General features: G+C 63.0%; 387 protein-coding genes, 3 tRNA genes, 3 rRNA genes and 7 pseudogenes (2 of these 400 cut by a window edge). 203 read left to right on the forward strand and 197 right to left on the reverse strand.

Annotated features, from left to right (window positions below; genetic code table 11):
- The 5 genes and pseudogenes from ATY02_RS01650 to ATY02_RS36470 form a co-directional block, all read left to right on the forward strand.
- Nucleotides 1-2,157: ribosomal RNA gene (locus tag ATY02_RS01650) — 23S ribosomal RNA — on the forward strand (it extends 735 nt beyond the left edge of the window).
- Between the two features lie 136 nt (nt 2,158-2,293).
- Nucleotides 2,294-2,409 (forward strand): 5S ribosomal RNA (gene rrf, locus ATY02_RS01655).
- Between the two features lie 111 nt (nt 2,410-2,520).
- A 5S ribosomal RNA gene (gene rrf, locus ATY02_RS01660) occupies nt 2,521-2,636 on the forward strand.
- A gap of 333 nt (nt 2,637-2,969) precedes the next feature.
- Nucleotides 2,970-3,995, forward strand: a pseudogene (locus ATY02_RS36465) (cache domain-containing protein); the annotation flags it as partial.
- 69 nt (nt 3,996-4,064) lie between these two features.
- Entirely contained in the window at nt 4,065-4,850 is a 786-nt protein-coding gene (locus ATY02_RS36470; RefSeq protein ID WP_416220667.1) for a methyl-accepting chemotaxis protein, read from the forward strand.
- A gap of 69 nt (nt 4,851-4,919) precedes the next feature.
- Here the strand turns inward: ATY02_RS36470 and ATY02_RS01670 are convergent, their stop codons facing one another.
- The gene (locus ATY02_RS01670) at nt 4,920-5,684 is read right to left on the reverse strand and encodes a thioesterase II family protein (protein ID WP_068575490.1); all 765 of its coding nucleotides are present in this window, start codon (nt 5,682-5,684) and stop codon (nt 4,920-4,922) included.
- Between the two features lie 286 nt (nt 5,685-5,970).
- Between ATY02_RS01670 and lapG the strand changes: the two genes are divergently transcribed.
- Nucleotides 5,971-6,663 carry a cysteine protease LapG gene (lapG, locus tag ATY02_RS01675; protein WP_068575491.1) on the forward strand — a complete coding sequence of 231 codons (693 nt, stop codon included), beginning with the start codon at nt 5,971-5,973 and terminating at the stop codon, nt 6,661-6,663.
- Nucleotides 6,664-6,677: 14 nt separating this feature from the next.
- Nucleotides 6,678-8,624, forward strand: a complete 1,947-nt coding sequence (gene lapD, locus ATY02_RS01680; protein ID WP_068575492.1) for a cyclic di-GMP receptor LapD — start codon at nt 6,678-6,680, stop codon at nt 8,622-8,624.
- 40 nt (nt 8,625-8,664) lie between these two features.
- On the opposite strand, the gene ATY02_RS01685 is transcribed toward lapD, so the two are convergent.
- Nucleotides 8,665-9,003 carry a tryptophan synthase subunit beta gene (locus ATY02_RS01685; RefSeq protein WP_068575493.1) on the reverse strand — a complete coding sequence of 113 codons (339 nt, stop codon included), beginning with the start codon at nt 9,001-9,003 and terminating at the stop codon, nt 8,665-8,667.
- 160 nt (nt 9,004-9,163) lie between these two features.
- A complete protein-coding gene (locus tag ATY02_RS01690) occupies nt 9,164-26,326 on the reverse strand; it encodes a retention module-containing protein (RefSeq protein WP_164823615.1) in 17,163 nt (5,720 codons plus the stop codon).
- A 364-nt stretch (nt 26,327-26,690) separates the two neighbouring features.
- On the opposite strand from ATY02_RS01690, the gene ATY02_RS01695 reads away from it, so the two are divergent.
- From ATY02_RS01695 to ATY02_RS01740, 10 genes are all read left to right on the forward strand, one after another.
- A complete protein-coding gene (locus ATY02_RS01695) occupies nt 26,691-28,043 on the forward strand; it encodes a TolC family outer membrane protein (protein ID WP_068576279.1) in 1,353 nt (450 codons plus the stop codon).
- A gap of 38 nt (nt 28,044-28,081) precedes the next feature.
- Nucleotides 28,082-30,238, forward strand: a complete 2,157-nt coding sequence (locus tag ATY02_RS01700) for a type I secretion system permease/ATPase (protein WP_068576277.1) — start codon at nt 28,082-28,084, stop codon at nt 30,236-30,238.
- On the forward strand, nt 30,228-31,595 hold the full coding sequence (locus ATY02_RS01705) for an HlyD family type I secretion periplasmic adaptor subunit (protein WP_068576275.1): 1,368 nt from the start codon (nt 30,228-30,230) through the stop codon (nt 31,593-31,595). Before ATY02_RS01700 ends, ATY02_RS01705 begins: the two co-directional genes overlap by 11 nt.
- A 151-nt stretch (nt 31,596-31,746) precedes the next feature.
- Nucleotides 31,747-32,670: a LysR family transcriptional regulator gene (locus ATY02_RS01710; RefSeq protein WP_068576273.1), complete on the forward strand. Its 924-nt coding sequence runs from the start codon at nt 31,747-31,749 to the stop codon at nt 32,668-32,670.
- Nucleotides 32,671-32,784: 114 nt separating this feature from the next.
- Nucleotides 32,785-34,329: an MFS transporter gene (locus tag ATY02_RS01715; protein ID WP_068576271.1), complete on the forward strand. Its 1,545-nt coding sequence runs from the start codon at nt 32,785-32,787 to the stop codon at nt 34,327-34,329.
- Nucleotides 34,330-34,355: 26 nt separating this feature from the next.
- Nucleotides 34,356-35,426 carry an HlyD family secretion protein gene (locus tag ATY02_RS01720; RefSeq protein WP_068576269.1) on the forward strand — a complete coding sequence of 357 codons (1,071 nt, stop codon included), beginning with the start codon at nt 34,356-34,358 and terminating at the stop codon, nt 35,424-35,426.
- On the forward strand, nt 35,423-36,904 hold the full coding sequence (locus ATY02_RS01725) for an efflux transporter outer membrane subunit (protein ID WP_068576266.1): 1,482 nt from the start codon (nt 35,423-35,425) through the stop codon (nt 36,902-36,904). The genes ATY02_RS01720 and ATY02_RS01725 overlap by 4 nt, the downstream gene beginning before the upstream one ends.
- 71 nt (nt 36,905-36,975) lie before the next feature.
- Entirely contained in the window at nt 36,976-37,485 is a 510-nt protein-coding gene (locus ATY02_RS01730) for a sigma-70 family RNA polymerase sigma factor (protein ID WP_068576265.1), read from the forward strand.
- Entirely contained in the window at nt 37,482-38,429 is a 948-nt protein-coding gene (locus ATY02_RS01735) for a FecR domain-containing protein (protein WP_068576263.1), read from the forward strand. The genes ATY02_RS01730 and ATY02_RS01735 overlap by 4 nt, the downstream gene beginning before the upstream one ends.
- A 94-nt stretch (nt 38,430-38,523) precedes the next feature.
- Nucleotides 38,524-40,989, forward strand: a complete 2,466-nt coding sequence (locus tag ATY02_RS01740) for a TonB-dependent siderophore receptor (RefSeq protein WP_068576261.1) — start codon at nt 38,524-38,526, stop codon at nt 40,987-40,989.
- A 47-nt stretch (nt 40,990-41,036) separates the two neighbouring features.
- Here ATY02_RS01740 and ATY02_RS01745 read toward each other — a convergent pair whose 3' ends face one another.
- Both ATY02_RS01745 and ATY02_RS01750 read right to left on the reverse strand, forming a co-directional pair.
- Entirely contained in the window at nt 41,037-41,783 is a 747-nt protein-coding gene (locus tag ATY02_RS01745) for a DUF3142 domain-containing protein (RefSeq protein ID WP_068576259.1), read from the reverse strand.
- Nucleotides 41,753-43,969, reverse strand: coding sequence for an outer membrane assembly lipoprotein YfiO (locus ATY02_RS01750; protein ID WP_068576257.1), 2,217 nt, complete (start codon nt 43,967-43,969; stop codon nt 41,753-41,755). The genes ATY02_RS01745 and ATY02_RS01750 overlap by 31 nt, the downstream gene beginning before the upstream one ends.
- A gap of 264 nt (nt 43,970-44,233) precedes the next feature.
- Here ATY02_RS01750 and ATY02_RS01755 point away from each other — a divergent pair, with 264 nt between their 5' ends.
- The 3 genes from ATY02_RS01755 to ATY02_RS01765 all read left to right on the forward strand — a co-directional run bounded on the left by ATY02_RS01755 (nt 44,234) and on the right by ATY02_RS01765 (nt 46,681).
- Nucleotides 44,234-45,811 carry a glycosyltransferase family 39 protein gene (locus ATY02_RS01755; RefSeq protein WP_068576255.1) on the forward strand — a complete coding sequence of 526 codons (1,578 nt, stop codon included), beginning with the start codon at nt 44,234-44,236 and terminating at the stop codon, nt 45,809-45,811.
- Nucleotides 45,812-45,959: 148 nt separating this feature from the next.
- Nucleotides 45,960-46,421, forward strand: a complete 462-nt coding sequence (locus ATY02_RS01760) for an aminoacyl-tRNA deacylase (RefSeq protein ID WP_068576252.1) — start codon at nt 45,960-45,962, stop codon at nt 46,419-46,421.
- A gap of 14 nt (nt 46,422-46,435) precedes the next feature.
- The gene (locus ATY02_RS01765; protein WP_068576250.1) at nt 46,436-46,681 is read left to right on the forward strand and encodes a DUF2789 domain-containing protein; all 246 of its coding nucleotides are present in this window, start codon (nt 46,436-46,438) and stop codon (nt 46,679-46,681) included.
- Between the two features lies 1 nt (nt 46,682).
- On the opposite strand, the gene ATY02_RS01770 is transcribed toward ATY02_RS01765, so the two are convergent.
- The gene (locus ATY02_RS01770; protein WP_068576248.1) at nt 46,683-46,970 is read right to left on the reverse strand and encodes a type II toxin-antitoxin system RelE/ParE family toxin; all 288 of its coding nucleotides are present in this window, start codon (nt 46,968-46,970) and stop codon (nt 46,683-46,685) included.
- Nucleotides 46,967-47,245, reverse strand: coding sequence for a hypothetical protein (locus ATY02_RS01775; protein WP_022643264.1), 279 nt, complete (start codon nt 47,243-47,245; stop codon nt 46,967-46,969). The genes ATY02_RS01770 and ATY02_RS01775 overlap by 4 nt, the downstream gene beginning before the upstream one ends.
- A 194-nt stretch (nt 47,246-47,439) precedes the next feature.
- Between ATY02_RS01775 and ATY02_RS01780 the strand changes: the two genes are divergently transcribed.
- The 9 genes from ATY02_RS01780 to pgaB all read left to right on the forward strand — a co-directional run bounded on the left by ATY02_RS01780 (nt 47,440) and on the right by pgaB (nt 59,704).
- Nucleotides 47,440-47,868 carry a MarR family winged helix-turn-helix transcriptional regulator gene (locus ATY02_RS01780; protein ID WP_068576245.1) on the forward strand — a complete coding sequence of 143 codons (429 nt, stop codon included), beginning with the start codon at nt 47,440-47,442 and terminating at the stop codon, nt 47,866-47,868.
- Entirely contained in the window at nt 47,865-49,952 is a 2,088-nt protein-coding gene (locus ATY02_RS01785) for an FUSC family protein (RefSeq protein WP_068576243.1), read from the forward strand. The genes ATY02_RS01780 and ATY02_RS01785 overlap by 4 nt, the downstream gene beginning before the upstream one ends.
- Complete coding sequence (locus ATY02_RS01790; protein WP_022643266.1) at nt 49,949-50,158, forward strand: DUF1656 domain-containing protein; 210 nt, start codon at nt 49,949-49,951, stop codon at nt 50,156-50,158. Before ATY02_RS01785 ends, ATY02_RS01790 begins: the two co-directional genes overlap by 4 nt.
- On the forward strand, nt 50,155-51,045 hold the full coding sequence (locus ATY02_RS01795; RefSeq protein WP_068576241.1) for an HlyD family secretion protein: 891 nt from the start codon (nt 50,155-50,157) through the stop codon (nt 51,043-51,045). Before ATY02_RS01790 ends, ATY02_RS01795 begins: the two co-directional genes overlap by 4 nt.
- A complete protein-coding gene (locus tag ATY02_RS01800; protein ID WP_068576239.1) occupies nt 51,042-52,487 on the forward strand; it encodes an efflux transporter outer membrane subunit in 1,446 nt (481 codons plus the stop codon). Before ATY02_RS01795 ends, ATY02_RS01800 begins: the two co-directional genes overlap by 4 nt.
- 90 nt (nt 52,488-52,577) lie before the next feature.
- A complete protein-coding gene (locus tag ATY02_RS01805; RefSeq protein ID WP_068576236.1) occupies nt 52,578-53,213 on the forward strand; it encodes an NADH:ubiquinone oxidoreductase subunit N in 636 nt (211 codons plus the stop codon).
- 217 nt (nt 53,214-53,430) lie between these two features.
- Entirely contained in the window at nt 53,431-54,933 is a 1,503-nt protein-coding gene (locus tag ATY02_RS01810; RefSeq protein ID WP_068576234.1) for a YdgA family protein, read from the forward strand.
- A 283-nt stretch (nt 54,934-55,216) separates the two neighbouring features.
- Nucleotides 55,217-57,694 (forward strand): poly-beta-1,6 N-acetyl-D-glucosamine export porin PgaA, encoded by a 2,478-nt coding sequence (gene pgaA, locus ATY02_RS01815; RefSeq protein WP_068576232.1) that lies wholly within the window; start codon nt 55,217-55,219, stop codon nt 57,692-57,694.
- 12 nt (nt 57,695-57,706) lie between these two features.
- Entirely contained in the window at nt 57,707-59,704 is a 1,998-nt protein-coding gene (pgaB, locus tag ATY02_RS01820) for a poly-beta-1,6-N-acetyl-D-glucosamine N-deacetylase PgaB (RefSeq protein ID WP_068576230.1), read from the forward strand.
- Between the two features lie 136 nt (nt 59,705-59,840).
- Here the strand turns inward: pgaB and ATY02_RS01825 are convergent, their stop codons facing one another.
- Nucleotides 59,841-60,878, reverse strand: coding sequence for an IS630-like element ISPa47 family transposase (locus tag ATY02_RS01825; protein WP_011911785.1), 1,038 nt, complete (start codon nt 60,876-60,878; stop codon nt 59,841-59,843).
- Nucleotides 60,879-60,921: 43 nt separating this feature from the next.
- Between ATY02_RS01825 and pgaC the strand changes: the two are divergent.
- The 4 genes and pseudogenes from pgaC to ATY02_RS01845 form a co-directional block, all read left to right on the forward strand.
- Nucleotides 60,922-62,166 (forward strand): annotated as a pseudogene (gene pgaC, locus ATY02_RS01830) (poly-beta-1,6-N-acetyl-D-glucosamine synthase); the annotation flags it as partial.
- Nucleotides 62,166-62,678, forward strand: a complete 513-nt coding sequence (gene pgaD / locus ATY02_RS01835; RefSeq protein ID WP_068576655.1) for a poly-beta-1,6-N-acetyl-D-glucosamine biosynthesis protein PgaD — start codon at nt 62,166-62,168, stop codon at nt 62,676-62,678. The pseudogene pgaC and the gene pgaD, both read left to right, overlap by 1 nt.
- Before the next feature lie 579 nt (nt 62,679-63,257).
- On the forward strand, nt 63,258-64,991 hold the full coding sequence (locus ATY02_RS01840; protein ID WP_068576653.1) for a ShlB/FhaC/HecB family hemolysin secretion/activation protein: 1,734 nt from the start codon (nt 63,258-63,260) through the stop codon (nt 64,989-64,991).
- A 27-nt stretch (nt 64,992-65,018) separates the two neighbouring features.
- Nucleotides 65,019-77,519: a hemagglutinin repeat-containing protein gene (locus ATY02_RS01845; protein WP_068576651.1), complete on the forward strand. Its 12,501-nt coding sequence runs from the start codon at nt 65,019-65,021 to the stop codon at nt 77,517-77,519.
- 134 nt (nt 77,520-77,653) lie between these two features.
- On the opposite strand, the gene ATY02_RS01850 is transcribed toward ATY02_RS01845, so the two are convergent.
- A complete protein-coding gene (locus tag ATY02_RS01850) occupies nt 77,654-78,634 on the reverse strand; it encodes an IS5-like element IS1384 family transposase (RefSeq protein WP_010466230.1) in 981 nt (326 codons plus the stop codon).
- An 88-nt stretch (nt 78,635-78,722) separates the two neighbouring features.
- Here ATY02_RS01850 and ATY02_RS35815 point away from each other — a divergent pair, with 88 nt between their 5' ends.
- The 3 genes from ATY02_RS35815 to ATY02_RS01865 all read left to right on the forward strand — a co-directional run bounded on the left by ATY02_RS35815 (nt 78,723) and on the right by ATY02_RS01865 (nt 81,376).
- The gene (locus ATY02_RS35815) at nt 78,723-79,298 is read left to right on the forward strand and encodes a hypothetical protein (RefSeq protein ID WP_178125900.1); all 576 of its coding nucleotides are present in this window, start codon (nt 78,723-78,725) and stop codon (nt 79,296-79,298) included.
- Nucleotides 79,208-80,236, forward strand: a complete 1,029-nt coding sequence (locus tag ATY02_RS01860; protein WP_058182715.1) for an IS30-like element ISPsp8 family transposase — start codon at nt 79,208-79,210, stop codon at nt 80,234-80,236. Before ATY02_RS35815 ends, ATY02_RS01860 begins: the two co-directional genes overlap by 91 nt.
- 663 nt (nt 80,237-80,899) lie before the next feature.
- Nucleotides 80,900-81,376, forward strand: coding sequence for a hypothetical protein (locus ATY02_RS01865; RefSeq protein WP_228022247.1), 477 nt, complete (start codon nt 80,900-80,902; stop codon nt 81,374-81,376).
- Here ATY02_RS01865 and ATY02_RS36475 read toward each other — a convergent pair.
- The 4 genes from ATY02_RS36475 to ATY02_RS36410 form a co-directional block, all read right to left on the reverse strand.
- Complete coding sequence (locus tag ATY02_RS36475; RefSeq protein ID WP_083235868.1) at nt 81,373-81,534, reverse strand: SymE family type I addiction module toxin; 162 nt, start codon at nt 81,532-81,534, stop codon at nt 81,373-81,375. The genes ATY02_RS01865 and ATY02_RS36475 overlap by 4 nt on opposite strands.
- Nucleotides 81,535-82,106: 572 nt before the next feature.
- On the reverse strand, nt 82,107-82,700 hold the full coding sequence (locus ATY02_RS01875) for a DUF4291 domain-containing protein (protein WP_068576224.1): 594 nt from the start codon (nt 82,698-82,700) through the stop codon (nt 82,107-82,109).
- Between the two features lie 98 nt (nt 82,701-82,798).
- Nucleotides 82,799-83,260: a hypothetical protein gene (locus ATY02_RS01880; RefSeq protein WP_068576222.1), complete on the reverse strand. Its 462-nt coding sequence runs from the start codon at nt 83,258-83,260 to the stop codon at nt 82,799-82,801.
- A 5-nt stretch (nt 83,261-83,265) separates the two neighbouring features.
- The gene (locus tag ATY02_RS36410) at nt 83,266-84,492 is read right to left on the reverse strand and encodes a PAAR domain-containing protein (RefSeq protein ID WP_068576220.1); all 1,227 of its coding nucleotides are present in this window, start codon (nt 84,490-84,492) and stop codon (nt 83,266-83,268) included.
- Between the two features lie 437 nt (nt 84,493-84,929).
- Between ATY02_RS36410 and ATY02_RS01890 the strand changes: the two genes are divergently transcribed.
- The 5 genes and pseudogenes from ATY02_RS01890 (at nt 84,930) to ATY02_RS01910 (ending at nt 88,884) form a co-directional block, all read left to right on the forward strand.
- On the forward strand, nt 84,930-85,490 hold the full coding sequence (locus tag ATY02_RS01890; protein WP_068576218.1) for a YbhB/YbcL family Raf kinase inhibitor-like protein: 561 nt from the start codon (nt 84,930-84,932) through the stop codon (nt 85,488-85,490).
- A gap of 86 nt (nt 85,491-85,576) precedes the next feature.
- A complete protein-coding gene (locus tag ATY02_RS01895; protein WP_068576216.1) occupies nt 85,577-87,325 on the forward strand; it encodes a vWA domain-containing protein in 1,749 nt (582 codons plus the stop codon).
- 37 nt (nt 87,326-87,362) lie between these two features.
- Nucleotides 87,363-87,943 (forward strand): annotated as a pseudogene (locus ATY02_RS01900) (RNA polymerase sigma factor).
- Nucleotides 87,940-88,629 carry a hypothetical protein gene (locus ATY02_RS01905; RefSeq protein ID WP_068576214.1) on the forward strand — a complete coding sequence of 230 codons (690 nt, stop codon included), beginning with the start codon at nt 87,940-87,942 and terminating at the stop codon, nt 88,627-88,629. Before ATY02_RS01900 ends, ATY02_RS01905 begins: the two are co-directional and overlap by 4 nt.
- A 72-nt stretch (nt 88,630-88,701) precedes the next feature.
- On the forward strand, nt 88,702-88,884 hold the full coding sequence (locus tag ATY02_RS01910) for a hypothetical protein (protein ID WP_068576212.1): 183 nt from the start codon (nt 88,702-88,704) through the stop codon (nt 88,882-88,884).
- Between the two features lie 18 nt (nt 88,885-88,902).
- On the opposite strand, the gene ATY02_RS01915 is transcribed toward ATY02_RS01910, so the two are convergent.
- Both ATY02_RS01915 and ATY02_RS01920 read right to left on the reverse strand, forming a co-directional pair.
- Nucleotides 88,903-89,367 (reverse strand): hypothetical protein, encoded by a 465-nt coding sequence (locus tag ATY02_RS01915; protein WP_068576210.1) that lies wholly within the window; start codon nt 89,365-89,367, stop codon nt 88,903-88,905.
- Nucleotides 89,351-90,202, reverse strand: coding sequence for a hypothetical protein (locus tag ATY02_RS01920; RefSeq protein WP_068576208.1), 852 nt, complete (start codon nt 90,200-90,202; stop codon nt 89,351-89,353). Before ATY02_RS01920 ends, ATY02_RS01915 begins: the two co-directional genes overlap by 17 nt.
- A 319-nt stretch (nt 90,203-90,521) precedes the next feature.
- Here ATY02_RS01920 and ATY02_RS01925 point away from each other — a divergent pair, with 319 nt between their 5' ends.
- Nucleotides 90,522-91,733, forward strand: a complete 1,212-nt coding sequence (locus ATY02_RS01925) for a tyrosine-type recombinase/integrase (protein WP_068576206.1) — start codon at nt 90,522-90,524, stop codon at nt 91,731-91,733.
- Here ATY02_RS01925 and ATY02_RS01930 read toward each other — a convergent pair.
- Entirely contained in the window at nt 91,730-92,287 is a 558-nt protein-coding gene (locus ATY02_RS01930; protein ID WP_068576205.1) for a hypothetical protein, read from the reverse strand. The genes ATY02_RS01925 and ATY02_RS01930 overlap by 4 nt on opposite strands.
- 167 nt (nt 92,288-92,454) lie before the next feature.
- Here ATY02_RS01930 and ATY02_RS01935 point away from each other — a divergent pair, with 167 nt between their 5' ends.
- From ATY02_RS01935 to ATY02_RS01995, 13 genes are all read left to right on the forward strand, one after another.
- Entirely contained in the window at nt 92,455-92,655 is a 201-nt protein-coding gene (locus ATY02_RS01935; RefSeq protein ID WP_068576204.1) for a helix-turn-helix domain-containing protein, read from the forward strand.
- Nucleotides 92,652-93,098: a hypothetical protein gene (locus tag ATY02_RS01940; RefSeq protein WP_068576202.1), complete on the forward strand. Its 447-nt coding sequence runs from the start codon at nt 92,652-92,654 to the stop codon at nt 93,096-93,098. Before ATY02_RS01935 ends, ATY02_RS01940 begins: the two co-directional genes overlap by 4 nt.
- A complete protein-coding gene (locus ATY02_RS01945) occupies nt 93,095-93,400 on the forward strand; it encodes a hypothetical protein (RefSeq protein ID WP_083235870.1) in 306 nt (101 codons plus the stop codon). Before ATY02_RS01940 ends, ATY02_RS01945 begins: the two co-directional genes overlap by 4 nt.
- 12 nt (nt 93,401-93,412) lie before the next feature.
- Nucleotides 93,413-93,814 carry a hypothetical protein gene (locus tag ATY02_RS01950; RefSeq protein WP_068576200.1) on the forward strand — a complete coding sequence of 134 codons (402 nt, stop codon included), beginning with the start codon at nt 93,413-93,415 and terminating at the stop codon, nt 93,812-93,814.
- Between the two features lie 206 nt (nt 93,815-94,020).
- Nucleotides 94,021-94,260 (forward strand): hypothetical protein, encoded by a 240-nt coding sequence (locus ATY02_RS01955; protein WP_068576198.1) that lies wholly within the window; start codon nt 94,021-94,023, stop codon nt 94,258-94,260.
- A gap of 622 nt (nt 94,261-94,882) precedes the next feature.
- Nucleotides 94,883-96,085 carry a phage major capsid protein gene (locus tag ATY02_RS01960; protein WP_164823616.1) on the forward strand — a complete coding sequence of 401 codons (1,203 nt, stop codon included), beginning with the start codon at nt 94,883-94,885 and terminating at the stop codon, nt 96,083-96,085.
- Nucleotides 96,085-96,606, forward strand: coding sequence for an HK97 family phage prohead protease (locus ATY02_RS01965; protein WP_059400029.1), 522 nt, complete (start codon nt 96,085-96,087; stop codon nt 96,604-96,606). The genes ATY02_RS01960 and ATY02_RS01965 overlap by 1 nt, the downstream gene beginning before the upstream one ends.
- Nucleotides 96,603-97,835, forward strand: a complete 1,233-nt coding sequence (locus tag ATY02_RS01970) for a phage portal protein (RefSeq protein WP_228022232.1) — start codon at nt 96,603-96,605, stop codon at nt 97,833-97,835. The genes ATY02_RS01965 and ATY02_RS01970 overlap by 4 nt, the downstream gene beginning before the upstream one ends.
- Nucleotides 97,832-98,167, forward strand: coding sequence for an HNH endonuclease signature motif containing protein (locus ATY02_RS01975; protein WP_059400028.1), 336 nt, complete (start codon nt 97,832-97,834; stop codon nt 98,165-98,167). Before ATY02_RS01970 ends, ATY02_RS01975 begins: the two co-directional genes overlap by 4 nt.
- Nucleotides 98,168-98,210: 43 nt before the next feature.
- A complete protein-coding gene (locus ATY02_RS01980) occupies nt 98,211-98,672 on the forward strand; it encodes a TerS protein (RefSeq protein ID WP_068578924.1) in 462 nt (153 codons plus the stop codon).
- Nucleotides 98,669-100,165: a terminase large subunit gene (locus tag ATY02_RS01985; protein ID WP_068578922.1), complete on the forward strand. Its 1,497-nt coding sequence runs from the start codon at nt 98,669-98,671 to the stop codon at nt 100,163-100,165. The genes ATY02_RS01980 and ATY02_RS01985 overlap by 4 nt, the downstream gene beginning before the upstream one ends.
- On the forward strand, nt 100,162-100,443 hold the full coding sequence (locus ATY02_RS01990) for a head-tail connector protein (RefSeq protein ID WP_068578920.1): 282 nt from the start codon (nt 100,162-100,164) through the stop codon (nt 100,441-100,443). The genes ATY02_RS01985 and ATY02_RS01990 overlap by 4 nt, the downstream gene beginning before the upstream one ends.
- A complete protein-coding gene (locus ATY02_RS01995; protein WP_068578918.1) occupies nt 100,443-100,760 on the forward strand; it encodes a phage head closure protein in 318 nt (105 codons plus the stop codon). The genes ATY02_RS01990 and ATY02_RS01995 overlap by 1 nt, the downstream gene beginning before the upstream one ends.
- A 180-nt stretch (nt 100,761-100,940) precedes the next feature.
- Here the strand turns inward: ATY02_RS01995 and ATY02_RS02000 are convergent.
- Nucleotides 100,941-101,017: transfer RNA gene (locus ATY02_RS02000), tRNA-Arg, on the reverse strand.
- 188 nt (nt 101,018-101,205) lie between these two features.
- On the opposite strand from ATY02_RS02000, the gene ATY02_RS02005 reads away from it, so the two are divergent.
- From ATY02_RS02005 to gabT, 8 genes are all read left to right on the forward strand, one after another.
- Nucleotides 101,206-101,748 (forward strand): RNA polymerase sigma factor, encoded by a 543-nt coding sequence (locus tag ATY02_RS02005; RefSeq protein WP_225926549.1) that lies wholly within the window; start codon nt 101,206-101,208, stop codon nt 101,746-101,748.
- 118 nt (nt 101,749-101,866) lie between these two features.
- Nucleotides 101,867-102,094: a RebB family R body protein gene (locus tag ATY02_RS02010; RefSeq protein WP_031321382.1), complete on the forward strand. Its 228-nt coding sequence runs from the start codon at nt 101,867-101,869 to the stop codon at nt 102,092-102,094.
- A gap of 24 nt (nt 102,095-102,118) precedes the next feature.
- Nucleotides 102,119-102,751: a hypothetical protein gene (locus ATY02_RS02015; protein ID WP_228022248.1), complete on the forward strand. Its 633-nt coding sequence runs from the start codon at nt 102,119-102,121 to the stop codon at nt 102,749-102,751.
- Between the two features lie 139 nt (nt 102,752-102,890).
- Nucleotides 102,891-103,394 (forward strand): hypothetical protein, encoded by a 504-nt coding sequence (locus ATY02_RS02020; RefSeq protein WP_068578916.1) that lies wholly within the window; start codon nt 102,891-102,893, stop codon nt 103,392-103,394.
- Between the two features lie 103 nt (nt 103,395-103,497).
- The gene (locus tag ATY02_RS02025; protein WP_068578913.1) at nt 103,498-103,812 is read left to right on the forward strand and encodes a RebB family R body protein; all 315 of its coding nucleotides are present in this window, start codon (nt 103,498-103,500) and stop codon (nt 103,810-103,812) included.
- A gap of 56 nt (nt 103,813-103,868) precedes the next feature.
- A complete protein-coding gene (locus tag ATY02_RS02030) occupies nt 103,869-104,183 on the forward strand; it encodes a RebB family R body protein (protein ID WP_068578911.1) in 315 nt (104 codons plus the stop codon).
- 375 nt (nt 104,184-104,558) lie between these two features.
- Nucleotides 104,559-106,001, forward strand: coding sequence for an NADP-dependent succinate-semialdehyde dehydrogenase (gene gabD, locus ATY02_RS02035; RefSeq protein ID WP_068578910.1), 1,443 nt, complete (start codon nt 104,559-104,561; stop codon nt 105,999-106,001).
- Nucleotides 106,002-106,176: 175 nt separating this feature from the next.
- Nucleotides 106,177-107,457 (forward strand): 4-aminobutyrate--2-oxoglutarate transaminase, encoded by a 1,281-nt coding sequence (gene gabT, locus ATY02_RS02040; protein ID WP_068578908.1) that lies wholly within the window; start codon nt 106,177-106,179, stop codon nt 107,455-107,457.
- Between the two features lie 74 nt (nt 107,458-107,531).
- On the opposite strand, the gene ATY02_RS02045 is transcribed toward gabT, so the two are convergent.
- From ATY02_RS02045 to ATY02_RS02070, 6 genes are all read right to left on the reverse strand, one after another.
- Complete coding sequence (locus ATY02_RS02045) at nt 107,532-108,545, reverse strand: PLP-dependent cysteine synthase family protein (protein WP_068578906.1); 1,014 nt, start codon at nt 108,543-108,545, stop codon at nt 107,532-107,534.
- 56 nt (nt 108,546-108,601) lie between these two features.
- Entirely contained in the window at nt 108,602-109,738 is a 1,137-nt protein-coding gene (locus ATY02_RS02050; protein WP_068578904.1) for an aminotransferase class I/II-fold pyridoxal phosphate-dependent enzyme, read from the reverse strand.
- Nucleotides 109,735-111,162: an MATE family efflux transporter gene (locus ATY02_RS02055; RefSeq protein ID WP_083235782.1), complete on the reverse strand. Its 1,428-nt coding sequence runs from the start codon at nt 111,160-111,162 to the stop codon at nt 109,735-109,737. Before ATY02_RS02055 ends, ATY02_RS02050 begins: the two co-directional genes overlap by 4 nt.
- Entirely contained in the window at nt 111,156-112,154 is a 999-nt protein-coding gene (locus ATY02_RS02060; protein ID WP_068578902.1) for an ornithine cyclodeaminase, read from the reverse strand. Before ATY02_RS02060 ends, ATY02_RS02055 begins: the two co-directional genes overlap by 7 nt.
- A 27-nt stretch (nt 112,155-112,181) precedes the next feature.
- A complete protein-coding gene (locus ATY02_RS02065; protein WP_068578900.1) occupies nt 112,182-113,558 on the reverse strand; it encodes an alanine racemase in 1,377 nt (458 codons plus the stop codon).
- Nucleotides 113,559-113,623: 65 nt separating this feature from the next.
- On the reverse strand, nt 113,624-115,801 hold the full coding sequence (locus tag ATY02_RS02070; RefSeq protein ID WP_083235779.1) for a TonB-dependent receptor: 2,178 nt from the start codon (nt 115,799-115,801) through the stop codon (nt 113,624-113,626).
- A 348-nt stretch (nt 115,802-116,149) separates the two neighbouring features.
- On the opposite strand from ATY02_RS02070, the gene ATY02_RS02075 reads away from it, so the two are divergent.
- Entirely contained in the window at nt 116,150-117,364 is a 1,215-nt protein-coding gene (locus tag ATY02_RS02075) for a response regulator (protein WP_068578896.1), read from the forward strand.
- Between the two features lie 6 nt (nt 117,365-117,370).
- Here the strand turns inward: ATY02_RS02075 and ATY02_RS02080 are convergent, their stop codons facing one another.
- The 3 genes from ATY02_RS02080 to desA form a co-directional block, all read right to left on the reverse strand.
- Nucleotides 117,371-117,619, reverse strand: a complete 249-nt coding sequence (locus ATY02_RS02080) for a hypothetical protein (RefSeq protein WP_068578894.1) — start codon at nt 117,617-117,619, stop codon at nt 117,371-117,373.
- Between the two features lie 69 nt (nt 117,620-117,688).
- Nucleotides 117,689-118,681, reverse strand: a complete 993-nt coding sequence (locus ATY02_RS02085; RefSeq protein ID WP_068578892.1) for a GGDEF domain-containing protein — start codon at nt 118,679-118,681, stop codon at nt 117,689-117,691.
- Nucleotides 118,682-118,882: 201 nt separating this feature from the next.
- Nucleotides 118,883-120,067: a delta-9 fatty acid desaturase DesA gene (gene desA / locus ATY02_RS02090; RefSeq protein WP_068578890.1), complete on the reverse strand. Its 1,185-nt coding sequence runs from the start codon at nt 120,065-120,067 to the stop codon at nt 118,883-118,885.
- 145 nt (nt 120,068-120,212) lie between these two features.
- Between desA and dibA the strand changes: the two genes are divergently transcribed.
- The 6 genes from dibA (at nt 120,213) to ATY02_RS02120 (ending at nt 126,532) form a co-directional block, all read left to right on the forward strand.
- Nucleotides 120,213-122,132, forward strand: coding sequence for a phosphodiesterase DibA (gene dibA / locus ATY02_RS02095; protein WP_068578888.1), 1,920 nt, complete (start codon nt 120,213-120,215; stop codon nt 122,130-122,132).
- Between the two features lie 264 nt (nt 122,133-122,396).
- The gene (gene oscA / locus ATY02_RS02100) at nt 122,397-122,579 is read left to right on the forward strand and encodes a sulfur starvation response protein OscA (protein WP_022643503.1); all 183 of its coding nucleotides are present in this window, start codon (nt 122,397-122,399) and stop codon (nt 122,577-122,579) included.
- A 157-nt stretch (nt 122,580-122,736) separates the two neighbouring features.
- Nucleotides 122,737-123,747, forward strand: a complete 1,011-nt coding sequence (locus ATY02_RS02105; protein ID WP_068578886.1) for a sulfate ABC transporter substrate-binding protein — start codon at nt 122,737-122,739, stop codon at nt 123,745-123,747.
- Between the two features lie 90 nt (nt 123,748-123,837).
- Nucleotides 123,838-124,656, forward strand: a complete 819-nt coding sequence (gene cysT / locus ATY02_RS02110; RefSeq protein ID WP_022643505.1) for a sulfate ABC transporter permease subunit CysT — start codon at nt 123,838-123,840, stop codon at nt 124,654-124,656.
- Between the two features lie 13 nt (nt 124,657-124,669).
- On the forward strand, nt 124,670-125,539 hold the full coding sequence (gene cysW / locus ATY02_RS02115) for a sulfate ABC transporter permease subunit CysW (RefSeq protein WP_124345464.1): 870 nt from the start codon (nt 124,670-124,672) through the stop codon (nt 125,537-125,539).
- Between the two features lie 3 nt (nt 125,540-125,542).
- Nucleotides 125,543-126,532 carry a sulfate/molybdate ABC transporter ATP-binding protein gene (locus ATY02_RS02120; RefSeq protein WP_068580058.1) on the forward strand — a complete coding sequence of 330 codons (990 nt, stop codon included), beginning with the start codon at nt 125,543-125,545 and terminating at the stop codon, nt 126,530-126,532.
- Nucleotides 126,533-126,633: 101 nt separating this feature from the next.
- Here ATY02_RS02120 and ATY02_RS02125 read toward each other — a convergent pair whose 3' ends face one another.
- Entirely contained in the window at nt 126,634-127,158 is a 525-nt protein-coding gene (locus ATY02_RS02125; protein WP_068580061.1) for a DUF962 domain-containing protein, read from the reverse strand.
- A 100-nt stretch (nt 127,159-127,258) separates the two neighbouring features.
- On the opposite strand from ATY02_RS02125, the gene ATY02_RS02130 reads away from it, so the two are divergent.
- Entirely contained in the window at nt 127,259-127,948 is a 690-nt protein-coding gene (locus tag ATY02_RS02130) for a Crp/Fnr family transcriptional regulator (protein ID WP_068580063.1), read from the forward strand.
- Between the two features lie 85 nt (nt 127,949-128,033).
- Here the strand turns inward: ATY02_RS02130 and ATY02_RS02135 are convergent, their stop codons facing one another.
- Nucleotides 128,034-129,038 (reverse strand): AraC family transcriptional regulator, encoded by a 1,005-nt coding sequence (locus tag ATY02_RS02135; RefSeq protein ID WP_068580065.1) that lies wholly within the window; start codon nt 129,036-129,038, stop codon nt 128,034-128,036.
- Between the two features lie 100 nt (nt 129,039-129,138).
- Between ATY02_RS02135 and ATY02_RS02140 the strand changes: the two genes are divergently transcribed.
- Nucleotides 129,139-130,212, forward strand: a complete 1,074-nt coding sequence (locus ATY02_RS02140) for a fatty acid desaturase (RefSeq protein ID WP_068580067.1) — start codon at nt 129,139-129,141, stop codon at nt 130,210-130,212.
- 95 nt (nt 130,213-130,307) lie between these two features.
- Here the strand turns inward: ATY02_RS02140 and ATY02_RS02145 are convergent, their stop codons facing one another.
- The 3 genes from ATY02_RS02145 to ATY02_RS02155 are packed head-to-tail and all read right to left on the reverse strand — an operon-like array spanning nt 130,308 to nt 134,337.
- Nucleotides 130,308-131,918 (reverse strand): arylsulfatase, encoded by a 1,611-nt coding sequence (locus tag ATY02_RS02145; RefSeq protein WP_068580069.1) that lies wholly within the window; start codon nt 131,916-131,918, stop codon nt 130,308-130,310.
- Nucleotides 131,919-131,932: 14 nt separating this feature from the next.
- A complete protein-coding gene (locus tag ATY02_RS02150) occupies nt 131,933-132,748 on the reverse strand; it encodes an ABC transporter ATP-binding protein (RefSeq protein WP_068580070.1) in 816 nt (271 codons plus the stop codon).
- Nucleotides 132,745-134,337, reverse strand: coding sequence for an ABC transporter permease (locus ATY02_RS02155; RefSeq protein WP_068580073.1), 1,593 nt, complete (start codon nt 134,335-134,337; stop codon nt 132,745-132,747). Before ATY02_RS02155 ends, ATY02_RS02150 begins: the two co-directional genes overlap by 4 nt.
- A 336-nt stretch (nt 134,338-134,673) precedes the next feature.
- Between ATY02_RS02155 and ATY02_RS02160 the strand changes: the two genes are divergently transcribed.
- Nucleotides 134,674-135,696, forward strand: coding sequence for an ABC transporter substrate-binding protein (locus ATY02_RS02160; protein WP_068580075.1), 1,023 nt, complete (start codon nt 134,674-134,676; stop codon nt 135,694-135,696).
- A gap of 34 nt (nt 135,697-135,730) precedes the next feature.
- Here ATY02_RS02160 and ATY02_RS02165 read toward each other — a convergent pair whose 3' ends face one another.
- The gene (locus ATY02_RS02165; protein ID WP_068580077.1) at nt 135,731-136,651 is read right to left on the reverse strand and encodes a LysR family transcriptional regulator; all 921 of its coding nucleotides are present in this window, start codon (nt 136,649-136,651) and stop codon (nt 135,731-135,733) included.
- A 184-nt stretch (nt 136,652-136,835) separates the two neighbouring features.
- On the opposite strand from ATY02_RS02165, the gene ATY02_RS02170 reads away from it, so the two are divergent.
- On the forward strand, nt 136,836-137,741 hold the full coding sequence (locus ATY02_RS02170) for a TauD/TfdA dioxygenase family protein (protein ID WP_068580079.1): 906 nt from the start codon (nt 136,836-136,838) through the stop codon (nt 137,739-137,741).
- 201 nt (nt 137,742-137,942) lie between these two features.
- Here ATY02_RS02170 and ATY02_RS02175 read toward each other — a convergent pair whose 3' ends face one another.
- Together ATY02_RS02175 and ATY02_RS02180 are read right to left on the reverse strand one after the other, a co-directional pair.
- Nucleotides 137,943-139,559, reverse strand: a complete 1,617-nt coding sequence (locus ATY02_RS02175; protein ID WP_068580081.1) for an alkaline phosphatase family protein — start codon at nt 139,557-139,559, stop codon at nt 137,943-137,945.
- Nucleotides 139,560-139,688: 129 nt separating this feature from the next.
- Entirely contained in the window at nt 139,689-140,633 is a 945-nt protein-coding gene (locus ATY02_RS02180) for a LysR family transcriptional regulator (RefSeq protein WP_068580083.1), read from the reverse strand.
- Nucleotides 140,634-140,786: 153 nt separating this feature from the next.
- Here ATY02_RS02180 and ATY02_RS02185 point away from each other — a divergent pair, with 153 nt between their 5' ends.
- Both ATY02_RS02185 and ATY02_RS02190 read left to right on the forward strand, forming a co-directional pair.
- Nucleotides 140,787-143,159 (forward strand): TonB-dependent receptor, encoded by a 2,373-nt coding sequence (locus ATY02_RS02185; RefSeq protein WP_068580086.1) that lies wholly within the window; start codon nt 140,787-140,789, stop codon nt 143,157-143,159.
- 64 nt (nt 143,160-143,223) lie between these two features.
- A complete protein-coding gene (locus ATY02_RS02190; protein WP_068580087.1) occupies nt 143,224-144,564 on the forward strand; it encodes an aryl-sulfate sulfotransferase in 1,341 nt (446 codons plus the stop codon).
- A gap of 36 nt (nt 144,565-144,600) precedes the next feature.
- Here ATY02_RS02190 and ATY02_RS02195 read toward each other — a convergent pair whose 3' ends face one another.
- The 8 genes from ATY02_RS02195 to ATY02_RS02230 form a co-directional block, all read right to left on the reverse strand.
- Nucleotides 144,601-144,942 (reverse strand): hypothetical protein, encoded by a 342-nt coding sequence (locus ATY02_RS02195; RefSeq protein ID WP_068580089.1) that lies wholly within the window; start codon nt 144,940-144,942, stop codon nt 144,601-144,603.
- Nucleotides 144,939-145,367: an SMI1/KNR4 family protein gene (locus ATY02_RS02200; RefSeq protein WP_164823617.1), complete on the reverse strand. Its 429-nt coding sequence runs from the start codon at nt 145,365-145,367 to the stop codon at nt 144,939-144,941. The genes ATY02_RS02195 and ATY02_RS02200 overlap by 4 nt, the downstream gene beginning before the upstream one ends.
- 105 nt (nt 145,368-145,472) lie before the next feature.
- Nucleotides 145,473-146,144 (reverse strand): hypothetical protein, encoded by a 672-nt coding sequence (locus tag ATY02_RS02205; protein ID WP_068580091.1) that lies wholly within the window; start codon nt 146,142-146,144, stop codon nt 145,473-145,475.
- Nucleotides 146,145-146,231: 87 nt separating this feature from the next.
- A complete protein-coding gene (locus tag ATY02_RS02210; protein WP_022643915.1) occupies nt 146,232-146,438 on the reverse strand; it encodes a helix-turn-helix domain-containing protein in 207 nt (68 codons plus the stop codon).
- 9 nt (nt 146,439-146,447) lie between these two features.
- Nucleotides 146,448-147,026 carry a hypothetical protein gene (locus ATY02_RS02215; protein ID WP_068580093.1) on the reverse strand — a complete coding sequence of 193 codons (579 nt, stop codon included), beginning with the start codon at nt 147,024-147,026 and terminating at the stop codon, nt 146,448-146,450.
- A 312-nt stretch (nt 147,027-147,338) separates the two neighbouring features.
- Nucleotides 147,339-148,544: a CynX/NimT family MFS transporter gene (locus tag ATY02_RS02220; RefSeq protein ID WP_068580095.1), complete on the reverse strand. Its 1,206-nt coding sequence runs from the start codon at nt 148,542-148,544 to the stop codon at nt 147,339-147,341.
- Nucleotides 148,531-148,992 (reverse strand): nucleoside deaminase, encoded by a 462-nt coding sequence (locus ATY02_RS02225; protein WP_068580097.1) that lies wholly within the window; start codon nt 148,990-148,992, stop codon nt 148,531-148,533. The genes ATY02_RS02220 and ATY02_RS02225 overlap by 14 nt, the downstream gene beginning before the upstream one ends.
- A 28-nt stretch (nt 148,993-149,020) precedes the next feature.
- On the reverse strand, nt 149,021-149,683 hold the full coding sequence (locus tag ATY02_RS02230) for an ankyrin repeat domain-containing protein (protein WP_068580099.1): 663 nt from the start codon (nt 149,681-149,683) through the stop codon (nt 149,021-149,023).
- A 106-nt stretch (nt 149,684-149,789) separates the two neighbouring features.
- Here ATY02_RS02230 and ATY02_RS02235 point away from each other — a divergent pair, with 106 nt between their 5' ends.
- The 12 genes from ATY02_RS02235 to ATY02_RS02290 all read left to right on the forward strand — a co-directional run bounded on the left by ATY02_RS02235 (nt 149,790) and on the right by ATY02_RS02290 (nt 159,925).
- Nucleotides 149,790-150,638 carry a LysR substrate-binding domain-containing protein gene (locus ATY02_RS02235; RefSeq protein ID WP_068580264.1) on the forward strand — a complete coding sequence of 283 codons (849 nt, stop codon included), beginning with the start codon at nt 149,790-149,792 and terminating at the stop codon, nt 150,636-150,638.
- A gap of 178 nt (nt 150,639-150,816) precedes the next feature.
- Nucleotides 150,817-151,140 carry a hypothetical protein gene (locus ATY02_RS02240; protein ID WP_068580103.1) on the forward strand — a complete coding sequence of 108 codons (324 nt, stop codon included), beginning with the start codon at nt 150,817-150,819 and terminating at the stop codon, nt 151,138-151,140.
- 406 nt (nt 151,141-151,546) lie between these two features.
- A complete protein-coding gene (locus tag ATY02_RS02245) occupies nt 151,547-152,362 on the forward strand; it encodes an energy transducer TonB (RefSeq protein WP_068580105.1) in 816 nt (271 codons plus the stop codon).
- Nucleotides 152,363-152,403: 41 nt separating this feature from the next.
- Entirely contained in the window at nt 152,404-153,129 is a 726-nt protein-coding gene (locus ATY02_RS02250) for a MotA/TolQ/ExbB proton channel family protein (protein ID WP_068580107.1), read from the forward strand.
- Nucleotide 153,130: 1 nt separating this feature from the next.
- Nucleotides 153,131-153,532, forward strand: coding sequence for an ExbD/TolR family protein (locus ATY02_RS02255; RefSeq protein WP_053132759.1), 402 nt, complete (start codon nt 153,131-153,133; stop codon nt 153,530-153,532).
- A gap of 296 nt (nt 153,533-153,828) precedes the next feature.
- Nucleotides 153,829-154,410: an alpha/beta hydrolase gene (locus ATY02_RS02260; protein ID WP_068580109.1), complete on the forward strand. Its 582-nt coding sequence runs from the start codon at nt 153,829-153,831 to the stop codon at nt 154,408-154,410.
- 58 nt (nt 154,411-154,468) lie between these two features.
- Nucleotides 154,469-155,389 carry a sigma 54-interacting transcriptional regulator gene (locus ATY02_RS02265; protein ID WP_068580111.1) on the forward strand — a complete coding sequence of 307 codons (921 nt, stop codon included), beginning with the start codon at nt 154,469-154,471 and terminating at the stop codon, nt 155,387-155,389.
- 339 nt (nt 155,390-155,728) lie between these two features.
- Nucleotides 155,729-156,511: a MetQ/NlpA family ABC transporter substrate-binding protein gene (locus ATY02_RS02270; protein ID WP_053132753.1), complete on the forward strand. Its 783-nt coding sequence runs from the start codon at nt 155,729-155,731 to the stop codon at nt 156,509-156,511.
- A gap of 448 nt (nt 156,512-156,959) precedes the next feature.
- Nucleotides 156,960-157,625 (forward strand): amino acid ABC transporter permease, encoded by a 666-nt coding sequence (locus ATY02_RS02275; protein WP_068580113.1) that lies wholly within the window; start codon nt 156,960-156,962, stop codon nt 157,623-157,625.
- A complete protein-coding gene (locus tag ATY02_RS02280) occupies nt 157,606-158,265 on the forward strand; it encodes an amino acid ABC transporter permease (protein WP_058438797.1) in 660 nt (219 codons plus the stop codon). The genes ATY02_RS02275 and ATY02_RS02280 overlap by 20 nt, the downstream gene beginning before the upstream one ends.
- A complete protein-coding gene (locus tag ATY02_RS02285) occupies nt 158,262-159,044 on the forward strand; it encodes an amino acid ABC transporter ATP-binding protein (protein WP_068580115.1) in 783 nt (260 codons plus the stop codon). Before ATY02_RS02280 ends, ATY02_RS02285 begins: the two co-directional genes overlap by 4 nt.
- Nucleotides 159,041-159,925 carry a transporter substrate-binding domain-containing protein gene (locus ATY02_RS02290; RefSeq protein ID WP_068580119.1) on the forward strand — a complete coding sequence of 295 codons (885 nt, stop codon included), beginning with the start codon at nt 159,041-159,043 and terminating at the stop codon, nt 159,923-159,925. The genes ATY02_RS02285 and ATY02_RS02290 overlap by 4 nt, the downstream gene beginning before the upstream one ends.
- 105 nt (nt 159,926-160,030) lie before the next feature.
- On the opposite strand, the gene ATY02_RS02295 is transcribed toward ATY02_RS02290, so the two are convergent.
- Complete coding sequence (locus tag ATY02_RS02295; protein WP_068580121.1) at nt 160,031-161,227, reverse strand: AAA family ATPase; 1,197 nt, start codon at nt 161,225-161,227, stop codon at nt 160,031-160,033.
- A gap of 237 nt (nt 161,228-161,464) precedes the next feature.
- On the opposite strand from ATY02_RS02295, the gene ATY02_RS02300 reads away from it, so the two are divergent.
- The 4 genes from ATY02_RS02300 to ATY02_RS02315 all read left to right on the forward strand — a co-directional run bounded on the left by ATY02_RS02300 (nt 161,465) and on the right by ATY02_RS02315 (nt 169,047).
- Complete coding sequence (locus tag ATY02_RS02300) at nt 161,465-162,559, forward strand: efflux RND transporter periplasmic adaptor subunit (protein ID WP_022644166.1); 1,095 nt, start codon at nt 161,465-161,467, stop codon at nt 162,557-162,559.
- The gene (locus tag ATY02_RS02305) at nt 162,556-163,626 is read left to right on the forward strand and encodes an efflux RND transporter periplasmic adaptor subunit (RefSeq protein ID WP_068580123.1); all 1,071 of its coding nucleotides are present in this window, start codon (nt 162,556-162,558) and stop codon (nt 163,624-163,626) included. The genes ATY02_RS02300 and ATY02_RS02305 overlap by 4 nt, the downstream gene beginning before the upstream one ends.
- Complete coding sequence (locus tag ATY02_RS02310) at nt 163,623-166,688, forward strand: efflux RND transporter permease subunit (RefSeq protein WP_068580125.1); 3,066 nt, start codon at nt 163,623-163,625, stop codon at nt 166,686-166,688. The genes ATY02_RS02305 and ATY02_RS02310 overlap by 4 nt, the downstream gene beginning before the upstream one ends.
- Nucleotides 166,689-166,791: 103 nt before the next feature.
- A complete protein-coding gene (locus tag ATY02_RS02315; protein WP_068580127.1) occupies nt 166,792-169,047 on the forward strand; it encodes a glycoside hydrolase in 2,256 nt (751 codons plus the stop codon).
- A 24-nt stretch (nt 169,048-169,071) separates the two neighbouring features.
- On the opposite strand, the gene ATY02_RS02320 is transcribed toward ATY02_RS02315, so the two are convergent.
- From ATY02_RS02320 to ATY02_RS02370, 11 genes are all read right to left on the reverse strand, one after another.
- A complete protein-coding gene (locus ATY02_RS02320; protein ID WP_068580129.1) occupies nt 169,072-169,698 on the reverse strand; it encodes a class I SAM-dependent methyltransferase in 627 nt (208 codons plus the stop codon).
- 179 nt (nt 169,699-169,877) lie between these two features.
- On the reverse strand, nt 169,878-170,522 hold the full coding sequence (locus ATY02_RS02325; RefSeq protein WP_068580131.1) for a methionine ABC transporter permease: 645 nt from the start codon (nt 170,520-170,522) through the stop codon (nt 169,878-169,880).
- Nucleotides 170,512-171,636 (reverse strand): methionine ABC transporter ATP-binding protein, encoded by a 1,125-nt coding sequence (locus ATY02_RS02330; protein WP_068580133.1) that lies wholly within the window; start codon nt 171,634-171,636, stop codon nt 170,512-170,514. The genes ATY02_RS02325 and ATY02_RS02330 overlap by 11 nt, the downstream gene beginning before the upstream one ends.
- Before the next feature lies 1 nt (nt 171,637).
- Nucleotides 171,638-172,447, reverse strand: coding sequence for a MetQ/NlpA family ABC transporter substrate-binding protein (locus tag ATY02_RS02335; RefSeq protein ID WP_068580135.1), 810 nt, complete (start codon nt 172,445-172,447; stop codon nt 171,638-171,640).
- Nucleotides 172,448-172,574: 127 nt separating this feature from the next.
- Nucleotides 172,575-173,942, reverse strand: a complete 1,368-nt coding sequence (locus ATY02_RS02340) for an LLM class flavin-dependent oxidoreductase (RefSeq protein ID WP_068580136.1) — start codon at nt 173,940-173,942, stop codon at nt 172,575-172,577.
- Nucleotides 173,942-175,141, reverse strand: a complete 1,200-nt coding sequence (locus tag ATY02_RS02345) for an SfnB family sulfur acquisition oxidoreductase (RefSeq protein WP_124345485.1) — start codon at nt 175,139-175,141, stop codon at nt 173,942-173,944. The genes ATY02_RS02340 and ATY02_RS02345 overlap by 1 nt, the downstream gene beginning before the upstream one ends.
- A gap of 39 nt (nt 175,142-175,180) precedes the next feature.
- Entirely contained in the window at nt 175,181-176,422 is a 1,242-nt protein-coding gene (locus ATY02_RS02350; protein WP_164823618.1) for an SfnB family sulfur acquisition oxidoreductase, read from the reverse strand.
- Nucleotides 176,423-176,849: 427 nt separating this feature from the next.
- Nucleotides 176,850-177,599 (reverse strand): L-cystine ABC transporter ATP-binding protein TcyN, encoded by a 750-nt coding sequence (gene tcyN, locus ATY02_RS02355; RefSeq protein WP_053132714.1) that lies wholly within the window; start codon nt 177,597-177,599, stop codon nt 176,850-176,852.
- Between the two features lie 4 nt (nt 177,600-177,603).
- Nucleotides 177,604-178,269 (reverse strand): cystine ABC transporter permease, encoded by a 666-nt coding sequence (tcyL, locus tag ATY02_RS02360; RefSeq protein ID WP_022644179.1) that lies wholly within the window; start codon nt 178,267-178,269, stop codon nt 177,604-177,606.
- Entirely contained in the window at nt 178,269-179,066 is a 798-nt protein-coding gene (gene tcyJ / locus ATY02_RS02365; RefSeq protein WP_068580138.1) for a cystine ABC transporter substrate-binding protein, read from the reverse strand. The genes tcyL and tcyJ overlap by 1 nt, the downstream gene beginning before the upstream one ends.
- Before the next feature lie 282 nt (nt 179,067-179,348).
- A complete protein-coding gene (locus ATY02_RS02370; RefSeq protein WP_068580139.1) occupies nt 179,349-180,344 on the reverse strand; it encodes a D-cysteine desulfhydrase in 996 nt (331 codons plus the stop codon).
- A 190-nt stretch (nt 180,345-180,534) separates the two neighbouring features.
- Here ATY02_RS02370 and epsC point away from each other — a divergent pair, with 190 nt between their 5' ends.
- Nucleotides 180,535-181,461: a serine O-acetyltransferase EpsC gene (epsC, locus tag ATY02_RS02375; RefSeq protein WP_068580140.1), complete on the forward strand. Its 927-nt coding sequence runs from the start codon at nt 180,535-180,537 to the stop codon at nt 181,459-181,461.
- A 426-nt stretch (nt 181,462-181,887) separates the two neighbouring features.
- A complete protein-coding gene (betT, locus tag ATY02_RS02380; protein ID WP_164487344.1) occupies nt 181,888-183,849 on the forward strand; it encodes a choline transporter BetT in 1,962 nt (653 codons plus the stop codon).
- Between the two features lie 46 nt (nt 183,850-183,895).
- Here betT and ATY02_RS02385 read toward each other — a convergent pair whose 3' ends face one another.
- Complete coding sequence (locus ATY02_RS02385) at nt 183,896-184,159, reverse strand: hypothetical protein (RefSeq protein WP_068580144.1); 264 nt, start codon at nt 184,157-184,159, stop codon at nt 183,896-183,898.
- A gap of 69 nt (nt 184,160-184,228) precedes the next feature.
- The gene (locus ATY02_RS02390; protein ID WP_068580147.1) at nt 184,229-184,969 is read right to left on the reverse strand and encodes an SDR family oxidoreductase; all 741 of its coding nucleotides are present in this window, start codon (nt 184,967-184,969) and stop codon (nt 184,229-184,231) included.
- 133 nt (nt 184,970-185,102) lie between these two features.
- Between ATY02_RS02390 and ATY02_RS02395 the strand changes: the two genes are divergently transcribed.
- Both ATY02_RS02395 and mgrA read left to right on the forward strand, forming a co-directional pair.
- Nucleotides 185,103-185,993 (forward strand): LysR family transcriptional regulator, encoded by an 891-nt coding sequence (locus tag ATY02_RS02395; RefSeq protein WP_068580149.1) that lies wholly within the window; start codon nt 185,103-185,105, stop codon nt 185,991-185,993.
- A gap of 912 nt (nt 185,994-186,905) precedes the next feature.
- The gene (gene mgrA, locus ATY02_RS02400; protein ID WP_068580151.1) at nt 186,906-187,943 is read left to right on the forward strand and encodes an L-glyceraldehyde 3-phosphate reductase; all 1,038 of its coding nucleotides are present in this window, start codon (nt 186,906-186,908) and stop codon (nt 187,941-187,943) included.
- An 80-nt stretch (nt 187,944-188,023) separates the two neighbouring features.
- On the opposite strand, the gene ATY02_RS02405 is transcribed toward mgrA, so the two are convergent.
- Complete coding sequence (locus ATY02_RS02405; RefSeq protein ID WP_068580153.1) at nt 188,024-189,211, reverse strand: HlyD family secretion protein; 1,188 nt, start codon at nt 189,209-189,211, stop codon at nt 188,024-188,026.
- 76 nt (nt 189,212-189,287) lie between these two features.
- Between ATY02_RS02405 and ATY02_RS02410 the strand changes: the two genes are divergently transcribed.
- The gene (locus ATY02_RS02410) at nt 189,288-190,883 is read left to right on the forward strand and encodes a DHA2 family efflux MFS transporter permease subunit (RefSeq protein ID WP_068580154.1); all 1,596 of its coding nucleotides are present in this window, start codon (nt 189,288-189,290) and stop codon (nt 190,881-190,883) included.
- A 10-nt stretch (nt 190,884-190,893) separates the two neighbouring features.
- Here the strand turns inward: ATY02_RS02410 and ATY02_RS02415 are convergent, their stop codons facing one another.
- Nucleotides 190,894-191,940, reverse strand: coding sequence for a GlxA family transcriptional regulator (locus tag ATY02_RS02415; protein ID WP_228022249.1), 1,047 nt, complete (start codon nt 191,938-191,940; stop codon nt 190,894-190,896).
- A 363-nt stretch (nt 191,941-192,303) separates the two neighbouring features.
- Here ATY02_RS02415 and ATY02_RS02420 point away from each other — a divergent pair, with 363 nt between their 5' ends.
- From ATY02_RS02420 to lpdA, 3 genes are read left to right on the forward strand one after another with little or no spacing between them, the layout of a single operon-like run.
- Nucleotides 192,304-192,633 carry a hypothetical protein gene (locus tag ATY02_RS02420; protein WP_068580156.1) on the forward strand — a complete coding sequence of 110 codons (330 nt, stop codon included), beginning with the start codon at nt 192,304-192,306 and terminating at the stop codon, nt 192,631-192,633.
- 54 nt (nt 192,634-192,687) lie between these two features.
- Entirely contained in the window at nt 192,688-193,614 is a 927-nt protein-coding gene (locus ATY02_RS02425; RefSeq protein WP_083235622.1) for an alpha/beta hydrolase, read from the forward strand.
- The gene (lpdA, locus tag ATY02_RS02430; RefSeq protein WP_068580157.1) at nt 193,611-195,065 is read left to right on the forward strand and encodes a dihydrolipoyl dehydrogenase; all 1,455 of its coding nucleotides are present in this window, start codon (nt 193,611-193,613) and stop codon (nt 195,063-195,065) included. Before ATY02_RS02425 ends, lpdA begins: the two co-directional genes overlap by 4 nt.
- Nucleotides 195,066-195,123: 58 nt before the next feature.
- Here the strand turns inward: lpdA and tauD are convergent, their stop codons facing one another.
- The 7 genes from tauD to ATY02_RS02465 form a co-directional block, all read right to left on the reverse strand.
- Entirely contained in the window at nt 195,124-195,963 is an 840-nt protein-coding gene (tauD, locus tag ATY02_RS02435; RefSeq protein ID WP_068580268.1) for a taurine dioxygenase, read from the reverse strand.
- Between the two features lie 93 nt (nt 195,964-196,056).
- Nucleotides 196,057-196,893 (reverse strand): taurine ABC transporter permease TauC, encoded by an 837-nt coding sequence (gene tauC / locus ATY02_RS02440; protein ID WP_068580159.1) that lies wholly within the window; start codon nt 196,891-196,893, stop codon nt 196,057-196,059.
- Complete coding sequence (gene tauB, locus ATY02_RS02445) at nt 196,890-197,681, reverse strand: taurine ABC transporter ATP-binding subunit (RefSeq protein ID WP_068580161.1); 792 nt, start codon at nt 197,679-197,681, stop codon at nt 196,890-196,892. Before tauB ends, tauC begins: the two co-directional genes overlap by 4 nt.
- 30 nt (nt 197,682-197,711) lie before the next feature.
- A complete protein-coding gene (gene tauA, locus ATY02_RS02450; protein WP_068580162.1) occupies nt 197,712-198,689 on the reverse strand; it encodes a taurine ABC transporter substrate-binding protein in 978 nt (325 codons plus the stop codon).
- Between the two features lie 206 nt (nt 198,690-198,895).
- Entirely contained in the window at nt 198,896-200,479 is a 1,584-nt protein-coding gene (gene gshA, locus ATY02_RS02455; protein ID WP_068580168.1) for a glutamate--cysteine ligase, read from the reverse strand.
- Between the two features lie 215 nt (nt 200,480-200,694).
- Complete coding sequence (locus tag ATY02_RS02460) at nt 200,695-201,078, reverse strand: PaaI family thioesterase (protein ID WP_068580171.1); 384 nt, start codon at nt 201,076-201,078, stop codon at nt 200,695-200,697.
- Nucleotides 201,078-203,402 carry a Tex family protein gene (locus ATY02_RS02465; RefSeq protein ID WP_068580173.1) on the reverse strand — a complete coding sequence of 775 codons (2,325 nt, stop codon included), beginning with the start codon at nt 203,400-203,402 and terminating at the stop codon, nt 201,078-201,080. Before ATY02_RS02465 ends, ATY02_RS02460 begins: the two co-directional genes overlap by 1 nt.
- A 348-nt stretch (nt 203,403-203,750) precedes the next feature.
- Here ATY02_RS02465 and ompR point away from each other — a divergent pair, with 348 nt between their 5' ends.
- Nucleotides 203,751-204,491 carry a two-component system response regulator OmpR gene (ompR, locus tag ATY02_RS02470; RefSeq protein ID WP_022644207.1) on the forward strand — a complete coding sequence of 247 codons (741 nt, stop codon included), beginning with the start codon at nt 203,751-203,753 and terminating at the stop codon, nt 204,489-204,491.
- A gap of 101 nt (nt 204,492-204,592) precedes the next feature.
- Entirely contained in the window at nt 204,593-205,906 is a 1,314-nt protein-coding gene (locus tag ATY02_RS02475) for an ATP-binding protein (RefSeq protein ID WP_068580175.1), read from the forward strand.
- Between the two features lie 68 nt (nt 205,907-205,974).
- On the opposite strand, the gene rimK is transcribed toward ATY02_RS02475, so the two are convergent.
- Nucleotides 205,975-206,880: a 30S ribosomal protein S6--L-glutamate ligase gene (gene rimK / locus ATY02_RS02480; protein ID WP_007931744.1), complete on the reverse strand. Its 906-nt coding sequence runs from the start codon at nt 206,878-206,880 to the stop codon at nt 205,975-205,977.
- Complete coding sequence (locus ATY02_RS02485; RefSeq protein ID WP_416220668.1) at nt 206,877-207,341, reverse strand: ATP-dependent zinc protease; 465 nt, start codon at nt 207,339-207,341, stop codon at nt 206,877-206,879. Before ATY02_RS02485 ends, rimK begins: the two co-directional genes overlap by 4 nt.
- A gap of 408 nt (nt 207,342-207,749) precedes the next feature.
- On the opposite strand from ATY02_RS02485, the gene ATY02_RS02490 reads away from it, so the two are divergent.
- Nucleotides 207,750-208,160: an RNA-binding S4 domain-containing protein gene (locus ATY02_RS02490; RefSeq protein ID WP_068580178.1), complete on the forward strand. Its 411-nt coding sequence runs from the start codon at nt 207,750-207,752 to the stop codon at nt 208,158-208,160.
- A gap of 58 nt (nt 208,161-208,218) precedes the next feature.
- Here the strand turns inward: ATY02_RS02490 and ATY02_RS02495 are convergent, their stop codons facing one another.
- Nucleotides 208,219-209,031 carry a phosphatase PAP2 family protein gene (locus tag ATY02_RS02495; RefSeq protein ID WP_068580180.1) on the reverse strand — a complete coding sequence of 271 codons (813 nt, stop codon included), beginning with the start codon at nt 209,029-209,031 and terminating at the stop codon, nt 208,219-208,221.
- Between the two features lie 101 nt (nt 209,032-209,132).
- On the opposite strand from ATY02_RS02495, the gene hslO reads away from it, so the two are divergent.
- Nucleotides 209,133-210,035 (forward strand): Hsp33 family molecular chaperone HslO, encoded by a 903-nt coding sequence (gene hslO / locus ATY02_RS02500; protein ID WP_068580182.1) that lies wholly within the window; start codon nt 209,133-209,135, stop codon nt 210,033-210,035.
- 179 nt (nt 210,036-210,214) lie between these two features.
- Nucleotides 210,215-211,756 carry a phosphoenolpyruvate carboxykinase gene (locus tag ATY02_RS02505; protein WP_068580183.1) on the forward strand — a complete coding sequence of 514 codons (1,542 nt, stop codon included), beginning with the start codon at nt 210,215-210,217 and terminating at the stop codon, nt 211,754-211,756.
- A 133-nt stretch (nt 211,757-211,889) separates the two neighbouring features.
- Here the strand turns inward: ATY02_RS02505 and ATY02_RS02510 are convergent, their stop codons facing one another.
- Both ATY02_RS02510 and ATY02_RS02515 read right to left on the reverse strand, forming a co-directional pair.
- Nucleotides 211,890-212,744, reverse strand: coding sequence for a DMT family transporter (locus ATY02_RS02510; protein ID WP_176719718.1), 855 nt, complete (start codon nt 212,742-212,744; stop codon nt 211,890-211,892).
- Nucleotides 212,745-212,785: 41 nt separating this feature from the next.
- On the reverse strand, nt 212,786-213,139 hold the full coding sequence (locus ATY02_RS02515; RefSeq protein WP_068580187.1) for a DUF1493 family protein: 354 nt from the start codon (nt 213,137-213,139) through the stop codon (nt 212,786-212,788).
- A gap of 209 nt (nt 213,140-213,348) precedes the next feature.
- On the opposite strand from ATY02_RS02515, the gene ATY02_RS02520 reads away from it, so the two are divergent.
- The 5 genes from ATY02_RS02520 to ATY02_RS02540 all read left to right on the forward strand — a co-directional run bounded on the left by ATY02_RS02520 (nt 213,349) and on the right by ATY02_RS02540 (nt 219,626).
- Nucleotides 213,349-214,521, forward strand: coding sequence for a YfaP family protein (locus ATY02_RS02520; RefSeq protein ID WP_068580189.1), 1,173 nt, complete (start codon nt 213,349-213,351; stop codon nt 214,519-214,521).
- 64 nt (nt 214,522-214,585) lie between these two features.
- A complete protein-coding gene (locus tag ATY02_RS02525; protein WP_068580192.1) occupies nt 214,586-215,716 on the forward strand; it encodes a polysaccharide deacetylase family protein in 1,131 nt (376 codons plus the stop codon).
- Between the two features lie 154 nt (nt 215,717-215,870).
- Nucleotides 215,871-217,805, forward strand: coding sequence for a RecQ family ATP-dependent DNA helicase (locus ATY02_RS02530; RefSeq protein ID WP_068580194.1), 1,935 nt, complete (start codon nt 215,871-215,873; stop codon nt 217,803-217,805).
- Nucleotides 217,806-217,908: 103 nt separating this feature from the next.
- On the forward strand, nt 217,909-219,135 hold the full coding sequence (locus ATY02_RS02535) for a 3-hydroxyacyl-CoA dehydrogenase (RefSeq protein WP_068580196.1): 1,227 nt from the start codon (nt 217,909-217,911) through the stop codon (nt 219,133-219,135).
- 56 nt (nt 219,136-219,191) lie between these two features.
- A complete protein-coding gene (locus ATY02_RS02540) occupies nt 219,192-219,626 on the forward strand; it encodes an acyl-CoA thioesterase (RefSeq protein WP_068580271.1) in 435 nt (144 codons plus the stop codon).
- A gap of 170 nt (nt 219,627-219,796) precedes the next feature.
- Here ATY02_RS02540 and ATY02_RS02545 read toward each other — a convergent pair whose 3' ends face one another.
- The 3 genes from ATY02_RS02545 to ATY02_RS02555 all read right to left on the reverse strand — a co-directional run bounded on the left by ATY02_RS02545 (nt 219,797) and on the right by ATY02_RS02555 (nt 223,978).
- Nucleotides 219,797-220,270, reverse strand: a complete 474-nt coding sequence (locus ATY02_RS02545) for a YMGG-like glycine zipper-containing protein (RefSeq protein ID WP_068580198.1) — start codon at nt 220,268-220,270, stop codon at nt 219,797-219,799.
- Between the two features lie 204 nt (nt 220,271-220,474).
- Nucleotides 220,475-222,823 (reverse strand): FdhF/YdeP family oxidoreductase, encoded by a 2,349-nt coding sequence (locus ATY02_RS02550; protein WP_068580200.1) that lies wholly within the window; start codon nt 222,821-222,823, stop codon nt 220,475-220,477.
- Between the two features lie 267 nt (nt 222,824-223,090).
- Nucleotides 223,091-223,978 carry a LysR family transcriptional regulator gene (locus ATY02_RS02555; protein WP_068580202.1) on the reverse strand — a complete coding sequence of 296 codons (888 nt, stop codon included), beginning with the start codon at nt 223,976-223,978 and terminating at the stop codon, nt 223,091-223,093.
- Between the two features lie 135 nt (nt 223,979-224,113).
- On the opposite strand from ATY02_RS02555, the gene lysM reads away from it, so the two are divergent.
- A complete protein-coding gene (lysM, locus tag ATY02_RS02560; protein WP_068580204.1) occupies nt 224,114-224,554 on the forward strand; it encodes a peptidoglycan-binding protein LysM in 441 nt (146 codons plus the stop codon).
- A 52-nt stretch (nt 224,555-224,606) separates the two neighbouring features.
- On the opposite strand, the gene yrfG is transcribed toward lysM, so the two are convergent.
- Nucleotides 224,607-225,275 carry a GMP/IMP nucleotidase gene (gene yrfG, locus ATY02_RS02565; RefSeq protein WP_068580205.1) on the reverse strand — a complete coding sequence of 223 codons (669 nt, stop codon included), beginning with the start codon at nt 225,273-225,275 and terminating at the stop codon, nt 224,607-224,609.
- 152 nt (nt 225,276-225,427) lie between these two features.
- On the opposite strand from yrfG, the gene nudE reads away from it, so the two are divergent.
- A complete protein-coding gene (gene nudE, locus ATY02_RS02570) occupies nt 225,428-225,994 on the forward strand; it encodes an ADP compounds hydrolase NudE (RefSeq protein WP_068580207.1) in 567 nt (188 codons plus the stop codon).
- A gap of 8 nt (nt 225,995-226,002) precedes the next feature.
- Nucleotides 226,003-226,830: a 3'(2'),5'-bisphosphate nucleotidase CysQ gene (cysQ, locus tag ATY02_RS02575; RefSeq protein ID WP_068580273.1), complete on the forward strand. Its 828-nt coding sequence runs from the start codon at nt 226,003-226,005 to the stop codon at nt 226,828-226,830.
- A gap of 36 nt (nt 226,831-226,866) precedes the next feature.
- Here cysQ and ATY02_RS02580 read toward each other — a convergent pair whose 3' ends face one another.
- From ATY02_RS02580 to rfbB, 7 genes are all read right to left on the reverse strand, one after another.
- Entirely contained in the window at nt 226,867-227,322 is a 456-nt protein-coding gene (locus ATY02_RS02580) for a YiiD C-terminal domain-containing protein (protein ID WP_068580209.1), read from the reverse strand.
- A gap of 40 nt (nt 227,323-227,362) precedes the next feature.
- Nucleotides 227,363-228,769, reverse strand: a complete 1,407-nt coding sequence (locus tag ATY02_RS02585) for a sigma-54-dependent transcriptional regulator (RefSeq protein ID WP_068580211.1) — start codon at nt 228,767-228,769, stop codon at nt 227,363-227,365.
- 79 nt (nt 228,770-228,848) lie between these two features.
- Nucleotides 228,849-230,657 (reverse strand): sensor histidine kinase, encoded by a 1,809-nt coding sequence (locus tag ATY02_RS02590; protein ID WP_068580213.1) that lies wholly within the window; start codon nt 230,655-230,657, stop codon nt 228,849-228,851.
- A gap of 92 nt (nt 230,658-230,749) precedes the next feature.
- Nucleotides 230,750-231,631 (reverse strand): dTDP-4-dehydrorhamnose reductase, encoded by an 882-nt coding sequence (rfbD, locus tag ATY02_RS02595; protein ID WP_068580215.1) that lies wholly within the window; start codon nt 231,629-231,631, stop codon nt 230,750-230,752.
- Nucleotides 231,628-232,173, reverse strand: coding sequence for a dTDP-4-dehydrorhamnose 3,5-epimerase (rfbC, locus tag ATY02_RS02600; protein ID WP_068580221.1), 546 nt, complete (start codon nt 232,171-232,173; stop codon nt 231,628-231,630). The genes rfbD and rfbC overlap by 4 nt, the downstream gene beginning before the upstream one ends.
- Complete coding sequence (gene rfbA, locus ATY02_RS02605) at nt 232,170-233,045, reverse strand: glucose-1-phosphate thymidylyltransferase RfbA (RefSeq protein ID WP_068580223.1); 876 nt, start codon at nt 233,043-233,045, stop codon at nt 232,170-232,172. Before rfbA ends, rfbC begins: the two co-directional genes overlap by 4 nt.
- A complete protein-coding gene (gene rfbB / locus ATY02_RS02610) occupies nt 233,042-234,124 on the reverse strand; it encodes a dTDP-glucose 4,6-dehydratase (protein ID WP_068580226.1) in 1,083 nt (360 codons plus the stop codon). The genes rfbA and rfbB overlap by 4 nt, the downstream gene beginning before the upstream one ends.
- Nucleotides 234,125-234,361: 237 nt before the next feature.
- Here rfbB and ATY02_RS02615 point away from each other — a divergent pair, with 237 nt between their 5' ends.
- From ATY02_RS02615 to ATY02_RS02630, 4 genes are all read left to right on the forward strand, one after another.
- Entirely contained in the window at nt 234,362-237,280 is a 2,919-nt protein-coding gene (locus tag ATY02_RS02615) for an aminotransferase (protein WP_068580228.1), read from the forward strand.
- A 259-nt stretch (nt 237,281-237,539) separates the two neighbouring features.
- Nucleotides 237,540-238,418 carry an N-carbamoylputrescine amidase gene (gene aguB, locus ATY02_RS02620; RefSeq protein ID WP_068580230.1) on the forward strand — a complete coding sequence of 293 codons (879 nt, stop codon included), beginning with the start codon at nt 237,540-237,542 and terminating at the stop codon, nt 238,416-238,418.
- A 5-nt stretch (nt 238,419-238,423) separates the two neighbouring features.
- The gene (gene aguA / locus ATY02_RS02625; RefSeq protein WP_068580233.1) at nt 238,424-239,530 is read left to right on the forward strand and encodes an agmatine deiminase; all 1,107 of its coding nucleotides are present in this window, start codon (nt 238,424-238,426) and stop codon (nt 239,528-239,530) included.
- Nucleotides 239,531-239,776: 246 nt separating this feature from the next.
- Nucleotides 239,777-239,977, forward strand: coding sequence for a hypothetical protein (locus tag ATY02_RS02630; RefSeq protein ID WP_068580235.1), 201 nt, complete (start codon nt 239,777-239,779; stop codon nt 239,975-239,977).
- Nucleotides 239,978-240,046: 69 nt separating this feature from the next.
- Here the strand turns inward: ATY02_RS02630 and ATY02_RS02635 are convergent, their stop codons facing one another.
- Nucleotides 240,047-242,137: a TonB-dependent receptor gene (locus tag ATY02_RS02635; protein ID WP_068580237.1), complete on the reverse strand. Its 2,091-nt coding sequence runs from the start codon at nt 242,135-242,137 to the stop codon at nt 240,047-240,049.
- A 284-nt stretch (nt 242,138-242,421) separates the two neighbouring features.
- On the opposite strand from ATY02_RS02635, the gene ATY02_RS02640 reads away from it, so the two are divergent.
- From ATY02_RS02640 to ATY02_RS02660, 5 genes are all read left to right on the forward strand, one after another.
- Nucleotides 242,422-243,117: a DsbA family protein gene (locus ATY02_RS02640; protein WP_068580238.1), complete on the forward strand. Its 696-nt coding sequence runs from the start codon at nt 242,422-242,424 to the stop codon at nt 243,115-243,117.
- A gap of 27 nt (nt 243,118-243,144) precedes the next feature.
- Nucleotides 243,145-243,534: a nuclear transport factor 2 family protein gene (locus ATY02_RS02645; protein WP_068580240.1), complete on the forward strand. Its 390-nt coding sequence runs from the start codon at nt 243,145-243,147 to the stop codon at nt 243,532-243,534.
- Between the two features lie 238 nt (nt 243,535-243,772).
- A complete protein-coding gene (locus tag ATY02_RS02650; RefSeq protein ID WP_068580243.1) occupies nt 243,773-245,059 on the forward strand; it encodes an OprD family porin in 1,287 nt (428 codons plus the stop codon).
- A 156-nt stretch (nt 245,060-245,215) separates the two neighbouring features.
- Complete coding sequence (locus tag ATY02_RS02655) at nt 245,216-245,881, forward strand: hypothetical protein (protein ID WP_225926552.1); 666 nt, start codon at nt 245,216-245,218, stop codon at nt 245,879-245,881.
- A gap of 5 nt (nt 245,882-245,886) precedes the next feature.
- Nucleotides 245,887-246,582 carry a tetratricopeptide repeat protein gene (locus tag ATY02_RS02660; protein ID WP_068580247.1) on the forward strand — a complete coding sequence of 232 codons (696 nt, stop codon included), beginning with the start codon at nt 245,887-245,889 and terminating at the stop codon, nt 246,580-246,582.
- 70 nt (nt 246,583-246,652) lie between these two features.
- Here the strand turns inward: ATY02_RS02660 and ATY02_RS02665 are convergent, their stop codons facing one another.
- The 6 genes from ATY02_RS02665 to ATY02_RS02690 all read right to left on the reverse strand — a co-directional run bounded on the left by ATY02_RS02665 (nt 246,653) and on the right by ATY02_RS02690 (nt 251,339).
- Nucleotides 246,653-247,783: a lysozyme inhibitor LprI family protein gene (locus ATY02_RS02665; protein ID WP_068580249.1), complete on the reverse strand. Its 1,131-nt coding sequence runs from the start codon at nt 247,781-247,783 to the stop codon at nt 246,653-246,655.
- Between the two features lie 32 nt (nt 247,784-247,815).
- On the reverse strand, nt 247,816-248,202 hold the full coding sequence (locus ATY02_RS02670) for a c-type cytochrome (protein WP_068580251.1): 387 nt from the start codon (nt 248,200-248,202) through the stop codon (nt 247,816-247,818).
- Nucleotides 248,203-248,593: 391 nt separating this feature from the next.
- Nucleotides 248,594-249,193, reverse strand: coding sequence for a hypothetical protein (locus ATY02_RS02675; RefSeq protein WP_068580253.1), 600 nt, complete (start codon nt 249,191-249,193; stop codon nt 248,594-248,596).
- Nucleotides 249,162-249,722, reverse strand: a complete 561-nt coding sequence (locus tag ATY02_RS02680) for a hypothetical protein (protein ID WP_068580256.1) — start codon at nt 249,720-249,722, stop codon at nt 249,162-249,164. Before ATY02_RS02680 ends, ATY02_RS02675 begins: the two co-directional genes overlap by 32 nt.
- 164 nt (nt 249,723-249,886) lie before the next feature.
- Entirely contained in the window at nt 249,887-250,219 is a 333-nt protein-coding gene (locus tag ATY02_RS02685; RefSeq protein WP_068580258.1) for a hypothetical protein, read from the reverse strand.
- Nucleotides 250,220-250,355: 136 nt separating this feature from the next.
- Complete coding sequence (locus ATY02_RS02690; protein ID WP_068580275.1) at nt 250,356-251,339, reverse strand: AraC family transcriptional regulator; 984 nt, start codon at nt 251,337-251,339, stop codon at nt 250,356-250,358.
- A gap of 575 nt (nt 251,340-251,914) precedes the next feature.
- Between ATY02_RS02690 and ATY02_RS02695 the strand changes: the two genes are divergently transcribed.
- Genes ATY02_RS02695 through acpS form a run of 7 tightly spaced genes read left to right on the forward strand, consistent with a single transcriptional unit; the run spans nt 251,915 to nt 256,781 of the window.
- Nucleotides 251,915-252,229, forward strand: a complete 315-nt coding sequence (locus ATY02_RS02695; RefSeq protein ID WP_061434909.1) for a hypothetical protein — start codon at nt 251,915-251,917, stop codon at nt 252,227-252,229.
- The gene (locus ATY02_RS02700) at nt 252,226-252,588 is read left to right on the forward strand and encodes a helix-turn-helix domain-containing protein (RefSeq protein WP_061434911.1); all 363 of its coding nucleotides are present in this window, start codon (nt 252,226-252,228) and stop codon (nt 252,586-252,588) included. The genes ATY02_RS02695 and ATY02_RS02700 overlap by 4 nt, the downstream gene beginning before the upstream one ends.
- Entirely contained in the window at nt 252,588-253,475 is an 888-nt protein-coding gene (locus tag ATY02_RS02705) for an ImmA/IrrE family metallo-endopeptidase (RefSeq protein ID WP_164823619.1), read from the forward strand. Before ATY02_RS02700 ends, ATY02_RS02705 begins: the two co-directional genes overlap by 1 nt.
- Nucleotides 253,468-254,310, forward strand: a complete 843-nt coding sequence (locus ATY02_RS02710; RefSeq protein WP_141698111.1) for a thymidylate synthase — start codon at nt 253,468-253,470, stop codon at nt 254,308-254,310. Before ATY02_RS02705 ends, ATY02_RS02710 begins: the two co-directional genes overlap by 8 nt.
- Entirely contained in the window at nt 254,307-255,440 is a 1,134-nt protein-coding gene (locus ATY02_RS02715; protein WP_228022250.1) for a nucleotide kinase domain-containing protein, read from the forward strand. The genes ATY02_RS02710 and ATY02_RS02715 overlap by 4 nt, the downstream gene beginning before the upstream one ends.
- Before the next feature lie 9 nt (nt 255,441-255,449).
- Nucleotides 255,450-256,337, forward strand: coding sequence for a nucleoside triphosphate pyrophosphohydrolase family protein (locus ATY02_RS02720; protein WP_061434913.1), 888 nt, complete (start codon nt 255,450-255,452; stop codon nt 256,335-256,337).
- A gap of 33 nt (nt 256,338-256,370) precedes the next feature.
- The gene (acpS, locus tag ATY02_RS02725; protein ID WP_082781481.1) at nt 256,371-256,781 is read left to right on the forward strand and encodes a holo-ACP synthase; all 411 of its coding nucleotides are present in this window, start codon (nt 256,371-256,373) and stop codon (nt 256,779-256,781) included.
- 34 nt (nt 256,782-256,815) lie between these two features.
- Here acpS and ATY02_RS02730 read toward each other — a convergent pair whose 3' ends face one another.
- The 7 genes from ATY02_RS02730 to ATY02_RS02765 form a co-directional block, all read right to left on the reverse strand.
- Nucleotides 256,816-257,376 carry a hypothetical protein gene (locus ATY02_RS02730; protein ID WP_141698112.1) on the reverse strand — a complete coding sequence of 187 codons (561 nt, stop codon included), beginning with the start codon at nt 257,374-257,376 and terminating at the stop codon, nt 256,816-256,818.
- Nucleotides 257,373-258,866, reverse strand: a complete 1,494-nt coding sequence (dgt, locus tag ATY02_RS02735; RefSeq protein ID WP_082781482.1) for a dGTPase — start codon at nt 258,864-258,866, stop codon at nt 257,373-257,375. Before dgt ends, ATY02_RS02730 begins: the two co-directional genes overlap by 4 nt.
- Before the next feature lie 103 nt (nt 258,867-258,969).
- Nucleotides 258,970-259,338: a hypothetical protein gene (locus ATY02_RS02740; protein WP_068580260.1), complete on the reverse strand. Its 369-nt coding sequence runs from the start codon at nt 259,336-259,338 to the stop codon at nt 258,970-258,972.
- Complete coding sequence (locus ATY02_RS02745) at nt 259,335-260,315, reverse strand: integrase domain-containing protein (protein ID WP_061434917.1); 981 nt, start codon at nt 260,313-260,315, stop codon at nt 259,335-259,337. Before ATY02_RS02745 ends, ATY02_RS02740 begins: the two co-directional genes overlap by 4 nt.
- A 909-nt stretch (nt 260,316-261,224) precedes the next feature.
- The gene (locus tag ATY02_RS02755) at nt 261,225-262,547 is read right to left on the reverse strand and encodes a tyrosine-type recombinase/integrase (protein WP_061434919.1); all 1,323 of its coding nucleotides are present in this window, start codon (nt 262,545-262,547) and stop codon (nt 261,225-261,227) included.
- 172 nt (nt 262,548-262,719) lie between these two features.
- Nucleotides 262,720-262,795 (reverse strand) — tRNA-Thr (locus ATY02_RS02760).
- 130 nt (nt 262,796-262,925) lie between these two features.
- The gene (locus tag ATY02_RS02765) at nt 262,926-263,717 is read right to left on the reverse strand and encodes an SDR family NAD(P)-dependent oxidoreductase (protein ID WP_068589586.1); all 792 of its coding nucleotides are present in this window, start codon (nt 263,715-263,717) and stop codon (nt 262,926-262,928) included.
- Between the two features lie 128 nt (nt 263,718-263,845).
- On the opposite strand from ATY02_RS02765, the gene ATY02_RS02770 reads away from it, so the two are divergent.
- The 3 genes from ATY02_RS02770 (at nt 263,846) to ATY02_RS02780 (ending at nt 266,408) form a co-directional block, all read left to right on the forward strand.
- A complete protein-coding gene (locus ATY02_RS02770; protein WP_068589583.1) occupies nt 263,846-264,742 on the forward strand; it encodes a LysR substrate-binding domain-containing protein in 897 nt (298 codons plus the stop codon).
- A 159-nt stretch (nt 264,743-264,901) separates the two neighbouring features.
- Nucleotides 264,902-265,912 (forward strand): aldo/keto reductase, encoded by a 1,011-nt coding sequence (locus ATY02_RS02775; protein ID WP_068589580.1) that lies wholly within the window; start codon nt 264,902-264,904, stop codon nt 265,910-265,912.
- An 85-nt stretch (nt 265,913-265,997) separates the two neighbouring features.
- Complete coding sequence (locus ATY02_RS02780) at nt 265,998-266,408, forward strand: SRPBCC family protein (protein ID WP_068589577.1); 411 nt, start codon at nt 265,998-266,000, stop codon at nt 266,406-266,408.
- 66 nt (nt 266,409-266,474) lie between these two features.
- On the opposite strand, the gene ATY02_RS02785 is transcribed toward ATY02_RS02780, so the two are convergent.
- The 7 genes from ATY02_RS02785 to ATY02_RS02815 form a co-directional block, all read right to left on the reverse strand.
- Nucleotides 266,475-267,947, reverse strand: coding sequence for an aldehyde dehydrogenase family protein (locus tag ATY02_RS02785; protein WP_068589574.1), 1,473 nt, complete (start codon nt 267,945-267,947; stop codon nt 266,475-266,477).
- A gap of 47 nt (nt 267,948-267,994) precedes the next feature.
- The gene (locus ATY02_RS02790; protein ID WP_068589571.1) at nt 267,995-269,038 is read right to left on the reverse strand and encodes an alcohol dehydrogenase catalytic domain-containing protein; all 1,044 of its coding nucleotides are present in this window, start codon (nt 269,036-269,038) and stop codon (nt 267,995-267,997) included.
- Nucleotides 269,039-269,143: 105 nt separating this feature from the next.
- A complete protein-coding gene (locus ATY02_RS02795) occupies nt 269,144-269,737 on the reverse strand; it encodes a DUF3156 family protein (protein WP_068589568.1) in 594 nt (197 codons plus the stop codon).
- A gap of 15 nt (nt 269,738-269,752) precedes the next feature.
- Nucleotides 269,753-271,180, reverse strand: coding sequence for an APC family permease (locus tag ATY02_RS02800; protein ID WP_068589565.1), 1,428 nt, complete (start codon nt 271,178-271,180; stop codon nt 269,753-269,755).
- A 167-nt stretch (nt 271,181-271,347) separates the two neighbouring features.
- Nucleotides 271,348-272,139 (reverse strand): LuxR family transcriptional regulator, encoded by a 792-nt coding sequence (locus ATY02_RS02805; RefSeq protein WP_068589562.1) that lies wholly within the window; start codon nt 272,137-272,139, stop codon nt 271,348-271,350.
- Nucleotides 272,140-272,245: 106 nt separating this feature from the next.
- A complete protein-coding gene (gene speB, locus ATY02_RS02810) occupies nt 272,246-273,202 on the reverse strand; it encodes an agmatinase (protein WP_068589559.1) in 957 nt (318 codons plus the stop codon).
- A gap of 28 nt (nt 273,203-273,230) precedes the next feature.
- On the reverse strand, nt 273,231-274,616 hold the full coding sequence (locus tag ATY02_RS02815; protein WP_068589600.1) for a sodium:solute symporter: 1,386 nt from the start codon (nt 274,614-274,616) through the stop codon (nt 273,231-273,233).
- 217 nt (nt 274,617-274,833) lie between these two features.
- On the opposite strand from ATY02_RS02815, the gene ATY02_RS02820 reads away from it, so the two are divergent.
- Nucleotides 274,834-275,478, forward strand: coding sequence for an amidase (locus ATY02_RS02820; RefSeq protein WP_068589554.1), 645 nt, complete (start codon nt 274,834-274,836; stop codon nt 275,476-275,478).
- A gap of 49 nt (nt 275,479-275,527) precedes the next feature.
- Here the strand turns inward: ATY02_RS02820 and ATY02_RS02825 are convergent, their stop codons facing one another.
- The 9 genes from ATY02_RS02825 to ATY02_RS02865 all read right to left on the reverse strand — a co-directional run bounded on the left by ATY02_RS02825 (nt 275,528) and on the right by ATY02_RS02865 (nt 286,208).
- Nucleotides 275,528-275,749: a formate dehydrogenase subunit delta gene (locus ATY02_RS02825; protein WP_068589551.1), complete on the reverse strand. Its 222-nt coding sequence runs from the start codon at nt 275,747-275,749 to the stop codon at nt 275,528-275,530.
- The gene (gene fdhF, locus ATY02_RS02830) at nt 275,746-278,643 is read right to left on the reverse strand and encodes a formate dehydrogenase subunit alpha (protein ID WP_068589548.1); all 2,898 of its coding nucleotides are present in this window, start codon (nt 278,641-278,643) and stop codon (nt 275,746-275,748) included. The genes ATY02_RS02825 and fdhF overlap by 4 nt, the downstream gene beginning before the upstream one ends.
- The gene (locus ATY02_RS02835; protein WP_068589545.1) at nt 278,640-280,196 is read right to left on the reverse strand and encodes a formate dehydrogenase beta subunit; all 1,557 of its coding nucleotides are present in this window, start codon (nt 280,194-280,196) and stop codon (nt 278,640-278,642) included. Before ATY02_RS02835 ends, fdhF begins: the two co-directional genes overlap by 4 nt.
- Complete coding sequence (locus ATY02_RS02840) at nt 280,196-280,672, reverse strand: formate dehydrogenase subunit gamma (RefSeq protein WP_022639215.1); 477 nt, start codon at nt 280,670-280,672, stop codon at nt 280,196-280,198. Before ATY02_RS02840 ends, ATY02_RS02835 begins: the two co-directional genes overlap by 1 nt.
- A 371-nt stretch (nt 280,673-281,043) precedes the next feature.
- Nucleotides 281,044-281,862: an ABC transporter permease gene (locus ATY02_RS02845; protein ID WP_068589542.1), complete on the reverse strand. Its 819-nt coding sequence runs from the start codon at nt 281,860-281,862 to the stop codon at nt 281,044-281,046.
- Between the two features lie 7 nt (nt 281,863-281,869).
- Nucleotides 281,870-282,706 carry an ABC transporter permease gene (locus ATY02_RS02850; protein ID WP_068589540.1) on the reverse strand — a complete coding sequence of 279 codons (837 nt, stop codon included), beginning with the start codon at nt 282,704-282,706 and terminating at the stop codon, nt 281,870-281,872.
- 10 nt (nt 282,707-282,716) lie between these two features.
- Complete coding sequence (locus tag ATY02_RS02855) at nt 282,717-283,829, reverse strand: ABC transporter substrate-binding protein (protein WP_068589537.1); 1,113 nt, start codon at nt 283,827-283,829, stop codon at nt 282,717-282,719.
- Between the two features lie 198 nt (nt 283,830-284,027).
- Entirely contained in the window at nt 284,028-285,119 is a 1,092-nt protein-coding gene (locus tag ATY02_RS02860) for an ABC transporter ATP-binding protein (RefSeq protein ID WP_068589534.1), read from the reverse strand.
- 171 nt (nt 285,120-285,290) lie between these two features.
- Entirely contained in the window at nt 285,291-286,208 is a 918-nt protein-coding gene (locus tag ATY02_RS02865) for a LysR substrate-binding domain-containing protein (protein WP_068589532.1), read from the reverse strand.
- Nucleotides 286,209-286,511: 303 nt separating this feature from the next.
- Here ATY02_RS02865 and ATY02_RS02870 point away from each other — a divergent pair, with 303 nt between their 5' ends.
- The gene (locus ATY02_RS02870) at nt 286,512-288,095 is read left to right on the forward strand and encodes a peptidase M20 (RefSeq protein WP_068589528.1); all 1,584 of its coding nucleotides are present in this window, start codon (nt 286,512-286,514) and stop codon (nt 288,093-288,095) included.
- A 353-nt stretch (nt 288,096-288,448) separates the two neighbouring features.
- Here the strand turns inward: ATY02_RS02870 and ATY02_RS02875 are convergent, their stop codons facing one another.
- The 6 genes from ATY02_RS02875 to ATY02_RS02900 all read right to left on the reverse strand — a co-directional run bounded on the left by ATY02_RS02875 (nt 288,449) and on the right by ATY02_RS02900 (nt 294,536).
- Nucleotides 288,449-290,080: a BBE domain-containing protein gene (locus ATY02_RS02875; RefSeq protein ID WP_068589526.1), complete on the reverse strand. Its 1,632-nt coding sequence runs from the start codon at nt 290,078-290,080 to the stop codon at nt 288,449-288,451.
- 192 nt (nt 290,081-290,272) lie between these two features.
- Nucleotides 290,273-291,484 carry a methyltransferase gene (locus tag ATY02_RS02880; RefSeq protein ID WP_068589522.1) on the reverse strand — a complete coding sequence of 404 codons (1,212 nt, stop codon included), beginning with the start codon at nt 291,482-291,484 and terminating at the stop codon, nt 290,273-290,275.
- A gap of 48 nt (nt 291,485-291,532) precedes the next feature.
- Entirely contained in the window at nt 291,533-292,222 is a 690-nt protein-coding gene (locus ATY02_RS02885; RefSeq protein WP_068589516.1) for an ABC transporter permease, read from the reverse strand.
- Complete coding sequence (locus tag ATY02_RS02890; protein ID WP_068589513.1) at nt 292,219-292,914, reverse strand: ABC transporter permease; 696 nt, start codon at nt 292,912-292,914, stop codon at nt 292,219-292,221. The genes ATY02_RS02885 and ATY02_RS02890 overlap by 4 nt, the downstream gene beginning before the upstream one ends.
- A 73-nt stretch (nt 292,915-292,987) precedes the next feature.
- Complete coding sequence (locus tag ATY02_RS02895; protein WP_068589510.1) at nt 292,988-293,749, reverse strand: ABC transporter substrate-binding protein; 762 nt, start codon at nt 293,747-293,749, stop codon at nt 292,988-292,990.
- A gap of 13 nt (nt 293,750-293,762) precedes the next feature.
- Entirely contained in the window at nt 293,763-294,536 is a 774-nt protein-coding gene (locus tag ATY02_RS02900) for an ABC transporter ATP-binding protein (RefSeq protein WP_068589507.1), read from the reverse strand.
- 555 nt (nt 294,537-295,091) lie between these two features.
- On the opposite strand from ATY02_RS02900, the gene gabP reads away from it, so the two are divergent.
- Together gabP and ATY02_RS02910 are read left to right on the forward strand one after the other, a co-directional pair.
- Nucleotides 295,092-296,483: a GABA permease gene (gene gabP, locus ATY02_RS02905; protein WP_068589504.1), complete on the forward strand. Its 1,392-nt coding sequence runs from the start codon at nt 295,092-295,094 to the stop codon at nt 296,481-296,483.
- A 381-nt stretch (nt 296,484-296,864) separates the two neighbouring features.
- Nucleotides 296,865-297,185: a hypothetical protein gene (locus tag ATY02_RS02910; protein WP_068589502.1), complete on the forward strand. Its 321-nt coding sequence runs from the start codon at nt 296,865-296,867 to the stop codon at nt 297,183-297,185.
- 80 nt (nt 297,186-297,265) lie between these two features.
- On the opposite strand, the gene ATY02_RS02915 is transcribed toward ATY02_RS02910, so the two are convergent.
- The 3 genes from ATY02_RS02915 to ATY02_RS02925 all read right to left on the reverse strand — a co-directional run bounded on the left by ATY02_RS02915 (nt 297,266) and on the right by ATY02_RS02925 (nt 299,155).
- Complete coding sequence (locus ATY02_RS02915; protein WP_068589499.1) at nt 297,266-297,676, reverse strand: hypothetical protein; 411 nt, start codon at nt 297,674-297,676, stop codon at nt 297,266-297,268.
- A gap of 134 nt (nt 297,677-297,810) precedes the next feature.
- Complete coding sequence (locus ATY02_RS02920) at nt 297,811-298,785, reverse strand: alpha/beta fold hydrolase (protein ID WP_068589496.1); 975 nt, start codon at nt 298,783-298,785, stop codon at nt 297,811-297,813.
- Nucleotides 298,786-298,825: 40 nt separating this feature from the next.
- A complete protein-coding gene (locus tag ATY02_RS02925) occupies nt 298,826-299,155 on the reverse strand; it encodes a hypothetical protein (protein WP_068589493.1) in 330 nt (109 codons plus the stop codon).
- Nucleotides 299,156-299,275: 120 nt separating this feature from the next.
- On the opposite strand from ATY02_RS02925, the gene ATY02_RS02930 reads away from it, so the two are divergent.
- The 5 genes from ATY02_RS02930 (at nt 299,276) to ATY02_RS02950 (ending at nt 302,646) form a co-directional block, all read left to right on the forward strand.
- A complete protein-coding gene (locus ATY02_RS02930; RefSeq protein WP_068589490.1) occupies nt 299,276-299,596 on the forward strand; it encodes an isochorismate lyase in 321 nt (106 codons plus the stop codon).
- 115 nt (nt 299,597-299,711) lie between these two features.
- The gene (locus ATY02_RS02935) at nt 299,712-300,293 is read left to right on the forward strand and encodes a hypothetical protein (RefSeq protein WP_068589487.1); all 582 of its coding nucleotides are present in this window, start codon (nt 299,712-299,714) and stop codon (nt 300,291-300,293) included.
- Nucleotides 300,294-300,525: 232 nt separating this feature from the next.
- Nucleotides 300,526-300,981 (forward strand): hypothetical protein, encoded by a 456-nt coding sequence (locus ATY02_RS02940; RefSeq protein ID WP_068589597.1) that lies wholly within the window; start codon nt 300,526-300,528, stop codon nt 300,979-300,981.
- A gap of 86 nt (nt 300,982-301,067) precedes the next feature.
- Nucleotides 301,068-302,087 (forward strand): MerR family transcriptional regulator, encoded by a 1,020-nt coding sequence (locus ATY02_RS02945; RefSeq protein ID WP_068589483.1) that lies wholly within the window; start codon nt 301,068-301,070, stop codon nt 302,085-302,087.
- A gap of 34 nt (nt 302,088-302,121) precedes the next feature.
- Nucleotides 302,122-302,646, forward strand: coding sequence for an AAA family ATPase (locus ATY02_RS02950; RefSeq protein ID WP_068589481.1), 525 nt, complete (start codon nt 302,122-302,124; stop codon nt 302,644-302,646).
- A 183-nt stretch (nt 302,647-302,829) separates the two neighbouring features.
- Here the strand turns inward: ATY02_RS02950 and ATY02_RS02955 are convergent.
- From ATY02_RS02955 to ATY02_RS02970, 4 genes are all read right to left on the reverse strand, one after another.
- Nucleotides 302,830-302,905: transfer RNA gene (locus tag ATY02_RS02955), tRNA-Phe, on the reverse strand.
- Nucleotides 302,906-303,011: 106 nt separating this feature from the next.
- Nucleotides 303,012-303,284 (reverse strand): oxidative damage protection protein, encoded by a 273-nt coding sequence (locus ATY02_RS02960; protein WP_068589478.1) that lies wholly within the window; start codon nt 303,282-303,284, stop codon nt 303,012-303,014.
- Nucleotides 303,281-304,348 carry an A/G-specific adenine glycosylase gene (mutY, locus tag ATY02_RS02965; RefSeq protein ID WP_068589475.1) on the reverse strand — a complete coding sequence of 356 codons (1,068 nt, stop codon included), beginning with the start codon at nt 304,346-304,348 and terminating at the stop codon, nt 303,281-303,283. Before mutY ends, ATY02_RS02960 begins: the two co-directional genes overlap by 4 nt.
- The gene (locus tag ATY02_RS02970) at nt 304,345-306,570 is read right to left on the reverse strand and encodes an AsmA family protein (RefSeq protein ID WP_068589472.1); all 2,226 of its coding nucleotides are present in this window, start codon (nt 306,568-306,570) and stop codon (nt 304,345-304,347) included. Before ATY02_RS02970 ends, mutY begins: the two co-directional genes overlap by 4 nt.
- 493 nt (nt 306,571-307,063) lie before the next feature.
- On the opposite strand from ATY02_RS02970, the gene ATY02_RS02975 reads away from it, so the two are divergent.
- The 7 genes from ATY02_RS02975 to ATY02_RS03005 all read left to right on the forward strand — a co-directional run bounded on the left by ATY02_RS02975 (nt 307,064) and on the right by ATY02_RS03005 (nt 312,916).
- On the forward strand, nt 307,064-308,725 hold the full coding sequence (locus ATY02_RS02975; RefSeq protein ID WP_068589470.1) for an OFA family MFS transporter: 1,662 nt from the start codon (nt 307,064-307,066) through the stop codon (nt 308,723-308,725).
- Nucleotides 308,726-308,906: 181 nt separating this feature from the next.
- Nucleotides 308,907-309,500, forward strand: a complete 594-nt coding sequence (gene hisB / locus ATY02_RS02980) for an imidazoleglycerol-phosphate dehydratase HisB (RefSeq protein ID WP_010453482.1) — start codon at nt 308,907-308,909, stop codon at nt 309,498-309,500.
- Nucleotides 309,500-310,138 (forward strand): imidazole glycerol phosphate synthase subunit HisH, encoded by a 639-nt coding sequence (gene hisH, locus ATY02_RS02985; protein WP_068589465.1) that lies wholly within the window; start codon nt 309,500-309,502, stop codon nt 310,136-310,138. Before hisB ends, hisH begins: the two co-directional genes overlap by 1 nt.
- Nucleotides 310,139-310,399 carry a DUF2164 domain-containing protein gene (locus tag ATY02_RS02990; RefSeq protein ID WP_068589463.1) on the forward strand — a complete coding sequence of 87 codons (261 nt, stop codon included), beginning with the start codon at nt 310,139-310,141 and terminating at the stop codon, nt 310,397-310,399.
- Between the two features lie 102 nt (nt 310,400-310,501).
- On the forward strand, nt 310,502-311,239 hold the full coding sequence (gene hisA, locus ATY02_RS02995; protein ID WP_068589461.1) for a 1-(5-phosphoribosyl)-5-[(5-phosphoribosylamino)methylideneamino]imidazole-4-carboxamide isomerase: 738 nt from the start codon (nt 310,502-310,504) through the stop codon (nt 311,237-311,239).
- An 87-nt stretch (nt 311,240-311,326) separates the two neighbouring features.
- Nucleotides 311,327-312,097, forward strand: coding sequence for an imidazole glycerol phosphate synthase subunit HisF (hisF, locus tag ATY02_RS03000; protein ID WP_068589458.1), 771 nt, complete (start codon nt 311,327-311,329; stop codon nt 312,095-312,097).
- 63 nt (nt 312,098-312,160) lie between these two features.
- Nucleotides 312,161-312,916, forward strand: coding sequence for a substrate-binding periplasmic protein (locus ATY02_RS03005; protein WP_068589455.1), 756 nt, complete (start codon nt 312,161-312,163; stop codon nt 312,914-312,916).
- Between the two features lie 77 nt (nt 312,917-312,993).
- Here the strand turns inward: ATY02_RS03005 and ATY02_RS03010 are convergent, their stop codons facing one another.
- From ATY02_RS03010 to gpmI, 4 genes are all read right to left on the reverse strand, one after another.
- Entirely contained in the window at nt 312,994-313,803 is an 810-nt protein-coding gene (locus ATY02_RS03010; RefSeq protein WP_068589452.1) for a divergent polysaccharide deacetylase family protein, read from the reverse strand.
- 98 nt (nt 313,804-313,901) lie between these two features.
- A complete protein-coding gene (locus tag ATY02_RS03015; RefSeq protein WP_068589448.1) occupies nt 313,902-315,212 on the reverse strand; it encodes a S41 family peptidase in 1,311 nt (436 codons plus the stop codon).
- 31 nt (nt 315,213-315,243) lie between these two features.
- Complete coding sequence (locus ATY02_RS03020; protein ID WP_068589445.1) at nt 315,244-316,530, reverse strand: murein hydrolase activator EnvC family protein; 1,287 nt, start codon at nt 316,528-316,530, stop codon at nt 315,244-315,246.
- 135 nt (nt 316,531-316,665) lie between these two features.
- On the reverse strand, nt 316,666-318,195 hold the full coding sequence (gpmI, locus tag ATY02_RS03025) for a 2,3-bisphosphoglycerate-independent phosphoglycerate mutase (RefSeq protein WP_068589442.1): 1,530 nt from the start codon (nt 318,193-318,195) through the stop codon (nt 316,666-316,668).
- Between the two features lie 150 nt (nt 318,196-318,345).
- Here gpmI and ATY02_RS03030 point away from each other — a divergent pair, with 150 nt between their 5' ends.
- From ATY02_RS03030 to secB, 3 genes are read left to right on the forward strand one after another with little or no spacing between them, the layout of a single operon-like run.
- Nucleotides 318,346-318,759, forward strand: a complete 414-nt coding sequence (locus ATY02_RS03030) for a rhodanese-like domain-containing protein (protein ID WP_068589440.1) — start codon at nt 318,346-318,348, stop codon at nt 318,757-318,759.
- Nucleotides 318,759-319,013, forward strand: coding sequence for a glutaredoxin 3 (grxC, locus tag ATY02_RS03035; RefSeq protein ID WP_068589437.1), 255 nt, complete (start codon nt 318,759-318,761; stop codon nt 319,011-319,013). The genes ATY02_RS03030 and grxC overlap by 1 nt, the downstream gene beginning before the upstream one ends.
- Before the next feature lie 41 nt (nt 319,014-319,054).
- Entirely contained in the window at nt 319,055-319,537 is a 483-nt protein-coding gene (gene secB, locus ATY02_RS03040; protein WP_068589434.1) for a protein-export chaperone SecB, read from the forward strand.
- A 167-nt stretch (nt 319,538-319,704) separates the two neighbouring features.
- Here secB and trmL read toward each other — a convergent pair whose 3' ends face one another.
- The gene (gene trmL, locus ATY02_RS03045) at nt 319,705-320,160 is read right to left on the reverse strand and encodes a tRNA (uridine(34)/cytosine(34)/5-carboxymethylaminomethyluridine(34)-2'-O)-methyltransferase TrmL (protein ID WP_068589431.1); all 456 of its coding nucleotides are present in this window, start codon (nt 320,158-320,160) and stop codon (nt 319,705-319,707) included.
- On the opposite strand from trmL, the gene ATY02_RS03050 reads away from it, so the two are divergent.
- Nucleotides 320,159-320,599, forward strand: coding sequence for a hypothetical protein (locus tag ATY02_RS03050; protein ID WP_068589427.1), 441 nt, complete (start codon nt 320,159-320,161; stop codon nt 320,597-320,599). The genes trmL and ATY02_RS03050 overlap by 2 nt on opposite strands.
- A gap of 508 nt (nt 320,600-321,107) precedes the next feature.
- Here ATY02_RS03050 and ntrC read toward each other — a convergent pair.
- Nucleotides 321,108-322,544 carry a nitrogen regulation protein NR(I) gene (gene ntrC / locus ATY02_RS03055; protein ID WP_068589425.1) on the reverse strand — a complete coding sequence of 479 codons (1,437 nt, stop codon included), beginning with the start codon at nt 322,542-322,544 and terminating at the stop codon, nt 321,108-321,110.
- Entirely contained in the window at nt 322,541-323,626 is a 1,086-nt protein-coding gene (gene glnL / locus ATY02_RS03060; RefSeq protein ID WP_068589422.1) for a nitrogen regulation protein NR(II), read from the reverse strand. The genes ntrC and glnL overlap by 4 nt, the downstream gene beginning before the upstream one ends.
- A 363-nt stretch (nt 323,627-323,989) precedes the next feature.
- Between glnL and ATY02_RS03065 the strand changes: the two genes are divergently transcribed.
- Nucleotides 323,990-325,123 carry a bifunctional transcriptional activator/DNA repair enzyme AdaA gene (locus tag ATY02_RS03065; RefSeq protein ID WP_068589420.1) on the forward strand — a complete coding sequence of 378 codons (1,134 nt, stop codon included), beginning with the start codon at nt 323,990-323,992 and terminating at the stop codon, nt 325,121-325,123.
- On the opposite strand, the gene ATY02_RS03070 is transcribed toward ATY02_RS03065, so the two are convergent.
- The 3 genes from ATY02_RS03070 to glnA form a co-directional block, all read right to left on the reverse strand.
- Nucleotides 325,092-325,541, reverse strand: a complete 450-nt coding sequence (locus tag ATY02_RS03070) for a hypothetical protein (RefSeq protein WP_068589417.1) — start codon at nt 325,539-325,541, stop codon at nt 325,092-325,094. The two genes, ATY02_RS03065 and ATY02_RS03070, sit on opposite strands and share 32 nt — an antisense overlap.
- Before the next feature lie 61 nt (nt 325,542-325,602).
- Nucleotides 325,603-326,157 (reverse strand): chorismate mutase, encoded by a 555-nt coding sequence (locus ATY02_RS03075; RefSeq protein ID WP_068589413.1) that lies wholly within the window; start codon nt 326,155-326,157, stop codon nt 325,603-325,605.
- A gap of 150 nt (nt 326,158-326,307) precedes the next feature.
- Nucleotides 326,308-327,714 carry a glutamate--ammonia ligase gene (gene glnA / locus ATY02_RS03080; RefSeq protein WP_053132545.1) on the reverse strand — a complete coding sequence of 469 codons (1,407 nt, stop codon included), beginning with the start codon at nt 327,712-327,714 and terminating at the stop codon, nt 326,308-326,310.
- Nucleotides 327,715-328,045: 331 nt separating this feature from the next.
- Here glnA and thiI point away from each other — a divergent pair, with 331 nt between their 5' ends.
- Nucleotides 328,046-329,500, forward strand: a complete 1,455-nt coding sequence (gene thiI / locus ATY02_RS03085; RefSeq protein ID WP_068589410.1) for a tRNA uracil 4-sulfurtransferase ThiI — start codon at nt 328,046-328,048, stop codon at nt 329,498-329,500.
- A gap of 139 nt (nt 329,501-329,639) precedes the next feature.
- Nucleotides 329,640-331,460 (forward strand): translational GTPase TypA, encoded by a 1,821-nt coding sequence (gene typA, locus ATY02_RS03090; protein ID WP_068589407.1) that lies wholly within the window; start codon nt 329,640-329,642, stop codon nt 331,458-331,460.
- A 270-nt stretch (nt 331,461-331,730) separates the two neighbouring features.
- On the opposite strand, the gene ATY02_RS03095 is transcribed toward typA, so the two are convergent.
- The gene (locus ATY02_RS03095) at nt 331,731-332,174 is read right to left on the reverse strand and encodes a YkgJ family cysteine cluster protein (protein WP_068589404.1); all 444 of its coding nucleotides are present in this window, start codon (nt 332,172-332,174) and stop codon (nt 331,731-331,733) included.
- 269 nt (nt 332,175-332,443) lie between these two features.
- Here ATY02_RS03095 and ATY02_RS03100 point away from each other — a divergent pair, with 269 nt between their 5' ends.
- The 5 genes from ATY02_RS03100 (at nt 332,444) to ATY02_RS03120 (ending at nt 341,934) form a co-directional block, all read left to right on the forward strand.
- Nucleotides 332,444-334,894: a glycogen/starch/alpha-glucan phosphorylase gene (locus ATY02_RS03100; RefSeq protein WP_068589401.1), complete on the forward strand. Its 2,451-nt coding sequence runs from the start codon at nt 332,444-332,446 to the stop codon at nt 334,892-334,894.
- Nucleotides 334,895-335,103: 209 nt separating this feature from the next.
- Complete coding sequence (locus ATY02_RS03105; RefSeq protein ID WP_068589398.1) at nt 335,104-338,754, forward strand: DUF2339 domain-containing protein; 3,651 nt, start codon at nt 335,104-335,106, stop codon at nt 338,752-338,754.
- Nucleotides 338,751-340,130, forward strand: a complete 1,380-nt coding sequence (locus ATY02_RS03110; protein WP_068589395.1) for a DUF3999 domain-containing protein — start codon at nt 338,751-338,753, stop codon at nt 340,128-340,130. Before ATY02_RS03105 ends, ATY02_RS03110 begins: the two co-directional genes overlap by 4 nt.
- Nucleotides 340,131-340,317: 187 nt before the next feature.
- Entirely contained in the window at nt 340,318-341,328 is a 1,011-nt protein-coding gene (locus ATY02_RS03115; RefSeq protein WP_068589392.1) for a class 1 fructose-bisphosphatase, read from the forward strand.
- Between the two features lie 3 nt (nt 341,329-341,331).
- Nucleotides 341,332-341,934, forward strand: coding sequence for a DUF924 family protein (locus ATY02_RS03120; RefSeq protein WP_068589389.1), 603 nt, complete (start codon nt 341,332-341,334; stop codon nt 341,932-341,934).
- A gap of 138 nt (nt 341,935-342,072) precedes the next feature.
- Here the strand turns inward: ATY02_RS03120 and ATY02_RS03125 are convergent, their stop codons facing one another.
- Nucleotides 342,073-343,965 (reverse strand): methyl-accepting chemotaxis protein, encoded by a 1,893-nt coding sequence (locus ATY02_RS03125; RefSeq protein ID WP_206600642.1) that lies wholly within the window; start codon nt 343,963-343,965, stop codon nt 342,073-342,075.
- A gap of 280 nt (nt 343,966-344,245) precedes the next feature.
- On the opposite strand from ATY02_RS03125, the gene ATY02_RS03130 reads away from it, so the two are divergent.
- Nucleotides 344,246-344,500 carry a hypothetical protein gene (locus ATY02_RS03130; protein ID WP_068589378.1) on the forward strand — a complete coding sequence of 85 codons (255 nt, stop codon included), beginning with the start codon at nt 344,246-344,248 and terminating at the stop codon, nt 344,498-344,500.
- Between the two features lie 32 nt (nt 344,501-344,532).
- The gene (locus ATY02_RS03135) at nt 344,533-345,102 is read left to right on the forward strand and encodes a lipocalin family protein (RefSeq protein WP_068589375.1); all 570 of its coding nucleotides are present in this window, start codon (nt 344,533-344,535) and stop codon (nt 345,100-345,102) included.
- Nucleotides 345,103-345,199: 97 nt separating this feature from the next.
- Here ATY02_RS03135 and ATY02_RS03140 read toward each other — a convergent pair whose 3' ends face one another.
- Nucleotides 345,200-346,564, reverse strand: coding sequence for a formimidoylglutamate deiminase (locus ATY02_RS03140; RefSeq protein ID WP_068589372.1), 1,365 nt, complete (start codon nt 346,562-346,564; stop codon nt 345,200-345,202).
- A gap of 218 nt (nt 346,565-346,782) precedes the next feature.
- Here ATY02_RS03140 and hutC point away from each other — a divergent pair, with 218 nt between their 5' ends.
- From hutC to ATY02_RS03215, 15 genes are all read left to right on the forward strand, one after another.
- Entirely contained in the window at nt 346,783-347,451 is a 669-nt protein-coding gene (gene hutC / locus ATY02_RS03145; protein ID WP_241110101.1) for a histidine utilization repressor, read from the forward strand.
- Nucleotides 347,448-348,020, forward strand: a complete 573-nt coding sequence (locus tag ATY02_RS03150) for a HutD family protein (protein ID WP_068589366.1) — start codon at nt 347,448-347,450, stop codon at nt 348,018-348,020. The genes hutC and ATY02_RS03150 overlap by 4 nt, the downstream gene beginning before the upstream one ends.
- A gap of 428 nt (nt 348,021-348,448) precedes the next feature.
- Nucleotides 348,449-350,131, forward strand: coding sequence for a urocanate hydratase (hutU, locus tag ATY02_RS03155; protein ID WP_068589363.1), 1,683 nt, complete (start codon nt 348,449-348,451; stop codon nt 350,129-350,131).
- Nucleotides 350,132-350,247: 116 nt separating this feature from the next.
- Nucleotides 350,248-351,711 carry a purine-cytosine permease family protein gene (locus tag ATY02_RS03160; RefSeq protein WP_068589360.1) on the forward strand — a complete coding sequence of 488 codons (1,464 nt, stop codon included), beginning with the start codon at nt 350,248-350,250 and terminating at the stop codon, nt 351,709-351,711.
- Nucleotides 351,712-351,961: 250 nt separating this feature from the next.
- Nucleotides 351,962-353,500, forward strand: coding sequence for a histidine ammonia-lyase (hutH, locus tag ATY02_RS03165; protein ID WP_141698126.1), 1,539 nt, complete (start codon nt 351,962-351,964; stop codon nt 353,498-353,500).
- A gap of 100 nt (nt 353,501-353,600) precedes the next feature.
- Nucleotides 353,601-355,013: an amino acid permease gene (locus ATY02_RS03170; protein ID WP_068589357.1), complete on the forward strand. Its 1,413-nt coding sequence runs from the start codon at nt 353,601-353,603 to the stop codon at nt 355,011-355,013.
- Nucleotides 355,014-355,024: 11 nt separating this feature from the next.
- Complete coding sequence (gene hutI, locus ATY02_RS03175) at nt 355,025-356,230, forward strand: imidazolonepropionase (protein ID WP_068589354.1); 1,206 nt, start codon at nt 355,025-355,027, stop codon at nt 356,228-356,230.
- A 10-nt stretch (nt 356,231-356,240) separates the two neighbouring features.
- The gene (gene hutG / locus ATY02_RS03180; protein WP_068589351.1) at nt 356,241-357,044 is read left to right on the forward strand and encodes an N-formylglutamate deformylase; all 804 of its coding nucleotides are present in this window, start codon (nt 356,241-356,243) and stop codon (nt 357,042-357,044) included.
- A 180-nt stretch (nt 357,045-357,224) separates the two neighbouring features.
- Nucleotides 357,225-358,196, forward strand: coding sequence for a prolyl aminopeptidase (gene pip, locus ATY02_RS03185; RefSeq protein WP_068589348.1), 972 nt, complete (start codon nt 357,225-357,227; stop codon nt 358,194-358,196).
- A complete protein-coding gene (gene dtd, locus ATY02_RS03190) occupies nt 358,193-358,630 on the forward strand; it encodes a D-aminoacyl-tRNA deacylase (protein ID WP_068589346.1) in 438 nt (145 codons plus the stop codon). Before pip ends, dtd begins: the two co-directional genes overlap by 4 nt.
- 276 nt (nt 358,631-358,906) lie before the next feature.
- Nucleotides 358,907-360,766: a glucan biosynthesis protein G gene (locus ATY02_RS03195; protein WP_068589591.1), complete on the forward strand. Its 1,860-nt coding sequence runs from the start codon at nt 358,907-358,909 to the stop codon at nt 360,764-360,766.
- On the forward strand, nt 360,759-363,329 hold the full coding sequence (gene mdoH, locus ATY02_RS03200) for a glucans biosynthesis glucosyltransferase MdoH (RefSeq protein WP_068589343.1): 2,571 nt from the start codon (nt 360,759-360,761) through the stop codon (nt 363,327-363,329). Before ATY02_RS03195 ends, mdoH begins: the two co-directional genes overlap by 8 nt.
- 216 nt (nt 363,330-363,545) lie before the next feature.
- Nucleotides 363,546-364,343 (forward strand): transporter substrate-binding domain-containing protein, encoded by a 798-nt coding sequence (locus ATY02_RS03205; protein ID WP_068589340.1) that lies wholly within the window; start codon nt 363,546-363,548, stop codon nt 364,341-364,343.
- 137 nt (nt 364,344-364,480) lie between these two features.
- The gene (locus tag ATY02_RS03210) at nt 364,481-365,440 is read left to right on the forward strand and encodes an amino acid ABC transporter permease (protein ID WP_068589588.1); all 960 of its coding nucleotides are present in this window, start codon (nt 364,481-364,483) and stop codon (nt 365,438-365,440) included.
- Complete coding sequence (locus ATY02_RS03215) at nt 365,433-366,167, forward strand: amino acid ABC transporter ATP-binding protein (protein WP_068589338.1); 735 nt, start codon at nt 365,433-365,435, stop codon at nt 366,165-366,167. The genes ATY02_RS03210 and ATY02_RS03215 overlap by 8 nt, the downstream gene beginning before the upstream one ends.
- A 167-nt stretch (nt 366,168-366,334) precedes the next feature.
- Here the strand turns inward: ATY02_RS03215 and ATY02_RS36480 are convergent, their stop codons facing one another.
- The 11 genes and pseudogenes from ATY02_RS36480 to ubiE all read right to left on the reverse strand — a co-directional run bounded on the left by ATY02_RS36480 (nt 366,335) and on the right by ubiE (nt 374,433).
- The gene (locus tag ATY02_RS36480; protein WP_416220669.1) at nt 366,335-367,207 is read right to left on the reverse strand and encodes a methyl-accepting chemotaxis protein; all 873 of its coding nucleotides are present in this window, start codon (nt 367,205-367,207) and stop codon (nt 366,335-366,337) included.
- A gap of 30 nt (nt 367,208-367,237) precedes the next feature.
- Nucleotides 367,238-368,251, reverse strand: a pseudogene (locus tag ATY02_RS36485) (methyl-accepting chemotaxis protein); the annotation flags it as partial.
- A gap of 136 nt (nt 368,252-368,387) precedes the next feature.
- Nucleotides 368,388-369,095, reverse strand: a complete 708-nt coding sequence (locus tag ATY02_RS03225) for a 16S rRNA (uracil(1498)-N(3))-methyltransferase (RefSeq protein ID WP_068589334.1) — start codon at nt 369,093-369,095, stop codon at nt 368,388-368,390.
- Complete coding sequence (gene tatC / locus ATY02_RS03230; RefSeq protein WP_068589331.1) at nt 369,092-369,886, reverse strand: twin-arginine translocase subunit TatC; 795 nt, start codon at nt 369,884-369,886, stop codon at nt 369,092-369,094. The genes ATY02_RS03225 and tatC overlap by 4 nt, the downstream gene beginning before the upstream one ends.
- A complete protein-coding gene (gene tatB, locus ATY02_RS03235) occupies nt 369,883-370,314 on the reverse strand; it encodes a Sec-independent protein translocase protein TatB (protein WP_068589328.1) in 432 nt (143 codons plus the stop codon). Before tatB ends, tatC begins: the two co-directional genes overlap by 4 nt.
- A gap of 10 nt (nt 370,315-370,324) precedes the next feature.
- Nucleotides 370,325-370,606 (reverse strand): twin-arginine translocase TatA/TatE family subunit, encoded by a 282-nt coding sequence (locus tag ATY02_RS03240; protein WP_068589324.1) that lies wholly within the window; start codon nt 370,604-370,606, stop codon nt 370,325-370,327.
- Between the two features lie 25 nt (nt 370,607-370,631).
- On the reverse strand, nt 370,632-370,964 hold the full coding sequence (locus ATY02_RS03245; protein ID WP_068589321.1) for a phosphoribosyl-ATP diphosphatase: 333 nt from the start codon (nt 370,962-370,964) through the stop codon (nt 370,632-370,634).
- Between the two features lies 1 nt (nt 370,965).
- A complete protein-coding gene (hisI, locus tag ATY02_RS03250) occupies nt 370,966-371,358 on the reverse strand; it encodes a phosphoribosyl-AMP cyclohydrolase (protein WP_068589318.1) in 393 nt (130 codons plus the stop codon).
- 80 nt (nt 371,359-371,438) lie between these two features.
- Complete coding sequence (gene ubiB / locus ATY02_RS03255) at nt 371,439-373,043, reverse strand: ubiquinone biosynthesis regulatory protein kinase UbiB (RefSeq protein ID WP_068589315.1); 1,605 nt, start codon at nt 373,041-373,043, stop codon at nt 371,439-371,441.
- The gene (locus ATY02_RS03260; protein WP_068589313.1) at nt 373,040-373,663 is read right to left on the reverse strand and encodes a ubiquinone biosynthesis accessory factor UbiJ; all 624 of its coding nucleotides are present in this window, start codon (nt 373,661-373,663) and stop codon (nt 373,040-373,042) included. Before ATY02_RS03260 ends, ubiB begins: the two co-directional genes overlap by 4 nt.
- The gene (gene ubiE / locus ATY02_RS03265; RefSeq protein ID WP_068589310.1) at nt 373,663-374,433 is read right to left on the reverse strand and encodes a bifunctional demethylmenaquinone methyltransferase/2-methoxy-6-polyprenyl-1,4-benzoquinol methylase UbiE; all 771 of its coding nucleotides are present in this window, start codon (nt 374,431-374,433) and stop codon (nt 373,663-373,665) included. Before ubiE ends, ATY02_RS03260 begins: the two co-directional genes overlap by 1 nt.
- Nucleotides 374,434-374,588: 155 nt before the next feature.
- Between ubiE and ATY02_RS03270 the strand changes: the two genes are divergently transcribed.
- The 3 genes from ATY02_RS03270 to ATY02_RS03280 all read left to right on the forward strand — a co-directional run bounded on the left by ATY02_RS03270 (nt 374,589) and on the right by ATY02_RS03280 (nt 376,342).
- Nucleotides 374,589-374,864: a polyhydroxyalkanoic acid system family protein gene (locus ATY02_RS03270; RefSeq protein WP_068589307.1), complete on the forward strand. Its 276-nt coding sequence runs from the start codon at nt 374,589-374,591 to the stop codon at nt 374,862-374,864.
- A 202-nt stretch (nt 374,865-375,066) separates the two neighbouring features.
- Entirely contained in the window at nt 375,067-375,489 is a 423-nt protein-coding gene (locus ATY02_RS03275; protein WP_083235673.1) for a phasin family protein, read from the forward strand.
- Between the two features lie 10 nt (nt 375,490-375,499).
- Nucleotides 375,500-376,342, forward strand: coding sequence for a phasin family protein (locus ATY02_RS03280; protein WP_068589301.1), 843 nt, complete (start codon nt 375,500-375,502; stop codon nt 376,340-376,342).
- Nucleotides 376,343-376,411: 69 nt separating this feature from the next.
- On the opposite strand, the gene ATY02_RS03285 is transcribed toward ATY02_RS03280, so the two are convergent.
- From ATY02_RS03285 to ATY02_RS03330, 10 genes are all read right to left on the reverse strand, one after another.
- Nucleotides 376,412-377,032, reverse strand: a complete 621-nt coding sequence (locus tag ATY02_RS03285; protein WP_068589298.1) for a TetR/AcrR family transcriptional regulator — start codon at nt 377,030-377,032, stop codon at nt 376,412-376,414.
- A gap of 61 nt (nt 377,033-377,093) precedes the next feature.
- The gene (gene phaC, locus ATY02_RS03290) at nt 377,094-378,776 is read right to left on the reverse strand and encodes a class II poly(R)-hydroxyalkanoic acid synthase (RefSeq protein WP_068605712.1); all 1,683 of its coding nucleotides are present in this window, start codon (nt 378,774-378,776) and stop codon (nt 377,094-377,096) included.
- Between the two features lie 108 nt (nt 378,777-378,884).
- Nucleotides 378,885-379,745 (reverse strand): poly(3-hydroxyalkanoate) depolymerase, encoded by an 861-nt coding sequence (phaZ, locus tag ATY02_RS03295; protein WP_068576316.1) that lies wholly within the window; start codon nt 379,743-379,745, stop codon nt 378,885-378,887.
- A gap of 127 nt (nt 379,746-379,872) precedes the next feature.
- Complete coding sequence (gene phaC, locus ATY02_RS03300; RefSeq protein WP_068605710.1) at nt 379,873-381,552, reverse strand: class II poly(R)-hydroxyalkanoic acid synthase; 1,680 nt, start codon at nt 381,550-381,552, stop codon at nt 379,873-379,875.
- A gap of 256 nt (nt 381,553-381,808) precedes the next feature.
- Nucleotides 381,809-382,186, reverse strand: a complete 378-nt coding sequence (locus ATY02_RS03305; protein ID WP_068576308.1) for a gamma-butyrobetaine hydroxylase-like domain-containing protein — start codon at nt 382,184-382,186, stop codon at nt 381,809-381,811.
- Between the two features lie 139 nt (nt 382,187-382,325).
- Nucleotides 382,326-383,669 carry an ATP-dependent protease ATPase subunit HslU gene (gene hslU, locus ATY02_RS03310; protein WP_068576306.1) on the reverse strand — a complete coding sequence of 448 codons (1,344 nt, stop codon included), beginning with the start codon at nt 383,667-383,669 and terminating at the stop codon, nt 382,326-382,328.
- 78 nt (nt 383,670-383,747) lie between these two features.
- Nucleotides 383,748-384,278, reverse strand: coding sequence for an ATP-dependent protease subunit HslV (hslV, locus tag ATY02_RS03315; RefSeq protein ID WP_068576314.1), 531 nt, complete (start codon nt 384,276-384,278; stop codon nt 383,748-383,750).
- A 194-nt stretch (nt 384,279-384,472) separates the two neighbouring features.
- A complete protein-coding gene (locus ATY02_RS03320; RefSeq protein WP_068576304.1) occupies nt 384,473-385,180 on the reverse strand; it encodes an SPOR domain-containing protein in 708 nt (235 codons plus the stop codon).
- A gap of 1 nt (nt 385,181) precedes the next feature.
- The gene (gene argS / locus ATY02_RS03325; RefSeq protein ID WP_068576302.1) at nt 385,182-386,918 is read right to left on the reverse strand and encodes an arginine--tRNA ligase; all 1,737 of its coding nucleotides are present in this window, start codon (nt 386,916-386,918) and stop codon (nt 385,182-385,184) included.
- A 181-nt stretch (nt 386,919-387,099) separates the two neighbouring features.
- Nucleotides 387,100-389,319: a primosomal protein N' gene (locus ATY02_RS03330; RefSeq protein ID WP_068576299.1), complete on the reverse strand. Its 2,220-nt coding sequence runs from the start codon at nt 389,317-389,319 to the stop codon at nt 387,100-387,102.
- 277 nt (nt 389,320-389,596) lie between these two features.
- Between ATY02_RS03330 and rpmE the strand changes: the two genes are divergently transcribed.
- The 3 genes from rpmE to ATY02_RS03345 all read left to right on the forward strand — a co-directional run bounded on the left by rpmE (nt 389,597) and on the right by ATY02_RS03345 (nt 392,101).
- Nucleotides 389,597-389,818, forward strand: a complete 222-nt coding sequence (gene rpmE, locus ATY02_RS03335; RefSeq protein ID WP_011058815.1) for a 50S ribosomal protein L31 — start codon at nt 389,597-389,599, stop codon at nt 389,816-389,818.
- 41 nt (nt 389,819-389,859) lie between these two features.
- Nucleotides 389,860-390,645: a thermonuclease family protein gene (locus ATY02_RS03340; protein WP_068576298.1), complete on the forward strand. Its 786-nt coding sequence runs from the start codon at nt 389,860-389,862 to the stop codon at nt 390,643-390,645.
- Between the two features lie 187 nt (nt 390,646-390,832).
- A complete protein-coding gene (locus ATY02_RS03345) occupies nt 390,833-392,101 on the forward strand; it encodes a malic enzyme-like NAD(P)-binding protein (RefSeq protein WP_068576296.1) in 1,269 nt (422 codons plus the stop codon).
- Nucleotides 392,102-392,213: 112 nt separating this feature from the next.
- Here the strand turns inward: ATY02_RS03345 and ATY02_RS03350 are convergent, their stop codons facing one another.
- Nucleotides 392,214-394,646, reverse strand: a complete 2,433-nt coding sequence (locus ATY02_RS03350; RefSeq protein WP_416220670.1) for a penicillin-binding protein 1A — start codon at nt 394,644-394,646, stop codon at nt 392,214-392,216.
- 217 nt (nt 394,647-394,863) lie between these two features.
- Here ATY02_RS03350 and pilM point away from each other — a divergent pair, with 217 nt between their 5' ends.
- From pilM to ATY02_RS03410, 12 genes and pseudogenes are all read left to right on the forward strand, one after another.
- Complete coding sequence (pilM, locus tag ATY02_RS03355) at nt 394,864-395,919, forward strand: type IV pilus assembly protein PilM (protein ID WP_068576292.1); 1,056 nt, start codon at nt 394,864-394,866, stop codon at nt 395,917-395,919.
- The gene (locus tag ATY02_RS03360; RefSeq protein ID WP_068576290.1) at nt 395,919-396,479 is read left to right on the forward strand and encodes a PilN domain-containing protein; all 561 of its coding nucleotides are present in this window, start codon (nt 395,919-395,921) and stop codon (nt 396,477-396,479) included. Before pilM ends, ATY02_RS03360 begins: the two co-directional genes overlap by 1 nt.
- Complete coding sequence (locus tag ATY02_RS03365) at nt 396,476-397,099, forward strand: type 4a pilus biogenesis protein PilO (RefSeq protein WP_068576287.1); 624 nt, start codon at nt 396,476-396,478, stop codon at nt 397,097-397,099. Before ATY02_RS03360 ends, ATY02_RS03365 begins: the two co-directional genes overlap by 4 nt.
- On the forward strand, nt 397,096-397,617 hold the full coding sequence (locus tag ATY02_RS03370) for a pilus assembly protein PilP (protein WP_068576285.1): 522 nt from the start codon (nt 397,096-397,098) through the stop codon (nt 397,615-397,617). Before ATY02_RS03365 ends, ATY02_RS03370 begins: the two co-directional genes overlap by 4 nt.
- A 106-nt stretch (nt 397,618-397,723) precedes the next feature.
- A pseudogene (locus ATY02_RS03375) lies at nt 397,724-398,989 on the forward strand (type IV pilus secretin PilQ); the annotation flags it as partial.
- A gap of 4 nt (nt 398,990-398,993) precedes the next feature.
- On the forward strand, nt 398,994-399,512 hold the full coding sequence (aroK, locus tag ATY02_RS03380) for a shikimate kinase AroK (RefSeq protein ID WP_068576283.1): 519 nt from the start codon (nt 398,994-398,996) through the stop codon (nt 399,510-399,512).
- Nucleotides 399,513-399,654: 142 nt separating this feature from the next.
- Nucleotides 399,655-400,755, forward strand: coding sequence for a 3-dehydroquinate synthase (aroB, locus tag ATY02_RS03385; RefSeq protein ID WP_068576281.1), 1,101 nt, complete (start codon nt 399,655-399,657; stop codon nt 400,753-400,755).
- A gap of 9 nt (nt 400,756-400,764) precedes the next feature.
- A complete protein-coding gene (locus tag ATY02_RS03390; protein ID WP_124345566.1) occupies nt 400,765-402,363 on the forward strand; it encodes an AAA family ATPase in 1,599 nt (532 codons plus the stop codon).
- Between the two features lie 348 nt (nt 402,364-402,711).
- Complete coding sequence (gene gltB, locus ATY02_RS03395) at nt 402,712-407,160, forward strand: glutamate synthase large subunit (RefSeq protein ID WP_068578687.1); 4,449 nt, start codon at nt 402,712-402,714, stop codon at nt 407,158-407,160.
- Nucleotides 407,161-407,282: 122 nt separating this feature from the next.
- A complete protein-coding gene (locus tag ATY02_RS03400) occupies nt 407,283-408,701 on the forward strand; it encodes an FAD-dependent oxidoreductase (protein WP_068578685.1) in 1,419 nt (472 codons plus the stop codon).
- Between the two features lie 187 nt (nt 408,702-408,888).
- Nucleotides 408,889-409,956 (forward strand): uroporphyrinogen decarboxylase, encoded by a 1,068-nt coding sequence (gene hemE, locus ATY02_RS03405; RefSeq protein ID WP_068578682.1) that lies wholly within the window; start codon nt 408,889-408,891, stop codon nt 409,954-409,956.
- 135 nt (nt 409,957-410,091) lie between these two features.
- Nucleotides 410,092-410,439, forward strand: a complete 348-nt coding sequence (locus tag ATY02_RS03410) for a YgiW/YdeI family stress tolerance OB fold protein (RefSeq protein ID WP_068578680.1) — start codon at nt 410,092-410,094, stop codon at nt 410,437-410,439.
- A 90-nt stretch (nt 410,440-410,529) separates the two neighbouring features.
- On the opposite strand, the gene ATY02_RS03415 is transcribed toward ATY02_RS03410, so the two are convergent.
- Nucleotides 410,530-411,798, reverse strand: coding sequence for an MFS transporter (locus ATY02_RS03415; RefSeq protein ID WP_068578678.1), 1,269 nt, complete (start codon nt 411,796-411,798; stop codon nt 410,530-410,532).
- A 118-nt stretch (nt 411,799-411,916) separates the two neighbouring features.
- On the opposite strand from ATY02_RS03415, the gene ATY02_RS03420 reads away from it, so the two are divergent.
- Nucleotides 411,917-412,816 (forward strand): LysR family transcriptional regulator, encoded by a 900-nt coding sequence (locus tag ATY02_RS03420; RefSeq protein ID WP_068578677.1) that lies wholly within the window; start codon nt 411,917-411,919, stop codon nt 412,814-412,816.
- Here ATY02_RS03420 and ATY02_RS03425 read toward each other — a convergent pair.
- The 22 genes from ATY02_RS03425 to ATY02_RS03530 form a co-directional block, all read right to left on the reverse strand.
- A complete protein-coding gene (locus ATY02_RS03425; protein WP_068578674.1) occupies nt 412,784-413,275 on the reverse strand; it encodes an excinuclease in 492 nt (163 codons plus the stop codon). The genes ATY02_RS03420 and ATY02_RS03425 overlap by 33 nt on opposite strands.
- Before the next feature lie 202 nt (nt 413,276-413,477).
- Nucleotides 413,478-413,924 (reverse strand): hypothetical protein, encoded by a 447-nt coding sequence (locus ATY02_RS03430; RefSeq protein WP_068578672.1) that lies wholly within the window; start codon nt 413,922-413,924, stop codon nt 413,478-413,480.
- 20 nt (nt 413,925-413,944) lie between these two features.
- Nucleotides 413,945-415,171: a beta-ketoacyl-ACP synthase gene (locus ATY02_RS03435; RefSeq protein WP_068578669.1), complete on the reverse strand. Its 1,227-nt coding sequence runs from the start codon at nt 415,169-415,171 to the stop codon at nt 413,945-413,947.
- Nucleotides 415,171-415,899, reverse strand: coding sequence for a 3-oxoacyl-ACP reductase FabG (gene fabG, locus ATY02_RS03440; protein WP_068578667.1), 729 nt, complete (start codon nt 415,897-415,899; stop codon nt 415,171-415,173). The genes ATY02_RS03435 and fabG overlap by 1 nt, the downstream gene beginning before the upstream one ends.
- The gene (locus ATY02_RS03445; protein WP_068578665.1) at nt 415,896-416,369 is read right to left on the reverse strand and encodes a hotdog family protein; all 474 of its coding nucleotides are present in this window, start codon (nt 416,367-416,369) and stop codon (nt 415,896-415,898) included. The genes fabG and ATY02_RS03445 overlap by 4 nt, the downstream gene beginning before the upstream one ends.
- Nucleotides 416,366-417,562, reverse strand: a complete 1,197-nt coding sequence (locus tag ATY02_RS03450) for a beta-ketoacyl-[acyl-carrier-protein] synthase family protein (RefSeq protein WP_068578663.1) — start codon at nt 417,560-417,562, stop codon at nt 416,366-416,368. Before ATY02_RS03450 ends, ATY02_RS03445 begins: the two co-directional genes overlap by 4 nt.
- Nucleotides 417,559-418,044: a DUF3261 domain-containing protein gene (locus ATY02_RS03455; RefSeq protein ID WP_068578661.1), complete on the reverse strand. Its 486-nt coding sequence runs from the start codon at nt 418,042-418,044 to the stop codon at nt 417,559-417,561. The genes ATY02_RS03450 and ATY02_RS03455 overlap by 4 nt, the downstream gene beginning before the upstream one ends.
- Nucleotides 418,041-418,802, reverse strand: coding sequence for a class I SAM-dependent methyltransferase (locus ATY02_RS03460; protein WP_068578659.1), 762 nt, complete (start codon nt 418,800-418,802; stop codon nt 418,041-418,043). The genes ATY02_RS03455 and ATY02_RS03460 overlap by 4 nt, the downstream gene beginning before the upstream one ends.
- Nucleotides 418,799-420,046: an NAD(P)/FAD-dependent oxidoreductase gene (locus tag ATY02_RS03465; RefSeq protein ID WP_068578657.1), complete on the reverse strand. Its 1,248-nt coding sequence runs from the start codon at nt 420,044-420,046 to the stop codon at nt 418,799-418,801. Before ATY02_RS03465 ends, ATY02_RS03460 begins: the two co-directional genes overlap by 4 nt.
- A complete protein-coding gene (locus ATY02_RS03470; RefSeq protein ID WP_068578655.1) occupies nt 420,033-421,223 on the reverse strand; it encodes a sodium:proton antiporter in 1,191 nt (396 codons plus the stop codon). The genes ATY02_RS03465 and ATY02_RS03470 overlap by 14 nt, the downstream gene beginning before the upstream one ends.
- Complete coding sequence (locus ATY02_RS03475; RefSeq protein WP_068578652.1) at nt 421,217-423,559, reverse strand: MMPL family transporter; 2,343 nt, start codon at nt 423,557-423,559, stop codon at nt 421,217-421,219. Before ATY02_RS03475 ends, ATY02_RS03470 begins: the two co-directional genes overlap by 7 nt.
- Nucleotides 423,543-424,148: an outer membrane lipoprotein carrier protein LolA gene (locus ATY02_RS03480; protein WP_068578651.1), complete on the reverse strand. Its 606-nt coding sequence runs from the start codon at nt 424,146-424,148 to the stop codon at nt 423,543-423,545. The genes ATY02_RS03475 and ATY02_RS03480 overlap by 17 nt, the downstream gene beginning before the upstream one ends.
- Nucleotides 424,145-424,570 (reverse strand): acyl-CoA thioesterase, encoded by a 426-nt coding sequence (locus ATY02_RS03485; protein ID WP_068578649.1) that lies wholly within the window; start codon nt 424,568-424,570, stop codon nt 424,145-424,147. Before ATY02_RS03485 ends, ATY02_RS03480 begins: the two co-directional genes overlap by 4 nt.
- Entirely contained in the window at nt 424,563-426,107 is a 1,545-nt protein-coding gene (locus ATY02_RS03490) for an HAL/PAL/TAL family ammonia-lyase (protein ID WP_068578647.1), read from the reverse strand. Before ATY02_RS03490 ends, ATY02_RS03485 begins: the two co-directional genes overlap by 8 nt.
- Nucleotides 426,088-427,032 (reverse strand): glycosyl transferase, encoded by a 945-nt coding sequence (locus ATY02_RS03495; protein ID WP_068578645.1) that lies wholly within the window; start codon nt 427,030-427,032, stop codon nt 426,088-426,090. The genes ATY02_RS03490 and ATY02_RS03495 overlap by 20 nt, the downstream gene beginning before the upstream one ends.
- A complete protein-coding gene (locus ATY02_RS03500) occupies nt 427,029-427,763 on the reverse strand; it encodes a glycosyltransferase family 2 protein (protein WP_068578642.1) in 735 nt (244 codons plus the stop codon). Before ATY02_RS03500 ends, ATY02_RS03495 begins: the two co-directional genes overlap by 4 nt.
- A 19-nt stretch (nt 427,764-427,782) precedes the next feature.
- On the reverse strand, nt 427,783-429,456 hold the full coding sequence (locus ATY02_RS03505; RefSeq protein ID WP_068578640.1) for an acyl-CoA synthetase family protein: 1,674 nt from the start codon (nt 429,454-429,456) through the stop codon (nt 427,783-427,785).
- A complete protein-coding gene (locus ATY02_RS03510) occupies nt 429,453-429,998 on the reverse strand; it encodes a hypothetical protein (protein ID WP_068578638.1) in 546 nt (181 codons plus the stop codon). Before ATY02_RS03510 ends, ATY02_RS03505 begins: the two co-directional genes overlap by 4 nt.
- Nucleotides 429,995-430,249, reverse strand: a complete 255-nt coding sequence (locus tag ATY02_RS03515) for an acyl carrier protein (protein WP_068578636.1) — start codon at nt 430,247-430,249, stop codon at nt 429,995-429,997. Before ATY02_RS03515 ends, ATY02_RS03510 begins: the two co-directional genes overlap by 4 nt.
- Nucleotides 430,250-430,258: 9 nt before the next feature.
- Complete coding sequence (locus ATY02_RS03520) at nt 430,259-430,531, reverse strand: phosphopantetheine-binding protein (RefSeq protein ID WP_068578634.1); 273 nt, start codon at nt 430,529-430,531, stop codon at nt 430,259-430,261.
- The gene (locus tag ATY02_RS03525; protein WP_068578632.1) at nt 430,500-431,321 is read right to left on the reverse strand and encodes a lysophospholipid acyltransferase family protein; all 822 of its coding nucleotides are present in this window, start codon (nt 431,319-431,321) and stop codon (nt 430,500-430,502) included. The genes ATY02_RS03520 and ATY02_RS03525 overlap by 32 nt, the downstream gene beginning before the upstream one ends.
- Nucleotides 431,297-432,025, reverse strand: a complete 729-nt coding sequence (locus tag ATY02_RS03530) for a beta-ketoacyl synthase chain length factor (RefSeq protein ID WP_068578630.1) — start codon at nt 432,023-432,025, stop codon at nt 431,297-431,299. Before ATY02_RS03530 ends, ATY02_RS03525 begins: the two co-directional genes overlap by 25 nt.
- Nucleotides 432,026-432,336: 311 nt before the next feature.
- Here ATY02_RS03530 and ATY02_RS03535 point away from each other — a divergent pair, with 311 nt between their 5' ends.
- Nucleotides 432,337-433,107: a ParA family protein gene (locus ATY02_RS03535; RefSeq protein ID WP_068578628.1), complete on the forward strand. Its 771-nt coding sequence runs from the start codon at nt 432,337-432,339 to the stop codon at nt 433,105-433,107.
- Between the two features lie 51 nt (nt 433,108-433,158).
- On the opposite strand, the gene trxC is transcribed toward ATY02_RS03535, so the two are convergent.
- Nucleotides 433,159-433,593: a thioredoxin TrxC gene (gene trxC / locus ATY02_RS03540; protein WP_068578626.1), complete on the reverse strand. Its 435-nt coding sequence runs from the start codon at nt 433,591-433,593 to the stop codon at nt 433,159-433,161.
- Between the two features lie 228 nt (nt 433,594-433,821).
- Between trxC and ATY02_RS03545 the strand changes: the two genes are divergently transcribed.
- Nucleotides 433,822-434,118, forward strand: a complete 297-nt coding sequence (locus ATY02_RS03545; protein WP_022640299.1) for a type II toxin-antitoxin system HigB family toxin — start codon at nt 433,822-433,824, stop codon at nt 434,116-434,118.
- A complete protein-coding gene (locus ATY02_RS03550; RefSeq protein WP_068578624.1) occupies nt 434,115-434,516 on the forward strand; it encodes a helix-turn-helix domain-containing protein in 402 nt (133 codons plus the stop codon). Before ATY02_RS03545 ends, ATY02_RS03550 begins: the two co-directional genes overlap by 4 nt.
- A 1-nt stretch (nt 434,517) precedes the next feature.
- Here ATY02_RS03550 and selO read toward each other — a convergent pair whose 3' ends face one another.
- The 7 genes and pseudogenes from selO to ATY02_RS36505 all read right to left on the reverse strand — a co-directional run.
- Nucleotides 434,518-435,981, reverse strand: a complete 1,464-nt coding sequence (selO, locus tag ATY02_RS03555; RefSeq protein WP_068578621.1) for a protein adenylyltransferase SelO — start codon at nt 435,979-435,981, stop codon at nt 434,518-434,520.
- A 69-nt stretch (nt 435,982-436,050) separates the two neighbouring features.
- Complete coding sequence (mscK, locus tag ATY02_RS03560; RefSeq protein WP_068578619.1) at nt 436,051-439,377, reverse strand: mechanosensitive channel MscK; 3,327 nt, start codon at nt 439,375-439,377, stop codon at nt 436,051-436,053.
- Between the two features lie 68 nt (nt 439,378-439,445).
- Nucleotides 439,446-441,188 (reverse strand): potassium/proton antiporter, encoded by a 1,743-nt coding sequence (locus ATY02_RS03565; RefSeq protein WP_068578618.1) that lies wholly within the window; start codon nt 441,186-441,188, stop codon nt 439,446-439,448.
- Nucleotides 441,189-441,353: 165 nt separating this feature from the next.
- Nucleotides 441,354-442,226: a methyl-accepting chemotaxis protein gene (locus ATY02_RS36490; RefSeq protein WP_416220671.1), complete on the reverse strand. Its 873-nt coding sequence runs from the start codon at nt 442,224-442,226 to the stop codon at nt 441,354-441,356.
- Nucleotides 442,209-442,979: pseudogene (locus tag ATY02_RS36495) on the reverse strand (MCP four helix bundle domain-containing protein); the annotation flags it as partial. The gene ATY02_RS36490 and the pseudogene ATY02_RS36495, both read right to left, overlap by 18 nt.
- Before the next feature lie 211 nt (nt 442,980-443,190).
- Nucleotides 443,191-444,063, reverse strand: a complete 873-nt coding sequence (locus ATY02_RS36500) for a methyl-accepting chemotaxis protein (RefSeq protein ID WP_416220672.1) — start codon at nt 444,061-444,063, stop codon at nt 443,191-443,193.
- Nucleotides 444,046-444,816, reverse strand: a pseudogene (locus ATY02_RS36505) (MCP four helix bundle domain-containing protein); the annotation flags it as partial. The pseudogene ATY02_RS36505 and the gene ATY02_RS36500, both read right to left, overlap by 18 nt.
- Before the next feature lie 310 nt (nt 444,817-445,126).
- Between ATY02_RS36505 and ATY02_RS03580 the strand changes: the two are divergent.
- Complete coding sequence (locus tag ATY02_RS03580) at nt 445,127-445,357, forward strand: hypothetical protein (RefSeq protein ID WP_068581496.1); 231 nt, start codon at nt 445,127-445,129, stop codon at nt 445,355-445,357.
- Entirely contained in the window at nt 445,354-445,656 is a 303-nt protein-coding gene (locus ATY02_RS03585) for a cell division protein ZapA (RefSeq protein WP_068581499.1), read from the forward strand. Before ATY02_RS03580 ends, ATY02_RS03585 begins: the two co-directional genes overlap by 4 nt.
- A 90-nt stretch (nt 445,657-445,746) precedes the next feature.
- On the opposite strand, the gene ATY02_RS03590 is transcribed toward ATY02_RS03585, so the two are convergent.
- Together ATY02_RS03590 and putA are read right to left on the reverse strand one after the other, a co-directional pair.
- Nucleotides 445,747-447,549 carry an acyl-CoA dehydrogenase gene (locus ATY02_RS03590; RefSeq protein ID WP_068581506.1) on the reverse strand — a complete coding sequence of 601 codons (1,803 nt, stop codon included), beginning with the start codon at nt 447,547-447,549 and terminating at the stop codon, nt 445,747-445,749.
- Between the two features lie 234 nt (nt 447,550-447,783).
- The gene (gene putA / locus ATY02_RS03595) at nt 447,784-451,737 is read right to left on the reverse strand and encodes a trifunctional transcriptional regulator/proline dehydrogenase/L-glutamate gamma-semialdehyde dehydrogenase (RefSeq protein WP_068581508.1); all 3,954 of its coding nucleotides are present in this window, start codon (nt 451,735-451,737) and stop codon (nt 447,784-447,786) included.
- A 461-nt stretch (nt 451,738-452,198) separates the two neighbouring features.
- Between putA and putP the strand changes: the two genes are divergently transcribed.
- On the forward strand, nt 452,199-453,683 hold the full coding sequence (gene putP, locus ATY02_RS03600; protein ID WP_068581512.1) for a sodium/proline symporter PutP: 1,485 nt from the start codon (nt 452,199-452,201) through the stop codon (nt 453,681-453,683).
- Between the two features lie 231 nt (nt 453,684-453,914).
- Here the strand turns inward: putP and ATY02_RS03605 are convergent, their stop codons facing one another.
- Both ATY02_RS03605 and ATY02_RS03610 read right to left on the reverse strand, forming a co-directional pair.
- A complete protein-coding gene (locus ATY02_RS03605; RefSeq protein WP_068581515.1) occupies nt 453,915-454,409 on the reverse strand; it encodes a DUF2165 family protein in 495 nt (164 codons plus the stop codon).
- Between the two features lie 129 nt (nt 454,410-454,538).
- The gene (locus tag ATY02_RS03610) at nt 454,539-455,810 is read right to left on the reverse strand and encodes an O-acetylhomoserine aminocarboxypropyltransferase/cysteine synthase family protein (protein ID WP_068581518.1); all 1,272 of its coding nucleotides are present in this window, start codon (nt 455,808-455,810) and stop codon (nt 454,539-454,541) included.
- A 256-nt stretch (nt 455,811-456,066) separates the two neighbouring features.
- Between ATY02_RS03610 and ATY02_RS03615 the strand changes: the two genes are divergently transcribed.
- The gene (locus tag ATY02_RS03615; protein ID WP_068581520.1) at nt 456,067-456,912 is read left to right on the forward strand and encodes a 23S rRNA (adenine(2030)-N(6))-methyltransferase RlmJ; all 846 of its coding nucleotides are present in this window, start codon (nt 456,067-456,069) and stop codon (nt 456,910-456,912) included.
- A 62-nt stretch (nt 456,913-456,974) separates the two neighbouring features.
- Here the strand turns inward: ATY02_RS03615 and msrA are convergent, their stop codons facing one another.
- From msrA to aceF, 3 genes are all read right to left on the reverse strand, one after another.
- The gene (msrA, locus tag ATY02_RS03620; protein WP_068581523.1) at nt 456,975-457,622 is read right to left on the reverse strand and encodes a peptide-methionine (S)-S-oxide reductase MsrA; all 648 of its coding nucleotides are present in this window, start codon (nt 457,620-457,622) and stop codon (nt 456,975-456,977) included.
- A gap of 69 nt (nt 457,623-457,691) precedes the next feature.
- A complete protein-coding gene (locus tag ATY02_RS03625) occupies nt 457,692-460,385 on the reverse strand; it encodes a GGDEF and EAL domain-containing protein (RefSeq protein WP_068581526.1) in 2,694 nt (897 codons plus the stop codon).
- Nucleotides 460,386-460,695: 310 nt separating this feature from the next.
- Nucleotides 460,696-461,373: the 3' end of a dihydrolipoyllysine-residue acetyltransferase gene (aceF, locus tag ATY02_RS03630; RefSeq protein ID WP_164823622.1), read on the reverse strand. The gene runs 1,284 nt beyond the window's last position; only the last 678 of its 1,962 coding nucleotides appear in the window; the start codon falls outside the window, past its right edge; the stop codon is at nt 460,696-460,698.

The raw sequence follows: 461,373 nt of genomic DNA on the forward strand, positions 1-461,373 counted from the left end.
GTTGAAAAGTTAGCGGATGACCTGTGGATCGGAGTGAAAGGCTAATCAAGCTCGGAGATAGCTGGTTCTCCTCGAAAGCTATTTAGGTAGCGCCTCATGTATCACTGTAGGGGGTAGAGCACTGTTTCGGCTAGGGGGTCATCCCGACTTACCAAACCGATGCAAACTCCGAATACCTACAAGTGCCGAGCATGGGAGACACACGGCGGGTGCTAACGTCCGTCGTGAAAAGGGAAACAACCCAGACCGTCAGCTAAGGTCCCAAAGTTATGGTTAAGTGGGAAACGATGTGGGAAGGCTTAGACAGCTAGGAGGTTGGCTTAGAAGCAGCCACCCTTTAAAGAAAGCGTAATAGCTCACTAGTCGAGTCGGCCTGCGCGGAAGATGTAACGGGGCTCAAACCATACACCGAAGCTACGGGTATCACGTAAGTGATGCGGTAGAGGAGCGTTCTGTAAGCCTGTGAAGGTGAGTTGAGAAGCTTGCTGGAGGTATCAGAAGTGCGAATGCTGACATGAGTAACGACAATGCGAGTGAAAAACTCGCACGCCGAAAGACCAAGGTTTCCTGCGCAACGTTAATCGACGCAGGGTTAGTCGGTCCCTAAGGCGAGGCTGAAAAGCGTAGTCGATGGAAAACAGGTTAATATTCCTGTACTTCTAGTTATTGCGATGGAGGGACGGAGAAGGCTAGGCCAGCTTGGCGTTGGTTGTCCAAGTTTAAGGTGGTAGGCTGAGATCTTAGGTAAATCCGGGATCTTAAGGCCGAGAGCTGATGACGAGTTACCTTTTAGGTGACGAAGTGGTTGATGCCATGCTTCCAAGAAAAGCTTCTAAGCTTCAGATAACTAGGAACCGTACCCCAAACCGACACAGGTGGTTGGGTAGAGAATACCAAGGCGCTTGAGAGAACTCGGGTGAAGGAACTAGGCAAAATGGCACCGTAACTTCGGGAGAAGGTGCGCCGGTGAGGGTGAAGGACTTGCTCCGTAAGCCCATGCCGGTCGAAGATACCAGGCCGCTGCGACTGTTTATTAAAAACACAGCACTCTGCAAACACGAAAGTGGACGTATAGGGTGTGACGCCTGCCCGGTGCCGGAAGGTTAATTGATGGGGTTAGCGCAAGCGAAGCTCTTGATCGAAGCCCCGGTAAACGGCGGCCGTAACTATAACGGTCCTAAGGTAGCGAAATTCCTTGTCGGGTAAGTTCCGACCTGCACGAATGGCGTAACGATGGCGGCGCTGTCTCCACCCGAGACTCAGTGAAATTGAAATCGCTGTGAAGATGCAGTGTATCCGCGGCTAGACGGAAAGACCCCGTGAACCTTTACTATAGCTTTGCACTGGACTTTGAATTTGCTTGTGTAGGATAGGTGGGAGGCTTTGAAGCGTGGACGCCAGTCTGCGTGGAGCCATCCTTGAAATACCACCCTGGCAACTTTGAGGTTCTAACTCAGGTCCGTTATCCGGATCGAGGACAGTGTATGGTGGGTAGTTTGACTGGGGCGGTCTCCTCCTAAAGAGTAACGGAGGAGTACGAAGGTGCGCTCAGACCGGTCGGAAATCGGTCGCAGAGTATAAAGGCAAAAGCGCGCTTGACTGCGAGACAAACACGTCGAGCAGGTACGAAAGTAGGTCTTAGTGATCCGGTGGTTCTGTATGGAAGGGCCATCGCTCAACGGATAAAAGGTACTCCGGGGATAACAGGCTGATACCGCCCAAGAGTTCATATCGACGGCGGTGTTTGGCACCTCGATGTCGGCTCATCACATCCTGGGGCTGAAGCCGGTCCCAAGGGTATGGCTGTTCGCCATTTAAAGTGGTACGCGAGCTGGGTTTAGAACGTCGTGAGACAGTTCGGTCCCTATCTGCCGTGGACGTTTGAGATTTGAGAGGGGCTGCTCCTAGTACGAGAGGACCGGAGTGGACGAACCTCTGGTGTTCCGGTTGTCACGCCAGTGGCATTGCCGGGTAGCTATGTTCGGAAAAGATAACCGCTGAAAGCATCTAAGCGGGAAACTTGCCTCAAGATGAGATCTCACTGGGATCTTGAATCCCCTAAAGGGCCGTCGAAGACTACGACGTTGATAGGTTGGGTGTGTAAGCGCTGTGAGGCGTTGAGCTAACCAATACTAATTGCCCGTGAGGCTTGACCATATAACACCCAAGCAATTTGCTTAAGAAGCGAGTTGCGGTGTGTGAAGACGCACGAACCGAAAGTTTGCAGCACACAAACCTATTACATACCCATTCGCTGGAACGTTGCCCAAACAACGGCTCAGCTACAGAATTTCTTGACGACCATAGAGCATTGGAACCACCTGATCCCATCCCGAACTCAGCAGTGAAACGATGCATCGCCGATGGTAGTGTGGGGTTTCCCCATGTGAGAGTAGGTCATCGTCAAGATTAAATTCCGAAACCCCAATTGCGAAAGCAGTTGGGGTTTTGTCTATTTGTAGAAGCACTGATTTTGCTGGCACGTTTGACTCAAGCTCCAACGGATCGGCCACAGAATTTCTTGACGACCATAGAGCATTGGAACCACCTGATCCCATCCCGAACTCAGCAGTGAAACGATGCATCGCCGATGGTAGTGTGGGGTTTCCCCATGTGAGAGTAGGTCATCGTCAAGATTGAATTCCGAAACCCCAATTGCGAAAGCAATTGGGGTTTTGTTTTTGTGCTGGAAAAATCACCCATCGAGCCATGCGCCCTCAAAGCCGCTTAGCGGCCACTGCCTGCTCCTGAAAAATACCTCGCAACTGCTCTGGAATGCCGTTCAGCGGGATTTTGGCGATTCCGCTGAGTAATTCAGATAAATCTCTAAGGGTTCGGGAGTTCTTGCCGACAGAGTGATGAGAAATGCGTGCACCAGAGCAGAGCGATCAGAGAATGTCGCCTGCGTTGTTAAATGGAATGTTGCATTCCGGACGCATCCCCACTTTCGGCATAAGAAGTCCCATGAAATGAATCTCAAGTTCAGCCATAAAATCCTTTTGGCCGCCTCCGGCGTAGTGGTTCTGGCTTTTGCGTTGTTCACTTTGTACAACGACTACCTGCAGCGAAACACCATCCGACAGAACCTTGAATCCTCCATCAAACAGGCTGGCGAACTCACATCCAGTAGCGTCCAGAACTGGATGAGCGGGCGTATCCTGGTGCTCGAGAACCTGGCGCAGAACGTTGCTCACCAGGGGCAGAACGCCGACTTCCCAGGCCTGGTCGACCAACCGGCATTCACCTCGAACTTCCAGTTCACCTACGTTGGCCAAGCCAACGGTATCTTCACCCAGCGCCCTGACGCGAAGATGCCCGATGGCTACGACCCTCGCCAGCGTCCTTGGTACAAGCAGGCCGTAGCTGCCGATAAGACCATGCTGACTCCGCCCTACATGGCGGCTGTCGGTGGCCTGGTAGTGACTATCGCCATGCCGGTGAAGAAGCAGGGCGAGCTACTGGGCGTGGTGGGTGGCGACCTGAGCCTGGAAACCCTGGTGAAAATCATCAACTCGGTGGATTTTGGCGGCCTCGGCCACGCTTTCCTGGTCAGCGCCGATGGCCAGGTGATCGTCAGCCCGGACAAAGACCAGGTGATGAAGAACCTCAAGGATATCTACCCTGGCGCCAATGTGCGGATCGAGAACGGCAACCAGGAAGTGGTCCTGAACAAGCAGGAACGTATCCTCTCCTTTACCCCGGTAACCGGCCTGCCGAACGCCGAGTGGTACATCGGCCTGTCCATCGACAAGGACAAGGCCTATGCCCCGCTGAGCCAGTTCCGTACCTCGGCACTGATCGCGATGTTCATCGCCGTAGCCGTGATTGCCGTACTGCTGACCTTGTTGATCCAGGTCCTGATGCGTCCGTTGGTAACCATGGGCCGTGCGATGCAGGATATTGCCCAGGGCGAGGGCGACCTGACCCGCCGTCTGGTGGTGGCGAGCAAGGACGAGTTCGGCGAACTGGGTAGCTCGTTCAACCAATTCGTGGAGCGCATCCACGCCTCGATTTCCGAAGTATCCTCGGCCACTCGCCAAGTCCACGATCTGTCCCAGCGCGTGATGACCTCGTCCAACGCCTCGATCATCGGCTCCGACGAGCAGAGCGCCCGTACCAACAGCGTAGCGGCGGCAATCAACGAACTGGGTGCCGCCACCCAGGAAATCGCCCGTAACGCTGCCGACGCCTCCGAGCACGCCAGTGGCGCCAGCGATCAGGCCGACGATGGGCGCCAGGTGGTCGAGCAGACCATCCAGGCGATGACCGAGCTGTCGCAGAAGATCAGCCTCTCCTGCACCCAGATCGAGACCCTGAATGCCAGCACCGACAACATCGGGCACATCCTCGATGTGATCAAGGGCATCTCCCAGCAGACCAACCTCCTGGCGCTCAACGCTGCCATCGAGGCGGCCCGTGCTGGTGAAGCAGGTCGTGGTTTCGCCGTGGTGGCCGATGAGGTGCGCAACCTGGCCCACCGTACCCAGGAGTCGGCGGAAGAGATCCACAAGATGATCACCTCGCTGCAGATCGGCTCCCGCGAAGCGGTGTCGACCATGAACGCCAGCCAGGCGTCCAGCGAAGAGAGCGTCGAAGTGGCCAACCAGGCCGGTGCTCGCCTGATCAGCGTGACCCAGCGCATTGGCGAGATCGATGGGATGAACCAGTCGGTGGCTGCTGCAACCGAGGAGCAGACTGCGGTGGTGGAAGCCCTCAACATCGACATCAACCAGATCAACCTGCTGAACCAGCAGGGTGTTGCCAACCTCAACGAAACCCTGAAGGACTGCGATGCGCTGTCCCAGCAGGCCAGTCGCTTGAAGCAGTTGGTCGACAGCTTCAAGATCTGAGGCGATCCAGAGTCACCTCAAAAGCCCGCTCCTGCCTGATGGCAGGGCGGGCTTTTTCATGCCCGGGCATCAGGCCAGATGCTCTCCCAGCAGCCCCAGGTGAGTGTTGATCACTTGCAGCAAACGTTGGCGTTGGGACTTGATGAAAAAATGGCTGCCGGCAATCTCGATCAACTCGAACTCCCTGCTGGTGAAGGCACGCCACGCGAGCATATGGCTGGCGGTCGCCAAGGGGTCCTCGCTGCCGTAGAAGGCTGTCAGGGGCATCTTGAGAGAGCCGCTGGCCGTGTCGTGCCAGGTCTCGAAAAGCTTCAGGTCGCTGCGTAGCAAGCGCTCGTATTCCAGCAACTCATGTTTCCCGCGAGGCATCTCCTGGGAACTGGCGCCCAGCGTCAGGACCGCCTCCCGGAAAGTCTCGGGAGGCAAGGTATGCAGCAGAGGGTGGGGTGGTGGAGTATCAGGGCTGCGGCAGCCAGAGACGAATAGATGGCGTGTCTGCTGGGGGAATCGTTCCTGGGCATACTTGGCGGTCTCGTACGCCAGAGAAGCTCCCAGGCCATGGCCGAACAGTGCGTGGGGTTCTGCCAGCCACGATCCGAGGGCCGTGGATATCGACTCCATCAGGTACTGCCAGTCATCGCAGGGGGGCTCGGTGCGGCGTGGGCCATGTCCCGGCAGGTTGATCACCACCAACTCGATATGGTCGGCAAGGCCGGTGGACCATATTCGCAGTGGCTCTGCCGCCGCTCCTGAGTGTGGAAAGCAGATCAGGCGGATCCCCGTGGCTTGCCCGGAATTGACGACCAGCGTCCAATGTTGGTTATCGGTGTACACAGCTCTTCCTTAAGCAAGGGGGCCGGCAGATCCTCTCCCGGCGTTGGCACGGCAGGTTGGTCCACAAGGTCCCAATCTGCCAGGGGTATTCAAAATACTGGTTGCAGGCGATGAATGCACGCAGCCCAGGAACAGATTTTCACGACGCCTGGTGCTTGGAACTATGCTCTGAGCGTTCGGTGCAGGCCGTCATTTTGCCGGGCAGTGATTGTAAGGTGCCATTGTTTTTTGTCGGGCCAGCCTTCACCATCAGCCGATTTACGACAGCTCCCATGGACTCATCCCATTGGCGGTACGTTTAGCTCTCTTTCGGACCTTGCGCTGGCTTGGCGCGGCACTGCTGCTGGCCGGTGTGCTGCTGGGCACCTTGCAGGCCGATTGGGACTTCTCCCTGATCAGCCGACGAGCCACCGCGCTTTACGGCCCCCTGGGCGAAGGCCAGCAACGTATCGATGCCTGGCAGCGTCTCCTGGCCACCCAGAAGCAGGTTCAGGAGCGTGAGCAGCTCAAGGTGGTCAACCTGTTCTTCAACAAGAACATGCGCTACGTAGAAGACATCGACCTATGGCACCAGGTGGATTACTGGGAAACGCCGATCGAAGCCCTGTGGAAGGGCGCGGGCGATTGCGAGGACTACGCCATCGCCAAGTATTTCAGCCTCCGCCACCTCGGTGTTTCCAGCGACAAATTGCGCATTACCTACGTCAAGGCGTTGCGCCAGAATCGTGCACACATGGTCCTGACCTACTATTCCACCCCGGATGCCATGCCCCTGGTGCTCGACAGCCTGGAAGACGCGATTCGTCCAGCCAGCGAGCGTACCGACCTGTTGCCGGTCTACTCCTTCAATGCCGAAGGGCTCTGGCTTCCAGGCGCCAAGGGCAACAAACGCGTCAGTGATACCAAGCGCCTGTCCCGCTGGCAGGATGTGTTGAAAAAAATGCAGGCCGAAGGATTTCCGGTCGAAACGACTAACTAGGAGCACGAGCTCAGATGTCTTTGTTCAAACAACTGCTGATCGCAATCTGCGTGTTCCTGGTCGTGGCCTTCAGCGGCAGCTTCATGGTCAGCCTGGAAAGTTCGCGTACCCAGTACGTCAATCAACTGCGCTCCCATGCCCAGGACGCCGCCACCGCATTGGCCTTGTCGCTGACCCCGAGCATCGATGACCCGGCGATGGTCGAGCTGATGGTCAGCTCGATCTTCGACAGCGGCTACTACGCCAGCATTCGTGTGGTCGACCTGGCCACCGACAAGACCATCGTCGAGCGTAGTGGGGTCCCTGAGGTGAGCAACGTGCCGCAGTGGTTCGTCAACCTCATCGGCCTGGAGCCAGCTGGCGGCGACGCCCTTGTCAGCCGTGGCTGGGAGCAGGCGGCGCGGGTCGAGGTCATCAGTCATCCGATGTTCGCCGTGGCCAAGCTCTGGCAGAGCGCCCTGGGCAGCCTGGGCTGGCTGCTGATCTGTGGCGCGGTGAGTGCGGTGCTCGGCGCGCTGTTGCTGCGCCGCCAGCTCAAGCCGCTGGACTACATGGTCAAGCAGTCCCATGCCATCGCGCGCCGCGAGTTCCTCAGCCTGCCCGAATTGCCACGTACTCCCGAATTACGCCGGGTCGTGCAGGCCATGAACCAGATGGTGGAGAAGCTCAAGGCACTGTTCCAGGAGCAGGCCGAGCGCAGCGAAAAGCTGCGTGCCGAGTCCTACCAGGACAGCCTGACCGGGTTGGCCAACCGGCGGTATTTCGAGATGCAGCTCAACGCGCGGGTCAGCAATCCGGAGCAGGCCAGCTCCGGCTACCTGCTGCTATTGCGGGTCAAGGACCTGGCAGGCCTGAACCAGCGTCTTGGTGGCCAGCGTACCGACCAGCTGTTACAGGCAGTGGGCGAGCAGCTGCTGCGTGAATGCGACAAGTATCCCGAGACCCATAACCTGGTGACCCGGGTCCGTGGTGGCGAGTTCGCAGTCCTGGCTCCCGGGCTGGTGCGTGAGGAAGCCATCCAGCTGGCCCAGAACCTGGACAGTGCCCTGGGCAACCTGCACGCCACCGGGGCCACCGATGTGGCTTCGGTCGCATCGATCGGCTTGGCGGCCTTTGCCCATGGCGACTCGCCACAAGCCGTGCTCAGCCTGGGTGACCAGGCCCTGGCCCAGGCCGAAGCCCAGGGGGATGCCAGCTGGGCCTGCCTGGACCAGCACGCCAGTGCCCAGGTGGGGGACGACCACCACGCCTGGCACCGGTTGCTGGACCAGGCCCTGTCGCAACGACGCTTCCAGCTGTATTTCCAGCCTGTAGTGGCGGCGCAGGATACGTCGGTGGTGCTGCACAACAAGGTGCTGTCGCGGCTGTTGGATGAGCAGGGGCAGACCATTCCTGCAGGGCGCTTCCTACCCTGGCTGGAGCGCTTTGGCTGGACCTCGCGCCTGGACCTGCTGATGCTCGAACAGGTGCTTGGGCACTTGGCTGGACACTCCGAGTCGCTGGCGTTGAACCTGTCGGCCGCAACCCTGGGTGACCCGCAGACCATGAACCGGGTGTTCGAGCTGTTGCGCCAGCATTCGGACCTTGGATCGCGCCTGACCCTGGAGATCGGTGAAGAACAACTGCCGGACCAGGCGCGCCTGGAACAGCTGACCCGCCAGTTGCGCAGCTTGGGCTTCTCCCTCAGCCTGCAGCGCTTCGGTGGTCGCTTCAGCATGATCGGCAACCTGGCGCGCCTTGGCCTGGCCTATCTGAAGATCGACGGCAGTTACATCCGTGCCATCGACCAGGAAAGTGACAAGCGCCTGTTTATCGAAGCCATCCAGCGCGCCGCCCACAGCATCGACCTGCCACTGATCGCCGAGCGGGTCGAGACCCAGGGCGAGTTGCAGGTGATTCGTGAGATGGGATTGTTCGGGGTACAGGGGCAGCTGTTCGGCGAACCCGCTCCCTGGCGTTGAAAACTGATCGCCCCATGGCCGGCATACCGGCCATGGGAGGTCAGATCAGTCCGGTTTCATCGTCATTGATCAACCGGCTCAAGCCGCCCAATGTCTCACGGGCGTTACTACGGTCCAGCAGCTTGGCCTGGGCCGCCTCCGGCAGATCGGTAATGCGGATCACGCCCTTGCTGGTCAGGACCTGAATCAGGTCGTCCAGCACCCGAACCATTTCCAGGTCACTGTGCTTGAGCTGCTTGAGGCTGATTTCCACTGCCTCGTTGGCGTACCAGGTCTGGATCTCATGGTGATCGGCGGGCAGCGTCTCGGTGGCTTCGGCAAACGCCGCAGCCTCCACGCGAACCAGTTGGCCCTGTGCATCGCGTTGCACGTAGAACATGGCATATCCCTCAGGCATTTTTTTCAGCGTCGGCCGTCGACAGCACAGGCCGGCGTGGCTCCCATGGCGCGAGTATGCGGTGTGCCGAGGCAATCGTCACGACGCGTGCTGTGCAGCGAAACCCGGCAGCCTCCCGCAAGGGGTGGCTGCCGGGCGCCGATCAGCTGTTGTTGTGATCGATCTTGATGGTCGGGTCGCTACCGGCAATCAACGAATTGATGCTGGTATTGGACCAGTTGTTGCCTTCCAGCTTGATCGTCACGTCGGCATTGGCCAGGCCGCCGGCGGCATTGAGCTTGCCTTCGGAGCTGACCTGCAGGGTCGAGACCCCGTCCACGGTGGTGATCTTGAGGAAGTTGTCGATGGTACTGGCGCTTTCGCCCTGCAGCAGGTCCCGCAGGTCGATACGGTCCCCTTCGCTGGCCTTGAAGTCCTTGATCACGTCGTTACCGATATCGCCGGCCTTCCAGACGAAGGTATCGGCTCCCGAACCACCGATCAGGATGTCGTTGCCCTGGCCACCGATCAAGGTGTCGTTACCGGTACCGCCCAGCAGGATGTCATTGCCCTTGCCGCCGTCCAGGAGATCGTTGCCGCCCTGGCCGAAGAGAATGTCATTGCCGGCACCACCCAGCAGCGTGTCGTTGCCATCGTGGCTGCCAGACACATCGAACTCGGTGTAGTGCTCGGTGATGTACTGGTGCACGTTGCTGGCGCTGACCTTGCTGACATCGACGCCGGTCTGCTTGGCCACATAGGCCTGCATGGCCTGGTAACCCTCGCCGGCCACGCCATTGAAGCTCACCAGGTCGCCGAACAGGATGTCGTTGCCATTGCCGCCGTTGATGGTGTCCGACCCCGGCATGGTGGCCTCGGTATGGCCGATGATCGAGTTGGCCAGGTCCTTCGGATCGATGTTGGTCTGCGGCTTGCCATCGGTGTCGTATGGCTTGAGGTCATTGAGGCTGACCCCGTTGTTCAGGCCGATGGCCTCCACTTCCGACAGCTTGCTCAACAACGCGAAGCCGGAATTGGAGTTGTTGGTGGTGTTCCAGTCGGTGCTGCCACCTGAACCGGCACGGTACGACAACTCGTAGGTGCCGTCGCCCTGGGCGTGCAGGGTGCCCAGGGTCGAGGCGTTCCAGTAGCCGCTCCAACTGTTGTAGGTCTGCAGGGTCAGCGTACCGTTGCTGCTCACGCTGTAGGCGTGGGTGTTGTCCAGGTAGGTGGTATTGATCGTGTCGCCCAGCTTGTAGTTATTGACGTTGATCAAGTCATCGAGCCTCGGACCGCCACTGTAGAGCGTCGGGTTGGTCTGCTCGCCAGCCTGGTAGAAGGTCGGCTTACCGTCGGTGATGAAGTACGTCAGGTTCTTGGCATTGGTGTTGCTGGTGGCCTGGTTGCTCTGGAAGAAGTTGGCCGTGGTCTTGAACACGTCTTCATAGTTGGTACCGCCGTCGGACCTCATCGAGTCCAGTACGGCCTTGAGCTGGTTCAGGGCGTTCGGGTCGTTGAGGTTCACCGATACTGCCTTGTTGACCTGAGAGCTGAAGTCCGCGAGGAAGATGTTCACCGTGCCCGAACCGGCGCCGCCAATGCTGTTCTTCAGGGTGTTGAACACCGAGGTCAGGGAATCCTTGGCCGCGTTGATGGACGAGCTGCTCATGCTGCCCGAGGTGTCCACCATGAAGGCGATGTTGTAGTTGGTGCCCGGGACCACGGTCAGGCCGCCGATGTCGGCGACCACGATATCGTTGCCGTCGGTACCGTTGACGGTATCGTCGCCGGAGGTGCCGACTACGGTGTTGTAGACGGCCGGGTAGACCTTGACCGGGATCTGCGCCGAAGTGCTGGCAGAACCGCCCAGGGACTCGGTGGAGGTCGAGGTCACGTTGAGGTTGAACGTGCCGTTGTAGTAAGGCGGCGGAGTGACCGTCAGGCTGCCCAGGTTCCAGCCGGTGACGTTGGCCTCGCCGTTGGTTGCCGTGGCGGTGAAGGTGTGTCCGGCGCCATCGCTGAGTACCGAGCCGGCCGGGATGCCGCCGATCTTCACGCTCAGGGTTTCCGAGCCGTCGGTATCGGTCAGTGCGGTGCTGATCTTCACCAGCTTGACGGTGCCACCTTCGGCGCCTTCATTGAGCTTGTAGCCATCGTAGTAGCCCTCGCCGTTGCTGCCGTGCAGCTCGGAAAGGGTGACGCCGGCATTGTTCAGCGCGGTTTCGTTAGGGTACATCGGGATATTGGTGTTGCTCAGGTCGACTGGTGCACCGCCATTGACCGACAGGTTGACGTCATAGCTCCCCGGGCCGCTCTGGTTGGCATGGTAGATGTCCAGGGTGTAGTAGCCGCTGGTGGTCGGGGTGAACGAGCCGCTGATACCGCCACCCGAGCCCCAGACAGCGGTCGCCACGTTCTTGCCGCCAATGGTGATCAGCAGGCTGTCGTCGCCGGTACCGCTGAAGCTGTAGGTCTTGCCGGCCTCCAGGTAGATCAGGCCGGACGTTTTCGAACCGCTGCCGCCTGTGACGTTGGCATCGGACTGGGCATTGGTCACCGTCGTGCTGCTGGTCGGTTTGCCGGAGTTGTCGAACACCGCCTTGAGCGCGTCGCCGGTAATTCCGTTGCCGTTGGTTCCCAGGCCGTTGAGGCTGCTCCAGGTCTCTTTGAGCAGACCGATGGAGTTCACATTGTTGTTATCCACACCCAGGCTCGGCGCATCCGCCACTGGTGCGATGTCGACCTTGACCGTGCCGGTGTTGCCCAGGGCCTGGCCATCGGTTGGCTGGAACTTGATCTGCGCGTAGTCCGCCTGCTTGTTACCCACGCCGGTGCCGCCGTAGCCATCGATACCGGAAGCGTTGGCGTCAGGCATGAAGCGCAGCTTGCCAGCGTCGATATCGGCTTTGCTGAAGGTCTGGTTGTTGGCCACATCCTTCCAGGTCGCACCGTCCAGGTACTGCAACTTGCCCTCGCCAGGCAGCTGGGTGATCTTCACCCCCAGGCTCGATGCCGGGCTGTCGACGTCGCTGACGCCGAAGTTGCTCCAGCTCAGGGCCAGAGGCGTGTCCTCGGTACCGGTCACGGCACCGCCGGTGGCCACAGGGGCATCGTTGACCGCCACCACGTTGACGGTGGTGGTGGCGACGTTGGAGTAGTGGTCGCCGTCGGTCACGGTCACGGTGATGACCCGTGGCGTGGTGCTCGGGTCTTCACTGTTGTTGGTGAAGGTGATGTTCTTGATCTGCTGCATGTAGTCGGCCAGGGTCGCCTTGCCCGACAGGGTCAGCGTGATCGAACCATCCTTGCTGTTGGCGTTGATGCTGATGCCGTTGACGCTATTGCCCAGGTTCAGCGAGTCGCCAGGCTGACGGTTGGTCAGCACGATAGTGGCGCCGGTGAGCATGGTGCTGTCCGGGTCGGTGATGCTCAGGTCGGTATCGGCAATCGACACGCCAGGACCGGCGGTACCCTCGGTGAAGGTGACCTTGTAGTCGGCACCGGTGGCGCCGCTGGAGTTGTTGGCATCCAGGTCGATGACCGGCGGTGCGTCGTTGTCGATGATCGAGGTGTTCACACTGCCATTGGTGTCGCTGACCACCAGTTTCTCGAAGTTGCCACCGCTGGCCGAGTCGATCTTGACCACGAAGTTTTCCGTGCTTTCGGTGATCTTGTCGTCGATGGTCGCCACGTTGAAGGTGGCACTGCTGGCGCCGGCCGGGATCTTCACGGTGTAGACGCCCGTGAAGTCCGAACCGTCTGTGGCCGTACCGCTGTAGCTGATCTTCAGGGTGACTTCGGTCTGCGCCGGGTGCGTCAGGCTCACGGTGTAGGTGGCCGTCTGGCCCTCGACGACCGAAGTGCTGCCGGTGATGCTGACCGAGGTGGTGTCGATGGTATCGGTGACGTTGGTCACGGCCGGAGTGGTATCGGTGACCAGCTTCTCGAAGTTGCCACCGGTAGCGCCGCTGATGCTGGCGTTGACCTTGCCGGCGTCGATGTACACGTCATCGGCTGGCGCGGCGACGGTCACGGTGCCGGTGGTCTTGCCCGCGGCGATGGTGATGACGGCGCCGTTGTTCAGGGTCACGGTCACCGGCGTGCCGGCGGCGTTGCTCAAGGTGGCGGTGTAGACGATCGAGCCGCCCTCGGCCACGGTGCCGGTAGCGCTGAGGCTGAGGGTCGTGGTGTCGACGGTATCGGTCACGGCGGTGTTGACCGGAGTCTTGTCCCCTACGAGTTTCTCGTAGTTGCCGCCGCTGACGTCGGTGATCGAGTTGGTCACGGAGCTATGGCCGATCAGGGCATCGTTCGGGGCAGTGATACTCACCGAGCCAGTGCTTTCGCCAACCGGGATGGTGATCTTCTCGCCATTGGCCAGGGTGACGGTCACCGGCGAACCGGTGACCGGCGCGGTCACGGTGGCGGTGTAGGTGATGGTTCCGCCTTCGGCTGCCGAAGACGTGGCCTTGAGGGTCACGGTGGAAGTATCGATGGTATCGGTGACATCGGTCACGGCTGGCGTGGTGCTTGGGACCAGCTTCTCGAAGTTGCCGCCTTCGGCTTTGGTGATGGTCGCTTCGACCTTGCCGGCATCTTTATAGACGTCGTCAGCCGGAGCCGGAACGGTGACAGTGCCGGTGGTCTTGCCGGCACCGATAGTGATCACTGCGCCGTTGCTCAGGGTCACGGTCACCGGAGTACCGGCAGCATTGCTCAGGGTGGCGGTGTAGGTGATCTGGCCACCTTCGGCCACGGACGGTGTGGCTGTCAGCGACAGGTTGGTGGTGTCGATGGTGTCGGTCACGGTGGTGCTGACCGGTGTTTTATCCGCGACCAGGTTTTCGTAGTTACCGCCGCTGACGTTGGTGATGGAGTTGGTTACGGCGGAGTGGCCAACCAGTACGTCGTTTGGAGCGGTGGTGTTGATCGAGGCGGTGGTTTCGCCGACCGGGATCGTGATCTTCTCGCCATTAGCCAGAGTCACTACAACCGGCGAGCCAGTTACTGGAGCGGTGACGGTGGCGGTGTAGGTGATCTGGCCGCCTTCAGCTGCCGATGGAGTGGCCTTCAACGACACAGTCGAGTCGTCGATGGTATCGGTGACATCGGTCACGGCTGGCGTCGTGCTCGGTACCAGCTTCTCGAAGTTGCCACCTTCAGCCTTGGTGATGGTGGCTTCGACCTTGCCCGCATCCTTGTACACATCGTCCGCAGGGGCGGCGACGGTCACGGTACCTGTGGTCTTGCCGGCACCGATCGTGATCACGGCACCGTTGCTCAGAGTCACGGTGACGGGAGTGCCGGCAGCGTTGCTCAGGGTGGCGGTGTAGGTGATCTGGCCACCTTCGGCCACGGACGGTGTGGCCGTCAGCGACAGGTTGGTGGTGTCGATGGTGTCGGTGACATTGGTATTGACTGGTGTCTTATCAGCTACGAGGTTCTCGTAATTGCCGCCGCTCACATCAGTGATGGAGTTGGTCACGGAGGAGTGACCAACCAGGGCATCGTTTGGAGCAGTGATGTTGATCGAGGCGGTGGTTTCGCCGACTGGGATGGTGATCTTCTCGCCATTGGCCAGGGTGACGACCACAGGTGAGCCAGTCACTGGAGCGGTGACGGTCACGGTGTAAGTGATCTGGCCGCCTTCGGCTGCCGAAGGAGTGGCCTTCAACGACACAGTCGAGTCGTCGATGGTATCAGTGACGTTAGTAACGGCTGGCGCTGGGTTAGTCACCAAGTTCTCGAAGTTACCGCCTTCAGCCTTGGTAATGGTGGCTTCGACCTTGCCGGCATCTTTGTAGACATCGTCGGCCGGAGCAGGGACGGTCACAGTACCGGTAGTTTTGCCAGCCTCGATGGTGATGACCGCACCATTACTCAAGGTCACAGTCACCGGGGTGCCCGCAGCATTAGTCAGTGTCGCGGTGTAGGTGATCTGGCCACCCTCAGCCACGGTACCAGTAGCGCTGAGGCTCAGGCCGGTATCGTCAACGGTATCGGTGACGTTGGTGTTAACCGGAGTCTTGTCGGCCACCAGGTTCTCATAGTTACCGCCACTGACATCAGTGATGGAGTTGGTCACGGAGGAGTGACCAACCAAGGCATCGTTTGGAGCAGTAACGTTGATCGAGGCGGTGGTTTCACCAACCGGGATGGTGATTTTTTCACCGTTGGCCAAAGTCACCACGACTGGAGAGCCTGTCACAGGGGCGGTGACGGTCACGGTGTAAGTGATCTGACCGCCTTCGGCCGCCGAAGGTGTGGCCTTCAACGACACAGTCGAGTCGTCGATGGTGTCAGTCACATCAGTAACGGCAGGTGCTGGGTTAGTCACCAGGTTTTCGAAATTGCCGCCTTCAGCCTTGGTAATGGTGGCTTCAACCTTGCCGGCATCTTTATAAACGTCGTCTGCTGGCGCTGGAACCGTAACGGTGCCGGAGGTTTTACCGGCTTCGATGGTGATCACGGCGCCGTTGGACAGCGTTACGGTGACCGGAGTGCCGGCAGCGTTGGTCAGGGTGGCGGTGTAAACAATGGAACCGCCTTCGGCGACAGTCCCGGTAGCGGACAGGCTCAGGCCAGTGTCATCGACGGTATCGGTCACATTGGTATTGACGGGTGTCTTGTCGGCTACGAGGTTCTCGTAGTTACCGCCACTGACATCAGTGATCGAGTTGGTGACGGAGTTGTGGCCGACCAACGCATCATTTGGAGCAGTGATGTTGATCGAAGCAGTGGTTTCGCCGACTGGAATGGTGATCTTCTCGCCATTAGCCAGGGTCACTACAACCGGCGAACCCGTCACTGGAGCGGTGACGGTCACGGTGTAGGTGATCTGGCCGCCTTCGGCCGCCGACGGAGTCGCTTTCAACGACACAGTCGAGTCGTCGATGGTATCGGTGACGTTCGTGACCGCTGGCGCAGGGTTAGTCACCAGGTTCTCGAAGTTACCGCCTTCAGCCTTGGTGATGGTCGCTTCGACCTTACCGGCGTCTTTATAAACGTCGTCAGCCGGAGCTGGGACGGTGACGGTACCAGTGGTTTTACCGGCTTCGATGGTGATCACCGCGCCATTGGACAGCGTTACGGTGACCGGGGTGCCGGCAGCGTTAGTCAGGGTAGCGGTGTAAACAATGGAACCGCCTTCTGCCACGGTGCTCGTGGCGGACAGGGTCAAGCCGGTGTCATCGACGGTATCGGTCACATTGGTATTGACGGGTGTCTTGTCGGCTACGAGGTTCTCGTAGTTACCGCCACTGGCATCAGTGATCGAGTTGGTGACGGAGCTGTGGCCGACCAACGCATCATTTGGAGCAGTGATGTTGATCGAAGCAGTGGTTTCGCCAACTGGAATGGTGATTTTTTCACCGTTAGCCAGGGTAACGACCACAGGCGAGCCGGTGACTGGGGCAGTGACAGTCACGGTGTAGGTGATCTGTCCACCTTCAGCGGCCGATGGGGTCGCTTTGAGCGACACGGTCGAGTCGTCGATGGTGTCAGTGACGTTGGTGACCGCTGGCGCAGGGTTAGTCACCAGGTTTTCGAAGTTGCCGCCTTCAGCCTTGGTGATAGTGGCTTCGACTTTACCGGCATCCTTGTAGACGTCGTCGGCAGGAGCTGGGACGGTGACGGTGCCGGAGGTTTTACCGGCTTCGATGGTGATCACGGCGCCGTTGGACAGAGTCACAGTCACCGGGGTGCCCGCAGCATTAGTCAGTGTCGCGGTGTAAGTGATCTGGCCACCTTCAGCTACGGTGCCAGTAGCGCTGAGGCTCAGGCCGGTATCGTCAACGGTATCGGTGACGTTGGTGTTAACCGGAGTCTTGTCGGCTACGAGGTTCTCGTAGTTGCCACCGCTCACGTCAGTAATGGAGTTGGTCACCGAAGTGTGGCCAACCAGGGCATCGTTTGGTGCGGTGATGTTGATCGAAGCGGTGGTTTCACCAACCGGGATGGTGATTTTTTCACCGTTGGCCAAGGTCACTACGACTGGAGAGCCTGTCACAGGGGCAGTGACAGTCACGGTGTAGGTGATCTGCCCACCTTCGGCTGCCGAAGGTGTGGCCTTCAATGACACAGTCGAATCATCGATGGTGTCAGTGACGTTAGTAACGGCAGGCGCTGGGTTAGTCACCAGGTTTTCGAAGTTACCGCCTTCGGCCTTGGTAATGGTGGCTTCGACCTTGCCGGCATCTTTGTACACATCATCGGCAGGCGCAGGAACAGTGACTGTACCGGTCGTCTTACCCGCTTCGATGGTGATCACAGCACCGTTGGACAGCGTTACGGTGACCGGAGTGCCGGCAGCGTTGGTCAGGGTGGCGGTGTAAACAATGGAACCGCCTTCTGCCACGGTGCCCGTGGCGGACAGGCTCAGGCCAGTGTCATCAACAGTGTCGGTGACGTTGGTGTTAACCGGTGTTTTATCGGCCACCAGGTTCTCATAGTTACCGCCACTGACATCAGTGATCGAGTTGGTGACGGAGCTGTGGCCGACCAACGCATCGTTCGGTGCGGTGATGTTGATCGAAGCAGTAGTTTCACCAACCGGGATGGTGATCTTTTCACCGTTAGCCAGGGTGACGACCACAGGCGAGCCAGTCACTGGAGCGGTGACGGTCACGGTGTAAGTGATCTGGCCGCCTTCGGCTGCCGAAGGAGTGGCCTTCAACGACACAGTCGAGTCGTCGATGGTGTCAGTGACGTTCGTGACAGCTGGCGCCGGGTTGGTCACCAGATTCTCGAAGTTGCCACCTTCGGCTTTGGTGATGGTCGCTTCAACCTTACCGGCATCCTTGTACACATCATCGGCAGGCGCAGGAACAGTGACTGTACCGGTCGTCTTACCCGCTTCGATGGTGATCACAGCACCGTTGGACAGCGTTACGGTGACCGGAGTGCCGGCAGCGTTGGTCAGGGTGGCGGTGTAAACAATGGAACCGCCTTCGGCCACGGTGCCCGTGGCGGACAGGCTCAGGCCAGTGTCATCAACAGTGTCGGTGACGTTGGTGTTAACCGGTGTTTTATCGGCCACCAGGTTCTCATAGTTACCGCCACTGACATCAGTGATCGAGTTGGTGACGGAGCTGTGGCCGACCAACGCATCGTTCGGTGCGGTGATGTTGATCGAGGCGGTGGTTTCGCCAACCGGGATGGTGATTTTTTCACCGTTAGCCAAGGTCACCACGACTGGAGAGCCTGTCACTGGAGCGGTGACGGTCACGGTGTAGGTGATCTGTCCACCTTCCGCCGCCGACGGAGTCGCTTTGAGCGAAACGGTCGAATCATCGATGGTGTCGGTGACGTTCGTGACAGCTGGTGCCGGGTTAGTCACCAGATTCTCGAAGTTGCCACCTTCGGCTTTGGTGATGGTCGCCTCGACCTTGCCGGCGTCTTTATAAACGTCGTCTGCTGGCGCTGGAACCGTAACGGTACCGGTGGTTTTGCCTGCTTCGATGGTGATGACTGCACCATTACTCAAGGTCACAGTCACTGGCGTACCAGCGGCGTTGGTCAAGGTCGCGGTGTAGGTGATTTGGCCACCCTCAGCCACGGTGCCGGTAGCGGACAAGCTCAAGCCGGTGTCATCAACGGTGTCGGTGACATTGGTGTTGACCGGCGTTTTATCGGCTACGAGGTTTTCGTAATTGCCACCGCTCACATCAGTGATCGAATTGGTGACGGAGCTGTGGCCGACCAGGGCATCGTTTGGAGCAGTGATGTTGATCGAAGCAGTGGTTTCGCCGACTGGGATCGTGATCTTCTCGCCATTGGCCAGGGTCACTACAACCGGCGAGCCAGTGACGGGCGCAGTGACAGTCACGGTATAGGTGATCTGGCCGCCTTCAGCCGCCGATGGAGTCGCTTTGAGCGACACGGTCGAGTCGTCGATGGTGTCAGTGACGTTAGTGACCGCTGGTGCAGGATTGGTCACCAGGTTTTCGAAGTTGCCGCCTTCAGCCTTGGTGATGGTGGCTTCGACCTTGCCGGCATCCTTGTACACATCATCGGCAGGCGCAGGAACAGTGACTGTACCGGTAGTCTTACCCGCTTCGATGGTGATCACAGCACCGTTGGATAGAGTCACGGTCACCGGGGTGCCGGCGGCGTTGGTCAGGGTGGCGGTATAAACAATGGAACCACCTTCAGCCACAGTACCAGTAGCGCTGAGGCTCAGGCCGGTATCGTCGACGGTATCGGTCACATTGGTGTTGACTGGTGTCTTATCAGCTACGAGGTTCTCGTAGTTACCGCCACTCACATCGGTAATGGAGTTGGTGACGGAGCTGTGGCCTACCAGGGCATCGTTCGGTGCGGTGATGTTGATCGAAGCAGTGGTTTCGCCGACTGGAATGGTGATCTTCTCGCCATTAGCCAGGGTCACTACAACCGGCGAGCCAGTCACTGGAGCAGTGACGGTCACGGTGTAGGTGATCTGCCCGCCTTCGGCTGCCGAAGGTGTGGCCTTCAACGACACAGTCGAGTCGTCGATGGTGTCAGTCACATCAGTAACGGCAGGCGCAGGGTTGGTCACCAGGTTTTCGAAGTTGCCGCCTTCAGCTTTGGTGATGGTGGCTTCAACCTTGCCGGCGTCTTTATAAACGTCGTCTGCTGGCGCTGGGACGGTGACGGTGCCGGAGGTTTTACCGGCTTCGATGGTAATCACCGCGCCGTTGGACAGAGTCACGGTGACCGGAGTACCCGCAGCGTTGGTCAAGGTCGCGGTGTAGGTGATCTGGCCACCTTCGGCGACCGCACCAGTAGCGCTCAAGCTCAGACCGGTGTCATCGACGGTGTCGGTGACGTTGGTATTAACCGGGGTCTTATCGGCGACCAGGTTCTCGTAGTTACCGCCACTTACATCGGTAATGGAGTTGGTCACGGAGGAGTGACCAACCAGGGCATCGTTTGGAGCTGTGACGTTGATCGAGGCGGTGGTTTCACCGACCGGGATGGTGATTTTTTCACCGTTGGCCAAGGTCACCACGACTGGAGAGCCTGTCACTGGAGCAGTGACAGTCACGGTGTAAGTGATCTGCCCGCCTTCGGCTGCCGAAGGTGTGGCCTTCAACGACACAGTCGAGTCGTCGATGGTGTCAGTCACATCAGTAACGGCAGGCGCAGGGTTGGTCACCAGGTTTTCGAAGTTGCCGCCTTCAGCTTTGGTGATGGTGGCTTCAACCTTGCCGGCGTCTTTATAAACGTCGTCTGCTGGCGCTGGGACGGTGACGGTGCCGGAGGTTTTACCGGCTTCGATGGTGATTACAGCACCGTTGGACAGCGTTACGGTGACCGGGCTACCGGCGGCGTTGGTCAGGGTAGCGGTGTAGGTGATCTGGCCACCCTCAGCCACGGTGCCGGTGGCGGACAAGCTCAAGCCAGTGTCATCAACGGTGTCGGTGACATTGGTGTTGACGGGAGTTTTGTCCGCTACGAGGTTCTCGTAGTTGCCGCCGCTCACATCGGTAATGGAGTTGGTGACGGAGCTGTGGCCGACCAGGGCATCGTTTGGAGCAGTGATGTTGATCGAAGCAGTGGTTTCGCCGACTGGGATCGTGATCTTCTCGCCATTGGCCAGGGTCACTACAACCGGCGAGCCAGTGACGGGCGCAGTGACAGTCACGGTATAGGTGATCTGGCCGCCTTCAGCCGCCGATGGAGTCGCTTTGAGCGACACGGTCGAGTCGTCGATGGTGTCAGTGACGTTAGTGACCGCTGGTGCAGGATTGGTCACCAGGTTTTCGAAGTTGCCGCCTTCAGCCTTGGTGATGGTGGCTTCAACCTTACCGGCATCCTTGTACACATCATCGGCAGGCGCAGGAACAGTGACTGTACCGGTGGTTTTGCCTGCTTCGATGGTGATTACAGCACCGTTGGACAGCGTTACGGTGACCGGGCTACCGGCGGCGTTGGTCAGGGTAGCGGTGTAGGTGATCTGGCCACCCTCAGCCACGGTGCCGGTGGCGGACAAGCTCAAGCCAGTGTCATCAACGGTGTCGGTGACATTGGTGTTGACGGGAGTTTTGTCCGCTACGAGGTTCTCGTAGTTGCCGCCGCTCACATCGGTAATGGAGTTGGTGACGGAGCTGTGGCCGACCAGGGCATCGTTTGGAGCAGTGATGTTGATCGAAGCAGTGGTTTCGCCGACTGGGATCGTGATCTTCTCGCCATTGGCCAGGGTCACTACAACCGGCGAGCCAGTGACGGGCGCAGTGACAGTCACGGTATAGGTGATCTGGCCGCCTTCAGCCGCCGATGGAGTCGCTTTGAGCGACACGGTCGAGTCGTCGATGGTGTCAGTGACGTTAGTGACCGCTGGTGCAGGATTGGTCACCAGGTTTTCGAAGTTGCCGCCTTCAGCCTTGGTGATGGTGGCTTCAACCTTACCGGCATCCTTGTACACATCATCGGCAGGCGCAGGAACAGTGACTGTACCGGTGGTTTTGCCTGCTTCGATGGTGATTACAGCACCGTTGGACAGCGTTACGGTGACCGGGCTACCGGCGGCGTTGGTCAGGGTAGCGGTGTAGGTGATCTGGCCACCCTCAGCCACGGTGCCGGTGGCGGACAAGCTCAAGCCAGTGTCATCAACAGTGTCGGTGACGTTGGTGTTAACCGGAGTCTTATCAGCTACGAGGTTCTCGTAATTGCCGCCGCTCACATCAGTGATGGAGTTGGTCACGGAGGAGTGACCAACCAGGGCATCGTTTGGAGCAGTGATGTTGATCGAAGCAGTGGTTTCGCCAACTGGAATGGTGATTTTTTCACCGTTAGCCAGGGTAACGACCACAGGCGAGCCGGTGACTGGGGCAGTGACAGTCACGGTGTAGGTGATCTGTCCACCTTCAGCGGCCGATGGGGTCGCTTTGAGCGACACGGTCGAGTCGTCGATGGTGTCAGTGACGTTGGTGACCGCTGGCGCTGGGTTGGTCACCAGGTTTTCGAAATTGCCGCCTTCAGCCTTGGTGATAGTCGCTTCGACCTTTCCGGCGTCTTTGTAGACGTCGTCTGCTGGCGCTGGGACGGTGACGGTGCCGGAGGTTTTACCGGCTTCGATGGTGATCACAGCACCGTTGGACAGAGTCACGGTGACCGGGCTACCGGCGGCGTTGGTCAGGGTGGCGGTGTAAACAATGGAGCCACCTTCAGCCACAGTTCCAGTAGCACTCAAGCTCAGGCCAGTGTCATCGACGGTGTCGGTGACGTTGGTATTGACTGGTGTCTTGTCGGCTACAAGGTTCTCGTAGTTGCCACCGCTCACATCGGTAATGGAGTTGGTCACCGAAGTGTGGCCGACCAACGCATCGTTTGGAGCAGTAACGTTGATCGAGGCGGTGGTTTCACCGACTGGGATGGTGATTTTTTCACCGTTGGCCAGGGTGACGACCACAGGCGAGCCAGTCACAGGGGCTGTGACAGTCACGGTATAGGTGATCTGCCCACCTTCGGCTGCCGAAGGGGTTGCTTTCAACGACACGGTGGAGTCGTCGATGGTGTCAGTCACATCAGTAACGGCAGGCGCTGGGTTGGTCACCAGGTTTTCGAAATTGCCGCCTTCAGCCTTGGTGATGGTCGCTTCGACTTTGCCGGCATCTTTGTAGACATCGTCAGCCGGAGCTGGAACGGTCACGGTGCCAGAGGTTTTACCGGCTTCGATGGTGATTACGGCGCCGTTTGACAGCGTCACGGTGACCGGGGTGCCGGCAGCGTTGGTCAGGGTGGCGGTGTAAACAATGGAACCGCCTTCTGCCACAGTTCCAGTGGCGGAGAGGCTCAGGCCAGTGTCATCGACGGTATCGGTCACATTGGTATTGACTGGTGTCTTATCAGCTACGAGGTTCTCGTAGTTGCCACCGCTCACATCAGTAATGGAGTTGGTGACGGAGCTGTGGCCAACCAGGGCATCGTTCGGTGCGGTGACGTTGATCGAACCGGTGGTTTCACCAACCGGGATCGTGATCTTCTCGCCATTAGCCAGGGTGACGACCACAGGTGAGCCAGTCACTGGAGCGGTGACAGTCACGGTATAGGTGATCTGACCGCCTTCGGCCGCAGATGGAGTCGCTTTGAGCGACACAGTCGAGTCATCGATGGTGTCGGTGACGTTGGTGACCGCTGGTGCCGGGTTGGTCACCAGGTTCTCGAAGTTGCCACCTTCAGCCTTGGTAATGGTCGCTTCAACCTTACCGGCATCCTTGTACACATCATCGGCAGGCGCAGGAACCGTAACGGTGCCGGAGGTTTTGCCTGCCTCGATGGTGATGACTGCACCATTACTCAAGGTCACAGTCACTGGAGTGCCAGCAGCGTTGGTCAGGGTGGCGGTGTAAACGATGGAGCCACCTTCAGCTACGGTACCCGTAGCGGACAGGCTCAAACCAGTGTCATCAACGGTGTCGGTGACGTTGGTATTGACCGGAGTCTTATCGGCCACCAGGTTCTCATAGTTACCGCCACTCACATCGGTAATGGAGTTGGTGACGGAGCTGTGGCCGACCAACGCATCGTTCGGTGCGGTGATGTTGATCGAGGCGGTGGTTTCACCAACCGGGATCGTGATCTTCTCGCCATTAGCCAAGGTCACTACAACCGGCGAGCCAGTCACTGGAGCGGTGACGGTCACGGTGTAGGTGATCTGGCCGCCTTCAGCCGCCGATGGGGTTGCTTTGAGCGACACAGTCGAGTCGTCGATGGTGTCAGTCACATCAGTAACGGCAGGTGCTGGGTTGGTCACCAGGTTTTCGAAGTTGCCGCCTTCGGTCTTGGTTATGGTGACTTCAACCTTGCCGGCATCTTTATAAACGTCGTCAGCCGGAGCTGGAACGGTCACGGTACCGGTGGTTTTACCGGCTTCGATGGTGATCACGGCGCCGTTGGACAGAGTCACAGTCACCGGGGTGCCCGCAGCATTAGTCAGTGTCGCGGTGTAAGTGATCTGGCCACCTTCAGCTACGGTGCCAGTAGCGCTGAGACTCAGGCCGGTATCGTCGACGGTATCAGTGACATTGGTGTTGACGGGAGTTTTGTCCGCTACGAGGTTCTCGTAGTTGCCGCCGCTCACATCGGTGATGGAGTTGGTGACGGAGCTGTGGCCGACCAACGCATCGTTCGGTGCAGTGACGTTGATCGAGGCGGTGGTTTCGCCGACTGGAATGGTGATCTTCTCGCCATTGGCCAGGGTGACGACCACAGGTGAGCCAGTCACTGGAGCGGTGACGGTCACGGTGTAAGTGATCTGCCCACCTTCGGCTGCCGAAGGTGTGGCCTTCAATGACACGGTCGAGTCGTCGATGGTGTCAGTCACATCAGTAACGGCAGGTGCTGGGTTGGTCACCAGGTTCTCGAAGTTACCGCCTTCGGTCTTGGTAATGGTGACTTCAACCTTGCCGGCATCTTTATAGACGTCGTCGGCTGGAGCCGGAACGGTCACGGTACCGGTGGTTTTGCCCGCTTCGATGGTGATGACTGCACCGTTGGATAGGGTCACGGTAACGGGAGTACCGGCCGGGTTGGTCAGGGTAGCGGTGTAGCTGATCTGGCCACCTTCTGCCACGGAGCCGGTGGCGGACAGGGTCAGGCCAGTATCATCGATGGTATCGGTAACCGTGGTTTGTGCAGGGTTGCCATTGACCTCGAGTTTTTCGTAGTTGCCACCTTCAGCCTTGGTGATGGTGGTGCTCAGGGAGCTGCCGCCGGCCAGGGCATCGTTAGGCGCGGTGAAGTTGACCGAGCCGGAAGACTCGCCGACCGCAATGGTGATGGTCTGGCCGTTGGACAGGGTCACCACGACAGGCGACCCGGTGACGGGGGCGGTGACCGATGCGGTATACACCACGGTACCGCCCTCGGCGACGCTTGGGGTCGCGGTCAGGCTGATGGTGGAGGTGTCGATGGTATCGGTGACGTCCGTGACGGCCGGCGTGGTGTTCGGCACCAGGTTCTCGAAGTTGCCACCCTCGGTCTTGGTGATGCTCACCTCGACCTTGCCCGCATCCTTGTAAACGTCATCGGCGGGTGCCGGTACGCTGATGCTGCCGGTGCTGGCACCGGCGGCAATGGTGATCACCGCGCCGTTGGACAGGGTCACGGTCAGGGGCGTGCCCGCCGGGTTGGTCAGGGTCGCGGTATAAACGATGGTGCCGCCTTCGGCCACGGTACCGGTAGCGGTCAGGCTCAAGCCGGTATCGTCGATGGTATCGGTAACGGTGGTTACCGCCTTGCCCGGGTTGGCGACCAGGTTTTCGAAGTTGCCGCCGTCGGCCTTGGTGATACCGACTTCTACCGTACTGCCATTCTTGTAGACGTCGTTGGCTGGTGCCGCTACGTCTACCGAGCCGCTGGACTTGCCCGCCTCGATGGTGATCACCGAACCGTTGGACAAGGTGATGGTCACCGGTGTCTGTGCCGGGTTGGTCAGGGTGGCGGTGTAGGTGATCTGCCCGCCTTCGCTGACGCTGCTATCGGCGGTCAGGGTGACAGTGGTGGTGTCGATGGTATCGGTGATCTGGGTCACCGCCGGGTTCGGGTCGACGGTGACGATCAGGCCGCTGCCGCCCGTGGTGCCGGTTACGTTGACGCTGATCTGGCCCGGATCGATATAGACGTTGTCCTGCGGCGCCATGGGCACCTGCACGGTGCCCGTCAGCTGGCCGGCGTTGATCACGATTACCGCGCCATTGGACAGGGTCACGGTCAGGTCGGTCAGTGGCGCCTGGGTCAGGGTGGCGGTGTACACCAGCGTGCCGCCTGCCTCGGTAATGCTTGGGGTCGCACTCAGGGTGAGGGTGGACGGCCGCAGGCTATCGCTGCCGTTGCCGTTGTTGGTCAGGCCATTGTTGTCCTGGCCGCCGAATGTATTGTCCAGGGCCGAAGTGGCGCGCCCCAGGCCGGCAGTTGGGAAGCCGATGGTGGGGTCGACCCGGCCAGCGGTTTCTTCCAGCTGGACGAAGCTGTGACCGCCACCCGCGGCGCCTCCAGGGCCTGTTGCGGTCGGGCCGGCGGCAGTGGCTTCCAGGTCGGTGGTCGGGTCGACGCCGGCAGCGATGGCTTGCTGCAGCTCGGCAACCGAAGGCGCGGCCTGGGCAGCGGCTTGGGCCAGGTCGCTACCGGAGTCGGGTGCGGCACCGCTCCATTGGGTGTCGCGGCCCAGGTCGAGTGTGCGTCCATCGGTCAGTTCCAGGCTGACGGCCCCGGCCGTGCCGGTGTCCACCTGATCACCCACGAACAGGCGATCGCCTTCGATGAGTATGCGTCGGATCCCTTCCGGGGATACCACGAAAACTTGACCGACAATGCTTTTGACGATGGCAACAACACTGCTCATTGGGGACTCTCCGGTGTACCGCTCAGTCGACTTCCATGTACCGGCTTGGGCGCTGGCCGCAACTCAGTCTGGACGTACATTGCTATGTAATGGGGGAACGGCTAATTGACAGAATTCTTTGTCAATAATTTGGCTATATTTCTTCGAGATTAACTTTATGCCAAACTATTGACCTTATGGGTGCCATCCTAAACAATCGCTGAATTAATGTCACATTGATATTCACGCGGTAACCTGACTTGAAGTATGTGAACCAGTTCTTAGTTTGAACTTTCCGACGGACGGTCGTTGTGGTTGTAGTCATTCGATGTGGTGCCACATTCTGACGTGATACTGGACATGCTGTCCGAGGGAACTTCTTACCATGCGTTTTCACCTGTTCAAGGCCTTGCCCTTCGCTCTTGCAGCCAGCTTCGTGCAGGCTCAAACACTTCCTGAAGCCATGCAGAAAGCACTGGATGTGCACCCGGAAATCCAAGCCGGTGTGAACAGCCGTCTGGCTGCTGACTATCAACTCAAGGCGGCGAAAGGTGGCTACTTGCCACGAGTCGACATGTTGGCCGGTTATGGTCGTGAAGGCACCGATAACCCCACGACTCGTGCGGGAAGCGGTAGCAATCACTGGGAGACCATGACTCGCGGAGAGTCAAGTTTACGTCTCCAACAGATGGTTTTTGACGGTTTTGCAACCTCCAGTGAGGTTGGGCGTCAACAAGCCACCGTTAACTCCCGGGCGTATTCCCTGTTGGGTACCTCCGAACGCACCGGCCTGACCGTGGCCCAGGTGTACCTGGATGTGCTGACCCGTCGTCAATTCGTGCAACTGGCCGAAGACAACCTGCGCAATCACGAGCGCATCTACGACCAGATCAAGTTGCGCACCCAGCGTGGCGTAGGCAGTGGTGCCGACCTCGATCAGGCTGAGGCGCGCCTGGCACAGGCCCGTAACAACCTGATCACCGAGCAGACCAACCTGGCCGACTCCCAGACCAACTACCTCAGCGCCGTCGGGCAACTGCCGGACCAGTTGGAGCGCCCAGCCAGCTTCATGGCGATGATGCCGGCCAATCTCGATGAAGCCCGGCGCCAGATGCTGGAGAACAGCCCGATCCTGCGCTCCGCCGAGTCCGATATCGTGGCTGCCGAGAAACAGTACGAAGCAGCCAAGTCGGCCTTCTACCCACGCTTCGATGCGGAGCTTGGGCGTACCGCCGATAACGACCTGGATGGCCAGAACGGTCATAACAACGAGTGGCAGGCCATGTTGCGCATGCGCTTCAACCTGTTCGCCGGCGGCAGCAACAAGGCCGACCTGGAGTCCAAGGCCTACCAATCGAACCAGGCCCTGGACATCCGCAACAACGCCCTGCGAGTGCTGAACGAAGAACTGGGCCTGGCCTGGAACGCCATGAACAACGCCAATTCCCAGGTACCGATCGCCCAGGAATATGTCGACCGCAGTACTGCCGTGCGCACTGCCTACCAGAAACAGTTCAGCCTGGGCGAGCGTACCCTGCTGGACCTGCTCGACAGTGAAAACGAATTGTTCACCGCTTCCCGTCGCTTGGCGGAGATCAAGAACATTCAGTTATTTACTCAGTATCGAATCAAGGCGACCATGGGCGAGTTGCTCAAGAGCCAGGGAGTGGTCGCTCCTATGGCCTCCGTCGTACAGAACGACGTGAAGCCCAAGGTCCAGCTGCCTGGGATGAATTGAGCTAATTTCATCCAATAGCCAGTCATAGAGTGTCGAGCGTGGAATCAGAAGTCAGTCGAGTGCAACTCAATAATGATCCACGCGGCATGCATGACGACCCTTTATTGGATGGTTTGCTGACCCTCTGCTTCCTTCACCAGAAGCCTGCCAGCGCGGCGATGCTGACCACCGGTCTGCCATTGCCATCCCAGCGCCTGAGTGCCGCGCTGCTGCCTCGCGCAGCGGCCCGGGCGGGGCTTCAGGGCCGCGTCCTGCGGCGCCAGCTCGAACAGATCCCGGCGATCGCCATGCCTGCCTTGCTGTTGCTCAAGGATGGGCGTAGCGCCGTACTGTTGGGCTGGCAGGGGGATGACCAGGCACGACTGCTGCTCAGCGAGAGCGACGGCGGCGAAGTCTGTGTCAGCCGGCAACTGTTGGCCGACGACTACAGCGGGCAGGTGTTCTTCGCCCAGCCCCAGCACAAGTTCGACGTCAACCACGGCTCGCTGATTCCCCGGGCCCGCTCCTGGTTTCGCGATACCCTCAAGCGCTCGCGCTGGCTGTATGCCGATGCCATTGCCGCGAGCCTGTTGATCAACATCATCGCCATGGCCGCGCCGCTGTTCGTGATGAACGTCTACGACCGGGTCGTCCCCAACCAGGCCACCTCGACCCTGTGGGTGCTATCCATTGGCATCATCGGCGCCTACGTCTTCGACCTGATCCTCAAGGGCCTGCGCAGCCTGTGCCTGGACCTTGCCGGGAAAAAGACCGACCTGATCATCTCCGCCACGCTGTTCGAACGCATCGTCGGCATGGCCATGAAGTACCGCCCGCCTCGGGTCGGCAGCTTTGCCCAGAACATCCATGAGTTCCAGAGCCTGCGGGACTTCCTCGCTTCGCTGACCCTCACCAGCCTCATCGACCTGCCGTTCACCCTGCTGATCTTCCTGGTGATCGCCATCCTTGGCGGACACCTGGTGTGGATCCCGGTGCTGGCGTTCCCGCTCGCCCTGGGGATCGGCTACGCCCTGCAGAAACCGCTGGTGGCGACCATGGAGAAGACCATGGCCCTGGGCGCCGAGCGCCAGTCGAGCCTGATCGAGACCCTGGCCGGGCTGGATGCGGTCAAGGTCAACAACGCCGAGAGCGAGCGCCAGTACCAGTGGGAACAGACCATCGGCACCCTCAGCCGCCTCGAGCTGCGAGTGAAGATGCTGTCCAGCCTGGCGATGAACATCACCCTGCTGATCCAGCAGTTGGCCGGGGTGATCATGATCATCTTCGGCGTGTACCAGATCATCGACGGCAACCTCAGCATGGGTGGCCTGATCGCCTGCTACATGCTCAGCGGCCGGGCTCTGAGCCCGCTGGCCTCGTTGTCCGGCCTGCTGACCCGCTACCAGCAGGCTCGCGTCACCATGACTTCGGTGGACCAGATGATGGAGCTGCCCCAGGAGCGCAATTTCGACGAGCGCCCGTTGAGCCGCAGCGTGCTGCAGGGCGCCATCGAGTGCCGGCAGTTGAGCTTCACCTACCCGGGCCAGCAGAACCCCGCGCTGAAGAACATCAACCTGGTGATCAAGCCGGGCGAAAAGGTCGGCATCATCGGGCGTAGCGGTTCGGGCAAGAGTTCCCTGGCCAAGTTGCTGGTGGGGCTCTACCAGCCGGACTCGGGGGCCCTGCTGGTAGACGGCGTGGATATCCGCCAGATCGACGTCAGCGAGCTGCGCCACAACATCGGCTATGTGCCCCAGGACATCCAACTGCTGGCCGGTACCCTGCGTGACAACCTCACTTCCGGTGCCCGCTACGTCGAGGACGAGCTGGTGCTGCAAGCCGCCGAACTGGCGGGGGTCCATGAATTCGCCCGGCTGCACCCGCAAGGCTACGAACTGCAAGTCGGCGAGCGCGGGCAGAACCTGTCCGGCGGCCAGCGCCAGAACGTCGCCCTGGCCCGCGCCTTGTTGCTCAATCCGCAGATCCTGCTGCTCGACGAACCCACCAGCGCCATGGACAACACTGGCGAGGAGCGCCTGAAGAAGCGCCTGGAAGCCGTCGTGCAGAGCAAGACCGTGGTCCTGGTCACCCACCGGGCGTCGCTGTTGTCGCTGGTCGACCGGCTGCTGGTGGTGGATCGTGGGCAGATCCTGGCCGATGGCCCGAAAGCTGTGGTCATGGAAGCGTTGAAGAAGGGGCAGATCAGTGTTGCTTAAGTCGGGATTCAAGGACTCGATCCGCCGTTATTTCAAAGGTACCGATTCCCTCCAGGGGCAACCGCTGCCGGAGGTCAACAAGGCCCTGATCGAAGATGCACCGCGGGTTATCCGCCTGACCATCTGGGGCATCATCGCGTTCTTCCTGTTCATGGTGCTATGGGCCAACTTCGCCGTGATCGATGAGGTGACCAAGGGCGAGGGCAAGGCCATTCCATCGTCCAAGGTGCAGAAGATCCAGAACCTGGAAGGCGGGATCGTTGCCGAGCTGTACGTCAAGGAAGGCCAGGTGGTGGAGGCCGGTGCGCCGCTGATCCGCCTGGACGACACGCGCTTCCAGTCCAATGTCGGCGAGACCGAAACCGTGCGCCTGTCCATGCTGCTGCGAGTCGAGCGCTTGAGTGCCGAAGTCGAAGAGCGGCCGTTGAGCTTTTCCGAGGATGCGCTGCGCGATGCGCCCGGCCAGGCCGCCAGCGAGCGATCGCTGTATGAAAGCCGCCGCCAGCAGTTGCACGACGAAATCGGTGGCCTGCAGGAGCAACTGATCCAGAAGCAGCAGGAACTGCGCGAGTTCAATTCCAAGCAGGCGCAGTACCGCCAGCAACTGGGCTTGCAACGCCAGGAAATCAACATGTCCGAGCCGCTGGTGGCCCAAGGGGCGGTATCGCCGGTGGAAGTGCTGCGGCTCAAGCGCGCCGAGGTCGAGACCCGCGGCCAGCTGGATGCCACGACGCTGGCGATTCCCCGCGCCGAGTCGGCCATCAAGGAAGTGCAACGCAAGATCGATGAAACCCGCGGCAAATTCCGCAGCGAGGCCCTGACCCAGCTCAATGAGGCCCGTACCGAACTGAACAAGGCCAGTGCCACTGGCAAGGCCCTGGAAGACCGCGTCAGCCGGACCCTGGTCACCACGCCGGTGCGCGGCATCGTCAAGCAATTGATGGTCAACACCATCGGCGGTGTGATCCAGCCGGGCAGCGACATGGTGGAAATCGTCCCGCTGGACGACACCCTGTTGGTCGAAGCCAAGATTCGTCCCCAGGACATCGCCTTCCTGCACCCGGGGCAGGAGGCGATCGTCAAGTTCAGTGCCTATGACTACACCATCTACGGCGGCCTCAAGGCCCGCCTGGAACAGATCGGTGCGGACACCATCACCGACGAAGACAAGAAGACCACCTACTACATGATCAAGCTGCGCACCGAGCGTAGCCACCTGGGCACCGACGACAAGCCGCTGCTGATCATCCCCGGGATGGTGGCCTCCGTGGACATCATCACCGGCAAGAAGAGCATCCTCAGCTACCTGCTCAAGCCCATCATCCGCGCCCGCGCCGAAGCCCTGCACGAGCGCTGATCGTCGCGTTCACCTTCGCACTCACTGCACCCCGGCCACACGCTGCTTGCGCGTGTGGCCGGGCGTGCTTGTTGATTTCCCTCACGATTGCCCCGGGCAACCCTGCTAGCATTGCATCCTGATCACTATCGATCGGTGATGAGTGCTTGCTATGCAACTCCCGGACATGAACCTGTTGTTAGCCCTCGATGTCCTGCTGGATGAGGGCAGCGTAGTGGGCGCCGCGCGCCGCATGAATCTCAGCCCGGCGGCCATGAGCCGCACCCTGACGCGGATTCGCGACGCCCTCGGCGATCCGGTGCTGGTGCGCGCGGGGCGTGGTCTGGTGCCCACCCCCAAGGCCCTGGAGTTGCAGGGCCAGGTGCGTGACCTGGTGGAGCAGGCGGCCATGGTGTTCCGTTCCGCGGACCGGATCGACCTGTCGTCGTTGCAGCGGCGTTTCAACGTGCGCGCCAACGACTTCTTCGTCGGTGTCTACGGCGGCCGCCTGATCGACACCCTGGAGCGCCAGGCCCCGTTATGCGAGCTGCGCTTCGTCCCCGAGGGCGATGGTGACGATGAAGCCCTTCGCGAAGGGCGGATCGATCTGCGCATCAGTAACACCCGGCCCCTGAGCCCGGAGGTGAAGGTGCAGAACCTGTTCACCACCAACTTTGTGGGCCTGGTACGCGAAGATCATCCGCTGCTGGCCGAAGAGATCACCGCCGAACGCTTTGCCGCCTATCCCCACATCAGCATGTCCCGCCGTGGTATCGCCCGCGGTCCGATCGACACGGCGCTGGCCGAACAGGGTCTCAAGCGCCGTGTGCCGATGATCGCCCCGGGCTTTCATGCTGCGATGTTCATGCTGCCGGACTCGGACCTGATCCTGCCGGTGCCCAAGGAGTCCCAGTTCAGCGTCCGGCGCCTGGGACTGCGCCTGCGCTCCTTCGTGCTGCCCATCTCCCTGCCGACCTTGATCCTGACCCAGGCCTGGCACCCGCGCTATGACCAGGACCAGGCACACAAATGGTTTCGTGAGGTGGTGCGTACTTGCTGCCTGGAAACCTGGACGGAAGCCCAGCCACCGACGTAACTGGAGATCGATAATTGCGTCTGGTGCATTTATTAAGTTCCAATAAGTCAGTTTTCGTCAGCATCACCTGTTCTTAAACTGCTCTGGTGTTTCTTTAACTGGAGCGGTACGTCCATGAGTTCCCTCGCTGTGGCTGCGCCTGCTTCGGTCGAAGCCGCCAGCAAGCCGGCAGCCATGCCTGCGCAAACCTTCGGGCTGCGGATCGTCATCGGCCTGGTGGGTGTGTTGCTGGCGGTGCTGGTCTCCGGTCTCAATGAGATGGTGACCAAGATCGCCCTGGCGGATATCCGTGGTGCGCTGTTCATCGGCTACGACGAGGGCACCTGGCTGGTGGCCTGCTACACCGCTACCTCGGTGGCGGCCATGGCATTCGCCCCCTGGTGTTCGGTGACCTTCTCCCTGCGACGCTTCACCCTGTGCGCCATCGCGATGTTCACCCTGCTGGGGATCCTGTGTCCCTTCGCCCCGAACTACGAAAGCCTGTTGTTGCTGCGCACCCTGCAAGGCCTGGCCGGTGGTGCCCTGCCACCGATGCTGATGACCGTGGCCCTGCGTTTCCTGCCGGCGAATATCAAGCTCTATGGCTTGGCCGGCTACGCCCTGACCGCCACTTTCGGCCCGAGCCTGGGCACGCCCCTGGCGGCGTTCTGGACCGAGTACGTAGGCTGGCGCTGGGCGTTCTGGCAGATCGTGGCACCCTGCTTGCTGGCCATGGCTGCCGTCGCCTATGGCCTGCCCCAGGACCCGCTGCGCCTGGAGCGTTTCAAGCAGTTCAACTGGCGTGGCCTGCTGCTGGGTTTCCCGGCGATCTGCATGCTGGTGATCGGCATCCTGCAGGGCAACCGCCTGGACTGGTTCGAGTCGCCTCTGATCACCGTGCTGCTGGGTGGCGGCCTGATCCTGCTGGTGCTGTTCATGATCAACGAGTGGTCGCAGCCGATTCCCTTCTTCAAGCTGCAGATGCTCGGTATCCGCAACCTGTCATTCTCCCTGGTGACCCTGGCTGGGGTGTTGGTGGTGCTTACCGCCGTGATCATCATTCCGTCCTCCTACCTGGCCCAGGTCCAGGGCTACCGGCCGTTGCAGACGGCGCCGGTGATGCTGGTGATGGCCTTGCCGCAACTGATCGCCCTGCCGCTGGTGGCGGCCCTGTGCAACCTGCGCTGGGTCGACTGCCGCTGGGTGCTGGGGATCGGCCTGAGCATGCTGACCCTGTCGTGCCTGGGCGGTACGCACCTGACTTCGGTATGGATCCGCGACGATTTCTATGTGCTGCAACTGCTGCAGATCTTCGGCCAGCCGATGGCGGTGCTGCCCTTGCTGATGCTCGCCACCGGCAGCATCGCACCGGTGGAGGGGCCTTTCGCCTCGTCCTGGTTCAACACGGTCAAGGGCCTGGCGGCGGTGATCGCCACCGGGGTCCTGGACGTGCTGACCACCCACCGCCTGCACCTGCACTCCACCATGCTGGTGGACAGCCTGGGCAACTCGCCCCTGGTGGACGACCGGGTGCCCGGCCTGGCCGCGCGCCTGCACCAGCAGGCGGTGGTCCTAACCTCAGCCGACCTCTATTTCTGCATGGCAGGGGTGGCCGCTGCGCTGATCCTGCTGATTTTCTGGTTGCCGACGCGGATCTATCCACCGCGGGCGCCTGTTTGAACGCTGATCGATACGGAAGAATTCCCATGACTATTGCAAGCAAAGACAAGATCGCCGTCGCGGTGGCGGCGGTAGCGGCCCTCGGCGTGCTGGCCTACCTGGTGGCGCCGGGGCTGTTCGGCCGCTCCAGCGAACAGAGCACCAACGATGCCTTCATCGCCGCCGACTACACCCTGGTGGCGCCCCGCGTGGCGGGGTTCATCAAGGAGGTGCTGGTGGAAGACAACCAGCAGGTCAAGGCCGGGCAACTGCTGGCGCTGATCGATGATCGCGACCTGCGGGCCGCGGCGCAGGCGGCGGACGCCGAGACCCTGGTGGCCAAGGCGCAGCTGCAGAACGCCCGGGCGACCCTGGACCGCCAGAGTTCGGTGATCGCCCAGGCCCAGGCCGCGGTGGTGGCCGCCCGGGCCGAGATGGATTTCGCCCAGCATGAACTCAACCGCTACAACCACCTGGCCGGGGTCGGCGCCGGCACCGTGCAGAACGCCCAGCAAGCACGTACCCGCATCGACCAGGCCAGTGCCCGGCTGGCGACGACCACCGCGGCCCTGGCGGCGGAACGCAAGCAGGTGGAGATCCTCACCGCCCAGCGCGATGCCGCCGAAGGTGGCCTGAAGCGGGCCCAGGCCGCGCTGGAAATGGCCAGCTACGAGCTGTCTTACACCCGTATCGTCGCGCCAGTCGATGGCATGGTCGGCGAGCGCGCGGTGCGGGTCGGTGCCTACGTCACCCCCGGCAGCAAGATCCTCGCCGTGGTGCCGCTGCAGCAGGCCTATGTCGTGGCCAACTTCCAGGAAACCCAGCTCACCGCCATGCACGCCGGGCAGGTGGTCGAGGTGCGTGTCGACAGCCTCGGCGGCGAGACCCTGCATGGCCGTGTCGAAAGCCTGGCCCCGGCCACCGGCGTGACCTTCGCCGCAGTGAAGCCGGACAACGCCACGGGCAACTTCACCAAGGTGGTGCAGCGCATCCCGGTGAAGATCCTCCTGGAGCCCAACCAGCCCATGGCCGAGCGCCTGCGGGTGGGGATGTCGGTGGAAGCCAGCGTCGATACCCGCAGCTCCGCCACCAGTGCCCGCGAGGTGACCCAGCGATGAGTCGCCCACAAGAGCAGTCATTGGCCTGGCGTGCAGGCCTGCCCCTGCTGGCGGTGAGTTTCTTGTCGCTGGCCGCGTGCAATGTCGGCCCGGACTTCCAGCGCCCCCAGGCCACCCAGCTCCAGGCCTGGCCCGTCCCGGCCCAGGCGGCTGCCAGCCAGGCGGCGGAAGGGGCCCTGCAAGAGCGCTGGTGGGAAGCGTTCAATGATCCACAATTGTCGGCCCTGAGCCGCCGGGTACTGACCGATAACCTCGACCTGCAGTTGGCTACCAGCCGCCTGCAACAGAGCCGGGCGGCGCGCCAGGTGATCACCGCCCAGCGCTACCCCGGTACTTCGGCCAACGGTGGCTACGGGCGCAAGCGCAACAGTAGCCAGGGCCTCAACGACCCTTCCGGGCATCAGGGCAAGGCCGACTTCAACCTCTGGGAGGCCGGGTTCTCGGCCTCCTGGGAGCTGGATTTCTGGGGCCGGGTGCGGCGCGAGACCGAAGCCGCCGACGCCAACCTGGAAGTGGCCGAGAACGACCGGCGCGCAGTGCTGCTGTCGGTGCTGGCCGAAACCGCCCAGGACTATATCCAGTTGCGGGGCGTGCAGAGCACCCGGGCCGTTACCGAACAGAACCTGGAGGTCGCGCGCCACAGCCTGAAGCTTTCGCAATTGCGCCTGGCCGATGGCGTGGCCACCGACCTGGATGTGGCCGAAGCCGCGGCCCAGGTCGCCACCATCGAAGCCCGCCTGCCGGAGTTGCAACAGCGCCAGGCGCAGTTGATCAATGCCCTGAGCCTGCTCCTGGGCGAGCCACCCCAGGCCTTGCAGAAGGAGCTGGCCAGCGATGCCCCCGTACCGCAAGCGCCGGTCCGACTGGCCATCGGCCTGCCGTCGCAGTTGGCCGAGCGCCGCCCGGACATCCGCCAGGCCGAGGCGCGCCTGCATGCGGCAACGGCCAGCATCGGTGTGGCCAAGGGGGATTTCTATCCGCGCATCACCTTGTCCGGCAACTTCGGCTCCCAGGCTTTGCAACTGGCAGACTTTGGTTCCTGGAACTCCCGGCAGTACGCCATCGGCCCGCAGTTCAGCCTGCCGCTGTTCGACGGTGGTCGCTTGCGCGGCATGCTCGAGCTGCGTGAAGCCCAGCAACAGGAGGCGGGTGTGGCCTATCAGCAGACCGTACTGCGGGCCTGGCATGAGATCGACGACCAACTGACCCGCTACAACGCCAGCCAGCTGCGGCGCGACAGCCTCGCCGAGGCGGTGCGGCAGAACCAGATCGCCCTGCGTACCGCGCAGCAGCAGTACGTCGAGGGGGTGGTGGACTTCGTCAACGTCCTGACCGTGCAGGGCGCCTTGCTGGCCACCCAGGAGCAATGGGTGGAAAGCTCGGCCGGAGTGTCCCTGGCCATGGTCGGCCTGTACAAGGCCCTGGGCGGTGGCTGGGAGTCGGTGTATCCACTCCAGGCGTCTACCCCGGCCCGGTGAAAACGCGCTTTGCCTGGATGTTGCAAAAAGTGTAATGATAATTGCTCTCAATCATGTGCGCGGTTCCATTCATGGATGCAACGACTGACGGCAAAGCGCAGGTCCATCGCCTGTATCAGGATCATCACGGCTGGTTGCAGGGTTGGTTGCGCAAGCGCCTGGGCGATCGCGAGCATGCAGCCGACGTGGCGCAGGATACTTTCCTGCGCCTTTTGCTTTCCGGGCGTCTTCCAGGTCACCAGGAGGGTCGCAGCTACCTGGCGCAGATCGCGCGCAACCTGGTGATCGATCAATGGCGCCGCATGCGCATCGAGCGTGCCTACCTGGAAAGCATCGCCCACCTGCCGGAACCGCAGACACCTTCGCTGGAAAGCCGCGCGCTGATTCTTGAAACCCTGATGCAGATCGACGCCATGCTCGATCGGATGCCTGACAAGGTCCGCCAGGCCTTTGTCATGTCGCAGTTCGAAGGGCTGGGCTACGCCCAGATCGCCGAGCGCCTGGAGGTGTCCGTCAGCTCGGTGCAGAAGTACATGATCCGGGCGATCCAGGCCTGTTATCAGGTGCTCTACGAAGAATGAAGGACCAGGCACCGATCGATCCCGCGGTGGTCGAGCAGGCCAGTGAGTGGCTGATGCTGCATTGGAACGGCGAGCTCGATGCAGCGCAGCGCGAGGCCTTTGCTGCCTGGCAGCAAGCCGATTCTGAGCATCGCCGGGCCTGGCAGCGCCTGCAGCAATTGCAACGGACCCTGGGCAGCGTGCCGGAGCATAGTTCTCATGTGCTGCTGGCCCAGCCCGTGGACCACCAGCGCCGCGCGGCGCTCAAGGTGCTTGGCCTGCTATTGGTGGCCGGTGGCAGCGGTTACCTGGTGCAAGGCAGCCAGCCCTGGCGTGTGGCCTTCGCTGGACAACGTACCGCCACTGGCGAGATCCGCCACCTGACCCTGGACGATGGCAGTCTCCTGGAGCTCAACAGCGCCAGTGCCGTCGATGTCCTGTTCAGTGCCAGCGAAAGACGTATCCGCCTGGTCCAGGGAGAAATCCTGTTGACCAGCGGCCACGACCCGAGGCCGCTGATCGTCGAAACCCCCGCAGGCGACATCCAGGCCCTGGGCACGCGCTTTGCCGTCCGCGAGCTGGACGGTGGCACCCGCATCGACCTGTACGAGGGGGCGTTGCGTGTCAGCCCCAGGCACGCCCCGGCGTTGCAACTCAATGCCGGTGAACGCCTGTGGTTCCGCGCCAACCAGGTCTCGGCCAGGCAGCCGGCGCAACTCAATGCCAGCAGCTGGAGCCAGGGCCGCCTGGTGGCCGAGCGCCAACCGCTGGGGCAATTCGTGGCCGAGCTGGCGCGGTATCGCCCGGGGATACTGCGCTGCGACGAGCAAGTGGCCGGCTTGCTGCTCACAGGTGTCTTTCCCCTGACGGACAGCGACGAAGTGCTCGCAGCCCTGGAGCGATCGTTGCCAGTGCAGGTGCACAGGGTGACCCGCTACTGGGTGACCCTCAAGCCGCGCGCCTGAAGAAAAAAGTTGTGCTGGTGGTTGTCGATATTCTCGAGCTGTCCGGGATACCCCATGAAACCGATCAAGACGCATTCTCATGGGGAGTTCAGGAATGCCTTACCAGACCGTCGCATCCATCTTGACCCCGGGCCCTGCTGCCCGACGCCGAGCCCTTATCGCCCTGCTGGCTATCGCTCCGGTGATGCCAGGCCTGGCCCTGGCCGATAGCGCCAGCCACAGCCAGGCGCGTGATTATCAGATCGTTGCAGGCAGTCTCGACCAGGTACTGAACAGTTTTGCCAGCGCCTCGGGAATCCTCCTGTCGGTGGATGCGAGCCTGACCGCCGGCAAGCACAGCGCGGGCCTGCAGGGCCGCTACGAGGTCGCCCAGGGCTTGCAAGCGTTGCTGGCCGGGAGTGGCTTGCAGGCGGTGCAAAGCGGTTCCAGCTGGAGCCTGCAACCTTTGCCCCAGGATGGGGGGCTGCAACTGTCTCCCACGCGGGTAGGCGCTACCCAATTCGATGAGGATGCCTGGGGCGCGGTGCCGGGGCTGGTGGCCAAGCGCAGCGCCACGGGCAGCAAGACCGATTCGGCACTGGTGGAGATCCCGCAGACCATCAACGTGGTCGGCGCCAAGGAAATCAAGGCCCGCGGCGCCCACAGCGTGACCGAGGCGCTGCTGTACACGCCAGGCATGACCGGTGGCGGTTTCGCCGACCGGGTGAAAATCTTCGACGAACCCACCTCCCGGGGCTTCGCTCCTATCCCCATGTACCTGGACGGCCTGCACCTGCCCTATGGCGGTGGCAGTACCGGCGGCGCCCTGCAGATCGAGCCGTATTCCCTGGAGCGCATCGAGGTGCTCAAGGGACCGGCTTCGGTGCTGTACGGGCAGAACCAGCCAGGCGGTATCGTCAACATGGTCAGCAAGCGACCCACTGCCACGCCTCTGCATCAGTTGGTCCTGGAGGCCGGCAGCTACGACCACAAGAGTATCGCCCTGGACCTGGGCGGCCCGCTGGATGAGCAGGGGCAGTTCCTCTATCGCCTGACCGGTCTGGCCAACGACAGCCAGGCGGAAATCGACTACGTCCAGCAGCAGCGCCAGTTCATCGCTCCCAGCCTGACCTGGCGGCCTGACGACGATACCCAGCTGACGCTGTTCGCCCAGTTCCAGAAGGACAACGACGTACCCGAGGCCCAGGGCCTGCCGAGCGTCGGCACGGTGTTTCGCAACCCCAATGGCAAGATCGATCGCGACCTGTTCCTTGGCGAGCCTGGGGTCAATGCCTATGACCGCCAGCAGTATGTATTGGGCTATGAGTTTTCCCATCGCTTGAACGACGTCTGGACCCTCAAGCAGAACGCTCGCTATGCCGATGTGGATGACCATTATCGTGCCCCGCTGCATGGCTACAGGTTCGTCACCAACCCCAGGACCGGGCTCGACGACCAGCGCTACAGCACCCGCTACGGAGTGGACTGGAAGCAGCACAACAAGGTCTACGGCGTGGACAGCATCGCCCAGGCCGAATTCGATACCGGGCCTTTGCGCCATACCCTGGTGATGGGCCTGGACTACTACCATTCCAACTCGAAGTTCGATGGCAAGTACGACTTCAACCCGCCGATCATCGACCTCTTCACGCCCACCTATGGGCAGTCGCTGAATTTCGCGCGTCCTTACCAGTGGGACAACACCATCATCCAGACCGGCCTGTACCTGCAGGACCAGATCAAGTACGAGAAATGGGTGCTGGTGCTGGGCGGTCGCAAGGATTGGGCTGAGACCGACAACAAGGCGCCGCTCGGTGGTAGCCATACCAATGCCAGGGACCAGGCCTTCACTGGCCGTGCCGGGTTGGTGTACCTGTTCGACAATGGCCTGGCGCCCTTTGTCAGCTACTCGGAATCCTTCCTGCCATTGAGCGGCACCGATGTGCATAACAGCGTGTTCGAACCGTCCACTGGCAAGCAGTACGAGGTGGGTATCAAGTACCAGCCGCCGGGCCAGGACAGCTTCGTGCAAGTGTCGGTCTATCAGCTGGACCAGGAGAACATGCTCAGCGTCGACCTGGCCAACCCCGGGTTCAATGTCCAGACCGGCTCGATTCGCTCCCGGGGCATCGAGTTCGAAGCCAAGGCCAGCCTCAGCGAGTCGCTGGATATCACCGCCTCGGCGTCACGCAACGACATCAAGTACACCAAGGACAATGATGGGCGCGAAGGGCGGCACCCAGCGGGCATGCCACCTTTGACCGCCTCGCTGTGGCTCAACTACACCCTCCTCGGTGACACGCCCCTGGCGGGCCTCGGGGCGGGCGTGGGGACGCGTTATGTCAAAAGCAGCTATGGCACCGATTACGAGGGGGCGTTCCAGATTCCTTCCTACACCGTGTTCGATGCCAGCCTGTCCTATGACCTGGAGAAATCACCCCTGCAGTGGAAGGGCGTGAAGCTGGCGCTGAACGTGAAGAACGTCACCGACAAGACCTACGTGGCCAATTGCACCAGCGACTGGGACTGCTACTACGGTGAGGGGCGCACCATGGTCTCGAGCCTGACCTACGACTGGTAAAAGGCCATGGGGCCAGGCATTGGCCTCTCGACGAGGGGCCTGCTGGCTCATGGATTCTGCAGGAACACCACGTATCCCCTGAACCAGGGGCTGTCGCGCAGCGCCTGGGGCTCTTGCCAGTCGCCGCCCTGGATCAGGCCGACCTTGTAGGGCAGGCCCATGCGATCCAGGCGCGGCAGATAGGAGGCATAGTTGGGAATGCTGTAGCGGCCCTGGTAAGTCTGCACCACCACCTCGTCCACCACGCCCTTGAGCTGGCTGATGGCTTGCGGGTCGCCGTTGCTGCTCCAGTCCATCAGGCCGGTGATGCTCAAGCGGTATCGCGAGGGCAGGCGCTGGCGCAGGTCGCTCAGGAAGTGCCCGTAGCGCTCCAGTTCGCCGGTGCTGCTATCGAAGTCGATCTGCACGCCCACCACCTGGGTGCCGCTGTCTTGCCAGCGTTGCACCTGGCCGAGCAACTGGCTGTAGATCGTTTCCGGCCAGGCCAGGGTATGGGCGCGATAGACCACCCAGACCTGGTCCTGGCTCAGGCGCGACACCGGCAGGCCCTGGGCGATCAGCTCGACGCCACGTCCAGGGTGGCGCCGCGAGCGACTGACCTGGCCCTGGAGGATGTACAGGACCTTGGCCTGGGCCAATACCGGTTGAGTCCTGACCCCGCTCCATAGCCAGAAGGCATCGTGGTCGGTCGCGTCTACGGCGGCGGCTGCCGGGAATGCCCAGCACAGCCAGAGCGGCAGCAGGCAGCAGCCCAGGTAGTTCCTCACCAGTAGTAACGCAGCGACTGGGCCCATTGAGTGTCCCCCAGCTTGGTCTTCAGCTGGCGGAACCAGGCCTTGCGCACATCCGGCTCGACACCCTTGCCGCCACAACGATTGTTGCCCGAGGAGGCATAGCAGTAGATCCCCCGGTACAGGGCGAAGGCCCGTTCATCGCGGCTGGCCTTGGGGTTGTCGATCACTTGCTGGTAGCTGTCGAGTCGCGAGTAGGTACTGCCCGGGAACTGGTCCGGGGTGCCGCCCAGCCGATCGGCCTCGGGCTTGGTATCCAGGGGCATCTGGTCGAAGTTGTTCAGCCGTATGAATTCCGCCAGGCACAACAGGCCCGACGGGGACTTGGGGTTCTTCTGCAAGGTCGCTGCGGTTTCGGCAATGCCCGGGCATGTGTAGTTGGCGCTCTCGCCCGCCTCGCCTTGGCCATTCCAGTTGAACACCTGCAGCGAAGGGCCGTCGGCGTAGATGTAGCCCAGGTAGTTGCCGATGTTGTCGTTGGACAGGACGCCCTTGCCCTGGCTCGTATCCAGGCCCTGGTTGACGCTGTGCAAGTCTTCGGTGAAGGCGGCGTACCGGCCACGGGTCAGGCTCTTGTACAGCAGGACGAAGTACGCGGTGTTGCGTTCCTCGAGCGAATCGGCCTGGCGAGCTTGCTGGCGCAGTAGTTCGGGCGAGGCCACATGGCGCAGGAGGATGGCGCGCACCTGGGCGGACTCGATCGGCGAGTCGGCGGCGAACACCTTGGCCAGTTGGCCGCTGCGTTCGTAGGTGTAGGCCAGGGCCAGTTCCAGTTGTTCGCGTTGTAACGGTTGCTTGGCCAGGGGTAGCAGTTGCAGCCACAGCTGCGTTGCGCCCTTCCAGTCTTGCTGGGCCTGCATGGCCAGGCCGCGCAGGGTCTGTTGGCTGAAGGCCAGGTAGTCCAGTTGGGCTGGAATCTGCGTCGGCAATTGCTTGAGCGCTGTTGCTGGCTGCTGCTCGACAAACAAGATGAAGGCCGCTTGCAGATAGTCGTACAAGGCCGGTTGCTCGCTGAACAGGGCCTTGTGTTGCGTTAAGGCTTCGCGGGTCAGCCTGGACGATGGATCTTTGCGCATGTCCATCAGGTCCCGGACCGCCAGCAGCAGTGGGACCCGGATATCGGCGTCGGGATTGTCCAGCAGCTTGTAGTCGATCTCCGCCACCAGGTCGTCCTGGCGCTTGTCGTCGGAGTTGTCCGATCTCCGGGTCAGTTGCTGGCCGTAGTCATCGGCCAGGGTCCGGGTATCGCCTTGCAGCCAGTGCACACGGCGGATCAGCCCCTGGGCGGACACGGCATAGAGCCCTTGTGGATAAGTTTTCAGGTAGGCATCGAAGCCTGCCCCGGCTTGTTGCAGCGCCGACTTATCCACAAGCTTGAGGTTGACCGTGCCCCATTCGTCCAGGGCGCTCTGCTGGGCCTGGTTGAGAGCGGTGCGCGCCAGCATGTAGGTGGCCGTCTCGGCCAGCCAGGGCAGGGCGTTGTCCTTGAGGCTGGTGAAGCCCCTGGTCGCGTCATCGAAGTGACCGTCATAGAACTGGACGCTGGCCTGCAGATAGCTGGCCAGGTCGCGAGCCGGGGCAGAAGCCAGGTTTGCCGGCAGAAGGTCGGTCAGCGGGTTGGCTTCCCAGGAACAGGCTCCCAGCAGTTTGATCCGGGCCTGGGCCAGGGCCTGGCGGTCAGCGGGACTCAGTTGCGGGTTGTCCAGTTGAGCGACGAAGGCCAGGGCGCTGGCGTCCGAGTTGCTGCGGCAGCGGCTGCCTTCGCCCTCGATGAAGTTGTCTCCGGCGGCCTTCTGGTTGTCGCGGGAGATGCCCAGGGCCTGCAGCCGGCTGTTGAGCTCGGTGGCAGCGGGAGACAGGCTTGCCTTGGCGCTGTCGCCGTCGTGCTCGTCCGCCGGGTCCAGTGGCCGCAAGCGGTATGTCGGGAAGGGCACGGGGCCGAAACCCAGGCTCAGGTCATCTTTGGTCAGCGCACGGGGCACCAGCGCCAGGCTGCCCTGGTCGGCCATCAACAGGCGCAGGTTGATCCGGCTGTCGTTACCTGGGCTGAGGAAGGGCAGGTTGCTGCAGCCGTCCAGTCGGTGGGAGTAGAGCTTCCAGGTCGGTGCACAGAAGTCGTCGGAGCTGGCCTGGGCCTGGCTGGTGCAGAGAGTGGCCAGGATCAGCGATGAGAGGAGTGCGATGCGCATGAATTGTCCCTAATTCAGGAGGCCATCAGGACAAGCCTTCAGCTGTTGATGAGTGAGGTGGACGGCCCGATGCGCGGATTATATGGCGATCTGCCCGGATCTGTTGTGCGCCGATCGACAGCGTGGATGTGCGCGTAGCGAAGGCGGGTGATTTATCGACGGGCGCGCAACCATAAGTCCCGGACAAGCCGCGGGGGTTCTGGCCTACAATCAGCGCGTCATGGCTCTCGGGTGGGAGCGAAGATCTATCGGCAGAGGGTGGTGATGGGCGTACCGAGTACTGATCAAGCGGCCAAGGGACTGTATCGCCAGGCTGTCACGCATTCGCAGCCCCTGGCGCGATTGCTTCGCGAACCCTGGCTGGTGCCCCTGCTGCTGTTGGCCCTGGCCCTGCGCTTCTATGAGCTGACGGCGGCGGCGATCTGGGGCGACGAGGGTTCCAGTGTTTTGTTGGCCCAGTTCCCGTTGTCCGGCATCTGGGCGCATGCCGCCTACGATGTCCATCCGCCGCTGTATTTCGTTCTGCTGCATGGCTGGATAGGGCTGTTCGGCGACTCGATCCTGTCGATCCGCCTGATGAGTGCGTTGCCTGGGGCGCTCGCGGTATTCCTCGGGACCTGGTTGATGCACCTGGTGGCCGGTCGGCGGGCCACGCTGCTGGCCTGCCTGCTGCTGGCGCTGCTGCCGACAGCGGTGCGCTACAGCCAGGAAGTGCGCATGTATTCGCTGTTGGGCGTGTGGCTGCTGGGAGCGACCCTGGCGCTGGTCTACTGGGTGCGCGCGCCCCAGCGCCGGCGCTACCTGGCGATCTACGCCGTGCTGATGGCGGCCGGTTTCTATACCCACTACTTCACGGCGTTCTGCGTGGTCTCGCACTGGCTCTACCTGGCCCTGCCCCAGGATGAATCGGCGCGGCATTTCCTGCGGCGCCGGAGCTGGTGGTGGGCCAACGTCGCCATCGTGCTGCTGTTCCTGCCCTGGCTGCCGGGGCTGGTGGACCTGGTGTTGCATATGGAGGCGTTGAAGGCGGGTGGTGATGTCGGCTGGGAGCCGCCGGTCACCCTGGGCTCATTGCCTTCGATGATCTGGCAACTGCTGGCCCAGGACGATGGTGAAGGCATGCCCGGCTGGTTGTTCGTCAGCCTGCCGGTGTTGCTGACGGTGGTGCTGGCGTACCTGGCCTGGACCGACCGCAGCCGCTCCCGCCTGCCGACCTTGCTGGTGGTCTATAGCGTCGTGCCGCTGCTGTTGGTGTTCGCGGTGTCGTTCATTTCCCCGGTGTTCATCGAGCGCTACCTGACGGTGCCCGCGCTCGGGCTGCCATTGTGCCTGGCCCTGGCCATCGACTGGCTGGCGCAGCGCTCCAAGGGCCTGGCCGTGGCCTTGTTGCTGGTGGTGCTGGCGGTGTTCGGGGTGGGCTTGAAGAACAACTACACCGTGGACGCCGACGACCAGTTCGACAACATGGTCGAGTACATGAACCGCCACACCCTGGACGGTGACCAGGTGGTGCTGGGGGACATGTTCTGGTACCTGACCTGGGGCTACTACGACCGCAGCCATACCGCGCCCCGGCTGTACACGCCGCCGACAGCGGCTGGTGTGTCGACCCGCCCCAACCGCTACGGCTTTGGCACCTTGATCGATGAGAATGCCGGGGTCTACCTCGACCGCCTGGAGGACTTGCCCCTTGGTAACGGTCGGGTCTGGCTGGTAATGAGTCGGGTCGATCCGGATGAGTTCCCGTCGATTCCCGGTCATTGGCGAAAGCTCGACCAGCATGCCGGTGGCGATACCCAGGCGGTCCTGTACGAGACCTGCGGCGCTTGCCCGGGGCGCTGACCGAGTGCGCGCGGCAGGCTGTGGATAAGTCGATGCCGGGCCAGGAGCCACCGTTTGGAAGTTTGTCCGGCAGCTGTCGGTACCCGGCCTAGACTTGCACTTGGGAGTCACAGTCCTGTCCCCGGGGACCGGGGTACCGAGGTGCATCATGCGTATGGCGAGAACCGTGCAACACAGTCTGGAACAAGCCCATTGCCAGTTCGATCTGGTAACCCATCCCCACTCGGCCAGCAGCCTGGAAACGGCACGGGTGGCGGGGGTGCCGGCGGAGCGCCTGGCCAAGTCGGTGATCCTCGACGACCAGCACGGCCGCTACCTGATGGCGGTGCTGCCGGCCAGCCGCCACCTGGACCTGGGCAAGGTACGCGGCAGCGAGCAGTGGCGGGTCACCCGGGAAAGCACCCTGGCGTATCTGTTCAACGACTGCGAGCGTGGAGCGGTGCCGGCCCTGGGCGAGTCCTACGGGCTGGACGTGGTCATCGACCCATTGCTGACCCGGCAGAAGGACATCTACCTGGAGGCCGGCAACCACCACAGCCTGGTGCACATGAGCATGGCCGAGTACCTGCGCATGGTGCCCAATGCCGAGGTTTGCGAAGTCTGTCACTGATCAGGAGTTGTCCCATGGAATCACCGACCCACACCCTGCCAGCGCTGTTCAAGCAACTGGGGCTGGCCGATGACCCGGTGAGCATCGAGCGTTTCATCGCCTCCCATTCCCCGCTGAAACCGGAACTGCACCTGGCGGATGCGTTTTTCTGGAGCAAGAGCCAGGCGGATTTCTTGCGCGATGAAATCCTCGACGATGCCGACTGGGCCGAGGTGGTGGACCAACTGGATGTGTTGTTGAGGAAGGGGCGGGGAGGTTAGCTCAGCGAGTGCGCATGGGGGGCCACAGGCGAGCGGTATGCAGGAGTGCCAGGATCCAGATTCGCTGTTGGTCGATCTGGTAGACCAGGCGATAACTGGGATGGAGTATCAGTTCACGGGTTCCGGCAACCAGCCCGATCGAGCCGGAATAAGGGTTCTTGGCCAGTTGCCCCATGCACTGGCTGAAGCGGCTGTCCATTTCGATGGCCGCCCGTGGATTGTGGGCATGCAGGTAATCCCAGATATCGGCACGATCCTGTATGGCTTCGGGTGTCCAGACAATGTTCATTCTCGCTTTGCTGCCCGCGTGCGCCTGGCCGCGAACTCTGCTTCCACTTCCTCATGGCTGTGGCCCTGTCCAGCCGCCATGGATGTGCGCGCCAATTGCACTTTCTGCTGCAGGAATTCTTCATATTCGCGAGTTTCACGTTGCTTCTGAATGAACTCGCGCATCATCTCCCGCACGATCTGCGAAGCGGGGCGATGCGAGGCCTGCGCTTCGGCCATGAACTGATCACGCAATTCGGTCTCCAGCTTCATGGTGAAAATGGCGTGCTTGGACATGGGGCAAACCTCGAAAAAGTAATGAAAAAGTATATACCTTTTCTGTACTAGGCTCTTTCAGGCGTCGGACTAAGCGGATGACCCGGATATTTGTTACAAAACTTGACTGAAATTATCCGCCGATGTCATATTGATAGTTAGCAAACTATCAGTGTGCGAACAGTCTTGTGTCCAATTCCCTTGAATCTCTTCACATGAACATCAGCAGTGGCATGGTGGTCGCGGCGCGGCATTGGCGTCGGATCTGCCAGAACACCCTGATCAACTTCGGGGTCTCCGAAGCCTGCGCAGTGCCCCTGTTGATGATCGGGCGGCTGGGTGAGGGTGTACGCCAGGTGGCCGTGGCCCATGCGGCCGGAATGGAGAGCCCGTCCCTGGTGCGCCTGCTGGACCAGCTGTGCCATGCCGGTTATGTGCGTCGCAGCGAGGACCCCCATGACCGCCGGGCCAAATGCCTGAGCCTGACCGACAGCGGTCGCGAGCTGGTGCAGGCAGTGGAGGGCGAACTGGTGCGCCTGCGTCACGAAGTCCTGGCGGGCATCAGTGCCCAGGACCTGGAAGCGGCCTTGCGGGTGATCCAGGCCTTCGAGTCCGCCAACCACGCGCCGGTGCAGCCATCTTGAAAGGCTTTTTCACCGGCGTGCCTCCTGCGCGAGACTGGTTCTACGGCGTGCGCACCTTCGCCGCATCGATGATCGCCCTGTACATCGCCATGCTGATGCAGATGCCCCGTCCGTATTGGGCCATGGCCACGGTGTACATCGTCTCCAGCCCGTTCGTCGGCCCTACCAGTTCCAAGGCGCTGTACCGCGCCATCGGTACCTTCCTCGGCGCCTCGGCCGCGGTGCTGTTGGTGCCGATGTTCGTGCAGAGCCCCTACCTGCTGGTGGTGATCATCGCCCTGTGGACCGGCATCCTGCTGTTCCTGTCCATGCACCTGCGCACGGCCAACAACTACGCGCTGATGCTGGCCGGCTACACCTTGCCGATGATCGCCCTGCCAGTGGTGGACAACCCCCTGGCCGTGTGGGACGTGGCGGAAGCGCGGACCGAGGAAATCTTCCTCGGCATCATCTGCGCTGCAGTGGTCGGCAGCCTGTTCTGGCCCCGGCGCCTGGCCCCGGTGTTCGTCGGGTCGGCGGGCAAGTGGTTCGCCGATGCCGCGACCTACAGCCGGCGCTTCCTCACCCGCAATGTGCAGCCTGAGGAGGTCAGTGCCCTGCGCGCCTCGATGGTGGCGACCTTCAACACCCTGGAAATGATGATCGGCCAGTTGCCCCACGAAGGCGCGCGGCCGCAGACGGTGCGCAACACCAAGGAACTGCGTGGGCGAATGATCCACCTGCTGCCGGTGGTGGACGCCCTGGACGACGCCTTGTCTGCCCTGGAACGTCGGGCGCCGCAGCTGGCCGAACGCTTCGCGCCCTTGCTGGCCAAGGCCGACGAGTGGCTGGAAAGTACCGCCCAGGATGCCTCGACGCAGCGCTGGCAGGCCCTGCGCAGCGAGCTCGAAGCCCTGCAGCCCGATGCCCAGGCCCTGGACGATCGGAGCCAGTTGTTGTTCTCCAATACCCTGTACCGCCTGGGCGAGTGGATCGACCTGTGGCAGGACTGCCGTAGCCTGCAGTACGCCATCCAGTGCGAAAGCCAGGACACCTGGCGCGCGGTCTACCGCCATTGGCGCCTGGGCCGGCTGACGCCGTTCCTCGATCGTGGGCTGATGCTCTATTCGGCGGGCTCCACGGTGCTGGCGATTATCGTCGCCTCGGTGCTGTGGATTCTCCTGGGCTGGACCGACGGCGGCAGCGCGGTGATCCTGGCGGCGGTGGCTTGCAGCTTTTTCGCCGCCATGGACGACCCGGCGCCGCAGATCTACCGGTTCTTCTTCTGGACCGCGCTATCAGTGCTGTTCGCCAGCCTCTACCTGTTCCTGATCCTGCCCAACCTGCACGATTTCGCCATGCTGGTGCTGGTGTTCGCCGTGCCCTTCATCTGCGTCGGCACCCTGACCGTGCAGCCCAGGTTCTACCTGGGCATGCTCCTGACCATCGTCAACACCGCGTCCTTCATCAGTATCCAGGGTGCCTACGACGCCGACTTCCTGAACTTTTCCAACTCCAACCTGGCAGGCCCCATCGGGTTGCTGTTCGCCTTCATCTGGACCCTGGTCGCCCGGCCGTTCGGTTCGGAGCTGGCGGCCAAGCGCCTGACCCGCTTCAGCTGGCGCGACATCGTCAGCCTTTCGGAGCCGGCGACCCTGGCCGAGCACCGGCACATGGGCGCGCAAATGCTCGACCGGCTGATGCAGCACCTGCCGCGCCTGGCCATGACTGGCCAGGACACCGGCGTCGCCCTGCGCGAACTGCGGGTGGCGCTCAACGTGCTGGATCTGCTGGCCTATGCGCCCCGGGTCCAGGGTGTGGCCCAGGGCCTGTTGCGCCAGGTGGTGGCCGAGGTGGGCGAGTACTTCAAGGCCTGTCTCAAGGCCGGTGAGCGCCTCGAGGCGCCGAGCCCCTTGCTGATGACCCTGGATCGCACCCGCCGGGCCCTGGACAGCCAACGCCTGCAGGGCGACGACGAAACCCGCCGGCACCTGCTGCACGCCCTCAGTGGCCTGCGCCTGGCGCTGTTGCCGGGCGTGGAGTTCGTGGCCTCGGGCGAACATGAAGCCCCCCTTCCCCCTGGCATCGATGGAGCGCCCCTATGATCGGTGATCTGGATATCAGCGGGGTGTTCCTGCCCACGCTGCTGGTGCTGATGGGCATCACCTATGGCGTGTACCTGCTGGTGCACGGATTGCTGACACGCCTGCATTTCTATCGCCTGGTCTGGCACCGGGCACTGTTCAACGTGGGTCTCTACGCCTTGTTGCTAGGCGTCGTCGACTCTCTCAGCCGATACCTGATGACATGAAAAAACCTTTATTGACCATCGGTCGTGTGGTCCTGACGTTATTGGTGGTGACCTTCGCGGTCGTGGTGGTCTGGCGCATGGTGATGTACTACATGTTCGCGCCCTGGACCCGGGACGGGCATATCCGTGCCGATATCGTGCAGATCGCTCCGGATGTCTCCGGGCTGATCCAGCAGGTAGAGGTCAAGGACAACCAGTTGGTCAAGCGTGGCCAGGTGCTGTTCAGCATCGACCAGGACCGCTTCCACCTGGCCCTGCGCCAGGCCCGGGCGAACCTGGCCGACCGCCAGGAAACCCTGGCCCAGGCCCAGCGCGAGGCCAAGCGCAACCGCGGCCTGGGCAACCTGGTGCCGCGCGAGCAACTGGAAGAGAGCCAGTCCCGCGAGGCCCGGGCCCAGTCGGCCCTGGCCGAGGCCCAGGTGGCGGTGGACAGTGCCCAGCTCAACCTCGACCGCTCGGTGGTGCGCAGCCCGGTGGACGGCTACGTCAACGACCGTGCGCCACGGCCCCAGGAATTCGTCACTGCCGGGCGCCCAGTGCTGTCGGTGGTGGACAGCAATTCCTTCCATATCGACGGCTACTTCGAGGAAACCAAGCTCGACGGCATCCATATCGGCCAGGCCGTGGATATCCGCGTGGTGGGCGACCGCGCGCGCCTGCGCGGGCATGTGGAGAGCATCGTCGCCGGAATCGAGGACCGTGACCGCAGCAGCGGCAGTAACCTGCTGCCCAACGTCAACCCGGCTTTCAGCTGGGTACGCCTGGCCCAGCGGATCCCGGTGCGCATCGCCTTCGACGATGTGCCGGCGGACTTTCGCATGATCGCCGGGCGCACCGCCACGGTGTCGATCATCGACGACCAGGCCAAGCAGGAGCCCGGGCAATGAACCACGGCGCACGTTTGGCCCTGCTCGGGCTTGGCTTGCTGCTTTCGGCCTGCCAGGTCGGGCCGGATTACCAGTTGCCCAAGGATGCGGCGCTGCAACGCCCGGACCTGCAAGGCGAGCTGGCAGGCAAGGGGGCCAATGTGGTCTCGGCCCCGGTGCCCGGCGATTGGTGGCGCCTGTACCGCGACTCGCGCCTGGACCAGTTGGTGCAGCAGGCCCTGGCTTCCAGCACCGATTTGCGCGTAGCGGCGGCCAACCTGGCCCGGGCCCGGGCCCAGGTGGATGAAGCCCAGGCCGCCGGTGGCTGGGGCGGTGGGGTCAAGGCCGGGGTCGAGCGCTTGCAGGAGTCCGGCGAGGCCTTCCTGCTGCCGGAGAAAGTGCCGGTGGCCAACGTCGGCAACCTGTCCATCAGCACCTCCTACCAGTTCGACCTGTTCGGCACCCTGCAGCGCGGCATCGAGGCGGCCAAGGCCAATGCCGATGCGACCCAGGCCGCAGCGGACATCGCCCGCATCACCCTGGTGGCGGATGTGGTGCGGGCCTACACCCAGGTCTGCGCGGCCAACGAAGAACGGGAAATCGCCGAGCACTCCCTGGACCTGCAAGCCCAGAGCACCGAGTTGACCCAGCGCCTGCGCGATGCCGGGCGTGGCGACGAAACCCAGGTCACCCGCTCCCAGACCCAGTTCAAGTCCTTGCGGGCCGAGTTGCCGCGCTACGAAGCAGCGCGCCAGTCGGGGCTGTTCCGCCTGTCGATGCTGCTGGCCAGGCCGGTGGACCAATTGCCCGCCGGCACCGCCAGTTGCGCCGAGCTGCCGCATATCGCCCAACTGCTGCCGGTGGGCGACGGTGCCGCGCTGCTCAAGCGCCGTCCCGACGTGCGCCAGGCCGAGCGCCACCTGGCGGCCGCCACCGCACAAATTGGGGTAGCCACCGGGGCCCTGTACCCGGACATCAGCATCGGCGCCACCATTGGTACCGTGGGCATTCTCGATAACCTGGGCAAGGCTTCCACCAACCGCTGGGGCTTCGGCCCGGTGATCAGCTGGACGGTACCGGCCAATGGCGCCCGTGAGCGTATCCATGAAGCCGAGGCGACGAGCCAGGCGGCCCTGGCGCATTTTGACGGAGTAGTGCTCAACGCCATCCGCGAAACCCAGACCGGCCTGGCCCAGTACAGCGCCCAGCTGCAGCGCCGTGATGCCCTGGCCGATGCCGAGCAATCGGCACAGGTGGCGGCGGACCAGACCCACCGCTTCTTCCAGGCCGGACGGGCGTCGTTCCTCGCCGACTTGCAGGCCACTCGTACCTACACCGACATGCGCGCCCAGCTGGCGGCGGCCAACACCCAGGTAGCGATGAGCCAGATCGACTTGTTCCTGGCCCTGGGCGGCGGTTGGGAAAGCGGACGAACGCAAGCTCCGCCAGCCACGAAACCCTGAGGCCGTTGCTATGCTTTGATCAGTTGGCAAGACGCCGAGTGCCGGGCGCCTTGCCATGATCAAAGCGTGATGGCCATGGGGATTCCAATAATGAAAAACCCTTATGCTCCGGGCTTCTGGTGCGCGCTCTGCGCCCTGATACTGCTGTCTGCCACCTACTTCTACGGGGTCATGCTGGCCCACCAGATCGACAAGGCCATGGTGTTTCTCGACAGCGCCAGCGCCTTGATCGCGGTGATGGCCATCGGCGTGGTGGCGTGGTCCTCGTTCCAGGGCCAGAAAATCAAGAAGAGGCAGCTCGAGCAGAGCAAGACCCTGGTGGCCATCTGGGACACCAAGGTGGCCCTGCGCCGGGTCGAGACCGTCTTTGACCGGTACTTCTGGGGCAGCTACTGGCAGCCCGGGCGGACCTTCGCCGAGGTCATGGGCGAACTCACCGGCACCCCGCTGGAAAAAAGCCTGGAGGCGCTGAAGGCGCAGTGCATGCGGCTCGACAAGCAAGCCGACGACGGCCACCACTGGCTGAGCAATGCCCGAGAGCTGTCGGATGTCGCCACAGCCATGGCCCGGGAGCGCTACCAACTGGATTTCTGCGACCCCCGTGGCGAGTCCCGAGGCAACAGCGCGGTGATCGATCGCGACTTCGAAGTGCTGGTCTACACCTGGAGCGCCCGGCTCAAGAGTTTCGACCATCAACTCGATGCCCTCGAGCTCGAATTTTCCTAACGACAGGCGGCAAGCCACAAGCCACAAGCCAGCAGGCCCCTGCCTTTCGCTTTTGCTTGGAGCTTGCGGCTTGGCGCTTGCAGCTGCGCCACTGTTGCACTGCGCCCCATTGCCAATGCTAATCTGCGCCGGTTTCACGCGGAGTCGAGCCGCGACCCGTCATGGGTTCAGGGAAGACCAGCACACTTTCAAACTATGGATATCGATCGGGTCAAACATGAATAAATCAGCAGGCGTACTGTTAGGAATCGTCGTCGCAGTGGGTGCAATCAGTGCCGGCGGCGCCTGGTACACCGGCACCAAGCTGGAAGGGGTTCTGCAGCAGCAGATCGTCGAGAGCAACAAGGAGCTGCAGGCAGCGCTGATCGGCTACGACGCCACGGCGACCCTGGAGCTGGTGTCCCTGGAGCGCGGTGTGTTCAGCAGCAACGCCCGCTATCGCTTGAAGGGCCAGGGCGAGGTGTTCCACGGTGACCTGGAACTGCTGATCGCCGACCACATCGAGCACGGCCCGCTGCCGTTCTCGCGCCTGGTTCGCTTCAAGTGGCTACCCGTCATGGCTTCCAGTCATTACGAACTGGTGAACAACTCCCAGACCGACAAATGGTTTGCGGCTACCAAGGGCGCTGCACCGTTCAGCGGCGTGGTCAATGTCGGCTATGACCTGTCCGCCGAGGGCACCCTGGATTTCGCTCCGATGGAACTGGCCCTGGATGAGCTGAACAACCTCAAGTTCTCTGGCCTGAACGCCACCTTCAGCGTCAGCGAGAATCGCCGCAAGGCCAAGGTCGACGGCTATATGGACAGCCTGGACCTGTTCCTCAGCTCGCCGGACAAAGCCCCGCTCAAGATGGAAATCAAAGGCTTGACCCTGGCCAGCAACCTGCAAAAGAGCAGCTTCGACTACTACCTGGGCCAGAACACCCTGGAGCTCAGCGGCCTGAAGGCTACCTTCGGCGACAAGCAGTCGGTACTGACCCTGAAGAACTTCGAACAGAAGACATCCAGTGAAGAAACCGGCAGCAGCGTGGCCGGTCGCGCGGATTACCGCGTGGGCGAGATTGTCTTCGATGGCAAGGCCGTGGGTTCCGCCGAGATGCTCTGGAGCATGAAGGACCTGGACAGCCAGGGCATGCTGGAGCTGGTCCAGGTCTATCAGAACGTCTTGCAGCCGTACCAAAAAACTGCCGCCGAGGCCTCGGCCAAGGGCGAAGAGGCACCTGAGCTGCAAATGAGCGAAGCCGAGGAGGCCAAGGTCCGTGCGGCCGTGAACAAGGTCCTGGCCGCCAAGCCACAGATCGCCCTGGAAAGCCTGGCACTCAAGACCGGCAACGGCGAAAGCCGCTTCAGCCTGGGCCTGAACCTGGCCAAGCCGCAGAGCCTGGAGCTGCCCACCGCAGAATTGGGCAAGCAACTTATCAGCCAGCTCGACGCCAAGCTGTCGCTGTCCAAGCCGATGGTGGCGGACCTGGCCGCATTGCAGGCCCAGGCCGAAGGCATGACCGACGCCAAGCAGATCGCCGAACAGGGCGCGGCCACCGCCGAAATGCTCAGCGCCATGGCCGTGGCCACCCAACTGGCGAAGCTGGAAGGCAACAACGTGGTTTCGGCGCTGCACTACGCCAACAACGAAGTGAACTTCAACGGCCAGAAGATGACGGTCGAGCAGTTCATTGGCTTCGTCATGAGCAAGGTGGCCGGCGCCGGCGCACAGCAATAAGCGACCGCCGCCCGATCGCCACTGGTGATCGGCTGCACCACCCTCGACGCCCGGTGCCGTGGATGCCACAGCCCGGGCGTCGTGCTGTCCAAGGCCCCGGTGCACGGGGCTTTGGGGACGCTCTGCCAATCTGATTCTGAATAATTATTGCGTTGCAATTTCTGAACTAACCTACGTGGAAGACTTCTCCCGGAAAGTTTCGCCGGGTCGCTTGGTCCCGGTCGCCGGGGGTGTACAGGCGTGGACGCGGCACTCCGGCCAGCCATGTAAAGGTGCTGACGAAATGCAATGCACTGTTCATCCTGCTCGCCGCTTTGGCCTGCGCCCGTTGTTTCGTCTGGCACTGTGCAGCCAGCTGCTGTTGCCCGGGCTGGCATTCGCCGACGCCGCCTATGACCAGTTGATCATCCAGGCCCGGTCGGGCAGTTATGCCCCGGCCCTGAGCCACTTGCGCCAGGTACCGGCCAACCAGTTGACCAACGGGCTGGTCAGTGACCATTTGCAGATCGCCAGCTGGGCCGGGCTGGATAGTGAAGTGGTGAATGTCTACGAGACCCAGGGGCGCAATCGCGTGCTGCCAGTGCAGGCACTGACCGCCACCGCCCGGGCCTATCGCAACCTCAAGCAGTGGGACAACGCCACCCGGCTCTATCGCCAGGCGCTGGAGCGCGACCCCAAGAACGCCGACCTGCAACTGGGCCTGGCCCTGACCCAGGCCGACGCCGGCCAGCCCGCCGAAGCCGTGGCCCGGGCCCGGGCGCTGGTGGCCGCCAAGCCGGAGGATCCGAACCGGCGCCTGGCCCTGGGCTACGCCCTGACCCGGGCCAACCAACCCCAGGATGCCCTGGTGGAATACGACCAGGCCTTCGTCCGTGCCGGCGAGCGGCCCGACGTACTGCGCGAGTACATCTATGCCCTGCAACGCGCCCGCCTGCCGGAGCCGGCCGTGCGCCTGGCACACCAGCATCCGGGGTTGATCGACCCGGTCATCCAGCGGCGCATGGAGGCCGACCTGGCTGCCGAGCGGGTGCGCCTGTCGGAGCTGGCCAGCCGCAGCGAGAAGGAACGCTTCGTGGTGGCCGATCGCGCCCTGGCCGACTACGACACACTGTTCGCCGCCTGGGGCAACGATCCCAAGGCCCAGGACGACGTGACCCGCTGGCGCATCGACCGTCTGGGGGCGCTCAAGTCCCGGGCGCGTACCGCCGAGGTGATCAGCGAGTACGAGCAACTGACCGCCGCCGGCGTGGCCATTCCCACCTACGCCCTGCGCTGGGTCGCCTCGGCCTACCTCGACCAGCGCCAGCCGGAGGTTTCCGCCGACCTGTACCGCAAGGTACTGAGCGCCCCGGATGCCGACCGAGGCAATCGCGTCGAAGACACCACCGGCCTGTACTACTCGCTGCTGGAAAGCGAACAGCCCGAGGCGGCGCTGAAGGTGGCCAACGACCTGGCCAACAGCGAGCCCCAGCGCATCCAGCTGGTGGGGCAGACGGTGGGCGATCCCAACGACGACTGGATGGACGCGCAACTGCTGGCCGCCCAGGCCGGTACCTACGGCAATAACCTGCCTGACAGCGAGCAGCGCCTGGACGACCTGGCCACCAAGGCCCCGGGTGATGTCAGCGTGCGCCTGGCCCAGGCCAACCTGTACCTGGCCCGGGAGTGGCCGCGGCGCTCGGAAAACCTGCTCAAGGAAGTCGAGAGCGTGGCGCCGCGCGATGTCGCCCTGGAAGTCGCCCAAGGGCACACCGCCAAGGATCTGCAGGAATGGCGGCAACTGGATGCGCTGACCGACGATGTGGTCGAGCGCTATCCGGAGAACCGCTCGGTGCAACGTCTGGCCCGGGAGCGTGAAGTGCACGATATGGCCGAGCTGCGGGTCTCGACCTATGGCGGCAAGAGCAACGGCGGCGGCAGCAATGGCGCCGGGGCCGTCTCCGGGAGCCGCGATTTCGGCATTGAGAGTCGGCTCTACAGCCCGCCCATCGATGAAGACTGGCGCGTGTTCGCTGGCGTCGGCTACGCCATGGGTGACTTCCAGGAGGGCAAGGGCAACCACCGCTGGCAGCTGCTGGGTGTGGAACGGCGCACCCGCGACATGACCCTGGAGGCCGAGGTCTCCAACCACTCCTATGGCTACGGCAACAAGACCGGCGCCCGCATAGCCCTGGCCCGGGACATCGACGACCACTGGCAGTACGGCGGCAGCCTTGACTACCTCACCGCCGCGACCCCGCTGCGGGCCCTCAAGAACGACATCAGCGCCAACGGCGGCAGCGCCTTCCTGCGCTGGCGCGCCAACGAAAGCCGGGAGTGGAAACTGTCCCTGAGCCCCTCGCACTTCAGTGATGGCAACAACCGTTTCGAAGCCCTGCTCACCGGCCGCGAAGGGGTGTACCGCTCTCCCGAAGTCCAGGTCGACCTGGGCCTGGAGGTCGGTACCAGCCACAACACCCGGGACGACGCGCCGTACTTCAATCCCAAGTCCGACTTCAGCGTCTTGCCGACGGTGAACGTCAACCATGTGCTCTACCACCGCTACGAAACCTCCTGGAGCCAGCAGTTCCAGTTCGGCGTCGGTACCTACAGCCAGCGCGACTATTCCACCGGCGGTGTCGGCCTGGTCAGCTACGGCCAGCGCTATAGCTGGAACGACGTGTTCGATATCGGCGCGGTGCTGAGCGTGATCAACCGACCCTACGACGGCGAGCGGGAAACCGACTTGCGCCTGGCCGTGGACCTTACCTATCGCTTCTAGAGGACGGTGACGATGAGCCTGATCGAGCGTTGCATCCTCTTGCTGGGCGCGCTGCTGCTCAGTGCTTGTTCCCAGCCTGCCGCGGACTTCGTCACCCCGGCGCAACGACCGTTGCCGAACAACGAAGCGCCCTGGCCGAAAAACCATGTGCTGGGCATCGCCTACCACGATATCGAGGATCGCAACCCGGACCAGCGCGTGGTGGCGGTGCGCACCGACCGTATGCTCCAGCAACTGGCCTGGTTGCGGGAGAACGGCTACAAGCCGGTCACCGTAGACCAGATCCTGGCGGCACGCCGGGGCGGTCCGGACTTGCCGGCCAAGGCCATCCTGCTGAGTTTCGACGACGGCTACTCGAGCTTCTATACCCGGGTCATGCCGGTGCTGCGCAGTTATCGCTGGCCGGCCCTCCTGGCCCCGGTGGGCACCTGGATCGACACCCCGGCCGACCAGCCGGTGAACTTCGCCGGCGACCTGCGGCCGCGCTCGCAATTCTTGACCTGGGCGCAGATCCGCGAGATCTCCCGTTCCGGCCTGGTGGAGATCGCCGCCCACACCGACAGCAGCCACCTGGGCATCCTCGGTAACCCCCAGGGCAACATGCAGCCCGCTGCCGCGACCCGACGCTACGACCCGCGCACCGGACGCTATGAAAGCGAGGCGCAGTTCCAGGCGCGGATGCGCAAGGATGTGAGCACCATCTCGGACAAGATCCTGGCGGCCACCGGCTATCGTCCGCGGGTCTGGGTCTGGCCCTATGGCACGGCCGATGGCTCGACCCTGCAAGTGGTCGACAGCCAGGGCTTCAAGCTGGCGCTGACCCTGGACGATGGCCTGGACAGTCTCGACAACCTGATGAGCAGCCCGCGTTTCCTGGTGGTCTCGGACCCTGACGGCATCCACTTCTCCAACAGCATCGTCGGCACCGAGACCATGGCGCCCATGCGCGTGGTGCACGTGGACCTGGACAACGTCTACGACCCGGACCCCAAGCAGCAGGAGATCAACCTCGGCAAGCTGGTGCAGCGCATGGCCGACCTGGGGGCCAATACCGTGTTCCTCCAGGCCTTCGCCGATCCCAAGGGCGACGGGCTGGTGCAGTCGCTGTACTTCCCCAATCGCCACCTGCCGATGCGTGCCGACCTGTTCGACCGGGTCGCCTGGCAATTGCGCACCCGCTCCCACGTCAAGGTCTATGCCTGGATGCCGGTGCTCAGTTTCGACCTGGACGCCAGGCTGCCCCGGGTCACGCGCTGGGACCCGCAGACCGGCCAGGTGGCGGTCGATCCGAAGCAATACCGGCGCCTGTCGCCTTTCGACCCGCAGGTACGCCGCTTGATCGGCGACCTGTACGAGGATGTGGCGCGCATGACCTCGGTGGACGGCATCCTGTTCCATGACGACGCCGTGCTCTCGGATTTCGAGGACGCCAGCCCCGAGGCTCTGCGTGCCTATGCCGCCCAGGGGCTGCCGGGTTCCATCGCCGGGCTGCGCGACGACCCCGCCGCGTTGCAACGCTGGACCCGCTTCAAGAGCCGTTACCTGATCGACTTCACCCATGAACTGGCGGCCAAGGTCCGGGCGATCCGCGGGCCCCAGGTGCAGACCGCGCGCAACCTGTTCGCCGAGCCGATCATCAATCCCCAGAGCGAAACCTGGTTCGCCCAGAACCTCGACGATTTCCTCGTCAGCTATGACTGGACCGCGCCCATGGCCATGCCGTTGATGGAAGGGCAAAGCCCACGGCACTCCGGGCCCTGGCTGGAAGCCCTGGTGGATCAGGTGCGCACCCGCCCCGGTGCCTTGCAGCGCACGGTCTTCGAACTCCAGGCCCGGGACTGGACCCAGAAGCCTGCCAGCGATTTGCCCGCCACGCAGATGGCCGACTGGATGGGCCGGCTCAAGCGCCAGGGTGCCATCAACTTCGGTTACTACCCGGACAACTTCCTCGAGAACTCACCGGACCTGAAGACCTTGCGGCCCGCGCTCTCCAACAAATGGAGTCCATGAATCATGATGGATCGTATCTTCGCTGTGGTGGTCCTGGCGCTGGTCATGGGGGTACCCCTGGGCCTGATCTTCGTGGTGACTGGCGAATTCCTCATGGATTTCGTCTTCTATTAACCCGGCAATCAAATACACCAAATCATGCTGCGTAGGCGATACGTGGATGCCGGAAATAAGAACGGATTCTTTGAGGGCGTAATTGCAATCGTCTCATGACCGAGCGAACACGCCTTTCCAGTTCGTCCTGATTACGCGCCGGCAAGCCCGTGCGAACCTGATGTTTCAAATCACAATTCAAATACTCGTCAGGGTTCAACTCCGGGGCGTAGGCCGGCAAGAAGAACAGTTCGATTTGCTCTTTGCGGTCGCCAACCCAGGCGCTCACCTTTTTGCTGTGGTGTACGCGCAGGTTGTCGAGAATCAGGAACACCTTGCGGCCCTGAGCATCGCGAATCAGGCGACTCAGGAAGCGAATCAGCACTGGGGCTGTCAGCGTTTCCCGATACAGCATGAAGCGCAGTTTGCCCCGATTGGTCACGGTGGAAATCATGTTGGTGGAAAAACGACTGCCGCTGACCAGGCGCACCGGCGTTTCGCCAATAGGGGCGTAGCTGCGGCCAGCATGGCTGTCACTGCGCATACCGGTTTCGTCGCCCCACTGAATCTCACCATTCTCAGCCCTGGCCCGCTGTGCGATGCGTGGATATTCATTATCCAGCCAGTGCTGAACCACTTCAGGTTTCTGCTGATAAGCCCGATGCAGTGGGCGCTGCGGGGTGTAGCCCCAACGCTTGAGGTATTCACCAACCGTTCGAACCGGCATGAGAAAACCACAGCGCTGGCGGATCAGTTCTCGCACCGCATCACGCGTCCAGAGCGCAAAGCCGAGCTTGAGTTGGTCGGGCATCTTATCGGTCATCAAGGTGCGAATCAGCACTTCCTGGCTGGAGCTCAAACTGCGGCGATCACCCTGGCGCACACCACGCTGGCCGCCGGCAATGGCAGCCTTTTCGCCTTTATGTTCTGCGACCTGCGCCCAGTGAGCAATAGTGCGGGGGTGAACACCAACCGCTTCGCCAATAGCCTTGTAGGTGTAACCCTGCTCACGCATGCGTAGGGCCGTGGAGCGCTTTTCACGTTGTTCTTGGGGGCTGAGTTTACGGGCATCTATTTTCATGGAGACAGATTATCTAATATGCCCTATTTATTTGCCAGGTTAATACTACCCATTGTTCATGTCGGCGTTGTGGATCGCCGGAGGCCTGTATTTCTGGCTGCACTGGGAGCGCCACTGGCCGTGGGACGACGATACCTTGCCACCTCCGCTGGCCGGCGAGCCGCTGATCAGCATCCTCATCCCTTGCTACAACGAGGGGGATAACGTCGCCGATACCATCCAGGCGGCCCTGGCCCAGCACTATCCGAACATCGAAGTGATCGCCATCAACGATGGCTCCAAGGACAACACCGGGCCGATCCTCGACCAGTTGGCCGTCCTCGACCCCCGCCTGCGGGTGCTGCACCTGGCGCAGAACCAGGGCAAGGCGGTGGCCCTGCGCATGGGCGCGGTGGCAGCCCATAGCGAGTACCTGGTGTGCATCGACGGTGATGCGTTGCTGGCGCCCAACACGGCGGCCTACCTGGTGGCGCCAATGCTGGATAACCCACGCCTGGGTGCGGTGACCGGCAACCCGCGCATTCGTACCCGCTCGACCCTGGTGGGCCGGGTGCAGGTGGGCGAGTTCTCCTCGATCATTGGCCTGATCAAGCGCACCCAGCGGGTGTTCGGCAAAGTCTTCACGGTCTCCGGGGTGATCGTCGCCTTCCGCCGCACGGCGCTGCATCGGGTGGGCTACTGGAGCCCGGACATGATCACCGAGGACATCGACGTCAGCTGGAAGCTGCAACTGGACCATTGGTACGTGTTCTTCGAGCCCCGCGCCTTGTGCTGGATCCTGATGCCCGAAACCCTGCGCGGCCTGTGGAAGCAGCGGCTGCGCTGGGCCCAGGGTGGTGCCGAGGTGTTGTTCAAGAACATCCGTGGCATCTGGGAATGGCGGCATCGCTACCTGTGGACCCTGTTGTTCGACTATTGCCTGTCCACCGGTTGGGCCTTCACCTTCCTGCTGTCGGTGATCTTCTGGGCCCTGGGCAAGTTCATCGTCATGCCCGAGGCCATCGCGGTGCACACCATCGTGCCGCCGGCCTTCACCGGCCTGGTGCTGGCGATGGTTTGCCTGACCCAGTTCGCGGTGAGCATCCTGATCGACCGCCGCTACGAGAAGGACCTGTGGAAAACCATGTTCTGGGTGGTCTGGTACCCCCTGGCGTTCTGGTTCATCAGCCTGTTCACCACCCTGGTGAGCTTTCCCAAGGTGTTGTTCAGCGAACACCGCAAGCGCGCGCGTTGGATCAGCCCGGACCGAGGGATCAAGCCCATCGATGACAAAGAGGAGGCGCGCTGATGAAAATCATCCGCACCCGCCAGCGCCCCTTCCTGGTGATAGTCGATGTCTTCTTCACCCTGTTGGCCTGGGCCGCGCTCCTTTATTTGCTGATCCGTGGGCTTTGGCCGTTGCTTGCCAGCCATGAAGGGCCAAGGTTCGAGGCCGGTGTGCTCGATGCCCTGACCACCCTGCAGTTCTATGGGTTGGTGGCAGTGATCAACGCGGTGCTGCTGATCTCCTGGGCCCGCTATCGCCAGCGGCGCAGTCGCAACTACCCACCACGTCTGCCGGCCCCGGCGGTGGACGACAAGCGCCTGAGCGAGACCTTCAAGCTCAGCGATGCCACTTTCGCCCAGATGCGCCAACCCGGCAGCCTGGTCGTGCACAACGACGCGGAGGGTGGCATCAGCCATGTCACCACCCAGTTCTACCGCATCCAGCCCGAGGACCAGCCCCATCCGCCCCTGGTAGCCGAACCGCCACCCCGGGTGATCCACCTGCGCTCGGAGGGGGATGAGGACAAGGCCTAGTGCGATGACCATGACCCCATGCACCCGCATGGCTGGTTTGAAATGAGTAACCCGGGCTTTGAGGCCCGGGTTTTTTATTACCGTTCGTCGGCAATATGAAGTGTGCAGTGAGAAATTTATAATTTCTTTTTATATCAACTAGTTAGTTTGAATTATAGGAAATTTCCGAAATTCCCTAAATTATTGACGCCATGGATGACTGCTGACTATTTGCCCGGATATGCTCTGCAGCGCTGTTCGGCAACGTGTACGCTAGCGTTTCAAGCAACCTGGCAGTACCTGTGCCTGAAACCGAAATGCCGTTGTTAATGCACCGCTTTTTTTGCGGGCAAATCCCCTGGAACAAGGGGTTTTCCGGTGCTTTGCGGGGTCTGGCGCGAATGGCGGATAACACTTTGATATATATGATTTTTTTATATTCATGGTGATTGTTTTGAACATTCGATCATTCGCCATGGATCATTCTTATAGACAAGAAAGTGTTCAGTCTAAGTTGTCGATAGTTAATTGACGCCTGAGTGATGGCAAATTAGCATCGCCCGCTTTGTGACTCTTTGCTGCTGTTTCGAAGGATCGAACATGTATTTTCCTACCCTCGGGATGAGGTTGTGTTGTGTGTTGTCCTGCCTGGTGTTTTTGGCCGGCTCACTGAACAGTGCTTCTGCTGCCTCGCTGAACAATCCTGGTGACCAGGACCTGATTCGCGAGCGCCAGAACCGCCTGCTGGAAGAGCAGCAACGGCGCCTCGAAGACCTCAAGGACCTGCCTGGCAAGAGCGCGCTGCCGGTGGCGCCGACGGCCCCGACCGACAGCCGCTGCTTCCCCATCGAACACATCGAGCTCAAGGGTGCCGACGCCCTGTCCGCCGCCGAGCGCGAGCGCCTGCTCAAGCCCTACATCGGCCAGTGCCTGGGCGTGGCCCAGCTCAACGAGTTGCTCAAGGTCATTACCGACCACTACATCGCCAAAGGCCTGGTCACCAGTCGTGCCTACCTGCCGCAGCAGGACCTGTCCCGCGGGCACCTGCAGGTGCTGGTGGTGGAGGGCCGCCTTGAAGGCCTGAAGGCGGCCGAAGGCAGCAAGCTCACGGCGCGCGAGCTGGACATGGCGTTTCCCGGGAGTGTCGGGCAACTGCTCAACCTGCGGCAAATCGAGCAGATGGTCGACCAGCTCAACCGCCTGCCGTCGAACCAGGCACAGATGGAACTGGCCCCCGGCCAGGCGGTGGGTGGCAGCGAGGTGCTGGTCAAGAACACCCCGCAAAAGCCCTGGCGGGTCGGTCTGTCCCGCAGCAACGACGGGCAGAAGAGCACCGGCGAGCAGCAATGGGGCAGCTCCTTGGAATGGGACAGCCCCCTGGGCCTGGCTGACCAGCTGGTGCTGCGCGGCGGCCATGACGCAATCAGCGATCACCAGAAGACCTCGCGCAATGCGATGCTCTACTACAACCTGCCGCTGGGCTGGTGGAACCTGAACTACAGCTACAGCCAGAGCGAGTACCGTTCCCTGGCCCAAGGCCAGGGCTTCAACTTCAAGCAGACCGGCGACAGCCAGAACCACCAGTTGCGCGTGGAGCGGGTGATCCATCGCGACTCGGTGAGCAAGACTTCGCTCAACGCCGGCCTGACCCACCTGCGCACCAACAACTACATCGAAGACAGCAAGCTGAGCACCAGCAGCAACCGCTTGAGCGAAATGCAGTGGGGCATCAACCATGGCCGGCGCATTGGCGGGGCCTTCGTCAACCTCGACCTGGGCCTGCAAGAGGGGGTCGGCCTGTTCGATGCCCAGCGCCAGTCCGAGCGCGACCAGTACGGCAACCGCCAGGCCAACGCCCGCTACCGCAAGTACACCGCCACCGCCAGCTACCTGCAGCCGTTCAAGCTGTGGGACGAGTCCCTGGTGTTCAGCAGCCTGGTCACCAGCCAGCGCAGCGAAGACATCCTGTTCAGCTCCCAGCGCATGAGCCTGGGCAGCCAGTCCTCAATCCGCGGCTACAAGGACCAGAGCCTCAACGGCGACAGCGGCTACTACTGGCGCAACGACCTGCGCTGGAGCCGCCCGGTGACCTGGGACTGGCTGCGCCCGGTGTTCGCCGAGTACGGCACGGGGCTGGGGTATGACGTGGGTGCCATTCGCCACGACCGCTACAACGCCGAGCAGCACGGGCGGGTGTCCAGCGACTCCATCGAGTTGTTCGCCCGTGGCCAGCACCTCGCCGCCAGCGTGACCTTCGCCCATTCCCTCGAGCGGCCAGATGCCCTGAGTGACCGCGAAGCCCCGATCTATTTCCGCCTGGATCTTTTTCTCTAATTTCGCTCTTTACCCGAGATACCCGACATGGACGTTCGTCAGTTTGCCTTCCTGGCCCGCCAGCCCTCCGCCGCCCTGCAATCGCGTGATTCGTTCTGGGGCCTGTCCAAGCGTGGCCTGGCGTTCATCCTGGCCAACGTGATGTTCTGGCAGCCGCTGGTGGTGATGGCCGACGGCATCGTAGTCAACGGCAGCGGCACCACGCTCGGCCAGGCGGGCAATGGCGTGCCTGTCGTCAACATTGCCGCGCCCAATGGCGGTGGGTTGTCCCACAACAAGTTCAGCGACTACAACGTCGGCCAGCAGGGCGTGATCCTCAACAACGCCACCGACCGTACCCAGTCCACGCAACTGGGCGGGATCATCCTCGGCAACCCCAACCTGGGTGGCCGCGCGGCCAATGTGATCCTCAACGAGGTCAACGGCGGCAGCCCGAGCCAACTCAAGGGCTACACCGAAGTGGCGGGGCAATCGGCCCATGTGATCGTCGCCAACCCCTACGGCGTCACCTGCAATGGCTGCGGGTTCATCAACACCCCGAAAACCACCCTGACCACCGGCAAGCCGGTGATCGAGAATGGCCAGCTGCAGCGCTACCAGGTGGACCAGGGCAGCGTGGCCATCGAAGGTGCAGGGCTCAACGCGAGCAATATCGACCAGTTCGAGATCATCACCCGCAGCGCCAAGGTCAACGCCCAGATCCAGGCCCGGCACCTGGCGCTGGTCACGGGCGCCAACGACGTCGACGCCCAGACCCTCAAGGCCACCGCCCGGGCCGCCAACCCGGCGGATGCACCGCAACTGGCCATCGACTCCTCGGCCCTGGGCGGCATGTACGCCGGGGCGATCAAGCTGGTGGGCACCGAAGCCGGCGTGGGGGTGAAGCTCGACGGCAAGCTGATCGCCAGCGGTGGCGATATCCAGCTCGACGCCAACGGCCAGTTGCGCATGGCCCAAGTGACGGCCGACAAGGGCGCAGTGGCGATCAAGGCCCAGGGCCTGGAGACCCAGGGCGCGGTGTATGCCGGGACCGAACTGAAGGTTGAAACCCAGGGCGACCTGCACAACCGCAACAACCTGGTGGCCCGGGACCGCATCACGCTCACCAGCGGCGGCGCCTTGAACAACCAGGGCATCATCGAGGCCGGGGTCAATGCCGACAACAGCCGCAATGCCCAGGGCGATTTGAGCCTGAGTGCGCAGAGCCTGAACAACGCCGGCAAGAGCCTGGTGGCCAGCCGTGATCTGAGCGTGAGCACCACGCAAACCCTGGACAACCAGAGCGGCACCCTCAGCGGGCAGCGCCAGGTCACGGTCAATGCCGGGACCCTGGACAACCGCCACCAGGGCCGGGTGCTCAGTGCCGGTAACACCGACCTGACTGCCGGCCAGCTGCTCAATACCCAGGGTGGCCTGGTCAACAGCGGCGCCAATCTCAACGCCCAGGTGGGGCAGGTGGACAACAGTGGCGGCGAGCTGTCCACCCCCGGCAACCTGACCCTGCAAGTGACCAGCCTGGACAACGTGGCGGGCCTGGCATCCGCTGGCCAGCACCTGCGCCTGGACGCCAGCGGCACGCTGAACAACCGCACCGGCCAGCTCACCAGCTTGCAAACCCTGGAGCTCAAGGCCGCGAAGGTTGACAACAACGCGGGGCGCATCGCCAGCAACCAGGCCCTGAATGCCAGTGTCTTGGGCCTGGAGCAGGGCAATGGCGGACGCCTGACCAGCACCACGGAACTGACCCTGGACCTCAATCACGGCCACCTGGACAACCAGGGCGGTCTGATCAACGCCCCGAGGCTGGCGTTGAAGAATCTCGACAGCGTGGACAACCGCCATGGCGAGATTTCCAGCGCCCAGGCCTTCACCCTGATGGCTCGAAGCCTGGATAACAGCCATGGCAAGTTGTTGGCCAACCAGGCCCTGACCCTGCGTCTTGACCAGGCGCTGGTCAACGTTGAAGGCCTGATCTTTGCCACTGGCCTGGATGCCCAGGCCGCCAGCCTGGATAACCATGACGGCGTGCTGACCAGCAAGGCCGACCTGGCCCTGGGCCTGGCTGACGCTGCGAATAACCAGGGTGGGGAGATTTCCAGCCTCGGGACCACTCGCATCAAGGGCACCCGCCTGGATAACGGCGACGGCCAGGTGAGCGGCGATGCGGCACTGGACATTACCCTGAGCGGCGCCCTGGACAACCGCAAGGGCATGCTTGGCTCGGCCTTGAGCCTCGACCTCAATGCCGCCAGCCTGGACAACCGCGAGGGTGGCAGCCTGGTCAGCGATGGCCGTCTGAATGCCCATCTCCAGGGGCTGCTGGACAACCAGCAGGGTACGATCAACGCCAAGGGTGCGCTTGAGGTGCAGGCCAGTCGGCTGGACAACCGCCATGGCAGCCTCGATGGCAAGGACTTGCTGACCTTGCGCGCCGATGCCCTGGATAACCGCACCGGCAAGCTGCGGGCCCAACAGAAGCTGCAACTCGACGTCGAGCAACTGGATAACCGCCAGCAAGGGCTGTTGCATAGCCTGGCGGCCCTGAGCTTCAAGGGCGCGCACCTGGACAACCGTGGTGGGCTGCTCAGCGCCGCAGGGCCGTTGCGCCTGGAGGCCGCCAGCCTGGATAACGGTACAGGGCGGATTTCCAGCAAGAGCACCCTGGTCGCCCAGCTCACCCGCGTCCTCAACCAGCATGGCGAGTTGGTGGCCGAAGGCGACCTGGAGCTCAGTGGGGCCTCCCTGGATAACCGCGAGGGTGGCCTGGTAGGCGGCACAAAAGCGCTGAAACTGGACGTGGCGCAGGTCGATAACCGAGGAGGGGAGATTTCCAGCAGCCAGGGCCTGACCCTGCACGGCACGCGCCTGGACAACAGCGACAGCGGCAAGCTCCTGGCCGGGACCGACCTGGGCTTGCACATGACCCAGGTGCTCAACCAGAACCAGGGCCTGCTGTTTTCCAAGGGCACGGCGAACCTCACAGGGCAAACCCTGGATAACACCCGGGGCCGACTGGTGGCGCAGCAAGGGCTGGACATTGGCCTGGACCACGCCCTGGACAACCTGCAAGGGCAGATCAGCAGCGAAGGCCTGTTGAACGCCCGGGTCGGCAACCTGGACAACACCGACGGCAAGCTGTCGAGCGTGGGAGCCCTGGAACTGGCCAGTAGCGCGGCACTGGTCAATCGCAACGGCTCGATCACCACCGACGCCGGGTTGCTCATCCACAGCCAGGACCTGGACAACAGTCAGCAGGGCCTGCTGAGCGGCAAGGGTGCGACGCGGATCGACACGGGCATCCTGGATAACACCCAGGGTGGCAAGCTGGTCAGCGGCGACAGCCTCGAACTCAAGGCCACCCAGCTCAGCAACGGCCAAGGCAGTCGGATCGCTAGTGAAGGCGCCCTGGACGCCAGCGTCAGCGGTTTCGATCAACAAGGCGGCGAACTGTTCAGCAAGAGCGCCCTGACCCTGGACCTCAACCAGGGCCGGTTGACCAACCACAAGGGCTTGATCAATGCACCGCTGCTGGTGCTGAAGAACCTGGCCGAGGTGGACAACCAGGATGGCGAGATCTCCAGCGCCCAGGCTTTCACCCTGGCCGCTCGCAGCCTGGACAACGGCAGCGGCAAGCTGATCAGTCAGCAGGGCCTGACCCTGCGCATCGAACAGGCCCTGAGCAACCTCAAGGGCCTGGTGTCGGCCAAGACCCTGGATCTGCACAGCCAAAGCCTGGACAACGGCGCCGGGCTGATCAGCAGTCGCGGTACGCAATTACTCAAGGTCGACACTCGCCTGCTCAACCAGGACGGCACCGTGATCGCCGATGAACGCCTGGAGCTGCAGGCCGCTGGCGTGGATAACCGCAAGGGGCAGGTATCCGGCAAGGCCGAGGTGGTCGCCAGGATCGCCAGCCTGGACAACCAGGGCGGGCAACTGGTGGCTGGCAATACCCTGCTGCTGCGTGGCGATTCCCTGGACAACCGCCAGGGTGGCCTGGTGGGTGCGACCCAGGGGCTGCAACTGACGGTCGCGGCCATGGACAACCGTGGCGGTGAATTGTCGAGCCGGGCCGACGTGACCCTGGGCGGCAGCCACCTGGACAACGGCGATGGCGGCAAGGTGCTCAGCGAGGGGCGCCTGGCCCTGGTCGTGGCCCAGGTGCTCAACCGCAACAAGGGTCTGCTCTCGGGCAAGGCCGGCCTGGGCCTGGATGGCAGCCACCTGGACAACACCGATGGCCTGTTGCTGACCCAGCAAGACCTCAAGGTGCGCCTGCAAGGCGATCTGGACAATCGCCAGGGCCTGATCAGCGCCGAGGGCAACCTGACGCTCGAAGGCCAGGCCCTGGATAACCGCCGGGGCAGTGTTTCCAGTGCCCAAGCCTTGACCCTGGAACAGCGCGGGGACGTGCTCAACCAGCAGGGCGAGATCGTCACCGATGGCGCGTTGCTGCTCGGCAGTGCCGGCCTGGATAACCGCAACGCGGGCAACATCAGCGCCAAAGGCGCCGCTCATGTGGTTACCACCGCTGTGGACAACAGCCAGAACGGTCGCTTGAACAGCGGTGCCAACCTGACCCTGAAAACCGGACGCCTGACCAACCAGGACGGCGGCCGCGTGGCCAGCGCCGGTGCCTTGGACGCCAGCCTCACCGGTCTTGACCAGCAGGGCGGCCAGCTGTTCAGCAACACCGCCCTGACCCTGGACCTGGGCCAGGGGCCGTTGAACAACCATAAAGGCCTGATCAACGCACCGTTGCTGGTGCTCAAGAACCTTGGGCAGGTGAACAACCAGGGCGGTGAGATCTCCTCGGCCCAGGCCTTCACCCTGGCCGCGCAAAACCTCGACAACAGCAATGGCAAGGTCCTGAGCAATCAGGCCCTGACCCTGCGCATCGACCAGGCCCTGGGCAACCTCAAGGGCCTGATCGCAGCGGCGGCCCTCGATGTCCGGGCCGCCAGCCTGGATAACAGCGGCGGCACCCTGACCAGCCGTGGCGATCTCGACCTGCAATTGGCAGGCGCCTTGAACAACAGCCAGCAAGGCCTGATCAACGCCACCGGTAGCTTGCACCTCGACAGCAGCGCCGTGGACAACCGCGGTGGTTCGCTCCTGGGCGGCGCCATTGCCGTGGACCTGGGCAACGCCACCGGCGACGTGAACAACGACGATGGCCTGATCAGCACCGACGGCCAACTGCGCATCACCCACCTGCGTGACCTGAGTAACCGCCGCGGCGAAGTCTCCAGCCACCAGAGCCTGGAGTTGGCGGCGCGCAAGCTGGACAACAGCGCCGGCAAGCTGATCAGCAACCAGCAGTTGAACCTCACGGCCCAAGGCCTGGACAACCAGGGCGGCCTGGTTTCCGGTTGGCAGGGCCTGAGTGCCAACCTGGGCAGCCTGGACAACCGTAACCTGGGAACCCTGTCCAGTCGCAGCGGTGCACTGGATGCCCAAGTCAGCGGCGACCTGCAAAACAGTGGTGCCGGGGCCCTGGTCAGCCAGAAAGCCCTGACGGTGGCGGCGGCCAACCTGGATAACAGTAACGGCGGCATCCTCTCCAGCGGTGCCGGGCAGAGCCTGAACGTCAGCGGCCTGCTGAGCAATGCCCAGGGAGGCCTGATCGACAGCGGCGCGACCCTGGTGCTGAACGCCATGACCCTGGGCAACGCCAGCGGCACCATCAATGCCCAGCAGGCGCTGAGCCTCAACGCCACGCGCCTGGACAACAGCCACGGGAGCTTGGTGGGCAATGCCGCGGTGACCCTCGACCTGCTGGGCAACCTGGACAACACCCAGGGCAAGTTGGCCAGTGGTGGCCCGCTGCGTATCGAGCGGGCCGGGCAGATCGACAACCAGGGCGGGCAGCTTGCCAGCCAGGGCCTGTTGAAGCTGTTCGCGGCCGGCCTGGACAACCGCAATCGCGGCACGGTGGCCGCCAACGAGCAACTGACCCTGCATGTCGACGGCGCCTTGCACAACAGCGGCGACGGCCTGATCTACAGCCAGAATGCCGCTATCGATTTGCGTGCCGCCAGCCTGGCCAATGCCAAGGGCACCCTGCAAAGCCAGGGTGCCCTGGACCTGACCACGGGCGATATCGATAACCAGGGCGGGCACCTTGTGGCCAAGGCCGGCGACCTGACCCTCGCCGCCGGGGCCCTGGATAACCGCGGTGGTGTGCTGTCCAGTCTCCAGGGAGCACTGACCGCCAACCTGGATGGCGTGCTGAAAAACGGCTACGACCTGAATGACAAACGCCAGGGCGGCGTGATCCAGGCCCAGCGCCTGAGCCTCAGGGCCCTGGCGGGTATCGACAACTACGGTGGGCGCATTTCGGCACAAAGTGGCGACGCGCTGATCAGCACCGGCGACTTCGACAACCGCAACGGTGGTCTTTATGCCAAGGGCCTGGTCAAGGTCACTGGCGGCAACTTCGATAACAGCGGCGACCAGGACGGGCAGATCGCTGGCCGGCAGATCGATCTCGACCTCAGCGGTGCGCTGAACAACCGCCTGGGCATCATCGAGAGCGACAGCACCCTGGCGATCAAGGCCGCCAGCCTCGACAACCAGGCCGGGCAACTGCGCGCCCTGGGCACCAGCGGCAGCACCCGATTCGAGATCGGCGGGCAGTTCGACAATCGCAATGGCACCCTGGAAAGCGCCAACACGGACTTGAGCCTGGGCGTGGGCAGCTTCCTCAATGGCGGCGGCAGCCTGTTGCATGTCGGCCGGGGCACCTTCGACATTGCCACCGCCAACGTCACCGGCGCCGGCGGCAGTATCGTCACTCGCGGTGGGCTGACCCTCAACGCCGACAGTTGGAACAACAGCAACGTGATCCAGGCCGGGCGCCTGACGGTCAACGTCGGGCAATTCAGCCAGAGTGCCAGCGGCCAGTTGCTGGCCAGCGAGGCGCTGGTCGGCAGCGGTGGCAACTGGAGCAACGATGGCCTGATCGCCAGCGATGCCAGCCTCAGTCTCAACCTGAGCGGTGCCTACTCGGGCAGTGGTCGCGTGAGCAGCCGCGGCACCCTGGGCCTGACAGCCGGGCAACTGGACCTCAACAGTGCCGCCAGTATCGCTGGCGGTGGCGACACCTCGGTGTCGGTGGCTGGCCAATTGAACAATGCCGGGCGCCTGACCTCCGCTGCGAGGCTCGACCTGGTCGCGGGCGGTATCGCCAACCAGGGAACCCTCGGCGCGGGCGGTGACCTGGTACTGACCACCGGTGCCCTGGTCAACGACCATGGGCTGGTATTCAGTGGCGGCGACATGGGCTTGCGGGTCGAGAGCCTGACCAACAGCTATGCCGATGTGTACAGCCTGGGCAACCTGGCGATCGACCGGGATGGCAAGGGCACCCTGGCCAACCGTATCGTCAACCGTTCCGGCTCGCTGCAAAGCGATGGGTCGATGGCACTGGCGGCCAGTACCATCGAGAACGTGCGGGCAGTGCTGAAAACCGACAACAAGGGCATCTACACCGCTCGCATCGGCGAAATCGCTTGTATCAAGGGGGTTAACGCCGGGGACTGTGGGGGCAAGCGCAACCACGTCTGGGAAGTCGTCCAGCGTGACAAGTTCGAAGTCACCGAGGCTAGCGCCGCATCGAGCATTACCGCTGGCGCCAACCTGACGATCAAGGGCGGCGACCTGCTCAACCAGAGCAGCACCATCGCCGCCGGGGGGGGCCTGGTCGCCACGGTCAACAACCTGACCAACAGCGGCATCGAAACCGGCGAGACCGAAACCACCCGGGTGTTCCGCTCGCAACGGACCAAGAACGCAGGGTCCTGGTACAACGTCGCCAGTGCCGTCACCAACAAATACTGGTTCCAGAGCGCGGGTTACAACCCCAATGACCTGGGCGGCCTGGAAGGTGCCTTGGCCGGCTTTATTGGCATGACCGAGGCTGAGCTGCCGCAGTTTGGCAAGAGTGTAAAAATCGCCGGTGGCGACCAGAGCTATGCGGCGGTGATGCAAGCCGGTGGCGCCGTGAACATCAACGCTGGCAACGGCATCGATAACAGCGTGGTACGCCCGGGCTATACCTACATTGGCAGTGGCGCCCGGACCAACACCGACGCGCCCGGCACCACCTTCGCGACCCGTATCACGCTCAACCAGCAGTTGCCACCAGACCTTGCCCAGCAGCAGGTCAATCCCCTGGCCCTGCCCGGCTTCAGCCTGCCGACGGGTAAAAACGGCCTGTTTCGCCTCAGCGGCCAGAGCGGCAGTACGCCCGCCACCACGGCTCCACAGAGCTGGACCATGGGCGGTGCGAGCCTGAGCAGCACGCAGCGCCAGCAAGGCCAGGCGGCTCCCCAGGTGCGGGACATCAACATGGCCGATACCGCCCAGGTGACTGCCCGTTCCGCCGACCTGAACGCGGTCGCTCCGGTCCTGGCCCAGGTCGGTGGCGAGGCCCGGGTGGTCGACAGCAGCCTGCCTGCCACCGGCACGGTACCAGGGCCAGTGCTGCCCGGGCGTTCGACGGCGGATGCAGGCATCAGCCAGCCCGCCACCCTGAACGGCCAGTCGCAGATGCCGGTCAGCGTCGAGCGCGTACAGGGCCTGCCGGACAGCAGCGTGCGCAGCAATCCGCACAAGTACCTGATCGAAACCAACCCGGTCCTCACCGACCTCAAGCAGTTCATGAGCTCCGACTACTTGTTGTCCAACCTGGGCTACAACCCGGACGACAGCGCCAAGCGCCTGGGCGATGGCTTCTACGAACAGAAGCTGATCCAGCAAGCGGTAACCGCCCGCACCGGCCAGCGCTTCATCAATGGCCAGGACACCGACGAGAAGCTGTTCAAGTACCTGATGGACAACGCCATCAAGAGCAAGCAGCAGCTCAACCTGGCAGTCGGAGTGAGCCTGACCTCCGAGCAGGTGGCGGCCCTGACCCACGACATCGTCTGGTTGGAAAATGCCGAAGTGAATGGCGAGCAGGTGCTGGTGCCGGTGCTCTACCTGGCCCACTCCAACAATCGCCTGGCACCCAATGGCGCCTTGATCGCTGGCAGCGACGTCAACCTGATCGCCGGGCAAGACCTGAACAACGTCGGCACCCTGCGGGCGACCAACAACCTTTCGGCCCAGGCCGGACAGAACCTGGTCAACAGCGGCCTGGTGGAGGCTGGCAACCGCCTCGATCTGCTGGCGGGCAACAACCTGGTGAACAAGGCTGGAGGCATCATCGCTGGCCGTGATGTGAACCTCACCGCGACCCGGGGCGACGTGCTCAACGAGCGCACCTTGACCAGCCACCAGAGCAGCAACGGCAGCTACGCCCAGCAACGCGATTTCGTCGACAACGCGGCCAGGGTGGAGGCTGCGAACAACCTGGTCATCAACGCCGGACGCGACCTGAACAACAACGGCGGTGTGCTCAAGAGCGGTGCGGATACCAGCCTCAAGGCGGGGCGTGACGTCAACCTCAGCGCGGTGGAGCAGGTGGTCAGCAACGACCGGGGCACACGCTACAACGACCTGAGCGTGACCCAGAACGGCTCCAGCTTGCAGTCCGGGCGTGATCTTGCGATCAGCGCAGGGCGCGACATCACCGCCATCGCCAGCCAGATCGAGGCCAAGCGCGATGTGACGATGTCGGCCACGGAAAACCTGAACCTGGTTTCAGCCGCCAATGAGCAGCACTCGGCGAGCAAGACCAAGAAGGTGACGAGCCAGGAGGATCATGTTCAGCAGGTGTCGACCACCCTGGCCGCTGGCGGCAATGTCACGCTCAAGGCCGGTGAAGATCTGCAATTGATTGCCAGCCGGGTGACGGCGGGGAATGAAGCTTATTTGTATGCCGTGGGTGATGTGAACCTGGATGCGGCCCAGAACAGTGACTACAGCTACTACCGCAAGACCAAGACCAGTAGCTCAGGGCTTTCCAGCACTCAGAAAACACGTATCGACAGCAGCAGTTCAACCACGCAGGAGGGATCCTCCGTCAGTGGCGATAAAGTGGTTGTGCGCGCTGGGCAGGATATCGGCGTTACTGCCAGCAATGTCGTATCCACCCAATCCACCAGCCTGGTCGCTGGGCGCAATGTCGCCATCGACAGTGCTACGCAAACCAGTGAAGAAAGTCATTCGACGTCGAAGAAGAAATCCGGCCTGTTGAGCAGTGGCGGTATCGGCTTCACCTTGGGATCGTCTTCGCTTCAGAACACCTCGACCAGCTCCAGCGAGAATGCCAAGGTCAGTACCATCGGCAGTGTGCTGGGCAACGTCGATATCCAGGCCGGCAAGGACCTGGGCATAAAAGGATCTGACGTCGTCGCCGGCAAGGACATCAACCTCGTTGGGCAGAATGTCAGCATCCTTGCGGCGGAGAATCACAACCGCAGCGAGCAGACCTCCAAGAGCAAGACCAGCGGCCTGACCCTGGCTCTTTCCGGCACCGTTGGCAGCGCTATCGATACGGCGTACCAGACAACCAAGCAAGCCAAGGAAGAAGACGACAGTCGGCTCTCTGCCCTGCAAGGCATAAAGGCCGGCCTTACAGGTATCCAGGCCTGGCAGGCAGCGCAGCAAAATGGCGGGATGAACGCTGACAATGTGGGGCAGTTCGTTGGCATCAGCCTGTCCCTTGGGTCGCAGAAGTCCAGTTCCAAGCAAACCCAGGAACAGACAGTGAGCCAGGGGAGCAGCCTGAATGCGGGAGGAAGTCTCAGCATTCTGGCTACCGGCAAGGAGAGTCTTGGAAGCGATGGCGACATCAATGTTCATGGCAGCAAGTTGCAGGCTGCCAAGGACCTCAAACTCGTAGCCAATCGCGATATCAATCTGGATGCCGCGGCAAATACCCAAAGGCTGGATGGCAAGAACAGCAGCAGCGGTGGCGCCGTTGGGGCGAGCATCGGATTTGGCTCCAGTGGTGCCGGGCTGAGCATCTTCGCCAACGGCAACAAGGGAACGGGTAATGAGAAAGGTAACGGTACTACCTGGACCGAAACCACCCTAGACGCCGGTAACCACGCTAGCCTGGTCAGTGGCCGGGATGCCACGCTCAAGGGCGCGCAGGTCAACGCCGACAAGATCACCGCCAATGTAGGACGTGACCTCACACTGCAAAGCTTGCAGGACACAGACAACTACAAGTCCAAACAGAGCAATGTCAGCGCAGGGGCGAGCTTTACGATTGGCACGATGACGGGCAGCGGGTCCCTCAGTGTCAGCCAGAGCAAGATCGACTCCAAATACCAGAGCGTGCAGGAGCAAACCGGGCTGTTTGCCGGTAAGGGCGGCTATCAGGTTGAGGTAGGCAAGCACACTCAACTTGATGGCAGTGTTATTGCCAGTACAGCAGAAGCCGACAAGAACCGGCTGAGTACTGGCACCTTGGGCTGGAGTGACCTCAAGAACAAGGCCGATTACACAAGCCAGATCCAGAGCGCCAGCGTCAGCAGCGGCAACGGCGGTACGGACGGTTTTATCAGCAATATGCCCAGTGGCACGTTGATCGCCTACAACCACAGTGGCAGTGCCAGCGGCACTACTTCATCGGCGATCTCCAACGGCACTCTGGAAATCCGTGACCCCAGCCTGCAGAAGCAAGACGTAACCACCCTCAGCCATGACGTCGAACATGCCAACGGCAGCATCAGTCCGATCTTCGATAAGGAGAAGGAGCAGAAGCGCCTGCGGCAGGTGCAGTTGATTGGGGATATAGGCACGCAGGTTGCGGATGTTGTTCGTACTCAAGGCGCTATTAACGCTGCCAATGCTCAAAAAGACCCTAAAGCGATAGCGGCTGCGCGAGACAAGCTGGCCAGTGAGGGTAATACCCGGCCAACCGATGAACAGATTGCCGCGCAGGTCACCCGTACGGTGATGCAGCCGTACGGTACGGGGGGCGATTATCAACGTGCGGCTCAAGCGGTGACGGCTGCCTTGCAAGGATTGGTGGGAGGGGATATCGGTTCAGCAATCGCCGGTGCATCGGCGCCGTACCTGGCGAACATTATCAAGCAGACAACTGGGAGCAACGACACGGCGCGCATCATGGCGCAGGCTGTGTTGGGAGCTGTGGTTGCTCAGGTTCAGGGTAACTCCGCTGGTGCAGGTGCGGCAGGAGCAGCCACAGGCGAGCTAATTGCGGCACGACTATATCCAAATACTGCACCCAAGGATTTAAGCGAGGAGCAGAGGCAGACGGTGTCGGCGCTTTCGACATTGGCGTCGGGGTTGGTGGGCGGGCTTGCTGGTGGTGATCTGAGCGGTGCTGTGACGGGCGCGCAGGCGGGTACCAATGCTGTTCAGAACAACTGGCTAAGCCTAGAGCAATCGTTAACCTTTGATAAAGAAATGTCTGACTGCCGCAAATCAGGTAGTCCTGATTGCCAAGGAGTGATTGATAAATGGAAGCTGGTCAGTGATAAGCAGAGTGCCGAAACAGACCAGAGATTGAAGGACGATCCGCTCAGAGCTCTGGGTGAGGATAAAGAACTTGCACAGGGTGGGATTGAGGTCACTCAACGTCCGGATTGGCTAAGGATGGTCTGAAGTAGCCATGTATTTCCCCGGCATACCACCTAGCGCAACTTTTAAACTCGCCAAATGATCAAAAAACAATCAATTCGACGAGTATTTCTTACGTTTTCGCCACCCGGACCCCACTCCGGTGGCCATTTCCCGCATTACAGGCGCACCTCTCCTGCATTCGTCAGTAAATGTCGGCGCGCCATCCACAGGTTCGACAGAGCGAACAGTGTCACCAGTTGCGCCGTGTTTTTGGCCAAGCCGCGAAAGCGCACCTTGGTGTAACCGAACTGGCGCTTGATTACCCGGAACGGATGCTCGACCTTGGCGCGCACCTGAGCCTTGGCCTTTTCAATCTTGCGCTTGGCTTTGTACAGCACGCTGCGCTTATCGAGTTTTTTGTAGGTGCTGCGGCGTGCCGCCACCTGCCAGATAACTTCACGTCCTTCATGCTCGGGCCGCTTTTCGACACCGGTGTAGCCTGCATCGGCGCAGACCACGTTTTCGTCGCCATGCAGCAATTTGTCCACCTGGGTGACATCCGCCACATTGGCCGCCGTGCCCACTACGCTGTGCACCAGACCCGATTCGTCATCGGCGCCGATGTGGGCCTTCATGCCAAAATAATACTGGTTTCCCTTCTTGGTCTGGTGCATTTCCGGGTCGCGCTTGCCGTCCTTGTTCTTGGTCGAACTGGGCGCATTGATCAGCGTTGCATCGACGATGGTGCCCTGGCGCAGCGACAGGCCGCGGTCGCCCAGATAGCCATTGATGACAGCGAGGATGCCGGCCGCCAGCTCGTGTTTCTCCAGCAAGCGGCGGAAGTTGAGAATGGTGGTTTCGTCGGGGATGCGCTCCAGGTTCAGCCCGGCAAACTGGCGCAGGATCGTGGTTTCGTACAGCGCTTCCTCCATCGCTGGATCGCTGTAGCCGAACCAGTTCTGCAGCAGATGCACACGCAGCATCGCCATCAACGGGTAGGCCGGACGGCCACCTTCACCTTTCGGATAATGTGGCTCGATCAAAGCAATCAAGCCCTTCCACGGCACCACCCGATCCATCTCGATCAGGAACAACTCCTTGCGGGTTTGCTTGCGCTTGCCAGCGTACTCGGCGTCGGCGAAGGTCATCTGCTTCATCGGGAAACTCGGTGGGTGGGGTCGCGGTATTTTGCCAAATCAGAAAGTCTTTTTCAGAGTTTCCCTAAGTCATATTGGCCTGGATGTGATGAGCAATGATGAAGCCAAGGCATATATTCAAGAATGGAATGGGCAAGATTTAGCAAAAATAGACGTAAATAGCCCGAAATGGGCGAGTTTCGCACTGTTTATATCTGATCCTGAAAACCAAGCTGCAGTCGCTTCTGTAGCTGTGTTAGGTAAAAGTTTAATTGGTCTTGCTAAGACGACTGTTTCTAATATTTCCAGATCAGGGGCGTCAACCGGTATAAAAAGTATGCAGGTAGGTCTTCGGAATCCCCAGCAAGTGGATCAGATTAAAAATGATATGCTATCCAATAATTATAGGTTTACAGCCCCGGAAGGACGTATTGCTGGTTATGTAGACAGCAAGGGAATTTATTATATATCTGAGGGGAATCATCGCATGGTCGCCGCCCAGGAAATATTCAGAAAGACAGGTGATGCTTCTTTTATAGGGCGGCGGCAAAAACTGAGTGCAACACCTGACCTTTCCGGTACGGTGCTGCCCCTATGTCATATACCGAACTCAGCGTTGAAGAACGCGCCACCATCCAAATCGGCCACGCCCAGGGCTTCAGCCTGCGCAGGATTGCTCGCCTGATCAATAGGTCTCCTTCGACCATCAGTCGAGAGCTGCGCCGCAATCGAGATGTCTGTGGCAGCTACTCGGCCCGCGCGGCCCAGGAGCAGATGAAGGCCCGCCGCCAAGTCTGTCGACCGAGCCGAAAGCTGCTGCCGGGGAGCGAGCGCTTCGAACTGGTGGTTCATATGCTGCGTGAGCGTTTGTCTCCCGAACAGATTGCCGGCAAGCTGCGCCACATGAACATACCTAGCCTCAGAGATGCCTACGTCTGTCGCGAGACGATCTACAACGCGATCTATGCCCTGCCAGTGGGTGAGCTGCGTAAGGAGCTGATCATCTGTCTGCGCCAAGGCAAGACGACGCGCCGGCCGCGCTCTGGTGGCGTGGATCGGCGCGGCCAGATCCCCGAGATGGTCAGTATTCATGTGCGCCCGCCGGAGATTGAAGACAGGCTGATGCCGGGGCATTGGGAAGGCGACCTCATCAAGGGTAAGGCCAACGCCTCGTCCGTCGGTACGCTGGTGGAACGCACCAGTGGGTACCTGATGTTGGTGAAGATGAACGACGCGACGGCGACTTCGGCGCTGGAAGGCTTCAGCGCCGCGCTCAATAGCATGCCGCTGGAGATGCGCAAGAGCATGACTTACGACCAGGGCCGGGAGATGGCGCGACACGCCGAGATCACCCAAAGAACCGGCGTGGCGATCTACTTCTGCGACCCGCACAGCCCCTGGCAGCGCGGCAGCAACGAAAACATCAACGGCCTGATTCGCCAGTACTTGCCCAAGGGCACAGACCTGTCGGTACATAGCCAGGAGGAGCTGGACGCCATTGCGCTGCAACTGAACATGCGACCGCGTAAGCGCTTCGACTTCAAATGCCCAATCGAAGTTATGGACGAGGTGATGCAGAAGGCCATGGCTATGCGGCATGATGCTCCAGTTTCAATTCAATGACCGTGTTGCACTCAGCTCCTGCAACCGCCTAGATAAGTTATTGAAAAATGGACTGTGGACTCAAACAAAAAGTGCCCCTGCTGGAGCTCAATCCATGCCGGTAAGAAAATGATGATCGCTCATATTAAAAAAAATGAAATATACGTTAGGATGTTGTCCCTAGCTCTGCCTTATATAAGAAATATCCAGACTCTGGATAAAAAGATAAAGGGTAAGGATAGGTCGTGTTATTTTGAGGCGGAGTTAGTGCACAACCTTACAGTCGGTTTGTTGGACTCTGAATTTTCTGAGCATGATATATGGTTTTTAAATCATCAGGCTAAATATTACTTTGACAACTGCAGTGATGATATTTCACCTAATTACTCGGAGCATATAAAGTTTATTCAGGCTCTTTTTGAGCTGGTTCCTGACTCACTAAAAGCAAAACTACTATGGCTTGGGCCATGCCATAATCAGCAAAGATAAGGGAATAAAACGCCATCAGGATCATATGGCTTTGTAACAGTGCCTGATGGAGCAGTTCGAGTCAGTAGGAAAAATATTAATGAAGGTTTTTCAACTCACCTTGGACTTAGAGATAGAGGGACTTAAAATATTCAGGTTCTATACGCTATTGGAATAATTATGTTCCAAGTCGAGGAGCAATAAGTCAGCAGAATAATGGCTCTGGGCATTGCAAGACGCCAGCATCGTTATGTAATAACTCCAGGCTGCCAGAAAATTTATTTAGTCCAAGTTAGGTTTGACATGGATGAGCGACAGAGGGCGCTATGCGCACAGCTTGTTAGGGTGAATTCTGATCAAGCTGCTGATTGGCTAATGACTAAGTATCCGATAGAGTCTGCTGATTGGGGAGAAGCATTGCTACTGATTCCCCATCGTACGTGGAAGCGCTCTGATCAGAAGCGATTAGCAAAATACTATTTTAGAAAATTACCTTTTTCTGGGCCAAGAGGGTATGAGTCTTTTGCGGCTATTATGTCTATAAAGTTATTAATTGGTTGTGTGGCGGAAGCTATTCCGGCAGAAGCATCAAAGGTTGAATTGTTGCTTTATTATTTGATTCCGATTTTAAATAAGTTGGCTAAAAATGATTCGAGCCGCCAGCTGGTTAGAGAATTTGTTGCGGGGCTTTAGTTGGTTACTTTGAATGCTAAAAATATCCCCGGCACTGCCGGGGATATTATTTTTCGCTCCGCTGTAACTACCAGCCTATTCTTACTGACCTTGATTCTAATTTTCTGATTGACCTCAAACCCTGCCTGTTGCAGCCAGTGTCCAGGCAGTCGAAGCATGGATGATGCAACGCTGACCCCAAGTATTCGCTCAGGAACCTCAGGAAAGGCCCAGGCATATAAAGTTTAAGGGCATCCAACCATTTCCGAGATTCAATATCATCCAGGTAGTGGAAAGCACAAAGCTGGTGAATATTATAAGTTTACTTATAAGGATGGTTTGGCGGTTAGAGTTGTGGTGAGATGTTACTGAAAGATCATGGTGTTTTAGCTTCTCAAATTGAGTTGGGATGGAGCTTGGCTCGATGAACTGAAACTAAATAGGGTTGATTCTGGTTGGGCAATTAATGCTGTTGATACCTAAAGTTTTAATGCTCTAAAAAACTGGATCTTGGAGCGCCATGATGTGGGACTCTGGGAGTAGAGCTGGACATTGAATTTCCGGTTGTTCTAGTTGACAGTTTCAGGGGCTGAGTGCAACACGGTTACTAAGTGGAAGTGGGCGCCTGCTCGATTTCTACGATGACGGTCGTTCGGTTATCACTCCAACGCCGCCCGAGGTGGCGCTGACGACAATGCTCGACGAGCTGCAAACGCCCCATGCCGATCGCTGGCCTGGCGCGCCAGGCGGTTTACGCAGCAGGGCCCGCCATGGGGTATTCGCGCTCCTGGGGTAGCAGGCGCCGCGCCTCTTCCAGGTCGCCAGCCAGCACCCGCTCATGGATGCGATGCGCCAGCGGCGTGACGTCGCTGATGCGCTGGATCCACTGGTTCACGTACAAGCCCACCGCTTCCTGGCCAAGGCCGATCTGGATGGCCCGGTGTTCCTGGGGCCGTAGGTGCAGGTCGCGTTCCGGGTCCCACTGGATGCGCACCGGCGACTGGTCTTTCAACTGCAACCATTGCTCCTTGCTCATCCCCTCCTCGGCGTGGCTCGGGCAGCTGTGGGCCAGGGCCCATTCGAAGCCTTCGCGGCTGATGTCGATGGCCAGGATGCGGCTCTGCCCTGCGTCTTTGAAGCCCCAGCCGGCGCGATACATCATCCAGAGGAAGGAGGGCTTTATCCAGGTCATGCGCTCCATCTTGAACGGTGGCGAGACGAAGGTGCCATGGGCCAGCGCCGCATCGGCAATGCTTGCCGAGTAGGCCTGGTAGACGCGCAGGGTGCTGGCGTCGTAGACCGCCCGGATCTGGCGCAGGGGGGTGTTGTCGGCTGTTGCAGGCATGGTGTTTCCTTGTGAAAGCGGGCGGCTGAGTGGCCGCCCGTGATGCGCCTGGTGCGCTGCGCCATGTGCTGTTGCGCGGCATCCAGGCACAAGGGTGTTCAGCGGGAATGCTGTATCAAAAGAATGTCGCCGGTCGCCGCGTCGATATCCACCCTGAACATCGCCTGGTCGCGTTGTCGGCTGAACATGCAGGTGAAGACGCTGGGCGAATCCTGCGGGAACGGTTCGAACCAGGTGTAGACGCCGGTCTCGAGCTGGCCATCGATCAGCAACTGGTCGGTAATCCGGATCTGTTGCTGGCGGTCGCCGGAGACCACGTAGAGGGTCGCGGCCATGCCCGTGTCGTCATCGTTCCACAAAATGGCGAGGTGTTGCCGATCCGGTACCACGATCGCCAGCAGGCCGCGGCTGTTGACCACGCTCAGGAGCTGTTCCTGCCAGCGCCAGCGTGCCTCGACGACCAGGCAAGGAGACCACCCGAGGGCGATCATCCGGTCCACTGTCATGTTTTCGTCGATGACCTTGCCGTCTTCCCGGATGCGTTCGAAATCACTGATCACAATTTTCACTCCACAGGCAGCACTTTAGGCGTGCCGACTATTTTCACAAGCCTGTCACCAAGGAACTCCACTTGTCTCACCCCGCCCTTGTAGTTCTCCAGCGGGCCGGTGATGCCACTGTGAATCTTTTGCGGGGCGGTGGTCTCGACGGTGATCACATAGGACACGTCTGGCTTGAACCGCTCGAGGATCACCAGTTTATCCCGGGCATAGGCCTGGTTGGGAACCGCATCGGGGGTGGCGAATCCGCCGAAGAACTTTTTGCCCTGCATGATGGCTTCGGCCTGGCCCTTGGCGACCACCATCTGGTATTGCGTTCCTGGCGGCACTATCTCGGTCTTGACCTGGGTTCCCTCCAGCCACGCTGGCAACTCCTCCTTGGCGATCATCACCTTGTTGACCTCCGAGGCCGTGCGCACTTCCAGTACCTGCGACTGGTTGGCCAGTCGCGCGGCGTTGCGCTCCGCACTCATCTTGGCCATTTTCGGCCCGGCGCCGAGCAGCGCCAGGCCGGCGATACCTTGCAGCAGGTCACGGTAGCCTGGGCCGAGCTGGTCGCCGATTTGGCCGAGCAATTCCATGCCGCCATAGATCGCGGCGCCCACCGCCACGGTGGTCAGCAGGGCTGCCGCACCAGCCATGGCCGCCAGCACCAGGGCACCTGCGGCAGCGACCAGGCCCAACACCTCCAGGCCGGTATGCAGCCAGCCCTCGATATCCAGCACGAACTCCACCTGCAGCGTCGGGCCACCGATGAAGGTGTCCTGGCTACCGGACTTGATGTGTGCCCCGCAGGTCATCTTGCTGGTCAGGCGCGCCGCCGGCTTGCCGTTGATGTACACGGTAGCGCTGCCTTCGGCGATGGTGACCGGGAGCGGCCAGGGCGGATGCCCCAGGGGAAAGCCGGTACAGGAACTCGATACATCCTCACCGGCCCGCATGGCGTTGCGCAGGTTGACGAAGACGTTGGGGCTGCCCCTTATGAGCTCGCCGGTGGTTGGCTCGGGCAAATCGAAGATGGTCGACAGTCCCTTCACCAGTTGGAACATCGACAGGCCGCCAGCGGCGACCGAACCCGCCAGGATCACCACCGCCAGGCCGCCCGTTGCGGCAGTTGCCGCAACGATGGCTGCACCGATGAGAGCCCCGGCGACCGCGCCGGCGATCATCGCTGCAACTCCGAATCCATGGGCGATTTCATCGCCAAACCGCGCTGCGGCCTGTACGTCCATGTTGAGGCTCCGTCCTTGGTGCTCCAAGCACCTTTCCTGGGCCATTGATTGTCGTGAGCATCGGATTATCGAAGAGCGCTCCGGGGGCAGCAAGTCCTGGACGTCGTCCTGCATTTGCCAATGCAAAGCACCATCGCGTCGACCAGGGCTCGCCAGTGCGCAGGCAGCGCTAGCGGGCCAATACCACAAGCCGTGGGGATGGCGGGAGATTCACACGGCTGATGAAACCCTGCTTGAGAGAGCGCTCTGCGCCTGGTTACCGGCTGGGCCCCGGTGCCCAGGGTGGTTTTGGCTGGAAAATTCCGCATTTTTTAATTTACAACCACCCTCGCACTCAAGCTCAATCTCCCACCGCGCCTTGCGTGAAGGGGCGCATTCATTTACTCCGGCTATAGTCTGGTGCTCACCCCGCTTTCATCCGCAAAAGGTGCTTTCGTATGTCTCGCTTTGCCTCCCGCAATACTTGGCTGGCCGCTGGTGCCGTGCTGTTGTGCCTGCAACTTCCCGTGCAGGCCCAGGAGCGTTTCACCCTGAATGTGCCCGGGGTGTCGGATGACCGGCTGTTCACCACCGGCAATGCCAGTGATGCCAAGGGCTGTGGCGGGCATAACAACTCCCCGGCGCTGAGCTGGACCGCCGGCCCTGCCGGAACCTTGAGCTACGCCATCGTCATGCATGACCCGGATGGCGCCAAGGGCCAGGGTGTCGATCACTGGGTGCACTACGGCATCAAGGCCAGTACCCGGCAGCTTCCGGCCGGCGCCGGCACCAAGCCAACCTTGGAAGGCCTGGCCGGTATCAACAGCCGCAACAGCACCACCTACATGGGGCCGTGCCCACCGGTGGGCGACAGCGCTCATCACTACATCATCCAGATCTTCGCCCTGGACCTGCCCCCCGAGGCCTTGCCTGCCGGGCTGACCCGCGCCCAGCTGCTGGAGAAGATCAACGGTCACGTACTGCGCAATAGCAGCGTGGTGCGCCGCTACTCGCGCTGAATTTTTTTCAGGGGGCTTAACCCGAATCGCCAAGGCGCTTCGTCTGAAGGGGGGAATGGATCATTTCTTCCCCGAGGTCAGCCCCCATGTCCCTTCCTCTGCATTTCCTTCGCCCGGCCACCCAGGGTTTCGCCATCGCTGGCCTGCTGTTGGCGATTGCCGGTTGCGGCGTGTCGTCCAAGCCTGATGCCACTGCGGAGGCTGCGGCCCAGGGCACGCTGCAGGCGGCGCCTGAGGCCCAGTACGAGATGCCGCGTGCCGATACGTCCCTGGCCAAGCGTGGCCTGCGCCCGGTATCGATGATCGCGCCCATGCCGGCGCCGGCGGTGTACCGCGAGTCATTCCAGGCCTACCGGGACGAGCCGCGCGAGCAGTACCAGGCCCTGCCGGACAACCCGATCCACAGCGTGGCCGAGGCCCCGGTATCGACCTTCAGCGTCGACGTGGACACCGGCGCCTACGCCAACGTCCGCCGCTTGCTTAACCAGGGCAGCCTGCCGCCCGAAGGCGCGGTGCGCCTGGAAGAACTGGTCAACTACTTCCCCTACGACTACGCCTTGCCCAGCGATGGCTCGCCCTTCGGCGTGACCACCGAGCTGGCGCCCACGCCGTGGAACCCCCATACCCGCTTGCTGCGCATCGGCATCAAGGCTTCGGATCGCGCAGTGGCCCAGTTGGCCCCGGCCAACCTGGTGTTCCTGGTGGATGTCTCCGGCTCCATGGACCGCCGCGAAGGCCTGCCCCTGGTCAAGAGCACCCTCAAGCTGCTGGTGGACCAACTGCGTGACCAGGACCGGGTATCGCTGGTGGTCTATGCCGGTGAATCGCGGGTGGTGCTCGAACCCACCTCCGGCCGCGACAAGGCCAAGATCCGCAACGCCATCGACCAACTCACCGCCGGAGGCTCCACTGCTGGCGCCTCGGGCATCCAGATGGCCTACCAGATGGCCCAGCAGGGCTTCATCGAAAAGGGCATCAACCGCATCCTGCTGGCCACCGACGGCGACTTCAACGTCGGGGTCAGCGACTTCGACAGCCTCAAGGCCATGGCGGTCGAGAAGCGCAAGAGCGGCGTATCCCTCACCACCCTGGGTTTTGGCGTGGATAACTACAACGAGCACCTGATGGAGCAGCTGGCCGACGCCGGCGATGGCAACTACGCCTATATCGACAACCTGCGCGAGGCGCGCAAGGTGCTGGTGGACCAGCTCAGCTCGACCCTGGCGGTGGTGGCCAAGGACGTGAAGCTGCAAGTGGAGTTCAACCCGGCCCAGGTCAGCGAATATCGCCTGCTGGGCTATGAGAACCGGGCGCTCAAGCGCGAAGACTTCAGCAACGACAAGGTCGATGCCGGGGAAATCGGCTCGGGGCATACCGTCACGGCGTTGTATGAAGTGGTTCCGGTGGGCGAGAAGGGCTGGCTGGAGCCGCTGCGCTACGGCCAGGCCAAGACTTCCGCCACCAGCGGCAAGGCCGATGAGCTGGCCATGCTGCGGGTGCGCTACAAGGCGCCGGAAGGGGGCAGCAGCCGATTGATCGAGCGGCCGATCAGCACCCAGCAGCCGACGGAGCTGGCCAAGGCCAGCCCCGACCTGCGGTTTGCCGCCGCCGTGGCGGCGTTCTCCCAGCAGCTCAAGGACGCTCGCTACACCGCGGATTTCAGCCTGGCCGACACCGCCAAGTTGGCGCGGGGCGCCAAGGGCGATGACCCCTACGGATTGCGTGGTGAGTTCGTACAGCTGGTGGAGCTGGCGCAAAGCCTGCAAACTCAAGCCCCCAAAGATCGGGCGGCCGATGCGCTGGGCCAGCATGCCGTGCAAAGCCGCCTTGAGTAGAGCCATGACGAGCAGTGAACAGGAGTTCCAGCGCCCTATGTCTGCTCCCCATCCGTCCCCCGACGCCAGCAGCGACGAAGCGCTGCTGGCGCGTTATCGTGCTGGCGAAGGTGCGGCCTTCGAACTGCTGTACCAGCGCCATCGCCAGGGCCTGTACCGCTTCCTGCTCGGTTTGTCCGGCAAGGCGGAGCTGGCCGAAGAGGTCTACCAGGAAACCTGGCTCAGCCTGATCCGCAGCACCAGCGGGCCATCGGGCCGGGCCAGCTTCCGCACCTGGCTGTACCAGATTGCCCGCAATCGGTTGATCGACCACTGGCGCAAGCACGGTGTGCGCAACCCACTGCACGACAGCTATGACGAACAACTGCATGCCGAGGCTGACCAGGCCCTGGGCCCGAACAGCAATTGAGCCTGTGCCGCGACCGGCAGCGCATCGAGGCGGCCCTGCAAGACCTGCCCGAAGACCAGCGCGAAGTGTTCCTGCTGCGGGCCCACGGCGAGCTGGAATTGCCGCAGATCGCCAGCCTGACCCAGGCACCTTTGGAGACGGTGAAGAGCCGTTTTCGTTATGCATTGAAAAAACTGCGTCGGCTCCTGGCCGAGGAGGTACTCACATGACTGACGCCCGACAGACCCCATCCGCCGAGGAGCAGATGCTGGCCCATGTGCGCGAGCACAGCGCGATGGAGCCGCCGGCCCATCTCGACGCCCTGATCCTGGCTGCTGCCCGCCGCGAGGCTCCTGCCCCCCGTACCGGGTGGTGGCAGCGCTGGCTGCAGGCCTGCCAGCGTCCGCGTTACCAGGTGGCCTTTGCCAGCCTGTTCGGCGTGGCCTTGATCATCGCTATGGTGCAGCGCACTCCGGAGCAGTACCCGACCCAGGTCTTCGCCCCGGCGCGAGCCCCGGCCCCGGTGCCTGCGGCAGCCAAGGCCAGGCCCCGGGCGATGGAACAGGCCGAGATGGCCCCGGCTCCAGCTCCAGCCGAAGCATCCGGTGCCCTGAGCGCTCCCGCCCCGGCGGCGCCCACCAGCAGCTTCGCCATGGCACCGCACATGAACCGGCTGGAGGAACGGCTCGCGCAATCGGACGTCCCCACCGAGGCCCATGCATCGCACCTGGCCAAGCGCATGGCCGCGACGCTCGGTCCGAGCCCCATCGAGCGGCTGGACCCGGTCCTGAAGGAAGTGTTGCGCCTGTGGGACGGCGGCCATAACCGAGAGGCGGCCGAGCTGTTGCTCAAGCTCTATGCCGCCTACCCGGACGAGGACCTGGACAGCCGCTTGCACGCCTTGCGTCGGCGGTGAAGCACAAGGATTGGCCCTCAAGGCGGAAAACGCGCACTATCGTGGCCGTTTCCAGAACTTGAGAGGCCGTCCATGGCACCTCGCATCGACCGCATTGCGGCAATGTTGAACTGCCCGATCAAGGGCGCACAGATCCGTCAGGCCATCAAGGAGAGTCGCAAGGACTTCGACCTTGAACAGGCCGAAGAGGACGATGCCGAAGCGCTGGCGCCGCAGGCCCAGGCAGGCCTGCCCAAGGCCGACGAGGCTCAATGAGCCCGGCAGCCTGAATCTTCAGGCGTAAGGCATGGCAGGCAGGTCGAGGAACTGGGCGCAGGCGCCATCCGCGCCCATGCGCCGGGCCCGCTCCGGCAGCAGCCGATGGTGGTTTTCCACTTGCCAGCGATACCAGCTCAGGCGTTGGACGATCCGCCGCTTGCAGGCCGGCGGCAGTTGCCCCAGCAGGTCGGCGCTGCCAGGCGCCAGGTGGGCTCGGGTCGAGTAGTAGTTGAACAGGTTTTCCCGCAGGCCGAAGCAGTCTTCCAGGGTTTGCTCGATGCTGTAGGCGTACAGCTCGAAGCTGGCACTGAGCTGCTGCGCGCCGTCGGCGTTGTCGCGCAGGTAGCTGAAGATTCCCGGCCAGTTGATGCAGTACAGGTGCTCATCCCAATCGCCGTCCCGGGTCAGGTACTGGCCCTGGCCACGAAAGAACTGCAGCACTTCCTGGCGCTCCAGCGCCTCTTCAAAGTTGCTTTTCATCTTGTGTTCCCTTGACCTGGGCAATGCTCACAGATAGCGCCACGCATTCGATCACGCTGTCGAAGCCGATCTCCAGGCGCACGTAGTAACCGGGGTTCAAGCGCGTGAGCTGGGTGCGCATGGGCCCATCGAAGCGTGTGCCGCTCATGGCCAGCTCGCTGATGCCCAGGATCTCCAGCACCAAGCGGCAATGGCTTGGCCCTGGCGAGCTGTTCCAGCTGGCGGGCAGCCGTTGGCGGGGCAGCTCCCCGGACAGGGCCAGGTGCAGTCGCTCGCCGTGGAACTGTGGGCCGGGCGTCTCCAGTTCGTAGGGCGTGGCGGCGAGGCCGAATTGCGCTTTCCAGGCCTCGGGGTTATCGACGCTGAACAGCCAGTCGCGGCTGCCGCGATCCCGTTCGGCAATCTCCTGGCATTGCTTGAGCGAGGGCAGCTGCGCACGGGCCAGGTCGTCGTGCCACAGCTCGCGGGCAGCACGCAGCAGGCGCTGGAAAAAGTCGCGGCTATCGATCACTCGCTCCGGCCAACCGCTGGGCCACTGCGGGTCCTCGTAGTCGTCCTCGGGCGGTTCCCAGACCTGCCCGAAGTCGTAGTGCGCATCGGCCACGGCCGCTTGCAGCGCCAGGACCCGCTGCTGCCGATGCCGGAAGTTCTCGCGCACATCGTCCCGCGCCAGGCAATAGCGGCGGATCAGTTGCTCACGGTCGTCGGGATCATTGGGGTCATAGCGGCTCAACTCGGCATCCAGCGCCTCGGGCATGCGGTAGCCGGTGAAACAGGCGATCCAGCTCTGCAAGGTTGGCTGGTACGGTTGGTCGAGCAGGGGATGACGCAGCATCGGGACCTCCTGTCCTGGGGGCGAGGAATGTAGCAAGTTGCCCTCCGCCTGGGCAGGCCCGGGTGGCTATGCCCTTGTCGTCCGGCCTTGGCCGGGCCAACAAAAAAGCCCCGGGCCATGGGCCTGGGGCTTTCTCGTTGAAGCTGGCGCACTCGGCGGGATTCGAACCCACGACCCCTGCCTTCGGAGGGCAAAGCGAGACCCAATAATTGCGGGGTGATGCCCGTATTCATTGGGCCATATCGTATGGTTGTGTATGGATATACAGGGCGGTATAGTGCTTTCTGCTGTCACCCTGCTGTCACGGATCTGGAGCGCCATGAAAACCAAGTTCACTGCCAAGCTTCTGACCACCCTGGCGCCTCAGGAAAAGGCCTACCGCGTGCACGACACCCAGCAGCCAGGCCTGTGCATTCGGGTGCTGCCGTCTGGCCACATGAGCTACATGGTGACCTGGGGACGGAACAAGACGGCGACCCTCGGCCGGGTGAACGTGGTCACGCTTGAGCAGGCCCGCCGGGAAGCTGCCCGGTACCTGGCCGAGGCGCATGAGCACGGCGAGCCTCTGCTGATCACCCAGGCTCGACTATCCGACGCAATGCCGACGCTGGAAGCGTTCCTGCGCGACCAATTCGAGCCCTGGGCGCTGGCGCATCAGCGCGACGGCGACAACAGCGTGCGCGCCATCCGCCACAGCTTCGCCGATCTGCTGGCGCTGCCCATGGACCAGGTCACGCAGAAGCGCATCGAGCAGGTGCGCACCGGCTGGCTGGCCGCTGGCCGCTCCCCGGCCACGGCAAACCGCAACGTCACCAGGTTGAAAGGCCTGCTGAGCCGTGCCGTAGAGTGGGGCGTTCTCCCTGAGCACCCGCTGGCGAAGGTAAAGCGGCTCAAGGTCGACGGGCGCGGTAGGGTGCGTTATTTGGACCTGGCCGAGGAGCAGGCCCTGCGCAAAGCCCTGGCCGATCGCGAGGAGAGTATTCGGGCCGACCGCGACAGCGCAAATGCCTGGCGCGCCGCCCGCAACCGTGAATTGCTTCCAGATTTGCGCGCCGCTAAGTTCGCCGACCACCTGAAACCGCTGGTGCTGTTGTCACTGAATACCGGCATGCGTCGCGGCGAGGTATTCAACTTGCATTGGCGTGACGTGAACTTTCAGGGGAAGTTTCTCACGGTAGAGGGCGAAACTTCAAAATCAGGACAGACCCGTCATATCCCGCTGAACAAAGAAGCGCTCGCAGTATTGAAAGCGTGGCGCGGTGATCTTGTTCGCGTTGGATTCGTATTCCCGGCGAAAGACGCTGGGAGGCTCGACAACGTTAAAAAAAGTTGGGATGGCGTATTGAAGTTGGCCAAGGTCGAGAACTTCCGCTGGCACGACCTGCGACACACATTCGCGTCAAAGTTGGTGATGGCTGGCGTAGCGCTGAATACCGTACGTGAGCTGCTGGGGCACTCTGACATAGCCATGACGTTGCGCTATGCCCACTTGGCCCCGGACACCAAGGCCGCAGCTGTAGAGCTTATCTAGCAGCCTTCCCACTCAATTTCCGGTGGGTAGTGGCCAAGCTCAATGGTTTGGTCAGCCACCTCATTTAGCCTTGTCCAGTTCTTGCGGATTGCTTTGAAACTTATTCCAGAATATCTGGTGAAATAGTTTTCAGTCACCCAGTCAAGAGCTTCTGTATATTCATTATCAGTTGGGAATATATCGGTGTCTTCGCCTCGGAAAACTGTCTGGCTATGGATGAGCTCCATTAGCACTTGCTCGCGCTGGTTCATTGTGTAGGGCAATAGCATTGCCGTGCGCACAAGCCTTGTCGGCGCATCAACCGAATTAACAATGTGAAGAATGTCTAGAAAGTAAATTTCATGACGAGGAATTTCTTCTGGAATATCGGTGTTGCTGAAATAATCAATTGACATACGAGCAGTAGCAAAAAGCTCACGCAAAGCTTTTTCTACCTGAGTGGTCAACGAGCGCTCCTCAATTCTTGAAAGCAGCTCAAGCCCGAACTTCAGCTCTGGCGAAATCCTGAGGGAAAGGGTTTCAGCTTTGACTCTGTTCGGCTGGGCCTTGGCCATCACAATCTCCTGAACTCATTTCCGAAAATCATGGCACACGCCTCGCTCCGTGTCGATACGTGTCAGTCAGTGTGTGCGTATGTCGTGCAGTGTAAGAAAAATGTGGACACTCCGTTTTGGGGTCGGCTAAGGTGTCCACATCTTTCAATACACCTCAGGAGGTGAACATGGAACAAGCGATGCCGGTGCAACCAATGGCTGTAGGCCCTGAGGAGGCTGCACGCCTTACAAGCCACAGCCGGAGCGCGATCTATAGCGCGATCGCGAAAGGAGAGCTGCCAGCCTTCAAATCAGGCAAGCGCCGATTGATCCTGGTGAAGGAGCTGGAAGCCTGGATCAACCGCGTCGCGAAGGAGGGCAGCCGGTGAACGATGTGGATTCAGTCCCGGCAGAGGCGGTAATAACGCTGAACCTGGACCAGCGGCATCAGATCGCTGATCTGATCGAGGCAGAGCGGGCCATGGCTCGGCATTGGTGGACGATGTTGAACGAGATGAGGTGCAGGGGAGAGCTGCCCGACTGGGTGAAAAAGCAGACGGTGGGGAACGGCGTTGACCATGACCGCTGGAGCGTCGCATGCCAAGGCACGAACAGGGCTGTATTCGGGAAGGTCCGGCACATTCGACTCGAGGGTGAGCCGGAATGGGTAAGCGTTTTGCTGGACGACGTAGAGTTTGAAGTGACCCGGCGCCAAGCCCCAGTTGACGGGGCTAAAGGCACCACAGGTAACGACCAGTTGCAGGAGAAGGTGCGCCAACACCTCTCCGGCGATATCGCATTGGTGAGCACCAACGAGAGGGACCCATCGTGACAGAACAGCAGATCAAGTACAACGACTGTACAAATAACCACCACTCGGGTGAGGTCCTAGCCCCTGCCGTCCTGGCTGACTTCGAAATGTTCCATCAGAACCAGGCCCGTGACGAGTTCGGGAAGCTTGAGCGCATCATCACCACGATGATTATTCCGGCGCTCGGGCAGCAACATCCGATCTCCAAGCACCTTTACGCCCACCTGGAGAACGTCAAGCTGGGTTCGCAGAACTTTTGCTGGCGCCACCGACACATCGGCTACGCATATGGGGCAACAGAGACAGCGCAAGCGCAAGCTTGACGCCCAGCCCGTATGGCGAGGAAGAAAAAGTACAAGGTCGACTTTGGAGGAGGGCGCGTCCTGGCGCTGCCCTATCGCCTTCTCACGCACCCGGCATTCGACTGTCTGACGCCCAAGGCGGTTACGGTCCTCATCAAGTTGGCCCGTAATTACAACGGACACAACAACGGTGATCTGGCGTGCACAGCGGACATGCTGGCGCAGGGGCGCCCAATGGATGCCAAGACGCTTGCCTCCGCTCTTGAGGAGTTGATTCAGGCAGGGCTCATTGTGCGCACCCGGGAGTACAGAAAGGGGCGTGAGAGGGGTATGGCGCGGTGCGCGCTCTATGCGATCACTTGGGCCGCTATCGATGAATGCCCTGGCAAAGACCTTGAGCGATCGCCGGGTCCGCCAACCTTCAAGTTCATCTGATTTTCGGTGGGATTTTTTCCGGAACCTACTGGGATTTTTTCCCAGTCGATTGAGTTGGTTTGTCTGGTTGCGTGCGGTTACTGGATAGCTCGGAGCGGCTACTAGGAAAATTTCCCAGTAGTCGCCACGGAAACCGGGGCCTCCAGCCGATTGGGTAAACGGAAAAAATCCCAGTCTTATTAAATTACCACCACCGGGGGTATTACATGGGGCCGGTACTGTTCAAACAAGCCCGCTGTAACTACGGCTATTCGGGCAAGTGTCAGCGTGCAAATCGTCTGTCATTCCTGGTTGTCGAGTTTCTTCCGTGGACCGTGATCGGGATGTGCAGGGAGTGCGCCATTGAGGTGAAGCCGGACCTGATCTGGCTGGCCAACAAAGCGGCACTGGCCGGCAGTGGCTCAGATCGGGGTGTCGTTCCGGCGAACGAGGCGGGGTGCATTTGACGCACGGGGTGCAGTAGCTGCAGGGCGGCATCTAGTGCCGGGGTTGCGGGAGCATTCGGCGAGCACTCACCGAGGGAGCAACGAGCATTCGTCCACCGTGTTGATTTCTACACAGTGTGTAGGAAACGCCACAGTGGATTGCCGAGACAGACCATTTGATCCGACTCGGCTCAGTTGGTCCGACTCGGCAGGCTTGACCGGGAATGAAGAAAGCCTTTCACGACTCGACCCGTCGTAGATTGGTTGATTCAGGGAATTGTCCAAGCCCCACACCTTGCCTGGGCTGGCGCTGGGTTGCGAAATCCACCGCAGTGGAGGATTCCCGACCTTACCTGCGCCTTATTGGAAAACCGACAGAAACCGCCCGAGGCCGCGCAGTTGCTGGCCCGAGGGTGCCTTAACGCATTAGTGATAATGGAGGATGCGAGTCAGACGGAAGCGAAGTGCGAAAAAGCCACTTCCCTACCGTTCGTCGGGAAAATATTCGGCGGATCGTGCCTGTAAATACCACTGAACAAAACGAGACAGAGCGTGCATCAGGTGGACAGTAAGCGTCTGTTTTGACTCGAAAAATGAGCCTATGGTGGGTTCTCGAAAACCCCATCCACAGGATCTTTACCTGATGAAACTTCACGAACTGCGCGAGAAGCGCACCGCCGCCGTCGAGGGCATGAGAAAGCTGGTGGACACCGCTTCCGCTGCTGGCCGTGACCTGACCACCGACGAATCCACTCAGTTTGAAACCTTCAAGACCGAGGAGCGCTCGCTGGCCGACCAGATCACCCGCCATGAGCACCTGGCCGATCTGGAGAAGCGCACCGCCACTCCGGCCGCCACCGACACCCCTGAGCACCTGGAGAAGCGCGTCAGCGTGATCCGCGTGCTGCGTGCGCAGATGGAAGGCCGCCAACTGGACGGCGCCGAGCGCGAATACACCCAGGAAACCGAACGCCGCACCGGTCGCAAGGCCGAGGGCGCATTCGTGCCGTTCGCCGCCCTGGAGCGCCGCGCCAACACCACCGCGACCGCGCCCGAGCTGGTGGGCACCGACCACCGTGCTGACCTGTACATCGGCCCGCTGCGTGAGGCGTTGCTGGCGCGTTCGCTGGGCATCCGCACCCTGACCGGCCTGGTGGGCAATGTGAGCGTGCCGAAGTTCGGCAGCGGCCTGGAAACCGGTTGGGTTACTGAGGGCCAGGCAGTGCCCGAGGGCCAAATGTCGTTCGACGGTGTGACCCTGACGCCGAAGCATGTGGGCGGCAAGACCGAAATGTCGCGCCAGCTCCTGCAGCAATCGTCGCCGGGCATCGAGCAACTGGTACGCGAAGACCTGTCGTTCCTGATCGCCCGTCAGATCGACCGCGCCATCATCAACGGCAGTGGCTTGGCTGGCGAACCGCTGGGCGTGCTGAAGACTGCCGGTATCCAGACCGCCACCATGCCCGACACCTGGGCCGAGGTGCTGGCGTTGCTGGAAAAACTGGATGACGTGAACATCGCCAACGCCCGCTGGCTGACCACCGCCGCGATCCGCACTGTCCTGGGCAGCACCGAGAAGGTGGCCGGGTCGGGTAGTGGCTTCCTGTACGACAACGGCACCCTGGCCAACCTGGCACTGGCGGCATCGAAGAACGTCCCAACCGGCAAGCTGATCCTGGGCGACTGGAGCCAGGTCATGTTGGGCGTGTGGTCCGAGGTGGATATTCTGGTGAACCCATACGCCGAACCTGCCTACAGCCGTGGCGGTGTGCAGGTCCGTGCAATGGCCACCGTCGATACCGCTGTACGCCATCCCGAAGGCTTCGTAGTAGCGAGCGCACCGTGATGGAACGCCGAGCAGCCGCAAGCCTGGAACGGAAAGGCCGGACGCTGTTCGGCTATGCCGCCCGTTTCGGTGATGCAACCCCCATCGGGGGCTTTACCGAGATCATCCTTCCGGGGGCTTTCAAGCGCTCCCTTGCAGGTCCAGCCGCCGCCAGCATCCGTGCCGTTTACGAGCACGATGATGCAGCCCTGTTGGGCCGTGTCGGAGCTGGCACCCTGCGCCTTTCTGAGGATGACGTGGGCCTAGCCTTCGAGCTGGACCTACCCGACACCAGCCTGGGCCGCGACCTGTCCGAGCTGGTGAAGCGTGGCGACGTGGCCGGGTGTTCGTTCGGCTTCGTACCGGTGGGCGAGAAGTGGGACGGCGAGGTGCGCAGCCTGCAGGACGTGGACCTGCACGAAATCACTATCACCGCGAACCCTGCCTACCCGACCACCACCGTATCGGTGCGCAGCCGCAAGCCGATGCTGGCGCTGGCCAATGCCCGTCGTTACCTTGAGTTCCTGGAGTGCATCCGGTGAGAAAGCTGCTGAGCCTGTTCACGCGCTCCAACAACACCCCGGCCTATGATCGGTACTTCGACCAGTTCAGCCAGGCCGGTAACTCGGCAGGGGTCAACATCACGGTACAGACCGCCGAGTCGATCAGTGCCGTGTATGCCGCTGTCGCCGCGATCAGTGAGAGCGTGGGCAGCTTGCCGTTGGACGTGTATCGCCGCACCGATGACGGGCGCGACAAGGCCCGTGCCCATCCCTTGTACGCACTGCTACACGACGCCCCGAACGAGTGGCAGACAGCCCTGGAATTCCGCGAGCAACTGCAACGCCACATCCTGCTGCGCGGCAACGCCTACGCCCGCATTCGTTGGAGCGGCGCCGGTCGGGTACAAGCGCTGGAGCCAGTACACCCGGACAGCGTGTCGATCATGCGCAGTTCGGCCAGCGAGCGCCTGGTATACGAGTACACCGACCGCCACGGCAAGCTGCAGCGGCTGACCGCCGACGAGATGTTGCACATCCGCTACCACACCGAAGATGGTGTGCTCGGGCGCAGCCCCATTCAGGTGGCCAGGGATACCCTGGGGCTGGCGCTGGCTGAACGTACCCACGGCGCCAAGATGTTCGAGCAGGGCACCAAGCTGTCGGGCGTGATCGAGACGGTACCCGGCACCACCAAGGAGCAAGCCGCGCAGATTCGTGAGAGCTGGGCCGCTGGGCAAGCTGGCGTGAACAACCACGGCAAGACCCCGGTGCTGCCCCAGGGTGCGAAGTACAGCGCGGTATCCATGACGCTGGAGGATGCTGAGTGGATCGAGGCCCGGCGCCTGTCGGTCGAGGAAGTGGCCCGCCTGTTCCGTGTACCGCCTGTGCTGATCGGTGATCTGCGCGAGGCCAACTACTCCAACGCCGTGGAGCTGGGCCGGTACTTTGTCACCCATACCCTGCGCCGCCACCTGGTCGCATGGGAGCAGGCTATCAACCGCACCCTACTGGGCAGCGGCTTCTTTGCTGAGCACAACGTGGAAGGCTTGCTGCGCGGTGATAGTCTCACTCGTGCGCAGTTCTATCAGCGCGGTGTCGAGGACGGATGGCTGCTGCGATCCGAGGTACGCCGCATGGAAAACCTACCCACCGTAGAAGGTATTGATGATGAGCAAGAAACCAAGGCTCCAGATGATAAAGCCCCGGGTGCGGGTGCTGGGAACCCACCTGGAGGAAAAGCAGCGCCAGGCGAAGGAGAAGAAGCGTGAGCAGGTACAAGCCCAAGACGAGGGTGATTCCTCTCGGTAGTGCTGCATGGCAGCGCCTGCGTGCCCAGGTGCTGGCCGAGGAACCACTGTGCCGCGACTGTGCGGCCCGTGGCCTGGTCACACCTGCTACTGACGTGGACCACATGGACAACAACGGCGACAACAACGCACGCACCAACCTGGCGCCCCTATGCCACTCGTGTCACTCGATCAAGACAGCCGAGGACATGGGCAAGCGCACCACGCGGGGCTGCGACGTGAACGGCATCCCGCTCGATCCGAACCACCACTGGAACAGGTCCAAAAGATCACCAGGAACCGCGCTCAGCTAGACCGCCCCCGACCTGCTCTTTCTTCGCTAACTGCCGAAAAAACATGAAGACCACGCCCCGCCGCCCACGATCTGACAGCGCCAAGGCCGCCATAGCCGCGAGCCAGGCCGTCGCTGTCGGTCCAATCCAGCCACCGCAGCACATCCGCGTGCGCGACACCGACAGACCGTTCTGGGATGCCATCGTCACCGCTCGCCCTCGGGACACCTGGACCGATGCCGACCTGGTGCTGGCGGCGAACCTGGCGCGGGCCTATGCCGACATCGAGGCGCTGCAGGACAGCATCGACCGCGACGGCATGCTGGTCGAGGGGAAGGTGAACCCGGCTTGTGAGCTGCTGGACAAGATGACACGCCGGTCGCTGGCTATCGGACGCCAGCTCATGGTGGCCACCATTGCCACAGTGGGCAAGGCCCAGGATATCCACAAGGGCGCCGCGCTCGAGCGTGAGGCCCGGCAGCATGTGGATGACGACCTGATACCGACCCTGGGGACGCTGCAATGACCCGCGCCGAAAAGATCATCGCGTTTATCGAACGCTACTGCGTGACGCCCGAAGGCGCAGACGTTGGCAAGCCGCTATGCCTGGCCGAGTTCCAGCGCCAGTTCATCCGTGACGTGTACGACAACCCGGTGGGCACTCGCCGGGCCATCCTCAGTGTGGCCAGGAAGAACGGCAAGTCAGGCCTGATCGCGGGCCTGCTGCTGGCGCACCTGGTCGGCCCCGAGGCGAAGCAAAACAGCCAGCTTGTGTCGGGGGCCATGAGCCGCGACCAAGCTGCGCTGGTGTTCAACCTGGCTGCCAAGATGGTTCAGCTATCGCCCGCTCTGGCAAAGATCGTACGCATAGTACCCAGCGGCAAGCGGCTGCTGGGGCTGAATTTGAACACCGAGTTTCGCGCCCTGGCCGCCGATGGCAAGACCGCGCACGGCCTCTCCCCGGTGCTCGCCATCCTGGACGAAATCGGCCAGATTCGCGGCCCGCAATCCGACTTCGTGGACGCCATCACCACCAGCCAGGGCGCACACTCGGCACCGCTGCTGATCGCCATCAGTACCCAGGCAGCCAACGACGCCGACCTGCTGAGCCAGTGGATTGACGATGCCCTGCGCAGCAATGACCCCAAGATCGTGTGCCGCCTGTACGCCGCGGCGACGGGCTGCGATCTGATGGACGAAGACGGCTGGCGAGCGGCCAACCCGGCACTGGGCATCTTCCGGTCGGAGACAGACCTGCGGGAGCAGATGCAGCAAGCCGAGCGCATGCCGAGCATGAGCAACACCGCCCGTAACCTGCTGCTCAACCAGCGGGTCAGCCTCGACAGCCCATTCATCAGCCCTGACGTGTGGATGGGTTGCGACACCGTGCCTGACCCATTCGAGGGCCTGGTCTATGCGGGCCTTGATCTGTCGGCGCGAACTGACCTGACGGCGCTGGTACTGATCGGCAAGGTGGATGGCGTGTGGCAGGTCCGTCCGTACTTCTGGACGCCCGAGCAGGGCGTGTTCGACCGAGCACAGAAGGACCGCGCCCCATATGACATGTGGGTGCGCCAGGGGTACATCCGAACCACACCCGGGGCCACAGTTGATTTGGAGGCGGTGGCGCTGGATATGGCCGAGATTCTGAGCGACTGCGAGGTGGCGGCGATCGCCTATGACCGCTGGCGCATCGACGTGCTCAAGAAGGAATTGGAGCGTCTGGGCCTGGAACTGCCGCTGGTGCCGCACGGGCAAGGCTTCCGCGACATGGCGCCAGCCCTCGACGCCCTGGAAGCCGAGCTGCTGAATGGCCGTGTCGCCCATGGTGGCCACCCCGTGCTGACTCTGTGCGCCGCCAACGCCGTGGCGGTGAAGGACCCCAGCGGCAACCGCAAGCTGGACAAGAGCCGCCGTACCGGTCGTATCGACGGCCTGCAGGCCCTGGCTATGGCGTTCGGCGCCGCCCAGGTTGCCGAAGCCCCTGCCGATCTTGATACCGAGGTATTTTTTGTATGACTACCGTGACCCTTGAAGAAGCCAAGCAGCACATGCGCGTCGACCACGCCGAGGAAGACGGCTACATCCTGAGCCTGATCGCTGCAGCAGAAACCCACGTCAGCAACTTCCTGGGCGACAGCTTGCCCGATCCGATGCCTGCTTCGATCAAGGCCGCTGTGCTTCTGTTGGTGGGCGACCTGTACGAGAACCGCGAGCGGCAGGGCGACCGAACCCTGACCGAGAACACAGCCTATGCACTTCTGCTGGCGCCCTACCGCTCCATGGCGGTGTTCTGATGCTTGCCGGCAAGCTGCGTTACCCAGTGACCATCGAAAAGCCGATTGACACTCGCACGCCCAGCGGTGGGGTTATCCGCACCTGGGAGGAAGTGAGTCGGGAATGGGTCGACATCGAGAGCATCAGCGGGAGCGAGTTCATCGCCGCCCAGGCCGTGCAGGCACAAACGATCTATCGCATTGTGCTCCGGTACCGGCCCGACCTCATTACTAGCTGGCGCATCCGCGAGGGCTCGAAGGTATACGAGATCACCGCTGTCCTTCCTGATGCTCGCCGCCGGCGGATCGAGCTCATGTGCAAGACCGGCAAGCTGTGAGCGAATGTGTGGGGTTTCCTCACATTTGAGGACACCCCTGGCGCGTCAGGTTTTCGAGGTGCGCCGAATCTAGCGCGTCAGGAACAAAAAAGCCCCGCAATGGCGGGGCTTTTTGCTGTCACGCTGCTGTCACGGCCTTGGCCTGCTGTCAGCGTGAAACCACGAAAGTGGCGGAATTCATGGCGCACTCGGCGGGATTCGAACCCACGACCCCTGCCTTCGGAGGGCAGTACTCTATCCAGCTGAGCTACGAGTGCAGTGCGGGCGACATCATACCTATGTCCACCCGGGGCGTCCACGCTGGTTTTCATGCGCGTGTGGTTGCCGGTCGCGATCCCCGGAAACCCCGGGGCCGGCGGTAGTTTTTCCCGCTGAACCGATCTTCTGCCCCGGCGCACCCTGCAGCCATGTCCGTGCAATCACGGGGCACAGGGAGGTGCGGTAGATGAACTGTTCCATGCAAGGTGGCCTGGAGGCGGCGCTGGCCGATCATCTGTTCGAGTCGAGCTGGCGAGCGGTCCTGCCCGGTTTGCAGCGCCGCGCCCGACAACTGGCCCGGGGCAATGCCGATGGCGCCCAGGAATGGCTGGCGGCCACGGCGATCAAGGCCTTGTTGTTCTTTCGCCGCTCGCCGGAGCGGATTCGCGACCCCCAGGGCTTCCTGTTCCTGGTCCTGGAGCATGTGTTTCTCGACAGTTGCCGGCGACGAACCCGGGAGCAGCGGTTGTTCGTCGACCTGGCCGACTTCGAGCAGGACCCGGTGCAGCAACTGGAGGCCCCGCAAATATCGGTGCTCGAGCATGTGGAGCTGCAGGAAGCCCTGGTCCAGCTCAGTCGCAGGGTCGCCAAGCTGTCTTTCAAGAAGCGCAGGCTGTTTGAACTGAAGTTCATCGAGGATTTGCCCTACCCGCACATCGCCGCCGAGCTGGGTATCAACCAGCCCCTGGCCCGCAAGCATGTGCAATTGCTGCGCGAGCAGCTGCGCTGAAGCATGACGAGGATTCACAACGGGCCTGCCGGAGCGTTTTCTTTCAGTGAGCCTGTTTTCGACGCTGTAGCCGGCGCCGCCGCCCCTGCGGTGGGCCATTCCATCTAAGGAGAGATGTATGCCAGATCCCATGGTCAACTCGCAGATCACCGATGCCGTCACCCAGACCAACGTCAAGGTGGTGGCCGAGGCCCCCGCCCAGTCCATTGCCTCGCTGTACCAGGTGGCCAGCCATTCCGCGGGCTTGTCGTTGCAGAACGCCGTCAACAGTCAGCAGGCGCTGAACCAGATCTCCAATGCGGTGGTGTCCAAGGCCGTGGCCCTGATCATGGCGATCGGCGAGTAGGGCTGATGGCCCGGGAGAAGCGTCATGGCTTGGTTCAAGAAGAAAACCCCTCGCACGGATGAAGTCGGTGCAAAACCCGAGCCCGTGATAACGCTGGAGCCGGGCCCGGAAAAGGCGCCCGACCCGGTGCCGCCGCCTGAGGCGGCACCGCAAGTGCCGCCGTCCACGGGCGGCGACAAAGTCTCGATCATGGGGATGTTGAACGATCAGTTGCTCAAGAAGGCCAACAACCCGGACACCGGCAACACCTCTGCCTTGAACAGCCAGATCGTGCAGGCGGTGCAGTTCACCAATGCCGAGGCCTTCAGCTATGCCCCGGCGCAGATCGCCGTGCCTCCGGACATGATGATCAGCCAGGCGGCCGGCCTGGTGGCGCAGTCGGCCGCCGGATACTTCGATGGGGTCAGCAAGCTGGCCCTGGCGGCCCAGGCGGTGCTGATCAAGCAGATGACCGAAAACATCGTCAAGGAAAACGTCACGGGGGCCGCCGAAGATGCATTGGGCGTGCTGGCCACCGACCTGATGGTGGGGGCGGCCGCGGCGGTGGCGGCTGCCGCGGGGGCCATGGAAGCCGATGCGGCGGCCGGGGCCATCGACAAGATCGATGCCAGCATCGCCAAGTACGCCGATACCCTGGCCAACCGTGCATCATCCTGAACATCGCTCCCCGGGCGCGCAAGGCACCCGGGGAGGTTGTGCTGGGGCCCCGCGAGGCCTCTTTTTTCATCCTGGGCGCTGAAGTCCGACCCACCCGATACCCAGTGCTTCAGCGCCATTCATCGACAAGGAGCATGAGATGGCGAATGAAGACCTTAATGCGTTGGAAATGATCCAGCGTTTTGCCGAAGCCTACCTGAAACGTCCGTTGACCCAGGTCGAAAGCCAGGTGCTCGATGCGTTCATCCGCGACAAGCCCCTGGACTTTTCCCAGAACGCCCAGCAGAGCGTCGAGCAGGCCCGCAAGCAGGCCATGGAACTGATCCGCTCCGACAGCCAGCGCACCCGCAGCATCCTCGACCAGGTGACCAGCCCCAGGGCCACCGACAGGGCTGACCCCCAGGCCCGTGAGTTGGTGCTCTCGCAACTGCTGGCGGCCATCGCGGCCCAGGGCCAGGCGGCGCCAGCCCCGCCGGAACCCGCCGGTCCGGTGAACGACCCCACGCTCAGGGCGATGGTCAGCGCCATGGTGCAGGCCGAGGTGAAGAACACGGTGGAAAAACAGCTGGCCGAGCTCACGCAAAAGGTCGAGGAGGTGCTCAGGCAGTCCAGTCCCGGCAATGGTCGCTCGGGGTCGCGCTGAGCCGGCTCGGGCGCGGCTTTCGGGGCCGGTTCACAGGCCATGGCCTGCCACGTTCACTCAATGACACGGAATGCTCCGTGTATCAAACAAAGGAAGTTGAGCCATGCCACTTGTAAATGAACAAATCACCGATGCCGTCACCCAGACCAACGTCAAAGTCGTCGCCGAAGCGCCGGCCATGGCAATGGGCACCATCTACCAATCCATGGCCCAGGCCACCGCGATCCTGTTCCAGAACTCGGTCTCGGCGCAGCAGCAGCAAAACACCCTGGCGCAGGCCGCGACCAACCAGGGCGTGATGCAGATCTACAGCGTCGACACCACCGCCGGTGCCGCGGCAACCGAGAAGGTCGCCCAGGGCGGGGTCGCCGACAACCTCACCAGCCTGCTGACCGTACTCAAGTCCTTCCAGGTCTGAAGGCCTGACGGCTTAGTCCCCAGTTGAGTTCATCTTGCTAAAAAAATGGAGTTTTTATGAGCACAGTTAGTCCGCAAATCACCGATGCCGTGACCCAGAGCAACGTCAAGGTGGTCGCCGAGGCCCCCGCCGTAGCCATGGGCACTGTCTTCCAGTCTATGGGCCAGTCCGTGGCCATCCTGTTCCAGAACTCGGTTTCGGCCCAGCAACAGCAGAACACCCTGGCCCAGGCGGCTACCAACCAGGGCGTAATGCAGATCTACAGCGTCGACACCACCGCCGGAGCGGCCACCACCGAGAAAATCGCCCAAGGCGGCGTGGTCGACAACCTCGCCAGCCTGTTGACCGTGCTCAAGTCGCTCAACAGCTGATTGTTCCTGGCGGCATGCCAACGCCCCCGTTGCCAGCAGGCAGCGGGGGCGTTGTCTTTATGGCGCAGCGATGACGTTGATCCGAAAGTTTTCGCCTTGGGGACGTTTACGTTCTTTTTTTCGAACGCCCTATTGTCCTTTTACCCCCTTTGCTCCTAGGATTCGTTTGAGATTTCAAACGCTCTTGCCTGGGTGCCCAAGCGCACGTCTATCCTTGTGTGCGACATTTTTCATGCTTCGACCCAGTGAACGATTTTCCTGACGGCAGCTTTGCTCCGTCCGTTGCATGCGCTGCTGCGCTCGACGGACGACAAGGCGCCTTTTCTACAATCACAATTTGCCCCGCGTATGCGCGGTGCTGTTAAGGAATCCGACATGCAGCTCAAAGATGCCCAGTTGTTCCGCCAACAAGCCTATATCGATGGTGCTTGGGTGGATGCGGACGGCGGCCAGACCATCAAGGTCAACAACCCGGCCACCGGTGAGATCCTCGGTACCGTGCCGAAGATGGGGGCCGCCGAAACCCGTCGCGCCATCGAAGCCGCCGACAAGGCCCTGCCGGCCTGGCGTGCCCTGACCGCCAAGGAGCGCGCCACCAAGCTGCGCCGCTGGTATGAGCTGCTGATCGAGAACCAGGACGACCTCGGTCGCCTGATGACCCTGGAGCAGGGCAAGCCACTGGCCGAGGCCAAGGGCGAGATCGCCTACGCAGCCTCCTTCATCGAGTGGTTCGCCGAAGAAGCCAAGCGCATCTACGGCGATGTGATCCCCGGCCACCAGCCCGACAAGCGCCTGATCGTGATCAAGCAGCCGATCGGCGTGACCGCGGCCATCACTCCGTGGAACTTCCCCGCCGCCATGATCACCCGCAAAGCCGGCCCGGCCCTGGCCGCCGGTTGCACCATGGTGATCAAGCCCGCCTCGCAAACCCCGTTCTCGGCCCTGGCCCTGGTTGAGTTGGCCCACCGTGCCGGCATCCCGAAAGGCGTGCTGAGCGTGGTCACCGGCAGCGCCGGCGACATCGGCGGCGAGCTGACCAGCAACCCGATCGTGCGCAAGCTGTCGTTCACCGGCTCCACCGAGATCGGTCGCCAACTGATGGCCGAATGCGCCAACGACATCAAGAAGGTTTCCCTGGAACTGGGCGGCAACGCACCGTTCATCGTGTTCGACGACGCCGACCTGGATAAGGCGGTCGAGGGCGCGATCATTTCCAAGTACCGCAACAACGGCCAGACCTGCGTCTGCGCCAACCGCCTGTACATCCAGGATTCGGTCTACGACGCTTTCGCCGAGAAGCTCAAGGCCGCCGTGGCCAAGCTGAAGATCGGCAACGGCCTGGAAGAGGGCACCACCACCGGCCCGCTGATCGACGAAAAAGCCGTGGCCAAGGTCCAGGAACACATCAAGGATGCCCTGGACAAGGGCGCCACCCTGCTGGCCGGCGGCAAGCCCATGGAAGGCAACTTCTTCGAGCCGACCATCCTGGTCAACGTGCCCAAGGGCGCGGCCGTGGCCAAGGAAGAAACCTTCGGCCCGCTGGCGCCGCTGTTCCGCTTCAAGGACGAGGCCGAAGTCATCGCCATGTCCAACGACACCGAATTCGGCCTGGCCTCCTACTTCTATGCCCGCGACCTGGGTCGCGTATTCCGTGTGGCCGAGGCCCTGGAATACGGCATGGTCGGGGTCAACACCGGCCTGATCTCCAACGAAGTGGCGCCATTCGGCGGCATCAAGGCTTCGGGCCTGGGTCGCGAAGGTTCCAAGTACGGGATCGAGGATTACCTGGAAATCAAATACCTCTGCCTGGGTATCTGATCCGGTTTCAAGCGCGCGGGGCACGAGAGCGCTGTCCCTCGCGCAGTTTTAAAACCGCACTATTCAAGGTGGCCCGGGACCACGGCGGCAGTCGATCATCGCATGCTGCCACCGTTGCCTCCCCGCCCCGCAACCCTTGAACCGCACCGCGGCCGCCGCGGTGAATGAGGACATTATGAGCAAGACCAACGCATCCCTGATGAAACGCCGTGAAGCCGCCGTACCGCGTGGCGTGGGCCAGATCCACCCGATCTTCGCCGACAGCGCGAAGAACGCCACCGTCACTGACGTTGAAGGCCGCGAGTTCATCGACTTCGCCGGCGGCATCGCGGTACTGAACACCGGTCACGTGCACCCGAAAATCATCGCCGCAGTGACCGAGCAACTGAACAAGCTGACCCACACCTGCTTCCAGGTCCTGGCCTACGAGCCCTACGTTGAGCTGTGCGAAAAAATCAACGCCAAGGTGCCAGGTGATTTCGCCAAGAAAACCCTGCTGGTGACCACCGGTTCCGAAGCCGTCGAGAACGCCGTGAAGATCGCCCGCGCCAGTACTGGCCGCGCCGGCGTGATTGCCTTCACCGGCGCCTACCACGGCCGCACCATGATGACCCTGGGCCTGACCGGCAAGGTCGTGCCGTACTCGGCCGGCATGGGCCTGATGCCAGGCGGCATCTTCCGCGCGCTGTACCCTAACGAGCTGCACGGCGTGAGCATCGACGATTCCATCGCCAGCATCGAGCGCATCTTCAAGAACGACGCCGAGCCTCGTGATATCGCCGCGATCATCATCGAGCCAGTGCAGGGCGAGGGCGGTTTCTACGTTGCGCCGAAGGAATTCATGAAGCGCCTGCGTGCCCTGTGCGACCAGCACGGCATCCTGTTGATCGCCGACGAAGTGCAGACCGGCGCTGGCCGTACCGGCACCTTCTTCGCCATGGAGCAGATGGGCGTCGCCGCCGACCTGACCACCTTCGCCAAGTCCATCGCCGGTGGTTTCCCGCTGGCTGGCGTATGCGGCAAGGCCGAGTACATGGACGCCATCGCCCCAGGCGGCCTGGGCGGCACCTACGCCGGTAGCCCGATCGCCTGCGCCGCGGCCCTGGCCGTAATGGAAGTGTTCGAGGAAGAGCACCTGCTGGACCGCTGCAAGGCCGTCGGCGAGCGCCTGGTGACCGGCCTCAAGGCCATCCAGGCCAAGCACCCGGTGATCGGTGAAGTGCGTGCCCTGGGCGCGATGATCGCGGTGGAGCTGTTCGAGAACGGCGACAGCCACAAGCCGAACGCCGCTGCCGTGGCTCAGGTCGTGGCCAAGGCCCGTGACAAGGGTCTGATCCTGCTGTCCTGCGGCACCTACGGCAACGTCCTGCGGGTGCTGGTGCCGCTGACCTCGCCGGATGCACAGCTGGACAAGGGCCTGGCAATCATCGAAGAGTGCTTCGCTGAACTGGCGTGACCTTGGGGCCTGAAGGCCCGTTGTGCAAAAGCCGCTGGCGCCCCTGGCCCCAGCGGCTTTTTCTTGCCCGGGTTTCAGGCCCCGGCCAGCCAACCGGCCAGGCGTTGCTGGACCCCGGGGTCGAACAGTTGGTGATGGTCCATCCATTCATCGTTGAATACCGTGTCCAGGTACTTTTCCCCGCCATCGCAAACCAGGGCGACGATCACGCTGTGCGCCGGGCAATCCTGGGCCTGGCGCAGCGCATGGTAGATCACCCCGCCGGCGGAGCCGCCCACCAGCAGGCCGTGATGGCGCGCCAGGTAGCGGGCGGTTTCGAAGGCCTCGGCATCGCTGGCTTTCAGGCCGCGATCGATCAGCGGGTAGTCGATCAGGGCGCCGATCTCGGCGCCTTCCGGCGTACCGGTACCGGACTGCAGGTAGGGCCCGCCGGGGCCGCCGAAAATCACCGAGCCTACCGGTTCTACACCCACCACCTGCACCTGCTGGCGATACGCTTTGAGGGCGCGGGCGGTGCCACACAAAGAACCGCCGGTGCCTACCGCACCGAACAGATAATCCAGGCGTTCGCCAAGAGCCTCGTGCAGTTCCTGCGCCAGGGCCTGGTAGCCATTGGCATTGGCCGGGTTGTGGTGCTGCTGGGTCCAGTAGGCGCCCTGTTCCCGGGCGATGCGCTCGGCGGTGGCGTCACGGTCGGCGGTGGCCAGTCCACCCTCCGGGCTCCCAACCCGAACCAGCTGGGCGCCGAAGGCCTGCATGCCACGCAGTTTATCGACGCTGGAGTGGTGATCGACCACGGCGGTAAAGCGGTAGCCGCGCTCGGCGGCGATCAGCGCCAGGCCCAGGCCGGTATTGCCGGAGGTGGACTCGACGATCTGCCCACCCGGCTGCAACAGACCCAGGGCTTCGGCTTCATCGATCATCTGCCGGGCCATGCGGATTTTCGCGGTGCCGGTGGGGTTGAATTGTTCGAGCTTGAGCAGCACCCGGCTGCCATTGGCGGTTTCATGGAACTGGAGCAAAGGAGAGGCGCCGATCAGCTCGGAAACCTGGTGCTTGATGGCGCAATCGGCTTGTGGCGAGTGCATGGTGACCTCCATAGAGTGAACGGTCGGGCAGCGGCGCCCGGGCTGGGCAGGTGGATTCAGCGCAGGGCCTGTACGGCCTGTTGCAGGCCGGCGAGAAAGCGTGCGTTGTCGTCAGGTTGGGCCAGCGTCATGCGGATGCAGGTTTCGTAACCCGGTTCACGCCAGGCCTTGATGATCATGGCTTGCGCCAGCAGGCGCCGGTTGACCTCCTGCGCGTCGACTCCGGTGTCGATGAACAGGAAATGGGTGCGCGAGGGCGCGACCTGGAACCCGGCTGCACCGAGGGCTTCGATCATTGGCGCCCGCACCTGGGCGGCAAAGGCCCGGCTGCGGGTCACGTGTTGCGGGTCGCCGAGGGCCGCCAGTGCGGCCTGCTGGGCCAGTTGGTTGATGTTGTAGGGCGTGCGCACCCGATCCAGGGCGGCTACCAGGCTGGCATCGCTGGCAATCCCGTAGCCCACCCGCAGTCCGGCCAGGCCATAGGCCTTGGAGAAGGTGCGCAGGACGATCCAGGGCCTATGCTGGGCGCGCAGCAGGCCCAGTACCTCGGGGAAGTCCGGGTCGGCGCAGGCGTACTCGTAGTAGGCCTCGTCGATCACCAGCAGGGTATCGCTGGCGGCCGCACCGATCAGTTGGGCCAGGGCCTGCTGGTCGAAGATGGTGCCCAGGGGGTTGGATGGGTTGCTGATCAGCAGCATCTTGCTTGGCCCGGCCAGGGCACTGCGCCAGGCGCCGAGGTTGCAGGAAAAGTCCGGGTGCGGCGCGACCTTGGTCACCTGCGCCGCCATCATCAGGGGAAAGATCTCGTGCAGGCCGAAGCACGGTGACTGGGTCACGACCCGGTCGCCCGGGTCGAGAAAGGCCAGGCACAGCAGCTCCAGCAGATTCTCCGAACCGTTGCCGATGATCAGCTGGCTGGGGTGAGTATCGAGTCGTTCGCCCAGGGCGTGACGCAGCGCCAGGCAAGCCGGGTCGGGGTACAGGCCGAGCAGCTCCGGACGATAGTCGCGCAGCACGGCGAGGGCTGCGGGCGCCACACCCAGCGGATTCTCGTTGTTGCTGAGCTTGAGCAGCGGCTGCCCGGTGCAGTGCTGCGCCACCTGCTCCGGGTCCGCCCCGGGGTCGTACAGGGGCAGGGCCTGCACGCTGGGGCGTAGCAGCTTGAGGACAGCGGCGGATCGGTCGCGGGTCATGTCGGTTCCTTGGCAGCGTGCATGCCGCCTGCTTGGGTTTGGCTCGGATGGCGCTGGGCCAGCAGGGCCTTGATCTGCCGCTCGAACGACAACACCAGCAGCAGCGCGGTCACGGCAAGGCCAATGGCCAGGCCGATCCAGATGCCGAAGATGCCGTTGGCTGCGAGTACGCCCAGCCCGTAGGCGGCGGGCAGGCCCACCAGCCAGTAGCCGTACAGGGACAGGCGAAAGGGCCCGGCGGTGTCACCCAGGCCTCGCAGGATGCCGTTGCCGATGTTCTGCGCGGCATCGAAGAACTGCAGCAGCGCGGCAATCAGCAGGCCGCTGGCGGTCAGGCTCAGTACCTGCTGGTTGGTGGCCTGTTCGGCGGAAATGAACAGCGTCACGATCTGCTGCGCGAACAGCAGGTAGAGCACCGCGAACAGCAGCATCAGCGCGGCGCCGGCCACCAGGCCCATGTGTCCCAGCTGGCGGGCGCGGTGGTACTGGCCGGCGCCATGGGCTTCGCTGATGTGGATCGAGGCCGCGTGGGAGACCCCGGCCGAAAACATGAAGACGATGTAGATGATCTGGTTGAGCACCGTTTGTGCCGCCAGCGCTTCCATGCCCAGGGTCCCGATCAGCAGGGTCAGCACGCTGAAGAAGCCGGCTTCCGAAGCGTAGGTTCCAGCAATCGGCAGGCCGAGCTTCCACACCGCGCCCAATGTTGCCCAGGAGCAGCGCAGTCGCTTGAGATCCAGGTACTGCGCGAGCTGGCGGTCCTTGAGCACCACCCCGAGGAACATCAGCAGCGACAGCAGGAACACCAGGCTGCTGGTCAGCGCCACGCCCTGGAAACCCATGGCCGGGAGGCCGAGCTTGCCGAACACCAATCCGTAGTTCAGCCCGGCGCTGAGCACGATCGACACCAGGGTAATGGCCAGCAGCGGCCCCGGGCGTTTCAGGCCGACGGTGAAATGCCGCAGGGCCTGGAACCACAGGCAGGGCAACAGTCCCGGGGCAATGATGGCAAGGAACTGCACCGTGTCCCTGGCCACCTGCGGGTCTTGCCCGAGCCAGACCAGGGGCCGCTCCAGAAGCAGCAGCACGCCGATGAACAGCACGCCGCTGAGGGTCGCCCAGAACAGCCCGGCCACCAGCAGTTGGCGGATCTGTCCGTGGTCCTGGCGTGCGTTGGCCTGGGCCACCAGGTTGCTGACGCCGGTCACCAGGCCAGTGCCGGTGGTGCGCAGCTGGTTGAACAGGGCCAGGGCCAGGCCACCGGCGGCGATCTCCCGGGCACCCAGGGCGCCCAGGACCACGATGTCGATGGTGGTCAGGGCGACGTGGGCCAGGTTGGTGAGGATCAGTGGGCCGGCCAGCAATAGCAGCGGCAGGAGTTCCTGGCGCCACGGCGATGGGCTGCGGGAAGTCGGGCTCACCATAGCTTGATCCTCTGCCCGCGTCGGCTGGCCAGGGCCAGGTCCGCCAGGTAGCGCCCCAGGGCCACGTCGGTGACCACCATGCCGCTGTTGTAGGCGAAGACGATATCCCGCTCATGGCGGCGTGCCGGGGCGTGGCCGAGGAGGATGTCCGGCAGCTGTGCGTCCATGTCCGGCAGGCTGCCGTCGGCGGCGGCCAGGTCGGCGCTGGTGACGCGCATCTGCGCGCTGTCGGTGGCGATGCGGTAGTCGGCGCCGTGCAGCACATCGGCATCGATGCCGTAGCCCACCAGCACCGCCACGGCCCCGGGCTTGAGCCAGGCTCGCTTGACCTGCTGGCGGGCGGTCAGGCCGGCCACGCCGAGAATGATGTCGGCTTGCGCAGCAGCCTGCGGCAAGTCTTCGACCACCTCGACCTCGCGCCCCGGGCAGTGGCGCCGGAGATTCTCGCGCACCGCCTTGAGGCCGTCGGTGTAGTGGCCGTAGACCTGCAGGCGTTGCAGCCCGGGCAGGGCGGCCAGAAGCATCGGCAAGGCGATCTGCCCCTGCACGCCGCTGCCGACCACCAGTGCCGTGCGGGCGTCGGGGCAGGCGGCCCGGGCCATCAGCGCCGAGGTCGCGCTGGTGCGCATTGGCCCCAACTGGGCCACGTCCATCAAGGCGATGGGCTGGCCGCTGCGATCGTCACAGAGAAAGATGAAGGAGTGGAAGCGGTAGGCCTCGCGCTGGCGCTGCGGGTCGTGCTCGTACACCACCTTGAAGCCCAGGGTCTGGCTGGCGCCGTCGCGCCCCACCATCGAGTAGCTGATGGAGCGCTGGTCCGCCGGCTCGACGATGGTCTTGAGCGGGTTCTGCGAGTCGCCATTGCGCAGGGCGATGTAGGCCTGCTCCACCACCTTGAGCACATCCTCGTGGCGTACCCCCAGGTCTTCCAGGTCGGCCTGTGCAAGCACCCAGAGTTCGCCGGGCGCGGCGTATTGCGTTGAGCTGTTCATCCTGACTCCTTGTTGGCAAGCAAAACCTCACGCCAGCCCATCGAGCTTCCAGCGCAGGGTGGGGCCGTCGAGTTCGATGACGACCTTGTGGGGTAACCGGGCCTCGTGAAACGGCGACTCGTTGGAGTCCATCTGGTAGCCGGCGGTGTTGAGGTAGACCAGCAGGTCGCCGGGGCGTACCGGTTGGTCGAAACGGATCTTGCGCCAGGTCAGCATGTCGGACTCCAGGCAGGTCGAGCCGCCGACACAGGCGAGAAAGGGCGCGGCCGGGCGGGGCTCGGCGGGGAGTAGCAAGGGCTCGGGCAGGAACTCGCTGTTGAACCACTGCTCGGAGAGGCTGAAGCTGCTGCCCTGCACCGTGACCAGCACGTAGCCGTCACCCCGGTCCTTGACCCCCTGGACGCGAAAGGCGCTGATGCCGGCCTGGTCGAGCAGGGCCCGGCCGGGCTCGATCATCAACTCGATGGCGTGCCGCTCGGCCTTCTGCGCCAGGGTCATGGCCGTGTCCACCGGGGTTGCGAGAATGTCCGCCAGGGCGTCGGCAGTGGCGCGCGGTGCGCCGTAGGGATAGAAGCCGTTGAAGGTGCGGGCACCGTGGTAGTGGTTGGGCCGGTCCTGCTGGAGGAAGCGGGCCCAGGCCCCGGGGCTGACGTACCGCACGGCAAGGCCGCCCCCCAGGTTCAGGCGTCGACAATGTTCCAGACCCGCCGCGCGGGTGCTCACGCAGAGGTCGAGCAAGCGATTGGCGGTCTGGGCGCGCTGCTCGCTGGAGTAACCGCCGAGGTGGAAGGAAAACCCCATCAGGCGTAACCAGCGCGGATGCTCCCGGCACAGCGCAATGGCCTGCGCGCACTGCCCTGGGTCGAGGCCGAAGCGGCTCTCGGGCTGGCTCTCGGGCAGGCAGCGCAACAACAGCCGGGCCTGTTGGTCACGGTGGCGCGCCAGGTGCAGCAGGCGTTGTAACTCGCTGGGCGAATCGATGGCCAACAGGCATTGGTGACTCAGGCTCAGCGCCAGCAAGCGCTCGCTTTTTTCCGGGCCGGAGACCCCGATGGCATGGCCCGGTACGCCGCCGCCCAGGGCCTTTTCCAGCTCGCCGACGCTGGCTACGTCAACGCCGATGCCCTCCTGGGAGCAGGCCTGGATCAGGCAGTCGGCCTTGTTGGCTTTTTTCGCGAATAGCAGCGTGCCCGTGGCTGGTGCTTGGTCGAAGGTGCGTTGGAACTGGCGGATGTTCTCCACGAACACCTGCGGCAGCATCAGGTGCAGGGGCGAACCCAGGCCCTGCACCAGGTCGTGCAGGGCTGCCGGGTGCTGGCGCAGCAGGTCGTCGACGCGGGCATGGCGCAGGCTGGCCAATGGGTTGGAAGGCTGGCTGGCGTTGGAGCGTGAAGGCAGGTGCATGACTGGCGTTTTCATCCTTGGCAGAGGCGCTGGCGCCGGCAACCCTGTGCCGACGCCGTGTCAGGTCAGAATTCGAAGCGCGCCGAGAGGAACACCTCGCGTTCGCGTCCCACTTCCAGGCCGCCCTGGTAATAGGTGCTGGCGTAGTAATAGGTGTTGGTCAGGTTCTTGCCGTGGAGCCGATAGGTCACCGGCGTTTCGCCTAGTCGGGTGCGGTAGCTGGCGCCCGCGTCGAGCAGGGCATAGCCGGGGATGTAGCCGCTGTTCTGGGCATCCACCGGACGGCTGCCGACCAGGCTCAAGGTGCTGTCCAGGGACAGGCCGGGAATGCGTTGCAGCTGGTATTGGGCACCGAAGGACCCTTTCCATTTCGGTACGCCTTCGGTGCGATTGCCGGCGACGCTGAGGTCGTCCACGTTTTCCAGGCGGGTTGCCAGGTAGGCCAGGTTGGCGTCCAGGGTCAGTGAGTCGGTGGGCCGGTGGCTGAGGTTCAGCTCGATGCCCCGGTGGCGATACTGGCCTTTGCTGACGAAGGTGTTGCTGGTGTCCAGGTAGCTGGCGTTGCGGCGGATCTCGAAGAGCGCCAGGCCCAGGCTTGCGCGTGAGTCGAGCTCGGCCTTGAGCCCGACTTCGTATTGCTCGGACTCGATGGCATCGGTGGGCTGGTTCTTGTTGGTGGCATTCCAGGGCGCGTAGTCGCCTTTCTCCAGGCCGCGCGAATAGCTGACGTAGGTCATCAGGTTGTCCAGCGGGCGGTAGATCAGGGCGCCGCTGGGGACGAACACGTCATGGCGCTGGGGCAGTGCGTTGGCCGACAGATGATCGGCGCGGTACCAGATGTAGCGCCCGCCGAGCAGCACCTGGAACTGCTCGTTGAGAGACACCAGGTCGCTGGCGAAGACCGAGCTTTCCTTGATCCGCGAGACGAACTCGATGTCGTTCTCCGGACCGAAATGATGCTTGGGCGGCTGCACCGGGTGGCGTATGTTGCCCACCGAAACGTCGCTGACGCGAACCCCGGGATTGGCGCTGTTGATATCGTCCCAGGCCGGGCTACGGTCCTTGAACTGCTTGTAGCCGGTGCCCAGGAACACATCGTGGTAGAGGCTGCCGGTGTTGAACTTGCCCGCCAGGTAGGACTGCAGCGACCAGGTGCTGAACACCTCGCCACGGGAAACATAGAGGTCGGCGGTGCCGATGTCGCCATTGGGCTGGATGTTGAACAGGTCGTTGTAGCCGCCGTGGCGCTCGACCTGCGAATAGTTGGCCTGGGTGATGGAGGTCCAGTTGTCGCTGAGGGTGTATTCGAACTTGGCGTCGAGGTTCTTGCCCTCGGTCTGGTGGCGGAACCAGGAGCCGGTCAGCAGGTCGCGACGGTTGATCTTCGGCGGCCTGACGTAGCTGGACGCATCCAGTGGGTTGGCCCGGTGGCTCTGGTCAGCCCGCAGCAGGGGGTCGGCCACCGTGGATTTCCACGACCAGTCGCCGTTGAGTTGCAGCAGCGCACGGTCGCTCAAGCGCCAGTCGGTGGCCAGGCCGATGAACTTGCGCTCCATGTCCCGGGCGTGATCGTAGTCGCCGTTCTTTTCGTAGCCGGCATTCAGGCGATAGCCGAAGGCGCCGTCGGCGGTGGAGTTGCTGTTGTCGATGGCGACGTAGCGCCCGGCCAGGGACGAGCCCTGGACCGTCAGGTTGAGCAAGGGATCGAGGGTCGGGCGCTTGGGGATGTAGTTGATCGTGCCGCCAGGGGAATTGACCCCGTACAGGAAGCCCGACGGCCCCTTGAGTACGTCGATGCGCTCCACGTTCTCCAGGGGGAAGTCATGGTGCGGGGCCAATGCCAGGCCATCGCGGCGGATGGTGTTGAAGTTGTCCATGGCAAAGCCGCGCAGGCGGAAATTGTCGAAGCCGCTACCGGCGGAGGCACTGAGGATCGAGGGGTCCAGGCTCAGCACATCGACGGCGGTACGCGCCGACGAATCGGCGATGGTCTTGGCGTCGTAGCTCTGGATGACCAGGGGGATCTCCATGGCTGTCTTGGCGCCGAAGGCCCCGGCATTCACCTCGTAGGCATCGTTGAGGGGCGGGGCGACGATATGGCTGGTGTCCAGGCTCAGGGGAGCGGCCTTGCGCTCTTCCCGGACTTCCTGCGCTTCGACGACGGGCAGGCTGCAACAGGCTGAAAACACTCCGGCCAAGACCGTGCACGCACAACGTTGTGCTGATCCGTACAACTGGTTCATCTGTAGTCCCTTAACTCAACGAAACATGAAGTTCGCCGCTGTCCAACCGGCCTGCCGTGGCTCGTCGATGAGCCTTGCTCTGTCCAGGCTGAAAACGTCGTTGACACTCGATCCAAGTGTGAGAACTGTTCTCGAATGAAACATTATAACGTTTTTATTTTTCACGCAACGACCTTCCCCGCAAGTCGCTCCAGGGCTCTGGTGCGCAGGGTTCGATGCAAAGGGCTGATGTGTTGGGAGGCGTTTACCGGGCACTTTTCCCGGTTTTTGCGAGGCCATCGGTGTTTTTGGCTGTATGAATCCGGCGGCTTTGACTAAGGTGCACCCATAGTTACCGGAGCGTGCTGCATGACCGCTGTCGATCTACCTGCTGTACCTCGCGTGCTGATCGCCGAGGCCGATCCCTGGTCCCGCGACCTGCTGACCCAAGTGCTGCTCAACGTACGCTGCGATGCGCGCCTGGACCTGTGTGCCGATGGCCAGGAAGCCATGGACCTGCTCAGCGCCAAGCCCTACGACCTGGTCATTGCCGATTGGGAGCTGCCGGGTATCGATGGCCTGGCGCTGTTGCGGGCGGTGCGCCAGCGCAAGCGCAACCCGTTGCAGCCGTTCATTCTCCTTAGCGTGCGCAGCGACAGTGCCAGCGTGCGCGAGGCGTTGCCCCTGGCGCCTACTGCCTACCTGACCAAGCCCCTGAACATGGAAGGCCTGACCCAGCGCCTGCAGGGCTTGCTGCTGGACGCTGGCCAAGAGGTCTCCTGCGAGGTCCCGAGCCTGACGCCCGGTACGACCTTGTACAGCTTTCTCGAACACCGCCGCGAGCTGGCCGACGGCGCGCCCCTGTTGACCGACGTGCAACTGGCGGTCAAGCGCAGCCTGCACCCCGAAGGGCTGGACCTGCGCCTGCTGGAGGAAGAAATCCGCACCGACCCGCAAGTCACCGCCGTGCTGATCGCCGCTGCCAACAGCGCTGCCCAGCACCATGGCGACGGCGTGCAGACCCTGTCCCAGGCCTTGCAGCGGCTCGGCACCGGGCAGAGCATGAACCTGATCCTCGGCCTGACCCTCAAGCGCAGTGCCCGCCTGAGCGATCCGGCCCTGGCCGACTATGCCGAGCGCTACTGGGGGCTGTCGCTGCACACTGCGGAGTATGGGCGGACCCTGGCGCGCCTGTTGGACCTGGACCAGGAGCGTTGCTACTGCGCCGGCCTGTTGCACCGCCTGGGCGACCTGGCGTTGCTGCGCTGCCTGCAAGAGTGGAAGCAGGCGGGCGGTGAGCTGGACGATCAGGAGGAGGTCGGAGATGCCCTGGAGCGTTTTGGCGCCGCCTACGGTTCGGCCCTGCGCACCCGCTGGCGCATGCCCCTGGAGCTGCGCGAGCTGATCGCCTCGGTGTATCAGCTCGGCGGTGGCGTCTATTCCCGCGAGGCCCTGGTGATGAACCTGGCCGGCCAGTTGGCTCGCCTGCCAGCCTCGGAAGGAGTGGAAGAAGTGGCCCGGGGCAAGACCGCGCGCCTGCTCAAGGTCGGCCTGCCGGAGCTGAGTCGCCTGCGCAAGGGGTGAGTGAGGTCAGTTGCCCAGAAGCTCAAACAGCGCGAACCAGCCATCGACCGTCTGGTCTTCGGCCAGGAAGGCCAGGTAGAAGAATGGCCAGGCGGCCAGCAGGGTCAGCAACTGCGCTGGATGGGGCCCGAGCTTGACGGCCAGGGCCAGCCCGAACACCACCAGGGCCACGCCGATCAGCAAGCACACCAGGCGCTTGCCCCGACAACCATTGCGTTTGCTGTTGATGCGCTTGAGCAGTTGTTCTTCGTTCATCGGGTCGTGCGTCCGGCGCGGGCCGCCATTGCCATGGGGGCCGCAGTCTAGCCCGGCCCGGACGGCGAATCAGCCACTGACGATGCGATTCTTGCCCTGGCGCTTGGCTTCGTACATCGCCGCGTCGGCCCGGGCGAACAGGCTGTCCAGGCTCTCGTCCTCCGCCAGCAGCCCCGTCAGGCCCTGGCTGACCGTGATGCTGAAGGCCTGGCCCTGGTGGCTGAAGTGCTGGCGCTGGATTTCCCGTTGCAGGCGCTCGGCCACCTGGCGCGCCATGTCGACGGCACAACCGGGAAACAGGGCGGCGAATTCTTCGCCGCCAATACGCCCGAACAGGTCGCCCCGGCGCAGGGCGGCGCGCCCGCTCTCGGCGATGCGCTGCAGGACCACATCGCCCTCGGGATGGCCGTAGGTGTCGTTGATCACCTTGAAGTCATCGATATCCAAGAGCAGGAAAGACAGCGGCGAACCCTGCAGGCGGGCCTGCTCGAACTCGCGGTTGGCACATTCGAAGAAGTGCCGGCGGTTGCTGCTCTGGGTCAGCGCATCGGTGGTGGCCAGGCGCTGCAGCTCGGCCTCCAGCTGCTTCTTTTCGCTGATGTCCTCGGCGATACCCACCACGATCAGGCGCTGCCCGGGCTCGGCATTGCGGTTGATAAAGCATTTGTCGCTGAGCCAACGCACCTGGCCCGCGGCATCGATGATGCGGTACTCGCGGTCTTCCACGGCGCCTTTCTCCAGGACTTGGGCCAGGCTGCGCTCGGCGTACTCCAGGTCGTCGGGATAGATGCTGTCGCGCCATTGGTTGTAGTCCGCCAGCAACAGGCCGGCAGGACGCCCGAAAATGCGTTCATAGGCCGGGCTGACGTAGAGCACCTGGCGGCTGCTCCAGTCCAGGGCCCAGAGTACTGCGTTGACGCTGACCAGCAGCGAGCTGAACAGCTGCTCGCGTTCGGTCAGGCGGGCGACTTCGCCCTGGGCATGCATCAGGGCCAGTAGGGTTTGCGCGGCCTCGGGCCACTGGGGGAGCGAAGATGGAATGTCTGGATTCTTGTTGACCATCGGCACATATCTCGAAGGGCGTGCCGCTTCGACAGCGGCTACAACCAAGCCCGCCTGGATGGCGAAGTGTTGTTTGAGATAGAGGATGGAACATGAAGTTCCCGGCTGCCCGGGCGATACGCCGGACGGTCGAGGCTCTGGAGGGGGGGAGCAGGGCACCGGCCCCCTCGCCACAGCCAATGCCGTGGCGAGGGGCGTGGATCAGGCGACGCTAGGACGCAGGGAGTAGGTCTTGAGCTGGCTGGCGAAGTCCCGCAGGGACTGGATGCCGCTGGCCTCGGCCTCGTGGACCCAGTCCTTGATCGCGGCCAGCATGTCGTGGCCGTTGGAGCTGGTCTTGACCCAGATCTGTTGCAGCGCCAGGCGCTTCTCGTAGATCACCTTCAATGCCTGGCTGTGTTCCAGCATGTTCTGGATGCGCAGGTGGTGGCGGTCTTCCAGCAGGCTGGTTTCCCGGGACAGCAAGCGCTTGGCGCGGTGGAACTGGTGGCGCACCGAGTGATCGACCTTGGCCAGTTCCTGCTTGACCAGCGGGCCGATCACCAGCTTGCGGTACTGGGCCATGATCTGGAACCGGTTGTTGAGGATCGCCATGGCGGTGTCCATGTCCAGGTGGCCCTTGCCTTCGACCCGATGGGCGATGGGCGCCACTCGCTGGACCTTGGCCAGGCCCAGCAGGCTGAACAGCTTGATCCAGCCCCAGCCCATGTCGAATTCCCACTTCTTCACCGACAGCTTGGCCGAGTTGGGGTAGGTGTGGTGGTTGTTATGCAGCTCTTCGCCGCCGACGATGATGCCCCACGGCACCAGGTTGGTGGCCGCGTCGCGGCATTCGAAGTTGCGGTAGCCCACGGCATGGCCCAGGCCGTTGATCACGCCGGCGGCCCAGAACGGGATCCACATCATCTGCACCGCCCAGATGGTGATGCCGATGGTGCCGAACAGCAGCAGGTCGATCACCGCCATCAGTGCCACGCCACCGAGCTTGTAGCGGCTGTAGAGGTTGCGCTCGATCCAGTCTTCCGGGCAGTTCTTGCCGTAGATGCGCAGGGTCTCGGGGTTGCGGGCTTCTTCGCGGTACAGCTCGGCGCCTTTGCGCATGACCGTGGACAGGCCCTTGATCACCGGGCTGTGCGGGTCGTCGACCGTCTCGCACTTGGCGTGGTGCTTGCGATGGATCGCGGTCCACTCGCGGGTGTTCTGCGCCGTGGTCAGCCACAGCCAGAAACGGAAGAAATGCTTGAGCCCGGCATTGAGCTCCAGGGAGCGATGCGCGGAATAGCGATGCAGATAGACCGTGACCGCGACGATAGTCACGTGGGTCATCAACAGGGTGACTGCCACCAGTTGCCAGGCGGACAAGCCAAGTAAACCTTCATACCACATAGGCGATAAGGCCCTCGATAGAGAAAAAACAGCCCAGGCATTATCACTAAGCACGTCGAGAAAACCAGTCGCCCTTTCAGATAAGAGTGGCGGGATGTTTCTTCCTCTATAATCCCAAACTTTTCGTGTGGAAATAGACGGGCTTATGTCGGTTTCTTATCGCAATGGCTTGCGTGCGGCCTTGCTCTACCTGCTGCTGTCCCTGGTTTGGCTCCAGCTCAGTGGTTATTTATTGAGCAGTTTCTTCGATGGGTCTCCGGATGAGGCTCGTTGGCAACGGGCCAGTTGCTACGCCTGGGCCCTGGTCAGTGCGGTGCTGATCTTCTTTGCCCGTGCCCGCTTGCTGCGGGTGCTGGGCGCCGATCGCTGGTTGCGCCACCAGCAGAAGGACCGCGAGCGCCTGCGTCAGGCTGCGGCGGTCTTCGACTGTACCCGCGAGGGGGTACTGGTGAGCGACACCCAGGGGCAGATCGTCCACGTCAACCGTGCCTTCATCGAGATCACCGGCTACCAGCGCGAGGAGGTGCTGGGGCGTCAGCCGAGCATGTTCAAGTCCGGCCATCATTCGGTGGACTTCTATAAGGCGATGTTCGGTGCGTTGCGCCAGAGCGGCGAGTGGAGCGGGGAAATCTGGAACCGGCGCAAGAGCGGGGAAATCTATCCACAGTGGCAGACCATCCGTGCGATCCACGATGAGCAGGGCGAACTCACCCACTATGTGGCGGTATTCTCCGACATCAGTGCGATCAAGGACTCCGAGCACGAGCTGGCGCACCTGGCCCACCACGATCCGCTGACCGACCTGCCCAACCGCCTGCTGCTCACCGACCGCGCCGAACAGGCCCTGGCTTCGGCGCAGATCCACAAGCGCGGCTGCGCCATGCTGATGATCGACCTGGACCACTTCAAGATGGTCAACGACAGCCTCGGGCATAACGTCGGCGACCAGTTGCTCAAGGCTTTTGCCCAACGCCTGCGCGACATGTTCGGCCCGGGCGTGACCCTGGCGCGCCTGGGCGGCGACGAGTTCGCCGTGCTGGCCGAAAGCTGCCCGCAGCTGGTGCAGGCGGCGGCCCTGGCCCAGCGCATCCTCGATGGTCTCAAGGAGCCATTCCAGCTGGATGGCCACCAGGTGCTGATCAACGCCAGCATCGGCATCAGCCTGTTTCCCAGCGATGCCTTGAGCGCCAGCCAGCTGTTGCGCAACGCCGATGCGGCGTTGTTCAAGGCCAAGAGCGCCGGGCGCAATGGTTATGCCCTGTATACCGAGGAGCTCACTGCCCACGCCCAGCAGCGGGTGGAGATCGCCTTCGAACTGCGCCGGGCCCTGGACCGCCAGGAGCTGCGGGTCTACTACCAGCCGGTGCACGACCTGGCCAGCAGTCGCCTGGTGGGCGTCGAGGCCCTGGTGCGCTGGCAGCACCCGCACCGGGGCCTGGTGCCGCCGGCGGAGTTCATCCCCATCGCCGAACGCACCGGGATGATTGCCGAGATCGATGCCTGGGTCATGGGCGAGGCATGCCGGCAGATGTGCCAGTGGCAGGCCGAGGGCGTGGTGCTGTCGTTCATCGCGGTGAACGTCTCGACCCGCCTGTTCGCGCGCAGCGAGCTGTACCAGCAGGTGGCCCAGGTGCTGCACGACACCGGGCTGGACCCGGCCTACCTGGAGCTGGAGGTCACCGAGAGTGCGCTGATGGACGACCCGGAAGTGGCCCTGGAGCAGATGCACCGCCTGCGGGAGCTGGGCATCCGCCTGGCCATCGACGACTTCGGCACCGGCTATTCGTCGTTGCTGCGGCTCAAGCGCCTGCCGGTGCAAAAGCTCAAGATCGACCAGGGCTTCGTCGCCGGCTTGCCGTGGGACGAGGACGATGCGGCGATTTCCCGGGTCATCGTGGCCCTGGCCCAGAGCATGGGCATGCAGGTCCATGCCGAAGGTATCGAACAGATGGAGCAGGCCCGCTTCCTCCTCGACCATGGCTGCGATTTGGGCCAGGGCTACTGGTTCGGCCGGCCGATGCCGGCCTCGCTGCTGGACTGGGACAACGCCCCGCAGATCCTCTGATGCGCCTGATGCAGCTGGTGGGCGCTGCGCACCCGGTCGCAGCCTCGCTGTGCTCGACAGCGGCTACAGGTGCTTCGTGTAGCGGCCGCAAGAGGCTGGCCATGGACTCAGGGGCCCGTAACTGCGCGCCCCGTCGAATAATTTCCGCTGGTTATATAAACATTCTTAAATAGTATTTTTAAGAATATCCCTGCCTATCTACTATTGCTCCACGCCACCCGCAGTGCCGCCACTGCACGGCACATCCCACTCAGGAGCAACACCATGAGCGCATCTCTACGTAGCGTCGACGGACAGGACGAAGCAACCATCTTGCGTGAAATTCAAAGTGCACTGCGGGACCTGCGCTTCGGGGCAGTGGAAATCACCGTGCACAACGCCCAGGTCGTGCAGATCGAGCGCAAGGAAAAATTCCGCCTGCAGCAACCCGGCAACAAGCCCAGCTGAATCGCGCATCACCCTCTCGCGAGCGAGAGGCCCGACTGGTCAACCGGAGGGCGTCACCCATGACCCCCAGTTCGTCCCCCAGCGTTCATCCGCGAATGCGAGCCTGATTCGCCATAAGAAAAATGCCAGCACATTAGAAAATTTCGGGAGCTCTACCATGTCGTCGATTCGCCGTTATGCCCTGGCTGCCCTCGCCAGCGCCGTTTTTGCCGGTTCCGCCGTAGCCAAGGACTATGAGCTGCTCAACGTGTCCTACGACCCGACCCGCGAGCTGTACCAGGACTACAACGCCGAGTTCGTAAGCTTCTGGAAGAAGGAGCACCCCGGCGACAACGTGAAGATCCAGCAATCCCACGGTGGTTCGGGCAAGCAGGGTCGGGCGGTGATCGACGGCCTGCGCGCCGACGTGGTGACCCTGGCACTGGCCGGCGACATCGACGAAATCGCCAAGCTCGGCAAGACCCTGCCGGCGGACTGGCAGCAGCGCCTGCCCGACGCCAGCACGCCCTACACCTCGACCATCGTGTTCCTGGTGCGCAAGGGCAACCCCAAGGGCATCAAGGACTGGGGCGACCTGATCAAGAAGGACGTCTCGGTGATCACCCCCAACCCGAAGACCTCCGGTGGCGCCCGCTGGAACTTCCTGGCCGCCTGGGCCTACGGCCTGAAGGCCGGAGGTAGCGAAGCCAAGGCCAAGGACTACGTGCAAGAGCTGTTCAAGCACGTACCGGTGCTGGATACCGGTGCCCGTGGCTCGACCATCACCTTCGTCAACAACGGCCAGGGCGACGTGCTGCTGGCTTGGGAAAACGAAGCCTTCCTGGCACTCAAGGAAGACGGTGGCGCCGACAAGTTCGACATCGTCGTGCCGTCGCTGTCGATCCTCGCCGAACCGCCGGTGGCGGTGGTGGACAAGAACGCCGAGAAGAAGGGCAACACGGCGATCGCCGAAGCCTACCTCAAGCACCTGTACAGCCCGGCCGGCCAGGAGATCGCGGCGAAGAACTTCTATCGTCCACGGGACAAGGACGTGGCGGCCAAATACGCCCAGCAGTTCCCGAAACTGGAGCTGGTGACTATCGACAAGGACTTCGGCGGCTGGAAAACTGCCCAACCGAAATTCTTCAATGACGGTGGCGTGTTCGACCAGATCTACCAGGCCCAGTAACAGGAGGAGCCACTCTAACCGCCATCGCTTGGAGCCCCGGAATCACTTCGGGGCTTCGTGCGTTTCACCTGCGTTCAACCAAGGACTCTTATGTCGCGTCGTATCTCCCCCGTCATACCCGGCTTCGGGCTGACGCTGGGCTACACCTTGGTGTACCTCAGCCTGATTGTGCTCATCCCCCTGGCGGCGATGTTCGTCCATGCCGCACAACTCACCTGGGACCAGTTCTGGGCCATCGTCTCGGCGCCCCGGGTGCTCGCGGCCCTCAAGCTCAGCTTCGGCACCGCCTTGTGCGCGGCGATCATCAACGGCCTGATCGGCACGCTGCTGGCCTGGGTCCTGGTGCGCTACAGCTTCCCCGGGCGGCGGATCATCGATGCGATGATCGACCTGCCCTTCGCCTTGCCCACCGCGGTGGCGGGCATCGCCCTGACCGCGCTGTACGCGCCTACCGGGCTGGTGGGCCAGTTCGCCACCGACCTGGGCTTCAAGATCGCCTACACGCCCTTGGGCATCACCCTGGCGCTGACCTTCGTCACCCTGCCGTTCGTGGTGCGCACGGTGCAGCCGGTGCTGGCGGACATCCCCCGTGAAGTGGAAGAGGCCGCCGCCTGCCTCGGCGCCAAGCCCTGGCAGGTGTTCCGCCATATCCTGGTGCCGGCCTTGCTGCCAGCCTGGCTCACCGGTTTCGCCCTGGCCTTCGCCCGGGGCGTGGGCGAGTACGGTTCGGTGATCTTCATCGCCGGCAACATGCCGATGAAGACCGAGATCCTGCCGCTGCTGATCATGGTCAAGCTCGACCAGTACGATTACACCGGCGCCACTGCCATCGGCGTGCTGATGCTGGTGGTGTCCTTCATCCTGCTGCTGCTGATCAACCTGCTGCAGCGGCGCATCGAAACCCCATAAGGAGGCGCGAACCATGTCCCAATCGTCCATCGCCGCCTCGTCGGCCAACGCCGCCCGCCGTGGCAACGCCACTTCGCGGCGGGTATTGATTGGCCTGGGCTGGCTGATCTTTGCCCTGTTCCTGCTGCTGCCGCTGTTCATCGTCGTGTCCCAGGGGCTCAAGCTTGGCCTGGGTGCATTCTTCGACGCGATCTTCGAGCCCGACGCCCTGTCGGCCCTCAAGCTCACGGTGATCGCGGTGCTGATCTCGGTGCCGCTGAACCTGGTGTTCGGCGTCTGCGCTGCCTGGTGCGTGAGCAAGTACTCGTTCCGTGGCAAGAGCATCCTGGTGACCCTGATCGACCTGCCGTTCTCGGTGTCGCCAGTGATCGCCGGCCTGGTCTACGTGCTGATGTTCGGCGCCCAGGGGCTGTTCGGCCCGTGGCTGTCGGATCACGACATCCAGATCGTGTTCGCCCTGCCGGGCATCGTCCTGGCCACCATCTTCGTCACCGTACCCTTCGTCGCCCGCGAGCTGATCCCGCTGATGCAGGAGCAGGGCACCCAGGAAGAAGAGGCCGCGCGCCTGCTGGGGGCCAACGGTTGGCAGATGTTCTGGCACGTCACCGTACCCAACATCAAATGGGGCCTGATCTACGGCGTGGTGCTCTGCACCGCCCGGGCCATGGGCGAGTTCGGCGCGGTGTCGGTGGTCTCCGGGCACATTCGCGGGGTCACCAACACCCTGCCGCTGCACGTGGAGATCCTCTACAACGAGTACAACCACGTCGCCGCCTTTGCCGTGGCCAGCCTGTTGCTGATCCTTGCGTTGTTCATCCTGCTGCTCAAGCAGTGGAGCGAATCCCGAATCAACCGCCTGCGCGCCAGCGCCGCGGAGGAATAAGACATGTCGATCGAAGTCCGTAACGTCAGCAAGAACTTCAACGCCTTCAAGGCCCTGAACAGCATCAACCTGGATATCCACAGCGGTGAGCTGGTGGCGCTGCTCGGCCCCTCGGGCTGCGGCAAGACCACCCTGCTGCGGATCATCGCCGGCCTGGAGACTCCCGATGCCGGCAACATCGTGTTCCACGGCGAGGACGTCTCCGGCCACGATGTGCGCGATCGCAACGTCGGGTTCGTGTTCCAGCACTACGCGTTGTTCCGCCACATGAGCGTGTTCGACAACGTCGCCTTCGGCCTGCGCATGAAGCCCAAGAACCAGCGCCCCAGCGAAAGCCGGATCGCCGAGAAGGTCCATGAACTGCTGAACATGGTGCAGCTGGACTGGCTCTCCGATCGCTATCCGGAGCAGCTCTCCGGCGGCCAGCGCCAGCGTATCGCCCTGGCCCGGGCCCTGGCGGTGGAGCCCAAGGTGCTGTTGCTGGACGAGCCCTTCGGTGCGCTGGACGCCAAGGTGCGCAAGGAGCTGCGTCGCTGGCTGGCGCGGCTGCACGAGGACATCAACCTGACCTCGGTGTTCGTCACCCACGACCAGGAAGAGGCCATGGAAGTGGCCGATCGCATCGTGGTGATGAACAAGGGCGTGATCGAGCAGATCGGCTCACCTGGCGAGGTCTATGAGAATCCGGCCAGCGATTTCGTCTATCACTTCCTCGGTGATTCCAACCGCCTGCACCTGGGAGAGGACGAGCATGTGCTGTTCCGGCCCCATGAAGTGTCGCTGTCGCGTTCGGAACTGGAAGATCACCATGCCGCCCAGGTCCGTGATATCCGCCCACTGGGCGCCACCACCCGGGTGACCCTCAAGGTCGAGGGCCAGAGTGAACTGATCGAAGCCGAAGTGGTGAAGGACCATGACAGCCTGGTGGGCCTGGCCAAGGGCGAGACCCTGTTCTTCAAGCCCAAGGTCTGGCAGAAGGTCGCCAACCTCTAAAAGCCAAAAGCTGCGCGGGCAAGACGGATCGTCGCCCGCTGGCTCCTACAGAAGCACACGATCGGCTTTTTGTAGGAGCGAGGCTTGTCCGCGCTAACGATCTAGATCGCAGCACGCTTCGGATTGGCCCGCACACCCCCCGCCCGTGCCTCGACCTGCTGCTTGAGGTCATGACGCAGCCCGAGCAGGAACGCCAGTTCGGCTACCACGAACAACGGCCCGATGATCAAGCCCGACAGATCATCGACAAAGGCCGGCTTGCGGCCCTCGTAGTAATGGCCGATGAACTGGATCACCCAGCCCAATACGAACAGCCCCAGGCCGCTGCTCAGCCACAGCCCGGTGGCTTGGGCCGCCAGCACTTGCCCGATCCATACCGACAGCCCCATCAACACGCTCATCAGTAACCCCAGGCGCAGCTCCAGGCGCAGGTAGAACACCGCCGAGAACAGGGCCAGCAGCAGCGCTGGCGAGAGCATCAGCCCGGCCACCGGCCAGGCCGGACGGGACAGCAGCACGGCCACGGCGACCACGATCATCGGGATGCCGATGAAGTGGCTGGCGATATTGCGCGGATCGCGGTGATAGGTCGCGTATTGACTGAGATGATCGACGAGGCTTTTCATTGTTGTTCCTCCGTTGGGGTGGCTGGATCATGCCGGACGCCCGATCACGGTTCTGTCGGCTAGGCGACAATCATGGCGATGCCCTGGGGAAACACGGTCCATGGATATGCAGCGATGGCGTGAATGCCTGATGACCGGCCAATGGTTCAGCCACTTGCCGGCCTCTCTACAGGATAGCCTGCTCGACGGTGCCCGCCTGCGGCGGCTGGCGCCGGGGCAGTACCTGTTTCGCCGTGGCGATCCGCCCTGCGGCCTGTATGCGGTGGTCGAAGGCATGGTGCGGGTCGGTGCGGTCAGCGAGCAGGGCAAGGAGGCCTTGCTCAGCCTGGTGGAGGCGCCCCACTGGTTCGGCGAGATCTGCCTGTTCGATGGTCAGCCGCGTACCCACGATGCCTGCGCCGAGGGCGCCTGTACCTTGCTCCAGGTACCCCAGGCGAGCTTGGAGCGGCTATTGGACGAACATCCCGCTTACTGGCGCCAGTTCGCCCTGCTGATGAGCCACAAGCTGCGCCTGGCCTTCATCAACCTGGAGCAACTGAGCCTGATGCCGGCCCCGGCGCGGGTGGCCAACCGCCTGCTGGCGATGGCCGCCGGTTATGGCGAAGTGACCCAGAGCCGGCGCCTGCTGCAACTGCCCCAGGAGCAGCTGGCGCTGATGCTCTCGCTGTCGCGCCAGACCACCAACCAGATCCTCAAGGACCTGCAACACCAGGGCATCCTGCGCCTGAGCTACGGCGAGATCGAGATCCTCGACGCCGAACGCCTGCGCGCGCTCGCCAACTCCGTGTAGCCGCTGCCGCAGGCTGCGTACGGCTCGGCACGAGCCGCCATCTGGCGGTGCCTGGTTCTATGCAGGTCAGGGGCGGTTCGGGGGATCAGCGCAGGCCGTCGCGAAATTGCCCGGGGGTCATGCCGGTCCAGCGCTTGAAGGCCCGGCTGAAGCTGCTGGCGTCGGCGAATCCCAGCAGGTAGCTGATCTCGCCCAGGGAGCAACCCGGGTCCCGCAGGTGCAGCAGGGCGAGGTTTTCCCGGCATTCGTTGAGCAGGGTATCGAAGCGCGTGCCTTCGTCCGCCAGGTGCCGTTGCAGGCTGCGCAAACTCAGGTGCAGGGCCTGGGCCACCCGCTCGGCGGACGGCTCGCCATCGGGCAGTTGGGTCTCGATCACCTCGCGCACCTTGCGCTCCCAGGTCAGAGGTCGCAACTGTGCCAGGGCGCGCTTGAGCACCTCCTCGTTATGTTCGGCCAGCTCCGGGTTGGCGTCGTCCAGGTGGCTCTCGAAATCCTGCACGCGAAACTCCAGGCAATCTTCACTGGCCGCGAAATGCACTGGGCAGCGGAACACCCGGTGCCACTGGCTGGGGTCCTTGGGCTCCGGACGCCGCAGGTGCACGGCCATGGGCGCATAGTCGCGCCCGAGGCGACTACGGCAGGTGCGTACATGGATCGCGGCAAACGCATCGATGGCCTCGAATGCCGGCTGCTGGGCGCCTTCGGGCATCTTCAGGACGAACCGGTAGCGATCCGCTTCGCGGATCAACTGCGGGACCAGGGCATCGCTGACCACCTGGTGATAGCGCAGGATGCGTTCGAACACTTCCCGCAGGCTGCCGCTGGCCACCAGGGCATACCCCAGGGCGTGGAAAGTGGTAGGGCTGACGAAGCGCGACACCCGCAAGCCAATGGCCGGATCGCCACTGGCCTGGACCGCCAGCTGCCACAGACGAGTGGTTGCCGACAGTGGGTAGCGCGCGTTGGGATTGTCCATCAATTGGGGGTCAAGCCCGGCCTCTCGGCACAATGCGCCGCTATCCAGGTCAAGGGCATCCAGCTGCTTGCGCAGAGCGCGGGTCCAGCTGGCGAGAGAGGTGGCTTCGGTCATGCGTTTGGCGCGTCCGGTCAACAGGTTGGCGTTTACGGCTAGCGCCCGGGGCCAGGGCCCGGGGCAGGATGCACACATCACTGACCCAGAGGATGGAATCATGCAGGGTATTTCCGCAAGCCCCGAACGGATGAACGCGCAACAGCGAGCCGCTCACATTCGCGAGGTTGTCATGGGCCGGGGGGACGAACTGCGCAGGCGCTACCCGGTGTTGCGTCACCAGGATGCCTTGGGCGCTGCAATCCTGGCCTTCGCCCTGGCCGGCATGGTCGGTTCGGCAGCGCTCTATCTCAATGGTCAGCTGGCCTGGTGGGCCTGCCTGCTGCTCAATGCGTTCTTCGCTTCGCTGACCCACGAGCTGGAGCACGACCTGATCCACAGCATGTACTTTCGCAAGCAGCGGTTGCCCCACAACCTGATGATGGGGTTGGTCTGGCTGGCCCGGCCGAGCACCATCAACCCCTGGATACGCCGCCACCTGCACCTGAACCACCACAAGGTCTCGGGCTCCGCGGGCGATCTCGAAGAACGTGGCATCACCAACGGCGAGCCTTGGGGCGTCGTACGGTTGCTGATGGTGGGCGACAACATGGTCTCGGCCTTCGTCCATACGCTCCACACGTCCGGCTGGAAGGCCAAGCTCAAGCGCTTTGCCCGCCTGATGGCGGCCTATGCCCCGCTGGCACAGCTGCACTGGGGCGCCTGGTACGTGTTTCTCGGCTTCCATGGGGCCAACGGCGTCGCCGCGCTGCTGGGCACTTCCATCGAGTGGTCGGCCAGCACCCTGGCGCTGATGCAGGTGATCGATATCGCCGTGGTGGTGATCGTTGGCCCGAACGTGCTGCGTACCTTCTGCCTGCACTTCGTCAGCTCCAACATGCACTACTACGGCGATGTCGAGCCGGGCAACGTGATCCAGCAGACCCAGGTGCTTAACCCTTGGTGGATGTGGCCGCTGCAAGCGTTCTGCTTCAACTTCGGCAGCACCCATGGCATCCACCACTTCGTGGTCAAGGAGCCTTTCTACATCCGCCAGATGACCGCGCCGGTGGCCCACCGGGTGATGGCGCAGATGGGCGTGCGTTTCAACGACCTGGGCACCTTCACGCGGGCCAATCGCTTCGCCGCCAAGGAGCAGGCGGCGACGGAGGCGGTGCAGGGGGTGAAGGCTTGAGGTGTGTTGGTTGAGGGCCAATCACGGGCAAGCCTCGCACCTACCCACTGGCGTAGGAGCGAGGCTTGCCCGTGATGGCGATTGCCCGGCCGCGATCAATCCGGCTGGAACGGCGACTCGCTGAGGATCACCCCGGTCTCGTCCACGTAGCGCTGCCATTCCTGCAACAGGATTTGCAGCTTTTGCGGGTGGCTGCCAGCCAGGTCGTGGATCTCCCCCGGGTCGCGCCCAAGGTCGTACAACTGCCAGGTGGCCGGGCCCACGGGGCCTGGAATGTACACCGCCTTCCATTGCCCCTGGCGGATCGCCCGGCGGCCGAACAGCTCCCAGCCGGTGACCGTGTGCTCGTCATGCACCTGCGCCGTCTCGCCGGACAGGAACCCCAGCCAGGACTTGCCCCGTAGCGGTGCGATATCGCGCCCGCGCCAGCGCTTGCCCGGATGGCGCACGCCGGCCAGGTCCAGCAGGGTTGGGGTGATGTCCATCACCGTGCCGAAGCCATGGCTGACCTGTCCCTTGAGCGGCAACTGCGGGTAATGCAGCAACGCCGGCACGCGAATCCCGCCCTGGGTGGTGAAGGCCTTGAACAGCCGCGACGGCGCGGTGGCGGCCTGAGCCCAGGCCGGTCCGTACCAGACATAGGAATTGGCCCGGCCGATATTCTGAAGGCGGTTGTCGTAGTGCTGGTCCAGGTAGCTCAACAGCTGCGGGCCGAACTTGGGGAAAGCCTCCAGCAGCGCCCCTTCGGCCCCGTTGTCGGACATGAACAGGATCAGCGTGTTGTCCAGCTGGCCCTGCTGGCGCAGGTAATCCACCACCCGGCCGATGTTCCAGTCCATGCGTTCCACCATCGCCGCATACACCTCCATGGCCCGGGCCGAGCGCTGGCGCTGGTCATCGCTGAGGGAGGCCCACTCGGCGTCCAGGCCGATCAGCGGATGCGGCTCGACCTGGGCGTCCACCAGCCCCAGGGCCTTGAGCTTCTCCAGCCGTTCCAGGCGCAGGGCCTCGGGGCCGGCGTCGTAGCGCCCGCGGTACTTGGCGACGATCTCTTCAGGGGCCTGCAACGGCCAATGGGGCGCCGAGAACGGCAGGTAGGCGAAGAACGGTCGGCTCTGGTCGCGCTCCTTGAGGTACTGCAAGAGCTTGTCGCCGAAGGCATCGGAGGAATAGAACCCCTGGGGCAGCCCGTCGAGGAAGCGATCGTCCTCGATGTACAGCGCCGGGGTGGACTTGAGCAGGCCCGGGGTGTGCTCGTCGTAGGTGGGTTCGAAACCATAGTGGTTGGCCGCCCCGGGCAACAACGCGAAAGAGCGCTCAAAGCCCCGGGCGTGGGGCGCGCGGTCCACGGTCAGCCCCAGGTGCCACTTGCCGCTCATCAGGGTCTGGTAGCCGGCTTCGCGCAGCAGTTCGGGCAGGGCCGCTACCCGGTCGTTGAGGTGGCCCTCGTAACCCGGCTTGCCGATCAGTTCCGGGGTCAGGGCCTCGGCCATGGTGCCGATCCCGGCGATATGGTGGTCGGTGCCGGTGAGCAGCATGGAGCGGGTCGGCGAGCAGGTCGGGGCGGTATGGAAATCAGTCAGTCGCAGGCCGTTGAAGGCCAGGGCATCGAGGTTCGGCGTGGCGATCTCGCCCCCGAAGGCGCCGATGTCGGAAAAGCCCAGGTCGTCGGCCAGGATCACCAGGAAGTTGGGACGTTGCGGCATCGAGTCACTCCTGTTCAGCAAGCAATGAAGGTCAAGGGCAGGTCGCTGATCCGTACCGGTGGCAGGGCCTGGTAGTGATCGTCGCTGGTCAGTTCGTGCAGCAGCTCCTCGCGCAGCTGATGGAAGTCGAAGCTGCTGCGCTGGCGCGGATGGGGCAGGGCCACCTCGACCACGCGCTTGATCCGCCCCGGGCGTGGCTCCATCACCACCACCCGGTCGGCGAGGAAGATCGCTTCCTCGACATCGTGGGTCACCAGCACCGTGGTGATCCGTGCCCGCTCGCGGATCGCCAGCAGCTCGTCCTGCATCTGCTGGCGGGTCAGCGCGTCGAGGGCGCCGAAGGGTTCGTCCAGCAACAGGATGCGCGGGCTGGCCACCAGCCCCCGGGCGATGGCCACCCGCTGTGCCATGCCGCCGGACAACTGGTGCGGGTAGGCCTTGGCGAAGTCCTTGAGGCCCACCAGCTCGATGAACTCGGCGATGCGCCGTTGGCGCTCGGCGGCGCCCAGCGGTTCGTTGACCAGGCCCAGGCCGATGTTCTCGGCCACGCTCAGCCAGGGGAACAACCGGTGCTCCTGGAACACGATGCCGCGTTCGCTGCCGATGCCACTGACGGCCTTGCCGTCGACGCGTATCTGGCCACGGAACTCGGTGTCCAGGCCGATCAGCAGGCGCAACAGGGTGGACTTGCCACAGCCGCTGGAGCCGACGATGGCGACGAATTCGCCCTCGGCAATGTCCAGGTTGAATTCGCGGATCGCCTCCAGCTCGCCACCGGCGACGGGAAAGCTCTTGCCCACGTGATTGAAGCTGACCAGAGGTGCGTTCATGCGTGTCTCCAACGGGTGGCGTGGCGTTCCAGCCATTGCCCAAGGAAGTTGATAAGGGCGCCGGTCAGGCCCACCAGCAGCATCCCGGCCATGATCAGATCCATGCGCAGCAGCTGCTGGGCGCTGATCATCTGGCTGCCGATCCCACCGTCGGACGGCATGAAGTACTCGGCGCCGATGGTGCCCAGCCAGGCGTAGATCAGGCTCACCCGCAGGCCGGCGAAGATCCCCGGTGCGGCCCCGGGCAACACCAGGCGCCGCAGGCGCTGCCAGAGGCCCAGGCGCAACACCTGGGCCGCCTCCGCCAGTTGTGGCGAGAGCTGGGAGACACTGCGCTGGGTGGCGATGAACAGCGGGAAGAAGGCGGCCAGGGCGACGAAGACCCACTTGGCCAGTTCACCCAGGCCGAACCAGGCGGTAAGCAACGGCACCCAGGCGAAGATGGCGATCTGGCGCAGGGCGGCCAGGGTCGGCCCCAGCAGGCGCTCGCTCAGGCGCGACAGGCCCAGCAGCAGTCCCAGCCCCAGGCCCAGGCTGCCGCCCAGCAACAGGCCGGTGAGGGTACGTCCCAGGCTCAGGCCCAGGCCGCCCAGCAGGCTGCCATCGACCAGGCCGTCGACGGTGGTGGCCAGCACCACCAGGGGGCTGGGCAGAATGTTGGCGTCCAGCCACTGGCGTTCGCTCGCCAGTTGCCACAGGGCCAGCAGCGCCAGGGGCAGCAGCCAGGGTTGCAGGCGCTGCCAGCCCTGGTAGCGCGGGCCACGGCGAAACTCGGCGGTAGCCGGGTGCGGCCAGTACACCAGCTTGCGGTCCAGCCAGCCGATGCCGCGATCCATGGCCATGCCCAGCACACCGATCACCAGGATGCAGACGAAGACGATATCCAGCATGAACAGCTGCCTGGCCCAGACCATCAGGTAGCCGATGCCTTCGCTGGAGGCCAGCAACTCCACCGCCAGCAACGAGGTCCAGCCGGTGGCCAGGGCCAGGCGCACGCCCGCCATGAAGGCCGGCAGCGCGGCAGGCAGCACCAGGCGCCGCAGCAGCAGGATCGGTGGCAGGCGCAGTACGGCGGCGGCTTCGCGCAGCCGCGGTTGCGCGTCGCGCACGCCCACCAGGGTATGCAGGGTCACCGGGACCACCACTGCCTTGAGCAGTACCACCAGCTTGAGCAGTTCGCCGATGCCGAAAAACACCATGAACAGCGGTACCCAGGCCAGGGTCGGGATCTGTGCCAGGGCACCGAAGGTGGGAAACACCAGGCGCTCCAGGCGGCGGCTGAAGCCCATGGCGCCACCCAGCAGGGCGCCGGTGCCGATCCCGACCAGCAGGCCCCAGCCCAGCCGTTGCAGGCTGATCGCCAGGTGGCTCCAGAGTTCGCCGGCGGCCAGTTCCCGGGCGCTGTTCCAGACCAGCTCCGGGGCCGGCAGGATCTGCTCGCTCATCCATTGGTTGCGACTGGCCAGCCACCACAGGCCGAACAACCCCATTGGCAGCAACCAGGGCAACAGGTGCTTGGCCACCGGCCAATTTTGGCGCGGGCCGGAGGGTGCCCACAGGGGCAGGCTGAGCAAAGAAACACGGGCCATGGGTGACCTCCGTCGTCGGGTGCGGCATGGCATGGGGCGGGCCACGTCCAGGCGTGGCGGAACCGATCGCGCCTACAATATGCATTTGTGTTCTATTAAAAATCACATCAATGCTATTGAGCGATAAGAGAGGCCATTTAAGGCTTCCCGTCGCCACGCATCCAATGCATTTGGAGAATATTTTCCATGCATTTTCCGCATGTTCCCGGAGGAGCCCCGTACTGACTGATTTATTTCTTTTTGTTATTAAAATGTGAATTTTTAGTATTTAAATGCCTTGCCCTGCTGGGCCTACCTTGGGCTCCTCAACGCCTTTGCCCTCCAGGAGCCGTCCCCATGAACCTTCCCTTCAAACGTGTGATCAGCCTGTTGGCCGCGCCGGCCCTGGCCGGGCTGCTGGGCTACCTGCCGCTGCTGGCCCAGGCTGGCGAACTCAAGGAAATCCGCATCGCCGTGCCCGACCTCAGCGCCGGCACCCAGCACAGTTCCGGCGGGGTGGTGGATGTGCTGCGCCACCAGCAGATCCTGGAGAAGGCCTTCGCCGACCAGGGCATCAAGATCCAGTGGAATTTCTTCAAGGGCGCAGGGCCGGTGATCAACGAAGCCTTCGCCAATGGCCAGGTGGACCTGGCCTACCTTGGCGACCTGGCGGCCATCATCGGCAAGTCCAATGGCCTGGATACCCGCCTGCTCAGTGCCACGGCCCGTGGGGTCAAGCATTACCTGGGCGTTGCGCCGGGGTCGGGGATCAAGACCCTGGAAGACCTCAAGGGCAAGCGCGTGGCGGTGTTCCGTGGCACCGCCACCCAGTTGTCCTTCGATGCGGCCCTGGCCAGCCGGGGCCTGAGCGAAAAGGACCTGAAGGTGGTCAACCTCGACTTCAATGCCGCCGTGGCGGCCCTGGCGGCCAAGCAAATCGACGCCTCCTGGGGCAGCACCGGGCTGTCTGCCCTGCGCAGCAAAGGCCTGGCCGAACTGCCCCTGAGTACCAAGGACCTGGGCGATGCCGGCAGTGTGCAGGCGGTGCTGGTAGGGTCGGGCAAGTTCGTCGACGAGCATCCCGAAGCGGTGGAAAAACTGCTCAAGGCCCAGCAGCAGGCGGTGCAATGGCTGACCCAGGACAGCAACAAGGAGGCCTATATCCAGCTGGTGTCGGGGCTGGCCAGTTATCCACCGGTGATTCTCCAGGATGACCTCAAGGACCAGCGCCTGAGCGAAATCTTCCCCTCGACCCTGGACCCGGTGTTCCTCGGCCGGTTGCAGGATGCCGTGGACCTGGCAGCCAAGGAGCGGCTGATCCGCAAGCCGTTCAAGGTCAGCGAATGGGTCGCCCCACAACTGGCCGCCGCCGGCCTGTAGCGCCCGGTCGCAGCCGCGCGCTGCTCGTCAGCGGCTACAGGGCGATGGCGACTTGCTGCTGGTCCACGCTCACCAGCACTTCGATCATCTTGCGGGCCGCTGGCGACAGGCGAAAACCACTGCGGCTGACGATGCCGCAGCGGGCGTTCAGGCTGTCTATGTTCTGCGGCAGGTTGCGCCAGTGCAGCAGGGCCAGCGAACCCTGGGCGATATCCTCGGCGAACGCCTCGGCGGTGCCCACGCCAATGGCATTGGACTGGCGAACGATCTTCACCAGCGCCGGGAAATGCTCGGTCTCGATGGTCGGCGAAAAGTCGATGCGCCCGCTCAGGTTGGCCAGCAACTTGCGAATGCCCGGCGGGATCAGGGTGGTGGCCAGGGGGTAGTCGAACATGTCGTTGGTGGACAGGCTTTCCTTGGCCAGCAACGGATGCCCGGGACGGCAGAAGAACACCCCGCGCTTGGGCGTCAGGGCCTGGGTCTGGTAGTTGGGATCGGCCTCGAAGTGGCGGATGTCGGCGATGAAGAACTCGATCTCCTCGCGGTTGAGGCTGCGGCTGAGTTTTTCCCAGTTATCCACGGCGAAGCAGGTGCGCACCCGCGGGTGGGCGCTGGTGAACTGCGCCACGGCGTCGGGCACCAGCTTCACCGCAGGCGCCGGGCCGCAGCCGAAGCGCACCTCGCCGGCATCGAGCTTGGTCATCTGGGTCACTTCACTGCTGAGCAGGGCCGCACCCTGCACCAGGCTCAAGGCATGCTGCAGCACCACCTGGCCCTCGGGCGTGGGGCGCAGGTCCTTGTTGCCCCGGTCCACCAGCACGCAGCCGAACTCCTGCTCCAGGCCCTGGATACTGCGGCTGAAGGCCGGCTGGGTGATGCCCATGGCATCGGCGGCGCGGACAAAGCTACGGTGCTCGTTGAGGGCGATGAAGTAACGCAATTGGCGAAGATCCATATGCTTTCCCGGCATCCGAAAAATAGCTCGAAGGCATTTGCGACGAGTGAGGAATGAGGTTTTAAATGCAAGCTCTTATTCCGTCAATGAAGCATGTATTTATCTATTAGATCTAAAATGAATATAGATAGAGCGTTGTTTCACGGCGATTTCAACCATGAGCAGTCCGCTGAGGGTGTCTTCGATGAGTAATGCCGCTTTAGCTGTCAAACCTGTTGTCCAGGCCCTTGAAATCCACCCGGTGGCCGGCCGTATCGGCGCCGAGATCCGTGGCGTGCAACTTTCCGGCGAGCTCGATGCCGCTACCGTGCAGGCCATCGAGCAGGCGCTGGTGCAGTACAAGGTGATCTTCTTCCGTGGCCAGGCCCACCTCGACGACCAGAGCCAGGAAGCCTTCTCCCACCTGCTGGGCGAGCCGGTGGCCCACCCCACCGTGCCGGTGCGCGACGGCACCCGCTACCTGATGGAACTCGATGGCGCCCAGGGCCAGCGGGCCAACTCCTGGCACACCGACGTGACCTTCGTCGACGCCTACCCCAAGGCCTCGATCCTGCGCTCGGTGGTGGCCCCGGCGTTCGGCGGCGACACCGTATGGGCCAACACCGCCACTGCCTACAACGAGCTGCCGGAGGAGCTGCGGGCCTTGGCGGACCAGCTGTGGGCGGTGCACAGCAACGAGTACGACTATGCCTCGGTCAAGCCCGACGTTTCGGCGGAACGGCTGGAGCGCTACCGCAAGATCTTCACCTCCACGGTGTTCGAGACCGAGCACCCGGTGGTCCGCGTGCATCCCCAGAGCGGCGAGAAGAGCCTGGTGCTGGGGCATTTCGTCAAGCGCATCAAGGGCTATTCCCAGGCCGATTCGGCGCACCTGTTCAACCTGCTGCAAAGCCATGTCACGCGCCTGGAGAACACCGTGCGCTGGCGCTGGAGTGCCGGTGACGTGGCGATCTGGGACAACCGCTCGACCCAGCACTACGCCGTCGACGACTACGGCAGCCAGGACCGCGTCGTGCGTCGGGTGACCCTCAAGGGCGACGTCCCGGTGGGTGTCCAGGGCCAGCGCAGCCAGACCACCAAGGGGGCGTGAACGCCCCGACGGCTGCAGGTCACCACCAATCCTGTAGCCGCTGCCGAGCTTGCGAGGCTGCGAAGGGCCCGAAGGGTCCCGAGGGCCACACAATCGCCGCAGCGGCTTCGGGACGGTGGCGGATTGGCGTTTTTTTCGCAGGCAAGTCGGATCGCCGCCCGCTCGCTCCTACGCAAGAACGAGGCCTTCGCCCCCCCGCTTTCACCACACGCCGATCTGTACCACCTTCTCCGCCTCCGGCTCGCCGTAGCGGAAACGCTGGCCCCGCAGGTCGATCTCCCCATGGCTGATGGTGGTCCGGCGCTTGAGGCCACGCAGCCATTCCAGCAGATACCCCAGGTGCTCCTCGCGCACCGACGCATAGGCCGGATCGGCCCCCAGATCGTGCAGCTCCTGCGGGTCGTTTTGCAGGTCGAACAGCTGCGGGCGAAAACCGTCGTAGGCCAGGTACTTCCAGCGCTCGCTGCGCACCATGGTCATGCGGCAACGGTCGATGGGCTGGCCCAGGCGCTCCCGGGCCGGGGCCTGGAAGGCGTAGTCGTATTCGCTGATGGCGTAGCGGCGCCAGGGCGGCGTGGCGCCATGCAGCAGTGGGATCAGCGAGCGGCCCTCCAGGCGGTGCTCGGCACCCGGCAAGCCCAGGGCCTCGAGGAAGGTCGGCAGGGCATCGATGGTTTCCACCAGGCGTGCATCCACCGTGCCCCGGGTGCTGTGCGCCGCTGGCCGTGGATCGCGGACGATCAGCGGCACGCCTACCGCCGGCTCCAGCAGGAATTCCTTTTCCCCCAGGTAGTGATCGCCGAGGAAGTCGCCATGGTCGCTGGTGAAGACGATCAGGGTGTCGTCCCAGCGTCCGCTGCTGTGCAGCACATCGAACAGCCGGCCTAGCTGGTCGTCCACCTGCTTGATCAGGCCCATGTAGGTGGGCACCACGTTGGCGCGCACCTCATCGCGGGAGAAGTTCAGGCTCTCTTCGTGCTGGCGGAAGGCCTGGTACACCGGATGGTCGCTGGCGTCCTGCGGCGCGGCCCGCACCGGCGCCAGTACCTGCTCTGCACCGTAGAGCGCGTGGTAGGGCGCCGGGGCGATATAGGGCCAGTGCGGCTTGATGTAGGACAGGTGCAGGCACCAGGGGCGCTCGCCCTGTTCGTGGATGAAATCGATGGCGCGGTCAGTGGTGTAGACGGTTTCCGAATGCTCTTCGGCGACCCGCGCCGGCAGGTGCGCGTGGCGCATCTTCCAGCCGCTGAGGATCTGCCCCTGCTCGCCGGCCGCGGCGTTGGCCCAGTCATGCCAGGGGTTGCGCCCGGCGTAGCCGCGCTCACGCAGGTAGTGGGTGTAGGGCGCGGACTCGCGCTTATCGTCGAACAGCGGGTCGTCGGGGTAGATGCCGTCGTGGCGGAACCAGGGCTCGAAGCCTACTTCGTTCAACTGCTCGGCCTGGGGGCTGTCGGCGGCGATGGCCAGCCGCTGCTGGGCATCCAGGTTGGGCGTGGCGTGGGTCTTGCCCACCAATGCAGTGCGGATGCCGTGGGGCCGCAGGTAGTCGCCCAGGGTCAGTTCCTCAAGCGGCAGGGGCACGGCGTTCCACGCCACCTGGTGGCTGCTGACGTAGCGCCCGGTGTAGGCCGACATCCGCGACGGGCCGCAGATGGTGCCTTGGGTGTAGGCGCGGCTGAAGCGCACCCCGGCGGCGGCCAGGCGGTCGATGTTGGGGGTGTGCAGGTGCGGGTGGCCGTAGCACGACAGGTAATCCCGGCGCAGTTGATCGCACATGATGTAGAGCACGTTGCGCACGGGTTGGGGGGTAGGGGACATGGGCTTCACCGATCGAAAGACAGGTGAGGGTTTTCGCCTTCCCCAGGGGATGCCGGCAAGCGCATTTGCCGCATGCTTTTCATGCGTGATGTGCATCGCTCTTGAGGACGCCATCGCCGGCAAGTCGGATCAGATGGCGAGCTTGTGCAGCGAGCACAGCTCCTCATCCTGTGCGTCGAGGTGCTTGATCTCCTCGATCATCGCCTGGGCCAGCGGCGACAGCCGATACCCGGCGCGGCTGACGATGCCGTAGCGGGTGTAGAGCTCCTCCAGGTCGTCGGCCAGCCCCTCGATTTTCAGGCACACCAGCTCGCTCTTGGCCTGGTGCAGGGCATCGCTGTAGGAGCCGACGATGCCGATGGCGTCCGAGCGCAGCACCACCCCCAGCAGGCTGTAGCTGTTCTCGCATTCCACATTGGGCTTGAAGTCCGGCTTGCCACTGAGATCGACAATGACCTTGCGCAGGTTCGGCGGGCGGATGGTCGCCGCCAGCGGATAGCTCATCAGCTCGCTGGCGCTGACGCTGTCGCGCCCGGCCAGGGGGTGGCCGGCACGGCAGCAGAAGTGCCATTTGCGCGGGCGCAGGCGCTGGGTCAGGTAGTCCGGGTCGGCCTCGAAGTGCCGGGTATCGGCGACGAAAAATTCGAACTCCTCGCACAGCAGGCGCTTGCCCAGGCTCTGCCAATCCTCCACCTGGAACTGCACCCGGGCCTTGGGGTAGCGCCCGATGAAGCTGCCGATGGCCCGGGGGATCAGCCCGGCCGCCGGTGCCGGGCCGCAGCCGAAGCGCAACTCCCCGGCTTCCAGGCCATTGAACTGGCTGATTTCGTTGGCCATCTGCTGGGCGCCGCTGACCAGCCGCCGCGCGTGTTCCAGCAGCAGTTGGCCCTGCTTGGTCGGCGCCAGGTCCTTGCGCCCACGGTCCACCAACTGGCAGCCGACGCTGTGCTCCAGCGCCTGGATGCTGCGGCTGAAGGCCGATTGCGAGAGGTTCACCGTGGCCGCGGCGGCGACGAAGCTGCGCTGCTCGGCGAGGGCGATGAAGTGGCGGAGCTGGCGCAGGTCGATATGCATTTTTCACATAAAAAATATCGGGGAAATGCATTGGCTATGCATTAGGTCGACTCCTTATAAAGGCAATCTCTTATGCAGTAAATCTTTGTAAAAACATAAATAAATAACTTTAGGGAATATACGAACTGTATGTTTTCTGACCAGGAGCCGCCCATGAGCCCGTTGTCCATCGCTTCACCCCTCACGCCTCGGCGGCTCAAGCGCCTGCCCCTGGCCCTGCTGCTGGCCGGCAGTGCCGGCTGGAGCGCGAGCTGGGCCGAGGAGGCGCCGGTGCCCCAGGCGAGCCCGGCCAAGAGCAGCGCCAACAAGGCCAAGGCCGATGACGGCCAGTTGCAGACCGTGACCGTGACTGCCCGGCGCCGCGAGGAAAGCTCGCAGAACGTGCCCACGCCCATGAGCGTGATCGGCGGCCAGGCCCTGGAGAGCCAGCGGGTCTATCGCATCCAGGACCTGCAACAGCTGGTGCCCAGCGTCAACGTCGCCTACATGCATGCGCGCCAGTCCAGCGTGTCGATCCGCGGCCTGGGCAACAACCCGGCCAGCGACGGCCTGGAAGGCAGCGTCGGGCTGTACATCGACAACGTCTACCTGGGACGGCCGGGGATGGCGGTGTTCGACCTGATGGACATCGAGCAGCTGGAAGTGCTGCGCGGGCCCCAGGGCACCCTGTTCGGCAAGAACACCACCGCCGGGGTGATCAACATCAGCACCCGCGCGCCGAGCTTCACCCCCGAGCGCAGCATCGAGACCTCCCTGGGCGAGGATGGCTACTTCCAGACCAAGGGCACCCTTTCCGGGCCGTTGACCGATGAGCTGGCGGGGCGGTTCTCGGCCTATCGCACCCGCAGCGATGGCGACATCAAGAACGAGCACGACGGCCACGACCTCAACGGCGGTTCGCGCCAGGGCTTTCGCGGCCAGTTGCTGTACAAGCCCAACGAGAGCTTCAACCTGCGCTGGATCGGCGACTACAACGAAGAGGACTCCAGCGCCGGCACCCGAGTGCTGTACAGCACCGGGCCGACCATCAACGGCAGCAATGTCTATGAGTCGCGCGCGGCGGCAGCGGGGGCGACCCTGGTCAACGGCAGCCATCGCAAGGTCAACCTGGACAACGACCAGCACGTCACGGTGTTCCAGGGCGGCACTTCGCTGGAAGCCAACTGGACCCTGCCCAGCGACTTCACCCTGACCTCGGTCAGCTCCTATCGCTGGTGGAACTTCACCCCGCGCAACGACGATGGCCTCAATGTGCCGGCCACCTACAACGCCGGGGTCTCGGTGGAAGATAAGCAGTGGTCCCAGGAGTTTCGCCTGGCCTCGCCCAGCGGCGGGTTCTTCGACTACGTGCTGGGGGCCTACTACTTCGGCTCGGACCTGGATAACAAGTCCTTCGCCTACTACGGGCCCAAGGCCGACATCTGGAACGGTACGCCCAACGGTGCGTTGAACGACGTCACCAGCATCGGCAAGGGCAAGATCCGCACCGACAGTTTTGCCCTGTTCGCCCAGGGCACCTGGCACCTCACCGAGCGCCTGGATTTCACCGCTGGCCTGCGTGGCACCTACGAGGAAAAAACCGCCTCGGTCGGCCGCGACGCACCCCTGGGCGGTGTAGCGGTCACCGGGGCTGCGGCCAATGCCCGGCGTGGCCGGGCCGGGGCCTACGATTCCGGCGACCTGAACCAGTACAGCACCAGCCCCTCGGGGTTGCTCAACCTGAGCTACCGCTTCAGCGATGACCTGCTGGGCTATGCCACCTTGTCCCACGGCGAGAAATCCGGCGGGGTCAACCTGGCGGTAGGCTCGGCGCCCACGGCCGGCGCCGACTCGTTGCTGATCGGCACCGAGCGCGCCAACAACGCCGAGCTGGGCTTCAAGAGCACCCTGTGGGACCGGCGCCTGCAACTCAACGCCAACCTGTTCTGGACCCAGGTCAACGGCTACCAGACCAACGCCTACGACTATGGCAACCGCGTGCAGTACCTGACCAACGCCGGTTCGGTGCGCTCACGCGGGGTCGAGGTGGAAAGCACCCTGGTGCCGCTGCGCGGCCTGACCCTGAACCTCAACGGCTCCTATAACGACGTGCGTTACCTGTCCTACAAGGATGCCCCATGCCCGCCGGAGGTCAGCTTGCGTCCCGGGGCGCCGGCGTCCTGCGATCTCACCGGGCACCAGGTGGTGGGTGCTTCGAAATGGATCGCCAACGCCAACGGCGAATACAAGTGGAACCTGGACAACGGCCTGGAGGAGTACGTCACCGCCAGCTATGCCTTCCGTTCCAAGGCCGTGGGCACGGTGGAGGATTCCCAGTACGGGCAGATCCCCAGCTATGCCGTGGTCAACCTCTCCACCGGCTTGCGGGGCAACTACGAGCAGGGCCAGTGGGATGTCTCGCTGTGGCTGAAGAACGCTTTCGACAAGACCTACTACACCACCCTCTGGACCGGCGGCAACGGCGGCTATGAGGGCCTTTTGGGCACGCCGCGAACCCTGGGCGTGACCGGTCGCTACGACTTCTGATGTCCGCTTTCGCACCTGGCGCCAGGACTGCCGGCGCCCCTCAACCCGAACAGGAGTGCCTGCCATGCCACGCGCCACAACCCCCTTGGTCTTGTTGACCACCACCTTGCTGGCCGGAGCGCTGCACGCGGCGCCCAGCGTCTACCCCACTGGCGTGACCCGCTACGACCCGGCCAAGGCCTATAACCAGTACGTGATCTTCAGCGGGGCCGACAAGCAGACCCACTTGATCGACATGAACGGCAACGAGGTCAGGAACTGGCCCCAGGCCGGTTTTCCCTCGGCCATCATCGACCCGCAACTGGTGGGCGGCGAGCGCGGCCGGGTGCTGTTGCAACTCAAGGACAAGGACCCCGGCCCGCTCGGCTCGGCGGGCAACGGCCTGGGCAACCAGAGCGTCGGCGAGCTGGACTGGAACGGCAAGCTGGTCTGGCAATGGGGCGACCAGGCCCCCGGCGGCGCGGCCCAGCAGCACCATGACCAGCGCCGGTTGAGCAATGGCAATACCTTGGTGCTGGCCAACAAGGTGCACAAGGTGGTGGGCTTCAAGGTGCCCCAGGTGATCGACGACGTGATCTACGAAGTCAGCCCCGACGGCCAGGTCAAATGGCAGTGGCTGGCCTCCGAGCACCTCAAGGAGTTCGGCTTCACTCCCGCCCAGTTGAAATTAGTGCACGGCACCAGCAACCCGGATTACCTGCACATCAACAACCTCAGCGTGGTGGGCCCCAATCGCTGGTTCGACGCCGGCGACAAACGCTTCGCCCCGGACAACCTGTTGATCGATTCACGCAACGCCAACTTCATTGCCATCATCGACAAGCACAGCGCCAAGGTGGTCTGGCGCCTGGGACCGAACCTGGCACCGATCGAGCCCAAGAGCGCCGGCAAGCTGCCGCGTCCGGTGGACCAGTTCGTCGGTCAGCACGATGCCCACATCATCCCCGCCGGCCTGCCGGGGGCCGGCAACCTGCTGGTGTTCGACAACCAGGGCACGGCCGGCTACCCCTCGGTGCCCCTGGGGCTGATCGCCGGCTCCCGGGTGCTGGAGATCGATCCGATCAAGCGTGAAATCGTCTGGCAATACAGCGCCGCCAGTTCCAGGCAACCGGGCTGGGCCTTCTACAGCTCGTTCATCAGCAGCGCGCGGCGCCTGCCCAACGGCAACACCCTGATCGACGAGGGCATGAATGGGCGTTTCTTCCAGGTCACCGGCGCTGGCGAGATCGTCTGGGAATACGTCAGCCCCTACCTGGGCAAGGCCCCGGGCAGCGAGGCGGTGAGCAACTGGGTGTATCGCGCGCTGCCGGTGAACTATGACTGGGTGCCGGAGGGCACGCCGCGTTCGCAAACCGCCGTGCAGGCGCCAGAGCCGCAGCTGAAACAGGCCAGCGCCGGGATCTGACCCCGCGAGCTCCCCCTGGCGAAGGCGCTTGCCCGCTCAGAAGTAGAAGTACAGGCCGGTGTCCCGCTCCAGGGCCAGTCGATTCAGGGCGATGAGCCTGTGGATAAGTTCATCCCCGGCGGTCGCGGCCTGGGTGAGGATCGCCAGCGCCGTGGCGAGGTCGGCCTGGCCCTGGATCGAGGCGTCTTCGTAGTCGTCGATCAGGGTGCCCAGGGCGCGGTTCAAGCTCGGCAGCAGGTCGCTGCGCGACAGGCTCGCCCACTGCTCTGGGGACAGGGCCAGTTCCTCCAGGTCGCCCGGCAGGCACTGGTCCAGGTCCAGGCGTTGCATGGCGTCCTGGCTGGTGGGTACGACTATCCATCTACGCGGTGTGTTCATGGCTGCCACAACTCGACGAAGGCCTGGAAGTCGGCGGCCACCGGGTAGCGGTTGGCGCTGTCGGGGTCGAAGATTTCCACCGCCACGCGCGGGCTGTTGAAGTCCAGGCAGATCAGCAGGCCGCCGGCATCCCGGGCAATCGCCAGGCTGCCGGCGGCGAGCCCTGGCACGCGGCCAGGGCTGGCGTACCAGAGCAGGGTCCAGGGGTCGTCGTTCAGGCTGAAATCGAAGAATTCGCTGATGCAGGCGTAGCCGTTGCCATAGGCGAAGGTGCCGATTCCTGGCGTGGCGGCCTCGGCGTAGCGCACCAGCTCCAGGTACAGCGGCGGTAACTCGACGCCCAGGCGTTGTTGCACCAGGGCGATCAATTGTTCGTCTACCGACGACCCGGGTTCAATGTCCCAGGCATTCCAGTCCATGGTCATGGTTGTCCTGCGCCTTGATCGAGGGGCTGCGCCCGCCTGGGGGGCGGGCGGCGGGGGCGATTGTAGGCGTGGCGCCGCAGCGGTTGCAAAGCGCCTGGCAGGCAGCTACTTGCAGCTCTGGCCTTCGGGCAGGGTGACGCTGTAGTTGCGGTGCACCCGATTGCGAAAGTCCAGGTGATCCAGGCCCTGCTGGACCAGGAAGTCCTCGACCTTGGTGTCCTGGCAATCGTCGTTGGACGAGGAGACCCGCATCAGGAACACGGTGCGCAGGCTCTTGGCATCCTTGGCCTCGACGTTGAAGGTCGAGAGGGTGGTGTAGCCGGTGCGTTCCGAGCTGCCTACCGGGCCCCAGGTCATGGTCGGGGTGCTGTCGCATACCATGTTCTGGTTCTTTTTCGACGACGGTTTGCAGACCATCTTGGAGCTGCTGGGAACCTGGCCATAGTCGGTAGCGGTATAGCGGTAGCTGGATTTCTTGCTGCCCACGTCGAGGGCGATGTTCATGCGAAACGGCGGATGGTTCTCGGGCAACGGTTCATCGGTGAACACCTGCTTGAAGCCCATGCCATGCAGGGCTGCCACCATGTCCTTGAGGTAGTAGCGGGCGTTGAGGGCGTTGGCGGAGTTGGCACCGCTGACGGTCACCAGCACTGGGGCCTGGTGGTCGAAGTAGTAGTCGGGGGCCGGAGTGGCATTGAGTGCCACGTCGAGTTTGTTGGCGCAGCCAGTCAGCAGGCAGGCGAGCAGGAACAGCGGGTAGAGCAGGGTACGAGTCATGAGTCAGCCATTGAACAACGTGAGGACTTGGAAAAGGCTTTAACGGTCTGGACTCGATCAAACACACGCGAGGGGGGAGACGCAGTTTCAGTCTGCCTGGTACTCCAGCAGGTCGCCGGGTTGGCAGTCGAGTGCGGCGCAGAGTTTGTCGAGGGTTTCGATTTTCATCCCCTTGACCTTGCCATTTTTCAGCAACGACAGATTGGCCTCGGTAATGCCCAGGATGGCGGCCAGCTCTTTCGAGCGAATCTTGTTTTTAGCCATGACAACGTCAAGCCGAACGATAATGGTCATCTCATTGTTCTATATGTAGTGACTGTGCTCATCACTGAGGATTTTCGCGTCGCGCATGATAATGGAAAACGAGCACAGCAAGATTCCTTTGACCACTTCGTAAGCGGCGTAGGACGAGAAGCCTGCGGAGATCTGCAGGATGCGCTGGCCGGGCGGTAGATCGATGGACAGGGCCAGGCCTTGCAGGGTCTCCATCATCGGGAAGGTGGCCGGGGCGACGATCCACAGCATGCCCACGCGCCAGAGGATACGGATATTGCGATCACTCCAGGTTTCGCCTCGGGACAGGCGCAGGAAGAACACGCCGGTCAGCCACAGGGCGAAGCTGGTCAGCAGCAGTGGCAGGAAGTCCAGGATCACCAGCAGGGTGAAGCTCAGGGTGGAGAGTTTGAAGTCCGCTTCCAGCAGGCGCGGCGAGTGTTCGGCGAAGACCCCGAGCAGGGCACCCAGAACCTGGTCCTTGCTGTAGATCCAGAGCCCGGCGTTGCCACCGATTTCGACCACGCCCATGACCCAGGCCAGGATCGCGGCCAGCACGCCAACCCGGCGTAACCGGTATTGGGCGGAACCATTGGTTTGGAGGGGCATGCGGTATTCCTTGAAAAACTGTGGGGGTGGCGGATTATTGATAAATAATTATCGAATTACAATAATTTATTTCCCCTAATATTTTCCCGCGCTCCAACGTTTATTGCTTTGGCCCACTCCATTGAGTCCCGGTCGATGGCCGTTGGTTGCTGTTCATGGGTGACCTGCCGCAGCGCGTTGCTGGGTGTTGCGGGCGCTGTGCGCCCGGTCGCAGCCTCGCTGCGCTCGACAGCGGCTACAGGGTTGCGCGTAGCCGCTGCCGTAGGCTGCGCACGGCTCGGCACGAGCCGCCTGATGGACTCGGCCCCAGGCTCATGCGGCTTGTGCGGCGGGGTCGAAACCGGCCCTGGGCTGGTAGCTGGACGGGCTGAAGATGCGGGTCAGGAGCAGCATCGCCACGGCACCGGCGACCAACACCCACCAGGCACTGGTGAAGTCACCGGTGACCTGGCGCAGCCAGCCGGTGAGCCAGGGCGAGACGGCGTTGAGCAAGAACCCCACGCCCTGCACGAAGGCCGCCAGTTGCCCGGCCGCCCGGGGATCGCGGCGGTGGTCGAGGGTGAGGATCAGGCTCAGGCCGAAGCAGGCGCCCAGGCCGAAACCGATCAGCGCCACCCACACGTGCGGTGCTTGCAGCGGCCACAGCACCAGGCCGAGAAACCCCAGGGCCTGGGCGGCGAGGCTGATGCCCAGCAGGGGCCGACGATCGACGCTGCGTTGGGCCAAGGCGGGCATCAACAGCGCGGCGATGACCTGGAACACGGTCATGAACGCCAGCAGCGAACCGCTCATCGTGGCGCTCCAGCCCATCTGCAGGTAGTAAGCCGGGAGCCAGGCCACCATGCTCATGTAGCCGCAGTTCACCAGGCCGAAGTACAGCGCCAGCAGCCAGGCCCGGCGGTTGCCCCACAGGCTGTCGGTCACGGATCGGGCACCCGGGCGGCGGGCGGCTCCCAGGGGCAGGCAGGTCCACAGCAACAGCGCCGCCATGGCCGGCAGCAGCCAGACGCCCAGGCCCATCTGCCAGTTGGCGAAGTGCAGGGCCACTTGCGGGCTGAGCAGCGCGGCGAGACCGCCACCGCCCATCAGCGAGGCCGAGTACACGCCCATGGCCAGGGCTACCCGTTGCTGGAACTGGCGCTTGATCAACCCGGGCACCAGGGCCTGGATCAGCGCGACCCCGACGCCCCCCAGCAAGGCGCTGGTCAGCAGGGCCTGTGCCTGGCCGAAGTACAGGCGCGCCAGGCAGGCCAAAAGCACCAGCAGCAACCCCAGGGAGACCCCACGGCGTTCCCCCAGGCGCGCTTCGATGCGCACACCCAGCAGGGCCACCAGGCCCATGCAGATCACCGGCAGGCTGGTGAGCCAGGCGCTGCTCTGGAAACTCATGCCAGTGGCTTCGCGGATCTGGTTCAGCAGCGGGCTGACCGAGCTGAGGATCGGTCGCAGGTTCAGCCCCAGGCACACCAGCAAGGCCCAGCCAGCGAAGGTCTTGAACGCTGATTCAGTGCGCGCCATGACGGTCCTGCCAATCCTGGTAGATCGCGTTCATCGCCGCCTGCGGCAGGTGCTGTACAGGCAGCGTTTGGGTCGCCAGGGGCTGGCCCAGTTGTTCGTAGATCGCCGCGGTGGACAGGCCGAACGGCGCCGCCTGTTGGTTGCTGGCGGCGAACACTGCCCGGGATACGCCGCACAGGTACATGGCCGCCAGGCACATCGGGCAGGGCTGGCCGCTGGCGTAGATCACGCAGCCATCCAGGCGCGGCCCCAGTTGCTGGCTGGCGCTGCGGATCGCCAGCAATTCGGCGTGGGCGGTGGGGTCCTGGCTGAGGTGGATTTCGTTGACCGCCTCGGCCAGGACCTGGCCGTCACGCACCAGCAAGGCGCCGAAGGGCCGGCCGCCCTGCTCGACATTGCGCCGGGCCAGGGCCACGGCTCGTTCGAGGAAGTGTTGATCGTTATGCATGCAAATCTCCGGCGTGCGCCACGCGAATTCAGGAGGCCCCGGCCTCGCGCAGCAGTTGGGCAGTGGCCTCCTGGCCGCGTTGTTCGGCATGGCGCAGGGGGCTGATCCCGGCGCGGTCCGGCAGGTTCAGGTCGGCACCGGCGGCGATCAGCCGGCTGACGATGCGCTGGTGCGCCGGGCCGCCATCGGAGAGCAGGATCGCCTCCAGCAGGCAGGTCCAGCCCAGGCGGTTGACGTGGTCCAGATCGACCCCGGCGGCGATCAGCAACTCCACGGTGGTCTCGTGGCCGCGCTCGCAGGCCGGGATCAGCGCCGTGCCGCCGTAGCGGTTGGTGCTCTTGAGGTCGGCGCCATGGGCCAGGGTCAGCTTGAGGATCTCGTCGTAGCCGCTGGCACCGGCCAGCAGGTAGGGGCTGTCTTGCATCAGGTTCTTGCGATTGACGTCGGCGCCAGCCTCGATCAGCACCCGGGCGATCTCCACCTGGTTGCTGCGGGTGGCCAACAGCAAGGGGCTGCTGCCGTCCAGGCCCCGGTCGTCGAGCGGCGCGCCCTGGGCGACGAGCTCGCGTACCTGCTGCAACTGTCCGTTGCGTACCGCATCGAGCAACGCATTGTCGTTGGCCATTACCACCCCCGCCGTGAACAGACTGGCGGCCAACAGGCCGCGTTTGAGGGACAGGCTGAATGTCATGGAAACCTCCCGCTCCTGCTGATGAACAGCGAGTATGAGCAACCCCATGGGTATTCTGAAATTAAATATAATCATGCAAATCAGTGGCTATCAAAATGGTTTGGCAATGTTCGATCCCGTGTTGTTGCGCAGTTTCGTGGCGGTCGCCGACTGCCAGAACTTCACCCGCGCTGCCGAGCGCCTGCACCTGACCCAGTCCACCGTGAGCCAGCAGGTACGGCGCCTGGAGGAGAGCCTGGGTTGCCAGTTGCTGGACCGCGACCAGCGCCGGGTGGTGGCGACTGTGGAGGGCGAGCGACTGCTGGCCTATGCCCGGCGCATCCTGGCGCTGCACGAAGAGGCGAGCGACGTGCTGATCAACCAGCGCAGCGAAGAGGTACTGCGCCTGGGGGTGCCGGAAGACTATGCCGCCGAGCGCCTGATGCCGTTGCTGTCACGGTTTGGCCGCGACTACCCGGCGGTGCGCCTGGAGGTCACTTGCGGCCTGGGGCCGGAGTTGCTGCGCCAATACCGGCGTGGCGAGTTCGACCTGTTGCTGGTCAAGCAGATGGGCCATGGCGAGGACTGCCTGGACTCCTGGCCCGAGCCGCTGTGTTGGGCCGACAGCCTCCGGCAGCCGGCCTTCGGTCGCGAACCGCTGCCCTTGGTGGCTTTTCCGGTGGGGGGCTTGTACCGCCAGGAAATGCTCCATCACCTGGAAGTGGGCGGTTGGCCCTGGCGCATCGCCTATTCCAGCGCCAGCCTGGCCAGTGTCTGCTCGGCGGTGGGCGCGGGCCTGGGGATCAGCCTGTTGCCGGTGCGGGTGCTGGGCAAGCAGCACCGCATCCTCGATGCCGACAGCGGCCTGCCGGATATCCAGGGCGTGCGCCTGGCCCTGTATGCCGGCAGCGGCTTGAGCCGGGCAGGTAAGGAACTGCAGGAGAAGTTGCAAATTCTGGGGGCTGGAAAGTTATAGGTTGCCTTGAAATGGATATAGCTTATATGTCCTGTGCTGGGCTCTATAGCTATTTGATTAGTTTATTCAATAGTTTGGCTTGGACAACTTTATGAATGCCGACCATGCTGGGTTCGTGAGTTCTATCTGAACTTGCCTCATTGGAAGAAACCTTTAATTGCATAAGGAAACCAGCACTATGTCGAGCATCAATGGCACCTATGTAAACTCCAACGCTGACGCCCGCCTGGTCGTGACCGACGGCAACGATTCCAACGGTTCGTTCAGCGGTGAGTTGACCCAGGCCGGAGTCAAGTACAGCGTCGCCGGTCATTACCACTTCCAGAACAGCACCGGGCAGCCGACCATCATCAATGTCTCCGGCTATAACGACGGCTACGGTTACCAGGCCTGGGCGCTGTTCTCTCCCGACCACAACTATGCCCGCTTGCGTGCATCCGGGGCCCGCAGCAACTTCAGCGGTGATGTAGTTGGCTTGAGTGGTGAATTTCTCAAGCAGTAATTAGTTGCAAGTCCGGCAGCCGTCGGATATCCGCTATTTGATTTTGAATAGTGTGATATTCCGACGGCTTTGTCGTGCCTGGAGGTTTATGGTCCTGATGTTAGTTGCTGGGAAAGTGTCTTGGTTAGTTGTGGGAGTACTGTCGAGCGGGTGTTTTCGATGCCTTCAGGGAATATTTTTCATGCCGGTAAAGCATGGGTTTTCAGCGTGACGGCTACAGCCCTTGATTCACGGGGGCTGGAGCGTTTCGCTGATTTTCAATATTCCATATCGATCTATATATAACTTGAAAGATTACTTTAAGAGATAAGAGTGGGGCGCGGATCATTGGCCGGCGGCACCGTTGCGTGGGGGAGTCAGAGCGCTGGTGCCGGGTTATCCGCACAAGATCGTAGGGAGTGAATCAATGGGCAATGTCCAGACCGTCGCCAGTGCACAGGAGGTGCCATGGCGCCAGGCACCCAGCGGCGAGTTGGTCGACCTCGGTCGGCCGCATCGCTCGCCGTTGGGCCAGGCTCGCCTGCAGCGCACGCCCAAGGGGGTATTGCGCCGGCGCGAGGCGATCCTCCTGGGTGCGGCGGCCCTGGTATTGCACGGCGCGGTGATCTACTGGTTGAGCCAGAAGCCGACGCCGGTACTGCCGGTGGTACCGCCGGAAATCCCGCCCATGACCATCGAGTTCTCGCATCCGGCGCCGCCGGTGGTCGAGCCACCGCCTCCGCAGCCAGCCCAGCCGGTAGTGGAGCCACCACCGCCGGTGGAGGATGAGCTGGCAGTGAAGCCACTGCCACCCAAGCCGGTGCCCAAACCCAAGCCAAAACCGGTGCCCAAGCCTGAACCCAAACCTGCGCCTAAACCGGTGCAACAGGCTCCGGCAGCGCCCCAGCCGGCTGCTCCGGTCGCTGCCCCGGCTCCACCTGCGCCACCGGCCCCCGCTCCGGTGACGCCGGCTTCGGCCAATGCGGCGTACTTGAAGAATCCGGCACCGGAGTATCCGTCCCTGGCCCAGCGCCGGGGCTGGGAAGGCACGGTGTTGCTTCGGGTGCATGTGCTGGCCAGCGGCAAGCCGGGAGAGATCCAGATCCAGAAGAGCAGTGGGCGCCAGCAACTCGACGATGCGGCCCTGGCCGCGGTCAAGCGCTGGAGCTTCGTCCCGGCCAAGCAGGGCGACGTGGCCCAGGACGGCTGGGTCAGCGTACCTATCGATTTCAAGATCCATTGAGCCACAAGGCCCGATCCACACGCTTATAGAGGGAACACATCATGACGTTACTGGCATCTCCACTGGAATCGATCGAAAGCGCGGTGATCTGGCTGCTGGTGGTCTTCTCCGTCGCCACCTGGGGCCTGGCCCTGGTCAAGGGCGTGCAGTTCGCCCGCCTCAAGGCCCAGGATCGCAAGTTCCACAATCAGTTCTGGGCGGCGTCGAGCCTGGACTCGGCCGCGCCCCTGAGCGAAACCCAGCCCGGTGCGGCGGCCCGGGTGGCCCAGGCCGGCTATGCGGCGATCCAGGTGGGCGATGCGCCCCACGCCGCCGACCTGAGCCAGGCGATCAACCACCAGGACCGGCTCGAGCGTGCCCTGCGCCAGCAGATCGTGCGTGAGCGCCGCTCCCTTGAGACGGGCCTGGCGGTGGTCGCCAGTATCGGTAGCACCTCGCCCTTCATCGGCCTGTTCGGCACCGTGTGGGGGATCATGGAAGCGCTCAAGGGCATCAGCGCCGCGGGCTCGGCGAGCCTGGAAACCGTGGCTGGCCCGATTGGTGCGGCGCTGGTGGCCACGGGCGTGGGGATCGCCGTCGCGGTGCCGGCGGTGCTGGTCTACAACTACTTCCTGCGGCGCCTGAAGCTGACCGCCGCCGACCTCGATGACTTCGCCCATGACTTCTACAGCCTGGCGCAGAAGAGTTCGTTCCGCGTGCTGATCCATCCGGCTGCGCACAAGGTCGCGGCCCAGGGCTCCGGCCACAAAGTGAAGGAGGCCTCCTGACATGGCCTTCTCGACCCAGGATAGCGACGAGGTACTGAGCGAGATCAACGTCACCCCGTTGGTGGACGTGATGCTGGTGCTGCTGGTGGTGTTCATCGTCACCGCGCCGCTCTTGACCAATGCCATTCCCATCAACCTGCCCAAGACCGAGGCCGTGGCCCCGGTGGAGCAGAAGGACCCGCTGGTGGTGAGCATCGATGGCACCGGCAAGCTGTTCATCAACAAGGACGAGATCCAGCCGGATCTCCTGGAAACCAACCTGCAAGCGGCCAAGCAGAAGGACCCGGAAGTCCGCGTCCAGCTGCAGGCCGACGATGGCGTCAACTACGGCGAGGTGGCCCGGGCCATGGCGTCCATCGAGCGTGCGGGCATCACCAAGCTGTCGGTGATCACCGCCCGCTGATACCGAGCAACAAAGCCACGACTTTTCAGGCCGTCTCCTTGGCAGGGTGCGGCCTTTTTTTTGTTGTAGCCCTGTAGCCGCTGTCGAGCGCAGCGAGGCCCGCAGGGCACTTCAGGTGCGCGATGGAACGGACTGCCTGGCGACTGCTGCGCGCCTGCGGCAGCGATTGCACAAGGCGGAGCGGGGTGGGTTTCATATTCTTTATGAGTCTTAATAAATAGCTTCTTATTCCTTAACCAATATAAATCCCCTCCCTATACTCGTTCGGGAACAGACACGCAGCAGGAGAGTTCCCCATGCGCAACGAATCCATTCGCTACTTGATTGTGCCGGGCTGGCAAGGATCGCCAGAAGATCATTGGCAAAGCCACTGGCAGCGCAGCCTGCCCAACAGTGCGCGAGTGGAGCAGGCCGACTGGCTGACGCCGCGCCGGGAAGACTGGGTAGCGGCGCTGGCCGAAGCCATTGTCGCCGATGACACCCCGGTGATCCTGATCGCCCACAGCCTGGGTTGCGTCACCGTGGCCCATTGGGCGGCCCGGGCGCCGTTGGCCGCCTTGCGCCAGGTGCGTGGCGCACTGCTGGTGGCGCCGGCGGATGTGGAGCGTCCGGCCTGTGTGCCGGCGCTGCGCAATTTCGCTCCGATCCCCCGGGGCCTGCTGCCGTTCCCCAGCCAGGTGGTCAGCTCGGACAACGACAGCGCGGTCAGCGCGGCGCGAGCCCTGGAGCTGGCCCGGGACTGGGGCGCCGAAGCCGGGATCCTGGCCGGTGCCGGGCATATCAACGTCAAGTCCGGCCACCATCGCTGGGAACAGGGTTTCGCCTATCTCTACCGCCTGCAAAACCGCATGGAACAGCACGCCCTGCGTCGTGCCTGAGTTTTCTTTTTTCGTTTAAACGCCCCCGCCTCCAGGCGCCTTGGGGCGGGAGTCCGCCATGAGTTCGCATACCCCCTTCGGCCAGCCGCTGCTGACCTTTCCCGATGCCGAGAAAAGCCCCCTGAGCATCCGCGCCAAGGCGCTGGTGTTCGTCGATCCGCGTTCGCGCCAGCTGCGCGAGGAGCTGGAGCAACTGGCGCCGCGTTCGACCTCGGTACTGATCCGTGGCGAGACCGGCACCGGCAAGGAGCTGCTCGCCCGGCATATCCACCGCGCCAGCGATCGCAGTGGATTGTTCGTCTCGGTCAACTGCGGGGCCATCAGCCCGACTTACGCCGATGCCGAGCTGTTCGGTTATGCGGCGGGCAGCTTCAGCGGCTCGGCCAGCAGCCGGGCCGGCTGGTTCGGCTCGGCCAATGGCGGGACCCTGTACCTGGACGAGATCGGCGACCTGCCGCTGCCGATCCAGACCAAGCTGCTGGCGGCCCTGGAGAACCACGAGGTGACCCGGGTCGGCGCGCAGCAGCCAAGCCCGGTGGATGTGCGCCTGGTGGCGGCCACCAGCATCGACCTGGCCCAGGCGGTGGCGGCGGGCAAGTTCCACGAGCGCCTGTACCGCTACCTGAGCGAGGGCCAGCTGGAGCTACCGGCCCTGCGTGAGCGGGTGGGGGACATCGAGTCGTTGGCCGAATACTTCCTGGGGATCTACAGCCAGCGCCTGGACCTGCCGGTGCCGCTGATCAGTGAAGCCGCGCAGCAGGTCCTGGAGCGCCACAGCTGGCCGGGCAATACCCGCGAGCTGGAGAACGTCATTCACTTCGCCCTGCTGGTCAGCGATGGTGGGGAAATCCTTCCGGAACACCTCAACCTGCCATCCCAGGCCGCGCCCCTGGAGCAGGTGCGCTTGCTGGTACGCGGGATTCTCGAGTCCGGCACCGAGGCGGACCGCGCCGCCCTCAAGCAACTGCTGGCGGTGTAGGCACTGGAGCAGGCTGCGCCTGGGTGCGTAGCGCCTGTCTATCCCGGTGCTACGAGCTTTGGGAGGGGTTCGTTTCGCGAGGACTGCGTCCTCGTGCGCGGGCTCGCAGGCTCGGCAGCGGCCACACCACTTCACCGGGCGCCGCGGTAGGCGGGAGCTCTGGCCAGGGGCTTCCCGGCTGTATGAACAAAATGGAATATGAACTTGAATAAAAGATATTGTTCGGGAATAAAAAATCTCGGTATTGTCCGATCCACGCCAAAAGTGGCACTTCACCAGTATCCCGATCCACTCCCTGTTTGAAGCCGTCGTCGGTCCCCCGACACTTAAGGACATCGCATGAAAAAAGTTCTGTTGTTCACCGCACTGGCGGCAGCCCTGGGCGCCGGTATCGCCCAGGCCGGCGAGAAGCTGGTCGTCGCCGCGACCCCGGTGCCGCACGCCGAGATCCTCGAGCTGATCAAGCCGACCCTGGCCAAGGAAGGCGTGGACCTGGAAGTGAAGGTCTTCACCGACTACGTGCAGCCCAACGTGCAAGTGGACCAGAAGCGCCTGGACGCCAACTACTTCCAGACCCTGCCGTACCTGAAGAACTTCAACGAAGGCAAGGGCACCCACCTGGAGACCGTGATCGGCGTGCATGTCGAGCCTTTCGGCGGCTACTCGAAGAAGGTCAAGAGCCTGGCCGAGCTGAAGGACGGCGCCAGCATCGCCATCCCCAACGAAGGCAGCAACAGCGGTCGTGCGCTGATCCTGCTGCACAAGGCCGGCCTGATCGAACTCAAGGATCCGAAGAACGCCGTGTCCACTCCGAAGGACATTGCCAAGAACCCGCACAACTTCAAGTTCAGGGAACTGGAATCGGCCATGCTGCCACGGGTCCTGGACCAGGTTGACCTGGACATGATCAACACCAACTACGCCCTGGAAGCTGGCCTGAACCCGGCCAAGGATGCGCTGGTGATCGAAGGCGCCGACTCGCCCTACGTGAACTTCCTGGTGGCCCGTCCGGACAACAAGGACAGTCCGGCCATCCAGAAGCTGGCCAAGGCCCTGACCAGCCCTGAAGTGAAGGCTTTCATCGAGAAGAAATACAGCGGCGCAGTATTGCCGGCCTTCTGATGGGCTAGCTTGTCCATCGGACAACCCCCTTCAAGGTTCGAACGCCGACGGCTAGGCCAGCGTCGGCGTTTTTTATTGCCTGCAATCTTTGGCCAGCGTCAGCCTGCCGGCTGCATGGCCCGGCGCAAGGCCATGAGCCATTTGAGCAAGTCATGGGGATCGAGCGGTTGCGGAGTCTTTTCATCGGCCATGGTCATCGTCCTTGTGAAGCTGCGCGTCCTGGGAAATGCCTAGGCCCTCATGAACCCGGCAGGCAAGGCAAAAAAGGTAGTCGCTCGACGCCAGCCCGGCAAATCCGCGGGTTAGGTTTTTGGGTGATATCAATATGCCTTAACGGTATTTAAATTCTGCTTTTTATAGCTTTAGAGTCGCGCTCACCCCGGCGATTACCCATCGCCCCATGGACTGCATCACCGCCGCTGTATCCCAGCGGCGTCCAGGACGTTCAATGACCCTCGACTACGCTTTCATCCTCAGCACCCTGCCGGCGTTCCTCAAGGCCGTGGGGGTGACCCTGCAGGTTGGCCTGATCGCCATCGCTACCTCCCTGCTGGTGGCGCTGATCAACGCTACCTTCCTGGTGTTCCGCACGCCCTATGTGCACCGCCTGATCGGCCTGTACGTGGAGCTGGCGCGCAACACGCCGTTGCTGATCCAGCTGTTCTTCGTCTACTTCGCCCTGCCGGCCCTGGGGATCAAGGTCTCCGGCTTCACCGCGGCGATCATCACCATGACCTTCCTCGGCGGTGCCTATCTCACCGAGGTGCTGCGCGCCGGGGTCGAAGCGGTGCCGCTGGCCCAGCTGGAATCGGGGCGCTCCATCGGCCTGTCGCGCTGGCAACTGCTGCGCTACGTGATCCTGCCCCAGGCGGGCATCCTCAGCCTGCCGTCGCTGTTCGCCAACTTCATCTTCCTGCTCAAGGAGACCACCGTGGTCTCGGCGGTGGCGGTGCCGGAGATCCTCTACACCACCAAGAGCTACATCGCCCTGTACTACAAGACCTACGAGATGCTGGCGGTACTGACGCTGATCTGCGTGCTGCTGTTCCTGCCGCTGTCGCTGTTGCTCAGCTACCTGGAAAGGAGGCTGCAACATGGCCAGTTCGGGTCTTGAGCTGCTGCTGGTGTCCCTGCCGCAACTGGCCCGGGGCGCCGAGCAGACCTTGTCGATTTCCTTGCTGAGCATCGTCTTCAGCACCCTGGGCGGCGTGCTCTATGGCGTGCTGCGCAGCCTGCAGCGGCGAGTGCTGGATGTACCGCTGCGCATCTACCTGGAGCTGTTCCGGGCGATCCCGGTGCTGGTCTGGCTGTACCTGCTGTTCTTCGGTTTCCCGATTTTCTTCGGTATCAGCATTCCCAGCTTCACCTGTGCGGTGCTGGTGCTGTCGCTGTGGGGCGCCAGTGAGGTTGGCGAGGTGGTGCGCGGGGCGCTGCGTTCGCTGCCCCGGGGCCAGCGTGAGGCGGGGCTGTCCATCGGCCTGTCGACGTTGCAGTTGTATGGCCACGTGCTGCTGCCCCAGGCCCTCAAGCGCATGACGCCGCCGACCATCAACGTCTACACGCGGATCATCAAGACCAGCTCCCTGGCGGTGCTGATCGGCGTGGTGGACGTGATCAAGGTCGGCCAGCAGATCATCGAGCGTACCTACGAGTCGGTGCTGATCTACGGCGTCCTGTTCCTGTTTTTCTTTTTCATCTGCTACCCGCTGTCGGCCGCCTCCCGCGTGCTGGAGCGGCGCTGGACGCAAGCATGAGCGCATTGATCGAGTTCCAGGGTTTCAACAAGTTCTTCGGCTCGCAGCAGGTGCTGCGCGACATCGACCTGAGCGTGGCGTCGGGCGAGGTGATCGTCATCCTCGGCCCCAGCGGCTGCGGCAAGAGCACCCTGCTGCGCTGCCTCAACGGCCTGGAAAGCGCCCAGGGCGGTCACCTGCGCTTCGCCGGCCGCGAGCTGCTGGCCCCGGTCACCGACTGGCGCCAGGTACGCCAGCAGATCGGCATGGTGTTCCAGAGCTATCACCTGTTTCCCCACATGAACGTGCTGGACAACATCCTCCTCGGCCCGCTCAAGGTGCAGAAGCGCCAGCGCCGCGAGGCCCAGGCCCAGGCCGAGGCACTGCTGGAACGGGTCGGCCTGGCGGACAAGCGCCAGGCGTTTCCCCGGCAGCTGTCCGGCGGCCAGCAGCAACGCATCGCCATCGTCCGTTCGCTGTGCATGAACCCCCAGGTGATGCTGTTCGACGAGGTCACCGCGGCGCTGGACCCGGAGATGGTCAAGGAAGTGCTGCAGGTGATCCAGGGCCTGGCCCGGGACGGCATGACGCTGCTGATCGTCACCCATGAAATGGCCTTCGCCCGGGCCGTGGCCGACCGCATCGTGTTCATGGACGCTGGCCGCATCCTCGAGCAGAACACCCCCGAGGCTTTCTTCACGAACCCGCAGACCGTCCGCGCGCAGCAGTTCCTGGAGAAGTTCTCGTTCGTCGAAGCATTACCCAAGAAAGCCCCTAGAAAGGAACTGGAGCTCTTATGAAAACCGTCAAGTCTTCACTGCTGTTGCTACCGCTGTTCGGCCTGGCCCTGCTGGCCGGCTGCGATAAATCTTCCGAGGCCTCCAAGCCTGCGGCCAGTGCCGCCAGCGCTGCGCCGGCGGCCAGCTACCTGGACAAGATCAAGGCCCGGGACAAGCTGATCGTCGGCGTGTTCACCGACAAGCCGCCGTTCGGTTTCGTCGATGAGGCCGGGCGCTACGTGGGCTTCGATACCGACATCGGCCGGCAGTTCGCCAAGGACCTGCTGGGCGACGAGAACAAGGTGGAGTTCGTCGCCGTGGAGCCGGCCAGCCGCATTCCGTTCCTGCAAAGCGACAAGGTCGACCTGATCCTGGCCAACATGACCGTGACCCCCGAGCGCAAGGAAGCGGTGGAATTCACCAACCCCAACCTCAAGGTCGCGGTCCAGGCCCTGGTGCCCGAGGGCAGCCCGGTGAAGAGCCTGGATGACCTGGCGAGCCGCACCACCATCGTCACCACCGGCACCACCGCGGATATCTGGCTGACCCAGAACCACCCGGACTGGAAGCTGCTCAAGTTCGAGAAGAACACCGAGTCCCTGCAGGCCCTGGCCAATGGCCGTGGCGATGCCTACGCCCAGGACAACCTGATCCTGTTCAGCTGGTCCAAGCAGAACCCGGGTTACCGCGTGCTGCCACAGACCCTGGGCGAGCAGGCGCCGATCGCCCCGGCGGTGAAGAAGGGCAACACCGAGCTGCGTGACTGGGTCAACGCCGAGCTGGCCAAGCTGGGCGAGCAGAAGTACCTGCTCAAGCTGTACGACCAGTACGTGCGCAAGGAGCTGAGCGACGACACCAACCCCGACAGCGTGATTGTCGAAGGCGGCAAGTGGCAGGGGTGATACGCCCCGGGTGCTTGAGGCGCTCTTGAGTACGCCATCGCGGGCAAGCCTCGCTCCTACGCAGACCGCAGGAGAGAGGCTTGCCCGTGATGCTTTTGGGGCTGCTCAATCGGGCCAGTACCACGCGGGCTCGTCGAGCAGGCGCTGGCCGACGATGCCCGTCTGGCCCAGTTCCTTCTCCAGCACGATGCAGTTGCACTCCGGGTCTTCCTGCAGGGCCGCGATCAGGCGCCGGGCGTGGGACACCACCCACACCTGGCACTGCTCCGAGGCACGGATGATCAGGCGCGCCAGCGCCGGCAGCAGGTCGGGGTGCAGGCTGGTTTCCGGTTCGTTGAGCACCATCAGCGTTGGCGGTCTCGGGGTCAGCAGGGCCGCCACCAGCAGCAGGTAGCGCAGGGTGCCGTCCGACAGCTCCGCCGCTGACAGCGGGCGCAACAAGCCTTCCTGGCGGAAACGCACTTCGAACAAGCCTCCGGGTACAGCATCGATCTCCAGGCTGGAGCCCGGGAAAGCATCGCTGATGGTGTCGTGCAAGGCTTGTTGGTCGCCGACCTCGATGATGGTTTGCAAGGCCGCCGCCAGGTCCCGGCCGTCATGGTGCAGAACCGGGGTGCGGGTACCTAGTTGCGCTCGGCGCGCGGGGGCCTGGCTGTCGGTGCGTAAGTGATCGTAGAAGCGCCAGCCGCGGATCTGCTCGCGCAGGTGCAAGACTTCCGGCGATGAGCGCAGGTTGCCCACTTGGTCGAACAGACTGTCGCCGCTGGAGATGTGTTGCGTCAGTACTTCCCACTGTCGCCCGTCGCGAGCCCGTACCATCGGACCCTGGCGATCCACGAGCACGCTGGCCGACCGATATAGCGCACCGCCCCAGATACTTTCGCGCTTGATGCTGGGGTCGAGGGTGAAGCGCGATGGAATCGGCAGGCTGTGGCCGGGAAGCATGAAATGCCCGCTGGAGTCGGGTAGTCCGAGGCCGATGGCGTAGCCGAAATCTTCACTGGCAAAGCCCAGTTGCAGGCGCTTGACCGTCTTGCGTGGGCCGCCCTGGACTGCCACGTCGCCCCGGCTCATGCGTCGACTGATGGTTTCCGGCCCGGCCCAGAAGGTCGAGTCCAGACCGCCTTCGCCGGCCAGGGCGTTGACCACCCCGCCCTGGGCGGTTTCCGCCAGCAGGCGTAGTGCCTTGTACAGATTGGATTTGCCGCTGCCGTTGGCGCCGGTGATCAGGTTCAGTCGAGCGAGGGGAATCACCAGTTTGTTGATGGAGCGGTAATTGGCCACCGCCAGGGTCTTGAGCATGCCGGATCTCCTTTGCGTACCCGGCAGTGTGCCAATCCCCATGGCTCTTGTCGCGCCATCCCTGCGGCGGCGATACGAGGCGAACCTGTAGCCGCTGTCGAGCGCAGCGAGGCTGCGCCAAGGCCCGCAAGGCCTTCAAGTGCGCGATGTCCAGGCCCGGCAGTGCAAGGGTGGAACCCTGTTCTAAGCTCACAGTCGTAAACGTCACGGCGCATCGATCAAGCAAAAGGAGCCTGCATGGCTGGTCTCGATACGAAGTGGGTAGTGGGGCTTTGCCTGTTGGCCTTGCTCGCTGGTTGCGGGGCGGAGCAACCCACGGAAAAGAATCATCCGCGGGTACGGGTCCAGCAAGTGCAGAGCAGCGAGTTCGCGGCGTCGGTGACCCTCACCGGCGACGTGCAGGCACGGGTCCAGACCGACCTGTCGTTTCGCGTTGGCGGCAAGATCATCCAGCGCATGGTGGACGTCGGCGACCGGGTCGCGGCCCGCCAGGTGCTGGCCCGGCTCGACCCCAAGGACCTGCAGACCAACGTCGACTCGGCCAATGCCGCGGTGTTCGCCGAGCAGGCGCGGGTCAAGCAGACCAGCGCCGCGTTCGTCCGCCAGCAGAAACTCTTGCCCAAGGGCTACACCAGCCAGAGCGAATACGACTCGGCCCAGGCCGCCCTGCACAGCAGCCAGAGCGCCTTGAGCGCGGCCCAGGCCCAGTTGGCCAACGCCCGCGAGCAACTGGGCTACACCGCGCTGGTGGCCGAGGTCCCGGGGGTGATCACCGCCCGCCAGGCCGAGGTCGGCCAGGTGATGCAGGCGACGCAGCCGATCTTCAGCCTGGCCCAGGACGGCGAGCGCGATGCGGTATTCAACGTCTATGAGTCTTTGGTGATGCAGCCACCGGGCCAGGAAACCATCCACATCGCCCTGTTGGACAACCCCAAGGTGACCACCACCGGCAAGGTCCGCGAAGTGACCCCGGTGGTCTCGGCGCAGAGCGGCACGGTGCAGGTCAAGGTCAGGCTCGATTCGTTGCCGGCGGGCATGGAGTTGGGGTCGGTGGTCAGCGCCACCGCGCGCGCCAATGCCAAGGCCAGCGTGGTGCTGCCCTGGTCGGCCCTGGCCAAGGATTTGCGCGATCCGGCGGTATGGCTGGTGGGCGCTGACGGCAAGGCGCAGTTGCACAAGGTCAAGGTCGGGCGCTACCTGACCGGCAAGGTGATCATCAGCGAAGGCCTTGAAGGCGGCGAGCAGGTGGTGGTGGCCGGCGGGCAGTTGCTGTATCCGGGAGTACCAGTGGAGATCGCCGGCAAGACCACCGGCCAGGAGCAGCAGCCATGAAGCGCCTGGCCTTGTTGTGGTGCGCCGCTGTGCTACTGCCTGCTTGCTCCAAGCACGACGCGCCGCCGGAACCGGTGCGCCCGGTGCTGTGGATCCAGGTGACGGCGCAGTCCGAGGAAAGCCTGGGGCGCTTTGCCGGCAATATCCAGGCGCGCTACGAAACCAACCTGGGCTTCCGGGTGCCCGGGCGCATCGCCAAGCGCAATGTCGACGTCGGGGCCGAGGTGGCCCCCGGGGACTTGCTGGCGACCCTGGACCCCACCGACCAGCAGAACCAGTTGCGTGCGGCCCAGGGCGACCTGGCCCGGGTCCAGGCGCAGTGGATCAATGCCCAGGCCAACGCCCGGCGCCAGCAGGAACTGTTCGACCGTGGGGTCGGGGCCCAGGCCCAGCTGGACCTGGCCCAGACCGACATGAAGACCACCCGCGCCTCCCTGGCCCAGGCCAAGGCCTCGGTGCAGCAGGCCCGGGACCAGCTCGGCTACAGCGAGCTGCACACCGATCACGGCGGCGTGGTCACCGCCTGGAAGGCCGAGGCCGGGCAGGTGGTGAGCGCCGGCCAGCAAGTGGTGACCCTGGCCCGGCCGGAGGTCAAGGAAGCGGTGATCGACCTGCCGGCGAACCTGGTGGACCAGCTGCCGGCGGACGTGGTGTTCCAGGTCGCGGCGCAACTGGACCCGAGCATCGGCACCAGCGCCACGGTGCGCGAGATCGAACCCCAGGCCCAGAGCGCGACCCGCACCCGCCGGGCCCGCCTGACCCTCAAGGACACCCCCGAGGCATTCCGCCTGGGCACCGCCATCAGCGTGACCCTGAGCTCGGCCATCGCGCCGCGCACCGAGCTGCCGTTGAGTGCGTTGCAACAGGTGGATGGCAAGAGCCAGATCTGGGTCATCGACCCCAAGGCCCTGACCGTCTCGCCCCGTGAGGTGACGGTACTGAGCCGCGATGACGATTCGGTCCTGATCAGCCAGGGCGTGCAGCCCGGCGAGCGGATCGTCAGCGCTGGCGTCAACAGCCTCAAGCCGGGGCAGAAAGTCAAAATCGATGAGGACCATGCACAATGACGCCCGCCAGCAAAGGGAGCTTCAACCTGTCCGAGTGGGCGATCAGGCATCAATCCTTCGTCTGGTACCTGATGTTCGTGGCGCTGTTGATGGGCGTGTTCTCCTACATGAACCTGGGGCGCGAGGAAGACCCGTCCTTCACCATCAAGACCATGGTCATCCAGACCCGCTGGCCCGGCGCGACCCAGGAGGAAACCCTCAAGCAGGTCACCGACCGCATCGAGAAGAAGCTCGAGGAACTCGACTCCCTGGACTACGTGAAGAGCTATACCCGCCCCGGCGAGTCGACGGTGTTCGTCTACCTGCGCGACACCACCAGCGGCAAGGACATCCCCGACATCTGGTACCAGGTGCGCAAGAAGATCAACGACATCCGTGGCGATTTTCCCCAGGGTTTGCAGGGGCCCGGGTTCAACGATGAATTCGGCGATGTGTTCGGTTCCATCTACGCCTTCACCGCCGATGGCCTGAGCATGCGCCAGCTGCGCGACTACGTGGAGCAGGTGCGGGCGCAGATCCGCGAGGTGCCGAACCTGGGCAAGGTGGAGATGGTCGGCGAGCAGGACGAGGTGATCTACCTGAACTTCTCCACCCGCAAGCTGGCGGCCCTGGGGATCGACCAGCGCCAGGTGCTGCAAAGCCTGCAATCGCAGAATGCGGTGACCCCCTCCGGGGTGATCGAGGCCGGGCCGGAGCGCATCTCGGTGCGCACCTCGGGGCAGTTCGCCTCGGAAAAGGACCTGGCCTCGGTCAACCTGCGGCTCAACGACCGCTTCTATCGCCTGGCGGATATCGCCGAGGTCAGCCGTGGTTATGTCGACCCGGCGACGCCGATGTTCCGCTTCAACGGCCAGCCGGCCATTGGCCTGGCCATCGCCATGAAGAAGGGCGGCAATATCCAGGACTTCGGCAAGGCCCTGCATGCACGCATGGACCAACTGACCGCCGACCTGCCGGTGGGCGTCGGCGTGCACAAGGTCTCCGACCAGGCCGAGGTGGTGGAAGAGGCGGTGAGCGGCTTTACCAGCGCACTGTTCGAGGCGGTGGTGATCGTCCTGGTGGTGAGCTTCATCAGCCTGGGGTTTCGTGCCGGGTTGGTGGTGGCCTGCTCGATCCCGCTGGTGCTGGCCATGGTCTTCCTGTTCATGGAGTACAGCGGCATCACCATGCAGCGAGTGTCCCTGGGGGCCTTGATCATCGCCCTGGGCCTGCTGGTGGATGACGCGATGATCACCGTGGAGATGATGGTCACGCGCCTGGAGAAGGGCGAGAGCAAGGAGCAGGCGGCGACGTTCGCCTACACCTCCACGGCCTTCCCGATGCTCACCGGGACCCTGGTGACCGTGGCCGGGTTCGTGCCCATAGGCCTGAACGCCAGCTCCGCCGGGGAATACACCTTCACCCTGTTCGCGGTGATCGCGGTGGCGATGCTGGTGTCGTGGGTCGTCGCGGTGCTGTTCGCCCCGGTGGTCGGCGTGCATATCCTGAGCACCGACGTCAAACCCCACTCCGAGGAGCCAGGCCGCATCGGCCGGGCTTTCAACAATGGCCTCTTGTGGGCCATGCGCAACCGCTGGTGGGCCATCGGCATCACCGTGCTGTTGTTCGTCGCCTCGGTGTTCGGCATGGGCCTGGTGCAGAACCAGTTCTTCCCGTCCTCGGACCGGCCGGAGATCCTGGTGGACCTGAACCTGCCGCAGAACGCCTCGATCAACGAGACCCGCAAGGCGGTGGATCGCCTGGAGGCGACCCTCAAGGACGATCCGGACATCGAGCGCTGGAGCACCTACATCGGCGAAGGCGCGATCCGTTTCTACCTGCCGCTGGACCAGCAATTGCAAAACCCCTACTACGCCCAGCTGGTGATCGTCAGCAAGGGCCTGGAGCAGCGCGGGGCCTTGATCGAGCGTCTGCAAAAGCGCCTGCGCCAGGACTTCGTCGGCATCGGCAGCTATGTCCAGGCCCTGGAGATGGGGCCGCCGGTGGGCCGGCCGATCCAGTACCGGGTCAGCGGCAAGGACATCGACCAGGTGCGCAAGCACGCCATCGCCCTGGCGGCCGAGCTGGACAAGAATTCCCACGTCGGCGAGATCATCTACGACTGGAACGAGCCGGGCAAAGTGCTGCGCATCGACATCGCCCAGGACAAGGCGCGGCAACTGGGCCTGTCTTCGGAAGACGTGGCGCAGCTGATGAATAGCATCGTCAGCGGTTCCACCGTGACCCAGGTGCATGACGACATCTACCTGATCAAGGTGGTCGGCCGCGCCGACGACAGCGAGCGCGGTTCGCCGGATACCTTGCAGAACCTGCAGATCGTCACCCCCAGCGGCACCTCGATCCCGGTGCTGGCTTTTGCCAGCGTGCGCTATGAACTGGAGCAGCCCCTGGTGTGGCGTCGCGATCGCAAGCCGACCATCACCATCAAGGCGGCGGTGCGCGATGGGATCCAGCCCACCGACCTGGTCAAGCAGCTCAAGCCGACCATCGACAGGTTCGCCTCTAGCCTGCCGACCGGTTACACGGTGGCCACTGGCGGCACCGTGGAGGAGAGCGGCAAGGCCCAGGGGCCGATCGCCAAGGTGGTGCCGCTGATGCTGTTCCTGATGGCGACCTTCCTGATGATCCAGCTGCATAGCGTGCAGAAGATGTTCCTGGTGGCCAGTGTCGCGCCCCTGGGGCTGATCGGCGTGGTCCTGGCCCTGGTGCCGACGGGGACGCCCATGGGCTTCGTGGCGATCCTCGGGATCCTGGCGCTGATCGGCATCATCATCCGCAACTCGGTGATCCTGGTGACCCAGATCGATGAGTACGAGCAGGCCGGCTACGACCCCTGGGATGCGGTACTGGAAGCCACCCACCACCGGCGGCGGCCGATCCTGCTGACCGCCGCGGCGGCCAGCCTGGGGATGATCCCCATCGCCCGGGAAGTGTTCTGGGGGCCGATGGCCTACGCCATGATCGGCGGCATCATCGTCGCCACCTTGCTCACCCTGCTGTTCCTGCCGGCGCTGTACGTGGCCTGGTACAAGATTCGCGAACCGCAGAAAGAAGCCGGTTGAGGCAGGGCCCTGCGCGTGTTGCGCACAGGGCTTTTCCCGGATGCCGGCGGACGGGCTGCGCTTGGCTTTACACTCTGGACATTCATTGGAGAAGAGATTGCTCATGTCCTGCGTTGCCCGGCCTCTTCGTGGCCTGTTACTCGCCGCCGCCCTGCTGCTGTCGCCCTGGGCGCTGGCCCAGCCGTTGTTGGAAAACTCGCTGTGGCAGGTCGAGATCGATCCGGCGACCCTGGCGATTCGCGTGACCCCTGCCGGTCATCCGGCCGTGCAAGCCTCGGCGGGTGTGGACAGCCACCGGGTCAGCGCCTTGCAACAGACGCCGCAGCAGCTGAGTTGGCAATGGGACGATGGCGCCTGGAGCCTTAGCGCGACCCTGCGCCAGCGCGACCTGGTGTTCTCCATCCAGGCCCGGGAGCCGGGCTCGCTGACGTTCCTGCGCCAGCCGGCCAGCGCCATGGGCAGGGGGCTGGTCTGGCCTTTGGCCGAGGGGCACTACGTACCGACGGGGGACCTGCGCTGGCAACGGTTTCTACTGGACCAGGGCGAGGTCAACAGTACCCAGGACCTGAGCCTGCCGCTGTGGACCCTGGATCACGGCGCCTTCACCCTGAGCTGGCTGCTGACCCGACCCTATAACAACCGCCTGAGCCTGAGCGCCGAAGGGCCGGCCATGGCGCTGACGGGGCAGCATCAGTTCACCCGCCTGGAACCCGATGTGCCGCTGACCATGACCTTGTACCTGGGGGACGCCGACCTGCTGGCGGGCGCCAAGCGCTATCGTCAATGGCTGATCGACAACGGGCGCTACGAGACCCTGGAGGCCAAGCTGGCGCGCACGCCGCAAGGCAGCAAGTTGCTGGGGGCCAGTCATGTTTATCTGTGGGGCAACGATCTGCTGGGGGACGCCGATGTGCGCAACTGGCCGCAGTTGCTACAGGACTTGCAGGGTAACGAGCCGCTGGCGATGAAGCTGCGGGCCGGCCTGGACAAGGACAGCGCGAAGATCCTCAAGGCGCCCGCGGCCAACCTGGATGCCTATCAGCGCACCACCCTGTTGCGCAGCCTCAACAGCGCGCTGAACCAGCAGGCCCGTCTGGGCTGGCAGGGCGCGGACGAGCCCGACATGCAAGCCCTGGCCCAGGGGTACGGCGAGCTGCGCACGCAGATGGCCAAGGTCTTCGCCAAGGCCTTGAACACCGACCCGGCGCATTGGGGCAGCAGCCTGTCGCTGGCGACCATGGAGCGTTTGCAGGCGGCCGGGCTGAGCCGTTTGTGGCTGGGCCTCGGCGAAGGTTGGGAGGGCGGGCTCTGGCACCCCGAAGCGGTGCGGGCCGGGGTGGCCGCGGGGTATCTGGTGGCGCCCTACGACTCCTACGAGACCGCGTTGCGCAGCAATGAAAACCCCGATTGGAGCACCGCCCACCTGGGCTCGCGGGCCAACCGCGAGTGCGCGATCGTGCTGGAAAACGGCCAGCTCAAAAGCGGTTTCCAGCAGTCCGGGCATTACACCGACCCCCGTTGCGTCAGGCCACTGCTGGAGGCCCGGGTCAAGGCCGTGCAGGCCCGGGTCGGGTTCAACAGTTGGTTCCTCGATGCCTACGCCACCGGCATGCTGTTCGACAGCTACCGCGCCGAAAGGCCGATGACCCAGGCGCAGAACGCCGAGGGCAATATCGATGCTTCGCGCTGGATTGCCGAGCAGCAGCAACTGGTCAGCGGTTCCGAAGACGGCAATGGGGTGACGGCCGGCGGCGTGCTGTTCGCCCATGGCATGCAGACCCCAGTCATGGGCTGGGGCGATGAGCAGATGAGCAAGGAGGTGAAGTCGCCCTACTACCTGGGCAACTGGTACCCGCCGGAGCAGCCAGCGGTGTTCTTCAAGAGCGCGCCGCTCAAGGAGCCCTACCGCACGGTGTATTTCGCACCGGCGACACGTGTGCCGTTGTACCAGGCGGTGTTCCACGGGTCGCTGGTGACCAGCCACCATTGGCTGTTCGACAGCCTCAAATTGAGCAATGTGCGGGTCGAGAACGAATTGGCCCAGCTGCTCTACAACGTGCCGCCCTTGTATCACTTGAGTGCCGCCACCTTGCGCCAGCGCCTGCCGCCGATGGTCCGCCAGGATGCATTTTTCCGGCCTTTGCACCAGCGCCTGGGCACCCAGGCCCTCACGGATTTTCGCTGGCTGACGGCGGACCGCCAGGTGCAGCAGACCACCTTTGCCGACGGTTCGCGGCTGCTGGCGAATTTCGACTCCCAAGCCCGTGAAGTGCAGGGCGTGAGGTTGCCGGGGCAGAGCATCAAGGCGCTGCTGGCGGACGGCGAGGTGCGTGAGTATCAGGTCGCGCACCAGCCCTGAGCCGTCCGGCGGCAGGCTCTGGCCTCAGGCTTTGCGCCAGACGCTGGCCAGCCAGGGTTGCTGCTCCCGGGGCAATCCGGCAGGGCGGTAATAGTGCTCCAGTTCGACAAATCCGGCATCCGTCAGGAGCGCCTGCCAGGCCGCCAGGTCGTGGTAGGCGCCGTAGCGGGCGCCGTTCCAGCCTTCCTGGTTGTCGCCCCTGGGGTTGGAGCTGAACAGCACCCCGCCGGGCTTCAAAGTGCCATGCAGTTGCTTGAGTACCCGGGGCAGTTCCTGGCCGGGAACGTGGAACAGCACGGCGTTGGCGAAGATCCCGTCGAAGCGTGCCGCTGGCAGGTCGAGCTTGAGGAAGTCTTGCTGCCAGACTTCGCAGCCGCTGTCTTGCCGGGCCATCCGGGCGAACTCCTGGCTGCCGTCCAGGCCGACGGCCACATGGCCCAGGCGGGTGAAGGTGCGCAGGTCGCGCCCCGGGCCGCAGCCAAAGTCCAGCAGGGTGAAGGGCGCGGTGCCCTGGATATGCTGCAGCAGGGCGTCGATGTTCTGGCTGACGTCGTGGTCGCGGGTACCTTCGCGAAAGCCTTCGGCCACCTGGTTGTAGTGGCCCAGGGTGGTGGCGGTGATGGTGTCGAGATCGTCGGGGGCAAGTTTCATGGCGGCAGGACGGCGTGATGGGGACCGGCTCAATATACACCGGTGCAAAGGCAAGGTTGGCGGGCGCTGCCTGCGGCAGCGGCGACACGAAGCGGGACTTGTGGGTACGCGCTTGTAGCCGCTGCCGGGCCTGCGAGGCTGCGCCAAGGCCCAGAGGGCCTTCAGGTGCGCGAAGCGGCTCAGCGCTTGTTGAGGCGCCGGGCCAGGCGGTCGCCGCCGAGCTGGATCGCCGCCACCAGGAGCACCAGCAACACGATCACCGTGAGCATGATCTGGCTGTCGAAGCGCTGGTAGCCGTAGCGGTAGGCGATGTCCCCCAGCCCGCCGGCCCCGATGGCCCCGGCCATGGCCGAGGAGTTGATCATGGTCACCAGGGTGATGGTGAAGCCGCCGACTATGCCCGGCAGCGCCTCGGGCAAGAGCACGTGCCAGACAATGTGCCAGCGTCGGCAGCCCATGGCCTGGGCCGCTTCGATCAGCCCGTGGTCGACCTCCCGCAGGCTGACTTCGGCGATGCGCGCGAAGAACGGCGTGGCGGCGATGGTCAGCGGCACCACGGCCGCCCACACCCCATAGGTGGTGCCGACGATCAGCCGGGTGAAGGGGATCAGCGCCACCATCAGGATCAGGAACGGGATCGAGCGGAACAGATTGACGAAGGCCCCCAGGGCGCGGTTCAGCGCCGGGGCCTGGTAGATCCCGCCCTTGCCGCTGGTGACCAGGATCACCGCCAGGGGAATCCCCGCCAGCAGGGCGATCAACGACGACACGCCGACCATCAGCAGGGTGTCGAGTGCACCCTGGAGCAAACGTTCAAACCACATAACCCAGCACCTCCACCTGTTGTGCCCAGTGCCTGGCGCGCTGGCGCAGTTCCTCGGCGCCCAGGGACGAGCCCTGCACCGCCAGCAGCAGCTGGCCCAGGGCATGGCCCTGGATGCGCTCGACCCCGCCCTGCAGCAGCCGCACGCGTCCGCCCAGGGCGTTGAACAGCGCCGCCAGGTCCGGCTCGTCACGTTGCGCGCCGGTAAAGCGCAGGCTCAGCACCACGGCCGCTGCGGCACTCTCGGGATGGCTGCGCAGGCGTTGGCGCAACTCCTCGGGCAGTTCATGTTGCAAGGGTGCCAGCAGGGTCTTGCTGACCTCGTGCTGCGGGTCGCCGAAGACCTTCCACACCGGGCCCTGCTCGACGATGCCCCCACGCTCCAGGACCACCACCCGGTGGCAGATATCGCGGATCACCGCCATCTCGTGGGTGATCAGGATGATGGTCAGGCCCAGGCGCTGGTTGATCTCTTGCAGCAGGCCGAGGATCGACTGGGTGGTTTCCGGGTCCAGGGCCGAGGTGGCCTCGTCGCACAGCAGGATCTCGGGGTCGTGGACCAGGGCGCGGGCGATCCCCACCCGCTGCTTCTGGCCGCCGGACAGCTGCGCCGGATAGGCCTGGTGCTTGTCCTTCAGGCCCACCAGTTCCAGCAGTTCGCGGACCTTGCGCTGGCGCTGGGCCTTGGGCACCCCGGCCACCTTCAGGGGCAGCTCGACGTTGTGCCACACGGTCTTGGCCGACATCAGGTTGAAGTGCTGGAAGATCATGCCGATGCGTCGGCGCAGGGCCACCAGGCGGTCTTCGTCGAATTCGCCGATGTCCACCTGGTCGATCAGCACCCGGCCGCTGCTGGGTCGTTCCAGGCGGTTGATGGTGCGGATCAGCGACGACTTGCCGGCGCCGCTGCGGCCGATGATGCCGAACACCTCGCCGCGCTGGATCGCCAGGTCGATGCCGTGCAGGGCCTGGACCGGACCCTGCTGGCCCTGGTAGGTCTTGCCCAGGCCGATGAAGCGCACCTGGGCGCGGTTCAGGTCCGGATGCAGCTCGGTCCGTTCGGCGCTCTGGGGTTCGGGTTCGGGGAGCGCAAGCTTATGCGTGGCGACTGTCATCTCAACCTTCCCAACCGGCCTGGTAGAGCTTGCCGTGGGCCTGGTCCAGGGCGGCGCGCACGGCGGGCGAATGCTGGTAGATATCGACGAACTTGATCAGCCGCGGATCGTTTTTGCTCTTGGGCTGGATCACGAACTGGATCACGTACTCCTTGTGGTCCAGGCCGTCGAACAGCAGCGCCGAGCCGGCATCGAAGGTCTTGGCCAGGCGGATGTAGGCCGGGTAGCCCTGGACCAGGTCGGCGTCGTCGTAGGCACGCACCAGTTGCACGGCCTCGACCTGGAGGATCTTGATCTTTTTCGGGTTGGCGATGATGTCGTCTTCGGTGGCCTTGTAGCCGACCCCCGGCTTCAGGCTGATCAGCCCGGCCTTGGCCAGCAGCTGCAGGCCGCGACCGCTGTTGATCGGGTCGTTGGCGATGGCCACGCTAGCGCCTTGGGGCAGTTCGTCGAAGCTTTTGTACTTCTTCGAGTACAGGCCGACGTTGTTGATGATCCCCGGGGCGAAAGGCACCAGGTCGAAACCGGCGGCGGCCTTGGCGTTTTCCAGGAACGGGATGTGCTGGAAGTAGTTCACGTCAATGTCGCCGGCGGCCAGGCTGACGTTGGGCGCGATCCAGTCGCTGAACTCCACCAGTTCCACCTTCAGGCCTTGCTTGCCGGCTTCGGCGACGGCGGCCTCCAGGGGAATGGCGAAGGCGGCGGTGGTGCCGACCTTGAGTGGCGGTTCGGCGGCGAAGACGCTGCTGGCGAAGAGCCCGAGGGCGAGGGCCAGTGCTTTGACCGGATGGCGCGGGAGCTTGGTGTTCATGGTCTTGGGTTCCAGTCAGTGCATCGAGGTTTTTGGGGGTATTACGGTCTTGTCGCGGGCAAGCCTCGCTCCTGCGCAGGCATCTGCAGGAGCGAGCGGGCGGCGATTCGGCTTGCCCGCGATGCCGTTAGCGGCGGTAGGCCGCGCCGGTGTGGCGAGCGGGCAGCTTGCGGTCCTGGTGGAAGAGCTTTTCGCGCAGGGTCCCGGTCTCGTAGGCGGTCTTGTAGGACCCGCGTCGTTGCAGCTCCGGGATCACCAGGTCGATGAAGTCGACATAGCTTTCCGGGGTGACGATGCGGGTCAGGTTGAAGCCGTCCAGGCCGGTCTCGGCGATCCAGGATTCCAGGTCGTCGGCCACCTGCTGCGGTGAACCGACCACGGTGAAATAGCGTCCGCCCAGGGCGTGCTGCTCCAGGAGCTTGCGCCGGGTCCAGTCGTTGTTCTGCAGGTGCTTGGTGGCTGACTGGATGGCGTTGTTCTTCACGTACTGGATCGGTTCGTCGAGTTCGTACTGGGCGAAGTCGATGCCGGTGGAGGCGGAAAAATGCGCGACCCCGGCCTCGGCGCTGGCATGGCTGCGGTACTCGGCGTGCTTCTTCCAGGCCAGCTCCTCGGTGGCCCCGACGATCACGTTCAGGCCCATGAAGATCTTGATGTCCTCGGGATTGCGCCCGGCGGCCACGGCGCTGGCGCGGACCTTGTCCACCTGGGCCTTGGTCGCGGCCTTGTTCTGCCCGCTGATGAACACGCATTCGGCGTGGCGCCCGGCGAACACCAGGCCGCGCTCCGAACTGCCAGCCTGGAACAGCACCGGGGTGCGCTGGGGCGAGGGCTCGCACAGGTGATAACCGCTGACCTGGTAGAACTCGCCCTGGTGCTCGACCTTGTGCACCTTGTCCGGCCGGGCATAGAGGCGCTGCTCGCGGTCGTTGACCACGGCGTCGTCTTCCCAACTGCCTTCCCAGAGCTTGTACAGCACCTCCAGGTATTCGTCGGCCTGGTCGTAGCGGCGGTCGTGCTCGATCTGCTCCTTGAGGCCCATGGCCTGGGCGGCGCTGTCCAGGTAGCCGGTGACGATGTTCCAGCCGACCCGGCCACGGCTCAGGTGGTCAAGGGTGGAAAGCCTGCGGGCGAACAGGTAGGGCGCCTCGTAGGTGAGGTTGGCGGTGAGGCCGAACCCCAGGTTGCGGGTCACCGCGGCCATGGCCGAGACCAGCAGCAGCGGGTCGTTGACCGGCAGCTGGATCGATTCCTTGAGCGTCACGTCCACCGAGCCCTGGTAGACGTCGTAGACCCCGACGATATCGGCGATGAACAGCCCGTCGAACAGCCCGCGCTCCAGCAACTGGGCCAGCTCGGTCCAGTACTCGAGGCTCTGGTACTGGGTGGAGGTGTCCCGTGGGTGGGTCCACAGGCCGTGGTTGATGTGCCCGACGCAGTTCATGTTGAAGGCGTTGAGCAGGATCTTCTTCTTGGTGGGGGCGAGGGCGCTCATCAGATGGTCCCCCGCAGTGGCGGGTTCTGCTGGTTGAGGTAGTAGTTGCCCACGGCGTGGTACTTCCAGCGCACCGGGTCGTGCAGGGTGTGCACCCGGGCATTGCGCCAGTGGCGGTCCAGGCCGTACTCGGCCAGGGTCGCCTGACTGCCGGCCAGTTCGAACAGGGTGCTGCCGGCGGCCAGGGAAATCTCCGTGCTCAGGGCCCGGGCCTCGGCCACGGCGATGGAGGCGGCCGCCACGGTCTCGGCGTTGGTCTGGGCCTGGGCGCGGTCGAGGAATTCCCCGGCCCGTTCCAGCAGGGCCTCGGTGGCATGCAGGCGAATGCTCAGGTGGCCGAAACTCTTGATGGTCAGCGGGTCGTCGGTGGCCTTGTCGTGGCCGGAATCGATCCACGGCCGGCTCTTGGTCCGTACGAAGCGCAGGGCGTCTTCGTAGGCGGCGCGGGCGATGCCGGTGTCGATGGCGGCGTGGAGAATCTGCGCCAGGGGGCCGACCGGGGTCGGACGCTCGAAGGCGCTCTGGAACGGCACCACGTCGGCGGCGTCCACCGCCACGCTTTCGAAGACCACCGAGCCACTGCCGGTGGTGCGCTGGCCGAAGCCGCTCCAGTCGTCGATCACGCTCAGGCCCTGGCTGTCGGCGGGGACGAACGCCAGTTGCTGGATGCCGTCTTCATCCACCACCGAGGTGGGGATGCGCTGGGCATAGATGGCGCCGGTGGCGTAGAACTTGCGCCCGTCGATGCGGTAACCCTGGCCGCTGCGGTCGCGGCTCAGGCGGGTGGTGCGGTCGTGGGCGGTCTTGGTCCCCAGCTCGGCCAGGGCGTTGCCGAAGCGTCGGCCGGCCAGGACCTCGGCGTACAGCCGTTGCTTCTGCTGCTCGCTGCCGTTCACCCGCAGCACTTCGAGGGCATAGAAATGGTTTTGCGGGATCTGGCCCAGGGAGGCGTCGGCCTCGGCGATCAGCGCGGTGACCTTGGCCAGGGTGACGTTGGATACGCCAGCGCCGCCGTATTCCTTGGGTACGCTGATGCCCCACAGGCCGGAGCGGCTGAAGGCTTCCAGCTCGGGGTGCGGCAGGCGCCGCTCGCGATCGCGCAGGGCGCTGTCGCGCTTGAAATCTTCCGCCAGGTCGCTGGCGACAATCAGGGCTTGCTCGTCGCTGGTGATGACCGCGACGTGTTGAGAAAGAGACATGTGTTTCTCCAGAGATCTGGTCAAAAGCGTTCTGGGCGGTTAAATCCAGGAATGACGGGCCGGCAGCGTGCCGTTCAGGTGATAGGCGCCCACGGCGTGGTACTTCCAGCGCACCGGGTCGTGCAGGGTGTGCACCCGGGCGTTGCGCCAATGGCGGTCGAGATTGAATTCGGCGAGGGTGGCGCGGCTGCCGGCCAGCTCGAACAGTTTCTCGCTGGCTTGCAGGGAGATCTCGGTGGTCAGCACCTTGGCTTCGGCTACGGCGATGGAGGCACGGGCCGCGGACTCGGCGGTGACCGGTGCCGCGCTGACCTGGTCCAGCACTTGGCCGGCCTTGCGCAGCAGGGCCTCGGCGGCGTGCAGTTCGATCTGCAGCTTGCCGATGTCGGCGATCACATACAGGTCGTCGCTCGCCCGTTCGACGTTGGCGTCGATCCACGGCCGCGAGCGTTCACGGACGAAGCGAATGGCATCGGCCAGGGCTTCACGGGCGATCCCGGCGTCGATGGCGGCCTGGATCAGTTGCGAGGCGGCGCCCTGGATGTTCGGCGTCTCGTTGATCTTCCAGTTGTCCAGCACCAGCTCGGAGTCCACCCGCACGTTGTTCAGCACGATGGTGCCGCTGGCGGTGGTGCGCTGGCCGAAGCCCGACCAGTCATCGATGATGCGCAGCCCCGGGGTGCCACGGCGGACGAAGGCCAGGACCTGGCGACCATCGTCGTTGAGCGCCTTGACCGCCACCCAGTGGGCGAACAGCGCACCGGTGGAATAGAACTTCTGGCCATTGAGCACATGGCCGTCGGCGTCGGCGCTGATCCGCGCCTTGAGCTCCAGGGTGTTCTTGGTGCCGCGTTCGGGCCCGGCATTGCCGATGCGCCAGCCTTCCAGGACGCTTTGCAGCAGCTGTTTCTTCTGGCGCTCGGTACCGCAACCGAGGATCAGGTTGAGGATGCCGAACTGGTTCTGCGGGATCTGCCCGAGGGCCGGGTCCGCCGCGGAAATGATCGCGAACACCTCGGCCACGGTCACGTAGGAAACCTGTGGGCCGCCATAGGCCCGGGGGATAGCGATGCTGCCCAGGCCGCTGCGGGTGAACTGCTCGACCAGCGCCCAGGGCAGCTTGCGCTGGCGGTCGCGCTGGGCGGCTTGTTGGCGGGCCTCGTCGGCCAGTTCATGGGCGGCCTGCAAGGCCTGGGCGTCGTTGAGCAGTACCTGCGCGGGCAACAACAGGGGGGCAATGTCCAGGTCGCTCTGGACCTGTGCTTCTACCAGACTGGACATCAGTGCCACTCCTTGGCTGCACGCAATGCCCTGGCGATCTGCACTGGGGTGATTGTGTTCCGAACCATACCTACCTCACATCTTTGGATAGGCCGCGTCATGCGGCGAAATCGGGATCAAGAATGTCCGGTGGTCCGGTGGCATATACCCTAAACGTGGATAAAAATTAAATAAACTAACTTATAGGAATATGCATAGAAGTGGGTTACGTATACGTCAGGCGGAGATGGGGCGTGTGGGTATCGGGGCGTGTGTGGCCGCTGTCGCAGGCTGCGCGTGGGCGCGCAGCGGCCGTGGATTTTGGGGTTTGAAGGCCCTGCGGGCCTTGGCGCAGCCTCGCGTTGCTCGGCAGCGGCTACAGGTGAGGGTGGCGTTTGGCGTGGCCGCTGCCGCAGGTTGCGTAGCGGCCTTGGGGTTTTGGGGCGGGTCAGGCCGAGGTGAGGAACTTGCTGAGGAACTGCCGGGTGCGTTCTTCCCGGGGGTGGGCGAACAGGGCCTTGGCTTCGCCCTGTTCGACGATCACTCCCTTGTCGAAGAAGATCACCCGGTTGGCCACGTCGCGGGCGAAGCTCATCTCATGGGTGACGATGACCATGGTGCGCTTCTCCTCGGCCAGGCCGCGGATGGTCGCCAGTACCTCGCCCACCAGCTCCGGGTCCAGGGCCGAGGTGGGTTCGTCGAACAGGATCACCTTGGGCTCCATGGCCAGGGCCCGGGCAATCGCCACCCGCTGCTGCTGGCCGCCGGACAGGCGCCTGGGGTAGGCGTCTTCCTTGCCCGCCAGGCCGACCTTGGCCAGGAGCTTGCGGCCCAGGGCCAGGGCCTGCTCGCGTGGGGTCTTCTTCACCACCAGCGGGCCCTCGACGACGTTCTCCAGGGCGGTGCGGTGGGGAAACAGGTTGAAGTTCTGGAACACGAAACCCACTTGCTGGCGCAGTTGGCGGATCCGCCCTTGCTGCTGGCTCAGCGGGACATTGCTGTCGATGGCGATGTCGCCGATGCGGACCCGGCCGCTGGTGGGTTGTTCGAGGAAATTCAGGCAACGCAGGAAAGTGGTCTTGCCCGAGCCACTGGGGCCGATGATGGCCACCACTTCGCCTTCCTTGACCTCCAGGTCGATGCCATTGAGCACCGTCTGGCCCTTGAACTGCTTGGTCAGTTTTTCCACCACGATCATGGCTTCAAGACTCCTGGTCGTGCCGATTGACCCGCTCTTCCAGACGGTGCTGCAGGTGCGCGAGCACGCTGGCCAGGACCCAGTAGATCAGAGCGGCGGCAAGATACATGGTGAAGATTTCGAAGGTCCGGGCGGTGATCAGCTGCGCCTGGCGGAACAGTTCCGGGACCTGGATGGTGGCGGCCAGGGCGGTGTCCTTGACCAGCGAGATGAAGCTGTTGCCCAACGGCGGCAGGGCGGTGCGCATGGCTTGCGGCAGGATCGCCCGGCGCAGGGTCTGGGCCCGGGTCATGCCGATGCTGGCGGCGGCCTCCCACTGGCCACGCTCGATGGAGCCGATGGCGGCCCTGAGGATTTCACAGGCGTAGGCCGCCATGTTCAGGGAGAAGCCGATCAGCGCCGCAGGCAACGGGTCCAGCTCCAGCCCCAGTTGCGGCAGGCCGTAGTAGATCACGAAGAGCTGCACCAAGAGCGGAGTGCCGCGAAAGAACGACACATAGATCCGGGCGATCCAGCTCACCAGCGCGAAGCGCGACAGGCGCATCAAGGCCAGGCCGAAGCCCAGCAGCAGCCCGAAGAACATGCCGCCCAGGCTCAGGATCACCGTGTAGTACGCACCCTTGAGCAGGAATGGCGCCGAGTCCAGCGCCAGTTGCAGGCCTGCTTCCATTATTGGGTGACGTCAGCGTTGAAGTATTTTTCCGAGAGTTTCTTCAGCGTGCCATCGGCCCGCAGCTCCTCGATCGCCTTGTTCACTGCGGCCAGCAGTTCCGGTTCGCCCTTGCGCAGGGCCACGCCGGATTCCTGGCGGGAGAAGGGGTCGCCGGAGACCACCAGGGTGTCCTTGGTTTTCTTGATCAGCTCGAAGGCCGCCAGGCGGTCCACCAGGATGGCTTCGATACGGCCTACACGCAGGTCCTGGTACTTGGTCGGATCGTCGTCGTAGGTCTTGATGATGGCGTTGGGCACGTTGTCCTTCAGCCATTGCTCGTAGTTGGTGCCCAGGCCCACCCCGACCTTGTGCCCGGCCAGGTCGGCGGCGGTCTTGAACTTGCCCTCGTCCTTCTTCTGGGTCAGGGCCTGGATGCCGGAGATGGTGTAGGGGGTGGAGAAGTCGTACTTCTTCTTGCGCTCCTCGGAGATGGTCACCTGGTTGACCACGGCGTCCAGGCGCTTGGATTCCAGGGCCGCGAGGATGCCGTCCCACTTGGTCGGTTGCAGCTTGACCTTGACCCCGAGCTTGTTGGCCAGGGCTTCGGAGAATTCCACTTCGAAGCCGGTCAGCTTGCCATTTTCGTCGACGTAGCTGAACGGTGGGTAGGTGCCTTCCAGGCCGACGTTGATCACGCCCGCGTCCTTGATCTTCTGCAGTTGCTCGCCGGCAACCGCTTGCCCCATCAGTCCGGCACCGAGGGCCAGGCCCAGTGTGCCAATCAGCAGATTGCGACGCAGTACGGAAAGATTCATGACAAGCCCCTGTGGTTTCTTATGCACGATGCGAGTGGGAAATGCAGGTCGATCGATGAGCCGGAACGCAGGTTTCATCCTGCCCTAAATGCAGCGTATGCGTCTCCCGGCAAATTCGCCTGCGCCGCGACTATAAGTACTCTTTTATAGATGTAAAAATAATATAAATTCACATTTATATTTCCTAAAAGAATATTTAATTCATCCCTTGCAGCCGCTGCCGCAGGCTGCGCACGAGCGCAAGGCGCTCGCCTTTGCCGATGTATTTCCTTGCTCTGATCTTCAGCTGAAGGCCCCTGCATAAGCGAACAGCGCCGGGGCTCCGCCGGTGTGCAGGAACAGGATCGGGCCCTCCTCGAATCGCTGGCGACCGATGCCGTCCAGCAACCCGGCCATGGCCTTGCCGGTATAGACCGGGTCCAGCAGCAAGCCCTCCTGGCTGGCCAGGAGCTTGACCGCGGCCAGGGTGCCGGCATTGGGCTCGCCATAGCGCGGGGCGAAATATTCGTCCCACAGCTGCACGTTGAAGCTCGGCGGCAACGGCACGCCCAGCAGTTCGGCGGTGCGCTCGGCCAGGCCCTGGACCTTGGGCCGCTGGTTTTCCTCGGTACGCGAGACGGTGACGCCGATCACCGGCAGTTGCGGCAAGGCTTCGCTCAGGCCCAGGGCCAGGCCGCTGTGGGTGCCGGCGCTGCCAGAGGCCAGGACCACGGCGGCGAAGCGCAGGCCGCTGTCCTCGATCTGTTGCGCCAGCTCCAGGCCGGCGCGTACGTAGCCCAGGGCGCCCAGGGCATTGGAGCCGCCGATGGGTACCAGGTAGGGCTTCTTGCCGTTGCTGCGCAGGCGCGCGGCCAGGGCCTGGAGCTGCTCGTCGGCCTGGTCGAGGTTGTCCACCAGCTCGACCTTGGCATCGAACAGTTCCAGCAACAGGCGGTTGCCGTTGCCCAGGTAGTTGGCATCGTCGGTACCGATGGGGTTTTCCAGCAGGGCGACGCAACCCAGGCCCAGTTGGGCGGCCAGGGCCGCGGTCTGGCGTACGTGGTTGGACTGGATGGCCCCGGCGGTGACCAGGGTGTCGGCACCCTGGGCCAGGGCATCGGCCGCCAGGTATTCGAGCTTGCGCAGCTTGTTGCCGCCCATGGCCAGGGGCGTGGTGTCGTCGCGCTTGATGTAGATGTCGCGGCCGGTCCAGGCCGACAGGCGTTGGAGTTTTTCCAGGGCGGTGGCGTGGCCGAGCAGGTCGAGGCGGTCGAAACGGGCGAGCTGTTGTTTGATCATGAGTCCGCACGGAACAGGGAAGGTGCAACGACTATAGGCAGCGATATTTGGCCGGGCAACCGCTGCTCGCTTATGCAAAAAAGTGCTTATGTGCGCACAATTAGTTCTTAAGGGTGGCCGTGACCGGGCGTAAAGTGATCGCCGTTTGCGCGGCCTGACAGTCCGGCCGCCCGAGTCTAGGAGTCTTATCGTGAGCGAGCGTTCCAGCCATTGGCAATTGCAGACCATCGTCGGTCAACTGCGCGATGCCCGTGATCAGTGGCGTAGCCGCAACGGTCGGGTCAGCGGCGAGCAGGGTGGCCGCGAGCTGCCGTCGAGGGCGGCCATGGCGGAGATCCTCGAGGCCCTGTGTGGCGCCCTGTTCCCCATGCGCCTGGGGCCGGTGGACCTGCGCGAGGAGAGCGAGGATTTCTACGTCGGCCATACCCTGGATGCGGCGCTCAACGCCCTGCTGGCCCAGGCGCGCCTGGAGCTGCGCTACGTGGCCCGGCAGAACGGTGAAAGCGATATCGACGTCAATGCCCGGGCGATTCGCCTGATCCAGGATTTCGCCCTGGCCCTGCCCGGCCTGCGCGTATTGCTCGATACCGATGTGCTGGCCGCTTACCACGGCGATCCGGCGGCCCGCAGCGTCGACGAAGTGCTGTTGTGCTACCCGGGCATCCTGGCGGTGATCCACCATCGCCTGGCGCACCACTTGTATGGTGCCGGGCTGCCGTTGCTGGCGCGGATCAGCTCGGAGATCGCCCACTCGGCCACCGGCATCGACATCCACCCGGGGGCGCAGATCGGCAAGAGCTTCTTCATCGACCACGGTACCGGCGTGGTGATCGGCGAGACCGCGATCATCGGCGAGCGGGTGCGCATCTACCAGGCGGTGACCCTGGGGGCCAAGCGCTTCCCGGCGGACGAGGACGGCCAGTTGCAGAAGGGCCATCCGCGCCACCCGATCGTCGAGGACGACGTGGTGATCTACGCCGGCGCGACCATCCTCGGGCGCATCACCATCGGCAAGGGCTCGACCATCGGCGGCAACGTCTGGTTGACCCGCAGCGTGCCGGCGGGCTGCAACCTGACCCAGGCCAACCTGCAGCACGACGACGGCTCGCAGAAGTAACCTGTGGCCGCTGGCGGGCCTGAGCGGCCCGCTAGCCCTGCCCCCCCCCAATGCGGGCGCTGCGCGCCCGTGTGCAGCCTGCGGCAGCGGCTACACGAAGCGGCTACGCATGCCCGGCAGGGCCTTCCGGGGCCGGCCGGGCTTTCTCGCCATCGATGTGGCCGCCGTGCTGAACGATTGCGTCTGGCATACGTCATACCCTTCCTTGAGCTAGCGTACTGACAGTACCGCTGAGCCCTGCAATTGGTCCTGAACCCCTTATCCATGTTTAACTTGAACGCTTGTTCAAGTTAAACCGGTGGTTCGCTGCCCGCTCACAACAGGAGGCTTGCCTTTGCTGAGTCCGTACATTTCAGCCATGTTTCACCCCTTCGAGGTGCGCCATTCATGAGTGCATCATCCACCCCCGCGAACAGCCTGGTTCGCATGAATCCCCCGGTGTTCTACTTCGCCGCCAGCTTCATCCTGATCTTCGGCGTGGTGGTGATCAGCCTGCCGGAACAGGCCGGTGCCTGGCTGCTGGCCGCGCAGAACTGGGCGGCCAATACGGTCGGCTGGTACTACATGCTGGCCATGACCCTGTACCTGGTCTTCGTGGTGGTCACCGCCTTGTCCGGCTACGGCAAGATCAAGCTCGGTGCCGACCACGACGAACCCGAGTTCAGCTACCTGTCCTGGGCCGGCATGCTGTTCGCCGCCGGGATCAGCATCACCCTGTTCTTCTTCTGCGTTTCCGAACCCCTGACCCACATGCTCCAGCCGCCCAAGGGCGAGGCCGGCACGGTGGAGGCGGCGCGCCAGGGCATGCAGTTGCTGTTCCTGCACTGGGGCCTGCATGGCTGGGGCGTGTTCGCCTTCGTCGGCATGGCCCTGGCGTATTTCGCCTACCGGCATAACCTGCCGCTGGCCCTGCGTTCGGCGCTGTATCCGCTGATCGGCAAGCGCATCAATGGCCCCATCGGCTATGCGGTGGATGGCTTCGGCATCATCGCCACGGTATTCGGCCTGGGCGCCGACATGGGGTTTGGCGTGTTGCACCTGAACTCCGGCCTCGACTACCTGTTCGGCATCGCCCACACCCAGTGGATCCAGGTCTTGTTGATCACCCTGATGATGGGCGCGGCGATCACCGTGGCGGTATCCGGGGTCGACAAGGGCGTGCGGGTGATGTCCGACATCAACATGCTGCTGGCAGTGGCGCTGCTGCTGTTCGTGCTGTTCGCCGGCCCGACCCAGCATCTGCTCAATACCCTGATCCAGAACCTGGGTGACTACCTGGGCGCGCTGCCGGCCAAGAGCTTCGATGTCTATGCCTATGACAAGCCCAGCGACTGGCTGGGTGGCTGGACGGTGTTCTACTGGGCCTGGTGGATTGCATGGTCGCCCTTCGTGGGGCTGTTCATCGCGCGGATTTCCCGGGGCCGGACCATTCGTGAGTTCGTCTTCGGCGTGCTGCTGATTCCCCTGGGCTTCACCCTGGCGTGGATGTCGATCTTCGGCAACAGCGCCATCGACCAGGTGCTCAACCACGGCATGAGCGCCCTGGGCATGTCGGCCATCGACAATCCATCGATGACCCTCTACCTGCTGCTGGAAACCTACCCCTGGAGCAAGACCGTGATCGCGGTCACGGTGTTCATCAGCTTCGTGTTCTTCGTCACCTCGGCGGACTCCGGCACCGTGGTGCTCTCCACCTTGTCGGCCCGAGGCGGCAGCGCGGACGAAGACGGCCCGAAATGGCTGCGGGTGTTCTGGGGGGCGATGACCGCCCTGGTCACCAGCGCGCTGTTGTTCGCTGGCAGCATCGATTCGCTGAAGTCGGCGGTGGTCCTGACCTCGCTGCCGTTCTCGCTGATCCTGCTGTTGATGATGTGGGGCCTGCACAAGGCGTTCTACATGGAGTCGCAGAAGCGGATCGCCCAGCTGCATTCCCTGGCGCCGGTATCGGCCTCGCGCCGGGGCCGGGGCGGTTGGCGCCAGCGCTTGAGCCAGGCGGTGCATTTCCCGTCGCGGGACGAGGTGTATCGCTTCCTCGACCAGACCGTGCGCCCGGCCATCGAGGAGGTGACGGCGGTATTCGTCGAGAAGGGCCTGAACGTCATCACCCAGCCCGACCCGGCCAACGACAGCGTCAGCCTGGAGATCGGCCACGGCGACCAGCATCCGTTCGTCTACCAGGTGCAGATGCGCGGTTATTTCACCCCGTCCTTCGCCCGGGGCGGCATGGGCCCGAAAGAGCTGCGCAACCGCCGTTACTACCGTGCCGAGGTGCATCTGTCCGAGGGTAGCCAGGACTATGACCTGATGGGCTACAGCAAGGAGCAGATCATCAACGACATCCTCGACCAGTACGAACGCCACATGCAGTTCCTGCATCTGGTGCGTTGATCCAGAGCCTCGCGGCCGGGGGCGCTGCTGCCCCTGGCCGGCAGGCTCAAGCCCTCGCTCCGCCCATGGCCAGGTACAGCCCCAGGGCGGCCACCGGCAGGGCGAACACCAGGCAGCCGACCAGCAGTTCCGAACCCAGGGGCTGCTTGGCGCTGACCACCCCCACCGCACCGTTGAGCACGCTCAACGCCAGCCACAGCCCGCAAAAGACGTAGCCCAGGGTCTGTTGGCCGAAGCCCAGCCGTTCACCGATATACAGCACCAGGGCCAGCAGGAGCAGGCCGAAGGCAATGACGATGGTGGTGTGCATGAGGGGCATCTCCTGGCGCCAGCCGACTGGCCGGAAAGAGTCCGGCGGCCCTGTTATCCAGCATAGGTCTCAAACCAGCCCGCCGTTGGCCCGCAGCACCTGGCCGTTGATCCAGCCGGCCGCGGGGCTGGCCAGGAAGGCGACGATGGCGGCGATGTCCTGTGGCTGGCCCAGGCGCTCCAGGGGCGGCAGCTTGGCGAAGTGCTGCACCTGCTCCTCGCTCTTGTCCTGCAGGAACAACTCGGTGGCCACCGGCCCCGGCGCCACGGCGTTGACCCGGATGTTGCGCCCGCGCAGTTCCTTGGCGAATACCCGGGTCATGGATTCCACCGCGGCCTTGCTGGCGATGTACACCGCGTAGCCGGGCAGGTCGAGGCCTACGGTGCTGCTGGAGAAGTTGACGATGGAACCGCCCTGGTTGAGGCGCGTGGCCGCCTCGCGCAAGGCATTGAAGGTGCCCCGGGTGTTGATGGCGAAGGTGCGCTCGAACAACTCGTCGCTGTGCTCGGCCAGGGCCTGGACCTTGAGGATGCCGGCGTTGTTGACCAGCACATCGACCTTGCCCAGCTGGGTTTCGGTGGTTTCGAACAGTTGGCGTACCTGGGTGGCGTCGGCCACGTCGGCCTTGACTGCGATGGCCTGGTACCCGGCCTGGCGCAACTGCACCACCAACCGCGAGGCCTCCTCGGCGTTGCTGGCGTAGTTGATCGCCACGGCATAGCCGTCGGCGGCCAGTTGGCGGGCGATGGTGGCGCCGATACCGCGCGAGGCTCCGGTGACGATCGCGACTTTTCTGGGTTGAACGGTCATGGTGAGTATTCCTGGGCAAGTGTGGCGGTGATGGGATGTGGCGCAGGTTCACCGATTTACCCCTGTGGATAAATGCGCCAGAGTTGCCTTGACTGTTCAAGCAACGCCAACAATCTCGCCTACGGAGCGGCCTGTGGATCAAGTCAAAGCGATGAAAGTGTTCGTGCGGATCTACGAGCGCAGCAGCTTCACCCTGGCCGCCGAGGACTTGAACCTGCCCCGGGCGACCCTGACCCACACCCTCAACCAGTTCGAGGCCTGGCTCGGCACCCGGCTGCTGGAGCGCAGTACCCGGCGGGTACGGCCGACCCTGGACGGCGAGGCCTATTACCCGCGCTGTGTGCAATTGCTGGCGCAGTTGGAAGAGGCCGAGCTGGCGTTTCGGGCGGTGCAGCCCAAGGGCCGGTTGCGGGTCGACATGCATGGCACTCTGGCTGGGCATTTCGTAATCCCGCGCCTGGGGCAGTTCATGCAGAGTTATCCACAGATCGAACTGGCCCTCAGCGAGGCCGATCACTTCGTCGACCTGATCGCCGAAGGGGTGGATTGCGTGCTGCGGGCCGGCACCCTTGGCGACTCCACGCTGGTCGCCCGGCGGGTGGCGAACCTGGCCCAAGTGACATGCGCCAGCCCCGCCTACCTGGCGCGTCATGGCGAGCCCAGGAGCCTGCAGGACCTGCCCCGGCACCGAGCGGTGAACTATGTCTCGCGCAGTGCCGGCGGCCCGTTGCCCTTCGAGTTCATGGTGGCTGGCGAGCGGCGTGAATTGGCCATCGACGGCGCGCTCTCGGTGTCCGGTGCCCAGGTCTACGGCGCTGCGGCCCTGGCCGGGCTGGGCATCATCCAATGCCCGCGCTACCACGTGGCCGATTCCCTGGACCGGGGGTTGATGCGCGAGATCCTGGTGGACACCCCGCCACCGCCAATGCCGGTATCGGTGGTCTACCCCCACAACCGCCAGCTTGCGCCACGGGTGCGGGTGTTCGTCGACTGGCTGGCCCAGGTCTTCGCCGAAGCCGGCTGACCCACTGCCGCGCTTCCAGGCGCCTAGAGCGCCCCTTCCTCAGGCCCGTCACGGGCTGTTTTTTCCTGCCGACGGTGGCTGCCGCGGCCCGGGCAGGAGTGGTTTTTGCCGTCTATAACCAATGGATGCGAGCTGCCTGATGCCGATCGGTTAAGGCAATGGCAGGAGCGAGGCTTGCCCGCGATGGGCTTCAGGGCGTTGGTTTTATCCAGTCAATACGCGCAACCGTTAACGACCATCGTGAGCAATCGAGCGTCGAGCGGCTGCTCCCACAAGGGATCAGCTCGCTTGACCGACTGGCGTATGGCTTTCGACGAATTTTTTGTGCACTGCAAGTGAGTGTCAGCGACTGCGAGCCCTGGGTATTTCTCCACGACCGTTGTTGGCGGCGGCTTTTGCCTCAGGGGCCGGTGTGGCCACTTTTGAGCATCGTTCAGGGGGTAAAAAGGCAAATTGCCATTAGCTACTGAGGACGATTTCGTATTGTGCTACGTGGTACGTAATTAATTTCTTTTGCGCTGTTTGGTGTGATTCTTCGATCCGTCGATTTCAAGGGTGTGCGATCTGGGTTTCGTGGTATGAAGCGCCAGCCATTACGCCTCGCTCAATTTGCTTCATGGGGTTTTCGTCCAGTAAGTACTGGGTTTCTCGCTACTGTATGAAGCTTGGGCCTGATGCTCCGTGGGCAAGCACTTTTTGGCTGAAAACTGAGCAAAAGGTTGTTTTTTAACGATTTTATAGTACGAAATTAAGTATGAATTCAGTATGAAATACGGCATTTCATATCGTTTCAGGTTTGCGGAACTGCCAGGAACCGGGTGGTTCACAACAACAGGGGGAGGCTGGCCGTTGCGCCAGCCGCCATGCCGGAACCGGCCATCCAGAGGTGGCCCCAGTCCAGATGAGGATTCGATGAATTATTCAGCTGCTGAACATCGCTACGATTCCATGCCCTATCGCCGGGTCGGCCGCAGTGGCCTGGTGCTGCCGGCCCTGTCCCTGGGGTTGTGGCACAACTTCGGCGACAGCACGCCGATCGATACCCAGCGCGCCTTGCTGCGCACGGCCTTCGACCTGGGCATCAACCATTTCGACCTGGCCAACAACTACGGCCCACCCTATGGCAGCGCCGAGATCAACTTCGGCCGCCTGCTGCGCGAGGATTTTCGGGCCTATCGCGACGAACTGATCATTTCCAGCAAGGCCGGTTGGGACATGTGGCCTGGGCCCTACGGCCAGGGCGGCGGCTCGCGCAAGTACGTGCTGGCCAGCCTCGACCAGAGCCTGCAGCGCATGGGCCTTGAGTATGTGGATATCTTCTATTCCCACCGCTTCGACCCGGACACGCCCCTGGAGGAAACCGCCAGCGCCCTGGCCAGCGCGGTGCAGCAGGGCAAGGCGCTGTACATCGGTATCTCCTCCTACTCCGGAGCGAAGACTCGGGAGATGGCGGCCTTGCTCAAGGAGTGGAAGGTGCCGCTGCTGATCCACCAGCCGGCCTACAACATGCTCAATCGCTGGGTGGAAAGGGACCTGCTGGAGACCACCGAGGAGCTCGGCGTGGGGGTGATCGCCTTCACCCCGCTGGCCCAGGGGCTGCTCACCGACAAGTACCTGGACGGCATTCCCGAGGATGCGCGGGTCAACCGCCCTGGCGGCGGGTCATTGCAGGCCTCTCACTTGTCCGAGACCAACATCGCCCATGTGCGCGCCCTCAACGATATCGCCCGGAATCGTGGGCAGAGCCTGGCCCAGCTGGCCCTGGCCTGGACCCTGCGCGATTCGCGGGTCACCTCGGCCCTGATCGGCGCCAGCCGGCCGGAGCAGATCATCGAGAACGTCGGGGCCTTGCAGAACCTGGGCTTCAGCGTGGAGGAGCTGGCGGAAATCGATCATTTCGCCCGGGAAGGGCGGATCAACCTGTGGGAAAAACCTTCCACCGCCGAGTAGTGTGTACCGCCGCCAGGGCCATGGTCCTGGCGCCCATTGCCGGTCGCCTGGAGCATGGCGGCCGGCAGTGGGGGTGAGCTTCACTGGCTGTTGGCGCTGACCTTGAGTTCGGCGTGGGCATCACCTGCGTTGCGCTGCTGGGGGGCGTCCAGGTCGACCTTGGCGATCACCGACAGGCCCGGTCGCAGCCGTTCCAGGCCAGGCTGGTCGGCATCGAAGCGGATGCGCACCGGCACCCGCTGGACGATCTTGGTGAAGTTGCCGGTGCCCGGCTCGAAGGGCAGCAGGGCGAAGGTCGAGCCCGAGCCCGGGGCCAGGCTTTCCACGGTGCCGGTCATGCTGACTCCCGGCAGGGCGTCGATCTTGATGCGCGTTGGCTGGCCCGCAAGCATGTGCTGGGTCTGGGTCTCCTTGAAGTTGGCCAGGACATAGAGCTCGTGCAGCGGGACCAGGGTCAGCAGGCGTGAACCGGGTTGTACGTAGTCCCCCACCTGGACCTGGCGATTACCCACGGTGCCGTCCATGGGCGCGTAGACCGTGGTGTGGCTCTGGTCCTGGCGCGCCAGCTCCAGCCGGGCCTGGGCGCTCACCACCTTGGCCTTGGCCATTTGTAGCTGCGCCTGCAGGCGCTCGCGCTGGGCCGAGGTCACGGCCAGATCGTTCTCCGCCACTTGCAGCATGGCCTGGGCATGGGCGTGGTTCTGCTGCGCGGAAATTGCCTGGGTGCTGTATTTCTCCACTTCGTTGCGGGCCACGGCGCCGGTGGTGACCAGGGTATCGAAACGATTGCGCTCGTCTCCGGCGCGCCTGGATTCGGCCTGGGTGGCACGGATCGAGGTACGGGCCGCCAGTACCCGGGTGCCGGCCAGGCGCTGCTCGGCGTCCTGGATCGCCAGCGCTGCCTCGGCCAGGGCGACCTGGGCCTGGCTATCGGCCAGGTCACCGGTGGCCAGGGTCACCCGGCTGTCGAATTCCTCGCTGTCGATGCGGACCAGGGGCTGCCCGGCGCTGACGCTCTGGTGATCCTTGACCAGCACCGCGGTGACCAGGCCATGGATGCGTGGAGCGACGGACGTCGCGTCGGCGGCGACATAGGCGTCGTCCGTGGATTCGCTCGATGGCGCTGTCAGTACCCAGCCTGCGCCAACGGCCACCAGGCTGAGGGCGATGGCCCCGGCGACCAGGGGGCGCCTCGAGCGTTTGCGCGGCGTCTGCGTCGCTTGGGCGGCTTGCAGAATGGCGTTCTGGGCCTGGGTGCTTTGCTCCATGTTGAAACTCCGCGGGGATTTAAATTACGATCATAATATTCACATGATGGTTGCAATGCCATAGGGAGATATCCACATGACGACCAGCGCATCCGCTCTCCCTGACAGGGGCCCGCAGGCCCGTCCGCACTCCACCCGTCGCAAGTTCCTGACCTTCACGGTCATGGCTTTCGGCATGTTCATGGCGCTGATCGACATCCAGATCGTGGCGGCCTCGCTCAATGACGTACAGGCCGGGCTCAGTGCCGGCCCCGATGAAGTGAGCTGGGTCCAGACGGCCTATCTGATCGCCGAGCTGATCATGATTCCGTTCTCCGCCTTTCTCGCCCAGGCGCTCTCCACTCGCTGGCTGTTCTGTGCCAGCGCGGCGCTCTTCACCTTGTTCAGCGTCGGTTGTGGCATGGCCTGGAACATCGAGTCGATGATCGTGCTGCGGGCACTGCAAGGCTTTACCGGCGGCGCCATGGTGCCCACGGTATTCGCCGTGGGGTTCGTGCTGTTCGAGGGCAAGCAGCGGGCGCTGGTGCCGGCCATCCTCGGCATGACCGCGGTCCTGGCACCGACCCTGGGCCCCACGGTGGGTGGGCTGGTGACCTATTACCTGGACTGGCGCTGGATCTTCTTCATCAATGTGTTGCCGGGGCTTTTGATCTGTATCGGTGCGGCGTTGCTGATCGATGTGGACCGTCCCGAGCCGTCCCTGCTGCGTCGTATCGACTGGCTGCATTTCACGGCCATGGCCCTGGCCCTGGGGTGCTTCGAATACGTACTAGAGGAGGGGCCGCGCAAGGACTGGTTCGGTGATACCGGGATCGTTATTGCCGCCTGGGTTGCCCTGGTGTCCTTCGGTTTGTTCATCGAGCGTTCGCTGTATTCGAGCAACCCGGTCGTCTCGTTGCGGCCGTTCCGGGACCGGACCTTTGCCATCGCCTGCCTGCTCAACCTGGTGATCGGCTTCGGCCTGTACTCCTCGACTTACCTGGTGCCGGTGTTCCTCGGGCGGGTACGCGGCTTCGACAGCCTGGAGATCGGCACCACGGTATTTGTGGTGGGCATCGGGCAGTTGGTCAGTACCATCGTCGCCGCCCGGGCGTCGGAGAAGGTCGATTTGCGCCTGATCCTCTCGGTGGGGTTTCTTGGCTTGGCCCTGAGCCTGTGGTTGACCTCGAGGATCACCTCGAACTGGGGATTCGATGAGTTGCTGGTGCCCCAGGTCGCGCGCGGGCTGTTCCTGATGCTGTGCATCGTGCCCAGCGTCAACATGGCCTTGGGGTCATTCCAGGGTGCGCAGTTGCGCCAGGCTTCCGGGCTGTTCAACCTGATGCGCAACCTGGGTGGGGCGATTGGTATCGCTACCGTCAACACTTGGCTGCAGGACGATGCTAGGGCCCAAGTCCTGCATCTTTCCGAGTCCCTGGGCAACAAGGCGGTGACGGCCCAGGAAGTGATGGGGCAATTGGCATCGAAAATCGGTGCGCAAGTCACGGATTCCAGCCAGGCGTTGCTGATGGCCCAGGGGCTTTTCGGCCGGTTGGTGGGGCGCGAGGCGCTGACCCTGGCATTTGGAGATGTGTTTCGCCTGATGGCGATGATGTTCGTGGTGGCGCTGCTGCTGGTGCCGCTGTGCCGGGGGCCTGCGTCCAGTACTGCCCGCGCCGGTGACGCCGCATGAGCGGGAGGGGTCAGGTGATCGGCGACCCGGCCCGCGCCTTGCGCAACTGGCTGGGGGTACAGCCCATGTTTTTCCACATCAACCGGCGTAGGGCCGTGGAGTCGGAGTATCCGACCTTGAATGCAATGTCCTCGATGCTCATATGAGTGGTTTCCAACAGGCTCTGGACATGCTGCAGGCGAACTTTCTGGATGAACGCCATGGGCGATTTTCCTGTGGCATTGCGAATCCTGCGGGACAGGGTTTTTTCGGTGATGGCCAGGTGTTCGGCAATGGCCTTGAGGGATGGAACTTCCGGGAGGCAATCCTCGATGAACTTCTCCAGCATCAATACTTCACGGTTGTCTGTCTGCAAGTTGGACAAGGCCATGTAGTGATATTGCGCCGGACGGTCGTCTATAAGTAAGTAGCGCATGATGGATTCGGCAATCTGGTTGCCCATGCAGTCGCGCACTATATAAAGCATGAGATCCATCTGTGACATTCCGGCGCCGGAAGTTATTATGTTTCCATCATGTACGAGCATGCGCTTGGTATCGAGCGTGGTGCCGGGATAGTTCTGTTCGAAGGCCTCATATAGTTGCCAATGCGTGGTCACTATCCGCTCTTGCAGGATACCCGCCTCGGCCAACACGAAAACCGCAGAGCAGGAGGCGGCGAGCGGTTTTCCCTGGCGCTGGAATTCCTGCACCAGCTTGACCAGTTTGCGGATATCGCCGTGTCCGAGTCGGTTGCGCAGGTCGGCGGGAAGCGACCGACCGCTTTGGCGCGGCTCCTGGTGGCGTCCGAACGAATCGAGTTCCGCGGTGTTCTCAAGGCCCAGCCCGGGCACCACCAGCATGCTGCTTTCCAGGGCTTTGGCCTGTTCCAGCGGTACGGCCTGCAGGTGCATGCCATTTCTCATGCGAACTGACTCGGCGCTGCCGACAATCTGCCAGGTAATGGTTGGACGACCCATGGCTTCGGCGACCTGGTTGGCCGTGCGCAACACATCCAGTGTGATTGCCAGGCTCGACCCCATGGCGCCTTCGAGTGCGACGAGGGTGAGTGTCGCCATGTCCATTTTCTCCCGGTAAGTGTCCATTCATGCATTAGTAAAATATACAAGCAGGTGGCAGACTTAACAATATAAATACTTGTTGTCGTGGCTGTACTAAGTTTGCGGTCGAGACGAGTTCTGGGTTGTTTTATTTGCTCTGTTTTTTGGAGTTTTAGATACTTTTAAAACTAATCGATCGAGGTCGAATGTTTAAGGGGTTTCTGAGTTTTCGGCTGCGCGTGATGCTGAAAGTTGTATTTGCAAAACCCAGATATATGTTTTCAGGCAGCAAGTCTCGGGATCTACAGTTCTCGGGCTGGCTGCCCTGTTCCAGGTTCCGGATGCCTGGCAGGTTCAATAAGGGCAACAAGGAGGTGGAATATGGATTATCCCGATCATTGGTACCAGGAAACCCAGTACGACCATGACATCTACGTGATGGTCATCAAGGAGCCGGTGCCGCCGGACTTCTGCCAGCAGCGTTCGGAACCCAAGTTCAGCTATGTCGGGCGGTTGGTCGGGCATGGCCAGCACCCGAGTTTTTCGTTGCATTTCGTTTGCCCACCCTACGGCAACGACTACCCCTCCCATGAGGCGGCATTGCAGGCTGGCCTGGCCCATTCCCGGGCGCTGATCGAGCATTGGTGCGGGCGACCACGCAAATTGCCTGTACCGGGTTCGCGCTGGATAGCGACGCCCTTGATGATCTAGCCCATTGCGCTCGGTGTCGGACACCGGCTACGTGCACCCAGGAGAAATCAACAGATGACGATCCAGGAGCGAATTCCCAGCGCTGCCGGCAACCGGCGTGGCCGTCTCGGGCCAGCGCTTTTCAAGGGCATCTACCACATGGTCCTGGGTGCGCTGCGCAGCAGTTTCTGGCTCGGCTCGCGTCTGTTTCCCCGGTATGCGGCACAACGGGCGCTGAAGATATTCACGACCCCACAGCGGCTGCGCCGAGATTTCCCGCAGGCCCTGGCCGGGGCCACGCTAACGGACCTGGAGACTGCCGAGGGCCGCTTGCGCTGCTTCCACTGGGCGGCGCCGCAACCCCGGCGGCGAGTGGTGCTGGTCCATGGTTGGAGTGGCGCCAGCAGCCAATGGCAGCACCTGGTTCCGTTGCTGCTGGAGCGGGGGTGCGAGGTGCTGTCCTTCGATTGCATCGGCCATGGCTACAGTGGCGGCCGCCAGGCATCGCTGCCGACTTTCGTCAGCATGCTCGAGCAGGTCCAGCAGCGGTTGGGCCCCTTCGATACGGTGGTCGGGCATTCCCTGGGCGCAGCGGGTGTCGGCTATGCCTTGAGCACCGAGGCCGGCAAGGATTTCAAGCGAGCGGTATTGCTGGCCGCACCGGCAGACATCGAAGACGTCGTTCGCCGGTTCGCGGCCTTTCTCTGGATTGGCGATGCTGCCAGGCAACGCATGCAGCGCCTGGTCGAACAGCGCTACCGCAAGGACATGGGCAGCCTGGCGGTCAGCCGCTATGGCCACCGACTGGAGATTCCGGTGCTGCTGGTCCACGACCGGCATGACCAGGAGGTTCCGATAGGCGACTTGCAGTCCTTCGCCCGGGAGCTGGCACATCGGCAAGTCTTGCAGACCTCGGGGCTTGGCCACCTGAAGATTCTCAAGGACCGGGCGACCCTGGACGCCGTGGTGGATTTTGTGTGTGCACAGGATGACAAGCGATGAGTGAAACCTACGATGTGATCGTGATTGGCGCCGGTCCCGGCGGCTACGTAGCGGCGATCCGGGCTGCGCAACTGGGACTCAAGACGGCTTGTATCGAGCGCTACAAGGGCAAGGACGGCAAGACCGCCCTGGGTGGTACCTGCCTGAACGTGGGGTGCATTCCCTCCAAGGCGCTGCTCGACAGCTCTCATCACTACTACGAGGCGCGCCACGGCTTCGAGGTGCACGGCATCGGCATCGGCAACCCGCAGATCGACGTGGCAACGATGCTGGCGCGCAAGGACAACGTGGTGCGCAACTTCAATGGCGGCATCGCCTCGCTGTTCAAGGCCAATGGCGTGACGCTGCTGGAAGGCCACGGCAAGCTGCTGGCCAACAAGCAAGTGGAGGTCATTGCCGCCGACGGCAGCACCCAGCACATCAGCGCCGAGCACGTCATCCTGGCCCCTGGTTCGCGCCCGATCGACATCCCGGCGGCGCCCCTGACCGGCGAGGTGATCGTCGACTCCACCGGCGCCCTGGAATTCACCTGCGTGCCCAAGCGCCTCGGTGTGATCGGCGCCGGGGTCATTGGCCTGGAACTGGGTTCAGTGTGGGCCCGCCTGGGCGCCGAGGTGACGGTGCTCGAAGCCCTCGACAGCTTCCTGCCGGCGGTGGATGCACAGATCGCCAGGGAAGCGCAGAAGATCCTCGGCAAGCAGGGCCTGGATATCCGCCTCGGCGCCCGGGTGACCGCTTGCGAGGTGCAGGGCGATAGCGTCAAGGTCAGCCTGACCGAGGCTGGCGAGGACAAGCAGCAGACCTTCGACCGGCTGATCGTCGCCGTTGGCCGGCGCCCCTTGACCACCGACCTGCTGGCCGCCGACAGCGGGGTGCAACTGGACGAGCGTGGTTTCATCCATGTCGACGGCCAGTGCCTGACCAGCGTTCCCGGGGTGTATGCCATTGGTGATGTGGTGCGCGGGCCGATGCTGGCGCACAAGGCTTCGGAAGAGGGCGTGATGGTTGCCGAAAGCCTTGCCGGGCATTCGCACCCGCTCAACTACGAGCTGATTCCCTCGGTGATCTACACCCACCCGGAAATCGCCTGGGTCGGCCAGACCGAACAGGCGCTCAAGGCTGCGGGCGTCGAGCTGAACATCGGCACCTTCCCCTTCTCCGCCAGCAGCCGGGCCATGGCGGCCAACGACACGGCCGGGCTGGTCAAGGTGATCGCCGATGCCGGCACCGACCGGGTGCTGGGCGTGCATGTGATCGGGCCAGGCGCCGCGGAGCTGGTCCAGGAAGGCGCCATCGGCATGGAGTTCGGCACCAGCGCCGAAGACCTGGGGATGATGGTGTTCTCCCATCCGACCCTGTCCGAGGCCCTGCATGAGGCGGCGCTGTCGGTGAATGGCCAGGCCATCCATATCGGCAACCGCAAGAAGAAACCGGCCGCCAGCGCCAACTAGCGAGCCGTACCCGGCCCCGTGGTTCAGCGGGGTCGGGACCTGTCAGCGCCGCCGCGTTTCAGCGGAAGAACGGCGCATCCCCGAGAATGGTCGCGCGCTGCATTACCCGGCGCTGTGGACGGTAGTCGTCCACCGCGTAGTGCTGGGTCACGCGGTTGTCCCAGAACGCCACGTCGTTTTCCTGCCAGCGCCAGCGAATGGTGAACTCCGGGCGGGTGGCGTGGGCGAACAGTAGCTTGAGAATGGCCTCGCTCTCGCTGTCCGACAGTTCGTTGATCCGGGTGGTGAAGCCATCGTTGACGAACAGCGACTTGCGCCCGCTCACCGGATGGGTGCGGATCACCGGGTGCGACAGCGGTGGGTTCTTGCGCCGGGTTTCTTCCCAGCGCGCCAGGTCTTCGGGGGTATTGCCGAAGCGTTCCAGAGGGAACGACTTGATGAACTCGTGGGTGGCGGTCAGGCCCTGCAGCAGGTTCTTCATGGGTTCCGACAGGGCCTCGTAGGCGGCGATGCCGCTGGCCCACAGGGTGTCGCCGCCGAACTTGGGCAGCAGCTTGGCGCTGAGCACCGCGCCCAGTGCCGGGGTCGGCAGGAAGGTGACGTCGGTGTGCCAGATGGCGTTGTCGCGCACGTCGGTCTCGGCGGTGTCGAGGATCAGCACTTCCGGTTGTTCCGGTACGTTGGGGTAGATCGGGTGGATGTGCAGGTCACCGAAGTTGGCGGCAAAACGCGCCTGCTGCTGCGGGGTGATCGGCTGGTTGCGAAAGAACAGCACCTGATGTTCGAGCAGGGCCCGCTCGATGGTGTCGCGCTGATTGTCGTCCAGGGGCTGGCTGATATCGATGCCGTCGATCTGCGCGCCGAGGGCGGAACTCAAGGGGGTGATGGTCAGGCTCATGCTGGCTCTCGTGTGCGGCGCCGAACGGTCGGCGTGGTCGGATTCGGTTTTATCGGTATCGATCTGAATGTTGCTGGATTCGTCCAAGGCTGCTCAGTGGCTCTGACCGTGCCAGGGCACCAGCTTGCGCTGCAGGGCCCGCAAGCCCATCTCCATGGCGAAGGCGATCACCGCGATCACCAGGATCCCCAGCACCACCACATCGGTGACCAGGAACTGCGCGGCGGACTGCACCATGAACCCCAGGCCGCTGGTGGCGGCGATCAGTTCGGCGGCCACCAGGGTCGACCAGCCCACGCCGAGGCCGATGCGGATTCCGGTAAGGATGTCCGGCAAGGCGCTGGGCAGGATCACATGGCGGATCAGCTGGACCCGGGTCGCTCCCAGGGACTGCGCCGCCCGCAGCTTGGCCGGGTCGACGGTGCGCACGCCGGTGGCGGTGGCGATGGCGATCGGGGCGAAGATCGCCAGGTAGATCAGCAGCACCTTGGACAGCTCGCCGATGCCGCACCAGATCACGATCAAGGGCAGGTAGGCCAAAGGCGGGATCGGCCGGTAGAACTCGATCAGCGGGTCGAGCACGCCCCGGGCGACGCGGTTGGCGCCGATGGCGATGCCCACCGGGATCGCCGTCAGCACCGCAAGGCTAAGGCCCAGGCCGATGCGTTGCAGGCTCGCGGCCAGGTGCTGCCACAAGGTGGCGTCCATGTAGCCGCTGGTGGCCAGCAACCAGCCCTTTTGCACCACGGCCCCAGGCGAGGGCAGGAACAGCGGTTCCACCAGGCCGCTGGCGGTGACCGCCCACCACAGCGCCAGCAGGCCGACCAGGGTCAGCACGCTGATCCAGCGGGTGCTCAGGCTGCGCCGCGCCGGCAATGGCCTGGAGTGGGCCTCGTGGCTGGCGGTGGCGGGAATCTCGTAGCTGCTCATGGGCGCTCCTGCTGCGGGCTGCTGCGTTGGGAGAACACCCGCGCCAGCACGTGCTCGCGGGTTTCGATGAAGCGTGGATCGGACTTGATCGCCCGGGCCGACTCGCCGGCGGCATACCGCTGGCCGAAGTCCAGGTGCAGGCGCTCGACGATCTGGCCCGGATTGGGCGCCAGGAGAATCAGGTCGGTGGCCAAAAACACCGCTTCCTCGATGTCGTGGGTGATCAGGAACACCGGCTTGGCGGTGCGTCGCCAGACTTGCAGCAACAGCTCCTGCATCTGCTCGCGCGTGAAGGCGTCCAGGGCACCGAAAGGCTCGTCCATCAGCAGCAGCCGTGGATCGGCGGCCAGGGCACGGGCCAGGCCGACACGTTGCTTCTGGCCCCCGGAGAGCTGCCAGATGCGGCGTTTGTCGAAACCGGCCAGGTCCACCAGGGCGAGCATCTCCCGGGCCCGGGCTTCGCGCTTGTCGCGGGCCACACCAGCCAGCTCCAGGCCGAAGGCGACGTTGGCCAGCACGTCCTGCCAGGGCAGCAGGGCATCGTCCTGGAACACCACGCCGCGCTCGGCGCCAGGGCCTTGCACCGGCACGCCATCGAGGCTGATGCGCCCGGCGCTGGGCGCGACGAAACCGGCGATCAGGTTGAGCAGCGAAGTCTTGCCGCTGCCGGAGGGGCCCAGGGCGACCAGCAGTTGCTGTGGCCCCAGGGTCAGGGAGATATCGGCCAGCACCGGTTCGGCGGCGCCGGGGTACTGTGCGCTGATGCGCTCCAGTTGTAGCAAAGCCATGACAGCTGTCTCCTTTGCGAACCCGCAGCCTCAGTTACTGATGAACCGGGCGCTGACGTAGGGGGCGTAGTCGGGCAGCACGGCTTCGACCTTGCCTTGTTCCTTGAGGAATACCGCGGTGTCGGTGATGGCCTTGGTGGTCGGCGCGCCGAGGCTGGCGACCTGGTCGGCGGCCAGCGGGTAGACGTTGCCTTGCAGCAGCAGGGGAATGTCGCCGGCCTTGGCTCCGGAGAGCTTTACCAGCTTGTCGACGTTGCCCGGGTTGGCCAGCCAGGCTTGCGGATCCTTGCGGTAGTCGGCGTAGGCATCCAGGGTCACCTTGGCGAAAGCGCTGACGATTTCCGGGTGCTTCTGGGCGAAATCCTTGCGCACGATCCAGGCGTCGAAGGTCGGCGCGCCGGATTTGGCCAGCTCGCCCGAGGTGATCAGCACCTTGCCGTTTTCCTTGGCCACGCCCAGGGCCGGGTCCCAGACGTAGGTGGCGTCGATGTCACCGCGCTTCCAGGCGGCGATGATCGCCGGCGGCGCCAGGTTGAGTACCTGGACCTTGGCCGGGTCGATGTTCCAGTGCTTGAGCGCCGCCAGCAGGCTGTAGTGGCCGGTGGAGACGAAGGGCACGGCAATCTTCTTGCCCACCAGGTCCTGGGGCGTATTGATCCCGGAGCCGTCACGGGCCACCAGGGCCTCGGCAGCACCGATCTGGGTGGCAATCAGGAAGGTTTCCACCGGCACCTTGCGAGTGACGGCGGCGGTCAGTGGGCTGGAGCCCAGGTAGCCGATCTGCACGTCACCGGAGGCGATGGCGGCAATGACGTCGGCGCCGTTGTCGAACTTGCGCCAGTTGATGCTGGCCTGGGTGGCTTTTTCGTAGCTGCCGTCGGCCTGGGCGACCTTGGCCGGGTCGACGGTGGTCTGGTACGCGACGGTGAGATCGGCCGCCTGGGCAAGGAAACTCGCTGCGGCCAGGGAGGCGGCCGCCAGGAGGCGAAGGGGGAAATGCAGTTTCACGATGAAGCTCCTCATAGGCGGCCGTTGATCGGCGTGGGAGGAGCCTAAATGATCTAAGAATTATAAAATAAATAACGTTTTAGAATTAGCTTAGAAAGAGAGAACGAGTTGAAGAGGGGAAGCGCGGGCAAGTCGCATCGCCGCCCGCTCGCTCCTACAGCGATGGTGCTGTGTAGGAGCGAAGCTCAGGCAGCGCGGTGTGTCTATCAGTTGCTGATAGCCAGGATGCTGGCCTGGTAGGCGCCGACGAAGACGTCGAAATCGCCCACTTCGTTCTGTTCCAGCTCGACCTGCTGTTCCAGGGACTTGCGCGCCGTCTCTTCGAACGCCGCTTGTTCTTCCTTGGCCAGGGCCTGGCTGCGGAAATGCTCGGCGTGGGCCAGGCTCTGGCGCAGGGAGAACTGGCTGAAGCTTTCCTTGCACTCGGTCATGGTTGCCAGGACCTGGGCCGAAGGCGTCAGGGACGAGTCCTTGACCTTGGCCAGCTGGGCGTCCAGCGCCTTGCTGTGCTCATCGCTGCCATGGCTCTGATCGAGCAGAGCGGCCAGCGGGGCGATGCCCTCCAGCAGCTCGGCGGCCCACTCCTTCATGTCCACCGCTTGCCCGCGGCGTTGCAGCTGCAGGCCAGGGCGCCGGCCTTCCTTGACCACGCTGAGGAAGTTCGAGGTGGCGTTGCCGCACTCGTTGTTCTCGAACAGCGGGCTGTCGTTGAGTGCGCAATACAGCAGGAAGGCGTCGAGGAAGCGGGCTTCCTGCACGTCGATGCCCAGGGGCATGAACGGGTTGATGTCCAGGCAACGCACTTCGACGTACTGGATGCCGCGGGCCATCAGCGCCTGGATCGGCCGTTCGCCGGTGTAGGTCACGCGTTTGGGGCGGATGTTGGAGTAGTACTCGTTTTCGATCTGCAGGATGTTGGTATTGAGCTGGACCCACTCGCCGTCCTTGTGGGTGCCGACTTCCACGTAGGGGGCATAGGGCGTGGCCACCGCCTTGCGCAGGCTGTCGGTGTAGCTGTTCAGGTCGTTGTAGCAGGGGGTCAGCCCAGCCTGGGCCTTGCTCTGGTAGCCCAGGTCGCTCATGCGCAGGCTGGTGGCGTAGGGCAGGTACAGGGTCTCGGCGTCGAACTGCTCCAGCTGGTGCGAGCGGCCACGCAGGAAGCCGGCGTCCAGGGCCGGGGAGGCGCCGAACAGGTACATCAGCAACCAGCTGTAGCGGCGGAAGTTGCGGATCAGTGCGATATAGGCCGCGGACTGGTAGTCACGGTCGGTGCCGGTGAAGCCCTCGGCCTGCTTGAGCAGCGGCCACAGCTGTTCCGGCAGGGAGAAGTTGTAGTGGATCCCGGCGATGCACTGCATGGTCTTGCCGTAGCGCAGGGCCAGGCCCTTGCGGTACACATACTTGAGCTGGCCGATGTTGGAGGTGCCGTAGTAGGCGATCGGGATGTCTTCCTCGGCCGGCAACGGGCACGGCATCGATGGACTCCACAGGTACTCGTTGCCGAGCTTGCTGTAGGCGAAGCGATGGATCTTGTCGAGGCTGGCCAGGGTATCCGCCGGGTCCTTGAGGGCCGGGGTGATGAACTCCAGCAGCGACTCGGAGTAGTCGGTGGTGATCTGTTCGTTGGTCAGCGCGGAACCCAGTTCTTCCGGGTGCGGGGTCTGGGCCAGGCGGCCTTCGCCGGTGACCCGCAGGCATTCACGTTCGATGCCGTGCAGGCACTGCTCGAGCAGGGAGAGGTTAGCGCGCTCGCCGAGCAGGGCCAGGCGGCGGTTGAGAAGTTCGCTCAAGTTGGATTCCTTCACGCGTCAGTCGCCCCAATATGGGGGTGGGCAGGACGGTCTACAAGGGTGAAGTTAAAACTGGCGTTTTCGCCTGGTTTTTGAGTCAAGCCGACTCGCTTGAAAACGCCAATCCTTCATCCCTGAATCTGGCTTTAGCGCGGGCAAGAAACTCCGACGCCGCTTTCGCAGCGCCGAAATTAACCCAATTCGATGACAGGCAGCTACAGGACTGCGAAGGTGCCTTGTGCTTTTGCGACCAGTTTATCGCCCTGGATCACATCCGCCTCGACCACCAGGGTGCGGCGGCCGGGGTGGATCACCTTGGCCCGGCACAACACCTCGCCCTCGGCCACGGCGCGGATGTAGTTGATCTTGCACTCGATGGTGGCGCTCTGCTGGTCGAAGCCATGGGTGCTGGAGCAGGCCAGGCCCATGGCAATGTCCACCAGGCTGAAGATCGCCCCGCCGTGGAGCTTCTGCCCGCGATTGCGCAATGGCGGGGTCAGCTCCAGGGCCACGTCCGCCTCGCCCACCTCCAGGCGTTGCAGGCGGCAGCCGAGCAGTTGGCTGAAGGCGCTCTCGGTCAGGCCGGCTGGAATCTCCATCAGCGCTTCTTCAACTGCTTGGCGTTGGCGAACAGCGAGGCCATGGCGTTGTTGGTCGGCGCCGCAGCGGTGGTTTCCTTGCGTGGTGCGTTGCCCTGGGAGGAGCGCGGCGCCGAACCTGGGCGGGAGCCACGGGCACCGTCGATCTTCTCGCCCGGGGTGTCGCTCATGCGCATCGACAGGCCCACGCGCTTGCGTGGGATGTCCACTTCCATGACCTTGACCTTGACCACGTCGCCGGCCTTCACCGCTTCACGCGGGTCCTTGATGAACTTCTCCGACAGCGCCGAGATGTGCACCAGGCCATCCTGGTGCACACCGATGTCGACGAAGGCACCGAAGTTGGTGACGTTGGTCACCACGCCTTCGAGGATCATCCCCAGTTGCAGGTCCTTGAGGTCTTCGACGCCTTCCTGGAACTCGGCGGTCTTGAACTCGGGACGCGGGTCGCGGCCGGGCTTGTCCAGTTCCAGGAGGATATCGGTGACGGTGGGCAGGCCGAAGGTCTCGTCGGTGAACTTCGATGGATCGAGGCGCTTGAGGAAACCGCTGTCGCCGATCAGCGAGCGGATGTCGCGAGCGGTATCGGCGGCGATGCGCTGCACCAGCGGATAGGCTTCCGGGTGCACCGCGGAGGCGTCCAGCGGGTTGTCGCCGTTCATCACGCGCAGGAAGCCGGCGGCCTGTTCGAAGGTCTTTTCACCCAGGCGGGCGACTTTCTTCAGGGCGGCGCGGGTCTTGAAGGCCCCGTGTTCGTCGCGGTGGTTGACGATGTTCTGCGCCAGGGTCGCGTTGAGACCGGAGATGCGTGCCAGCAGGGCCACGGAGGCAGTGTTGACGTCGACGCCCACGGCGTTCACGCAGTCTTCCACTACCGCGTCCAGGCCACGGGCCAGTTTCAGCTGCGACACGTCGTGCTGGTACTGGCCGACACCGATGGACTTCGGATCGATCTTCACCAGTTCGGCCAGCGGGTCCTGCAGGCGACGGGCGATGGACACCGCGCCACGGATCGACACGTCCAGGTCCGGGAACTCCTTGGCCGCCAGCTCCGAGGCCGAGTACACCGAGGCGCCAGCTTCGGAGACCATGACCTTGGTCATGCGCATGGCTGGGTATTTCTTGATCAGGTCGGCGGCCAGCTTGTCGGTCTCGCGGCTGGCGGTGCCGTTGCCGATGGCGATCAGGTCCACCGAGTGCTTGGCGCACAGGGCGGCCAGGGTGGCGATGGTCTGGTCCCACTTGTTATGCGGCACGTGGGGGTAGACGGTGGCGTGGTCCAGCAGCTTGCCGGTGGCGTCCACTACCGCCACCTTGCAGCCGGTGCGCAGGCCCGGGTCCAGGCCCAGGGTGGCGCGTGGGCCGGCCGGGGCGGCCAGCAGCAAGTCGTGCAGGTTGTGAGCGAAGACGTTGATCGCCTCGGTCTCGGCGCCGTCGCGCAGCTCGCCCAAGAGGTCGGTCTCCAGGTGGGTGTAGAGCTTGACCTTCCAGGTCCAGCGCACCACTTCGCCGAGCCACTTGTCGGCCGGGCGGTTCTGGTTTTGGATGCCCACATGCTGGCCGATCATGCCTTCGCAGGGGTGCATGGTGCCTGGTAGCTCGTCGCCGACCTTCAGCGCGGAGCTGAGGATGCCTTCGTTGCGCCCGCGGAAGATCGCCAGGGCGCGGTGCGACGGCATGCTCTTGAGCGGTTCGTCATGTTCGAAGTAGTCGCGGAACTTCGCGCCTTCTTCTTCCTTGCCAGCCACCACGCGGGCGCTGAGGGTGGCTTCCTGCTTGAGGAAGGTGCGCAGCTTGTCCAGCAGGCTGGCGTCTTCGGCAAAGCGCTCCATGAGGATGTACTTGGCGCCTTCCAGGGCGGCCTTGATGTCGGCCACGCCTTTTTCCCCATCGACGAAGCGCGCGGCTTCGGCTTCCGGAGCCAGGCTCGGGTCGTTGAACAGGCCGTCGGCCAGTTCGCCCAGGCCGGCTTCCAGGGCGATCTGGCCCTTGGTGCGGCGTTTTTGCTTGTACGGCAGGTAGAGGTCTTCGAGGCGGGTCTTGGTGTCGGCCAGCTTGATCTCGCGGGCCAGTTCCGGAGTCAGTTTGCCCTGCTCCTCGATGCTGGCCAGGATGCTGGTGCGGCGATCGTCCAGCTCGCGCAGGTAGCGCAGGCGCTCTTCCAGATGACGCAGTTGGGTGTCATCGAGGCTGCCGGTGACTTCTTTACGGTAACGGGCGATGAAGGGCACGGTGGAGCCTTCATCCAATAGGGCTACGGCCGCTTCGACCTGTTGTGGGCGTACACCGAGTTCCTCGGCAATGCGGCTGTTGATGCTGTCCATAAAACCACCTGACAAATATGTGAAAGCAGGCTCGCGGGAACGAAAAAAGACCCGGCGAGTCTGGTTGAGCGGCTTGGTTCGCGCCGCCACCTGGATCAAAAGGCTGCCTGTTGACCCCTGTAATCGTGGAAATACTGCCGGCCGGGGCAAATAAACAAGCCGACGCAGGGTACCGATCAGAGACTGCCCAACACAAAAGGCGGCGCATTATACCCACCTGCGGGACGATCGCCGACCTCAGGCCGACAGCGGGTTTGCTGGCGATAGAGGAAAAATCTGCTAACAATGCACACGGTGCGTATAACGGCAGCTACGCCATAATGCGCACCGAGATTAGAGGAGCATCCAATGAGCAGCACTGCACAAACTGCTGAAGGCGAAAAAATTCTTATTGTTGACGATGACCCAGGGTTGAGCAGCCTGCTGGAGCGTTTCTTCGTCAGCAAGGGCTACCGTGCCCGCGCAGTCCCGAACACTGAGCAAATGGACCGCCTGCTGGGTCGCGAAGTGTTCAACCTGGTCGTCCTGGACCTGATGTTGCCTGGCGAGGATGGCCTCACCGCCTGCCGCCGCCTGCGCGGCGCGAACAACCAGATCCCGATCATCATGCTGACCGCCAAGGGCGACGAGCTGAGCCGTATCAAGGGCCTGGAACTGGGCGCCGACGACTACCTGGCCAAGCCGTTCAACCCCGACGAGCTGATGGCCCGGGTCAAGGCCGTGCTGCGTCGCCAGTCGGCCCCTGTCCCCGGTGCCCCCGGCAGCGAAGACGAAAGCGTGACCTTCGGTGATTACGAGCTGTCCCTGGCTACCCGTGAGCTCAAGCGCGGCGACGAGGTGCACATGCTCACCACCGGTGAGTTCGCGGTACTCAAGGCGCTGGTGATGAATGCCCGCCAGCCGCTGACCCGCGACAAGCTGATGAACCTGGCCCGTGGCCGCGAGTGGGACGCCCTGGAGCGTTCCATCGACGTGCAGATCTCCCGCCTGCGCCGGATGATCGAGCCCGATCCTTCCAAGCCACGTTATATCCAGACCGTCTGGGGCGTGGGTTATGTGTTCGTGCCGGATGGCACAGCGACCAAGTGATCGGTGATTTGTAGGAGCGAGCGCCCGGGCCCTGGTCCGGGCGTTCGCATTCCGCAACGCTGCGAGCGCGACTCGCTCCTGCAAAGTGTGTATTGGCTGTCATGAAAACTCCGCTGTGGTTCCCCCAGAGTTTCTTCTCCCGCACCCTGTGGCTGGTGCTGATCGTGGTGCTGTTCTCCAAGGCATTGACCCTGGTTTATCTGCTGATGAACGAGGACGTGCTGGTGGACCGGCAGTACAGCCATGGCGTGGCCCTGACCTTGCGTGCCTACTGGGCCGCGGATGAATCCAATCGCGACCAGATCGCTGAAGCCGCTGGCCTGATCAAGGTGATCGGCAGCGGCGTGCCGGCCGGTGAACAGCATTGGCCGTACAGTGAGATCTACCAGCGGCAGATGCAGGCGGAGCTGGGGGCCGACACCGAGGTACGGCTACGCATGCACGCTCCGCCGGCACTCTGGGTCCGGGCACCGAGCCTGGGCGATGGCTGGCTCAAGGTGCCGCTGTACCCACACCCGTTGCGCGGCCAGAAGATCTGGAGCGTGCTGGGCTGGTTCCTGGCCATCGGCCTGCTGTCCACCGCATCGGCGTGGATCTTCGTCAGCCAGCTTAATCAGCCGCTCAAACGCCTGGTCTACGCCGCCCGGCAACTGGGCCAGGGGCGTAGCGTGCGCTTGCCCATCAGTGACACCCCGAGCGAGATGACCGAGGTGTATCGCGCCTTCAACCAGATGGCCGAGGATGTGGAGCAGGCCGGTCGCGAGCGCGAGCTGATGCTCGCCGGGGTCTCCCACGACTTGCGCACGCCATTGACCCGCTTGCGCCTGTCATTGGAGCTGATGGGCGATCACACCGAACTGACCGATGACATGGTGCGTGACATCGAGGACATGGACGCCATCCTCGACCAGTTCCTGGCGTTCATCCGCGATGGCCGCGACGAGTCGGTGGAAGAGGTGGACCTGAACGAGCTGGTGCGGGAAGTGGCGGCGCCCTACAACCAGAGCCAGGAGCGAGTGCGCCTGCGACTGGAGCCGATCCAGCCGTTCCCCCTGCGTCGGGTATCGATGAAGCGCCTGCTCAACAACCTGATCGGCAACGCCCTGAACCATGCCGGGACGGACGTGGAAGTCGCCGCCCACTTGTCGGGCGACGTCAGCGCGCCCTATGTGGTGCTGAGCGTGATGGACCGTGGCGCGGGGATCGACCCTTCGGAGTTGGAGGCGATCTTCAACCCCTTCACCCGTGGCGACCGTGCCCGGGGTGGCAAGGGCACGGGCCTGGGGCTGGCTATCGTCAAGCGAATCGCCGCCATGCATGGCGGTAACGTCGAGCTGCGCAACCGCCCGGACGGCGGGCTGGAAGCGCGGGTAAGGCTGCCGCTGGGCCTGCTGCTGCCACGTGATGCGGATTAGCAGCAGCGACCAGTTTCAAGCGGCAAGCTCTTACCTTGCCGCTTGAAGCTCGCCGCTTGTAGTTGTCTTTAGCCTTTGCCCTTGGTGCGGGTCATGTTCGGCCCGCCGTTCTTCTCGATGTGCTCGATGATGATCCCCGCCACGTTCTTGCCCGTGGTGGTCTCGATGCCTTCCAGGCCTGGGGAGGAGTTGACCTCCATCACCAGCGGCCCGTGATTGGAGCGCAGGATATCCACCCCGGCCACGCTTAGGCCCATGACCTTGGCCGCCCGCAGTGCGGTCATGCGTTCTTCCGGGGTGATCTTGATCAGGCTGGCGCTGCCACCGCGATGGAGGTTGGAACGGAACTCGCCCGGCTTGGCCTGGCGTTTCATCGCGGCGATTACCTTGTCGCCTACCACGAAGCAGCGGATATCGGCTCCACCGGCTTCCTTGATGTACTCCTGGACCATGATGTTCTGCTTCAGGCCCATGAACGCCTCGATCACCGACTCCGCCGCAGTGGCGGTTTCGCACAGCACCACGCCGATGCCCTGGGTGCCTTCCAGCACCTTGATCACCAGTGGCGCGCCGTTGACCATCTCGATCAGGTCGGGAATGTCGTCCGGGGAGTGGGCGAAGCCGGTCACGGGCAGGCCGATGCCACGCCGCGACAGCAGTTGCAGCGAGCGCAGCTTGTCCCGGGAGCGGGCGATGGCCACCGACTCGTTGAGGGGAAACACCCCCATCATCTCGAACTGGCGCAGGACCGCGCAGCCATAGAAGGTCACCGAGGCGCCGATCCGCGGGATCACTGCGTCGAAGCCCTCCAGGGGCTTGCCGCGATAGTGGATTTGCGGCTTGTGGCTGGCGATGTTCATGTAGGCGCGCAGGGTGTCGACCACTACCATTTCATGGCCGCGCTCGGTGCCGGCTTCGACCAGGCGGCGAGTGGAATACAGACGCGGGTTACGCGACAGCACAGCGATCTTCATGCAGCACCTGTGGCAGAGGTAGTGGATACCGGGAACACCGGTTTGTCTTGTACGTATTTGTTGCCCGGATTGACCACCAGTTGGCCGTCGATCAGGGCCTTGGAGCCCAGCAGCAGGCGGTAGCGCATGGCCTTGCGGCAGGCGAGGGTGAACTCCACTCGCCATACGTGATCGCCCAGGGCCAGGGTGGTGCTGATCACATAGCGGACCTGGGCCTGGCCGTTGGAACTCTTGATGGTCTTCATCGCCACCAGCGGTGCCTCGCAACGTCGATGGCGCAATTGCACCACGCTGCCCAGGTGGGCATTGAAGCGGACCCACTGTTCACCATCGCGCTCGAATGGCTCGATTTCAGTGGCATGCAGGCTTGAGGTGCTGGCCCCGGTGTCGATCTTGGCGCGCAGTCCGGCGACTCCCAGATCGGGAAGCGCCACCCACTCGCGCAGGCCGACAACGGTCAAATGGTCAAAGGTCTTCAATAAGGAACGTCCATAGTTGGCCGGTACTGGCCCAGGTCGCAACCTGGGCCAGGGTTCTGAAACAGCTCCGGCGCAGTACCGATACTGCGCCGGATGAATCCATGCTTGCCGGGAGCGCCCGGCTCGATAGCGCTGGCGGGCATCTTCGGCGATGACTTTAGCTGCCGACTCCGCATAGATTGTGACAGTCGTGCAGCATGTCCTCGGGCGCCGAGCCGGTGCCATCGGCCGAGTTCGCGGTATTCACGCAGAATCGGCGGTAAATGGCGACCGTTATCTCGGTGCCGGTTCCCAAGGGGCAACCTGAGGTATTTTAGGTGAGCGGCAAGGTTTATGAGAGCCCTCGTTCGGGCTGTACCGTTGCGATTTTTTTCACCAAGAGGAACTCCAGTGGCACACAAGCAGGAACAGCAAGAAGAGGACAAGGTCCGTCTGGACAAATGGCTCTGGGCAGCACGCTTCTACAAGACCCGTGCCTTGGCCAAGGCGGCCATCGAGAGTGGCAAGGTGCATCACCGTGGCGAGCGTTGCAAACCGGGCAAGGAGCCGCGTATCGGTGATGAGTACGAGATTCGTACCGGCTTCGACGAACGCACGGTACAAGTCCTGGCCTTGTCCATCGTGCGTCGCGGAGCACCCGAAGCGCAGGCGCTCTATGCCGAGACCGAGGCCAGTATCGCCAAGCGCGAAACGGCCGCGGCCCAGCGCAAGGCGGGCGCCTTGGGTGTGAGTACCGATGGCAAGCCGACCAAGAAACAGCGCCGGGACTTGTTCAAGTTCCACGGCAGCGCTCACGACTGATGCATGGCGCGGCCGCTTGCCCGCGCTGTCCTCTGCGGCCGTTACCCGTTCGGCCTGCTCAGCGCAGCAGGCTGCTGGCGCGGACCACGCTCATGCTCGACAGCAGCGGTATCCGGTTCAGCAGGTTGAACAATGGTTGGGTCAGGCGCAGCAGGACGTTCGACATTCGCGCCGCATACGGGGTGTAGTAGCCCCAGCCCAGTGCCAGTACGGCGAGCAAGACGCCCCCGATGTAGTCGTCCTGGCCCCAATGGGCACCCGCTACCAGGCGCGGCAGCATGAACAGCAGGGTCAAGCCCCAGACCACCAGGAACTGGGTGATGCTGCGGCTGAAGACTCCCATGAACAGGCCCCAGATCAACAACACCGAGGCGTGGTCACCCGGGAAACTCTGGCTGGAGCGGTCCTTGAGTTCCCAGGTCTTTTCCCAGGTCGGGAAGTAGTCGCTCATGTGCACGGCCCCCTCCAGCACCATGGATGGGCTGTTGTGCTGCCAGTTCATGGCTGCCACCAACTTGGAAAACAGCGCGCGAATCACCACCATGAGAATCAGGATCGACAGGAAGCCGAAGAACGCACGGCGCACGTCCACGGCCTTGAATACCCAGTCACCGCGAATCAGCAGGCCGAGCATGATCAGGCCGACGACCACGTCGAACGGACGCAGGCTGGCCACGGCCCAGATGTGCAGCCAGGTGGAGTGGGTGGCAAGGGGAGTATTGAGGAGGCGGAACAGCCATTCGTCGAACATTACACAGAGCATCTGCCCGGTGGGCCATAACCAGAAACCCAGCAGGGCCAAAGGGAGTAGATTGCACAGGACCAGCTTGCCGAGGTTCCACCTTGCTTGGAACAAACCCGGATTGTTCATAAAATATCTCCAATCACCGCAAAAACTGCACCGTAATGGTGCGCAAAAATGCAATTTTCGGTGCTTGTAACCTTTTTGTCACCATTCAGATACCCAGACCTATGACTGATTTGCCGGATACCGACTTCACCCAACGCTTCATCTTTGATGAGAGCGATGCCCGTGGCGAACTGGTGGCGCTGGAGCGCAGTTACGCTGAAGTCCTCGCCAAACACCCCTATCCCGAGCCGGTGGCGCAACTGTTGGGCGAGCTGATGGCGGCGGCATCGTTGCTGGTCGGCACCTTGAAGTTCGACGGCTTGCTGATTCTCCAGGCCCGTTCCGAAGGTCCGGTACCCCTGCTGATGATCGAGTGCTCCAGCGAGCGTGAGATCCGCGGCCTGGCTCGTTATGACGCGGCGCAGATCGCCCCGGACGCGACACTGGCCGACCTGATGCCCAATGGTGTCCTGGCATTGACCGTGGACCCGACGCAAGGCCAGCGCTACCAGGGCATCGTCGACCTGGATGGGGCCACCCTGGCGGAATGCTTCACCAACTACTTCGTCATGTCCCAGCAAACCGGTACTCGGTTCTGGTTGTACGCCGATGGTCGCAATGCCCGGGGCCTGCTCCTGCAGCAGCTGCCGGCCGATCGCCTGCGTGACCCTGAAGAGCGCGAAGCCAATTGGCAGCACCTCACGGCACTGGCCAGCACCTTGACCGCCGATGAGCTGTTGAGCCTGGACAACGAAACCGTGCTCCACCGCCTGTACCACGAGGAGGCCGTGCGCCTGTTCGACGTGCAGCCCCTGCGGTTTCGCTGCAGCTGCTCGCGGGAGCGCTCGGGCAATGCCCTGGTCAGCCTGGGGCTGGAGGATGCCCAGAAGCTGGTGGTGGAGCATGGCGGCAGCATCGAGATCGATTGCCAGTTCTGCAACGAGCGTTATCTGTTCGATGCTGCTGATATTGCGCAATTGTTCGCTGGGGCAGGCGTCGAGTCACCGTCAGATACTCGTCACTAAAACGTTTCAGCTCAGGTAAATCACCTGGGGAACGCCGGAATTACGCCGTGCTGACGGGAGGACCCTACTATTTTTGGGCTTTTCTGGCATAATCCGGCGCACTTTTTTCGCGGTAGTAGTGCGCGAGTTTCTACTACAAAACGTTTGGAGCACTCGGCCATTGGCCGACGGGGAACCTCATGACGCAAGCCAAAAACACCGTGTACGCCGACCTGAGCGTCGATGAGCTGGTAAAAGAAGCGCTGTCCCGCGGTGAAGGCGAGCTGGCCGATACCGGCGCGCTGGTGGTCAAGACCGGTCATCGCACCGGCCGTTCGCCAGCTGACCGTTTCATCGTCGAAGAACCTTCCACCCAGGACCAGATTGGCTGGGGCCCGATCAACCGCAAGTTCCCGGCCGACAAGTTCGATGCCCTGTGGGCTCGCGTCGAGGCGTTCAACAACGCTCAGGAACACTTCGTTTCCCACGTTCACGTAGGGGCTGCCGCCGAGCACTACCTGCCGGTGAAAATGACCACCCAGACTGCCTGGCAGAACCTGTTCGGTCGTTGCCTGTTCATCAACCCGGCCCAGTACAACCCGGCCGATCGCGGTGAGTGGCAGATCCTCAACGTTGCTAACTTCGAGTGCGTGCCAGAGCGTGACGGCACCAACTCCGATGGCTGCGTCATCCTCAACTTCGCCCAGAAGAAGGTGCTGATCGCCGGCATGCGCTACGCCGGTGAAATGAAGAAGGCCATGTTCTCGGTGCAGAACTTCCTGCTGCCGGCTGCCGACGTGCTGCCGATGCACTGCGCTGCCAACATTGGCGAAGACGGCGACGTGACCCTGTTCTTCGGCCTGTCCGGTACTGGCAAGACCACCCTGTCGGCCGACGAAAGCCGTTACCTGATCGGTGACGACGAGCACGGCTGGGGCGAGGGCGTTGTCTTCAACATCGAAGGCGGCTGCTATGCCAAGTGCATCGACCTGTCCGAGAAGAACGAGCCGGTCATCTGGAAAGCCATCAAGCATGGTGCAGTGCTGGAAAACGTCGTCCTGGACGCCAACAAGCACGCCGACTACGCCGATGGCAGCCTGACCCAGAACAGCCGTGCCGCCTACCCGCTGGAGCACGTCGAGAAGGTCTCCGAGAACAACCTGGGCGGCGAGCCGAACGCGGTCATCTTCCTGACCTGCGACCTGACCGGCGTACTGCCTCCAGTGTCGATCCTGAACAACGAGCAGGCGGCCTACCACTTCCTGTCCGGCTACACCGCGCTGGTCGGCTCCACCGAAATGGGCTCTGGCGGCGGCATCAAGTCGACCTTCTCCACCTGCTTCGGCGCACCGTTCTTCCCGCGTCCGGCCGGCGTTTATGCCGAGCTGCTGATCAAGCGCATCAAGTCGTTCGGTTCCAAGGTCTACCTGGTCAACACTGGCTGGACCGGCGGTGGCTACGGCGTTGGCAAGCGCTTCAGCATCCCGACCACCCGTGGCGTGATCGCCGCGATCCAGAGCGGCGCGCTGGTCGGTGCCGAGACCGAGCACCTGGACATCATCAACCTGGACGTGCCGAAGGCCGTTCCGGGCGTCGAGACCGAGCTGCTCAACCCACGCAACACCTGGGCTGACAAGGCTGCCTACGACGAAGCTGCCAAGGGCCTGGCTGGCCTGTTCATCGAGAACTTCAAGAAGTTCGAAGTGAGCGACGCCATCAAGGCTGCCGGTCCGAAGCTGTAAGCCTCGACCTGCCATGAAAAAGCCGCCCTTCGGGGCGGCTTTTTTGTGGCTGGCGAACTGTCCTGTCGTGGCCTGTGGCAACAGCCAGTCCTGGATTTAACCTGATGGAAACCTCGATTCCACCGCCACCGGCTCAGCCCTTCAGATGCAGAGCCAGTGCACCCAGAAGTACCAGTGCCACGCCCATCACCTGCACCCTCGACAGGCGTTCCTTGAAGAACAGGTAGCTGAGCACCGCGGCGATACCGCCGGACAAGGTGCTGATCACCGTTACTACCGATACCGAGCCGTGCATGGCGCCCCAGGAGAAGGCGAAGAACGCGCCGAGGTTCATCAGGCTGGAGCTGGCCAGGGTGCCGCAGCTCTTCAGGGGAGGCAGCTTCAAGCCGTCCTGGACCTTGAGCATCATCAGCAGCGATACGCTCGATCCCACCACGTAACCCAACCAGAGCATGCTGACCGGGCCCAGTTGCGGCAGGGTGTAGCGGCCTTGCAGCCAGAAACTGGTGCCGTACAGGCAGGCCGACAGCAGGGCATAGACGATCGAGCGGCTGGCATCCGTGCTATGGGGCAGCTTGGGGTCCGAATGAATGCTGGAGAGAATCACCCCCACCACGCAGACCAGGATGCACAGCAGTTGGACCAGGCTGATGTGTTCGCCGCTGGCCCAGGACAGCAGGGTCGTCACCACGCCATAGGAGGTGACCAGCGGGGCGATGATGGCAGCCTTGCCCAGGGCGAAAGCCTTGCCCAGGGCCAGGGCGCCGGAGAGGGTGAAGCAGGCGGCTAGCACCCCCATCAGCCAGACATCCAGCGGTGCGGCCAACGCCTTGAACAGAAAGGCAGGGAAGACCGCCAGCAGCAGGCTCATCAGGACGACGCCCAGCGTCTGGCTGAAGAACACTGCGCGCTTGGCGCCTACGGCGCGGACATTCAAGCCCACGAGAAAATCGGTACCACCCCAGAGCACGGCGGCAAGCAGCCCCATCAGTACATCCACGGTTTCTTCCTTGTTTATTGTTGTAGGTTCTAGAGGTTTTCCAGCTCCTGGGTATCCCAGCGGCGGAGCCTGATCGCCTGGTAGAGCATGCCGATGGTCAGTGGCAGCTTGGTGCCACGGCCTTTTGCACGGCGCTTGAGCGACGGGTCGAAGCCTTCGGGCTGGAAGTAGCGGTAGCTGTCGAAGTCGGCAAGATCCAGCTCGAACCGTTCCTCGAGGGCCTGCAGCAAGTGCCGGGCATCGCTACCGTCGCAACCCAGGTCGAGGTTGATGGCGGTCTCAAGACGCAGGGTCTTGCGCTCGGGCAGGCCGATTTCCTCATGCAGCAATTGCATCAGCTGGCGCATGCTCGCGTCATCGGGAAATCCGGGGGCCAGGTACATGCTGGTGATTCGCCTGCGGCTCTTGGGGAGGAGGAGTGTACGGTGATTCGGTGGTTGTTTTTCAAGTCCCGAATGCAGTGCGACCTGGCCGTGGATGACGGTCGCGCATGGCATTGCTGAGCTTGGGGCCAAGCATTGGCGGATAAAACTGTGTATGGTTCGCCGCGGGCCGAAGGGCTGGGACAATCTTCGTTTACAGGGATTTGGTTATGGCTTTTTTTCGCCTGCTGGCGATGGTGTGGCTGGGGTTGGCGATGAGCCCTGTGCAGGCTCAGGCGTTGTCGATCCAGGTAGTGGATGCCGTGGGCAAGGGCGCGGTGCTGGCCGATGCCCAGGTGCAGTTGCAGCAGGGGACGAGTCGCGTCACGGGTCATACCGATGCCCAGGGGCGAGTGAGCCTGGCCACTGAGGTCGCCGACAGTGCGGCCAATGAATTGCTGGTCCGCAAGCCGGGTTACGCCGACCTGCGTAGCCAATGCCCCTGCCAGGGACAGCTCTATGCCTTGAGCCCGATCCTGCCAAATCCCGAGAGCCTGCGCATGGTGTTGAGCTGGAGTGCGCCGGGGCAGGACCTGGATGCACACCTGAGCTATCCCCACAAATTGTTGTACTTCGCCACTGGCAAGGGACCAGGTGCCCGCCTGGAGGCAGACAGCGCCGATAGCCAAGCCCCGGAAACCATTACCATCGATGAGCGAGTGCCTGGCGATGCCTATGTCTTTGCCGTCCATGACTTCACGAATGGCAACAACCCGGAATCGTTGCACCTGGGGCGCAGCCAGGCGCGGGTCGATGTCTATAAAGGCTCGTCGCTGATTCGCAGCTACCGGGTGCCGAAGAATCGCCAGGGCAATTTGTGGGTGGTGTTTCGCCTGACCGCCGATGGCCGATTGCAGGACATCGATCGAGTGTTGCAAGGCAATCATGAGCCGGAGTCGGCCATGAGCGATCTCGATCCATTGCTGGAAAGCACCAAGTCCATCGACGAGGTCGCGGGCAAGGATCTGGGGCCGGTGGATGCCAAGAGCCTCAACCAGAAAGGCGAGGAGTACTACCGCAGGGGGGACTTCGGTGGAGCGAGCATTTTCTACAGCGACGCCATCGCGCTGGACCCTGGTTATGCCCAGGCCTACAGCAATCTTGCGCTGACCTATCGCAAGAACAGGCGTGCGGACGAGGCCGTGGTTGCCGATCGCCAGGCCATTGCCCTGGCCAGTGGTGCTTCGGCACCGACCATACGTGCCAGTGCCTATTACGACATGGGGCGTATCTACGAGGACGCCGGGCAATTCGCTACGGCCCTGGAGCATTACCGCAAGGCCCGTGAGCAAAAGGCCAATCCGGTGTATGACAAGGCGATAGAGCGGTTGCAGGGCCGTTGAGCCGGCCGCAGTAGTTTTCCACAACGCGCCGGCAGCGGCGCGTTGTGCATTTATGGAGGTTGATATGCGGATTCGTGTTTTCCCCTGGTTGCTGGCGCTGTGCTTGTCCAGCAGTGTGGTTCAGGCGGCCGGGCCGCTAGTCTTCGCGACCATCGACCGCAGTGGTTGGCCGAATCCTTTGGACAGCGCGGCTGATTTCGATACAGCGTCACGGGGCGAGATCCTAATGTTCGGCAAGGCTTTGCTGGCCAGCGAGGCCCTGGACGAGAAGGCCTTGAAACAGCGCCTCGGCGTGCGCCAGCTGGATCTCAAGTCACTCAACACCGTGCGCGAGCAGTTCTGGGCGCGGCTCCTGGAGAATTACCAACGGGCCAGCCAGGATTGCGATGCCGCCCCCTTTTGCCAGCCAGTACGCAACCTTGGGGAGTTGCGCCAGCTGATAGCCGGCTTCACCGGTGCCAGCAAAGCCACCTACGGTGCCTGGGCCGAGGCCAGCAAGCGCTTCCACCTGCAATACCTGGATGAACAATTGCGCCTGGCCGCGCTGTTCCCCACGGTCAGCAGCGAGATCCTGCGGATGGACCCAGCGGAAAAGCTGGGCGACGAGCTGGCGGATCGACAGTTCCTGCTGACGTTCGATGACGGCCCGAGCCTGAAGGGTGGCTACACCGAGGCGTTGGCCGAGCTGTTGCGTGCCCATGAGGTGCATGGCCTGTTCTTTGTCCTGGGAGAGTCGCTGCAGTCGCGCCTGAATCGTTCTTCGCCGGGACAATTGCGCGAGACCTATGATGGCCAGTGCGTAGGGATACATGGGTGGGAGCACAAGTCCCATTCCTCCTGGAGCGCCTGGCAAAAGTCCGTGCTCGACAGCGCCAACCTGGCCAGTCGTACCCTGGAGGGCGATTACCTACCGCTGTTTCGACCGCCCTACGGACAGCGTCGCAGTGACAGTGCCGGATTCTTCAAGGCCAATGGCCTGCAACTGATGCTGTGGAACATCGACTCCCAGGACTGGAGCAAGAAGCTCGACGCCGAGGCAACGACCCAGCGGGTGCAAACGCTGATGCTGTTGTGGCGGCGCGGGATCGTCCTGTTCCATGACGTCCACCCCAAGGCGGCCCAGGCCGTGCCGACGTTGATCCGGGATAACCAGCACAACGGCGTGCAATGGCTCGATTGCCGAACCCTGCGCTAGGCCCGCGTGCCTTCAGCCACGTGCCGGCCCGGCAGATGCGCAGGCACCGTTGACCGGTAGCATCCGGTAGCCCTTTTCCCAAGGCCTTTTCTCGACCCGCTGTCCCGTCCCGCTAGTCTTCAGGGAACGGTCAGCGGTCAAAGGAGTGACCCTCATGCACAGTACCCTTGAACAGGTCTTCGGTTATCCACAGTTTCGCCCAGGCCAGGAGGCCACGGTCAGCGCGGTCCTGGCTGGGCGCTCGGCGGCGGCGATCTTCCCCACCGGCTCCGGCAAGTCCCTGTGCTACCAACTGCCCGCACTGCTGTTGCCGCACCTGACCCTGGTGGTATCGCCGCTGTTGGCGCTGATGCAGGACCAACTGGCGTTTCTCCAGGGGCATGGCATCGCCGCTGCGAGCATCGATTCGGCCCAGGGGCGGGAGGAGGCCAACGAAGTGATGGCCCGGGCCCGTTCCGGGGAGCTGAAGATCCTGATGATCTCGGTCGAGCGCCTGAAGAACGAACGTTTCCGCAACTTTTTGCAGCAGGTGCCCATCTCCCTGCTGGTGGTGGACGAAGCGCATTGCATATCCGAATGGGGCCACAACTTTCGGCCGGACTACCTGAAACTGCCGGACTACCAGCGCCAGTTCAAGATTCCCCAGGCCCTGCTGTTGACGGCCACGGCGACCCCGAAGGTGATCGCCGACATGCAGGCGCGTTTCGCCATCGCTGCGGGCGATGTGGTCACTACCGGTTTCTACCGACCCAACCTCAACCTGTTGGTGGAGCCGGTACGCGGTGCCGACAAGCGCAAGCGCCTGGTGCAGTGGCTGGGTGAACGGGCCGGGCAACCGAGCATCGTCTACGTGACCTTGCAGAAGACTGCTGAGCAGATCGCCGAGTACCTGGGCCAGCAGGGGATTGCCGCCCAGGCTTACCACGCCGGTTTGCCACACGAGGAGCGCGAGTCGATCCAGCGGCGCTTCATGGCAGGGAACAGCCAGTGCATCGTTGCCACCATTGCCTTCGGCATGGGTATCGACAAGAGCGATATTCGCAACGTGGTGCACTTCGACCTGCCCAAGTCCATCGAGAACTACAGCCAGGAAATCGGGCGTGCCGGGCGCGATGGCCAGCCCTCCGACTGCCTGGTGCTGGCCAACCGCGACAGCCTCAATGTCTTGGAGAACTTCGTCTACGGGGATACTCCCGAGTTGAGCGGAATCCGCTACGTGCTGGACGATTTGCAGGCCTGTGCACCGCAAGGGCAGTGGGAGTTCATGCTGGGACCACTGGCCGACCAGAGCAATATCCGCCAATTGCCACTCAAGACCTTGCTGGTGCAATTGGAGCTGCGTGGCCTGATTGCCCCGCGCTATGCCTATTTCGCCGAGTACCGCTTCAAGCTGTTGCTTGAGCCCTCGACCTTGCTGGAGCGTTTCGAAGGGGAGAGGCGTGATTTCGTCGATGCCATCATCCAGACCTCGAGCCGTGCCCGGACCTGGGCCACCGTGAATTTCGATGCGCTCTACCAGCAGCACCAGGCACCGCGCCAACGGGTGGTCAAGGCGCTGGACTATCTCCAGGAAAAAGGCTGGGTAGAAGTGGAAAGCAAGCAGATGACCGAGGTCTACAGCCTGTTGCAGGACGATTTCGATCCGGCTGCCCTGGGCACTGAGTTGCATGCCTATTTCGCGCGCCACGAGGGCAGCGAGATTGCCCGGATCCACGGGATGCTCGAATTGTTCGCCAGTGAGCAGTGCCTGGGGTATCGCCTGGCGCAGTACTTTGGCGACCAGCAGGCGCCGCAACAATGTGGGCATTGTTCGGTTTGCCAGGGACGAGTCGCGTGCTTGCCGACACCGTCGGCCTTGCCCGCACTTGTGGATAAAAATTTTGCCGAGCTGTGCGGCAATTTTATCCACAGGCACCAGCAGCACACGGGCGAGGTGCCTGGAGCGGAACGGCTGGCACGTTTTCTGTGCGGCCTGAGCGTGCCGTTGTTCACCAAGCTCAAGGCACGGAGCATTTCCGGCTTCGCGACCTTGGAGGATTACCCCTACAGCGCAGTGCGAGAGTGGTGCGTCACTCAGCTGCCTGAGTGAAATCCATCTGCTGAATGCTGTGCATCACAGGAATAAATTTCAAAAATGATGCTCGCCTGACTATGGTGGTGACTGTCCTTGGAACACCCACGGGAGAGTCCATATGAGCCAGGCAGCATTCGATATCCGGCAGGCCGCAGTGATCGGCGCCGGTACCATGGGACGCGGCATCGTCATGTGCCTGGCCAGCGCCGGCCTCCCGGTCCTGTGGCTGGACAACAATCCACAGATGCTCCAGCAAGCCCTGGCGGCAGTGGCCGATACCTATGCCCATAACGTTCGCCAAGGGCGTATCGAGCAGGCTGAAGCCGATGCACGCCTGGCGCGGATTGGCGTCGCCCAAGGTTATCCACAGCTGGCTGACGTGGACCTGGTGATCGAGGCGGTGTACGAGAACCTGGAGCTCAAGCAGCAGATCTTTCGTCAGCTGGATGCTGCACTCAAGCCGGGAGCGATCCTCGCCAGTAATACCTCGGCACTGGATATCGACGCCATTGCCGCAGTTACCCGACGGGCGCCCCAGGTCCTGGGCCTGCACTTCTTCAGCCCGGCACACATCATGAAACTGCTCGAGGTGGTGCGGGCCGCCAAGACCTCGCCTGAGGTGCTGGACGCTGCCTTGGCCCTGGGCCAGCGCATGGGCAAGGTCAGTGTGGTGGCGGGCAACTGCTTCGGCTTCATTGGCAACCGCATGCTCAATACCTATGTGCTCGAGGCCCGCAAGATGCTCCTGGAAGGCGCGTTTCCCTATCAGGTGGATGCTGCCTTGCAGGCGTTTGGCTTTGCCATGGGACCGTTTCGCATGTACGACGTGGTGGGCATCGACCTGGGCTGGCGTGCCCGGCAGCTGAGCGGCGTCGGCCAGAATGCGCCAGAGATCCAGGTCGACAACCGCTTGTGTGAGCTGGGGCGGTTTGGCCAGAAAAGCGGTGACGGCTATTACCACTATGAGCCAGGCAGCCGCCAGGCCGAGCACGATCTGGAGGTCGATGCCCTGGTGCTGCAGGTCAGTGAGGGGCTGGGCTACCGGAGGCGCGATATTGGTCCCGAGGAGATCCTGGAGCGCTGCCTGCTGGCCCTGGTCAACGAAGGGGCGAAGATCCTCCAGGAAGGCATTGCTCGCTCGGCCGGTGATATCGACCTGGTCTACCTCAATGGCTACGGCTTTCCCAGGGAGCAGGGCGGGCCGATGAGCTGGGCCGATACCCAGGGGCTGGCAGAGGTCCGGCGGCGGCTGACGATCCTGCAAGCTGAATTGGGTGAGCATTGGCGGCCGGCGAAGTTGATCGAGGCACTGGCGGTCGCTGGAAAAGGGTTTGCCCAGGCTTAGTCCCCTGGGGTGAAATGCCGGGCGATCAATCGCTCAATCCAAGGGAGACCGCCCTGATGTCCGAGTCCATGCCGCAACGCGGCGACTACCGCCATTTCCAGCCGATCATCACGCGTTGGCATGACAATGACGTCTATGGCCATGTGAACAACGTCACCTACTACAGCTTTTTCGACACGGCGGTGAATACCTACCTGATCGAGCAGGGCGGCCTGGATATCCATGACGGTGAGGTGGTGGGGTTCGTGGTCAGCTCGGCTTGCGACTACTTCGCCTCCATCGCATTTCCTGAGCGTATCGAGGTGGGACTGCGGGTCGGCAAGTTGGGCAACAGCTCGGTGCAATACGAGTTGGCGGTGTTCAAGTCGGGAGAGGAGGAGCCTTGCGCGGCGGGGCGTGTCGTCCATGTGTTCGTGGACCGGGCATCGAACCAGCCGGTGCCGATTCCAGTGGTCCTGCGCGCAGCCCTGGAACAGCTGCTGGTGACCTGAGCTTCGAGACTTGATCGACCTGTGGACACTGTAGCCGCTGCCGCAGGCTGCGATCGGCGCCAGTAGGGGAGGCCTGACCTCTATCCTTGGGGCCAGTACCGCAGCCTCTGGTCTGGCGAGGCCCTTGGCCTCGCGTCCAGTGTGCGGTAGCGGCTACAGGGGGCGGTCGATCAGTCGTCGTAGTGACGATGCTTGCGATGGCCGTAGGCGTGACCACGACCACGGTGGCCGTCGCGGTAGTAGCGGCGGTCGCGATCGCGGCGATAGTCGCGGTCTTCCCGGGCGCTTTCGTTGCCCATGTAGTTGCCCAGTGCGCCGCCGGCACCACCGCCTGCGGCTGCACCGATCAGGCTGCCGGTGCTGCCGCCCATGCTGCGGCCCACGACGTTGCCGCCTGCCGCGCCCAAGGCGCCGCCGATGGCTGCCTGGCCACGACTGCGCTTGTCGGCGCCGACCGCACTGCCGCCTGCGCCGCCGATGGCTGCGCCAATGGCCGAACCGGTATTGCCGCCCAGTTGCTGGCCGACCACCGAGCCTAGAACCCCGCCCAATGCGCCGCCCACACCTGCTTCAGTGGTGCCACCTGCAGAGGCGGCGCCGCTGACCAGGCCAAGGGACAACAAGAGAATCGAGGAGAACTTCATACATGAGCCTCAAAGGGATGACGGCGCGATCCTGAGGCTGTACCACGGCGCTTACAAACGAAATCCGACGAATAGCACGAGTTGTACACAATCTCGTAACTTATTGTTTTTGATAGGGAACTTAAGCGACTTTCAACGGTCTACGGTTACTTGAAGACGGCCGCCCTGCATGCAGGAGCGGCCTTTTTTGTGCCCGCGATTCCGTCAAGCCGAGCGTGCCATGATCAGGCCGTTGTCGCTGGCAGCCTCCAGGCGGATGGCGATGAACTTGGAGGTCGGGGTATGGCTGCCGTCACCGGTGCTTTCCAGCGGCACCAACGGGTTGACCTCAGGGTAGTAGGCCGCGGCCTGGCCGGCGGGGATGTCGAAAGCCAGCAGGGTGAAGCCCTTGACCCGGCGTTCGCGGCCATCGTTCCACAGCGACACGATATCGGCCTTCTGCCCTGGCTTGAACCCCAGGCGGATGATGTCCGCTTCGTTGACGAACAGCACGTCACGTTGGCCCTTCACCCCGCGGTAGCGGTCATCGAGGCCGTAGATGGTGGTGTTGTACTGATCGTGGGAGCGCATCGACTGCAGGATCAGGTCCGGCTGCTTGCCGCTGGCCCGGGTGCGTTCATCGATCAGGTCCTTGGGCAGCAGGTTGGCGCGGAAGTTGGCGCGCCCCGAGGAGGTGTTCCACTGGCGAGCACCGGCGGCGTTGCCCAGGTAGAAGCCGCCTGGGTGCTTGAGGCGCTCGTTGAACTCCTTGAAGCCTGGGATGGTGTCGGCGATCAGGTCGCGGATGCGCCCATAGTCGGCGGCCAGCCAGTTCCAGTCCACCGGGCGGTTGCCCAGGGTGGCCGCGGCGATGCCCGCCAGGATCCAGGGCTCGGAGCGCATGTGCGCCGACAGCGGCTGCAACTGGCCGTTGGAGGCGTGGACCATGCTGAAGGAGTCTTCCACGGTGACCGCTTGTGGGCCGCCAGCCTGCAGGTCGATGTCGGTGCGTCCCAGGCACGGCAGGATCAGCGCATCCTTGCCGTGGGCCAGGTGGCTGCGATTGAGCTTGGTGCTGATCTGCACGGTGAGGTCGCAGTTGCGCAGGGCCTGGAACGTCCGCTCGCTGTCCGGAGTGGCCTGGGCGAAGTTGCCCCCAAGGCCGATGAATACCTTGGAACGGCCTTCGAGCATGGCGTGGATCGCCTCGACCACGTTATGACCGTTGTCCCTGGGCACCTTGAACTGGAAGCGCCGCTCCAGGGAGTCGAGGAAGGCCACCGGCGGCCGCTCGTTGATGCCCATGGTGCGGTCACCCTGGACGTTACTGTGGCCGCGGACCGGGCACAGGCCGGCGCCGGGCCTGCCGACGTTGCCGCGCAGCAGCATCAGGTTGGCGATTTCCTGGATGGTCGCCACCGAATGGCGATGCTGGGTAATGCCCATGGCCCAGCACATGATGACGTTCTTGCCCTTGGCGTACATGCGCGCCGCCTGCTCGATCTCCACCAGGGTCAGGCCCGACTGCTCGACGATCTGCTCCCATGGGGTGTCGTCGATGGTGCCCAGGTATTCCAGCACCTGGGCGGTGTGGGTGTTGAGGAAGTCGTGGTCGAATACGGCCGCGGTCCCGGCCTTTTGCGCGTCGCGTTCCCATTGCAGGAGGAACTTGGCCATGCCGCGCAGCAACGCCATGTCGCCACCCAGGGCCGGGCGGAAGTACGCGGTATTGGTCGGGCGGTTGCCGTTGGTGAGCATCTCCAGGGGATTCTGCGGGTGCTGGAAGCGTTCCAGGCCGCGCTCCTTCAACGGATTGACGCACACCACCTGGGCACCGCGCTTCACCGCCTCGCGCAGGGGTTCGAGCATCCGCGGATGGTTGGTGCCGGGGTTCTGGCCCCAGACGAAGATCGCGTCGGAGTGTTCGAAATCGTCGAAGGTTACCGTGCCCTTGCCCACCCCGACGCTCTGCGCCAGGGCCACGCCACTGGCTTCGTGGCACATGTTCGAACAGTCGGGGAAGTTGTTGGTGCCGTAGGCCCGCACGAACAACTGGTAGAGATAGGCCGCCTCGTTACTGGCCCGGCCCGAGGTATAGAACTCGGCCATGTCCGGGCTCGGCAGGTTCAGCAGGTGGCGGGCGATCAGGCTGAAGGCGTCTTCCCAGCTGATGGGGCGGTAGCGATCGGTCTCGGCGTCATAGCTCATCGGCTCGGTCAGCCGGCCCTGGTACTCGAGCCAGTAGTCGCTCTGTTCCAGCAGGGCACTGACGCTGTGCTTGGCGAAGAAGGCGCCGTCCACCCGGCGCTTGGTGGCTTCCCAGTTCACCGCCTTGGCGCCGTTCTCGCAGAACTTGACCATGCCGCTTTCCGGCGAGTCGCCCCAGGCGCAGCCCGGGCAGTCGAAGCCGCCGTTCTGGTTGGTCTTGAGCATCATGCGGATGTTCTTCAGGGCGTTGTCGCTGGTCAGCCAGGCCTGGGCCACGCTGATCAGGGCACCCCAACCACCGGCCGGCCCCTTGTAGGGCTTGTAGCGGGCTACGGGTTTCTGGTCGGCTTGGTTATGTGTACTCACGGGCGACTCTCCATCGCGGGGTTGTCGGGCCGCAATGCGCTTCGATGCGGCAGGTGGACAAGGTAGTGGCTGTGATGACGCGACCCTCACCGGGCCTGGCGGAAGCTCGAGAAGCGAGCACGGGGGCGGGCCTCGCAGGAGCTGGCGCTGCGCAGGGCGGGCGTTTGGCGGTCATCGGGGGATCAGCGGCGTACTGGGAGGCAAGCCTAAGCGCGGCATTGTGTCGCGTCTAATTGCTAGTACTGATCCTTTGATAGATGGCGTCGATCAAGCGCCATCGAGCAGTTTCTGGTAGAGGGCGAAGCAGGCTTCGGCCAGGGCCGAGCGCGGTGCGCTGCGACGCATGATCAGGCCCAGGCGAGCCAGGGTCTGGGCGTCTTCTATGGGTTGCAGGCGCAGATGCTCGGTCATGGCCTCCAGGCCGCTGTCCAGGGGCATCACCGCGCAGCACAGGCCGCCATGGACCATCTGCACCAACTGATGGACGGCATCGGTCTGCAGGACGGGGCGTGGGTGCAGTCCGCGGATATGGAAGTTGTGATCGATGGACTGGCGAAAATGCATGCCGCTGGTCAGCAGGCCCAGGGGCAGTTCGGTCAGCGCTTCCCAGCTCAGCGGTTGCTCGCCGAAGCTGAAGTGCCGTTGGTCGTACAGCAGTCCCATATGCGTCTGGGCCAGGGTCAGGGAGTCGAAGTGCTCGCCGTCCAGGCGTTCCAGGTAGGACACCCCGAGGTCCAGGCGATTACTCGCCAACTGCTCGAGGATCTGTTCCGAACTCAGGGACGAGAGTTCGAAGCGCAGGTGCGGGTGTTCGGCGTGCAGGCGCTGCATCAGTGGCTGCGGGTCGAAGCTCGACAGCGGGACCACTCCCAGGCGCAGGGTGCCCACCAGGTTGCCACGGCAGGCAGCGGCTTCGGCCAGCAAACCGTCATAGGCGGTGAGTACGGTACGGGCCCAGGCCAGGACCCGCTCGCCGGGCGCGGTGAAACCTTCGAAGCGCTGGCCACGGTTGACCAGCGGCAGCTCAAGCTCCTCCTCGAGGTTGCGCAGGCGCATCGACAGGGTCGGCTGGGTGATGTGGCAACGGGCGGCGGCTTGGCCGAAGTGGCGGGTTTCGTCCAGAGCGATGAGGAATTTCAGCTGCTTGATGTCCATCTTCGCTCCGGCGCGACAAAAGGCCGGGATTCTACCGTGCCGGCGTGGCCTTGGTCAGTGGTCGGCCGGGAACCTCGATCGGCCGGGCTGGTCTAGTCTTTCGCATCTGGATCTATCAACCAAGGAGTGTGCGACATGAGCATTTTCAGCTTTGTGAAGGAAGCCGGTGAGAAACTGATCGACTTGCTGACCCCGGGTAACGCCAACGCCAGCGAGCAGCTCAAGGAACACATCGCCAAGGTCGGCCTGGGCAACCCCAACGTCCAGGCGACGGTGGAAGGCGACAAGGTCATCGTCAAGGGTGAAGTGGCGAGCCAGGAAGAGAAGGAAAAGATCCTTCTGGCCCTGGGCAACATCGCCGGTGTCGGCAGTGTCGAGGACCAGGTCACCGTCACTGGTCCAACCGTGGTGTCGGCCGTATTCGTCACCGTGAAGAAGGGCGATACCCTGAGCGCCATCGCCAAGGTCCAATACGGCGACGCCAACAAGTACAACAAGATCTTCGAGGCCAACAAGCCCCTGCTGTCCCATCCGGACAAGATCTATCCGGGGCAGGTCCTGCGCATCCCCGAGTGATCGGATAGCAGCTTTCTCAGCCAGGCCTGCCCCTTTCGGGGGGTAGGCCTGGCTAGTCCAGCAGGCCCTTGATCAGTTCCCGATAATCCCCCACTGCCGCGAACTCCGCGGTGTCCTTCGGCCCTTTGCGGCTGTCCGGCTGGCTCACCGCAAGCAGTTGCCCTACTCCGAAGTCCCGTGCGCTACGCAGAATTGGCAAGGTGTCGTCGATGAACAGGCTGCGCTTGGGGTCGAAGTGGATATCGGCCTGCAAGGCGTCCCAGAACTGCAGGTTCTCCTTGGGGAACCCATAGTCGTGGGAACTGATCAGGCGCTCGAAGTACGGCGCCAACTCGATGCGCTCCAGTTTCAGCGAAAGCGAATCGCGGTGTGCGTTGGTGATCAGGATCACCCGCTTGCCGGCCTGCTTGAGCGCCGCGAGGAATGTATCGGCGTCCGGGCGCAGGGCGATCAGGTGGGCGGTCTCCAGCTTCAGTTCACGTACTGGCAACCTGAGTTCGGTGCTCCAGAAGTCCAGGCAATACCACTGCAACTGTCCGGCGTTACGCTCGAACAAGGGCTGCAGCTCCAGTTCGGCCATGGCCCGGCTGACCCCATGCAGCTCGGCATAGCGACGGGGCAGGTGCTCCAGCCAGAAATGGTTGTCGTAGTGCAGGTCCAGCAAGGTGCCGTCCATGTCCAGCAGGACGGTATCGATATCGCGCCAGGGCATCAGGGTCATTGACTACTTCTCCAACGGAAAACAATCGACCGGCAAGGGCGATCACATGCAGTAAACAATAGGTCTGGCAGCGGCCGCGCGCCGCTGCAATCTGCAACCCAGTCACTTTCAAACAGGCTGTATAGTAACCCGCTATCGCCAAGGAGCCCGCCATGCGTCAGAAACCCACCGTACTTGCCCGAGAGATCGTCGCTACCAGTCGCCTGTTTTGTGTCGAGCAGGTTCAACTGCGCTTCGCCAATGGTGCCGAGCGTACCTACGAGCGGTTGGTGGGGCGGGGCGCAGGCTATGGCGCGGTGATGGTCGTGGCCATGCTCGATAGCGAGCATGCCGTGCTGGTGGAAGAGTATTGCGGTGGTACCGATGCCTATGAATTGTCGCTGCCCAAGGGCCTGATCGAGCCCGGCGAAGACGTGCTGGCGGCGGCCGAGCGCGAGCTCAAGGAGGAGGCCGGGTTTGGCGCGCGGCAGCTGGAACACCTGACCGAGTTGTCGCTGTCCCCGGGCTACATGAGCCAGAAGATCCAGGTGGTGCTGGCCACCGATCTGTATGAAGAGCGCCTGGAGGGCGATGAGCCCGAGCCGATGCGGGTCGACAAGATCAACCTGCGGGAGCTGGCCGGGCTGGTGCAGAATCCGCAGTTCAGTGAAGGCCGTGCCCTGGCAGCGTTGTACCTGGCCCGCGATCTTTTGAGCCAGCGTGGAGTCTTTCAAGCATGAACGAGATGATGAACTTTCCCCATCCCCTGCTGGCGCCCGTGGTCGACCTGGCACTGCGTGCCGGTGAAGCGATCCTGCCGTTCTGGCGCGCCGATGTAGCGGTCGAGCGCAAGGCCGATGAGTCGCCGGTGACGGCCGCCGACCTGGCCGCCCATCACTTGATCGTGGCGGGCCTGCAAGCCCTGGCCCCGGAGATCCCGGTACTTTCCGAAGAAGATGCCGACATTCCCCAGGCCACCCGTGCCGGTTGGCAACGTTGGTGGTTGGTGGACCCGCTGGATGGCACCAAGGAGTTCATCGCCGGGAGCGAGGAGTTCACCGTCAATATCGCTCTCATCGAACAGGGACGGGTGGTCTTTGGCGTGGTGGCGATGCCCACCAGCGGGCGCTGCTACCTTGGCGGCGCGGGGCTTGGTGCCTGGCGCCTCGATCGGGACCAGGCGCCTCAGGCGATCGCGGTACGTGAGCAGCCGGGAGCGGGCGAAGCCTTTACCGTGGTGGCCAGCCGGCGTCATTCCAGCCCCGATCAAGAGCGCCTGCTGGCTGGCTTGGGTGCGGCCCTGGGCGAGTTGCAACTGGCCAATATCGGCAGTTCGCTGAAGTTCTGCCTGCTGGCCGAAGGGACGGCGGATTGCTATCCGCGCCTGGCGCCCACTTCGCAGTGGGATACCGCTGCCGCCCAGGGCGTGCTCGAAGGTGCCGGTGGCGAGGTGCTGGATCTGGCCGGTGCACCGTTTTGCTATCCGCCCCGGGAGTCGTTGCTCAATGGCTTCTTCCTGGCGCTGCCGGCCAAGGCGCCCTGGCGCGCCAAGCTACTGGAACTGTGCGGTAAATAGCCGATAGCCGCAGGTCCTGCCCTCGGTGAGCACGATTCAGCGGTGCAGCACGTACTGTCCGGCGAAGAGCACGGCATCGTCGCTGCTGCCGGCATTCACTACTCGGGTGTGCAGGGTCAGGCGGGCCCGTCCATAGCGCTGGTACATCGTGAGGAATTTCTTCCAGACCTTGTCCTCGGGGGCTGCGCAGATCGCCTGGGCATCCCCGGTGACCGGCAACGGGTAGCTGATCTGCCCCTCCTGGATGACGATGTGCCCATCCTCGATTCCTTCCTCCCGAAGCCGCAAGTGCAACCATCCCCAGCCGGCCAGTACGGCACCGCAATAGAGACTGCCGCCGAACATGGTGCTCTTGTGGTTCACGTTGGCATCCAGGGGGAGTTGCAGGCGCAGTTGCTGCGCTTGCCAGTCGAGTACCTTCAGGCCCATGTCCCGGGTCAGGGGAATGTCGTGGTGGAGGATGGATTCCAGGTAGCGACTGTCGCGGTTCATGCACGGGCCTCAAGGGTCATTGGGGAGTGGGAGCGATGGCTTATTCGGATTCGTCGCTGGAATGGCTGGCACCGCTGTCGGCGAAGTTCAGGCCATGCTTGCGCAACTTGTCATGCAGGGTCTTGCGGGGAATGCCCAGGGCCTCGGCGAGGCTACGCATCGAGCCATGAGGTTGGGCCATCTCCGCGGCGATCAGGGATTTCTCGAAATGCTCCACCTGTTCGCTCAAGCCGCCACTGATCAGGGGCGGCGTAGCAGTCGGGGCATGGCCCGGGTCGCCATTGTCCAGGGCCAGCTCCAGGCCCAGGGCGAAGCGTTCGGCAACGTTCTGCAGTTCCCGTACGTTGCCCGGCCAGTCGTGGCGCAGCAACAGGGCTCGATGCCCGGGTTGCAGCTCCTGGGCGGGAAGGCCGTGGCGGGTGCTGGCTTCATCGGCAAAATGCTGGAACAGCATCAGCACGTCCTCGCCGCGTTCGCGCAACGGTGGAATTCGCAGCGGAGCCACGTTCAGGCGGTAATAGAGGTCGGCGCGAAAGCGCCCCTGGTCGGCCGCTTGGCGCAAGTCTTCCTTGGTGGCGGCAATGATGCGGATATCCAGCGGGATCAGCTGGTTGCCCCCCAGGCGCTCCACAACACGCTCCTGGAGCAGGCGCAGCAGCTTGACCTGGACATCCAGGCTCATGCTTTCGATTTCATCGAGGAACAGGGTGCCGCCATTGGCGAACTCGAACTTGCCGATGCGACGTTTCTGCGCCCCGGTGAACGCCCCTGGTTCGTGGCCGAACAGTTCGCTCTCCACTACCGATTCCGCCAGCGCCCCGGCGTTGATCGCCACGAACGGCCCGTTGCGGCGGCCCGACAGGTCGTGCAGGGCCCGCGCCACCACCTCCTTGCCGGCCCCGGTCTCGCCGAGGATCAGCACGTCGGCGCGAGTCGCAGCGAGGGCGCCGATCTGTTGGCGCAGGCGCAGCATGGACGCCGATTGGCCCACCAGTCGTGCGCTCAGTTCCTGGCGGTCGCTCAGGGCCAGGCGCAGGCTGCGGTTGTCCAGGACCAGCCGGCGCCAAGCCAGGGCGCGACGCACGCTGTCCAGCAGGGCATCGCTGGCAAAGGGTTTCTCCAGGAAGTCGTAGGCCCCGGCGCGCATCGCCTGTACGGCCAGCGGCACGTCGCCATGGCCGGTGATCAGCAGCACCGGCAGCTCCGGGTCCTGGGCATGCAATTGGCTGAGCAGTTCCATGCCGTCGATGCCCGGCATGCGGATGTCACTGACCACCACCCCCGGCCAATCCCGTTCCAGGCGTTCGGCCAGGCCCTGGGCTTCTCCCAGGGACAGGACCTTGAGCCCGGCCAGGTCCAGGGTCTGGCTCAGGGCCTGGCGCAAGTGTGGGTCGTCATCGATCAACACCACTTGCAACTGGGGGTCGAGGCTGTCGGGACGGGTCATTGGTCACTTTCCAGGTCGTGTCGTGGCCGCCCCTGCAAGGTCGGCCCATGGCTTGTTCGCGTGTGGCGCGCGTCGCGTTTCATACCCCGCGGTCCTCGGATGGCTGTGGGCTGACTCCCGGAGCCCCGGCCCGCAAACGCAGGGTGATCAGGGCACCGCCTTCGCGATGGTTGGCGAACGCCAGCTCACCGCCGAAGGCTCGCATCAGGGTGTCGCAGATCGCCAGCCCCAGGCCCAGGCCCTGGGTTCGCGTCTTGGTGGTGTAGAACGGCTCTCCGGCGCGTCCCAGGGCTTCCATGCAGAAACCCGGGCCATTGTCGCGGATGTACAGGTTGACGCCCGTGGCGGTGGATTCGGCACTCAGCCACAGCTTGCGTGGCGGGCCTTTTTCGGTGAGGGCATCCAGGGCGTTGGCCAGCAAGTTGCCCAGGACTTGGCGCAAGCGGGTTTCCCCGGCCTCGACCCACAGGGTAGCGGCCGGCAGGTCGCGGATCAGCTCCACGTCCATGGCTCGACGGCGCTTGGCCAACAGGGCCAGGGCATCGTCCAGGGCCGGCTGCAGGGCGACGCTCTCCGGTGCGTGGTGATCGCGCCGGGCAAACGCCCGCAAGTGGGTGATGATCGAGGCCATGCGCCCGGTCAATTCGCTGATCAGCTTGAGGTTGCCCCGGGCGTCGTCGGTGCGTTGATGGTCCAGCAGCACCTCAGCGTTTTCAGCGTAGCTGCGGATCGCCGCCAGTGGCTGGTTGAGCTCGTGGCTGATACTGGCGGACATGGTGCCCAATGCCGAAAGCTTGCCAGCCTGGACCAGGTCGTCCTGGGCACGTACCAGTTCCTGCTGGGCGGTCTCGCGTTCCAGCACTTCCTGCTTCAGGCGTCGGTTGAGGTTCTCCAGGTCGCTGGTGCGTTCGGCCACGCGCATCTCCAGTTCCCGCCGTGCCTTGCCTTCGAAAGCGATCCGCTCCATGTAGTGCTGGCGGCGTTGCATCATCAGTCCGAGCAGCAGCATCAGCACCAATAGAGCTGCGGCGCCAATCGCCAGGACGGTGCGTACTGGGCGGTCGATCAGGGTGCGAGGGGCGAGGATGCTGACGCTCCAGCCGGTTTCCTCGATCTGCTGGGTCTGCACCAGCCAGGCCTTGGAGTTGAGATCCAGAGGACGTGGAGTGCGGGTTGGATAGGGTTGGATGGCGACGATCGCCTGGCGTTCTTCCTCGTTTAGCGGGCGAGTCGCGCGAAAGCGCCATTCCGGGCGCGAGGTGAGAATCACCACACCGTTGTGATCGGTCACCAGAAGCTGCTCCGGTGTCTTGCCCCACAGGCGTTCGGTGTGGTCCAGGTCGACCTTGACCACGAGGACCCCGAGTATCCGCTCGCCTTCGCGTACCGCAGCGGCGAAGAAATAGCCGCGCTTGGCCGAGGTGGTCCCCAGGCCGAAGAAGCGCCCGAGGCGGCCGGCCATGGCCTCGCTGAAGTATGGGCGGAAGGCGAAGTTACGGCCCACGAAGCTGTCGTGCTTGTCCCAGTTGGAGGCCGCCAGGGTCTTGCCGCTGGTGTCCATCAGGTACATGACTTCGGCGCCGGTCTGGGCGCTGATGTTCTTGAGCAGGCGGTTGGCGTTGCCCTGGGTGACGCCATCGTCCGGGGCCCCTAGCAGCGCCCGCAGTGCTGGCAAGTCGCCAAGGATCTGCGGCAGTACTTCGTAGCGATGCAGGGTGCCCAGCAGGTTGGCTACGTAGAGGTCCAGGGTCTGGCTGTTCTGGCTGGTCAGCTCATTGCGGTAGTAACGTTCCGCCAGGTGCTCCAGTGGCCACAGCAGCGGTGCCAGGCACAGGGCCAGCAAGGCCAGGCTGCGCCAGCGGGGACGACGGGGGAGGGCTGTGGTCATGGAAATGGCGCCTGTGGACAGAGGCGCATTATGCCCAGGGTCGGCCGACGTTTGGTAACGGGTCGCGGTGCCCGGCCAAACGTCGACAGGCTTTAGCCCTGTTCGGCAAGGCACTCGCGCAAAGCGGTGTGCCAGTCCGGCTGGATCACGCCCCATTCCCGAGCCAGGCGGGTGCAGTCCAGGCGCGAGTTCAGCGGCCGTGGTGCCGGGGTCGGATAGGCGCTGGACGCAATGGCCTCCAGTATCGCGCAAGGCTTGTTCATGGCCAGCAATTGCTCGCCGATAGCCTGGGCGAAGCCGAACCAGGAGGTTTCACCATGGGCGGTGAGATGGTAAGTGCCCCAGGCCCCCGGAGTACCTGCCCGCCAGCGCTCGATGAGGGCCCGGGTGCTGTTGGCGATGGTGCCGGCCCAGGTCGGGGCCCCGATCTGATCGGCCACCACCCGCAGTTCCGGCCGCTCCTGCAACAGGCGTTGCATGGTCAGCAAGAAGTTCTTGCCGTGGCTGGAATAGACCCAGCTGGTACGCAGGATCAGGTGCTGGCCCTCGACCAGGTTGATCGCCCGTTCGCCTGCCAGCTTGCTCTGGCCGTAGACGCTCAGCGGATTGGGCTCGTCCTCTTCCACGTAGGGCGTGTCCTTGCTGCCGTCGAACACGTAATCGGTGGAGTAGTGGATCAGCGGAATGCCCAAGTCGAAGGCTTCCTGGGCGAAGACCCCCGGGGCCGTGGCATTGATGGCGAAGGCCAGGTCCGGCTCGCTTTCAGCCTGGTCCACCGCGGTGTGGGCCGCGGCATTGATGATCAGGTCCGGGCGCAGTGTCCGGACCTGCTGGCGGATCTGATCCGGATGGCTCAGGTCCAGCCGGTCGCGCCCCAGGACCAGCAGCTCGCCCAGGTCCCCGAGCCGCTGTTGCAGCTCGCGGGAGACCTGGCCGTGCTGGCCGCTGATAAGGATCTTCAAGGGCGTGTTCATTGGAACAGCTCGGCTTCGTTCAGGCTTTTGCCATTCTGGTCCTTGGCCGAGAGTATGGGAGCTCCTTGCAACTGCCAGTCGATCGCTAAGGTCGGATCATCCCAGCGAATGCAGCGTTCGGCGGACGGTGTGTAGTAATCGGTCGTCTTATAGAGAAATTCGGCAAAGTCGCTCAGGACTACAAAACCGTGAGCGAAGCCTTCTGGAATCCATAACTGCCGATTGTTTTCTGCGGACAGGAGAATGCTGGTCCAGCGTCCAAAGCTGGGTGAGTGGCGTCGAAGGTCGACGGCCACGTCCAGTACCTTTCCTGCAATCACCCGGACGAGCTTTCCCTGGGAGTGCTCGATCTGATAGTGCAGGCCACGCAAGACATTCTTCGCCGAGCGCGAATGATTGTCCTGAACGAATTCTTTGTTTAGTCCTGTGGCTTCCTTGAATGCTTTGGCATTGAAGCTTTCGTAGAAAAAGCCACGATCGTCGCCAAACATCTTGGGTTCGATGATTAGTACGTCGGAGAGGTCGGTCGAAGTGACCTTCATTGTGTTTCTCCCGCGAGAGTGAACAAGTACTGGCCATAGCCGGTCTTGCCGAAATACGCGGCGCGTTCCAGCAGGTGTTCACGGCTGATCCAGTGATTCTCGTAGGCGATCTCTTCCAGGCAAGCGACTTTCAGGCCCTGGCGGTGTTCGATGGTCTGCACGTACTGCGAGGCTTCCAGCAGGCTATCGTGGGTGCCAGTGTCGAGCCAGGCAAAGCCCCGGCCAAAGCGCTCCACATGTAGATCGCCACGCTTGAGGTAGGCATTGTTGACGTCAGTAATTTCCAGCTCGCCACGGGGCGAAGGTTTGACTGCCTTGGCGATCTGCACCACGTCATTGTCGTAGAAGTACAGGCCGGTGACGGCATAGCTGGATTTGGGTTGCTTGGGTTTTTCTTCGATGGACAGTGCGCGGCCTTCATTGTCGAAGTCGATGACGCCAAAGCGCTCTGGATCCTTGACCCAGTAGCCAAATACCGTGGCGCCGCTAGTACGTTTGGCAGCATCGCGCAACTGCTCGCCAAAGTATTGGCCGTGAAAGATGTTGTCGCCCAGGATCAGGCAGACTGGATCGTTGCCGATGAATTCCTCACCGATCAGGAATGCCTGGGCCAGGCCATCCGGCGAAGGTTGTTCGGCGTAGCTGAAACGCACCCCGAACTGGCTTCCATCACCCAGCAGATTGCGGTACTGCGGCAAGTCCTGGGGAGTGGAGATGATCAGGATGTCCTGGATACCGGCCAGCATCAGAACCGATATCGGGTAATAGATCATCGGTTTGTCATAGATCGGCAACAGCTGCTTGGAAACGCCGAGAGTGATGGGGTGCAGACGGGTACCGGAACCGCCCGCCAGAACAATGCCCTTGATCATGCAATCAGATCCTTGATGTTGGTGGAACCCAGGCGTTCGCCCTGGTAGCTGCCGTCCTGTACCCGACGACACCATTCGAGATTGTCCAGGTACCACTGCACGGTCTTGCGCAGCCCGCTGGCAAAGGTTTCTTCTGGCACCCAGCCCAGTTCGTGCTCGATCTTGCTGGCATCGATGGCATAGCGCTGGTCGTGGCCAGGACGGTCCTGGACGAAGGTGATCAGGTCGGTGTAATGGGCCACGCCTGCTGGTTTTTCCGGGGCCAGCTCTTCCAGCAGGCCGCAGATACCGCGCACCACATCGATGTTCTTTTGTTCGTTATGGCCGCCGATGTTGTAGGTCTCGCCTACCACGCCTTCGGTCACGACCTTGAACAGGGCTCGTGCGTGGTCCTCCACATACAGCCAGTCACGTACTTGCAGGCCGTTGCCGTAGACCGGCAGAGGCTTGCCCGCGAGGGCATTGAGGATCACCAATGGGATCAGTTTCTCGGGGAAGTGGAATGGACCGTAGTTATTGGAGCAGTTGGTGATCAGCACCGGCAGGCCATAGGTACGCTGCCAGGCGCGGACCAGGTGGTCGGATGCAGCCTTGCTCGCGGAGTAAGGCGAGCTGGGAGCGTAGGGCGTGGTCTCGGTGAACAGGTCGTCGACGCCATGCAGGTCGCCATAGACCTCGTCAGTGGAGATATGGTGGAAGCGGAAGGCGGCTTTTTCCGCCTCGGGCAGCTGCTGCCAGTAAGCGCGCGTCGCTTCCAGCAGGCTGTAGGTGCCAACGATATTGGTCTGGATGAAGTCCGATGGCCCATCGATGGAGCGATCTACATGGGATTCGGCCGCCAGGTGCATGATCGCATGGGGCTGGAAGCGTGCCAGGACTGCGCTGACGGTGGCCTGGTCGATGATATCGGCCTTGACGAATTCGTAGCGGCTGTTGCTGGCGATGCTATGCAGCGACTCCAGGTTGCCTGCGTAGGTCAGTTTGTCCAGGTTCAACACCTCGTGTTCCGTGTGCTGAATCAGGTGACGGACCAAAGCCGAGCCGATAAAACCGGCTCCGCCGGTGACGAGAATGCGCATGTGAGGTGGCCTGTGTCCTTTAAAGAGATCATTTACTGCAAAAATGCAGCATAGCTTGTCGGCACGAAGCTCGCGGTGCAATAGGCACTGCTCATCGTTTGTGCCATGAGGGATCGAATACCGTCTGGTAAGGCCGTGTGGCAGCCTGGGTGGAGGCTGTTCAGGAGCGCGAGCACTTGCGTATCGCCCTGGCCAATGGCGATATAAGCGACCAATAACAATTACCGGGGTCGTTGTATGTTGCTCGCCACCTTGATCCACCGTGCCAGCCTGCCCAGTCCACAGGTCACCGAGCAGCAAGCGCTGGAGCTGTTGCAGGCCCACTACGGCCTGCAGGGCTCCTTGCAGTCGCTGGGCAGCCAGCAGGATCTCAATTACCGCCTCGACAGCCCGCAAGGCCGCTTTGTGCTGAAGATCTGCCGTGGCGACTACTCCACCCTGGAGTTGCAGGCGCAGCATGAAGGCCTCGGGCATTTGCGACAGCATCCCGAATTGCGGGTGCCTCGGGTCGTTCCGGCCAAGAACGGTGCGGACCTGCTGACCCTGGAGCTTGCCGGACAGACCCTGCATGTACGCGTGCTCGACTATATAGAAGGCCGCTCCCTGACCCATCTGCCACACCTGGGCATCGAGCTGGTCGCGGGCCTGGGGCGGCTCTGCGGGCAGATGGACCTGGCCCTGGCGGACTTCCAGCATCCCGGGCTCGAGCGCACCCTGCAGTGGGATGCCCGGCATGCCCAGGCATTGATCGAGCACTTGCTGCCAGTGATCGAGGATCCCCGGCAACGCGCCTTGATCGCGGCGGCAGCACAGCGCGCCGAGCGTCACCTGCGACCGTTGGTCGACCAGTTGCCGGTACAGGCGATCCATATGGACATCACCGACGACAACGTCGTCTGGCGCCGAGACGCGGCACGGCATTGGCAATTGCAGGGGGTGATCGATTTCGGCGATCTGGTCCGCACCTGGCGCATCACCGACCTGTCGGTGACTTGCGCGTCGCTGTTGCATCACGCCGAGGGCGATCCGTTGCGCATCCTGCCGGCAATCCAGGCCTACCACCAGGTCAATCCGCTGCAGCGCTCGGAGTTGCTGGCGCTGTGGCCTCTGATCGTTGCCCGGGCCGCGGTGCTGGTACTCAGCGGTGAGCAGCAGGTCGGTATCGATCCGGGCAACGAATACAGCCGCGCCAACCTGAATCACGAGTGGGAAATCTTCCGGGTCGCTTCTTCCGTGCCTTTCGAACTGATGGAGGCGGCGATTCTGGGGGCTGTCGGCCAGTCGCTGCCGGCCATCGCCAGCGAGGGCTTTGCTCCGCTGTTGCCCAGCCTGGTAGGGCGTGAGTTCGCCCTGATCGACCTGGGGGTGTTGAGCCCGCATTTCGAGGCCGGTAACTGGGAACAACCGGGAATCGACGATCGCCTGCTGGCCGAAGCGGGGGCCGCCCATGGCCTGGCCGCCAGTCGCTATGGCCAATACCGCCTGTCGCAGACCCGTCCCGACAGCGCGCTGGAGCCGCAAACCTGTCCTGTGCATGTCCAATTGCAAGTGCCTTCGGGTACCACGGTGGAAGCCCCGTTCGCCGGTGTCCTGCACACGGCCGCTGGCGGCCTGCTGCGCCTTGATGGGCCAGGGCTGAGCTTGCGCCTGTGGGGTGTCGAGGCGGCGCTGCAACCAGGAGCCGCCTTGGTCAAGGGCCAGGTATTGGGGGCCGTGGCGGCCGACGGTCGGCTCAAGGTGCAGTTGTGCCGTGGCGCCGAGCTCGATCCACCGCTGTTCTGCACCCCGACCCGGGCTATGGCCTGGCAGGCCCTGTGCCCCTCGCCGGCGGCACTGCTGGGGCTGGCCTGCGATGCTGAGCCGGAGGTGGATGCCCAGGCCCTGCTGGCCCGGCGCGATGCCAGTTTCGCCCGCACCCAGAAGCACTATTACGTCGATCCACCACGGATCGAGCGGGGCTGGCGCAACCACCTGATCGACATGCAGGGGCGCTCCTACCTGGACATGCTCAACAATGTCGCGGTACTCGGCCATGGCCACCCGCGGATGGCCGCCGAAGCTGCGCGCCAGTGGTCGCTGCTCAACACCAACTCGCGCTTTCACTATGCGGCCATCGCCGAGTTCTCCGAGCAATTGCTGGCGCTGGCGCCGGACTCCATGGACCGGGTGTTCCTGGTCAACAGTGGCACCGAGGCCAACGACCTGGCGATCCGCCTGGCCTGGGCCTACAGCGGTGGACGCGACATGCTCAGCGTGCTGGAGGCCTACCACGGTTGGTCGGTGGCTGCCGATGCGGTTTCCACCTCGATCGCCGATAACCCCCAGGCCCTCACCAGCCGCCCGGACTGGGTCCACCCGGTAACCGCCCCCAACACTTATCGTGGCGAGTTCCGGGGCCCGGACACCACCGCGCAGTACTTGCGCAGCGTCGACCAGCAACTGGCCAAGCTCGACGAAACAGGGCGCCAGTTGGCCGGTTTCATCTGCGAGCCTGTGTATGGCAACGCCGGTGGGATCTCGTTGCCCAAGGGCTACTTGGGTGAGGTCTACCAGCGGGTCCGGGAGCGGGGTGGGGTGTGCATCGCCGACGAGGTCCAGGTGGGGTATGGCCGCATGGGCGAATTCTTCTGGGGGTTCCAGGAGCAGGGCGTGGTCCCGGACATCATCACCATGGCCAAGGGCATGGGCAACGGCCAGCCCCTGGGGGCAGTGATCACCCGGCGCGAGATCGCCGAGGCGCTGGAGGCCGAAGGGTATTTCTTCTCCTCGTCCGGCGGCAGCCCGGTCAGTTGCCGCATTGGCATCGCGGTATTGGATGTCATGCGTGAAGAGGGGCTCTGGGACAACGCCCGGGTCGTGGGATGGCACTTCCGGCAGCGCCTGGAGGCACTCAAGGCCCTGCATCCGCTGGTGGGGGCGGTGCATGGTTCGGGTTTCTACCTGGGCCTGGAGCTGATTCGCGATCACCAGACCCTGGAACCGGCTACCGAGGAAACCGCCCTGCTGTGCGAGCGCCTGCGCGAGCTGGGCATCTTCATGCAGCCCACCGGCGACTACCTGAATATTCTCAAGATCAAGCCACCGATGGTCACCACCCGGCAGAGTGTCGATTTCTTCGTCGACATGCTGTCCAAGGTGTTGGGCGAAGAACTCTAGGCCTGGACCCTCATGGGCCGGCGCCGCATGTCCAGGTTGCTGGGCGGGTGCCGGCCCATGGGAAGAACCTAGGTATTGAAATGGATTAAATCGATTATTATCGAAGTTATTTCGATATTTTTTGATTCTATGGATTTTATTAGCTTCTAAAGTCGATTTTTATCGGATATAAAGTGACCGTCGTCGGGCAGAAAATTGCCGTGCCCGCACGCTTTCATCCGTTGTCTTCGACTGCGTCCATTCGCCCAGGAGTTGATCCATGAGCCGTACCGTTACCGTCGCCGCTACCCAGATGGCCTGTTCCTGGGACCTTGAGGCCAACCTCGACACCGCTGAAAAGCTGGTGCGCGAAGCCGCCGCCAAGGGCGCGCAGATCATCCTGATCCAGGAGCTGTTCGAGACTCCGTACTTCTGCCAGAAGCCCAATCCGGACTACCTGCAACTGGCCACGCCGACCGAGGCCAATGCGGCCATCGCGCACTTCCAGAAGCTTGCCCGGGAGCTGCAAGTGGTGCTGCCCATCAGCTTCTTCGAACTGGCTGGCCGGGCGCGCTTCAACAGCATCGCGATCATCGATGCCGATGGCAGCAACCTCGGGATTTATCGTAAAAGCCATATCCCGGACGGCCCCGGTTACCACGAGAAGTACTACTTCAATCCGGGGGATACCGGCTTCAAGGTGTGGAACACCCGCTACGCCAAGATTGGCGTGGGCATCTGCTGGGACCAGTGGTTCCCCGAGTGCGCGCGCAGCATGGCCCTGCAGGGGGCAGAAATCCTGTTCTACCCCACCGCCATCGGCAGCGAGCCCCACGATTCGAGCATTTCTTCGCGCGACCATTGGCAGCGGGTGCAACAGGGCCATGCCGGCGCCAACCTGATGCCGCTGGTGGCCAGCAATCGCATCGGCAACGAGGAGCAGGACGGCTACGACATCACCTTCTACGGTTCGTCCTTTATCGCCAACCCGTTCGGCGAGAAGGTCCAGGAGCTCAACCAGACCGAAGAAGGTATCCTTGTGCACAGTTTCGACCTCGACGAGCTCGAGCACATCCGCAGCGCCTGGGGCAGTTTCCGTGACCGCCGTCCGACCCTCTATGGCGCCCTGAAAACCCTCGACGGTTCCCTGGAGTCCTGAACACTATGAGTACTTTGCACAGCACGCCGCGCGCCGACGGTTTCTACATGCCGGCCGAATGGGCCACCCAGACCCAGGCCTGGATGATCTGGCCCGAGCGTCCGGATAACTGGCGCCTGGGCGGCAAGCCAGCCCAGGCGGCCCATGCCGCAGTGGCCAAGGCCATTGCCCGCTTCGAACCGGTGACCGTGGCGGTGTCCGCGGCCCAGTATGAAAACGCCCGGGCGCGCCTGGACGTACCCAATATCCGCGTGGTGGAGATGTCCAGCGATGACGCCTGGGTCCGCGACACCGGCCCGACCTTCGTCATCAACGACACCGGCGAAGTACGTGGCGTGCACTGGGGCTTCAACTCCTGGGGCGGCTTCGAGGGCGGCCTGTACGCGCCGTGGAATCGCGACGAGCAGGTGGCCAGCAAGGTGCTGGAGATCGAGCGTTGCCAGGAATACCGCACCGAGGGCTTCGTGCTCGAGGGCGGTTCGATCCACGTCGATGGCGAAGGCACCCTGATCACCACCGAGGAATGCCTGCTCAACCACAACCGCAATCCGCACCTGTCTCGCGAGCAGATCGAGGCGGTGCTGCGTGATCACCTGGCGGTGGAACAGATCGTCTGGCTGCCGGACGGCCTGTACAACGACGAAACCGACGGCCATGTGGATAACTTCTGCTGCTACGTGCGTCCGGGCGAAGTGCTGCTGGCCTGGACCGACGACCCGCAGGACCCGAACTACCCTCGTTGCCAGGCCGCCATGCAGGTGCTGGAAAACACCCGCGACGCCAAGGGCCGCGCGTTCAAGGTGCACAAGATGCCGATCCCCGGGCCGCTGTATGCCACCGAGGAAGAGTGCGCCGGAGTCGATGCGGTAGAAGGCAGCCAGGAGCGCAACCCATCGGTGCGCCTGGCCGGCTCCTACGTGAACTTCCTGATCGTCAATGGCGGGATCATCGCCCCGAGTTTCGATGATCCGATGGACGCACCCGCCAAGGCGATCCTGCAGCAATTGTTCCCTGAGCACGAAGTGGTGATGGTACCTGGGCGCGAACTGTTACTGGGCGGTGGCAACATCCACTGCCTTACCCAACAGCAGCCCGCCCCCCACCGGATTTGAGTGCCGTTGTAACAGAAGTTGTCGACTGCGTGACGGTCAACAAACCCGGCCCATCCTGAGATTCTTCAGAGCGCCCGCAGCCCAGATGGGTTGCGGGCTTTTTCATGGCCGCATGCCCGTATGCCGGGCACATTGGCACAGCTCTTGTATCGGACCTGTGGTGATTCTGAGACATGTGGAACTCTGATGTTCTGTCATAAACCTTGGATAAGTTAGGCCGCTCAGATACCGGGAGAGAGCGCTGGAATGAACATGGTCAGCGAGCGGGCATCGCATCCCTTGGCAATGAGTAATGAGTCACTGCAGGTTCTGGTGCAATGGTTGAAATCCAATGGCACGCGTCAGATGAGGGAACCTGATCCGCGCCGGATCATCATCGAGCGTTACCCCGCTGGATTGCTCAGCGAGGCGGAGCTGCAAGCACTTTGGGATGTGGTGAAAGGATAGAACGACAATGGATTGTAAAAAGCGCTGCCAGGATGGCAGCGCTTTTTTTTCGCCTGTGATCCGCACGGATCAGAAGCTGTAGGTCCCGCTGACCACCAGGCTGCGGGGGTCGCCCGGCTGGATCTGGTAGGCGCTGGTGGCGGAGCTGTAGTAGTCGCGGTTGGCGATGTTGTTCAGCGCCGCGCGCACATCCCAGTCCTTGTGGCGGTAGCCGGCCAGGGCGTCCCAGCGGCCGTAGCCGGGTAGCGCCACGGTATTGGCGTTGTCGGCGAAACGATCGCCCACCAGGGTCAGGCCGGTTTCGGCATACCAGCCCAGCTCGGGTTTCCAGGTCACGAACAGGCTGGCGTTACGCTTGGCCACATCGTTGATGCGCTTGCCCTCGTTGCCGTTGTCGTCCTTGACGATGGTGGCGTCCTGCAGGCCGATGCCTCCTCGTACATACCAATTGCCGACCACATTGCCGGTGGCGGTCAGTTCGAGGCCGCGTGAACGCTGCAGCCCCGTCAGCAGGTAGGTTCCCTTGTTCAGCGGGTCTTCTGTACGGCGGTTGTACAGTTCGATTTCGTACAGCGCGAGGGTGGTGCTCAAGCGCTCGTCGAGCCACTCGCTCTTGACCCCGATTTCCTTCTGTCGGGTCAGCTCGGGAGCGGTCTGGTTGGTATTGCCCTTGGCTCCCGGAGAGATGCCGATAAGACCGCCGCCAACCGGGGCGAAGGACTTGCTCCAGGAGGCGTAGAACGAGTGATCTTTCCACGGCGTGTAGACCAGCCCCACACGTGGGCTGGTGCTGGTGCTGTCCTGCTTTTCCTGCAGGCCCGAAAGCTTGCTGGTGGTTTCCACTTCGAAGCGGTCGAAGCGTACGCCGGCCAGCAACTGCCACTCGTCGTTCAGGCGGATCTGGTCCTGCAGGTATAGGCCGGCACTGTCGACGTTGGTCAGGTTGTTGCTGAATACCTTCATCGCACCGTTGTGCTGCTGGCGTGCGGTGGCGCCGCTCAGGGGAGCGCCGGGCACGCCGACGCCTTGATTGAGCAGCGAGTGGCGGCGTTGCTCGCCTACTTCCAGGCCCGCCAGCAATGTGTGCTCGATGCCGTAGGTTTGCACATGGCCTTCGAGCTCGACGGTGTTGTACAGGTTGCGGGTACTCAGGTCCTGCTGCCAGCGCTGACGGTCTACCAGGCCTGTCGCCGGTTTGTAGCCTGTGAGGTAGGTGTTGTCGAAATCGCTCTCCAGCTTGAACAGGCTGAAGCTGTGACGCAGTTGCCACTGGTCGTTGAGGTCATAGCTCAGGCGCGAGCGCAGCGATTGGGCGCGGTCGTTGATGTAGTCGCGCTGGGTGTCGCCATACGTGGTCTTGCGGCTGACATCGGCCGGGCGTCCGGTCAGCGGGTTACCCGGGATACCACGGTCGGGAGTGCGGTCGTAGCGGCTGTACTCGTATTGCACCAGCCAGTTCAGGTCCGGGCTCAGTTGCCAGCTCATGGAGGGGGCGAACAGTTGGCGATGATTGCCGTCGATACCATCGCGGAAGCTGTTCCTGTCCTCGTTGCCCAGGTTCAGGCGCAAGCTGATGTTGTCCGTCGGGTCGGCGCTGAGGTCGGCGTACAGGCTACGCAGGTCCTGGCTGCCACCCTGGACCTCGACGCTGGAACGGCGCCCGGCTTCGGGCAGTTTGCTCACCCGGTTGACGATGCCACCCTGGCTGCCACGGCCATAGAGCACCGCTGCCGGGCCCTTGAGGACCTCGATCCGCTCGATGTTGTGCAGGTCGCGCACATACTGGCTGTCGTCGCGGATGCCATCCAGGTAGAAGTCGTTGCTGGCGTCGAAGCCACGAATCCGGATGCTGTCAAAGCGTGTGTCGGCGCTACTGCTGACGTTGGGAATACCGCCCAGGGCGCTGCCCAGGTCGTTGGTACCGTAATCGCGCAGGTTGCTGGTCTTCACCGTATCGATGGCCTGGGGCACGTAGCGCGCAGGCGTCGAGGTGCGGGTCGCGGTGCTCACTTCCCTGACCCGGGGGTCGTCGGGGCTGCTCCCTGCTTCGGCACGAATGGAGGTGGTGGGGAGGGTGGTGCCGGCGGCGCAGGCGAAACCGCTGGCCAGCAGGGTGCAGAGTCCCAGGGACAGGGGGGTGAGGCGGAAATGGGCAGGCATTATGAAGCGCATCCGAGAGGAGGAAATTCGAAGGGTGCGAATGGTAATGCTTGATATTTACGTATGTTAATTATTTGCTAAAACACGATCGGGTCTATTGTTTCAAATTATTTCAAAGCGTTATCAATTCAATTCCAGCCAATGATTCGTCCGCTGGCGCTACTCAAATGGAAAGATTCGACCGGTTACGGCAACAGACTAAAAGCCATTTCGAGGTTTTTCCGTTGGTCCGCGGGGCATAGTCTGGGCCCTGTCGAATTCCCAAGATCCTGCTGGAGCCTCGTATGTCCTCGGCCACTCTTCATTACATCTACGATCCGCTGTGCGGCTGGTGCTATGGCGCCAAACCGCTGGTGCAGGCTGCCCAGGCAGTGGTACCGGTGGTGGCCCATGCCGGCGGCATGATGACCGGCCGCAACCGCCAGCTGGTATCGCCACAATTGCGTGACTACGTCATGCCTCACGATCGGCGTATTGCCGAGTACACCGGACAGCCGTTCGGCCAGGCCTATTTCGAGGGGTTGCTGCGCGACCACTCGGCGGTGTTCGACTCGGCGCCGCCCATCGCTGCCGTGCTGACGGCCCAAGCCTTGGCTGGCCGGGGCCTGGAGCTGCTGGGACGCTTGCAGACCGCGCACTATCTTGAAGGGCGACGAATCGCCGACCGCGAGGTGCTGTTGGAACTGGCACAAGAACTGGGCTTTGCCCCGCAGGCATTCGCCGAAGGCCTCGACCGGGTCGTGGCGCAGGAGCTTGACGAGCATATAAAAGCCAGCCGTGCACTGCTGGCCCAGGTTGGCGGGCAAGGCTTCCCGACCCTGGCATTGGAGCGCGACGGGCACTTCCAGTTGCTTGACCTCAGCCCCTGGCTGGGTAAACCCGAGGCCTTCGCCCAGTGGCTGAAGACCTCCCTGGGCGCCGGTAGCGGCCCTCATGATGGCGTTGCCCCAAGCTGTGGCCTGGACGGTTGCACGCCCTGATCTCACCTGAACCCAGTGGAGTCACCCATGGATAACCTTGCGTTGATCAAAAGCACCTACGAAGGCGCCAACTCCCAGGAAAACGCGCGTAACACCGCGGCGGCCCTGGCTCCCGATGCACGCTGGACCGAAGCGGCGGGCTTTCCCTATGCCGGCACCTATGTCGGCTTCGACGAAGTGCTGGAGCATGTCTTCAAGCGCCTGGGCTCGGAGTGGCAGGACTTCACGTTCAAGGTCGACAGCTACGTGGCCGAGGGTGACAAAGTGGTCGCCTATGGCAATTACCAGGGCATCTATAAGGCCTCTGGCAAACCCATCGATGTACGAGTGGCTCACTTGTGGACACTCAAGAATGGCAAGGTCACGCATTTCGAACAGTTCGTTGATAGTCACAGCGTGCAGCTGGCAATGCTCTAGTCCGCAGTTCTTAGAATATTTTCAGCTATTTTAAGACGATTCACGAAATTGACACGTTGTTAAGGCCACGGATAGGATTTGTCTTAACGCCTGTGGCTAAGAGCCATATTTCAGAGTGATAAAAGGCCCGCCACCATCCCATGTGGGCGGGCTTTTTGTTTCGACGGTAGAAGAGCGTTCAAACGCCATAGCCGCACAAGCTCACAGCGCGTCATCAAACCGTAATAAGGAAAATAAAATGTTTAAACAGCGGATCTGCTTGATTGCACTGGGGATTTTGAGCGCTACACAAGCCATGGCCGACGGCCAGGCCGACGCCAAGGGCTTCGTCGAAGACAGCAGCCTGAAAGTGCTGCTGCGCAATGCTTACATCAACCGTGACTACAAAGACGGTAACAAGGACAAGGCTGAGTGGGGCCAAGGCTTCATCGGTACCTTCTCCTCCGGTTTCACCCAGGGCACCGTGGGCGTGGGCGTTGACGCCTTCGGCCTGTACGCACTGCGCCTGGATGGCGGCAAGGGCCGCAGCGGTGCCGGCGGCATCGACTTTTTCAAACAAGACAACAGCGGCAAGGCCGCCAACGACCTGGCCAAGGCCGGCGCTGCCGTCAAGTTCCGCATTTCCAACACCGTGCTGACCTACGGCGACCAGATGCCGGCCCTGCCGGTACTGAACTACGACAACGCGCGCCTGCTGCCGGAAAGCTACACCGGTACCCTGATCACCTCCAAGGAGATCAAGGGCCTGGAGCTGAACGCCGGTCGTTTCACCGCCGAATCGCGCAAGAGCGACGAAGGTCGTGACAGCGGTGGCCTGAAGTCGATCAACGTGTTGGGTGGTAGCTACCAGTTCACCGAACAGTTCAAGGGCGCGTTCTACGCTTCCGACGTCGAAGACGTGCTGAAGAAGCAGTACGTGAACCTGAACTATGTGTTCCCGCTGGCCACCGATCAGTCCCTGACCCTGGACTTCAACGGCTATCAGACCAAGCTGGACAAGTCCTATGCGACCAAGGCCAAGGCTGGCGGCCAGGACAACAAGATCTGGAGCCTGGCGGCCACCTATGCCACTGGCCCGCACTCCTTCACCCTGGCGCACCAGCGCAGCACGGGCGACAGCCACCTGGGTTATGCCTATGGCGGCTACCAGCGTGATCAAGGTCGCGTGGGCGATGGCGGCAACACCATCTACCTGGCCAACTCCTACTGGTCCGACTTCAACGCCGAAGACGAACGCAGCTGGCAGCTGGGCTACGGTCTGGACTTCGGCGCCTTCGGCGTACCGGGCCTGACCTACAACGTGGCCTATGTGCGTGGCGACAACATCACCACCGCAACGTCCTCCGGTGGCAGCGAGCGGGAAATCTTCAACCAGTTCAAGTACGTAGTGCAGAGCGGCCCGGCCAAGGACCTGAGCGTGAAGGTTCGCAGTTCGGTCCTGCGCGTATCGCAGAAGTCTTCCGACTACAACGTGGGCGGCAACGAACTGCGCGTATTCGTCGACTACCCGATCAACGTGTTCTGATGAACGCCTGATCACCACCTGGTTGCAGGTGGCGCAATGCAAAAAAGCCCCGACTGGTTCGGGGCTTTTTCATGCCGGGCAGTTGCCCGCTGCTGTGTAGCTGGGTGATATCAATCTTGCTACAGTCCGTCCCCTTTTTCGTCACGGATGATCTCGATGTTCCGTTCCCTGTTGCCCGGCCTGTGCCTGCTGGGTGTCGCCAGCATCGCCCAGGGCCAGCAAGCGATCTCGCCCGAGCAATTGCTCAGCGATTTTTCCCGCTGCGATGCGCAGTTCTTCCAGAGCCTGAACACCGCGCGGTTGCCGGCTGGCACCCTGGACCTTGCCCAGTACGGCACGGTCAAGGCGCCCCGTATCCTGAATCCGTTGCAGGAAGGTGGTCGCTACCAGGCGTTCGAACAGCCTCTGGTGGTCAACGGTGTGCGCCTGGTGGGCTACTACAACGAAGCCATGTCGCTGAAGTCGGCGGGCAACCTCCTGTTCTGGGGCTTTGTCGCCGAAGGCGAACCCCGCGAGGTGGTGGCGAGCCTCAAGCCGCTGCTGGTGGACAACGCCCGCCTGAAGGACGATCGCAGTGCGCTCAGCCGTGTGGACATCAGGCGGATCGGCGACCCGATCCTGCAATGGCGGACCCAGGGCCTGGCCGGGGGCGGCGTGGCTACGCCGTTCGGTTTCGTCGAGCGTGTCCTGAGCATCGACAAGGGTATCGAGCGCGGGCCTATCGCCGGTCGTACCACCCTCTTCTGCAGCCTGCAGGGCACGGTCACCGCACCGCTGCTGCAGGTTTATCGTCCCGACCTCAACGCTCACCTGCTGGATTGAACAACATGCCTACATCGATGGTTCGTGGAGCGCTCCTGCTCCTGGGTTCCCTGCTCCTCGCCGGGTGTGCCGGCCTGCAGAGCCAGGATCAGATCAACTACGCTCACTGCCGCCTGGTGGGCCAGGCCGCCAAGGCCGAGAAGTTCGACGTGGTGCTGCAAGAGGCCGACCTGTGCCTTGAGAAGAACCAGTTGTCCAAGCCCATGCAGAGCCTGGTCTACTGGCTCAAGTCCGATGCCTACGCCAATTTCAAGCGCTACCCGCAAGCCATCGCGGCCAAGGAAAAGTCCATCGAGCTGGACGGCACGCCCAATGCCCGTGCGGTGCTGGACCTGAGCCGCCTGTATCGTGAGGCCGGCAATCCGCAAAAGGCCCTGGAACTGGTGCAGTCCAACCTCGATGCCAACCTGGGCGAAGCCGGCAAGGGCGCCGGCTTCAACATGCCGACCTATTACCACCTGGGCCAGGCGCTCTACGACCTGGGGCAATACCGCGAGGCCGCCGAGGCCTACAGCGCTGGCCTGCAACGTCAGCCTGACTATGCCTGGGCGTTCTATCACCGGGGCCTTGCCTACGAAAAACTGGGTCTGGCCGACGATGCCCGCGGCGACTTCAGCTCGTTCGCCAAGCTGGTGGACCAGCAATACGTCGAACCCCAGCACCAGGCCAAGCTGGCCGAGTACAAGATCAGCCTGCCTTGAGGTGGATGCGGATCGCGCCATGAAAAAAGGCTCGTCATTGACGAGCCTTTTTTTGCCCTGGCGCCTGCCCTCAGTCGTCGTACTTGAAGGCGAACTTCAGCTGGTCCCCTTCCAGGTACACCACCGCCTCGCGGCCATGGATATCCACCGGGCGTGCCGAGACGGCATCGTGTTCGGGCACGATCTTGAACAGGGTCTTGTACTGCGTGTCGACTCGCCAGATACAGGCCCGCGGTCCTTCGTTATCGAAGTACATGATCGGGCGGGTGGCGCTCCAGGTCGGGTTGACGATGCTCCAGCCATCCTCGGTGTCGTTGTGCGCGGTGACATTCTCGCTGTAGGTATTGTGGCTCTGCTGGTCGTAGTCCAGGGACAGGCTGTAGTTATCCACATTCAGGTCCTGGCCCACCCGCGCCCGGGCATGGCGCAGGGTATTGGAGGGCGTCTGGTACGACTTCAGGCTGGCCTCGGGCGCGCTGCGTGAACCCAGGCGGTAGGTCATGCTTTGCTGCAGGTCGCCACCGATACGCTGGCGGTAGTACAGCAGCCCATTGTCGAACCCGGCGAAGCGCAGGCCCTGGTCATTGTTGCCCTGGGCGGCCCAGCCGGTGAAGGCGATGTCCCGGGCGATGGGATACAGGCCCGGCTGGTCATCGGCATATTCATACAAGGTCCCGACAAAGCCGCCTTGGTCCCGCTGGTACAGGCCGGTGAACAGCACCACGCGCAACACGCCATCGATCACCTGGGCGTCGACGATCTGCTTGTCACCCCGAGGGGGGACGGCAGGGAAGGCCGCCAACGGGAAGCGCTGCCAGTGCTCGGCTTCATCCAGACGGTACTGGCGCGTCGGGTCCATGGGCAGCAACTCGTTCTTGCTCGGAACCGGGGGGATTGGCAGCGGCGCGAGCATCTTCAACTGGGCTCGGTAGGCCCCCTCCAGGCAGTCGTCCGATGTGCAGGTATCGCGGACCTCGCGCAGCCAGCTCACTTGCAGCAGGCGAAACACCTGCAGGTGCTTGAGTCCGTTGTAGCGACGATTCAATTCATCGTCCTGGGCGGAGAGCTTCGGCGCGTTGCAGACCGCCTTCTCGACCGAGGTCGAGGACTTGGCACAGTCGAAGCCGGCGGCATTGGCGTGTGGCGCGAGCACGGCCAGTGCCAGGCCGGCGGTCGCCAGGGACAGCAGGGAAAGCTTCATCGAAACATCCTTGTGGGGGAAGCGAAACGGGATCAGGGATTAGGAAAGGTCTGTAGATAGGCCAGCAGGTTGTCGATTTTCTCTTCGTCGCTCAAGCCCCAGAAAATCATCCGGGTGCCGGGCACTACGCCCTTGGGATCTTGCAGGTACTGGGTGAGCTTGTCCCGGGTCCAGACGATGCCCGAGGACTTCATCGCTGTCGAATACTGGTAGTCCTGGGCGCTGCCGGCCGGGCGGTCGATGATGCCGTTGAGCTCTGGCCCGAACGAACTGCGCACCGAGGGCCCGATATTGTGGCAACCACTGCACAGGCGCTTGAACAGCTTGGCGCCGACTTCGGCATCGCCGGCCACAGCCGGGGCGCTGAACAGCATGGAGTGGAGCAACAGGGCGAGGATGGATGCTGCGATGGGTTTCATGGGGGGCCTGCGTGCAACTGGAATCGGCGGCTATTGGAGCATGAAGCGCATGCCTGGGGGGAGCCTGGCCCTGTAGGCACTCCCAACTCTTGGATGTTTAGGTTTTATGTGGATACAGCCCGTTAGAGTTTCACTGGGAAATACTAACCTTATTGATCACTCGCGTTATTTGATCTGGTAAGCGCAGCAGCGCTCGGTTGCTGGGATAGAGCCGGTGCGGGTATGGCTGTCTTTGTGATGCAGCAAGAAGGGGGATGCGCTCATCACCCATTCCTGCATTGGAAAGCGGTTTTGGTCTTGCCTGTAATGCAGCACGCTCGGCTGTTAAAACACTAACCAAATAATGTAAAAAAAACGGCGATGCGCATTTTATGCGCATCGCCTGTCAACATTAAGCAGCAGCCACTACAAAAGCGTTCAATTGATAATCCGCCACTACTTGCGCAAAGGCGGTGCGCGACTTTTGGGTTGCGGTGCCTAGATTCGAATCATAAACCTGCATTTGTGTGGCGCTAATGATGTAGATCCCAATGACATGCCTATCATTTCCCGCCCAAACTTTAGTGCCGGTTTTGTATGCTGAAAATTCTTTAGTGATCTGGGCCTCCGACTTAAAAGTTCCGTGTATCGCCTGTTCCGCCGCTTTTACTTGTGAGGCCAAACTATTGGATGCATCAATCACTTGCTGAGCCAACTGGATTTTGCCCGGATCGTCAAAACTGCTAATGTCGAACTTTGCCGGATGTTTGGCATCATTGAGCCAAGCGCTGGATAGCACAGCGCAGAACTGCCCTACATCTACCCAGTCACCTTTGGGAGCATTTGATTGAATGACGTAGACGACATCGGGCAGGCCCAATGTGTCTGGATTCAACCAAAGAAAAGGGTTAGGGGTTGTAATGCTGCCTACGGTAATAATATTAGCCATGATTTTTTCCTGCGCGTCATGATGAATGAGATCAAGGTTTCCAGCATGGCTGGCCTGCGGCATCCGCGATGTCATGCGCTGCCATGGTCAGGAAATACTCCTTTTTTTTTGCAGGGGTCGCTGCCGGCTTTTCCCAGTTAGCAAAAATAACGGTATAGGCCGCATCGTGGTTAACAACTTTCAGGCAGTTATAGGCAACCTGATCAAACTTGCTACCGGGGTCATCTGGGCGAGTATTGGTTCCCACGACCAGATTACCCTGAGTCCAGGCCAGTAATGATTGCCAGACTTCTACGGCCTCGGGGTTTTGCGGCGTATGCAGTCCGGCGACCAACTGCGGTACATTGTTCTTGAATGAGCCGAGATTGACAGTACGGGTACCGATAATGGCATTGATCAAGTCCGTTCTGTCTGCATCGCTGGTGAAGTTGTCGGTACCAAACTTGACCAGTTCTTCCCACGGAATAATATGGTGGCGCGACAAGCCACTGGCGATTTTATCATTAAAGGGATAGCTGGGACGGTCTGCTGCCATAGCAAAACTGCATGTAAAGCTAAATAACAAGGCGAAACAAAGCATTACTTTCTTCATGGTGAACTCCTTTCGTTATTAACACCGATGGCCGTGGCCTATCGATCAGGCAAACTCACTTTTGCTCGAATAGTCAAACTTATAAATCGACGGGTTCTGGTTTGGGAAACCTCCTTTGCCGCGCAGTAGTTCGTTGTTTGGTAGATAGAGTCTGGCGCTATAGTTCAGCCGGGTGTCGTAACCAGACAATTAACGACCTTTGCGTCGCAACCACCGAGCAGGTGGCGGATCGGATCGACCCTGCCTTTAGGGCCAAAGGCCTGGTCGTAGTCGGGAGGGGACGAACCCAGAACAGCCAGGGAATCACGCACTTGTATCTGGCTCGCCTGAGCCCGCCCCATATAAAGATCGGACTCGGCACGAGCAAAGTTATCGCCATCTACCCGCACCGTCGCGTCAGCGGATGACTGAGCGTGTGCATTGATAAAAGTGGCCAGCGTCAGGGCGACGATACAGGCCGTTGATAAATCGGGCATGTAGACCTCTAGCTCTTTCAAGTGGGCATTTCCTTTCAGACTTTATAAGAGCCCCCCTCTGGAAACTTGCCATTTGATGCCAAAAGCACAACCAGCAAGTACCGCGAAGTGCGCCATTGCAAGGTGCCCGATAGTGGGAGAGGGGCAGGCGAAGAGGTTAACGATCATCTTTCAAAAGCGCGCTGTAGCGCGATGGTGAACTTCCGGTCCAGCGTTTGAAGGCTCGGGTAAAGTGCGCTTGGTCACTGTAGCCAACCATGTAGGCAATCTCGGTTGCGCTGTACTTGCCGCTGGCAATCAGTTGTAGCGCTTCGCTGCGACGGGTTTTGTCCCGCAGCTCTTCGAAGTCAATGCCGCAGTATTTGAGGCGACGCTGTAGCGTGCGGGAAGACAAGCCGAGGTTTCTTGCTATGGCGGCAAGTGTGGATCGATCCTGATCCCCGATCCGTTCGATAAGCATGCCGGCGGCTTTCGCGGTCGACTTCAAGGCCTCGGTGACTTTCCAGGCGTCATCCCGGCCGAGCGGCAGAGAGATGTCGAGCAGCTCGCGATCGAATTCGATCATGTTGTGCTGCGCGTTCATGTGCAGATTCGGCCCCAGGTATTTCTCCAGCGCCTCATTTCCTCGTTGCCTCGGGTTTTGCAAATGCACACGGACGGCGCTTGGCTCACCGGACATGAGCGGTACTTTTCTTAGCAGCGCCAGAGTGCCGAGAATGACCTGCTTCGGATTCGCCCCGTGCTGTCCGGTGGATTGCCGGATCAGTTTCAGCGTACGGCCTTCGGTGACGATTCTTACGTCGCTTCCTTGATGCAGTAAGTTCGTATGGATCGCCGCCACTGCGCACGTCTGAGCGAGATTGGACGAACCCAGGATCAACTCGCCCCAGGCCCCGAGCGAGCGTACCTCGATCAAATGCCCCACCGTTGCCCCTGCGAAGGGGTCCTGTGTGAGCGTGGCCATTTCACTGGCTATATGAAAGCAGGTCGCTCGCGGCACCCAGGCATCCGGGTATTGAAAAACCTGCGGGGAAATACCGTAACGTCGAAAAAACTCCAGCGGCGATACCCCGTGCAGGCTCAAGTAGGGCGCGAGTTGCTGAAGAGTGCTGAGTTTGATGGAGGGCGTTGGGTGGGCCATGAGCGTTTGCACCTGCGTCAAAGGACCGTCCTGGTCCGCAGGGAAACACTAGCGCAAAACGTTTGACACAGCCGTACCGACGACCGTGCAGCAACCACAAGGGGCGAACCAGCAACAGTATCCGCGTGGTTTCAGACAGGGCGCGGCTTCACAGGTGAAGCCAGAGGCTTGCGTGGGGGCAGGGGCGGGGCTGAAGCTCTCGGGCACCGAGATCAAAACCGTGCTCAAGGCATTGGGACAGGATTTCTTGATCCTGGAAACGACAAAGCCCTCGCATCGCTGCGAGGGCTTTGTCTTATATGGTGCGGCACCAGGAGTCGAATTAAACACATAAATTATTGATAAATATTAATTTTTATTTTTTTAATCACATCGTCTACCTCTATTACTACCCTGATAGGGAGCAAAAAACATCGCTGTTACTACGGGTGGGTGAATCTCTGCGACGTTTCTTTGCGTCCTGTCACTGACCCTATTTCATCCAGCAAAAAAAAGTACAAGAGAAGGATCTTGTGAATTCTTAAAATGGTGGTAAGATTTTCTTACTAGCGGTAAGAATTTTAGGGAGATTCTGTATGAATGCTGACTTTGTGCGGGAAAAGCTCGTAGAGGTCCTCCAGCTCATCCAAGCCACAAGCGGGCTTGATTGTCCAAAGCTGGAAGGTACGACGAAGCCAACGGAAGCACTAGCTGAGTTTGACAGTAAAATCTGGCCTGTCGCTATCGGCATACTTGCATCGAAGCTTGATATTTCGATTGCCGATGACGTAAATATTTTCGCCCAGGAGAAAAGTTGTATCGCTCTGACTATAGATGAAACTGTGGCAGTAGTGATGAAGCTTGCTGAGGAGCAGTCTGGAGAGACTGTTAAGCAGGTTAAATTGAAATGATGGATACACAGCAGTCAAAGCGCGCTCTAATCGCAGATCGATTGCGGGAAGCCAGAAAAATGGCTGGCTTGTCGCAAGGGCAAGTCGCCAAATTGCTTAATATGCACAGGCCAACTGTATCTGAGATTGAAGCAGGTAATCGTAAGGTGTCTGCAGAAGAGTTAGGAGCGTTCGCAGAAACCTATGATGTCACTGTTCCGTGGCTGATGGGGGAGACACCTGAGCAGTTAGACATTGATGATCCTCGCCTGCAGCTCGCGGCAAGAGAACTGAGCAAACTTAAATCTGAGGATTTAGATAAATTGCTTAGGCTTTTAGCTTCGATGAGGGATTCAAATGATAAAACGGGAGACGCCTGATGAGTGCAGAGACAGGGCAAAAATCGTCTACCGTCCAGGCATTGGCAATGAAAGGCATGCAGGCATCAATTACTGCGAGAACTAAAGCAGGAATCGACCTAAAAAGTCCAATATGCATATATGACCTTTGTGAAAAATTAAAAGTAATAGTGCGTTTCAATGACATAAACATGGAGGGCATGTACGACCGAGAGCCAAAGCCGAGAATTCACCTCTCATCCTTGAGGCCTTTGGCTCGCAGAGCTTTTACATGTGCGCATGAGCTTGGGCACCATATCTTTGGACACGGCTCAACGATAGACGAACTTAATGATAGCCAGTTGAGTAGTGCAAGCCGTCCACCAGAAGAAGTACTTGCAGATGCGTTCGGAGCATTTGTTCTAATGCCGACACTGGGGGTAAAAGAAGCATTTCATTTAAGAAACTTAGATCCTAATAAAGCTAGTCCTTTGGAGCTTTTTGCCATCGCATGTAGTTTTGGGGTGGGGCAAGCAACGCTTGTCAATCACTTAGCTTATGCGCTGAAACTGATAAACCCGGTTCGACGAGATCAATTGGGAAAAGTTACTCCTAAAGCAATCAGATCAGAAATACTGGGCGAAGTAGTATCTGAGCCCCTTACAATCGTGGATCACCATTGGCTTTCCCCGACGCTCGACATGGAAGAGGGCGCACTCGTTTTGTTACCGGCTGGCGTCGCATTAGATATCACCGTATTGATGCCAGAGAAGGAGCTTGCGAGTGGTAGGCTATTCAGAGCAACGAAAACTGGTATCACGAGAGTAGTACTACCGGGTACATCTTGGGCGCTTTATGTAAGGGTCTCTCGCAAAAGATATGTTGGCTTAGCTCGGTTTCGCCATTTGGAGGATGCATCTGATGACTAAACGAATTGCTGTTGTGGACGGACCATTGCTGATAAATGAGGATAGCCTTTCAAAGGCTTGGGCCAAGGCTATCTTGCATGTAATTGGGCATACCGGTCATGAGATCGCACCTTTAGTACTAAGCTTCACTGGTTTCGATGAGACAGGTAAAGCGAACGAGCATGCTGGCGTGAGAGCTGCCCTGGATCAATTGTTGAGCGCAAATGATCACAGATCTGTGTCTGATGTAGCTCATACTATTTTTCCACAGCGTATTTGGCAAATCGCACAGGGCAATCGAGCCTATTTTTACTCGTTGTATCAAGATGTGTTCCCCAGGTATCGAGCGATGAATGCAAAGGGGAATCGACGCGGTCTGTATTTTGAACGACTTATAGATTACAAACGCGGTCCAAATGACGGCAATCAGTTGGAATGGATACTCTCTCAGTATAATGGCAGAGCTGGAGTGAGGAGGTCGATGTTTCAAGCCAGCATATTCGATCCTGAGAGAGACCATATAGCGGATGCACAGCTTCAGTTTCCATGCATGCAACAAATCAGCTTTGAGCCTACTAAAGATGGATTGGTTGTAAATGCTTTCTATGCAACGCAGCAGTTATTTGTCAAGGCGTATGGCAACTATTTGGGGATTGCTCAGCTAGGTGCGTTTATGGCCAATGAAATGAACATGAAGTTGAGCCGAGTAAATGTCATTGTTGGTGTGGCTAAGCTCGAGAGAATAACAAAGACCAATGAAGCGTTAGATCCGTTAATAGCGGAATGTAAGAAATGTATTGAGGGCGAACTATTAGAGTCTGATGTGAGAGCTTCTGAAGTCGGGGCTGTGGCGTGAAGAGGGGTGAAAATGTTCGGTTGGACTTCGGTTCGGAAAAAGAAGCTAGTATTTCTGTACCGTCGAAAAAAGTGATTTCTCATCTGCTACCAATAAAAATAACAGAGGCATATGATACATATTGGAAATTCGCAGTTGAAAGACAGAATATTTTCTTTCGACGTCTAGAAAGTAGCCCCAAACCTTGGACAGTAGACCCCATTTTATCTGTTCATAAATTTACCAATGCGTATCGTGCATCCGATAGAGTAAGTCAATATTTAATAAGAAACGTTATCTATAGAAAGGATCTTCCGAGTTCTGTAAATGAAGTTTTTTTCAGGGTAATGCTTTTTAAGATTTTTAACAAAATTGAAACGTGGCAGCTCTTAGAAAATGCCTTTGGTTTGATAACGTATGAGGATTATAGTTTTAATTCTTACGACCGTATTTTGAGTCAGGCAATGGCTTCTGGGAGGCGCATATATTCGGCCGCATATATTATGCCTCCGGGAAGTTCGGCTTTTGGGCATTCGGCGAAACATCAGAATCACCTGAAGCTATTGGAAATGATGATGTCCGATGAGTTGGCAAGTAAACTTGCGAGCTTACACAAAATGCAGCCAGCCTTCGAACTTTTTAAAAGCTACCCTACGATTGGGGATTTTCTTGCCTATCAGTTTGTTACGGATGTCAACTACAGCGAAATAACTGATTTTACAGAAATGGATTTTGTTATACCTGGCCCCGGCGCCCGAGACGGATTACGGAAGTGTTTTGAATACACGGCAGGACTCAATGAGGCTGAGTTGATCCGGCTAATGGTTGATAATCAAGAGCTTGAGTTTGAAAGATTGGGTCTAGAGTTCAATTCTTTATGGGGAAGGAGATTGCAGTTAATTGATTGTCAGAACCTTTTTTGTGAAGTGGATAAGTATTCTAGAGTTGCTCATCCAGATATAAGTGGGATATCGGGGAGGACTAAAATTAAGCAGAAATTTACTCCAACAGGCCCCATAGAGTTTCCTTGGTACCCTCCAAAATGGAAGTTGAACAACAAGATTGCTGAAGATGCTGTGGCTCGCCACGGGGTCGATATTAAAGAGCTGTCTGAAGATGAAGAGTTTCGCCAGACCAAAATGATACTATAGGAGCGTTTTATGGAACTTAATGCTTATCAGCAACAAGCGCAATTCACTGATCAAGTAGCTCTGCGAGGTAACAGCGCACTTGATTCGAATGTTATTGTACCGCTTCTCGGTCTTGCCGGTGAGACTGGTGAGTTATTAAGTGAATATAAAAAGCACCTACGGGATGGTAAGTCACACTTGTTATTCAAGGATCGGGTAGCTGAGGAACTGGGTGACTTACTTTGGTATGTTGCAAACGTCGCAGAAAAATTTGATCTTAAACTCGAAGAAATTGCTCAAAAAAACCTGCACAAAACTTTGGGCCGCTGGGGGGCACCAGGCTCACTTTTGACTAATTTTGATTCTGGGTATGAACATGGTGAAAGCTTTCCTAGAAAGTTTGAAGTCGAACTTCGCGAAGTCTCCGCTGAGGGGGGCACTAAGATTCGTACTTTTATTGATGGGGTCAAGATTGGCGATGATTTGACTGATAATGCTGATGACGCTGACGGATATAGATTTCATGATGTCTTTCATTTGAGTTATGTTGCGATTCTTGGATGGTCTCCCGTGATTCGTAAGCTACTTGGACGGAAACGGAAGAGTATTTCGAAAGTAGATGAAGTGCAAGATGGCGGGCGGGCTCAGGTTATTGATGAGGCCGTTGCTGCGTTGGTTTTCGATTATGCTAAGGAACATAATTGGCTTGAAGGTGTGGGTGATATTGACTACAAGTTACTTCGCACTATTAAAGGTATTACTTCTCTGTTGGAAGTAAAACAACGGACGATGGGAGAGTGGCAGAGAGCCATTTTAACTGGGTTTGATGTTTGGAGAAAGGTTTTGGCTAACTCCGGAGGCTTGATTGTTGTGGATCTAGATAGTAAGTTGCTGAGCTACGTTGAGGCTGATGAGTGATTGATTGTTAATTCGAATTCAAAGGAGTGTCCGATGAAGATGCCAATGGCGGCAGGTTATCTAAAAGGTCACGGTGTCGATATTGTAGACATTGATCGTTTTTCAGTATTGCTAAATGTTGAATTCGAACCTTTTCTTAGTCGATATTTTACAAGTGTTGAGTTGAATTCGATAATTGGAAGCTCTTCTGGTTTAGAGAAATTGGCTGGAAAATTTGCTGTAAAGGAATCCGTATTAAAAGCTCTGGGAGTGGGGTGGGGTAATGGAATCTCATTCGTCGATGTCGAAGTTTATAATCACGACAGCGGCGCTCCCGCCGTCAGGCTTTTCAGGCGGTTAGCGGAGCTAGAGACTGAAATGAATATCACGGGATGGCTCGTAAGCTGTACTCATACAAGGACTATCTCTATGGCTAGTGTTGTAGCTGTAGGAGCCAATCCTTAGTATGGATTTGAATTATCTTAATGCTATGTGTGATTTATATTATTCGAGTCGGCGATTTCAGATATTGCTGGGTATTTTTACTCCAACGTAGTGCGGCATATCCAGCTATTAGGCGGTGCCCTATCCAGCGAGTATCAACTATTGAGATAGTCCCTGGAGCGCTGGCAAGGAGTAATAACCCCATAAATTTTATCCACTCGTCATGGGTGAGTAACTTTTCGCCATATCCGTGATATGAACGACCACTTTCATAGATGTTAAATTTTAGATTTGAGTGTTTTTCAATCCAACTCAAGTTCTCTTCGGATGGTTTGGTTGGTTGTGAAAAGTCGATCATTGGTATATGTAATTTTTTGTTCTTATTTATTAGTTCTGAGTGTAATGCTAGCTCGGAGTCGCTAGGTAAAGCTTCTAGTTGTTTATTGAGCCAAGCTGGTGTTAAATCTTTAGCTCTAATGGGGATTATTATGCGCGCATCGTCTACCTGCTGTGGGCAATACTGATAAATTGACACGTGTGCGGTCCACTCCCCCTTCAGTTCATTAAGCCAAAGGGGTGTCATTTCAATTGGATGCGACTCCAAGATGGAACTCATATGTTGTTTGCTCCGCCACCGTATAAGCGCCGATATGTTACTATTGCAAAATCATCCGTCATTCCTGACAGGTAATCCACAATCAAGTGCGCTCTTGCTATCCATTCAAGTAGCTCGAATCGTTTTTTTGAATTTTTAGTTTTCCGTATTTCAAGCAATGTATGCTCGTATACTTTTATGTGCTTGCGAGGTAGAAAACTTTGTAGCGTTGAAGCTAATGCCGAGCCTGTAGCCTTGGGTTGTACTTTATTGATTAAAAGCTGTTCTGCATCATTGCTGGATAGGTCAAGCAAAAGGCCAAATCTATCTAGGATGCCGGTAACTACTTGAAAGCCGACAAGCTCTCTTTCCCTGATAACGGCACTGGAGTATAGATATTCTTTCGAGAACTTTCTGATGATATCTAGCAGTGCTTTAGCAGCTTTTGATTTATCAAGAAGTGAGAAATATTCACCCGCCTCTATTTTAGCATGATGTCTTATATATAGCTGGCATGAACGGTCAACCAAAACATTTGTCACAGTGGTTCGGAAGGCGGTAAACCATGCAGGATCTTCGGAGTGTTCCAGTGGCAATGAGTTGAGAATTTCCATTGCAATTCTATTTTTATTGAGCTCTCCTAAGCCGGTCCGTAACGCAAATACAACATCATAGCATCTGACAATGTTCTTTTCTAATGCATCCTCAATGTCGCTTAAGCAATATGATATGTCATCCGCAGCTTCCATTATGTATGACAACGGATGCCTGGACATCGTATTTATACTTAATTTGCTTTGTAATTCTGAAAGTATTTTTTTCTCACTATGGAATACTCCTGATTTTTTCACAGTTTTACCATTTTGGACCTCGCCAATACGTTCAGGGGTCCATGGGTACTTTAGTGTTGCAGATAATTGTGAGTAAGTTAGATTGTAGCCAAATTCATCTTTGTTCCATTGCAACCTTGTTGCCATCCGGAAACCTTGGGGGTTGCCGTCAAAATATGTAAAGTCCTGGTACAGTTGGGTGAATTCAGAATGATGATATTTAGAGAATTTTTCTTTGTTTTTTTCGATTCTAGCAGCAAACCACTCTTGGATTGACGCCTCTCCGAAGTGCCCAAACGGTGGGTTTCCCAGGTCGTGCATCAAGCATGAAACTTCGACAAACGAGATGAAGGCGTTGGTTCTATAAAGGGTCTCTATGTTATTTTTTTCTCCGAGCATCCCTTTTTCGAATAGCTGCTCTGAAATCTTTTCCGCTAGGTAACGTCCAATTGATGCTACCTCTAGGGAGTGTGTAAGTCTCGTTCGTACCGATGCGTTCCACTCTTGTGGAAAGGCTTGAGTTTTGGATTGAAGCCTGCGAAATGCTGCAGAAAATAATACTCGCCCCCGGTCACTCGCTGCCTGCATCGCGAGATTTCTACCAGAAGGGCCAGCAGAGTCGCGTCTGCGAATATCCGTAAGCATAGAGAGATAAAACTGAGATATTCGTGATTCGCTCATGACAATCCTTATCTGATATTCGCTGACGAGCCTTGCCACTGCTAAGTCGGTTTTGGGCGCTACGCCCAAAGGTGGCCTTTGGGTTCACCTTATCCGTTTGATTTCAAGGACACAAAGGTTTCAGGGGGGCTCGTCTGTGGGTGATCGCCGTTGCCGTATTGTCTTGCCCGATGAGGTTAGCTCGGGTCTTTCTCAAAAAATGCTTCCATGATTCGTATTTCTGAATCCGCCTGCTGATGATGCAAGCCGTCAGCGAGTAATAGTACTGAGTGGAGGCGGACTTTTCCTGGAGAAAAACCTCTAGAAACCAAAGGACGTGTTTCATCTGCCAGCTCCATGGCGTTTTGCGTTGCCAGCGCTGCTCGATGGCCATCTGCATTACTCGTGCTTGCCTGACGTGGCGGCGTTGAGAGGCGGGCGCGCCTTTCAGGGTACCGCTCAGAAACAACTCCATATCGAATGCCTTACTCATGCTCGGCCACCAATGTAAGCCGACACCACGTCGATACGACCGTGTCCCAGCTCATAGCTGATTTGTGCTCGGGCTTCCTGATCGAGGTGATGATCAAGTTGGTAGCAATTGCCACCGTTGATGGGGGCAGGATGCTGTGTGATTTGCTCATAGCGTTCGCACGCATAGGTCGCCCGCAATTCGTGGAAGCCCTTGAGGTTGTGCGTATGGAGAATCTCCCGTGCGGGGCGAACGATTACCTGTTGGAAATCGAGGTAGCGTTCATTTGCTGCAAGCAGGTTGCGGCTACCATGGGGCGAGACTTGAAGGGCGAATGCCAGTGCGTCGCGGATGTGCTCATCCACCGTTATCCACCGAGGGGCCGAGGCTCCCGAGCGGCCACCTTTGGTGCCGTCCTGGATGTTGATCCTCCCGAGTTGCTCGGCTTCCCGTTGCAGTCGAGGAAGGTCGGCCAAAATGGCCTCGCGTAAGCGCATTCCGGCGGCTCGCACCAAGTGCACGATGGCGGCAGCGCGTTGCATTTGGTGTTCGCGGAGTACGTCCACGATCCGTTTCACATGTTCGCGATCTTGGCCTTGCGGTACCGATTGACGAACACTGATGCGCCGCATTCCCAACGCCTTGCTCGGACTCACGACCTTCACATACTGATCACCTCGAAGCGCAGCCATGGTCCGGTTCACGCTGGACAATCGGTTTTGCGCGGTGGCGATGCCTATAGCGCCTTGTTCAACTTGCTGACGCAGATATCCGGCGTATTCCAGCAGGGTCTGCCGATCAATTTGTCGCGCATCGTTAATTCCTGGTCCATCCTCCGACCGACACCACCGAACAAACGTCTGCCAGCGATCACTGTGCGCTTTAACGGTCCCATAGTGTCCGCCGCCGAACATGTCTTTCAGCGCTTGCAGCCCGGCATAGCTCAGTTGCCGACCATAGCCAAAATTCCGCCCGTCCCGTCTACCTACCAGTGCCATGATCAAACTCCTCTCGAAGCCAAACCTTTAAGACTTTCCCCACGTCATCCCGCCAAGGATGTTGAGTGTTATCAGGGATCAAGGCCCCTGCGACCTGTGAGGGTTGTCCACTAACGCGGGACTGGCGGCTCTTTACGACCGGGAGCTTGGGCATCTCATGATCTGGCCTCCTGAACACTTCCGAGGAAGTGGGCGGGTGGGGGCTGCATCGGCTGACGAAACCAACGCCGCGAGATCCTGAGTCAGGTAAAAGCAGTGATGCGATGACCGGGGCATGCCTGACTGTCAGTCAGGTGCAGTCCGTTCCTTGGGCTGCGGCACCATCATCTGCATCGCTGTTGCTGGTGACTTCGGTGTTTGTCACGCCGATTGTCACGAGGGGGAATGCCGCAAAGCCTTGTACGAGGTGGCCTGCAGCAGTGGTAGGAGCGCCCGTCTCTTTCCAGAAGAAAGAGACGGGCGCAGGTTGGCGCAAGGAATGGCCAAGCGGATAGGTTGCTGCAGGGCAGCTATGCAAGGGGATGAGTTGCCGCAGTGGGCACACTGGTAAAAGTAGGCATCCATCACATCGCTGTGACCGTGCGAGCCGCCGGACGCTAATCGCACTTTGGGAGAACCACCATCGTGTGGCGTAGCCTTAAAGGTACTGGCTACCTGGGTTGCTGTCGACGACAGCGCTTTGCCCGGTCTTTTCTACGCCTGTGGATAATTCGGGTCAAGGCTCGAATTTTCGGGAGTTCTGCGGCTGTGGATGAAATTATCCACCGGTGGAAATCAGTGGTTTTCCATAGACAGTTGTGTGGGCTTCAGATTTTTTAAGTGAGGTCCATCCAAGCAGGGCGGCTTTGCAGCCCTGTTTGGATGGACCCGCGTGGACAAGCGGATCACTGAGATATAAAGACCGAGCGCTTACTCAGTTGCGCCACGTTTTGCTTTTAAGCGAGTGACGTTCGGTCCGGTCTGGTTCGCGAATTCGTGTGGAGTGACATGCTCCTGCCGGTTGGCCTCCAGGTACCGGCTCCACCAGTTCATGATCAGCCTTCGCTCCTCGATGAACTCGGCCTTGTGGATGTAAGCGGCGCGGACGTTGTTGCGCTCCTTGTGGCTCATCTGCCGTTCAATGGCTGTCTCCGACCACAATCCTGACTCGATCAGTGCGCTACAGGCCATCGAACGAAATCCATGCCCGCAGATATCGGTTTTGGTGTCGTATCCCATCGTCCGAAGCGCGTTGTTTACGGTATTTTCAGACATGGGCTTCCAGGGTTTGGCATCCCCTGCGAAGACCAATGCGAATTTGCCTGTGAGTGCATGGATTTTTTCGAGTAGCGCCACTGCTTGCGGCGATAAGGGTACTAAATGGATATCCCCTGCCATCTTCGTACCCCTTGTGGAAAAGGGTACTCCTTCCAGCGCGGGGCGAGTGTCCGGTATCTCCCAGGTGCCGCGCTTGAGGTCGAACTCGCTCCAGCGTGCGAAACGCAGCTCGCTGGATCGTACAAACACATGCAGCGACAGCATCACCGTCAGACGGGTAAGTGCCCGGCCTTTATAAGTGTCGATCCGCTCCTGCAGTTCCGGCAGTCGCGATAAGGGTAGAGCGGGGCGATGCACCACCCGCGGGGCCTTGATCGAGCCTTCGAGGTCGTAAGCAGGGTTTATGGTGATAAGCCGGAGGCGCTTTGCCTCGCGCATGATGCTCTGCAGGTAGTTTTGTACCCTTAAAGCAACGTCTATCGTTCCGCGCTTCTTGATCGCTTCCAAGGGCTGCATAAGGTCATGGGTGTCGAGATCAACAATGGCGCGTGCGCCGATCAGCGGGAATACGTGGGTTTTGAGGCGGCTCATCACTGTCTTGGAATGGCCTGGTGCCCACTTGGCCGACATTTCCGTATGCCAGTCGAGCGCAACGCTTTCAAAGGTTCTGCCTTTGATTACGGCTTCCGCCTTAGCTTGGTGTTTGGTCTCTATAGGATCAACGCCATCCGCCAGCATTCGCTTGACTTCCAAGCGCTTGCGGCGCGCATCGGCGAGGCCAATGGCGGGGTAGTTGCCGAACGAGGTCAGTCCTTCCCGTCCGTCAGGTTTGACGTAACGGAGCCGCCAGCCTTTGCGGCCATTGGGTTGGACTAGGAGATAGAGGCCATCGCCGTCGAAAAGCTTGTAGGCGCGGTCTGTAGGTTTTGCCAAGCGGCAAGCTGCGTCGGAGAGCGGAGCTGTGGTGCGCGACATAAGGGTACTCCCTTTTATCGAAGTGACCTGTATCCCAAACTCTACCCTTAAAACGGCTGGAATCCACCAGATTTTGACGTAACCCGACAGAACCCCAAAACGAAAAAACCCGCCAGAAGGCGGGTTTTTCGGGGGTTCCAGAGATTTTGAAAGCCTTCTCTGGAACCTTGTGTGGTGCCGGCACCAGGAGTCGAACCCGGGACCTACTGATTACAAGTCAGTTGCTCTACCAACTGAGCTATACCGGCGTGTTAGGGCGACGATTATAGCGATTGGCGGGGTTCTGTAAACCCCTGAAATCTGACTATTTTTGCGTAGGTCCCAGGGGAGGGCAGGGACCTGCGCTCCAGGATCGAGCGCGGATGCCCTGCCGCCCGGTCAGATCGCCAGGCTGTCCACTACGCCGCCGTCCACGCGCAGGGCCGCGCCGGTGGTGGCCGAGGAGAATGGCGAGGCGATGTAGGTCACCAGGGAGGCCACCTCCTCGACTTCGGCCACGCGCTGGATGATCGAGCTGGGGCGCTCGCGGCGTACGAAGGCGTCGGCTTCTTCCCGCGGGCTGCGGCCGGACTGGCGCACCGCGTCGGCCACCAGGTTGGCCACGCCTTCGGTGAAGGTCGGGCCCGGCAGGATCGCGTTCACGGTCACGCCGGTGCCGGCCAGGCGCTTGGCCAGGCCATGGGAGACGGCCAGGTTGGCGGCCTTGGTGACCCCGTAGTTGATCATCTGCGCCGGGATGGCGACGCCCGATTCCGAGGACAGGAAGATCACCCGGCCCCAGCCGCGCTCGACCATGCCCGGGGTGTAGTGGCGGGACAGGCGCACGCCGGAGAGCACATTGATTTCGTAGAAATCCATCCATTGCTGGTCGTCGGTGTCGAAGAAGTCGACATCGTTGTAGATGCCCAGGTTGTTCACCAGGATGTCGGCCTGGGGCTCGGCGGCGAACAGGACATCGGCGCCGGCCGCGGTGCCCAGGTCCGCGACCACGCCGCGGGCGCTGCCGTTGCTGGCGTGGATGCCGGCGACGGCTTCTGCCACCGAGGCCGCGTTGCGGCCGACGATGACCACGCTGGCGCCGGAGGCCGCCAGGCTACGGGCGATGCCCAGGCCGATGCCGCCGGTGGAGCCACTGATGATGGCGGTCTTGCCGCCCAGATCGATTTGCATGTTCGGATTCCTCATCTTGGGGGGCACAAGACCTGTGCCGGTGATCGATTCGAGATGGCGCCATCCTATTGAACGCCAGTAAGATCGTATATGACTTAATTGGTCATACTTGAGTCCCTGAGGGTCATATGCTGGATCTTAGACAATTGCGTTATTTCGTTGCCGTCGCCGAAGTCGAGCACGTCGGCAAGGCGGCCGAGCAACTGCACATCTCCCAATCGCCGCTGAGCCGGCAGATCGCCCAGCTGGAAGAACGCCTCGGCCTGCAACTGTTCGAGCGTAGCCAACAACGCCTGCGCCTGACGTCCGACGGTCGCACCTTCCTCCACGAGACCCGGGCCCTGCTCAAGCATGCCGAGCGCCTGGAATCCCTGGGCCGGCGCCTGGGGCGTGGCGAGACGGGTGGGTTGTGCATCGGCTACGTCAGCCATGCGATCCATGCCGGAGTGCTGCCCGGTGCCTTGCGCCATGTGCGCGAGGAGCGCCCAGGTATCCATATCGCGCTGTACAACCTGTCGGCCCAGGAGCAGTTCGAAGGGCTGCGCCAACGCAGCCTGGACATCGCCCTGGTCTGCGAACCGCCGGCCACCGACGATCCGGAGCTTTTGGCCGCCCGGGTGTTCGACGACCCGTTGCGCCTGGCCTTGCCCTTGGGGCATCCCCTGGCGGACAAGCCCAGCATCGAACCGGCCGACCTGCACGAGCAGGACTGGATCATGGTCGAGGGCCAGTTGCAGCCCAGCCGGCGCGAGCGCTTCCTGGCCAGTTGCGTGGCCGCGGGCTTCACCCCGCAGATCCGCCTGGAAGCCGCCGAGCCGCTGAGCGCCCTGGGCCTGGTATCCGCCGGCCTGGGCCTGGCGCTGATCCAGCAGAGCATCAATGGTGAAGGCAACCCGAACGTGGTCCTGCGCGAGCTGCCCTGGTTGCAGCAGAGCACCGGCCTGTGGGCGGCCTGGCACCGTGTCGACCTGCGGCCGATCGTTGGGGATTTCCGCGAGATGGTGCTGGCGGGGGCGGCAAGCTGAAATTGGAGGGACCTGGATGGGGGCGGGAAGCGGTCCTAGAGCGATTTGACCTGTTTGGTCTTAAGTCTGTCGAATTATGACTTGGACGGTCTCGGTTGGCCGGTTTTAGGATGCGCTCACTGGAGTTCACAAGCGACTCCCCCCAACCAGGAGCAATCCATGAGCCTCAAATCCTTGATCCCAACCCGCCTGGGTTTCGGCAGCGCCCCACTGGGCAACATGTTCCGCGCCGTATCCGCCGAAGAAGTACAGTCCACCGTCGATGCCGCCTGGAACAACGGCGTGCGTTACTTCGACACCGCACCCTTCTACGGTGCCGGCCTCTCCGAAAGCCGCCTGGGTGCCGCACTGGCCAAGCGCCCACGCAACGAATACGTACTGAGCAGCAAGGTCGGCCGCATCATCCTCGACGAACTGGAAGACCCTGCCGCCCGTGAACTGGGTGAGAAGAGCGGCCTGTTCGAACACGGCAACCGCAACCGCATCGTCAACGACTACAGCGCCGATGCCACCCTGCGCTCCATCGAAGACAGCCTCAAGCGCATGGGCACCGACCATCTGGACATCGTCTGGATCCACGACATCGCCCAGGACTTCTACGGCGACGAATGGCTGACCCAGTTCGAAATCGCCCGTACCGGCGCCTTCCGCGTGCTTTCCCGCCTGCGTGAAGAAGGCGTGATCAAGGCCTGGGGCCTGGGCGTCAACCGCGTCGAGCCGATCGAGCTGACCCTGGACCTGGACGAACCACGTCCCGATGGCTTCCTGCTGGCCGGCCGCTACTCGCTGCTGGACCACGACCGCGCCCTGCAACGGGTCATGCCGCAAGCGGTGGAGCAAGGTGTCGGCATCGTCGTCGGCGGTCCGTACAGCTCGGGTGTCACCGCCGGTGGCGAGCACTTCGAGTACCAGAAGGCCAACCAGCAAGTGCTGGCCAAGCTGGAGCGCATCCGCACCGTTGCCCGTGCTCACGATGTGGACGTCAAGGCCGCTGCCCTGCAGTTCGCCCTGGCTCACCCGGCGGTGGTCTCGGTGATCCCCGGTTCGACCCGCCCACTGCACGCCAATGAAGACCACGCCGCCATGAGCGCGGTGATCCCGGCCGCCTTCTGGCAGAACCTGCGCGAGCAGGGCCTGATCAACCCAGTGGCGCCTGTTCCAGCCCAGTGATCCTACCCGCGCGGGGCCGCCTGGCGGCCCTGTCGCAAGCGTTTACGACCTTATTGAAGGGGCTGTTGCCCCAGGAGAAATCATCATGGCCCAGGCCAAAGCTTCCATCGAACTGAACATCGACGTTGCGCGCGTCTGGCAACTGATCGGCGGTTTCGACTCGCTGCCCGACTGGCTGCCCTTCATCCCCCAGAGCGCCCTGAGCGAAGGCGGCCGGGTCCGCAGCCTCAAGAGCGCCGAAGGCGACACCATCATCGAGCGCCTGCTGGACTTCAACGAAGCCGGGCGCAGCTACAGCTACACCATCCTCCAGGGGCCAGCTCCCGTACGTGACTACCAGTCGACCCTGCGCGTGGTAGAGAACGACAAGGGCTCGCGCGTCGAGTGGTCCGGCTCGTTCGTGCCAGCCGGCATCAGCGACGAACAAGCCATCGAGCTGTTCACCACCATCTACGCCGATGGCCTGGCAGCGCTCAAGCAAGCCCTGCAAGGTTGATCGCGGCACCCAAGGCGCCTTGCCCGGCGGCGATCACTCGTCGCCGGGCAAGGCGCTTTTTTGGGGTTATGGCTTGAGATACCAGCCCCAGGGTTCCTGGCTGCGGTACTCGGTCACCTGCTTGATCTCCAGGTAGTTCTCCAGCCCCCAGCGCCCCAGTTCGCGCCCGATGCCGCTCTGCTTCATCCCGCCCCAAGGCGCCTGGGTGAAGGTGGGTTGTGAGCAGTTGACCCAGACGATGCCGGCTCGCAAGCCATTGGCTACCCGGGCGCTGCGCTCCAGGTCGGCGGACATCACTGCCGCGGCCAGGCCGAAGCGGCTGTCGTTGGCCAGTTGCAAGGCTTCGGCCTCGGTCTTGAAGCGTTTCAGGCATAGCACCGGACCGAAGATCTCGTCACGCCACAGGCTGCTATCGGTGGCGGGCTCGGCAAAGATCGTCGGCTCCACGAAGAAACCTGCGGGCAGGTGCCCCGGGCGCTTGCCTCCGCTGAGCAGACGGGCGTCCCGGGTACCTTGTTCGATCATCGCCATGACCTTGCGATACTGGCCGGCACTGACCAGCGGGCCCAGTTGCACGCCAGGTTGCAGGCCCGGGCCGATGTGGATGTCGCGGGCTGCTTCCACCAGGCGTTCGGTCAGCCGGGCGGCGATGCCTTCCTGGACCAGCAGGCGCGAAGTAGCGCTGCACACCTGGCCCTGGTTCCAGAAGATGCCGAACATGATCCATTCCACCGCAGCTTCCACATCGGCATCGTCGAAGACGATGAATGCCGACTTACCACCCAGTTCCAGGCTGATGTTCTTGATCTCGGCCGCCGCCGCCGACATGATTTTCGCCCCAGTGGGAACGCTGCCAGTGAAGGCCATCTTGTCCACCTGTGGGTGGGCACTCAGCGCCGCTCCGGCCTGATGGCCAAGGCCGGTCACCACATTGAGGACGCCGGCGGGCAGGCCAATGTCGTTGGCTGCCACGGCGAGCTCCACGGCGGTCAGTGAGGTCAGCTCCGAGGGCTTGAGTACGCAGGTGGCACCGGCCGCCAGGGCCGGGCCGACTTTCCAGGCGGCCATCAGCAACGGATAGTTCCAGGGAATGATCTGTCCGGCCACGCCCACCGGTTCATGGCGGATGCGGCAACTGAAGCGCGGATCGGGCAGCTCCAGTGGCTGGTCCTGGCGCTGGTCCAGCTCCCTGGCCAGGCCGGCGTAGTAGCGCAGGCAATCGATACTGTCGCTGATATCCAGTCGGGCCTCGGGCAATGGCTTGCCGTTGTCGCAGGTTTCGAGAATGGCCAATGCCTCGTGTTTGCGCGCCAACTCGTCCGCCAGGGCCTCGAGCCAACCGGCGCGTTCGGCGCCGCTGGTCTGGCCCCAGCCTTGGTCGAAGGCCCGGCGCGCGGCCTGCGCCGCCAGGTCGACGTCCTCTGCGGTGGCAGCGGCCACCTGCTGCAGGGTTTCCTCCGTGGCCGGGTCGATGGCCGGAAAATGGCCACCTTGGGCCGGGGTTACCCACTGCCCGTCGATGTAGAGCTGCTTGAGCATGGAAGACTCCTTGTGTGCTGCTGCGGGGAAGTACCCAATGCTTGGGTTCAGGCGATCTTCAGCACTTTGCGTCCAACCACCGCGCCGCTGCGGATCTGCCCGAACACCTGATTGATTTCCCCCAGGTGTGTCATGGTCACGGTGGCCTTGACCAGGCCGTTGGTGGCGAATTCAACCGCTTCATGCAGGTCCTGGCGGGTGCCGACGTTGGAGCCTCGAATCGTCAGCTCCCAATTGACCACCCGGTCGATGGAGTTGCGTACCAGATCGGCCTTGCCTCCGGGTTGGCCGATGTAGATCGCCGTGCCACCCTGGCGCAGCAGTTCCACCGCCAGCTCGAAAGCCTGATTGGCCACTGCCGTCACCAGCACCGCGTGCACGCCGCCCAGCTGCGCCTGGATCGCTTCCTGGGGATTGCGACTGGCGTCATACAGGCGCTCGGCGCCCAGGCTGCGGGCCAGTTCGAGTTTCTCCGGTGAGACATCCACCGCCGCGACGCGCAGGCCCATGGCCTTGGCGTATTGCACCGCCACGTGGCCCAGGCCGCCGATGCCGATGATCGCCACCCACTGTCCGGGGCGTGCCCCAGAGCGCTTGAGGCCGCGGTAGGTCGTCACCCCGGCGCAGAGGATCGGCGCCAGGGCGTAGAGGTCGGCAGCCGGGTCGACCCTGGCGACGAAGGCCGCGGGCGCCACCATGTACTCGGCATAGCCGCCGGGTTTGCTGTAGCCGGTGGCTTCGCCATGCTTGCAGATGGTCTCCATCCCTGCGCGGCAGTATTCACAGGCACCGCAGGCGCTGAACATCCAGGGGACGCCCACTGCGTCCCCGACCTCCAGACCCTGCACCGCCTCGCCCAGCTGCACCACGTGGCCGGTCACTTCGTGGCCGGGGATCAATGGCAGGACCGGCGGGCTGGGCCAGTCGCCATCGCAGGCGTGCACATCGCTGTGGCAGACGCCGCAGGCGACCACCTTGATCAGCACCTCGCCGGCGCCAGGTTGCGGGATCGCCACCTGCTCAAGGTGCAACTGGCCGCCCAGTTCGCGCAGCACGGCGGCTTGCATGGTTTTGGATTGCAGGTCGTTCATGGTGGTACTCCTGGTTATTGTGGTGTTGTGCAGGGGCAGCAGGCCGCCTCGGTAGCCGAGGGCCCGGCAGCCGGTTGTCATGGATTCATGGAGCGAAGGAGCGAATCAGCCGCACTCGGCGCAAGGCGGTTCCAGGTGGTGGCGCAACAGGGTCGAGAGCTCATGGATCAGCAGCATGGTGCTGTCGACTTCGGCTTGCGATGGCTGGCGGATGTACTTCAGCGGCGGCATCAGCAGCCAGACGAAGTCGCCGTAGTTTGGCCGCAGCAACACATCGCAACGGCGCTCCTGGGCGCGGTAGTGAATCTCCAGTCCGCCCAGTTCCATGGCCAGGCACAGCGGCAACAGCACCGGACTGCGATTGAGGGCGGCGAGCAACGACGCCGGACAGTCCTTGCCGACAAACGCGGCCTGGCGGTTGCGTTGGCGCCAGCCTCGGTAGTTCAGGCGGATGTGCATGGAGCGTCGGCCCAGCTCCATGGGCACGTGCCACTGCCAACTGAGGCTGTAGATGCGTCCGAACAGTTTGCTGGCCAACTGCTGTTGCAGGCTCAGGTCGTCTGCCGCCAGCTTGTGTCCGTGGCTTTCCAGGCAGTAGGGGCGGTTCGAGTCACGAGGCTGGAGATAGGCGCTGAAGCGCTGGGCTGTCCCTTTAAGAGCCAGCTGGGCATGACGGTCGATAGCGGCATACAGGTTCATGGCGATGATCCCCGGCTACTGCAGTTTCAGTTGGGCGCAGTTGTTGCCGTGACTGTCCACGGATGACGACTCGGCGCGTTCCTCGATACGTCGCAGCACCTCTTCCAGGGACGGCGGGGAAAACAAGGCTTGCCCGGTACTTTTCAGGTACAGGACGGCGAACAGGATGATCAGGCTCGCGCACAGGGTGGCGATGAACAGCACCTGTGGATCGCTGACCAGGGTAGTGATCATGTACAGGCAGGCGCCGATACCGATCACCTGGGGCAGGGGATAGAACGGTGTCTTGAATGGGCGTCGCGCCTGTGGATAACGCCTGCGCAGCACTAGCACATCGATCTGGGCGATCACGTAGCTGAGCAGCCAGGTCGTACAGGCCACGCTGATCATCATGGTGATCAGGGCGATGTCCGCATGATTGGCCATGGCATACAGGAGCACGATCATGATCAGCCCCACCACGAAGAAGATACCGAACCATGGCGTGCGCGCCGTCGGATGCAACCAGCAGAAGATCTTCGGCAGCAGGCCTTCCCGGGACAGGCCGTAGAGCATGCGTGGTACTGCCACCAGGTAGGTATCGCAGGTGGTGACCGCGGCCAGGATGGAGATCCCCCCCATGATGATCAGGCCCGGGGTGCCGAGCATGGCCGCTGCGCCATCGACGTGGGGAATGGTCGAGGCCGCCAGGGCGTCTAGGCCGATGTAGCGGGTGATGCTCAGGCCGAACAACAGGTCGACGAACCAGATGCTGGCGCAACCGACGATCATCGCCAGGGGAATGGTGCGTCCCGGATTCTTCACTTCCTCGGCCAGGGGAGCGACGAACTCCATGCCGATGAACAGCCAGATGGCCAGGCTCAAGTGGCTGAACTGCTGGCTCACCGGCACCGGGGAAAAAGCCGGTTGCTGCTCCAGCGGTGCCAGGGTGCCGAAGCCCGTCAGGCCCCAGGCACCGACGGCCCCGAGCAGCAGCATCATGGTAATTGCCAGGGTGGTCTGGACCCGGCCGAAGACCTCGATGCCCTTGAGGTTGATCGCTACCAGCAAGGCCAGGATGCCCAGGGAGAACAGGTACCAGGGAGCGCCGGTCAAGCGCTCCAGGGACTGCCCGCCGATGATCATGTTGGTCCCGCCATCGGTGCCCACCAGGACGATGTAGCCGGCCAGCACCGCGAACAGGGCCGGCAGCTTGCCCAGGGCGGGCAGGGTGTATTCACCGATCATGCCGGCCCCGGGCAGCATGGCCGCCAGCTCCGAATAGGACAGCGCGACGCAGAGGATCACCAGCAGTGCGCCGAGGGCGACGATGCTGAATGCGGGCCCCGAGACGCCGTAGCCGTTGGCTAGCGCCACCATCGCAGTGCCGGAGACCACCAGTCCGACGGAGGTCGAGTAGGCCGCCCAGAAACCCAGGCTGCGGTTCAGTTTCAAGTTGCTCATGTGCCTACCTCAGTGGATGTTTCTTGTTGTTCTTGGTAACGACCCAACTGCAGTTGCAAGCCCGGGGCTACTGGCGCGACGGGATGTAGGGACGCTATCAGCAGGGCTTTCGGGCTGTACATATCCCGATAGGGATAGATTGCCCAGGGCGGCGCGGGAAGCAGGGATCAGCAGGCTGTGAGCTTGTCGAGGAAGAGTCCCAGCAGCTCCGACTGGCTGCCGATCTCGAGCTTGGTGTAGAGGTTCTTGCGATGGATCTTCACCGTACCGCTGCTGATGAACAGCTGCTGGGCGATGGAGTCGTTGGAGTGGCCACGCAGCAAGAGCCTGGCGATTTCACATTCGCGCAGGGTGAGCAGGCCTTCGCCGAAGCGTTCGAAGGCCTGGCGAATGGCATGGTCCATTTCCAGGGCCGGACGTGGATTGGACAACCGATGCTGGCTCCAGGCGCTGCGCACCACCAGCCTCACCACCTGCTCGGCGCATTCGAGCAACTGGCGCTCCCGATCATTGAAGTCGCTGTGCTCGCTGCTGCGCATCAGCGACAGCACCCCGGTGCTGCTGTCATCCAGGTCGACGAAGAAGGCTATCTCCTCGGTCAGTCCCAGGCGGTGGTAGTAGCTCAGGAAATATTCGCTGAGATAGAAGTGGTCCGGCGCCAGCTCCTTGAGGCTGTGCAGGCCCTGATGCAGCTGGTTGCTGCAGGCCAGGTAGAGCGGGTCCAGCAGGTAGGGGCCGGTCTGGTAGTCGTCGACGAAGTACTGTCGCTTGTGCGCGGTGAAGGTGTCGAACAGCGACAGAGGGCGGTAGTTGCCCTGGTAGATGAACAGCACGAAATGGTCCACCTGGCACAGTCGCTGCAACCATTGGCTGGTTGCCAGCAACTGTGCCGGGCCGGGGTTCTGGCCCAGGATCTGGGTGATTTCCTGGGTCCATGCCTTGAGTTCGTCGTACTGCATGGCGCGTACCTGGGGACCTGGCGGTCCTGCCGGGAAGATACCCGGCAGTGTGCACAGGAACTTGGCCCCCGGGTATCGGGTGCGAGCAAAAAAACCTGGATCCGGCTCAACCCCGATTCGCCACCGACTCGGCCAGGATGCACAGCAGCTCGAACATCAGGGTCGCGCCGGCCAGGGCGGTGGCGCCGCCGAGGTCGAAGGGCGGCGAGACTTCCACCACGTCGGCGCCCACCAGGTTCAGGCCGCGCAGGCCGCGGATCAGCTGCTGGGCCTGCAGGGTGGTCATGCCGCCGATCTCCGGGGTGCCGGTGCCGGGGGCGAAGGCCGGGTCGAGCACATCGATGTCGAAGCTGATGTAGGTCGGCTCGGCACCCACCACGCGCCGGGCTTCGGCCAGGGTCGCCTCGACGCCCAGGTCGGCGAATTCCTCCATGTGGATCACGCGGATCCCGCAGTCCTTGGCGAAGTCTTCGTCGTCGGCCGAGTAGATCGAGCCGCGGATGCCGATCTGTACCGTGCGCCTGGGGTCCAGCAGGCCCTCTTCGATGGCCCGGCGAAAGGGCGTGCCGTGGGTGTAGAGGTTGTCGCCGAAGTAGCGGTCGTTGGTATCGGAATGGGCATCGAAGTGCACCATGCCGATCGGCCGCTGGCGGGCCAGGGCCCGGAAGATCGGCAGGGTCACCAGGTGATCGCCGCCCACCGACAGCGGCACCGCGCCGGCCTGGTGCAGCTGGCTGAAGAAACCCTCGATCTGTTTCAACGAGTCCAACAGGTCGATGGGGTTGACCGGGGCATCGCCCAGGTCGCCGACCCGCACCAGGTCATAGGGGGCGATGCGGCTGACGTGGTGCACCTTGCGCATCAGGCTCGACTGGTTGCGCACCTCCCGCGGGCCATGGCGGGCCCCGGCGCGGTTGGTGGTGCCGCCATCCCAGGGCACCCCCACCAGGGCGATCTGTACCTGCGCCGGGTCGTCGAACAGCGGCAAGCGCATGAAGCTTGGAATACCGGCGAAGCGCGGGACCAGGGCAGCGTCTACCGGCTGCGGGAAAGACTGGGACATGGGCGATTCCTCGTTGTGGATTCAGGGATCAATCGGCGGTGCTGCGCAGGGCCGGGGCCGGCTGGCTCATCAGGCTGACGGCGACGAAGGTCAGCAGGCTGACGCCCAGGCCGTAGTAGATCGGGGTGTTGGCCAGGATGCCGTCGCGGGCCATGCAGGCGATCACCGTCAGGCTGCCGCTGACCATGCAGGCGATGGCCCCGGCCGCCGAGGCCCGGCGCCACAGCAAGGCGCCGATGATCGGCACCAGCAGGCTACCCACCAGCAGGTTGTAGGCGATGCTCAGGCCGGCGATCACGTCGTTGACCAGGCAGGCCATCAGCAGCATCGCCACCCCTAGGCCGAGGGTGATCCAGCGGCTGCTGGCCAGGTGGTTTTCCTGGCCACGGGTCAGGAAGCGGCTGTAGATGTCTTCCTTGAGCACCGTGGCCGAGGCCAGCAGGCAGGCACTGGCGGTGGACATGATGGCGGCCAGGGCCGCCGCCACCACCAGCCCGCGCAGTCCGGCCGGCAATACGTTGCGGGTGACTTCGGCGAAGGCGTTCTCGGCCACCGAGAGGTCCGGTAGCAGCAGTTTGGCAGCGGCCCCCACCAGGGCACAGGCGGCGCCGTAGAACATGCAGTAGATCCCGGCGCCGAGGCCGGCGTAGCGCACCACCCGTTCGCTGCGGGCGGTGAACAATCGCTGCCAGATGTCCTGGCCGATCAGCGCGCCGAAGAAGTACAGCAGGAAGTAGGCGAGGAGGGTGTCCAGGCCGATGTTGCCCCACTCGAAGAACCCCGCCGGCAACCTCGCCTGCATGGCTTCGAGGCCGCCGGCCTGGCCGACGCTCATGGGCAGCAGGACGCAGAAGATGCCCAGGGTCATGATCACGAACTGGATGATGTCGGTGAGGGTCAGCGACCACATGCCGCCGATCACCGAGTAGAAGATCACCAGCGCGCCGCCGCAGAGAATCGCCGGGATGCGCGGGATGTCGAACACCACCTCGGTGATCGAGCCGATGGCGATGGTCGCGGTGACCGCCACCATCAGGTCGTAGGCCACCATCACGCAGCCGCCGATCAGGCGTGACGACGCCTGGTACCTTTGTTCGAGGATCTGGGTCACGGTGAACACCCGCAACTGGGCGATCTGCCGGGACAGCACCAGGCTCAGGACGATAATCCCCAGGCCCAGCATGAACACCAGCCATAACCCGGAGATTCCGTAGCTGTAGCCCAGGCGTACCGAGCCGATGGTGGAGGCGCCGCCGAGCATCACCGCCGACAGGGTGCCCAGGTACAGCGCCGGTCCCAGGCGTCGCCCGGCCACCAGGAAATCGTCCTGGTTGCGCACTTTGCGCATGCCCCACCAGCCAAGGCCGGCCATCAGCAGGACGTAGACCAACATGACCGCATAATCGAGTGCCATAACGGGTGCTCCCTGGTTGTTCTTGTTGTGCAGGCAGGTGAGCGCAGGGTAGATCGTGGATTGGCCGGGATACATCCCGGCAGGCGCAAGCTGGCTTGTGTTTTCACGCAAGTGGCCCGGTGGCGTGGTTTTGTCCGGGCCGCCATGAAGTCTGTGCCATCCCTGCCGATAGCCTGCCAGGGCCACGAGGCGCAATCAGTCAAAGGAAGCAGTAGCGATGAATGTCAGAAGTCTGGCCCTGGTGGCGTTGTTGGGCTCGCTTGGCGCGTGCAGCGTCAAGCCGGTGGAGCCCTATTCGGAACCGCCCCTGGGCGCGTCGGTCGCGCAGTTGCGGGTGATCACCAACGGTGAAGTGCGTGGTGGGGCCTATGCCGGCTGCATCGGCGACAACCAGCGCCTGGCCAAGGCTGGGCGCTTTGGCAGCGAGCACCGGGCGAACGTCAACTATCCACAGTTTCCCGAGGCCCCGCGGCAGATCGACATGCTGCCGCGATTCGCCCCGAAGCTGCCGGACTACCCCGGAGCCATTCGCCGCGGTGAAGGCGAATACTCCGAGATCGCCACCGAATACCGCGTGCCCGCCGGACGTCCGTTCCTGCTGGAGGGCGGCGGGGTGGCGGCCGGGGGAACCAGCAATGCCTACCGCACCTGCCCGCAGGTACAGAAGGTGGTGGTGTTCGAACCGGGCAAGAGCTACGAGGCCTATGCCGGCCTGAACTACATTCCGGTGGCCGGCGGCGAGGTGGAGGCGCTGTGCGTTTTCACCGTGTACCAGCTGCTGCCCCTGAGCAAGCCGGGGGCCAGCATGCCTTTGGCGTTGCACACCAGCGCGCCTGCGCAGCAGCGCTGTTCCGGCCGGTGAGGGGATGACGCCCGGGCCTGCCGCGATGGCAGGCCCGGGCGCGGCTGGGCTAGGTGGCCTTGCCGGGGGCGTCGATGGCTTGGCACACCAAAGGATGCAGCTCGCTTTGCCGTTGCTGCTGGTGCCAGGCCAATAGCTCCTGGCGCATGGCTGGGGTCCAGAACAGCTGCATGTGGTTGCGCACGCTGCTTACCGCCTGGGTCTGGTCCGGCTCGTTGACGAAGTACGAAGCGATCTGGTTGGCCATCTTGACCAGGTTGGCGGTGCTCATCGGCGCACCTCCGCCTTGTGGCCCCGGGACCGGTCGCGGGCTTGCAGCAGGCGCTGCTGCTCGTCACTGAAGGCCTGGTAGCGCTTCTGCCACTCGGACGGATGGTAGACCCGGCTGACCTCCACCGCCGTGACCTTGTACTCCGGACAGTTGGTGGCCCAGTCGGAGTTGTCGGTGGTGATCACGTTGGCGCCCGACTCGGGGAAGTGGAAGGTGGTGTAGACCACCCCCGGCGCTACCCGCTCGGTCACTCGGGCACGTAGCACGGTCTGCCCGGCGCGGCTGCCGATGCCGACCCAGTCGCCTTCGCTGATGCCCCGGCTCTCGGCATCGGTGGGGTGGATCTCCAGGCGGTCCTCGGCGTGCCAGGCGACGTTGTCGGTGCGCCGGGTCTGGGCGCCGACGTTGTACTGGCTGAGGATGCGACCGGTGGTCAGAAGCAGCGGATAGCGGCTGTTGACCTTCTCGTCGGTGGGCACGTAGCCGGTGAGCATGAAGCGCCCCTTGCCGCGCACGAATTCATCGATGTGCATGGTCGGCGTACCGTCCGGGGCCTGGGCGTTGCACGGCCATTGCAGGCTGCCGTGACGGTCCAGGCTGGCATAGCTGACGCCGGTGAAGGTCGGGGTCAGGCGGGCGATCTCGTCCATGATCTGCGATGGGTGCTCGTAATGCATCGGATACCCCAGGGCCGCCGCCAGGGCCAGGGTGCCTTCCCAGTCGGCCTTGCCGCCCAGCGGCTCCATGACCTTGCGCACCCGCGAAATGCGGCGCTCGGCGTTGGTGAAGGTGCCGTCCTTTTCCAGGAACGAGGCCCCAGGCAGGAACACATGGGCGAACTTGGCGGTTTCGTTGAGGAAGATGTCCTGCACCACCACGCATTCCATGGCCGACAGGGCGGCGGTCACGTGCTGGGTGTTGGGGTCGCTCTGGGCGATGTCCTCGCCCTGGCAGTACAGGCCCTTGAAGCTGCCGCCCAGGGCCGCCTCGAACATGTTGGGAATGCGCAGGCCCGGATCGGGTTGCAGGCTGACGTTCCACGCTTGCTCGAACTCCTGGCGCACGGTCTGGTTGGAGATGTGCCGGTAGCCCGGCAGCTCGTGGGGGAAGGAGCCCATGTCGCAGGAACCCTGGACGTTGTTCTGACCCCGCAGCGGGTTGACCCCGACCCCTTCGCGGCCGATGTTGCCGGTGGCCATGGCCAGGTTGGCGATGCCCATCACCGAGGTGCTGCCCTGGCTGTGCTCGGTGACGCCCAGGCCGTAGTAGATCGCCGCGTTGCCGCCAGTGGCGTAGACCCGGGCCGCGGCGCGGATGTCGGCCGCCGGGACCCCGCAGATGGCGCCCAGCACCTCCGGCGAGTTGTCCGCACGGCTGACGAAGGCGCTCCACAGGGCGAAGGCCTCGGGCTCGCAGCGGGCCTCGACGAACGCCTGGTCCACCAGGCCCTCGGTGACGATCACGTGGGCCAGGGCGTTGAGCATGGCCACGTTGGTTCCCGGGCGCAGGGCCAGGTGCAGCTCGGCGCGGGCGTGGACCGAGTCCACCAGGTCGATGCGCCGAGGATCGATCACGATCAGCCGCGCCCCTTCACGCAGGCGGCGCTTGAGCTGGGAGCCGAATACCGGGTGGGCATCGCTGGGGTTGGCGCCCATCACCAGGATCACGTCGGCCTGCATCACCGAATCGAAGCTCTGGGTCCCGGCGGATTCCCCCAGGGTCTGCTTGAGGCCGTAGCCGGTGGGCGAATGGCAGACCCGGGCGCAGGTGTCGACGTTGTTGTTGCCGAAGGCCGCCCGCACCAGTTTCTGCACCAGGTAGGTTTCCTCGTTGGTGCAGCGGCTGGACGTGATGCCGCCGATGGAGTCGCGACCGTACTTGAGCTGGATGCGCCGCAGCTCGCTGGCGGCGTACTGCACGGCTTCATCCCAGCTGACCTCCTGCCACGGGTCGCTGATGTGCTTGCGGATCATCGGTTTGGTGATGCGGTCCGGGTGGGTGGCGTAGCCCCAGGCGAAGCGGCCCTTGACGCAGGAGTGGCCATGGTTGGCCTGGCCGTTCTTGTCCGGGACCATACGTACCAGTTGCTCGCCCTTCATCTCGGCGCGGAACGAACAGCCCACGCCGCAGTAGGCGCAGGTGGTGATCACCGCCCGCTCGGGCTGGCCCATTTCCACCACGCTCTTTTCCATCAGGGTCGCGGTGGGGCAGGCCTGCACGCAGGCGCCGCAGGACACGCATTCGGAGTCCAGGAAGTTGTCGCCGCCGGCCGCCGCCACCCGGGATTCGAAGCCCCGGCCGCTGATGGTCAGGGCGAAGGTGCCCTGGGTTTCCTCACAGGCGCGCACGCAGCGGTTGCAGACGATGCACTTGCTCGGGTCGTAGTCGAAGTAGGGGTTGGAGCGGTCTTTCTGGTCACTCAGGTGGTTGGCGCCGTCGTAGCCATAGCGCACTTCGCGCAGGCCCACCTGGCCGGCCACGGTCTGCAGCTCGCAGTTGCCGTTGGCCGAGCAGGTCAGGCAGTCCAGCGGGTGGTCGGAGATGTACAGCTCCATCACATTGCGGCGCAGGCTCGAGAGTTTCGGCGTCTGGGTATGCACCACCATGCCCTCGCTGACCGGGGTAGTGCAGGAGGCCGGGTAGCCGCGCATGCCGTCGATTTCCACCAGGCACATGCGGCAGGAACCGAAGGCCTCCAGGCTGTCGGTGGCGCATAGCTTGGGAATGCTGGTGCCCAGCAGCGCGGCGGCGCGCATCACCGAGGTGCCCTGGGGCACGCTGATGCTGCGGCCGTCGATGCTCAGGCTGACCTGTACCTGGCTGTCGCGGGCCGGGGTACCCAGGTCCACGGCGTTGAGGTCGATGTCCTTGGCGGGGTCGAAGAGCGTGATCATTGGTCGGCCTCCGTGGTGTGCAGACCGAAGTCGGCAGGGAAGTGCTTGAGGGCGCTGGCCACCGGGTAGGACGTCATGCCGCCCAGGGCGCACAGCGAGCCGTATTGCAGGGTGTCGCACAGGTCCTTGAGGATCAGCGCCTGGTGCTGGCGCTCCTCGGGGCCGGGAGCCGCCAGTAGGCGGTCGATGACTTCCACGCCACGGGTCGAGCCGATGCGGCACGGGGTGCACTTGCCGCAGGACTCCTCGGCGCAGAACTGCATGGCGAAGCGCGCCATGTGGGCCAGGTCGAGGCTGTCGTCGGCCACCACCACGCCGCCGTGGCCGAGCATCGCGCCCATGGCGGCGAAGGCCTCGTAGTCCAGCGGTGTGTCGAACTGCGTGGGCGGGACCCAGGCACCGAGGGGGCCGCCGACCTGGGCCGCCTTCAGTGGCCGGCCACTGGCGGTACCGCCACCGTAGTCATGCAGCAGCTCGCCCAGGGTCAGGCCGAAGGCCCGTTCCACCAGGCCGCCATGGCGGACATTGCCCGCTAGCTGGAAGGGCATGGTGCCCAGGGAGCGGCCCATGCCGTAGTCGCGATAGAACGGCGCGCCCTTGGCCAGGATCAGCGGCACCGAGGCCAGGGTCAGCACGTTGTGTACCAGGGTCGGCTGGCCGAACAAGCCTTGCAGGGCCGGGATCGGCGGCTTGGCGCGGACGATCCCGCGCTTGCCTTCCAGGGAGTCGAGCAGCGCGGTTTCCTCGCCGCAGATGTAGGCTCCGGCGCCTACCCGCACTTCCAGGTCGAAGGGCTGGCCGCTCCCGCCGGCATCGGCCCCCAGGTAGCCGGCGTCCCGGGCCAGGTCCAGGGCCGCGCGCAGGGTGGCCACTGCCTGGGGATACTCCGAGCGCACATAGATATAGCCCTGGCTGGCACCGACGGCGATGCCGGCGATGGCCATGCCCTCGATCAGCAGGAAGGGGTCGCCCTCCATCAGCATGCGGTCGGCGAAGGTCCCGGAGTCGCCCTCGTCGGCGTTGCACACCACGTACTTCTGCTGCGGCGAGGTCTCGCGCACCGTGCGCCACTTGATCCCCGCGGGGAAGGCCGCGCCGCCCCGGCCACGCAGGCCGGAGTCGAGCACCGCGGCCACGGTCTGCTCGCCGCCCAGGGCGATGGCGCGCTCCAGGCCGGCGAAACCGCCGTGGGCCCGATAGTCCTCCAGGGACAGCGGCCGGGTGATGCCGGCGCGGGCGAACAGCAGGCGCTGCTGGCTCTTGAGGTAGGGAATCTGTTCCACCAGGCCCAGGGCCAAGGGGTGGCTGGCCGGATCGGCTTGCAGGGCGTCCAGCAGCGCTGGTACGTCGGCCACGTTCAGCGGACCGAAGCCCAGGCGGCCCTCGGGGGTATCGACTTCCAGCAGCGGTTCCAGCCAGTACAGGCCACGGGAACTGGTGCGTTGCAGTTGCAGTTGCAGTTGGCGCTGGCTGGCCTGGGCCAGCAGGGCGTCGGCCACCTGGTCGGCGCCCACGGCGCGGGCCAGGGAGTCACAGGACAGGTAGAGGTTCATCACGCATCCTCCCGGCAGCTGTCGAGCAACGCGTCCAGGCGTTCGGCGCTGAGCCGGGCATGCAGCTGGCCGTCCAGCTCCAGGGCCGGCGAGCAGGCGCAGGCGCCCAGGCAGTACACCGGCCGCAGGCTGATGCGGCCATCGGCGCTGCTGCCATGGTCGTCCAGTTGCAGGCGCTCGCGCAGTTGCGCCGCCAGTTGCTCGGCGCCCCGGCTCTGGCAGGATTCGGCGCGGCATAGGCGCAGGATGTGCCGCGCGGGCGGCGCGGTGCGAAAGTCATGGTAGAAGCTGATCACGCCGCGTACTTCGGCCTGGCTCTGGTTGAGCCCATGGGCGATGGCGGGGATGGCCACGTCGGGGATGTAGCCCAGCTCTTCCTGGATCTGGTGGAGCAGCGGCAGCAGCGCCCCGGGAACGTCCTTGTAGCGCTCCAGCAGGGTGTGGATCACAGGCAGGTGCAGCGATTCATCAGGCATACAGCATTCCTCACGGTCACGGACACACCTGGTGGTTGTCGGTTGTCCGAAAGTCTCGGCTGCGGCCCTGGTTGCCACGTCACGGTAGCGCGGCGATCCGGCCGGTAGCCATGCACCCTGAATGGGTATCTTGTTGTACCCGGTGCGGTCGTCGCCGTACCTGTTCAGGGCATAAAGGGCAGCTTGACACGCTGCCTCTGATTGATCCGCACCAAAGCGACTTGCTCAGTTCCGAATACGACCATTCACTGAGTCTAGAAGAGGCTGGGAAAGCCGGTTGGATGGGGCGCGCACTATGGAACGAAACCGGAGGGTCCCGAAGTGACTTCGGTCAGTGTTTGTGGCGGGGAGCCTGCCCCCGCCACCCACGATCAGGAGGAACGCGCGCGGCGCTGGGCGTAGTGCTGCACGACCAGGCGCCCGATCAGCGCCAGCAGGGTCAGGCTGATCAGCAGCACCGAAATGGCCGCCACGCTGGGGTCGACGTTGTCCCGCAACCCGCTCCAGATCCGTCGGGGCAGGGTGTTGACGTCGACGCTGGTGATGAACAGGGTCACTGCCACCTCTTCCCAGGACAGGGCGAAGCTCAGCAGCGCGGTGGAGAAGATCCCCAGCTTCAGGTTCGGCAGGATCACCAGGAAGGTGGTCTGCATCATGCTGGCCCCCAGGTTGCGCGAGGCCAGTTCGATGCGCCGGTCTACCTGGCTCAGCGCCACCAGCATGGTCACCACGCCGTAGGGCACCACCATCACCACGTGGGCGATCACCACCCCGGGCAGGGTGTCGTAGCCCCAGCCCGGGGCGATGCTGCCCAGCTTGGTTTCCATGAAGTACAGCACCAGGGCCGAGATCACCGGCGGGATCGCCATGGGCAGCAGCACCAGGCCGATCAACAGGGTCGCCAGGCGTGAGCGCAGGTACCAGATGCCCAGGCTGAAACTGACCGCCAGCAAGGTGGCGATCAGGCTGGTGGCCGTGGCGATGGCCAGGCTCTGGCCGGTGCTCGACAGCCAGTCGGGGTTGCTCAGCAGGGCCTCGTAGTGACGCAGCGACCAGTTGCCCTCGGGCATCGACAGGTAGCGCTTGGCGGTGAAGGACACCGGGATCACTGTCAGCAACGGGAACAGCATGAAGGCCATGGCGATCACGGCGATCAGCCGGGTACTCAAGGCAGTGCGATGTGTATTCATAGTGACCTCAACCCACCAGTCGATTGACACGGGTGATGCGCATCAGCAGCCAGATCAGCGCGCTGACCAGGGCCAGCAGCACCAGGCTCAGGGCCGCGCCCAAGCCCCAGTTGCTGGTCTGGAACATCTGCAGGAACACGTACTCGGCGATCATCACCGTCTGTCCGCCACCCAGCAGCACCGGGGTGATGAAGAAGCCCAGGCAGAACACGAAGACCATGATGAAGGCCCCCAGCAGCCCCGGCAGGGTCTGCGGCAGCAGCACTTGCCAGAAGGTGCGCAAGGCCCCGGCGCCCAGCCCGCGGGAGGCCAAGAGGACCCGCTGGTCCAGCTGGCGCATGCTCGACAGCAGCGGGAACAAGGCATAGGGGATCATGAAGTGGAGCATGCCGATCACCACCCCCAATTCGTTGCGGGTCAGTTGCAGGGGGTGTTCGATCCAGCCCAGGGACAGCAGGCTGTCGTTGACCACGCCGTTGCTGCGCAGGGCGATCAGCCAGCCGAAGGCCCGCACCAGCACCGAGATCCAGAACGGGATGAACACGCAGATCTCCACCATGCGCTGCCAGAACGGCGGGCTGAAGACCCAGCAGTAGGCCAGCAGGTAGCCGATCGCCAGGGCCAGCAGGCTGACGGTCAGGCACAGGCGCAGGGTGCGCAGCAGCATGTCGTGGATTGCCGGGTCGCTGGCGATGCGCTGGTACTGCTCGATGCCGGGTTCGGGCAGGGTGAAGCTCCAGCTCACTACGCCGACGAAGGGCAATAAGTAGAACAGCACCAGCAACAGCGGCAGCGGTACCAGCAGCAGGCTGCGTTCCAGGCGCGCGGTTTGGGTCGCACTCATGGTCGGCGCCTCACTTGGACAGGTGGGTCAGGTACTGCTCCAGGGTGCTGGAGTAGTGATCGGCGTACCACTGGGTGTCCAGCAGGATCTGCTTCTTCATGTTGGCTTCGGACGCGCAGTTGAGCTCCAGCTGCTCGGGGCTCATCAGCTTCTGGGTGGCCGGGTTGGATGGGCCGTTGCCGAGGATCTCGAACAGCTTGAACTGGCCCGCCGGCTGCAGGGCATGCTGGATGAACTGCATGGCCGGGGCAGTACCTGCCGGGTTGTCGCTGAGCACGGCCCAGCTGCTGTTGGTGAGGAAGGCGTTGTCATAGCCCCATTTGATCCGGCCACCGCTGTCCTCGCGCAACAAGGTGGCGCGGGTGTGCCAGAGCACGCCCATGGAGGCTTCGCCTTCGATCATCAGTTGCTGGCTTTCCGCGCCCGAGCCCCAGAACGACAGGACGTGGGGCTTGAGTTCGTCGATCTTGCGCAGGGCCCGTGGTACGTCCAGCGGATACAACTTGTCGACGGGTACACCGTCGGCCAGCAGGGCGGCCTCGAGCATGCCGTTCATCCACTTGTAGAGGGTGCGCTTGCCGGGGAATTTCTCCACGTTCCAGAAATCCGCCCAGTCCCTGGGGCCGTTGTCGCCGTATTTCTCGCTGTCCCAGGCCAGCACGTAGCTGAGCATGTAGCCGGCAATCCCGTAGTCATGGCTCATCCCCGGGGCTACCTGGTCGCGCTGCACCACGCTGTAGTCCAGGGGTTGCAGGATCTTCTCGCGGCCCAGGTTCAGGGCGCTGTAGCCTTCCATGTCCACCACGTCCCAGCTGGGCCGGCCGCTGGCCAGTTGCGAGCGTACCGCGCCTTCGGTGGGGCCGGCGCCGTCGATGCGCACCGGGATGCCGGTGCTCTTGGTGAAGCTGTCGGTCCAGGCCGTGCGGAAGGCATTCAGTGCATCGCCGCCCCAGTTGACCAGCACCAGGGGCTTGTCGGCCGACCAGCTGATCCCGCTGCGCAGGGCCAGGGGCACGGCCGCCAGCAGGCCCATGGCCTGGACGAAGGTGCGGCGGCTGATCTGTCCGCCACGGGCTTTTTCGATGAGGATTTCGATGCAGTCGCGCTGGTGGTGCTGGCTCATGGGGGCAAGTCCTCGCAAGGCCGGTGCCCGAGGCGCCAGCCGTTGATTGTTGTTGTTCTGTACGAAAACCGGGGTGGTGATCCTCTGTAGGAGCCAAGCGTGCTCGCGATGGTCGTGAACGTTACGGGGTCAACGCAGCGCTCTGCAGTCCATCGCGGGCAAGTCTCGCTCCTACAATTGCCTGACTGATCGCGGGGCTCAGGCTTCCAGCAGGAAGCTGTGGCGTACCGGCCAGCTCAGCCACACCGGGGTGCCGCTGGGCAATCGGGCGCCGGGGTGATCGCCGGGTACCGAGAGGTTCACCGGTGCCAGCTCCGGGGCGATGTTCAATGCCAGATGCGTGCTGGAGCCCTGGTAGACCCGTTCGCCCAGGTGCGCCGGCAGCACGTTGTGCTCACCTGCTTGCGGTCGTTCGGTGTGCAGCGTCATGTGCTCGGGGCGTACCGCCAGCAACTGTGGCTGGCTGCTCAGTTCCCCGGGAAGCGCGGCATGCAGGGCGACGTCGCCGCAGCGGCCACTGGCGTGGCTGCCATTGCGGGCAATGTCGCGCAGCGGGAACAGGTTCATCTTGCCCAGGAACTCGGCGACGAAGCGGTTGCTGGGGCGGTCGTAGATGTCCTGGGGCGAGTCGATCTGCGCCAGGCGTCCCTGGTTGAAGATGGCGATGCGGGTCGACAGGGCCAGGGCTTCGCCCTGGTCGTGGGTGACGAACACGAAGCTGGTGCCCACCTGGCGATGGATGCGCTGCAGCTCGGCTTGCAGTTGTTCGCGCAGGTTCTTGTCCAGGGCCGAGAGCGGCTCGTCGAGCAGCAGCATGTCCGGCTCGAACACCAGGGCCCGGGCGATGGCCACCCGCTGCTGCTGGCCACCGGAAAGCTCGGACGGTTTCTTGTGCAGGTGTGCACCCAGGCCCACCACTTCGAGGATGTGCTTGACCCGGCGCTGGCGCTCCTCGGCCTTGACCCCACGGATGCGCAATGGGTAGGCGACGTTGTCGGCCACGCTCATGTGCGGGAACAGCGCGTAGCCCTGGAACACCATGCCGTAGTTGCGTTTTTCCGCCGGGCGCCGGCTGATGTCGACACCACGCTCCATGAGCTTGCCGGCGCTGGGTGAAAGGAAGCCTGCGAGGATCATCAGCAGGGTGGTCTTGCCTGAGCCGGAGGGGCCCAGGAGGGTGAGGAATTCGCCTTGGCGAACGTCGAGGTCAATGCCGTCCAGGGCAGTGAAGTTGCCGTAATACTGGCTGATTCCTTGGGCGCTGAGTTGAGTCGAAGGACTGCTGGACACTACAGAGTTCTCCTGCGGAAACCGACCTGCGCTGTGGAGTTTTTATTGTTGGAACAGCAGGCGGTCGGCTCATTATTGGCAAAAGCAACGGCACATCAATGGAATAATTTTTGCCTCATTGGTGAGTGAAATTATCCATTGGCCAGGGGCCGCTGCTGCCTTCTCCCAGGTTCAAGGCTTGATCAGCAAACTGTCGGTGATGCCTTGGGTGGTGTTTTGCAGCTGGTATTTAAGCCACGTCGAAAAGGCCCGTACCGCCGGCCTTTCAGCCTTGGCCGGATCGATCGCCAGGAAGTAGCCGCGCCGGGCGCTGATGGCGATATCGAAGGGTCGTACCAGCAGGCCCCGGGCCAGGGCATTGCCACTGAGCAGGCTGTCGCCGATGGCCACGCCCTGGGCGGCGATGCACGCCGACTGCGCACAGTGGGCGTCGGAGAAGGTGATGCCGCTGTCCGCGTCGATCTGCTCGACCCCGGCAGCGGCCAGCCAGGCGCGCCAGTCACTGGTGTCGTTCATGTGGATCAAGGGCAGGCCGGCCAGGTCCTGGGGCGTCTTCAAGCCGCCGATGGCGTTGATCAGGCGCGGGCTGCATACCGGTGAAAAATGCAGGGTGAAGATCGGCTCCACCTGCAGCCCGGGCCAGTCGCCGATGCCGTAGGTGATGAACAGGTCGGCCTCGGGATCGCTGGTATCGTCCCAGGAGCGCGGGTTGACCACATGCAGCCGTACCTCGGGGTATTGGCGCTGGAAGCTGTTGATGTGGTTGCACAGCCAGAAGCTGGTAAACCCCGGGTTGCAACTGATGCGCAACTTGCCGGACACCGCGGGCCCATCGAAGAGCCGGCCGGCGTCCTGGATGTCGGCGAGGATGCGCCGAACTTCGAGGGCATAGCACTGGCCCTGGTGCGTCAGGCCGATGCCGCGCCCGACCCGTTCGGTCAGGGCGAAGCCCAGGCTCTGTTCCAGGCTGATGATCTGGTGGCTGATGGCGCTGCGGGTCAGGCTCAACTGCTGGGCGGCGGCGGTCACGCTGCCCAGCCGGGCGACCGCGTCGAGGGCGCGCAAGGCGCTGATCGTGGGAAAACGCATACAACCTCCGGGGCGGGGGGAACGGGTCTTCGAATGCGTCCGGCCTGGTGTGTCCAGGCGCTTGCGGCGCATCAGGTCGCGCCGAAGTATGGGTCGCGCCAGCGTGGCATTGGTTAGTTTTTTTGACCATTGCTGGCGAAATAATTTGATTGATGTAGCCAGCGCTTCACCAATACTGGCCCTCGATCCGGGCTGAGCCGACCGGACCATTCCCATAACAACAACAGGTCCGGCTGGCCCGGGCGGGCGCCGAGGCGCCCAGCGCGCGACTGGCCGGGACCTGGATAACCAGGAGTGCCGAGGATGTCCCGCTACAAAGAATTCGCGCTGGATTGGGTCGAACGCCACCGTCAGCAACTGTCGGACTGGCACCAGGTGATCTGGCACTACGCCGAGCCGGCGTTTCGCGAGTACAAGTCCAGTGCCTGGTACGTGGCGTTGCTGGAGGCCGAGGGCTTCACTGTCGAGCGTGGCAGCGGTGGCATGCCCACGGCCTTCTGCGCCACCTTCACCCAAGGCCAGGGGCCGCTGCTGGCCACCTATGGCGAGTACGACGCAGTGCCAGGCAACTGCCAGGCGGCCACTACCCGCAAACAACCGCGCGAGGGTCTGTCGCGCTTCGCCCCGGGGCACACCGACCCGCACTCGGCCCTGGGCATCAGCGCCCTGGGCGGGGCCCTGGCGGCCAAGGCGACCATGGTGGAGTTCGGCCTGCAGGGCAGCATCCGCTTCTTCGGCGAGCCGGCGGAAAAGCTCCGTGCCTCCAAGCCGGTACACGCGGCCAAGGGTTATTACGACGACCTGGATGCGGCCATCAGCTTCCACCCCACCTACATGCTGCCACTGAACAACACCACCACCTGGGACACTCACTGCGGCATTGCCTACGCCTACATCTACAGCTTCACCTGCGAAGAGCCGGAGCAGTGGATCGCCGCCGATCGCTACAGCCCGATCCCGCAGAACCATCTGGCGGCCCGGGCCCCGGGGGCCAACGATGCCCTGGTGCATTTCTATACCCTGAACGAAAGCCTGCGCCGCTCGACCCTGCCGTTCACCGGGTTGTGGAGCTACAACGAGGCGATCCTCACCGCAGGCCAAGCCACGGCCGACAACCTGCCGCCGCACTTGTCGCAGATCCAGTACCTGCTGCGTTGCGACTCCATCGAGCAGGCCGAGACCATTTCCCAGGTCATGGACAACAACGCCGCCGCGGCGGCCATGGCCACCGGCTGCCGCTGGAAGAAGACCTGGGTGTGCAAGTCCCGCGGTGGCCTGCCCAACCATGTCATGGCCCAGGCCACCTACGACAACCTGGCGGCGGTGGGTGCCCCGCAGTGGAACGAAGAAGCCTGTGAGATCGCCCGCCAGATCCAGCGCAATCTGGGCCTTGAGGCCATGGAGCGGCCCTTCCTGCCGGCCACCGAGGCCTTGATCGAACCCCAGGAGTGCGAGCGCCAACTGCGCCTGCAAATGCCGGCCTGGCAGAACTACCTGACCTCCGACGACTACCCGGAATACACCTGGCACTGCCCGACCGTACGTTTGCTGGTGGCCCGGCCGATGCTCAGCGCGCCGCCGGGGACGGTCTATCCGGATTGGGTCTCCAACGCCCTGGGCGGGATTCGCCAGACCATCGACCCAATGATCGAGGTAGCGGCCAAGACCATCGCCGCGACCCTGGTGGACTTGCTGACCGACGAGGCATTGCTGGCCGCGGCCAAGGCCGAGTTCGTCGAGCGCACGGGTGGCGGGATCGGTGGCAGTGGCTGGCAGGCGCCGCTGCTGCCCAAGGACTTCCAGGTGCCCCATGACTTCCGCTGGCCGGAGTACATCCGCACGGCGCGGGGTGAGGAATGGTGGATTCCGGCGCGGGCCGACGAGTAGCCGCCGGTGCCAGGGCGAGGGGGCGTTATGCCGCTTCGCTCGGGCGCTTATGCACAATGGATGGGTTTTTCGGCCAGGCAGATGACGAATCTGTGGAGCCATTCTCATCTTTTTGCAACTGGCTGTTTTTTCGGGATTTTATTTTATGAACAAAAAATGACCAACTGCGGATTGCGCTTGCGCATCCCGTAATCACGGGCATTCTCAAGATTCCATCAACAGACTTATCCACAGGTAGCGACGTCCTGTCGCAGAGGCATGCAGCCTGCTCGTCTAGCCGATGGCGCTGGGCCGCCGGGAGGCTAGATCGAGCACGCTGTGGTCATGCCGGTGTGATGTGTCCAGGCCGGCACCTACTCGGTCCTTGTGGCCGGAATGGACAGTTCATTACGAAACAGGTTGTGTGGGTCAACGGCGGCTTTGAGGTTGGAAAGCTTGGTGATGAGCTCGGTATTCCAGCCGTAGTACAGGTTCAGCCAGTTGGGGTCTAGCGCGCCGGTGTCGGTGTACTTCATGTCGACATCGGGGTAGTTGATGTAGCAGCCATCGTAGGCAGGTCTTTGCGGCTTGCCGCCGTGCACGGCGGTGAAGATGTTGCGAATCCAGGCCAACTGCACCGTGTCATCGGCGGCATGGGTCCAATAGGTCTGGTATTGGGCCTTAAGCAGCGAGCTGCGTTGAGGAACAGCAGTGGTGCCCATGCCCTTTTTGTTGATCGCCCCGCCGTAGGAATCAATCTGCACCAGCGACTGGCTGAAGCGTTTGTCTGGCGTGGCTTCGGTCAAGTGCGTCAACAACGCGTTGCAGGCCTGCTCGGAGAACTGTTCGACCTGATAGTCGGACTTGTATTTACCCCGTTGATTGTTGCCTGAGCCGTTGATCATTTGAGTGACGTACAGCCAGTCCATCGCCGTGTGTTGAGCGGCTGCTCCTTTGAATTTCCTGCCCGCATGAGGGTGCCTGAGCGGGGCAATGTTCGGTTCGATGAAGCCGTCATGCAGGGTCGGCGTCAGGCCCGCCGCGGCATTCATCTTGTTGATGAAATCGTTGAGCGGTATGTCGTTGGCGCCACCGACCTGGCCATTGGGGCCGGTGTACTGGATTGCCAGCACCACATGGTCGGAGGTGTCCACGTGGTTGAGTTTCAACAGGGTGAACAAGCCACCGTTGCCAATGCCTTCCACCGTGCTGGTTGCGGCGGCGTCGTTATCGGCGAACCACTGCCAATAAGCTCGCAGGAAGTTCGAGAAGTTGGGGATCAGCTCTTTCCACGGGTAGGCCAGGGGAATCCAATAGGCTTTTTGTGGGGCTTGGGGCAGTTGGTCGAAGTAGTAGCCGATGATGATGCCGAAGTTGCCGCCGCCGGCTCCGCAACAGGCAGTGAACAATGCCTTGTCGTTGTTCGATGGGCTGTCCGCGCGAACATGGCGGAATTCCAGTTGCCGCGAGTTTTCCACAGGTACAAGAATGTCGACGCCAGTGACCCAGTCCACGGTCAATCCCTGCAGGCGCGATAACAACCCATAACCGCCACCGCTGATATGGCCGCCCACGCCGACCGAATAACATGAGCCGCCAGGAATGGTGCGCCCGGCCTGCTTGTACAGCGACAGGTAGGCGTCCCAGTTCTGGTTGCCGGTCAAGATCATGAATCGATACTTCTTGTTCCGGCTGTCCCAGGGAGAAGTGATGGATTGGCTTTCATCGTATTTCAGGCCTTTCATTTCCCCCACGTCGATAATCGCCAGGTTTTCTGTCTCGCCGTTTAACTTGTTGGAAACAAAGCCCTCGTAGCAGTGGCCGCCACTGCGCACCGTGATGCGATAGCCCTCACTCAGTGCGGTATTGGCTGCGGCCAGAACTTCATCGGGTGTCGTACACACATAAATCCGCTGTGCGCCCTGTTCGATGCTGGGCGGCCAGCGCAGGTTGAAACCCTTCTGCAGGGTTTCATAAGTGTGCGCCAGGTGGTCTATGACGTTCATGGATAACTCCCTGTAGGTGATGGTGAACCTGGCGACTTCCTGTCGAAAATGACCGCCCTGGTTGCGCCGGATCGGTTGCCCGAGCGCTGCTTGTGGCCAGCACGCCTAGAGACTAGTAGCTGTAACGAACTTGGTTTTTCTTTCGTGGGGGCAAGTGCAACCAGCAAGGGTCGGGGCAGGCCCAACGGCGGGTTATCGGCGTTCTGCCAGCAACAGCAGATTGCGCGGGGTCAAGGAGGCCTGGCAGAAGGTTCCCAGGCGTACGGCATACCCCTGCTCTTGCAGGAACAGCGCCCGGTCCAGTACCAGCCACAACTCCAGGGGGCGGCGGAACAAGCCGCGCAGCAGTTCCAGGTTGCGTACCTGGGCCAGGCGTTGCCAGCCAGCGGCCTCCAGTGCCGGCCAGTCCTGCTCGCCCACTGTGGATAATTCTTTCAGACTTGCCAGGTCGCGGCAGTAGTCGGCGAACGGCTTGTCCAGCCAGTGACTGGGCAGCGAGGGGGTGGGCAGGTAGTCATCGACGCCACGCAACTGGCGTTGCAGCAGGTCGAAGGCCAGGCGGCGGGCCATGGAGGTGTCGCGCTGGCGACGCACGCGGGCGCCGGCGGTCACGGTTTCGCTCATGGGCAGGGCCAGGTCATCCACGGACAATGCCAGTGCAGAGGCCTGGGCGGCTGTGGATAAACCCTGGTAGTGGCTGGCGCTGGTGCGGTTGTAGCAGCACGGGGCGATGGCCAGCTGTGGACAACCCTGCTGGCTGGCCAACTGGATCAGGCGCACATGCAGATCGCCGCAGGCATGCAGGGCCACCGGGGCGCATTGCGGATTCAGGTGCGATGCGGCGCCCGCCGCCAGCACATCCTGCTGGAGATGACGGGCGGACAGGGCATGGTGTTGGCTCAGTTGTTCGCCGCTGGCCACCAGCGCTGGGTCGTATTCCAGGCAAGTCAATTGCTGCCCGGGCTGGAGCAGGCGTCGGCCGAGGTGGCCCTTGCCGGCGCACCAGTCGAGCCAGTGAGTAGGTGTGCGGTCGAATTGCAGGCGGGCGGCGAAGGCCTCGATCTGCTGCCATTTGCGCCCGGGCACATCGACGTTCAGGCGCTGGCGCATGGCTGGCAAGCCTGCGCCGGGCAGTTCTGCCACGTTGCCCAAGGCCTGGGACTGGGTGGAGAGTTCGGCGAAGGGCGCAGGTGCCTCCAGCTGTTCAGGGTGGTTGTGGGCCGCCTCGGCGTCCTCGAGGGAGCGTTGCCGCAGCCATTGGGCAAGCCCGGGATGCCGGGCTTCCCAGGGCAGTTGCAGGTGGTGGAAGGGGCGCGGGCGCCACAGGTCCTGGTGCTCCAGGAGAAAGCTGTCCAGGGCCTGGAAGCGAGTCAGCAGGGCGGGGCCTTGGAGAGTCGGGGGCATGGCGTGGCGTCCGGAACAGGCCCGCTTCCAGGTGGAAGCGGGAGGGACTCAGCGTCCCTGGCAGGCCTCGACCCGCAACCAGCGCTCCAGCAACTTGAAGCCGCGCACCAGGATGTAGGCCATCAGCAGGTAGAACAGCCCGGCGGCGAAGAAGATCTCCACCGGCAGGTAGGTCCGGGCAATGATGGTCCGGGCCATGCCGGTCAGTTCCAGCAGGGTCACGGTACTGGCCAGGGCACTGGCCTTGAGCATCAGGATCACTTCGTTGCTGTAGGCCGGCAGGCCGATGCGCGTTGCCCGCGGCAGGATGATGTAGAACAGGGTCTTGGGCCGGGACATGCCCAGGGCCCGTGCCGCTTCGATTTCCCCAGGCGGAATGGCCTGGATCGCGCCCCGCAGGATTTCGGCGATATAGGCCGCGGTGTGCAGGGTCATGGTGGCGGTGGCGCACCAGAACGGGTCCCGCAGGTAGGGCCACAGGGAGCTTTCGCGCACGCTGTCGAACTGTGCGAGGCCGTAGTACACCAGGAACAGTTGCACCAGCAGCGGCGTACCGCGGAAGAAGAAAATGTAGGCATAGGGCAGGGCGCGCACGTACCACAGGCGCGACGAGCGGGCGATGCCCAGGGGGATCGCCAGCAGCAGGCCGGCGATGACGGCGATGGCTACCAGCTCCAGGGTCAGGGTCGCCCCCTGGGCCAGCTTCGGCAGCCACTTGATGATCACTTCCCAGTTCATTGGGCGCTCCTTGCGAAGCCGCGAGCGGCGCGTTTTTCCAGGAAGTGCATGCCGATCATGGCCAGGATGGTCAGGCCCAGGTACATGAAGGCGGCGACCATATAGAAGGTGAACGGTTGCTTGGTGACGGTCACGCCGATCTGCGCATGGCGCATGATTTCTTCAAGACCGATCACCGAGACCAGTGCGGTGTCCTTCATCAGGATCATGAACAGGTTGCCCAGGCCCGGTAGGGCCACGCGCCACATCTGCGGCATGATCAGCCGGGTGAAGATCCGCCATTTCGACAGGCCCAGGGCCAGGCCGGCCTCACGATGGCCCTTGGGAATGGCCAGCAGCGCGCCACGGAACACCTCCGTGGCATAGGCGCCAAAGCACAGGCCGAGGGCGATGACCCCGGCGGAGAAAGCGTTGAGTTCGAGGTCGGGGTTGCCGAGAAACTCCCCCAGGGCACGCATGCCGTTGACCGTGCCGAAATAGATCAGCAGGACCCAGAGCAGCTCCGGAACGCCACGCACTACGGTCGAATAGGCGCCGCCCAGCCATTGCAGGGGCCTGTAGGGCGAAGTCTTGGCCAGGGCACCGGCCAGGCCGAGCACCAGCCCCAGGCACAGCGCCGAGAGTGCCAGTTTGACGGTCATCAGCGCGCCAGCGGCGAGCGCCGGGCCGAATCCGTAAAGGTCGAGATTCATGGTCTAGTCATATCGCAAGGCGTTGCAGAGGAGCGGCGCACTCAGGGGAGTGCGCCGGCCAGGCAGTTCAGGATCATTCGATGCTGAAAGGGAAGTACTTGTCGTTGATCTTCTTGTAGGTGCCGTCGGCCTTGATCTCGGCCAGGGCCTTGTTCAGGCGCTCGCGCAGTGGGTCGCCCTTGCGCACGGCGATACCGATCTTGTCGCTTTCCACCACAGGCTCGCCCTTGAACTCGAAGTTCTGGCCGTCCTTGCTCTTGAGCCATTCGTACTGCACGTACTTGTCGGCGAGGATGCCGTCCAGGCGACCGGAGAGCAGGTCGAGGTAGGCGTTTTCCTGGGTGTCGTAGAGCTTGATGCTGACGCCGTAGTCGTCTTCCATGTTGCGGTCGTCCAGCCAGGTGCCAGCCAGGGTCGCGCGCTGGGCACCGATCACCTTGCCCTTGAGGTAGGACTTCTCGACCTTGAAGTCGACCTTCTTCGGTGCGATGAACTGCAGCTTGTTGGAGTAGTACGGATCGGTGAAATCCACCGCCTGCTTGCGCTCGTCGGTGATCGACAGCGAGGACACCAGGAAGTCGAACTTCTTGGCGTTCAGGGCCGGGATGATGCCGTCCCAGTCGGAGGTGACCACTTCGCACTTCTCGACTTTCATCTTGGCGCACAGGGCATCGCCGATGTCCTTGTCGAAACCGACGACCTGGCCACTGGCGTCCTTGTTGTTGAACGGTGGGTAGGCTGCCTCGATGCCCATCTTCAGGGTCTCGGCGGCAGCGCTGGCGCTGAAGGCCAGGGTGACGGCAGCGGCCAGGAGGATTTTCTTATAGCTCTGCATGCGTTTAGCTCCGTTAGCGGTTGCTGGACATGAATTGTTTGCAGCGTGCCGAAAGCGGGTTCTCGAAGACCTGCTGCGGCGAACCTTGCTCTTCTACCAGACCCTGGTGCAGGAACACCACTTCGCTGGAGACCTGGCGGGCAAAACTCATTTCATGGGTGACCAGCAACATGGTGCGGCCTTCTTCGGCCAGGGCGCGGATCACGTTGAGGACTTCCTGGACCATTTCCGGGTCCAGGGCCGAGGTCGGCTCGTCGAACAGGATGACCTTGGGTTGCATCGCCAGGGTCCGGGCGATGGCGGCACGCTGCTGCTGGCCGCCGGACAGTTGGGCCGGGTAGGCGTGGCGCTTGTCGGCAATGCCGACCTTGGCCAAAAGGGCCTCGGCGCTCTCGATAGCCTCGGCCTTGCTCTGGCCCAGCACTCGGCGTGGCGCTTCGATGATGTTGTCGAGCACCGTCATGTGCGGCCAGAGATTGAAGTTCTGGAATACGAAACCGATCTCGCTGCGCAAGCGGTTGATCTGCTTGCCATCGGCGGCTATCAGCTCGCCGTTCTTCGCGGCCTTGAGCTTGAGCTCTTCACCGGCCACCAGGATCTGGCCCTGGTGCGGGTTTTCCAGCAGGTTGATGCAGCGTAGGAAAGTGGACTTGCCGGAACCGGAGGAACCCAGGATCGATATCACGTCACCGTCGCGTGCGGTCAGCGAGATACCCTTTAGTACCTCCTGGGAGCCGTAGCGTTTGTGCAAGTTGCGGATTTCAAGCGCGGGCGTGGCCTCAGCCATGTGCGGTCCTCATAGAGTTCATTGTGCTCCTGCTGTTGGGCTGCCTTCCTGGCGAGGCGCCAAGCTAGCATAGGGTTCGAATCGCAGCCAACAGCACTGCCGGAGGTAAACGGGGAGCATGTGACAGGTTGTCGCATCGGCACAGCTGACTGTCGCCCCATCAACAACCGAACGCCCGTTTGAACCCTGAATCCGGCGGGTGTCGCGTAAAAAAAGGCGCGATGGTGCCAGCTTTGGCCGGGTGTTGGAAGGGTTAACGGGCCAAAGGTCATCGATCCGCTTCTTAATTGGGCATTCGCTACTTTCCGGGTGTGTTTCTGGTGCGCGATTTCGCTCTGCAATTGGGTTGCCTGGTAACGCCGTGGCGAAATGCCATTGTTCTCAAGTACTTGCGAATCTCCGCCGGTCGGTTGGCCAACCCGCGATGCCTGGGGCTCTGTAACATTTTGGCGCAAATCTTGCGTATGAAATAAAGCACGCCCTGTTGATTTCTTTTTACGAGAACGAATGCAAGCCGGGTGGAGTTAGTCTTTTTTCGTTGCAAAGGTGCTTTCCATGAGCGGTACGCAACTCTCCAATGACCTCGAACAGGGGCTCAAACCACGGCATGTGACGATGCTGTCGATCGCTGGCGTCATCGGTGCCGGTCTCTTCGTCGGTTCCGGCCATGCCATTGCCGAGGCCGGTCCGGCCGTACTCCTGGCCTATGCCGCCGCCGGTACCCTGGTGGTACTGGTCATGCGCATGCTGGCGGAAATGGCGGTTGCCTCGCCGGACACGGGTTCGTTCTCGACCTATGCCGACCGTGCCATCGGGCACTGGGCCGGTTTCACCATCGGTTGGCTGTACTGGTGGTTCTGGGTGTTGGTGATCCCATTGGAAGCCAATGCCGCCGCCACCATCCTGCATGCCTGGTTCCCCGGCGTGGCGATCTGGGTGTTTACCCTGGTGATCACCCTGCTGCTGACTGCCACCAACCTGTTCAGCGTGAAGAACTACGGTGAGTTCGAGTTCTGGTTCGCCCTGATCAAGGTGGTGGCCATCATCGGTTTCGTGATCCTGGGCCTGGCGGCCATCTGTGGCCTGTTGCCCAATAGCCAGGTCAGTGGCGTCGCGCATCTGGTCGACACCCAGGGCTTCATGCCCAACGGTCTGGGCGCGGTGCTGGCGGCAATGCTGACCACCATGTTCTCGTTCATGGGGACCGAGATCGTCACCATCGCCGCGGCCGAGTCCCACAACCCGGGCAAGCAGATCACCAAGGCCACCAATTCGGTGATCTGGCGGATCGGCCTGTTCTACCTGGTGTCGATCTTTATCGTCGTGGCCCTGGTGCCATGGAACGACCCAAGCCTGGCCCAGGTCGGTTCCTACCAGACTGTGCTGGAGCGCATGGGGATTCCCAATGCCAAGCTGATCGTCGACCTGGTGGTGCTGGTGGCTGTGACCAGTTGCCTGAACTCGGCGCTCTACACGGCCTCGCGCATGCTCTTCTCCCTGGGCAAGCGTGGTGATGCGCCGGCTGCCGCCAAGCGCACCAATGCCAGCGGTACGCCTTATTGGGCGGTGATCCTGTCCACTGCCGCAGCCTTTCTCGCGGTATTCGCCAACTATGTAGCGCCGGCTGCGGTGTTCGAGTTCCTGCTGGCCAGTTCCGGTGCCATTGCGCTGCTGGTGTACCTGGTGATCGCGGTATCGCAATTACGCATGCGCCAAAAACGCATGGCCGCCGGCGAGAAAATTGCCTTTCGCATGTGGCTGTTTCCCGGCCTGACCTATGCGGTGATCGTATTCATTGTGGCGATCCTGGGCATCATGCTGTGCCAGCCGGAGCACCAGACCGAGATCCTCGCCACCGGCTTGCTGAGCATCATCGTGGTGGTTGCCGGACTTCTGGTGGCGCGTCGACGCAAGCTGGAGCGCAACGGTGCCCTGGCCTTGAGTTGACAGGTTGAACGCTTGAGAGCAGGAAAAGGCCGCTGCCAGCATTGACAGCGGCCTTTTTTATTGGATTTGAGACTTGTTACATGGCGTTTCGTGGACAGCATGCAGGCGAAATAGTAGCCTGCGCGCTCTTCGATAAGAGCTCTTGCGTGCCAGCGTGAGAGGAGCTAAGGAATAGCGCTGTAGTACAAGGGATTGAACGCTTGTCGGAACTTCGGATCCGTTGCCACCTACCTTGCACCTGCTTCGCCTTTCCTGCTCCTGACTTGTCTGCGCCTGTCTTTGGCGTGGCCGATGGTCCCATCTCGAAGAACTGAGCATTCAGGTTCCAATGGTGATCGCCCGGTCATTGGTTCCTCAATATGGGGCGGCAAGGAGACGCGCATGGCGTTCACTAAAATCATCTTCAAAAACCCGAACACCGGAGCCATCAAGGAAGCGCCAGTTGGTTTTTCCTGGACCGTGTTCTTCTTCGGCTTTATCCCGGCTCTGTTCCGCGCCGACTGGAAATGGGCAGCCATCATGTTCCTGCTGTCCATGTTCACCTTTGGCCTGAGCAACCTGGTGTTCATGTTCATCTACAACAAGCTGTTCGTCCGTGACCTGATCGGTGCCGGCTTCAAGGCCCAGTCCATTGCCAGCGGCGACCTGAACTTCGCCAGCTCGCGCATCGGCATGGAAATCCCGCGGCTGGAAGCGGCCTGAGTATCGGGCAGCTCTCGTAGCTGAAATGCAAAAGGGCGCATCCACTGGATGCGCCCTTTTTTCATGCCTGTCGGCAGCCCTCAGCCTTTGTCGCTGAACAGTGCCTGGGAAGCGGCGACATAGTCGGCCTGGAAGGATTCGGACTCGATCCAGGCCAGCGCCGTGGCTTCGTCGGCCTCGGTGGACCAGTTCCGGTATTCGATCAGTGCCGCGAGGATGAAGTCGGTGGCGCCTTCTTCGCCTTCCTGTTCGTACACCAACTCCAGCAGCGGGTCCGCCAGGAACGTCGCGCACATGGCTTGCTGGCTGGTTTTCTCGGCTTCGCGCATTTTCACGAACAGCTCGGTCAGGTCCACCGACTCGAAATCGATGCGGCTGTCGTTGGGGTCCAGGTCCAGCTCCGAGGTCGGTGCAGTACGCTTGGCGCGGTTTTGCTTGGCCTTGGTTTTCGCCCGCTGGGCCCTTTTCTGTTGCTTGTTCGCAGATGCCATGGGCGTCTTACCTTGTTGCCTGAAGGTGTATCGCATGGGGCGCCGCAGGGTGGCGCCCGGTCAGGCGGGCAAGGATGCCAGTAAATCGAGGGCGGGGCACCTGCCATCGGCCGGGAGGTGGCGTCCTGGGCTGCTCAGGGGCGAGGGACGATGCGCCCAGGGCTGCGGCTGTCCAGCTCGCCGTGGCGCAGCCAGCCCAGCATGATCGGCCAGAGCCGGGTTTCGAAACGGCTGTGGAAGAACGCGAAGTGGCCGACCTCGGTTTCGCCGATGTCTTGTGGGGAAATGCGCAGGTGAGTGCGTGGGCTGTTGTGGAAATAGCCCAGCAAGCGCTCGATGGCGGCCACGGTGCCGAACGGGTCGTCGCTGAGGCTGATGGCCAGGATCGGTGCCGTGACGTGGGCGAAGGGCTGGCCATTGCGCTCGGCGGCGATCCTGCGGCCGCTGGGGCGTCCCTCGTAACGAGGGTGGGGAGTGCTCCAGTCGCTGACCACCCCGGCCGGCGTATCCTCCATCCAGCCCAGGCGTTTGCCGGGGAAGTAACCGTAGAGGCGTGTCAGCAGGGGCATTGCCAGGTGCCATTTGCCCAGCATGCGCCAGCGCACTTGTGGGGCGTAATCGCGCCAGTAGGCGAATTGCGCCCCCATGGTGGCTATGCGGCGGATTTGTCCAGCCGACTCGCCAAGGCCTGCCGCGCAGCCGCCGAAGCTGTGGCCCACAATGTCGATCGGTTGCCCGGGAAACTCTCTCTGGGCGCGTTTGAGCATGGCCTCGAAGTCCAGGGCGCCCCAATCCGACCAGGAGGCCTTGAAGCCCTTGAGGGCCGCTGGGCGGGATTCACCGATGCCGCGGTAGTCATAGGTCATGACGTCGAAGCCGTGGGCGAACAGGTAGTCGGCGAAGCGGAAGTAATAACGGCAGCGCACCGAGGTGGCGGCGCTGATGATCACTACCGGGCGCTGCGGATCAGGCTGGGCGTGGCGCCAGGCAAAGCCGCCAATCAGGAAGCCGTCTGCGGCAGGCTCGTTGAAACTCTCGCTGGGGCCGCTGGCAGGCTCGACCCTGGCGGGGTCCGAGACGGGCTGTTCGGGGGGTGACAGCAGGGACATGGGAGGTTGTTCCTGGATGGCCGGAGTGAGGGGTTCAGGTTCAGCGGCGGCGTTTGTCGGTGCTCATTAATAACCGGCCAATCCACAGCGCGGCAACTGCCAGTGCGCCCAGTAGCAGAGTGGTGGTGCCCTGCCAGAGCAGTTCGGCGTAGAACTGGGTGGGCTGTAGCTCCAGGCTATAGGCGAGCTTCGGGCCGGCGCGGTTGCTGGTGACAATCACGCCCTGGCGCACCGCGCTCCCCAGGGTCCAGCCCAGCAGTGCAGTGAGTGCCAACAGCACGCCACCGATCAGCAGGAATACCCAGGCCCCCCTGCCAGTCTTGCCGGGCTTGGGGTGGGGCAGGGGGATTCGGGTTCTCTTCTGGTTCACGCGAGCAGTTCCTTGGCGGTCGGATGGGCGCGAGCCGCAACTTTACTCCCATGCGCCGCCATGGGAATAATCCGGGCCGGCCAAGGCCGGGTATCCCTAGACGTCAATGGAGCCTTGAGCATGGAAGTGAAGCACCAGATGAGCCCGGAACAATGCCAGGGCATGGACGATATCCGTCGGGAAATCGACACCCTGGATCGGGCGGTCATTGCGTTGCTGGGCGCGCGTTTCAAGTACGTGCTGGCCGCGTCGAAGTTCAAGACTTCGGCGGCCACCGTACGGGCCGAGGAGCGCTTCAAGGCGATGCTCGCCACCCGCCGCGAATGGGCCGAGGCCGAAGGCCTGAGCGCGGACGCGATCGAGAAGCTGTACAGCGACTTGGTGCAGCATTTCATTGCCGAGGAGATGAAGCATTGGCAGGCGGCGCAGGCGCCTGCTTGAGGTGGTAGGTCGGTGCCCGGTGTTGAGTGGGTTGTGCTGCGCCCAGACGCGCGCTTGATCTGTATCGGTGCGGGTATGCTGGCGGCTTTTTCTTGATCGATCAGGAACGACAACGATGCAATTTCGCTCATGGACAGGGCTGGCGCTGGCGGCGCTATTGATGGTGACCGGGCAGGCGCAGGCCAGCGAGCCCTCCTCGGTGTACTTGCGTTGCACCATGACTCCCGAACAATACGCCAATGCCATGGCGGCGGCGCCACGCCCGGCGATCTCCTATGGCGATTGGCAGAAGTGGTTCGACAGCAAGGACATGTACGGCTCGGCGCGGGTCGATGCCCAGTGGTTGCAGGATTCCGGTGCGCGCAGCCTGCAGGAGGTGGTGCAGATCTGGGCGGGGCAGGGTAGCGCTTCGCACTATGATCCGCGCACCGGCCGCTGGCAGTTCGCCTTGCTGGAGTTCACCGACAACTACGGCGAGATGATCCAGCTGCTGGCGCCCTTGCGTGGCGTCGCCGCCTTCTGCCAGCCCGACTCCGACAGCTTCCTGTTCATCTACTCCTACATCTGGGGCGATGGCGACAACGCCTACCTGGCCCTGGACCAGGGGCGCAGCCGGTTCGCCGGCGGACCGACCGCGGCGCAGCGGGCCGAGGCCGATGCGGCGCTCGAGGGGCTGATGGCGTCTGGGGCGGACTGAGTCGGCCTTAGGCGCCTTTGCTCAAGCCATGGTGCCGAATCGGTCTAAAACCGCCGATCTCGGGGCGTACACTGACATTTGGGAGCTTGAGGCGGGCCGGCTGTGCAAGGCTGCCGTGGCTTGGCCATTCGAGATGCAATAGGGGAGGCCCGGGCGCTACCGATCCTGGGGCTGGAGGCTTGATGGTGGCGTCCCATTGCAGTGGTTCGAAGCGAACCCGGGAGTGGTCATCATGAAATGCTCTTCCATCAGTGTCATGTCGGCGCTAGCCGTGGTGCTGCTTGCGTTGGCATCGCCCAGCGCACTGGGCGCCGTCGCCAGCAGCGAGCCGATCGATCCGGCCGGCGTCCAGCTGGTGCCGCAACAGCAGAACGGTATCGCCTATCTCAGTGGCGGGATCGGCCTGGACGAGTCGCGGGCTATCCAGCAGGTCAGGGGCTACAACCTGCACCTGACGTTTTCCGTCGGCCCGCAGAACCAGTACACCTCGGATGTGGACGTGGCGATCGAGAATGCCCAGGGGCATTCCCTGCTGAACCTGGCCGGGGTAGGGCCGATCGTCTATGTGCAACTGCCCCCCGGCAAGTTCCAGGTCGTCACTACCCGCAAGGGCCTCGAACGGCGTAGCACGATCGATGTCGCCGCTAGCGCCCGGCGCGATCTCAACGTCCATTGGGATAGCTTTTGAGCGCGGCCCTGGGGGCTTGAACCTGACGTAGCGTGAGGATTTATGCTGTCTTCAATCATTGCTCGGCATGGATAGGCAGGTGAGGAATGTTGAAGATCGGTGAACTGGCTCTCAGGGCTGGCGTTACAGTGCGCACCTTGCATCATTACGATGGGCTGGGACTGCTTTCTCCATCCGCACGCTCCAATGGCGGTAGTCGGCTGTATTCACCAGCCGACGCCGCTCGTTTGGGGCGTATCCAGTTGCTCAAGCAGGGCGGGCATTCGCTGGACCAGATCAAGCAGATGCTGCAAGCGGACAGCCTGTCTCCCGCAGAGCTCATTTCCCGGCAACTCGAATCCCTGGCTGTGCAGCAACGCCAGATCGAGAAGCTGCGCGTGCGCCTGCTGAGGCTGAACCAGACGGTGTGCAAAGGTGCTGTGCTCCTCGGCGTCGACTGGATCGACAGGCTGGAGATGCTGGTGCTGCAAGAGGAGGTCTTGTCCGAGAGCGAGATCGCTGCCTTGCTGGCTGTAGAGGAGCGGCTGGACGATCTTGAGCGGGACTGGGAAGTGCTGGTGGCCGATGTCCAGTCAGCCATGGCGGCGCAGATGCCAGATCACTGTGCGCATGCGCAGGCACTGGCATGGCGCTGGATGCGCCTGGTGCACTTGACCGTCGCAGAGGATACCGGGCTGGCCTTCAAGCTGACGGCGCTCCAGCGCAACTCCCGGCGAGCGCAGCAACTCAATGGCATTCATGACGCCATGCTGGATTGGGTCATGACGGCATTCACACATGCTCGAGTAGCGCTATTGGGCAACTACCTGACCCCCACCGAGCAGAGAGACCTGACCCGGCGCCAACTCGAGCATCTCTGGCAGTGGCAGCCCTTGATCGCGCTGGCCCGCGAGCATCAGCGCAACGGCCTCGAAGCCGCATCCCCTGGCATGCAGGAACTGGCTCGACAGTGGTGGGGGTTGTTTCGGGCCTCCCATTACGGTGACGACCCGGAGCTTGAGCGCAAGGTGCGCCATGCCTATGAGCAAGAACCTGGCCTGAGTCGATACACGGGCCTGGACGACTCGCTGTCGCAATTCATCCACCGCGCTCTGGCGCTGATCTAAATCGTGTTGCCGAACTTTCAATAGGGAATTGATCATGGAACACAATGCTGTCCACCTGGTTTGCGGGCCCGTGGGAGCGGGCAAGTCCACTTATGCCCATGAACTCTCGAGCGGCGGTAGCGCCGTGGTTTTCTCGATGGATGCGTGGATGGCCAAGTTGTTTGCGCCGGACATTGCGCCGGGCACCACTGTCCAGGCAATGAACCCTGCCTGGTTCGCCGAGCGAGTGGATCGTTGCGAGGCAGTCATCTACTCGATGGCTGGCGAGGTGTTGCGCTGCGGCGGTTCCGTCATCCTCGACCTGGGCTTTCTTCGCCGCCAGCGACGCGATACGGCTTATGCCTTTGCTGCTCGGCATGCCAGCCCGGCCGTACTTCACTACGTCACCGCGGAGCCGGAAGTGCGGCGCAGTCGAGTGGCACGCCGCAATGAACAGCGGGGGCAAACCTACGTCATGGAGATCACTCCGCCGATGTTCGATTTTGCTGAAAGCGTGTTCGAGGCTCCGGAGGCGGAGGAGCTGGCCAGCGCGCGGGTGGTATTCACCGATCGTGAATAGGTGCCAGGTGCGGCGCGCCACTCAAGCGCTCTGCCTGATGCTGGCAGTGGGGCGTATCGCGGCCTTGCTGGGAGCGGGGCTCCAGGCCGAATCGGCTGGCAAACCGTAGAAAGCAAAAAGCCCGCACTAGGCGGGCTTTCTGTGTGTCTTCAGGTGTGCTTGGCACCACCTGAAAACTGAAGGTGGTGCCCAGAGACGGAATCGAACCGCCGACACGGGGATTTTCAATCCCCTGCTCTACCGACTGAGCTATCTGGGCAACGGGGCGCATTAAACGGGTTTTTCAGGGGGGCGTCAAGCAAGTTTTGAAAAAAAGTTTAATTATTACCGCCGCTTACGATCCGCCCCCCGGATTTGCAGCGGTTTTACTCCGCTGGCGGCACGTAACCTTCGGCCTTGGCGTATTCCTCACCGGAGAAGTACTTGTCCATTTCCGCCTGGATGAACTTGCGATCCTCGGCGTTCATCATGTTCAGGCGCTTTTCGTTGATCAGCAGGGTCTGGTGTTTCTGCCAGTCGCCCCAGGCCTTGGCCGAGACATGCTCGTAGATATCCTGGCCCTTGGCGCCCGGGTACGGAGGGCGTTCCAGGCCTGGCAGTTCTTCTTGGTACTTGCGGCACATTACGGTGCGGGTCATGACGACTCTCCTGCATTCAATACTTCAGCCGCGCGTTTGAGCAGTGTCTTCACCGGGGCGGCAAGGCCCAGGCGCGGCGGGGTGGCGAGGTTATACCAGAGCCAGTCGGCCTCGGCGACGTGCAGGGCCGACTCTTCGACCCGGATCAGCCAGGGCTCGATGGCCAGCTGGAAGTGGCTGAAGGTGTGTACCAGAGCGGGCATCTGCTGTTGTTGACCCAGCTCCAGGGAATGTTGCAGGGCCAGGTGCCGGATGTCGTCCAGGTCATCGAGCTCCGGCAGGCTCCAGAGCCCGCCCCAGAGGCCGCTGGAAGGGCGGCGGTAGAGCAGGATGGCGCCTTCGCGGTTGGCCAGCATCGGCATCAGGGTGCGCTTCTGGGGGACTTCCTTGCGCGGCTTGGGCACTGGGTAGCGGGTTTCCAGGCCGAGCATGTGCGCTTCGCAATGTCGTTCCAGGGGGCACAGCAGGCAGCTGGGCTTGCTGCGGGTGCACAGGGTCGCCCCCAGGTCCATCATCGCCTGGGTGTAGTGGTTGGCCCGTGCGTGGGGGGTGAAGCGTTCGGCGGTCGCCCACAACTGCTTGGCCACCTTGGGCTCGCCCGGATAGCCCTCCTGGGCCGTGAAGCGCGCCAGGACCCGCTTGACGTTGCCGTCGAGGATCGGCGCCCGCAGGCCCATGCTGATGCTGGCGATGGCCCCGGCGGTGGACAGGCCGATGCCTGGCAGCTCGGTGAGTTTCTCCACGTCGCGGGGGAACTCGCCGCCGTATTCGGCCACCACGATCTTCGCGGTCTTTTGCAGGTTGCGCGCCCGGGTGTAGTAGCCCAGGCCGGTCCACAGGTGCAGCACTTCGTCTTCCGGCGCTTCGGCCAGGGCTTGCACCGTGGGCAGGGAGGCCATGAAGCGATCGAAGTAATTGAGCACCGTGCTGACCTGGGTCTGTTGCAGCATGATCTCCGAGACCCAGACTCGGTACGGGTTGATGTCCTGTTGCCAGGGCAGGTCGTGGCGCCCGTGACGGTCGTACCAGTCCAGCACCGCGCTGGAAAAAGCCTCGGCTCTCATCGCTTGAACAGCCCCTTGATCGCGTTCTTCAGTTCCGGGCTGACCTTGTCGCCGAGTTTCTCGTCGATCTTCTCCTTGAGGCGGTCGCCCGCCAGCTTGGCAGCCACCTGGCCCAGGCCGTCCTTGTCCAGGCGGCAGGCCTTGGCGCCCAGTTCCAGCGGGCCACGGCAGCGCAGCGGCAGCTCGATGCCACGGAAACGCTCGCCCACCTGGCAGGCCGGGTCCGGGTTATCGCTCAGGTCGCCCTCGACGATGATGCCCACGCGGTAGTCCATGCCCAGTACGCGCAGGTCGATATCACCGTTGCCGTTGACGCTCATGCCGGGGATGCGCACTTTCAGGTCCGGGTTGCTGGCCACGCCGTTGCGCAGGGTCAGGTTGCCCTTGAGTTCCTGGAACGCAGTGTCCTTGCCACGCGGGGTGCTGGTCAGGTTCTTGCGATTGAGCACCGCGATGCCCTGGCACAGTTGCTGCTCGATGTTGGCGTTGAGCAGCACGCCGTTGTTGATGCTGAAGCCGACATTGCCGTTGAGGCTGTCGACCAGGGCCTTCTGGCTGTTGCCGCTGCCGGTGAGATTGCTGTTCAGGGTCACCAGGCCCTTGACCGGTGGGGTCTGGCCCTGGCTCTCCAGGATGCGCTCCACCGGCACCCGGCTGATTCGGGTTTGCAGGCCCAGTTGTGGCGTGCTCTGGCGCACGTCCAGGGTACCGCTGGCCTCGAAGTTGCCGTTGTACAGCTCGCCCCGCAGGTTCTCGAGCTTCAGCAGGCCACCCTGGCCGGACGCCTTGAGGGCGGCGTTCTGGATCGGCAGCTTGTCCAGGGTCAACTTGCCGAAGTTCAGGTCGGCGTCCACGTCGAGCTTGGCCAGGCGCTCCACCGGCAACAACCGGTCAGTGCTCCAGGCGCCCTTGGTCGGAGCGTTGGGCAGGGGGGTGGTGCCGGCGCCTGCCATCGCATCGGCCTCGCTGCTCTGTACTTCGGCCTTGCGCGCCGAGGCGGCGCTGTTGGCTGCCGCGGACTTGGGCGGCAGATAGCGGTCGACATTGAAGGTATCGGCCTTGAGCTGGGCGCGCAGGGATTGCTTGGCGAAGTCCTCGACGGCCAGGCGGCCGCTGAAGGTGCTGTCGTCCAGCTTCAGGTTCAGGTCCTCCAGGGCCAGGCTGGTGGGCGTGGCTTGCAGGCGGCTGGCCAGCTCGACCTTGCTCAGGCTGCCTTCGGCCATGGCCGGCAGGGTCTGGCCGATGCTGTCGACGAACTTCGCCAGGTCGAACTGGGCGATGGAGATTCCACCGCTGACCTGGGGCACCTTGTCCAGGTCGTTGACCTTGAGTTCACCCAGGGCGCGCAGTTGGTTGAGAGAGACTTTCAGGCCCGTCCATTGGCCGACGTTGGCGGCCTTGTCCAGCAGCAACTGGCCTTGGGCGGAGAAGGTCACGGTCTTGCCTTGCAAGGGGTCGCCGGCCACTTCGCCGGACAGGCGCATGTCCTCGAACTGGTAGCGCTGCAGGGCGCGGTCGAAGCGCAGTTCGCCATTGAGTTCGGTGCGCACGCGTACCGCTGGCTGGTTGCTGGCCAGGAAGGCCGTGAGCTTGACCGGGGTGTTGGTGGCTTCGTGGATCGGCCCGGTGCTGAGCTGGATGCTCTCGGCGGTGAACTGCTTGCCAGTCTGCTCGTCGTTGTATTCGACCCGGGCGTTGTTCACCGTCAGGCTGTCGATATCCAGGCGGATCGGCTGCGCGGGTTTTTCCGCGCTAGCCGCAGCCTCGCCGGTTTCACCGGTGCTGGTGGCAGGCGTCTCGGCCTGACGGTCGGCCGGCGCGGCCTTGCCGATGTCCTGCCAGTTGCCGTGGCCGTCCTTGTCGCGGTTCAGGCGCAGGTTCAGGCCCTCGACCCGGACATCGCTCATCTGTACTTCGCGACGCAGCAATGGCAACACGCGCACCGACAGGCCAAGCATCTGCAGGTCGGCAAAGGGTTGGGTCGGGTTGGCCAGGGTGGCTACCGCGGCATCGTGCAGTTCCAGGCCGAGCCAGGGGAACAGGCTCCAGCCGATGTCGCCGTTGAGAGTCAGCTCGATATGGGCCTTGTCGCGGGCAATCTGGCGGATTTCGTCTTTGTAGTCGTTGGGATCGAACAGGTGGGTCAGGGCGAAGCCCAGAGCCACGACGATCAGTAACAGCCCGAGGATTACCAGACCCAGGATTTTGCCGAACGCTTTCATGGGCGAGTCCTTGTATGTCGAATTCAAAATTTAGCGGGGCAGTATAACGCTCCGGCCCCTGTGACTGTGGACCCAAACCGCTTGTGGGCGTTTGCGTCGCAGCTGCCGGCATATCGGCACCCGGGGCTTGTGCTTGTGTGTGGTGGCCATGGCGCCAGGCATAGTTCTGGGACAGGTGCCCGGCGCTCGAGTGCCATTGCCCGCTCTGGATGGGGCGCCGATCCTGCGCGCTGAGTTTTTGTTGGCAGGTGCAGGAGGAGAGTGGCTGGAGGTTTTCCGGTGCTGGCCGATGAGGGCGTCGCTAAAAAGCTCCTGCTGGTTTGGTTTCTTAATGTTTCACAGATGGTAATCTCTCGCAGTTCGTCCGCCCTTCTGCGACTTAATGTCGCGCTTTCCCAAAGGAAGCTTTACTCAACAGAACGACCGCGCCTGCGTGCCAAGGTCGTCGCAGGGGAGTGGCCGATGAACAATTCTAATAATTGGGGGAACATCCATGAGCTCTAGCATCGCGGCCGCCAACCCGGCCGCCCAGCCAGCGTTCTTGTCCAAAGAACGCATCATCGCCAAGCCCGGTTTCAACCGTTGGCTGGTTCCACCGGCCGCCCTGGCCATCCACCTGTGCATCGGCATGGCCTATGGCTTCTCGGTGTTCTGGCTGCCGTTGTCCAAGGCGCTGGGTATCAGCGCGCCCGTGGCTTGCGAGCCGGGCATGGGCTTCATCGCCCAGGTCTTTTCGTCCCAGTGCGACTGGCCGATCTCCATGCTCGGCTGGATCTACACCCTGTTCTTCATCTTCCTGGGTTGCTCGGCGGCGATCTGGGGCGGCTGGCTGGAGCATGCCGGGCCGCGCAAGGCTGGGGTGGTGTCCGCCCTGTGCTGGTGCGGCGGCCTGCTGATTTCCGCCCTGGGGGTTTATACCCACCAGATCTGGCTGATGTGGATCGGCTCCGGGGTGATCGGCGGGATCGGCCTGGGCCTGGGCTACATCTCCCCGGTATCGACCCTGATCAAGTGGTTCCCGGACAAGCGTGGCATGGCCACCGGCATGGCGATCATGGGCTTCGGGGGTGGCGCTATGGTCGGTGCGCCCCTGGCCGCCGCATTGATGAGCCACTTCGCCACCCCGACCAGCGTCGGTGTCTGGCAGAGCTTCCTGGTGATGGCCGCGATCTACTTCGTGTTCATGATCGGCGGCGCCCTGGCGTATCGCGTACCGCCCACCGGTTGGAAGCCCGAGGGCTGGAGCGCGCCGGTGAAGAAAGCCGCCAACGCCATGATCACCCACCGCCATGTGCACGTGAACGTGGCCTGGAAGACCCCACAGTTCCGCCTGGTGTGGCTGGTGCTGTGCCTGAACGTATCGGCGGGTATCGGCATCCTTGGCATGGCCTCGCCACTGCTGCAGGAAGTGTTCGCCGGCAAGCTGCTGGGCAACGGCCTGAGCTTCAGCCAACTGGACGCCGGGCAACTGGCGCAGATTGCCGCCATCGCCGCCGGTTTCACCGGCCTGTTGAGCCTGTTCAACATCGGTGGCCGGTTCTTCTGGGCGTCGTTCTCCGACTACCTGGGCCGCAAGAACACCTACTTCGTGTTCTTCGCCCTGGGCTTTGCCCTGTATGCGCTGATTCCGAACCTTGGCCACCTGGGCAACGTCGCCCTGTTCGTGGCGGCGTTCTGCATCATCCTGTCGATGTATGGCGGTGGGTTCGCTACGGTCCCAGCCTACCTGGCGGACCTGTTCGGCACCCAGATGGTGGGCGCGATCCACGGTCGCCTGCTGACAGCCTGGGCGGCTGCCGGCGTGCTGGGCCCGGTGCTGGTGAACTACCTGCGCGAGTACCAGTTGAGCATCGGCGTCGAGCGTGCCGCGGCCTATGACATCACCCTGTACATCCTCGCCGGCCTGCTGGTGCTGGGCTTCCTGTGCAACCTGATGGTGCGCCCGGTGGCCGACAAGTACTTCATGACCGACGAGCAACTGGCGGCCGAGCAGGCCCTGGGCCACGACAAGGGCGCCGACAGCAGCGTCGTCCTGGAATGGAAGGCCTCGCCTGCCAGCAAGCCGCTGGTGATCGCCGCCTGGCTGGCGGTGGGCATTCCCCTGGCATGGGGCGTGTGGGTGACCTTGCAGAAGACTGCCGTGCTGTTCCACTAGGAACCTGCCTGGCGCGGGAGCGAGGTCACTCGCTTTCGCGCGCGGGTTGCTTGTCATGACAGGTACAACCCCGCAGCCACTGGTTCGCGCCCGTCAGGATGTCGTTCGACGTGTTCCTGTTTGGCCCTCCTCGGGCCTATACTGCTCGCCTTTTTCGCCCAATGATTTTGCGGAGCTGGTGATGGCCGAACGTAAGGCATCTGTCGAGCGCGATACCCTGGAAACCCAGATCAAAGCCTCGATCAACCTGGATGGCACTGGAAAGGCCCGATTCGATATCGGCGTGCCGTTCCTCGAGCACATGCTGGACCAGATCGCCCGGCATGGGCTGATCGACCTGGATATCGAAAGCAAGGGCGACCTGCATATCGACGACCACCACACCGTGGAAGACGTCGGCATCACCCTGGGCCAGGCGTTCAGCAAGGCCATCGGCGACAAGAAAGGCATCCGCCGCTATGGCCATGCCTATGTGCCATTGGATGAAGCCCTGTCCCGCGTGGTGATCGACTTCTCCGGCCGTCCCGGCCTGCAGATGCACGTGCCCTTCACCCGCGCCACCGTTGGTGGCTTCGATGTCGACCTGTTCCAGGAATTCTTCCAGGGCTTCGTCAACCATGCCAACGTGACCCTGCACATCGATACCCTGCGTGGCCACAACACCCACCACCAGATCGAGACCGTGTTCAAGGCCTTCGGCCGTGCGCTGCGCATGGCGGTTGAGCTGGACGAGCGCATGGCCGGGCAGATGCCTTCCACCAAGGGCGTGCTGTAATGCAGACGGTAGCCGTCATCGACTACGGCATGGGCAACCTGCACTCCGTGGCCAAGGCCCTGGAGCACGTGGGCGCCGGCAAGGTGCTGATCACCAGCGACGCCAGCGTGATCCGCGAAGCCGATCGGGTGGTGTTTCCCGGCGTGGGCGCGATCCGCGACTGCATGGCCGAAATCCGCCGCCTGGGCTTCGACGCCCTGGTGCGTGAAGTCAGCCAGGACCGCCCATTCCTGGGGATCTGCGTGGGCATGCAAGCCCTGCTGGAGCACAGCGAAGAGAACGACGGCGTCGATTGCATCGGCCTGTTTCCCGGCCAGGTGAAGTTCTTCGGCAAGGGCCTGGTGGAAGAGGGCGAGCACCTCAAGGTGCCGCACATGGGCTGGAACGAAGTGAAGCAGGCGGTAGACCATCCGCTGTGGCACAGCATCCCGGACCTGGCGCGCTTCTACTTCGTGCACAGCTACTACATCACCGCCGGCAATGCCCGGCAGGTGGTGGGCAGCGGCCACTACGGCGTGGACTTCGCCGCGGCGCTGGCCGAAGGCTCGCGCTTTGCCGTGCAGTTCCACCCGGAGAAGAGCCATACCCATGGCCTGCAGCTGCTGCAGAACTTCGCGGCCTGGGACGGTCGCTGGTAAATGAACAGGTCGCGGACCAAGGCGCCGATACTGACGCTGACCCCCGAGCAGGAGCGCGAGGCGCTCGACAAGCTCAAGCGCTTGCTCGAAGACCGCTTCGACCTGCAGTTGGGGTCGTTCGAGGTGGCCGAGGTCCTCGAGTTGTTCAGCAAGGACATTGCACCCCACTACTACAACAGGGCGATTGCCGATGTTCAGCTGCTCCTCAAGGAGCGGTTCGAGGGCATTGAAAGCGACCTGTGGGCACTCGAAAAGAATTAAGGCAGCGGCAAGCTTCAAGCTGCAGGCTGCAAGAAGTAGACACGCGTGCGCGCTTGCAGCTTATGGCTTGCAGCTTGCAGCTCTTTTGACGAAGGAAAAAGCATGCTGATCATTCCCGCAATCGACCTCAAAGACGGCGCCTGCGTGCGCCTGCGCCAGGGTCGCATGGAAGACTCCACCGTATTCTCCGACGACCCGGTGAGCATGGCCGCCAAATGGGTCGAGGGTGGCTGCCGTCGCCTGCACCTGGTTGACCTCAACGGTGCCTTCGAGGGCCAGCCGGTCAATGGTGAAGTGGTTACCGCCATCGCCAAGCGCTACCCGACCCTGCCGATCCAGATCGGCGGTGGCATCCGTTCGCTGGAAACCATCGAGCACTACGTCAAGGCTGGCGTCAGCTACGTGATCATCGGCACCAAGGCGGTGAAGGAGCCGGAGTTCGTCGCCGAGGCCTGCCGCGCGTTCCCGGGCAAGGTCATCGTCGGCCTGGACGCCAAGGACGGTTTCGTCGCCACCGATGGCTGGGCCGAAGTCAGCTCGGTACAGGTCATCGACCTGGCCAAGCGCTTCGAGGCCGATGGCGTCTCGGCGATCGTCTACACCGACATCGCCAAGGACGGCATGATGCAGGGCTGCAACGTGCCCTTCACCAAGGCCCTGGCCGAAGCCACCTCGATCCCGGTGATCGCCTCCGGCGGCATCCACAACCTGGGCGACATCCAGGCCCTGCTGGACGCCAAGGCCCCCGGCATCATCGGCGCCATCACCGGCCGTGCGATCTACGAGGGCACGCTGGATGTGGCAGAGGCTCAGGCGTTCTGCGACAGCTACAAGCCATAAGCTGCAAGCTGCAAGTTAAAAGCGCGGTCTCGGCCTGCTCTTACTTGCAGCTTGAAGCTTGAAGCTTCTTAATCGGAGATTAAGTCTATGGCGCTAGCCAAGCGCATCATCCCTTGCCTGGACGTGGACAACGGCCGGGTAGTGAAGGGCGTCAAGTTCGAGAACATCCGCGATGCCGGCGATCCGGTGGAGATCGCCCGGCGCTACGATGAACAGGGTGCCGACGAGATCACTTTCCTGGACATCACCGCCAGCGTCGATGGCCGTGATACCACCCTGCATACCGTCGAGCGCATGGCCAGCCAGGTGTTCATCCCGCTGACCGTGGGCGGTGGCGTGCGTACCGTGCAAGACATCCGCAACCTGCTCAATGCCGGTGCGGACAAGGTCTCGATCAATACCGCCGCGGTGTTCAACCCGGAGTTCGTGGGCGAGGCCGCACAGCACTTCGGTTCCCAGTGCATCGTGGTCGCCATCGATGCCAAGAAGGTTTCCGGCCCGGGCGAAGTGCCGCGCTGGGAGATCTTCACCCATGGCGGGCGCAAGCCCACCGGGCTGGATGCGGTGGAGTGGGCGAAGAAGATGGAAGGCCTGGGGGCCGGCGAGATCCTGCTGACCAGCATGGATCAGGACGGCATGAAGAACGGCTTCGACCTGGGCGTGACCCGGGCCATCAGCGATGCCCTGGGTATTCCGGTGATCGCCTCCGGCGGTGTCGGCAACCTGCAGCACTTGGCCGATGGCATCCTCGAGGGCCACGCCAGCGCGGTGCTGGCGGCCAGCATCTTCCACTTCGGCGAGTACACCGTTCCCGAGGCCAAGGCCTACATGGCCCAGCGCGGGATCGTGGTGCGATAGCCACTGGACAGCATGGCGGGCTCACGGCACTCTTGAGTTCGCCATGGATTCGGGTAGCCCGTCATGTTCAAACGTCTTCTTGTGGTTGTCGCCAGCGCCGGTTTTCTGCTCGGTGGCCTCGCCCGCGCCGCTGAACCCGCCGACACCTCCCTGGTGTTGCTGACGGAAAACTTCCCTCCCTACAACATGGCCATCAACGGCAAGAACTTCGCCCAGGGCGAGAATATCAACGGCATCGCCGTGGATATCGTCCGTGAGATGTGCAAGCGCGCCGGCATCAACTACAGCCTGACCCTGCGCTTTCCCTGGGAACGCATCTACAAGATGGCCCTGGAGCAACCGGGTTATGGCGTGTTCGTCACGGCGCGGCTGCCGGACCGCGAGCCGTTGTTCAAGTGGGTCGGCCCCATCGGCCCGGACGACTGGATCATGTTGGCCAAGGCCGGCAGCAAGATCACCCTCGAATCCCTGGAGCAGGCGCGCAAGTACAAGATCGGCGCCTACAAGGGCGATGCCATCGCCGAGACCCTGGCCAAGCAGGGCCTGGCCCCGCAGGTGGTGCTACGGGACCAGGACAACGCCAGGAAGCTGGTGGCGGGGCAGATCGACCTCTGGGCCACCGGTGATCCGGCCGGGCGCTACCTGGCCAAGCAGGAAGGTATCACCGGCCTCAAGACGGTGCTGCGCTTCAACAGCGCCGAGCTGTACCTGGCGCTGAACAAGGATGTGTCCGATGAAGTGGTGGCCAAGCTCCAGGCCGCCCTGGACGAGATGCGCAAGGAAGGCCTGGTGGAAGAGATCATGGGCCGCTATCTCTAGATCAGCGGCAAGCTACAAGTAACAGCAGGTTGGCGGCGCTTTGGCTTGCAGCTTGAGGCTTGTCGCTTAGCGCTGCCCTATCTGTACTTGCCGTTCTTGCCATGGCCGCTCATGGCCTGGTTGCTGCGCAGGCTGATCATCGACTTGATATCGATCCACTCGATGCCCTGGGCCTTGAGCTTGGGCAGTTCGCGTTCCAGCACTGCCAGGGTCTGCGGATACGGGTGGCCGATCATCACCGCCGAGCCCTGCTTGCGGGCCAGGTCGATGGCTGTCTGCAACTGCCGGGCGATCGCCGGCTCGGTACGCTCATCGTCGAGGAATACATCCCGGGAAACGCTGGCCAGGCCGATTTTCTGTGCCTCGGCGGCGGCCACGGTCTGGGCGCTGGTGCGGCTGTCGACGAAGAATTTGTTGCGCCGTTGCAGCTCGCCCATGAGCCAGGCCATGGCCGGTCGCTGGGACGTCATGCGGCTACCCATGTGGTTGTTGATGCCGCTGGTGTAGGGCACGGCCTGGAACGCTGCATCCAGGCGCTTGTGCAGTTCTTCCTGCGGCAGGTCCGGGTGCCAGGCGAAGGGCCCGGTGGCCGGGTCCATGGGCATGTGCAGGATAACGATCTTGCCCGCCCGGTGGGCTTCCCGGGCGAACTCGGCGGCGTGGGGCGTATCGGGCATGATCGCCGTGGTCACCGGGCCGGGCAGTCCCAGCACACGGCGATCGCGAGGCAGGTTCTGGCCCAGGTCGTCGATGATCAGGCTCAGGTAGGCCTTGGGCGCCTGCGGGGCGGCGGCCTGGACGGGCAGGCAGCAGAGCAGGGCCAGCAGCAAGCCGCCTAGCAGCCGGGAGAGCGGCTGGCGGCTGTGCGTCGAAGGAAAGTGCAGCATGGGAATCAGCAATGGCCTTGGCAGTGGGACGCCCTGGCGGACGCTTCGCCGGCTAGCCGGCTCCCTGCTTGGGAGTCGGCGGGTCGGCGAGGGTTCAATCATTTACCGCGAGTGATGCTCAGCCCCTTGAGCAGGCTCAGGGCCTGGGCCAGCTGGTAGTCGTCGTCCTGTGGCATCGGCTTGGCCTTGCCGGCAGAGCCGCTTGGCTTGTCGGCGCCGCCGTTGCCATTGCCCAGGTGACCCTGCAGGTCGGCTTCCTTGAAGTACTCGCCGTCCTGGGATTCGGTGGTGATCTTGGCGCGACGCACCTCGATGTCCGGGACGATGCCCTGGGCCTGGATCGAGCGACCGTTGGGGGTGAAGTACAGCGCAGTGGTGATCTTCAGGGCGCGTTCGTTGTTCAGCGGCAACACGGTCTGTACCGAGCCCTTGCCGAAGCTGGTGGTGCCCATCAGCACGGCGCGCTTCTGGTCCTGCAGGGCGCCGGCGACGATTTCCGAGGCCGAGGCGCTGCCGCCGTTGATCAGCACCACCATCGGCACGGCTTCGCTCTCGTCCTTGCCGGTGGCGGAGAAACGCAGTTCGGAGTTGGCGATACGGCCCTTGGTGTAGACGATCAGGCCCTTGGTGATGAAGTGGTCGACCACTTCCACCGCGGCCTGCAGTACGCCGCCCGGGTTGTTGCGCAGGTCGAGGATGATGCCGTTGAGCTTCTTGCCGTTGTCCTTGCGCAGCTTGGCCAGGGCCTTGGAGACTTCCTCGCCGGTCTTGACCTGGAACTGTGTGATGCGGATGTAGCCATAGCCGGACTCCAGCAACTGGCTTTTCACGCTCTTGACCTGGATGGTGGCGCGGGCCAGGGTCACGTCGAATGGCGTGCCGCCGTCGCGGACCAGGGTCAGGGTGATCTTCTGGCCGATCTTGCCGCGCATCTTGTCCACGGCTTCGGTCATGGTCTGGCCACGGGTCGGCTGGCCGTTGATCTTGACGATCAGGTCGCCGGCCTGGATGCCGGCCTTGGAAGCCGGGGTGTCATCGATCGGCGACACCACCTTGATGAAGCCGTCTTCGGCGCCGACCTCGATGCCCAGGCCGCCGAATTCGCCGCTGGTGCTTTCCTGCAGCTCGGCGAAGTCTTCCGGCCCCAGGTAGGCCGAGTGCGGGTCGAGGTTGCTGAGCATGCCCTTGATGGCGTTTTCCAGCAGGGTCTTGTCATCGACAGGTTCGACATAGGCGGCCTTGATGCGATCCATCACCTCGGCAAAGGTACGCAGCTCTTCCAGCGGCAAAGGCGCCTTGGTCGTCGCGGCGGTTGCCGATTGAGCGGTTTCGGCGGCAAACGCCAGAGGCGCGCCGATCACCAGGGCGATCGTCAGGGCCAGCGAGGTAAGGCGGGACAAATGCAGCATGTCGAACGAACTCCTAATTTAGATGCAGCGCTTATCCTTGCGCGTGGCACCACTGTGCCGGGTCGCTGGGGCGACCCTGCTGACGAATTGCAAAGTACAGCGCAGGAGTGTCCTGTCCGCCACTATTACCCACTGTGGAGATGGACTCTCCGGCCTTGACCACGTCGCCGGCTTCCTTGAGCAGCGTCTGGTTGTGCCCGTAGAGGCTCAGGTAGCCGTTGCCATGATCGAGGATCACCAGCAGCCCGGCACCACGCAGCCAATCGGCGAACACCACCCGGCCGCCGTGTACGGCATGCACCTGGCTGCCTGCGGCAGCGCTGATCATCACGCCGTCCCACTTGGAGCGGGAGTCGTCGCCACGGGTTTCGCCGAAGCGCGCCAATAGTCGACCATCGACTGGCCATGGAAGTTTGCCCCGGGCCGAAGCGAATGCTCCGCCAAAGGAGGGGCCGTTACTGGAGACCAGGGCCCCGGGAGTGGAATGGACCGGCTTGCGCGGTGCATCGCTGGTCTCGGCCTGGGCTTCACGCAAACGCTTTTTTTCGGCTTCCTGCTGGGCGATCAGCGCTCTCTGGCGCGCCTCTTCCGCCTCGCGAGCCTGGCGTGCCAGGGTCTCTTCGATGGTCTTGAGGACCTTGGCCAGGTCGGCCTGGTCCTGTTCGCGCTGTTGCAGCTTCTGGTCCCGGGCCTTGACGTCGTCGTTGAGCTTGGCCAGGGCCAGCTGGCGCTCCTTGCGGACCTTGGCCAGCTCCTCGCGCTGGGTGTCGAGGCTGCTTTTCTGCACCAGCAACTGGGCCTGCTGCAGGGAAATATCCTTTTCCACATTGGCCAGCTGGCGCAGGGTCTCGTTGAAGTTCTTCAACTGCTCCAGGCGGGCCTGGCTCAGGTAGTCGTAATAGGTGAGGGTGCGGGCGAATTTTTCAGGATTCTGCTGGTTCAGCAGCAGCTTGAGGTACTCCTGGCGCCCGTTCTGATAGGCGGCCCGGGCCTGGATGGCGATCAGTCGTTGCTGTTCAGTGCGCGCGCTCTGGAGTTTTTTTTTCTCCTCATCGAGTCGCTGCAGCTCGGATTCGCTTTTCTTCAGCTCTTTCTGCAGGGCCTCGACCTGCTTCTCCAGCTTGCCCATCTCGGTCTCGGTGCCGCGCAGCTCTTTCTGTACTCCGGACTTTTCTTCCTGCAGTTTGCCCAGCAGCTTCTTCAGCTCGGTGATGTCCTGACGCGTGGCGTCCAACTGTTGTTGGGTTTGCGCACGCTCGTCGGCAAAAACCGGTTGGAGCAGGCAGGTCAGAGCAAGGGCAATCAGGGCGCGAAGCATAGAGGCGGGCGACACCAGGGAAAGGGACGGCCTAGTATGCCCGCCCATCGCTGCAAAAAAAACGCCTCAAAGCCAACTGCTTTGAGGCGTTCGTCATAAAAAGTCGTTTCCGGCCCATTATTGGGCCTTTTGCTATCAGACCAGGATCGACTTGCCGGTCATTTCCGCGGGCTGTGGCAGGTCCAGCAGCTTGAGCATGGTAGGGGCCACATCTGCCAGGACACCGCCTTCACGGACCTTCAATGGGCGCTTGCCGACATAGATGAAGGGCACCGGCTCGGTGGTGTGGGCGGTGTGGGCCTGGCCGGTGGTTTCGTCGGACATCTGCTCGACGTTGCCGTGGTCGGCGGTGATCAGCGCTTCGCCGCCGACTTTTTCCAGGGCATCGACGATGCGCCCGACGCACAGGTCCAGGCATTCCACGGCCTTGACGGCAGCCTCGAACACGCCGCTGTGGCCAACCATGTCACCGTTGGCGTAGTTGACGATGATCACGTCGTAGCGCTGGTGTTCGATGGCGTCGACGATCTTGTCGGTGACTTCCGGGGCGCTCATTTCCGGCTGCAGGTCGTAGGTAGCGACCTTCGGCGACGGGATCAGGATGCGTTCTTCACCCGGGAACGGCTCTTCGCGCCCGCCGGAGAAGAAGAAGGTCACGTGGGCGTATTTCTCGGTCTCGGCGATGCGCAGCTGGGTCTTGCCGTTCTTGGCCAGGTAGTCGCCCAGCACGTTTTCCAGGCTGCTGGGGGCGAAGGCCGCCGGGGCCGGGATGCTGGCCGCGTACTGGGTGAGCATGACGAAACCGGCCAGTTTCGGCTGGCGTGCTCGCTCGAACTCCTTGAAATCGTTCTCGACGAAGACCCGGCTCAGCTCGCGGGCCCGGTCGGCGCGGAAGTTCATGAACACCACGGCATCGCCGTCCTCGACCTTGACCGGTTCGCCGATGGTGGTGGCCTTGACGAATTCGTCGCTTTCATCGCGCTCGTAGGCCGCTTGCAGGCCTTGCTGGGCGGTGGCGGCGCTGAACTGGCCCTGGCCATCGACGATCAGGTTGTAGGCCTGGGCCACGCGGTCCCAGCGGTTGTCGCGGTCCATGGCGAAGTAGCGGCCGATCAGGCTGGCGATGCGGCCCTTGCCCAGGGTCTTGAAGGTTTCGTCCAGCAGTTCGATGGACGACTGGGCGCTCTTGGGCGGGGTGTCGCGACCGTCGAGGAAGGCGTGCAGGTAGATTTTCTCGGCGCCACGCTTGAAGGCCAGTTCGGCCATGGCCACCAGGTGGTCCTGGTGGCTGTGCACGCCGCCATCGGACAGCAGGCCGAGGATGTGCACGGCCTTGCCGGCGGCCACGGCCTTGTCCACGGCGGCGCAGATGGTCGGATTCTCGAAGAATTCGCCGTCACGGATGGCCTTGGTCACCCGAGTGAAGTCCTGGTACACCACGCGGCCGGCCCCGAGGTTCATGTGGCCGACTTCGGAGTTGCCCATCTGGCCGTCCGGCAGGCCGACGTCCATGCCCGAACCCGAAATCAGACCGTTGGGCACGCTGGCGCACAGGCGATCCAGGACAGGCTTGTTGGCGGCATAGACAGCGTTGGATTCGTGGCTCTCGCTGTGACCGAAGCCATCCAGAATCATCAGGACCAAAGGTTTAGGCGTGGTAGTCATGGCGTCCACTCGTGGCTGGATAAGGAGGTGTTGAAAAAGGGAGTGGCAGTTTAAAGGCAAGTTCAATCGGCGTCACCGCCGGGCGGGGTTTGGCCGACCTTGAGGGCTGTGTATACTGGCCGGCATTTTCACGCCCTGGAACCTCCTTAGATGGTTGCTCACCTGATTCAATTCGCTACTGAACACTACCTGCTCGTCGGCGCCTTCGTCATTCTCCTGGCCCTGCTGATCGCTCACGAACTGAGCCGCGGTGGCCGCAGCCTCAGCACCGGCGAACTGACCGCGCTGGTCAACAGCGAGCAGGGCGTGGTGATCGATATCCGCCCATCCAAGGAATACGCCGCTGGCCACATCGTCGGTGCGCTGAACATTCCCCAGGACAAGCTGGCCGCCCGCATCGGCGAGCTGGAGAAGCACAAGGCCAAGACCATCATCCTGGTGGACGCCCAGGGCCAGCACGCCGGCACCCAGGCCCGCGAGCTGATGAAGTCCGGCTTCACCGCGGCCAAGCTGTCCGGTGGTGTCTCCAGCTGGAAGGCCGATAACCTGCCATTGGTGAAGTAATGTCCCAGGTCATCGTCTATTCCAGTGATTACTGCCCTTATTGCTCGCGGGCCAAGCATCTGCTCGCAAGCAAAGGCGTAGCCTTCGAAGAGATCAAGGTCGATGGCAAGCCGCAGGTGCGCGCCGAGATGAGCCAGAAAGCCGGGCGCACGTCCGTGCCGCAGATCTGGATCGGTGCCACCCACGTAGGTGGTTGTGATGATTTGTTTGCCCTGGAACGCGCCGGCAAGCTCGACGCGTTGCTGGCGGCCTGAAATTCCTAACCTTATAGACCCAAGATCAAGAAGGATCTGAGATGACTGACCAACAGAACACTGCTGCTGCCGAAGACGAAAGCGCACCGCAATTCTCCCTGCAGCGCATCTACGTGCGTGACCTGTCCTTCGAAGCGCCGAAAAGCCCGGCGATCTTCCGTCAGCAGTGGGAGCCCAGCGTCGCCCTGGACCTGAACACTCGCCAGAAAGCCCTGGAAGCCGATTTCCACGAAGTGGTACTGACCCTGTCCGTGACCGTGAAGAATGGCGACGAAGTGGCCTTCATCGCTGAAGTCCAGCAGGCCGGCATCTTCCTGATCAAGAACCTGGACGAGGCTTCCATGAGCCACACCCTGGGTGCCTTCTGCCCGAACATCCTGTTCCCGTACGCTCGCGAAGCGCTGGACAGCCTGGTGACCCGCGGCTCGTTCCCTGCCCTGATGCTGGCTCCGGTGAACTTCGACGCGCTGTACGCCCAGGAGCTGCAACGCGTGCAGTCCGCTGGCGAGAACACCGTTCAATAAGTGCTTCGCCCAGCCATGAAAAAAGCGCCTTTGACGGCGCTTTTTTCATGGCTGGGTGAAACCTCCAGGTAGGCGCGAGGCTGGCCTGCGACAAGGGCGACGCGAAACGCCTGAGCACCGCGTTACCGGTCATCGCGAGCGAGCTTGGCTCCTGCACAAGCAGGCGCTTATTTGAAGCCCAATTGGCGCCAGCCTTCGTAGACCGCCACCGCCACGGTGTTGGACAGGTTAAGGCTGCGGCAGCCTTCGCGCATGGGCAGGCGCAGGCGCTGCTCGCCGGGCAGGGCGTCCAGTACCTCTGCTGGCAGGCCACGGCTTTCCGGGCCGAACAGGAAGGCATCGCCCTCCTGGAAGCTGGCGTCGTGGAAGGGGCGCGAGCCCTTGGTGGTGAAGGCGAACAGGCGTGGATGGCCGAGGCTCTCCAGGCAGCTGGCGAGGTCGGCATGGCGTTGCAGGGTGGCGTACTCGTGATAGTCGAGGCCGGCACGGCGCAAGCGCTTGTCGTCCATTTCGAAACCCAGCGGCTCGATCAAGTGCAGGTGGCAGCCGCTGTTGGCGCAGAGCCTGATAACGTTGCCGGTATTCGGCGGAATTTCTGGTTGGAAGAGGATGACGTGAAACATGCACGGCTCCGAAGAGAAAGACAGGCAGCATTCTACGCCTGAAGAAGACTCGCGGCCGAAGCTAATGCTGCGGGTATTCGGCTCCCTGGCCATTGTCGGGGTGATGATCGGCCTGATGATCGGTCGCCTGACCCAGCCCGAGCCGGTGCAGTTGCAAGAGGTGCAGACCGTGCCCGATGGCCTGGTGATCTGGTTCAACCATGAGCCCAAGGTGCATGGCGAGCATGTCGAAGGGGCCGTGGCGCTGCTGTTCGATGCTTCGGGCCGGGCGCAGCAGGGCCAGTTGCAGGTCAATCAGCGAATGGTGAATTGGCGGATACGCCTGGCGGACCAGGGCTTGTTGCTGAACCTGGTGGCCGCGCGCGCCCTGCGGGGCGAATGGAGCGGGGGCGAGGTGGACGGGCGCTGGCGCCTGGAGATCCACTTGCGAGAGCAATAAAAGAGGGAAACCCCGGCCTGCCTGTACCAGGGCCCCCAAAACCGTGGCCTGCTCGCTTGACGCGGCGGGCCGAGTGTTAAAGAGGGGAGTCCTGGCCTGCCTGTACCAGGGTCCCCGAAACCGTGGCCTGCTCGCTTGGCGCGAGTGGGCCGGGTGTTAAAGAGGGGAATCCTCGGCCTGCCTGTACCAAGGTCCCCAAAACGGGTGAGCGGTGGCGCTCGTGATCTTGTTATTGCAGGGGGCGTGCCAATTCAGGCTTAAACGGTTCAGTTAATTGCAGGGTCAAGCTGGAGGCCCCGTTTTTCGGGGCTTTCGCCGTTTTGTTGAGTTTTCCTTGCCCGGCCTGGTGCGGCCGTTCGCAAGCGAGTCTTGCGTCTGGCCGAGCCTTTTGGCGGTGCAGGCTCACCATTTCGGTGCACGAAAAACATCGCGGGCAAGCCTCGCTCCTACGAAACACAAGGTCCGTGGGAGCGAGGCTTGCCCGCGCTAGGGGTTGCAGAACAGCCGCTCAAGCCTCGTCGCTGTCCTCCTCGTCGCCACCGTCGACCTTCATCCCCAGCTCCTTGATCTTGCGGGTCAGGGTATTGCGCCCCCAGCCCAGCAAGACTGCAGCATCACGACGCCGACCGGCGGTGTGCTTGAGGGCGGTCTCGATCATGATCCGCTCGAAACTCGGGACCGCGCTGTCCAGCAGGTTGGACTGGCCGCGGGCCAGGGCCTGGTCGGCCCACTGGCGCAGGGCCTGTTCCCAGTTGGTCACCGGTGCCGAGTCCTGGGGCAGGCTCAGCAGTTCCGGCGGCAGGTCGCCGATATGGACTTCGCGCCCGGAGGCCATCACGGTGATCCAGCGGCAGGTGTTCTCCAACTGGCGCACGTTCCCTGGCCACGGCAGGTTCTTCAGGAACTCCTCGGTTTCGTTCTTCAGCAGCTTGGGCTCCACCGCCAGCTCCTGGGCCGCGCGGCCGAGGAAATGCTTGGCCAGGGTCGGGATGTCTTCGCGACGATCCGACAGGCGGGGAATGTGGATGCGGATCACGTTGAGGCGGTGGAACAAGTCTTCGCGGAATTTGCCGGCCTGGACCAGGGTTTCCAGGTTCTGGTGGGTCGCGGCGATGATTCGTACGTCGACCTTGACCGGAGTATGGCCGCCGACCCGATAGAACTCGCCGTCGGCCAGCACCCGCAGCAAGCGAGTCTGGGTATCGGCCGGCATGTCGCCGATCTCGTCGAGGAACAGGGTGCCACCGTCGGCCTGCTCGAAGCGCCCGCGCCGCAGGTTGGCGGCACCCGTGAAGGCACCTTTCTCATGGCCGAACAGCTCGGACTCCATCAGGTCCTTGGGGATCGCCGCCATGTTCAGGGCGATGAACGGCGAACTCGCACGCGGACTGTGGCGGTGCAAGGCATGGGCCACCAGCTCCTTGCCGGTGCCGGACTCGCCATTGATCAGCACCGTGATGTTGGAGTGGCTCAAGCGCCCGATGGCCCTGAAGACCTCCTGCATCGCCGGGGCTTCGCCGATGATCTCCGGCGTGCGCGCCAGGCTCGGCGCGACCTCCAGGCCTTGCTGTTCCTGGGCATGCTGGTTGGCGCGCTTGACCAGGGCCACGGCCTCATCGACATCGAACGGCTTGGGCAGGTATTCGAAGGCGCCGCCCTGGTAGGACGCCACCGCACTGTCCAGGTCGGAGTGGGCGGTCATGATGATCACCGGCAGGCGCGGATGCTGTTCGCGGATCCGTGCCAGCAGGTCGAGACCGCTGGCCCCGGGCATGCGGATATCGGAAATGATCACATCCGGAGCCTGGCGGGCCAGGCGGCTCATCACCCCGTCAGCGCTGTCGAAGCTCTGGGTCGTCATGCCTTCCTGTTGCAGGGCTTTTTCCAGGACCCAGCGGATTGAACGGTCGTCATCGACGATCCACACGGTTTCACTTCGGCTCATGTCGATGGGGCTCCTTGTTCCAGAGGCAAAAAGATCGAGAACGTGGTGTGGCCTGGGTGGCTGTCACACTCGATCAGGCCCTGGTGCTGGCTGATGATGTTCTGGGTGATGGCCAGGCCCAGCCCGGTACCGTCCGGGCGGCCGCTGACCATGGGGAAGAAAAGGGTGTCCTGCAGTTCGGCGGGGATTCCCGGACCGTTGTCGATGATCTCGATCTTGGTCACCAGGCGATGGCGCACATGGCCGATGGTGAACTGGCGCATGGTGCGGCTGCGCAAGGTGATGCGGCCCAGGCGCAGCTCGTTCTGGGTGCTGATGGCCTGCATGGCGTTGCGCACGATGTTCAACACCGCCTGGATCATTTGCTCACGATCGATCAGTACATCGGGAATGCTCGGGTCGTAATCCCGGACCAGGGTGATGCAACCCTGGCTCTCGGCCTCCACCAGGCTGCAGACCCGCTCCAGCACTTCATGGATATTGGTCAGCGCCAGGGACGGCAGCTTGTTCGAGCCAAGCATGCGATCCACCAGATTGCGCAGGCGGTCGGCCTCTTCGATGATGACGTTGGTGTAGTCCTTGAGGCTTTCCTCGGGCAGTTCCCGGGCCAGCAGCTGGGCGGCGCCGCGAATCCCGCCCAGGGGATTCTTGATTTCGTGGGCCAGGCCGCGCACCAGCATCTTGCTGGTTTCCTGCTTGGACAGCTGGGCCTCTTCCTTGGTGATGCGCAGCAAGCGATCCCGGGGATGGACTTCCAACAGCAGCAAGGTGTCGCCGTTGTTGAGGATCGGCGTCACCGCATAGTCCACGGTCAGGGTCTGGCCGGTCAGGGCGGTGAGCATGGCCTCGCGCTTGGTGAAGGGATGGGCCTGCTCCACCGCCTGGCGCAGGGAGCTCAAGGCTTCGGCCGACTCGGTGAACAGCTCGCTGATGAACTGCCCATGGCTGCGCTGGCCGCTGATGGCCAGGAGCATTTCCGCCGCCGGGTTCATGTACTCAAGGCGCAGGTCGGCATTGAGCAGGATGGTGGCGGTGGTCAGGTTGTCCAGTAACAGGCGATGCAGTGGGTCGCTGATGGTCATTCGGACCTCTTTTGAAGCAGGACAATCCGGAGTCGATCCCGGATCGTGCACGGGTTGAAGCGCTGGTACGGAGAAAATGCAAAAACCAAACCAAGGCTCCGAAAAGAAGCGTTCGCGCCCCTGAAACAGGTGTTTGAACGCCGATTACATGGCGTATTGCCAGTCCTGGCGGGCATTTTCGAACCAAAATGGGCTGCTAATCATCCCAGGGTGCAGGGTGTTGCACCAATATAGTGCATGAGTGCTTGGCCTGCTTGCCTGCTGTCCGATCGTCGAGAATCAACGCCCGTTTTTCAGCGGCAGCCGGGTGCCAGAGCCGGTAGAGTGCGTCGGACTCTTTGCTTGAAGGTCCAGGATCCGGCCATGGAAAACGCCCCTCTGCTGTTCCAGCTTCCCGACGACGACACCCTGTATCGGGCGCTCCTGGAGCGCGACCCGGCCTATGAGGGTTTTGCCTACGTCGGGGTGAAGAGCACCGGGGTGTTCTGTCGGCTGAGCTGTGTCGCGCGCAAGCCCAAGCGTCAGAACACGGTGTTCTTCGGCTCCATCAGGGAGTGCCTGGAGGGCGGGTTTCGTGCTTGCCTGCGCTGCCGTCCCCTGGAGGCGGCAGGGGGCCAGGAACCCTGGGTCAAGACCTTGCTCGAACAACTGCACAGCGATGGCGAGCGCCGTTGGTATGAAGAGGATCTGGTGCGCCAGGGGCTGGACCCGTCCACGGTCCGCCGAGCATTCAAGCGCCATTTCGGGGTGACCTTCCTGGAAATGGCCCGGCTGCGGCGTATCGGCCGGGGCATGCAGCAGTTGGCTTCAGGGGAGCCGGTGATCGAGGCGCAGATCAGCGCCGGCTTCGATTCCGACAGTGGCTTTCGCCATGCGTTTGCCCGGCTTGCGGGCCAACCACCGTCGAACCTGCGTGGGCGTGAACTGCTCAAGGCCGATTGGTTGCCGACGCCTATCGGTGTGATGCTGGCCGTGGCCGATGCCCAGGTCCTGCATGTGCTGGAGTTTTTCGACCGCCCGGCCCTGGCGGGGGAGCTGCGCAAGTTGCAGGACAACAGTGGCTCGAGCATCGGCTTCGGACGCTTTGCCCCCATCGACCAGATCGAGGCCGAACTGCACCGTTACTTTGCCGGTGAGCCGGTGTCTTTCCAGACACCATTGGCGATGCAGGCCTCGGCCTTCACCCGCACGGTATGGCAGGCCCTGCGGGCCATTCCCCTGGGCAGCACCTGCAGTTATGCCGGGTTGGCGCGGGATATCGGCTCGCCGACGGCGGTGCGCGCCGTGGCCCGGGCCAACGGTGCCAACCAGATCGCCATCGTCATCGCGTGCCATCGGGTGATCGGCGCCGATGGCTCGCTGACCGGTTATGGCGGAGGCCTGTGGCGCAAGCGCTGGTTGCTGGAGCACGAGCGACGGATGCATCTGGCTGGACGGGAACAGCCGGTGCTGGCCCAGGAGCCATTCAACGATGGGCGCGCAGCAGGAAGAAACTGATTTCCGGGCTTTGCTGCAGGATTTGTTCGCCCTCAAGGACCTGCACCGCCAGGCGATGAAGGCCGCGGTCGAGGTTCGACAGATGCAAACGCGGGCCACGGCCAGGGGCGCCGTGGGGTTTGCCATCCAGCAGCAGGCGCAGGCGATGGGGCGGTTGTAGCGGCGGGTGCAGGTCTACCCGGACGCTGAAACTGCCGTTATTGGCCCGCAGCGCGCCCTGCTCCTGCACTCCGTTGAGCTGCAGGCGTTGGTAGGCCTGCCTTTGGCTGGTCTGGCAGGCGACCGGTGCTCTGTTCGAGGGCGGCCAGTCGCTGGATCCTCGGTCGCTGCTGGGGCGATGGCCGTCGGTGGGGTGATCGGGGGCCGCATCAGCTGGCAGTAGGGTTATCCACAGCAGCCACAAGGCAGCGATACGCATGGTCCGGATCCTCCTGGAGAGCCCTCAGCATAGGGGCGCACCGGGCAGGCGACAGGCCTGGTTAACCTTTGAACACACATAACTCGGCAGTGGCGCGGATCATCGCCAACTGACGCAGCGGCGCCATGTCGCCGGTGTGGTTGGCCCGGGCCAACCACTGCGGGCAGCGCGGGTCGGTACGGGAGGGGCTGAAGTCGGCCAGTTGCTGCAGCAGGCGTTCTTGTAACCGATCGAGTTGCGGGCGGATTTGTCCGGCCAGGTCCTGGCGTGGAGTATCCGGTGCCTGGCCTTGCAGATGCCAGGTTGAAAGCCTGGCGTATTGCACCAGTTTGTTGGCCTCGATCTGCGCTGCGAAGAACTGCCCTACCGTGGTTTCATCCAGGCCGTGGCCGTTGGCCAGGGCCGAGGCTGCTGCGATCACTTGCTGTTCGCGAGGCCGGTCCTCCACAGCCTTGTGGCTGTCCCACTTGCTCAGGGCCACTTGCTCGGCGATGTCCAGGCGTGCGGCGATGCTACCCAGCAATGGAGCAAGGCTGGCCGGAGCATCGTCGGCCCGGGCCAGGCTGGCGAGCAGGGTGCAGGCCAGGGCGAGACACAGGTTCAAGGAAGATTTCATCGGCAGGCTCAAGGTTGGGAGGGGGAGGTTCATGATGCCCGCAAGCTGGCCAGAGGCACACGGAAAATCCCCGGGTATTTTCTGCCGGGCATGAAAAAGGCCTCCCGAAGGAGGCCTTTCGATCACGCTGCTTGTGCGAGCGCTACCGGATCAGCAGCTGTAGTACAGCTCGTATTCCAGTGGGTGTACGAAGGTACGGACCTTGATTTCTTCTTCGCTTTTCAGGGCGATGTAGGCGTCGATGAAGTCGTCGCTGAAAACGCCGCCTTTGGTCAGGAACGCACGGCCCTTGTCCAGCTCTTCCAGGGCTTCTTTCAGGCTGCCGCAAACTTGTGGGATCTCTTTGGCCTCTTCAGGCGGCAGGTCGTACAGGTTCTTGTCGGCAGCATCGCCAGGGTGGATCTTGTTCTGGATACCATCCAGGCCGGCCATCAGCAGTGCCGCGAAGCACAGGTATGGGTTGGCCGCCGGGTCCGGGAAGCGCGCTTCGATACGGCGGGCTTTCGGGCTCGACACGTAAGGAATACGGATCGAAGCGGAGCGGTTGCGGGCCGAGTAGGCCAGCATCACTGGAGCTTCGAAGCCTGGAACCAGGCGCTTGTAGGAGTTGGTAGCCGGGTTGGTGAAGCCGTTCAGGGCCTTGCCGTGCTTGATGATGCCGCCGATGAAGTACAGGGCGGTATCGGACAGGCCGGCATAACCTTCGCCAGCGAAGGTGTTCTTGCCGTCTTTCCAGATCGACATGTGTACGTGCATGCCCGAGCCGTTGTCGCCGTACAGCGGTTTTGGCATGAAGGTAGCGGTGCGGCCGTAGGCGTCGGCCACGTTGTGCACCACGTACTTCAGGGTCTGGGTTTCGTCGGCCTTCTTCACCAGGGTGTTGAACTTGACGCCGATTTCGTTCTGGCCGGCAGTCGCCACTTCGTGGTGGTGGACTTCGACGGTCAGGCCCATTTCTTCCAGTGCGTTGCACATGGAGGTACGGATTTCGTGGTCATGGTCGAACGGCGGAACCGGGAAGTAGCCGCCCTTGATGCCTGGACGGTGGCCCTTGTTGCCGCCTTCCACGTCCTGGTCGGACATCCACGAGCCTTGCTCGGAGTAGATCTTGAACATCGAGCCGGAGATGTCGGACTTGAACTTTACCTGGTCGAAGATGAAGAACTCAGGCTCCGGACCTGCGAATACGGTGTCGCCGATGCCGGTGGCCTTCAGGTGCTCTTCGGCGCGCTTGGCGATCGCGCGAGGGTCGCGGTCGTAGCCTTGCATGCTCGAAGGTTCGATGATGTCGCACACCAGGATCAGGGTCGGCTCTTCGGTGAACGGGTCCAGCACGGCGGTTTCGTCGTCCGGCATCAGGATCATGTCGGAGGCTTCGATGCCTTTCCAGCCAGCGATGGAGGAGCCGTCGAACATCTTGCCTGCTTCGAAGAAGTCTTCATCCAGCGCATCACGGGCCGGCATGGTCACGTGATGTTGAGTGCCCTTGGTGTCAGTGAAGCGCAGATCAATCCATTTGACGTCATGATCTTTGATGAGTTGAACCGACTTCGACATAGTGTCCTCCGGATGGCTTCGGGCTTGATGTTGGAGTGCCCTTAGAATGTGGGTAATGCCGGCGCGAATACTCTGCCATGGCAACCTGCCTCACAAGGGAGCAAATTGCATGCCAGTGCCCTGGGATGGGTTTTTTGCCCCAAAATCACGCTTTCTCCGCTTCAGGGGCAAGAGTGCCGGCATTTTGCGCACTGCAATGTAGCGCTTATTTGAATAAATGACCCGTTTTGGTGCATCGAAAACCTTCTGCACATTAACTGGTTAAACCTTGAGCAATTTCCGCTATAATCCGCGCCCCCCTTTTTCGGCTGACCCGGCGCACGCTGTTTTCATGAAACTAATCGTTAAAGTTTTCCCGGAAATCACCATCAAGAGCCGCCCGGTTCGGACGCGTTTCATCCGTCAGTTGGCCAAGAACATCCGTGCCGTGCTCCGTGACCTGGACCCGGCTGTGGTGGTCGATGGTGTGTGGGACAACCTCGAGCTGGAAACCGCCGTCACCGAGCCCAAGGTGCTCAAGGACATGACCGAGCGCCTGAGCTGCATGCCCGGCATCGCGCATTTCCTGCAGGTCGACGAGTACCCCCTGGGGGACTTCGACGACATCGTCGCCAAGTGCAAGCAGCACTTCGGCGAAGTCTTGGCGGGGAAGATTTTCGCTGTGCGCTGCAAGCGCGCCGGCAAGCATGAATTCAGTTCCATGGACGTGGAAAAGTACGTCGGTAGCCAGTTGCGCCGACAGTGCGGTGCCGCGGGAATCGACCTGAAAGCGCCGCAAATCGAAGTGCGGATGGAAATTCGCGACCAACGGTTGTTCGTGATTCACAGCCAGCACAATGGCATCGGCGGCTACCCGCTGGGCGCCCTGGAACAGACCCTGGTGTTGATGTCCGGTGGCTTCGACTCCACCGTGGCGGCCTACCAGATCATGCGTCGCGGCCTGATGGGGCATTTCTGCTTCTTCAACCTGGGCGGTCGTGCCCACGAATTGGGCGTGATGGAAGTCGCGCACTATATTTGGAAGAAGTACGGCAGCTCCCAGCGCGTGCTGTTCGTCAGCGTGCCGTTCGAGGAAGTGCTGGGCGAGATCCTCGGCAAGGTCGACAACAGTCATATGGGCGTCATCTTGAAGCGTATGATGTTGCGTGCCGCCTCGAGCATCGCCGAGCGCCTGCACATCGATGCGCTGGTCACCGGCGAGGCGATTTCCCAGGTGTCCAGCCAGACCCTGCCGAACCTGTCGGTGATCGACTGCGTGACCGACAAGCTGGTGCTGCGGCCGCTGATCGCCAGCCACAAGCAGGACATCATCGACCTGGCCAACCAGATTGGTACCGCTGACTTCGCCAAGCACATGCCGGAGTATTGCGGGGTCATCTCGGTGAACCCCAAGACCAATGCCAAGCGCCATCGCGTCGAGCATGAAGAGAAAGAATTCGACATGGCCGTGCTCGAGCGTGCGATCGAGCGGGCCAAACTGGTGCCGATCGATCGAGTGATCGACGAGCTGGGCCAGGATGTTCAAGTTGAAGAAGTCAGCGAAGCGCTGGCCGGCCAGATCGTCATCGACATCCGTCACCCGGATGCCCAGGAAGATGAACCGCTGGAGCTGGCTGGCATCGAAGTCAAGGCGTTGCCGTTCTATGCGGTGAACGCACGCTTCAAGGAACTGGACCCTAACCGCCAGTACCTGCTGTATTGCGACAAAGGCGTCATGAGTCGCCTGCATGCTCACCATCTGCTCAGTGAGGGACATGCCAATGTGCGCGTTTATAGACCGAGCTAAATGCCCGGGGCTGTTCGCCTGTGGCTTGCGTCACCGGCCCCCCGACGCCGCCGTCAAGCTGTAACGGCAAGGCCTGAATCTATTGTTAATCGCTGCCAGCATTTGTCAGCACACCGAATCCTCTGATCGAGATACACAAGTGATCGAAAATCTACGCAACATCGCCATCATCGCCCACGTTGACCACGGTAAAACCACCCTGGTAGACAAACTCCTGCGTCAATCCGGCACCCTGGAGCGCAACGAGCTCAACGACGAGCGCGTGATGGACTCCAACGACCAGGAAAAAGAACGCGGCATTACCATCCTGGCCAAAAACACCGCCATCAACTGGAACGGCTACCACATCAACATCGTGGACACCCCCGGCCACGCCGACTTCGGCGGCGAAGTTGAGCGCGTAATGTCCATGGTCGACTCCGTGCTGCTGCTGGTCGATGCCCAGGACGGCCCGATGCCACAAACCCGCTTCGTGACCAAGAAGGCTTTCGAAGCCGGCCTGCGTCCGATCGTGGTGATCAACAAGGTCGACCGTCCGGGCGCGCGTCCTGACTGGGTTCTGGACCAGATCTTCGACCTGTTCGACAACCTGGGCGCCACCGAAGAACAGCTGGACTTCAAAGTCGTCTACGCCTCGGCCCTGAACGGCATCGCCGGTCTGGACCACACCGACATGGCCGAAGACATGACCCCGCTGTACCAGTCGATCATCGACAACGTGCCAGCGCCAAGCGTCGACCGTGACGGTCCGTTCCAGATGCAGATCTCTGCCCTGGACTACAACAGCTTCCTGGGTGTGATCGGCGTTGGCCGTATCGCTCGTGGTCGCGTCAAGCCGAACACCCCGGTCACTGCCATCGATACCGAAGGCAAGAAGCGCAACGGCCGTATCCTCAAGCTGATGGGTCACCACGGCCTGCACCGCGTGGACGTTGAAGAAGCCGCCGCTGGCGACATCGTCTGCATCAGCGGTTTCGACGAGCTGTTCATTTCCGACACCCTGTGCGACCCGACTGCTGTTGAAGCAATGAAGCCGCTGACCGTCGACGAGCCGACCGTATCCATGACCTTCCAGGTCAACGATTCGCCGTTCTGCGGTAAGGAAGGCAAGTTCGTGACCTCCCGTAACATCAAGGAGCGTCTGGACAAAGAGCTGCTGTACAACGTAGCCCTGCGTGTTGAAGAAGGCGACTCGGCCGACAAGTTCAAGGTTTCCGGCCGTGGTGAGCTGCACCTGTCGGTTCTGATCGAAACCATGCGTCGCGAAGGCTTCGAGATGGGCGTTGGCCGTCCTGAAGTGATCATCCGTGAAGTTGACGGCGTGAAGCAGGAACCGTTCGAGAACGTGACCATCGACATCCCTGAAGAATCCCAGGGCAAGGTGATGGAAGAAATGGGTCTGCGTAAGGGCGACCTGAGCAACATGGTTCCGGATGGCAAGGGCCGTGTACGCCTGGAATACAACATTCCAGCCCGTGGTCTGATCGGTTTCCGTAACCAGTTCCTGACCCTGACCAACGGTGCAGGCATCCTGACCTCGATCTTCGATCGCTACGCTCCGATGAAGTCCGGCCATATGTCCGGTCGTCAGAACGGCGTACTGGTATCGGTTGAGACCGGCAAGGCCCTGACCTACTCCCTGGAAACCCTGCAGGCGCGCGGCAAGCTGTTCGTCGAGCACGGCCAGGAAATCTACAACGGTCAGATCGTTGGTCTGAACAGCCGTGACAACGACCTGGGTGTGAACCCGACTAAAGGCAAGAAGCTCGACAACATGCGTGCTTCGGGCAAGGACGAGACCATCGCCCTGGTTCCGCCAGTTCGTTTCACCCTGGAACAGGCCCTGGAATTCATCCAGGACGACGAGCTGTGCGAAGTGACTCCTAAGTCCATCCGTCTGCGTAAGAAGATCCTGGACGAAGGCGAGCGTACCCGCGCTGCCAAGAAAGCCAAGAACTGAGTCTTTAGTTCCGGCTGAATGAAAACGCCCCCGGCCTTGCGGTCGGGGGCGTTTTTTTATGCCTGGAGAAAACCTGTAGCCGCTGCCGGGTCCGCGAGGCTACGACTGGCCGCGCAGGGGCCATCAACCCAGGAGCCGCGTAACACGGCCGCAGTGGCTAATGCCAGTCAGTTGAGCGAGGTGATCCCCTGTAGGAGCAGCCGATTGCGGCCTCGCAAGCTCGGCGTCGGCTAGGACGGCGGTGGTGGCAGAGTTGTAGAGGGCGGGGGATCAGAAGCGTTCGAGGGTCCGGCTGCTGGTGTTGGTCGGACGCTCCAGGGGCTTTGGCTTGTAGGCGCAGTAGCCTGGGCGTGGGCCGACCTTGGGATGGTTGCGACAGGTATCGGGGCGCTTGTCATAAATGGTGCACAGGCGGCTCTTGCGGTCCAGATACAGGCAATCGTTGTTGCTCATGCGCTGCAGGGTGAAGATTTCCGACTTCTGGTTGTAGCGCTCGACGATGCCTTCCTTTTGCAGGCGCTTGGCGATGTTCTTCGCCGGCTCGCCGCGTTCGAACTCATCGACCACGCCGATGCGGATCAGGTCCTTGATCTTCACTTCCACCGGCAGGGTGCAGCAGCTGGACATGCAGGAACCGCACATGGGCGCGGAATACTTGGCCCAGGTATCGAGACGGTCGATTTCCGCGGCGGCGATCAGGTTGGACTTCATCATCGAGGTGGTTTCCAGCATGTTTTCGGGGGCGCGCGATCATACCGGGACTGCTGGATTTTTGAACAACTTTGTGTCGGATTTTTCTTGGCATACGGCCGGCCAGTGCATGACGGCACAGGCCCTGCATCTTTTTTCCTATCGGTGCAGCCGCTCCTCTCGTTTGGTCGAGCCGTTTGCAATAGCGCCGAACCAGGGCCTTCGCTCCGTGTCAGACCGACTAGGCTCAGTCAATTCCATGCTCACTGTGTATCTCGTCAGAGGTCGTAACGATGACTCAGGAATCCCATGTTCGCGACACGCAGGTGGCGGCTTTTCGTGAAGCCGTCCTGACCAAACTCACCTACGCGGTCGGCAAGGACCCGGACCATGCCTTCGACCATGACTGGTTCGAAGCCATTGCCCTGGCTGCGCGGGACCACATGGTCGATCACTGGATGGATCACACCCGGCAGATCTATCGCCGGGGGCAGAAGCGGGTGTACTACCTGTCCCTCGAGTTCCTGATCGGTCGATTGCTGATCGATAGCCTGAGCAACCTCGGCTTGCTGGAAGTGGCGCAAGAGGCCCTGACGGACCTGGGGGTAGACCTGCAACGCATCCGCCTGCTGGAGCCCGATGCGGCCCTGGGCAACGGTGGGCTGGGGCGCCTGGCGGCATGCTTCATGGAAAGCATGTCGAGCCTGGGTATCGCCGGCCATGGCTATGGCATTCGCTATGAGCACGGGCTGTTCCGCCAGGCCATCGTCGATGGCTGGCAACAGGAGCAGACCGAGCACTGGCTGGATTTCGGCAACCCCTGGGAGTTCGAACGGCCCGAAGTGATCTACTCCATCGGTTTTGGCGGGGGTGTCGAGACCGTTGCCGACGAGGCCGGCGCTACCCGGCAAGTCTGGTCTGCGGCGGAGACGGTACGGGCCGTGGCCTACGACACGCCGGTAGTGGGATGGCGCGGGGCCAGCGTCAACACCTTGCGCCTGTGGCGTGCCCGGGCCATGGAGGAGTTGCACCTGGAGCGCTTCAATGCCGGCGACCACCTGGGTGCGGTCGCGGAGGTGGCCCGGGCCGAGAGCATCTCGCGGGTGCTGTACCCGGCCGACAGCACCGAAGCCGGGCAGGAACTGCGCCTGCGCCAGGAGTACTTCTTCGTCTCGGCGTCGTTGCAGGACCTGCTGCGCCGGCACAAGAACATGCATGACTCGGTACTCAGCCTCGGCGAACACGCGGCTATCCAGCTCAACGACACCCACCCATCGATCGCCGTGGCCGAGCTGATGCGCCAGTTGGTGGACCTGCACGGCATCGCCTGGGACGCGGCCTGGCAGATCACCGTGGAAACCCTGGCCTACACCAACCACACCCTGCTGCCCGAGGCGCTGGAGACCTGGCCGGTGGGGTTGATGGAGCGCCTGCTGCCGCGGCACATGCAGATCATCTACCTGATCAATGCCCAGCACATCGACTCGTTGCGGGCCAAGGGCATGCACGATTTCGACGTGCTGCGGGCGGTGTCGCTGATCGAGGAGGACAACGGCCGCCGGGTACGCATGGGCAACCTGGCATTCCTCGGTTCCCACAGCGTCAACGGCGTATCCGGCCTGCATACCCAACTGATGCGCAGCACGGTGTTCTCCGAGTTGCACAAGTTGTATCCGGAGCGGATCAACAACAAGACCAACGGCATCACCTTCCGCCGCTGGCTGTACCAGGCCAACCCGCAATTGACCCAGATGATGCTGGAAGCCGTGGGCCCCGAGCTGCTGGACAATCCCGAGGAGCTGCTGCTGGGGATCGAGCCCTTTGCCGAGAAAGCGGCCTTTCGCAAGCAGTTCGCCGAGCAGCGCTTGCACAGCAAACGGGCCCTGGCGGCGATCATCCACGAGCGCCTGGGTATTGCCGTCAACCCGGCGGCGATGTTCGATGTCCAGGTCAAGCGCATCCATGAGTACAAGCGCCAGTTGCTCAATCTGTTGCACACCGTGGCCTTGTACCAGGCGATCCGCGCCGAGCCGGAAACCGACTGGGTGCCGCGGGTGAAGATCTTCGCCGGCAAGGCCGCCGCCAGCTACCACCAGGCCAAGCTGATTATCAAGCTGACCAACGACATCGCCCGTACGGTGAACAACGACCCTACGGTGCGGGGCCTGCTCAAGGTGGTGTTCCTGCCCAATTACAACGTCAGCCTGGCGGAAAGCATCATTCCCGCGGCGGACCTGTCGGAGCAGATTTCCACCGCCGGCTTCGAAGCCTCGGGTACCAGCAACATGAAGTTCGGCCTCAATGGTGCCTTGACCATCGGCACCCTGGATGGCGCCAACGTCGAGATGTGCGAGCGGGTCGGCGCCGAGCACATGTTCATCTTCGGCCTCAGCGCCCAGCAGGTGGAGGCCCGCAAGCGCAATGGCGAATTCAGTGCCGGGCCGGACATCGCCGCCTCCCATCGCCTCAACGATGTGTTGCAAGCGATTCGTGGTGGCGTGTTCTCCCCGGACGATCCGTCGCGCTATACCGGCCTGGTCGACTCGCTGGTGGACTACGATCGATTCCTGGTCTGTGCCGACTTCGATGCCTATTGGAGTGCCCAGGCCCGGGTCGAGGAGCGCTGGCATGACTCCAAGGAGTGGTGGCGCTCTGCGGTGCTCAACAGTGCGCGGATGGGCTGGTTCTCATCGGACCGGACCATTCGCGAGTACGCCACGCAGATCTGGAAGGCCTTGGAGTGAGCCCCGGGGAATATCCGGAACTGTGAGCGAGGCCCAGCGTGCGCTGGGCCTTGTCGATATACTTGGCGGCGTTTTTTCCCCGGTTCGTGCCTTGGTGTTCGTGCCTGGCTTCCAAAGGGAAAGGCGAGCCTTGCCGGCGCTGGTGCGAAGGCCGCATAAAAAGAAGGGCTGGATCTGTCCGTCAACGGGCTGTTTAGGGATGTCGACACATGCAATGGATGTTCATGTTGTTGGGGGTGGTGCTGGGGTGGGTAGTCGATGAGTCTTTCGGCGATGCCCTGATCGGTGCCTTTATCGGCCTGGCCATTGGCTTGGCTTTTCGCCTGGGCCTCCTGCACAAGCAGGTTGGCGAGCAGCAGCGCGAGCTGGAACGGGCCAAGGAGGCGCTGTCGAGTTTGGGCCAGCGCCTGGCGCTATTGGAGGCCGGCTCCAGCCCGCCCGCCGAGCCCGTGGTGCAGCCCGAGGCCAGCGCCAGCAGCGCGCCAGCTGCCGAGGCCACGAGCGATCTCGGTTTTGTGCCAGCCCCCGAGCCGACCCCGGAATTTGTTCTCGATGAGGTCCAACCTGTGCAGCCATTGCCTGCTGCCGCGGACCTGATCTGGGAGTTGCCTGCGACCGCCAAGCCAGCCACTGCCATGGCCAGCGAACCCTTGCCGGATTCGGTGTGGCAGCCACAACCGCAAGCGCGTGAGGCGCGTCCATCGACTGTACCCGAGACCCATGAGCCCAACCTGATCGAGCGCGCCATCAGCGGCGCCCGCAATTGGCTATTTGGCGGCAATACCGTGCTGCGGGTCGGGGTCGTGCTGTTGTTCCTCGGCTTGGCATTCCTCCTGCGCTATGCCACCGAAGGCGTGGTGGTGCCCATCGAGTTGCGCTATGCCGGGGTCGCGGCCTGTTCCCTGGGCCTACTGGGCCTGGGGTGGTGGCTGCGCCGACGTAACGGTGCCTATGCCCTGATGCTCCAGGGCACAGGGATCGCGGTGCTGTACCTGACGGTGTTCGCGGCCATGCGCCTGCACCCACTGCTCGATCCTTCCGCGGCGCTGGGGCTGTTGGTGGCGGTGACACTGTTCTCGGCGATCCTGGCCATCACCCAGGATGCCCTGGGGCTGGCCGCTGCGGCGGCCCTGGGCGGGTTTGCCGCACCGATCCTCACCTCTACCGGCGCGGGCAGCCATGTGGCCCTGTTCAGCTATTTCGCCCTGCTCAACGCCGGCATCCTGGCCATCGCCTGGTTCAAGGCCTGGCGCCTGCTCAACCTGATCGGTTTCGTGGGTACCTTCGGTATCGGCTTCGCCTGGGGTATGCGCTCCTACACTCCGGAACTGCTGTGGAGCACCGAGCCGTTCCTGATCCTGTTCTTCGTCATGTACCTGGCTATCGGCCTGCTGTTCACCCGGCGCAAGTTGCTGGACATGAGCGATGCTCCGGCCGACGGCGATCGCCAGGCGCTGCTGCAATGGTCGGTGCGCAAGGGCGACTATGTCGATGGCAGCCTGCTCTTCGGCCCGCCATTGGTGGGTTTCGGCCTGCAGCTGGCGCTGGTCCAGCACCTGGAATTTGCTGCTTCCTTCAGCGCCCTGGCCCTGGGCCTGATCTACATGGTGCTGGCACGCCTGCTGCTGGGGGGCCGGGCGGTGTTGCTGGGCGAGACCTGCCTGGCCCTGGGCGTGATTTTCGCCAGCCTGGCGATTCCCCTGGGGCTGGATGCGCGCTGGACCGCTGCGGCCTGGGCGGTCGAGGGCGCCGGGATCTTCTGGCTTGGCATGCGCCAGCAGCGTTCGCTGGCCCAGGCCTTCGCCCTGCTGCTGCAAGCAGGTTCGGCCGCGGCCTTCCTCGATTCAGTGCGTTTTGCCAGCACCAGCCTGCTGTCCGGTGCGCCCCTGGGAGCGCTGCTGCTGGGCGGGGCCTTGCTGTTCAGCTACGACCAGTTGCGGCGCACGCCGAAGGCCCTGTTGCCGAACTGGCTGAAGGAGGGCATCCGGCCGCTGCTGGCGGTGGCGGGCCTGGGGTTCCTGTACCTGCTGGCGCCGCTGTTCTTCCTCACCCAGGGCACGGCCATCAGTTGGGCCCTGGCGGGGCTGGCGACCCTGTTCGTCGGCCTGCGCCTGCAGTCGCGGACGTTCCTGTTCAGCGCATTCGCCATCCAGTTGCTCGGTGGGGCATTGTTCCTGACGGGCCTCAAAGGTGCGGATGCCGGGGCCAATGGGGTGTTCGGTAGTGGCTGGAGCGGATTGATGAGCGCTTCGCTGATTGGCCTGGCGCTGATCGGCGGCATGCTGGTGGCATCGCGCGATGCCATGGTGCGCGACGATCCGCGCCTGTTGCGCGGCCTGTCGCTGGTGCTGCTGGCGGGGCTGGTGCTGATCAACCTGGCGGTGCTGTTCGTCCTGCCGTGGCGTACCGCCAGCGGTGTGTGGGCCGCCAGCGGCTTGCTGATCATCTGGCTGAGCCTGTACCTGCAGCAGCGGGTGAGCTTTGTCTTCGGCCTGGCCCTGCAGGTAATCGGTGGCAGCGCTTTCCTGTTGGCCGGTTCGGACTGGTTCCATGGCGCAGTGGCCGAAGGCGTGCGCCCCCTGGCCAATGGCGACTTCTGGACGCCGATGGTCCTGGCACTGGCAGCGCTGTTGGGCGCTTGGCGCCTGCAACGCGGCAACCATGGTTCGGCGTTCGACACCCTGGGCCTGGGGTACCTGGCCGACTTGCTGCTGGCCTGGGGCGCGTGCTGGTGGGCGTTCACCTGGACCAAGGAAGTGCTGCGCTTCGCTCCGGATCATTTGCAGCCGGCCCTGCTGTTGGCACTGGCCACGGCCAGCGTGGCGCTCGCGGCCTTGCTGGCGGTGCGCCTGCAATGGAAGTCCCTGGGCCTGTTGGGCAGCCTGCTGATCCCGGCTGGGGCCCTGGTGCTGATGGCTTCCTGGACCTTACGCTACCATCCGGCGGCGAACTTCGGCTGGCTGGCTTGGGCACTGCTGTTCGTCGTGCACTTCTTCAGCCTGCGGCGCTTGGCGAGTTTGCTGCCGGCCCGAGTGGCAAGCGTCGCTCATGTGCTGGGTTGCTGGCTGTTGATCGGCGTGCTGGCACTGGAGTTGCGTTATGGCCTGCTGTTGTTGTCCGAGCAGTACAACGCCTGGCGCTGGTTGGGCTGGGCGATCCTGCCGAGCCTGTACCTGGTGGCGATGGCGGTACCTCGCAACTGGCCATGGCCGGTGGGCAGTTACTCCCGGGAGTATCGCCTGTATGCCGCGCTACCCCTGGCGGTGCTGATGCTTGGCTGGTTCTGGCTGGCCAACGTGTTCAGCGACGGGCGCGCCGAGCCATTGCCGTACCTGCCATTGATCAACCCGTTGGAGCTGGGGCTGCTGTTCGCCCTGTTCGGGGTCTATGTCTGGTCGCGCAGTGCGGTCCGGGAGCTGGCGATTCGCGGCGATTACGCCGAGCGTGGTACGCAACTGGTGGCCGGGGTGTCGCTGTTCGCCTTCTTCACCGTGCTGGTCATGCGCGCGGCCCATCACTGGAGCGGGGTGCCGTTCCATCCTGATGCGTTGTTGGAGTCGATGATGGTCCAGGCCGGGCTGTCCATTGTCTGGACCTTGATCGCCTTGAGCCTGATGATCGGCGGACATCTGCGTCATCGTCGCGAGGTCTGGCTGATCGGTGCGGCGCTGATTGCCGTGGTGGTGGCCAAGCTGTTCCTGGTGGAGTTGAGTAACCGTGGCGGGCTGGCACGCATTGTCTCGTTCATCGGTGTTGGAGTGCTGTTGCTGGTCGTGGGCTATTTCGCCCCGTTGCCGCCCAAGCGGGCGGAGGTCGAGCCTGAGGCTGGCAAATCGTTGAATGAAGGAGTGTCGTCTTGAGTCGTAAGTTGAGCCTGCGCTGGTGGGGGGCCATGGGCCTGTGTGTGGCGTTGTCCGCGATGGCCCAGGAGCGACCGGCGGACTTCAAGTCCCTGGTGCCCTTGAGCCTGAGTGGCGAAGGCCCCTGGTATCGCCTGGAGCTGCCCCTGGGCGTGCAGTTGCGTGCCAGCCAGGCCGACCTGCGGGATGTGCGGGTGTTCAATGGCGCCGGTGAGCTCCAGGCCTATGCCCTGGCTCGCCAGCAGGCGCAGTCCACCGAGCAGCGCAACCTCAGTGCGGTGAAATGGTTCCCGCTGTACAACTCGGCGCAGGCCGGTGACAGCCCGCCCAGCGTGCGGGTGCAATCCAATGCCAATGGCACCCTGGTGCAAGTCCAGCCTTCGACCCAGCTGGAGGCGGGAGAGGAAGTGCTGCGCGGATGGCTATTGGATGCCAGCGCGATCAAGGCGCCGTTGCAGCAGTTGGTCCTGGACTGGGTCAGCGAACACGATGGTTTCCAGCGTTTCAGCATTGAAGCCAGCGACGATTTGCAGCATTGGCAGCCCTGGGGGGACGGCCAGGTGGCACGCCTGTCGTTCGCCGATGAACGGATCGAACAGCATGAAGTGGCCTTGCCCGGGCAGACGGCGCGCTACCTGCGCTTGTTGTGGCAGTCGCCGCAGGCAGCGCCGACGCTGACAGCTGCGCAGTTGCAAAGCAGCACCACCAGTAGCCAGCCATCGCCGCTGGCGTGGTCGCAACCGTTGGCAGGCAGTGTGGCCAAGCCTGGGGAGTACAGTTGGCAGTTGCCCATGGGGCTGAATGTCGAACGGGTACGAATCGAGCTCAAACAGGCCAACAGCCTGGCTCCGGCCAGGCTTTATGGGCGGCGTGAAAGCAGCTTGCCCTGGCAGCCCCTGGGTAATGGCTTGCTGTATCGCCTGACCCAGAATGGCCAGGATGTGCAGCACAATGAGCTGCAACTGCCAGGACAAACCGTGCAGCAACTCAAGCTGGTGGTGGACGAGCGGGGCGGTGGCCTGGGGGCCGAGGCGCCCAACCTGGAATTTGCCGTGCGCGGTGTGCAGCTGGTGTTCCTGGCTCGTGGCGACGGGCCTTTTACCCTGGCACTGGGCAATTCCGCGGTGAGTGCAGCCAACTTGCCGTTGTCCACCCTGATTCCCGACTACAGCCCGCAGCGCCTCAAGGACCTGGGCCAGGCCCGGGTCGATGGCGCGTCGCAACTGGCGCCCGTGGCGACCAAGGACCCGGTCGCGCCTGCGTCCGCAGGCCCTGACTGGAAGAAGATCGGCCTGTGGGCGGTGCTGTTGCTGGGGGTGCTGGCCCTGGCGGGCATGGCCTTCAGTCTGCTGCGCAAGCCCGAGGCCAAGCCCTGAGCCTGGGCAAGGAGGTTTGTCCCGATTGAACGTCCCACGGGAACGGGCCTCCTTGCCATAATCCGACTACGCTCAAACCGGCGCCTGAACTCTATCTGCCAGTTCCCTGTCTCAGATGAGGAAATGCGCTTCGACTCGCGTTAAACTGCGCGGGTTTTTTAGCCCCCCATTCCTTCCGGAGCCTTCCATGTCCCGCGTTACCCTGAGTCGCTACTTGATTGAGCAGACCCGCAGCAACAACACTCCTGCCGATCTGCGCTTCCTGATCGAAGTGGTGGCGCGTGCTTGCAAGGAAATCAGCCATGCCGTGTCCAAGGGCGCCCTGGGTGGCGTACTGGGCAGCATGGGTACGGAAAACGTCCAGGGCGAAGTGCAGAAGAAGCTCGACGTGATCTCCAACGAGATCCTGCTCGAAGCCAACGAGTGGGGCGGCCACCTGGCTGGCATGGCGTCCGAAGAAATGGACAACGCCTACCAGATCCCCGGCAAATACCCCAAGGGTGCCTACCTGCTGGTATTCGACCCGCTGGATGGTTCGTCCAACATCGACATCAACGCGCCGGTCGGTACCATCTTCTCGGTACAGCGTTGCCCTAACGAATACCTGAGCCAGAACGAAGCCCTGAATGAAAAGGCCTTCCTGCAGCCAGGCTCCAAGCAAGTGGCCGCCGGCTACGCGATCTACGGTCCGCAGACCATGCTGGTGCTGACCCTGGGCGATGGCGTCAAGGGCTTCACCCTGGATCGCGAGATGGGCAGCTTCGTCCTGACCCACGAGAACATCACCATTCCTGAAAGCACCCAGGAATTCGCCATCAACATGTCCAACCAGCGTCACTGGGAAGCCCCGGTCAAGCGCTATGTAGATGAGCTGCTGGCCGGCGATACCGGTCCGCTGGAGAAGAACTACAACATGCGCTGGGTCGCCGCTATGGTGGCTGACGTGCATCGCATCCTGACCCGTGGCGGCCTGTTCATGTATCCGCGCGACAGCCGTGAACCGGAAAAACCCGGCAAGCTGCGCCTGATGTACGAAGCCAATCCGATGTCGTTCCTGGTGGAACAGGCGGGCGGCGCGTCCACCAACGGTCACCAGCGTATCCTCGACATCCAGCCTGAAGGCCTGCACCAGCGCGTAGCGGTGTTCCTGGGCTCCAAGGAAGAAGTGGCCCGGGTCACCGCCTACCACCAGGAGTAAATCATGAGCGCACCCTGGCAGCCTCTGCTCGATTGGTGGTTCGGCGATGCCCAGACGCCAGCGCAGATCGTGGCTGCCAAGGGTGGCTTGTGGTTTGGCAAGCGCGACAGCCAGGATCGTGAAGCGCAGGAGCGTTTTGGCGACCTGGTGGAGCAGGCCCTGGCTGGTGGTTTGACTGAGTGGGCGCAAAGCCCTCAAGGCTGGCTGGCCCTGGTGCTGTTGCTGGACCAGCTGCCGCGCATGATCCATCGCGACACCCCCGGGGCATTCTCCGGTGATGCCCGCGCCCAAGCCCTGGTGGCCCAGGGTATTGCCGCAGACTTCGATCGGCGCCTGACGCCCATGCAGCGCTGCTTCATCTACCTGGTGTTCGAGCATTGCGAGCACCTGGCGGTGCAGAACGAAGCCGTGTCGCGCTTGGCTGCCTTGCACGACGAGCAACCATTGCAGGACCGTCCGGTCTTCGCCAGCCAATTGGACTATGCCGAACGGCACCAGAAGATCATCGCCCGCTTCGGGCGCTTTCCCCACCGCAACGCCATTCTCGGACGTGAATCCAGCGCCGAGGAACTGGCCTTCCTGCGCCAGCCCGGCTCAAGTTTCTAATCCCTCCCTGTAGCTGCTGCCCAGCGGCGAGGTTGCGCCAAGGCCCCAGGGCTTTGCGGCGCTTTTCCTGCCGAGGCGACTCCCGCGTCCCTGCGGGCCGTGTGCAGCTTGCGGCGGCGACACGAAGTGCAAAGGACGTCAGATCCGGAAGCTGCCCACCAGGTGTTGCAGGCGCTGGGCCTGTTGTTCCAGGTCGGCGCAGGCGCGCAGGGTGGCTTGCAGGTTCTCCACGCCTTCCTGGTTGAGGGTGTTGATCTGGGTGATGTCGACGTTGATCGACTCCACCACGGCGGTTTGCTCTTCTGTCGCGGTGGCCACCGACTGGTTCATGCCATCGATCTCGCCGATGCGCTGGGTCACGCTGCCCAGGCGCTCGCCGGCCTGATTGGCGATGCCGACGCTGCTTTCGCTCTCGCGCTGGCTTTCGGTCATGGTGCCTACGGCCTGGCGGGCGCCCACTTGTAGCTCCTCGATCATCTTCTGCACCTGCTGCGCCGAATCCTGGGTGCGGTGGGCGAGGTTGCGAACCTCGTCCGCGACCACGGCGAAACCGCGCCCGGCCTCACCGGCACGGGCGGCCTCGATGGCGGCATTGAGTGCCAGCAGGTTGGTCTGCTGGGAGATGCCGGTGATCACTTCGAGGATCTGGCCGATGTTCACGGTGTTGCTGTTGAGGGTCTCGATGTGCTCGCAGGAATTGCTGATCTTGGTCGACAGCTGGTGCATGGCGTCGATGGTCCGGTCCACCACTTGCTGGCCGTCCTGCGCCAGGTTGCGCGCCTCGCTGGAGTGTTGCGAGGCCAGGGCGGCGTTCTGGGCGATCTCCTGGGCAGCCGCGCCCAGCTGGTTGATGGCCGCGGCCACGCTGCTGGTACGCGAGGCTTGCTGGTCGGAATTGAGCATCGACGAATTGGAGGCGGCGACTACCCGCAAGGCGACTTCGTTGACCTGGCCGGTGGCCGAGGACACTTCGCGGATCGAACCGTGGATACGCTCGACGAAGCGGTTGAACGACAGGCCCAGGGTGCCGAATTCGTCATGGCCGTGGATCACCAGGCGTCGGGTCAGGTCGCCTTCGCCTTCGGCAATGTCATGCATCGCGCGCCCCATCAGGTGCAGGGGCTGCATCAGGATGCGGATCAGCATGCCCAGCAGGCCGATGATGATCACCACGGCAATGGCCATGGCGATGAGCGCCGAAGTCCGGAACTCGCTGAGCATGGCGAACGCGGTGTCCTGGTCCAGGACCAGGGCTACGTACCAGTTGGCCGAGGGCACGCCATCGATGTGGGTGAAGGAAATGAACTGGGCCTTGCCGCCCAGTTGCGCTTCCTTGAGGCCGGGGCTGATGTTGGGCGCGCCGTCCGGATAGGCTTCGGCCAGGCTCTTGAGCACCAGCTTGTTGTCCGGGTGGATCAGGATCTTGCCATCGGCACTGACGATGAAGGCATGGCCGTGGCCGCCGAAGTTCAGCGAGTTGATGATGGCGCTGATGCTCGACAGGTCGATGTCGGCCCCCGCGACGCCGATCATCCGGCCCTGGTGCTGCACTGGGGTGGCAACGGTGATGACCAGCTTGCCGGACGAGGCGGCGATGTAGGGCTCGGTGACGATGGTCTGCTGGGCGGTATTGGCCGCCTTGTACCAGCCACGGCTCCGGGGGTCGTAGTCGGCCGTGCGGTTGCCGGCTGGTACGGAGAACATTGCGCCGTCCTGGCCACCGAAGTAGGTGAGCTGGAAATTGCTGGTGTAGGCGGGCAGGCCGACACTGCGCTTGAGGCTGTCGGCGCCGCTGCCGTCCACGGCGACCTGCTGTGCCAGCGATTGCAGGAGCTGGATACGGCTTTCCAGCCAGGTCTGGATGTTGCGGGTGGTCAGGCTGCCCAGTTCTTGCATCGTTGCTTGGGTACTGCCGCGCAAGGCCTCGCGCTGACGGTAGTCATTGAACAGAATGAAACAGGCGAACGCGACGGCTACCACAAGGGCAGCGGCTAGCAGGATCTTGTGGCTGAACTTCATATTGCTGGTCATTAAGTGAACTACCGCGAGGGGCTGGTCAACGAGGGGCGTCAATTTGCCACAGTGGAGGGCTTTGCGCTGCAGTTATGTCGACTGGCCATCACTGAAGATGAGGCGAGAGAGTGGAATCCCGACGAACTGCCTATGGGGTTTCGAAGGTGCTTGATTTACGACGCAAATACCTGGGCTCCCGGCGAGAAATAGCGGGCCCTGCGGGGAACCAGATGGGGGTTTTCTCTTCTAAGCTTCTGGTTGGCTGACAGGCCTTCCCCCTTTCGTCCAGGAGTTCACCATGTCCCTGCGTTCCATCGCTCTGTTGTCGTTCTGCGTGCTACTGGCCGCGTGCAGCAAGGTCAATCAGGAAAACTATTCCAAGCTCTCGGCGGGCATGCCCAAGGCCGATGTCGAAAAACTTCTGGGCAAGCCGACCGACTGTTCCGGCGCACTGGGCATGTCCAGCTGTACCTGGGGCGATAAGAACAGCTTTATCAGCGTGCAGTATGCCGGTGAGAAGGTCCTGATGTTTTCCGGGCAAGGCCTGAAGTAAATCCGGGGCTTCGGGCCCACGGGAGAAAAATAATGATGCGTTTTGTTGTCACTCTTCTGGTCGGCCTGCTCTTGGCCGGCTGCGCCACGTCCCGGGACGATTCGCTGGCGCCCAAGACCGCTAACCATGTCGAGCTCAAGCGTTACCAGGGGACCTGGTACGAGCTGGCGCGCCTACCCATGTATTTCCAGCGTAATTGTGCTCAATCCGAGGCTCGCTACACCCTGTTGCCCGAGGGCTCGATGGCGGTGCTCAACCGCTGCCTGACCCCGGACTGGAAGTGGGAGGAAGCCCGAGGTACAGCGACGCCCCAGGTGCCGGGCAAGACCGACAAGCTCTGGGTTCGGTTCGACAATTGGTTCACCCGATTGCTGCCAGGGTCGATCAAGGGCGACTACTGGGTGTTGTATGTCAGCGACGACTACAAGACAGCGATCGTGGGCAACCCCAACCGCCGCTACCTGTGGTTGTTGTCGCGTACGCCGGAGGTCAACGAAACGGTGCGCGAGGAGTTGCTGAGCAAGGCTCGCCAACAGGGCTATGACACCACGCGGCTGATCTGGCGGGTATCGGACTCGGCCATGGCCAAGACCTCGAAGTAGTTCCTGGCCCCATGGGAGCCGATGGTTTTCATGGGCAATGGCCGGGTTGCCAGCATCCGCGGGCTTCCCGGCCGGTCAAGGGGTGAGCCTTGCCGAGTCAGGCCAGGAGGTCGCGCAGTACCTGGGTAAAACTGCGGCAGCTCTCTTCATCCGCAGGATGCCGTCCGTCACGTACCACCCACTGGCCTCCCACCATGACGTCTCGCACCTGGCGATCACTGCCGGCAAACAGCCAGCGGTTGAGGATTGCGTCGCCATCGGCCGTGGCCAGGTAGGGGTCGTTGCCATCGAGCACCAGCCAGTCGGCGCGCTTGCCCACGGCGAGGGAGCCAATGGCCTGGCCCAGGGCCTGGGTACCGCCATCCAGCGCCGCGTCGTACAGGGTGCGCCCAACCATCGGCTGGTCGGCCCGATACAAGCGGTTGCGTCGCTGGTCTCGCAGGCGCTGGCCATACTCCAGCCAGCGCAATTCCTCTACCACGCTGAGCGAGACATGGCTGTCGGAGCCGATGCCCAGGCGTCCGCCCTGGGCGAGGAAGTCCACCGCCGGGAAGATACCGTCGCCCAGGTTGGCCTCGGTGGTCAGGCACAGGCCGGCAATGGCCCGGCTCTGGGCCATGAGGCTGACTTCCTCGGGGTTGGCGTGGGTGGCATGGACCAGGCACCAGCGCTGATCCACCGCTACATGCTCATACAGCCATTGCAGGGGGCGACGGTTGCTCCAGGCCAGGCAATCCTCGACTTCCTTCTGCTGCTCGGCAATGTGGATATGCACCGGGCAATGGGTATCGCTGGCGGCCAGCACTTCGCTGATCTGTTGTGGCGTGACCGCGCGCAGGGAGTGGAAGCACAGGCCCAGTTGCTGGTTGGCTTGTCCGGCCAGCAGGGGTTGCAGTTGCTGTTGCAGCTTGAGGTAGCCCTCGGTGCTGTTGATGAAGCGGCGTTGGCCATCATTGGGAGCCTGGCCGCCGAATCCGGAATGGCTGTAGAGCACCGGCAGCAGGGTCAGGCCGATGCCGGTGCTGGCGGCGGCCTGGCTGATACGCCGCGACAGCTCGGCCGGGTCGGCGTAGGGTTGGCCGCTGGTGTCGTGGTGCACGTAGTGGAATTCGGCCACCGAGGTATAGCCGGCCTTGAGCATCTCGATATACAGCTGGCGGGCGATGATCTCCAGTTGCTCGGGACTGATCTTGCCCACCAGGCGATACATCAGGTCGCGCCAGGTCCAGAAGCTGTCATTGGGATTGCCGGCCACTTCCGCCAGGCCAGCCATCGCCCGCTGGAAAGCGTGGGAGTGCAGGTTGGGCATGCCCGGCAGCACGGGGCCCTTGAGTCGTTCCGCTCCCTCGGCGTCGGCGTTGGCCCGGATCTGGGTCAGCTGGCCGTCGGCACTGACTTCAAGACGTACATCATTGGCCCATCCATCAGGCAATAGCGCGCGTTCGGCAAAGAAGGCGGACATGGTTCGAGCACCCCATTGTGTGTTATTTGTATATACATATACAGACGTTTGCCTGCTCGGTAAACTCCGGCAAGCTAAGCTCTTGTCTCCAGGGACATCAGGCCCTGATCACTTTCACCGACCCACAAGGATTTCCCGTGCCGACCCCGACTGCCAACTCGCCGCTGGTCGCCCACCTGAGCGATAGTCCGGCGCCCTTGTATGCCCGCGTCAAGCAGATGATCACCCAGCAGATCGAGAGCGGAAACTGGCCGCCGCACTACCGCGTGCCGTCGGAAAGCGAGCTGGTCAGCCAGTTGGGTTTCAGCCGCATGACCATCAACCGCGCACTGCGCGAGATGACCGCCGAAGGCATGCTGGTACGCATGCAAGGCGTGGGTACCTTCGTCGCCGAGCCCAAGACCCAGTCGGCATTGTTCGAGGTGCACAATATCGCCGACGAGATCGCCTCCCGCGGTCATCGCCACACTTGTCAGGTCATCACCCTGGGCGAGGAGGCCGCCGGTTCCGAGCGTGCCCTGGCCCTGGACATGCGCGAAGGGCAGAAGGTCTTCCATTCGCTGATCGTGCATTTCGAGAACGACATCCCGGTGCAGATCGAGGATCGCTTCGTCAACGCCCTGGTCGCGCCGGAATACCTCAAGCAGGATTTCACCCTGCAGACTCCCTATGCCTACCTGTCCCAGGTCGCCCCCCTGACCGAGGGCGAGCATGTGGTCGAGGCGATCCTCGCCGAAGCTGAAGAATGCAAGCTCCTGCAAATCGAGCGGGGCGAACCCTGCCTGCTGATCCGTCGCCGTACCTGGTCCGGGCGCCAGCCGGTGACCGCCGCGCGGCTGATCCACCCCGGTTCCCGCCATCGCCTGGAAGGACGCTTTCACAAATGATCCAGTCCACCCTGTTACGTGCCGCCGATTATCCGCGCATGCCCTGGAAAAACGGCGGCGGCAGCACCGAGGAAATCACCCGGGACAGCGGAACCGGCCTGGAAGGCTTCGGCTGGCGGCTGTCGATCGCCGACATCGGCGAGTCCGGCGGATTCTCAAGCTTTGCCGGATACCAGCGAATCATCACCGTGCTGCAGGGGGCGGGCATGCAATTGTCGGTGGATGGCCAGGAGGGGCGGCCGTTGTTGCCGTTCGATCCCTTCGCCTTCAGCGGCGCCAGCCAGGTGAGCTGCAACTTGCTGGGTGGGGCGATCCGCGATTTCAACCTGATCTACAGCCCCGAGCGCTACCTGGCACGCCTGCAGTGGTTCGACGGCCAACAGCGTTTCTTCACCCAGGCACACACTGTGCTGGTGTTCAGTGCCGCCGAGCAGGCGTGGGTGGACGTGACCGGCGCCACGGTGCAGGCCCTGGGGCGTTTTGACTGCCTGCGCCTGGACGGCAATGCCGGACTGCTAGAGATGGCCCTCGATGGGCACTGCTGCGTAATCGAACTCACCGCCCTTTGATTGAATCGGGCGCTGGCAGGTCAAGATACGACCTGCCAGCGTCATTCCCCCTCTCTCTATCTATATCCCTGCCGCCGCGCTTCGCTCCCTGGAACGAGGCGAGAAGAGTTGCGCCCGCTTATCTGGCAGAGGGGGCGCCAAAGGTTGTTTCTTGTGCGCACTCATCTGTTACCGAATGCCCCAAAAGGGCACGCAGGCCATTGCTGGTAACAGCTGTGGAGGAGGGTGGGCTATCCCCTGAGATTTTTTTCTTGCTCCGGCAAATGCTTGTCCTACAGGGCTTGCATGATCTTTTTGGAGGTTTGTCCAGTCGCTTCTGGTGGAGTTGGCCGCTTGATTGCATATGCTTGTATGTACAAGTAAATATGTGTGCGTAAGAGTCATTGGATCCTCTTCGCACCTTGGACTTATCGTCGAGGAGGTTTTCCGTGGCTGACAACAAATTCACCAAGTATCGGAACGTTGAAGTTCGTGCTGCACGTGGCAACAAGCTGACCGCCAAGAGCTGGCTGACCGAGGCGCCGCTGCGCATGCTGATGAACAACCTCGACCCTGAAGTCGCCGAGAACCCCAAGGAGCTGGTGGTCTACGGTGGTATTGGGCGCGCTGCGCGCAACTGGGAGTGCTACGACAAGATCGTCGAGGCCCTGACCCAGTTGAACGACGACGAAACCCTGCTGGTGCAATCCGGCAAGCCGGTCGGCGTGTTCAAGACCCACTCCAACGCCCCGCGGGTGCTGATCGCCAACTCCAACCTGGTACCGCACTGGGCCAGCTGGGAGCACTTCAACGAGCTGGACGCCAAGGGCCTGGCCATGTACGGCCAGATGACCGCTGGTAGCTGGATCTACATCGGCAGCCAGGGCATCGTCCAGGGCACCTACGAAACCTTCGTCGAGGCCGGTCGCCAGCACTACAACGGCAATCTCAAGGGCAAGTGGGTGCTGACCGCCGGTCTCGGCGGCATGGGTGGCGCACAGCCACTGGCGGCGACCCTGGCCGGCGCTTGCTCGCTGAACATCGAGTGCCAGCAGAGCCGCATCGACTTCCGCCTGAGCAGCCGTTATGTCGATGAACAGGCCAAGGACCTGGACGATGCCCTGGCGCGTATCGCCAAGTACACCGCCGAAGGCCGCGCCATCTCCATCGCCCTGTTGGGCAACGCGGCGCAAGTTCTCCCTGAACTGATCAAGCGTGGCGTACGCCCGGATATGGTCACCGACCAGACCAGCGCCCACGACCCGCTCAATGGCTACCTGCCAGTCGGCTGGACCTGGGAGCAGTACCGTGACCGCGCGCAGACCGATCCGGCCGCCGTGGTGAAAGCCGCCAAGCAATCCATGGCGGTGCATGTACAGGCGATGCTCGAGTTCCAGAAGCAAGGGATCCCGACCTTCGACTACGGCAACAACATTCGCCAGATGGCCAAGGAAGAGGGCGTGGCCAATGCCTTCGACTTCCCTGGTTTCGTCCCGGCCTACATTCGTCCGCTGTTCTGCCGCGGCATCGGTCCGTTCCGCTGGGCGGCGTTGTCCGGTGATCCGCAGGACATCTACAAGACCGACGCCAAGGTCAAGGAGCTGATCGCGGACGACGCTCACCTGCACAACTGGCTGGACATGGCTCGCGAGCGCATCAGCTTCCAGGGCCTGCCGGCGCGTATCTGCTGGGTCGGCCTGGGCCAGCGCGCCAAGCTGGGCCTGGCCTTCAACGAAATGGTCCGGCGCGGAGAGCTGTCGGCGCCGATCGTCATCGGCCGCGACCACCTGGACTCCGGCTCGGTATCCAGCCCGAACCGTGAAACCGAATCGATGCAGGACGGTTCCGATGCCGTGTCCGACTGGCCGCTGCTCAATGCCCTGCTCAATACCGCCAGCGGTGCGACCTGGGTCTCCCTGCACCATGGCGGTGGCGTGGGCATGGGCTTCTCCCAGCACTCGGGCATGGTCATCGTCTGCGATGGCAGCGACGAGGCGGCCGAACGTATCGCTCGGGTACTGACCAACGATCCGGGCACCGGCGTCATGCGCCATGCCGATGCTGGCTACCAGATCGCGATCGACTGTGCCAAGGAGCAAGGCCTGAACCTGCCGATGATCACCGGCAAGTGACGCACCGGCGGTTCGCCGCCAGGACCAGGGAAGGAGCCGCCGTACCTTGCAGTACGGCGGCTCGGTCCGTGTAGCAGAGCTTTGACATGACAAAACTCCCCGGGAGAACAATAACGATGTCCACGGCCAGTGATAGCTCCAAACCCCTGATCGAGCGGCGGTCGATCAACTACATTCCCGAAGCCGAACGCCACGGCAAGCTCTACAGCCAGTTCACCCTGTGGTTGGGTGCCAATTTGCAGATCACCGCGATTGTCACCGGTGCCCTGGCCGTGGTGCTGGGCGGCGATGTGTTCTGGTCGCTGATCGGCCTGCTGATCGGTCAGTTGCTGGGCGGCGGTGTGATGGCCCTGCATGCGGCACAGGGGCCCAAGCTGGGCCTGCCGCAGATGATCTCCAGCCGGGTACAGTTCGGCGTCTACGGCGCGGCGATTCCGATCGTGCTGGTATGCCTGATGTACCTGGGCTTCACCGCCACGGGTACGGTGCTCTCCGGCCAGGCCCTGGGCCAACTGTTCGGTGTCAGTGACAGTGTCGGTATCCTGATTTTCGCCAGCGTCATCGTCCTGGTCACCGTGCTTGGTTATCGGGTGATCCATGTGATCGGGCGCATCGCCAGCGTCGTTGGCGTGATTGCCTTCGTTTACCTGTTCAGCCGCCTGATGAGCCAGACCGATGTCGGCGCGCTCCTGGAAATTCGTCACTTCAGCTGGAGCAGCTTCCTGCTGGCGGTGTCGCTCGCGGCATCCTGGCAGATCGCCTTTGGCCCCTACGTGGCGGACTACTCGCGTTATCTGCCGAGCCAGACCTCGTCGGTGAAGACCTTCCTTGCCGTGGGCGCAGGCTCGGTGGTGGGTGCGCAAGTGGCGATGATCCTCGGCGTGTTCGCCGCGGCCATGGCCAACGGGCAGTTCGCGGGGCGGGAAGTGGCCTACATCGTCGGCCTGGGCGGGAGCGGTGCCACCGCCGCGTTGCTGTACTTCAGCATCGCCTTTGGCAAGGTCACCATCTCGACGTTGAACTCCTACGGCAGCTTCATGTGCATCGCCACCATCATCAGCGGCTTCCGTGGCCACCTGGAGGTGACGCGCCTGCAGCGCCTGGTGTTCGTGCTGGTCATCGTTGGCGCCGCGACCCTGATCGCCCTGCTTGGGCAGCACTCGTTCCTGGGGGCATTCAAGTCTTTCATCCTGTTCCTGCTGGCCTTCTTCACACCTTGGAGTGCGGTGAACCTGGTGGACTACTACTGCATCACCCGTGAGAACTACGACGTACCCGCGCTGGCCGATCCCAAGGGGCGCTATGGCCGTTGGAATGTCCTGGGTATCAGCGTCTATGTGATCGGCGTGCTGGTGCAGCTGCCGTTCATTTCCACCAAGTTCTATACCGGACCGCTGGTGGACGCCCTGGGCGGGGTGGATATTTCCTGGATCATCGGCCTGGTGGTACCGGCGGCGCTGTACTACGTCTGTGCCAGGAAGTGGCACGGCTCGGTGCCTGAGCAGTTGATTCTGCCAGCAGAGCAGGGTGTGCCAGACCAGCAGAAGACCGCGACAACCCAGCACGCTGCTACGGTTTGAGTCCGCATGCAACGTGAGCGAAGCCCGGCGCTACTGACCGCCTCCAGTTCGATGGATGGTCAGCAGCGCCGTTTGCGCGATAGCCTTTCCAAGGGCCCGCAGCGCTTCCCGGAGACTGTTTCAAGACGCAATAAAAGGTTTTTTCATCAGCCAGCGTGCCAAGGCGCCACCCGCTCGACACAGCGGATGACGACGGATAACGGATGTTTCCGGAGCGACTGGCAGTTATTCCAAAACTCTCAGAAGGAACATGAATGTGACTGCGCTAAACCTGATTCCCGGTCAACTGAGCCTGGCCCAACTGCGGACCGTCTACCAACAGCCACTGACCCTGACCCTGGATGACAGCGCCTCGGCGCAGATCGATGCCAGCGTCGCCTGCGTCGAGCAGATCCTTGCTGAAAAACGCACGGCCTATGGCATCAACACGGGCTTTGGCCTCCTGGCCTCGACCCGTATCGCCAGCGCCGACCTGGAAAACCTCCAGCGCTCCCTGGTGCTGTCCCATGCCGCGGGCGTGGGTGCGCCCATCAGCGACGACCTGGTACGCCTGATCATGGTGCTCAAGGTCAACAGCCTGAGCCGAGGTTTTTCCGGTATCCGCCGCCAGGTGATCGACGCCCTGATCGCCTTGATCAATGCCGAGGTCTATCCGCATATCCCGCTCAAGGGGTCGGTGGGGGCTTCCGGCGACCTGGCGCCCTTGGCTCACATGTCCCTGGTGCTGCTGGGCGAAGGCAAGGCCCGCTACAAGGGGCAGTGGCTGGATGCCCCGGCGGCATTGAAGATCGCCGGCCTGACACCGCTGACCCTGGCGGCCAAGGAAGGGTTGGCACTGCTCAATGGCACCCAGGTCTCCACGGCTTTCGCCTTGCGCGGCCTGTTCGAAGCTGAAGACCTGTTCGCTGGTGCCCTGGTTTGTGGCGGCCTGACCGTCGAAGCGGTGCTGGGCTCACGTTCGCCGTTCGATGCACGAATTCATAGCGCCCGCGGCCAGCGCGGGCAGATCGACACCGCTGCCGCCTACCGCGCTCTGCTGGGCGAGAGCACCGAAGTCTCCACGTCCCATAAGAACTGCGACAAGGTCCAGGACCCGTACTCACTGCGTTGCCAGCCCCAGGTAATGGGCGCCTGCCTGACTCAATTGCGCCAGGCCGCCGAGGTGCTGGTGGTAGAGGCCAACGCTGTGTCCGACAACCCATTGGTGTTCGCTGCCGAAGGCGATGTGATTTCTGGCGGTAACTTCCACGCCGAACCCGTGGCCATGGCCGCCGACAACATGGCCCTGGCCATTTCCGAGATCGGCTCGCTGAGCGAGCGCCGCATCTCGCTGATGATGGACAAGCACATGTCCCAGTTGCCGCCGTTCCTGGTAGCCAATGGTGGGGTCAACTCCGGCTTCATGATCGCCCAGGTCACCGCTGCCGCCCTGGCCAGCGAAAACAAGGCCCTGGCGCACCCACACTCGGTGGACAGCCTGCCGACCTCGGCGAACCAGGAGGATCACGTGTCCATGGCCCCGGCTGCCGGCAAGCGCCTGTGGGAAATGGCCGAGAACACCCGCGGCATTCTCGCCGTGGAGTGGCTGGCGGCCTGCCAGGGCCTGGACCTGCGCGAAGGCCTGAAGAGCTCGCCAGCCCTGGAGCAGGCCCGCGCTACGCTGCGCGAGCAGGTGGCCTACTACGAGAAGGACCGTTTCTTCGCCCCGGACATCAACGCCGCCGGTGACTTGCTGGCTTCACGCTGCCTGACCAGCTTGCTGCCCGCAGGCCTGCTGCCGAGCCTGTAACGGCTGTCCGGGTTACCGGCCAGCCCGACGCGGAACGTCTGCTTCAGCCACCCGCACCGTGGTGCGGGTGGCTGTCCATAACAATAAAAGGGACGAAGACATGCAATCACAAGAGAAAGGACTACGCCGCGGCCTGACGGCTCGTCACATCCGTTTCATGGCCCTGGGATCGGCTATCGGTACCGGGCTGTTCTATGGCTCCGCCTCGGCTATCCAGATGGCGGGCCCGGCAGTATTGCTCGCCTACCTGATCGGTGGTGCGGCGGTATTCATGGTCATGCGCGCCCTGGGGGAGATGGCGGTGCACAATCCGGTGTCCGGGTCGTTCGGGCACTACGCCAGCCAGTACCTGGGGCCGATGCCCGGCTTCATCCTGGGCTGGACCTACGCTTTCGAGATGCTGATCGTCTGCCTGGCGGACGTGACCGCCTTCGGCATCTACATGGGGTTCTGGTTTCCCGATGTCGAGCGCTGGATCTGGGTACTGTCCATCGTGCTGTTCATTGGCGGCTTGAACCTGTGCAACGTCAAGGTCTTCGGCGAGATGGAGTTCTGGCTGTCGCTGCTCAAGGTCGGGGCGATCGTGGCGATGATCCTCGGTGGCATCGGCATCATGTTGTTCGGCATTGGCAGTGCGAGCCAGGAACAGGCTACCGGGCTGAGCAATCTCTGGGCCCATGGCGGTTTCATGCCCAACGGTATTGGTGGGGTGATCGCTTCTTTCGCGGTGGTGATGTTCGCCTTCGGCGGCATCGAGATCATCGGGGTCACCGCTGGCGAGGCCAAGGACCCGCGACGGGTCATCCCCAAGGCCATCAATGCGGTACCGCTGCGCATCCTGCTGTTCTATGTGCTGACCCTCCTGGTACTGATGGCCATCTTCCCCTGGCCGCAGATCGGCACCCAGGGTAGTCCCTTCGTGCAGATATTCGATAGCTTGGGCATCAGCTCCGCCGCGACCATCCTCAACATCGTGGTGATCTCGGCGGCGATATCGGCCATCAACAGCGACATCTTCGGTGCCGGGCGCATGATGTACGGCCTGGCCCAGCAAGGGCAGGCACCCAAGGGGTTTGCCCAGGTCTCCAGGCATGGTGTGCCATGGATGACCGTGGTGGTGATGGCCGTGACCCTGTTGATCGGGGTGGTGCTGAATTACCTGATTCCGGAAAACATCTTCCTGCTGATCGCTTCCCTGGCCACTTTCGCCACGGTCTGGGTCTGGCTGATGATTCTCCTGACCCATGTGGCCATGCGCCGTTCCATGACGGCCGAGCAGGTGGCCCAGCTACAGTTCAAGGTGCCGTTCTGGCCCTGGGCTCCCGCAGCGGCCATTGCCTTCATGCTGTTCATCTTCGCGGTCCTGGGCTATTTCCCGAAAACCCAGGGCGCGCTGCTGGTGGGCGTGGTGTGGATCGTCCTGCTGGTGGTGGCCTACAAACTCTGGGTCAAGCCGGTGCCTGGATCGGTCGGCCCGGTCGATGGCCATTCTTCTTTACCTACTGATCATTAATGGAGGCCTGGATGAAAACTCTTTGGCAACACTGCAACGTCGCCAGCATGGCCCAGGGTAGCTACTCGATCATCGAGGACGCGGCCATCGTGACGTCAGGGGCGCACATCGAGTGGATCGGCCGACGCGAGCAGTTGCCGGCCGGCGACTACCAGCAGGTCCACGACCTGGTGGGAGCCTGGGTGACCCCGGGATTGATCGATTGCCACACCCACACGGTATTCGGTGGCAACCGCAGCGGTGAGTTCGAGCAACGCCTGCAAGGGGTGAGCTATGCCGAGATCGCCGCTGCCGGTGGCGGTATCGCCAGCACCGTGCGGGCCACTCGTGCAGCCAGTGAGGAGGCGTTGTTCCTTAGCGCCCGCAAACGGCTGCTGAGTCTATTGCGCGATGGTGTTACCAGTGTCGAGATCAAGTCGGGTTATGGCCTGGACCTGGCCAGCGAACGCAAGATCCTGCGAGTCATTCGTCGGCTCGGCGAGGAACTGCCGGTCAGCGTGCGCAGCACCTGCCTGGCGGCCCACGCCCTGCCACCGGAATACGCCGAGCGTGCCGACGACTACATCGACCACATCTGCAACGAGATGCTCCCGGCCCTGGCGGCCGAGGGGCTGGTGGATGCCGTGGACGCATTCTGTGAATACCTGGCGTTCTCCCCGGCCCAGGTGGAGCGGGTGTTCATCGCCGCACAGAAGCTCGGGTTACCGGTCAAGCTGCACGCCGAGCAACTGTCGTCTCTGCACGGTTCGAGCCTGGCGGCCCGCTATCGAGCGCTGTCCGCCGATCACCTGGAGTTCATGACCGAGGAAGATGCCATTGCCATGGCAGCCTCCGGAACCGTGGCAGTGCTGCTGCCAGGGGCTTTTTACTTCCTGCGCGAGAGCCAGCTGCCGCCGATGGACGCCCTGCGCAAGCATGGGGTGAAGATCGCCGTGGCCAGTGATCTCAACCCTGGGACCTCGCCGGCCCTGTCGGTGCGGCTGATGCTGAACATGGCTTGCACCTGTTTTCGCATGACGCCCGAGGAGGCGCTGGCCGGGGTCACCCTGCATGCGGCCCAGGCCCTGGGCATGGAGCGCAGCCACGGTTCGCTGGAAGTAGGCAAGGTGGCGGATTTCATTGCCTGGCAGATCGATCGTCCCGCCGACCTGGCCTACTGGCTGGGCGGCGACCTGGAAAAACGCGTCGTGCGCCACGGCGTCGAAGTGACTGTGTAGGAGAAGGCTTGTGGATAAGGTTCTGAACTTCAAACAAGGCCGGGTGCCGCTCTTGATCAGCATGCCCCACGCGGGTACGCGCCTGAGCCCGGCGGTGGCCGCCGGCCTGGTGCCCCAGGCGCAGAGCTTGCCGGACACCGACTGGCATATCCCGCGGCTGTACGAGTTTGCCCAGGCGCTGGGGGCCAGCGTGCTGGCGGCCGAGTACTCGCGTTTCGTCATCGACCTGAACCGGCCGTCCGACGACAAGCCGTTGTATGTCGGGGCCACCACCGGTTTGTACCCGGCGACCCTGTTCGATGGCGAGCCTCTGTTCGTCGAGGGCCAGGAGCCCTCGAAGGAAGAACGTGGGCAGTACCTGGAGCAGGTCTGGGGACCGTATCACCGCACCCTGCAGCAGGAGCTGGCGCGACTCAAGGCCGAGTTCGGCTATGCCTTGCTGTTCGATGCCCACTCCATCCGCTCGCTGATCCCGCACCTGTTCGACGGCAAGCTGCCGGACTTCAACCTCGGCACGTTCAACGGCGCCAGCTGCGATGCGCAGTTGGCCGGGCGCCTGGAATCGATCTGCGCGGGCCATGGCGACTACACCCATGTGCTCAACGGGCGCTTCAAGGGCGGGCATATCACCCGTCACTACGGCAATCCGGCCGAGCATGTGCATGCGGTGCAACTGGAGTTGGCGCAAAGCACCTATATGGAGGAGGTCGAACCGTTCCGTTACCGCGAGGACCTGGCAGCACCGACCCAGCTCGTGCTCAAGGAGCTGCTGCAAGGCTTGCTGGCCTGGGGACAGGAGCGTTACGGGCGCTGAGCGGTGTTGTGACAGCTTGCCGCTGATGCGAGCAGCGGCAGGCCCCTGGGGTTGATGGGCGAAGCCAACAACCCCATTTTTCTCAAGGACATGCTCATTGCGTAATTCGGGTTTATGATGCCGGACGGCAGCATAAATGAAGTCCCTTCAGGGATGATCCCGACCTCCACGGAGCGCGTAATGAAGACTTTGTACCCACAGATCAAACCCTATGCCCGGCACGATCTGGCCGTCGACGAACCCCATGTGCTGTATGTCGACGAAAGTGGTTCACCGGAAGGCTTGCCGGTGGTGTTCATTCACGGTGGCCCGGGAGCTGGCTGCGATGGTGCCAGTCGCTGCTACTTCGATCCGAACCTGTATCGCATCGTCACTTTCGACCAGCGTGGCTGCGGGCGCTCCAGCCCCCACGCCAGCCTGGAAAACAACACCACCTGGGACCTGGTAGCCGACCTGGAGCAGATCCGCGAGCACCTGGGCATCGACAAGTGGGTACTGTTCGGTGGTTCCTGGGGCTCGACCCTGGCCCTGGCCTATGCCCAGACTCACCCCGACCGTGTACTGGGCCTGATTGTGCGCGGCATCTTCCTGGCCCGTCCCCAGGAGATCCAGTGGTACTACCAGTGCGGTGCCAGCCGCCTGTTCCCCGACTACTGGCAGGATTATGTGGCGCCGATCCCACTGGAGGAGCGTCATGACCTGGTCAGCGCTTTCCACAAGCGCTTGACCGGCAATGACCAGATCGCCCAGATGCACGCGGCCAAGGCCTGGTCCGGCTGGGAGGGCCGTACGGCGACCCTGCGCCCGAACCCTCTGGTGGTGGATCGCTTCTCCGAGCCGCAGCGGGCCCTGTCGATTGCCCGGATCGAGTGCCACTACTTCATCAACGATGCTTTCCTCGAACCCGACCAACTGATCCGCGACATGGGCAAGATTGCCCATCTGCCGGGGGTGATCATTCACGGCCGCTACGATGTGATCTGCCCCCTGGACAATGCCTGGGAACTGCACCAGGCCTGGCCCAACAGCGAGCTGCAAGTGATTCGCGACGCTGGTCACGCCGCATCCGAGCCGGGCATCACCGATGCACTGGTGCGCGCTACCGACCAGATGGCCCGGCGCCTGCTCGACCTGCCGCCCGAAGAAGCATGAAGGGCCTGTTGCAGCGCGTGGCCGGCGCGCGAGTGGAAGTGGCCGGTGAAATCGTCGGCTCGGTGGACCAGGGGCTGCTGGTGCTGGTGGCGGTGGAGCCTGGGGATACCCGGGCCAACGCCGACAAACTCCTGCATAAGCTGCTTAACTATCGGGTGTTCAGTGATGCCGAGGGCAAGATGAACCTGTCCCTGACCGATGTGCAGGGCGGTTTGCTGCTGGTCTCGCAGTTCACCCTGGCGGCGGATACCAAGAGCGGGTTGCGCCCGAGCTTCTCCACGGCGGCGCCTCCGGCCCTCGGCGAGGAGCTTTTCGACTACTTGTTAGTGAAGGCGCAACAGTTGCATGGCAAAGTGGCATCAGGGCGCTTCGGTGCGGACATGCAGGTGCATCTGGTCAATGATGGCCCGGTCACCTTCCTGTTACAGACTTGAAAGTGCCTGAAACATCTTTTTCCGTCGATTTGCTCCGGAAACTGCTGTTTTTCGCGATAAATACTTTGTTACCCCTGATGCGTTGTAACGCGGGCTACTAGATAATCGCGCGCTACGGGGATCAGCGTTCGTTGGTCCATTTTGACTTAAGTAGAGACTTGTCCACGGCCGTTTGGGGAATCATTTAGCCCCATCGGAGTCGGAACAATGCTCGCCAACCTGGCATGTAGATAGCTGGCCGTTGGTTTTTTGATCTGTTTTCGGCGAGGGTTGCTCGTGATTGTTAGTCCCTGTAATGCACCAAACTTGTTTGCCAAACGGTTACGAAACGCACTAGTGGCGGGCTCTGCGCTGTTCTGCCTGTTCGGTGCCGGCCAAATCATGGCATTCAATCTGGATGATGTGTCGTCCAAGGCCAAGGACCTGGCTGGGCAGAAGTACGAGGCTCCGCGCAGTAACCTGCCAACCGAATTTCGCGACATGAAGTTCGCGGATTATCAGAAAATCCGCTTCCTCACCGAAAAAGCCGAGTGGGCCGACCAGAAAACCCCATTCAAGCTGTCGTTCTATCACCAGGGCATGCACTTCGACACGCCGGTGAAGATCAACGAGATCAGCGCCAATAACGTTTCCGAGATCAAGTACGATCCGAACCGTTTCGACTTCGGTGACGTCAAGTTCGATCCCAAGGCCACCGAGAAGCTGGGTTATGCCGGTTTCCGCGTGCTGTACCCGATCAACAAGGCCGACAAGCAAGACGAGATCATGACCATGCTCGGCGCGAGTTACTTCCGCGTCGTCGGCAAGGGCCATGTCTATGGCTTGTCCGCCCGTGGCCTGGCAATCGATACCGCGTTGCCGTCTGGCGAAGAATTCCCGCGCTTCAGCGAGTTCTGGATCCAGCAACCCAAGCCTACCGACAAGCACCTGGTGATCTACGCCCTGTTGGATTCGCCTCGGGCCACGGGTGCCTACCGCCTGACCCTGCGTCCGGGCGCCGACACCATCGTCGACGTCAAGGCACGGGTGTTCCTGCGTGACAAGGTCGGCAAGCTGGGCCTGGCCCCGCTGACCAGCATGTACCTGTTCGGCGCCAACCAGCCGTCCAAGGTCCTCAACTATCGTCGTGAACTGCACGACTCCAGCGGCCTGTCGATCCATGCCGGCAATGGCGAGTGGATCTGGCGTCCGCTGAACAACCCGAAACACCTGGCCGTGAGCAACTTCTCGGTCGAGAACCCGCGCGGTTTCGGCCTGCTCCAGCGTGGCCGTGACTTCAGCCATTACGAAGACCTCGATGACCGCTACGACAAGCGTCCAAGTGCCTGGATCGAGCCTAAGGGCGACTGGGGCAAGGGCACCGTCGACCTGGTGGAGATCCCGACCGCGGACGAGACCAACGACAACATCGTGGCCTTCTGGAACCCGGAAAAGCAGCCTGAGCCTGGCCAACCGCTGGACTTCGCCTACCGCCTGCACTGGACCATGGACGAAGCGGCCCTGCATTCTCCTGACAGCGCCTGGGTCCAGCAGACCCTGCGTTCCACTGGCGACGTCAAGCAGTCCAACCTGATTCGCCAACCCGATGGCAGCGTTGCCTACCTGGTGGACTTCGAAGGCCCGTCCCTGGCGGCATTGCCGGAGAACGCCGATGTTCGCAGCCAAGTCAGCGTGGGCGACAATGCCGAGCTGGTGGAGAACAGCGTTCGCTTCAACCCGGAAACCAAAGGCTGGCGCCTGACCCTGCGGTTGAAGATCAAGGACCCAAGCAAGGCTACCGAGCTGCGTGCTGCGCTGGTGCGTGACATCCCGCAAGCCGAGCCGGCCAAGGCCTCGACGCCGAACTCCAACTCCTCCGTGGCCAAGGCTGACAAGCTTGCAGCCAAACAGCAGGAGAAAAAGGAGAAGGAGGCGGCAGCTGCGGCAGCTGCGGCAGCTGCGGCGGCCAAGCAGGCTGAAGCCAAGCCAGCCAAGGACTCCAAGGATGCCAAGCACGCCAAGGACAAGGACGCCAAGGATCATAAAGACGCCAAGCAGCCTGCAGCTGCCGAGGCGGCCCCAGCCACACCGGAACCGGCCAAGACCGAGCAAGTCCTGACCGAGACCTGGAGCTACCAGTTGCCTGCCGATGAGTAACTCTCAACTACAGCCAGAGTCTCTCGCCGAGTACCTGGCTCATTTGCCCATGTCGGACCAGCAGCGCGCGGAACTCGCGGGCTGCAAGTCCTTCAGCGAACTGCACCAACGCCTGTCGTCCAAGGCCTTCGATGAACCCGCCGATGCCGCCCAGGCTTCGGTGGGCGAGCGCCTGGCCCTGAGCACCGCGGATGAACTCAGCGATGCCCAGATGCTGGGTGTCGATGCCCAGGGGCGGATCTGCCTCAAGGCAGCACCGCCCATCCGGCGTACCCGGGTCGTGCCTGAGCCATGGCGTACCAACATCCTGGTACGTGGCTGGCGGCGCATGACCGGGCGCACCAACCCGCCTGCACCGAAGAAGGACGAGCGCGTGCTGCCGGCTGCCCGCTGGCGCACCGTGGGTTCGATCCGGCGCTATATCCTGTTGTTGCTGATGCTTGGCCAGACCATCGTCGCCGGCTGGTACATGAAAGGCATCATGCCGTACCAGGGCTGGTCCTTCGTGGACCTGGAAGAAGTGGTGCACCAGCCATTGCTGCAGACCGCGCAGCAGGTCCTGCCCTACGCCTTGCAGACCAGCATCCTGATCCTGTTCGGCATCCTGTTCTGCTGGGTTTCGGCAGGCTTCTGGACTGCACTGATGGGCTTCCTGGAGTTGCTGACGGGCCACGACAAGTACCGTATTTCCGGGGCCAGTGCCGGCAACGAGCCTATTCCCGAGAATGCACGCACTGCGCTGGTGATGCCGATCTGCAACGAAGACGTGCCCCGGGTATTCGCCGGCCTGCGCGCGACCTTCGAGTCGGTAGCAGCCACTGGCGACCTGGATCGCTTCGACTTCTTCGTCCTCAGCGACAGTAACGACAGTGACATCTGCGTGGCCGAGCAGCAGGCCTGGCTGGACGTGTGCCGCGAGGCCAAGGGTTTCGGCAAGATCTTCTATCGTCGTCGCCGCCGTCGCGTAAAGCGCAAGAGCGGCAACCTCGACGACTTCTGCCGCCGCTGGGGCGGTGACTACAAGTACATGGTGGTGCTCGACGCCGACAGCGTGATGAGCGGCGAATGCCTGACCAGCCTGGTGCGCTTGATGGAAGCCACGCCGGATGCGGGGATCATCCAGACCGCGCCGAAGGCCTCGGGCATGGACACCCTGTATGCGCGCATGCAGCAGTTCGCTACCCGCGTCTATGGCCCGCTGTTCACCGCCGGCCTGCACTTCTGGCAGCTGGGTGAATCCCACTACTGGGGCCATAACGCGATCATCCGCATGAAGCCGTTCATCGAGCACTGCGCCCTGGCGCCGTTGCCGGGCAAGGGTGCGTTCGCCGGTGCGATCCTCTCCCACGACTTCGTCGAAGCGGCGCTGATGCGTCGTGCCGGCTGGGGCGTGTGGATCGCCTACGACTTGCCGGGCAGCTATGAAGAACTGCCGCCGAACCTGCTGGACGAGCTCAAGCGCGACCGCCGCTGGTGCCACGGCAACCTGATGAACTTCCGCCTGTTCCTGGTCAAGGGCATGCACCCGGTGCACCGTGCGGTGTTCCTCACCGGGGTGATGTCGTACCTGTCGGCGCCGTTGTGGTTCTTCTTCCTGGTGCTGTCCACGGCCCTGCTGGCGGTCAACACGCTGATGGAGCCGCAGTATTTCCTGGAGCCTCGGCAGCTGTATCCGCTGTGGCCGCAGTGGCATCCGGACAAGGCCATCGCGCTGTTCTCCACCACCATCGTGCTGCTGTTCCTGCCCAAGCTGCTCAGCATCATCCTGATCTGGGCCAAGGGTGCGAAAGAGTTTGGCGGCAAGTTCAAGGTCACCCTGTCGATGCTGCTGGAGATGCTGTTCTCCATGCTGCTGGCGCCGGTGCGGATGATCTTCCACACCCGCTTCGTGCTGGCCGCGTTCCTCGGCTGGGCAGCGACCTGGAATTCGCCACAACGTGACGACGACTCCACGCCCTGGAGCGAGGCGGTCCGTCGCCACGGTCCGCAGACCCTGCTGGGCTTTTGCTGGGCGCTGCTGGTGATCTGGCTGAATCCCAGCTTCCTCTGGTGGCTGGTGCCGATCGTCGGCTCGTTGATGCTGTCGATCCCGGTATCGGTGATCTCCAGCCGCGTCGGCCTGGGCCTGAAGTCCCGTGACGAGAACCTGTTCCTGATCCCCGAGGAATATGCACCGCCCCAGGCGCTGCTGGCCACGGACCAGTACACCCACGAGAACCGCTGGCATGCGCTCAACGACGGTTTCGTCCGGGCCGTGGTGGATCCGCAGCAGAACGCCCTGGCCTGTGCCCTGGCTACCTCCCGCCACACCCAGGCCGAGCCGATCGAATGGTTGCGCCAGGAGCGGGTGCGTCATGCCCTCAAGGCCGGCCCGGCTGCGTTGAACAACAGCGAGCGTCTGGCGTTGTTGAGCGATCCGGTGGCCCTGGGACGCCTGCACCAACTGGTCTGGAGCGAGGGTCACGCCGAGTGGCTCGGCGCCTGGCGCCAGTCGGTGACCGCCGACCCCCATGCCCCGTTGTTGCCGTTGCAGCCGTTAGTCGCGGCGCCGCAACCGGCTTGAAGCCAACGCCCTTGAGCCTGTGCTCAAGGGCGTTTTGCTTTCTACCTTCCCGCCAGTCTCGTCCTACAACAAAAACCTTGTGCAAATGCCCGAGTGCGTTAGCATCGCACCCGCAAATTTCTGTGCGTGATCACCACGACCTGGTATCCGAAGGTTCGCCAACAATGGACTGCAACGCGCAGGCACCACAATAAAATGGCTTTCAGGGGACTTGAGATGAAGAAGTATTTTTCGCTGCTGCTGGCGGGGGCCGCAGCCATGTTGGCGGTCAGCACGGCCCAGGCCGGCGCTATCGACGACGCGGTCAAGCGCGGCACGCTGAAGGTGGGCATGGACCCGACCTACATGCCGTTCGAAATGACCAACAAGCGCGGCGAGATCATCGGTTTCGAAGTCGACCTGCTCAAGGCCATGGCCAAGTCCATGGGGGTCAAGCTGGAGATGGTCTCCACCGGCTACGACGGCATCATCCCGGCCCTGCTGACCGACAAGTTCGACATGATCGGCAGCGGCATGACCCTGACCCAGGAGCGCAACCTGCGCCTGAACTTCAGCGAACCCTTCATCGTGGTCGGCCAGACCCTGCTGATCCGCAAGGACCTGGAAGGCACCATCAAGTCCTACAAGGACCTGAACAGCGCCGACTACCGCATTACCTCCAAGCTGGGCACCACCGGTGAGATGGTGGCCAAGAAGCTGATCGCCAAGGCCAAGTACCACGGCTATGACAACGAGCAGGAAGCGGTGCTGGACGTGGTCAATGGCAAGGCCGACGCCTTCATCTACGATGCCCCGTACAACGTGGTGGCGGTGAGCAAGGTGGGCAATGGCAAGCTGGTATTCCTCGACAAGCCGTTCACCTACGAGCCGCTGGCCTTCGGCCTGAAGAAGGGCGACTACGACAGCATCAACTTCATCAACAACTTCCTGCACCAGATTCACGAAGACGGCACTTACGATCGGATCCACGACAAGTGGTTCAAGAGCACCGAGTGGCTCAAGGACATGGAATAACACTCGCTCACCCAGACCGGGCTGCCCCGCTTGCGGGCAAGCCTCGTTTCTACAGGTTTGCGCAATCCATGTAGGAGCGAGGCTTGCCGGCGAAGGCGCTGTCCCTGGCGACCCAGCATTCGGAATCCGCAAACCCAATGAAACAGAACAAAGCCCAATGGCCCTGGCACGTATTGACCGTGCTGGTGCTGGTCGGCCTGGCTGGCGCCCTGTACTACGCCACCTCGCTGATGTCCTATGAATGGCGCTGGAACCGCGTCCCGCAGTACTTCGCCTACCAGGCCGAGGAATCCCAGCGCGCGGCCGAGATTTCCACCGTCGCCGAGGTGGTGCGCAAGGGCGGCAAGGCTGAAGTCACCCTCAAGGGCGACTCCGGCAGCGAGCAGCACCTGAGCGTCGACGAGGGCAGCCTGCAGGTGGCCAGTGGCGACGATGTGGCCGAGGGCGACGTGATAGGCGTAACCCGGCACTGGGCGGCAGGGCCATTGTTGTGGGGCTTGTGGACCACCCTGTGGCTGTCGGTGGTGTCCGGCGTACTGGGCCTGGTCATTGGCCTGGCTACCGGCCTGTGCCGGCTGTCCAGCAACCCGACCCTGCGCGACCTGTCGGCCATCTATGTCGAACTGGTGCGCGGCACGCCGCTGCTGGTGCAGATCTTCATTTTCTACTTCTTCATCGGCACGGTGCTCAACCTGTCCCGGGAGTTCGCCGGGATCGCCGCGCTGTCGCTGTTCACCGGAGCCTACGTGGCGGAAATCGTCCGTGCCGGGGTGCAGTCCATTGCCCGTGGGCAGAACGAAGCGGCTCGCTCCCTGGGCCTGAGCGCCGGCCAGTCGATGCGCCATGTGGTGCTGCCCCAGGCCTTCAAGCGGGTACTGCCACCGCTGGCCGGGCAGTTCATCAGCCTGGTCAAGGACACCTCGCTGGTGTCGGTCATCGCCATCACCGAACTGCTCAAGAGCGGTCGGGAAGTCATCACCACCTCGTTTTCGCCATTCGAGATCCTGTTCTGCGTGGCGGCCCTGTACCTGTTGATCAACCTGCCGCTGTCGAAGATGGCCAGCCGGCTTGAGCGGAGGCTCGCGCAAAGTGATTGAAGTCCGCGATCTGGTAAAAGTCTTCGACACCCGTGGCCAAGTGGTGCGCGCGGTGGACAACGTCACCACCCAGGTGGCCAAGGGTGAAGTGCTGGTGGTGATCGGTCCGTCCGGCTCCGGTAAATCGACATTCCTGCGTTGCCTCAACGGCCTGGAGACCTTCGACTCCGGTTCGGTGAGCATCGACGGCCTGCAACTGGCCGACCCCAGGACCGATGTAAACGCCTACCGTCGCGAGGTGGGCATGGTGTTCCAGCATTTCAACCTGTTCCCGCACATGACCGTGCTGGACAACCTCTGCCTGGCACAGAAGATCGTCCGCAAGCGCGGCAAGCAGGAGCGCGAGGCCAAGGCCCTGGCCTTGCTGGAGAAGGTTGGCATCGCCCACAAGGCCCACGAGTTTCCATCGCGGCTTTCCGGTGGCCAGCAACAGCGGGTGGCAATTGCCCGGGCCCTGGCCATGGAACCCAAGGTGATGCTGTTCGACGAGCCGACCTCGGCCCTGGACCCGGAAATGGTCGGCGAGGTACTGGACGTGATGAAGACCCTGGCGCTGGAAGGCATGACCATGGTCTGCGTGACCCATGAAATGGGCTTTGCCCGGGAAGTGGCGAATCGGGTGCTGTTCTTCGATCACGGCAAGTTGCTCGAAGATGCCGCGCCCGAAGTGTTCTTCAGTGCCCCCCAAGATCCCCGGGCCCAGGCCTTCCTGCGCCAGGTCCTGTAACCCGGCCTTGTAACCGCTGGAAGGCCCTGGGGCCTCCTGTGTTGCCCGTACGCAGCGCCTTGTAGCCGCTGCCGAGCTTGCGAGGCTACGACAAGGCCCGCAGGGCCTTCCAACGGTCGATCCGCCCCCGCAGGCTCTTTACCAGCCTGCGGCAGCGGCCACAGGGGTCAGACCTTGAACCGTCCCACCAGGCCTTGCAGGTGAATCCCCAGGCGCGCCAGTTCGGCGCTCGAGGCAGCGGTTTCCTCGCTGGCCGACGAGGTCTGCTCGGACACATCGCGCACGTTCAGCACACTACGATTGATCTCTTCGGCCACCGCGCTCTGTTGCTCAGCCGCGGCAGCGATCTGCTGGTTCATCGCCTGGATCGCCGAGACAGTACGGGTGATGTTGTCCAGCGATCCGCCCGCCCGGCGTGTCAGCTCGACGCTGCTGTCGGTGAGGCTGCGGCTGGTGTCCAGGGTGCTGGCCACCTGCTGGGTGCCGCTTTGCAGGCCCACGATCAGCTCGGCAATCTCCTCGGTCGATTGCTGGGTGCGCTGGGCCAGGCTGCGGACTTCGTCGGCCACCACCGCGAAACCACGCCCGGCCTCGCCGGCCCGGGCCGCCTCGATGGCAGCGTTGAGGGCCAGCAGGTTGGTCTGCTGGGCCACTGACTTGATCACGTCCAGCACACTGCCGATCTTGTCGCTCTCCTGCTTGAGATGGCTCATGGCCTCGGTGGAGTGGTCCACCTCGCTGGCCAGGCGTTCGATCTGGGCAATGGCTTCGCTGACCACTCGATCGCCTTCGCGGGCCTGCTGGTCGGCGGCCACGGCTGCTTCGGAGGCTTCTTCGGCGTTACGTGCCACCTCCTGTACCGTGGCGGCCATTTCGTTCATGGCGGTGGCCACCTGGTCGGTCTCGACCTTCTGGCTGTTGACCCCGGCGCTGGTCTGCTCGGTGACGGCGGAGAGCTGTTCGGCGGCGCTGGCGATCTGGGTCACGCCGTCGCTGATGCCGCCGATCAGTTCCCGCAGGCCTTGGGTCATGCGCTGCATGGCCTTTTGCAATTGGCCCAATTCGTCGCGTCGGTCCACCGCCAGGTTCTGGCTCAGGTCTCCGGATGCCACGCGCTCGGCGGCCTTCAGAGTCTGCTGCAGTGGCAGGACGATCTGCCGGGTGATGGCCCAGGCCGCGATCAGGCCGAAAACCAGGGCCAGTACAGTGGCAATCAGCAGCATGCTCCTGGCCTGGTTGGCGTCGGCATCGCGCTTGTGGGTCTGTTCGATGGTCAGTTGCTTGCTCAGGTCCATCAGGCGGTCGCCCTGGGCCGCCATGCGCTTGAGGGCGTCGGCACTGGCTTGTTCGGCGTCGCTGAAGGCACTGACGGCCACGCGGTAGGCCTTGAGCGAGTCGCTGGCCTGTTGCAGGTTGGCGATGTGCTGCTCGGGCAGCCGGGATGGCAGGCTGGCCAGGTTGCCCAGGGCATTGTCGATGGCATCCAGGGCGGGTTGCCTGGCATCGGCCTTGCTGCTGTAGGTGTAGCCGCGCACCTGGAAGCGCGCTTGCTGGATCAGCTTGGACAGATCGATGACGCTGTTGAACTGCGCCACGCTGTCGCCCTGCAGCAGGGATTTCTCGACCTCGCTCACTCGAGCCACGGCGTTGTCAGCCGTGGCGCCGAGCTGGGAGCGCGCGGTCTCGCGGCTGGCGGTGGCGCGGGTCATGTCGGTAAAGGCTTTCTGGTACCCGGCCACGGCGTCCAGTTGCTGGTCCACCAGGGCGATGCTTTCAGGTTGCTGCAGTTGTCCACGGGCGGCACGCAGCCCTTCGTCGAGCTGCTTGAGCATGTCGCTGACCGCAGCCGGGCCTTGCTCGCCATGGTTCATCTCGTAGGTGAGACGGGCGATGCGCAGATCCTTGGTCATGGCGTTGAGCGAAGAGATGTTGCCCAGCTTGTCGCCGCGTTCGATCACCTGGCCCAGGCCGCTCCAGCCAGTGGCGGTGATCAGCAGGGTCAGGAGCAGTACCAGGCCGAAGCCGATGCCAAGCTTGCGGCTGACACTCACGTTCCCCAGGTTTCTGGCTAGCCAACGGTACATGCTGTGAACTCCCTTTTTAGCAATTTGGGCTTAACCATAGGCTATCGGCGAAAGCAGGGCTTTCTGTAACTGACTGGCGGGTTGCCACTACGACTGAAAAGTCAGGCTGGCCGCAGCCTGCGAGGTGTTGCGGACTCTAGAACAGGCGCGCTAGCAGGGCGGTGACGGCGGTCTCGACCCGCAGGATGCGCTCACCCAGTTGCACCGGTTGCAGGCCGGTCTTGCCCAGCAGGTCGATCTCGTAGGGAATCCAGCCGCCTTCCGGGCCGATGGCCAGGGTCACCGGCTGGTCCAGGTTACGCGGGCAGGCTGGATACGGGCCGGGATGGCCGACCAGGCCCAGGGTGCCTTCGCTCAGGGCCGGCAGGCGGTCCTCGACGAAGGGCTTGAAGCGTTTCTCGATGACCACCTCGGGCAGGATGCTGTCGCGAGCCTGTTCCAGGCCGAGCACCAACTGCTGGCGAATGGCTTCGGGTTCGAGAAAAGGCGTTTGCCAGAAGCTTTTTTCCACCCGGTAGCTGTTGACCAGCACCAGCCGGGGCACGCCCATGGCCGCCACGGTCTGCAGCACTCGGCGCAGCATCTTCGGCCGGGGCAGGGCCAGGACCAGGGTCAGCGGCAGCTTGGCCGGTGGCGCTTGCTCCAGGGTCACTTGCAGCTCGGCCTCGGCAGGCTCCAGGCGCAGCACTTGGGCGCTGCCCATCAAGCCACCGATACGGCCCACCCGCAGGCTGTCGCCTACCGCCACGCGATGCACTTCCTGCATATGTACCAGGCGCCGGTCGCGCAGCACCACACGGTCGGCCGCGATGAAGTCGGCCTCCTCGAGCAACAGCAGGTTCACGCTTGGGTCGCTGGCGGCTGGTCGTTGTGGTCGTCGGCCGGGGTATCGTCCGACTGTGCGTCGCGTTTGCTGATCAGCCCGCCAAACAGCACGCCGATCTCGAACAGCAACCACATGGGCACGGCCAGCAAGGTCTGGGAGAAGATGTCGGGCGGGGTGAGGATCATGCCCACCACGAAGCAACCGATGATCACGTAGGGGCGGATCTTCTTCAGGTACTCCACGTTGACCACGCCGATCCACACCAGCAGTACCACTGCCACCGGGATCTCGAAGGCCACGCCGAAGGCGAAGAACAGGGTCATGACGAAATCGAGGTAGCTGGTGATGTCGGTCATCATTTCCACACCGGCCGGAGTGGCGGCGGCGAAGAACTTGAAGATCAGCGGGAACACCAGAAAATAGGCGAACGCCATGCCCACGTAGAACAGCAGGATGCTCGACACCAGCAGCGGCACGGCGATGCGTTTCTCATGCTTGTACAGGCCAGGGGCGATGAATCCCCAGATCTGGTGCAGGATCACCGGGATCGCCAGGAACAGCGAGACCATCATGGTCAGCTTCAACGGCGTGAGGAACGGCGAGGCAACGTCGGTGGCGATCATCGTCGCGCCTGCTGGCAGGTACTGGCGCAGTGGCGTGGAGACGATGGTGTAGATCTGCTGGGTGAAGGCGAACAACCCGGCGAAGATGATGAAGATCGCCGCTACGCAGCGCAGCAGGCGGGTCCGCAGCTCGGTGAGGTGCGACACCAGCGGCATGTGTTGGTCGTTCTCTGGAATATCGCTCATGGTGCTCGCGGCGGCAAAGTGGGGTCGTGGGGAGCCGCAGTGGCAGGTGCCGCCACTGGGGCAGCAGGCTCTGCGGTCGACGTCGCAGGTGCTTCGGCCGGCGCAGCGGCTTCACCTGCAGGGGTGGCAGGCGTCGCTGCGACCTGTTCGGCTGCCGGCTCCACGGGCGCTGGCTGTTGCTGGTTCGGGGCGAGGATTTTCCGCGCCTCCTGTTCCAGCGACAGGATGTGCTCGTTGTGCAGCTGCCGACGGATTTCGTCGGCGCCGATCTCACGTTCAACTTCCTGTTTTATCGCGTTGAAGCTGCGCTTGAGGCGACCGACCCAGAGGCCGGCGGTGCGCGCAGCGCCGGGCAGGCGCTCGGGGCCGAGCACCAGCAGGGCCACCAGGCCCACCAGCAGCAGTTCAGAGAAGCTGATACCAAACATTAGTCAGTGCTCACGAGTCTTTGCGGGTCGGCTCTTCGACTTTCTGCGCCTGCACATCGATGGTGTGCGGCTGGTTCAGCGGTGCGCCCTGCTGTGGCTGGGCTGGCTGGGCAGCTTGCGGAGCCGGTGGTACCACAGGTTCGGCCGGTTTTTCGTCGTCGTTCATAGCCTTGCGAAAGCCCTTGATCGATTCGCCGACGTCGGTGCCCAGGTTCTTGAGCTTCTTGGTGCCGAATACCAGTACCACGACCACCAGGATGACGATCCAGTGTTTCCAGTCAAAAATGCCCATGCTGCGTTTCCTCTTAGAAAATTGTTCAGGCGGACGGACGCGAGGCTTTCTCGACGTGCCCGGACAGGCCAAAGCGGCGGTCCAGTTCATCCAGTACGGCCTGGGGATGCTGCCCAAGTTGGGCCAGCATGACCAGGGTGTGGAACCACAGGTCAGCCGTTTCGTAGATCACATCGCTGCAGTCGCCGCTGGTGGCGGCGTCCTTGGCGGCGATGATGGTTTCCACCGATTCTTCGCCGACCTTTTCCAGGATCTTGTTCAGGCCCTTGTGGTACAGGCTGGCCACGTAGGAACTGTCGGCGGCGGCGTTCTTGCGCTCCTCCAGTACCTGGGCCAGACGGGTCAGGGTATCGCTCATGTCAGTGTCCTGCAGAATAAATCGCGTGCGGGTCCTTGAGGACCGGTTCGACGGTTTTCCACTCGCCATCTTCGTAGACGCGGTAGAAACAGCTGTGACGGCCGGTATGGCAGGCAATGTCGCCGATCTGCTCGACCATCAGGATGATCACATCGGCGTCGCAGTCCAGGCGCATTTCATGCAGCTTCTGCACATGCCCGGACTCCTCGCCCTTGCGCCATAGCTTGCCACGCGAACGTGACCAGTAGATGGCACGCTGCTCAGCGGCGGTCAGGCCCAGGGCTTCACGGTTCATCCAGGCCATCATCAGCACGCGCCCGGTCTTGTGATCCTGGGCGATGGCCGGCACCAGGCCGTGCTCGTCCCATTTGATCTGGTCCAGCCAATCTTTCATTTTCGACTCCGACAACCGGGCTCGACCTGCTGGTGATGCCTCGGCGATTTCGACAGTTTGCCAGCAGGTCGCGCCACTGGCTATCGGCGAACGATCAGATACAAGCCCACCGCAATCATGATGCCAGCCGGCCAGTGTCCCAACTCATGCAGTGGTCCGCCGGCGGCCAGGATCGCGCCGCCGCCCAGGTGGGCGGTACCGAGCAGGCGCAGGAACCAGTCGTCCTTGCGCCGCTTCCAGGGGGCTGGAGGATCGGCGGCATGGGGCTGTGACATGCGCTCGAGCAGGTCGCGGGTCATGTTGGCCAGGTGCGGCAACTGCTCGATCTGGCTGTGGATGTTGCCTAGTACGGCCTTGGGGCTCACACGTTCGCGCATCCAGCGCTCGAGGAAGGGCTGGGCGGTGTTCCACAGGTCCAGTTCCGGGTACAGCTGGCGGCCCAGGCCTTCGATGTTGAGCAGGGTCTTCTGCAGCAGCACCAGCTGTGGCTGGACTTCCATGTTGAAGCGCCGGGCCGTCTGGAACAGGCGCATCAGCACCTGGCCGAAGGAAATATCCTTCAACGGTTTTTCGAAGATCGGTTCGCAAACCGTACGGATCGCCGCTTCGAACTCGTTGAGCTTGGTTTCCGCCGGGACCCAGCCCGAATCGATGTGCAGCTGGGCCACGCGGCGGTAGTCGCGCTTGAAGAAGGCGAACAGGTTGCGTGCCAGGTAGTCCTGGTCTTCCGGGGTGAGGCTGCCGACGATGCCGCAGTCGATGGCGATGTACTGCGGGCTCCAGGGCTGTACGGTGCTGACGAAGATGTTGCCCGGGTGCATGTCGGCGTGGAAGAAACTGTCGCGGAACACCTGGGTGAAGAAAATCTCCACGCCACGCTCGGCAAGCATCTTCATGTCGGTGCGCTGGTCGGCCAGGGTCGCGAGGTCGGTGACCTGAATCCCGTAGATGCGCTCCATCACCAGCACTTTCGGCCGGCACCAGTCCCAGTAGACCTGGGGGACGTAGAGCAGTGGCGAGCCTTCGAAGTTGCGCTTGAGCTGGCTGGCATTGGCCGCCTCGCGCAGCAGGTCGAGCTCGTCGTAGATGGTCTTCTCGTAGTCGCTGACCACATCCTCCGGGTGCAGAAGGCGGGCGTCGGCGGAGACCTTCTCCGCGGCCCGGGCGAGTATGAACAGCCAGGCCAGGTCCTGGGCGATGACCGGCTTGAGGCCCGGACGGATCACCTTGACGACTACTTCTTCGCCGGTCTTGAGCTTGGCGGCATGTACCTGGGCGACCGAGGCCGAGGCCAGGGGCTCGATGTCGAAGCGGCTGAACACGTCGCTGATCTTCTTGCCCAGCTGTTCTTCGATCAGGGCCACGGACTTTTTCGAGTCGAACGGCGGCACCCGGTCCTGCAGCAGCATCAGCTCGTCGGCGATGTCTTCCGGCAGCAGGTCACGGCGGGTGGAGAGGATCTGCCCGAACTTGATGAAGATCGGCCCCAGGTCCTGCAACGCCAGGCGCAGGCGTGCGCCTCGGCTCAGCTCCAGTGGCTTGCGTGGGAACCAACGCCACGGCAGGGCGAAGCGCAGGGCCAGGAGGAACCAGGGCAGGGGCAGGGCAAACAGCAGGTCATCGAGGCGGTAGCGGATCACGACGCGCTGGATGCGCAACAGACGGCGGACGGCAAGCAGCTTCATGCGTTATCGCTTGGGTCAAGGGATCGGGAAAGGCGCTCGAAGCGCGCCTCTAGGCGTTCCAGGTCGAGTTTGGCCTGGTCCAGCTCGCGAAAGCGTGCCTCGGCTTCGCGCTGACCCACCAGGGTCCGCGACTCTTCGGCGAGGAATTCGGCGAGGTTCTGGTTGAGGCTGGCGAATCCCTGCTGGTACCAGCGTGCGCGACTGCGCACGTGGCCACTGAACAGCTGGGTCGCCACCGGGCCGAGCCAGCGGGAGAGTTCGTACTCCCAGTCCAGCTCGAGGTCCTGGAGAATGGCCGCCAGGTCCAGCAGCACGCCACTATCACCTTCCAGCTCGACCTGCGGGCTGTGCAGCACACCGGTCTTGTCCTTGCTCAGGGCCAGGCGCACCAGGCTCGAGGCCGGTGCACGCAGGGTGCAGTCAGGATCGGTGGCCCAGCGCGAGGCCAACATGAGGCCTTCATCGCTGGGCAGGATGAACAGCTGCAGCGCCGGGCCCTGGCAGTCCACGGCGATCACTTTGCCGGTCAGGTGCTGCAGGCGCGGCAAGGCCGTGCTGTCCAGGCGCAGCATCCGGTTGATGCCGGTCTCGACGCTGGCGAGCAGGCCGCTGAGCAGCATCAGGGCTTGATGCCGCGGTGCAGGGCGACGATGCCTGCGGTCATGTTGTGATAGGTCACGCGATCGAAACCGGCCTCGACCATCATCGACTTCAGGGTTTCCTGGTTCGGGTGCATGCGGATCGATTCGGCCAGGTAGCGGTAGCTTTCCGAGTCGTTGGTGATCAGCTTGCCGGCCAGCGGCATGAAGGCGAACGAATAGGCATCGTAGACCTTGGACATCAGTGCGTTGGTCGGCTTGGAGAATTCCAGGACCAGCAGCCGGCCACCGGGCTTGAGCACCCGCAGCATCGAGCGCAGGGCGTCTTCCTTGTGAGTCACGTTGCGCAGGCCGAAGGCGATGGTCACGCAGTCGAAGTGGTTGTCCGGGAAGGGCAGTTTTTCGGCATCGGCCTGGACGAACTCGACGTTGCCGGCCACGCCCAGGTCCAGCAGGCGGTCGCGACCGACCTTGAGCATGGACTCGTTGATGTCCGCCAGGACGACCTGGCCGGTAGGGCCTACCAGGTGGGAGAAACGCTTGGTCAGGTCGCCGGTGCCGCCGGCGATGTCCAGCACGCGGTTGCCGGGGCGAACGCCCGACAGCTCGATCGTGAAGCGCTTCCACAGCCGGTGCATGCCACCGGACAGCACGTCGTTCATCAGGTCGTACTTGGCCGCTACCGAGTGGAATACCTCGGCGACTTTTTCCGCTTTCTGGCTCTCGGGAACGTTCTTGAAGCCGAAGTGAGTGGTGGGTTCGGCATCGCTGCCTTTGCGCTGGTCAGTCATATCGCTGTCACCAAAAGAGAATGCGGGACATTCTAATGCCGGTGGCGGTCTTTGTCTTGGCAAGCCTGAATGTAAGATAGCCATCCGCCGGGACGTTTTGACGCACATAGGGTCAAGATGTTTCAGGCAAGTCCCGAAACAGCAGGAGTCCTTAGATGGCCCGTATTAGTGTTGAACGTGCCCATGGCCTGGGTAAGCAGGTTGCCCGTGAGAAGGCCGATAAACTGGCGCAGAAACTTGCCGATCAATACGGCCTGCAACCGCAGTGGGCGGGGGATACGCTGAATCTCAAGCGCTCCGGGGTCAAGGGCGCGGTGCATGTGGGCGATGAGTCGATTCGCATCGATGTGGAACTGGGCATGTTGATGTCGGCCATGAGCGGCACCATCAAGGCGGAGATCGAAAAGGCCTTGGACAAGGCCCTGGCCTGAGTCCTTTGCCTGCGCCGGTGACGGCGTGCCCGGGCACTGCAAGGGTGCCCGGGGAGCATCGCCCGCCGATTGACTGGCGGAACCTGCGCGCAGGGTTTTATTGCATTCGTTAGGGTGCCGATTCTAATTTTTCTCTCTAGGTTGTGCCTCAAGTCCTCTTGTCGAGGGCAGTTCCTCAAACCTTCTGCGCGTGAGGTGCACCATGACCAAAGTAATTCTGAAGAAAAAAGTTGATGTTCGATCGACTGCTCTGAGCGAAGTCAAATCCTATGCCCGCAAGATCTGGCTGGCTGGTCTGGGCGCCTACGCCAAAGTCGGCCAGGAAGGCAGCGATTACTTTCAGGAGTTGATCAAGGCAGGTCAATCCGTTGAAAAGAAAGGCAAAAAAGCTGTCACTGAACAACTTGAAGCGGCCAATAGTCAGATAGATAGCGTCAAGGGGGATGTCAGCACGCTTAAAGGCCGGGTCGAAGTGCAGTTGGATAAAGTCGAGAAGGCTTTTGATACGCGCGTCGCCAGTGCCTTGAATCGCATCGGCATTCCGTCTAAACATGACGTTGAGACACTCTCTGCTAAGCTCGATGAGCTGACTGCATTGCTCGAACGTGTCGCGCGTAAACATTAAGGAGAACGGGATGGCTGGTAAAAAGAATACTGAAAAAGAAGGCAGCTCGTGGATCGGGAAAGTCGAAGAGTACTCCCGTAAAATTTGGCTTGCTGGTTTAGGCGTGTACTCGAAAATCGACTCTGACGGCAGCAAGCTTTTCGAATCCTTGGTCAAGGATGGCGAGAAAGCCGAGAAGCTGACCAAGAATGTAGTCGGCAAGAAAGTCGATGCCGCCAAAGATTCCGCGAACTCGGCCAAGTCGCGAATCAGTGACGTCAAGGACCGTGCCCTGGGCAAGTGGGATGAGCTGGAAGGAGCTTTCGACAAGCGCCTGAACAGCGCTATTTCGCGCTTGGGCGTCCCGAGCCGCAATGAAGTGAAGGCGCTGCATGACAAGGTCGATACCTTGACCAAGCAGATCGAGAAGCTCACAGGTGCCAAGGTTGCGCCGGTAGCGGCCAAGCCCGCAGCCGCCAAGCCCGCGGCCAAACCCCTGGCCAAGCCTGCAGCCAAACCAGCAGTCAAGGCGGCTGCGAAACCTGCTGCGAAACCTGCAGCCAAGACCGCAGCCGCCAAGCCCGCGGCCAAGCCAGCAGCCAAGCCGGTTGCAGCAAAACCCGCCGCCAAGCCTGCGGCAAAACCGGCAGCAAAACCGGCAGCAGCCAAGCCTGCCGCCAAACCCGCTGCGAAGCCGGCTGCGGCGAAAAAGCCTGTTGCCAAGAAGCCCGCTGCCAAACCTGCGGTCGCGGCCAAGCCCGCCGCGGCAGCGCCAGCGGTATCGGCCAGTTCGGCGAACTCCGTTGCCGCACCGGCTCCAGCGGTAACTCCAGCGGCCACATCGACCCCTGCGACGCCAAGCAGCCAGTCCTGATTCCATCAGGATGCAGAAACGCCCGGCCTGCGAAGACCGGGCGTTTTTTATTGGCGGGAGAAAGCCGGGCTACTGCTGTTCATCCAGGTAGCGCAGGGCCATCTGTTCCGTGGCCAGCTTGGCCGGTGGCAACAGATGCGGGGCGACCAGCATCATGATCTGGTAGACCACCAGGCGAACCTCGCCCTCGCGATCGAGAATCCGCTGGTAGTCCAGGGAGAACAGCAAGGTCATGGTGATCTGTTCCACCAACTGGCCCAGGGCCTGGGTGCCACTGACCAACTGCCCCATGGTCTTGAGCCGGGCCAGCAGCGAGGCGAGCGTACGCTTGAGGGCGTTGAGCAGGTTGCGAATGCCCTTGGCCAGCTTTGGCAGACGCCCGGCCAGGTTGGACAAGTCCTGGAACAGGAAGCGGTAGTGGGCCAGGCGCTCGACGATCAGGTGCAGGAACAGCCAGTAGTCTTCCGCCTCCAGTTGTGCGTTGGACGGCGGGTCCAGCAGCGGCGTCAGTTCGCTCTGGAAGCGTTCGAACAGGCCGAGTACCAATGGCTCCTTGCCGTGGAAGTGGTAGTAGAGGTTGCCGGGGCTGATCCCCATTTCATTGGCTACCTCCATGGTGGAGACGTTGGGCTCGCCCTTCTGGTTGAACAACTGCAGGGCACATTCGAGTATCCGGTCGCGGGTCTTCATCCTGACTTCTTGTCGGTCCGTTTAGGGGCGGCTCCGCTCTGGAGCCGAAGGGCAAGGCGTTTCAGCGCACGCGTACGTAGGTGCCAGGGGCATCTTCCATGGGGGGGTACTTCTGGTTGCCCAATGTGGCCAGGGATTCGCGCTGCGTTCCCGAACGTGCCTGGACCCAGGCCAGCCATTGGCCCCACCAACTGCCGTCGACATGCTCGGCATCGTAGTACCAGGCTCGCGGGTCGCTGCTCAGCTTGGGGTTCTCCACGTAATTGGCCTTGGGGTTGCCGGGTGGATTGAGGATGCTCTGGACGTGTCCGCTGTTGGACAGCACGAAGCGTCGCTCGCCACCCAGCAGCAGGGTCGAGCGATAGACCGCATCCCAGGGGGTAATGTGATCGTTGATCCCGGCCACGCTGAAGCTGTCCACGGTGACTTTCTGCAGGTCGATCGGGGTCCCGCACACCTCCAGCCCCCCGACATGGCTCAACGGGTTGTGCTTGAAGAAGTCCAGCAGGTCGCCGTGCAGGGCGGCCGGCAGCCGGGTGCTGTCGTTGTTCCAGTAGAGGATGTCGAACACCGGCGGCTCCTTGCCCAGCAGGTAGTTGTTGATCCAGTAGTTCCAGATCAGGTCGTTGGGCCGCATCCAGGCGAAAACCTTGGCCATGTCACGACCGTCCAGGACGCCCTGTTGGTAGGAGCGGCGCTTGGCGGCCTCCAGGGTCTTCTCGTCGGCGAACAGGGTCGCCGGGCTGTCGAGCTGGCTGTCCAGCAGGCTCACCAGATAGGTCGCGCTGGACACCCGGCGCAACTGCCGCTTGGCCTGCAGGTGGCCCTGCAAGGCGGCAATGGTCAGGCCCCCGGCGCAGGCGCCCACCAGGTTGACCTCGCGGCTGCCGCTGATGGAGCGCGCGGCATTCAGGGCTTCCTCGGCCGCTTCGACATAGCTCGACAGGCCCCACTCGCGGTGCCGTACATCCGGGTTGCGCCAGCTGACCATGAACACCTGCAGGCCGTTCTTCAGCGCGTACTGGACGAAGCTGTTGGTCGGGCTGAGGTCGAAGATGTAGTACTTGTTGACCTGCGGCGGCACGATCAACAGCGGCTTGGCGTACTGCTTTTCGCTCATGGGGCGGTACTGGATCAGTTCCAGCAGTTCATTGCGAAACACCACCGAGCCTGGGGTAACGGCCAGGTTCCTGCCGACTTCGAAGGCGTGCCTGGTCACCTGGTTGGGCAGCCCGTTGTTGTGCAGCAGGTCATCCACCAGGTTGCCGATACCGCGCACCACGCTGTTGCCGCCGGTGTTGAAGATCTCCTTGATGGCCAGCGGGTTGAGCAGGGTATTGGAGGGAGACACGGCATCGTTGAACAGGGAGAAGGCGAAGTGCGCACGAGCCCGGTCGTCCTCGTCCATGCCGCTGTCGTCGATCCAGTGCCGGACCTGTGTCTGCCAGCTCAGGTAGGCCTGCAATCCGCGCTTGTAGAAGGGGTTGAGGCTCCAGGCCGGGTCGGTGAAGCGGTTGTCCTTGGGGTTGGGTTTGTGCAGGGTCTCGCCCAGGAGTACCCGACCCAACTGATTGCCCAGGGCCAGGGTGTGGCGGACGCTGTGCAATGGGTTGCGCAGGCTATGGGCCGCGACGCTGCGCAAGGTGGAAAGCAGGTCACGGCCGCGCAAGCCGGTAATCGCGCTTTGTGCCGTGATATAGGTTGCAGGGGAGGGCAGCGCACCCTGCGCAGGCTTGTCTTGCATGAGTCAACACTCCTTCGTCAAACCACCAACAAGCAGACCAATTCAAGACAGATAACATAGTCGGTCCTGGCCCTTCCTGCGCGCGACGGTCCTGTCGACAGAGCTCTTTTATTTGGCCGGGTGTACTGGCAACGGGTGCGGATGCATCACTGCCCGCTGCCGCTCCTCCTGGAGGAACTTCATGATGATCGGGGCGACGGCCTCGGCCCGGGTGATGAGGAACAGATGGCCGTCGTCGATGATGTGCAACTGGGCGTTGGGGATGCGCCAGGCGAGCATGCGCATGTTGATCAGGGGAATCAGCGGGTCGTCGTCGCCGGCCAGCACCAGGGTCGGCTGGTGGATCTTGTGCAGCCAGTGGATGCTGGTCCAGCCCACTCCGGCGAATAGTTGCCAGTAGTAGCCCAGCTTGCCGGCCGAACGCACTTTCGCCGCATGTTCGGCCGCCAGGTTCGGGTCACGGCGGAAGGCCCCGCCGTAGATCAACGGTGCAATACGCATGACGTGGGAGGGCTGCACGTAGCGCCGTGGGCTGGCCATCATCCACAGCACCTTGGGTTTGCCGGGAACCATGAAGGCGCCGGCGGCGGTGGCTGCCAGTACCAGCTTCTTGCAACGCTCGGGGTAGTCGTAGGCGAACTGCTGGGCCAGGGCCCCGCCCCAGGACACGCCGACGGCATTGACCTGGCCATAGTCGAGGTAGTCGAGCATGCGCGCGGTGAGCTTGGCCAGGCCCGGAAAACGGTAGGGCCGGCTCGGTGTCGATGAGCCGCCGACACCGGGCACGTCGAAAGCGATGACTTCCAGGTCCGGGTCCAGGGCCTGGACGAAGGGGAACACCAGCTCCAGGTTGGCGCCGATGCCGTTGAAGATCAGCAATGGCGTCAAGTGAGGCTTGCCGGGACGTACCGCGGTGCGGATGGTCTGGCCATCCAGGTCGACGGTACGGAAGATGAAAGAGTGTGGCATGCCGTAGCCCTGTGAATTGAACCGTTGGAGGCGCCCTTGCTGGCGCGCTCCGGATTTCCCGAGGCCAGGCCTCATATCAAGAATAGGGCTTGGCGGCACTTTTGGTACCGCCGTGCTCGAGGCCCGATCAGCGTTCGTGGACGTAGGTGCCCGGCGATGCCTCGCCTGCCGGGTACTTCTTGCTGCCCAGGGTCTCGGGTGCCGGCTTCAGTTCTCCAGAGCGCTGTGCCTGCCAGGCTTGCCAGTGCAGCCACCAGGAGTCGGTGTGCTTGACCGAGTTCTCTTGCCACTGGTCGGGGCAGTCCGGGATCTCGGAGCTGGTCATGTAGCGCGCCTTGGGGTTGCCCGGTGGGTTGAGGATGCTCTGGATGTGCCCGCTGCTGGAGAGAACGAACTCCACATGGCCGCCGAACAGTTGCGCCGACTTGTAGCAGGACTTCCACGGCGTGATGTGGTCGTTGGTACCGGCCAGGGAGAAGATGTCGGCGCTCACCTGCTTCAGGTCGATCGGCGTGCCGCACACTTCCAGGGCATTGGCCCGGGTCAGTGGGTTGTTCTTGAACATCTCGATCAGGTCGCCATGGAACGCGGCAGGCAGGCGCGTGGTGTCATTGTTCCAGAACAGGATGTCGAACACCGGCGGCTCGTTGCCCAGCAGGTAGTTGTTGACCCAGTAGTTCCAGATCAGGTCGTTGGGCCGCATCCAGGCGAAAACCTTGGCCATGTCACGGCCTTCGAGCACGCCAGCCTGGTAGGAGTGGCGCTTGGCGGCCTCCAGGGTCTGCTCGTCGACGAACAGTGCGACCTGGGTGTCCACGGTGGTGTCGAGCACGCTCACCAGCAGGGTCAGGGCGTTGACCTTCTTCTGGCCCAGTGCCGCATAGTGCCCTAGCAGCGCGGTACAGGTGATGCCGCCGGAGCAGGCGCCGAGCATGTTCACATCCTCGCTGCCGGTGATGGCGGTCACTACGTCGACCGCTTCCTTCAAGGCCTCGATGTAGGTGGACAGGCCCCACTCGCGCTGGGCCTTGGTGGGGTTGCGCCAGCTGACGATGAAGGTCTGCACGTTGTTGCGCAGGCAGAAGCGCGCCAGGCTCTTGTCCGGGCTGAGGTCGAAAACATAGAACTTGTTGATCTGCGGCGGCACCACCAGCAACGGGCGCTCATGCACCTGCTCGGTGATGGGCCGGTACTGGATCAGCTCCAGCACATCGTTGCGAAACACCACCGAACCTTCGCTGGTGCCCAGGTTCTTGCCCACTTCGAAGGCGTCCATGTTGACCTGGCTGGGCATGCCGCCGTTGTGCACCAGGTCCTTGGCCAGGTGGGACAAACCGTCCAGCAGGCTCTTGCCGCCGGTTTCGAAGAAGCGCTTGACCGCGGCGGGGTTGGCCGCGCTGTTGGTCGGGGCCATGGCTTCGGTCATCAGGTTGATCACGAAGTGCCCGCGGCTGATGTCCTGTTCGGAGAGGTTGCTATTGCCGATCCAGTCGTGAAGCTCCTTGCGCCACGCCAGGTAGGTTTGCAGGTAACGCCTGTACAGCGGGTTCTGGCTCCACGCCGGGTCGATGAACCGGCGGTCGTCGCTTTCTGGTTGCAGGCTCGACTTGCCGAACATCACGTTCTTCAGTTCGACGCCGAAATGGGCAACGTGCTTGACACTGTGGATGGGTTGTTTGATGGCCTGGGCAAGCACCATTCGAGCAGAGGTAAGCAGATCCTTTCTACGCAAGCCGATGACCGGATTGAGCCCCAGGGTGTTCTCCGAGGCTTGGCGTTTCAGGTCATCGTTATTCTTGTTACTCATCTACGACGCTCCATTGTCCTGAGACGAGTACCGGGCTTGCTGTGCAGTTACACAGCACGATGCCGGTACTACTGCTCGGGTGACCGTTATTTGCGCACCGCTGCTTCTATGTTCCGAAAGCTCTGCAGGGAACCTGCCAGATCCATTGGTTACCCGAGTTTATTTTTTTTCGCAAGCAGGCCATTCATTGACCATGCAGCCCTGCATTCAAACAGATGGAATTAGAAAATGCCCTCTAAACAGCCAGAGGCTTGAGCTAGAGCATCAGCTTGACGATGGACTCGTTCGGATCACGGGACTTTCCAGCGGCCTTGAGTTGCTCCAGGTAGTCGCTCCACAAGTCGTCCTGGCGCAGTGCCAATTGGTACAGGTAATCCCAGGTGAACAGTCCGCTGTCATGACCGTCGTCGAAGGTCAATTTCAGTGCGTACTGGCCGGCCGTTTCGATCTTGCTCAGGCCGACGCCGAGCTTGCCGAATTGCAGGATGGGGTTGCCGTGGCCCTGGACCTCGGCGGAGGGGGAATGCACCCGCAGGAATTCCGCAGGCAGGTGGTAGACCTCGTCCGGCCCGTAGGTCAGGGTCAGGGTCTTGGAGGCTTTGTGCAGGTTGATGCCGGTGGGCAGGCGGGCCATGGGCGTTCTCTCTTGAGCTTCAAGCTGCAAGCTTCAAGCTACGAGCAGGGAGATTCAAGCCATCGCGGATAAAACAGTAGCGAAGCGTTGCTGCAAGCGACGCGAATCAGCTTGTCGCTTGCAGCTCGCAGCTTGGCGCTTAGAGGATGTAGCGGGACAGGTCTTCGTTCTGTGCCAGCTCACCCAGGTGGCTGTTGACGTAGGCCGCGTCGATGCGGATCGGCTCCTCGCTGTGGGCGCTGGCCAGGTCGCCGGCGCTGAACGACACCTCTTCGAGCAGGCGCTCGAGCAAGGTATGCAGGCGACGAGCCCCGATGTTCTCGGTCTTCTCGTTGACCTGGTAGGCGATCTCCGCCAGGCGCTTGATGCCTTCGTCGGCGAACTCGATGTCCAGGCCTTCGGTCTTGAGCAGCGCAGAGTACTGTTCGGTCAGGGACGCGTGCGGTTCCTTGAGGATGCGTTCGAAGTCCTCTGGAGTCAGGGCCTTGAGTTCGACACGGATCGGCAGGCGACCTTGCAGTTCAGGCACCAGGTCGCTCGGCTTGCTCAGGTGGAACGCGCCGGAGGCGATGAACAGGATGTGGTCGGTCTTGACCATGCCCAGCTTGGTGTTGACGGTGCAGCCTTCGATCAGCGGCAGCAGGTCGCGCTGCACGCCTTCACGGGAGACATCGGCGCCGCCGACGTTGCCGCGCTTGGCCACCTTGTCGATCTCGTCGATGAACACGATGCCGTGCTGCTCGACGGCTTCCAGGGCCTTGGCCTTGAGTTCTTCCTCGTTGACCAGGCGGCTGGCTTCTTCATCGCGCACCATTTTCAGTGCTTCCTTGACCTTCAGCTTGCGGGTCTTGCGCTTGCCCTTGCCCATGTTGGCGAACAGGCTCTGCAGCTGGTTGGTCATCTCTTCCATGCCAGGTGGCGCGGCGATCTCGACGCCCATGTTCTCGGCGACTTCGATCTCGATTTCCTTGTCGTCCAGCTGCCCTTCGCGCAGGCGCTTGCGGAACAGCTGGCGGGTGTTGGAGTCGCTGCTGGTCTGCGCGGCTTCCTCGGCAAAGCTGCTGACCCGGGCCTGGGGCAGCAGGGCGTCGAGGATGCGGTCCTCGGCGGCGTCTTCGGCGCGGTGGCGCACACGGACGATTTCCTGCTCGCGAAGCATCTTCAGCGCGGCGTCGGCCAGGTCGCGGATGATCGACTCGACGTCGCGGCCCACGTAGCCCACTTCAGTGAACTTGGTGGCCTCGACCTTGATGAACGGTGCATTGGCCAGCTTGGCCAGGCGGCGGGCGATTTCGGTCTTGCCCACGCCGGTAGGGCCGATCATCAGGATGTTCTTGGGGGTGACTTCAGCCCGCAGCTCGACAGGCAGTTGCATGCGCCGCCAGCGGTTGCGCAGGGCAATGGCCACGGCGCGCTTGGCGTCGTCCTGGCCGATGATGTGGCGATTGAGTTCGTGGACGATTTCGCGGGGTGTCATGGACATAGTAATTGGCGGTTCTCAAGCAGGAATGAATGCCGTGGCACGCCTGCCGCCTGGCGGCAGGCCCGAGCCGGAACAGGCTTATTCCGCGAGATCCTGCTCCTCGATGGTTTGAGTGTGGTTGGTGAATACACAGATGTCGCCGGCAATACCCAGGGCGGTCTCGACGATCTCGCGAGCCGACAGGTCGGTCTTTTTCAGCAAGGCGCTGGCAGCCGCCTGGGCGTAGGCGCCACCGGAACCCATGGCGATCAGGCCGTCTTCAGGTTCGACCACGTCGCCGTTGCCGGTGATGATCAGGGATGCATCCTTGTTGGCCACGGCCAGCATGGCTTCCAGGCGGCTCAGGGAGCGATCGGTACGCCATTCCTTGGCCAGCTCGACAGCGGCGCGGATCAGGTGGCCCTGGTGTTTTTCCAGCGGGCCTTCAAAGCGTTCGAACAAGGTGAAGGCATCGGCGGTGGCCCCGGCGAAGCCTGCGATGACCTGGCCGTGGTACAGGCGGCGAACTTTCTTCGCATTGCCTTTCATCACGGTGTTGCCAAGGGAAACCTGGCCGTCGCCGCCCATGACGACTTTGCCGTGGCGGCGGACTGAAACGATGGTGGTCAAGGGGAAGTCTCCACGCAGCGGGGCGAAAGTGCCCAGATGGAAACTCATATGGGGGTGGTGCGAGGTTTTTCAACTGCAATGTGTGGAGAGAGACGAGTGGTGGGCGTCCCGGGAGGAAGGGATAGCGGCTGTTTGGGGGGAACCCTGGGGCCGCGAGGCGGCCCGGAGGGAGCGAACTCCCTCGCCATAGGGTGTCAGCGGCTTTGACGCTGTTGTAACAGCAGGTTGCTGAAGCCGGCGCCTGCCAGTTGCTTCTGGGCAACGGTCAGTTGCTCGCGGTTGCTGAACGGGCCGACCAGTACTCGGTACCAGGTCTCCTCCTTGACGGTGCCGGACTCGACCGAGACCGACTGCCCCAGCAGGATGATTTGCGCGCGCACCTTGTCGGCATCGGCTTCCTTGCGGAACGAGCCGGCCTGGAGGAAGAACTTGGTGACCGGAGCCGCCTTGGCCACGGGAGGCGCTGGTGGCGGGGTGATGCCGGCGAGGGCGGCCTGGGCCCGGGCAGTATCGATCTTCGCCGCTTCCGCCGGGGTTACCGGGGTAGTTGGCACTGGCGGCACCTGTGGTGTCGGCAGGGTTTTTTCCGGTACGGCTTCAGGCGGCACAATGACTTCCGACTCCGGCAGCAGCGTATAGAAGTCGTACTTGGGCTTCACCGGCTGCTGTGGGCTGGGCGGAGTCTTGTTGGCCTCGGCAATCTTGGTGGCTTTCTGCTGCTCGATTTTCTCGCGCTTGACGCTGTCGCCACCCTTGCCGGGCTCGAGCTTCATCAGGAACACGATGAAGGCGCCGATGGTCAGGCCGATGGCCAACCACAACCAGCCCGGAATCGGCTTCTTGGCCGGAGGCTGGTAACGGCTGGCGCCACGCTTGGGTGCAGGTTTTTTCTTGGCAGCCAACTTACATTTGCTCCAGGACTTCGAGGCCCAGCAGTTCCAGACCTTGCTTGAGGGTACGCCGGGTCAGCTCGGTCAGGCGCAGGCGGCTATTCATCTGCTCGGGAGTCTCGGCTGCCAGGATCGGGCAGTTTTCGTAGAAGCTGGAGAACAGCCCGGCCACATCGTACAGGTAGCTGCACAGCACGTGGGGGGTGCCTTTTTCGGCGACGTTGTTGAGGGTCTCGCCAAACTGCGCCAGGCGTGCCGCCAGCTCCAGTTCCTGGGCGGCGTGCAGTTCGATCTTGCCCTGTACCTGGCTGAAGTCCTTGCCCAGCTTGCGGAACACGCCGGCAGCACGGGTATAGGCGTACAGCAGGTAGGGCGCGGTGTTGCCTTCGAAGTTGAGCATCAGGTCGAAGTTGAAGCTGTAGTCGCTGGTGCGGTGCTTGGACAGGTCGGCGTACTTCACCGAGTCGATGCCCACCACCTTGGCGATGCGGCGCAGGTCGGCTTCCGCCAACTGCGGATTCTTCTCCTTCACCAGGGCGTAGGCCCGCTCCTCGGCTTCGGTCAGCAGGTCGATCAGCTTCACGGTGCCGCCATCACGGGTCTTGAACGGACGGCCGTCGGCGCCGTTCATGGTGCCGAAGCCCATATGCTCCATGTCCATCGGATGGGTGACGAAGCCGGCCTTGTGGGCCACCGCGAACACTTGCTGGAAGTGCAGGGCCTGGCGCTGGTCGACGAAGTACAGGGCGCGGTCGGCCTTGAGCTTGCCGCTGCGGTAGCGCACGGCGGCCAGGTCGGTGGTGGCGTACAGGTAGCCGCCGCCGGCCTTGACGATGATCACTGGCAGCGGCTCGCCCTCGGCGTTCTTGAACTCGTCGAGGAACACGCACTGGGCGCCATTGCTTTCCACCAGCATGCCCTGGGCCTTGAGGTCGTTGACCACATTGATCAGGTCATCGTTGTAGGCGCTCTCGCCCATCACGTCGGCCATGGTCAGCTTGACGTTGAGCAGCTCGTAGATCTTCTGGCAGTGGGACAGGGAGATGTCCTTGAACTTGCTCCACAGGGCCAGGCAGTCCGGGTCGCCGGCCTGCAGCTTGACCACCAGGCTGCGAGCGCGATCGGCGAAGGCTTCGGACTCGTCGAAGCGCTGCTTGGCGGCGCGGTAGAAATTCTCCAGGTCCGACAGCTCGTCGCTGGTGATGGGGTTTTCTTCGAGGTACGCCATCAGCATGCCGAACTGGGTGCCCCAGTCGCCCACGTGGTTCTGGCGGATCACGGTATCGCCGAGGAACTCCAGGACCCGTGCCACGCCGTCGCCGATGATGGTGGAGCGCAGGTGGCCGACGTGCATTTCCTTGGCCAGGTTGGGCGCCGACATGTCGATCACGGTGCGTTGTGCCGGGCCGGCCTTGCGCACGTTCAGGTGGGCGTCGTCGAGGGCGGCGTCCAGGCGGGCGGCCAGGGCCTGGGTGTTCTGGAAGAAGTTGATGAAGCCTGGGCCGGCGATTTCCGCCTTGCTCAGGTTCTCGTCGGCCGGCAGGGCGGCGATGATCTTTTCCGCCAGATCGCGAGGCTTCATGCCGGCGGGCTTGGCCAGCATCATGGCGATGTTGCTGGCGAAGTCGCCGTGGGTCTTGTCGCGGGTGTTCTCGACCTGGATCGCCGGCGCCAGACCTTCTGGCAACACACCTTCGGCGACGAGTTGGGCGATGGCTTGCTGGATGAGCTGGCGAATGGTGTCTTTCATGGTCTTCTCTTTCGACCGCTGGCGCGGCGGCGCTTCGATGCGCAGGTGGAAAAACTGGGCATTATCCGTTGCCAGGGGCGGGTTGCCAACCTCTGGGGGGTGAGTGGCAGGCACCAGGCTTCAAGCAGCAAGGATCGGCAGGTTCTGCTTGCTGCTTAAACCAGGGGCTGCAGTTGGCCTGTCAGTACAGGTCGACGGGGTCCACATCCAGCGACCAGCGAACTTGCCGCCCGCTAGGCATCTGCTCCAGTGCCAGCAGCCAGCTGCTCAACAGGCGGTGGAGCGGGGCCCGGGCGCTGGCTTGCAGCAGCAGTTGAGCACGATAACGTCCGGCCCGGCGCTCCATGGGGGCGGGTACAGGCCCCAGCAGCTCGATGCCGCCCAGCTCCTGTTCGGCCAGCAGGCGCTCGGCTTCGCTGCAGGCTTCGTCCAGGAAAGCCTCGGCCTGGCCTGGCTTGTGGGCCTCGGCGCGCAGCAGTGCGAGGTGGGCGAAAGGTGGCAGGCCGGCGCTGCGCCGTTCGCTCAGGGCCTGCTCGGCGAAGGCGAAGTAGCCTTGCTCGGTCAGTTGTACCAGCAGCGGATGGTCGGCCAGGTGGGTCTGGATGATCACCTTGCCGGGTTCTTCGGCGCGCCCTGCGCGTCCCGCTACCTGGACGATCAGTTGTGCCATGCGTTCGCTGGCGCGAAAGTCCCCGGAAAACAGGCCGCCATCGGCATCCAGGATCGATACCAGGGTGACCCGGGGGAAGTGATGACCCTTGGCCAGCATCTGCGTGCCGACGAGGATGCACGGATGGCCTTTCTGGATGGTGGCGAACAGCTGGTTCATCGCGTCCTTGCGCGAGGTGCTGTCGCGGTCCACCCGCAGTACCGGGTAGTCGGGAAACAGGATGGCCAGGCGCTCCTCTGCCCGTTCGGTGCCGGCTCCCACTGGCCGCAGGTCGACCTTGCCGCACTGTGGGCAATGCCGTGGCACACGTTCCACATGGCCGCAGTGATGGCAACGCAGTTCGCCCGAACGCTGGTGCACGGTCATGCGGGCGTCGCAGCGTTCGCATTCGGACATCCAGCCGCAGTCATGGCACAGCAGCGTCGGGGCGAAGCCGCGGCGATTGAGGAACACCAGGACCTGTTGCCCGGCGGCCAGGGTCTGGCCGATGGCTTGTTGCATGGGCCCGGAAATACCGCTGTCCAGTGGACGGCTCTTGACGTCCAGGCGCAGGAAACGCGGTGGTTTTGCACCGCCGGCCCGTTCATTCATGCGCAGCAGGCCATAGCGGCCGGTGTAGGCGTTATGCAGGCTTTCCAGGGATGGGGTGGCCGAGCCCAGGACGATCGGGATGTCTTCCTGGCGGGCGCGGACCAGGGCCAGGTCGCGAGCGTGGTAGCGCAAGCCTTCCTGCTGTTTATAGGAGCCGTCGTGCTCCTCGTCGATGATGATCAGCCCGGGATTCTTCATCGGGGTGAACAGCGCCGAGCGGGTGCCGATGATGATATCCGCCTCGCCGTCCCGGGCCGCCAGCCAGGCGTCCAGGCGCTCACGATCATTGACCGCCGAGTGCAGCAGGGCGATACGCGCATTGAAGCGTTGTTCGAAGCGGGCCAGGGTCTGGGGGCCGAGGTTGATTTCCGGGATCAGTACCAGGGCTTGCTTGCCGGCTTCCAGGGTTTCGCGGATCAGTTGCAGGTAGACCTCGGTCTTGCCGCTGCCGGTGACTCCTGCCAGGAGGAAGGCATGGTAGCTGTCGAACCCGGCGCGGATCGCTTCATACGCGGCGCGTTGTTCGCTGTTGAGCGGCAGTTCCGGCTGGGCCAGCCAGTGTTCGTGACGTGCTCCAGGGGCGTGCCTGCGTACCTCTATCTGCACCAGGTCCTTGGCCAGCAACAGGTCCAGGCTGTCCTTGCTCAGCATCAGCTTGCTCAAGAGCGCATGGGGGACACCGTGGGGGTGTTGGGCCAGGGTGGCCAGGGCTTCTCGCTGGCGGGGGGCACGGGCTATTCGCGGATCGTCGAGGCGAGCGCCGGGCGCGACCGACCAGAAGCGTTCCTGGCGGGCCTCGGCCGGCTCACCCTGGCGCAGCAGCACCGGCAAGGCCCAGCTCAGGGTGTCGCCCAGGCTGTGCTGATAGTACTGGGCGGTCCACAGGCACAGCTTGAACAGGGCTGCTGGCAACGGTGGGGTGGGATCCAGCAGGGCGAGGGCCGGCTTGAGCTTTTCCGCCGGGACTTCGCTGTGATCCGCTACCTGGACCAGGATGCCGATCATTTCCCTGCGCCCAAATGGCACTCGCAGGCGCATGCCTGGTTGCAACTGGCTGCGCAGTACCCCGGCTGGGGCGCGGTAGTCGAACAAGCGGCGCAAGGGCGAAGGCAGGGCTAGGCGCAGGATGGCGTCGGGCACGCGGGGAGGTCTCACAGGGCGGGCAGTCGGTAGGTTTTGGAGCCTAACAGACGAGCGCAGGGGTGTCCTGCACAAGCGTGGGCACCTGTTCACGGGTGCATGCTGTCGATTCCGGGTAGGGAGCGGCGCGGGCTGTCAAGGTGGTGGAGGGTTTTTCTGATGGAGGGCAGTCAGGATCTCTTGCGCGATTGATGGGGTCTGGTAGAATCCGCGCCCTAATTCGTGCGGTATTCAACAATAGTGTTGGGTGGCGGCACGCTAGCCTGAGGAATACATCATGAAAGCCGATATCCATCCAGTATACGAAGCCATTACCGCTACTTGCAGCTGCGGTAACGTCATCGAAACTCGCTCCACCCTGGCCAAGCCTCTGAGCCTGGACGTGTGCAACGAGTGCCACCCGTTCTACACCGGTAAGCAGAAGACTCTGGACGTTGGCGGTCGTGTCGACAAGTTCAAGTCGCGCTTTGGTGCTTTCGGCGCAACGAAAAAGGCCTGAGGCTGATCGTTCTGGAAAGCCGATACCGACTTTCCTCGCTGATGAAAAAGGCGTCCCTAGTGGGCGCCTTTTTTGTGCCTGCGATTTGGCTGACAGCCGCCCAGGCGTTTTGCCCAGCCCCGGCTCCGGCGTCATTGACTCCTGTGGTGGTGGCGCGGGTAGTGGACGGTGACACCCTGCGTCTCAAGGACGGCCGCAGCGTACGCATGATCGGCCTCAATGCACCGGAGTTGGCCGCAAAGGGGCGTTTGGCCGAGCCGTTGGCCGTGGCGGCACGCAGGCGCCTGGAGCAACTGGTCGCGCGCAATGGTGGCCGGGTTGGCCTGGTGCCCGGTCGCGAGAGGTTCGATCGCTATGGGCGGACCCTGGCCCATGTCTATGGCGCCAATGGCGTGAACTTCGAAGCCCGGTTGATTGCCGAGGGGCTCGCCTACCATATCGCCCTGGCGCCGAATGTCGCATTGGTCGCCTGCCAGCAAGCTGCTGAAAACCATGCGCGCAGGGCCAGGCTAGGGCTTTGGCGGCGTTCGCCTGTACTGAAACCGGAGCAGATTCGCTCCTCGGGTTTTGCCGTGCTGAGCGGGCGGGTAAGTGGGGTGCAACGCAATCGCAACGGGGTTTGGATCACATTGAATGGAGCGGTTGTATTACGCATTGCACCCAATATCCGTGGCCGCTTCCCCCCTGAGCGGCTCAAAGGCCTTGTCGGGCGCCGCGTCGAGGCTCGTGGCTGGGTCGTGGATCGTCATCAGCGGGGGCGTTCCTCGCTGCCGCTTGCGCGCTGGATGATCTCGATCAAAGACCCTTCGATGCTGAGATTGCTCTGATGACAAATAAATTGTAGACATTTTTTATTTAGATTGTGAACAGTTGAAAGCCTTGCGGGCCGCGGCTCTTGGCCCAAAGTCGTAGGCTACAGGCCTTGACAGGGGTGACTGGCCAGTCTTGTGGGGACTATGCGACACGCGTATCCTCGGCGGTCCGTCTGTCCAACAGTAAAAGCGGAATGCCCACATGTCTGATTTGAAAACTGCCGCTCTCGAATATCATGCCAATCCTCGTCCAGGGAAGCTGAGTGTCGAGCTCACCAAGGCCACTGCTACCGCTCGTGATCTGGCGCTGGCCTACAGCCCCGGCGTAGCCGAACCGGTACGTGAAATCGCTCGCGACCCGGAGCTGGCCTACAAGTACACCGGCAAAGGCAACCTGGTTGCCGTCATTTCCGATGGCACCGCTATTCTGGGCCTGGGCAACCTCGGCCCGCTGGCCTCCAAGCCGGTGATGGAAGGCAAGGGCGTACTGTTCAAGCGTTTCGCCGGCATCGATGTGTTCGACATCGAAGTCGACTCCGAAAGCCCGCAAGCCTTCATCGATACCGTCAAGCGCATCTCCATCACCTTCGGTGGCATCAACCTGGAAGACATCAAGGCGCCTGAGTGCTTCGAGATCGAGCGCGCCCTGATCGAGCAGTGCGACATTCCGGTATTCCACGATGACCAGCACGGTACCGCCATCGTGACCGCGGCCGGGATGATCAATGCCCTGGAAATCGCCGGCAAGACCCTGGCCGATGCCAAGATCGTCTGCCTGGGCGCCGGTGCTGCCGCCATCTCCTGCATGAAGCTGCTGGTGAGCATGGGTGCGCAGATCGAGAACATCTTCATGGTTGACCGTACCGGCGTGATCCACTCCGGCCGTGACGACCTGAACCAGTACAAGGCAGTGTTCGCCCACGCTACCGACAAGCGCACCCTGGCCGACGCTCTGAAGGGTGCCGATGTGTTCGTTGGCCTGTCCGGTCCGAACCTGCTGAGCGCCGAAGGCCTGAAGTCCATGGCGTCGAACCCGATCGTGTTCGCCTGCTCCAACCCTGATCCGGAAATCTCCCCGGAGCTGGCCCATGCCACTCGCGATGACGTGATCATGGCCACTGGCCGTTCGGACTACCCGAACCAGGTGAACAACGTACTGGGCTTCCCGTTCATCTTCCGTGGTGCCCTGGACGTTCGCGCCAAGCGTATCAACGAAGAGATGAAGATCGCGGCGGCCATCGCCCTGAAGGATCTGGCCAAGCTGCCAGTGCCTCAGGAAGTCTGCGATGCCTACGGCGGCCAGGCGCTGGCGTTCGGTCGTGAGTACATCATTCCCAAGCCAATGGATGCCCGCCTGATCACCGTGATCTCCGATGCCGTGGCCAAGGCCGCCATCGAGACTGGCGTGGCCACCCTGCCGTATCCGAAGAACTATCCGCTCAAAAGCGTGAACGACGTGTTCAACGGCTAATTGCAGCCCATAAAAAACCCGGCCATCGAGCCGGGTTTTTTTATGGAGAAGTTTCAAGCTTCAAGCGGCAGGGGTTCCTTGTCGCTTGAAGCGCGTAGCTTGCGCTGCTGTTCTAGAACAGGTCGATCGGAGCGGCCTCGTCTGCCGGTAGTGGGCTGCCAGGGGCCATGCCATTGCCCAGCTCATTGACCGAGGGTGGGGTGTCTTCGCTCTTGAACAGCTCGAAGTAGGCGTTTGGCGTCCCCGGGGTAGCGGCGCGGCCGCTGACCGGGTCGACACGCAGGCTGAGGATGCCTTCCGGCTCGGGTTGGGTGTGGGGTGGCTTGCCCTTGAGGGCGGCGCCCATGAAGTTCATCCAGATCGGCAGGGCCACGGTGCCGCCATACTCGCGGCGCCCCAGGCTTTCCGGTTGGTCGAAGCCGGTCCATACCGTGGTGACGTAGTCGGCGTTGTAGCCGGAGAACCAGGCGTCCTTGGAGTCGTTGGTCGTACCTGTCTTGCCGGCCAGGTCCGAGCGGCCCAGGGCCAGCGCGCGGCGGCCGGTACCCAGCTTGATCACGTCCTCGAGCATGCTGTTGAGGATGTAGGTCGTGCGCCCGTCGATAATTCGTTCTGCAGTCACCGGCGCCTGGGCGGCTGGCTGGACTGGCGTTTCGCCGGTCGCGGTGTTGATCGTGAAGCCGTTCTCCGGCGCAGCGATACCACTGCTGGCAGTATCGCCAGTGGGGGCGCTGGGCGGGTTGGCGCTGAACAACAGCTCACTGTTACGGCTTTCGATCTTGTCGATGATGTAGGGGGTGATCTTGTAGCCGCCGTTGGCAAAGGTGCTCCAGCCGGTGGCGATCTCGATCGGCGTCAGGGTCGCTGTGCCCAGGGCCAGGGACAGGTTGCGCGGCAGGTCCTGCTTGTTGAAGCCGAACTTGCTGATGTAATCGATGGTGCGGTCGACCCCCATGCTTTGCAGCAGGCGGATCGATACCAGGTTACGTGATTTGTACAGCGCCTCACGCATGCGAATCGGACCCAGGAACGTGTTGTTGTCGTTCTTCGGCCGCCAGACCTTGTCCAGGTATTCGTCGACGAACACGATCGGGGCGTCGTTCACCAGGCTGGCCGGGGTGTAGCCATTGTCCAGGGCGGCACTGTAGACGAATGGCTTGAAGCTCGAGCCGGGTTGGCGCTTGGCTTGCGTCGCGCGGTTGTAGTTGCTCTGCTCGAAGGCGAAGCCGCCGACCAGTGCGCGGATGGCGCCGTTCTGTGGGTCCAGGGTCACCAGGGCGCCCTGGGCGACCGGGATCTGGCTGAACTTCAGAGAATTGTCTGCCTGGCGCTGTACGCGTACCAGGTCGCCGACCTGGGTCACGTCCGCAGGTTGGCGGGGCGAGGGGCCCATGCTGTTGGTGTTGAGGAACGGGCGGGCCCATTTCATGCTTTCCCAGGCCACATGTTCCTGGCCGTTGCGGGTCAGTACCTCAATGCCATTCTTCTCGACCTGGGTGACGATCGCCGGCTCCAGCCCGCTGATGGTCCGCTGTTTGGTCAGCTCGTTGGCCCAGGCTGCCTGGGTCTTGCCGGGCAGGCGCGATTCCGGGCCGCGATAGCCGTGGCGCTGGTCGTAGGTCATCAGCCCTTCATGGACCGCGGTATTGGCCATTTCCTGCAGGTCGCTGGGAACCGTGGTGGTCACCCGGAAACCTTCGGTGTAGGCGTCGCTGCCATAGCGGCCGACCATCTCGGCGCGGGCCATCTCGGCGATGTACGGTGCGCTCACTTCCGGAGTCGGTACGTGATAGCTGGCATTGAGGGGTTCGTTGACCGCCTCGGTGTAGGCCGCCTCGGTGATCTTGCCCAGCTTGTACATGCGCCCCAGGATCCAGTCGCGACGCTCCTTGCTACGCGCCGGGTTGGCCAGGGGGTTGAAGCGCGAAGGGGCCTTGGGCAGCCCGGCGATCATCGCCATCTGCGCCAGGCTCACATCGCGGATGGATTTGCCGTAGTACACCTGTGCCGCTGCCTCGATCCCGTAGGCACGGTTACCCAGGTAGATCTTGTTGACATACAGCTCGAGGATCTCGTCCTTGGTCAACTGACGCTCGATCTGCAGGGCCAGGAGGATCTCCGTCGCCTTGCGCGAGAAGCTGCGTTCGCTGGTGAGGAAGAAGTTCTTGGCCACCTGCATGGTGATGGTGCTGCCGCCGGACTGGATGTGCCCGCTCTTGACCAGTTGAGTGGCCGCCCGCATCAGGCTGCTGGGGTCGACGCCGTAGTGGTTGGCGAAGTTATCGTCTTCAGCACTTAGTAACGCATTGATGAAGTTTGGGGGAATTTCGGCGAAACGTATGGGATTACGTCGCATCTCGCCAAATTCTGCGATCAATTTTCCGTCGCTGCTGTACACCCGCAGGGGGATTTGCAACTGGATGGTTCGCAGGGCCTCTACCGACGGCAAGCCAGGACTAAGATAGAGAAACGCGCCGGAGAGGGCGAGGAGCAGCCCGCAGAACGCCGCTACGATGGACCACCCGAAAAACTTCAGCAGACGAATCAAGGCTTTTGGATTTCCAGAGAAAGGAATGAATTAGGCGTCGGGGTATTCATGATGATCAGGACCGACCCACGCAGCGGGTAAACGCGGAAAAAAACGCGGGCATTATAAGCATTTTCCTCCGGGATCGTCATTTGCCCGTCTGTCAAGACTCGACGCATGGACACAACGTCGCTCAGGGAATCCGTAAGTTACGGATAGTCATAGGGAATTGGCCGTGCTTGGACTCTTCAGGAAAAAGTCGAGTTCCCTGTTAGGGATCGATATCAATGCGACTGCCATCACGGTTCTAGCCTTGAGTCGCCAGGGGGCAGGCTACCGGGTCGAGGCCTTTGCCCGAGAGCCTCTATTACCTGGCGTGGTGCAAGGCCGGCAAATCGTTGATCCCGAGTCCTTGGGCATGGCCTTGCTCAGGGCTTGGAGCCGCAGTGGCAGTCGCCTTCGGGACAGCGTAGTGGCGGTGCCGGGGGAGGCGCTGATCAGCAAGCTGATAGAAGTGCCGGCGGGGCTCTCCGACGAAGAGCTGGAGAACCAGATTGCCCTGGAAGCGAGCCAGTACATTCCTTATGCCCTGGAGGACGTTGCGCTCGATTTCGAGGTGCAAGGGCCGGTGCCGGGAAACTCCCGACGGGTTCAGGTGCTGCTGGTGGCTTGTCGCAACGAGCAGGTCGAGTCCCTGGAGGCGGTGCTGGCTCTGGCAGGCCTGCGTGCCCGGGTGGTGGACAGCGAGCCTCTGGCCCTGGAGCGAGGCCTGGCGCTAACGATCGCCAAGGCGTTGCCGCAAGCCTCCCTGGCCTTGCTGGATCTGGGGGCGGACATCAGTACGTTCAGCGTGATGCGTGGGCAACGGGTCATTTATGGCCGAGAGCAGCTGTTTGGCAGCCGCCAGTTGATGGAGGCCCTTGGTCGACACCATGGCCTGACCCTGGACGAGGCATTGCTGGCGCAGCGCAAGGGCTGCTTGCCCCAAGGCTGCAATGAGGACGTGTTGCAACCGTTCGGGTTGCAGGTGCAGGAGCAGGTGGTCCTTGCCCTGCAGCAATTTTCCGCTTCAGCGCAGCAGCAGCCCCTGGACTTGCTGTTGTTGGCTGGTACGGCCAGTGCCCTGGATGGCCTGGCCCGGGCTGTGGAGCAGTGCTCGGGGGTTGCCACGGCGATTGCCGATCCTGTTCGCAATATGTCGGTCAGCCACCGGCTGGACAGCCAGCAACTCGCTGGCCAGGCACCGGGTTTGTTGCTTGCCTGCGGCCTAGCCTTGAGAGGGCTGTACTGATGGCCCGGATCAACCTCTTGCCCTGGCGCGAGGCTGCCAGGGAGCTGCGGCGTCGGCGTTTTCTCGGGGCTCTGGCCGTGACGGTGATGCTGGGTGGTGGGGTGGTCTTGCTGGCGGATGCCTATATCGCCCGGGCGATCGAGCGATTGCACCTGCGTAATCAATACCTGGAGCAGGCCTCGACCCTGCTGGACCAGCGGATTGCCGATGTCGAGGCGCTCAAACTGCAACGCCAGCAGTTGCTTGAGCGCTTCAGGGTTGTCGAGGAGTTGCAGGGCAGTCGTGCCTCTGGCGTGCGGGTCTTCGAGCGGTTGGCCCGCAGCTTGCCCGAAGGTGCTTACCTGACCGAAATCGATCAGCAGGGCGAAAGCCTGGGTATCAGTGGTGTCGCGCGGGCCAATGATCGGATCTCCGAACTGTTGCGCAATCTGCAAGCCAGCGATGGATTTGCCGCACCGGCGCTGACTGAGGTGAAGAATGTCGCGCAGATGGGGCGTCAGCCGAGCAATCTGTTTCGACTGAATGTGCAGCAAGTTCCAGTGATGGAGCTTGGGCCATGAATCACTGGCTTGGGGCGATCCGGGCAGGCGGCTTCGATTGGCGAACGTTGGACCTGGGTAACCCCGGCGCTTGGCCCGAAGCGCTCAAGGGGGTACTGCTGATCTTGTTGATGTGCCTGGTCCTGGCGGTGGGCCAGGTTTTCTATCTGGGGGTGGGGCAGGAGCAGTGGAAGCAAATGCGCCAGGAACATGTTCGTCTCAAGGCGCGGATTGCTGGCAAGTTTCGCCAGGCTGGCAGCCTGGATTCTTGGCGAGAGCAGGTGGCGCTTGTACGGGAAAACCTGGATCGGGCACTGGAGCAGTTTTTCCAGGGGGCCGAGATCCCGGGACTGCTGGAGGACATCAGTCGCCTGGGACAGGATGCAGGCCTGGTGTTCGAAGCGATCAGCCTGCGGCCGGGGGTGCCCCGGCAGTTCCATGTCCAGCTGCCAATCCAGATATCCGTGGTGGGCGGTTATCACGAACTGGCGACATTCGCTGCTGGCCTGGCGGGGCTACCGCGTATGGTCACTCTGCATGATCTTCGTATCAGTCCCGTGGAGGGTCATGAACCCGTGCGCCTGCGCATGAATGTCGAGGCTCGGATCTACAGGCTTGCAAAACAGGACTCGCACCCATGAACGGTGGGCACTGGTTACTGGGTGGATTTTGCCTGTGTCTTTGGGGGTGTGAGGGCGCTGCGGGCTTCGCCGATCTGGATGCTTATCTGGATGAAATGCGTCGACAAGCACCTGCCGCGGTCGATTCTGTTCCACCTCTTCGTTCATTCTCGGTGTTTGCCTATGGCGCGGGTGCATTGCGCGACCCATTCCAGCCGCTATCCGACGACCCGCTCGCCAGCCAGCGGCTGATCGGGGCTCGTCGGTCTGAGCCAGGTCGGGTCTTGCATCCACTTGAACAGCTGGACATCGAGCAGTTGCAGATGGTCGGGACTTTGTCCGGTGTTGCCGGGAACTTCGTCCTGCTGCGCGGTGCGGGAGTCGTTTATCGATTGCAGGTCGGCGATTACCTGGGGCGCGACCAGGGGCGGATCATTGCCATCGGCGACCTGCAGGTGGATGTGCTGGAGGTGGTTGCCGACGGTCTGGGGGGCTGGCTGGAGCGATCACGGACGCTGCTGTTGAAAAAACACTCTTAGTGAGATCGGGGAAATGAACAGGATTGTTCCAGTCTGGGGTCTATGGCTGTGGTTGGTGTTCTGGGCTTTGCCGGCAGGTGCCATGTCTGGGGAAGGGGGTGCGGTCTACCATGGCGAAAAGCTCTCGCTGAATTTCCAGGACATCGAAGTACGCTCGGTCCTGCAGCTGATTGCCGATTTCACCGGTCTGAACCTGGTGGCCAGCGATACCGTGCAGGGCAGCATCACCTTGCGTCTGAAGGGCGTGCCCTGGGATCAGGCGCTGGACCTGGTGCTCAAGACCAAGGGCCTGGACCAGCGGCGGATTGGCAATGTGCTGCTGGTTGCGCCAGCGGAGGAGATCGCGGCCCGGGAGCTCCAGGAGCTGGAGTCGCAGAAGCAACTGGAGGACCTGGCGCCTTTGCGCCGGGAGCTGTTACAGGTGAACTACGCCAAGGCCGCGGATATTGCCAGGCTGTTCCAGTCTGTAACGGGGGCAGAGGAGCGCATCGGCGAGCGCGGTTCCATCAGTGTCGATGAGCGGACCAACAACATCATTGCCTACCAGAACCAGGAGCGTCTCGATGAGCTGCGGCGGATTGTCAGGCAGCTTGATATTCCGGTGCGCCAAGTGATGATCGAAGCGCGGATCGTCGAGGTCAACGTCGATTATGACAAGGGCCTGGGTGTGCGCTGGGGAGGATCGGTGCAGAAGAGCGGGCGTTGGAACCTGTCCGGAGTCCAGGGTCGTCCCAGTGGCTCGACGACCATCGGTGCGCCAGGCAGTAGTGGCACCCTCGCGCCTTTTGTCGACCTGGGGGTCGTCACCAGTAACTCGGGCCTGGGGATTGCCTATATCACCGATAACGTCCTTCTGGATCTGGAACTGACGGCCATGGAGAAGAGTGGCAACGGTGAGATAGTTTCCCAGCCCAAAGTGGTGACCTCCGACAAAGAGACAGCAAGGATTCTCAAGGGCACCGAGATTCCCTATCAGGAGGCCAGCTCCAGCGGTGCCACCTCGGTATCGTTCAAGGAGGCCTCGCTGTCTCTGGAGGTCACCCCGCAGATTACCCCGGACGATCAGGTGGTCATGGAGGTCAAGGTCACCAAGGATGAGCCGGACTACCTGAACAAGGTCCAGGAAGTACCACCCATCAGGAAAAACGAGGTCAATGCCAAGGTGCTGGTCAGCGACGGGCAGACGATCGTCATTGGCGGTGTTTTCTCCAATGCGCAAAGCAAGGTTGTAGATAAGGTGCCATTTTTGGGCGATGTACCGTATCTTGGCCGCTTTTTCCGGCGTGACGTGGTGTCGGAGAAAAAATCCGAGCTGCTGGTATTTCTCACTCCGCGTATCATGAACAACCAGGCGATTGCTGCGAGTCGTTGATTCTGTGCGAAATTTGATACTTGTTGGGCCCATGGGGGCTGGAAAAAGCACCATCGGCCGCTTGCTGGCCAAAGAGCTGCGCCTGCCATTCAAAGATTCCGATAAGGAAATTGAACTGCGCACAGGTGCGAACATCCCGTGGATCTTCGATAAGGAAGGTGAGCCGGGTTTTCGTGACCGTGAGCAGGCGATGATCGCTGAGCTGTGCGGCAATGATGGGGTCGTCCTGGCCACCGGTGGTGGCGCCGTGATGCGCGAAGCCAACCGTCGGGCGCTGTTCGCTGGTGGGCGCGTGGTCTATCTGCATGCCTCGGTGGAGCAACAGGTGGGGCGCACTTCCAGGGACCGCAATCGTCCCCTGCTGCGAACGGCTGATCCGGCCAAGACACTGCGCGACCTGCTGGAAATCCGTGATCCGCTTTATCGGGAAATCGCCGACCTGGTGGTGGAAACCGATGAGCGGCCACCGCGATTGGTGGTGCTGGACATCCTGGAGCGTCTGCAGCAGCTGCCACCCCGTTAATACACCGGGTGAAATACGCTATTCTCGGCGTCGCGCCAGGCCCTCAAAGTGTGGCGCAGAGCTATCGGGCTGCGTCAGATGAACAGACGAGGCCCATCGTCAATAAAAGGCAGGATGCCTGCTTCCATCTTCGTGGGGACACATGCAGACACTTAAGGTCGACCTAGGCGAGCGCAGCTACCCGATTCATATTGGTGAAGGACTGTTGGACCGGCCAGAACTCCTGGTGCCGCATATCGCCGGTCGACAAGTGGCGATCATTTCCAATGAGACCGTCGCGCCCCTCTACCTTGAGCGTTTGACTCGCACCCTGGCGCAGTTCGCGGTGATCTCGGTGGTCTTGCCCGATGGCGAGGCCTACAAGAACTGGGAAACCCTGCAGCTGATATTCGACGGTCTGCTGACTGCCCGCCATGACCGCCGTACCACGATCATCGCCCTGGGGGGCGGGGTAATCGGTGACATGGCCGGCTTCGCCGCTGCCTGCTACCAGCGTGGCGTCGACTTCATCCAGATTCCCACCACCTTGTTGTCCCAGGTGGACTCCTCGGTGGGAGGCAAGACCGGAATCAACCACCCGTTGGGCAAGAACATGGTGGGGGCCTTCTACCAGCCGAACGTGGTGCTGATCGACACCGCCAGCCTCAAGACCCTGCCGGGCCGCGAGTTGTCGGCGGGGTTGGCGGAGGTCATCAAGTACGGCCTGATCTGCGACGAGCCATTCCTGGGTTGGCTGGAAGAGAATGTCGATCGCCTGCGAGCCCTGGACCAGCAAGCCCTGACCTACGCCATCGAGCGCTCCTGCGCAGCCAAGGCCGCCGTGGTCGGGGCTGATGAGCGTGAATCGGGGGTGCGGGCCACCCTCAATCTCGGCCACACCTTCGGCCATGCCATCGAGACCCATATGGGCTATGGCGTGTGGCTGCATGGCGAGGCGGTGGCTGCGGGCACCGTAATGGCCCTGGAAATGTCCGCGCGCCTGGGCTGGATCACCAGCCAGGAGCGTGACCGTGGCATTGCCCTGTTCCAGCGGGCAGGCTTGCCGGTGATTCCGCCCGAGGAGATGACCGAGGCGGATTTTCTCGAGCACATGGCAATTGATAAAAAAGTGATCGACGGTCGTTTGCGTCTGGTATTGCTGCGCCGAATGGGCGAAGCCGTAGTCACCGACGACTATCCGAAAGAGGTTTTACAGGCCACGCTGGGGGCGGACTACCGCGTCCTGGCTCAGCTTAAAGGTTGATAAGATCCAATGACTAGTTTGCACGCGGACGAGGCGTTCCTCGGCCATTACCAGTTGAGCCACGACCCTTTCGCTCCCCGGGTTCCCGGCTTCAAATTCTTTCCTGCCCAGCGCAAGCCCGTACTGGGGCAATTGCATCACCTGGCTCGCTACAGCCAGTTGCTACTGGTGGTCACGGGGCCCCAGGGTAGCGGCAAGACCTTGCTGCGCCAGGCCTTGGTCGCCAGCACCAACAAGCAATCGGTACAGAGCGTGGTGGTTTCCGCCCGTGGCGCTGGCGATGCCGCTGGTGTATTGCGCCAGGTGGCGCAGGCACTGAATGTGGCCCAGGCCGAGATCGGAGCGATCCTGGCCCAGGTGGTGCAGCTCGCCCTGACGGGGCAGGAAGTCTACCTGCTGGTCGATGATGCCGAGCAACTTGACGAGTCTGCCCTAGAGGCCCTGCTGGCCCTGGCAGCGGGCGCACCGGAAGGGCGTCCCCATGTCTTCCTGTTCGGCGAGTCGTCGCTGATTGCGGTGCTGGACCAGTTCAGTACCGATGAGGAGCGATTCCACGTCATCGAACTGCAGCCCTATACCGAAGAAGAGACCCGGGAATACCTGGCCCAGCGTCTTGAGGGCGCGGGGCAAGGCATCGAACTTTTTTCCGCAGATCAGATCAGTGATATTCACGAAAGCTCCGATGGCTGGCCGGGCAACATCAACCAGGTCGCCAGGGATGCAATGATCGAAGCCATGATCGCCAGCCGCTCTGCGGTAAAGCGTCCAAGTATGGGGTTCAACATGCCTAAGAAACACGTATTGGCCATTTCCGCGGTAGTGGTTGTGGCCGTGGCGGCAGCCTGGCTGATGCCTGGGCGCGGCAAGGCGCCTGCAACCGGCACGCCGGCCAACGAGCAGGCGCAGCTGCCGCTGGGTCAGGCGCCCAATGCCAATGGCGGCCCGGCTGTAGAGTTCGCCGGTTCGTCGCAACCGATGCCACTGCCGCTGGTCGGCCAGTCGCAACCGGTGATGCGTGGGCCTCTGGCCGAAGCCGCAGGTGGTATCACCGAAGGCGACGATGGGGTGCCTGTGCCGGGTTCGAGCGCCGTTCCACCAACGGTAACGACGACTGCACCACCGGCTGGCGTACCGGCTGGCCCGGCCGCCACTCCGGCGCCACGTCCTACTCCGGCCCCTGCTCCAGCTCCAGCACCGACCCAGGTGGCCGCCGCCAAGCCAGCCCCAGCGCCCAAGCCTGTGGAGAAGCCTGTGGCCGCCAAGCCTGCTCCGGCGCCCAAGCCCGCTGAGAAGCCGCTGACCGTAGCCAAGGCCGCCACCGGTGGCAGTTGGTACGCCGGCCAGGCACCCGGTAACTATGTGGTGCAGATCCTGGGGACCAGCTCGGAAGCCACCGCGCAGAGTTTCGTCAAGGAACAGGGCGGCGAATACCGCTACTTCAAGAAAGTCCTCAACGGCAAGCCGCTGTATGTGATCACCTACGGCAACTTCGCAAGCCGCGATGCAGCGGTCAGCGCTATCAAATCCTTGCCAGCGAAGGTTCAGGCTGGTAAACCTTGGCCTCGCACTGTCGCCAGCGTTCAACAAGAACTCGCAACAGCCCGCTGAAGATTCGGCGGCCTTACCCAGGCCGCCTCTCCAGGCAACCTCAAATTTCCGCATCGGCATGCTGCCCTACAGGCCGCGTGCCTTGTGGTGTCTGCGTCACAGTAGTTTTTGAGTCGCTGCAGTCAAAGACAAAACTTTTTGACTAGCACAGCGTATCGCTTTAAAACGTTCATAAATGCGACACGAATTTGCGACAAATCGTCGCCAAATTTGTGGGGCTATGTGTCGGTGTGTACAATGACCTCCCTTTTGCCCCTGCAAAGTCGGCGTACGTTCGACGTGGAAGGTAACAGGTTGAATTGAAAAGAAATTTGCCTCGATAAGAGGCAGCCTGGTGAGAAAGTGTCTATGAAAGCAGGTCTGTACCAACCCGATGAATTTAAGGATAACTGTGGTTTCGGCCTGATCGCCCATATGCAGGGCGAACCCAGTCATACCCTGTTGAAAACGGCCATCGAGGCCCTGACCTGTATGACCCACCGCGGTGGGATCAATGCGGATGGCAAGACCGGCGACGGTTGCGGTCTGCTGATACAAAAACCCGATCTGTTCCTGCGCGCCGTCGCCAAGGAGCACTTCGGGACCGACCTGCCCAAGCAGTACGCCGTGGGCATGGTGTTCTTCAACCAGGATCCGGCCAAGGCCGAAGCCGCGCGGGAAAACATGAACCGCGAGATCCTGGCCGCCGGCCTGCAACTGGTGGGCTGGCGCAAGGTGCCGATCGACACCAGCGTGCTCGGGCGCCTGGCCCTGGAGCGCCTGCCACAGATCGAGCAGGTATTCATTGGCGGTGAAGGCCTGAACGACCAGGACTTCGCCATCAAGCTGTTCAGCTCCCGCCGTCGTTCCTCGGTGGCCAACGCCGCCGATACCGACCACTACATCTGCAGCTTTTCCCACAAGACCATCATCTATAAGGGCCTGATGATGCCGGCGGACCTCTCCGCCTTCTATCCGGACCTGGGTGACGAGCGCCTGCAGACCGCGATCTGCGTGTTCCACCAGCGCTTCTCCACCAACACCCTGCCGAAGTGGCCGCTGGCCCAACCCTTCCGCTTCCTTGCCCACAACGGCGAGATCAACACCATCACCGGTAACCGCAACTGGGCGGTGGCTCGTCGTACCAAGTTCGCCAACGACCTGATTCCCGACCTGGAAGAGCTGGGCCCGTTGGTCAACCGCGTGGGTTCCGACTCCTCGAGCATGGACAACATGCTGGAGCTGATGGTCACCGGCGGCATCGACCAGTTCCGCGGCGTGCGCATGATCATTCCGCCGGCCTGGCAGAACGTCGAGACCATGGACGCCGACCTGCGTGCGTTCTACGAGTACAACTCCATGCACATGGAGCCCTGGGACGGTCCGGCCGGCGTGGTCATGACCGACGGTCGCTACGCGGTCTGCCTGCTGGACCGCAACGGCCTGCGCCCGGCGCGCTGGGTCACCACCAAGAACGGCTTCATCACCCTGGCCTCGGAAATCGGCGTCTGGAACTACCAGCCCGAGGACGTGATCGCCAAGGGCCGGGTCGGCCCGGGCCAGATCTTCGCCGTGGACACCGAGACCGGGCAGATCCTCGACACCGACGCCATCGACAACCGCCTCAAGTCCCGTCATCCCTACAAGCAATGGCTGCGCAAGAATGCCCTGCGCATCCAGGCCACCATGGAAGACAACGACCACGGTTCGGCCTTCTACGACGTCGATCAGCTCAAGCAGTACATGAAGATGTACCAGGTCACCTTCGAAGAGCGTGACCAGGTGCTGCGCCCATTGGGCGAGCAGGGCTACGAGGCAGTGGGCTCCATGGGCGACGACACGCCAATGGCCGTGCTGTCCCAGCGCGTGCGCACCCCCTACGACTACTTCCGCCAGCAGTTCGCCCAGGTCACCAACCCGCCGATCGACCCGCTGCGCGAAGCCATCGTCATGTCCCTGGAGATCTGCCTCGGTGCCGAGCGCAATATCTTCCAGGAGTCGCCGGAGCATGCCTCGCGGGTGATCCTCAGCTCGCCGATCATTTCCCCGGCCAAGTGGCGCTCGCTGATGAACCTCGATCGTCCAGGCTTCGAGCGGGCGATCATCGATCTCAACTACGACGAGAGCGTCGGCCTCGAAGCGGCCATCCGCAACGTCGCCGACCAGGCTGAGGAAGCCGTGCGCTCCGGTCGGACTCAGGTAGTGCTCAGTGACCGTCATATCGCCCCGGGCAAGTTGCCGATCCACGCCTCCCTGGCCACCGGTGCGGTACACCATCGCCTGACCGAAAAGGGCTTGCGCTGCGACTCCAACATCCTGGTGGAAACCGCCACCGCCCGCGATCCGCATCACTTCGCCGTACTGGTCGGCTTTGGTGCTTCCGCCGTTTATCCGTTCCTGGCCTACGAAGTGCTGGGTGACCTGATTCGCACCGGTGAAGTGCTGGGCGACCTCTATGAGGTGTTCAAGAACTACCGCAAGGGCATCACCAAGGGCCTGCTCAAGATCCTGTCGAAGATGGGCATCTCCACCATTACGTCCTACCGTGGTGCGCAGTTGTTCGAGGCCATTGGCCTGTCCGAGGAAGTCTGCAACCTGAGCTTTCGTGGCGTGCCGAGCCGGATCAAGGGGGCGCGTTTCGTCGATATCGAGGCCGAGCAGAAGGCCCTGGCAGCCGAAGCCTGGAGCCCGCGCAAGCCGATCCAGCAAGGCGGCCTGCTGAAGTTCGTCCATGGCGGCGAGTACCACGCCTACAACCCGGATGTGGTCAACACCCTGCAAGCAGCCGTACAGCAGGGCGACTACGCCAAGTTCAAGGAATACACCGCGCTGGTGGACAACCGCCCGGTGTCGATGATCCGCGACCTGTTCCAGGTCAAGACCCTGGAGCAGCCGCTGGACCTGGGCGAAGTCGAGCCCCTGGAAGCGATCCTCAAGCGTTTCGACTCCGCGGGCATCTCCCTCGGTGCGCTGTCGCCGGAGGCCCACGAGGCCCTGGCCGAGGCGATGAACCGCCTGGGCGCGCGCTCCAACTCCGGCGAGGGCGGTGAAGACCCGGCCCGCTACGGCACCATCAAGAGTTCGAAGATCAAGCAGGTGGCTACCGGCCGCTTTGGCGTGACCCCGGAGTACCTGGTCAACGCCGAAGTGCTGCAGATCAAGGTGGCCCAGGGCGCCAAGCCCGGCGAAGGCGGCCAGTTGCCCGGCGGCAAGGTCAATGGCCTGATCGCCAAGCTGCGCTATGCGGTTCCGGGCGTGACCCTGATCTCGCCGCCACCGCACCACGACATCTACTCCATCGAAGACCTGTCGCAGCTGATCTTCGACCTCAAGCAGGTCAATCCCCAGGCACTGGTTTCGGTGAAACTGGTGGCTGAGGCCGGGGTCGGCACCATCGCCGCTGGCGTGGCCAAGGCCTATGCCGACCTGATCACCATCTCCGGCTACGACGGCGGTACCGGTGCTTCGCCGCTGACCTCGATCAAGTACGCCGGCGCTCCATGGGAACTGGGCCTGGCCGAGACCCACCAGACCCTGCGCGGCAATGACCTGCGCGGCAAGGTCCGGGTACAGACCGACGGCGGCCTGAAGACCGGCCTGGACGTGATCAAGGCGGCCATCCTCGGCGCCGAGAGCTTCGGCTTCGGTACCGCGCCGATGATCGCCCTGGGCTGCAAGTACCTGCGCATCTGCCACCTGAACAACTGCGCCACCGGCGTCGCCACCCAGAACGACAAGCTGCGCAAGGACCACTACATCGGTACCGTCGACATGGTGGTGAACTTCTTCACCTACGTGGCCGAGGAAACCCGTGAGTGGCTGGCCAAGCTGGGCGTGCGTTCGTTGCAGGAGCTGATCGGTCGTACCGACCTGCTCCAGGTACTCGAAGGCCAGACCGCCAAGCAGCAGCACCTGGACCTGACCCCATTGCTGGGCAGCGACCACATTCCGGCGGACAAGCCACAGTTCTGCCAGGTGGACCGCAACCCGCCGTTCGACCAGGGCCTGTTGGCCGAGAAGATGGTCGAGATGGCGCGTGCGGCCATCAACGACAAGAGCGGTGCCGAGTTCGAACTGGATATCTGCAACTGCGACCGCTCCATCGGCGCGCGGATTTCCGGCGAGATCGCCAAGGTCCACGGCAACCAGGGCATGGCCCAGGCGCCGATCACTTTCCGCTTCAAGGGCACTGCGGGCCAGAGCTTCGGCGTGTGGAACGCCGGTGGCCTGAACCTCTACCTGGAAGGCGACGCCAACGACTACGTGGGCAAGGGCATGACCGGCGGCAAGCTGGTGATCGTTCCGCCCAAGGGCAGCGCCTACAAGACCCAGGACAGTGCGATCGTCGGCAATACCTGCCTCTACGGCGCCACGGGCGGCAAGCTGTTCGCCGCCGGCACCGCGGGCGAGCGTTTCGCCGTGCGCAACTCCGGTGCCCACACCGTGGTGGAAGGCACCGGCGATCACTGCTGCGAATACATGACCGGTGGCTTTGTCTGCGTGCTGGGCAAGACCGGCTACAACTTCGGCTCAGGCATGACCGGTGGTTTCGCCTACGTGCTCGACCAGGACAACAGCTTCGTCGACAAGCTGAACCATGAACTGGTGGAGATCCAGCGCATCACCGGCGAGGCGATGGAGGCGTACCGCAGCCATCTGCAACGCGTGCTGGGCGAGTACGTCGAAGAAACCGGTAGCGAATGGGGCCGCGAGCTCTGGGAAAACCTGGACGACTACGTACGGCGCTTCTGGCTGGTCAAGCCGAAGGCGGCGAACCTGAAGAACCTGCTCTCCAGCACCCGGGCCAACCCGCAATAAAAGCAGCAGCAAGTGGCAAGCCTCAGGCTGCAAGCGAAGCAGTTCGAGGTTTGCCCGGCTCAAGTGATCGTCTTGCGGCTTGCAGCTTATAGCTTGCAGCTGCTGTTAAGAGGTTTTGAAAAATGGCTGAACGTCTGAATAACGACTTCCAGTTCATCGATGTCGGGCGCAAGGATCCGAAGAAGAAACTGTTGCGTCAGCGCAAGAAAGAGTTCGTGGAAATCTACGAGCCCTTCAAACCCCAGCAATCGGTCGAGCAGGCCCATCGCTGCCTGGGTTGCGGCAATCCGTATTGCGAATGGAAGTGCCCGGTGCACAACTTCATTCCCAACTGGCTCAAGCTGGTGGCCGAGGGCAACATCCTGGCCGCCGCCGAGCTGTCGCACCAGACCAACACCCTGCCGGAAGTCTGCGGCCGCGTATGCCCGCAGGACCGCCTGTGCGAAGGTGCCTGCACCCTCAATGACGGCTTCGGCGCGGTAACGATCGGCTCGGTGGAGAAGTACATCACCGACACCGCCTTCGCCATGGGCTGGCGCCCGGACATGTCCAAGGTCAAGCCCACTGGCAAGCGCGTGGCGATCATCGGTGCCGGCCCGGCGGGCCTGGGCTGTGCCGACGTGCTGGTGCGTGGCGGCGTAACCCCGGTGGTGTTCGACAGGAACCCGGAGATCGGTGGCTTGCTGACCTTCGGTATCCCCGAGTTCAAGCTGGAGAAGACCGTGCTGAGCAATCGGCGCGAGGTCTTCAGTGGCATGGGCATCGAGTTCCGCCTCAACACCGAGGTGGGCAAGGACGTGACCATGGAGCAACTGCTCGCCGAGTTCGATGCAGTGTTCATGGGCATGGGCACCTATACCTACATGAAGGGTGGTTTTGCCGGCGAGGACCTGCCGGGGGTGTACGACGCGCTGGATTTCCTGGTGGCCAACGTCAACCGCAACCTGGGCTTCGAGAAGTCGCCGGAAGACTTCGTCGACATGAAGGGCAAGAAGGTCGTGGTACTCGGCGGTGGCGACACCGCGATGGACTGCAACCGCACCTCCATCCGCCAGGGTGCCAAGTCGGTGACCTGCGCCTATCGCCGTGACGAGGCCAACATGCCCGGCTCGCGCAAAGAGGTGAAGAACGCCAAGGAAGAGGGCGTGAAGTTCCTCTACAACCGCCAACCCATCGCCATCGTCGGTGAAGACAAGGTCGAAGGCGTGAAGGTGGTCGAGACCCGTCTCGGCGAACCGGACGCCCGTGGTCGTCGTAGCCCCGAGCCGATCCCGGGTTCCGAGGAGATCATTCCGGCCGATGCCGTGGTCATCGCCTTCGGTTTCCGCCCGAGCCCGGCGCCCTGGTTCGACCAGTTCCAGATCCAGACCGACAGCCAGGGCCGCGTGGTCGCGCCGGAGCAGGGCCAGTACAAGCACCAGACCAGCAACCCGAAGATCTTCGCCGGTGGCGACATGGTGCGTGGTTCCGACCTGGTGGTGACGGCGATCTTCGAAGGGCGTAACGCCGCCGAAGGCATCCTCGACTACCTGGGCGTCTGACGGCGCCAGCGGCAAGCATCAAGCTATCAGCTGCAAGCTCAAGGCCACGGCGCTTGCGGCTTGCAGCTTGAAACTTGGTGCTGCTTGTATGTGACAAATTGCCCCTATAGATAAAAGGCACGGCTCGCGCCGTGCCTTTTATGTCGCGCTCTGAGAAAATGCCCCCACTTTTTTTCCGGATGCCGACATGACTGCCCTGAAGAACGACCGTTTCCTCCGTGCCCTGCTCAAGCAACCCGTAGACGTCACCCCGGTGTGGATGATGCGTCAGGCCGGGCGCTACCTGCCTGAATACCGCGCCAGCCGCGCCAACGCCGGCGACTTCATGAGCCTGTGCATGAATCCTGCGTTCGCCTGCGAAGTCACCCTGCAGCCCCTGGACCGTTATCCACAGCTGGATGCGGCGATCCTCTTCTCCGACATCCTGACCATCCCCGATGCCATGGGCCAAGGCCTGTACTTCGAGACCGGCGAAGGTCCGCGCTTCAAGAAAGTGGTCAGCACCCTGGCCGACATCGAGGCCTTGCCGATCCCCGATCCGCACAAGGACCTGGGTTACGTGATGGACGCGGTCAGCACCATCCGCCGCGAACTCAACGGCCGCGTACCGCTGATCGGTTTCTCCGGCAGCCCCTGGACCCTGGCGACCTACATGGTCGAGGGCGGTTCGTCCAAGGACTTCCGCAAGTCCAAGGCCATGCTCTACGACAACCCACAAGCCATGCACCTGCTGCTGGACAAGCTGGCGCAGTCGGTCACCGCCTACCTCAACGGCCAGATCAAGGCCGGCGCCCAGGCGGTGCAGATCTTCGACAGCTGGGGTGGCAGCCTCTCGGCAGCGGCCTACCAGGAGTTCTCCCTGGCCTACATGCGCAAGATCGTCAGCGGCCTGATCCGCGAGCATGAGGGACGCAAGGTGCCGGTGATCCTGTTCACCAAGGGCGGCGGCCTGTGGCTGGAAAGCATTGCCGATGCCGGCGCGGACAGCCTGGGCCTGGACTGGACCTGTGATATCGGCGAAGCCCGACGCCGGGTCGGTGCCAAGGTGTCGCTGCAAGGCAACATGGACCCTACCGTGCTCTACGCCAACCCGGAGGCGATCCGCGCTGAAGTCGCGCGCATCCTCGCCAGCTACGGCAAGGGCAGCGGCCACGTGTTCAACCTGGGCCATGGCATCACGCCGGAAGTGAACCCGGAACACGCCGGCGCCTTCCTGCGGGCAGTGCACGAGCTGTCGGCGCAGTACCACGAGTAACCGCACCTGCTGCGATCGAGCCCGGCCTTGGCCGGGCTTTTTCTTGCGGGTGAAAAGGCCAGGGCGCCGATTAAGTTTCAATTCAGCCTGGGTGGTTAACCTTGTCTGCATCGAAACCCAGAATGGATCACTGCCATGAAAACCCGTTACCTCGTCCTCTTGCTCGCCCCGCTGTTCAGCACCGCTGCCCTGGCCACCGGCTATACCGGCCCCGGGGCCCAGGCAGTCACTACCGTTGCCGCCGCCAAGGATGCTTCGGACGACACCCCGGTAGTGCTCCAGGGTTATGTCACCAAGAAGCTGGATAACGACGACAAGTACGAATTCAAGGATTCCAGCGGCACCATCACCGTCGAGATCGACGACGAGAACCTGCCAGCGGTGGCCTTCAACGAGAAGACCCTGGTCAAGCTCACCGGTGAGGTGGAGAAGGGCTTGATGAAGCGCGAGATCGACGTCGACCTGGTGGAAATCCTCAAGTAAGCCGCTCGCTCGTTCCACGCGATACCGATGCCGGCGCCCGACCTTGCAGATGCTCTGCAGGAACCGGGCGCCGGCATGCTCGTCTTGGGCTCAGGATGCTGCCAGGGGTTGCAGCTTGGCCAGCTTCAAGGCCGCCAGTAGGGCCACCAGCAGCAGGGCGCCGATGAACAGGCCGATGCCGTTCCAGCCCGCCATGTGCCAGAACACCCCGCCCGCGGTGCCGGCGATGCTCGAGCCGGCGTAGTAGCTGAACAGGTACAGCGATGAGGCCTGGCCCTTGGCCTTGGTGGCGCGGCGGCCGATCCAGCTGCTGGCCACCGAATGCGCGCCGAAGAAACCGAAGGTGAACACCAGCATGCCGATGATCACCACCGGCAGCGACTCCAGCAGGGTCAGGGCCAGGCCGGCGAGCATCAGCACGATGGTGGCCCAGAGCATCTTGCGCCGCCCCAGGCGATCGGCCAGGGCACCGACTTTGGCCGAGCTGTAGATCCCCGACAGGTACACCACCGACAGCAGGCCGACGAACGCCTGGTCCATGTGGTACGGCGCGGCCAGCAGGCGATAGCCGATGTAGTTGAACAGGGTGACGAAGGCCCCCATCAGCACGAAGGCCTCGAGGAACAGCAGCGGCAGGCCGGCATCGCGAAAGTGCATGGTGAAGCCGTCCAGCAGGCTGCGTGGGTGCAGCGAGCGTGGGCGGAAGTTGCGTGACTCAGGCAGGATGCGCCAGAACACCGCGGCGGCGATCAGCGCCAGGGCACCGATCACCAGCATCGCCGTGTGCCAGCTGACGAAATCGATCAGCACCCCGGTGATCAACCGCCCGCTCATGCCGCCGATGGCGTTGCCGCCGATGTACAGGCCCATGGCCAGGCCGATGTGCTGGGGGTGGATCTCCTCGCTCAGGTAGGTCATGGCCACCGCCGCGAGCCCGCTCAGGGACAGGCCTACCAGGGCACGCATCACCAGCACGCCATGCCAGCTGGGCATCAGGGCGCTGGCAATGGTGCACAGGGCCGCGGCCAAGAGGGCCGCCACCATCACCGGCTTGCGCCCGATGCGATCGGAAATCGGCCCGGTGACCAGCAGGCCGACAGCCAGCAAGGCGGTGGAGACCGACAGCACCAGGCTGCTCTGGGCCGCGTTGATGGAGAACTCCCGGGACAGCAGCGGCATCATCGGTTGCACGCAGTACAGCAGGGCGAAGGTGGCGAAACCGCCGGAGAACAGGGCCAGCACCGTGCGCATGAACATCGGCGTGCCTTTCTCGATATAGGCGTCGTTGAGTTGGGCGACCACCTCATCCAGGGGCGTGGACGGAATTTCGTGGGCAAGCGGGGCGACAGCGGATTTCACGGGGACCTCGGGGGAACGCAGCCGGTCAGGCAATGAAAAAAGCATATAGCTGGCTAATGATTCTTTCCAATATATTGTTCGACCTGTTTGATAGGTTTTACGACTCAATGGAGCCTTCATGGAATTGCGTCATCTGCGCTACTTCATCGCCGTGGCCGAGGAGCTGCATTTCGGCCGCGCGGCCCAGGTCCTGGGCATCTCCCAACCGCCTTTGAGCCAGCAGATCCAGGCCCTGGAGCAAGAGATCGGCGCACGCTTGTTCGAGCGCACCAATCGTCGGGTCGAACTCAGCGAGGCCGGTCGGCTGTTCCTCGAAGAGGCCCGCCTTGCGCTGGCCCAGGTAGACAAGGCAGCTGACGTGGCCCGACGCGCGCAGTTGGGTGAACTGGGCGAGTTGAAGATCGGCTTCACCTCCTCGGCGCCCTTCAACTCGACGATTCCCCAGGCGATCTTCGCCTTTCGCCAACGTTTTGCCGCGGTGCACCTCAAGCTCAAGGAAATGAGCAGCACCCAGGTGGCCGAGGCGCTGGTAGACCAGGCCATCCAGGTCGGCATCATGCGACCCTTGCCCCTGCCGGATTCGCTGTCGGTGGTGGAGCTGTTGCGCGAGCCGCTGGTGGCGGTGCTCAGTTCCAAGCACCCGCTGGCCGAGGGGCGCGAAGAAGGCCTGTACCTGTCCGAGCTGGCCCACGAGCCCTTCGTGTTCTTTCCCCGCAGCTATGGCAGCGGCTTGTACGCCCAGTTGCTGAACCTGTCCCGGGATGCCGGGTTCACCCCGCATTTCGCCCAGGAGGCTTCGGAGGCCATGACTATCATCGGCCTGGTGGCCGCGGGCCTGGGCGTCTCGGTGTTGCCGGCGTCCTACCAGCGTATGCGCATCGATGGCGTGGTCTATCGCCGGTTGCTGGACCCGGAGGCGATGACGGCGGTGTGGCTGGTTCAGCGCAAGGACCAGTGCTCGCCCATGGCCAAGGCCTTTGTCGAACTACTCACGCGCAAGACCGGGGCCATGCCCTGAAGGGCTATTGGCGCGGGGCGGTGTTTGCAGCAACACCAGGTCGCCGCGCAGCGCTACGCCGGCCATCAACACTCCGGCGTGGCATTCGTAGGTGTTGAGGTCCTTGCGCACACGGTGCTTGTAGTAGCTGACGATATTGGTCACGGCGTTGGCGCCGACCCGCTTGGCTTCGGCCTGCAGGCTAATCAGGGCCGATTGCAGGGCCCATTCGCAGGCAGCGATATCGCTCTTGTTGAAGGCATTGGTCTTTTTGTTGGTGGCCCGTTCGATCGCCTTGACCTGCAACACCGCCGGGTGCGGGTTGCCCGCCAGGTAGAAACTCACGCTGCCGTCCAGGCGCCCGGCACGCAGGGCATCGGACACTACGCTCTCGAAGGGCATGTACATCAGGTTGGTGGCCCGGCTGTCAGGGCTGAAGACGGATAACAGGGCCAGGGCAATCAGCGCTTTCACTTGCATGGTCGGCTCCTTGACGGATGTGAAAGGCAAGCCGTCATGGCGCGTCGGCCCGCTGTTGCGAGTGTAGACGCTGATCGATCTTGTAGCTGCTGCCGAGCGGGCGAGGTTGCACCCTGGCCGTCAGGCCTTCAGGGGTCGCAGGCTTACGCCCGCGTTGTGCCCGTGCGCAGCCTCGCTGGCGCTCGACAGCGGCTACAGGGGGTCATTGGGCCGCGGGAAAGGCCTTGGTCGAGTTGGACAGTTGTTGCGCGGTGCGCTGGTTCTGGCCGTCGCGCAGGTCCCGCAGGATGCCCTTGTCCAGCAGGCGTACCCAGCGGATGTAGTTCTTGTGGATCTTGCCGTCCTTGTAGTCCAGCTCGCGGCTGTCGCGGTAGACGATCTTGTAGTGGCTGGCGGAATACTGGATATCGATCTTCGCGTAGAACTGCTGGCGTACGGTGATATCCGCCTGGATCAGGTCGGGGCCGATTTGCTGCACGGTCCACTTGCGGGCTACCAGGTTCTTCAGGATCGCCTGTTTGACTTGCTCATGGTCGGCCTGGATGGTGGCCGGGATGTTCCGGTTGGGGGTGTACATCGGCTTGCTGGTGCAGGCTGCGGTGCCCAGCAGGGCGAGGACGATCAAGGTGGCGCGAAGCAGGGAAGACATTCCATTTTCTCCAGTGGGGGTCAGGACCAGCGACGGAAGATCAACGAGGTGTTGACGCCGCCGAAGGCAAAGTTGTTGTTCATCACGTATTCATGGCTCATGGCACGCAGGCCACCCTGCAGGTAGTCCAGCTCGCCGCAGCGAGGGTCGACCCGGTCCAGGTTGCAGGTGTGCACGTACAGGTCGCGGTTGAGCATCTCGATGCTGAACCAGGACTCCAGGGCCCCGCAGGCGCCCAGGGTGTGGCCGAGGAAACTCTTCTGCGAGCTGATGGGCATGCGGCTGCCGAACAGGCTGCTGGTGGCCTGGGTCTCGGCGATATCGCCCTGTTCGGTGGCGGTGCCATGGCCATTGACGTAGCCGATGGCGGCGGGCGCCAGGGCGGCGTCCTCCAGCGCCAACTCCATGGCCCGGCGCATGGTGGCCTGCTCCGGGCGGGTGGTGTGCTGGCCATCGGCGTTGCTGCCGAAACCGACGATTTCCGCGTGGATCCGCGCACCCCGGGCCAGGGCGTGCTCCAGCTCTTCCAGGACCAGCATGCCGCCGCCTTCGCCGATCACCAGACCGTCGCGATCGCAATCGTAGGGCCGCGGGCTGCTGTGGGGCGCGTCATTCTTCAGGCTGGTGGCATACAACGCATCGAACACCATGGCTTCGGTGGGGCACAGCTCTTCGGCGCCGCCGGCGAGCATCAGCGGCAGGCGGCCGAACTTGATCGCCTCATAGGCATAGCCGATGCCCTGGCTGCCGCTGGTGCAGGCGCTGGAGGTGGGGATCAGGCGCCCGGTAAGGCCGAAGAAGATGCTGATATTGGCCGCCGTGGTGTGGGGCATCATGCGCACGTAAGAGTTGGCGTTGAGCCCTTCGGCCACCGAGTTCAGCAGCATGTTGCCGAAGGCCTTGATCTCGTCCGTGCTACCGGTGGACGAGCCGCAGGCCACACCCATGCGCCCATCCTTGATCGAGGGGTCGCCCAGCAGCCCGGCATCGGCCAGTGCCTGTTCGGCGGCGCCGACCGCGAGCCGCGAGACCCGGCCCATGCTGCGCAATTGCTTGCGGGTCCAGTGCCCGGGCACGAGGAAATCGTCGATGGGGCCAGCCAGGCGGGTATTGAGTTCGCTGAACCTGTCCCATTCGTCCATGCGCCGGATCCCGCTGCGGTTGGCGGCGAAGCGCTCGACGATGCTGGCCCAGTCGTTGCCCAGGGAAGTGATGCCGGCCATGCCGGTGACGACCACGCGTTTCATCAGCACAGGCCCCCGTTCACCGCCAGTACCTGGCGGGTGATGTAGGCGGCTTCGGCGGACATCAGGAAGTTCACCGCGCCGGCCACCTCTTCCGGGGTGCCCATGCGCTGCGCCGGGATCATCTTCAGCAGTTCTTCCACCGGCACGTTTTCGTCCAGCATGGCGGTGTCGATCAAGCCCGGGGCCACGCAGTTGACGGTGATCTTGCGCTTGCCCAGTTCGATGGCCAGGGCCTTGGCGGCGCCGATCAGGCCGGCCTTGGACGCGCTGTAGTTGACCTGGCCACGATTGCCGATCAGTCCCGAGACCGAGGTGATGCAAACGATGCGGCCAGGGGCGCGGCGGCGGATCATCGGCATCATCACCGGGTGCAGGACGTTGTAGAAACCATCGAGGTTGGTGCGCAGCACCTGGTCCCAGTCCTCTTCGCCCAGGGCCGGGAAGGCACCGTCGCGAGTCAGGCCGGCGTTGAGTACCACGCCGTAATAGGCGCCATGGGTCTCGACATCGGCTTCCAGTACGGCCTTGCAGGCCGCGCGGTCGCAGACGTCGAATTGCAGGATGCGGGCCTTGCGGCCCAGGGCCTGGACCTCGACCTGGACGGCTTCAGCTTCGCTGCGGCCGCTGCGGCAGTGCAGCACCAGGTCATAGCCGGCCTGGGCCAGACGCAGGGCGATGGCGCGGCCGATGCCACGGCTGGAGCCGGTGACCAGTACGGAGTCAGTCATGACGGGGTTCCTGTAGAGGGGGCAGGTGTTTCCTGCAGGTAATCGGAGACCTGGGGCGGACGGAACACGTTCAGGCGTGCGCTGGCGGTGATGCCGGGCCCATCCAGGTGGCACTCGAACACACCCATGCCGTTGTCGTCCTCGAGGGAGCGCAAGGCATGGATCTGCAGGATGCTGCCGACCGGGAAATGTTCGACATTGCACTGGAATTTGCGGGTGCCCAGGAGGAAGCCCAGTTCCACTGCCTGGCCCTGTTGGCGGGCGCGGCAGCCCGCGTAGGCCGCGACGCTCTGGGCCATCAGCTCGATGCCGACCCATGCCGGCAGGCTGCCGTCGGGGCGGTTGAACAGGCCGCCGGGGCGAACCTCCAGGCGCGTGTGGATCTGTTCTTCATCGAAGTCCAGGACGTGGTCGATGAGGATCATGTCCCCGGCATGGGGCAGCAGTTCGGCGAGGGGCCAGTCAATCATGGGGCATCTCCGATAATCAGGCTGACGTTGTTGCCGCCGAAGGCGAAGGAGTTGCTCATCAGGCGGCGCGGTAAGTGGACGTCCAGGCGGTCGGCTGCGGTCACCCAGCGCAGTGCTGGCAGGGCCGGATCGGCCTGGTTGTCCCAGACGTGGGGCGGCAAGGCCCGGGCGGGATTGTCGGGGCTCAAGGCCAACCAGCAGAACGCCGCTTCAAGGGCTCCGGCGGCACCCAGGGTATGGCCGCTCATGGGTTTGGTCGAAGAGCAGGGCACGCCATCGGGAAACAGCTGCGCCACGGCCAGGCTTTCCATGGCGTCGTTGTGTTGGGTGGCCGTACCGTGCAGGTTCAGATAGCCGATCTGTCCCGGTTCCAGCCCGGCGCTGCGCAGGGCCTGGCGCATGGCTTGCAACGCGCCGCGACCATCGGGGGCCGGCGCGGAAATATGGTAGGCATCGCAGCTGGCACCCGCGCCCAGCAGGGCGCTGGAAGACCCGGGCGTGGGCTCCCGGGTCATCAGGAACAGCGCTGCCGCCTCCCCGATGTTGATGCCGTTGCGATGCTGGGAAAACGGATTGCAACGCTGGCCGGATACCGCCTCCAGGGCTGAGAAACCGTTGAGGGTGAGTTTGCACAGGCTGTCGACACCGCCGCACAACACCGCGTCGCAGACCCCAAGGTCCAACAGGCGCCGGGCGCTGAGCAGGGCCCGGGCACTGGAGGTGCAGGCGGTGGAGATCACATAGGCCGGACCGCTCAGTTGCAACCAGTCGGCGAGAAAGTTTGCCGGTGCCCCCAGTTCCTGCTGGCGATAGTCGTAGTCTGCGGGGAGCTTGTGGTCCTGCAGGTAACGGGCGATTCCCTGGCTGGCTTCGTCGATCCCCGAGGTGCTGGTGCCCAGGACGATACCGATGCGGGCCTGGCCATAGCGCTGGATGGCCCGGTGGATGTCATCCTCGATCTGTAGCGTGGCCTCCAGCAGCAACTGGTTGTTGCGACTGCGGTGAGCCTCCTGGCCGGCCGGCATGTCGGCCAACGGCCCCTGTATCGCTGCCACCGGCAGGCTGCGACCGGGCACCCATCGGGGCTCCTCGCGCATCCCGGAGCAGTCCCCGGAAAACAGGCTGCGGGCGACTTCACGGCGATTGCGTCCCAGGGCGCAGATCACTCCCAGGGCATTGAGATAAGCGGTCATGGCGTGGCCTCGGCGCTCAACGCGGTGATGTGGTAACGCGGGCCGTCCGTTAGCTCCAGGGTGAAATCCAGCGCCTGTCGATAGTCGACCTGCCAGCGTGGCTCCAGGCGACGCTGGTTGTCCTGTTGGTGGGCATTAGGGTAGCTGTCGGACAATTGCTCCCCGGGCGTCAGGGCGAACAGCAGTGCGGCGAACAGCTCCCGAGCTTGCGGATTGGGGGGCAGCAGGCCGTCGGCCTGCCACTGTCCTGCTACCAGGCGCTGGCGTGCCAGGGGAATGCCCAGGGGGTCCATCAACGACCAACGCAGGGCCTGGCCCTCGGCCTGGACCACCAGTAGCCAGTCCTGGCTCTGGTCCTGGAGTTGTCGCTGCACATGCAGTTGCAACGGCAATGGCAGCGAGGGCGTGTGCTCGGGTAGCGGCGCCCGGCTGGCACACGCGCCCAGCAACAGGAGACAACCGAGCAGCAGGGCACGGATCATGCGGATGGACCTTGCTCGTCGACAGGGGGATCGAGTGGCTTGCGGGCCACGACATTGACCAGGGTTTCCTCGCGCTGGCCCACCGGCGGCGGCTGGCGCAGGCCAAGGCGTTCCAGCAGACCGAAGTCCTTGGCCCGACTCCACCACAGGTAGGGATAGGACACGTTGTCTTGGGTGAACTCGAAACCTTGCCGGGCAATCATCTGCAGGTACTGACCGGCGCTTTTTTGTACGTGCATCGGGTGGCGGAACAGCCAGCGAATCACCCAGGTGTCGATATAGGCCTCGGTGGATTCGGCGAACAGCAGGTAGCCGCCGGGCTTGAGCACCCGATAGAACTCGGCCAGGGCTTTTTCCTGTTCCACCAGGTGGTGGAAGGTCTGGTGGCAGAACAGCAGGTCGACGCTGGCGTCCGCCACTTTCAAGGTGGCGCAATCGCTGCCGATCAGTTCCACCTCCCACTGCTGGCGCCGGGCTTCCTCGGCGCTGAGCTTGAGGCTATGGGGGTCGGCATCGACACCGATCAGGCGCTTGGGCGCGAACACCTGGCGCAGGTACTGGAAGGACTTGCCCTGGCCGCAGCCGGCATCCAGCAGCACCGGGTTGCGCGGCGGCTCGCCATCGAACAGTGAGCGCAGATCGTTGATAGCCACCCGCAGCACATGGTGCTGCCAGGTTTGGCTGCGCAGGAACCAGAAACCGAAGCGGGTTTCCTCGACGTAGCTGTCGCTCAGGAACTGCGGGTTCTGGCCATTCATGCGCAAGCCCTCGCACAGACTTCCGACAGCGCCTTGAGCCGGCGGCGCGGTTCGCTGACGAAGGGATTGCGGGTATCCCAGGCATAGCCGGCGAGGATCGAGCTGATCATGCGGCGGATCTCCTGGGAGCTGCCCGGGTGGTAGATCACATCCTGGAAGGTGCCGGCGTACCAGCCCTCGACGTAGCAGCGGAAAGTGTCCACGCCGCGCTTGAGCGGTTCGGCGAATTCCTCTTCCCAATCCACGCTCTGGCCTTGCAGCTGACGGTGCAGCACGCTGGCGGCCATGCTCGCCGAGCGCATGGCGATGGTCACGCCCGAGGAGAACACCGGGTCGAGAAATTCCGCGGCATTGCCCAGCAAGGCGAAGCCCGGGCCGTGCAGGGTACTGACATTGGCCGAGTAGCCACCGATGGTCCGGGCCGGGGTGTCCCACTCGGCGTTTTGCAGGACCCTGGCCAGGCTCGGGGTCTGGGCAATGAAGCCGCGCAGGCAGGCATCCAGGTCGCTATCGCGCCCGGCGAAGTGAGACTCGGCGGCGACCACGCCCACCGAACAGCGCCCGTTGCTGAAGGGAATGCTCCAGAACCAGATGTCGCGGTGTTCCGGATGGGTGGTGATGAGGATCTTGTTGCGATCGAAGTGCTCGCAGTCGATGCGATCCTCGATATGGGTGAACACCGCCCGGCGTACCGGGAAGTTCGAGGGGGCCTCCAGTTGCAGCAAGCGTGGCAAGACCCGGCCGTAGCCACTGGCATCGAGGATGAAGTCGGCCTCGATACGGTACTGGCTGCCGTCTTCGCGGCGACATTCCAGCTGTGGTTGTGCTCGCTCGATGTCCACCGCGATGACTTCCTGTCCATAGCGGATCTGCACCCCTTGCAGGGCCGCCTGGTCGGCCAGCAACTGATCGAAGTCGGCCCGCTGGACCTGGAACGTGGTGGGCTTGCCGTTGCTGAAGGTGTCGCCGAAATCGAAGGTGCTGTAGTGCTCGCCCCAGGCGAAGGCCGCGCCGTTCTTGAGCTGGAAACCGGCGTCCTGAACGGCCTCGAGCATGCCGGCCTCCTCGACGAAGTCCAGGCAGTGGGACAGCAGGCTTTCGCCGATGGAGAAACGCGGGAAATGTTGGCGCTCGACGATCAGTACGTCGTGGCCCTGGCGCTTGAGCAGCGCGGCCGCGATGGCCCCTGAAGGGCCGGCACCGATCACCACGACCTGGCGACGTTCCATTTCAACTGTTGGCACTAGGGCTCCTTGCCGGTTTGGCGATGTTCAGATTCGAGGAGGCCACGTTCTGCGTGGCCGGAGGTATTCGGTGCAGGCCGGCCAGGGCCGGTAGCAGGGTGGCGATCAGGCCCATGAGCATCAGCGCGAAGTACAGCGCCGGGCTGATCAGTTGCTGTTGCAGCAGCAGGTTGAGAAACACGATCTCGCTCAGGCCGCGGATGTTCAGCAGCAGGCTTTCGTGCCAGCGCCTGGCACCTTCGAAAGACGCGCCGGCCCAGCTCAGGCCCAGCCAGTTGCCCAGCAGCTTGCTGGCGATCGGCAAGAGCAGCAGCGCCAGCAGTTGCACCCAGCCCAGACTGTCCATGGCCCCATGGACATCGATCTGCACGATGCCAAAGGTCAGGATCAGCGGGATGGCGACAAAGGTCTGCAAGCGTTCCATCCAGGCTGCCTTTAACGGCAGTGCCAGCGGTAGCTTGAGGGCCGCCATGCACAGCAGGTAGCCGATGCCGAATATCAGGGCATTGAGCCGGTAGTGCTCGGCGACCACCAGCAGGCCGAAGAAGCCCAGGCTGTAGACCATGGAGTGGCGCAGGCCGAGGCGACGCAGCAGCAAGGGCAGGCAGGCGCCGGCCAGGGGCAGTAGCAGGCTGTTCAGCTCCAGGCTGCCCTGGGCCAGGGCGAACAGGCTCCAGCAGGTCAGGTCGATGAGGATCGCGGCCTGCACCAGGCGCCGTGTGGCCCGGGCCGGGTACTGGATATGCCGCAGGTACAGGTAGAGCACTGGAATGGCGGTAATGGCGAACAGCAAGCCCAGCGCCAGGGTGCCCAGCCAGGCTTGTTGCGGTATTAGCCAGGTGGCTGCGGCCAGGCCGCAGGCAAAGGGGAGGCAAAAGCTCGGGAGGGCGATCTTCAGGCTCTGGCGATCCAGGCGCAGGTCGATGACATCGCTCAGGATATGTCCCAGCAGCAGGGCAAAGCCCAGGCTATAGGAGTGCTTGAGCCACGACGGCGCCACCAGTTGCGCACCACTGAGCCCCCAATGGGGCTCGACCCAAAGCAGCATCAGCAGAGGCAGGCCGAAGGTCGCCAGCAGCAGCTGGCTGACGATCGGAATCAGGCCCAGGCGTCGGCCGACGTGCGTGGCCAGGGCGAACAGGGCCAGGACCAGCAGCCAGAACAGGAGGATCAGCACGTTGGTTGCTCGGTGGTGGCTCCCGGATGCGCCCCGTGGCCGGCCCAGGGCGCGAGGATGAAGCTGAACGCCAGCCCCAGGCTCACGGCAAGGCCGAAGTTGCTCACCGCCGGGGTACTGGAGATGGCCAGCAGGCCGAACGACAGCCAGGTCGTCAGGGCTGCCAGCAAGGTACCCAGCAGGCTCACCGCGGCGCCGCCGATCTGCTCGCGCATGAGAATCGCGTAGTCGACGCTGATCGCGGTCACCAGCAACAGGCCGAACAGGCTGAACAGTGTCAGGGGTTGCCCCAGCCAGCCGAGGCTGGCCAGGCTGCACAGGGCCGCCAACAGTGGCAGGGCCACCAGGCGCAGGGCGCCACCGATACCGAAAGGCAGGATCAGCAACAGCACGATCAGTACGCAGGAGGCCAGCTTGAGCTCGGCGGCGCTGACCTGGGTGGCCGCGAACACCCGGTTCAGCTCGCCCAGGCGGTCGACCAGCTGCACTCCTGGCAAGTCGTCGCTCTGCACCCGCAGCAGGGCGGCGTCATTGAGGCCCTGCAGGCTGACCATCGCCGCTACGCCATCGCTCGTTGCTCCCAGCCATAGCGGTCGGTAGGGCTCGGCCAGGGGACCGGCGAGGGCGCTGTCGATGTCTTCCACGGGCAGCTGTTGCAGCGCTTGGAGTTCAGCCTGCAAGGCGTGTTCCGGTACGCCCAGCTCCAGCAGTGGCTGCCAGAAACCGGGCAGCTTGCCGAGTGCCGCACGCACGCGCTGTTGGTCCTCGGGAGGGCTGAGTAACTGGTTCAGGCCCAGGTAGCCCTTGAGCTTGCCCAGGCTGACCAATGCCTGGAGGCGCTCATCCAGGGCATTCAGGCGCTCCAGGAGTTGCTGCTGGTCGCTCGCCCGCACCAGGAAGAACTGGCTGGTGGGCTGGTAGCCGGTGATCCGCACGATGGCCTGGGCCTCTTGCAGCAGTTGTGGCGGCGCGCTCACCCACTGGCGGATATCGTTCTTGCTCTGGAGTTGCCACAGGCCGGCGGCACAGAACAGCCCCAGCAGGACCAGCAAGATCGGGCTCGGCACTCGCGCCAGTAGCGCAGCGCGGAGGCGGAGCAGGGCTTCGGCGACCTGCAGTGGCCAGCGTGCCGGGCGTGGCTCTACATGCTTGAGCAGCGCCGGCAGCAGGCACACCGCCGACAGGTAGGCCCCCAGCAGGCCAGCGGCGGAAAACACAGCGATCTGGGTCAGGGCCGGGAAGGGGGTCCAGGCCAGGGCCAGGTAGCCGATGCAACTGGTGACCAGGCTCAGGGTCAGGCCCGGCACGGTCAGGCGTAAGGCCGGCCAGCTGCGCCAGGGATTCAGGCTCCAGCTCTTGGACAGGTAATGCAGGGGATAGTCGACGGCGACCCCGATCAGGCTCGAACCCAGGACCAGGGTCATGACATGCATGTGGCCGAACAGGGCGACGCAGGCCACGGCACCGAACGACATGCCCACCAGCACCGGGACAAAGGCCAGCAGCGCGCGCCAGCGACGAAAGGCCAGGAGCAGCAGCGCCAGGATACCCAGGGTCGCACCACCGCCGACCCAGGTGATTTCCCGCGAGGCTTGTTGTTGTCCGTTGGCGGCATACAGCAAGCCGCTGGCCGCCAATAGCTGCACCTGCTGCGTGGCCGCTTGCTCGCGGCTGTGCTGCAGCAGTTCGGCCACTTGCAGGGGCAGTTGCATGTCGAAAGCGTTGCCGCCGGTGTGGGCGCGCAGCAACACCCAATGCTTGCCATCGGCCTCGGCCACCAGGGCACCGCTGCCGACGTCCAGCTGTACCGCACCGTGTTGCGGCTGATTGTTCTGGATGCGCCCGGTCAGGCCCAGCCAGTCATCCTGGCTGGGTACCAGGGTGAAGCCGGCGAAGGGGTCGAACAGGCTCTGTACCCGTTGCTGGATGAAGGCCTGGGGCTGTTCGAGCAGCTGTTGGCGATCCTTGGCCGAGAGCATCGCCAGGCGGCCTTGCAGCAGTTGCTTGCGCAGCGCCGGCAGGTCGGCTTGCAGGTTCCACTGGACCTTGTCGAACAGGCCGCTGGCTTGCCACTGCTCGCCCAGCTCTCGGGCCATGTCCAGCGCCCGTTGGCGTTCGGCATGCCCCACCAGTACCAGGATCTCCCGGTTCAACGGCTCCTGCATACGTTGTTCGGCCTGGAGCTCCAGGGCGTCGGGAGCCGTGCCAGGCACCAGCTCCATGAGATTGGCCGACAGCGGCGCGCCATGGCGCCATTGCCAGGCACCCAGGGCCAGGACCAGCGCCAGCAGGATCAGGAAGCATCGCGGTAACCAGCGCTCACTCGGCAAAGTCATGTTGCTCCGTGTCACTCAGGGGCTGGGCGCTGGTGCTGTCCTGCATGGTCATCACCGTGCGGTCGCCCTGGGTCTCCAGCAGTTCGATGCGCTGCACCAGGCTGCCGCCCTCGATGTTGATCTGGGTGAAGATCTGCTGGAGCAGCAGCGAGCGAGGAATCAGCTGCAACTGCCAGGCTTGCGCGCTGCCTTGCAACTTGAGTTCGAAGTCTCGTTGCAGGCCGCTGCTGTCACCTTGCAGGACGGCGAGGAACAGGCGGTTCTGTTCGGCCCCGGCGCTCTTGCCCGGCAGCATCTGCCAACCTGCGCCGTCGCGTCGGGCGATGCCCTTGGGCGTCATGCGGTAGTCCTGCTGCAGTGGTGTTTGCAACAGCCACAGCAGGCCATGGTTCCTGGCCAGGACGAAGTGGCCCTTGCTGGTCAGTGGCTGGGCCAGGGCCCGCAGGTGTTTTTCCTGGATGAAGCGGCCATGGATCACCTCCGGTCGCGCAAGCTGGTCGCTCAGCTGTTGCAGATCGAAGGCCTGGGCCTGGGAGGGCAGGCCCAGCACCAGCAGGCAGGCCAGCAGCAAGGGTTTGCAGAAATTCATGGCAGCAGGCGCTCCACGGCGTCGGTGAATACCTTGGGTGAAGCCAGCTGCATTTCCCGGCTGGCGATGTCCACGGCCACTTGCACCGAACTGGCGCGGGTCAGGCGTTCGCCGCTGGCCTGGTCGGTGATCAGGTAGTTGATCTTCAGGCGGTGCTCCCATTCCACCAGGCTGGCGCGCACGTTCAGGGTCTGGCCGAACACCGCGCCACGCACGTAGCGCAATTGCAGGTCGATCACCGGCCAGGCGTAGCCGGAGTCGCGCATTTGCTCGTAGTTGTGCCCGAGCTTGTCCAGCAGGGCGCAGCGGGCGACCTCCAGGTACTTGACGTAGTGCCCGTGCCAGACCACGTGCATGGTGTCGATGTCGAAGAACGGCACCAGGATCTGGGTATCGGCGTATATCGCTCCCTGGCTACGCATGCAGCCTCCAGTGCCGGTTGGCGATGCGTTGCAGGCACAGGCGCAATTCGCCCTCCAGGGCCCGGTCCTCGATCACTGGAGGGAAGTCCTCGGCCAGTTGCCGCTGCATGGCCGCGAGGGCCGGAGGCAGGGGCCGGGCATCGGCTTCTCGGCTGCGCAGCCAGACACCCTGGTTGGCGGCCAGCAGGCTCGCGGCGGCCACTTGTTCGGTGAGCTCCAGCACACGAATGGCGTCCCGGGCGGCGATGGTGCCCATGCTCACCTTGTCCTGGTTGTGGCATTCGGTGGAGCGCGAGAACACGCTGGCCGGCAGGGTGTTCTTCAAGGCTTCGGCCGTCCAGGCGCTGGCGCCGATCTGTACCGCCTTGAAGCCGTGGTTGAGCATCGCTCGCTCAGCGCCCGCGCCAGACAGGTTGCTCGGCAGGCCATGGTTGTAGCGCACGTCCACCAGCAGTGCCAGTTGGCGGTCAAGCAGGTCGGCAACGTTGGCCACCAGGTTCTTCAGGCTGTCCATGGCGAAGGCGATATGCCCGCCGTAGAAGTGCCCGCCGTGGAGTACGCGCTCGGCCTCGGCATCGATGATCGGGTTGTCGTTGGCGCTATTGAGCTCCGTCTCGATGAACGAGCGCAGCCAGCCCAGGCTGTCGCCCAACACGCCCAGTACATGGGGCGCGCAGCGCAGGGAATAGCGGTCCTGGAGGCGGTGCAGGGGCGCGGCAGGCGCGTCGATCGCCAGGTCCTGGCGCAACCAGGCTGCCACTTGCATCTGCCCCGGATGGGGCTTGGCAGCAAACAGGCGTTCATCGAAGTGCTCTGGATTGCCTTGCAGGGCCACCACGTTCAGCGCCGTGATACGGGTTGCCAGGCGCAGCAGGTAGTCCGCGCGAGCGAAAGCCAGGCAAGCCAGGCCGGTCATCACCGCCGTGCCATTCATCAGCGCCAGGGCTTCCTTGGGTCGCAGTACCAACGGCTCCCAGCCCAGCTCGCGGTGGACGTCGGCCGACTCGCGGCGTTCGCCACGAAACAGCACCTGGCGTTCGCCGGACAAGGTCGCGGCCACGTAGGACAGTGGCGTCAGGTCGCCGCTGGCGCCCACCGAGCCCTCTTCCGGGATCAGCGGCAGGACGTCCAGGTCGAGGAAGGCTTGCAGGCGTTCCAGCAGTTCCACGCGGACCCCGGAGACGCCTTGGCACAGTGACTGCAAGCGCGCGGCGAGGACGGCGCGGGTGGCCTGTGGATCGAGCAGTTGGCCAAGGCCGCAGCCGTGGAAGGTGTACAGATGACGGGGCAGGGCCTCGACATGTTCCAGTGGCACCGCCACCACGCATGAGTCGCCATAGCCGGTGGTCACGCCGTAGATCACCCCTTCCTTGTCCAGGAGGGAGTCGAGGAACTGCGCACCCTTGGCAATGCCCCGGCGCCAGTCGGCGTCGCTTTGCAGGCGCGTCGGTACCTGGCGGTTGGCCAGGGCCAGCACGTCTTCGATGCGCAAGGGGTGTTCGCCGAAGGTTACCGGCTCATGGGTCGAGGTTGTCATCGGTTTTCCAGAATGGGTAGAAGTTGAACCATTGTTGCGGGGCTTTTAGGCAGTATTGGCCCAGGCGCTCGGCGTAGCGGGCGGTCCACTGGGCGATCACTTGCTGGCGGTCGCTGCGCTTCCACTGCACGGCTTGGGCAAAGGGTTCGAGGATCACCTGGTAACGGCCCTGGTGCTTGAGGCACAGCAGCAGGTTGACCGGGCACTTGAGCAGTCCGGCCAGCAGCCAGGGGCCTTGGGGAAAGGCTGCGGGGTGGCCGAGAAAGTCCACCCGCACGTTGCGTCCGCCATGCAGGGGGACGCGGTCGCCGGCGATGGCCAGCCATTCGCCGCGCTCCAGGCGTTGGCTCAGTTGCAGCATGGTCGCCGGGTCCAGCTCGCTGACCTGGATCAGCCGCAGGTTGCTGGCCCCGGCCTCGCCCAGAAGGCGGTTGAAGCGCTCGGCGTGCCGGGTGTGTACCAGGACGTTCATGGTCACTTGCTCGCCAAGCTCGGCCAGCGCCCGGCAGACTTCCAGGTTGCCCAGGTGCGCGCCCACCAGCAGTTGGCCACGCTCGCTGCGCAGTTGCTGGCGCAGGCCGGCCGGATCGACGATCTCGATCTGTTCCAGGCGCAGCTTGCCGTTCCATACATCGAGCTTGTCCAGCAGGGCATCGGCAAAGGCCATGAACTGGCCGAACACCCGACGCTGGCTGGGCAGCAGGTCGTCGCGCCCGGCAAAGCGGGCCAGGCGCTCCTGGTACTGCCAGATACTGCGGCGGGCGCTGCGTCCGAACAGGAAGAAATAGAACACGATGGCGTACAGCAGCGGGCTCAGCACACGGCGTCCCAGGACCCGTACGCCGAAGGCGGTGAGCTTCATCAGCCAGAAACTGCCGCGCTCGCGATGCTCGGCCCAATGCCTGCTGGAGGGTTCCTGGCTCATGGACGCCACCGGCGCCAGAGGATCAGCGGCAAGCGCACCAGCATGCCTAAGAACAGCTTGGCGTGCATTTTGGAAATCAGCGCGTTGTCGTGCCACAGGCGAAAGTGCGAGAGGCCGTCCTGGGGATAGTGGACCCGGGTCGGCAGCCAGAGCATGGCCTGGTTGCGCCAGGACAGGCGCACGAGAATCTCCGGGTCGAAATCCATGCGCCGGCCCAGTGCCACGGAGTCGAGCAGCTCCAGGGTCGGGGCCAGTGGGTAGACCCTGAAGCCGCACATGGAGTCGGGAATCTGCAGCGACAGGCTGTTGATCCAGACCCAGATGTGGGTCAGGTAGCGGGCATACAAGCGCCCCTTGGGCACGCTGGCGTCGTACTGTGGATAACCGCAGACCAGGGCCTGGGGCGCAAGGCGTGAGTGCTGGATGAAGTTATCCACATCCGTCAGGTCGTGCTGGCCATCGGCATCCACTTGCAGGGCATGGCTGAAACCCAGGTGCGCCGCCTCCCGCAGCCCGGCCATGACCGCGCCGCCCTTGCCCTGGTTGATCGCCAGGCGGACCAGGAACACCTGCTCGCGACCTGCCAATTGTTCCAGTACTGCGGCGCATTGCTGGCTGCTGGCATCGTCCACCAGGACGCAAGGCACGCCCCGGGCCAGGAGCGCCTCCACGACCGCTGGTACGGCGGTTTCATGGTTGTAGACCGGAATCACCGCACAAGGGTTATGCACAGGCGTGCTGGCCGATGATTTATCCACAGGCTGGCTCCAGGACAATACGTCCACTGGAGCAGGGGGCGCCGTCATTGAGGTAGGCGAAGTACAGCTTCTGCCGTTGGGCGTCGAAACGCAGGTGCAGTTCGATGCGATCGCCCGGGCGGACCAGTTGCTGGAACTTCAGTACTTCCATGCCAGCAAAGCGTTCCGGCAGCTCAAGCAACTGCTGGCCCAGGGCCAGGGCCCAATCCACTTGCACCACCCCAGGCAGGACCGGGGTCAGGGGGAAGTGGCCGCTGAAGTAGGCCAGGTCCGGGGGAACGGCCAGTTGCAGGCGCCATTCGTCTTCATGGCATACCCGCTCCAGCACTTCGGGGTGCTGCGGGCGCGGTGCCTCAAGCAGGGCCTGGACCTGCGCCTGGGGGAGCTTGCCCTGGGCGTTGAGTGGCAATTGGCGGAGCAGGCGCCAGCGTCGAGGCAGGGCCAGGGCTTCGCAATGTTGCGCCAGGTGCTGGCGCAGGGCCTGGGTCAGGTTGCGCCGGCCCTGGTTGCGCAAGGCGTGGAGGCCTGGCTCGCTGAGTACCAGCAGGGCACCCAGGTAGGCGCGGTTTTCCTCGATCACCCCCAGCCGTGCTTCCGCGACCCAGGCATGGCGTTCCAGGGCCTGCTCCAGCATGGGCAGGGAAATGCGTTTTTCCTCCAGCTTGACGATACGATCCAGGCGACCCAGCAGTTCGAAGCGGCCATCGGTGGCAATCCGTGCGGCGTCGGCGCTGTGCTCGACATGCCCGGCTGGCAGGTAAGGCGAGGTGATCAGCAGGGCTCCGTCGGCATCCAGGCTCAGGCCGACCTCGGCGAACGGCTGCCACAGCGCCTGGCCCTGGCGCCAGGCAATGCCGCCGGTTTCCGAACTGCCGAGGATCTCGGTGGGCCATTGTCCCAGCCGTTGTTGCAGGCTGCTGGCCGCATCCGCCGGCAAGGCGCCGCCGGAAGAGAACACCCGCCGCACCTGGCTCAGGGCCGGCCAGTCGAGATTGTCGCCCATGCGCTTGAGCAGGGCGGGGCTGGCGACCCAGGCAAACGCCGGGCACTCGCGGCTGGCTCGCTGCAGGTCCTCGGGGAAAGGCAACTGGCGCCGCATGAACGGGCGTCCGGCGCACAGCGGCCAGAGCACGCGAAACAGCAGGCCATAGATGTGTTGGGTGGCGACACTGCCAATGATCCAGGCCTGGCCGAGGTCGTTGCCCCAGAGTCGCTCCAGGGCCTGCACTTCATTGGCCAGTTGTCGCAGGGTCTTGTCGATGCGCTTGGGTTCGCCGCTGGAGCCGGAGGTGCACAGGCTCAGTCGACAACGGTCGAGATCGAGTTCGGTCGCAGCCAGCGGGCTGGCCTGCATCGGTTGCCAAGGGGTGTCGTGGTCGGTCAGCCACAGGTCGACATCCGCCGCCCAGCGCTGGCGGGTCTGGGCTTGCAGGTCGGCCGGCAGCAACACACTGGCCCCGGCGCGCCAGGCACCGAGCAGGGCCACCGCCAGTTCCACGGCATCTTCCAGGTAGATCGCTACCCGCTTGATGCCGCGTTGTTCCAGGGCTGCGGCCAGGCTCAAGGCCTGTTCCTGCAGGCGCTGCAGGTCGATGCCGGGATGGGCGCTGACCGGCCGTGGGCTGTGCGTCTTGAGCAGCAGTTGCTCAAGGGGAATCCAGTTCATCTACGGCCTCGTACCCGTTGTCGTAAAAGCCATTCAATGGCAAACAGCAAGCCCATCAACCCATAGGCGATCAGGCCGTTGTACAACGTCCACCAACTCAGCGGTGCCCAGAGCGTCAGGGCGGCGGCGAGCGCGCCATTGCAGAGGAAGAACAGGCTCCAGGCGATGGTTACCTGGCGGGTGTAGCGTATGGCTTTCTCCGGCAGGTCCGGTTCGCTGAGGCGGGCCAGGCGCTCGGCCACTGGCGGTCCGTACTTCAGGCTGAGGCCGAAGAGGCCGAGCATGAAGCTGCTGATCAGTACCGGGTACCAGCGCAGTAGCCCGGGGTGATCGAGCCACGCCAGCAGCAGGCAGAAGATAATGGCCATGGCCGCCATCCACCGGCTGCCGCGATCGCGTCCGCCCGTCAAGGCACGGGCCAGCCACAGGCTGCCCAGCAACAGGCCGAACTGCCATGGCGCGAAATGCTCCATGCCCAAGTACACGGCGAAGGGGTAAAGCAGGCCGGCCAGCAACAAGCCCAGGCCGATCAGTCGGCTCATGCCGCCGGCTGGACCAGGCGATACACCGCCTCGACCACATCGTTGACGGTACGCACCGACTTGAATTCCTCGGCGGCGATTTTCTTGCCGGTCTGGCGCTTGATGTGGTCGATCAGGTCGACGGCGTCGATGCTGTCGATTTCCAGGTCCTGGTACAGGTTGGACTCCAGGCTGATGCTGGCGGGCTCCAGCTCGAAGAGCTCGACCAGGGCGTCGCGCAGGGTGTTGAAGATGTCGTCACGGGTTTGCATGGTCGGTTCTCAAGCTGCCTGTTTTGCGCTGACGAACGCCGCAAGGCTCGCCACGTTGCTGAAATGGTTGCGGGTGTCCTTGGCGTCGGCATCGATCTTGATGCCGTACTTCTTCTGGATCGCCAGGCCCAGCTCCAGGGCGTCCACCGAGTCCAGGCCGAGGCCTTCGCCGAACAGCGTCTGCTCGTTGTCGATGTCCTGGGCACTGATGTCTTCCAGGCCCAGGGCGTCGATGATCAGCAGTTTGATTTCAAGAATCAGGTCCGGGTGTGTATCGCTCATCTCTGGCGAGCTCCTTGGTGAAATAGTGGTGCAAGTGCTCATTGAGCTTGCGCGAAGCCTGGGGCGCGGGCCCCTGGGCTGCAAAGGTCTGTGGGTCTATATCGGCACCGACGTGAAAACTGAAGTGCACGCGGCGCTGCGGGATTCGGTACCAGGGTTCGGCCTTGGTCAGGGTGCTGGGGCTGACCTTGATCACCACCGGGGTGATCACTCTGGCACCGCGCAGGGCGATTGCCGCGGCTCCCCGATGAAAGGTCGGGGCCTGGCCTGGCTGGGTGCGGGTGCCTTCTGGGAAGACGATCAGCGTCTGGCCTTCGTGCAGTGCCTGGGAGGCGCCATCGAGCATGTCCAGGCTGCCATCGTTGCTGATGTACTGTGCGGCGCGCACCGGGCCCCGGGTGAAGGGGTTGTTCCAGAGGCTTTCCTTGACCACGCAGTTGGCATCGCGGACCAGGCCGATCAGGAACACCGCGTCGATCAGCGATGGGTGGTTGGCGATAATCATTTGTCCTGGGCGTCCGAGCTGTTCGGCACCCTGGACGTCATGGGTGAGCACCCCGCTGCGCGCCATGAAGCGGATGAACAGCCAGAACAACCGGCTGACCGTCTTGCGCGCACGCAGGCGCTGGCGCCGGGCATCGCCGGGCAGGCAGGCAAGCAGGGGGAAAATCACCAGGCGCAGGCATAAACCACCTAGTCCGAACAGTGCGAAGCTCAGGGCCGTGGCCAGCAGGCGCCAGAGATAGGCGTCGCGGCCCTTGGTGCCTACCGGTTGCGTTGCCAGGTCCATACGCGACTCATCCAGGCATGTTGGCATTGATGCTGCGCACCGATCAGGGCGCGCAACAGGTTCAGGGCGTGGGGCCAGGGAGCCCTGGGGAGCTGGCCATCGTGGTGGCCCAGGGACAGTTGCCAGTCGTCGCCCGGGGTCAGCAGCAAGCCCAGGGCGTAGGGAAATGGCACGTCGTCGATCCAGTCGGCGTACACGGGCGGTGGTTGTTCCTCGGCAATCACCAGCAGCACGTGGGAGGCGCCCTCGGACAGCAACGCCGCGGCTTCCAGCAGACCGTGCTCAAGGCCGTCGCCGGCGGCCGCCAGGGCCGACATCTCGCTGGTTTCGCCGCGCATGATGGACCACAGGCCGATCACTGCGTTGTGCACCGAAAGGCTGAACTGCGTGGGGGACAGCGGCTGTTCGGCGGCCAGGTCGCTGAGAATCTCGAAGGTCCGCGGGGTTTCGCCGTGACGGGAGATGAACACCAGGGGCAGTTGCTCAAGGCCTTCGGCCAGGGGCCAGCCCACGCTGAACGCCATGCGCGCCAGGCGGCTGAGACGGCGCCGCTGCATGGCGGGCAGGAAGGACACGTCGGGGGCACTATCGCTGGTTTCGGGCAGGGCCGGATGTTGGCCCCATGCCTGCCAGGCGTCCACGCTTTCGAGCCCAGGGGCCCAAGCACGCCATTGGGCGATATTGAACTTGATCAATTGGTTCATCCCGCCCCTGCGGGCTTCCTTGATGTGGTGCAGTGCTTGGAAATACTGACTGACCGGGGGGACGCGAGTGCGTCGGTGGCGCGCATTATCCCGGTGCGACTGGCTTGTAGCAAATGCTGGTTGGGCTGTTGGTCGCAAATCGAGGCGATGACGCCGTGTTCGTTGATGTCGTTTTGCCGCTATTGGCTTTCTGCCTTGGGCTAGCGCTCCGCCAGGCCCCGGGGCGGGCCGAGGATCTTGTGTTGCCGAGGTAGCTAAGCGGCTGCGGGGGCTACTACACTCGGGGATCTTTGATACACGGAGGTTTTGACATGCGGCGTGTGGTGTTCAATCAGAAAGGTGGCGTGGGCAAGTCCAGTATTGCCTGCAATCTGGCGGCGGTCAGCGCCAGCGAGGGTTATCGCACCTTGCTGGTGGACCTGGATGCCCAGGCCAACTCGACCCAGTACCTCACCGGCTTGACCGGCGAGGACATTCCGATGGGGATCGCCGACTTCTTCAAGCAGACCCTGTCCTCTGGCCCGTTCTCCAAGAAGAACCAGGTGGATATCTACGAGACGCCGTTCGACAACCTGCATGTGGTGACCGCCACGGCCGAGCTGGCGGACCTGCAGCCCAAGCTGGAGGCCAAGCACAAGATCAACAAGCTGCGTAAGTTGCTCGACGAGTTGTCCGAGGATTACGAGCGGATCTACCTCGATACCCCGCCTGCCCTGAACTTCTACGCGGTATCGGCGTTGATCGCGGCCGATCGTGTGCTGATCCCTTTCGATTGCGACAGTTTTTCCCGCCAGGCCCTGTACGGCCTGCTGGCTGAGATCGAGGAGTTGAAGGAAGACCACAACGAAGCGCTCGAGGTCGAGGGCATCGTGGTCAACCAGTTCCAGGCCCGGGCCAGCCTGCCGCAACAGATGCTCGACGAACTGATTGGCGAGGGCCTGCCGGTGCTGCCGGTGTACCTGGCCAGTTCGGTGCGCATGCGTGAATCACACCAGGCCAGCCTGCCGCTGATCCATCTCGACCCACGGCACAAGCTGACCCAACAGTTCGTCGACCTGCACCACCTGCTGGAAAACGCCTGACCCTGCTGTTGCCGTGAACGCAAGGCTTTGGCCGGCGCTCACGGCGTTCTCTCAAATCCCCTGGCTGCGCAACCAGCCGATCAACTGTGGCAAGGGCAGGGCGCCGCTTTGCCGCGCCACCTCCCGGCCATTCTTGAACAGAATCAGGCTTGGAATCGAGCGAATGCCCAGTTGCGCCGAAAGCTGCTGGTTGGCTTCGCTGTCCAGCTTGGCCAGGCGGCATTTGCCGCTCAGTTGCGCGGCGGCTTGCTGGAAGGTTGGCGCAAAGGATTTGCACGGCCCGCACCAGTCTGCCCAGACATCCACCAGCAACGGCAGGTCGCCCTTGATCTGGCTGGCGTAGTCGCCCTGTTTCAAGTCAAAGGGTTTGTCCAGCAACACCTCGGCCTTGCAGCGCCCGCACTTGGGATGGTCCCCCAGGCGCTCGGCGGGGATGCGGTTGAGGCCGTTGCAATGCGGGCAGGGAATCAACAGTGGGTCGGTCATGGTCGGGTTCCGGGTCAGTGGCCAATGGCACCTATCTGGAGTCGTGGCGTGGATTTATCAAGCCGCCGGGCCGGTGGTTGCATCCGCTCACATATCGGCGGGCAGTCGGTGCTGCGCAATCTCTAGTCTTGCCAGAAGGCGGACCGTCGGTCCGACCGACTGCATAGCGTATTGCTATGGTCGGATTTGCTGATTAGCCTCGATAGCAACATGCGATAGGGAGGTTGCATGCATATCATCACCGCAAAACGTATCTGGCAGGCCAAGGAGCAGTGGCCGCAGACCGCACGAGCGCTGGATACCTGGTATCGCAAGGCCAAGGGCGCCAGGCCAGAGGACTTTTCCGATATGAAGGCGTTGTTTCCGGCGGTCGATAAGGTCGGGCGCTTCCATGTCTTCGACATCGGCGGCAACAAACTGAGGTTGATCGCACTGGTGCGCTATGGAGTCCAGCGGCTCTACATCAGGCATGTACTGGACCACGCCAGCTACGACAAGGGGCTGTGGAAGGAGGAAATAGAATGAGCGTACTGGTCAGCCAGGCGGCGGAGCACTGGCAATTCGTCGCGCCGCTGCTGCGCAAGCCCAGGACCGAGGCCGATTACGATGCTCTGGCCCTGGCCCTGGATGAATTGCTGGACATCATGGGCGAGGATGAGGCTCATCCGCTGGCCTCACTGGTGGACATCATCGGTGATTGGATCGAGGCCTATGACGAAGAGCATCGGCCGATACCTCCCGTCAGTGGCGTGGAGGTCTTGCGCTCGTTGATGCACGAGCACGGCCTGACCCAGAGCGACTTGCCCGGGGTCGGGGCGCAATCGGTGGTTTCCGAAGTGCTGAGTGGCAAGCGCCAGCTCAACCTGCGGCAGGTGCGCTGGCTGTCCGAGCGCTTCAAGGTGGCAATGGAAGTGTTCGCCTGACTCAGGACGAACAGCTGATCTCCAGGTGCTTGCCCCAGTCCGGCGGCCGCTTGGCGTAGTTGTCCATGCCGGGCTGTTCTTCGAACGGCCGGCTCAGCACCTGGTGCAGGCGCCGCACTTCGCTGTAGTCGCCCGATTCCGCGGCTTCGATGGCCTGTTGCGCCAGGTAGTTGCGCAAGACATACAGCGGATTGACCGCGTGCATGCGCACCCGGCGCTGTTCCTGGTCCTGCAGCGGATCGCGGGCTACCCGCGCCACGTACGACTCGGCCCAGGCATCGAAGCCCTTGAGATCGACGAAGTCGTCACGCAACTGCGCCACGGCCAGCTCCGGCGCTGTGTCCCCCAGGCGGCGGAAGAACAGGCTGTAGTCCACGGCGCTGCCCTGCATCAGTTGCAGCAGCCGTTCCACCAGTTGCTGGTCGGCGTCCTCGGCATGGGTCAGGCCCAGGCGCCGGCGCATCAGGTCCAGGTAGTGGGCCTGGTACAACGGCAGGAACAGGCCCAGCGTTTCACGCAGGTCGTCAACCGCAATCAATGGGGTCAGGGCCTGGGCCAGGGCGCTGAGGTTCCATTGGCCGATGGGCACCTGGTTGCTGAAGGAGTAGCGACCCTGGTCATCGGAGTGGTTGCAGATGAAGTGGGCGTCGAAGTCGTCGAGGAAGGCGAAGGGGCCGAAGTCGAAGGTGATGCCCAGGATCGACATGTTGTCGGTGTTCATCACGCCGTGGCAGAAGCCATAGGCCTGCCATTTGGCGATCAGCTGGGCATTGCGCTCGACGATCTCGCGAAACATCGCCAGATAGGGCTGGGGGTGTTCGCGGCATTCGGGGAAATGCTGCGCCAGCACGTGTTCGGCCAGTTGGGTGTGCTGTTCGGACTTGCGCGTGTAGTAGAAATATTCGAAATGCCCGAAGCGGATATGACTGGGCGCCAGGCGCAGGACCATGGCGCCGCGCTCCTGCTTCTCGCGCCACACCGGGGTGTCCGAGCCGATGACGCACAGCGCCCGGCTACTGGGAATGCCCAGGGCATGCAGGGCCTCGGAGGCGAGGAACTCGCGGATCGAGGAGCGCAGCACCGCGCGCCCGTCGCCCATGCGCGAGTAGGGCGTCTGGCCGGCACCCTTCAGGTGCAGGTCCCAGTATTGGCCGGCATCGTTGCGTACTTCCCCTAGCAGCAAGCCGCGACCATCTCCCAGCTGGGGGTTGTAGGAGCCGAACTGGTGCCCGGAATAGACCATCGCCCGAGGTTCGGCCTCGGCCCACAGCTTGTGTCCGCCGAACAGCTCAGCGAACACCGGGCTTTCGGCGACGGCGGGGTCCAGGTCCAGCAGGGCCATGGCTGCCGGACTGGCCACCACCAGGCGCGGGTTGTCCAGGGGCTCGGGCAGCACATGGGTCGAGAAGGCGTCGCCCAGGCGGGCGAAACGATTGTCGAAGGTCAGTTCGTCGAGGGCTTTCAACGGCCATCTCCCAGCAGAATGTCCGAGTATTCTGCTGGGCAAAGCCGTTCGCGTCGAGTTCGCCGGGCGTTAGGGTGCTGGCTTTTCCGGCGCTGGCGGGTCCTGGGGCTTCTCCGGACCAATGGGCACCATCTTGTACTCCTGGCCTTGGAGATTCTTGAGGTAGACCTCCATCTGCCGGAACGAGATGTTGATGTGCTGCTTCTTGAACTCGCGGCTGATGAAGCGGTTGACCTCGTCGATCACCGGGTTGCGGTCGCCCAATTCGCGCACGTGCATGCGCAGTTCGTGGTCCAGGGTGCTCTCGCCGAAACTGAGGAAGTACACCTGGGGCTCCGGCTCCTTGAGCACCCGTGGGTTCTCCCGGGCGGCCTTGAGCAGCAGTTCCTTGACCAGATCCAGGTCGGAGCCGTAGTCCACGCCCAGCTTCAAGGTCACGCGGGTAATGGTGTCGGTCAGCGACCAGTTGACCAGTTGCCCGGTGATGAAGGTCTGGTTCGGGACGATGATGTCCTTGCGGTCGAAGTCGGTGATGGTGGTGGCGCGGATGCGGATCCGACTCACTGTGCCCGACAGGTTGCCGATGGTGATGGTGTCGCCGATCCGTACCGGTCGCTCGAACAGGATGATGATGCCGGAGATGAAGTTGGCGAAGATCGCCTGCATGCCGAAACCCAGGCCTACCGATAGCGCGGCCACCAGCCATTGCAGCTTGTCCCAGCTGACCCCGAGGGTCGACAGGGTGGTGACGAAACCGACCCCGGCGATGGCATAGGAGAGCAAGGTGGTGGTGGCGTACGCGCTGCCCTGGGCCAGGTTCAGCTTGGACAACACCAGCACTTCCAACAGGCCCGGCAGGTTGCGCGCCAGGGCAAAGGTGATGCCGACGATGATCAGCGCGCCGATCAAGTCGCCGATGCTGATGGGCACCATGCTCATGTTGGCACCGGTGCCGCTGGTGTACTCGTAGAGGGTCACCCGGTCGAGGTAGGAGAACACCGAGATCAGGTCGGCCCAGACCCAGTACAGGGCGACCATGAAGCCACCCAGCAGGGCCAGGCGAATCAGGCGCAGGGACTGTTCGTTGACCTTCTCGATGTCCATGGTCGGTTCTTCGACCACCGCCTCGCCGTTTTCCCCGGCCTCCTTGGCTGCCTGGCGCTTGCTCAAGGCGCGCTGGTAGGCCAGGCGCCGCGCCGCGACGGCCAGGCCACGGACGAAGGTGGCCTCGACCACCAGCCACAGCATCAAAAGGTACAGGGTGTTGATCAGGCGATCGCTGAGCTTCAGCGCGGTGTAGTAGAAGCCGAAGCACACGGCAATGAACAAGGCGATCGGCAGCAAGGTGAACAGCACGCCGACAGCCTTGCGGAACAGCGAGGCGTTTTCATGGGTTGGGCTGCTCAGCAGCAGGCGGCTGAGCAACCAGGCCATCAGGGCATAGCAGGTCAGCACCACGGCGATGCCCAATACATCTTCGGCCAGGGCCGCGGGTTGCAACTCGGCCACCGTGACCACCGCCACCAGGGCCAGGACCACCAGGCCCAGGCGACGGATCCAGCCACGCAGGAATTCCACCTGGGGTTTTTCCCAGCGGAAATGCAACTCGGCCACACCACCGGGAGCGAGGATCCGGTAGGCGGTGTAGAACACCAGCCAGGCCTGGGCGATCTGCAGCAGTGCGGCGCCGAGGGTGGCGTTCTGTCCCCGGGCGTCGATCTGCAGGGCGTAGCCGCACAGCGCCAGGCCCAGGGCCAGGGGCATCGCCAGCAGGACGTTGACCAGGATCGCCAGGGGCGTGTGCCACTGGCTGTCACGTTTGAAGTGGCCGATATCCTTGTGCACCTTGCTCAGGCGCGCATACAGGCTCTTGCGCCGCCACAACAGGGCGCCGATCAACAGCAGCAAGGGCAGGAACAGCAAGGGCTGTTGCACCAGTGCGTCGATCAGCTCGCTGAAGCTCGAGGCCCAGGGCAAGTTGTTGATCTGATACTGCAAGCGATCGGGCACCTGGCGCAGCCATGTGGTGTCCAGTGGCTTGTTGCTGGGGATCCAGAACATCTGCTCGTCGAGGGTCGAGCGCAAGGTCTGGGTGGTGCTGAGCAACTGCTTCTGGTTCAACTGCAGGGTAATGGATTCGTTGAGCAGCGCGCTCAATTCGCGGTTCAGGCGGTCCAGCAGGTCGACCCGGGTATTGGCCAGTTCCAGCAAGGTCTTGCGCAACTGCGGGGTGACTTGCTCGGGCGGCTGGTTCTTGAGCAGGTTGTCGACGTAGGCGGTGGGGCTGCTGAGCAGCTCGCGCTGCTGGCTGACCTCGAACTGATAGAGGCGGATATCGGCGATATTGTTCGCCAGGTCGCGGTCGACTTTCAGCCGGGGCAGGGCCTGTTTCTGCTTGTAGAGGATCTTGGACAGCAACAGGCTGCCCTTGAGCACGCTGATCTGCTCGTCCAGCGCCGCGGCGACCTGGGTCACGTTGTCCAGTTGCTGCTTGGTCTGCAGGTTGCGCTGGGTCTGTTCGTTGAGTTGGTCGGTGAAGTGCAGCAAGTAGTCGGAGGCTTCGAGATTGAAGGCGCTCTCGGTGGCCAGCAGGCTGCTACCGCCGGCTTTCTGCGCTTCGATGGACTGCTGGGTGACCGTCTCTTGGGACTGGGCCAGGCGCTTCTGGTTGATCAGGGTCTGCAGATCCTGGGTTTCCTGCTCCAGGCGCGCGATCTTTTCCACCAGCAGGTCGTGCTGGCTGCTGCCCAGGTCCTGCAGTTGGCTGTTGCCTGCCAGCTCTTGGCGACGCAGCGGGATCAAGGCATTGATCGCCGCCAGTTCGGCATTGAGCAGGTTGCGCTGGTCGTTGCTCAGCAGCTTGCCGTTGTCCTTGCCGGCCTTGAGGATGGTGTTGATCTGCAGGATCCGCGTCTGGCCGTTACTGATCTCGGCCTGGGCCCGTTCGGGGCGAGTCTGGGCACTGATGGTCAGGCTGTTGGCCTGGGCCAGGGCTTTTTGCAGTTCACCCTGGGCGGTGGTGCGCTCGGCCAGCAGTTGCTCCAGCTGTGTCACGCTCAGCGCGGCATAGCGTTGGGTTACCGGCACCACCTTGCTGGCCTTGAGGCGCTCCAGCTCGCGCTGGTTTTCCAGGGTCTGGCGCGGAGCGCTGGCCAACTGTTGCTTGAGTTCCGGCAGGCGCTGCTCGTAGTCCTGCTGGTTAGCCAACTGATTCAGGGTGTTCTGCAGGAGCGTCTGCAGGGCCTTCTGATCGGCCTCGGAAAGCTTGCGCTCGGCGATCTTGTCCAGGCTTTGCTGGACCGCCTCGGCGCTGGGCGGCTCGCCGCCCTGTGCGGCGCCGACGGAGAGACTCAGGCCCAGCAGGGCAATCGCGAAAATTTTACGCAGGGTCGGCATAGAGGTCGGTCGAGCAAGCAAGTAGGAATGGGGGAATGCGTCGGTAAAAATCTGACGCGTTTCCGAGTTTAGAGGAAGAGTCCGGGGCCGGGTCGACTTCCTTCGGGGAATCTGACGCCGACTTTGCCGATCTTGTTCCCGTCCATCACCGCGACGGTCCAGGTGGTGTTGTTCCACTCCACCTGGTCACCGACCACCGGTGCACCGCCGACTTTCTGGGCGATGAAGGCGGCCAGTGGCATGTCGGCGTCCTGGCCGTCGAGCTTGAGGCCGTAGAGCGCCGAGACCGCGCCCAACTGGGCGTCGCCTTCGAGGACGAAGTCGCCGAAGAAGCGCAGGTCCAGACCGCGTTCCGGGGCCTGGCTGAACAGCTTGCCCAGGGCCGGGAGGTTGTGTTCATGGCCGATCACGCACAGCAGGTCGTCGGCTTCCAGTACCGTACTACCCGACGGATGGAGCAGTTGCTGGCCGCGAAACAGGGCGGCGATCCGCGTGCCCTCGGGCATTTTCAGTTCGCGCAGGGCGGCGCCGATGCACCATTTTTCCGCCCCCAGGCGGTAGACGAACAGCTCCCACTCGCTGGTGACGTGGACCTCCAGGGCGGCCCGGGAAATCGGTGCCGGCTCCGGTGGGACCGTGACCTTCAGCCACTTGGCCACCCACGGCAGGCTGGTGCCTTGCAGCAGCAGCGAGATCAGCACGATGAAGAATGCCAGGTTGAAGTACAGCTGGGCGTTGGGCAGGCCGGCCATCAGCGGGAATACCGCGAGAATGATCGGTACCGCGCCACGCAGCCCGACCCACGAGATAAAGGCTTTTTCCCGGCCATGGAAAGCCCTGAACGGCAGCAGCCCCACCAGCACCGACAACGGCCGGGCGAACAGGATCATCCACAGGGCCAGGCCCAGGGCCGGCAGGGCGATGGGCAACAGGTCGTGAGGCGTGACCAGCAGCCCGAGCACCAGGAACATGCCGATCTGTGCCAGCCAGGCCATGCCGTCGAGCATGTGCAGGATGCCGTGGCGGCTGCGCACCGGGCGGTTGCCGATCACCAGGCCGCACAGGTACACCGCGAGGAAGCCGCTGCCGTGCAGGGCATTGGTCAGGGCAAAGACCACCAGGCCGCCGGCGATTACCAGGATCGGATACAGGCCGTTGGCCAGGTGGATGCGGTTGACCAGTTGCAGCATCAGCCAGCCACCGCCGAGGCCGATCACCGCACCGATGCCGAACTCGCGGATCAGCTCCCCAAGCAGGCTCAAGTGCAGTCCGGTATGACCGTTGGCCAGCATGTCGATCAGGGTCACGGTGAGGAACACGGCCATTGGGTCGTTGCTGCCGGACTCGATCTCCAGGCTGGCGGTCACCCGTTCGTTGAGACCCTTGCCCCCCAGCAGCGAGAACACCGCCGCGGCGTCGGTGGAGCCGACGATGGCACCGATCAGCAAGCCCTGGATCAGGTTCAAGTCGAACAGCCAGGCCGCGGCCATACCCGTGAGCCCGGTGGTGATCAGCACTCCCACCGTGGCCAGTGACAGCGCCGGCCAGAGCGCCACGCGAAAGCTCGCGACCCGGGTGCGCAGGCCACCGTCCAGCAGGATCACTGCCAGGGCCAGGTTGCCCACCAGGTAGGCGGTCGGGTAGTTGTCGAAGATGATTCCGCCGCCATCGACACCGGCAGTCATGCCCACGGCCAGGATGATCACCAGGATCGGGATGCCCAGGCGGGAAGAGAGGGAACTGACCAGAATGCTCGCACCTACCAGCAACGCGCCGATCAAGAACAGGCTGTTGATGGTCGTTGCATTCAAAGGCTGTACTCCAGAGCGGAAAAGGCGGGCGCCAACTGGCCATGCAGTCTGCGTGCCAGCGATTCTAACCTGTTGAAATGTGCCGCTGTCAAAGGCTTTTCATGGCGGCGGCGGGCGCCCCGGCAGACGGTATCCGCCGGGGCTTTTGCCTGTCTGGAGGGCCCCTCAGAGACTGAAGCGAGCGACCATGCTGTTGAGGTCCACGGCCAGGCGCGACAGTTCGTTGCTGGCCGCACTGGTCTGGTTGGCGCCGGTGGCCGACTGCACCGACAAGTCGCGAATGTTCACCAGGTTGCGGTCTACTTCGCGGGCTACCTGTGCCTGCTCTTCGGCGGCGCTGGCGATCACCAGGTTGCGCTCGTTGATCTGGATGATCGCGCTGTTGATGGTGTCCAGGGACAGGCCGGCACCCCGGGCGATGTTCAACGTCGATTCGGCACGCTCGGTACTGTTGCGCATGGAGTCCACGGCCTGTTCGGTGCCGTTCTGGATGCTGCCGATCATGCGTTCGATTTCGCTGGTGGACTGCTGGGTGCGGTGGGCCAGGGCGCGGACCTCGTCGGCGACCACGGCAAAACCACGCCCGGCTTCACCGGCCCGGGCGGCCTCGATGGCGGCGTTGAGGGCCAGCAGGTTGGTCTGGTCGGCCAGGCCACGGATCACGTCGAGGACCTTGCCGATGTCCCGGGATTCGTTGGCCAGGTCACCGATCAGCCCGGCGGTGCTCTGGACGTCGGCGCTCATGCGTTCGATGGCGGACACGGTTTCCTGCACCAGGTCGCGGCCATCACCGGCCGAGGTGGTGGCCTCCCTGGAAGCCTCGGAGGTGCTGACGGCATTGCGCGCGACTTCTTCCACGGCGCTGGTCATTTCGTTGACCGCGGTGGCGGCCTGCTCGATCTCGTTGTTCTGCTGGGTCAGGCCGCGGGCACTTTCCTCGGTGACGCTGTTGAGTTCTTCGGCGGCGGAGGCCAGCTGGGTGGCGGAGCCGGAGATATGTTGCAGGGTATCGCGCAGGTTTTCCTGCATCTTGGCCATGGCCCGCAGCAGGCGCCCGGCTTCGTCGCTGCCATCGACGTGGATCGGCCGGGTCAGGTTGCCCTCGGCGATTTCCTCGGCGGCATCCAGGGCCTTGGCGATCGGCAGGGTGATGCTGCGGGTCAGCAGCCAGGCGAACAGCAGGGTCAGGGCAGTGGCCAGGATCAACAGCACCACCACCAGCTTGACCGCTGCGGAATATTGCTCGGCAGCCTGGCGATTGGTGTCCAGGGTCTGCTGGGTGTTGATCTCCAGCAAGCGGTTGAGCACCGTGTTCACCGCTTCGGAGTTGTTCAACAGGTCGGTGTTGAGCAAGGTACGCAGCTCATCCACCTGATTGTTGCGCGAGAGGGCCTTCATCCGCTCCTCGATCTGCCGGTATTGGCCCAACAGCTGGATGTATTGGTCGTAGGCGGCTTTCTCCGCCGGGCTGGTGATGAGTTTCTCGTAAGTGACCTGGGCCGTGCGGATCTGCTGGTTGCGCATATCCAGCAGTTCCATGGTCTTTTGCTGGACGTCCGGTTCACGGTTCACCAGCAAGCGATAGGACAGCACCCGCAGGCGCAGGGTCAGTTGGGTGAATTCGTCGAGGCTCTTGATGCTCGGCACGCTGCTCAGGGTGATGTCCTCGGCGGCGCCACGGATCTTGCTCATCTGATTCAGGGCAAAGATACCCAGGATCAGCATCAAGCCGCCGATCATGGCAAAACCGAGGAAGGCCCGCGGAGCGATATTCAAATTACGAAGGGACATGATAGGTACCAGGAAAGGCGCATCCGTGCGGGGCTTGAGACTGATCTACCGTGACTTATCGGTCGTACGACTAAAGTCTTGAGTCTTGCCGTGGATTTAACCTGGCATCCATTGCCCTGGCAGGTTGCGCGCTGGCCGGTGTTTGCAGCTCCGCCCGTGAAATTCGCAGGGCGGAGCTGGCTGGCGGGGCTTCTGCCTGTCTGGAGTCCCCTCAGAGGCGGAAGCGGGCGACCATGCTGTTGAGGTCCACGGCCAGGCGCGACAGTTCGTTGCTGGCGGCGCTGGTCTGGTGGGCACCGGTGGCCGACTGCACCGACAGGTCACTGATGTTCACCAGGTTGCGGTCCACTTCACGGGCCACCTGGGCCTGCTCTTCGGCGGCGCTGGCGATCACCAGGTTGCGCTCGTTGATCTGGATGATCGCGCTGTTGATGGTGTCCAGGGACAGGCCGGCACCCCGGGCGATGTTCAACGTCGATTCGGCACGCTCGGTACTGTTGCGCATGGAGTCCACGGCCTGTTCGGTGCCGTTCTGGATGCTGCCGATCATGCGTTCGATTTCGCTGGTGGACTGCTGGGTGCGGTGGGCCAGGGCGCGGACCTCGTCGGCGACCACGGCAAAACCACGCCCGGCTTCACCGGCCCGGGCGGCCTCGATGGCGGCGTTGAGGGCCAGCAGGTTGGTCTGGTCGGCCAGGCCACGGATCACGTCGAGGACCTTGCCGATGTCCCGGGATTCGTTGGCCAGGTCACCGATCAGCCCGGCGGTGCTCTGGACGTCGGCGCTCATGCGTTCGATGGCGGACACGGTTTCCTGCACCAGGTCGCGGCCATCACCGGCCGAGGTGGTGGCCTCCCTGGAAGCCTCGGAGGTGCTGACGGCATTGCGCGCGACTTCTTCCACGGCGCTGGTCATTTCGTTGACCGCGGTGGCGGCCTGCTCGATCTCGTTGTTCTGCTGGGTCAGGCCGCGGGCACTTTCCTCGGTGACGCTGTTGAGTTCTTCGGCGGCGGAGGCCAGCTGGGTGGCGGAGCCGGAGATATGTTGCAGGGTATCGCGCAGGTTTTCCTGCATCTTGGCCATGGCCCGCAGCAGGCGCCCGGCTTCGTCGCTGCCATCGACGTGGATCGGCCGGGTCAGGTTGCCCTCGGCGATTTCCTCGGCGGCGTCCAGGGCCTTGGCGATCGGCAGGGTGATGCTGCGGGTCAGCAGCCAGGCGAACAGCAAGGTCAGGGCGGTGGCCAGCGTGAGCAGGGCCATCACCAGGTTCGACGCATCGCGGTACAACTGCGCTGCTTCCTCGGCCGCCTCGGTGGCGTAGCGGGTGTTGATTTGCACCAGCCGGTTGAGGGTGGCGTTGATTTTCTCGGCGCTGTCCATCAGTTGGGTATTGAGCAGCTCTTGCATGGTGTCGAGCTGGTTGCTGCGCGACAGCTCGATCAAGCGGCTTTCCAGCTGGCGGTGCTGGGTCAGCATGTCGATGTACTGGTCATAGGCCGCGCGCTCCTCGGCCATGCTGATCAGTGCCTCGTAGCCCGGGCGCGCCTCGTCGATCTTGCGGTTGCGCTCGGCCATGGCATCCAGGGTTCGCTGCTGCGCCACGGGGTCACGGTTGACCAGCAGGCGGTAGGCATGGACCCGCAGGCGCAGGCTCAGTTGGGTGAAGTCATCGACACTCTTGATGCTGGGCAGGGTGTCTTGGGTGATCCGTTCGGTAGCCGCGTGGATCTTGCCCATCTGGATCAGGGCAAAGGTCCCGAGAAACAGCATCAGGCAGCCGATCAGGGCAAATCCGAGGAAGGCTCGCGGGGCGATATTCAGGGTGCGCAGGGACATTGTTCATACCTGTATTGGGCGCGCTTCGCGCTGTATGGGTGGTGCAGCACCTGGGCTATCGCATCGAGAAAATGCTTCTTGAATCGCCAAAAGGGGTTTAGGAAATTTCCGATCATTTGTCGGACGGTTCTAGAAAACTCCCGGTGTCCGACAGGACGTTTGGAACCCCGGGGCGAAATGGCAGTCTCTAGCAGCTCTTGTGGAAGGGTCATCGCCAGCAAAATCAAGGCTTTGCGCCTGGATATCCCTGGCATCCAGGGTGACTTTTCTTTATCGTACGCGCCCTTTGCAAAAAGCCCGGAAGATCAAAATGTTGGAAGCATCCCTCAGCCAATTGGAACAGCTGGTCAGTGACCTGGTGGTACAGAACCAGGAGCTGCTCGGTACGAACGAAGCCCTCAAGGCACAACTGGCCCAGGCCAAGGATGAGAACGAAAGCCTGCAGCTGAACCTGATGGAGCAGGAAGAAAAGCACGGTGCCACCGCTGCCCGCATCCAGGCCCTGGTTGAGCGCGTCACTGCGAGCCCGGCCAACCCATGAGACATCACAGCGATGGGGTGAGGGTGGTCAAAATCCTCGGCGAGGATTATTCACTCAAGGCGCCGGCCGGACAGGAACAGATCCTGATGGATGCGGTGCAGATGCTCCAGGCCACCCTGGCCGATACCAAGAAGAAGTTCCCGACCCTGATCGGCGAGCGCCTTTTGGTGCTGGCGGCGATGAACCTGTGCTCGCAGCAGATCGAGATGCGCAAGCGTCACGACGAAGAGCTGGAGCGCTACCAGGAGCAGGTCAGCGCGACGGTCGAAGTGATCGCCAAGACCATCCAGCAGAACTGATGGCGCTGTGTCCCGTCACCCGCGCAGGCAGGTTGCTGCAACGGATGTGACGGGACGGCCCCGGCCTGCCGGTCCTCGGGCTGGCGAGCTTCAGAACCACTCGTCGCGCATTGCCAGGCAGGTATCGTCCCTGGCTTCCAGCAATGTCAGTTCATGCTGACAGCCCGGCACTTCCCAGGTGAGGAAGTAGCGTGCGGCTTGCAACTTGCCCCGGTAGAAATCGCGATCTGCCGCTTCGCCCCGGGCCAGTCCTTCCTCGGCGCGGATCGCCTGTTCCAGCCAGCGCCAGCCAATGACTGCGTGGCCAAATGCCTTGAGGTACAGCGCCGAGTTGGCCAGGGTCGTGGTGACCTTACCGCTGACCAGGTCCTCCAGCAGGCCCAGGGTCACGGTTTGCAGGCGCGCCACCAACTGCTCCAAGGGGACGCGTAGGGCATCCAGGGAGACATGGGCCTGGGCGCGTGCGCCAGTCTCGGCCATCAGGCGGATCAGGCGCTTGAGCCCGGCGCCGCCATTTTGTGCCAGCTTGCGTCCCAGAAGATCCAGGGACTGGATGCCATGGGTGCCCTCATGGATCGGGTTCAGGCGATTGTCGCGGTAGTACTGTTCCACCGGATACTCGCGGGTGTAGCCATGGCCGCCGAGGATCTGGATCGCCAGTTCGTTGGCCTTGAGGCAGAACTCCGAAGGCCAGGACTTGACGATCGGGGTCAGCAGGTCCAGCAGCTCATGGGCTTGCTGGCGCCCAGTCGCATCCTCAAGGGTGGTGGTGTCGTCGAACAGCCGGGCTGCATACAGGCCCAGGTCGAAGGCACCTTCGACATAGGCCTTCTGGGTCAGCAGCATCCGGCGCACGTCGGCATGCTCGATGATCGCGACTTGGGGCGAGGTCGGGTCCTTGCCATCCGGCAGGCGCCCTTGAGGGCGTTCGCGAGCGTACTCCAGGGAGTACAGGTAGCCGGCATAACCGAGCATCACCGCGCCCATGCCGACGCCGATGCGTGCCTCGTTCATCATCTGGAACATATAGGACAGGCCCGCATGGGGTTTGCCCACCAGATAGCCGACACACTCGCCGTTATCGCCGAAGTTCAATGCGGTGGAGGTCGTGCCGCGATAGCCCATCTTGTGGAACAGGCCGGCCAGCAGCACGTCGTTGCGCTGACCCAGGGAGCCGTCGGCGTTGACCAGGAACTTGGGCACGACGAACAGCGAGATACCCTTCACTCCGGGCGGCGCGTCCGGCAGCTTGGCCAGCACCATGTGCACGATATTCTGTGCCAGCGAGTGGTCGCCGCCGGAGATGAAGATCTTGTTGCCCTTGATCCGGTAGCTGCCGTCGCCGGCGGGTTCGGCGCGGGTACGGATATCCGACAGCGAGGAGCCGGCGTGGGGCTCGGTCAGGGCCATGGTGCCGAAGAAGCGACCGTCGATCATCGGTTGCAGGAAGCGCTGTTTCTGCTCCTCGCTGCCGAAACTCTCGATCAGGTTGGCGGCACCCATGGTCAGGAACGGATAAGCAGAGCTGCCGACGTTGGCAGCCTGGAAATGAGCGAAACAGGCCTGGGACAACAGGGTTGGCAGCTGCATGCCACCGGCCTCGAAGTCGCGGGTGGCGTTGAGGAACCCGGCCTCGAGGAAGGCGTCCACCGCGGGCTTCACCTCGGGGATCAGTACCGCCTGGCCGTTTTCATAGCGCGGTTCATGCTCGTCGCCCTTGCGGTTGTGCGGGGCGAAATACTTCTCGGCGATGCTGCGGGCGGTGCCCAGGGCGGCATCGAAGGTCTCGCGGTTATGCTCGGCAAACCGTTCGCGCTGGGCCAGGCCCTCGGCGTCGAGCACCTCATACAGTTCAAAAGCCAGATTGCGGGAACTGAGCAAGGTCTCGGACATGGCGGCCTACCTGTTGATTGAGGAGATGGGCCGAGTCTAGACGCGTGAATGAAGGCGGGATAGGAAGATTGATAGGCGTGATGAAGCAGGAGAAACCAAACTGCAAGCCGCAAGCCGCAAGCCGCAAGCCGCAAGCCGCAAGCCGCAAGCCGCAAGCCAGAGCCAGAAGCAAAAACGGCAAGCAAAGGCCGTTGCCCCTGCTTGCCGCTTGCCGCTTGTAGCTTGCCGCTGCTTTTAACCGATGGTCATCAGGCTGGCATTGCCGCCGGCCGCAGCGGTGTTGACGCTCAGGGCGCGTTCGATCACCAGGCGCTCCAGGGCGATGGCGGTTTCGCCCTGGGACAGGCCCTGGACACCGACGATGGCGCCGGCACGCTGGGCTACCTGCTGGCAGACACTGCGCAGTTGGTCGCTGTCGCCGTGGTGCAGGACCGCGTCGAACACCACCTCATCCTTGGTCCAGTCGGCCACGCGCTTGATGCGCACCTGGATCTCCCTGGGCAGGCGGCCGAACAGGGTCTTGGCTACGGCGCTTTCCGGCCATACCGCCGAACCGCCGACGGCCAGTACCGCCGCCAGTTGGACCAGCAGGTCACCCTCGACTTCCGCCAGGCACAGGACGTGCTCGCGAGGCAGGATGGCATAGCTGTTGCGCTCGCCAGTCGGGCCGGTCAGCTGGCGGGAGATACCGCTCTGCGATTGCCCGCTGAACTGTTTGCACAGGGTCGCCAGTTCCGCCAGCTTGCTGCTGTCGGCCCAGGCTTGCAGGGCCGTGAGTGGCTTGAGCAGGGTTTCGCGCAGGCGCAGGTCCGGGGCGCTGATGGCATCGGCGCGGACGAAGGATTGCTCGATAGCGTCCACCGGCCGGGTCGACAGCAGGCGGTACAGGTACAGCGGGCCGCCGGCTTTCGGGCCGGTGCCCGACAGGCCTTCGCCACCGAATGGCTGCACGCCGACCACGGCACCGACGATGTTGCGGTTGACGTAGACGTTACCGGCGTTGACGTTGTCCACCACCTTGGCGATGGTCTCGTCGATCCGGGTGTGTACGCCCAGGGTCAGGCCGTAGCCGGACGCGTTGATCTGGGCGATCAGCTGGTCGATGTCCTTGCGCTTGTAGCGAACCACGTGAAGAACCGGGCCGAAGATCTCGCGCTGCAGTTCGTCGAAGCTTTCCAGCTCGATCAGGGTCGGCATGACGAAGGTGCCGCGCTTGATTTCTTCGCCGTCGGCGATGGCCATCTGGTACACGGTGCGGCCTTTGTCACGCATGGCCTGGATGTGTTTCTCGATACCGGCCTTGGCCTCGGCGTCGATTACCGGGCCGATGTCCACGGCCAGGCGCTCGGGGTTGCCCAGGCGGCTTTCGGCCATGGCGCCCTTGAGCATCTCGATCACGCGATCGGCGGAGTCTTCCTGCAGGCACAGCACGCGCAGGGCCGAGCAACGCTGGCCGGCGCTGTCGAAGGCCGAGGACACCACGTCGATCACCACCTGCTCGGTCAGGGCCGAGGAGTCGACGATCATGGCGTTCTGGCCACCGGTTTCGGCGATCAGCGGGATCGGCCGGCCCTGGTTGTCCAGGCGCCCGGCGATGTTGCGTTGCAGCAGGCGGGCGACTTCGGTGGAACCGGTGAACATCACGCCCTTGACCCGCTCGTCGCCGACCAGGCCGGCACCAACGGTTTCGCCGCGGCCTGGCAGCAGTTGCAGCACGCCTTCGGGGATGCCGGCTTCCAGCATCAGGCGCACGGCCTGGGCGGCCACCAGCGGAGTCTGCTCGGCCGGCTTGGCCAGTACCGGGTTGCCGGCGGCCAGGGCGGCGGCCACTTGGCCACTGAAGATCGCCAGTGGGAAGTTCCACGGGCTGATGCACACCACCGGGCCCAGAGGGCGGTGGGCGTCGTTGCTGAAGTCGTTGCGGGCCTGCACGGCGTAGTAGCGCAGGAAGTCCACGGCTTCGCGCACTTCGGCAATGGCGTTGGCGTAGGTCTTGCCGGCCTCGCGGGCCAGCAGGCCCATCAGCGGCTGGATCTCGCCTTCCATCAGGTCGGCGGCGCGCTCCAGGATCGCGGCGCGCTCGGCCGCTGGAGTGGCCTGCCAGATCGGTGCGGCATTCAGCGCGCACTGGATGGCGTTGTCGACGTCGGCAATGGTGGCTTCCTGGACATGCCCTACCACATCCCGATGATCGGACGGGTTGAGCACTGGGGCCGCAGGCTCGTCGCTGGATGGGCAGCCGAGCATCGGCGCCGCCTTCCAGTCGTTGTGGGCGGTGGCCAGCAGCGCGCAGGACAGCGATGCCAGGCGGTGTTCGTTGGCCATGTCGATACCGGCCGAGTTGGCGCGTTCGGCGCCGTACAGGTCGCGTGGCAACGGGATGCGTGGATGCGGCAGGCCGAAGCCGCCTTCCAGGGTCGCCATCTGCTCGATCTGGCTCACCGGGTCGGCCACCAGTTCCTGGATCGAGATCGACTGGTCGGCGATACGGTTGACGAACGAGGTGTTGGCGCCGTTTTCCAGCAGGCGGCGAACCAGGTAGGCCAGCAGGGTCTCGTGGGTGCCCACCGGAGCGTACACGCGGCATGGGCGGTTCAGCTTGCCATCGGCGACCTTGCCCACCACTTGTTCGTACAGCGGCTCACCCATGCCGTGCAGGCACTGGAATTCGTACTGGCCGGGGTAATAGTTCTGACCGGCGATGTGATAGATCGCCGACAGGGTATGGGCGTTGTGGGTAGCGAACTGCGGGTAGATGACTTCCGGCACCGACAGCAGCTTGCGCGCGCAAGCGATGTAGGAGACGTCGGTGTACACCTTGCGGGTGTAGACCGGGTAGCCTTCCAGGCCCTCGACCTGGGCGCGCTTGATCTCGCTGTCCCAGTAGGCGCCCTTCACCAGGCGGATCATCAGGCGGTGGCGGCTGCGGCGCGCCAGGTCGATGACGTAGTCGATCACGTACGGGCAACGCTTCTGGTAGGCCTGGATCACGAAACCGATGCCGTTCCAGCCAGCCAGTTGCGGCTCGAAGCACAGGCGCTCGAGCAGGTCCAGGGACAGCTCCAGGCGATCGGCTTCTTCGGCGTCGATGTTCAGGCCGATGTCGTACTGCTTGGCCAGGACGGTCAGGGCCAGCAGGCGCGGGTACAGCTCTTCCATCACGCGCTCGTACTGGGCACGGCTGTAGCGCGGGTGCAGGGCCGACAGCTTGATGGAGATACCCGGGCCTTCGTAGATGCCGCGACCGTGGGAAGCCTTGCCGATCGAGTGGATGGCCTGCTCATAGGAGGCCAGGTATTTCTGTGCGTCGTGCTCGGTCAGGGCCGCTTCGCCGAGCATGTCGTAGGAATAGCGGAAGCCCTTGGCTTCGAACTTGCTGGCGTTGGCCAGGGCTTCGGCGATGGTCTCGCCGGTGACGAACTGCTCGCCCATCAGGCGCATGGCCATGTCCACGCCCTTGCGGATCATCGGCTCGCCGCTCTTGCCGATGATGCGGCTCAGGGAGGAGGTCAGGCCGGCCTCGTTGTGGGTCGACACCAGCTTGCCGGTGAGCAACAGGCCCCAGGTAGCGGCGTTGACAAACAACGACGGGCTGTTGCCCAGGTGCGGCTGCCAGTTGCCGGTGCTGATCTTGTCGCGAATCAGCGCGTCGCGGGTGCCCTTGTCGGGGATGCGCAGCAGGGCTTCGGCCAGGCACATCAGCGCCACGCCTTCCTGGGACGACAGGGAGAACTCCTGCAGCAGGCCCTGGACGATACCGGCACGGCCGCCGGCGCTCTTCTGGTTGCGCAGTTTCTCGGCGATGGAGGCGGCCAGCTTGTTGGCAGCTTCGGCGGTGGCGGCCGGCAGGCGCGCCTGCTCCAGCAGCATGGGCACCACTTCCGGCTCGGGGCGACGGTAGGCGGCGGTGATAGCAGCACGCAGGACCGATTGCGGCAGGATGCTTTCAGCGAATTCAAGGAAGCACTGGTGTGCGTGGTCGGTCTGCACTTCGCCTGCGTCGTCGCCGTCTTTGGCAATGGCGCTGCTCAGTTCGGTAAGGGTTGCACCACCCTCGAGTTTTTCCAGGTAATTGAAAATCGCCTGCTTGATCAGCCAGTGCGGAGTCCGATCAATCGAGGCCGCGGCGGCCTTGAGACGCTCGCGGGTAGGGTCGTCGAGTTTGACCCCGAGAGTGGTGGTAGCCATATTTTTATCCTCATGTTTGCCACGCGAGTGTGGCATCAGCTGGCGGCAAGATTATCCGCGCGCTGAAATGGGTGCAACCGGGTGCAACCCATTTTTGAGCGGAAAAAGCGGCAGCTTGTCAGGAATAAAATTCCTGCATGGGATGCAGGCCTCGAATAGGTGCATTTGCTTCTGAGAATGTCTTTTCTTGCGCCAAAAGGGAGCAAGAAACGCCACGAAACAGCGATTTATCGACAAGGTGCAACTGATTCTCCTTAAATTGGTTGCACCTTGTTCATTTTGTTGCATAGGATTCGCGCCCAAGGTGCAACCGTTCTGTCGGACTGGTTCATCGGCCGATGGCTTTCCTGGGGAAACATCGGTCATAAATGCGCGGCACGCCTGAACGTCTCCCAAGCGTCATCGTTTGGCGGCGTGGGCAGTGACCGCCGCACCATAAAAACAAAGCCAGGGCGTTATTCATGAGTGCAAGCAATCCAACCCTGATCACGTTCGTGATCTACATCGCGGCAATGGTGCTGATCGGCTTCATGGCCTATCGCTCCACCAACAACCTTTCCGACTACATTCTTGGTGGCCGCAGCCTGGGCAGCGTGGTGACTGCGCTTTCCGCCGGCGCTTCCGACATGAGTGGCTGGTTGCTGATGGGCCTGCCGGGCGCCATCTACATGTCCGGCCTGTCCGAGAGCTGGATCGCCATCGGCCTGATCGCCGGTGCCTACCTGAACTGGCTGTTCGTAGCCGGTCGCCTGCGGGTACAGACCGAGCACAACGGTGACGCACTGACCCTGCCGGACTACTTCTCCAGCCGTTTCGAAGACAAGAGCGGCCTGCTGCGGATCATCTCCGCGGTGGTAATCCTGGTGTTCTTCACCATCTACTGCGCCTCCGGCATCGTTGCCGGCGCCCGTCTGTTCGAAAGCACCTTCGGCATGTCCTACGAGACAGCCCTGTGGGCGGGTGCGGCAGCGACCATCGCCTACACCTTCGTCGGTGGTTTCCTGGCGGTGAGCTGGACCGACACCGTGCAAGCCACGCTGATGATCTTCGCCCTAATCCTCACGCCGATCATCGTGCTGCTGGCTACCGGTGGCGTCGACACCACCTTCCTGGCCATCGAGGCCAAGGACCCCACCAGCTTCGACATGCTCAAGAACACCACCTTCATCGGCATCATCTCGCTGATGGGCTGGGGCCTGGGCTACTTCGGCCAACCGCACATCCTGGCGCGCTTCATGGCCGCTGATTCGGTCAAGTCGATCGCCAATGCCCGCCGTATCTCCATGACCTGGATGATCCTGTGCCTGGGCGGCACCGTGGCCGTGGGCTTCTTCGGCATCGCCTACTTCTCGGCGCATCCCGATGTGGCCGGCCCGGTAACCGAGAACCCTGAGCGGGTGTTCATCGAGCTGGCCAAGCTGCTGTTCAACCCTTGGATCGCCGGTGTGCTGCTGTCGGCCATCCTGGCGGCGGTCATGAGTACCTTGAGCTGCCAGCTGCTGGTGTGCTCCAGCGCCCTGACCGAGGACTTCTACAAAGCCTTCCTGCGCAAGAGCGCTTCCCAGCTGGAACTGGTGTGGGTTGGCCGGGCGATGGTGCTGGTGGTGGCGGTGATTGCCATTGCCATGGCCGCCAACCCGGAAAACCGTGTACTGGGCCTGGTGAGCTATGCCTGGGCTGGTTTCGGCGCGGCCTTCGGTCCTGTGGTGCTGATCTCGGTGCTGTGGAAAGGCATGACCCGTAACGGCGCATTGGCCGGTATCGTGGTCGGTGCCGTGACCGTGATCCTGTGGAAACACTTCGCCCTGCTGGGCCTGTACGAAATCATCCCGGGCTTCATCTTCGCCAGCCTGGCGATCGTTTTGGTGAGCAAGCTGGGTGCTCCGAGCGCTGGCATGGTCCAACGCTTCGAAGCTGCCGAGAAGGATTTCAAGCTCAACCACTGAGTGCTTGATCCGGCCCCTGTTTGCCTGGGGCAACAATGAAAACGGCCCGCTGCGGTGATGCAGCGGGCCGTTTTTTTTCGCCTTCTGAAGCCGCGGCAGGCTGGAAGCGAACGTAGAGAAGGGTGGCAGGGGGCTCTGGAGATCGCCAAGCAAGGCCCTGCAGTCCTTTGCGCAACCTCGCCATGGCTCGGTCGCGGCTACATGCCGCTATCGGGCCGTGGCGGGCACGGCTCAGTGCAGCTCAGCGTCGGGCTGGTTGAGGAAGATCAGCACGCCAAGGATCGCCATGTAGAACTTGAACGCCGCTTCCTGGCCGTTCCAGGTGGAGGACTGCCACATCATGAACCATTCGCCGCCCACCACCATGAAGCCAAAGAACCAGACGCAGAAGCCCAGGCAGAAACCGGCAATGGCCCAATGCTTGGCGCGATTGAAGTCGCAGGCTTTGCCGTAGCGTGCGCGCCACAGGCGGGCGGCACCGAGCACCAGCAGCACGCCGGTGACAGCTTCGCCGGCGATGATCAGCCAGTAGCCGGCATTCCACAGCAATGGTTGGGTGATGGCCCGGCCGGTGGCGCTGTTGCCGGGGAAGACGCTGTCCATGCTTAGCACGTGCTGGACGAAGGCGAAGTTGGAACCGTAGTCGCTGATGTTGTTATAGGCCACCAGCAGGGCGAAGGCGGCGACCGCGAGGGTCATGGTGATCTTTACGTAGCGCACGAGCATGTCAGGGTCCTTTGATAGGGAAACGATCCTTGGGGGAGGGGGATCCTGGGCGGGTGTAGCGAGGGCAGCTTAGTGGCGCGGGGAAAGAGGAACAAGGGCCCCGCCGGGTACAGGCGGGGCTGTGTGGAATCAGGCTTGTCGCAGGGCCTGGTCCAGGTCTTCGAGCAGATCCTCGATGGCTTCGATACCCACCGAGAGGCGGATCATCTCCGGCTTGACCCCGGCCTTGGCCTGTTCCTGTTCGTTCATCTGCCGGTGGGTGGTGGAGGCCGGGTGGCAGGCCAGGGACTTGGCGTCGCCGATGTTCACCAGGCGCTTGAAGATCTGCAGCGCGTCGTAGAAGCGCACGCCCGCCTCGTAGCCGCCCTTGAGACCGAAGGAGAGAATCGCCGACGGCTTGCCCTGCATGTACTTGCGCGCCAGTTCGTGGTGCGGATGGTCCTCCAGGCCCGCATAGCTGACCCAGGCCACCAGCGGGTGGGCCTTGAGGAACTGCGCCACCTTGAGGGCGTTGTCGGTGTGGCGCTCCATGCGCAGGGCCAGGGTCTCCAGGCCTTGCAGCAACAGGAAGGCGTTCATGGGCGCCAGGGCCGCGCCGGTGTTGCGCAGCGGCACGGTGCGGGCGCGAGCGACGAAGGCGGCGGGGCCGAACTTTTCGGTGTAGACCACGCCGTGGTAGGCCGGCTCGGGGGTATTGAGGCTGGCGAACTTCTGCGGGTGCTCGGTCCAGGGGAAGTTGCCGCTGTCGACGATCACCCCGCCCAGGGCATTGCCGTGGCCACCCACGTACTTGGTCACCGAATGCACGACGATGTCGGCACCGAACCGGATCGGCTTGCACAGGATCGGCGTGGCCACGGTGTTGTCCACCATCAGCGGTACGCCACGGGCATGGGCGACCTGGGCCAGGCCTTCGATATCGACGATGTTGCCCGCCGGGTTGCCGATGCTCTCGCAATACACCGCCTTGGTGTTGTCGTCGATCAGTTCGGCAATGGCCTCGGGCGAGTCGTCGCGGGCGAAGCGCACTTCGACGCCGAAACTGGGCAGCAGGTGGGCGAACAGGGTGTAGGTGCCACCGTACAACTGGGGGGTGGAGACGATGTTGTCGCCGGCCTGGGTCAGGGTCTGGATGGCGTAGTGGATCGCGGCGCTACCGGCAGAGACCGCCAGTGCCGCGACGCCGCCTTCCAGGGCCGCCATGCGCTGTTCCAGTACATCGTTGGTGGGGTTCATGATCCGGGTATAGATGTTGCCCGGTACATCGAGGTTGAACAGGTCGGCACCGTGCTGGGCGTTGTCGAACTCGAAGGCGACGTTCTGGTAGATGGGCACGGCCACGGCCTTGGTGGCGGGGTCAGACTTGAATCCATGGTGCAGCGCAATCGTTGCGTCTTTCATAAATTCTCAACTCAGTAGCAGTCCATTAATGAGCACAGCCAGGCAGGGTCGTGCCCGTACAGCAGTCAGTGGTCCCTTGTGTCTGAGTCGCCAGCAACCGCTTGGTGCGCTGCCGCTTGGTCGCGGCAGGCGGGTCAGTGTCCAACAGGCGTGGCGGATGGGCAAGCTGGCCGCGCCACGCTGGAGCAAATGCGATGGTCTGTCCTGACGCGGTCCCTGGCACAGGGTAAACTTGCGCTCCTGCGCAGGAGCAACCATGAACTATCGTCACGCCTTCCATGCCGGCAACCATGCCGACGTCTTCAAACACCTGACACTGACCCGCCTCATCGCCCTGATGTCGCGCAAGGAACAGCCGTTCGCCTATATCGACAGCCATGCCGGCATCGGCCTGTACGACCTCAAGGGCGACCAGGCGACACGCACCGGCGAGTACCTGGAAGGCATCGCCCGGCTGTGGGGCGCGGACGACCTGCCAGAACTGACTGCCGACTACATGCGTGTGCTGCGCCGGCTGAACCCGGATGGCGAGTTGCGCTACTACCCCGGTTCCCCGGAGCTGGCCCGGCGTCTGATGCGCAACCAGGATCGGGCGCTGCTCAACGAGAAGCATCCCGAGGATGGCCTGCTGCTCAAGGACAACATGAAGGGTGATCGGCGGGTGGCGGTGCACCTGGGCGAGGGTTGGCATGTGGCCCGGGCGCTGCTGCCGGTGGCGGAGAAACGGGCGGTGATGTTGATCGACCCGCCGTTCGAGAAACTCGACGAGATGCAGCGTTGCGCCGCGTCGATGAAGGAAGCCATCGGTCGCATGCGCCAGACCGTGGCGGCCATCTGGTATCCGGTCAAGGACCAGCGCGCCCTGCGCCGTTTCTACCAGGACCTGGCCGGTACCGGTGCGCCGAAGCTGCTGCGGGTGGAATTGCTGGTGCATCCGCTGGATACGCCCAACAGCCTCAATGGTTCGGGCCTGGCGATTGCCAACCCGCCATGGGGCCTGGAAGAAGAACTGCGCGAACTGCTGCCGTGGCTGTCGAAAAAGCTCGGCCAGACCCAGGGCGGCTGGCAGATGGACTGGTTGATCGCCGAAGAGCAGCGGTAAGTTGCAAGCGGCAAGCGGCAGCGCTACCACTTGCCGCTTGAGGCTTGCAGCTTGTAGCTGCTTTAGATCGGGCAGGTCACCCCGGTACCGCCGATACCGCAATAACCTTCCGGGTTCTTCGCCAGGTACTGCTGGTGATAAGCCTCGGCGAAGTAGACGGTCGGCGCCTCTTCGATCTCGGTGGTGATGGTGCCCAGGCCAGCCTTGGTCAGCTCGGCCTGGAACACGTCCTTGCTGTGCAGCGCCTGCTGCAGCTGGGCCGGGTTGGTGGTGTAGATCACCGAGCGGTACTGGGTGCCGATATCGTTGCCCTGGCGCATGCCCTGGGTCGGGTTGTGCAGCTCCCAGAACATCGCCAGCAGCTGCTGGTAGCTGACCTTTTCCGGCTCGTACACCACCAGCACCACTTCAGTGTGGCCGGTCAGGCCCGAGCAGACTTCCTCGTAGGTGGGGTTCGGGGTGAAGCCCCCGGCGTAACCCACGCAGGTGCTGAACACGCCTTCGCGTTGCCAGAAGCGCCGCTCCGCGCCCCAGAAGCAGCCCAGGCCGAAGATCGCGAAGTCCACATTGCCCGGGAATGGACCCAGGAGTGGATTGCCGTTGACGAAGTGTTCCTCCGGAACGGTCATGGGAGTTTCACGGCCAGGCAGGGCTTGTTCTTTGGTTGGAAGCACGTTTTTGTTCACCAGGATTTCCGAGCGCAAGACCATGTCGCAGTCCTCCAGTCAGTGGGATAGTCATTATTCAGACACGCAGTTTGCCCGAGTGTCGCGACGCTGTCAGGCAATTGGACCGCGAGGATATCGTTTGAGCCGGGCGATCAGCTCGCTGCCGGGAATCGGCCGGTCGAACAGGTAGCCCTGGCCAACGTCGCAGCGATGGCGCCGCAGGAAGGCCAGTTGTTCGGCGGTCTCGACGCCTTCGGCCACGACCTTGATCTTCAGGTTGTGGGCCATGGCGATCACCGCCGAGGTGATTTCCATGTCGTCCTGGTTGTCGGGGATGTCATGGATGAAACTGCGATCGATCTTGATGATATCGATGGGGAATTTCTTCAGGTAGCTCAGGGACGAGTAGCCGGTGCCGAAGTCGTCCATGGCCAGGGTCAGGCCAAGTTTCTTCAGTTGCTCGAGTTGCTGGTGGGTGTCGTCGGTGGCCTCCAGCAGCAGGCCCTCGGTCAGCTCCAGCTCCAGCAGCGACGGCGGCAGTTGCTCTTCCTTGAGGATGTTGGCGATGGAGGCTACCAGGTCCGGGTCGGAGAACTGCTTGGGCGACAGGTTGATGGCCACGTGCAGGTTGCCCATGCCGGCGGCGGTCAGTTGCTTGCTCATGCGGCAGGCCTGGCGGGCGATCCATTTGCCGATGGGAATGATCAGGCCGGTTTCTTCCGCCACGCTGATGAACTGGTCCGGGCGGATCATGCCCTTTTCCGGGTGGTTCCAGCGCAGCAGCGCTTCCATGCCCAGCAGGCGACCACTGCGCAGGCACAGCTTGGGCTGATAGAACACATCCAGTTCGTTCTGGGTCAGGGCGCGACGCAGGTTGTTCTCGACGAACAGCTTGTAGCTGGCTTCGGCGTTCAGGGCCTCGGTGAACACCTGTACCTGATGCTTGCCGTTGGCCTTGGCCTTGTGCAGGGCCAGCCCGGCATTGCGCATCAGGGTCTGTGGGTCGCGCCCGTGCAAGGGAGCGCTGGCCAGGCCCACGGAGCCGGTCACGCTGATGAGCTGGTTGTCGACGAACATCGGCTTGTCCAGGGTCATCAACAATTGGCTGGCGATTTGCTGGCCGGTCTCCAGGTCGGTGTTGTCCAGCAGCACGGCGAATTCGTTGCTGGCGAAGCGCGCCAGGCTGCCGCTGGGGCTCAGGCTGTTGCGCAGGCGCCGGGCCAGGCTGATCAGCAGCTTGTCGCCGGTCTGGTGGCCGAGGCTGTCGTTGATCCGCTTGAAATTGTCGATGTCCACCAGCAGCAGGCTGATCGGGGTATCGCTGTCTCGGGCGAAGCGTTCATCGAGATTGCGGATAAATGCCGGGCGGTTGCCCAGGTTGGTCAGGTTGTCGGTGTAGGCCAGGCGTTCGATGCGCTGCTGGGCCAGCTTGGTCTGGGTGATGTCTTCGTAGATGCCGATGTAGTGGGTCAGCTCGCGATTGTCGCCATAGACCTTGGAGATCGACAGTTGGCCCCAGTAGGGTTCGAGGTTTTTACGCCGGCTCTTGAACTCGCCTTGCCAGCTATTGCTCTTGGCCAGGCTGGAAGGGGCGTCGAACAGCAGCTCGCTGAGATTTTCCAGGGCCGGCAATTCCGACAGGCGGTGGCCGTGGACTTCTTCGGTGCTGTACTGGGTGATCGCCGTGAAGCTTGGGTTGACGTATTCCACCACGCCGTCGCAGTTGACCAGCAGGAAGGCGTTGGCGCTTTGTTCCACGGCGCGTTGGAACAAGTGCAGGGCGCTGGTGGCAGCCCGCCGATTGTGGTTGTTGATGACCTGGGCGAACTGATCCGCCAACTCGCCGGCGAAGGCGATCTCGTCCGACTGCCAGGCGCGGGTCATGCCGGTCTGTTCCAGGCACAGCACGCCGACGACCTGCCCGTCGATGCGGATGCTGGCGTCGAGCATGGCGTTCACATCCCGCGGGCGCAGGCTTTCGGCCATTTCCCGGGTGCGTGGATCGCGCATGGCATTCTGCGCGTCGATGGCCCGGCAGCTGTGCAGAGCTTCCATGTAATCGGGAAAGCTGCTGGCATCGATGGATTCGGGCAGGCTGTATTCCTGGGAGGCACGGTGATAGGCGGCAATCGGCACCAGTTGCTGGTCTTCCAGGTTCCAGATGCTGGCGCAGTCGATCTGGTAGATGTCGCAGGCACTGCGAGTGATCAGCTCGGCGGCTTCCTTCAGGGAATTGCCGGTGCTGTAGCGCTGGCGGGTCAGGAGCAGGATCAGGTCCTGCTGCGCACGTACCCGCTCCAGATGTTGCAGTTGTTCCTGTTGCGCGCGCTGGTTCAGCTCCAGGGCGATCTGCAGCCGGCTGTTCTGGGTTTCCAGATCCTGGGTCGGCATTGGCGGGGCGTGGCCGAACAGGCCTTCGACCACCAGCAGATAACCGCGCAGTAGATGCCGGTTGTGCTGCTTGTAGGCTTCACCCAGCTCCAGGATGCTCAGCGGGCCCTGGCCGGTGTGCAGGGTGTAGCGGATCAGGTAATGGGGGCTGTTGCTCAGTTGCTGCTGGATATTGTCGTGCAGCTGATAGCGCGCTTCGGGCTCCATCAGGCTTGCGTAGGGCGAGCCGACCAGGGCACAGAGCTCCACGGCGGGCAGGCCGAACTGGCGTTCGCAGTTGGGATCGAGAAATAGCAGTGCCCAGCTAGCTTCATTCAGCCGTTCGAAACGCAACATGCCGAGCCGCGAAGGCACAGGCAACTGCGTCACTACCTCGGCCACCATACGGCTGGCGGCATCGGGTTGGCTTTTCATGGGGAAACTCGCTTCGAAATTGCTGATCGCGCCGGGCTCACGCCCTCTTTACTGTTGCCTGCGGCAAGGTTGCATCATGGCGCATCGACTGACAAGTAAGATGAAGGCTAAGTGCTATAAACCTGTATCGGCAGGCAGGCGGATTTCTGCAAAGTTACTTTGGGCAGTTTACAGGCCTGGAGCGACGGACGGTTGATGGTACGGCACTGGCAAAAAAAAGCCCCGCCAAACTGGCGGGGTTGAGGTACGAGCGTGGCGCTCGAAAGGGGTGCGTCGCCGGCCCTGCTTGGCAGAAGGGCCGGCTCGCTGGTTACAGCAGGATGGTGCGGATGTCTGCCAGCAGGTCGCCCAGGCGCTTGGTGAAGCGCGCGGCGGCTGCGCCGTTGATCACGCGGTGATCGTAGGACAGCGACAGTGGCAGCATCAGCTTCGGTTGGAAGGCCTTGCCGTCCCAGACCGGTTGGATCGCTGCCTTGGAAACGCCGAGAATCGCCACTTCCGGTGCATTGACGATCGGCGTGAAGCCGGTGCCGCCAATATGGCCGAGGCTGGAGATGGTGAAGCAGGCGCCTTGCATCTCGTCCGCAGAGAGCTTCTTGGTCCGGGCTTTTTCCGCCAGGGAAGCGGCCTCGGCGGCCAGTTGCAGCAAGCTCTTCTGGTCGACGTTCTTGATCACTGGGACCAGCAGGCCGTCCGGAGTGTCCACGGCGAAGCCGATGTGCACGTACTTCTTGCGGATGATCGCCTTGCCGCTAGGGGCCAGGGAACTGTTGAAGTCCGGCAGCTCCTTGAGCAGGTGCGCGCAGGACTTGAGCAGTAGCGGCAGGATGGTCAGCTTGACGCCGGCCTTCTCGGCCACGGCCTTCTGGGCAACGCGGAAGGCTTCCAGCTCGGTGATGTCCGCCGAGTCGAACTGGGTCACGTGTGGCACGTTCAGCCAGCTACGGTGCAGGTTGGCGGCGCCGACCTGCATCAAGCGGGTCATGGC

The organism is Pseudomonas sp. BIOMIG1BAC (assembly GCF_001705995.2).
GTDB classification, from domain to species: domain Bacteria; phylum Pseudomonadota; class Gammaproteobacteria; order Pseudomonadales; family Pseudomonadaceae; genus Aquipseudomonas; species Aquipseudomonas sessilinigenes.

Bases quoted from the DNA above. Each gene is read 5' to 3' on its own strand.
- trmL (WP_068589431.1), bottom strand. From the start codon at position 320,160: ATGTTTCACGTCATCCTCTTCCAACCAGAAATTCCGCCGAATACCGGC.
- ATY02_RS02975 (WP_068589470.1), top strand. From the start codon at position 307,064: ATGAGCTCTAGCATCGCGGCCGCCAACCCGGCCGCCCAGCCAGCGTTC.
- ATY02_RS03420 (WP_068578677.1), top strand. From the start codon at position 411,917: ATGGAATTGCGTCATCTGCGCTACTTCATCGCCGTGGCCGAGGAGCTG.
- ATY02_RS03135 (WP_068589375.1), top strand. From the start codon at position 344,533: ATGATGCGTTTTGTTGTCACTCTTCTGGTCGGCCTGCTCTTGGCCGGC.
- ATY02_RS02045 (WP_068578906.1), bottom strand. From the start codon at position 108,545: ATGCACTCGCCACAAGCCGATTGCGCCATCAAGCACCAGGTTTCCGAG.
- ATY02_RS02125 (WP_068580061.1), bottom strand. From the start codon at position 127,158: ATGAAAAGCCTCGTCGATCATCTCAGTCAATACGCGACCTATCACCGC.
- fabG (WP_068578667.1), bottom strand. From the start codon at position 415,899: ATGACTGACTCCGTACTGGTCACCGGCTCCAGCCGTGGCATCGGCCGC.
- ATY02_RS02305 (WP_068580123.1), top strand. From the start codon at position 162,556: ATGAAGCGCCTGGCCTTGTTGTGGTGCGCCGCTGTGCTACTGCCTGCT.
- ATY02_RS02535 (WP_068580196.1), top strand. From the start codon at position 217,909: ATGAGCCAGGCAGCATTCGATATCCGGCAGGCCGCAGTGATCGGCGCC.
- ATY02_RS02120 (WP_068580058.1), top strand. From the start codon at position 125,543: ATGTCGATCGAAGTCCGTAACGTCAGCAAGAACTTCAACGCCTTCAAG.
- ATY02_RS01765 (WP_068576250.1), top strand. From the start codon at position 46,436: ATGGAATCACCGACCCACACCCTGCCAGCGCTGTTCAAGCAACTGGGG.
- ATY02_RS02555 (WP_068580202.1), bottom strand. From the start codon at position 223,978: ATGGACATCAAGCAGCTGAAATTCCTCATCGCTCTGGACGAAACCCGC.
- ATY02_RS03605 (WP_068581515.1), bottom strand. From the start codon at position 454,409: ATGCTCGTGCGCTACGTAAAGATCACCATGACCCTCGCGGTCGCCGCC.
- ATY02_RS02755 (WP_061434919.1), bottom strand. From the start codon at position 262,547: ATGTCGCGCACCACAGCTCCGCTCTCCGACGCAGCTTGCCGCTTGGCA.
- ATY02_RS03545 (WP_022640299.1), top strand. From the start codon at position 433,822: ATGCATATCATCACCGCAAAACGTATCTGGCAGGCCAAGGAGCAGTGG.
- ATY02_RS02635 (WP_068580237.1), bottom strand. From the start codon at position 242,137: ATGCCTGCCCATTTCCGCCTCACCCCCCTGTCCCTGGGACTCTGCACC.
- ATY02_RS03425 (WP_068578674.1), bottom strand. From the start codon at position 413,275: ATGCAAGTGAAAGCGCTGATTGCCCTGGCCCTGTTATCCGTCTTCAGC.
- ATY02_RS03120 (WP_068589389.1), top strand. From the start codon at position 341,332: ATGAGCGCACCCTGGCAGCCTCTGCTCGATTGGTGGTTCGGCGATGCC.
- ATY02_RS02875 (WP_068589526.1), bottom strand. From the start codon at position 290,080: ATGAACGTCATAGACCACCTGGCGCACACTTATGAAACCCTGCAGAAG.
- ATY02_RS02670 (WP_068580251.1), bottom strand. From the start codon at position 248,202: ATGAAACCCATCGCAGCATCCATCCTCGCCCTGTTGCTCCACTCCATG.
- hutH (WP_141698126.1), top strand. From the start codon at position 351,962: ATGAATGTGACTGCGCTAAACCTGATTCCCGGTCAACTGAGCCTGGCC.
- ATY02_RS02065 (WP_068578900.1), bottom strand. From the start codon at position 113,558: ATGCACCTGCCTTCACGCTCCAACGCCAGCCAGCCTTCCAACCCATTG.
- ATY02_RS03430 (WP_068578672.1), bottom strand. From the start codon at position 413,924: ATGTCTTCCCTGCTTCGCGCCACCTTGATCGTCCTCGCCCTGCTGGGC.
- ATY02_RS03360 (WP_068576290.1), top strand. From the start codon at position 395,919: ATGGCCCGGATCAACCTCTTGCCCTGGCGCGAGGCTGCCAGGGAGCTG.
- ATY02_RS02775 (WP_068589580.1), top strand. From the start codon at position 264,902: ATGAGCCTCAAATCCTTGATCCCAACCCGCCTGGGTTTCGGCAGCGCC.
- ATY02_RS03590 (WP_068581506.1), bottom strand. From the start codon at position 447,549: ATGTCCGAGACCTTGCTCAGTTCCCGCAATCTGGCTTTTGAACTGTAT.
- ATY02_RS02070 (WP_083235779.1), bottom strand. From the start codon at position 115,801: ATGAACCAGTTGTACGGATCAGCACAACGTTGTGCGTGCACGGTCTTG.
- ATY02_RS02015 (WP_228022248.1), top strand. From the start codon at position 102,119: ATGGCTTGGTTCAAGAAGAAAACCCCTCGCACGGATGAAGTCGGTGCA.
- ATY02_RS36475 (WP_083235868.1), bottom strand. From the start codon at position 81,534: ATGCTTCGACTGCCTGGACACTGGCTGCAACAGGCAGGGTTTGAGGTC.
- ATY02_RS01800 (WP_068576239.1), top strand. From the start codon at position 51,042: ATGAACCACGGCGCACGTTTGGCCCTGCTCGGGCTTGGCTTGCTGCTT.
- hisI (WP_068589318.1), bottom strand. From the start codon at position 371,358: ATGAAAGATTGGCTGGACCAGATCAAATGGGACGAGCACGGCCTGGTG.
- ATY02_RS02720 (WP_061434913.1), top strand. From the start codon at position 255,450: ATGGAACTTAATGCTTATCAGCAACAAGCGCAATTCACTGATCAAGTA.
- ATY02_RS01750 (WP_068576257.1), bottom strand. From the start codon at position 43,969: ATGCGCATCGCACTCCTCTCATCGCTGATCCTGGCCACTCTCTGCACC.
- gltB (WP_068578687.1), top strand. From the start codon at position 402,712: ATGAAAGCAGGTCTGTACCAACCCGATGAATTTAAGGATAACTGTGGT.
- rfbC (WP_068580221.1), bottom strand. From the start codon at position 232,173: ATGAAGGTCACTTCGACCGACCTCTCCGACGTACTAATCATCGAACCC.
- mscK (WP_068578619.1), bottom strand. From the start codon at position 439,377: ATGCCGACCCTGCGTAAAATTTTCGCGATTGCCCTGCTGGGCCTGAGT.
- tcyJ (WP_068580138.1), bottom strand. From the start codon at position 179,066: ATGAATCTTTCCGTACTGCGTCGCAATCTGCTGATTGGCACACTGGGC.
- ATY02_RS02765 (WP_068589586.1), bottom strand. From the start codon at position 263,717: ATGCAAATCGATCTGGGCGGCAAGACCGCCATCATCAGTGGCTCCACC.
- oscA (WP_022643503.1), top strand. From the start codon at position 122,397: ATGAGCGCATCTCTACGTAGCGTCGACGGACAGGACGAAGCAACCATC.
- ubiE (WP_068589310.1), bottom strand. From the start codon at position 374,433: ATGACTGACCAGCGCAAAGGCAGCGATGCCGAACCCACCACTCACTTC.
- ATY02_RS01790 (WP_022643266.1), top strand. From the start codon at position 49,949: ATGATCGGTGATCTGGATATCAGCGGGGTGTTCCTGCCCACGCTGCTG.
- ompR (WP_022644207.1), top strand. From the start codon at position 203,751: ATGAGCAGCACTGCACAAACTGCTGAAGGCGAAAAAATTCTTATTGTT.
- ATY02_RS03030 (WP_068589440.1), top strand. From the start codon at position 318,346: ATGGTTGCTCACCTGATTCAATTCGCTACTGAACACTACCTGCTCGTC.
- ATY02_RS02910 (WP_068589502.1), top strand. From the start codon at position 296,865: ATGGCGTTCACTAAAATCATCTTCAAAAACCCGAACACCGGAGCCATC.
- ATY02_RS02245 (WP_068580105.1), top strand. From the start codon at position 151,547: ATGGGCAATGTCCAGACCGTCGCCAGTGCACAGGAGGTGCCATGGCGC.
- ATY02_RS02020 (WP_068578916.1), top strand. From the start codon at position 102,891: ATGGCGAATGAAGACCTTAATGCGTTGGAAATGATCCAGCGTTTTGCC.
- ATY02_RS02310 (WP_068580125.1), top strand. From the start codon at position 163,623: ATGACGCCCGCCAGCAAAGGGAGCTTCAACCTGTCCGAGTGGGCGATC.
- ATY02_RS02840 (WP_022639215.1), bottom strand. From the start codon at position 280,672: ATGCCTGATGAATCGCTGCACCTGCCTGTGATCCACACCCTGCTGGAG.
- ATY02_RS35815 (WP_178125900.1), top strand. From the start codon at position 78,723: ATGAGCAATGATGAAGCCAAGGCATATATTCAAGAATGGAATGGGCAA.
- lysM (WP_068580204.1), top strand. From the start codon at position 224,114: ATGAGCATTTTCAGCTTTGTGAAGGAAGCCGGTGAGAAACTGATCGAC.
- ATY02_RS03480 (WP_068578651.1), bottom strand. From the start codon at position 424,148: ATGAATTTCTGCAAACCCTTGCTGCTGGCCTGCCTGCTGGTGCTGGGC.
- ATY02_RS03105 (WP_068589398.1), top strand. From the start codon at position 335,104: ATGCAATGGATGTTCATGTTGTTGGGGGTGGTGCTGGGGTGGGTAGTC.
- ATY02_RS01980 (WP_068578924.1), top strand. From the start codon at position 98,211: ATGAAGACCACGCCCCGCCGCCCACGATCTGACAGCGCCAAGGCCGCC.
- ATY02_RS01775 (WP_022643264.1), bottom strand. From the start codon at position 47,245: ATGTCCAAGCACGCCATTTTCACCATGAAGCTGGAGACCGAATTGCGT.
- ATY02_RS03535 (WP_068578628.1), top strand. From the start codon at position 432,337: ATGCGGCGTGTGGTGTTCAATCAGAAAGGTGGCGTGGGCAAGTCCAGT.
- ATY02_RS03115 (WP_068589392.1), top strand. From the start codon at position 340,318: ATGTCCCGCGTTACCCTGAGTCGCTACTTGATTGAGCAGACCCGCAGC.
- ATY02_RS01865 (WP_228022247.1), top strand. From the start codon at position 80,900: ATGGCTCTGGGCATTGCAAGACGCCAGCATCGTTATGTAATAACTCCA.
- ATY02_RS02800 (WP_068589565.1), bottom strand. From the start codon at position 271,180: ATGAGCAACTTGAAACTGAACCGCAGCCTGGGTTTCTGGGCGGCCTAC.
- ATY02_RS02055 (WP_083235782.1), bottom strand. From the start codon at position 111,162: ATGGTGAGCCCGACTTCCCGCAGCCCATCGCCGTGGCGCCAGGAACTC.
- speB (WP_068589559.1), bottom strand. From the start codon at position 273,202: ATGTCCCAGTCTTTCCCGCAGCCGGTAGACGCTGCCCTGGTCCCGCGC.
- ATY02_RS03270 (WP_068589307.1), top strand. From the start codon at position 374,589: ATGGCCCGTATTAGTGTTGAACGTGCCCATGGCCTGGGTAAGCAGGTT.
- ATY02_RS03400 (WP_068578685.1), top strand. From the start codon at position 407,283: ATGGCTGAACGTCTGAATAACGACTTCCAGTTCATCGATGTCGGGCGC.
- ATY02_RS02025 (WP_068578913.1), top strand. From the start codon at position 103,498: ATGCCACTTGTAAATGAACAAATCACCGATGCCGTCACCCAGACCAAC.
- ATY02_RS02155 (WP_068580073.1), bottom strand. From the start codon at position 134,337: ATGGCCCGTGTTTCTTTGCTCAGCCTGCCCCTGTGGGCACCCTCCGGC.
- hutI (WP_068589354.1), top strand. From the start codon at position 355,025: ATGAAAACTCTTTGGCAACACTGCAACGTCGCCAGCATGGCCCAGGGT.
- ATY02_RS02385 (WP_068580144.1), bottom strand. From the start codon at position 184,159: ATGCACACCACCATCGTCATTGCCTTCGGCCTGCTCCTGCTGGCCCTG.
- ATY02_RS02260 (WP_068580109.1), top strand. From the start codon at position 153,829: ATGCGCAACGAATCCATTCGCTACTTGATTGTGCCGGGCTGGCAAGGA.
- ATY02_RS02415 (WP_228022249.1), bottom strand. From the start codon at position 191,940: ATGGCGACACTCACCCTCGTCGCACTCGAAGGCGCCATGGGGTCGAGC.
- lpdA (WP_068580157.1), top strand. From the start codon at position 193,611: ATGAGTGAAACCTACGATGTGATCGTGATTGGCGCCGGTCCCGGCGGC.
- ATY02_RS03460 (WP_068578659.1), bottom strand. From the start codon at position 418,802: ATGAATGGCCAGAACCCGCAGTTCCTGAGCGACAGCTACGTCGAGGAA.
- ATY02_RS03130 (WP_068589378.1), top strand. From the start codon at position 344,246: ATGTCCCTGCGTTCCATCGCTCTGTTGTCGTTCTGCGTGCTACTGGCC.
- ATY02_RS02255 (WP_053132759.1), top strand. From the start codon at position 153,131: ATGGCCTTCTCGACCCAGGATAGCGACGAGGTACTGAGCGAGATCAAC.
- ATY02_RS01690 (WP_164823615.1), bottom strand. From the start codon at position 26,326: ATGAGCAGTGTTGTTGCCATCGTCAAAAGCATTGTCGGTCAAGTTTTC.
- ATY02_RS03365 (WP_068576287.1), top strand. From the start codon at position 396,476: ATGAATCACTGGCTTGGGGCGATCCGGGCAGGCGGCTTCGATTGGCGA.
- ATY02_RS02265 (WP_068580111.1), top strand. From the start codon at position 154,469: ATGAGTTCGCATACCCCCTTCGGCCAGCCGCTGCTGACCTTTCCCGAT.
- ATY02_RS02895 (WP_068589510.1), bottom strand. From the start codon at position 293,749: ATGCAGAGCTATAAGAAAATCCTCCTGGCCGCTGCCGTCACCCTGGCC.
- ATY02_RS02900 (WP_068589507.1), bottom strand. From the start codon at position 294,536: ATGGCTGAGGCCACGCCCGCGCTTGAAATCCGCAACTTGCACAAACGC.
- ATY02_RS02835 (WP_068589545.1), bottom strand. From the start codon at position 280,196: ATGAACCTCTACCTGTCCTGTGACTCCCTGGCCCGCGCCGTGGGCGCC.
- ATY02_RS02075 (WP_068578896.1), top strand. From the start codon at position 116,150: ATGACCGCTGTCGATCTACCTGCTGTACCTCGCGTGCTGATCGCCGAG.
- ATY02_RS03435 (WP_068578669.1), bottom strand. From the start codon at position 415,171: ATGAAACGCGTGGTCGTCACCGGCATGGCCGGCATCACTTCCCTGGGC.
- ATY02_RS02225 (WP_068580097.1), bottom strand. From the start codon at position 148,992: ATGCATAACGATCAACACTTCCTCGAACGAGCCGTGGCCCTGGCCCGG.
- ATY02_RS03050 (WP_068589427.1), top strand. From the start codon at position 320,159: ATGCACGGCTCCGAAGAGAAAGACAGGCAGCATTCTACGCCTGAAGAA.
- dtd (WP_068589346.1), top strand. From the start codon at position 358,193: ATGAAGGGCCTGTTGCAGCGCGTGGCCGGCGCGCGAGTGGAAGTGGCC.
- ATY02_RS03075 (WP_068589413.1), bottom strand. From the start codon at position 326,157: ATGAAATCTTCCTTGAACCTGTGTCTCGCCCTGGCCTGCACCCTGCTC.
- ATY02_RS36500 (WP_416220672.1), bottom strand. From the start codon at position 444,063: ATGGCCAAGATGCAGGAAAACCTGCGCGATACCCTGCAACATATCTCC.
- ATY02_RS02130 (WP_068580063.1), top strand. From the start codon at position 127,259: ATGGATATGCAGCGATGGCGTGAATGCCTGATGACCGGCCAATGGTTC.
- ATY02_RS02690 (WP_068580275.1), bottom strand. From the start codon at position 251,339: ATGGCCCACCCAACGCCCTCCATCAAACTCAGCACTCTTCAGCAACTC.
- ATY02_RS01760 (WP_068576252.1), top strand. From the start codon at position 45,960: ATGCGTATGGCGAGAACCGTGCAACACAGTCTGGAACAAGCCCATTGC.
- ATY02_RS02645 (WP_068580240.1), top strand. From the start codon at position 243,145: ATGGATAACCTTGCGTTGATCAAAAGCACCTACGAAGGCGCCAACTCC.
- ATY02_RS02150 (WP_068580070.1), bottom strand. From the start codon at position 132,748: ATGAACGCACCTCTGGTCAGCTTCAATCACGTGGGCAAGAGCTTTCCC.
- ATY02_RS03515 (WP_068578636.1), bottom strand. From the start codon at position 430,249: ATGCAAACCCGTGACGACATCTTCAACACCCTGCGCGACGCCCTGGTC.
- tatB (WP_068589328.1), bottom strand. From the start codon at position 370,314: ATGTTTGGTATCAGCTTCTCTGAACTGCTGCTGGTGGGCCTGGTGGCC.
- ATY02_RS02135 (WP_068580065.1), bottom strand. From the start codon at position 129,038: ATGACCGAAGCCACCTCTCTCGCCAGCTGGACCCGCGCTCTGCGCAAG.
- ATY02_RS02915 (WP_068589499.1), bottom strand. From the start codon at position 297,676: ATGGCATCTGCGAACAAGCAACAGAAAAGGGCCCAGCGGGCGAAAACC.
- ATY02_RS01875 (WP_068576224.1), bottom strand. From the start codon at position 82,700: ATGCCTGCAACAGCCGACAACACCCCCCTGCGCCAGATCCGGGCGGTC.
- ATY02_RS03520 (WP_068578634.1), bottom strand. From the start codon at position 430,531: ATGAGCGATACACACCCGGACCTGATTCTTGAAATCAAACTGCTGATC.
- mdoH (WP_068589343.1), top strand. From the start codon at position 360,759: ATGAGTAACTCTCAACTACAGCCAGAGTCTCTCGCCGAGTACCTGGCT.
- ATY02_RS01715 (WP_068576271.1), top strand. From the start codon at position 32,785: ATGAGTTCCCTCGCTGTGGCTGCGCCTGCTTCGGTCGAAGCCGCCAGC.
- ATY02_RS02865 (WP_068589532.1), bottom strand. From the start codon at position 286,208: ATGCGTTTTCCCACGATCAGCGCCTTGCGCGCCCTCGACGCGGTCGCC.
- ATY02_RS02340 (WP_068580136.1), bottom strand. From the start codon at position 173,942: ATGAGCGCCCTCGCCCCCACCAAGAAGAAGATCCTGCTCAACGCCTTC.
- ATY02_RS02525 (WP_068580192.1), top strand. From the start codon at position 214,586: ATGCGGATTCGTGTTTTCCCCTGGTTGCTGGCGCTGTGCTTGTCCAGC.
- ATY02_RS36470 (WP_416220667.1), top strand. From the start codon at position 4,065: ATGACCTCGTCCAACGCCTCGATCATCGGCTCCGACGAGCAGAGCGCC.
- ATY02_RS03410 (WP_068578680.1), top strand. From the start codon at position 410,092: ATGAAAACCCGTTACCTCGTCCTCTTGCTCGCCCCGCTGTTCAGCACC.
- rfbA (WP_068580223.1), bottom strand. From the start codon at position 233,045: ATGATCAAGGGCATTGTTCTGGCGGGCGGTTCCGGTACCCGTCTGCAC.
- ATY02_RS01810 (WP_068576234.1), top strand. From the start codon at position 53,431: ATGAATAAATCAGCAGGCGTACTGTTAGGAATCGTCGTCGCAGTGGGT.
- ATY02_RS02870 (WP_068589528.1), top strand. From the start codon at position 286,512: ATGTCCCGCTACAAAGAATTCGCGCTGGATTGGGTCGAACGCCACCGT.
- hisH (WP_068589465.1), top strand. From the start codon at position 309,500: ATGCAGACGGTAGCCGTCATCGACTACGGCATGGGCAACCTGCACTCC.
- ATY02_RS03210 (WP_068589588.1), top strand. From the start codon at position 364,481: ATGAAACAGAACAAAGCCCAATGGCCCTGGCACGTATTGACCGTGCTG.
- ATY02_RS02160 (WP_068580075.1), top strand. From the start codon at position 134,674: ATGAACCTTCCCTTCAAACGTGTGATCAGCCTGTTGGCCGCGCCGGCC.
- hslO (WP_068580182.1), top strand. From the start codon at position 209,133: ATGACTGATTTGCCGGATACCGACTTCACCCAACGCTTCATCTTTGAT.
- ATY02_RS01685 (WP_068575493.1), bottom strand. From the start codon at position 9,003: ATGTTCTACGTGCAACGCGATGCACAGGGCCAACTGGTTCGCGTGGAG.
- ATY02_RS02335 (WP_068580135.1), bottom strand. From the start codon at position 172,447: ATGAACACCAAGCTCCCGCGCCATCCGGTCAAAGCACTGGCCCTCGCC.
- ATY02_RS01920 (WP_068576208.1), bottom strand. From the start codon at position 90,202: ATGCTGCGTCATCCCCTGCTCGACCAACCGTACCAGCCAACCTTGCAG.
- ATY02_RS02290 (WP_068580119.1), top strand. From the start codon at position 159,041: ATGAAAACCGTCAAGTCTTCACTGCTGTTGCTACCGCTGTTCGGCCTG.
- ATY02_RS03275 (WP_083235673.1), top strand. From the start codon at position 375,067: ATGACCAAAGTAATTCTGAAGAAAAAAGTTGATGTTCGATCGACTGCT.
- yrfG (WP_068580205.1), bottom strand. From the start codon at position 225,275: ATGACCCTGATGCCCTGGCGCGATATCGATACCGTCCTGCTGGACATG.
- ATY02_RS02660 (WP_068580247.1), top strand. From the start codon at position 245,887: ATGCCTACATCGATGGTTCGTGGAGCGCTCCTGCTCCTGGGTTCCCTG.
- ATY02_RS02710 (WP_141698111.1), top strand. From the start codon at position 253,468: ATGACTAAACGAATTGCTGTTGTGGACGGACCATTGCTGATAAATGAG.
- ATY02_RS02240 (WP_068580103.1), top strand. From the start codon at position 150,817: ATGTCGAGCATCAATGGCACCTATGTAAACTCCAACGCTGACGCCCGC.
- ATY02_RS01935 (WP_068576204.1), top strand. From the start codon at position 92,455: ATGGAACAAGCGATGCCGGTGCAACCAATGGCTGTAGGCCCTGAGGAG.
- trxC (WP_068578626.1), bottom strand. From the start codon at position 433,593: ATGACCGACCCACTGTTGATTCCCTGCCCGCATTGCAACGGCCTCAAC.
- ATY02_RS03280 (WP_068589301.1), top strand. From the start codon at position 375,500: ATGGCTGGTAAAAAGAATACTGAAAAAGAAGGCAGCTCGTGGATCGGG.
- ATY02_RS36480 (WP_416220669.1), bottom strand. From the start codon at position 367,207: ATGCAGCGCATGACCCAAGGCCTGCGGGAACTGATCGGCGGCATCAGC.
- ATY02_RS02220 (WP_068580095.1), bottom strand. From the start codon at position 148,544: ATGGCGCGCACTGAATCAGCGTTCAAGACCTTCGCTGGCTGGGCCTTG.
- ATY02_RS01985 (WP_068578922.1), top strand. From the start codon at position 98,669: ATGACCCGCGCCGAAAAGATCATCGCGTTTATCGAACGCTACTGCGTG.
- hisB (WP_010453482.1), top strand. From the start codon at position 308,907: ATGGCCGAACGTAAGGCATCTGTCGAGCGCGATACCCTGGAAACCCAG.
- ATY02_RS02320 (WP_068580129.1), bottom strand. From the start codon at position 169,698: ATGAAACTTGCCCCCGACGATCTCGACACCATCACCGCCACCACCCTG.
- ATY02_RS02205 (WP_068580091.1), bottom strand. From the start codon at position 146,144: ATGACTCGTACCCTGCTCTACCCGCTGTTCCTGCTCGCCTGCCTGCTG.
- ATY02_RS02185 (WP_068580086.1), top strand. From the start codon at position 140,787: ATGAGCCCGTTGTCCATCGCTTCACCCCTCACGCCTCGGCGGCTCAAG.
- ATY02_RS02140 (WP_068580067.1), top strand. From the start codon at position 129,139: ATGCAGGGTATTTCCGCAAGCCCCGAACGGATGAACGCGCAACAGCGA.
- ATY02_RS03450 (WP_068578663.1), bottom strand. From the start codon at position 417,562: ATGACCGCTTATCTCAATGCCCTGGGAGTGATCTGCGCCCTGGGACGC.
- ATY02_RS02935 (WP_068589487.1), top strand. From the start codon at position 299,712: ATGCAATTTCGCTCATGGACAGGGCTGGCGCTGGCGGCGCTATTGATG.
- ATY02_RS03260 (WP_068589313.1), bottom strand. From the start codon at position 373,663: ATGCTGCTCAGCGGCCTGCTCGCCAGCGTCGAGACCGGCATCAACCGG.
- acpS (WP_082781481.1), top strand. From the start codon at position 256,371: ATGAAGATGCCAATGGCGGCAGGTTATCTAAAAGGTCACGGTGTCGAT.
- putA (WP_068581508.1), bottom strand. From the start codon at position 451,737: ATGGCTACCACCACTCTCGGGGTCAAACTCGACGACCCTACCCGCGAG.
- ATY02_RS03305 (WP_068576308.1), bottom strand. From the start codon at position 382,186: ATGGCCCGCCTGCCCACCGGCATCAACCTGCACAAAGCCTCCAAGACC.
- gpmI (WP_068589442.1), bottom strand. From the start codon at position 318,195: ATGACTACCACGCCTAAACCTTTGGTCCTGATGATTCTGGATGGCTTC.
- ATY02_RS03125 (WP_206600642.1), bottom strand. From the start codon at position 343,965: ATGACCAGCAATATGAAGTTCAGCCACAAGATCCTGCTAGCCGCTGCC.
- lapD (WP_068575492.1), top strand. From the start codon at position 6,678: ATGTCTTTGTTCAAACAACTGCTGATCGCAATCTGCGTGTTCCTGGTC.
- ATY02_RS02270 (WP_053132753.1), top strand. From the start codon at position 155,729: ATGAAAAAAGTTCTGTTGTTCACCGCACTGGCGGCAGCCCTGGGCGCC.
- mgrA (WP_068580151.1), top strand. From the start codon at position 186,906: ATGAATTATTCAGCTGCTGAACATCGCTACGATTCCATGCCCTATCGC.
- ATY02_RS01890 (WP_068576218.1), top strand. From the start codon at position 84,930: ATGTCTCGCTTTGCCTCCCGCAATACTTGGCTGGCCGCTGGTGCCGTG.
- hisA (WP_068589461.1), top strand. From the start codon at position 310,502: ATGCTGATCATTCCCGCAATCGACCTCAAAGACGGCGCCTGCGTGCGC.
- ATY02_RS01905 (WP_068576214.1), top strand. From the start codon at position 87,940: ATGACTGACGCCCGACAGACCCCATCCGCCGAGGAGCAGATGCTGGCC.
- cysQ (WP_068580273.1), top strand. From the start codon at position 226,003: ATGAACTTTCCCCATCCCCTGCTGGCGCCCGTGGTCGACCTGGCACTG.
- thiI (WP_068589410.1), top strand. From the start codon at position 328,046: ATGAAACTAATCGTTAAAGTTTTCCCGGAAATCACCATCAAGAGCCGC.
- ATY02_RS03170 (WP_068589357.1), top strand. From the start codon at position 353,601: ATGCAATCACAAGAGAAAGGACTACGCCGCGGCCTGACGGCTCGTCAC.
- ATY02_RS02325 (WP_068580131.1), bottom strand. From the start codon at position 170,522: ATGTGGTTTGAACGTTTGCTCCAGGGTGCACTCGACACCCTGCTGATG.
- ATY02_RS02590 (WP_068580213.1), bottom strand. From the start codon at position 230,657: ATGACCACAGCCCTCCCCCGTCGTCCCCGCTGGCGCAGCCTGGCCTTG.
- hslU (WP_068576306.1), bottom strand. From the start codon at position 383,669: ATGTCCATGACACCCCGCGAAATCGTCCACGAACTCAATCGCCACATC.
- ATY02_RS02515 (WP_068580187.1), bottom strand. From the start codon at position 213,139: ATGTACCTGGCCCCCGGATTTCCCGATGACGCGAGCATGCGCCAGCTG.
- ATY02_RS02200 (WP_164823617.1), bottom strand. From the start codon at position 145,367: ATGACCATGGACTGGAATGCCTGGGACATTGAACCCGGGTCGTCGGTA.
- ATY02_RS02740 (WP_068580260.1), bottom strand. From the start codon at position 259,338: ATGAGTAAGGCATTCGATATGGAGTTGTTTCTGAGCGGTACCCTGAAA.
- ATY02_RS03240 (WP_068589324.1), bottom strand. From the start codon at position 370,606: ATGGGCATTTTTGACTGGAAACACTGGATCGTCATCCTGGTGGTCGTG.
- ATY02_RS02695 (WP_061434909.1), top strand. From the start codon at position 251,915: ATGAATGCTGACTTTGTGCGGGAAAAGCTCGTAGAGGTCCTCCAGCTC.
- ATY02_RS01770 (WP_068576248.1), bottom strand. From the start codon at position 46,970: ATGAACATTGTCTGGACACCCGAAGCCATACAGGATCGTGCCGATATC.
- ATY02_RS02295 (WP_068580121.1), bottom strand. From the start codon at position 161,227: ATGCTCAAGACCCTGGCGGTGGCCAATTACCGCTCCATCAACAAACTG.
- ATY02_RS02960 (WP_068589478.1), bottom strand. From the start codon at position 303,284: ATGACCCGCACCGTAATGTGCCGCAAGTACCAAGAAGAACTGCCAGGC.
- rfbD (WP_068580215.1), bottom strand. From the start codon at position 231,631: ATGAACACGCCCTTGAAGATCCTTATCAGCGGCCAGCACGGCCAGGTC.
- ATY02_RS01740 (WP_068576261.1), top strand. From the start codon at position 38,524: ATGCCTTACCAGACCGTCGCATCCATCTTGACCCCGGGCCCTGCTGCC.
- ATY02_RS02970 (WP_068589472.1), bottom strand. From the start codon at position 306,570: ATGAAAGCGTTCGGCAAAATCCTGGGTCTGGTAATCCTCGGGCTGTTA.
- ATY02_RS02990 (WP_068589463.1), top strand. From the start codon at position 310,139: ATGAACAGGTCGCGGACCAAGGCGCCGATACTGACGCTGACCCCCGAG.
- cysW (WP_124345464.1), top strand. From the start codon at position 124,670: ATGTCCCAATCGTCCATCGCCGCCTCGTCGGCCAACGCCGCCCGCCGT.
- ATY02_RS02545 (WP_068580198.1), bottom strand. From the start codon at position 220,270: ATGAAGTTCTCCTCGATTCTCTTGTTGTCCCTTGGCCTGGTCAGCGGC.
- ATY02_RS02285 (WP_068580115.1), top strand. From the start codon at position 158,262: ATGAGCGCATTGATCGAGTTCCAGGGTTTCAACAAGTTCTTCGGCTCG.
- ATY02_RS02175 (WP_068580081.1), bottom strand. From the start codon at position 139,559: ATGTCCCCTACCCCCCAACCCGTGCGCAACGTGCTCTACATCATGTGC.
- ATY02_RS01745 (WP_068576259.1), bottom strand. From the start codon at position 41,783: ATGGGCCCAGTCGCTGCGTTACTACTGGTGAGGAACTACCTGGGCTGC.
- ATY02_RS02850 (WP_068589540.1), bottom strand. From the start codon at position 282,706: ATGAGTGCGACCCAAACCGCGCGCCTGGAACGCAGCCTGCTGCTGGTA.
- ATY02_RS03490 (WP_068578647.1), bottom strand. From the start codon at position 426,107: ATGACAACCTCGACCCATGAGCCGGTAACCTTCGGCGAACACCCCTTG.
- hemE (WP_068578682.1), top strand. From the start codon at position 408,889: ATGACTGCCCTGAAGAACGACCGTTTCCTCCGTGCCCTGCTCAAGCAA.
- hutC (WP_241110101.1), top strand. From the start codon at position 346,783: ATGATCACCCAGCAGATCGAGAGCGGAAACTGGCCGCCGCACTACCGC.
- ATY02_RS02080 (WP_068578894.1), bottom strand. From the start codon at position 117,619: ATGAACGAAGAACAACTGCTCAAGCGCATCAACAGCAAACGCAATGGT.
- ATY02_RS02945 (WP_068589483.1), top strand. From the start codon at position 301,068: ATGTTGAAGATCGGTGAACTGGCTCTCAGGGCTGGCGTTACAGTGCGC.
- ATY02_RS02585 (WP_068580211.1), bottom strand. From the start codon at position 228,769: ATGACCCGTCCCGACAGCCTCGACCCCCAGTTGCAAGTGGTGTTGATC.
- ATY02_RS03340 (WP_068576298.1), top strand. From the start codon at position 389,860: ATGAAAAAGGCGTCCCTAGTGGGCGCCTTTTTTGTGCCTGCGATTTGG.
- ATY02_RS02805 (WP_068589562.1), bottom strand. From the start codon at position 272,139: ATGCAGTACGACGAACTCAAGGCATGGACCCAGGAAATCACCCAGATC.
- ATY02_RS01735 (WP_068576263.1), top strand. From the start codon at position 37,482: ATGAAGGACCAGGCACCGATCGATCCCGCGGTGGTCGAGCAGGCCAGT.
- ATY02_RS03005 (WP_068589455.1), top strand. From the start codon at position 312,161: ATGTTCAAACGTCTTCTTGTGGTTGTCGCCAGCGCCGGTTTTCTGCTC.
- ATY02_RS02630 (WP_068580235.1), top strand. From the start codon at position 239,777: ATGAACATGGTCAGCGAGCGGGCATCGCATCCCTTGGCAATGAGTAAT.
- ATY02_RS03010 (WP_068589452.1), bottom strand. From the start codon at position 313,803: ATGCTGCACTTTCCTTCGACGCACAGCCGCCAGCCGCTCTCCCGGCTG.
- glnA (WP_053132545.1), bottom strand. From the start codon at position 327,714: ATGTCGAAGTCGGTTCAACTCATCAAAGATCATGACGTCAAATGGATT.
- ATY02_RS01805 (WP_068576236.1), top strand. From the start codon at position 52,578: ATGAAAAACCCTTATGCTCCGGGCTTCTGGTGCGCGCTCTGCGCCCTG.
- pgaD (WP_068576655.1), top strand. From the start codon at position 62,166: ATGAAAATCATCCGCACCCGCCAGCGCCCCTTCCTGGTGATAGTCGAT.
- ATY02_RS03370 (WP_068576285.1), top strand. From the start codon at position 397,096: ATGAACGGTGGGCACTGGTTACTGGGTGGATTTTGCCTGTGTCTTTGG.
- ATY02_RS02815 (WP_068589600.1), bottom strand. From the start codon at position 274,616: ATGGCACTCGATTATGCGGTCATGTTGGTCTACGTCCTGCTGATGGCC.
- ATY02_RS03100 (WP_068589401.1), top strand. From the start codon at position 332,444: ATGACTCAGGAATCCCATGTTCGCGACACGCAGGTGGCGGCTTTTCGT.
- ATY02_RS03505 (WP_068578640.1), bottom strand. From the start codon at position 429,456: ATGAACTGGATTCCCCTTGAGCAACTGCTGCTCAAGACGCACAGCCCA.
- ATY02_RS01755 (WP_068576255.1), top strand. From the start codon at position 44,234: ATGGGCGTACCGAGTACTGATCAAGCGGCCAAGGGACTGTATCGCCAG.
- ATY02_RS03585 (WP_068581499.1), top strand. From the start codon at position 445,354: ATGAGACATCACAGCGATGGGGTGAGGGTGGTCAAAATCCTCGGCGAG.
- ATY02_RS02505 (WP_068580183.1), top strand. From the start codon at position 210,215: ATGACGCAAGCCAAAAACACCGTGTACGCCGACCTGAGCGTCGATGAG.
- ubiB (WP_068589315.1), bottom strand. From the start codon at position 373,043: ATGAAGCTGCTTGCCGTCCGCCGTCTGTTGCGCATCCAGCGCGTCGTG.
- ATY02_RS03475 (WP_068578652.1), bottom strand. From the start codon at position 423,559: ATGACTTTGCCGAGTGAGCGCTGGTTACCGCGATGCTTCCTGATCCTG.
- ATY02_RS02315 (WP_068580127.1), top strand. From the start codon at position 166,792: ATGTCCTGCGTTGCCCGGCCTCTTCGTGGCCTGTTACTCGCCGCCGCC.
- phaZ (WP_068576316.1), bottom strand. From the start codon at position 379,745: ATGCCACACTCTTTCATCTTCCGTACCGTCGACCTGGATGGCCAGACC.
- ATY02_RS02300 (WP_022644166.1), top strand. From the start codon at position 161,465: ATGGCTGGTCTCGATACGAAGTGGGTAGTGGGGCTTTGCCTGTTGGCC.
- pgaA (WP_068576232.1), top strand. From the start codon at position 55,217: ATGCAATGCACTGTTCATCCTGCTCGCCGCTTTGGCCTGCGCCCGTTG.
- ATY02_RS02165 (WP_068580077.1), bottom strand. From the start codon at position 136,651: ATGGATCTTCGCCAATTGCGTTACTTCATCGCCCTCAACGAGCACCGT.
- ATY02_RS02780 (WP_068589577.1), top strand. From the start codon at position 265,998: ATGGCCCAGGCCAAAGCTTCCATCGAACTGAACATCGACGTTGCGCGC.
- ATY02_RS02170 (WP_068580079.1), top strand. From the start codon at position 136,836: ATGAGTAATGCCGCTTTAGCTGTCAAACCTGTTGTCCAGGCCCTTGAA.
- hisF (WP_068589458.1), top strand. From the start codon at position 311,327: ATGGCGCTAGCCAAGCGCATCATCCCTTGCCTGGACGTGGACAACGGC.
- ntrC (WP_068589425.1), bottom strand. From the start codon at position 322,544: ATGAGCCGAAGTGAAACCGTGTGGATCGTCGATGACGACCGTTCAATC.
- ATY02_RS02475 (WP_068580175.1), top strand. From the start codon at position 204,593: ATGAAAACTCCGCTGTGGTTCCCCCAGAGTTTCTTCTCCCGCACCCTG.
- ATY02_RS02730 (WP_141698112.1), bottom strand. From the start codon at position 257,376: ATGAGTTCCATCTTGGAGTCGCATCCAATTGAAATGACACCCCTTTGG.
- ATY02_RS02345 (WP_124345485.1), bottom strand. From the start codon at position 175,141: ATGTCTCTTTCTCAACACGTCGCGGTCATCACCAGCGACGAGCAAGCC.
- rimK (WP_007931744.1), bottom strand. From the start codon at position 206,880: ATGAAGATCGCTGTGCTGTCGCGTAACCCGCGTCTGTATTCCACTCGC.
- ATY02_RS03345 (WP_068576296.1), top strand. From the start codon at position 390,833: ATGTCTGATTTGAAAACTGCCGCTCTCGAATATCATGCCAATCCTCGT.
- ATY02_RS02275 (WP_068580113.1), top strand. From the start codon at position 156,960: ATGACCCTCGACTACGCTTTCATCCTCAGCACCCTGCCGGCGTTCCTC.
- ATY02_RS02650 (WP_068580243.1), top strand. From the start codon at position 243,773: ATGTTTAAACAGCGGATCTGCTTGATTGCACTGGGGATTTTGAGCGCT.
- ATY02_RS02215 (WP_068580093.1), bottom strand. From the start codon at position 147,026: ATGCCCCTCCAAACCAATGGTTCCGCCCAATACCGGTTACGCCGGGTT.
- betT (WP_164487344.1), top strand. From the start codon at position 181,888: ATGAATCCCCCGGTGTTCTACTTCGCCGCCAGCTTCATCCTGATCTTC.
- ATY02_RS03285 (WP_068589298.1), bottom strand. From the start codon at position 377,032: ATGAAGACCCGCGACCGGATACTCGAATGTGCCCTGCAGTTGTTCAAC.
- ATY02_RS03615 (WP_068581520.1), top strand. From the start codon at position 456,067: ATGAACTATCGTCACGCCTTCCATGCCGGCAACCATGCCGACGTCTTC.
- ATY02_RS02920 (WP_068589496.1), bottom strand. From the start codon at position 298,785: ATGTCCCTGCTGTCACCCCCCGAACAGCCCGTCTCGGACCCCGCCAGG.
- ATY02_RS01795 (WP_068576241.1), top strand. From the start codon at position 50,155: ATGAAAAAACCTTTATTGACCATCGGTCGTGTGGTCCTGACGTTATTG.
- ATY02_RS01845 (WP_068576651.1), top strand. From the start codon at position 65,019: ATGGACGTTCGTCAGTTTGCCTTCCTGGCCCGCCAGCCCTCCGCCGCC.
- aguA (WP_068580233.1), top strand. From the start codon at position 238,424: ATGAGTACTTTGCACAGCACGCCGCGCGCCGACGGTTTCTACATGCCG.
- ATY02_RS02520 (WP_068580189.1), top strand. From the start codon at position 213,349: ATGGCTTTTTTTCGCCTGCTGGCGATGGTGTGGCTGGGGTTGGCGATG.
- ATY02_RS02405 (WP_068580153.1), bottom strand. From the start codon at position 189,211: ATGGAGCAAAGCACCCAGGCCCAGAACGCCATTCTGCAAGCCGCCCAA.
- ATY02_RS02190 (WP_068580087.1), top strand. From the start codon at position 143,224: ATGCCACGCGCCACAACCCCCTTGGTCTTGTTGACCACCACCTTGCTG.
- ATY02_RS02350 (WP_164823618.1), bottom strand. From the start codon at position 176,422: ATGTCCAGTCTGGTAGAAGCACAGGTCCAGAGCGACCTGGACATTGCC.
- pgaB (WP_068576230.1), top strand. From the start codon at position 57,707: ATGAGCCTGATCGAGCGTTGCATCCTCTTGCTGGGCGCGCTGCTGCTC.
- ATY02_RS02615 (WP_068580228.1), top strand. From the start codon at position 234,362: ATGTTGCTCGCCACCTTGATCCACCGTGCCAGCCTGCCCAGTCCACAG.
- ATY02_RS03625 (WP_068581526.1), bottom strand. From the start codon at position 460,385: ATGAAAAGCCAACCCGATGCCGCCAGCCGTATGGTGGCCGAGGTAGTG.
- ATY02_RS02210 (WP_022643915.1), bottom strand. From the start codon at position 146,438: ATGACCATTATCGTTCGGCTTGACGTTGTCATGGCTAAAAACAAGATT.
- gabT (WP_068578908.1), top strand. From the start codon at position 106,177: ATGAGCAAGACCAACGCATCCCTGATGAAACGCCGTGAAGCCGCCGTA.
- ATY02_RS01915 (WP_068576210.1), bottom strand. From the start codon at position 89,367: ATGAAAAGCAACTTTGAAGAGGCGCTGGAGCGCCAGGAAGTGCTGCAG.
- ATY02_RS02410 (WP_068580154.1), top strand. From the start codon at position 189,288: ATGACGACCAGCGCATCCGCTCTCCCTGACAGGGGCCCGCAGGCCCGT.
- nudE (WP_068580207.1), top strand. From the start codon at position 225,428: ATGCGTCAGAAACCCACCGTACTTGCCCGAGAGATCGTCGCTACCAGT.
- ATY02_RS02855 (WP_068589537.1), bottom strand. From the start codon at position 283,829: ATGAGCCAGCACCACCAGCGCGACTGCATCGAAATCCTCATCGAAAAA.
- ATY02_RS02495 (WP_068580180.1), bottom strand. From the start codon at position 209,031: ATGAACAATCCGGGTTTGTTCCAAGCAAGGTGGAACCTCGGCAAGCTG.
- ATY02_RS02060 (WP_068578902.1), bottom strand. From the start codon at position 112,154: ATGAACAGCTCAACGCAATACGCCGCGCCCGGCGAACTCTGGGTGCTT.
- ATY02_RS03095 (WP_068589404.1), bottom strand. From the start codon at position 332,174: ATGATGAAGTCCAACCTGATCGCCGCCGCGGAAATCGACCGTCTCGAT.
- ATY02_RS02050 (WP_068578904.1), bottom strand. From the start codon at position 109,738: ATGACCCGCGACCGATCCGCCGCTGTCCTCAAGCTGCTACGCCCCAGC.
- ATY02_RS02820 (WP_068589554.1), top strand. From the start codon at position 274,834: ATGAATGTCAGAAGTCTGGCCCTGGTGGCGTTGTTGGGCTCGCTTGGC.
- ATY02_RS02420 (WP_068580156.1), top strand. From the start codon at position 192,304: ATGGATTATCCCGATCATTGGTACCAGGAAACCCAGTACGACCATGAC.
- ATY02_RS01825 (WP_011911785.1), bottom strand. From the start codon at position 60,878: ATGAAAATAGATGCCCGTAAACTCAGCCCCCAAGAACAACGTGAAAAG.
- ATY02_RS01730 (WP_068576265.1), top strand. From the start codon at position 36,976: ATGGATGCAACGACTGACGGCAAAGCGCAGGTCCATCGCCTGTATCAG.
- tcyL (WP_022644179.1), bottom strand. From the start codon at position 178,269: ATGGAAGCAGGCCTGCAACTGGCGCTGGACTCGGCGCCATTCCTGCTC.
- rfbB (WP_068580226.1), bottom strand. From the start codon at position 234,124: ATGCGCATTCTCGTCACCGGCGGAGCCGGTTTTATCGGCTCGGCTTTG.
- ATY02_RS02540 (WP_068580271.1), top strand. From the start codon at position 219,192: ATGTCCGAGTCCATGCCGCAACGCGGCGACTACCGCCATTTCCAGCCG.
- ATY02_RS02465 (WP_068580173.1), bottom strand. From the start codon at position 203,402: ATGGACAGCATCAACAGCCGCATTGCCGAGGAACTCGGTGTACGCCCA.
- ATY02_RS03495 (WP_068578645.1), bottom strand. From the start codon at position 427,032: ATGAGCCAGGAACCCTCCAGCAGGCATTGGGCCGAGCATCGCGAGCGC.
- ATY02_RS02005 (WP_225926549.1), top strand. From the start codon at position 101,206: ATGAACTGTTCCATGCAAGGTGGCCTGGAGGCGGCGCTGGCCGATCAT.
- ATY02_RS02180 (WP_068580083.1), bottom strand. From the start codon at position 140,633: ATGCATATCGACCTGCGCCAGCTCCGCCACTTCATCGCCCTCGCCGAG.
- ATY02_RS03510 (WP_068578638.1), bottom strand. From the start codon at position 429,998: ATGAGCCGACTGATCGGCCTGGGCTTGTTGCTGGCCGGCCTGCTTTAC.
- ATY02_RS02370 (WP_068580139.1), bottom strand. From the start codon at position 180,344: ATGATCAAACAACAGCTCGCCCGTTTCGACCGCCTCGACCTGCTCGGC.
- aguB (WP_068580230.1), top strand. From the start codon at position 237,540: ATGAGCCGTACCGTTACCGTCGCCGCTACCCAGATGGCCTGTTCCTGG.
- phaC (WP_068605710.1), bottom strand. From the start codon at position 381,552: ATGAGTAACAAGAATAACGATGACCTGAAACGCCAAGCCTCGGAGAAC.
- ATY02_RS02940 (WP_068589597.1), top strand. From the start codon at position 300,526: ATGAAATGCTCTTCCATCAGTGTCATGTCGGCGCTAGCCGTGGTGCTG.
- ATY02_RS02010 (WP_031321382.1), top strand. From the start codon at position 101,867: ATGCCAGATCCCATGGTCAACTCGCAGATCACCGATGCCGTCACCCAG.
- ATY02_RS02790 (WP_068589571.1), bottom strand. From the start codon at position 269,038: ATGAACGACCTGCAATCCAAAACCATGCAAGCCGCCGTGCTGCGCGAA.
- ATY02_RS01960 (WP_164823616.1), top strand. From the start codon at position 94,883: ATGAAACTTCACGAACTGCGCGAGAAGCGCACCGCCGCCGTCGAGGGC.
- ATY02_RS02700 (WP_061434911.1), top strand. From the start codon at position 252,226: ATGATGGATACACAGCAGTCAAAGCGCGCTCTAATCGCAGATCGATTG.
- argS (WP_068576302.1), bottom strand. From the start codon at position 386,918: ATGAAAGACACCATTCGCCAGCTCATCCAGCAAGCCATCGCCCAACTC.
- ATY02_RS01840 (WP_068576653.1), top strand. From the start codon at position 63,258: ATGTATTTTCCTACCCTCGGGATGAGGTTGTGTTGTGTGTTGTCCTGC.
- ATY02_RS02885 (WP_068589516.1), bottom strand. From the start codon at position 292,222: ATGAACTGGGAAGTGATCATCAAGTGGCTGCCGAAGCTGGCCCAGGGG.
- ATY02_RS01955 (WP_068576198.1), top strand. From the start codon at position 94,021: ATGGGGCCGGTACTGTTCAAACAAGCCCGCTGTAACTACGGCTATTCG.
- ATY02_RS02655 (WP_225926552.1), top strand. From the start codon at position 245,216: ATGTTCCGTTCCCTGTTGCCCGGCCTGTGCCTGCTGGGTGTCGCCAGC.
- ATY02_RS01925 (WP_068576206.1), top strand. From the start codon at position 90,522: ATGAAAACCAAGTTCACTGCCAAGCTTCTGACCACCCTGGCGCCTCAG.
- ATY02_RS03550 (WP_068578624.1), top strand. From the start codon at position 434,115: ATGAGCGTACTGGTCAGCCAGGCGGCGGAGCACTGGCAATTCGTCGCG.
- ATY02_RS02795 (WP_068589568.1), bottom strand. From the start codon at position 269,737: ATGAACCTGTATGCCGCTATCGACCGTCATGCCCAGCTGGCTCTTAAA.
- ATY02_RS02745 (WP_061434917.1), bottom strand. From the start codon at position 260,315: ATGGCACTGGTAGGTAGACGGGACGGGCGGAATTTTGGCTATGGTCGG.
- pip (WP_068589348.1), top strand. From the start codon at position 357,225: ATGAAGACTTTGTACCCACAGATCAAACCCTATGCCCGGCACGATCTG.
- ATY02_RS02250 (WP_068580107.1), top strand. From the start codon at position 152,404: ATGACGTTACTGGCATCTCCACTGGAATCGATCGAAAGCGCGGTGATC.
- ATY02_RS03245 (WP_068589321.1), bottom strand. From the start codon at position 370,964: ATGAGCGATACCCTGACCCGTCTGGCCCAGGTACTGGAGGAGCGCAAG.
- gabP (WP_068589504.1), top strand. From the start codon at position 295,092: ATGAGCGGTACGCAACTCTCCAATGACCTCGAACAGGGGCTCAAACCA.
- ATY02_RS03580 (WP_068581496.1), top strand. From the start codon at position 445,127: ATGTTGGAAGCATCCCTCAGCCAATTGGAACAGCTGGTCAGTGACCTG.
- ATY02_RS01995 (WP_068578918.1), top strand. From the start codon at position 100,443: ATGCTTGCCGGCAAGCTGCGTTACCCAGTGACCATCGAAAAGCCGATT.
- dibA (WP_068578888.1), top strand. From the start codon at position 120,213: ATGTCGGTTTCTTATCGCAATGGCTTGCGTGCGGCCTTGCTCTACCTG.
- glnL (WP_068589422.1), bottom strand. From the start codon at position 323,626: ATGACCATCAGCGACCCACTGCATCGCCTGTTACTGGACAACCTGACC.
- ATY02_RS36490 (WP_416220671.1), bottom strand. From the start codon at position 442,226: ATGGCCAAGATGCAGGAAAACCTGCGCGATACCCTGCAACATATCTCC.
- ATY02_RS03455 (WP_068578661.1), bottom strand. From the start codon at position 418,044: ATGATCCGTGCCCTGCTGCTCGGTTGTCTCCTGTTGCTGGGCGCGTGT.
- tauD (WP_068580268.1), bottom strand. From the start codon at position 195,963: ATGAGCCTGACCATCACCCCCTTGAGTTCCGCCCTCGGCGCGCAGATC.
- ATY02_RS02235 (WP_068580264.1), top strand. From the start codon at position 149,790: ATGTTCGATCCCGTGTTGTTGCGCAGTTTCGTGGCGGTCGCCGACTGC.
- ATY02_RS01950 (WP_068576200.1), top strand. From the start codon at position 93,413: ATGGCGAGGAAGAAAAAGTACAAGGTCGACTTTGGAGGAGGGCGCGTC.
- tcyN (WP_053132714.1), bottom strand. From the start codon at position 177,599: ATGATCGTGGTGGAAAAACTGACCAAGCAGTTCAAGGGCCAGACGGTG.
- tatC (WP_068589331.1), bottom strand. From the start codon at position 369,886: ATGAGCGATATTCCAGAGAACGACCAACACATGCCGCTGGTGTCGCAC.
- grxC (WP_068589437.1), top strand. From the start codon at position 318,759: ATGTCCCAGGTCATCGTCTATTCCAGTGATTACTGCCCTTATTGCTCG.
- ATY02_RS02705 (WP_164823619.1), top strand. From the start codon at position 252,588: ATGAGTGCAGAGACAGGGCAAAAATCGTCTACCGTCCAGGCATTGGCA.
- ATY02_RS03065 (WP_068589420.1), top strand. From the start codon at position 323,990: ATGGAAAACGCCCCTCTGCTGTTCCAGCTTCCCGACGACGACACCCTG.
- ATY02_RS02280 (WP_058438797.1), top strand. From the start codon at position 157,606: ATGGCCAGTTCGGGTCTTGAGCTGCTGCTGGTGTCCCTGCCGCAACTG.
- cysT (WP_022643505.1), top strand. From the start codon at position 123,838: ATGTCGCGTCGTATCTCCCCCGTCATACCCGGCTTCGGGCTGACGCTG.
- ATY02_RS02950 (WP_068589481.1), top strand. From the start codon at position 302,122: ATGGAACACAATGCTGTCCACCTGGTTTGCGGGCCCGTGGGAGCGGGC.
- ATY02_RS02785 (WP_068589574.1), bottom strand. From the start codon at position 267,947: ATGCTCAAGCAGCTCTACATCGACGGGCAGTGGGTAACCCCGGCCCAA.
- ATY02_RS02640 (WP_068580238.1), top strand. From the start codon at position 242,422: ATGTCCTCGGCCACTCTTCATTACATCTACGATCCGCTGTGCGGCTGG.
- ATY02_RS01895 (WP_068576216.1), top strand. From the start codon at position 85,577: ATGTCCCTTCCTCTGCATTTCCTTCGCCCGGCCACCCAGGGTTTCGCC.
- ATY02_RS01965 (WP_059400029.1), top strand. From the start codon at position 96,085: ATGGAACGCCGAGCAGCCGCAAGCCTGGAACGGAAAGGCCGGACGCTG.
- ATY02_RS01990 (WP_068578920.1), top strand. From the start codon at position 100,162: ATGACTACCGTGACCCTTGAAGAAGCCAAGCAGCACATGCGCGTCGAC.
- ATY02_RS01720 (WP_068576269.1), top strand. From the start codon at position 34,356: ATGACTATTGCAAGCAAAGACAAGATCGCCGTCGCGGTGGCGGCGGTA.
- ATY02_RS02510 (WP_176719718.1), bottom strand. From the start codon at position 212,744: ATGGGGCTGCTTGCCGCCGTGCTCTGGGGTGGTACCGATTTTCTCGTG.
- ATY02_RS02845 (WP_068589542.1), bottom strand. From the start codon at position 281,862: ATGAATACACATCGCACTGCCTTGAGTACCCGGCTGATCGCCGTGATC.
- ATY02_RS02085 (WP_068578892.1), bottom strand. From the start codon at position 118,681: ATGGTCAACAAGAATCCAGACATTCCATCTTCGCTCCCCCAGTGGCCC.
- ATY02_RS03020 (WP_068589445.1), bottom strand. From the start codon at position 316,530: ATGCTTCGCGCCCTGATTGCCCTTGCTCTGACCTGCCTGCTCCAACCG.
- tauC (WP_068580159.1), bottom strand. From the start codon at position 196,893: ATGAGCAGCTACGAGATTCCCGCCACCGCCAGCCACGAGGCCCACTCC.
- ATY02_RS03140 (WP_068589372.1), bottom strand. From the start codon at position 346,564: ATGTCCGCCTTCTTTGCCGAACGCGCGCTATTGCCTGATGGATGGGCC.
- putP (WP_068581512.1), top strand. From the start codon at position 452,199: ATGAGTGCAAGCAATCCAACCCTGATCACGTTCGTGATCTACATCGCG.
- ATY02_RS02330 (WP_068580133.1), bottom strand. From the start codon at position 171,636: ATGACAGTCGCCACGCATAAGCTTGCGCTCCCCGAACCCGAACCCCAG.
- ATY02_RS02680 (WP_068580256.1), bottom strand. From the start codon at position 249,722: ATGAAGAAAGTAATGCTTTGTTTCGCCTTGTTATTTAGCTTTACATGC.
- ATY02_RS02105 (WP_068578886.1), top strand. From the start codon at position 122,737: ATGTCGTCGATTCGCCGTTATGCCCTGGCTGCCCTCGCCAGCGCCGTT.
- ATY02_RS02425 (WP_083235622.1), top strand. From the start codon at position 192,688: ATGACGATCCAGGAGCGAATTCCCAGCGCTGCCGGCAACCGGCGTGGC.
- ATY02_RS01725 (WP_068576266.1), top strand. From the start codon at position 35,423: ATGAGTCGCCCACAAGAGCAGTCATTGGCCTGGCGTGCAGGCCTGCCC.
- ATY02_RS03150 (WP_068589366.1), top strand. From the start codon at position 347,448: ATGATCCAGTCCACCCTGTTACGTGCCGCCGATTATCCGCGCATGCCC.
- secB (WP_068589434.1), top strand. From the start codon at position 319,055: ATGACTGACCAACAGAACACTGCTGCTGCCGAAGACGAAAGCGCACCG.
- ATY02_RS02665 (WP_068580249.1), bottom strand. From the start codon at position 247,783: ATGAAGCTTTCCCTGCTGTCCCTGGCGACCGCCGGCCTGGCACTGGCC.
- ATY02_RS03205 (WP_068589340.1), top strand. From the start codon at position 363,546: ATGAAGAAGTATTTTTCGCTGCTGCTGGCGGGGGCCGCAGCCATGTTG.
- ATY02_RS01860 (WP_058182715.1), top strand. From the start codon at position 79,208: ATGTCATATACCGAACTCAGCGTTGAAGAACGCGCCACCATCCAAATC.
- ATY02_RS03070 (WP_068589417.1), bottom strand. From the start codon at position 325,541: ATGCGTATCGCTGCCTTGTGGCTGCTGTGGATAACCCTACTGCCAGCT.
- ATY02_RS03390 (WP_124345566.1), top strand. From the start codon at position 400,765: ATGACTAGTTTGCACGCGGACGAGGCGTTCCTCGGCCATTACCAGTTG.
- mutY (WP_068589475.1), bottom strand. From the start codon at position 304,348: ATGAGAGCCGAGGCTTTTTCCAGCGCGGTGCTGGACTGGTACGACCGT.
- ATY02_RS36410 (WP_068576220.1), bottom strand. From the start codon at position 84,492: ATGGACGTACAGGCCGCAGCGCGGTTTGGCGATGAAATCGCCCATGGA.
- fdhF (WP_068589548.1), bottom strand. From the start codon at position 278,643: ATGATCACGCTCTTCGACCCCGCCAAGGACATCGACCTCAACGCCGTG.
- ATY02_RS02030 (WP_068578911.1), top strand. From the start codon at position 103,869: ATGAGCACAGTTAGTCCGCAAATCACCGATGCCGTGACCCAGAGCAAC.
- ATY02_RS03485 (WP_068578649.1), bottom strand. From the start codon at position 424,570: ATGCGTAGCCAGGGAGCGATATACGCCGATACCCAGATCCTGGTGCCG.
- ATY02_RS03525 (WP_068578632.1), bottom strand. From the start codon at position 431,321: ATGGACCTGGCAACGCAACCGGTAGGCACCAAGGGCCGCGACGCCTAT.
- tauB (WP_068580161.1), bottom strand. From the start codon at position 197,681: ATGGCTTTGCTACAACTGGAGCGCATCAGCGCACAGTACCCCGGCGCC.
- ATY02_RS02930 (WP_068589490.1), top strand. From the start codon at position 299,276: ATGGAAGTGAAGCACCAGATGAGCCCGGAACAATGCCAGGGCATGGAC.
- ATY02_RS01695 (WP_068576279.1), top strand. From the start codon at position 26,691: ATGCGTTTTCACCTGTTCAAGGCCTTGCCCTTCGCTCTTGCAGCCAGC.
- ATY02_RS02530 (WP_068580194.1), top strand. From the start codon at position 215,871: ATGCACAGTACCCTTGAACAGGTCTTCGGTTATCCACAGTTTCGCCCA.
- ATY02_RS02770 (WP_068589583.1), top strand. From the start codon at position 263,846: ATGCTGGATCTTAGACAATTGCGTTATTTCGTTGCCGTCGCCGAAGTC.
- ATY02_RS01850 (WP_010466230.1), bottom strand. From the start codon at position 78,634: ATGAAGCAGATGACCTTCGCCGACGCCGAGTACGCTGGCAAGCGCAAG.
- aroB (WP_068576281.1), top strand. From the start codon at position 399,655: ATGCAGACACTTAAGGTCGACCTAGGCGAGCGCAGCTACCCGATTCAT.
- dgt (WP_082781482.1), bottom strand. From the start codon at position 258,866: ATGAGCGAATCACGAATATCTCAGTTTTATCTCTCTATGCTTACGGAT.
- ATY02_RS03160 (WP_068589360.1), top strand. From the start codon at position 350,248: ATGTCCACGGCCAGTGATAGCTCCAAACCCCTGATCGAGCGGCGGTCG.
- gabD (WP_068578910.1), top strand. From the start codon at position 104,559: ATGCAGCTCAAAGATGCCCAGTTGTTCCGCCAACAAGCCTATATCGAT.
- msrA (WP_068581523.1), bottom strand. From the start codon at position 457,622: ATGGTCTTGCGCTCGGAAATCCTGGTGAACAAAAACGTGCTTCCAACC.
- ATY02_RS02390 (WP_068580147.1), bottom strand. From the start codon at position 184,969: ATGACCGTTCAACCCAGAAAAGTCGCGATCGTCACCGGAGCCTCGCGC.
- ATY02_RS02890 (WP_068589513.1), bottom strand. From the start codon at position 292,914: ATGAATCTCGACCTTTACGGATTCGGCCCGGCGCTCGCCGCTGGCGCG.
- ATY02_RS02880 (WP_068589522.1), bottom strand. From the start codon at position 291,484: ATGCCCCCGACTCTCCAAGGCCCCGCCCTGCTGACTCGCTTCCAGGCC.
- rpmE (WP_011058815.1), top strand. From the start codon at position 389,597: ATGAAAGCCGATATCCATCCAGTATACGAAGCCATTACCGCTACTTGC.
- ATY02_RS01710 (WP_068576273.1), top strand. From the start codon at position 31,747: ATGCAACTCCCGGACATGAACCTGTTGTTAGCCCTCGATGTCCTGCTG.
- ATY02_RS02675 (WP_068580253.1), bottom strand. From the start codon at position 249,193: ATGCCGCAGGCCAGCCATGCTGGAAACCTTGATCTCATTCATCATGAC.
- ATY02_RS02195 (WP_068580089.1), bottom strand. From the start codon at position 144,942: ATGAACACACCGCGTAGATGGATAGTCGTACCCACCAGCCAGGACGCC.
- ATY02_RS03530 (WP_068578630.1), bottom strand. From the start codon at position 432,025: ATGAACCAATTGATCAAGTTCAATATCGCCCAATGGCGTGCTTGGGCC.
- ATY02_RS01930 (WP_068576205.1), bottom strand. From the start codon at position 92,287: ATGGCCAAGGCCCAGCCGAACAGAGTCAAAGCTGAAACCCTTTCCCTC.
- phaC (WP_068605712.1), bottom strand. From the start codon at position 378,776: ATGCAAGACAAGCCTGCGCAGGGTGCGCTGCCCTCCCCTGCAACCTAT.
- ATY02_RS03445 (WP_068578665.1), bottom strand. From the start codon at position 416,369: ATGATTGACTGGCCCCTCGCCGAACTGCTGCCCCATGCCGGGGACATG.
- ATY02_RS01910 (WP_068576212.1), top strand. From the start codon at position 88,702: ATGGCACCTCGCATCGACCGCATTGCGGCAATGTTGAACTGCCCGATC.
- desA (WP_068578890.1), bottom strand. From the start codon at position 120,067: ATGTGGTATGAAGGTTTACTTGGCTTGTCCGCCTGGCAACTGGTGGCA.
- ATY02_RS02825 (WP_068589551.1), bottom strand. From the start codon at position 275,749: ATGAGCACCGCCAACCTGGTCAAGATGGCCAACCAGATCGCTTCGTAC.
- ATY02_RS01780 (WP_068576245.1), top strand. From the start codon at position 47,440: ATGAACATCAGCAGTGGCATGGTGGTCGCGGCGCGGCATTGGCGTCGG.
- ATY02_RS02145 (WP_068580069.1), bottom strand. From the start codon at position 131,918: ATGCCGCAACGTCCCAACTTCCTGGTGATCCTGGCCGACGACCTGGGC.
- ATY02_RS02460 (WP_068580171.1), bottom strand. From the start codon at position 201,078: ATGGAGATTCCAGCCGGCCTGACCGAGAGCGCCTTCAGCCAACTGCTC.
- ATY02_RS03610 (WP_068581518.1), bottom strand. From the start codon at position 455,810: ATGAAAGACGCAACGATTGCGCTGCACCATGGATTCAAGTCTGACCCC.
- ATY02_RS02230 (WP_068580099.1), bottom strand. From the start codon at position 149,683: ATGACATTCAGCCTGTCCCTCAAACGCGGCCTGTTGGCCGCCAGTCTG.
- ATY02_RS02580 (WP_068580209.1), bottom strand. From the start codon at position 227,322: ATGAACCGCGACAGTCGCTACCTGGAATCCATCCTCCACCACGACATT.
- ATY02_RS03015 (WP_068589448.1), bottom strand. From the start codon at position 315,212: ATGCTGCATTTGTCCCGCCTTACCTCGCTGGCCCTGACGATCGCCCTG.